This window comes from Variovorax sp. Varisp53, assembly GCF_059491555.1.
In genome coordinates this window covers 573,338-1,028,467 of the sequence record NZ_CP168512.1, presented here as the reverse complement: position 1 = coordinate 1,028,467, position 455,130 = coordinate 573,338, and the positions used below count along the sequence as shown (strand labels likewise).

Here is a 455,130-nt window from a genome sequence, read left to right as displayed (position 1 = left end):
CCTCTCGCGGCAGATGCCGGCGATCGGCGACTCCGGGTCGATCTGCCTGCAGGCCGGCGTCTCGTTCAACGTGACCATCTCGACCGTCGCCACGCTGAACCCGAATTTCCGCCGTGTCGACGTGCAGGTGCGCGACGAAGCCGACGCGCCGATCCTGCGCATCTCCACCGTGGTGGGCCGGTACTGATGCAACGCGCCAACGCCACCGCACCGCGCGGCTTCACGCTGATCGAGCTGCTCGTGGCCATCGCCGTGATGGCGCTGCTCTCGCTCGTGAGCTGGCGCGGGCTCGACAGCATGTCGCGCGCCACCCTGCAGAACCAGCAGCGCGCCGACGCTGTCCTCACGCTGCAGGCCACGCTCGCGCAGTGGGGCGCCGACCTCGATGCCGTGACCCCGCTCGCGCAGACCCGCCCGATCGACTGGGACGGCCGCGCGCTGCGGCTCACGCGCCGCGGCAGCGACGATGCGGCGCCATCGGTGCAAGTGGTGGCCTGGACGCTGAAGTCCGGCCCCGACGGCGTGCGCTGGCGGCGCTGGCAGTCGCAGCCCTTCACCACGCGCGGCGATTGGCAGCAGGCCTGGAACCTCGCGGCCGCCTGGGCGCAGGACGGCGGCTCGGGTTCGGGCGGCTACAACGACGTGCCGCTGGTGCCGGCCAGCAGCTGGCAGCTCTACTACTTCCGCGACAACGTCTGGGCGCCTGCCGGCCAGTTGCCCACCGCCGCGCCCAACCCCAACAACCCCGCGGGCCCCGTCGTCGCCATGCCGGACGGTGTGCGCCTCGTCATCACGCTGCCGCCCGGCGACGGCCTCGCGGGCACGCTCACGCGCGACTGGGTCAGGCCGACCGTGGGGGCGCCGAAATCGTCATGACGGCAGCGAACAAGAAAAAGCACCAGGCCGGCGCCGCCCTGCTCGCCGCGATGCTGACCGTGATGCTGGTGGCCACCTTCGCCGCCGCGGCGCTGTGGCAGCAATGGCGGGCGGCCGAAGTCGAAGGCGCCGAGCGCGCGCGCGTGCAGGCCGCCTGGGTGCTGGTCGGCGCGCTCGACTGGTCGCGTCTGATCCTCGGCGAAGATGGCCGCACCGGCGGCCCCGACCACCTGGCGGAGCCCTGGGCCGTGCCGCTCGAGGAAGCACGGCTCACGAGCTTCCTGTCCGCCGACAAGAACGTGTCGAGCGACAGCCTCGAAGGGCTGCCCGATGCCTTTCTCTCTGGCCGCATCGTCGATGCGCAGTCCAAGCTCAACGTGCTCTCGCTGGTCGACAACGGCAAGCCGGTGCCCGCGAGCGTCGCCACCTTCACCCGGCTGTTCAACCTGCTGGGCCTGCCGGCGTCGGAGTTGAGCCGGATGACCACGGGCCTCGCAGCGGCCCTTGCCACGGGCACCGCGACCGACGGCAGCAGCGGCGATTCCGGCGCCGCGCCGCTGATGCCGCAGCAAGTCTCGCAACTGGTGTGGCTCGGGCTATCGTCCTCGACCGCCGCCGCGCTCGAACCATACGTGACGATCCTGCCGGTGAAGACCACGCTCAACCTCAACACCGCGAGCGCCGAGGCCATCAGCGCCAGCATGGAGTCGCTCAACATCGCCAGCGCGCGCCAGCTGGTGGAGCGCCGCGCGCGCGCCTTCTTCAAGGACATTGCCGCCGCCAACGCCGCGCTACCCAGTGGCAGCGCGCCCTTCAACGCGGCGCAGCACGGCGTGGGCACGCAGTATTTCGAGGTCTACGGCAAGCTGCGGCTCGACCGCACCTACGTCGAGGAGCGCTCTCTTCTACAGCGCAGCGGTGTCACGGTAACGACGATCTGGCGCACCCGCGGCGCCGGCGCAACGAACACCCCGGTCAAACCCTGATTCCGATGCACTATTTGTAGACAAAAAGCCTTCCGACACGCGTCACACCTGCGCGACACGCTATCGAAACAAGAGCGCCAACCTGTCAGCCCCCACCTACAATCACCGGCTTTTCCAAGACCCACATGACCCCCCTGCTGCTCATTGCCCCCCTCCCTCCGGCCGATGCCGCGGGCGAGTACGACTGGGCCCAGGCAGGCGACGACGGCATTGCGTTGCGCAGCCAGGGCCGCGCGTTGCTGACGCTCCTGCCCTCGGGCGCGGAGGTCATGCTCGGCATTCCTTCCGCCGCGCTCTCGTGGCACCGCGTCACGCTGCCCAAGGGCAGCATGGGCAGCGCATCGAAGCTGCGTGCGGTGCTTGACGGCCTGCTCGAAGAACACCTGCTCGACGAACCCGAGGTCCTGCACTTCGCGCTCGAACCCGACGCCAAGGCCGGCGCGCCCGTGTGGGTTGCGGCCTGCAACCGCATCTGGCTGCGCAGCGTCGTGCAAGGGCTCGAAGCGGCCGGGCGGCGCGTGGTGCGCATCGTTCCCGAATTCGCGCCGCAGCCGGCCGACGGCCCGCCGCTGCTGCTGGTCACGGGCGAGCCCGAGGCGCCGCAGCTCACGGTGTGCGATGCCGACGGCGTGGTCTCGCTGCCGCTGGCCGGCGCGGGGCTGGCGCTGTCGGGCAGCCTGCCGCTGGACACCGCCGTCATCACCACCGAGCCCGCTGTGGCCGAGGCGGCCGAGCATCTGCTCGAACGCCGCGTGCCCATCGTGAAATCGCCGCAGCGCTGGCTGCAGGCCGCGCGCACGCCCTGGGAGCTCGCGCAGTTCGACCTCGCCGCGACCGGCCGCGCGCGCGCCGGCAAGAAATTCGCATCGGTGCTGCAGACGCTGCGCCATGCGCCGGAGTGGCGCGCTGCGCGCTGGGGCGTGGTCGTGTTGCTGCTCACCCAATTGATCGGCCTCAACGCCTGGGCCTGGAAGGAGCGCAATGCGCTCGAATCGAAACGCCAGGCCGCCAAGACCATGCTGACGCAGACCTTCCCCTCGGTGAAGATCGTGGTCGACGCGCCGCTTCAGATGCAGCGCGAAGTCGCCGCGCTGCAGCAGGCCGTGGGCGACGTGGCGGGCAGCGACTTCGAACCCATGGTCGGCGCGCTCGCCGCCGCCCTCCCGCCCGGCAAGGTGCCGAGCGCCGTCGACTTCAGCGCCGGCCAACTGCGCCTGCGCGGCCTCGGGCTGCAGCCCTCGGAGGTGTCGCAGATCACCGGCGCAATGGCGCCGCGCGGCTACAACGTGCGTACCGAAGGCGACCTGCTGCTCGTGCAGGCACAGGCCGAGGCCAACCGATGAATTTCAGCGAACAGCTCAAGGCCCGCTGGGCCACCCTCGAAGCGCGCGAGCGCCGCATGGTCGCCGCCGCCGCCGCACTCGTGGCGCTGGCGTTGCTGTGGTGGATCGCGCTCGCCCCCGCGCTGCGCACGCTGGCCGCGGCGCCGGCCGAACACGCGCAGCTCGACGCGCAGCTGCAGCAGATGGCCACCCTGCAGAACCGCGCGAAGGCGCTGCAGTCGCAACCGCGCCTGAACCGCGACGACGCGCTCCGCGCGCACCGAGGCCTCGGTGCGCGACAGCCTCGGCGCCGGCAACGCGCAGCTCATGACGGCCGGCGGCGACGGCGCCGCCACCGTCTCGCTGCGCGCGGCGCCCGCGGCCAGCGTCGCCCAATGGCTCGGCCAGGCCCGCGGCAACGCGCATGCGGTGCCGCGCGAAGTCCATCTGACGCGCGCACCCGCCGGAGCGCCACCACCGCCCTCCGGTGGCAAGGATGCGCCGACGACGCCGCAGGTCCGCTGGGACGGCACCATCGTCATGGCGCTGCCCGCGGCGCGATGAGCAACAGCAGCAAGCCCGCATGCTGACCCGCCCCCCGATCTCCGAACCCCGGCCGCGCCGCGGCTGGCGCTGGGCCCTGCTCGGCCTCGCGATGGGCGCGCTGCTGGCGGTGGCGCTGTTCGCGCCGGCGCGCTGGCTGTCGGCGGCATTGTCGAACTGGAGCCATGGCCGCCTCGTGCTGGCCAACCCGCGCGGCACCGTCTGGAACGGCACGGCCGCGGTGGTGCTCGCCAGCGGCGCCGGCGGCACCCAGGCGGTGTCGCTGCCCGGCCTGCTGCACTGGCGCATGCGCCCGGGCTGGAGCGGCATTTCCGCCAGCCTCGACCTGCCCTGCTGCGCCGAGCAGCCGCTCGAACTCAAGGCCAGCCCGCGCGCCGGGGGCATGCAGCTCGCATGGCAGGACAGCCGCTCGCGCTGGCCCGCCACCCTGCTCACCGGCCTGGGTGCGCCCTGGAACACGCTCAAGCTCGAAGGTGCGCTCGATCTCTCCACCAAGGCCTTCTCGATGCAATGGGACGGCCCGGCGCTGCGCATCGCCGGGCAGGCCACGCTCGACGCGACCGACGTTTCCTCCAGCCTGTCGACCCTGCGGCCGATGGGCAGCTACCGGCTCACGCTCGAAGGCGGCCCCCGTCCCACGCTGCTGCTGAGCACGCGCGAGGGCAGCCTCGAACTGAACGGCAGCGGCAGCTGGAGCGGCACGTCCTTCCGCTTCAACGGCGAAGCCAGTGCCGCGCCCGGCCGCGAAGACGCGCTTTCCAATTTGTTGAACATCATCGGACGGCGCGTCAATGCACGTTCGATCATCACCCTGGGTTGACCCTCATGATGAAGCCACTGTTTTCGACCGGCACCGTCGCACTCGCCGTGCGCGTGCTGATCGCCGCCACGTTCCTGCAAGGCGCGCCCGCCGCGTTCGCGCAGACCGGCGACGCGCCGCGCCGCGGCGAGCCGATCACGCTGAACTTCGCCAATGCCGACATCGAGGCCGTGGCCCGCACCATGGCGGTGGTCACGGGCCGCGACGTGGTGGTCGACCCGCGCGTCAAGGGCACGATGAACCTGGTCACCGACCGCGCCATCCAGCCGGCCGCCGCCTTCAACCAGTTCGCCTCGGCACTGCGCCTGCAGGGCTTCGCGGTGGTCGAGGCCGACGGCCTCTACAAGGTGGTGCCCGAGGCCGACGCCAAGCTGCAGAGCAGCACCGTCAATACTTCCATCAGCGCCACCGCGTCGAGCGGCAGCAACCAGATCGTCACGCAGATCTTCCGGCTCAACTACGAGTCGCCGAACAACCTGCTGCCGGTGCTGCGCCCGCTGATTCCGCCGAACAACACCATCAACGTGAACCCGGGCAACAACTCGCTCGTGATCACCGATTACGCCGACAACATGCGCCGGCTGGCGCGCATCATCGCGTCGCTCGACGTGCCGAACGCGTCCGACATCGAAGTCATCCAGCTCAAGCATTCGGTCGCCACCGACATGGTGCCGCTGGTGCAGCGCCTGGTCGACGGCGGCAGTGCCGTCACCCCGGGCGGCGCCGCACCCGGGGCGACGGATGCGTCGTTCCGTACCACGCTGCTGGCCGATCCGCGCAGCAACTCGCTGATCCTGCGCGCGGCCAATCCGGCGCGCGTGGCGCTGGTGCGCACGCTGGTCGACAAGCTTGACCGCGCGCCGAGCGAAAGCAGCAACGGCGCGGCCGGCAACATCTACGTGGTCTACCTGAAGAACGCCGACGCGGTGCGACTGGCGGCGACGCTGCGCGCCGCGATGGCGGCGAACCAGCAGAGCACCACGCCGGGCGCGGCCGGTGGCGCAGGCGGCGGTGCCGTGCCGCAGCAGAACGCGCCGCAGGCCATGCAGGTGATCCTGAACAACAACCAGGGCGGTGGCTCGGCCGCGGCCAACGCGCCGCTCAATAACGCCAACCAGCCCTCCACCGGCGGCCAGATCCAGGCCGACCCGTCGACCAACTCGCTGATCATCACGGCGCCCGAGCCGCAATACCGCCAGATGCGCGCGGTGATCGACCGGCTCGACGGGCGCCGCGCCCAGGTCATGATCGAGGCGCTGATCGTCGAGGTCAGCGCCAACAAGGCCGCGAACTTCGGCGTGCAGTGGCAGAGCGCGCTGGGCAACAACGCGGTCATCGGCACCAATTCCAGCCTGAACAAGACGAACATCCTGGCGCTGACCCAGGCGCTGGCCACCCGCAATGCCGCCGGCCTGGCAACGTCGATCCAGCCGGGGCTGAACCTCGGCATCGCCGGCAAGATCGGCGGCCAGTACATCCTGGGCGCGATCGCGAACTTCTTCAACAGCGACGGCGACGCCAACGTGCTCTCCACGCCCAACCTGCTGACGCTGGACAACGAAGAGGCCAAGATCATCATCGGCCAGAACGTGCCCTTCCCCACCGGCTCGTATGCCAGCACCTCGGGCTCGGTGGGCGTGAACCCGTTCACCACCGTCGAGCGCAAGGACGTCGGCCTCACCCTGCGCGTGCGCCCGACCATCAACGAGAACGGCACGGTGCGGATGACGATCTTTCAGGAGACCTCGACCGTCGACCAGAACTCGCTGAGCAACCCCAACGGCCCGACCACCAACAAGCGCTCGATCGAGTCCAGCGTGCTGGTGGAAGACGGGGGCCTGGTCATGCTGGGCGGGCTGCTGTCGGACACCTACAACAACAACATCGAGAAGGTGCCGTTGGCCGGCGACATCCCGGTGCTCGGCAACCTGTTCAAGAACGAGAACCGCACGCGCAGCAAGAGCAACCTCATGATGTTCCTGCGCCCCGCGGTGATGCGCGACGGCGCTTCGTCCGAGGCCTTCGCCTACGACCGCTACGACGAGATCCGCGGCCAGCAGCTGCAGACGCAGCCGAACACCGACAACGTCATGCTGCGCGGCGTGAACGCCGCGCCGGTACTGCCCGACTCCGCACTGCAGCGCTCGAACAACCGCGGCAGCGGCAGCACCCGCATGGAAGGCACGCAGCTCATTCCGCCGCCGCAACCGCTCTCCGACAACCGCAAGCTGGCCCCGAGCCCGCTGCGCGGCGCCCTGCCGCCGACGGCCGACCCGGTCAGCTCGCGCGAACTGCCTTGATGTCCATGCGCTATCCGCTTCCCTACGCGTTCGCGCGCACCCAGCAACTGCTGCTCGAGGAGTCCGACGACGGCCGCTACACGCTGTGGATGTCGAGCCACCCGGCGCGCAGCGCGGTCGGCGAGGTGTCGCGCAAGTACGGCGTGCAGGCCTTCGAGGTGCTGGCCGACGGCCCGCTGGCGCAACGCATCAGCGCGGCCTACGCGCAGGGCGAATCGAGCGCCGCCGCGGTGGTGAGCGAGGTGCAGAGCGATGCAGACCTCTCGCGCATGATGCAGGAGCTGCCGGCGGTCGAAGACCTGCTGGAGAGCGCGGGCGACGCGCCCATCATCCGCATGCTGAACGCGCTGCTCACGCAGGCCGCGCGCGACGGCGCCAGCGACATCCACATCGAGCCTTATGAGCGCACGTCGTCCGTGCGCTTTCGCATCGACGGCACGCTGCGCGAGGTGGTGCAACCCAACCGCGCGCTGCACGCGGCGCTGATCTCGCGCCTGAAGATCATGGCCGACCTCGACATCTCCGAGAAGCGCCTGCCGCAGGACGGTCGCATCAGCTTGCGCATCGGCACGCGCGCGGTCGACGTGCGGGTGTCGACGCTGCCCAGTGCGCACGGCGAGCGCGCGGTGCTGCGCCTGCTGGACAAGAGCGAGTCGAAGCTCACGCTCGAATCGGTGGGCATGCAGGGCGACACGCTCGCGCGCTTCGAGAAGCTCATTGCGCAGCCGCACGGCATCATCCTCGTGACCGGGCCCACGGGCTCGGGCAAGACCACCACGCTGTACGCCGCGCTGGCCCGGCTCGACGCGAGCCGCAGCAACATCATGACGGTGGAAGACCCCATCGAATACGAGCTGCCGGGCGTGGGCCAGACGCAGATCAACGCCAAGATCGAACTCACCTTCGCCAAGGCCCTGCGCGCCATCCTGCGGCAGGACCCGGACGTGATCATGATCGGCGAGATCCGCGACTTCGAGACCGCGCAGATCGCCATCCAGGCCTCGCTGACCGGCCACCTCGTGCTGGCCACGCTGCACACCAACGACTCGGTCAGCGCCGTCACACGGCTCACCGACATGGGCGTGGAGCCCTTCCTGCTGAGCTCGTCGCTGCTCGGCGTGCTCGCGCAGCGCCTCGTGCGCAAGGTGTGCACGGTGTGTGCCGGGGCAGGCTGCGAGGCGTGCGGCCAGACCGGCTACCAGGGCCGCACCGGCATCTTCGAACTGCTGGTGGCCGACGAGACCGTGCAGGGCCTGATCCACAGCAAGGCGGCCGAGAGCGAACTGCTGCAGGCCGGCGCGCGCGGCGGCCTGCGCCTGATGCGCGAGGACGGCGAGCGGCTGGTGCAGGCCGGCATCACCTCGCGCGCCGAGCTGCTGCGCGTCACGCGGGACTAGGCTCCCGTTCCGCCATGCCCGCCTATTCCTTCGAAGCCATCGACGCCAGCGGCCAGTCGCGCGAAGGCGTGCTGGAGGCCGACACCGCCCGCAGCGCGCGCAGCTTGCTGCGGGCACAGGCGCTCATTCCGCTGTCGGTCAAGCCGGTCGGCAGCGACCACGTCAACGGCACCGGCCAGCGCAGCGGCCTCGGCCGCTGGCTCGGCGGCGGCAAGCGCGTCTTCAATTCCACAGGCCTCGCGGTGTGGACGCGCCAGCTCGCGGGGCTCGTCTCGTCGGGCCTGCCGCTGGAACGCGCGCTCACGGCGCTCACCGATGAAGCCGAGTCGGAGCCGCAGCGCAACCTCGTCGCCTCGCTGCGTGCCGAGGTCAACGCGGGCTCGCCGTTTGCGCGCGCGCTGTCGGCGCACGCGCGCGAGTTCTCGCCCATCTACACCGCCGTGATCGGTGCCGGCGAGCAGAGCGGCAACCTCGGACTCGTGCTCGACCGCCTGGCCGACGATCTCGAAGAGCGGCAGGCGCTGCAGCAGAAGCTGATCGGCGCGGCGCTGTACCCGGCCATCGTCACGTTGGTGGCGATCGTGATCGTGATCTTCCTCGTGAGCTACGTGGTGCCGCAGGTGGCACAGGTGTTCGCGGGCACCAAGCGCTCGCTGCCTTTTCTCACCACGGTGATGCTGTCGCTGAGCGCGGGCGTGCGCAACTACGGCTGGTGGATGCTGGGCGGCGTGGTGCTCGCGGCCATCGGTGCGCGCGTGGCGCTGGCGCAGGAGGCTTTCCGTCTCAAGTTCGATGCGGCCTGGCTCAAGCTGCCGCAGGTCGGCAAGCTCGCGCGCGGCTACAACGCAGCGCGCTTCGCCAGCACGCTCGCCATGCTGGCCACCGCCGGCGTGCCGATCCTGCGCGCACTGCAGGCCGCCTCCGAGACGCTGGGCAACCGCGCGATGCGCGCCGACGCGCTCGACGCGCTGGTGCTCGTGCGCGAAGGCGCGCCGCTGGCCTCGGCGCTCGCGCAGAAGAAGCGCTTTCCGGGCCTCGTGTCGATGTTCGCGCGCCTGGGCGAGCAAACCGGCACGCTGCCGCTGATGCTGCAGCGCGCGGCCAACCAGCTCGGCGCCGAGGTGCAGCGCCGCGCGATGCACCTGGCCACCATCCTCGAGCCGCTGCTGATCGTGGCGATGGGCGGCGTGGTGATGCTGATCGTGCTGGCCGTGATGCTGCCGATCATCCAGTTGAACCAGTTCGTCAAATAGCGGGAGCCTCGCCGCCATGGCCAATCGCAGCTACCTGTTCGCCAGTCCTTTCGTGCCGGGAGCCGATCCTGAGAAAGACGATCCACGGCAGGTCAAGGGCATCTCGGAGCGCAGCTACGCCATTCCGCTGGTCTACCGGCTGCTGGTGTCCGCGGACGTGCGGCTGTGCCGCTCGATGATCTGGAACGTGCCCGAACCCACCGCGCTGGCGGGCCGCGCCGGCGCGGGCATCGACCGGCTGCAGCAGTTTCTTGCGCGCATCGACCATCCGGCGGTTGCGCCGTTGTGCAAGCAGGCGCTCGACTTCCTGAACAACCACGCCGACCGCAACGGCTACTTCGTGCTGGAGTGCGCCGAGATCCTCGACATGGGCGATGCGCCGCTCGGCGAGCAGGCCGCCGACCTGCTGAAGGACGTGCAGAACATCGACGCCGAGATCGAAGCCGCCGTGGCCGAGCTCGCGCCGAAGAAGAAGAATTTCTGGCAACGCGTTTTAACGCCGTCGCAGGAGAGCATCGAGGCGCCGCTGCGCGAGTTGGGCCTGGGCTACTGGTCGGATACGCTCTACTACGCGCCCGACCAGGCGCCCTGAACCCACCGCACGCTCATGCCAGTCACTCTCGAAGACAAGCTCGTGGTCGCGATCTCCTCGCGCGCCCTGTTCAACCTCGAAGAAGAAAACAAGATCTTCGAGGCCGGGGACAACGAGGGCTACATGAAGCTGCAGCTCGACCGCATCGACGTGCCGGCCGCGCCCGGCATCGCCTACTCGCTGATCCGGAAGCTGCTGCGCTTCAACGAAGACGGCGTGCAGCGCGTCGAGGTGGTGATTCTTTCGCGCAACGATCCGGTCTCGGGCATGCGCATCTTCAAGTCGAGCGCGGCCGCCGACATCAAGCTGCAGCGCGGCGTGTTCACGCAGGGCCGCCCGCCCTTCGGCTACCTGCGCCCGCTGCGCGCACACCTGTTCCTGTCGGTCAACGCGCAGGACGTGCGCGAGGCGCTCATCGCGGGCTTTCCGGCCGCGCGCGTGCTGGTCGAATCGGTAAAGGCCAGCGACGCCTGGCCGAACGAAGTGCGCATTGCCTTCGACGGCGACGCGGTGCTGTTCTCCGACGAGGCCGAGCGCGTGTTCCAGGCCGAGGGGCTCGACGCCTTCCAGGCGCACGAACTCAGCAAGGCCGACCTGCCGCTGCCCGAAGGCCCCTTCAAGCCGCTGCTGATGGCGTTGCACCGGCTGCAGATGGCGGGCAACGCACAGATGCGCATTCGCACCGCGCTGGTCACCGCGCGCAGCGCACCGGCGCACGAGCGCGCTATTCGCACGCTGATGAAGTGGAACATCCGCGTCGACGAGGCCATGTTCCTCGGCGGCCTGCCCAAGGGCGAGTTCCTGCGCGAGTTCGAGCCCGATTTCTTCTTCGACGACCAGACCGGCCACGTCGACGCGGCCTCGCGGCACGTGCCCGCCGGACATGTGTCCAGCGGTATCAGCAACGAGCCCTGTGCCGGGGCTCTAACGCGGCGCCAGGCCGCGCCGCGCCGTCATTCCGCCGTTCCCGAAGGCGCCCGCCCGGCGGTGCGTTGTCACGCGCCTGACTTCGCTGCGTCACTGCGAGTTAACCGCCCGGTAACGGGTTCTCCCTAGTCTTGTGGGCCCGGGTGCGCGCTCCTGTCGCGCCTTCCAGAACCACATAACAAAGGACAGATTCCATGCGACTTCTTTTCCCCGGCACGCGGCTTGCGCCCGTGCTGCTGCTGGCCTGCGCGCTCTCGGCCTGCGGGGGCGGCAGTGGCGGTGGCGGCGGCTTCTTCGGCGGCACGCCGACGACCCCGGCCACGCCCACGACGCCCACGCCCACAACGCCCACCCCACCCGACAACACCGTGAAGCCCGAGATGCGCTGCGCACCGTGAGCATTGCCAGGAACAACACCATGACCACCCGCCGCAAATTCCTCACGGGCGCCGCCACCACCGGCATCGCCGCCGCCGCGCTCAATGCCTTTCCGCCAAGCATCCGCCGCGCGCTCGCCATTCCCGCCAACAACAAGACCGGCACGATCATGGACGTCGAGCACGTCGTGATCCTGATGCAGGAAAACCGCTCCTTCGACCATTACTTCGGCACGCTCATGGGCGTGCGGGGCTTCGGCGACCGCTTCACCATTCCGCTGCCCGGCGGGCGCAGCGTGTGGCAGCAGAGCGATGCCGCCGGCAAGCTGGTGCTGCCCTATCACCTCGATCAGACCATGGGGAACGCACAGCGCGTGAGCGGCACGCCGCACTCGTGGAACGACGCGCAGAACGCCTGGGACGGCGGCCGCCTCAGCCAATGGCCCAAGTACAAGACCACCGCTTCGATGGGCTACTTCCAGGAAGCCGAAGTGCAGTTCCAGTACGCGCTGGCCAACGCCTTCACCGTGTGCGACAGCTACCACTGCGGCATGCACACCGGCACCAACTCGAACCGCCTGTTCCACTGGAGCGGCACCAACGGCCCATCGGGCGAAACGGGCGCCGGCCTCGCGGGCCTCTCGTCGATAGACAACACTTGGGAGAACCTCCGGTTCCCATGGGACCCGGTAAGCAACCCCGGTGTCGACTCGACCACCTACGGCTGCAACTGGAAGACCTATCCGGAGCGCCTGCAGGACGCCAAGGTCAGCTGGATGCTCTACCAGAACCTGCCCGACAACTTCACCGACAACCCGCTGGCGGGCTTCCGGCAGTACCGCGTGGCCAACAAGGCTTCGGGCAAGAACGACATGCGCTACGACGGCGACGCCAGCCCGCCCGACGGCGTGACGCTGCCGGCCTACGACCCCGCCAGCGACGATGCCGGCAACCCGCTCTACAAGGGCATCGCCAACACCATGCCCGACGGCGGCCTGCTGGGAACGTTCCAGCAGGACGTCCTCAACGGCAAGCTGGCGCAGGTATCGTGGATCGTGGCGCCCGCCACCTACTCCGAGCACCCCGGTCCTTCGAGCCCGGTGCAGGGCGCGTGGTACATCCAGCAGGTGCTGGACGCGCTCACCGCATCGCCCGATGTGTGGAGCAAGACGGTCTTCATCGTCAACTTCGACGAGAACGACGGCTACTTCGACCACGTGCCGTCGCCCTCCGCGCCTTCGCTGGCCGACCCCGCCGACCCGAAGAGCGCCGCGGGCAAGACCACGCTGTCCGACAGCGACATCGCCTTCGAGCGCCACACATACCCCCTCGTCGGCACCACCGTCGCGCCCGCGGACGGCCGCGTCTATGGCCCGGGCCCGCGCGTGCCGATGTACGTCATCTCGCCGTGGAGCCGCGGCGGCTGGGTCAACTCGCAGGTGTTCGACCACACCTCGGTGCTGCGTTTCCTCGAGGCGCGATTTGGCGTCGTGGAGAAGAACATCAGCCCATTCCGGCGCGCGGTGTGCGGCGACCTCACGAGCGCCTTCAACTTCGCCACGCCCAACAACGAAGTACTGCCCACGCTCGCCGGGCGCCGCACCAAGGCCCAGGCGGACCAATTGCGCGCCGACCAGCAAGCGCTCGCGCAGGTGCCGCTGCCGCTCACGCCCGCGCTGCCGCAGCAGGCCACGGGCACGCGCCCCTCGCGCGCCTTGCCGTATGAACTGCACACCAGCGCCAAGGCCGACGCGGTCAACGGCAAGCTGCAGCTGCTGTTCTCCAACACCGGCAAGGCCGCGGCCGTGTTCCACGTGTACGACAAGCTGCACCTCGACCGCCTGCCGCGCCGCTACATGGTGGAAGCAGGAAAGCGACTCGACGACACCTGGGCCGCGATGGCCGACGATGGCGGGCGCTACGACCTGTGGGTGCTCGGGCCGAACGGCTTTCATCGCCAGTTCAAAGGCAACCTCGGCACGCTGCGCGCTGGCGATGCCGCGGCGCCCGAGGTTCGCGTGTGCTACGACATCACCAACGGCAATGTCTACCTGAGCATGCGCAACGACGGCAAGGCGGCCTGCAGGTTCACCGTCACCGCCAAGGCCTATCGCAACGACGGTCCGTGGACCGCGACAGTGAACGGCAGCGCCACCACCGATCAGCACTGGGAGCTCGCGAGCAGCGGCCAGTGGTACGACTTCGCAGTCACCTGCGATGCCGACCCAGCCTACTACCGCCGCTTTGCGGGCCGCGTGGAAACCGGCAAGCACACGGTGAGCGATCCGGCGATGGGCTTGCCCGACCTCTGAGCGCGGGCAAGAATGCCGGCATGCTGATGATCCTTCGACATGCCGACGTTCTGGTCACCATGGACGCCGCGCGGCGCGAAATCGCCGACGGCGCCGTGGTGTGCGATGGCCCCGCAATAGCCTGGGCGGGCCCCACCGCCGAGCTGCCCATCGTCTACCTCGACGCCCTGCGCAACGGCCAGGCCGAGGCCATCGACATGCAGGGCCACGTCGTGATGCCCGGCCTGGTCAACACGCACCACCACATGTACCAGAGCCTCACCCGCGCCGTGCCCGAAGCGCAGGACGCGGAACTGTTCGGCTGGCTCACCAACCTGTACCTGCTGTGGGCGCGCCTCACGCCCGAGATGATCCGCGTGTCGACGCAGACCGCGATGGCCGAGCTGATGCTCTCGGGCTGCACCACCACCAGCGACCACCTCTACCTGTTTCCCAACGGCTCGCGGCTCGACGATTCGATCGAGGCGGCCGATGCCATGGGCATGCGCTTTCATGCGGCGCGCGGCAGCATGAGCGTGGGCCGCAGCGCCGGCGGCCTGCCGCCCGACGAGGTGGTGGAAACCGAGGAAGCCATCCTGCGCGACAGCGAGCGGCTCATCGGCCGCTGGCACGACGCGTCGCGGCATTCGATGCGCCGCATCGTGCTCGCGCCCTGCTCGCCGTTCTCGGTGTCGCGCGACCTGATGCGCCTGTCGGCCGAGCTGGCGCGCGAGCGCGGCGTGTCGCTGCACACCCACCTGGCCGAGAACGACAACGACGTGGCGTACTCGCGCGAGAAGTTCGGCATGACTCCGGCCGAATACGCCGAAGACCTGGGCTGGGTCGGCCGCGACGTGTGGCACGCGCACTGCGTGAAGCTCGACGAGGCAGGCATCGCGCTGTTCGGCCGCACCGGCACGGGCGTTGCGCACTGCCCCTGCTCCAACATGCGGCTGGCCTCGGGCATAGCGCCCATCGGTGCGATGCGCCGCGCGGGCGTACCCGTGGGACTGGGCGTGGACGGCAGCGCATCGAACGACGGCGCGCACATGCTCGGTGAAACGCGGCAGGCCATGCTGCTGCAGCGCGTAGGCTACGGCCCGGCGGCGATGACGGCGCGCGAGGCGCTGGAGATCGCCACGCTGGGCGGTGCGCGCGTGCTCGGGCGCGACGACATCGGCGCAATCGCGCCGGGCATGTCGGCCGACATCGTGGCCTTCGACCTGCGCGGCGTGGCGCATGCGGGTGCGGGGCATGACCCGGTGGCGGCGCTGGTGTTCTGCACACCGGGGGCGGTGTCGCTGAGCGTGATCAATGGGGCGGTTCGCATCCGCGACGGAGAGTTCACCGGCATGGCGCTTGCGCCGCTGCTGGCAAGGCATCGCGACCTGGCGCGCACGCTCTACGACGGCGCACGGCACCCGCATACGGCCTGACGCCAGCGCTCGCGCTAGCACCGGGAGCGCGCCTCCAGGCTAGGCACCAACCCTCATTGCCAACGCCAGAGCCCCTCCGCAGAATCCGCCCACCAAATAGAACGAGCGTTCTATTTGGTGGCCGAACCCCTCGTCGGCCTTTTCCCCAGACTCACTACAACAGGGAACGCCCCCGATGAAACGCAGAGACATCCTCAAATGGTCGGCCTCGGCGGGTGGCCTGGGCCTGCTGGCCGGCAGGCCTTCCACCGCCTCGGCGGCCCTGCCGGTGCCCAAGCCCACGCTGCCGCAGAAGATCGACCCGATCAGCGCCACGCTGCGGCGCCTCGAACTGGTGGGGCGGCAGTCGACCTACCTCTGGACCGAATCGCACATCAACCTGGCTGGCGTACCGATGGGCGCGGTGGTGCCGCCGGGCGAACTGCCGGCGCTCGAACACCAGCTCGCGACCCTCTCGAAGGCGGTCGAAGCCGTCACCAATTTCGCGGCCTCGTTCGCCACCAGCGCGCTGGCCTCAGGCAGCCTGCAGTCGCTCGACAACCTGCGCACGCGCCTCGCGGGGCTGCAGGCCAGCTTCGACCAACTGCTGGCCGCCAACGGCGGATTGCTCACGCTGCCCGCGACGGTGTTGAACCTGCTTGCCACTCTCACCGGCACGGCGGGCGACATCGGCACGCAGCTCAGGCAGATCCATCACGACCTGCTCTCGCAAGGCCCGCTGGGCGCATTGAACGGACCGAAGACGGTGGCGCAATACGACGCGCTGTTCGTCACCATCGAGAAGCCCGCCATCTCGCAGCTGCTGCACGACAACGACCTGTTCGCGGCCATGCGCGTGGCCGGCCCCAACCCGACGCTGATCCAGCGGGCGACGGCGCTGCCGGCCAAGTTCCCGTTGAGCGACGCCCAGTACCGCCAGGTGATGGGCGCCGGCGACAGCCTCGCCGACGCGGCCGCCTCGGGCCGCCTCTACATCCTCGACTACCAAGGCCTGGGCGACATGGCGCCGGCCGGCCCGCAGGCCAAGCCGCTCACGGGCACGGGCTACATCCATGCGCCCATCGCGCTGTTCGCACGGCCGAAGACCGGCCGCTCGCTGGTGCCGGTCGCGATCCAGTGCGGACAGGAGCCGACGCTCGCCCCGATCTTCCTGCGCGTGGACGACACCGCCAACGCCGAGGCCTGGTGGGCCTGGCAATCGGCGAAGACCGCCGTGCAGGTGGCCGACTTCAACTACCACGAGATGTTCGTGCACCTGGGCCGCACGCACCTGATGTCGGAGGCCTTCGCGATGGCCACGCAGCGCCAGTTCGCGACCGCGCATCCGCTGAGCCGGCTGCTGTCGCCGCACCTCGAGGGCGCGATGTTCATCAACGAGGCCGCGACGCTGATCATCATGGCGCCGCTGACCACGGGCGACGTGATCCTCGCCGCGCCCATCGAGACGCTGCAGAGCGCGTGCGGCCGCGACCGGCTGGCCTACGACTTCCAGGACCGCATGATGCTGCCCAACGACCTGCGCACGCGCGGCGTCGACGACACGGCGGCGCTGCCCGACTACCCGTATCGCGACGACGGGCTGCTGGTGTGGAACGCCATCGCGCAGTGGGTGGGCGACTACGTGGCCACCTACTACCTGAGCGACGGCGACGTGACCGGCGACTACGAGCTCAAGGCGTGGGCCACCGAGCTCGCGACCAGCGGCAAGGTGCACGGCTTCCGCCCCATCACCACACGCGCGCAGCTCGTCGACGTGCTGACCGCGATCATCTTCAACGCCAGCGCGCAGCACGCGGCGGTGAACTTTCCGCAGTACTCGGTGATGACGTATGCGCCCTTCAGCGCGGGTACGGGCGGCATGCCGGCCCCGACGGGCAGTGCGGGGCAGAGCGAAGCGAGCTGGTCGCAGATGCTGCCGTCGCGGCTGGCGGCGCAGGAACAGATCCTGCTGTTCCACATCCTCGGCGGCGTGTACTACCGGCCGCTGGGCGAGTACAAGGACAACGTGTTCCCGCACCTGCCGGTGCTGATCGACCCGGCCATTGCCGGACAGGGCGGGCCGCTGGAGCGCTTCCGCAATGCGCTGGCCGCCATCGAGGCCACCATCCGCCAGCGCAACACCACCCGCACGCGGCCCTACGAGCACCTGCTGCCGAGCCGCATTCCCTCGAGCACGAACATCTGAAGCAGCGCAGGCGCCGCTCAGCGCCGCATCGTGTCGAGCTGCGTGACGGGCGCGCTGTCGTTGCCCCACGAGCCGCGCACATAGGTGAGCACGGCCGCGACCTCGGCGGCATCCAGCGTCTGCCCGAACGGAGGCATGCCGTAGGGGCGCGGATTGCCCGGCGTCGAGGGCAGAAAGCCGCCGTGCGCGACCACCTGGATCAGGTTGGTGGGCCGCGCCATGTTGACGGCGCGGTTGCCGGCGAGCGGCGGATAGGCGCCGACCGCGCCCTGCCCCTGGTCGCCATGGCAGTAGGCACAGCGCTGGTCGTAGATCTTCGCGCCGCGTGTCATCGTGGCGGCGTCGCGGCGGATCGGGGTCTTCGCGATGGCAGCAGCCTCGGGCTTCGGTGCATCGGGCAGGTCCTTCAGGTAGCTCGCCATGGCCGTGAGGTCGGCGTCGCTCAGGTACTGCGTGCTGCGGAACACCACGTCGGCCATCGGGCCCATGACCGAGCCGCGCGGCGCGACGCCGCTCTTGAGCAGCGACACGACGTCGGCCGCGGGCCAGTCGGCCACGCCGGCTTCGTGCGGGTCGTTGAGCGAGGGCGCATACCAGTTCTCGACGGCGATCAGGCCGCCCGAAAGGCCGAGCCTCGTTTCCGTCGCGCCGAGCGAGTTGCGGCTGCCGTGGCACGCAATGCAATGGCCGAGGCCGTTGACCAGGTACGCGCCCCGGTTCCATTCAGCGGGCTTGCCGGCATTGGCCACGAAGGGCTCGGGCTTGAACGACAGCGCGCGCCACACGGCCAGCGCCGCCTGCGTGTCGTAGGGGAAGCGCAGCAGGTGCGCCCTGTTGGGCTCCGGCGCGGGCGGCAGGCTGCGCAGGTAGGCGTAGATCGCATCCGAATCCTCGCGCGTCACCTGCGTGAAGTTGGGATACGGAAACGCCGGGTACAGCAGCCGCCCGTCCTTGCTGCGGCCGTTGTGCATCGCGCGCCAGAAGTGCGCGCTGCTCCAGCTGCCGATGCCGCTTTTGCCGTCGGGCGTGAGGTTGCTCGAGAAGATGGTGCCGAAGGGCGTCTCCAGGGGCAGCCCGCCCGCATAGGGCTGGCCGCCGCGCGTGGTGTGGCAGCCGGCACAGTTGCCGGCCAATGCGAGATAGCGTCCGCGCTCGATCAGCTGCGGCGTGGCCGCGAAGGCTTCGGCCTGCGTGGGCAGCGGGTCTTCGCCCCGCAGGTTCATCGCGACGATGGTGCCTGCTGCCGCGGCCCCCAGCACGATCAGCGTCAGCAGCGTCCAGCCCAGGCGTCGCAGTTTCATGATCGCGGCCCCGTCACTTCGACTTCGGCATGCCGCCGCAGTTCACGGGCAGCGGTGCGGGCAGCGAGGCCGCGGGCTTCGTGTCGGCCGGCATCGGCTGCACCGCCAGCCAGCTCGCGACGGCGTTGATGTCGGCGGTGGTCATGCGCCGGCCGATGTCGGCCATGCAGTCGGGCGGCAGCGCATGCCGCTCGCTCGTGAGCCATGCGCCGAGCTGCGACGACACGTACAGCCGCGGCAGCCCCAGCAGCCCCGGAATGGCCGGCTGCACGCCGGTGAGGGCCGCGCCATGGCACTGCACGCAGGCGGGCACGCCGCGCGCCGCATCGCCTTCGTGCACGAGCTGGCGGCCGCGCTGCAGCTGCTCGGGCGTCGCGTCGCTGGTGGTGGCGATGGGCGGGTAAGGCAGCTGCAGCCCGGCGAAGTACTCGGCCATCTCGCGCAGGTACGCATCCGACAGGTGCTGCACCATGTACGCCATGTCGCCGTTGAAGCGCCGCCCGTCGCGAAAGCTCACGAGCTGGTTGAACAGGTAACCGGCCGGCTTGCCCGCAAGGCGCGGAAAGTAGCCGGCGTTGGTGGTCGCGCCTTCGCGGCCGTGGCAAGCGATGCAGGCAGCCGCGCGCTGCTCGATGGTGTCGGGCACCGTGGCGGGCGTTGCGGCACCTGCCATGCCCTGCGTGGCGAACAGCACCAGCCCGATGGCGGCGAAGCGAATGCGCAGCTTCATGTGCCGGCAGCGTAATGCGCCAACGCGAGCAACCCCGCGATCAGCAGCAGCACCATCACCAGTGCCACGCCGATCAGCGGCAGGATGCCGACCTGTGCCGTCCGCTTGTCGGCATCGGCGCGGCGGCCACCCAGCCCGATGAAACTCCACAGAACGGCGCGCACCGCGCGCATGAGATTCGTCATGAGGCCGAGTGTGGACCAGTCGGGCCCAAAAAAACAGATGCAGATCGGCTCCATTCGACCGGTGCAGATAAAGTGCTGCCGAATGAAGAGCAAGCCGCAATGAAGCGATACGAAGCCCTGGCCGCCGACATCGAGGCCTCGATCCGCAGCGGCACGCTGAAGACCGGCGACCGCCTGCCCTCGGTGCGCCACACGGGCCGCAGCCGCGGGGTCAGCGCGTCCACGGTGTTCCAGGCCTACTACCTGCTGGAAGCGCGCGGACTCGTGCGTGCACGCGACCGTTCGGGCTACTACGTGGCGGGCGGCGGCATGCGCGATGCGCCACCCGAATCCACGCTGACCTCGCGTCCCGTAGACGGGCCGAAGTCGCTCGACGTGAGCGACCAGGTGTTCGACATCCTCGAAGCCAGCATGTCGCGCAAGGTCGTGCCCTTCGGCTCGGCCTTTCCGAGCCCGCTGCTGTTTCCGCTGGCGCGGCTCGGGCAATTCATGGCCGCCAGCGCCAAGTCGCTCGACCCATGGAGCACGGTGGACGACCTCACGCCCGGCAGCGCGGCGCTGCGCCGGCAGATCGCGCTGCGCTACCTCGCCGACGGCATGCCGGTGCCGGCTGACGAGATTGTCGTCACCAACGGCGCGCTCGAAGCGCTCAATCTCTGCCTCGCGGCCGTGACTCGGCCGGGCGACGCGGTGATCATCGAATCGCCCACCTTCTATGCCGCGCTGCAGGCGCTGGAGCGCATGGGCCTGCGGGCCATCGAGGTGCCGACGCATCCGGGCGAAGGCATCGATCTCGCAGCGCTGGAGCTGGCCGTCGCGGCACACAAGCCCGCGGCGTGCTGGCTCATGACCACGTTCCAGAATCCGCTCGGCAGCCTGATGCCGGACGCGAAGAAGAAGGCACTGGTCGCGCTGCTCGCGCGGCACGAACTGCCGCTGATCGAGGACGACGTGTACGCCGAGCTGTACTTCGGCGAACGGCGGCCTCCACCGGCCAAGGCCTTCGACGCGCAGGGGCTGGTGCTGCACTGCTCGTCGTTCTCGAAGTGCCTCGCGCCGGGCTATCGCATCGGCTGGACTTCGGCCGGGCGCTTCGCGCGCAAGGTGGCGCGGCAGAAGCTCACGACCACGCTCAGCACCTCGGCGCCCGCGCAGCTGGCGCTCGCGGGCTATCTCGAAAAGGGTGGCTTCGACAAGCACCTGCGCAAGCTGCGGCAGACGCTGTCAATGCAGCAGGCCACCTTCACGCAGGCTGTGGGCCACTACTTTCCGCCGGGCACGCGCGCCACGCGGCCGCTGGGCGGGTACTTCCTGTGGGTCGAGCTGCCGCCGCACGTGAACGCGCTCGACATCCATCGCAGGGCGCTGGAACTCGGCATCAGCGTCGCGCCGGGACCGATCTTCTCGGCCACGCGCGCCTTCACCAACTGCCTGCGGCTGAACTACGGCCACCCATGGAACGGGCTCAGCGAGCAGGCGATGCGAACACTCGGTCGGCTGGCCGCCGAAGCGTCCTGAACAGCAGAAACGCCGCGATGCTCACATTCACCAGATTCCAGCCGATGCCGTTCAGGAAGGCCGCGTGGTAGCTGCCCGTCAGGTCGAACACCTTGCCCGACATCCACCCGCCCAGCGCCATGCCGAACAGCGAGAACATCAGCACCGTGCCCACGCGCGCGCCCGCCTCCTTCGGCGGAAAGTGCTCGCGCACGATGATCGCGTAGGACGGCACGAGGCCCCCCTGGAACAGCCCGAACAGCGCCGAGATCACATACAGCGGCACCAGCCCGTCGAACGGCAGGAACAGCAGCAGCGCCACGCACTGGAGCACGCCGCCCAGCAGCAGCGTGCGCAGCCCGCCGATGCGGTCGCAGATGGCGCCCGACACCAGCCGGCTCACGATGCCGAAGCCCAGCATCAGCGACAGCATCATCGCGCCCTGCGCCAGCCCGTAACCCAGGTCGCCGCAGTAGGCCACGATGTGCACCTGCGGCATCGCCATGGCCACGCAGCAGGCCACGCTGGCCACGCACAGCAGGCCCTGGGCCGTGCCCATGCTCAGGCCGAAGGGCCGCGTCATGTCGCGCACGACCGCCGCGCTCGATGCATTCACAGGCGGCACATGGACGAGCGCAGGCGGGCGCGCGCGGAAGAACAGCGCGAGCAGCGCCATCGCCAGCCCGCAGAAGACGCCGATGCCGATGTAGGTCTGGCGCCAGCCCACGGTTTCGACGAAGTGCTGCGCGACGGGCGGCCACACCGCGCCCGCAAGATAGTTGCCGCTGGCGCACACCGCCACCGCGATGCCGCGCCGCTTGACGAACCACAGCGAGGCGTCGGCCACCATCGGCGCGAAGGCCACCGAGCTGCCGAGCAGGCTGACCAGCAGCGCCTGCGCGACGGTGAATGAAACGATGCCGCCCGACATGCCGGTGGCGATGTACCCCGCGCCAAGGCATACCGAGCCCAGCAGCAGCGGCCACATCACGCCGACGCGGTCGGCGAGCTTGCCCATGACGACGCCGCCGAAGCCGAACCCGAGCATCAGCAGCGTGTAGGGCAGCGAGGCGTCGGCGCGCGCGATGCCGAACTCGGCCTGCACCGCGGGCAGCATCACCGAGACCACGTACATGCCGCTGCTGCCGACCGTCATGACGAGCAGCGTGAGGGCCAGGCGGAACATGGCGTAGCGCGAATCCGCCGCGTGGACGGTTGTCTCGTGTGTGTTCATTGTTTTGCTCCGCAGCGAGGATACCCGGCGGTGTGAATCCGCCTTGCGCCAATTGCGCAGATCGGCCTGGTCGTTCGGAGGTGCGGGCGGCTTTCAGGTCCCTTTAAGAAAGATTTGTCTACCATGGCCCTTTCAAGATGACCGGCGCACGAGCGCCTGCGAGGAAAACCGAATGTCTCTATCAGTCACCGCTCGCGCGGGCTCGTTCATCCAGGTGCTGCGACGCGTCTTCAGGCTCGCGGCACCCTACTTCCGGTCCGAAGAGAAATGGCGGGCACGGGGCATGTTCGCTGCCATCGTGGCGCTCAATCTGGCCTATGTCTACGCGCTGGTGCTCTTCAACCAGTGGTACGGGCGCTTCTACGACGGACTCCAGAACAAGGACGCGGCGGTCTTCTGGCGCGAGATCCGTGTCTTCGTCGTGCTGGCCTTCTTCAATATCGCGCTGCAGGTGCTCAAGTTCTATGTGACGCAACTGCTGCAGTTGCGCTGGCGTGCCTGGATCACGCGCAACTACCTGGGCCGCTGGATGGCGGACCGTACCTTCTACGAGATGGAACTGGCGCGCTATGCAGGCAAGGACGGTGCGACGCCGGACAACCCCGACCAGCGCATCCAGGAAGACATGCAGTTGTTCACCAGCGCGACCATGACGCTGTCGATGGGTCTCCTGAACGCCGTGGTCACGCTCATCAGCTTCGTCGGCATCCTCTGGGGACTCTCGGGCACGACGGCGTTCTCGGTGGGCGGCACCAGCTACCAGATCGCGGGCGCGATGGTCTGGCTGGCGGTGATCTACTGCGTGGTGGGCACGGTCATCACGCACTTCATCGGACGGCCGCTGATCGGGTTGAACTTCCGCCAGCAGCGCTTCGAGGCGGACTTCCGCCATCACCTCGTGCGCGTGCGCGAGTACAGCGAGGCCATCGCGCTGGACCGCGGGGAGACGGTGGAGCATGGCCAGCTCGATCTGCGCTTCGGCGCCGTGCTGCGCAACTACCTGCAGCTCATCAAGCAGCAGAAGAACCTGGTGACCTTCACCGCATTCTTCGGCCAGGCGGCGGTGATCTTCCCGTTCGTGGTGGCGGCTCCGCGCTTCTTCAGCGGCGCGATCCAGCTGGGCCAGCTGATGCAGATCTCGTCGGCCTTCGGCAAGGTGCAGGATTCGCTGAGCTGGTTCGTCGACAACTACGACAGCGTGGCGGTGTGGCGCGCCACGACCGACCGTCTCACGAGCTTCGACGACGCGATCCGCGAGCATGCTGCGCAAGAGAACGCGCTCGAGCGCAGCGACGCGCCTTCGCTTCACACCGACGGCCTCACGCTGAACCTGCCGAACGGCACGCCGCTGCTGGCGAACGCGGCGCTCTCGGCAAAGGCTGGCGACAGCGTGCTGGTGCAAGGCCCCTCGGGCAGCGGCAAGTCGACCCTGTTCCGGGCCTTTGCCGGCATCTGGCCGTTCGCGCGCGGACGCGTGCAGGTGCCATCGGACGCGATGTTCGTGCCGCAGCGGCCCTACATGCCCGACGGCCCGTTGCGCGTTGCGCTGGCCTATCCGGAAGATGCTGCGAAATACACCGACGAACAGTTGCGCCAGGCATTGAAGGATGCCCTCTTGCCCGAATTCGCCGATCGCCTGGACGACAGCGATGCATGGAGCCAGAAGCTTTCGGGCGGCGAGCAGCAGCGGCTGGCCATCGCGCGCGTGATGCTGAAGAAACCCCGCTGGATCTTTGCCGACGAGATCAGCAGCGCGCTGGACGCGCCGGCCGAACGCACGCTGTACCAGCGGCTCTCGGAGATGGTGCGCGCGCGGGGCGGCGCGATGGTCTCGGTCGCCCATCGGGCCGCGGTGGGCGAGTTCCACAGCCAGCGCTGGACATTGGTGCCCGAAGGCGAAGGTGCCGCCGCGCGCTACCGCGTGGAGGTGGTACCAGCGCCGGCCGGCAGCGCCGTCGCCACGTAGCGTTCCCAGCCCTTCTTGCGCAGCTCGCAGGCGGGGCATTCGCCACACCCGTAGCCCCAGGCCTGGCGGTGCACGCGATCGCCCAGGTAGCAGGTGTGCGTCTCTTCCACGATCAGCTCCACCAGCGGCTCGCCGCCCAGGCGATGGGCCATGGCCCAGGTCTCGGCCTTGTCGATCCACATGAGCGGCGTCTCGATGACGAGGCGGCGCTCCAGCCCGAGCGAGAGCGCGAGCTGCATCGCCTTCATGGTGTCGTCGCGGCAGTCGGGGTAGCCCGAGAAGTCGGTCTCGCAGACCCCGGTGACGATCACCTGCAGCCCGCGCCGGTACGCCAGCGCGCCAGCCAGCGTGAGGAACAGCAGGTTGCGCCCGGGCACGAAGGTGTTGGGCAGGCCGTCGGCCTGCATGGCGAAGGCGACCTCTTCGGTCAGCGAGGAGCCGCCGAGCTGCGCCAGCGCCGCGAGCGTGAGCACGTGGTCTTCGCCGAGGCGGGGCGCCCAGTCGGGGAAACGCTCGCGCATCTTCGCGAGGACGGTGCCGCGCACGTCGAGCTCGACGCGGTGGCGCTGCCCGTAGTCGAAGCCCAGGGTTTCGACGCGCTGGTACTTCGAGAGCGCATCGGCGAGGCAGGTGGCCGAGTCCTGGCCGCCGGAGAACAGAACGAGGGCTGTGGTGTGCAGGGGCATATCCGTCAACGGCGAGGCCGCTGTAGTGCAAAGCCGCGATTTTCGCAGGCCGTGCAAGGCCCCGCCCGGTCGGGGCCGCCTTCTGCTTCTTCTAGAGAAAACGCTCGAGCAGCTTGCGCGACGCGCGGTCGAGCGTCTTCACGTCGGGAATGCGGAACTGCACGCCGTGCGCGCTCGCAATGAGCAGCGCGCCGCCTTCGAGCCGGCGGATGTCTTCCTCGGCCTTGAGCACGAAGCTGGTGTCGCCGCGGTCGGTGCTGATGGTCCAGGTGCTGGGCACGCCGAAGCTGGACACGCCGTGCAGGCGCAGCAGCGTGGGCGCGAAGTCGCGCACCGCGAGTTCTTCCTCGAGCAGCCCCCTGGCCTGCGCCGGCAGTTGCTCGACGCTGTCGATCCAGACCAGCTCGCGGCCTTCGCTGCCGACCAGCGACACGCCATGGCCCGGCGCACTCAGCGGAAAGGCCCGCACGGGCGTGACGCCCACATGGCGCTCGCCCTGCGCGTCGGTCAGCACGAGGCGGCCGAAGGCGTCGCGTTCGAGTTCGAAAGATGGGGTGTTGAGTTCGGTCATGCGTCGCCCGCCGGATGTGCTGCGTGGCTGATGGCCAGGGGGCTTGCGCAGCGGCGCGCTCGTCGGCGGCGCCTTCGCTCGCATCGTCGTCGCCCTGGCGCAGTTGCGCCTGGTAGAGCCGCCAATAGGCGCCCTGCTTCGCCATCAAGGCGTCGTGCGGCCCGACCTCGACCACTTCGCCGCGGTCCATGACCACGAGCCGGTCGGCCTTGCGCAATGTCGACAGCCGGTGCGCGATGGCGATGGTGGTGCGGCCCTGCACGAGGTTGTCCAGAGCCTTCTGGATTTCCTTCTCGGTCTCGGTGTCCACGGCCGAGGTGGCCTCGTCGAGGATCAGGATGCGCGGATCGATCAGCAGCGCGCGCGCAATGCTGATGCGCTGGCGCTCGCCGCCCGACAGCCCCTGTCCGCGCTCGCCCACGAGCGAGTCGTAGCCGTGCGGCAGCCGCAGGATGAAGTCGTGCGCATGGGCCGCGCGGGCCGCGGCAACCACCTCTTCGCGCGTGGCGTCGGGCTTGCCGTAGGCGATGTTCTGCGCGATGGTGCCGAAGAACAGGAAGGGTTCCTGCAGCACCAGCCCGACGTGGCGGCGGTAGTCGGCCACGGCGAAGCGGCGGATGTCGGTGCCGTCGACCTTGATGGCGCCGTCGGTCACGTCGTAGAAGCGGCAAATGAGGTTGACCAGCGTGCTCTTGCCCGAGCCGCTGTGGCCCACGAGGCCGATCATCTCGCCGGGCTCGATGGTCAGGTCGAGGTCGTGGATCACGGCGCGCGAGCCGTAGCGAAAGCCCAGGCCGCTCATCTCGATGCGGCCCTGCACGCGCTCCACCTTCACGGGGTTGGCGGGCTCGGGCACGTTGCTCACGTGGTCGAGGATGTCGAAGATGCGCTTGGCGCCCGCCGCGGCCTTCTGCGTGACCGAGACGATGCGGCTCATCGAGTCGAGCCGCGTGTAGAAGCGGCCGATGTAGGCGATGAAGGCGGTGAGCACACCCACCGTGATGCTGCCGCGCGCCACCTGCCAGATACCGAAGGCCCACACCACGAGCAGGCCGATTTCGGTCAGCAGCGACACGGTCGGCGTGAACAGCGACCACGTGCGGTTGAGCTTGTCGTTGACCTGCAGGTTGTAGGCGTTGGCGACGCGGAAGCGCTCGGCCTCGCGGCGCTCCTGCGCAAAGGCTTTCACCACGCGAATGCCGGGGATGGTGTCGGCCAGCACGTTGGTCACCTCGGACCAGACGCGGTCGATCTTCTCGAAGCCGGTGCGCAAGCGGTCGCGCACGACGTGGATCATCCAGGCGATGAAGGGCAGCGGCACCAGCGTGACCACGGCCAGCAGCGGATTGATGGAGATCAGGATGGCCGCCGTCATGACGATCATCAGCACGTCGTTCGCGAAATCGAGCGCGTGCAGCGACAGGAAAACGTTGATGCGGTCGGTTTCGGAGCCGATGCGCGCCATCAGGTCGCCGGTGCGCTTGCCGCCGAAATAATCGAGCGGCAGGGTCAGCAGGTGCTCGTAGGTGGTGGTGCGCAGGTCGGCGCCGATGCGCTCGGACACCAGCGCGAGCAGGTAGGTGCGCGCCCATCCCAGCCCCCAGCCGACCAGCGCCGCGATCAGCAGGCCGCCGAGGTAGAGGCCCACGCGCATGGAGTCGATCTTCTGCCCGTTCTGGAACGGGATCAGGATGTCGTCCATCAACGGGATGGTCAGGTACGGCGGCACCAGCGTGGCGGCGGTGGAGATCAGGGTGAGTACGAATCCCAGAATCAGCTGCTTGCGGTACGGGCCGGCGAAACGGCCCAGGCGCAGCAGCACCCAGGTCGATGGCGGGGTCTGGAGTTCGGCGTCGGGGGCGCCCTCTTCGCCGTCGGCAACTTCGATGACCTTCGGTGTCTCCTTGGCGACACCAGCCGTTCGCTGGCCGAACAACTTGAGCAGGCGCAGCGCCGCGACCTGTCCGGCCAGGGTGTAGCGCCAGCGGGCCAAACGGCCCGAAGGCCCCGTCAAATCGAGGGTTCCCACGCCCGAGTGGTCGGACAGGCGCAATTCCAGGGTCGCATCGGTTAGCGGCCACTCACGCCATTCGCCGCCCGGTTCGAGGGCGATCAGCCTCTGGTCAGTCAGCGCGACTAGGCCGCAAGCGAAGCGAAGTTGGTCGTCGAGGTCAACCGACAGTATTACCAGAACGTTTTCCGCGACTGCGAGCCGGTTTTTCAGCGCGTCTGAAGCCGCCTCTGTTTCGCCCTCCCGGGTGCCGACTGGATCGTGATGTTGCATTGTGTTTCTCTGACTCTTGCCCGTCGCGGGCCGCATGGACCGCGTCATGGCGCCCTTGGTCGGGCGCCGATTCTGACCGATTGCCATGGGCGCGCCTGAAGGCGCCGTGGTGCTCGGCCAAAGCACTTCGAACGTTTGCATGACCCGTTTCGACGACATCCGCCTGCTGCGCATCAACTATTTGCGCGGTCCGAACCTCTGGACCTACCGTCCGGTACTCGAAGTCTGGCTCGACCTGGGCCAGCTGGAAGACTTCCCCTCCAACAAGATCGACGGCTTCACCGACCGCCTGACCGGCCTGCTGCCGGCGCTCATCGAGCACCACTGCGGCGTCGGCGAGCGGGGCGGCTTCATCCAGCGCCTGACCGAGGGCACGTGGTCGGGCCACGTGCTGGAGCACGTCGTCATCGAACTGCTGAACCTCGCCGGCATGCCGACGGGCTTCGGCCAGACCCGCAGCACCTCCGAGCACGGCGTCTACCGCATGGTGTTCCGCGCCCGTGACGAGCAGGTCGCCCGGGTGGCGCTGGCCGAGGGCCACCGCCTGCTGATGGCGGCCATCAACAACGATCCGTTCAGCGCCGCCGACGTGCAGAAGGCCGTCGACGCGGTCAAGGCCAAGGTGGAAGACTGCTACCTCGGCCCGAGCACCGCCGCCATCGTGGCCGCCGCCACCGATCGCGGCATTCCGCACATGCGCCTGAACAGCGGCAACCTCGTGCAGCTGGGCTACGGCGCCAACCAGCAGCGCATCTGGACCGCCGAGACCGACTACACCAGCGCCATCGGCGAATCGATCGCCAGCGACAAGGAGCTGACCAAGTCCCTGCTCGCGAGCTGCGGCGTGCCGGTGCCCGAAGGCCAGGTGGTCGCCAACGCCGAAGAAGCCTGGGAAGCCGCCGAGGACATCGGCCTGCCGGTGGCCGTGAAGCCTTCCGACGCCAACCACGGACGCGGCGTGTCGCTCGAACTGACCACCCGTGAAGAAGTCATGGCCGCCTTCGCGGTCGCCGAGCCCGAGGGCAGCGACGTGATGGTCGAGCGCTTTATCCGCGGCCACGAGCACCGTCTGCTGGTGGTGGGCGGCGAAGTGGTGGCCGCCGCGCGCGGCGAGATCATCACCGTCACCGGCGATGGCCAGAGCAGCGTGCGCGACCTTATCGACAAGCAGCTCAACAGCGACCCGCGCCGCGGCGCCGAGGAAGAGTTTCCGCTCGACGTGATCGTGATCGACAGCGACGCCAAGCTGCAGCTCGAGCTCAAGCGCCAGGAGCTGGACGCCAACGCCGTGCCGGCCGCCGGCCGTGTGGTGACGATCCAGCGCAACGGCAACATGGCCAACGACTGCACCGACCAGGTCCACCCCGAAGTCGCGCACGCCGCCGTGCTGGCCGCGCGCGTGGTGGGCCTCGACATCGCGGGCATCGACCTCGTGGCGCAGGACATTTCCAAGCCGCTGGGCCCGCAGCGCGGCGCGATCGTCGAAGTCAATGCAGGCCCCGGCCTGCTGATGCACCTGAAGCCGGCCGTCGGTTCGCCGCGCCCGGTGGGCCGCGCCATCTGCGACCACCTGTTTCCCAACGACGCGCCCGGGCGCATTCCCGTGGTCGGCGTGGCCGGCTCGCGCGACACCGCCGTGCTGGCGCGCCTCGTGGCCTGGCTGATCGGCCTGGGCGGGCGCCAGACCGGCCTCGCCTGCCGCGACGGCCTGTTCCTCGAACAGGCCGTCGCGTCGATGCGCGCGACAGCGCCAACTGGGACGCCGGCCACCGCCTGCTCGTGAACCGCGCCGTGCAGGCCGTGGTGATCGAGAACGGTGCCGAAACCATCCTGCGCGACGGTCTCCCCTACGACCGCTGCGAAGTCGGCATCGTCACCGACCTCGATGGCTTCGAAGCCCTGGCCGACTACGACATCACCGAGAGCGACCAGATGGTCAAGGTGCTGCGCACGCAGGTCGACGTGGTGCTGTCCGAAGGCACGGCCGTGCTGAATGCGGGCGACCCGCGCGTGGCCGGCCTCGCGCCGCTGTGCGACGGCGCCGTCATCCTCTATTCGGCCGACCCGCAGGCCACCGAACTCACGGCGCATCAGAGCGCCGGCGGCAAGGCCGTGCTGGTGCGGCAGGACCGCGTGGTGCTGGCCAACGGCAGCGGCGAATCGTTCCTGCCCGGCCTCGGCCGGCTCACCGTGTGGCGCGCCACCCATGCCGGCGTGAGCCTCGAAAGCCTGCTGGCCGCCGTGGCCGCCGCCTGGGCGATGGGAATTCCGCTGAATCTGATCGGCGCCGGCGTGGAGGCCTTCGAGGCCGACCTGCAGGCGGCGCTCGCCTCGCTGCAGCTGTCGCAGACCCAGCCGCTCTCGTCGCAACACCCCCAATCACAATTCGCATGAGAGTCACCCGCATCCGAGCCCTCCGTGGGCCCAATCTCTGGAGCCGCCACACCGCCATCGAAGCGGTGGTTGCCTGCCAGGGCGACGAGAACGCCATCAGCAAGCTGGCCGGCTTCGAAGCCCGCCTGCGCGCACGCTTCCCGACCATCGGCGAACTGCACCCGATGGTGCTGGGTCAACCGCTGGCGCTGGCCCATGTGCTCGAGAACGCCGCCGTCGCGTTGCAGGCGCAGGCCGGCTGCGCGGTCAACTTCGGCCACACCTCGCCCACGGTGGAAGAAGGCGTCTACCAGGTCGTGTTCCAGTACAGCGAAGAAGCCGTCGGCCGCCGTGCGATCGAGTTGGCCGAGCAGCTGATCGAGGCCGCCCTGGCCGACACTGCCTTCGACGCCAACGCCGCCATCACCGAGCTGCGCGACCTCGACGAGTCCGAGCGCCTGGGCCCGAGCACCGGCTCCATCGTCGATGCCGCCGTGGCGCGCGGCATTCCGTACCGCCGGCTGACCAGCGGCAGCCTCGTGCAGTTCGGCTGGGGCTCGAAGCAGCGCCGCATTCAAGCCGCTGAAGTCGACAGCACCAGCGGCGTGGCCGAATCGATCGCGCAGGACAAGGAACTGACCAAGCAGCTGCTCAACGCCGCCGGCGTGCCGGTGCCGCTGGGCCGCCCCGTGACCAGTGCCGAAGACGGCTGGGCTGCTGCCAACGAGATCGGCCTGCCGGTCGTGGTGAAGCCGCAGGACGGCAACCAGGGCAAGGGCGTCACGGTCAACATCAACTCGCGCGAAGAACTGTTCGCGGCCTACGACTCGGCCGCCGTCTACGGCGAGGTGATGGTCGAGAAATTCCTGCCCGGCTTCGACTTCCGCCTGCTGGTGGTGGGCGACCGCCTCGTGGCCGCCGCGCGGCGCGACCCGCCGCAGGTGATCGGCGATGGCAGCGCCACGGTGCGCCAGCTGATCGACACCGTGAACCTCGACCCGCGCCGCGGCGAGGGCCATGCCACTTCGCTCACCAAGATCCGCCTGGACGACATCGCCATCGGCCGGCTGGAGGCCCAGGGCCTCACGCCCGACAGCGTGCCCGCGCGCGGCCAGCGCGTGGTGCTGCGCAACAACGCGAACCTGTCGACCGGCGGCACCGCCACCGACGTGACCGACACCGTGCACCCCGAAGTGGCGGCGCGCGCGGTCGATGCGGCGCAGATGGTCGGGCTGCACATCTGCGGCGTCGACATGGTCTGCGAGAACGTGCTGCGCCCGCTCGAGGAGCAGCATGGCGGCGTGGTCGAGGTGAACGCCGCGCCCGGCCTGCGCATGCACATCTCGCCCTCGTTCGGCCGCGGCCGCGCGGTTGGCGAAGCGGTGATGGACACCCTGTACGCCCACGGCGACGACGGCCGCATTCCCGTGGTCGCCGTCACCGGCACCAACGGCAAGACCACCACGGCGCGCCTCATCAACCACCTGCTCGCATCGAGCGGCCTGCGCACCGGCATGACCAACACCGACGGCGTGTACGTCGACGGCCGCCAGACCGACAGCGGCGACTGCAGCGGCCCGAAGAGCGCGCGCAACGTGCTGATGCATCCCGATGTCGACGCGGCCGTGTTCGAAGTGGCCCGCGGCGGCGTGCTGCGCGAAGGCCTCGGCTTCGACCGCTGCCAGGTGGCCGTGGTCACCAACATCGGCAGCGGCGACCACCTGGGCCTGAACTACATCACCACCGTCGAAGATCTCGCGGTGTTGAAGCGCGTGATCGTGCGCAACGTGGCCGCCGACGGCTACGCGGTGCTCAACGCGGCCGACGTGAACGTCGCCGCCATGGCGGCCGGCTGCCCCGGCCACGTGATCTTCTTCACCGCCGACCGCATGCACCCGGTGATGGCCACGCACCGCGCGCAGGGCAAGCGCACCGTGTACGTCGACCAGGACACGCTGGTCGCGGCCGAAGGCTCGTGGCGCGAACGCATCGCGCTGCGCGACGTGCCCATCACGCGCGGCGGCACCATCGGCTTCCAGGTCGACAACGTGATGGCTGCCGTGGCGGCCGCGTGGGCCGTGGGCCTCGACTGGGACACCATCCGCAGCGGCCTCGCGAGCTTCATGAACGACGCGGCCGGCGTGCCTGGGCGCTTCAACGTCATGGACTACCGCGGCGCCACCGTGATCGCCGATTACGGCCACAACACCGACGCCATGCGCGCACTGGTGTCGGCGGTGGACACGATGCCGGCGAAGAAGCGCTCGGTGGTGATCAGCGGCGCGGGCGACCGGCGCGATTCGGACATCCGCGACCAGACCGCCATCCTCGGCGAAGCCTTCGACGACGTGATCCTCTATCAGGATGCTGCACAGCGCGGCCGCGCCGACGGCGAAGTGATGGCGCTGCTGCGCCAGGGCCTGCAGGGCGCGGCCCGCACCCGCCAGATCGACGAGATCCGCGGCGAGTTCGTCGCGATCGACGCCGCGCTGGCCCGCCTGCAGCCGGGCGACCTGTCCCTGATCCTGGTCGACCAGGTTGAGGAAGCGCTCGCTCACCTGGCACAGCGCATCGCAGCGGGCTGATACCTGTCCTAGGCAGGAACACCGCGGAACCGGCTTTGCCGGGCCGCTGGTGTTGCCCCCGGTAGGGGGAAGGCGCGCGCGACACGAAGTGCGCGCAGCCTGGGGGCGAGCAACGCTTGCCGGACACGTCCCACATGCAGGGGCGCGTCCGGCCCGGTCGGCGGGCGCGGCTGTCCCACAGACTCGCGCCCCCCGGCCACGCCAGACTGAGGCTCCTGTCACGCACCTCACCACAGGGAGGGCGTGCTTTCCTTTCACCAAGGAGCCCGCATGACAACAGCAGTTCGTTCCATCCTGTCCGCCGCGGCATGCCTCGCCGCCGGCGGCTTCATGGCCTTCGGCGCACAGACCGCCGGCGCGCAGGCGCCGGGGTCGGACGCCCGCATTCAGAAGGAACGCGCCACCTGCGACGGTGTACAGCAGGACCGCGCCGCCTGCCTGCGCGAAGCCGGCGCGGCCCGTCAGGAAGCCAGCCGCGGCGGCCTCACCAGTCCGAGCCCGGCCCGGGGGCAGGTCAACGCCCTCGCCCGCTGCGGCGAACTGCCGGCCGCCGAGCAACCCGACTGCGAAGCCCGCATCGAGGGCGGCGCACGCACCACCACCGAGGGCAGCGTGATGGGCGGCGGCGTGATCCGCGAAACCGTGACGCCGCTGCCGCCGCAGACCATGCCGGCACGCTGAAGGAACCCGCCCTCCTCGGGCGCTTCCAACATTTCCAAGGTTTTCAAGCTCGCTTCAAGGAGCCATCTATGAAAAGCACCACTCGCTCAATCATCTTCACCATGCTCGCCGCCGGCGGCTTGCAGCCGGCAGCATCGCCTCGGCCGCGTCGCCGCGCGGCGCAGCAGCCTCCGGCACCTACCAGCAGGAACTGGCGGTGTGCGGCCACAACCAGCAGGACCGCGCCGCCTGCATCCGCGAAGCCGGCGCCGCGCGCCTGGAAGCTGCGCGTGGGGGCCTGACCAGCGCACCCGATTACCGCGCCAATGCACTCGCCCGCTGCGGCCTGCAGCAGCCCGCCGAGCGCAGCGCCTGCGAGGCGCGCGTGCTCGGCAGCAGCGGCAACAGCACGGCCAGCGTCGACGGCAGCGTAATGGGTGGGGGCGTGATCCGCGAATCGGTCACCACCACCGTGATGCCCGCACCGGCCATGGCGCCGGAACCGATGCCGATGCCAAGGCCGGCCCCGATGCCCGAGCCGATGCCCATGCCCCGGCCGATGCCCGCGCCACTGCGCTGAGCGTCTTCGCTGAAGAAGCATCGCCAGGCGCTGCCGGCGGCTGGCGATGCCCTTACTGTCACAGTACTGTCATAAAAGGCGCAGGCCTGCTAGCTATAGTTCTCGGTCCCTGCCTACCGAGGAATCCTTTCCCATGAATGCCATCAAGGTCGCTCGCCGATTCATCGAAACGGACCCGGCCAACGAATCGGCCAAGATCCTGGCCCAGCTCGTGTTGGCTCTCGAGTCCGAACGCAGCTTCGAACTGGTCACGCTCTACAACCTCGACTACAAGAGCTTCGAGCTCGCGATGAACATCCTGAAGGAATGGCGGCTCGACCGCTACTACGCCAGCAAGTCCAAGCTGTTCGACCTGTCGCTGCAAGTGACCGAACTCGAGAAAAGCTGAAGTCCGCGGGGCACTCCCCGCGTGTTCAGACCATCATCCCGCCCGACACCTCGATGCGCTGGGCATTCACCCAGCGACTCCCCTCCCCGAGCAAGCCCGCGATCGCACCGCCGATGTCGTCGGGCTGGCCCGCGCGTCCGAGCGCCGTGAAGCCCGCGACCATCGCGTTCACCTGCGCGTTGTCGCGCACCATGCCCCCGCTGAAGTCGGTCTCGATCGCACCCGGTGCGATCGTGTTCGCCGCGATGCCGCGCGCGCCGAGTTCCTTGGCGAGATAGCGCGTGAGCGTCTCCACGGCGCCCTTCATCGCGGCGTAGGCGGATGCACCGGCTATCGAGAACCGGGTCAACCCCGACGACACATTGACGATGCGCCCGCCGTCCTTGATCAGCGGCAGCAGCTTCTGCGTGAGGAAGTACGTGCCCTTGAAGTGCACGTTGTAGAGCATGTCGAACTGCGCTTCGGTCGTGTCCTCGAAGTTCGCGTGCAGGCCCACGCCCGCGTTGTTCACCAGGAAGTCGAAGCGCTCGCGCTGCCAGGTGGCCGCGTGCGCCGCCTTCACCGAATCCGCGAACGCGGCGAAGGCCGTGCTGTCGCCGACGTCGAGCCGGAGCGCGACGGCACGGCGCCCCTTCGCCTCGATCTCCGACACCACCGCCTGCGCGCTGGCTTCGTTCGACACATAGGTCAGGATCACGTCGACGCCATCGGCGGCGAGCGCCAGCGCGGCACTGCGGCCGAGGCCCCGGCTGCCGCCGGTGATAAGTGCGATGCGGGAGGGATGAGAGGTGTTGGAAGCAGTCATTTCAAAGTCCTTGCTGGTTCATCGGTAAATCGATGGATGGACTTTAAAAATTACCGGCAGAAAGATAAATTCCGCCAAACTACGCACACTGTTATCCAAAAAGAAAACAATCAGCCGCCATGATCACCGACGAACTGCGCATCTTCTCGAAGGTGGCCGAACTCGCGAGCTTCAGCCGGGCCGCGGACCAACTCGGCCTGACCCGCGCGCGCGTCTCGGTGGCCGTGCAACAGCTGGAAGAGCGCCTGGGCACGCGGCTCCTGCAGCGCACGACGCGCAGCGTGCGCCTCACGGAAGACGGCGCGCGCTTCCTCGACCGCTGCAAGGACTACCTGGCCGAAGGCGAGCAGCTGGCCACCATGTTCCGCTCGAACATCGGCGGCCTCACAGGGCGCCTGCGCATCGACCTGCCGGCCACCGTGGCGCGCGACCTCGTCATTCCGCGGCTGCCCGAATTCCTCGCGCGACATCCTGCGCTGGAGATCGGCATCAGCACGACCGACCGCCGCGTCGACCTCGTGAACGAGGGCTTCGACTGCGTGCTGCGCGTGGGCGTGCTGGGCGATTCCGAACTCGTCGCGCGGCCGCTCGGTTTCATGCGGATGGCCAATGCCGCGAGCCCGGCCTACCTGCAGGCGCACGGCACGCCGCAGACGCTTGCCGACCTCGCGCAGCACCGCATCGTGCACTTCGCACAGACCCTCTCGCCGAACGACGCGGGTTGGGAATACTTCGACGCGGCCCAGGGCCGCTACCGGATGCAGCCGATGCGCTCCATCGTCACGGTGAACGGCACCGACGCCTACAACGCCGCGGCGGTCGCGGGCCTCGGGCTGATCCAGGCGCCGATCGGCGGCCTCCTGCCGTGCTTTGCGGCCGGCTCGCTCGTGCAGGTGATGCCGGCGTTCACCGCCCGCGCGATGCCGGTGTCGCTGGTGTACGTCAACCGGCGCCACCTCGCGCCGCGCGTGCTCGCCGTGATGAACTGGCTGACCGAGATCCTCGCGCCCTACTTCGTCGAGGACGGCGAACCGGCTATCTCCCCCAGCGCAGCACCAGCGGATCAAGCCGCTTCGCCGTCTCGATCAGGCCATCGCGCGTCGCAGGGTGCATCGCGGGCAGCGGATGCCGCGGCGCCTCGCAAGCGATCACGCCGCCCTCTTTCATGAGCGACTTGCAGGCCAGGAGGCCCGCCTGCCGGTTCTCGTAGTTGATGAGCGGCAGCCACTGCTGATACAGCGCGAAGGCCTTGTCGCGATCGCCCGAACGGTGCGCTTCGATGATCGGGCGAATGCCGTCCGGATAGCCGCCGCCGGTCATCGAGCCGGTCGCGCCGGCATCGAGGTCGGGCATCAGCGTGATGGCCTCCTCGCCGTCCCACGGGCCTTCGATGGCGTCGCCGCCCAGGCGGATCAGCTCGCGCAGCTTGGCGGCCGCACCGGCCGTCTCGATCTTGAAATACGCGACCTGCTCGATCTCCTTCGCCATGCGCGCGAGGAACGGCGCCGACAGCACCGTGCCGCTGGCCGGCGCATCCTGGATCATGATCGGGATGTCCACCGCATCGGACAGGCGCGCGTAGAACTCGAAGATCTGCGGCTCCGGCACGCGGAAGGTCGCGCCGTGATAAGGCGGCATCACCATCAGCATGGCCGCGCCCATGTCCTGCGCGCGGCGGCTGCGCTCGGCGCACACCTTGGTGCTGTAGTGCGTGGTGGTCACGATGACCGGCACGCGGCCCTTCACGTGTTCGAGCATGGTGCGCGTGAGCACCTCGCGCTCCTCGTCGGACAGCACGAACTGCTCCGAGAAATTGGCAAGGATGCACAGGCCGTCCGAGCCCGCGTCGATCATGAAATCGACGCAGCGCTTCTGGCTCTCCAGGTCGAGTTCGCCCTGTTCGGTGAAGGTGGTGGGCACCACCGGGAAGATGCCGCGGTATCTGGGGGTCATGATGTTTCGTTGCTAGCGTGGGTTCAATGCGAATGGCGCGGCACGGCCGAGCCGCGGCAGCCGACGAGGAAGTCGAAGTCGCAGCCTTCGTCGGCCTGTAGCACGTGGTTGACGTAGAGCTTCTGGTAGCCGCCGCCGCGCGTGCTCATCGGTTGTGCATCCGAAGAAGACAGCGACGCGAGGCGCGCCGCCAGCTCCTCGTCGCTGATGTCCAGGTGCAATCGCCCCGCATCGCAGTCGAGCTCGATCCAGTCGCCGTCGCGCACCGCCGCGAGCGGCCCGCCGTCGGCCGCTTCGGGCGCGACATGCAGCACCACCGTGCCGTACGCCGTGCCACTCATGCGCGCGTCGGAGATGCGCACCATGTCCTTCACGCCCTGGCGCAGCAGCTTCGGCGGCAGGCCCATGTTGCCGACCTCGGCCATGCCGGGGTAGCCCTTGGGACCGCAGTTCTTCAGCACCATCACGCAGCTTGCGTCGATGTCGAGGTCTTCATCGACGATGCGTGCCTTGTAGTGCTCCAGGTTCTCGAACACCACGGCGCGCCCACGGTGCTTCAGCAGCTCCGGCGATGCGGCCGAGGGCTTGAGCACCGCGCCGCGCGGCGACAGGTTGCCGCGCAGGATGCGGATGCCGCCATCGGCGATCAGCGGCTTGTCGAGCGGGCGGATCACCTCGTCGTCGAGGCTGGGCGCATCGCGCACGTTGTCCCAGATCGACTGGCCGTTGACGGTGAGCGCGCCGGGGTGCGGCAGCAGCCCGTTCTCGCCGAGCCGGCGCAGCACGGCGGGCAGGCCGCCGGCGTAATAGAACTCCTCCATCAGAAAGCGCCCCGAAGGCATGAGGTCGACGATGGTCGGCGTGTTGCTGCCGATGCGCGTCCAGTCCTCCAGCTCCAGCTCGACGCCGATGCGCCCCGCGATCGCCTTCAGGTGGATCACTGCATTGGTCGATCCGCCGATGGCCGCATTCACGCGGATCGCGTTCTCGAAGGCTTCGCGCGTGAGGATCTTCGACAGCGTGAGCCCCTCCTTGGCCATCTCCACCGCGCGCATGCCCGACATCTGCGCGAGCACGTAGCGCCGCGCATCGACCGCCGGAATGGCCGCGTTGTGCGGCAGCGAGGTGCCGAGCGCCTCGGCCATGCAGGCCATCGTCGAGGCCGTGCCCATCGTGTTGCAGGTGCCCGCCGAGCGCGACATGCCGCCCTCGGCCGAGAGGAACTGGTGCAGGTTGATCTCGCCCGCCTTCAGCGATTCATGCAGCTGCCACACGGCCGTGCCAGAACCGATGTTCTTGCCTTCGAGCTTGCCGTTGAGCATCGGCCCGCCAGTGACCACGATGGCCGGGATGTCGCAGCTCGCCGCGCCCATCAGCAGCGCGGGCGTGGTCTTGTCGCAGCCCGTGAGCAGCACCACCGCATCGACCGGGTTGCCGCGGATGGCTTCTTCGACGTCCATGCTCGCGAGGTTGCGCGTGAGCATCGCAGTCGGGCGCAGGTTCGACTCGCCGTTGGAGAACACCGGGAACTCCACCGGAAAGCCGCCCGCCTCCGAGATGCCGCGCTTCACGTGCTCGGCGATCTTGCGGAAGTGCGCGTTGCACGGCGTGAGTTCCGACCAGGTGTTGCAGATGCCGATGATCGGGCGGCCATCGAACTCATGGTCCGGGATGCCCTGGTTCTTCATCCAGCTGCGGTACATGAAGCCGTTCTTGTCGGCGGAGCCGAACCATTCGGTCGAGCGCAGTTTTTTTGTCATTGAGTCAGCGGCGCGGAGCGCGCGAGGTGAAAAAGCGTTGCAACAAACAGAAAACGAACAGCAGCGCGCCGACCACGATGCGGGTCCACCACGAACTCAGCGTGCCGTCGAATGAAATGAGGGTCTGGATGATCCCGAGCATCAGCACGCCGAACAGCGTGCCCGCCACGTAGCCCACGCCGCCCGTGAGCAGCGTGCCGCCGATCACCACCGCCGCGATGGCGTCGAGCTCCAGCCCGATGGCATGCAGCCCGTAGCCCGAGAGCATGTAGAAGGTGAAGATCACGCCCGCCAGTGCCGAGCAGAAGCCCGAGAGCGTGTACACGCCGACCAGCGTGCGGCGCACCGGCAGGCCCATCAGCATCGCCGAGTTCTCGCTGCCGCCGATGGCGTACACCGCGCGGCCAAAGGGCGTGCAGTGCGCGATGAAGATCGCAGCCAGCAGCACCACGACGGCGATCACCGCGCTGATCGACACCGAGGCCTCGCCCCAGATCGGAATTCGGATCTGCGAGACCTCCGAGTAGAACTCGTTGGTGATGCTGATCGAGTCGATGCTGATCAGGTAGCACAGCCCCCGCGCCAGGAACATGCCGGCCAGCGTGACGATGAAAGGCTGCAACCGGAAGCGCTCGATGAGCAGGCCCATGAACGCACCGAAAGCCGTGCCCATCACCAGCACCAGCGGAATCACGATGCCGGGGCTCCAGCCGTGCTTCTCGACCAACGAGGCCGAGACCATGGTGGTCAGCGCGATCACCGAGCCCACCGACAAATCGATGCCGCCCGAGAGGATCACGAAGGTCATGCCCACGGCCACGACGATCAGGAAGGCGTTGTCGATCAGCAGGTTGAGGAACACCTGCGCCGAGAAAAAGCCGTCGTAGAAAACAGACCCCAACGTTGCCACGAGAACGAACAACGAAATCGTCGCCGCCAATGGCAGGTACTTCGGATTGAGCCCTCCCCTCTTGCCCCCTCTCCCGCTTGCGGGAGAGGGCTGGGGTGAGGGTCTTGTATCGATCACCGCGCTCATGCCCGCCCCTCTTCATGCACCGGCCGCTGCACCAGCGTGCGCACTTGCGACCTGAACTCCGGCGACTGCAGCAGCATCACGGCAAACACCACGCCCGCCTTCACGACAAGGTTGATCTCCGGCGGCACCCCCAGCGAATAGATCGCATAGGTCAGTGTCTGGATGATCAGCGCGCCGATCACGCTGCCCACGAGGCTGAAGCGCCCGCCGGTGAGTGCCGTGCCGCCCAGCGTCACCGCCAGGATCGCGTCGAGTTCGATGAGCTGCCCCGCGTTGTTGCCGTCCGCGCTCTTCACGTTGGAGCTGATGAGCAAACCCGCCACACCCGCGCAGGCACCGCAGAACGCATACGCACCGACGATCAGCCGCCGCGCCTGCACGCCCGCTACGCGCGCCGCCGTCGGGTTGATCCCCACTGCCTGGATGAACAGGCCCAGCGCCGTGCGCGTGATCGCCAGGTACAGCAGCACGAACACCGCCGCCACGATGAACAGCGAGAACGGCAGCCCGAGCAGGTAGCCGCTGCCGAGGAAGAAGAAGGGCTTGTAGTAGATCGTGATGATCTGCCCGTCGGCGATGAGCTGCGCGATGCCGCGCCCCGCCACCATGAGGATCAGCGTCGCGATGATCGGCTGCATGCCGACCTTGGCGACCAGCAGCCCGTTCCACAGCCCGCACAGCAATGCGATGCCGATGGCCGCGAGGATGGCGAGCGGCATCGGGAACCGGCTCACGTCGTTGGCTACCGAGCCGCCGATCATCCAGGCCGCGAGCGCCGCCGCGATGGCCACCACCGCGCCCACCGAGATGTCGATGCCGCGCGTGGCGATCACGAGCGTCATGCCCAGCGACACGAGCACCAGAGGCGCCGCGCGGTTCAGGATGTCGATCAGGCTGCCGTAGAGATGGCCTTCGCGCCATTCAAGATGCAGGAAGCTGGTGTTGAAGGCGATGTTCACCGCGAGCAGCAGGAGCAGCGTGACGAGAGGCCACGCGAGGCGGTGGCTCATGAGAGATGAAAGGCGGTTCATGGCGTCTGCCTTGCTCCTTCCCCCTTTGGGGGAAGGCGGGGATGGGGGCAAGCGGCCTTTGCCGCCGCGCGGTGTTGGAGGCCGTCTGCCCCCACCCCTGCCCTCCCCCAGAGGGGGAGGGAGAAATACGGAAGGTGCGTCATGCGGCTGCAATCATTTCGTAGACCTCGTCCTCGGTCGAACCGCCCGGCAGCTCGCCCACCTTCTTCCGATCCCGCAGCACCACGATGCGGTGCGCCACGCGCACCACCTCGCTCATTTCCGACGAGATGAAAATCACCGCCATGCCCGCCTTCGCAAGCCGCAGGATCTCTTCCATGATTTCCTGCTTGGCCGCCACGTCGATGCCACGCGTGGGCTCGTCGAGGATCAGCAGGCGCGGCTCGGTCGCGAGCCAGCGCGCGATCATGGCCTTCTGCTGGTTGCCGCCCGACAGCAGCCCGATGGGCGTCTCGACGCTCGCGGTCTTGATGCCGAGCGACTTCACGAAGCGCTCGGCCATCTCGGTCTGCTCGGCATGCGACAGGAAGCGCCGCGTGCCCAGGCGCGCCTGCAAGGCAAGCGCGATGTTCTCGCGCACCGACAGCTCGGCGATGATGCCATCGGTCTTGCGTTCTTCGGGACACAGCGCAAGGCCTTCGCGAATGGCATCGGCCGGGTTCGAGAAGCTCATGGTGCGGCCATCGACCTTGAGCACGCCGCGGTCCGGCAACTCCAGCCCGAACAGCAGCCGCGCGAGTTCCGTGCGGCCCGCGCCGAGCAGGCCCGCGATGCCGACCACTTCGCCGGCACGCACGCGCAAATCCGTCGCCTGCAGCTGGCCCGCCTGGCCCAATCCTTCGGTCTGCAGCAATGCGGGTGCGGCCTCGTCGAACGAAGGCAAGGCAGCAGGCCGCGCCGACTGCGCCGCCAGCTCACGCCCGAGCATCGCTGCGATCAACGCCTGCGGTCCCAGGTCTGCGGCACGCCACTCGCCGATCCAGCTGCCGTTGCGCAGCACCGTGATGCGGTCCGACACCGCATACATCTGGTTGAAAAAGTGCGTCACGAAGACGATGGCCAGCCCTTCGCCGCGCAGGCGCCGCAGCACCTCGAACAGCTTTTCCACCTCGTCGTCGTCCAGGCTCGATGTCGGCTCGTCGAGGATCAGCACCTTCGACGACACGCCCAGCGCACGCGCAATCGCCACCATCTGCTGCACCGCCACCGAGTAGCTCGACAGCAGCCGCGTCACGTCGATGTCGAGCCCGATGCGCCCCAGCAGCTCTTCGGCGCGGCGGTTCACCGCGGCCCAGTCGATGCGAAAGCCCTGCGCCGCGCCGCAACGCGGATAGCGCCCCGCGAACACGTTCTCCGCCACCGACAGGTTCGGGCACAGGTTCACCTCCTGGTAGACCGTGCTGATGCCCAGCTTCTGCGCGTCGAGCGGCGAGTGCGGATGGATCGGCTGGCCGTCGAGGAACATCTCGCCGCCGCTCGACGGCAGCACGCCCGTCAGCACCTTGATCAGCGTCGACTTGCCCGCCCCGTTCTGCCCCATGAGCGCATGGATCTCGCCCGGGTACAGGTTGAGCCGCACGTCGCGCAGTACCTGGATGCTGCCGAACTGCTTGTGGATGCCCCGAAGCTCGAGCACGGGGCTGAGGCTGCCGTCTGTCATGTGCGGCTACTTGTTCTTGTTGTAGACGTCGATGAACACCGCGGCCAGCAGCACCAGGCCCTTGATGACCTGCTGGTAGTCGATGCCGATGCCCAGGATCGACATGCCGTTGTTCATCACGCCCATGATGAAGGCGCCGATCACCGCGCCCATCACGCGGCCCACGCCGCCCGAGGCCGATGCGCCGCCGATGAAGCAGGCCGCGATCACGTCGAGCTCGAAGCCCAGGCCGGCCTTCGGCGTCGCGGTGTTGAGCCGCGCCGCGAACACAAGACCCGCCAACGCGGCGAGCGCGCCCATGTTCACGAAGGTGAGGAAGGCGAGCCGCTGCGTCTTCACGCCCGACAGCCGCGCCGCCTTCTCGTTGCCGCCCAGTGCATAGATGCGCCGGCCGAGGGTGGTGCGGTTGGTGACGAAGTCGTACACCACGATCAGCACCGCCATCACGATGAGCACGTTGGGCAGGCCCTTGTAGGTCGACAGCAGGTAGCTGAAGAACAGGATGATGGCCGCGAAGAACAGGTTCTTCACGAGGAAGAAGGCGTAGGGCTCCTGCTCCATGCCGTGCGCCGCCAGCTTGGCGCGCCCGCGCAGCTTGAAGAACACCAGCGCCGCGGCGGCCAGCGCGCCCACGACCAGCGAGGTGGTGCGCAATGCGTCGCCGCCCATCGGATCGGGAATGAAGCCCGAGCTGAGCCGCTGGAATTCCACCGGGAACGGCCCCACCGACTGCCCCGCCAGCAGCGCCAGCGTGAGCCCCTTGAACACCAGCATGCCCGCCAGCGTGACGATGAACGACGGGATCTTGCGGAACGCGACGAACCAGCCCTGCGCGGCGCCGATGACCGCGCCCGCGAGGATGCTCACGATCGCCGTCGGCACGAAGTGCCATTCGTACTCGACCATCAGCACCGCTGCGAGCGCGCCGATGAAGCCGCAGACCGAGCCCACCGACAGGTCGATGTGCCCCGCCACGATCACCAGCAGCATGCCCAGCGCCATGATGACCACGTAGCTGTTCTGCAGCAGCAGGTTGGTGAGGTTCAGCGGCCGCAGCAGCGTGCCGTCGGTCAGCACCTGGAACAGCACCATGATCGCGACCAGCGAGATCAGCATGCCGTATTCGCGCAGGTTGTTCTTCAGGAAGCCGACATGCAGCTTCGGCGCCTCGGAGGCGGGAACGGCGGCCTTCACCGCGTTGACTTCAGGCTGCGACATGGATCGAACTCCCCGAGCTCACGATGGCATGCATGATGCGTTCCTGCGAAGCCTCGGCCACCGGAAATTCGGCGACGAAGCGCCCCTCGTTCATTACGTAGATGCGGTCGCACATGCCGAGCAATTCCGGCAGTTCCGAAGAAATCATGAGAATGCCTTTGCCCTCGCTCGCAAGCTGGTCGATGATGGTGTAGATCTCGTACTTGGCGCCCACGTCGATACCGCGCGTGGGCTCGTCGAGGATCAGCAGTTCCGGCTTGGTGAAGAGCCACTTGCTCAACACCACCTTCTGCTGGTTGCCTCCCGACAGATTGACCACCAGCTGCTCGATGCCCGAGCAGCGGATGTTGAGTGCCTTGCGGTACTCGTTGGCCACCTTGAATTCGCGCCCGTTGTCGATCACCGACGAATCGGCGATCGCGTCGAGGTTGGCCAGGCTGATGTTCTTGCGGATGTCTTCCTCCAGCACCAGCCCCAGGCCCTTGCGGTCCTCGGTGACGTAGGCGATGCCGTGGTCGATGGCCTTGCGCACCGTGCCCACGTCCACCGGCTTGCCGTGCATGAGCACGGAGCCGCTGATGCGCTGGCCGTAGGACTTGCCGAAGACGCTCATGGCGAGCTCGGTGCGCCCCGCGCCCATGAGGCCCGCGATGCCGACGATCTCGCCCTTGCGCACGTTCAGGTTCACGCCCTTGATCTGTTCGCGGTCGGCGTGCAGCGCATGGTGCACGCGCCAGTCGCGCACCTCGAACACGGTCTCGCCGATCTTCGGGTGGCGCTGCGGGTAGCGGTGCGCCATGTCGCGCCCCACCATGCCGCGGATGATGCGGTCCTCGCTGATCGGCTGGCCACGGCAGTCCATGGTCTCGACCGTCGCGCCGTCGCGCAGCACGGTGACCGAATCGGCCACCTTGGAAATCTCGTTGAGCTTGTGCGAGATGAGGATCGACGCGATGCCCTGGCGCTTGAGCTCCAGCAGCAGCATCAGCAACGCATCGCTGTCGTTCTCGTTCAGGCTCGCGGTCGGCTCGTCGAGGATCAGGAGCTTGACCTCCTTGGCCAGCGCCTTGGCGATTTCCACCAGCTGCTGCTTGCCGACTCCGAGGTCGGTCACGAGCGTGGTGGGCAGCTCCTTGAGGCCCACCTTGGCAAGCAGCTCTCGCGTCTTCGCGTAGGCGGCGAACCAGTCGATCACGCCGCCGTTCGCAATCTCGTTGCCGAGGAAGATGTTCTCGGCAATCGACAGCAGCGGCACCAGCGCGAGCTCCTGGTGGATGATGATGATCCCGAGCTTCTCGCTGTCGGCGATGCCCTTGAAGCGGCGAAGCTCGCCCTCGAAATGGATCTCGCCGGTGTACGAGTCGCACGGGTAGACGCCGCTCAGCACTTTCATGAGCGTCGACTTGCCCGCGCCGTTCTCGCCGACCACCGCGTGGATCTCCCCCGCGCGCACGGCGAGGTTGACGTTGCTGAGGGCTTTCACCCCCGGAAACGTCTTGGTGATCCCGCGCATTTCGAGGATCGTGCGTTCGCCTTGACTCACTTGACTTGGCTTTCCTTGTAGTAGCCGCTGTCGACCAGCACCTGCTTCCAGTTCGACGCGTCCACGCTCACCGGCTTCAGCAGGTACGAGGGCACGACCTTGATGCCGTTGTTGTAGGTCTTGGTGTCGTTCACCTCGGGCTGCTTGCCCGAGAGCATGGCGTCCGCCATGGCCACCGTCACCTTGGCCAGTTCGCGCGTGTCCTTGAACACGGTCGAGGTCTGCTCCTTGCGCAGGATCGACTTGATCGAAGGCACCTCGGCGTCCTGCCCCGACACCACCGGCATCGGCTGCGAGCCCGAGCCGTAGCCCACGCCCTTGAGCGACGAGAGGATGCCGATGGAGAGGCCGTCGTACGGCGACAGCACCGCGTCGACGCGGTCCTTGGTGTAGTAGGCCGACAGCAGGTTATCCATGCGCGCCTGCGCCACCGCGCCGTCCCAGCGCAGCGTGCCGACCTTGTCCATGCCCATCTGCTTGCTGCGCACCACGAGCTTGCCGCTCTTGATGTACGGGTCGAGCACCGACATCGCGCCGTTGTAGAAGAAGAAGGCGTTGTTGTCGTCGGGCGAGCCGCCGAACAGCTCGATGTTGAACGGGCCCTTGCCGCTCTTCAGGTCGAGCGCCTTCTCGATCGACTGCGCCTGCAGCACGCCGACCTGGAAGTTGTCGAAGGTGGCGTAGTAGTCGACGTTCTTCGAGCCCTTGATGAGGCGGTCGTACGCGATGACCTTCACGCCCTTGTCGGCCGCCTTTTGCAGCACGTCGGACAGCGTGGTGCCGTCGATGGCCGCGATGACCAGCACCTTCGAGCCCTTGGTCACCATGTTCTCGATCTGCGCGAGCTGGTTGGGGATGTCGTCGTCAGCGTACTGCAGGTCGGTCTTGTAGCCCTTGTCCTTGAAGTACTTGACCATGTTGGCGCCGTCGGCGATCCAGCGGGCCGACGACTTGGTGGGCATCGAGATCGCGATCAGGCCCTTGTCCTGCGCATTGGCCAGCGGCGTGAAGCCGACGATGGCGAATGCGATGCCCGCGAGCGATGCTTTGAGGAATTTGCGTTTCATGGGTGTGGGCTCTCAGTACTTGCGATTGGGAAACTCTTTGGCAGCGACTTCCATCGGGAAGATGCTTTCTTCGGTCACGATGCGCTTGGGCAGCGTCTTGCCGGCCTTGATGTCTTTCACGGCGCTCATCAGTTGCGGGCCGAGCAGCGGGCTGCATTCGACCGACACGTTGAGCTTGCCCGCGATCATCGCTTCGAACGCACCCTTCACGCCGTCGATGGAGATGATGGTGATGTCCTTCGCGGGCTTCAGGCCGGCCTCCTCGATGGCCTGGATCGCACCGATGGCCATGTCGTCGTTGTGCGCGAAGAGCACGTTGATCTTCTTGCCCTCGGCCTTCAGGAAGGCTTCCATCACCTCCTTGCCCTTGGCGCGCGTGAAGTCGCCGGTCTGCGAGCGGATGATCTTGAACTTCGGGTCGGCCTTGATGATTTCCTCGAAGCCCTTCTTGCGGTCGATGGCCGGCGCCGAGCCCACGGTGCCCTGCAGCTCGACGATGTTCACGTCGCCCTTCTGGTCCTTCATCTTCTCGACCAGCCAGCGGCCGGCCTTGCGGCCTTCCTCGGTGAAGTCCGAGCCCATGAAGGTCACGTAGAGCGAGTCGTCCTTGGTGTTGACGGAGCGGTCGGTCAGCACCACCGGGATCTTGGCGGCCTTGGCTTCGCGCAGCACGGTTTCCCAGCCCGACTCGACCACGGGCGAGAACGCGATCACGTCGACCTTCTGCGCGATGTACGAGCGGATGGCCTTGATCTGGTTTTCCTGCTTCTGCTGCGCATCGGAGAACTTGAGTTCGATGCCGGCATCCTTCGCGGACGACTTGATCGACTCGGTGTTGGCGGTGCGCCATTCGCTCTCGGCGCCCACCTGCGCGAAGCCGAGCACGAGTTTCTTCTGCGCGAGCGCGGAAACGGGCAGCAGCCCGCCGAGGGCGGCGGCGGCCAGTGCGGTGTTGAGCGTGCGGCGATTCATCGTCATGGGATGTCTCCTTCTGTTGACTTGCTTGTTGAGAACGGTTTTTGTGGCTCAGGCCAGCATGTAGCCGGTCTTCACCGTCGTGTAGAACTCCGCGGCGTGGCGCCCTTGTTCGCGCGGCCCGTAGCCCGACCCCTTGCGGCCGCCGAAGGGCACGTGGAAATCCACCCCTGCGGTCGGCAGATTGACCATCGTCATGCCGACCACGGCATGGCGCCTGAAATGCATCGCGTGCTTCAGCGAATTGGTGCAGATGCCCGCGCACAGGCCGAAGGGCGTGTCGTTGCACAGCGCGAGTGCTTCATCGTAGTCGTCGGCGCGCAGCACGCAGGCCAGCGGGCCGAAGATTTCCTCGCGCGCGATGCGGTGCGCCGGCTTGGCCAGGAACAGCGCGGGGCTCATGTAGTGGCCGGCGGTGGCGCGTTCGAGCGCTTCGCCGCCCCACACGTGCTCGGCGCCCTCTTCGCGCGCCACCTCGACCCAGGCGAGGTTCTGCGCGAGGCGCTCCTCGTCGGCCACCGGGCCGATGTCGACGCCGCGCTCCAGCGCATGGCCGATCTTCAGCGTCTTGAGCCGCTGGCGCAGCCTGGCCACGAAGGCGTCGTGCACCGCCGCCTCGACGATGAGCCGGCTCGACGCGGTGCAGCGCTGGCCGGCGGAAAAGTAGGCGCCCTGCACCGCGCAATCGACGGCGCGATCGAGGTCGGCATCGGCCAGCACCACCAGCGCGTTCTTGCCGCCGGTCTCGAGCTGCACCTTGGCGCGGCGCGAGGCTGCCGCCTGCAGGATGCGCTCGCCGTTGGCCATCGAGCCCGTGAAGCTCAGCGCATCGACCAGCGCGCTGTCGACCAGCGCCTGCCCCACTTCGCGGCCACTGCCCATCACGAGGTTGAAGGCGCCGGCCGGCAAGGCGGCGCGGCTGATGATCTCGGCCAGCGCCCAGCCGCAGGCCGGCACCAGTTCGGCCGGCTTGAACACCACGCTGTTGCCGTGGGCCAATGCGGGCGCGATCTTCCAGGCGGGAATGACGAAGGGCGAGTTCCACGGCGTGATGAGACCGACCACGCCGACCGGCTCGCGCGTGACGTCGACCTGCACGCACGCGCGCACCGAGGCGACGTTCTCGCCGCCGCCGCCACGCAGGGCCTCGCCCGCGAAGAACTTGAAGATCTGGCCCGCGCGCGCCACTTCGGCCACCGCCTCGGGCAGGGTCTTGCCCACCTCGCGCGCCAGCAGCAGGCCCAGGTCGTCCTTGCGTGCGAGCAGTTCTGCGCCGATGCGGTCGAGCACGTCGGCGCGCCGCTGCGACGTGCTGTGGCTCCAGTGGGGAAAGGCCTCGGTGGCCCCGCGGATGGCGGCCTCGGCCTGGCGGCGATCGGCGCGTGCGTACTCGGCCACCACTTCGCTGGTGTCCGAGGGATTGGCGCTCACACCCGTGGTCGCGCTGGTTTCCCAGCGGCCATTGATGTACTGCCGCACGTTCTGATGGAGCTCGCCGTGAATCACCGGGCGGGGGCCTTGTCTCTGTAGTTTTGGATGTGCGGCGAGTCTAGAAACAAAATTGATATCAATCCAATCGTTTTTTAAGCAAAATGGATATCGATCATCGGATTCTGGAAAACCCGATCAGTCCTTCGTTTCAAGTCAAAGAGACATGACCAACTACAACCACTGGTTCATCCGCGCCCGCCTCAAGACCCGGCAGCTGTTGCTGCTCGTGGCCCTGGCCGAGGAAGGCAACATCCACCGCGCGGCGCAGGTGCTCAACATGACGCAGCCCGCCGCCTCCAAGCTGCTGAAGGACCTGGAGGACGTGCTGGAGGTGCCGCTGTTCGACCGCCTGCCGCGCGGCATGCGCCCGACGTGGTACGGCGAGACCATGATCCGCCACGCCCGCGTCGCGCTCGCGAGCCTGAACCAGGCGCACGACGAACTCACCGCGCTCAAGGCCGGGCGCTTCGGCCAGGTCAGCGTGGGCGCCATCACCGCGCCCGGGCTCACGCTGCTGCCACCGGCCGTGGCCATGGTCAAGCGCGAGCAGCCCGACCTGCGCGTGTCGCTGGAGATCGAGACCAGCCCGGTGCTGATCGAGCGGCTCGAGCAGGGCAAGCTCGACATCCTGGTGGCGCGCCTCTTCGCCGAGCACGACAAGTCGCAGCTGCGCTACGAAGCACTGAGCGAAGAGCCGGTGTGCGCGCTGGTGCGGCCGGGCCATCCGCTGCTGGGCGTGAGCGGGCTCACGTTGCGCGACGTGGTGAGCGCAGGCTGGATAGTGCCGCCCGCGGGCAGCGTGCTGCGGCACCGCTTCGAGCTGATGTTCCAGGAAGAAGGCCTGGCGCCGCCGACCAACACCATCGAGAGCCCGGCGCTGCTCTTCATCACGCGCATGCTGCAGCAGAGCGACATGGTGGCGGTGCTGGCGACCGACGTGGCGCGCTACTACGCCGCGCACGGCATCGTGTCGCTGCTGCCGCTGGACATGCCCTGCCACATGGACGCCTTCGGCATCATCACGCGCACCGACCGGCTGCCGTCGCCTGCGGCGAAGGTGATGATGAAGGCGCTGAAGACGGCGGCCATGAGCGTGTACGGGCGGAAGCTAGAGATCGACTGACCGACCGGGTTCATACGCGGAATGCCGCGGAACCGGCTTTGCCGGGCCGCTGGCATTGCCCCCGGCGAGGGGGGTGGAGAAGCGACACGAAGTGCGCGAAGCCTGGGGGAGTGCCCGCTCAGGTCCAACCCGCGTCCACGGTGAACTCTTGAGCCGTGCACATCTTCGCGTCGTCCGATGCCAGGAACAGCACCATGCGCGCAATGTCTTCCGGCATCAGCTTGTCGGGCAGGCACTGGTTGCGCTTGAGCGACTGTTCGCCTTCGTCGTCGAGCCAAAGCTTCACCTGGCGCTCGGTCATCACCCAGCCGGGCGACACGGTGTTGATGCGGATGCGGTCGCGGCCCAGGTCCACCGCGAGCCCGCGCGTGAGGCCGTTCACCGACGACTTGGCGATGGCGTAGCAGGGGTAGCCCGAGCCCTTGGTCTGCCAGCCCGTGGAGCCAAGGTTGACCACAGAGCCGAAGCCCAGGCGCTTCATGCCCGGCACCACCGACTGGATCGCGAACAGCGCCGGCCGCTCGTTGATGGCCATGCGGTTGTCGTAGTAGTCGGGCGTGACCGATTCGAGCGTGTGGCGGTCGTCGCTCGCCACGTTGTTGACCAGCACCGCAAAGTCGCCGAGTTCGGCGGCCGCGTCGGCAACAGCCTTCTGCAGCGCTGCGATGTCGCGCACGTCGCAGGCGCGCCACCACGGCGCCGCGTGGCCGGCCTCCTCGATCTGCCGTGCGAGCGCCGCGCTGGAACCCTCGGCAATGTCGATGAAGGCGACGCGCGCGCCCTGGGCCGCGAAGGCAGCAACGATGGCAGCGCCAATGCCGCTGCCGCCGCCGGTGACGAAAACAGCGCGGTCTTTCAGGCTGGGATAAATGGAATGCTGGGGGGAATTCAAGAATAGTCTCCAGGGTGCTCGGCAAATGACATTGCAAAATGCGTATGCATCAATGCCTCAATTTTAAATTTCCGTTATCAATATGCCTTGATACGATCCGCCGAGTCAAGAAGACATGACGAGGAAAAACAAATGAACAAGCAAGAGACAGGCGTCCTCTCCCCTTCATCCGCATCTGCATCCGCGCCTTCGGTCGCAGGCGAGCCCGAATGCATCTGGCCCGCCGGTGCCAACCTCGGCGAAGGCACGATGTGGTCGCAGCGCGAGCAGGCGCTCTACTGGATCGACATCCTCACGCCGCGCCTGTTCCGCTACGACCCCGCCAGCGGCGCGCAGCGAACCTGGACCTTCGACGAGGAGATCACCGCCATCGCCGAGCGCGCCGCGGCGCCGGGCCTCATCGTCACGCTGCGCCGCGGCTTCGCGCTGTTCGACACCACCGCGCCCGGCGACGCCACGAAGCCGCGCTACCTGCACCAGCCCGAGCCCGAGCGCACCGGCAACCGCTTCAACGACGGCAAGTGCGACAGCCGCGGCCGCTTCTGGGGCGGCAGCATGGACTTTGACTGCCAGGCGCCCACCGGCGCGCTCTACCGCTACGACGCCGACGGCCGCTGCACGAGGCACGACGACGGCTTCGAGGTGACCAACGGTCCGACATGGTCGGCCGACGGGCGCACGATGTACTTCAACAACACGGCGCGCAACAACCTCTACGCCTACGACTTCGACGTGGAGGCGGGCACGGTGTCGAACCGGCGCGTGTGGCACCGCTTCCCCAAGCCCGATGGCCTGCCCGACGGCATGACCACCGACGCGGCCGGCCGTCTCTGGATCGCGCACTGGGGCGGCTCCTGCGTGACCTGCCATGACCCGGTGAGTGCGGCCGAGCTGTGCCGCATCCCGCTGCCCGCGAGCCACGTCACCGACTGCGCCTTCGGCGACACCGACCTGCGCACGCTCTACATCACGACCGCGCGCAACGGGCTCACGGCCGAACAGCAGGCAGCCGAGCCGCTGGCGGGCGGGTTGTTCAAGGTGCGCATCGGCAGCCCGGGGGTGCCGGCGGCGCTGTTCGCGGGCTGAAGCTGCCAGACTCGCACGCGAGACGCCGTGCGCGCCCGCGCCGTAGAACTGGACGATGCCGCGAAGATCACGCTTGTTCAAGCCCTTTGCGCCAAGCATCAACTGCGCACTAGTTCCCGGCGCTGTTACTTTCGTGTACTTACGGCACCAGTACATGGGCTTACATAATCCCCGGAAAAAGCTTGCCCTCATTCCGAGCAGCCAAGCCCTTCAGGGAGTTCCATGTTCATCCTCACCAATACGCGTGCATGCTCGCGCGCGCGTCAATCGCTGCAATGACGCGGCGCGTCACGATCCAGACTCCGCTGGGCGACACGCTGAAGTTGCACCGTCTGGTGGGGCACGAAGCGCTCAGCCAGGCCTATGCGTTTGACGTCGACGTGCTGGGCAGCACGAACGCACTCGATCCGAAGGCGCTTCTCGGCAAGGCAGCCACGGTCACGGTGGAGACGGAAACCGGCATCCGCCATCTCTGCGGCCTTGTCACCCGTTTCGGCCTGGCGCAAGAAGACGCCCGCCAGTCCTTCTACAAGATGCGGCTGCGCCCCTGGCTGTGGCTCGCCACTCGCCGAAGCGACTTCCGCATCTTCCAGGACCGAACCGTCCCGGAGATCCTGGGCGCGGTCCTCGGCCGCTACGGCCATCCGTTCGAGCTGAAGCTCATCCGCAGCTATCGCACCTGGAACTACTGCGTCCAGTACGGCGAAGACGACTTTGCCTTTGTCTCGCGCCTGTGCGAGCACGAAGGCATCTATTTCTTCTTCCGGCACGAGGCCGAGCAGCACGTGCTGGTCCTTGCCGACGATATCGCCTGCTCACACGGCCCCTTGCCCGGCGGCGAGACCGTGTCGTACCACCCGCACGAGAAGTCCGGCATGACCGGTGGCCTCGAGCCGAGTGAACGCATCACGGAATGGGAGCAGGCGCAAGAGATCCGTTCCGGCCACCACTACCGTGACCATTTCGATTTCGAACATCCCCGGGCCGACCTCTCCAGCGTGCAGCAGATGCCGTCCGGTCACGATCACGATGCCCACGAACTGTACGAATGGCCGGGCGACTACACCCGGCATGAGGACGGCGAGGTCTACGCACGTATCCGCAATGAAGAGCAACTGAGCGAGCGCAGCAGGGCCAGGGGCCGCTCCAACCTGCGCGAACTGGCGCCGGGCTACACGATGCGGCTCGCCGGCCACCCGCGGGTCGACCAGAACCAGCAATATCTGTTGCTCGGCGTGAGCTACCACCTCCGGGAAAACGTCGAAGCCAGCGAAGGCGTCGGCCGGACCGAAGGTTCGGTGCAGCACTTTGCCTTCGATGCCCAGCCCACGCACTTCGCCTGGCGTCCGCGGCGCACGACACCCAAGCCGCGCACGCAAGGCCCGCAGACCGCCGTCGTGGTGGGACCGGCCGGCGAAGAAATCTGGACCGACCGGTACGGCCGCATCAAGGTCCAGTTCCACTGGGACCGCATCGGCGAGGACAACGAGCATTCCAGCTGCTGGGTACGCGTGTCGACGGCCTGGGCTGGTTCGACCTTCGGCATGGCCGCGCTGCCGCGCATCGGGCAGGAGGTCATCGTCGACTTCCTCAATGGCGATCCGGACTGCCCCATCGTCACCGGCCGTGTGCACAACGCCGACGAGATGCCGGCCTGGCAGCTGCCCGATCAGAAGCACCTCACCGGCCTCCGCAGCCGCGAACTCGGCGGCGGGCGCAGCAACCATGTGGTACTCGACGACTTCGCGGGCAAAATCCAGGCCCAGCTCAAGAGCGACCATCAAAGCTCAAGCCTGGGTCTCGGCCATATCGCGCGCATCGAGGACGTGGCAGGCCGCAAGGACGACCGGGGCCAGGGCTTCGAACTGCGCACCGACGGGCATGGTGCGGTGCGCGCCGCGAACGGCCTGCTGCTGAGCACCGAGGCCCGCGCGAACGCCCAGGCCCACATCACGGACATGCGCGAGACCACCGCCAGGCTCACCCAGGCACGTGATCTGCACGAGGGCCTGAGCCAGGCTGCGCAGGAAGCCAAGGCGCATCAGGCGGGCGACCAGGACGAGGTGGCCAAGGCGCTCAAGGAACAGAACGACGACATCAGAGGCCATGGCAGCGACCCGGCCCACGGCATCTTCCCCGAATTCCAGGAGCCGCACCTGACGCTGGCCAGCCCTGCGGGCATCCAGGCCACGGCCGCCGGCAGCACGCACATCGTGAGTGGCGAGCACACGGCCATCACCAGCGGCGCGCATGCCAGCATCGGCGCGGGCAAGAGCCTGCTGGTCAGTGCGAAGGAGGCCGTGCGCCTGTTCGCCCACAAGGCGGGCATGAAACTCACCGCCGGCAGTTCCGACATCGACATCAGGGCGCTGAAGGCCAGCGTCAATGTGCTGGCCAAGATGAACATCAAGCTGGAGGCCAACCGCATCACGATCACCGCCAGGGACGAAGTGCTGATCAACGGCGGCTCGAGCTACACGCGCTGGAACGCGAATGGCATCGAGCACGGCACGATGGGCATCTGGCGCGAGCATGCGGCAACGCACAGCCTCCTGGGACCAAAGAGCTTGCCCACCTCCAAAGGCTACGAGGCCAGGTGCGAACTACAGGACAGCGGCGCAGCGGGTGGCGCGTCTGCCTCCCGCTGATGGACAACCCCTTGGCTGTGCACCCGGATGCCTCGCTTCTTCTGACCAGTCTGCGAAAGGGCTTTGCCAGGGCTCGGGCGCTGGCGTCACCCGCGCAAACGCCGGTTGCCCGCCCGTTGTCGGCCTTCCTGGTGCTCGAACGCTGGCGAGACAACCCGCTGAGTGAGCACCTGCAGGAACACCATCCGCGCTTTGCCGATGAACGCGTCGACGTGCCCGACGAGATCTACCGCGGATGCCCTGAAGCCGCGCCCACACTCGTGCCGCTGCCCGAAGACTGGGCAGCCGATGCGCCCAGTCCCGGCACCCAGGCTGTCCTGCACACGATGGCGCTGGCCCTCGCCGCGGCACAGGTGCAGAGCGCTCGTCGGCTGGTCGATCAGATGTTGTGCGCTGTCGTTTTCAGTACGGCGACGCCTGCAAGCATCGCGCTGCACTGGACCCGGCTCGGATTCCAGATCTCGCCCGCTGATGGAAAGGACAGGCTGTTTCGCTATCAGGATGCGCGCGTCATGCAGCGTGTGTGGCCGCTGCTTGATGACGCACAGCGTTCGCAGTGGCTCGGACCGGTGGCCGGGTGGTGGGCGTTGAGCCAGCCATGGCGGCCCTGGCCATACGCCGATGCACTCGCCACGGGTGGAAAAGTACCTGCGGGCGATGGCGAAGATCCGCCCGAATGGTTCATTGCGAGTTGGCCGGACTTGTCCAGTGCAGCGGCGAGAGAACCACGGCGCGAAACCATGCACCATCTTCTGCGCCTCGATCAATGGCATGCGGCACACAGTGCGACAACGGGCGCGCGGCTGTGGATGAGCATGGCTTCCCGGCAAACCCCCGTTCAACGCCAACCCGATGGAGAGGCGATGACCCGGCTCCTTCGCCAGGGAGCCGAATTGGGATTGACCCAGGAATCGGATCTGTCCGAATTCGTCGACGCGTCATGGCAGGCGCATCACGACGATGACCCGCCCATCGTGCGCGACTGGTCGGCCCCCCGGGAGGCGGCCGTGTTGCGGCATGCGCTCGCCTTGATGCATCCGGCACGCGATCACACAAGCCAGCCGGCCAACGGCCGTCTTGCTTCACCTGGCTTTGCCAGCGCGCTGCATGACGCCGAGCAAGCCCTCTCGAGCTCGACCAACCCGAACATTCTGCGAAGAGACTGAAGCCCATGCCTTGCGCCACTCCCTGCCGAAACTGCGATCGCAAGGGTCTGCCGATTCTGTTCACCCGTTACGCCGCGGCCTTCAGCGCGCAGCACAACGGGCTCGCTGCGCTCAGGCAGTTGCAGCCTACGGGCAATTTCCAGACCCAGCCCGGCGGCGTGGCCATGCGCACTGCGCTGTACGGCGTGCGCATGCTGCGTCCAGGCTACCTGTATGTGCGAGTTCAGAATTTGTGCAAAACCCATCCCGAGTGGCTCGCCTACATCGTGCATCCCCACGGCTACCTCGCGCAATTCGACATCGGGTTCCCGGAAGCCGCCAAGTCGAACCCGGCCTGCGAGATGGAAGTTCGTGGCGCCAACGCTTCCATGGTGTGGGTGGCGGACGCCAAGAACGTCACCGAACTGCATTACATGTTTCACCCCGACCCGATCGTGCCCAAGCATCTGTTCGAGCACATCGAGCCGAAGCGGGACACCTACATGCAGAAGTTCGATGTCGCAGGATGGCTGGGTGGCAATATCAGCCAGAAGGACACCTGCCAACCGGGACAGCTCAACAGCCAGGTGATGGAGTTTTCGGCGCTGAAGGACACGGCCGTGCAGACCGTGGGCAGCGAGCAGCACTACGGGCTCATGGGCGTGCACGGCGCCGAGCGCGAGTGGGGGAACTACGAGGAAGCGCGTACCGGGCGGCATTTCGGGAAAGTGCGAAACGAAACGCGCCATGCTGACGGGGGCGTGGCCGTCACCGACACGGGCGCCGTCACTGGCATGGCGATGGGACCCTACATCGCGCGCATCACCGGCCCGCTCTACAAGGATGCCCATGGCCCCCGGCTGCGGAAGATGGCCGAGTTCCTGGTTCAGCACAAAGGCGCCGTCGTCGCATGCGACGACCCCATCGGCATTGCCCAGGAACTCAGCCTGCACCATCTCACCGCGGCCATGCCGTATGTGCAGTGGCTCAAGGAGGTCGACGTGTTGGACCAGGGCAATGCGACAGTGACGAATGCGTGGAAGCACGCCACCAGCGAAAGCATCAAGACCGTGCGCGGGGCCCTCTACAAGAAGGCCATGGCCATGTACGACGCCGAAACGGACCGCCTGAAGAGCGTGCACGACGTCCTGGGCCGACGCCACGCGTATCCTGTGGGGTCCGTGATGATGCCGCAAAAGGACGGCAGCTACGCCGAGGTGCCGGTCAAGGATCTGGAGGCGCAGCGCGGGAAAGCGTTGGAAGAAGAAATCGCCGCTCGCGAATCTGGCCGAGAGGACATCAGCGACGCTGCATCCAAGGCCGCAATCGAAAAAACCCTCGGCCACTTCGATCCCACCAGGCTCGAGAAATTCGACACAACCCACCTGGCGCAAATCAAGGATCGCGACGAGCGCATGGACAAGATCAGCGAAGACCTGATCGCCTGGCTCCAGTGCGATGCCTTCCTGGTCAGCACATTGGGTCGCTACGACCGCAAGCCCAGCGGCATCGACACCGGCGACGGCGCGCGCTGTGCGGGCCAGTTGTGCGCTATTCTGGAAACCATGGACAGCAGCCCGCGCGGGCGCCGCTGGTATGCGGAACTCCGGTTGTTCAAGGACGACCCGAAGAATCTCGTCTGGCGCATGGCGACCCTGAACAACGAGGAGATCTCCCAAGAGTTGCAGCGCGTGCTGGATACCCTGCGGGACACGCTGCCGCCGGCCACCGAAGTGTCGGATCCACAAACGGCGGAAGAAAGCGCGCGCCAGCAGCGCGCCTGGGCCGCCATGGCCGCGGCGTTGGGCCAGGTTCCAAAGACGCTCAAGGGCAGCCAGACCTTGATCAAGGAAGTCCACAAGCTGGGCGAGCCCGGCCTGAGCACGATGCAGAAGATCAAGTCGCTGCAGAAGATCGCCGAGACGGCTGCGAAGAATGTTCATTCGGTATGGGGCATCGCGGTCGTGCAGGCAGCCCAGAAGCTGGGTGCGTCCGCGATGGAACTGAACCTTGCCAAGGGGCAGATCGTGTTGCTGTCGCACGGCCTGGGCGACAAGGCCATCGAGTTCGTGCGCCAGGAGCAGCGGGCGCTGGACAAGGAACTGCATGCCAGCGGACAGCCGGTGAGCTACAGCAACAAGCGCCATCCGGCGCCGGACGGGCGTGCGTGGCGGCGGCACTACGACTACAAGGGCGAGAAGATGCAGGCCCGGGTGGATCGAGCATTGGCGCTGGGCGCGGACAACGCAGCCAAGAACATGCGCATTCCCAGCGTGATCGGCGGTTTGGAGATCATGAGCCTGATTCCGACATTCGGTCGCGCCGGCGAGCGCGGGGAGGATCCCAGGGCTGGCAGCCAGAGCGCCGCGGCAGTGGCCAGCGCGATGGGAACCTGGAAGAGCTGGCGCTCCGACTACTACGAGAAGAACGTCTACGAGGCGATCAAGGGCGAAGCGCCGCTGGCTGCGCGCGCGAATCTGGTGACGGCCCTGGACAATGAACTGCGCATGCTGAAGATCGGCGCGGCGCATTGGGTGGCGTCTGCGGCGGTGGTGGGGGTGGTTTGGGATGCGATTGATGGGAATACGGCGGACAAGGAAGAAAATTCGCAGCTGATGCGTGCGTACTATGGTCGTGCCATTTCTGGCGGGGCGACGATCGGATCAGCACTTTTGAGCGCTTACAACTTCAAGAATGTGAAAGTCGTTCTTTGGTGCACACGTATCAATCTCGTCACGGGCGCCGCCACCCTGGCCTTCAGCTATGCCATCGAGAAGATGAAGGAAAAGGAGTGGGCCGATTGGCTCATGGCGGAACCTTTCCGGAAGGCTGACAGCAAGAAAATTCCGCATAGCAGCGAACATCTCATGCTCAGTCAATTGGCCAATGCCATTGCTGATATGGACTGACGAACGGCAACTATGTTTCTTTCAGAAAGCGGTTATCGCCAGGAGCAACGCAGCGGAGGTACACCGCAGGCACTGGCGTATTTTGCGGACATCAACCAGTACACGCGGTTGTACGGAATCCATGAGGGCATGGAACCTCGCCAGGAGAACGAACCAAAGCCCACGAGAAAAGAAAAGCTCGAGCAGCAGAAACTCGTGCGGCCTCGACTCTATGGAATGCGCACCTTGTTCGACTTCAACGAACACTTCATTGAATTGAGCAATGCGGAAGAAGAAAAGCGCTCGCTCGGGTTCATGCTGTTGCTGTTGGGTGCGCTAATTTTGTCAGTACCGGTATTCGGTGCCACCGCCCATTTTCTGCGGCATGGAATGCTGGATTGGGTTCTGTGCCTCATGGTCCTCGGCGTTTTTGCCTTGGAGTATTTTCTTGTGTGGCCTTACTTTTTCGCTCCGGCTTTCTTGACCAGCCTGCGCGCACGCTACCGCTTCAACCGAACCACCCGCAAGGTCTACGCACTGCGCCCAAAGAAATACGGCGGCAACGTCGTGCTCGACTGGGACCGCGTGCAGGCGCATGTTCGGTGGGCGCCGCCAAAATCCTGGACCGCCGAGCAACTGGCGGCGAGCGAGGCTGCACGCGAAGAGCGGTTGCGCTCGGCGGGTCTGGACAGCAATCTGCTGTTGTACTGGCCCCCACTGGATGCCAACGACCCCGAGCGTAAAGGCGAAGACGTGCTGTGGGTCGGCCCCACCGGCAGCGGCGAAGCCTTGTGGCAATACATCCGCACCTTCATGGAAGACGGGATGGACGCCGTGCCGAAGCCCTCCGAGCACGAGTGGTTGCGCAAGGGCTTCAGCGGCCCGGGCGAGCACCTGGAAGAAACCGTCATGCACGGCTCGCACATGCGCGACGACATCGTGGGCCAGGGAACTTCGGGTGCGACTTACAGCAACTACGCAGTCAACTTCCTCTGGGCGCCGCTGCACAGCCTGGCCGAACGGCTGTGCTACTGGCCGACGTTCCCCGAAGAATGGAACAGCGACTGTGGCCAGAAACGCCGCGAGAGCGGCATTGGCCCCGAAGAGCCGATGCGCTGGACAAGCAGGACTTGACTGGCGCCGGATTGAGCTGGCGCTGGGCGCGGACAACGCAGCGAAGAACATGCGCATTCCCAGCGTGATCGGCGGTCTGGAGATCATGAGCCTGATTCCGACATTCGGTCGCGCCGGCGAGCGCGGGGAGGATCCCAGGGCTGGCAGCCAGAGCGCCGCGGCAGTGGCCAGCGCGATGGGAACCTGGAAGAGCTGGCGCTCCGACTACTACGAGAAGAACGTCTACGAGGCGATCAAGGGCGAAGCGCCGCTGGCTGCGCGCGCGAATCTGGTGACGGCCCTGGACAATGAACTGCGCATGCTGAAGATCGGCGCGGCGCATTGGGTGGCGTCTGCGGCGGTGGTGGGGGTGGTTTGGGATGCGGTTGATGGTGGAATGGCACGTCGAGAAGAAAACCATCCTCTCGCTCTCGCCTACTATGGTCGTGCGATTGCTGGTGGCTTAACGATCGGATCGGCCCTCTTGGGTGCTCATAACCTCAAGAATGTGAAAGTCGTTCTTTGGTGCACACGTATCAATCTCGTCACGGGCGCCGCCACCCTGGCCTTCAGCTATGCCATCGAGAAGATGAAGGAAAAGGAGTGGGCCGATTGGCTCATGGCGGAGCCTTTCCGAAAGGCTGACAGCAAGAAAATTCCGCATAGCAGCGAACATCTCATGCTCAGTCAATTGGCCAATGCCATTGCTGATATGGACTGACGAACGGCAACTATGTTTCTTTCAGAAAACGGTTATCGGCAGGAGCAACGCAGCGGAGGTACACCGCAGGCACTGGCGTATTTTGCGGACATCAACCAATACACGCAGTTGTACGAAATCCATGAGGGCATGGAACCTCGCCAGGAAAACGGATCAAAGCCCACGAGAAAAGAAAAGCTCGAGCAGCAGAAACTCGCGCGGCCTCGGCTCTATGGGATGCGCACCTTGTTCGACTTCAATGAGCACTTCATCGAGTTGAGCAATGCGGAAGAGGAAAAGCGTTCGCTCAGCTCATTGCTTCTTTTTCTCTTCATCTTCGTACTTTCTCTACCGTTATACGTTGCGGTTAGTTCCATCCTCGGAACAGACCCCGCGTGGTTCGCTGGCGCGATGTTTGGAATATTCCTCTTGGTGTTCTGCCTGTGGTACTTCTTGGCATGGCCCTACCTACTGGCGCCAGCCTTCTTCACCAGCCTGCGCGCACGCTACCGCTTCAACCGAACCACCCGCAAGGTCTACGCACTGCGCCCAAAGAAATACGGCGGCAATGTCGTGCTCGACTGGGACCGCGTGCAGGCGCATGTTCGATGGGCGCCACCAAAATCCTGGACAGCCGAGCAACTGGCAGAAAGCGAAACCGCGCGCGAGGAGCGCCTGCGCTCGGCGGGGCTTGATAGCAACCTGCTGCTGTACTGGCCCCCACTGGATGCCAACGACCCCGAGCGTAAAGGCGAAGACGTGCTGTGGGTCGGCCCCACCGGCAGCGGCGAAGCCTTGTGGCAATACATCCGAACCTTCATGGAAGACGGGATGGACGCCGTGCCGAAGCCCTCCGAGCACGAATGGCTGCGCAAGGGCTTCAGCGGCCCGAGCGAGCACCTGGAAGAAACCGTCATGCACGGCTCGCACATGCGCGACGACATCGTGGGCAAGGGAACTTCGGGCGCGACTTACAGCAACTATGCGGTGAACTTCCTCTGGGCGCCGCTGCACAGCCTGGCCGAACGGCTGTGCTACTGGCCCACGTTCCCCACCGAATGGAACAGCGACTGTGGCCAGAAGCGCCGAGAAAGCGGCATCGGCCCCGAAGAGCCCATGCGATGGGCCTGCAAGCCTTGACGTCCGGCAGCACGATCGATGCAGAGCGCACCGCACTGAATGAACGAAGGCCTCAGCCAAGCATCCCGAACCGATGCTCGGTCACGCTGTGAAAGCGCTCCCCCGGCCGCAGCACCGTCGACGGAAATTCCGGCCGGTTCGGCGAGTCGGGGTAATGCTGCGTCTCCAGGCACAGACCATCCCCCTGCCGCAGGCTCGCGCCCGCGCTGCCGAAGAGGCTGCCATCGAGAAAATTGCCCGAATAGAACTGCACGCCGGGCTCGCTGGTGTGCACTTCCATGACGCGGCCCGTGGCCTCGTGCTCCAGCCGTGCCGCGAGCGCAAGACCGTGATCGACTTGAGCCCTGTCGAGCACCCAGTTGTGGTCGTAGCCATGTGCGAGCAGCAGCTGTTCATGGCCTTCACGGATGCGCTCGCCGATGCGCGTCGCGGCGCGGAAGTCGAACGGCGTCGAAGCCACGTCGGCCACGCCGGTTGGGATCAGCGTCGCATCTACCGGGCAGTAGCGGCTCGCGGGAATCGTCAGGCGGTGGTCCATCACGGAGCCGCTGCCCGCGAGGTTGAAGTAGTCGTGGTGGCTCAGGTTCAGCACCGTGGGCTTGTCGGTCGTGGCGCTGTAGTCGATGCGCCATGTGTTGGCAGTTGCCGCCAGCGTGTAGCGCACCGTCAGCCGCAGCTCGCCGGGGTAGCCCTCTTCGCCATCGGCGCTGGTGTAGCGCAGCTCGATGGCAATGTCGCCGCCGGCCTCGTGCGCCGTCATCGGCACGATCTCCCAGAAGCGCGTGCCCAAGCCCTTCGCGCCGCCGTGCAGCGAGTTGACGCCATCGTTAAGCCCCAGTTGATGCGGCGTGCCGTCGAGCGTGAAGCGCCCCGCCGCGACGCGGTTGGCGAAGCGTCCGACGATCGTGCCGAAATGCGGATGCGGCTTGAGGTAGTCGGCGAGCGTGGGCAGGCCCAGCACGATGTTCCCGCTGCGCCCGTGGCGGTCGGGCACGCGCAACGCGGTGACGATGCCGCCATGGTTAATGGCGCTCAGGCTCAGGCCGCGGCCGTTGTCGAGGGTGTATTCGGTGACCGTCCGGCCGTCGGGCATGCGGCCGAACTCGCGCGATGTGATGTTGCTTTTGCTCATGTATTTCCTGCTTGCTGAAGCATCGCCTCGCGCGCGCACTGGGCGGCGGTGCGCAGCGCGATGCTGTCCTTGAGATCGTGGTAGTCGGGCGGTTCCCCCGCGTGCGTGCGCAGCTCGATGCGGTGGCCGGCCTTGGCCACGGCGTCGGAGAAGCGCTCCTGCAGCGCGAAGGGCGTGTTCCTGTCGTCGCGGCTGCCGATCAGCACGATGCGCCGCGCCGGGTCGCGCGCGATGCCGCCCACATGGTCGAGCGGGTCGTAGAACTGCGCGCTGCCGGTGGTGTCGGTGCGGCCGTCTCTGGAGCGGCCCAGCATGCGTGCGCGCTCAAGCAGCCCGTAGGCGCCTGAAGTGAGCACCGCGCAGGCCACGCGCGTGCGGCCGAGCGTGAGCAGCGCGGCACCCGCGGTGGCGCCGCCGCTGTGGCCGACGATGACGATGCGCTGCAGCCTGTGGCGCTGCATGAGTGCATCGAGCGCGGCATCGAGCGCGTGGAACTCCACCAGCTGGCGGCGTTTGCGGTGATCGCCCGATGAGCCGTACGTGCCGGGCCGCGCCATGAAGATCCACGGCACGCCGGCGCGGTCGCGGCTGCGCTGCGCATCGAACGTGCGCAGGGGCTCGGTGTTGCCCGGGATGCGCTCGGGCGCCTGGTCCATCACGCCGTCGCGGTCGCCCGAGAACTGCACGATGGCCATGCGCGCACCGTCGATGTCGTCGCTCGCGAAGTAGCGGATGCAGGCCGGTCCCTCGGCAGGCCGCACCCACAGGTAGCCGGGCCGGTCGGGGCAGCCGGCGCGGTCGGCGGGCTGGTTCCAGTGCAGCACCTCGTCGTTGCTCGCGATGAAGGGCCGGGGCACGTCGGGGCCGGTGCGCTGCGCGCAGGCCGCCTGCACCAGCGCGAGCAGCACCAGGACACCGCGCATGCACCGCCGCAAGAGGCCCTGCGTCCTCATAGCCGTTGCAGCAGCCCGGGGATGCGGCCGAAGTCGGAGCCGACGCGGTCGCCCTTCACCAGCACGAGGTCGCCGTCGCGCAGGAAATCGCCGAGATAGCCCGCGAGCTGCGCGGCGTCGTCGAAGTGCGGACCGAGCAGTTCGGCGGGCACCTCCTCGCGCAGCCAGCGCATCTCGTCGCCGTGCGTCACGAGGTGCTCGATGCCGGATGCCAGCAACGGTGCGGCCAGGCTGCGGTGCATGGCCTCGGCTTCTCCGTCGAGATTGACGATGCGCCCCAGCACGCCGATCTTGCGCGCCACCGGGCCGCTCTGCGCGCGCTGCCAGTTGCGCACGAACTCCATGGCGTTGCGCATCGACATGATCTCCGCGTTCCAGCTGTCGTCGATCAGCGTGGCCTGCACGCCGGCCTGCGTGCGCAGCGGGTGCACCTGCATCACCGAGGCCGGCAGGCGCACTTGAGGCATGCGCGTGCAGGCAGCGTCGCCGTCGAAGCCCATGGCGAGCAAGGCTGCGAACGCAAGCGCCGAATTGCGCACCAGCCCCGCGCTCTCGACCGGGAACAGGTATTCCAGCGTGCGCCCCGGGATCGCGATGCGCACGCGGCAGCCGCCGCGCGGTTCGGGCCGGGTATCGAGCAGGCGCACGTTCGCGTCGGGCCCGCTGCCCACCACCCAGATCGCACCGGCCGTGCACGCGGCAGCATCCACCACCTGCCGCAGGCAGGGAATGTGGTCGGGCACGATCGCCACGCCGCCGGGCTCCAGGCCCAGGAAGATGCGTGACTTGTAGGCGGCCGTGAGCTCCAGCGTCGAGGCCTGCCGGGTCTGCGACAGGCCGATCTCGGTGATGAGGGCGACGTGCGGCCGCGCCATCAGAGAGATCGGGCCGCGGTCCATCCACAGCCCGCTCTGCGCCATTTCGAGAATGCACACGTCCACGTCGGGCCCGAGGTTGGCCAGCATGGCCGGCACGCCGACGCGCGAGTTGTAGTTGTCGATGGTGGAGTGCACGCGCGCACGCTCGGGCAGCAGGTCGCGCAGCATCGCGATGGTGGACGACTTGCCGACCGTGCCGGTCACGCCCACCACGAAGCCCTTGTAGCGCGCCCGCGCGGCAGCGCCCATGGCCAGCATCGCGGCGATCGGGTCGTCCACCTGCAGCAGCGGAAAGGCCGGGTCGAGCCCGTCGACCGCATGCGCGACCACGGCCCCGGCCAGCGCAGGGTGCAGGCTGGGCAGTTCGAGGTGACGGTCCCGGTTGTCGGTGCGCGGCTTGCTGTAGTTCTCGTGCGCGGCGAGCGTGCGGTAGTCGGAAGCGATGAAGAGAGAGGGCTTCGGCAGCAGCCCCATGTGAACCGGCCCGCGCACCACCGAGTTGACGGACCATCCGGGCGGCGGCTCGACCAGCCAGTGTCCGCCGGTGATCTGTTGCAGCTGCGCGGCGGTCCACACAGGCTCGGGCTCGGGGCCCGCGCCGGGGCGGTCGGCCGCGAGCACGGGCGCGGCGCGCTCGGGCAAGGGCGTCGGAAAATCAGGCACGCGCAGGCCGCACCACAGCGGGAGCCGTCGCGCGGGCGGCAGCTCGGGCGCGTCGCCGCGCACGCGCACTTCGAGCTGCAGCACGTCGCTTTCCAGCAGGCCGGCGCGCGGCGCACGCAGGCCGTAGCGGTCGCGGTAGATGTGGCCGGGCTCCCAGCGGCTGGTGGGCCACATCCAGTCGCAGGGGTCGTGCTCCATGCCCTCGCCCCATGGCGGCATGCGGGTGCTGCGTATCGGCAGCGCGCGGAATTGCACGCGCAGGTCGGCCGCGAGGGGCGCATCGACGGTCCAGAACGATTCGACCCACAGCAGCCGGCGCCCGACGATCTGCCGAGGCGCGCAGCGAACGCCCACGAGGCGCAGCGGGCCGATCTGCAGCGGCGTGATGCGCGCGTCTCCAGGCACCGCGTCGACGAGCCACTCGGGCCGCGGTGCAGGCACGGCACCAACGAGTGGCGCCGGCCGCGCAACCGGCGCGGCCGCGGAAGCCGGCTCGGGCCGGAAGCCGGGCCGCTCGGGCGGCGACAGTCGCACCGCGCAACGGCCTCCGGCCACCGGGACCATCTCGGTGCCGAGCGCGCGGCATTGCGCAGCGAAGCGCTCGCTCAGTGCCTGCGCCTCGTCGCCCGCGAGCTGCCGCGAGAAGCCGAAGCCGACGCCGATGGGCGTGAACATCACCTCCTCGACGCCGCACGGACCCAGCGTCAGCGAGAACACGCCCGAATCCCCGAAGTCGTTGCGCGCCGAATCGAACAGCAGGTCGCCGGCGTCGTGCAGGATCGGCCGGCCGCGGTAGATCTCGATGCCCTGCAGCACATGCGCCGAGGTGCCGAGGATCGCGTCCGCCCCGGCATCGACGATGGCATGGCCGACGGCGATCTCGGCCTGTGTCGGTTCGGTCTCCAGGTTGTCGCCCCAGTGCACCGCCACCAGCACCACGTCGGCCTCGCGGCGCGCGGCCTCGATGCGCGGTGCGAGCGTGGCGGTCCAGGCGGCCGGGTCGCCCAGCGGCAGCCAGGCTGCCCCCGCGCGTGCGGCAGTGGCAGCAAAGCGGGACTGCGTAGCGTCGAGCGAGAACAGCGCCACGCGCACGCCGCCCGCGCGCCGGAACGCGGGCCGCAGCGCAGCCTCCGGCGTGCGGCCGGTGCCGGCATGGGCAATGCCCGCGGCATCCAGCAGGCCGTGCTGCTCCATGAGCGCATCGGGGCCGTAGTCGCCGCTGTGGTTGTTGGCGGTGGCGACCATGCCGATGCCGGCCTCGGTCAGCACCGCGAGCATTTCGGGGCGGGCGCGGTAGTAGTAGGGAGCGGACTCGCCCTTGTCGACGCCCTGCTCGCCGCTGGCGGCGACCACGCATTCGAGGTTCACGATGCGCAGGTCGGCCTCGCGCAGCGCGGCGATGTCGCCGAGCATTCGGTGCGCGCCGCCGAGTTCGTGCAGCCGGTAATGCTGGCGGCGCGCGAGGTTGACGTCGCCGCCCCAGGCGACGACGCCGGTCGCCGCCTTCGCCTGCTGCAGCACCTCGCCCGCCTTCAGCATCCGGTGGTACGCCACATAGCCCGAGAGGTAGTGCTCCACGTCGTCGATGCGCACGCGAAAGCTGTGGTGCTTGATGAAGAACGAGCCCGCGATGCGCGCCGGGTTGCGGAAGAACATCGCCAGCTCGGGCCAGAAATGGCCGTTGGCGAGATAGCGCGCGCGGTACGCCAGCGCGCGGTCGAACTTGTCGCGGTCGAGCTCCGCCAGCAGCGGGCGCAATGCGGGGTCGGCCTCCAGCCGCAGCACCATGTCGCGCGCGGCCATCATCAGTTCGAGCAGCGTGGGAAAGGTGGTGATGCGCTCCAGCACGAAGTCGAGGTACCCCGACACGTTCTGCAGGCCGAACCGGTAGTAGCGCGTCTCGGGTCTGTAGCGCGTGAGTTCGTTGACGCAGTAGCTCAGCCAGTGGTCGTGCGCGCGCCAGTGCTCGGCGGCAATGAAATGCTCGAAGGCTTTCTCGACGACCTCGAGCCAGCGCGCGTCGCGCGTGAGGCCGTACAGGCGCATCAGGCCGAAGGCGGCTTCGCCGTCGTAGTAGATGACGCGGAACCTGTCCTTGACGTCGAGCGCGGGCGCGTTGAGCACGTGCACGAAGCTGCCGGTCTGCGGGTCCTGCATGTGGCGGATGCCGAGCGCGAGCTGCTCCAGCAGCGGCAGGTATTGCCCGTCGCCCGTGAGCTCGGTGTACTTGACCAGCGCGAGCAGGCACACGGCATTGCCGCCGAGCTTGATCTCGTTGCCGATGTCCAGCAGGTAGGCGGCGCGCGTGCCGTCCGGCAACCCGGCCGGGCGGATCAGCGTGCCGGTCAGGAAGGCCAGCGAGCGGTCGATGGCCGCCTTGAGCGTGTCGCTGCGCGTGAGCTCCCACGCCTCCAGCATCGCGTAGGTGGAGCTGGCATGGCGCAGCGTGTTGTAGGTGGGAATGACGCGGTCGAAGCAGGGAAACCAGCCGTAGTGGAACTCGCCCGTGGGCTTGACCTGCTCGGCGAGGTAGTTGCCGGCGGCGTCGATCAGCGCGTGGACCTGCGGCGCGTTCCATTCGCGCAGTTCGCGGAATCCGGCCGCCTGCCCTTCGGCGGTGAGGGGCCACGCGCCATCGGCGTCCACGTACACGGCCCGCGTGGTGAAGCACCAGACGGGCGCCGCGTCGTCTGCGGGAAAGTCGATCTCGCGGCCGAAGCGCCGCTTGCAGTGCAGACGCAGGTTGCCCGTATTGGGTTCGGCATGCTCCACGTCGCCGTTGTAGAGGATCGCGCTGCCGAGCATTTCCTGCGCGAGCAGCGCGACCTCGAAGCGCGCATCGAAGGCGATGCCCTCGTTGAAGTAGTTGCGCTTGGTCTGCGCCAACTTCGCTTTCAGCGCGCCCCAGCTCATGGGCTCGACCTTGTCCACCACCTCGGCGCGCAGGCGCTGCACTGCCTGGCCGGTGCGCTTCGCTTGCTCGGCGGCGGCACGCCATGCGGCGTCGAAGTCGGCGCCCCGCCCCGAAGCCACGCGGGCCCGGCTGCTGTCTTCGCCAACGGCCAGGAACACCACGCAGCCCGCCTCGTTGGTGGCGGGCGATGGCAGGGGCAGCGCACCCGCCGTATCCGCCAGGGCCTGCCGGGCGCGGCTCAGCAGATCGGCGAGAGGATTGGCGGCGGGCAGGGCAGCGATTTCAGCGTTCATGTAGAGCGGAGCGTTGCGGCGGCGGGGATGGTACCCCGCGGCAATGCTTTGCGCCGCGTCGGGTGCGTTTGGGGGTGCGTGCACAGGGCACCGGGTACTCCCCTCCGCGAATGTCCCCCGCCCTTCGGGCTCCTCCTTTATTTCGCTGCGGGGAGCACCCGGCGCCCTGCGCACGATGGGCGCTGCCGTTGTTCCGCTCGATCAACAAGTGCTCTGAACGATCACGACGGCGGGGTGCCTTGCGCAGCGAAATAAAGGAGGAGCCGAAGGCGGGGGACATTCGCGGAGCAAGGTACCCCGTCGGCGTGATCGCACCCCGAACGAGAGGCGTCGTTTCAGCCCCAGGCCTCCATCACCGCGCTGCGCACCGCATCCACCGCCACGGGACGTTTGCCCTCACCCGGCGCGACCCAGCACAGCCACGTATGCGACCGCCAGCCGGTCCATATCGCGAGCTCGCCGTTGCGCTCGCCCTGTTCGGCCTGGTCGAGCCGCATCAGCCCCGCGCCCATGCCGCTCGCGACCATGCTGCGGATGGCGCTCTCGCCGTCGGCCGTGCGGCCCTGGCGGTATTCGCGGCCCGCGCCGGCAAACAGTTTTTCCAGATGCACGCGCAGGATGCATGAAGGCGGCGTGCCTACCCACGGCATGTTCGTGAGCTGGTCGAGCGACAGGCCGGGGTGCGCCTCGGCGACGGGCAACGGCAGGGCCACGACGAGGTCGACCGCACCGAGGCGGCGCAGTTCCAGTCCTTCGATCTGCTCGCTGTCGCTGAGCACGTAGGCGCAATCGAGGTCGCCGCGCTGCACGGCGGAAAGCGTTTCGTACGACAGCCCCTGTCTCAGCTGCAGCGCGACCTGCGGATGGCGTTCCGCCAGCTTCACCAGCACCTCGCCGAGCCGCAGCGCCACCGGATCGACCACCGTGCCGAAACGCACCACGCCCTGCGCCGCTCCGCGCAGCTGGTCGGCCGCCGAGCGCATGCGCATGGCGGAAGCCAGCGTGCGCTCGGCCTCTTCGAGCAGGCTGAGGCCGGCCTCGGTGGGTGACATGCCGCGCGGCGTGCGCTCGAACAGCTTCACGCCGAGTTCGTCTTCCAGCGCCTTGAGTTGCGCACTGACCGCCGGCGCGCTGGTGAACACGCGCTCGGCGGCGCGGGTCAGGCTGCCTTCCTTTGCGATGGCGACGAAGGTCTTGAGTTGATAGAGCTCCATGGCGATGGATTGTGAGCTTCGGGGCCGGATCGGTCCGTTCGTTTTTCTGGAGGCCCCTGTCCAAAGAAGCGAATGGCAATGGCGGCCTCCAGCCCCGATTCTTCAGGCATCGATCATTGCAAGAAGAGGCTCCCCCATGTCCCAACGCCAACGCCTGAGCGGCATCGCCGCGCTGCTGCTCGCCACCTCCGGGTGGGGCTCCCTGTTCCTCGTGAGCAAGGGCGTGCTGCACCACGTCGAACCGGTGTGGTTCACGCTGATCCGCTACACCCTGTCGATGCTGCTGTTCGTGCTGCTGATCCTGCCGCGCGGCGCGGCGCCCTGGCGCAAGCTGCGGCTGCATGCGGGGCCGCTGGCGCTGCGCGGCGCGGCCGGCTTCGGCGTGTTCAGCGTGATGCTGCTGGTGGGGCTGGCGCATTCGGTGCCTTCGCATGGCGCGGTCATCATCGCCACCACACCCATGACCACGCAGCTCGTGCGCTGGGTGCTCGATGGCGTGCGCCCCACGCGCACCACCCTGCTGACCAGCGCGCTGGCGCTGCTGGGCGTGGCGACGGTCTCGGGCCTGCTGCTCGGCGGCGCGGGCTCCTCGGCCGCGTCGAGCACGCTGCTCGGCGACGCGATCGCCTTCGGCGGCACGCTGGGCTGGGTCTGGTACACGCGTGGCACCACGCGCTTTCCGGAGCTCGACGTGATCGAGTACACCGCGCTCACGGTGCTGGCCTCGTGGCCCGTGCTGCTGGCCGCGGCCGTCGGCGCTTCGCTGCTGGGCTGGTCCGCCGTGCCGAGCCTGGAGGGGCTGCGCATGTCGTGGCATGCACTGCTCTTCGTGGGCGTGGTGCCTTCGGCCATCTCGGTGCTGGCTTTCAACTACGGCGTGCGCGCGCTCGGTGCCGTCACGGGCACGGCGTTCCTGAACTTCGTGCCGGTGTCGGCGCTGCTGATGAGCGCGGCGCTGGGCAAGCTGCCCACGGTGAACGAGGCCGTTGGCATGGCGATGGTGGTGGTGGCGCTGCTGCTCCATACCGCGTCGAACCGCAAGGCTTCCACGGCAACGACGGCACAGGCCACACCGGCGCCGCAGACCTACCGCACCTGCGGAGCCACTGCGCCATGATCGCTGCCAGGGCCCTGTTCGATCAGCTCGCGATAGAAGAACGTGGTGGCGCACAGCCCGCCCTGCGGCAACAGGGCAAAGCCGGGAATCACGCCCACCCGCGTCCATCCCACGCGCGCATAGAGCCGCTCGGCTTCGGCGCTGGAGGTGTCGAGCACCAGCAACGTCTTGCCGCGCTCGCGCGCCACCTGTTCGGCCGCCTGCATCAGCAGCGCGCCGATGCCCTTGCGGCGCGCACGGCGGTGCACGAGCATCTTGGACACCTCGGCGCGGTGCGGCTGGTTTTCGGGCTGGGCCAGCACGAGCTGCACCGTGCCCACGATGCCTTCGGCGTCCTCGGCCACCAGCAGCGCGCGTTCGCCGCGCGCCACGCCGTCGGCCACGTGGCGCCAGAAGGCCCGTGCGCGTTCTTCGGTCAGCGGCTGCATGAAGCTCACCGACGCGCCGCCCTCGACGCAATCGGCCAGCACGGCGGCAAGGCCCTGCAGCTGCGTGTCGGTGACGGTGGACAGCAGGCGGATGCGCGGCGCATCGGCAATGGGGGTCGGCATGCTCATCTCCAGGAAGAGGGCGCAGTGGCGATCACGACGGCGTAGCGGGTGGTCTTGCGCGAAGGGTTGTAGTAGCTCATGGGGCGGTCGAGCACCATCGCCAGGCAGTCGCCGGTGCTTAACTGGTGCTGCTCGTCGCCCAGCGTGAGTTCGATGACGCCGTCGAGCACCCACACCTGCTGGTGAATCAGGGGTTCGCGCGCCGCTGTTTCGTAGGCCACGCGGGCCTTCGGCGGGAACATCACTTCGACGATCTGGATGGGCGATGCGAAACCGCTCGGCGACACGTTGCGCCGCACATAGCCGGAGTGCGGGTCGCGCCACTGCAGTTGGCTGGCCAGGCGCGACACTGGATCGGCGGCGGGCGCGGGCGCCTCGAACAGCGAAGCCAGCGACACGCCGAGACCGGTTGCGAGCTTCTCGAGCAGCACGGCGGTGGGACTGCTTTCGCCGCGCTCGATGAGCGAGATCATCGAGCGGCTCACGCCGCAGTGCGTGGCCAGCGCATCGAGCGAAAGGCCTCGGGCCGCGCGCAGGTCGCGCACGCGCTGGGCGATGCGGTCGTTGAGGCCGGACGGGGCTTCCGTTTCGGCCGACTCCTTAATTTCCTTCATATTGGATGAAATGTCCACCATAAAGGAAATCGCGTCAAGCCCGCCGGCAGGCTGCTCCGATCAGCGTGAAGGGCCGACCAGCGCGGCGCGTGCCGCCTCGGAGGGAAACACGCAGGCCACGTCGTGCGCGCAGCCCGGCACCACCACGACCTCCCGGCGCTTGTCCGGCGCAAGCAGCTTGCGGTCGTACTGCGCATAGGCCAGGCCGCGCTGCATGCGAAACGAGCCTTGCGCAAGCGCTGCGCACGACTTGTCGAGCACGCGGTATGCCGTGCCCTTCGCGTCGTTGCTGTCCAGCGCGCCTTCGAGATAGCTGATGTCGGCCTGCACGTACTGCTGGCGCGCCTGCGCGGCGGTGCGCCCGAAGTAGGCGGGCAGGTCGTCGGTGCCGTATTTCCAGCGGTTCATCTGCGGGCACGCGGGTGCGTCGGGCACGGAGAAGCCGGTCACGGAGGCGCCGTCGGGCGAGAGCCGCGGACGCACCGGATCGAAGTAGAGCCAGGTGCTTGGATCGGCCACCACGTAGCGCATCGCCGGCTTGCCCGCCGCCGTGCCGTCGTGCTGCGTGAAGGCGATGTAGCGCTGCACGAACTGTCCGCCCGCCGAGAAGCCCGCGACGGTGATGGTGCGCAGGCTGGGCCAGCGCTGCGCGATGTCGGCCACCAGCGCGTCCATCACCGCGAAGGACCCGACGCGGCTGCCCGAGGCCGAGCGCGCGCCTTCGAGCCAGGAGCCGCAGGTCCACAGCAGGTCGCCGGGCTGCGCGACGGGCACGCCCACCGTGTTGCAGCGTCCAGCCACCGCCTTGTCGGCCGCGACCTGGAAGAGCGGCGCGATCGCCAGCGTGTCGCCGAGCGTATCGGCGTTGCGAAGGGTGCGCAGCGCTGCCTCGAATGTCTTGTTGGCGTCGCGCGAATGGCCGTGCATGGCGATCAGCGCTTTCGTCGGCCCGGCGGTGGCGCCTGTCGCTGGTGCATCGGGATCGAGCGAGGAGTAGTAGTGCAGCGCGCCTGCGGCTCCTGGCGGTGTGAAGCTGCGGAAGCATTCAGCGGCGGCCGAATTCAAACAGGTGGAGGCATCGGCCGTTGCCGCATGCGTCGGCCAGGGCGCGATGCACGCGGCCGCGAGGGCCAAGGAAAAGAACCATCTGTAGCTGAGCATGTTCGTGCGACTCCGGGATGGAACGGAACGCGGATTCTCTGCCCACCGCCCCCCGACGAACCTGACTTGCCCACTGCTTTACATAGCGATTTACTCTACCGAAGCGCCATTCTTTGAACACAAATTCGGCATCGGGACGCGGATCATCCAACAATTCCCAGCACGAACCTCCCATGAACCCCGACCCTCTGCCCTCTTCCTTCGCGGCATTCGCCGACGGACTGCCGCCCGATCCTTCGCCGCTGCGCGCCCTCATCACAGCGGCCTGTCGCCGTCCCGAACCGCAGGCACTGCCACCGCTGCTCGCGCAGGCCCGGCTGCCCAAAGGCCAGGCAGAGGAAGCACAGGAACTCGCACACCGCATCGCGCAGCAATTGCGCGACCGCAAGAACGCAGGCGGCCGTGCCGGCCTCGTGCAGGGCCTGCTGCAGGAATACGCGCTGTCGTCGCAGGAAGGCGTAGCGCTGATGTGCCTGGCCGAGGCGCTGCTGCGCATTCCCGATGCCGAGACGCGCAACGCGCTGATCCGCGACAAGATCGCGCACGGCCAGTGGCAGTCGCACGCGGGCCGCAGCCCTTCGGTGTTCGTCAACGCCGCGACCTGGGGCCTGCTGCTCACGGGCAAGCTCGTGGCCACGCACAGCGAAACCAGCCTGTCGACCGTGCTCACGCGCCTGATCGGCAAGGGCGGCGAGCCGCTGATCCGCAAGGGCGTGGACATGGCGATGCGCATGATGGGCGAGCAGTTCGTCACCGGCGAAACCATCGCGCAGGCGCTCGGCAATGCGCGCGAGCTGGAGGCCGAGGGCTTTCGCTATTCGTACGACATGCTCGGCGAAGCGGCGCTCACCATGGAAGACGCGAAGCGCTACCGCATCGCATATGAAGAGGCGATCCACGCGATCGGCAAGGCTTCGAACCATCGCGGCGTGTATGAAGGGCCGGGCATCTCGATCAAGCTCTCTGCGCTGCACCCCCGCTACAGCCGGGCGCAGCACGCGCGCGTGATGGCCGAGCTGTATCCCGTGCTGCGCGAGCTCGCGCTGCTGGCGCAGCAGTACGACATCGGCCTGAACATCGACGCCGAGGAAGCCGACCGCCTCGAACTCTCGCTCGACCTGCTGGAGCGGCTGTGCTTCGAGCCGGCGCTCGCGGGCTGGAACGGCATCGGCTTCGTGATCCAGGCATACCAGAAACGCTGCCCGTTCGTGATCGACTTCGTGGTCGATCTCGCGCGCCGCAGCCGGCACCGGCTGATGGTGCGGCTGGTGAAGGGCGCCTACTGGGACAGCGAGATCAAGCGCGCTCAGATCGACGGGCTCGACGGCTACCCGGTCTACACGCGCAAGGCCTACACCGACGTGTCGTACCTCGCCTGCGCGCGCAAGCTGCTCGATGCGCCCGATGCCGTCTACCCACAGTTCGCGACCCACAACGCCCACACGCTGGCCGCGATCTACACGATGGCGGAGCCGTCGCGCTACGAGCCGGGGCAATACGAGTTCCAGTGCCTGCACGGCATGGGCGAGCCGCTGTACGAGCAGGTGGTGGGTCCGCTCGGGCGGCCGTGCCGCATCTATGCGCCGGTGGGCACGCACGAGACGCTGCTGGCCTACCTGGTGCGCCGGCTGTTGGAGAACGGCGCGAACACCTCGTTCGTAAACCGCATCGCGGACCTGGCGATCCCGCTCGACGCGCTGGTGGAAGACCCGGTCGCCACGGTCGAGCGCATGGCTGCGCAGGAAGGCACGATGGGCCTGCCGCATCCGGCCATTGCGCTGCCCGCGGCGCTGTACGGAAAGCAGCGCGCCAACTCGCCGGGGCGCGACCTGGCGAACGACGACAGCCTTCGCGCACTGGGCCATGCGCTTGCCGGCAGCGCCCATGAAAACTGGCGCGCGGCGCCGATGCTCGCGCAAGCCGTGCCGCACGGCGAGGCGGCCGACGTCGCCGATCCCGCCGACCATCGCGACATCGTCGGACAGGTGCAGGAAGCCACGCTGCCGACGTCGAATCGGCCATTGCCCAGGCCCATGGCATCGCTCCGGCATGGGCCGCCACGCCGCCCGCCGAACGCGCCGCCCTGCTCGATCGCGCCGCCGGCAAGCTCGAGGAAGGCATGCCCCGGCTGCTCGGCCTGCTGACGCGCGAGGCCGGAAAGACGTACGCCAACGCCATCGCCGAAGTGCGCGAGGCCGTCGACTTCCTGCGCTACTACGCGGCGCAGGCGCGCAGCGATTTCTCGAACGACACGCACCGCGCGCTTGGCCCGATGGTCTGCATCAGCCCGTGGAACTTTCCGCTGGCGATCTTCACCGGCCAGGTGGCGGCCGCGCTCGCGGCGGGCAATCCGGTGCTGGCCAAGCCGGCCGAGCAAACGCCGCTCGTCGCGGCCGAGGCGGTGCGCGTGCTGTGGGAGGCTGGCGTGCCGCGCGCCGCGGTGCAGCTGCTGCCCGGCCGGGGCGAAACCATCGGCGCCGCGCTGGTGGCGGACCCGCGCGTGCAGGGCGTGATGTTCACCGGCTCGACGGAGGTGGCGCGCATCCTGCAGAAGACGCTCTCACAGCGGCTGGGCGCGCATGGCGCACCCGTGCCGCTCATCGCGGAGACCGGCGGGCAGAACGCGATGATCGTCGACTCGTCGGCGCTCGTGGAGCAGGTGGTCGCGGACGTGATGGCCTCGGCCTTCGACAGCGCCGGACAACGCTGCTCCGCGCTGCGCGTGCTGTGCGTGCAGGAGGAAGCGGCCGACCGGCTCGTCGAGATGCTCAAGGGCGCGATGGCCGAGGCCTGCATCGGCAACCCCGCGCGGCTGGCCGTCGACGTCGGTCCGGTGATCGACGCCGAGGCGCGCGACGGCATCGAGCGTCACGTCGCGGCCATGCGCTCGAAGGGACGCAAGGTCTTTCGCCAGGCCCGCGAATACGCGCACGACACGCGCAACGGCACCTACGTGGTGCCCACGCTGATCGAGCTCGACAGCATCGCGGAACTGCAACGCGAGGTGTTTGGGCCGGTGCTGCACCTCGTGCGCTACCGCCGCCGCGACCTGGGTGCGCTGGTCGGGCAGATCAACGGCACGGGCTACGGGCTGACGCTGGGCGTGCACACGCGCATCGACGAAACCATCGCGCAGATCGTGGAGAACGCCAAGGCGGGCAACGTCTATGTGAACCGCAACATCGTCGGCGCGGTGGTGGGCGTGCAGCCGTTCGGCGGCGAGGGCCTGTCGGGCACCGGGCCGAAGGCAGGCGGGCCGCTGTACATGCTGCGCATGCTGTCTGCGCGGCCTGACGATGCGATGGCGCGCGCGGTGGCGGATGCCGCATCGACGCCGCAGGCCGGACTGTCGGCGCTGTCGCGCTGGGCGCAAGCCACCGGCCGCCCTACGCTGGCGGCGCAATGCGCGCGCTTTGCCGCGCAGTCGCGCTCGGGCAGTTCGCGCACGCTGGCCGGCCCGACCGGCGAGCGCAACGTCTACACACTGGCGCCGCGCGAAGCGGTGCTGTGCCTGGTCGACCCGGGTGCGGATGCGGAAGCGGACCGGCTGGCACAGTTGGCTGCCGTGCTGTCGGTCGGCAGCACCGCGATCTGGCCTGCCGACGCCGCCGCGCAGGGCCTGCGCGCTTCGCTGCCGGCCGAAGTGCAGCAGTGCGTGGCCATCGCGAACGACTGGGCGTCCGACACGGTGGTGTTCGACGCCGCGCTGCGCCACGGCAGCGCGCAAGGCCTGCCGGGCGTGATGCAGCGCATTGCGGCCCGCCCAGGCCCGATCGTCGGCGTACGCGCCTTCGCGCCCGGCGACACGGACATCCCGCTCGAAAGCCTTGTGGTGGAACGCGCGCTCAGCATCAACACGGCTGCGGCCGGAGGCAACGCGAGCCTGATGACGATCGGCTGAACGCGCCGCCGACGCTCGCTATTTGTCGAAGGCCGGATCGACGGGCACGCGGTAGCCGTTCACCAGCCGGTTGGTCTCGTTGGCCATGCCGACCACGGCCATCAGCTCGGCGAACATCGCGGGCGTCATGCCGGCCTTCTCGGCGCCGGCGTGGTGGCTCGCGATGCAGTAGCCGCAGCTGTTGGTGACGCTCACTGCGAGATAGACCATCTCCTTCACGACCGGGTCGAGCGCGCCGGGCGCCATCACTTCCTTGAGGCTGCTCCAGGTGCGCCTGAGCGTGGCCGGGTCGTTGGCGAGGTACTTCCAGAAGTTGTTGACGTCCGGCACGTTGCGTGTGGTCCTGATGTCGTCGAAGACCGCCCTGACTTCCTCGGAAGCAGCGGCGTATTCGATGGGCTGGGGTTTCATGAGGCTCCTGGTGTCGAAAGCTGTTGTCCTTGAATACGCCCGAGCCTGGTTCAGGACTCTCCGGAACCAGGCTCGGGCTGCACTGCTGCTCGGCGCGGCCGCAACCGGCCGCCCGCGATCACCGCAGGTCGAAGCGATCGAGGTTCATCACCTTGGTCCAGGCGGCCACGAAGTCCCGCACGAAGACCTGTTGCGAATCGGCGGCCCCATAGACTTCCGCGACCGCGCGGAGCTGCGAGTTGGAACCGAACACGAGGTCGGCCACCGTGCCCGTCCACTTGAGCGCGCCCGTCTTGCGGTCGCGTCCCTCCAGCACGCCGTCGGTCGTCGCGGACTTCTTCCACCCGGTGCTCATGTCGAGCAGGTTCACGAAGAAGTCATTGCTGAGCGTCTCCGGGCGCTTGGTGAAGACGCCGTTGCCGGACTGGCCGACGTTCGCATTCAGCACGCGAAGGCCGCCGACCAGCACCGTCATCTCGGGCGCGGTGAGGGTCAGCAGCTGCGCCTTGTCGAGCAGCAGCCCCGCAGCGGACGCCCCGTCGATCCCCTTGCGGAGATAGTTGCGAAAACCGTCGGCCTGCGGCTCCAGCGGAGCGAAGGAGACAGCATCGGTCTGCGCCTGCGAAGCGTCCATGCGTCCCGGCGAGAAGGGCACCGTCACGTCCTGCCCGGCCTTCTTCGCCGCGGCCTCGACCGCCGCATTACCGGCCAGCACGATCAGGTCGGCGAGCGAGACCTTCTTGCCGCCGGACTGCGCGCCGTTGAACTCCTTCTGGATGCCTTCCAGCACCGACAGCACCTTCGACAGCTGGGCCGGCTGGTTCGCCTCCCAGTCTTTCTGCGGCGCGAGGCGGATGCGCGCACCGTTGGCGCCGCCGCGCTTGTCGCTGCCGCGGAAGGTCGAGGCCGAGGCCCAGGCCGTGCCCACGAGCTGCGCAATGCCCAGGCCCGAAGCGAGGACCTTGGCCTTCAGCGCCGCGACGTCCTTGTCGTCGATCAGCGGATGGTCCACGGCGGGAATCGGGTCCTGCCAGATCAGCTCTTCCTTCGGCACCAGCGCGCCGAGGTAGCGGGCGCGCGGACCCATGTCGCGGTGCGTCAGCTTGAACCAGGCGCGGGCGAACGCATCGGCGAATTCCTGCGGGTTCGCCATGTAGCGGCGCGAGATCTTCTCGTAGGCCGGATCGACGCGCATGGCCATGTCGGCGGTGGTCATCATCGGGGCGTGGCGCCTGGCCGGGTCATGCGCGTCGGGCACGGTGTCCGCGCCGGTGCTGCCCTTGGGCTTCCACTGGTGCGCGCCCGCGGGGCTCTTGGTGAGCTCCCATTCGTAGCCGAACAGCGTCTCGAAGTAGCTGTTGTCCCACTTGGTGGGCGTGGGGGTCCAGGCGCCTTCGATACCGCTGGTGGTGGCGTGGACGCCGATGCCGCTTTCGAAGCTGTTCTTCCAGCCCAGGCCCAATTCCTCGATGTCGGCGCCTTCAGGCTCCGCGCCGACCTTGGCCGGGTCGCCCGCGCCATGGGCCTTGCCGAAGGTGTGGCCGCCTGCGGTCAGCGCCACGGTCTCCTCGTCGTTCATGGCCATGCGGGCGAAGGTCTCGCGGATGTCGCGCGCCGAGCCGAGCGGGTCGGGGTTGCCGTTCGGTCCTTCGGGGTTCACGTAGATCAGGCCCATCTGCACGGCGGCGAGCGGATTGGCGAGCTCGCGGTCGCCGCTGTAGCGCTCGTCGGCCAGCCACTTGCCTTCCGGCCCCCAGTAGATGTCCTCTTCGGGCTCCCAGATGTCCGGGCGGCCACCGGCGAAGCCGAATGTCTTGAAGCCCATCGACTCCAGCGCGACGTTGCCGGTCAGGATCATCAGGTCGGCCCAGGAAATCTTGCGGCCGTATTTCTGCTTGATCGGCCACAGCAGCCGGCGCGCCTTGTCGAGGTTGCCGTTGTCGGGCCAGCTGTTGAGGGGTGCGAAGCGCTGCGCGCCGTTGCCCGCGCCGCCGCGGCCATCGGAGGTGCGGTAGGTGCCCGCGGAGTGCCAGGCCATGCGGATGAACAGCGGACCGTAGTGGCCGTAGTCGGCGGGCCACCAATCCTGCGAATCGGTCATCAGGGCTTGGAGGTCCTTGATCACCGCGTCGAGGTCGAGGCTCTTGAACTCCTCGGCATAGTCGAACGCCTCGCCCATGGGATTGGACTTGGCGGTGTGCTGGTGCAGCAGCTTCAGGTTCAGCTGGTTGGGCCACCAGCCTGCATTTGCCGAAGCACCCGTCATGGAGTGCGTGCGCGCATGGCCCGGGAAGGGGCACTTCGTTTCATCGGACAAGGGGTTCTCCTTTGGTTGTCGATCACTCGCGATCGGAGCCAGTCTAGGTTTGGACTGCCCCTTCAACAACCAGATTGAGCATATTGATCTCATAGCGCATTGCTATGAGATCGCCCTCAGTCTTACGGAGGACCCCCGCGCGCGAACTCAGGCCATGGCGCCGAGCTCCTCCATCAGCTCTTCCTTGCGCGCGGCCAGTTGCTCGCGCATGGCGACCAGGTCCAGGCCGCGGGCGGCGCGCGCCTTCACGAAGATCTCGTTGCGCTCTTCCTTCACGTGATGGTCGATGTATTCGCCAAGGACAATGACCTTGGCATCGAACTTTTCGTCGATCTCGGTGGCTTCCTGGATCTGCGCGATCAGGTCCTTGGCGCTTGCATGCTCCACCTCGGCTTCGTCGAGCAAGTCCGTCTCCTTGATGGCCGCGCGCACCGCGGGGTAGAAGATCTCTTCCTCTATCCGTGCATGGACGGTGAGTTCCATGCAGATGTGGTTGGCGAGTTCGCGCTTCTTGCTCTCCGCAGAAGCCGCGCGCGAGTGGGCGAGTTCCTCATACTCCTTGAACAGCTTCTTGACGTTGCGGTGGTCGGTGTCCAGGAGGCTGCAGGCGTCGGGCTCTGCGCGTCGGGAAGTAGGCATCATGGGCTCCAGTTGAGTTGTGGGGAGCCCGAAAGATGAAGCGGCGATGCTGGTGGATTCGTAGGAAAACTCCGTGTCCGCATAGCGGCGCCGATCACCCGCTGCAACAAATCGACAACGCCCGGACGAAGTTCGCTGCGAAGCTTCTAGGCCGGATTCGCCCCTGGCGCGACGGATGCTCCTTGAATGCCATGTCTGCGCAATGCATCGGAGACAAAGCCGGAGCTCTTCATCTCTTCCACGAACTGGCACAGGGCCTGCGCGGCATCCGCGCCTCGCGTGCGCGGTGTTCCCATGGCCTGCCGTATCACCATGAAGCGGCCCGGCAAAAGCCGCAGGCCAGCGTGGGCGCGGATGTCCGATTCGAGTTGCTGCTTCACACCGGCGGCCACGTCGAGGTTCTGCTCGAGAAAGGTCTGCACGACGGCGGGGGACGTCGGTGCGCGCACGATCTGCGCATTCTTCAGTTCGCGCGTGAGGTAGAGGTCGTAGGCACTGCCCTTTCCGACTGTCACGCGCAGCCCCTCCTGGTCGACTTCTTCGTTGCGGCGCAGGGGCGAATGCTCCCGAACGAGGTAGCTTCCTTCGATCAGCACATAGGCCTCCGTGAAGGCGATCTGAGCGCCGCGCACGGGGTCGATCGCGAAGAATCCGATGTCCGCCTGCTCGTTGGCTACCGCTTCGACCGATTTCCCCGCGGCGTCGAACACCACCAGCTCCAGCGCTACGCCAAGGCGCTCGGCGAAGGCGCGTGCCAGGTCCACCGAGACGCCAACGGGTGCACCGGTTGCCTTGTCCGTGTTGGCAAGGATCGGGTTCCCCAGGTTGATGGAGGCGCGCAGCACTCCCTTGGGGGTGAACGCTTGAACGATGGCGGGAGCAATGGTCATGGCGAATGGCTAGGTCTTGAGAATTCCGCTGATCTTCGCGAGATTGCGCAGCGTGCTGGAAAGGTGCCGGTGCATGGCCTGCGAGGCCTCTTCATTGCGGCCGCGTTCGAGCAGCTCGAGCAGGTGCAGGTGCTGCTTGCAGTGCTCCACGTAGCGGCTGCGGTCCTGCATCGAGCGGTATGAAAGCAGCCGACGCACGCGGTTCACGCGGCGGATGGTATCGATGAAGAACGCGTTGCCCGAGCCCTCGACCAGCGACTCGTGAAAGCGCACGCCGCGGTCGTGCAGCTGGTCGGCGGTGTCGGTTTCGATGCCGCCTTCGAGCAGGTGCTTTTCCGCCGCGCGGCAGCGCGCGATGACCTGGGGCGAAAGGTGGTAGTTGGGTTCGAGCAGCGCGGCCGGCTCCAGCGCAAGGCGCAGGCGGTAGGACTGCAGCAGGCTGTCGGCCGTGGTGAGCATCGACGAGAACACCCAGCCGTAGCCAGGCTTCTTCTCGGCCCAGCCTTCGTTGGCGATGCGGCCGAGCACACCGTTCAATTGCACGGGGGTGAGGCCGTAGCGCTGCTTGAGGAGCGCTTCGGAGAATTCGTCGGGCAGCAGGCCTCTCAACCGGTCGTCGGCAATGCGGAAGTACACCTCGGTCACGATGTCGGACTCTTCGAGGCCCAGTTCGCCGGCCAGCGCCCTCGCCCCGTTTTCGATGGGCGTCACGAGGAAATAACCCCGATTGGGCTCGCGCATGAGCACGCCCTTCTCGGCCAGCAGCGACAGCGCTTCATTGACGGGCGAGCGCGACACCCGCAGGCGGTCGGCCAGCAGTTGCGCCGGAAGGTGGGTGCCGGCCGGCATGGCGTCCGCCTGGATCAGGTCGAGGATTTGCGAGGGAATGGATTGATCGGTCCGCATAGGGGCGGATTTTCCAGCGATTCCGGCCGCTCACGCCGACGGGGCGTTCACGACGCCGTGTTTGCCCACCATTTTCCGAAGGGTCGATGGAATCACGCCTCCTGCCTGAAGGAGTTCGACCTCCAGCTTCGTCTCGACCACAGCCACGGCATCGAAGCGCTCCGAGCGGCCGTCGGCCCGATGCAGCACGACGCCAACGGCGCCCCGCGGCTGGATGCCGCCCGGCCGGGCATCGATCTCGATGCGGTCGCCCGGCACCAGCCCGAGCGTGGAGGGCGTCATGCCCGCGGGCATGCGCAGCGGCAGCACGCCCATGCCGATCAGGTTGGAGCGGTGGATGCGCTCGAAGCTGTTGGCGAGCACCGCGCGGATGCCCAGCAACCGCTGGCCCTTGGCCGCCCAGTCGCGCGACGAGCCGGTGCCATAGCGCTCGCCCGCGACCAGCACGACCGAGTCGCCTGCGGCGCGGTAGCGCTGCGCGGCCTCCCAGAGCGGCACCACCTCGCCGCTGGGCACATGCAGCGTGTGGGCCACGGGGGCGCCGGGCGCCAGCAGGTTCTTCAGCGTCTTGCTGTGGAAAGCGGCACGCACCATCACTTCCCAGTTGCCGCGGCGCGAGGCGAACACGTTCAGATCGTCGCGGTCGTCGCCGCGCGCCACAAGGAAATCGGCCACACCGCTGTCCCTGGGGATTGCGCTGGCCGGCGAGATGTGGTCGGTCGTGATGTCGTCGCCCACCACGAGCATAGGGAATGCGTTGTAGTGACCGAGCATGCTGCCTTCCGAGAGCGCGGCGAACGGCGGGCGGCGCAGGGCGGTCGACGCGGGGTTCCAGGGGTACAGCTCGGTGTCGGGCGCTTCGAGTGCGTGCCACAGCGGGTTGCCGGCGGCGACCGCGAAGGCACGCGGGTAGTCCAAAGGGTCCTGCGAGAGCGCGAGCGCTGCATCGATCTCCTCGGCCGACGGCCACAGCTCGCGCAGGTAGACGGGGCGTCCTTCTGCAGTGACCTGCACGGGGTCGACGCGCAGGTCCTGCTCGGCGTTTCCCGCCAGCGCGAAGGCGATGACTAGCGGCGGCGACATCAGGAAGCCGAGGTCTAGATCGGGGTGCACCCGGCCCGCGAAGTTGCGGTTGCCGGACAGTACGGCGACCGGATGAACCGCACCCCCTGCCATCGCGTCCTGGATCGCCCTGGGCAACTGCCCGGAGTTGCCGATGCACGTCGTGCAGCCGTAGCCCACGATGTCGAAGCCCACTGCCGACAGGTCGGCGGCGAGGCCGGCGCGCTCCAGGTAGGCCGCCGCCGCGGGCGACCCGGGCCCGAGCGAGGTCTTGACCCAGTGCGGCACCTTCAGGCCGAGCGCGCGGGCCTTGCGCGCGACGAGGCCGGCCGCAACGAGCAGGCGCGGGTCCGAGGTGTTGGTGCAGCTCGTGATGGCCGCAATGGCCACGGGGTGCCGCGGCATCTGCGCGTGGGCGATCCGCGGCTGGAATGCGAGTGCGGCCAAGGCGGATGCAGCCTCGCCATACCCCAGCAGGTCCTGCGGGCGGCGCGGGCCCGCGATATGCATGTCGATCGCGTCCAGCGCGATGTGCAGGGTGCGCGTGTAGATCGGCTGCGCGGCGGGGTCGAACCACAGGCCGGCCGCGCGGGTGTATGTTTCCACGCGCTCGGCGTGAGCCTGCGTTCGTCCGGTCTGCAGCAAGTAGTCGAGCGTGCGGCGGTCGACCGGGAAGAACCCCGTGGTCGCTCCGTACTCCGGCGCCATGTTGGCCACCACGCTGCGCTCGCCCGCACTCAGCGTCGACACGCCGGGGCCGTAGAACTCCACGAATTCCCCGGACACGCCGATGGCCCGCAGGCGCTGCGTGACCGTCAGCGCCAGATCGGTTGCCAGCACGCCGGGGCGCAACGCACCAGTGAGCCGCACGCCGACCACGTCGGGTATGCGCAGCATGGTCGGCATGCCGAACATGACGGTCTGCGCCTCGAGGCCGCCCACTCCCCAGCCGAGCACACCGATGCCGTTGACCATGGGGGTGTGGCTGTCGGTGCCGATCATCATGTCGGGCACCAGCCAGCGCGCGCCGTCGCGCTCCTGCAGCGTCACCACGGTGGCCAACTGCTCCAGGTTGATGGTGTGCATGATCCCCGTGCCGGGCGGGTTGATGCGCACACCCTGGAGCACCTTCGAGGCCCATCGCAGGAACGAATAGCGCTCGGCATTGCGGCGGATCTCGAACGCCATGTTCCTTTCGGGTGCATCCCCGCGCGCGAAGACCTCGACCGCCAGCGAGTGGTCGACCGACACGTCCACCGGCAAGCTGGAGTTCAGCAGCGACGGATCCACGCCGGCCTCTGCCAGCGTGCTGCGCATGGCGGCCAGGTCCACCAGCGCGGGCGTGCTGGTCGTGTCGTGCATCAGCACGCGACCGGGCTGGAAGGCGATTTCCGCTTCGCTGGTGCCCGTGTCGGTCCACGCAACAAGCGCTGCCAGCGCGGCGTCTTTCTCGGCGCCTTCCATGTTGCGCGCGACGTTCTCCATCAGCAGCCGCAAGACCACGGGCAGGCGACCCAGCTTGTCTTTGCAGAGCGCCGACAGATCGACGGCCAGGTAGTCCTGCCCGGCCACGACAAGCCGCATGCAGGGCGTCTCAGTGTTTTCCATGATTCTTATTTTGCATTTGTCATTCATAAAATGCAATTCAGCACAAACCCTCAGCCCCGGGATCAGCCCCGCATCACAGCCCGTCGAAAGTGACCGCCGCCATGCATCCACCCTTCTTTCCGCCCGAGCCTTCCATCCATAAAGGCCGCCGCCGCGCATTGCTGGGCAGTCTGGCCGTCGGCGGTTCTGCCGTGCTTGGCCAACTTGCCGGGTGCGCCTCGACGGCCTTCAAGTCCATTCCGGCCTCTTCAACCCAAGGACATCCCATGTACGCCTACGTCGGCAGCCGCACCACCCGAGAGCGCAATGCGCGCGGCGATGGCATCAGCATCTTCAAAGTCGATTCCGGCAAGGGAACGCTGGAACCCGTCGATATCGTCAGGAACCTCATCAACCCGTCTTTTCTCGCGCTGAGCACGAATGGCGAGTTCCTCTACACCGTGCATGGCGACGAGAGCGAAGCGAGTGCCTTCAAGGTGGACCGCCGCACGGGTCTCCTCACCTTCATCAACCGCCAGAGCACGCAGGGCAAGAACCCGGTGCATCTGGCGCTGGACCCGACGGGCCGCTTCCTGGTGGTGTCGAACCACATCGGCGCCAGCCTGGCCGTGCTGCCCGTTAATGCCGATGGCTCGCTGGGCGCGCTGACACAGCTCGTGAAGCTGGAAGGACCCATCGGGCCGCATCGCGTGGAACAGAAGCAGGCGAAGCCGCACTTCAACCCATTCGATCCGAGTGGCCGCTTCGTCGTCGTGCCGGACAAGGGCCTGGACCGTGTGTTCACCTTCCACTTCGATCAAGGCCGCCTGGCGCCAGCGGCGGTGCCGTTCGCGATCACGCGCGAAACCGCGGGGCCGCGCCACGTTTCCTTCCATCCCAAGGCGCCGTTCGCCTACGTGGTCAACGAACTCGACTCGACCGTGACGGCCTACCGTGTCACGCCCGCAACCGGGGCACTCGCACCGTTCCAGATCCTGTCTGCGCTGCCCGAGACCTTCACCGGCAACAGCCGCGCATCCGAGTTGCAGATCGATGCCCAGGGGCGCTTTCTCTACGCCTCCAACCGCGGCTACGACAGCATCGCGGTGTTTCGCATCGACCCGGCCACCGGCGCGTTGAAGTTCATCGAAGCCGAACCCACGCAAGGCAGGACGCCGCGGTTCTTCACCCTCTCGCCGGACGGCCGCTTCATGTTCGCGCTCAACGAGGACAGCGACTCCATCGTGACGCTGGCCGTCGACCCCAACGCCGGAACGCTCAAGCCCACGGGTGCGTCGGTCAAGTCGGGCAGCCCAGTCTGCATGGTCTTCTCGGCATGACTCGGCACACACACGCAGCCCATTTTCAGAACCAAGGAACAACCCCGATGCATTCGATTCAACGCCGGGCGCTGCTGTGCGTCACCGCCACGCTCTGCGCCCTTCCGCTTGGTGCCCTCGCGCAGGACTACCCCACGCGCCCCATCACCATCGTCGTTCCCTTCTCGGCCGGGGGCGGTGTCGACGCGATGGCGCGGCTGGTGGCGGAGAAGCTGCGCGTGTCGCTGAAGCAGTCCGTCGTGGTGGACAACAAGCCCGGCGCGAGCGGCATGCTCGGCGCCGGGTTCGTGGCCAAGGCCAATCCCGACGGCTACACGCTGCTGCTGGGATCGGCGGGCGAGACCTCCATCAATCCGCTGGTCTACAAGGCAAAGATGCAGTACGCGCCGGAAAAGGATCTGGCCCCGATCACCGCGATCACGCGGGTGCCCAACGTACTGGTCGCGAACCCGGCGTTCCCAGCGAAGAACCTGGCCGAGTTCGTGGCCTACGCGAAGAAGAACCCCGGCAAGGTGACCTACGCCACCAGCGGCGTGGGAAACCCGCAGCACCTGAACGGCGAGCTGCTGCAGTCGCTTGCCGGCATCCAGATGCAGCACGTGCCGTACAAGGGCGCGTCGAGCCAGCTGGTCGATGTGGCCTCGGGCACGGTCGACATCACTTTCGTGAGCCTCGCTGGCGCAGCGCCTTTCATCAAGGGCAACCGGGTGAAGGCGCTGGCAGTCACGTCCGCCAGGCGTGCGAGCTTTGCGCCGGACATTCCGGCCATCGCCGAGTTCGCGCCCACGGCTGCCTACGACCTGGACAACTGGTTCGGCCTCTTCGCGCCGGCGAAGACGCCGCCCGCGGTGCAGGCAAAGCTCAATGAAGCGGTCAACGCCGTGCTGCGAGACCCCGAGCTCGTCAAGCGCTTGCGCGAGCAGGGCGGTGAACCGATGGGGCTCACGCAAGCGCAGTTCCGCGATTTCATCAAGACCGAATCCATCAAGTACGCGCGCATCGTCGACGCCGCAAAGATCGTCGCGGAGTAGTTCCTTCACCCATCAGCTGGTCTTCAAGGGTTTGAGATTCGGTTGCCGATTCCACCTTGACGCCCAAAGCCGCACCTCGGCTATGCTGCCTCGATGCGCCTTGAAGATCTGGATGTCTTTAGAGCCGTTCACGAGACCGGCAACTTCCAGCGCGCGGCGCTTCGCTGCGGGCTGAGCCAGTCGGCCGTCACCAAGGTCGTGCGCAAGCTGGAGGACGAGTTCGGGGTTCAATTGATGGAGAGGGGTGGCCGTTCGCTCGCACTGACGCCGGCCGGCCGCACCTTGTACCAGCGCGCCATGGAGCTCAGCGAGCTCACGGCTGCGACGCGGCGCGACATGGCAGGTGAGATGGCCGCGCTGCGTGGCGCGATACGGCTCGGCGTCGTGCCCGCGCTGCTCGGCAGCGTGGCCGCGCCGGTGCTGGCCGACATGCTCCCGGGACCGCACGCCGTCCAGTTGCTGGTGAGCGTCAAGCATTCGGCAGAGCTGGTGCGAATGCTGGAAGAAGGCAAGCTCGACCTGGCGGTGTGCTTCGGCGTGCAGCACCTCCCGCCCGACGTGCTGCGCACGCGGGTCGGACCTCAGCGCTACAGGCTGGTGGTTCGCGCCGGGCATCCATTTGCGGCAAGCATCCCGAGCCTGGAGCAACTGTCGAAGTCGCGCTGGCTGCTTCCGACTTCCGACGTGACGCTCCGGACGGAGGTCGAGCGGATGTTCGCCGATGCGGGCTTCGGTGCACTGGACGTGCGCGTCGAGACCGATACCTCGGCCACGCTTCTGATTCCGCTGCTGCGGCGAAGCGACCTGATCACAGTGCTTCCCGAGCAAGCCTTCCAGCCGCTCGCGAGCGAAGGGTTGGCCGCACTGGACGTCGACCTGCATGCGCTGACGGGCGAAGTGACGGTCTATCACCGGCGCAAGACGCCTTCAGTGGGGCTGCTGATGGCGTTGAAGCATCGGCTCGAGGCACAGGCCCGCAGCAACGCACTGACCGGCCCGCATGGCCGGCATTCCGCCAAGGAATCGATGTAGGAAAAAAAGTCGTCGGGGCGTCCCTACAGTTCCCGAACGGCTCCGGGATGTCCTTTCGAATCATCCCGGATCAATTGGGCGCATAGCTCGCATTGACGGACGCTTGTTCGTGCCGCCGCGACGCGGTCGATGGCGAACAACCAGGCCGCGGCACTTCCCTGTCAACAAAGCCGAAGAGCAGCTTTGCAAAGAGAAAGCGACCGATGGACCTCCGGGACAGCTTGTACGAACGTTTCCGCCATTCGGCACAAGTGTTTGAAAAGAACCCGTTCCTGGCCGTTCCCGGCCGGCTGGCCGAAGCATGGGAGGTGCAGCGGGAGTTCCAGTTCGGCGAAGTCCTCGGTCGGGTGGATGCGCTGAAGCTGCGGTATGCGGACCAGGGTGTGGGCGAAGGAGACCGGGTGGCGCTGGCCTTCGAATCGAGGCCGGAGTTCGTCTTCCACTACCTGGCACTCAACGCGCTGGGTGCCTGCGTGGTCCCGCTGAATACCGATCTGACGGTTGCCGAGCTGTCTTACCAACTGGGGCACTCGGGCTGCAGCGCCGTCGTCGGTCTGCCCACGTTGCAGCCACTGCTTGCGAGTGCCATCGAGGCTTCTGGCCGCCCTATTGCGTTGAGCACCAACGGCCCCGAGGGACTGCCCCGCTTGCAACGCCGCGTGAACACTGCCGCCGTACAAGCCGCCGAGTTGGACCGCGCCGCCGCCATCCTCTACACCTCCGGCACGACCGGCCGGCCCAAGGGCTGCGTGCTGACCAACGCCTACCTGCAAACGGCAGCGGACTACGCCCGCCAGTTGCCGCCGCATCTGGCCTTCGCCGAAGGCGCCGAGCGGCAGATGAACCCGCTGCCGCTTTATCACATGAACGCCATCAACACGCTGGGCACAGCCATCGTGACCGGCTCCTGCTATGTGATGCCGGGACGGTTCAGCGCGACGCACTGGTGGAACGACATCGCCGACACCCGGGCCACGCGCTTCAAGTACCTGGGGATCATGATTCCGGCCCTGCTCGCCCAACCCGAGACCGAACGCGACCGGCACTCGGGCGCGACGGTGGCGTTCGGCGCGGGCGTCGACCCGGTGCTGCACGAGCGATTCGAGCAGCGCTTCGGCATTCCGCTCATCGAGGTCTGGGGTATGACGGAGACTGGCCGTTTCATGTGTGTCGACCGAGAGCCTCGCCAGATCCATACGCGAGCTTGCGGCAGGCCGCTGCCGGGCCTGCAGGCCCGCATCGTCGACGACGCAGGGCAGGAAGTGCCCGACGGCACGGTGGGCGAACTGGTGGTGCGCCACGCCGCGGAGAACCCCCGCCATGGCTTCTTCAGCGGCTACCTCGACGACGCCGAGGCGACCGAGGCCGCATGGGCCGGCGGCTGGTTCCACAGCGGCGACCTGTGCACCCGCTCGCCCGACGGCCTGTTCACCTTCGTCGACCGCAAGAAGAACATCGTGCGCCGTAGCGGCGAGAACATCTCCAGCGCGGAAGTCGAAGCGGTGCTGGCCGCCAGCCCGCTGGTCAAGCAGGCGGCCGTGATGGCGGTTCCCGACGAACTGCGCGACGAGGAAGTTCTCGCATGCGTGATTCCCGCCGCGGGAGTCGCCCGCGACCGTTCGCTGGCGCTGGCGCTGCATCGGTTCGCGGCGGAACGATTGGCCTACTACAAGCCGCCCGGCTGGATCTACCTTGTCGACGAGATGCCGATCACCGGCACACAGAAGGTGCAGAAGCACCGCATCTTTCCTGATGGCTTTCGCGCCGAGCTGCCCGGTCTTCACGACGTGCGCGACCAGAAGCGCTGGAAGAAGTGAAGCAGATCGCATTGCCCCGACCCACGTCAACAGAGAGAAAGAACGCATGACAGAAGCCGCTACCAGTTCCGGCCACAGCCGCAGTCGTCCCTATGGTCTCGACGATCGCTATCACCTCCAGCACGTGCACCTGTTCGCATCGAACATCGACGAGACCATCGCGTTCTACAAGAAGTGGTTCGATGCCCGCGTCACCTGGGACGGCGACTATGGCGGCGCACGCAATGTGTTCATGAAGATCGGCATCGGCGCCATGCACCTGTACGAGCAATCGCCGCGCGACCTGGGTCGCAATGCCGTGCATCACCTGGGGATGCAGGTAGTCGGCCTGCATGAGGTCTACGAGCGCATGAAGGCCGCGGGCCTGCATCTGCCCAACCCCGTGCGGGAGCACTCCGGCGGCGGCTACTTCATGGTCAAGGCGCCGGACGATGTGCTGCTCGAAGTGTTCGAACCCGGAAAGAGCCGCGATCCGAGGGTCAGGGAGTATTACGGACTGGGCACTGGCGAATAAGGCAGTCGCGCCTCCGTTCATATTCACAAAAAAACGCTGCCCGTATTCACCGAACCGGCGCGGCAACCGAAGGAGACATACATGCGATTCAGCAAGATCATCATCGCGGCCGCAGCGTTCGCCTGCAGCGGCCTGTCATCGGCCCAGAACTACCCCAGCAAGCCAGTGACCCTGGTCGTGCCAGCCGCACCCGGAGGTGGAACGGACATTCTGGGAAGAGTGTTTGCCGAACAGTTGAAGAAGCGGCTGGATCAGCCGGTCATCGTGGACAACAAGGCGGGAGCGTCAGGAATGATCGGGACGCAAGCGGTAGCCAAGGCTGCGCCTGATGGCTATACCTTGCTGTTCAGCTATTCGTCTCCGATCTACTACGCGCAGCACACCTTCAACAACGTCCCGTACGACGTCAAACGGGATCTGGCCGTGATCTCGGAGGTCGCAACCAACACCATGATCCTCATGGTGAACAAGGATGTGCCCGCAAGGAACATGAAGGAGTTCGTTGCATGGGCCAGGAAGGAAAAAGGGCACCTCAGCTACGGATCGCTGGGGGCTGGCTCGGGTGGGCATCTCACCGCAGCCTATCTGAGCAAGATTCAAGGCCTCGAAATGGTCCACGTGCCCTACAAGAGCGAGGCGCCCTTCGCCCAGGATCTTGCAGCCGGTGTGGTGCCATGGGGCATGGGAACGCTTGCGCCCATGCTTGCGCTGATCCAGAGCGGCAGGGTGCGACCGATTGCCGTTCTTTCTGAAAAGCGCCTGCAGGGTTTGCCGAATGTGCCAACCATGAAAGAAGAAGGTTTTCCTGATCCCGAACTGGTCACCATGTCCTGGTTCGTCTTCGCAGCTCCTGCAGGAACGCCGAAGCCGATTCTCGAGCGCCTCGAAAAATACGCACGCGAAATTGCCCATTCACCTGCAATGAAAGCGCGGCTGGAGGAACTTGGGATGGATGCGGTCGGCGGCAGTGCAGCAGACTTTCGCCGAAACTTCGATGCGACGAGTCCCCTCATCGAGAAACTCGTGAAGATCTCCGGCGCGCGCAACGAATAGCTCACTCACGAAGAGTTTCGATGCACGATCGCGGCCTCCAGCATGGCCTTCAGTTCGAGCTGAACGGCGTCGAGCGCCCGCGTGCTGCGCGCGGCCCGGCACATCGCAACGGTGCCTTCGATGGCAGCCACCGTAAGCGCCCCCAGCCGTTGCGCGCGGCTTGCAGCCACGCCTTCGCGGCGCAGCGCTGCGGCCAGGATGGCTTCCCAGCGCTCGAAGGCCTCGTGAGCGAGTTCGCGAAGGTGCTCCCCCGACGCGATGTCTTCCTCGTCCGCCATGGGTTCGACCGCCACCGCCAGCACAGGGCAGCCGGCCTCGAAGCCGGAACTCTCGAGGATGCGGCGCCACCAGCCGACGAAGGCCTGCAGGCCTTCGACCGCGCCGCGTTCCTTCGTCAGCGTTTCCAGCGGCACCGCCACGCTCTCGGTGGCGTAGCGCACCGCCTCTTCCAGCAGTTGCTGCTTGCCGCCGGGGAAATGATGGCCCAGCGAACCGCGCGGCGTGCCGGTGTGCTGCACCACGGTTCGCAGGCTTGTGGCATGCACGCCGCGCCTGCTCAACAGGTCGGCGGCGCCGGCGATCATCTTGTCTCGGGTCAGGGAGGACATGCGGGTTCTTCTCTATGTCGAATGTCATAGCGAGTGTATGATGAAATCTTCTATGACACGTGGCATAGAAAAACAACGACCACTCGGCACGGGCCGATGCGCACCCAAACCCGATCCAAGGAGAACTCGCCATGACAGATGAAACCGCTGCGCCCCAGGTGCGAATGTCGGTCCAGGACCACGTATGCGTGATCTCGCTGGACAACGCGGCGAAAAAGAACGCCATCACGCCGGAAATGATGCAGCAGCTGTCGCAGCACCTCACGGCTTTCGACGACGACGACGAGCTGTGGGTGGCCGTGCTCGATCCGACGGGCGAGCACACCACCGCAGGACTGGACATGCCGAAGTTCTTCGGCCCCACCGCAACCGCGAAGCCGATCCCGCCGCAGCAGGTGGATCCGCTCGGGCTGGCCCGGCGCTGCCGCAAGCCCGTGATCTCGGTCGTTCACGGCATCACCTACACGGTGGGCATCGAGATGATGCTCGCTGCGGACATCGTCATAGCGGCCGACACGGCGCGCTTCCACCAGCTGGAGGCCAAACGCGGCATCGCCCCTCTGGGCGGGGCGCACTTCCGCTATCTGCAGCGCATGGGCTGGGGCAATGCGATGCATCTGTTGCTCCTGTGCGAGGAGTTCTCGGCGCAGCGCGCGCTGGAGGTCGGCCTGGTGCAAGAGGTTCATCCCTACGGCGCCCACCGCGAACGCGCGCTCGACATTGCCCGCCGCATCTGCACCTGTGCGCCCATCGGGCTGCGCGCCACCAAGGCAGCGGCGCTGACCTACGTGCAGCAGGGCGAGGCTGCGGCGATCGCCGCGATTCCGGAGATCCGCAAGCAGGTCTTCGCCAGCGCTGACTTCAATGAAGGCCTGCAATCGTTCATGGAACGGCGCGAGGCCCGCTTCCAGGGCCGCTGAAGTCCGGACCATCGTCTTCATACATCCAATCGCAACCGATTTTTCCCATCATGACCATCGTCACCGTGACCACTCCCGAAGGCCGCCTGTCGCCCGAGCAGCGGCGCGAACTCGCCCTGTCGCTGACCGACGCAGTGCTCGTCCCCGAGGTCGGCCGGCTTGCGCCGCCGGCTCGCATAGGCTTCCAGGTGCACTTCGTCGAGCGCACGCCCGACCGCATGGCGATCGGCGGCCGGCTTCTATGCGACCAGTCGCCCGCACCCGACGTCGCCACCTTCGACATCTGCGTGATGGATGCGGCCTGGCCGCTGCCGGTGCGCAAGCAGGTGACCGAGAACGTGCTGGCAGCGATGGCCAAGGCGTGCGCCATAGACCAGCCCTCACCCGCATGGTGGACCACGTTCCGCACCATCGACGAAGGCAGCTGGGGCTCGCGCGGCAGCGTGCTGTCGATCCTGGACCTGCTGGCCAGCGGAGTGTTCACGCCCGAGCGCGTGGCCGAGATCCGCAAGGCGCTGGGTTGAACGCGCCAGGCTCGGGCCCTGCGGCCAACGAAGGTCGCACAGAAAGAAGGCATCCATCATGACGATCATCGTCGCGGTCAAGTACAGGCTCCAGCCCGGCAAGAGGGACGAGCTGCTGTCGTTCGTCTCCGAGAACGTCGTCAACACCCGGCGGGAGCCGGGCAACCTCGAATACACGCACTACCCTTCTCTTGAGGACGAGCAGGAGATGTTCGTATTCGAGATGTGGGAGGACCTGAAGAATCTGGATGACCACATCCGCATGCCCCATTACGTCGCGTTCTCCGACAGGCGCATGCCGATGCTGGAGTCCTGGGAGGCCCGGATCTACGAGGCCGGTCTCCTGCGCGAGGTGAAGAAGGCGCCTTTGTCGGACTGAAGGCCACTCGAGATCGCCGTGCTCTTGCCCGCGCCCGCGGCAGATACGGTATCAGCGTGCCATGCGATCCAGAGCCGCTCGGACTCGGCGCCCCCGTCCCATTAAGGTTCGTATGCAAGACTGGTCGCACTCTCCAGATGCCACAGCCGCTCGAGAAGCCTGCGCGCCCGCACGGCACCGATCACCGGCGTGGACAGTTCGAGAAACTTGCTTTCCAGATCGGCGTCACTCAGCGGTTCTTCGGGATCGCCCTTCCGATTGGGCTGCAGATGGCTGAGTCGGCGCCCATCCGCGGTGTCGATCTCGATGCGCGCGGCACGCTGGCCCGGAAAGGCTGCGTCGAGCGCCGGATCCACCGCGACCTCCATGCGCTCCATCAGGGCGCGCGTCGCGGGATCCTCGAGGCGCGCCGGCTCAAACGCCGCCATGCGTACGCTGCCATGCACGAGGGCCGACGCCACCATGTACTTCAGGCTGAAGCGTGCTTCGTTGGCGGAAGTCGGTCGCTCGTAGCAAGCGATATCCAATGCGGGCCTGTAAGTGCCGACACGAACGCGGACCATGTCGTCGATCGCAACGCGATGCATCGCCTTCAGCGCGAGTGCGCCGTCGATGGCGGGAAAAGTGTGACCGCAGCCGACATGGTTCTTGAACGTCAGGCGGGTAATGTGAAAGTCCTGCCCCAGCGTCGCGCCCACCTGTGACCAATCCGGCCCATTGCTCATGGCCTGGCCGAGCCCTGCTTCACCATCGAGGACATCGAGCGAACCTGTCAGGCCCCGACGCGCCAGCTGGGCCGCAAGGAGCCCCGCCTCGGCCGCACGCCCCGCATGCAGCGGCTTGGACATCGAATCCATCCGGAATGCCTGCTGCAGGCCCGACGTGAAGGTTGCGGCGGTGGCCAGTGCGTGCGCAAAGGCCGCTTGATCGAGTTCCATCAACGCACCCGCCGCAGCGGCAGCGCCGAAGCTGCCCACAGTGCCCGTGCTGTGCCAGAACTTGTAGTGCGGCCGGCCCATCACCACGCCAATCCGTGTGGACACCTCGTAGCCAAGCACCACGCCGCGCAGAAACTGAAGCCCTGAGGCACCGATGTCCTGCCCCCCGGCCAGCGCGGCCGCGATGGTGGCAGCGCCTGGGTGGTACATGGCCTCGCGAAAGCTGTCATCCACCTCTGCGGCATGCGCGGCCGTGCCGTTGATGAGCGCGGCAGCGCGCGCGGTGGCCGGGCGCCCTTGCGCCAGGAAGGCGCCACCACGATCGAGGTCGTCGACCAGGGTCTGCTCCAGCATGCGCACCGGTGCCGCATCCAGGCCCGGGAAGAGCGATGCATACCAGTCGATCACTGCGCGCTTGGCATGATGAATGACTTCGGCAGGGAGCGGCTGCCGGTAAAACTCGGCCGCGTACCGCGCAAATACTTCCGTTGCATGCATCCAGGTTCTCCTGATTGAGGGGTTCGATTTCTTCAGGCGAGAACGACCACGCCATCGGCTGCACGCACGCCCTGCCCCTGCGGCAGCACGAACACCGGATTGATCTCGGCTTCGACCAGACGGTCGCCCAGTTGGGCCGCCATGCGAGAGAAAGCGACGATGGCCGTCAGCAGCGCCTCGACATCGGCCTTGGGCCGGCCGCGAAAGCCGTCCAGCAGCGGCCACGTCTTCAGTTCCCGCGCCATGCCCAACGCCTCGTCGCGGCTCAGGCCACCTTGCGCCGGCAGAAGCCGCATCGCCGTGTCCTTGAACAGCTCGGCGGTGATGCCGCCCATTCCCAGCAGGATGGCCGTGCCCAGCGCATCACGGTGCATGCCGAGGATCAGTTCGGTACCGCCGGCCACCATTTCCTGCACCAGGAATCGCTGCGGCCTCGTGCCGGTATGGGCCTCGACCTCGGACGCCATCTGCAGCAGGCGCGCGCCCACCGTGTCGGGCGTGAGGTTGACCGCCACGCCGCCCACGTCGCTCTTGTGCGTGACCTGGGCCGACAGGATCTTCAGCACGACGCGGCCACCCAGCTCGCGCGCTGCGGCCTCGGCCTGTGCTGGCTCGGTGACGACAAGCTCTCGCGCGCACGGCACGCCGAAGCGGCTGAAGAGCTGCTTGGCCTGCGCCTCGTCGAGTGAGCCCGAAGACAGATCACCCATCTCGACCGGCTGCGTGGCGACGGTCGGCTCGCCCGGGTCTTTCCACTGGCTGGCCCGCAACATGGCGCCGAGCGCAGCGGTGCAGCTTTCCGCCGCGGCAAAGGCGGGAACGCCGCGCTGTGTCAGCAACGCACCGATTTCCGGCGCGTGCGGGCTCACGTAGGCAATGACGGGCTTGTCCGAAGTCGGCAGGCAGTCCTGGATCGCGCCGGCCATCAATTCGGGCATGGCGAGGCTGGACGAGCCGACGATGATGGTCAAGGCGTCGTAGCTGGGACTCTTCAACAGCACGTCGATGGCGCCGCGCAGCAAGTCAGGCCGCAGGCCCGCCAGGGTCACGTCGATCGGGTTCCGATCGAGCACGGCATGGTCGCCGGTCTGCAGCGCGCGCAATGCTTCGGCCGTCGCGGCATCGGGTGCGGGCGTATCGAAGCCGGACAAGCCCAGGTCATCCGACACCAGCGTCCCGGCGCCGCCGGTGGAGGTCAGGATCGCGACCCGATTGCCGCGCAGCTTGCGGCCCGTGGCCAGTGCGGCGGGAATGTCCAGCAGGTCATTGAATGTCTGGGCACGGATAACCCCCACCTGCCTGAAGAGCGCGTCGTACATGCGGTCGGCACCGGCCAGCGCGCCGGTGTGCGACACCGCCGCCTTGGCGCCCGCCTCGGAGCGGCCGATCTTGAACGCGACCACGGGCTTGCCCGCGCGTGCCGCCTTCAGCGCCGCAGCGCGGAACTTCTCCGGATTGCGCACCGTCTCGACGTACAGCGCGATGACCTTCGTGGCCTCGTCTTCGGCGAGGTGATCGATGAAGTCCGCCAGCTCCAGGTCGACCTCGTTGCTGGTCGAGATCAGCTTGGACAGGCCGATGCCGCGCACCGCGGCGCGAGACAGCAGCGAACCGAGGATGCCGCCACTCTGCGACACCACGCCGACGCCGCCGACGGGAAAGTGCGCCATCTCGAGCGCACCCGTGGCCGACAGCACGATGTTGTCGGTGAGGTTGACCAGGCCGATGGTGTTCGGCCCCAGGATGCGCATGGACCCGGCCGCCTCCATCAGCTGCCGCTGGCGGCGCGCGCCTTCTTCACCGGTCTCGGTATAGCCGCTGGCCAGCACGATGGCTGCCGCGGTGCCGCGAGCGGCCAGGTCGCGCACCGCCAGGTGGGCGCGCTCGGCCCCCAGCAACACGATGCCCACGTCAGGCACCGCCGGCAGCGAAGCCACGTCCGCGTAGCAGGCCAGTTCGCCGATGCGATCGGCCTTCGGATTCACCGGATAGATTTCGCCGGAGAAGCCGTGCTTCACGAGGTACGAGATGGGCCTGCCCGCCGTCTTGGTGGCGTCGCCCGACGCACCGATGACGGCGACGCTGCGTGGCTTGAGGAGTCGGGAGATGGCATTCACGGCATTCATGGCGTTCATCACTCCTTGGCGGCCGTGGTGGAGGTCTTGGCGAGGAACGCCATCACCGATTCGCGATGCTCGGTGCTGGTGTAGCAAATGCCTTGCGCCTGGCTGCCCTGGGCGAACACCTGATGGGCCGACAACTCGAAGCTCTGGTTGAGGATGGTCTTGCCCAGCGCCAGCGCCGTGACGGAGCCCTTGCTCATTTCGGCGGCCCAGCGCTGCGCTTCTGCAATCAGGCTGCCCGCATCGACCTTGCGATCGGCGATGCCAAGACGCAGCGCCTCTTCGGCCTCGACCTTGCGGCCGCCGAAGATCAACTCCTTGGCCTTGGCCAGGCCCACGCGGCGAGGCAGAAAGTACATGCCGCCGCCGTCGGGAATGATGCCGCGGTTGATGTAAGACCAGGTGAAGCTCGCCGCATCCGACGCAATGATGAAGTCGCAGGCGAGCGCCGTATCGGCACCCAGGCCCGACGCGGCGCCGTTGACGGCGGCGATGGTCGGCTTGGGCATGGTGTGCAGCAGCGACTGTGTGTGGTGCACGCGTTGCTGGCGGCTCCAGCCGTTGAAGCCGATCTCGCCCGCGGGCGCTTGCATCCGGCGCTCCATGCCGGCGATGTCGCCGCCGGCGCAGAAGCCTTTACCTTTGCCCGTCAGCACCAGGGCGCGAATCGCCTTGTCGTTCGCCACGCGCTCGAGCGCGGCGATGAATTCGGTGCGCATGTCGTCGCTCATGGCATTGCGCTTTTCGGGGCGGTTGAACCACAGTGTGGCGACGCCGTCGACGACGTCGAGTTGGATCAGGTTTTCGGTCATTTTTTTCTTGGCCTCAGTCAGTGGTGATGTGGTTTTCCTTGACCACCTTGCGCCAGCGGGCTTCTTCACCCTTGGCATAGCGGTCGAACGCCTCCGGCGAACCTGCGTCGATCACGAGGCCTTCGCTTTCCACGCGCTTGCGGAAGGCCTCGGTCTGGACGGCCTTCTTTGCGGCAGCGTTCAGTTTCATGATCACGTCCCGTGGCGTTCCGGCCGGCGCATAGAGGCCATACCAGCTGTCCGCCACATAGCCGGGCACGCCGCTCTCCGCGACGGTCGGCACCTTGGCCAGCGAGGGCGCCGGGGAGCGCGAGGCGGTGGTCACGGCCAGCGCCCGCAGCCTGCCGCTTTCGATGAACGTGCCGACCGCAGCGGCCGTGGCAAACATCACATCGACCTGGCCGCCCAGCAGATCCGTGATGGCCGGACCGGCACCGCGGTAGGGGATGTGCGTGATGTCGGTCTTGGTGAGGTTCTTGAAGAGTTCGCCTGCGAGGTGAGCCGACGTGCCGGCGCCCTGCGATGCAAACGAGAGCTTTCCGGGATGGGCCTTGGCTGCGGCGATGATGTCGCCCACGGACTTGTAAGGACTTTCGGCCCGAACGACGAGCACGTTCGGCGAGATGCCCACCAGCATGACCGGCGCAAATGCCTTCTCGTAGTTGTAGGGCAGTTTTGGCAGGAGGCTCGGATTCACCACGTGCGCGACGGTCGCCATGACAAGCGTGTAGCCGTCGGGCTGGCTCTTCGCGACGGCATCGGTTCCGATGATGGTGCCTGCACCGGGCTTGTTGTCGATGATCACCGGTTGACCCAGCTCCTGGCCCATGGTGATGCCCATGGTGCGCGCCACGAGATCGGTGCCACCGCCCGGCGCGAACGGCACGACGATCTTCACAGGCTTGTCCGGAAACGCCGCGAAAGCGGGGAACGCCGTCAGGCTTGCTGTAACAGCGGCGCAAGAGAAAAAGACGGCTCGTTTAGCACGCGCCAATGTCAGCGTGATCTGCATGGATTTGTCTCCGGTTTGGCAAGGGAAGTACGGGAAGCCCCATCGACGGCTGCGTTGAGCGCGTTTCTCATCGAATGGGTGAAGCTTAGGTTTGCCAAGCGGTTCGCACACCCCCCTATTTCCAACAGGTGGAAATCGGTGATACGCTGCCAGGCGCCACTCCTCACGTTTTCAGCGCCACGTGCCACTCGCGGAACATGTCGAACACACCCTCTGCAAAAGCGCGCCGGCCACACCACGAAGACCCGATGCTCAACCGGTCGCTCGTGCGCGGTGTCGAAGTGCTCAGAGCGTTCAGGCCAGGCGCCGATCTGCTTGGCAACGGCGAGCTCGCGGAACGCACAGGACTGTCCCGTGCCACCGTGAGCCGCCTGACGCAGACGCTGGTGGAAACCGGCCTGCTGGAGCACGATCGCGCCCGTCGGGCCTACCGCCTTGCGGCACATGTCTTGAGCCTGGCCCATGCGATGCGCGCGGGCTCGCCGGTGCTGAACACGGTCGCCCCGCTGATGCGCGCGCTGGCCGAAAAGATGCGCATCAACGTCGGCCTGGCGGTGCCCGATCGCGACGAAATGGTCTATCTCGAATCCGTTCGCTACAACCGCCGCGTTGCGCTACGCCATGTGGTGGCAGGTCAACGGGTGCCGATGGAACTCACTTCGTTGGGCCGCGCCTATCTGGCGATCGCGCCGGAATCCACGAGGCGAGCGCTGCTGGCACTGTTCCGCAGCAGACGCCCCACCGGATGGGGGCAGTTGCGAGACGAGATCCAGTCCGCGAAACTCAGCGTCGAGCAGCGCGGCTACTGCAGCGCCGCATGGCAACCGGAAGTGATCGCCCTGTCAGCGCCGATCGTTCTGGCGGATCGCCCGATCTATGTGCTCAACGTCAGTGTCGCCACCGCAGCCAACATGGACGACGTGGAGCAGGAGCTCAGCGGCCCATTGCTTTCCCTGCGGGAGAAGGCGACAGCCGCTCTTCTGGCATCCGGCTGAGCAGGCCCTCGGCTGGAAACCTGCATTCACCGCTCAGACAGCGAGGTACACCTTCCGTGCGAAGGACGCGATCGCGTCGCTCATCGCGTGCGGTTGCTCGGGAGCCATGGCGTGCCCCGCGTCGCGAACGATCTCGACGGTGACGCGATCGCCCAGCATCGGCTTCATGATGTCGGGGATGACCACGGCGTCATGCTCGGCGTGAAGGTCGAGGATGGGTACGCGGTCGCCCGCGGAGAAGTAGTCATCCACGGGGGTGATCTCCCGGGCGCGACCTTGTGCATCGTGGGCTGCGGGAAACCAGCCGCCGAGCCACACGCTGGGATCGTGTCCCGGCGCAAAGAAAGCCTTGCGAAGGCACTCGAGCCTTCGAGGCTCCGACAGTGAGAGATCGCCCGCGCCATCGATCTCATCGCGCAGCCGGCTGTAGGGCTTCTCGGTCGATCCGGGAGGAAGCTTGCCGGCGGAAGCCGCCGCCATGACGACACCGCATACGAGATCCGGACGGTCTGCCGCCAGTGTGCGGGCGGGTTGACTGCCCCACGCGTGGCCGACGATCACGATCGGACCGACTTCCTCGCTGTCGAGGACCGCGGCGACATCGCTCGCGAAGTCGTGCAGATCGAGCCCTTCCATCGGCCCCTTGCTGCGACCGATGCCGCGCGGTTCAGGTCGAAGGACGCGAAAACCTGATGCTGCGAGATGGGCTGCAACGACGTCATAGTCTCGCCCCGATCGTGCCAGCGACGGCAGGATGCAGATCACGGGCCCCGTGCCCTGGTCATTGAATTCGATCTGGACATCCGCGCTCGCGTGTGTCGGGCGGTATGAGATCAGCTTGCTCTGTGAAAGAGCCCCGCCTGCGGGAGTTGACTGGTTTTCGATGGACATGGTGCCGGAGTCTCCGTGGCGATATCAGCATTCGTAAGCTGGTTGCTCCTATATCAGCTATGTCTGCCAGCTATGTGTCTGCTTGCACTCGATTGCAAGCCAACCCGTACCTCCCGGTCGCAGGTCTGACCCGGCTAGCGCTGGCGGAAATCCAGTTCCTGCAAGAGTTGCGCGGTCCCCCGTGTCAGGCGCGTTGCGGGACGCGCCACCGGCGTCGCCAGCACCAGCGCATTCCAGATTGCCGGGGGACCGATGGGCGCGCGCTGCAGCTTCTCGTTGTCGCTCGCCCGGAGTGCGCTTTCCGGCAGGATCGTGCATCCAACACCCGTCGCGACCAATGTGAGCACGGTCTGGACGGCACCGACTTCCGCAAGAACCTGCAACTGGATTCGGCGCGGAATCAACACGGAGTCAAGCAGATGGCGAATCGCATTCGGAGCGCTCGGCAGCACCATCGGGTAGTTTGCCAACGCGGCCAGGCCTACTTTGGCCGGCAATCTGCTTGCGGGCGGTGCGACCAGCAGCAGCTTCTCTCGCATCAGCGGCTGGAACGTCAACTGGGGTGAGGCCGCGGGGTCGAACAGAAGCGCAAGATCCAGCCTTCCCGCAATCAACGACTCGCGCAGTGCCACGCTCAGTCCTTCGAGCACCGTGATTACCGCGCGCGGGAACCTCTCTCTGAATCGCTGGACCAGCGGCGTGCTCAGCCCCAACGCCACACGGGGCGGCATGCCGACGATGATCCGGCCGGCAGGGCTCTCATCCATGTCGCGCAACTCGTCACGCGCTTGCCGGGAAATGTCGAGCATCGCGCGGGCATGAATCAGCAAGGCCTCTCCTGCTTCGGTCGGCACCACGCCACGCCCCGTTCGCACAAGCAGCCGTTGTCCGAGATCGGCCTCGAGAAGCGCGATCTGTCTGCTCAGACTGGGTTGAGCGAGATCGAGTACCACAGCACCTCGGCTGAGACTCCCGGCATCGACCACCGTGACAAAGTAGAGAAGCTGCCGCAGTTCCATAGCGGATGAGCATAGCTGATATAGACAATCATACCTATCACCGATATCCGCGGGTTGCAACACTCGCGGCATGACATTGACTCTTCCATCCAGGGCATGCAATGCACATTGCCATGTCTTCGGCCCTCGATCACGTTTTCCGTACGCGCCCGGCGCCACCTTCATTCCGAACGAAGATGCCCCCAAGGAAGCCCTGTACGCGCTGAACGACAGCCTGGGCCTGACGCGCTGCGTGGTGGTCCAGTCGAGCTGCCACGGCTTCGACAACAGTGCGACAGAAGACGCCGTCGCATCACGTCCCGGCGACTATCGTGGCATTGCCCTGCTGCCAACGGACGTCCGCGATGCCGAACTCCAACGCCTCCACGCAGCCGGTTTCCGGGGCGTTCGCTTCAACTTCATGGGGCACCTGGGGCGGCATACGCCGATCGAAGACGTCCTTGCTCTGGCCGCGCGCATCGCGCCGCTGGGCTGGCACCTGCAGATACACGGCGACCCTGCCCTGCTGACCGATCTGGCGCCGGCGCTGCGACGCTCTCCAACGCCTGTGGTGATCGACCATATCGGCCGGATCGACGCGGCCCTCGGCCTGAACCACCCGGACTTCCAGGCGCTGCTGATGCTGATGGCCGACGAGCGCTTCTGGGTGAAGGTCAGCGGCATGGACCGCATCACGCGCCTGGGGCCTCCTTACGCAGACGCCCAAGCCTTCGCCAGGACCTTGGTCGCGGAATTCGGCAACCGCGTGCTGTGGGGCAACGACTGGCCCCATCCCAACCATGCCGGGCCCATTCCGGACGAACGGCAACTGGTCGATCTCATCGCCGAGATCGCACCGAGCCAAGCCGCGCGCGAAGCCTTGCTCGAGCACAACCCCCAACGAATTTATCAATTTGGAGACAACCAATGAGCTTGCGATTTGCGAACAAAGTGGCCATCGTGACCGGCGCCGGATGCGTCGGTGCCGGCTGGGGAAACGGCCGGGCCATTGCAGTGCGACTGGCGGAAGAAGGCGCCAGGGTGCTGGCGGTCGACCGCGATCGTGCGCGGCTTGATGAAACCCTTGAGCTCGCCGGCGCTGCACGCGCCTCGATCACGCCCTGGGTCTGCGACGTGACCAGCAGCGACAGCGTCGCAGCCATGGCGGCGGCTTGCCTGCAGACCTACGGAACGATCGACATCTTGGTCAACAACGTCGGTGGCTCCGCAGCCGGAGGGCCGGTGGAACTTGCCGAAGACGCATGGGATTCGCAGATCGACATCAACCTCAAGAGCGTGTTCCTGACCTGCAAGCACGTGCTTCCCACACTTCTGGCCAAGGGCGCGGGCTCGATCGTCAACATCTCGTCGACCTCGGGCATGCGCTGGACCGGCAGCGCGCAGGTGGCCTATGCGGCGACCAAGGCGGGCGTCATTCAAATGTCGCGCGTCATTGCCGTTCAACATGCCGCGAAGGGCGTGCGGGTCAACAGCGTGGTGCCGGGGCAGTTGCACACACCGATGGTCGAGACGCGGCTGGCCAAGCAGCGCGCAGGCGGCGACGTCGAGGCGCTGCTCGCCCAACGCCAGAAGCGCATCCCGCTCGGCTTCATGGGCGACGGCCGCGACACCGCGAGCGCCGTGCTGTTCCTGGCCAGCGACGAGGCACGCTTCATTACCGGCACGGAGCTCGTCGTGGATGGCGGCATGACAGCACGTTGCGATTGAACGCATTCCAACAATTTCCCTGACGGAGACAAAACTCGTGATCAAGCAATTTTTTCTCGCCGCCGCGCTCGGCCTTTCCATCGCAACCAACGCAGTTGCTCAACCGCAAGTCATGCGCATCGTCATCACCTTCGCGCCGGGAGGCCCGGTCGAACTGGTCGCTCGAATCATGGCGGAGCGGCTTGGCAAGGAACTGGGGCGCACAGTCATCGTCGAGAACAAGCCGGGCGCAAACGGAGCGATCGGCGCTGTGAGCGTGGTGCGCTCCCCGCCGGACGGCAACACGGTCTGGCTGACCAGCGTGGGCGCCGCCGCGATCAATCCTGCGCTCTACAAGACCTTGCCCTATGACATGCAACGCGATTTCGCGCCTGTTGCCGTGGTCGTCAACAACGTCGAACTGCTGGTCGCGAATCAGGACGAAGGTTCGAAGGATGCCGCCGAGTTCGTGGCGGCCACGAAAAGCCGCCCCAACCCCACTGCCATCGCGTCGTCCGGCATCGGAAGCATTCCGCACCTGGCCATCGAGCAGTTGAAGGACGCCACCGGTGCCAAGCTCCTGCACGTTCCCTACAAAGGTGGAGCTCTCGCCATCACCGACCTGATGGGCGGGCAGGTGCGCGGCTTCTTCGGCGATGTGCCAGGGCTGCTCAACTACGTGCAGGGCGGACGTCTCAAGGCACTTGGCGTGGCGTCGCCCAAGCGCCTGCCGTCGTTGCCGGACGTCAAGACCCTGGAGGAGCAAGGCATCAAGGGCGTGGACACGAACAACTGGTATGCCATGTTCGCGCCTGCCAAAACGCCGGCGGCCGTTGTCGACGCGCTCAACAAGGCGGTGCGCAACACGTTGGCCGATCCGCAGGTGCGGGAGAAGCTGCTCAAGGCGGGCACCGAGCCCGCGCCATCGACGCCTCAGGAACTGGCCGCGCTGCTGAAGCGCGACACCGACAAATGGGCCAAGCTGATTCAAGACAAGAACATCAGGATCGATCAATGACCACCTCCCACATCCGCGTGCCTTTGGTGCAGCCCGGCACGGTGCCCGAACTGGCCGAGGTCGAGTCCCGCATCATGGCGGAGCGCGGCCGCGTCTCGCTGCTCTACCGGGTGCTGCTCAACAGCGGGCCCATCGCTTCCGGCTGGGAGCGCCTGCTCACTGCCGTGCGCAACCAGACCGGCGTGCCGGCGGATCTGCGCGAACTGATCATTCTTCGCGTCGCCGTGCTCAATGGCGCGAGCTTCGAGTTCGACGCGCATGTGCCCCACGCACAGAAGGCCGGCCTCGGCAGCGAGAAGATCGCGGCCGTTCGCGACGAGGCATTGCCGGACGTCTTCACGCCGATGGAACGCCTGGTACTGGAACTCACCGACGCCATGACCCGGCAGATCGTCGTGCCGCAGGCCCTCATGACGCAGGTGCAGCAGCACTTCGATGCCAAGGGCGTCGTGGAACTCGTGGCGACCGTGGCGGCCTACAACATGGTGTCACGGTTGCTCGTGGCGCTGAACGTCGCGCACTGAACCGAAGCGAGCGATGCAAGACCTTTGGTTGCTCAAGCTGGACGCACCCGCCGCATCCGACGAATTGCTCATGGCTGAACTTCGTCGGCTCTATCCGGAAGCCCGGCCCTGGCAGGCCGTGGACGATGGCGCAATCTACCTCTACCTGTCAGGCGACGTATTGCCGAACGACACGCTCCCGCGCGGCGGCTCCGGATGGCATCGCCTTGTCTGCACGCAGGAGATAGCGGGCGCTTCGCATGGCCGGGTCGCCCCGTTCCACTACGTTGTGGAGACAGACGTACTTCCGGAATTCGAGGAAGAACTCAACGCCTGGTATGCGCAGGAGCATCTGCCCGGGCTGGCCGCGGTCAAGGGAACGGTGCGGGCCTCGCGCTATGTCGTTGCTCTTGGCTCTCCCAGGTACTACGCCTGCTACGACCTCGAAGGCCCGGACGCACTCGACAGCCCGGCCTGGCTGGCGGTGCGCGCAACGGCACGGAGCTCACGCGTTCGGCCGGCATTTCGCAATGCGCGAAGGACAATGTTCTTCAAGCGCTGAACAACCATCGGCGCATGTTCGACCACTAGGCGGCATGAAGTGTTCGTGCCACCGCGGCATGGCCCTCGCGCAGTTTCGATTTTCTGTTTTCAATGGCTTCCGCGAGGAACGCTGCATCACCGGCTACGCCAGAGAAGCGCCCCGATCCCCAGGTGTGCAGCCACGGCAGGCCCAGGAAGTACAGGCCCGGCTCGTTCGTCACCCCGCGCAGGTGCACCGGCGCACCGCGCCCGTTGAACACCGGTGCATCGACCCACGCGAAGTCCGGCGAGAAGCCGATGCACCATACGACGCTGCCGATGCCCGCCGCCGCAAGGTCGAGCCGCGTGCGTTCTTGCGCCGGTTCCCACACGGGCGTGTAGACCGAAGGCGGTGGCGCCTCGATGCCCTTCGCCGCAATGTGCTTGTCGATCGACGCGTTGATGCGGTTGTAGGTGTCGTCCGCCGCATCGAGGTTGTCGCGCAGGTTGGGCTGCAGCTCGAAGACGCCGTTGTCGAAGCCGCTCAGCAACCCATACAACTCCATGCCTTCGAGCGCGAAGCGCCGCAGGTCGATGTCGCGCCCGCCGTCGCGGCCGGTCACGTAGTGGTTGGTGTTGTCGCGCACGCCTTCGCGCAGCGGATGCTCGGTGACGGGCATCTCGTAGTACTTCATGTCGGCGAGCCAGTCGACCACCTCGCGGCCGCGGTAGAAGCGCGCGCAGCGCGGCGCGTGGCCTGTGGCCAGGTGAACCTTGCGGCCGGCCAGGTGCAGGTCTTCGGCGATCTGCGCGCCCGACTGGCCGCAGCCCACCACCAGCACCGCGCCCTCGGGCAGCTGCGCCGGGTTGCGGTACTGCGCCGAGTGGAACTGCGCCACACCCGCAGGCAGCTTCTCGGCGAGGCGCGGCACGATGGGGCGGTGGTAGCCGCCCGAGGCCACGACCACCTGATCGGCGGTGTAGAGGCCGGTGTCCGTCTGCACGTTGAAGCGCTCGCGTTCTGCATCGCGCGAGACGCGCTCGACCGTCACGCCCTCGATGGCCGGTGCCTTCACATGCTCGACGAAGGCTGCGAGCCATTCGTTGATCTGGTCCTTGACCATGAAGCCGTGCGGATCGCTGCCGAGGTAGCTCCAGCCCGGCAGCTGGCACTGCCAGTTGGGCGTGACGAGGCAGAACGAGTCCCAGCGCTGCGTGCGCCAGGTGTGCACCAGGCTGCGCTTCTCGATCACGAGGTGGTCGATGCCGCGCTGCTGCAGGCAGTGGCTCAGCGACAGGCCGGCCTGGCCGCCGCCGACGATGACGACGCTGTAGTGGCTGCGTCCGCCGTAGGGGTGTGACATGGGGTGCTTCTTTCTCTCTGGGATGGGGTCGTCAGTCGAAGGCGACGACGGTGACCTGCGCGCCTTCGGTTTCCGCGAAGCGCGCAGCGATGTGTTCGATTTCCGCGAGCTGGTCCATCGCCTGCGAGCACGCGAATCCGTACTTCGCGCGCACGCGTTCGCTGGCCAGGCCCAATGCCTCGCGCGTGTGCCGCATGAACTCGCCGAGGGCATAGGGCTCGCCGGGCACGAGGTGTTCGCGCACCACGCTGGAGGGCGAGTAGCAGCGGGTCTCGCTGGCGTCGGGCCAGCGCACGCGGAAGTGCGTCACGGGCATGCGGCGGCCTCCAGTCGAATGGCGGGTGGCTGGATGAAGGCGTCGCTGCCGAAGTCCCACAGCAGGGCTTCTTCTCCACCGGCACGCAGGCGCACCTGCCGGGCGGCGTCGACCTCGCCGATCACGCCGCAGGCGATGTCGCGCGCGGCGAAGCGCGCCAGTACCGAGCCCACCCGCGCGGGCGCGACGCTCAGCACGAAGCCGTAGCTCGGAAACGAGGACAACCAGCGCATCAGCGGCACGCCCACGGGCCTGGGCAGTGCGTCGAGGTCGATGCGCGCGCCCACGCCCGAGCACTCCAGCAGCATCATGGCCGTGCCCACCGCGCCCGCCATGCTGATGTCCTTGGCCGCACGGCACAGGCCTTCTTCGGCCAGCGCGGGCAGCACTTCGAGGTCGGCGCGCAGGCGCCCGCCGCGGTCGATGCGTTCCAGTAGGGAAAGGGCTCCTCGTAGGCGCCGCGCAGGTCGGCCGCCATCACGAGCAGGTCGCCGGGCTTCGCATCGAAGCTGGTGAGCAGACTGCGCGCATGGCCGAGGATCGCGACCGCGAGCTGCGGCCGCTCGCTGCGGTTGTTGCTGTGGCCGCCGACGATGGGCACGCCGTAGCGCACAGCCGCCTCGGCCAGCCCGCGCAGAACGTCGTCCGCAGGGCTCATGCCGGTGCTCCACAGTGCATCGACCACGGCGGTCGGCCGGCCGCCCATGGCGTAGATGTCGCTCACGTTGACCATCACGCCGCAGTAGCCCGCGAACCACGGCATGCGCACGATGAAGTCCTCGACCAGCCCCTCGATGGCGAACAGCAGGTAGCCGCCGTGACCGTCGGGAATGGCGGCGCAGTCGTCGCCGATGGGCACGGCCTGCGCGAGCGCCGCGTGGCCGCCCGGAAGCGCCCGACCGAGGGCGGAGACCACATCGCTGATGTCGCGCTTGTGGGCGAAGCCGCGCGTGGCGCGAAGGGCTTCGGCAATTTCGTGGACGTTGTCGGTCATGACAGCACCTTGGAGCGCGTGACGAAACCGCTCACGGGGTCGTGGCAGGGCGGGTACCGGCCGAGGTCGGCCTGCATGCGTGCATGCGGGCGGCCGTGCACGCCGGTTTCTTCGAGCAGTTGCCAGCCCAGCTTGCGAAAGAGCGGCACGTTCTGCATCTGCACCTGCGCGAAGAAGCGCTTGCAGCCGAGCGCGTTGGCGCGCGAAACCGCCAGGCGGATCAACGTCACGCCCAGGTGGCCCTGGCTGCGGAACGCGGGATGCACGGCAAGGCGTGAGCCCCACCATTCGCCATCTGCCTCGCCGCGGTGGATGCGCACCGTGCCCACCACCTGCTCCGGCATGCCCGCCGCGCAGGACATCGCCACCAGCAGTTGCGCATGGTCGTCGATGGCATCGCGGTCGTCGCGCACGAAGATGCCCTGCTCGATGCAGAACACCGCGCGGCGCAGCGCCATCGCCTCGTCGCGCTCCCATTGCTGCGCCGCCTCGCGCACCAGGTACTCGACGGACGCGTAGTGCAGGTCGAGCTCGCTCAGGTCGTCGATGCACAGCATGGTCAGCTTTCGCTTTCTTTCTCGTAAATGGACAGCGACGAGCACGCGCCGCACTTGCCGCAGCCGGCCTTGATGTCGGCCGAGCGCAGGCCCGCCGCCACCACGCGCTCGCCCAGCGGCGCGAGCAGCGACTTCATGAACTCGGGCGTGGGCGCCGGATGGTCTTCGAGCGGCGTGCCGCTGATCGGCACGAAGGGCACGACGAAGGGGTACACGCCGCGCGCGAGCAGCTGGTCGCAGGTGTCGAGGATGGCTTCACGCGTATCGCCAAGCCCCGCCAGGATGTAGGTGCTGACCTGGCCGCGTCCGAACACGCCCACGGCCGCCTCGAAGGCGCTCATGTAGCGCGAGACGGGCACGCTCGCCTTGCCCGGCATGAGGCGTTCGCGCACCTCGGGCGTGACCACTTCGAGGTGCATGCCCAGCGTGTCGATGCCGGCCGCCTTCATGCGGTGGAACCACTGGTCGTCGTCGGGCGGCTCGCACTGGCCCTGGATGGGAATGTCGACCGCGGCCTTGATGGCGAAGGCGCTCTCGCAGAGGATGGCCGCGCCGCGGTCGGTGGCGTTGGGCGTGCCGGTGGTCATCACCATGTGCTTCACGCCGTCGAGCAGCACGGCGGCGCGCGCCACCTCGGCGAGATGCTCGGGTGTCTTGCGCGCCACGGTGCGGCCGGCCGCGAGCGACTGGCCTATCGCGCAGAACTTGCAGCTCTTCTTGCGGCTCTCGTAGCGGATGCAGGTCTGCAGCACCGTGGTGGCGAGCACGTCGCTGCCGTGCAGCGTGGCGATGTGCGAATAGGGCACGCCGTCGAAGGTCTGCATCGCGTAGAAGCGCGGCTGCTTCGGAAAGCTGATGCTTGCAATGGGAATGCTGCCGCGCATCACGCGGCTCATGCCGCGCGCGTCGGGCGCTTCGGCGGTGAAGGGCGAGTGCCAGGCCGTGGAGGTGTGGACCGGCACCATGATCGTGTGGCCGTCCACCGTCACCGCCTTGTGGTCCGAAGGCCCGGCGCCGCCGCGGCGGCTGGCAACGCCCGCCGAAGGATCAACCAGCCGCAACCCGAAGGACTGGAGCTCGGTCATCAGTTGCCGGCTGTCTTGCTGTGTCGTCGTGGTGGTCATGGTCGGAGCTCCGTTGAACAGGGGGTTGCGTGAGATGCATCGGCACGGTGGTTTGCGCTGGCCGGTCGTTGATGGCGAGCGACAGCAGTTCGGGCCGCGCGTAGTGGCCGACCGAATCCATCATTCGCTTGCGCTTGGCGATGAGCGCCATGTCGAGGTCGGCCACCACCATGCCTTCGCCCTCGGTGAGCGGCGGCGCGAGGTGCTTGCCTTCGGGCGAGACGATGGCCGTGTGGCAGCCGCCGCGCAGCGCCTTCTGCAGGTTGGCGTCGGGCGTGACCGAGCGGATCTGTTCGTCGCTGAGCCAGCCCGTGGCGTTGACCACGAAGCAGCCCGACTCCAGCGCGTGGTGGCGGATGGTCACTTCCATCTGCTCCGCGAAGATCGGGCCGACCAGCGAGCCGGGGAACTGCGCGCAGTGAATCTCCTCGTGCTGCGCCATCAGCGCGTAGCGCGCGAGCGGGTTGTAGTGCTCCCAGCAGGCCAGCGCGCCGACGCGGCCCACTGCCGTGTCGACCACCTTCAGCCCAGCGCCGTCGCCCATGCCCCAGACCATGCGCTCGTGGTACGTGGGCGTGATCTTGCGGCGCTTGAGCGCGAGCGTGCCGTCGGCATCGAACACCAGCTGCGTGTTGTAGAGGCTGCCGTGGTCGCGCTCGTTCACGCCGAGCACCACGACCATGCCGTGATGGCGCGCGCGCTCGGCCACGGCCTGCGTGACCGGGCCCGGCACGACCACCGCGCGTTCGGCCAGCCGCAGGTGCGGCGCCCCCTGCAGCACCGGCGGCAGCACGAAGCTGAAGTAGGGGTAGTAGGGCACGAAGGTCTCGGGGAAGACCGCGAGCTGCGCGCCCTTGGATGCGGCCTCGTCGATGGCGCTGCACACCCGGTCGAGCGTGCCGTCGGGCCGGTCGAAGTCGGGCGCGATCTGGATCGCCGCGGCACGCACGATGCGGGGTGTGGAAGCCATCGCCGGTGCCCTGCCTTACAGCGTCCAGGTGTCGAGGATGACCGCACCCGCCTTCTTGTGCAGCAGCACCAAGTCCAGCACGTCCAGCGGGTTGATCGGCGTGATGCCTTCGATCAGCGCGCCTTCGCCGTGGCCGTACAGCGCCTGCAGCGCGAAGCGGCAGGCGTAGACCTTGCCGCCTTCTTCCATGAACTTGCTGATCTGCTTGTTGAAGTTCTGGTGGCCCGGGAAGGCCTCGTCGCCCAGCGTGGGAAAGCCGCGCTGCACGCCCAGCGTCACGCCGGGGCCATACAGCAGCACCGAGGTCTCGTAGCCCTTGCGGCGCAGGCGCGTGGCCTGCAGCAGGTTCACGAAGCCGATGGAACCTTCGAAGGCGACCGTGTGGAAGGTGACGAGCGCCTTCTCGCCGGGGTCGGCCTTGACGTCTTCGAACACCTTCTCTTCGTAGTCGACGAGGTACTCGCCTTTCTCGTTGCGGGGGCGGGTGACTTTGGGCATGGGGTACTCCGGTTGAGGGGTTGAACGCAGGTCTTGCGTGCCTTTCTCTTTGCAGGCGATGTGCCAGCGTGCGGCCGGGTGCGTGCGATCAACTCGCGATCAATGCGCAGCGGTGCGCCTTGCGTGCGGATAAAAAATTTCGGAAGGCCGAAAAGGCGGGCACGCACAGAGGCTTCCGGCCGGTTCCTGCACCGCGACGACGCATCCGCCATGCGATCAATGCACCCGATCAATGAGGTTGATCGCACCCGATCGAAGCATCCGGCGCCTCCGGAGCAGGCGCGATTCCTGCGTGCTTGATCGGTGGCCCGATGCAATCAATGGATGCAATCAACTTCGACGATCCGCCCCATGCCCACGATCACCACCCACTGGCGCAAGCAGCTGCGCAACAGCGACCGGCCGGCCTACCTGCTGCTGGCCGATCTGATCGCCGACGACATCAAGACAGGCCGCCTTGGCGTGCGCGACCGCCTGCCTACGTTGCGCGAGCTCGCGGCCGACCTGGATCTCAACTACACGACGGTGGCGCGCGGCTATGCCGAGGCGCGCAAGCGCGGCCTGATCGACTCGCGCGCGGGCACCGGCACCTTCATCCGCTCCGGCAGCCCCAGCCTGCGGCTGCGTGGCGGCAGCGGCGCCGAGATGACGATGAACATGCCGCCCGAACCCGACGACGCGCACCTGATGGCACGGCTGCACGAGAGCGCGAGCCGTGCCTTCGCCGAGATCGACTTCCACGACCTGCTGCGCTACCAGGACTTCGGCGGCACCGCGCACGACCGCGAAGTGGCCTTGCAATGGCTGCGACCCTTCGTGCCGCATGCGGGCGTGGACCGCATCCTGGTGTGCCCCGGCATCCACGGCGTGCTCACGGCGCTGTTCTCGCAGCTCGCGCGGCCGGGCGAGCTGATCTGCGTGGAGTCGCTCACCTACCCGGGCGTGAAGGCCATCGCGGCGCAGCTGGGCGTGCAGCTGCACGCGCTGCAGCTGGACGACGACGGCCCCATCGCCGATGCCTTCGAGCATGCCTGCAAGACGCTCAAGCCCAAGGCGCTGTATTGCAACCCGACGCTGCTCAACCCCACGGCCGGCACCGTGTCGCGCGCACGGCGGGAAGCGCTGGCCGACGTGGCGCTGCGCTATGCCATTCCGATCATCGAGGACGACGCCTACGGCATGCTGCCGCGCCAGACGCCGGGCACCATCGCCACGCTGGCGCCCGCGCTCACTTACTACGTGAGCGGGTTCTCCAAATGCTTCGGCGCGGGGCTGCGCAGCGCATATGTGTGTTCACCGACGGTGGTGCAGTCGCAGCGCCTCGCAGGCGCGATGCGCGCCACCACCGTGATGGCCTCGCCGATCACCAATGCGCTGACCACGCTGTGGGTGGAAGACGGCACCACCGAGGCGATGCTGCAGGCCGTGCGCGCCGAATCGGTGGCGCGGCAACTGCTCGCGACGCGCCATCTGGGCGACAGCGGGTTGCAGGCGCACCCCGAGGGCTTTCATGCGTGGCTGCCGCTCACGCCGGGCTGGAGCCCGGTGGAGTTTGCGTCCTACCTGCGCACCCAGAACGTGGGCGTGGTGGCGAGTGCGGCATTTTCGACGGATGGCGATCCGCCGGATGCGGTGCGCATCTGTCTGGGCGGGCCGATGTCGCGGGAGCAGTGCGATCAGGCGCTCAGGCTCATCGCCGATACGCTGGCGCATCCGCTGCATCCGCACTCGACATTGCAGAAGCGCGGTTAGCCGATCACATGGGAGCGGGATCGAGGCGTCGGCAGAGCTGATGGCACGATCTGCTGTAGCGACTCGCACAACCGCAGTCTGCTTTGTGCGAGCCCCCCATTGCAGCACCGGCGCGAGGGGCACGCGGCCTAGACTTTTGGACATCCAAAAGCCCGACCTCAGCCCCTTTTCCAAAGGACCAACTCCGTGAACTCCTCCATCGTCGAACGCCTCCAGAGCGCTGGCCATCTGGACCGCATGTTCATCGACGGCGAGTGGGTGCTGCCCCAGGGGCAGGCTCGCGCCTCTGTCATCGACCCGTCGACCGAGGAACCCGTTGCGGAGATCGCGCTGGGAACTGCGCAGGACGTCGATGCGGCGGTGGCCGCGGCGCGGCGCGCCTTCGCCGCCTGGTCCGTGAGTTCCGTCCAGAGCAGGATCTTGCTTCTCGACCGTGTCCACACCCTGATCCTCGAACGGGCAGAGTCGTTCGCCCAGGTGATCTCGCAGGAGATGGGCGCTGCCATCGGCTTTGCGCGCAGCACACAGGTGCCGGTCGCGGCGCAGCACATCCGCGTGGCACGGGACAATCTGGCCAGCTATCCGTTTCTCACCCATCGGGGGGACGTGGCCATCATGCGCGAGGCCATCGGCGTGTGCGGCTTGATCACCCCCTGGAACTGGCCGCTCTACCAGATCACCGCCAAGGTCGGGCCGGCCTTGGCGGCGGGATGCACGCTCGTCCTGAAGCCCAGCGAACTGTCGCCGCTGAGCGCCCTGCTCTTTGCGCAGGTGATGCAAGACGCCGGCATCCCCCCGGGCGTTTTCAACCTGGTGAGCGGCACCGGGCCGGAGGTCGGCGCCGCGCTGTCGGCGCATCCGGACGTGGACATGATCTCGATCACCGGCTCGACCAGGGCCGGCGTCCTGGTGGCCCAGGCCGCCGCCCCGACGGTGAAGCGCGTGGCCCAGGAACTCGGCGGGAAATCGCCCAACGTGATCCTGCCGGACGCGGACCTGGCGCGGGCCGTGCCAGCAGGGGTGGCGGCCGCCTTGCGCAACGTCGGCCAGTCGTGCAGCGCGCCGACGCGCATGATCGTGCCGCGTGAGCACCTCCAGGAGGTCGAGCGCATCGCGCACGAAGCGGCGTCCGGCTTCGTCGTGGGCGATCCGCGCTCCGAGCAGACCACGCACGGCCCTGTGGCGAATCGCGCCCAGTTCAATCGGGTGCAGGAAATGATCGGCATCGGAATCGCCGAAGGCGCGCGGCTCGTTTGCGGCGGCCCCGGTCGGCCCGAGGCCTTGAGCCGCGGCTTCTACTGCCGCCCGACCATCTTCTCCGCGGTGCATCCCCGGATGCAGATCGCGCAAGAGGAGATCTTCGGGCCGGTACTCGCGATCATTCCGTACGACAGCGTCGACGAGGCCGTGGAGATTGCCAACGACACCGTCTACGGCCTGGGGGCTCACGTCCAGGGGCAGGACCTTGCAGCGGCACGCGCCGTCGCGGCGCGCATCCGCTCGGGGCAGGTGCACATCAACTATCCGGCCTGGAGCCCCCATGCGCCCTTCGGCGGATACAAGCGCTCGGGAAATGGCCGCGAATACGGCATCGAGGGCCTTGAGGAATACCTGGAAACCAAAGCCATTCTCGGCTTCCAGGAAAGCAGCGAAAGCGTCCAGGCTTGAACCGGCGAGCGAAATTCATCATGTCCCCTCCGCTGCACGCCATCAACACCTCTTCCACCCTACCAGCCTCCGCTGACGTCGTCGTGATCGGCGGCGGCATCATCGGCGTCTTTACCGCCTACTACCTGGCCAAGCGCGGTGTGTCGGTCGCCCTGGTCGAAAAGGGAAGGATCGGCGCCGAGCAATCGAGCCGCAACTGGGGCTGGTGCCGGCAGCAGAACCGGGACGCTCGCGAACTGCCGCTGGCCAGCAAGAGCCTCGACCTGTGGGAACAGTTTGCCGCCGAGAGCGGTGAAGACACGGGGTTTCATCGCTGTGGGTTGTTGTATCTCAGCAATGACGAGGCCGAAATTTCCCGCTGGGCCAGCTGGCGCGATTTCGCGAAAACCGCAGGCGTGACGACTTACATGCTGAGCGGCCGAGAAGCCGCCGAGCGCGGGCAGGCGACCGGCCGCGCCTGGAAAGGCGGCGTCTTCTCGCCCACCGATGGCACCGCCGATCCTGCCAAGGCTGCGCCCGCGGTGGCCGCTGCGCTCATCAAGCTCGGGGGCAGCGTCCATCAGAATTGCGCGGCCCGTGGCATCGAGACGGAGGGCGGAAGAGTCAGCGGCGTCATCACGGAAGCCGGCGTCATCAAGACCAGGACGGCCGTGCTCGCAGGTGGCGCCTGGGCGTCCTCGTTCTGCCGCCAGCTTGGCATCCGTTTTCCCCAGGCCTCGATTCGTCAGTCCATTCTGAGCGTGTCCCCTGTGGAGCATCGCTTGCCGGCTGCCGTGGTGAGCGCGAGCGTGTCCGCCACGCGCCGCAACGACGGACGCTACGCGTTGGCCATCAGCGGCCGCGCGCGCGTGGACGTGACGCCTCAGCTCATGCGCTTCGCTCCGCAGTTCGTGCCCATGTTCGCCAAGCGCTGGCGCAGCCTTCGTCCGGGAGGCCTGGAAGGCATGCGTGGTGGCCATGAAACGCTGAAGCGGTGGCGGCTCGATGCGCCGACGCCGATGGAGCGCGTGCGCATCCTCGATCCGAAGCCCGATTTGCCCACGATCAGGGAGACCCACCGCCGCGCCGTCGAACTGCTGCCCCAACTTCGCGATGCCAAGATCACGCACGCCTGGGCTGGCTATATCGACAGCACACCGGACGGTGTTCCCGGCATCGGCGAGTTGCCGTCCATGCCGGGTTTCATCCTGGCTGCGGGCTTTTCCGGGCACGGCTTCGGCATCGGCCCTGGCGCCGGCCACCTTATCGCGGACCTTGCCACCGGTGCCGAACCGATCGTCGATCCCATACCGTACCGGCCCGAGCGGTTCAGCGACTCGGCATGGGGCAAGGTCGCTGATTTCTAGGCCGCGCCTGCGACGCGCAGAACCCTGCCCTGCATCCATGTTTTCGAGCGATGTGATCGTGATTGGTGGCGGCCTGGTCGGCACCGCAGTGGCCTACGGGCTGGGCCAGCTTGGCAAGAAGGTCATGGTCCTGGATGAAGGCGACGACGCGTTTCGCGCTTCGCGCGGAAACTTCGGCTTGATCTGGGTTCACGGCAAGGGCCGCGGTGTTCCCCACTATGCCCGCTGGACCCGGGAGTCCGCCCGGCAGTGGCCCGCGCTCGCCGCGCGACTTCAGGACGAAACCGACATCGATGTCCAGGCCAGGCAGAACGGCGCTTTCAACCTGTGCTTTTCCGAGGCCGAACTCGAGGCGCGCAGCGAGCGGCTTGCCACCGTGCGCGACGAGGTGGGCGGCGACTACCCCTACGAGATCCTGGACCGCGCCGCTCTGCTGCAGCGATTGCCCCACGTCGGACCGAAGGTGGTCGGCGCCAGCTACTCGCCGATGGATGGCCATGTCAATCCGCTCAAGCTGCTGCGCGCCCTGCACTCCGCATGCAACCAGCGGGGCGTGATGCTGAAGACAGGCCACGGGGTGGAGCGCATCACGCACGCAGATGGCGTGTTCACGGCGCACGTCCGGGATCAGCAGTTTCGCGCGCCCAAGCTCGTCCTGGCCGCGGGGCTGGGCAATGCGCGCCTGGCCGGTCAGGTCGGACTCCATGCGCCGGTGCGGCCGAATCGCGGGCAATTGATCGTCACCGAACGCTGCGAGAAGCTCTTCGACTATCCCACGGGCCATATCCGGCAAACCGACGAGGGCGGCATCCAGATCGGGGAGTCCATGGAAGATGCGGGCTTTGACGACAGCACGACGACCAGCACCTTGGCCGAACTCGCGCGCCGCGCCGTCGCCAGTTTTCCCATGCTCGGCCGGCTCAACGTGGTCCGGGTATGGGGCGCGTTGCGGGTGATGACGCCCGACGGCTATCCGATCTACCAGGAATCGACATCCTGCCCAGGCGCCTACGTCGTCACGTGCCACAGCGGCGTGACCCTCGCGGCGGCCCACGCCTTTCGCATCGCCCCGTGGATCAACGGCGCAGCCGCACCCGAGGAGCTTGACGCGTTTCGGGGGGACCGTTTTCCCGCCGCAGAGCATCCGGCACAGGCCCTGGATCATCACCATGCCTACTGAACCGCTCTTTCGCCCGATCTCGGCCGGCGCCGAGCCCTTCATCGATGTCGAGTTCGACGGTCGCCGGCTTGCGGTGCCGGGCCAGCGCTCTGTCGCTGCTGCCTTGCTGGTAGCCGGTGTGTCGCGCTTTCGTTCCACTCCCGTGTCGGGTGCGCCGCGTGCTCCCTACTGCATGATGGGCGTGTGCTTCGAATGCCTGCTGGAAATCGACGGCGTGGCCAACACCCAAGCCTGCCTCGTGACGATCCAGCCGGGCATGAAGATCCGCTCGCAGGAAGGCGCGCGCCGTGCAGTGTGATGCGGTGGACGTCGCCGTGGTGGGCGCGGGTCCGGCAGGCCTCGCAGCGGCCGCCGCCGCGGCCGAACTGGGACTGTCGGTCGCATTGCTCGACGAGCAGGCGCATCCGGGCGGCCAGATCTATCGCGACGTCACGCAGGCCGGTGTCGATCGGCTGCAGGTGCTCGGGGACGACTACGCCGCAGGCCGGGCCCTGGTGGAGCGCTTCTCGCAATCGACAGCGCGGCACGTCGGCGGCGCGGCCGTCTGGAACATCTCCCGCGATCGCGTCATTCACTACTTGAAGGATGGGCGATCCCGGTCCATGACGGCCGGCCACGTCATCTTGTGCACCGGCGCGATGGAGCGGCCATTTCCGATTCCTGGCTGGACGCTGCCCGGCGTGATGACGGCCGGGGCGGCGCAAATCCTTCTCAAGAGCGCGGGCGTGGCACCGTCGCAGCCGGTCGTGCTGGCCGGCTGCGGACCGTTGCTGTACCTGCTGGCCTGGCAATATTTGCGGGCCGGTGTGCGCATCGGCGCCATCGTCGATACCACGCGGCGTGGCGACTGCCTGCGGGCCCTGCCCCATCTCGGCGGCGCCCTGGCGGGATGGCGCGACCTGAGAAAAGGCCTGGGCCTGATCCGCAGCATCCGCGACGCCGGCATCCCCCATCACCGTGCCGCAACCGACCTCGCCGTGGAAGGCGGCGAACAGGCCACGGCCCTGCGCTTTCGTGTGGGAGCCACGTCTCACCGCGTGCAGTCCGATCTCATCCTGCTGCACCAGGGCGTGGTGCCGAACAATCAGATCACGGCGTCGCTGCGCCTGGCGCACCGTTGGGACGACCAGCAGCTGTGCTGGGTGCCGGCGGCCGATGCCTGGGGCCGCCTCGAGCTGGACGGCCTCCTGATCGCCGGGGACGGGCGGGGCATCGTCGGCGGCTCGGCAGCGGCCTTGCAGGGGCAGCTTGCCGCCCTGGCCGCGGCGCACGACGCCGGGCGCTTGTCCGAACCCGAACGCGACCGCCGGGCCGAGCCGCTGCGATCGGCGCTTCGTCGCCAGCTGCACATCCGGCCTTTCCTCGATGTGCTCTACCGTCCGAAGATCCAGCATCGCGTGCCGGCCGACGACGTGATCGCCTGCCGCTGCGAGGAGGTCACGGCCGGCGAACTGCGCCGATCGGTTGCCCTGGGCTGCCAGGGGCCGAGCCAGGGCAAAGCCTTCACGCGTTGCGGCATGGGCCCCTGCCAGGGCCGCCTTTGCGGCCTCACCGCCACCGAGGTCATCGCGCATGAGCGCGGCGTCTCTCCGGCCGAGGTCGGCCACTACCGGGTCCGCCCTCCCATCAAGCCGATCACGCTTGAAGAGCTGGCCGCACTTTGATTCCGGCCAGACGCCGCACTCACTCCACCGTCACGCTCTTCGCCAGGTTGCGCGGCTTGTCCACGTCCGTCCCCCGCGCACACGCCGTGTGATACGCGAGCAGCTGCAGCGGCACGACGTGCAGGATCGGCGAGAGCGCGCCGTAGTGCTCCGGCATGCGGATCACGTGCAGCCCTTCGCTGCTCGTGATCTTCGTGTCGCCGTCGGCCAGCACGTAGAGCACGCCGCCGCGTGCGCGCACTTCCTGCAGGTTGCTCTTGAGCTTTTCGAGCAGCGCATCGTTCGGCGCAACGGCCACCACGGGCATCTCGCTCGTCACCAGCGCGAGCGGGCCGTGCTTGAGTTCGCCGGCGGCATAGGCCTCGGCGTGGATGTAGGTCACTTCCTTGAGCTTGAGCGCGCCTTCGAGCGCGATCGGGTAGTGCAGCCCGCGGCCCAGGAACAGCGCGTTGTCCTTGCGCGCGAAGTCCTCGGCCCAGCCGATGATCTGCGGCTCCAGCGCCAGCACCGATTGCAGCGCGACAGGCAGGTGCCGCATCTCCTTCAGGTAGCGCGCCTCGTCGGCTTCGCTCAGCCGGCCCTTGGCCTGCGCGATGGCCAGCGTGAGCAGGAACAGGCCCGCCAGCTGCGTGGTGAAGGCCTTGGTCGACGCCACGCCGATCTCCACGCCCGCCCGCGTGATGTATGCCAGCTTGCACTCGCGCACCATCGCGCTGGTGGCCACGTTGCAGATGGTCAGCGTCTGCTCCATGCCCAATGAGCGCGCATGCTTCAGCGCGGCCAGCGTGTCGGCGGTTTCGCCCGACTGGCTGATGGTGACGACCAGCGTCTTCGGATCGGGCACGGAGTCGCGGTAGCGGTACTCGCTCGCGATCTCGACCTGCGTGGAAATCTTCGCGATGCCTTCGAGCCAGTACTTGGCGGCGCAGCCGCTGTAGTAGCTGGTGCCGCAGGCAAGGATGAGGATCTTGTCGATGTCCTGGAACACGCGGTGGGCGCTGGCGCCGGTGGCGCCATCCTGGCCGATGCCGTCGAACAGCTCGGGCACGATGCCTTCCACGCCTTCGAGCGTGTCGCCGATGGCGCGCGGCTGCTCGAAGATTTCCTTCTGCATGTAGTGGCGGTAGGGGCCGAGCTCGGCCGCGCCGCTGTGGGCCTGCACGGTGCGCACGACGCGCGTCACGGGCTTGTGGTTCCTGTCGACGATCCAGTACTTGCCGGGCTGCACGTCGACCACGTCGCCTTCTTCGAGGTAGATGATCTGGTCGGTCACGCCGGCCAGGGCCATCGCGTCGCTGGCGAGGAAGTTCTCTGCGCCGTCCTTGCCTGCACCGAGGATCAGCGGCGAACCCGCGCGCGCGCCCACCACGCGCTGCGGTTCGTCGCGGCAGATCACGGCGATGGCGTAGGCGCCGTGCAGCTGCAGCACGGCCGCCTTCACGGCCTCGAACAGGTCGCCGTCGTAGAGGCTGTCGACGAGGTGGGCGATGACCTCGGTGTCGGTCTGGCTCTCGAACACGTAGCCCCTGGCTTCGAGCGTGGCGCGCAGGGCTTCGTGGTTTTCGATGATGCCGTTGTGCACGAGCGCGATGCGGCCTGGGCGCGCGGCCGGCGCATGGGCACCGGGGCCTTTGCTGTAATGAGGGTGGGCGTTGTTCACCGCTGGCGCACCGTGCGTGGCCCAGCGCGTGTGGGCGATGCCGGTGAGGCCTTCGACCTTGTCGTCGCGCACCTGCGCCACGAGGTCGGCCACGCGCGAGGTGGTGCGCGCCCGCGTCAGGCCGCCAGCGTGCACCGCCACGCCGCACGAGTCATAGCCGCGGTATTCGAGCCGCTGAAGGCCCTGGACCAGGACCGGAACGATGTTGCGATGGGACGCTGCCCCGACGATGCCGCACATGGTGAGCTGCCTTTTGAATGGAGAGGAGCCTGAATGGTAGGCAGGCTCGAAAGAAATATGCCTTCTTAATAATGGTTGTTTTGGACTTTTATTTCGTGCAATCTCACATATGGATTTTTATTCCATAATTTCATCCGATATGGAATCAATATCGCTAGATTCAATAGACCTGCGCTTGCTCGACGCCCTGCAGCGTGACGCCTCGCAGACCAACCAGCGCCTGGCCGCCGATGCCGGCATCTCGCCGCCCACCTGCCTGCGCCGGGTGCAGCGGCTGCGCGAGGAAGGGCTCATTGAACGCCAGGTCGCGCTGCTGTCGCCCGACCGGCTCGCCGCGGCGCTGGGCCACGGCCTGCAGGCAGTGATCGAGATTTCGCTAGACCGGCAGGACGCCGCGTCGCTCGACGCCTTCGAGGCCCGCGTGATCGCCGACGACGCGGTGCAGCAGTGCTGGCGCGTGTCGCCGGGGCCGGACTTCGTGCTGGTGGTGGCCGCGCGCGACATGCCGGACTACGGCGCGCTCACGCAGCGCCTGTTCACGACCGATGCGAATGTGCGCAACGTCAAGGCCTTCTTCAGCCTCAAGCGCGCCAAGTTCGAGCCCCGGATGCCGCTAGCACCCCGGGCATGAGGAAGAAGGCGATCAGGCCTTCGGTTTTTTTTGTGGGCGCTTCCAGTTCGGGAAACTGACCTGCTTGCCGCGCGCCACGGTCAGCGCGCCCGGCTCGGTCGACTTGTTGACGGTCGACCCACCTCCGATGGTGCCGCCCGCACCGATGGTGACCGGCGCCACCAGCACGCAGTTGCTGCCCACGTGCACGTCGTCGCCGATCACGGTGCGGTGCTTGTTGGCGCCGTCGTAGTTGGCGGTGATGCTGCCCGCGCCGTAGTTGACGCGCTCGCCCACGGTGGCGTCGCCCAGGTACGCCAGGTGGTTGGCCTTGGCGCCGGGGGCCAGTGTCGAGTTCTTGACCTCGACGAAGTTGCCGATGTGCACCTCGGCGCCCAGTTGCGCGCCGGGACGCAGCCGCGCGAAGGGGCCGACGAGTGCGCCCGCGCCCACCGTCACGCCGGCCTTCTCGCCGTCGACGTGGGTGAACGGGTGGATCACTGCACCGGCCTCGATGCGCGCATTGGCAATCACGCAGTTGGCACCGATGCGCACGCCCTCGCCCAGCGACACCACGCCTTCGAAGATGCAGTTGACGTCGATCTCCACGTCGCCCGCGCATTCGAGCGTGCCGCGAAGGTCGAAGCGCGCCGGGTCGGCCAGGCGCACGCCCTGCTCCATCAGCGCGTTGGCCTGGCGCAGCTGCCAGGCACGTTCGAGCGCCGCGAGCTGGGCGGGGCTGTTGATGCCGGCCACCTGAAGAGCGTCGGCGGTGACGTGCGCGACCACGGGCACGCCGTCGGCGGCGGCGAACTTCACCACGTCGGTCAGGTAGTACTCGCCCTGCGCGTTCCTGTTGTCCAGCCGCGCGAGCCAGCCCTTGAGCAGACGCGCGGGCACGGCCATCACGCCGCTGTAGATCTCGCGCACGGCGCGCTGCGCTTCGCTTGCGTCCTTGTGCTCGACGATGGCGGTGACCTCGCCCCCGCCCGCCGCGCGGATGACGCGGCCGTAGCCGTTCGGGTCGTCGAACTCGATGGTCAGCAGCGCGAGCCGCTGCCCCCGCTGGCCGCGATGAGCGCACGCAGCGTGTCCTCGCCGATCAGCGGCACGTCGCCCGACAGCACGACCACCGTGCCGTCGTCCGGCAGCAGCGGTGCGGCCTGCTGCACCGCGTGGCCGGTGCCGAGCTGCGGCTCCTGGCGCGCAAAGCGCAGCGTGGCGCCAGGGATGCCGCTGGCCAGCGAAGCCTCGACTTCGGCCGCGCCGTGGCCGGTGACAACCACCACGCTGCGTGCACCGATGCGCGCGGCGGTGCCCGCCACATGCGACAGCAGGGCGCGGCCACCCAATCGATGCAACACTTTGGGCAGCCTGCTTTTCATGCGCGTGCCCTTGCCGGCGGCCATGATGACGATGTCGACCGGCCCCTGGTTGTCTTGTTGCGGAGTTTGATTCATGCGTTTTTCTTCCCGATTTCGTTGCGCTGCAGTGGCGCGGATTATCGGCGTGCTGCTTGCTGCCGCCGCCCTGGGCGCCTGCAGCGCGATCAAGCTGGCCTACAACAACCTGCCCACGGTGAGCTACTGGCGGCTCGATGCCTACCTGGACTTCAACGGTGCGCAGACTCCGAAGGTGCGCGACGAGCTGGAGCAGTTGCTGGCCTGGCACCGGCAGAACGAGCTGCCGCGCATCGCCTCGCTGCTGCAGGAGGCGCAGGCGCTGGCGCCGGGCGAGGTGACTCCGGCGCAGGTCTGTGCCATGACCGACCGCATCCGCGAGCGCCTGCTGGCCGTGACCGAGCGCGCCGAGCCCGCCGGCACCGAACTGGCGCTCAGCCTGAGCGAGTCCCAACTGCAGCAGCTGGAACGCAAGTACGCGAAGATCAACGCCGAATTCCGCAAGGGCTGGCTCGAGCGCACCCCGGCGCAGGTGCAGCAAAAGCGCTACGACCGGTTCCTCGACCGAGCCGAGGATTTCTATGGCCGGCTCACCGACGAGCAGCGCGACCTGCTGAAGCAGCAGGCGGCGCAGTCGGTGTTCGACCCGCGGCTGATGGATGCCGAGCGCCGCAGGCGCCAGCAGGACGCATTGGCGGTGCTGCGCGGCTTCGTCGCCGGCAAGCCATCGCCCGCCGAGGCGCGCGCCGCGCTGCACGACTACATCCAGCGCATCGCAGAGCCGCCGCCCGGCCCCTGGCGCGACCAGCAGCAGGCACTGATGCAGGAAGGCTGCCGCAACACGGCGGCGCTGCACAACAGCACCACCGCCAGCCAGCGCACGCAGGCCGTGCGCCGGCTGCAGGCCTACCAGGAAGACTTGCGCGAGCTGGCGGCGACGCGCTGAAGGACCCGTCTCCTCAGATCAAGGGCGTGGGACGCATCGGGCGCTCGAAGTAATCGCCCAGCTTTTCCAGCGCATGCGGCTCCATGATGCGCAGCCAGCCGGCGTCGATCTTGTAGAACCCCAGGCGCTGCAGCCGCCGCAGCGTCTTGTTGGTGTGCACCAGCGAGAGCCCGAGCGCGTCGGCGATGTGCTGCTGGTTGAACGGAAACTCGACCCAGCCGTCGCGCACCATGCCCACGCGTTCCGCGCGGCGGTACAGGTGCATCAGCAGCATGGCCACGCGCTCGCCGGCGTTGCGCCGCCCCGAGGTGACGAGGCTGTCGTCGACCATCTTTTCTTCGCCCGCCACCAGCCAGGTGATGTCGTAGCCGAGCTTGGGCTGGGCATGGAACAGCTCCCAGAGCCGCTCGCGCGAGAACGCGCACAGCGTGACGTCGGTCACTGCCTCGACGCCGTGCGTGTGGCCGTCGGCGAACTCGTCCTGCAGGCCGAGGAAGTCGCCGGGCAGCAGGAAGCTCAGTATCTGCCGCCGGCCGTCGCTCAGGGTCTTGTAGCGAAAGGCCCAGCCCGCATAGAGGGTGAAGAGCTGCGGGCTGCGCCGGTGCTCGTCGATGATCGAGCTGCCGGCTTCCACGCGCCGGGAGCCGACGCGAAACGCCTGGATGGTCGCGAGTTCCTCGCCCGAGACCGGCAGGAACGCATCGAGGCGGCGCAATGCGCATTGGTCGCACGGATTCATGCCCTGGGGAGGCGACGCGGCGACGGGGTAGTCCTCGAATTTCACGCTTCACTATAGGCCGTTTGCCTGTGTCTTTTGACATTTCGCGGCGTCCCCGGGGTTCCTACACTGCACACGTCCTCCCCCCGCAAGACGCATGACAGACGAACAACAGCAGAAACTCCCGCTCCACGAGGTCCTTTACTGCAGCACGCTGGCCCAGGACCAGTCCCCGGCCGCCGTGGGGTCGATCACTTCCCGGGCACGCGCGCGCAACGCGGAGCGCGGCATCACGGGGTTGCTGGTGTTCGACGGCCTGCGTTTCTGCCAGCACCTGGAAGGCCCGCGCGAGGCCGTCGACACGCTGATGCGGCAGATCGAGCAGGACCCGCGCCACGTCGACGTCAGGGTGCTCTACGAGGCGCCCCTGGAGGCCCGCCGCTACAGCGGCTTTGGCATGGGGCTGGCCGAATGCGAGGGCCTCGACCTGATGGCCGGCGTGCAGGTGCTGGACGGCGAGGCGGCCCTGCGGCACTTCCTGGAACTGCGGCCCAGCTTCGACATCAACTGCTGAATGGAGCGGTTGGATTCCCCAAAAGAGAAAAGCGGCCCGAAGGCCGCTTTTTCAGCTCCTGGAGGCGGACGGTCGATCAGGCGTTGTCCCAGCTGTAGGTCGCGCCGTAGCCGTCCCACGCCTCCATCACGATGCGCTGGCCCGCGGCCACCGTCAGCGATTCGCCGGGTGCGAGTACCAGGTCTTCGCTGGGATTGCGCAGCGTGGCGTCGGGCGTGATCCACACCCGGCCCTGCTTGACCCGCAGGATGCTGGCCGACCGTGCCTTCAGGCTCATTGCCTCGCCGGGGGCGATCTGCCAGGCGCCACGGCGAACGGCCGGCGGAACGGCGGCGGCGCGAGCGGGAACGGACAGGGGCGAGAACGATTCGGTGGTGCAGACAGCGGTGGACATGGTGTAACTCCTTGGGCTTTGCCGAAGCGCTTGACAGAAAGAGGCAATAGCGCAGTTCGGGAATGAATGATCGTTTCTACGGCGTTGGCGGTCCAATGAAAACGAGTTAGCCTACTGATGCGCGTTCAGCATCAATCGACCTGGACGCCGACTCGCCCTCCAAAGTCATACCCATGCAACATTCGCAGACCCATTTGCGCTCCCGCCCGATCTCCGCCGGGCACCTGCGCGCCTTCGAGGCGGTGGCCAGGCACCTGAACTTCCGCGCCGCGGCGGAAGAAATGGCGCTGACCCAGTCGGCCGTGAGCCGCCAGATCCAGTCGCTCGAGGAAGAGGTGGGCGTGGCCCTGTTCCTGCGCCATACGCGCGCGGTGGAGCTCACGAGCGCCGGCGCGCTGCTGCTGCTGGCGGTGCAACAGTCGCTGCCGCGCATCGACATGGCCGTGCGCCAGATCCGCCAGAGCGCGGGGCGCCAGAGCGTGTCGCTGACCACCTTCGCCTCGTTCGCCTCGATGTGGCTCATTCCGCGGCTGGAGGCCTTCCAGCGCGACAACCCCGAGATCGACATCCGCATCGACGCCAGCGACGTCGCGGTCGACCTCGAAGTGGCCGACGTGGACATCGCCCTGCGCTACGGCCCGCGTGAAAGCATGCCGGCCGGCGCCGTGCGCCTGTTCGGCGAAACGCTGACGCCCGTGGCCAGCCCCTGGCTGCTGAAGAGCAACCCGCCCATCAAGACGCCCGCGGACATCACCCGGTTCACGCTGATCGAGGCCGGCGACGCGCACCGCACGCACCTGGAGTGGCTGACCTGGCGTCGCTGGTTCGAGGTGAACGGGCTGGAGCGCGCGCAGCCCAAGCGCTGGCTCTATTTCAACTACGCCTACCAGATGGTGCAGGCCGCGCTGACCGGCCAGGGCGTGACGCTGGCTCGCAGTTCGCTGATTGCCGAGAGCCTCGCCAACGGCGACCTGGTGGAGGTGCTGCCGCAGCACCGCATGGACTCGCCGATGTCCTACTGGCTCATCGCCGGGCCGCGCAACGCGCTTCGCCCGGAGATCAGGGCTTTCTGCGACTGGCTGCAGCTGCAGGCCGTGACCACGCGCGAGACCATCGGCGAGGTGCCCGATCCGGACACCGTCGACAACATCGACTGACCGAGCCGCTCAGCTCGTTGGCCAGACGACGCCGTTGTCGTTCAGGATCGCGTCGAGCGGCAGGTCGTGCGCCTCTGGCTCGAAGTCTTCGAGGAAGCCGTGGGTGAACCCCAGCCCCACCGTGAACGGCCGCGGCTCCAGCGCGGCCAGCGTGCGGTCGTAGAAGCCGCCGCCGTAGCCCAGCCGGTAGCCGCCCGCGCTGTAGCCCACGCAGGGCACGAACAGCAGGGTCGGCACGATCAGCTCGGTGTCCTTGGGCTTGGGAATGCCGTAGGCATCTTCTTCCATCTGGCAGCCCGGGTACCAGGCATGGAAGGTCAGGGTCTTGTGGACCTTGTCGATCACCGGCAGTCCGATGCGGCGACGCTGCGGCTCTTCCATCAGCTCACCGTCTTCCTTCCAGCGGTGCAGGGCGGGCAGCGGATCGAACTCGCCCTTGATCGGCCAGTAGGCGCCGATCACGGTGTCGGGCCGGCCCACCAGCCAGATGCGCATCACGCGCTGCAGCAGGTCTGCGCGTGTCAGCCGGTCCGGCATGGCCAGGCGTTGTGCGATCAATGCCTTGCGCAGCTGATCCTTCAGAAAACTCGCCGTCGCCGAAGTGCCGGCATCCTTTGACTTGTCCATAATCCCCCGATGCAGTTCCCAAGCATTTTGGCACCCAAGCGCGCCCACCCGCGCAACACAACCCCCGCACTCGTTTTTTCCGCTGTCCTGGCCCTCGCCGCGTTGCTCTCGCAGCAACCCGCGGCGGCACAGAACGGCAACACCAACGACGACGTGCTGATCCAGATGAAGCAGGCCTTCCAGCGCGGCGACAAAGCCCGCCTGACCGCCCTGCTGCCGCAAGCCCGAGGCCATGCGCTGGAACCCTGGGCCGCCTACTGGGAACTCAAGGCACGCCTGCAGGAAGCCGCCCCCAACGAAGTGCAGGACTTTTTCGCGCGCTACCCCGGCACCTACCAGGAAGACCGCCTGCGCAACGACTGGCTGCTGCTCACCGGCCAGCGCCGCGACTGGGACAACTTCTCCGCCTCGCTCGACGGCTTCCGCATGGGCGACGACGCACAGGTGCGCTGCTACGCGGTCCTGGTCGACACGCTGCGCAGCGGCACCGCCACGCAGGCGCAGGCCGACGAGGTGCGTCGCAGCTGGTTCGCCCAGAAAGACCTGGACGACGGCTGCCTCACCGCCGCAGACCGCATGGTCGCCGCCCGCCTGATGTCGACCAACGACGTCTGGAAGAAGGCCCGCCTGGCCATCGAGGCCAACCGCCCGCAGGCCGCGCGCGCCGCCGTCAACATCGCCGCGCCCGATGCGCTGCCGCTGTTCGACGAGCTCAACGCCAGCTCGGCCAAGTTCCTGACCGGCCGCGCCTTCGTGGCCGCCAAGTCGCGCAAGGAGCTGGTGGTGCTGGCGCTCATCAAGGTCGCCATTGCCGATCCCGAACTGGCCGCCTCGCAGCTCGACAGCAAGTGGGGCCCGATGCTCTCGGCCGAAGAGCGCAACTGGCTCTGGGGCACCATCGGCCGCGCCGCCGCCATCAAGCTGTGGCCGCAGGCCGGCAGCTATTTCGCCAACGTCACGAAGAACGGCGACCTGTCCGACGACATGCTCGGCTGGCGCGTGCGCGCCGCGCTGCGCGCGGGCCAGTGGAAAGAGGTGGCGCCCGCCATCGACGCCATGAGCGAAACCGCCCAGCTCGACCCGACCTGGGTCTACTGGAAGGCCCGCGCCCTGGCCAGCGTCGGCGGCGACGAACGCCGCGCCCAGGCCCGCGAGCTCTACCAGAGCATCGCCGGCTCGCGCGGCTTCTACGAAATGCTGGCGCTCGAAGAGCTCGGCCAGCGCACCGTGGTGCCCACGCGCCCCGCCCCGCTCACGCCCGAGGAAAAGGCCGCCGCGCGCAACAACCCGGCGCTCGCCCGCGGCCTCTACGCCATCGCGATGGGCCTGCGCCCCGAAGGCACGCGCGAGTGGAACTACGCCACCAACCTGCACGACAAGGGCGGCATGGACGACCGCGCGCTGCTGGCCGCGGCCGACCTCGCCTGCCAGCGCGAGGTGTGGGACCGCTGCATCAACACCAGCGAACGCACCAAGGGCGTGGTCGACGTGGAGCAGCGCTTTCCCATGCCCTTCCACGACACGGTGCTGCGCAAGGCCCAGGACATCGGCCTCGACCCGGCCTACGTGTACGGCCTGATCCGCCAGGAAAGCCGCTTCATCATGGATGCACGCTCCGGCGTCGGCGCCTCCGGCCTGATGCAGGTCATGCCCGCCACCGCGCGATGGACGGCCCGCAAGATCGGCATGTCGGACTTCTCGCCCGGCCAGATCAACGACCGCGAGACCAACATCACCATCGGCACCAACTACCTGAAACTCGCGCTCGACGACTTCGACGGATCGATGGCGCTGGCCGCCGCCGCCTACAACGCCGGCCCCGGCCGCCCGCGCAGCTGGCGCAACGGGCCGGTGCTCGACGCGGCCATCTGGGCCGAGAACGTGCCGTTCACCGAGACGCGCGACTACGTGAAGAAGGTGCTGGCCAACACCACCAACTACGCCGCCATCATCAGCGGCCGGCCGCAGTCGCTGAAGGAGCGCCTGGGCCGCGTGGGCCCACGCGATGCCTCTGAACCCGAGCCGAACAAGGACCTTCCCTGAAGTCCCGCTGAAATGAGCTGGCGCGACGAGGTCCTCGCCACCATCGCGTCCGAGTTCTCGGACGCAGCCGACGTCGCGCAGCTCACGCGCATCGTGCTGCGCCTCACGCTCGCGGGCGCACTGGGTTTCGTGCTCGGCTTCGAGCGCGAGCAGCAGGGCAAGGCCGCGGGCGTGCGCACCCACATGCTGGTGGCCATCGGCTCGGCGATGTTCGTGCTGATCCCGCAGCAGACCGGCATCGTGCCGGCCGACATGAGCCGCGTGATCCAGGGGCTGGTGGCGGGCGTGGGCTTTCTCTGTGCCGGCACCATCCTCAAGCAGGGCAAGGACGAGAGCCATGTGCAGGGCCTGACCACCGCCGCGGGGCTGTGGATGACGGCCGCCATCGGCATGGCCTGCGGACTCGGCCGGGAGACCACCGCCATATTGAGCGCGCTGCTCGCGCTCGCCGTGCTGGCGCTGGTGCCGCACCTCGTGAGCCTGATCGAGCGCATGGGCAGTCCGCCGAAGGGCGATGGCGGCGACGCCCGCAAACGCTGAGCGCGGCGCCCCCGCATCAATTCGCGCCGCGTTCGGCATCAATCACGGCGCGGCGGCCGGCTAGCATCGAAGGCTTCCCCCGAATCCCCGCAACGAACCGGAAGCCTCTCTCATGCGCAAGCTCTATGTCGGCAACAAGAATTACTCGTCATGGTCGATGCGGCCGTGGGTGCTGATGAAGCAGGCCGGCATCGAGTTCGAGGAAGTCGTGCTGCGCTTCGATTCGTTCGATGCCGACTCGCAGTTCAAGCACGCCATCGGCGCGCTCAACCCGGTGGCCAAGGTGCCGGTGCTGGTGGACGGCGACCTCGTCGTCTGGGACACGCTGGCCATCGCCGAATACCTCGCCGAGGCCTTCCCCGAGAAGCAGCTCTGGCCCCGGTCGGTGGCCGACCGTGCGCGCGCGCGCAGCGTCTGTGCCGAAATGCATTCGGGCTTCGGCGGCCTGCGCAACCATTGCGGCATGAACATCGAGGCTTCGCTGCCCGAAGTGGGTGCGCGGCTGATGAAGGAAGTGCCTGAAGTCGCCAGCGACCTCGCGCGCATCGTGCAGATGTGGAGCGGCCTGCTGGAGGCGCACGGCGGCCCGATGCTGTTCGGCGCCCAGTTCGGCATCGCCGATGCCTACTTCGCGCCGGTCGGCACGCGCATCAAGACCTTTGGCTTGCCGGTGCCGCCGCACATCACGGCCTACATCGAGCGCGTGCAGGCGCTGCCGGGCGTCAAGGCCTGGATCGACGACGCACTGGCGGAGAAGGACTTCCTGCCATTCGAAGAGCCCTACCGCACGCGGCGCTAGGGTCTTCGAGGCGGGCGGCAGGTCAGAACCGGTAGGTGGCCGCGAGGTAGGTCACGATGGGGTTCAGCTTCAGGCTGGCTTCGCTGGTGGCCACCGGCAGGCCGCTGACCGAGGTCGTGGTCAGCTTGGCCTTGGTCTTCAGCGGGATGTACGACACCGAGAACGAGAGGCCCCAGTGCTTGTCGAACTGGTAGGCCACGCCGACGTTGACCACGGGTGCGAACGAGCTGTCGAGCTTGGCCGTGGTGTTGACCGCAAACGGCGACTGGTGGAACTGGCTGGCCAGCGCGCCCTGCAGGTTCGGGGTCAGCTTGACACCGCTGTACCAGACGTAGGCGGCGCCCAGGCCGACATAGGGACGAAAGGCGTCGCTGCCCTCGTTGAAGTAGTACTTGCCCAGGATGGTCGGGCTCCACTGGCGGGCCTCGCCGAGCTGGCCGACGCGGCCCAGCGTGCCGGTGCCGTCGAGCCTGAACTTCGGCGGCACGCCGAACACGCCTTCCACCGCCCAGTGGCTGTCGATGAAATACATGGCGCTGAGGCCGAGGGTGTCGGAATCGCTGACGCTGGCGCCGGAGCCGGGCAGCACGGCCGGAATGGGCGAAGTCACGGTCAGCGGCTTGCTGGAATCCTGCGGTGACAGATGGAACCAGCCCGTGCCGAGGACCCAGTCGCCGGCCTGTTGCGCCATCGCACTTCCGGACGCCAAGGCCCCCAGAGTCGCCAGCGCAAACATCGTCTTCTTCATGCGAATTACTCCTTTGGTTGAAAGATCCCTCCGCGGTTTGGGGGGCTGGCTTGTGTCTGCCGCTTGATTTCGTCCGATCGACGAACGATTACCCGGTCTTCTCTGAAAATTATCGAACGACCGTTCTATTTTTTGAACCCGGGAGTATCCCTACACTGCACCCATGAAGATTTTTCTCGTTGGCGGTGCACTGCGCGACCGCCTGCTGGAGCGCCCGGTGTCCGACCACGACTGGCTGGTGGTCGGCGCCACGCCCGAAGAAATGGTGGCCCGGGGCTACCTGCCCGTGGGGCGCGACTTTCCGGTGTTCCTGCACCCCGAGACGCGCGAGGAATACGCGCTGGCCCGCACCGAGCGCAAGAGCGCCCCGGGCTACCGCGGCTTCACCGTGCATGCCGCGCCCGACGTCACGCTGGAACAGGACCTCGCGCGCCGCGACCTGACCGTCAATGCCATCGCGCTGCCGGCCGAGCTGGTGAGCGCCGACGGCCGCTTCGATCCCACGCCCGCCGCGCTGGCCGACCCCTTCCACGGCCAGCGCGACCTGCGCGACAAGGTGCTGCGCCACGTGACCGACGCCTTCCGCGAAGACCCGGTGCGCATCCTGCGCGTGGCGCGCTTCGCGGCCCGCTTCGACGACTTCTCCGTCGCCCCGGAAACGATGGCGCTGATGCGCGAGATGGTCGCGGCCGGCGAGGCCGATGCGCTGGTGCCCGAACGCGTGTGGCAGGAGCTGTCGCGCGGCCTGATGGAAGCGCGTCCCTCGCGCATGTTCGAGGTGCTGCGCGACTGCGGCGCGCTGGCCGTGCTGCTGCCCGGGATCGAAACCGGCACGCAACCCATGGCGGCCATCGATGGCGGTGCGCGCCTGCAGGCCTCGCTGGCGGTGCGCTTCGCCTGCCTCATGCGCAGCGTTGGACAACCGCAGCTGCAGCAGGTGTGCGACCGCTGGCGCGTGCCGGTGGACATCCGGGAGCTGGCCGAGGTGGTGGCGCGCGAGCATGGCCACGTCGACGGCAGCGGCGCGCTCGATGCAACGGGGCTGGTGCGCCTGCTGGAGCGCTGCGATGCCTTCCGCAAGCCCGCACGCTTCGCCGAGGCGCTGCTGGCCTGCGAGTGCGATGCGCGCGGCCGGCCCGGCTTCGGCGCCGCAACCTACCCGCAGCGCGAGCGCCTGCTCGCGGTGCTGGCAACGGCGGCGGCAGTGCCCACCGATGCGGTGGCGAAGGCTGCGCAGCAGTCGGGTGCCACCGGCCCGAAGATCGGCGAGGCGATTCACCGGGCGCGGGTGGAAGCCGTCGCGGCATCGCTGCCGGCACGAACCTGAAACGGCCGCCCGCTGACGCCAAAGGGGGATTCGGCATTTGCCGACACGCGCGCATGATGGCGCGTGTTATGGTTTTTCCCAATGCCAAAGTCCTCCAGCAACTTGCAGTTGCCTCCTCCGTTGGGCCGGGACGCAGCCCTCTTTCTCGACTTCGACGGTACGCTGGTCGGACTCGCGCCCACGCCTGAAGCCATCGAGATTCCCCCTGCCCTCGTTCCCCTGCTGGGCGACCTGCGCGACCTGCTCGGCGGCGCGCTCGCCGTGGTGTCGGGCCGCCAGATCGATTCCATCGACCGCTTCCTGGCCCCGCTGCGCCTGCCCGCGGCCGGCGAACACGGCGTGCAGCGCCGCGACGCCGAGGGCCACATGCAGGAGCAGCGCGCGCCCGACCTCGTGTCCATCCTCGACATCGCCAACGAACTCGCGCGCGTGCACGAAGGCCTGCTGGTGGAACGCAAGCACGCCGCCATCGCCCTGCACTACCGGCTTGCGCCGCAGCTCGAGGCGGTATGCCGCGACGCGATGTCGCGCGCCATCGCGCACGAGCCGCAGCTCGAGCTGATGCATGGCAAGTTCGTCTTCGAGGTGAAGCCCACCGGCGTGCACAAGGGCATCGCCATCGAGGCCTTCATGGCCGAAGCGCCGTTCGCAGGCCGCACGCCGGTCTTCCTCGGCGACGACACCACCGACGAAACCGGCTTTGCCGTGGTGCAGCCGCGCGGCGGCATCGCCGTCAAGGTCGGCTCCGGGCCGAGCCTGGCGCTGCACCGCCTCGACTCGCCGCGCGACGTCTATGAGTGGCTGGTGCAGGCACGCGACCTGCTGGCAGCCCCAGGAAACAAGAACACCGAATCCCCGAGGAGCCCCCGATGAGCGAGCAACAACTGATGAAGGCTCCCGAAGACCGCGCAGGCGAGGCGCTGGCCGGTGCCGCCGGCCCCGACGACAAGGCCCCGGTCGATGCGAAGGCCGCCGCCGCGCCCGGACCGCGCGGCTTCGCGCCGCCGGCCGAGCCTTCGCTGAACGTGGGCGTGATCGGCAACTGCGCCTACAGCGCGCTCATCGACGCACGCGGCCGTGCCGTGTGGTGCTGCCTGCCGCGCTTCGACGGCGATCCGGTGTTCAATGCCCTGCTGCATCCCGGCGAGGACGCCGGCGCCTGGGCCATCGAGATCGAGGACTTCGCCTCCAGCAAGCAGTGGTACGAACCCAATACCGCGGTGCTGCGCACGCAGCTGTTCGACAGCGCGGGCCAGGGCATCGAGATCACCGACTTCGCGCCGCGCTTCTACAGCCGCTCGCGCTACTTCCGCCCGCTGATGATGGTGCGCCGCGTGCGGCCGATCGCCGGGGCGCCGCGCGTGCGCGTGTCGCTCGACCCGCGCTTCCAATGGGGCGCCGTGGCGCCGGAGGAAGTAACGCGCGGCAGCAACCACATTCGCTATGTCGGGCCCGACGTGACGCTGCGGCTGAACACCGACGCCTCAATCTCGCACATCCTCTCGCGCCAGCCTTTCGTGATCTCGCGCGAATACAACTTCATGTTCGGCGTGGACGAGACGCTGCTCGACGGCATCGCCGACACCGCGCGCAAGTTCGAGCAGGAAACCATCTCCTACTGGCGCACCTGGAGCAAGCGCCTGGCCATTCCGTTCGAGTACCAGGAGGCGGTGATCCGCGCGGCCATCACGCTGAAGCTCTCGCTGTACGAGGACACCGGCGCCATCGTGGCCGCCATGACCACCAGCATCCCCGAGGCGCCGGGCAGCCAGCGCAACTGGGACTACCGCTACTGCTGGCTGCGCGATGCCTTCTTCGTGGTGCGCGCGCTCAATTCGCTGAGCGAAGTGGGCACCATGGAAGACTACCTGCGCTGGCTCGGCAACGTGGTGATCGGCTCGCACGGCGAGCACATCCAGCCGCTGTACGGCATCGGGCTGGAGCGCGAGCTGCCCGAGTCCTTCGTCGAGGGCCTGCCGGGCTACCGCGGCATGGGTCCGGTGCGCGTGGGCAACCAGGCGCAGGAGCACTTCCAGCACGACGTGTACGGCAACATCGTGCTCGGCGCGGCACAGGCCTTCCACGACCATCGGCTGCTCAGCCGCGCGGGCGTGGCGGAGTTTCCGCACCTGGAGGCGGTGGGCGAGCAGGCGGTGCGCGTGTACGGCACGCCCGACGCCGGCATGTGGGAGCTGCGCACGCGCGCCCGCGTGCACACCAGCTCGGCGCTGATGAGCTGGGCCGCCTGCGACCGGCTCTCCAAGATCGCACGCGCGCTGAACCTGCCCGAGCGCGCGGCCTACTGGCACGGCCATGCCTCGCGCATGAAGGAAGAGATCCTCGCCAAGTCGTGGTGCGAGGAGCGCCAGGCCTTCGCCGAGAGCTTCGGCGGCCACGAGCTCGACGCGAGCATCCTGCTGATGGTGGAAGTGGGCCTGATCGACGCGCGCGACCCGCGCTTCATCTCCACCGTCGACGCCATGGAGAAGTCGCTCTGCGACGGCCCCTACATGCGCCGCTACGAGGCGGCCGACGACTTCGGCAAGCCCGAGACCGCCTTCAACATCTGCACCTTCTGGCGCATCGACGCGCTCGCCAAGATCGGCCGCAAGGCCGAGGCGCGCCAGATCTTCGAGACCATGCTCGCGGCACGCAACCCGCTGGGCCTGCTGTCGGAAGACACGCATCCGGTCACCGGCGAGATGTGGGGCAACTTTCCGCAGACCTATTCGATGGTCGGCATCATCAATGCCGCCGTGCGGCTGTCGGCGCCCTGGGATTCCTGCATATGAGCCGGCTCGTCGTCGTTTCCAACCGCGTGGCGGACCCGCGCAAGCCGGCGGCCGGCGGCCTCGCCGTGGCGCTCGGCGAGAGCCTGCAGCAAAGCGGCGGCCTGTGGTTCGGCTGGAGCGGACAGATCGTCGAGGAAGGCCCGACCGGCGAAGGCGAGTTGCACAGGCAGCAGGCCGGCAATGTCACGCTCGCCACCATCGACCTGAGCCGCGAGGACCACGACAGCTACTACCTCGGCTACAGCAACGACGTGCTGTGGCCGGTGTTCCACAACCGCCTGGACCTGGCGCACTTCGAGGCCGGCTTCATCGGCGGCTACCGGCGCGTGAACCAGCTGTTCGCGCGCAAGCTGCTGCCGCTGCTGAAGGACGACGACATCATCTGGGTGCACGACTACCACCTGATCCCCCTGGCGGCCGAGTTGCGCGCCATGGGCTGCAGGCAGCGCATCGGATTTTTCCTGCACATTCCGCTGCCCCCGCAGATCATCACCGCGGCCATTCCGCAGCACGCGTGGCTGATGCGCTCGCTGTTCTCCTACGACCTGATCGGCTTCCAGGCGCAGCAGGACGTGCAGCACTTCGAGCACTACGTGCGCAACGAGGCCCACGGCGAGTACCTGGGCAACGACATGTACCGCGCCTACGGGCAGACGGTGCGCAGCGCCGCCTTCCCGATCGGCATCGACGTCGACGAGTTCGCGGCGCTCACGCACGCGAAGGAGTCGCGCGACATGTACGAGACCATGAAGCGCGAGTATTCGAGCCGCCGGCTGCTGCTGGGCATCGACCGGCTCGACTACTCCAAGGGCATTCCGCAGCGCGTGCGCGCATTCCGCGAGCTGCTGGCCAACTACCCCGAGAACCGGCGCAGCGCGACGCTGATCCAGATCGCCTCGCCCACGCGCGAGACGGTCGATGCGTACGGCGACATCCGGCGCGAACTCGAATCGCTGTGCGGCGCCATCAATGGCGACTACGGCGAGCTCGACTGGATGCCGGTGCGCTACATCCACCGCATGGTGGCGCGCAAGCGCGTGCCGGGGCTGTGCCGCGCGGCGGCCGTCGGGCTGGTGACGCCGCTGCGCGACGGCATGAACCTCGTGGCCAAGGAATACATCGCGGCGCAGGACCCGGCCGACCCGGGCGTGCTGGTGCTGTCGCGCTTTGCCGGCGCGGCCGAACAGCTGAAGGAAGCGCTGCTGGTGAATCCGTACGACACGCACGGCACGGCCGAAACGGTGCAGCAGGCGCTGCAGATGCCGCTCGAGGAGCGGCGCGAGCGGCACCAGAAGCTGCTGTCTCGCATTCGCGAGCAGGACATCCATTGGTGGCGCCGGAGCTTTCTGGATGCGCTACGCGAGGCGGCCAGCGAGCGCTGATTTTCCGTTTTTGCGCTGTCTTCAGGGCGCGCTCACGCCGACGGGGTACCTTGCTCCGCGAATGTCCTCCGGCCTTCGGCCTCCCCCTTTATTTCGCTGCGCAAGGCACCCCATCGGCGTGATCGTGTTCAGAGCGGTCGTTGATCGGCTGTACACCAGCAGCGTGCCCTGTGCGAAGGACACCGGGTGCTCCCCGCAGCGAAATAAAGGAGGAGGCCGCAGGCCGGGGGACATTCGCGGAGGGGAGCACCCGGTGGCCTTCGCACGCGCCACGCGCTCACCAGCCAGTGAGCAAGCGCACAAAGCGCATCACCGGCCGGCCCTGTTCGGGTCCTGAAACCAGCCCCGCCGCCGGCGCATGAATCCGCAGATGCGCCGTCGCCAGCGCCGACACCTCGATCCAGCCGCCATGCGCTAGGTGATGCACATCGCCCTCTTCCAGCACCGCCTGCGCCATGAACACCGTCTCGCCAAACCACCCGGGCGGGGACACCACGCGCACCCTGCCCTCGGCCACCTGCAGCCACGTGCCGGCATCGACGGCGGTACGCAGGGACTGGCCCGGCTCCAGGATGACGGAGGCAGGTGCGGATGTGAGCGTGGTGATCATGGCGTGCCTTGAAAAGCGGTGGTTCGGGTATCGATCGTAGAAATCCGGCCGCTCAAAAAACAGGCACACGCCACGGCTATTGCGACCGGAACAGCCCGGCCGTGAAACATCTGTTATGGTATTTTTCCCGAGCAACTGCATCTGTTTTCGGATGCCCTATGCGGGGAACATCGACGCCATGGACTCGCTACCGCTCTACCGCCAGCTCTCCGCGCACTACGTGGACGCGATCCACATCGGATCGCTCAAGCAGGGCGACAAGATGCCGTCGCTGCGCAGCCTGATGCGGCTGCACGACATCAGCCTGTCGACCGCGCTGCAGGTCTGCCGCGCGATGGAGAGCGACGGCTGGGTCGAGGCGCGCGACCGCTCGGGGTATTTCGTGCGGCGGCCGCAGCGGCTGGCCATCGCGCCGATGGAAGAGCCGGTGGCCGGCGTGCCGCCCGACCCGGCGCAGTTCGTCAGCATGCGTGCGCGCATGGCCAACTTCATGGCGCGCGGCCGGCACACGGGCGTGAAGCTCAACTTCGCCATCGCCCGCGCAGCCCCCGAGCTCTATCCGGCCGAGGCGCTGCGCAACTCGATGACGCGCGCGCTGCGCCAGCGGCCCGAGCTGCTGACCACCGCCTCGTCGCAGAAAGGCCACGAGCAGTTCCGCGAGGCGCTGGCGCAACGCAACCTGCGGGTCGGCATGACGGTGCCGCCCGACGAAGTGCTCGTCACCAACGGCTGCATCGAGGCGCTGAACCTCGCACTGCGCGCGATCGCCAAGCCGGGCGACACGGTGGCCGTGGAGTCGCCCACCTTCTACGGGCTGCTGCAGGTGCTCGAAAGCCTGGGGCTGCGCGCGCTGGAGATCCCGACCAGCCCTCAGACCGGCATCTCCCTCGAGGCGCTCGACCTCGCCATCCACACCTACGACGACATCAAGGCCGTGGTGGTGGTGCCGCACCTGCAGAACCCCATCGGCAGCGTGATGCCCGACGCCCACAAGCAGCGGCTGGTGCACCTGTGCGAGAGCCATGGCATTGCGCTGGTCGAGGACGACACCTACAGCGACCTCGTGGAGAGCGACGCGCCGCTGCGCGCCATGAAGTCGTGGGACCGCACGGGCAACGTGATCTATTGCGCCTCGCTGCACAAGGTGCTGGCGCCAGGCCTGCGGCTGGGCTGGATCACCGCCGGGCGCTGGCATGCGCAGGTGGAGATGCTCAAGTACGCGCAGACGCGCAACAACGAGGCGCTGGCGCAGATCGCGGCGGGCGAGTTCATCGCCAGCGGCGGCTACGACCGCCACCTGCGCCGGCTGCGCGAGCGGCTGCACGTGCAGCGCGACCAGACGGCGGACGCCATTGCCAGGTACTTTCCGGCCGGCACGCGGCTGAACCTGCCGCGCGGCGGGCTGCAGCTGTGGGTCGAGCTGCCGGCGCAGCGCTCGTCGGTGGACGTGTTCGAAGCCGCGCTGCGCGAGCACGTGCTGGTGGCGCCGGGCGCGCAGTTCTCGAACTCCGGGCGCTTCGACAACTACCTGCGCCTCAACTGCGGCTGGCCGTATTCGAAGGCGGTGGATGCGGGGCTGCGGCGGCTGGGCGAGATCGTGGCGGCCGTGCGGCCGCCGGGTTAGCGATTCAGGCGATGTAGAACACGGCGGCGTCCCGCCTTGCAGCCGCGCCGGCGAAGAATCGCTTCACGCCTTCCATGAACTCCGCAAGTTCCTGCGCGCCTTCCTGCCACACCTTGGCCCAGTAAAGCTCGCTGAACTGCGCCGGCTCGCCGGTGAAGCGGCCCACCAGTTCCGCCACGTCGCACTGCGCGAGCCGCGCCGCCGCGCGCTCCACGTGGGCGGCCGTGAAGTAGATGCAGCCCTGGCAGTCGGTGCCGTCGAACTCCTCGCCATCCATGGCCTCGGGCATCAGCGTGCGCACCACGTCCCAGGCCTGTTCCACGGTCTGGCTGTCGTGCGGACCGCCCTGCTCGGCGGGCGAGTGCAGGAAGTCCGACACGGTGGACGGATCGATCACCAGCGCGCGCAGCCGGTAGCGGTCGAAGGCGTAGAAGGCGGCGCCGAGGCTCAAGTGCTGGGCTCCATGCGCGCTGCGCGTGCGACGGCCGCGAGCGCCATGCTCACGCTGTCGATGTTGCGCTGCGCGTTGTCGATGTTCCTGAAGTGGTCTGGCGAGCAGATCTGGTTGAGCAGCAGCGTGCGCTTGAAGTGCACCAGCGCCTGGCGCAGGTCGCCCTCCTCCTGCGCGATCAGGCCGAGGTCGTTGTGGGCATTGGCGGCCGCCGGGGAAATGCCGCGGCAGTCGCGCTGCTGGATGTCGAGCGAACGCTCGAACAGTTCCTTGGCTCGGACGAATTCGCGGCGCGCCATGTAGAGGCCGGCGAAGTTGTTGAGCATGTCGGAATGCAGTTCGGCATCGCCTTCGCCCGGCGGGAGCTTGTCGAGGTGCACGAGGGCGCGCGCGTAGCAGAGCTCGGCCTTCTCGTCCTGGCTAGAGTCGGCGTAAAGGAACGCGAGGTTGTTGAAGGCGCGCACCACGCCATCGCTGGAGCCGCCCCGGGCCTCGGCAACCGCCATGGCGATGGTCTTCTTGTAGAGCGCTTCCGCCTCGTCGGAACGCCCGGCCGCGGCATGCAGCAGCGCCAGGGTGTTGGTCGGTCCGCGCCGCCAGCTGTCGTCGAGGCCGAGCTGCCCGATCATGGCCAGGGCTTCGTCGGCCGCGGCCTGTGCCTTGTCGTTCCAGCGCAGCCGGCGGCACAGTTCCGCGTAGCTGGACAGGTGGAGCACCACGGCCTTGTCCGGGCCGCCATGCAGCCGGCGGCTGAAGGCGACGGCCTCGGCACAGAGCTTCTCGGCATTCGGCAGGTCGCCCTGTGCCAGCGCATCGCGGTAGCGCGCTTCGCGGTCTTCGAGGAGGCTCAGCAGCGCGCCCTGCTCGTCGGACGCCGCGCCGCGGGCCTTGCGTGCGTCGATGCCGGCCAGGGTCTGGTCGAGTGCCTTGCGGGTGATGTCCATGTCCTCCGCCGGCATGCCGATCTTGCGGCCGATGGACAGGCTTTCCTCGAGGCAGGCCCGGGCCTTGTCGAAGGCTCCGAGCTGGTGGCAGGCCTGCCCGAGCATGCACAGGCTCATCGCGAGGTTCTGGTGCGGGCCCTTGAACACGCGGCGCGCGCTGGCGACGACCTGCTCGCCGATGGCGACGGCCCCGGCCCAGTCGTCGGCCTCGGCCGCGGCCATGAAGCGCTCCTGCAGCCTGCTGACTTCGGCGAGGGCGGCAAGATCGTAGCCCTTGGCGTCGCTCGCCGCGGGGCGGCGGACGCTGCGGGGGGCCGGAGCATCTTCATTCCCGGTCTCGGCCGCGCCCTGCCGCATCAGCCGCCGGTGGATCCAGTAGAGGTCGTACAGCAGCCACGGCAGGACGAGCGCCAGGCCGAAACGCGATCCCGGCAGGCCCGCCATTCCGTACAGCAGCAGCGCCAGCTGCGCCGCGCCCCCCAGGTAGCTCCCCAAATAGAAGCGATGCGCCCCGATGAAGCCGCCCACCAGCCACAGCAGGTAGGCATAGGAGCGGCGGCGGGGCAGCTGGGTCATGGTTTTCGCCGGTGCGCGTGGCCGTTCAGTCGAGCAGCGCCAGCGCCGCGTAGTCGCCGACCTTGTCGCCCAGGCCGGCAGGCACGAGGCGCACGCCGTGCGTGAGCGGCAGCAGCTTGCCGTCGACCTGCGCCTGCAGCCTCGGCAGCAGAAAGTCGCGGTGGTGCCAGAACACGCTGCCGCCCAGGCTGATGCGCTGCAGGTCGAGCGTGGCGATCAGGTTGTAGAGCATGCGGCCCATCACGCGGCACAGCGCATCGACGATCTCGAGCGAATGCCGCTCGCCGCCAGCAGCCGAACTGAAAAGATCGGCCGCGGGCTGGCCGAAGCGCCGCGCGATGGAGTTACCGGCAATCAGCCCTTCGACGTCGCCGACATTGCCGCAGCCGCACAGCGCACCGCTGGCGTCGTCCACCACGAAACTGTGGCCGGCATGGCCGGCGTTGCCGTTCTTGCCGCGCAGCGCGCGGCCGTCCACGCACAGGCCGACGCCGACGCCGGTGCTCCAGGTGACGTAGGCGCAATCGTCCACGCCCTGGAGCGCCCCCCAATGACGCTCGGCCTCCAGCGCGGCCACGGCGTCGTTCTCGACCCGCACGCGAGCGAAGCGCTTTGCCAGCGGGGCCTCGATCAGCGCAGTCATCCAGGTGTTGGGCAGGCCGCGCGCCGGGCCGGCGATGCCGCCGCAGATGTTGGGCGTGGCCAGTTCGACCTTGCCGTCGCGCAACTCGAAAGGCCCGGCCGACGACACGCCCACGCGATCGATGCTCGCCGCATCGATGCCCTGCTGCGCACAGACCTCGTCGATCAACCGCATGATCAGCACCCCCACCGGATCGTTGTCGCCGGTCTTGGCGGTGGGCTCGCTGCGGCGGCCGATCAGCGGCGCGTCGCTCGAAGCGGAAAGGCTCACGGCCACCTTGGTGCCGCCGATGTCTACGCAGGCTCTCATTGCTGTTTGTCTCTTGTCTACAGAAGGCGCGCGACCAGCGCCGCGATCATGCTGAGCACCACCGTGCTCGCAATCGGCAGCTGCCATTCGCGGCCGAAGGCGCGGAACTCGAAATCGCCGGGCAGGCGTCCGAAGCCGAAGCGGCGCAGCCAGGCGGTCAGGCCGCTCATGAGCACCAGTGCCAGGACGACGACGATCAGCCAGCGGAACATAGGGACAACAGTCTAGGCCGAGAGAATGGCCATGGCTTGCCGGTGGAGTTCGGGCGTTGCCGCCGCGATCACCCGCCCGTCGGACTTCAGCCCCAGCGGCTGGCCCTGCCAGTCGGTGATGACGCCGCCCGCCGCCTCGATCAGCCCGGCCGGGCCGAGGTAGTCGTAGGGCTGCAGGCCGGTTTCGACCACGAGGTCGATGGTGCCGCCCGCCAGCTGGGCGTAGCCGTAGCAGTCGCCGCCGAAGCGGCGCATCGCGCATTGGCGGCTGAGCCTGTCGAAGGCGGCCCAGTCGGCCGGCGCGAAGATGTCGGGCGAGGTGGTGACGATGCGGGCCTTGGCCACGTCGGTGCAGCCGCTCGCGCGCACGGGCTGGCCGTCGCGCGTGGCACCCTTGCCCCCGTCCTTGGGGTTGTGGCCGATCCAGCGCTCCTCGAGCACCGGCATGTCGACCATGCCCAGCACCACGCGCCCGCCCTCCAGCACGCCGATCAGCGTGCCCCACAGCGGCGATCCGGTGATGAAGCTGCGCGTGCCGTCGATCGGGTCGAGCACCCAGATGCGCCCGGCGTCGAGCCGCTCGGGGCCATGCTCCTCGCCGTAGATGCCGTCGGCCGGCACGCGAGCGCCAAGGATCTCGCGCATGGCCGTCTCGGCCGCGCGGTCGGCCAGCGTGACGGGGCTTTCGTCGGCCTTGGTGATGATGTCCAGCGGCGTGCGGAAGTAGCGCATCGACTGCGCGGCCGCGGCATCGGCGAGTGCCTGGGCAATCGACGGGAGATCGGGGGTCGAGGAGCTCATGGGAGAGAGGAGTACACGTGCCAAAACTGCGATTAGACCCGAGCCGGGCCGGGTTTGACACGGCAGTGGCGCCAGCCCTAGCATGGCCCGGAAATTGCCAGGGAACACGACAAATGACTTCATTCAGATTCCTGCGGAGCGCGTTGCTCGCCCTCCTGCTCGGCGCTTCGGCCCTGCTGGCTCACGCCACCCCTTCCGCCACGGAGGAAAAGCTGATCGACACACTGATCCAGCGCGTCTCGAAGATGTCGGCCATGGTCTTCATGCGCAACGGCAGCGAATACAACGCCGCCGATGCCGCCAAGCACATGCAGGCGAAGTACGACCACTTCAAAAAGGAACTGGTGACGGCCGAAGACTTCATCGAGCGCTGCGCCTCGCGCTCGGAGATGACGGGGCAAGCCTACAAGGTGAAACTGACCGATGGCGTGGTGCGCGACGCCAACGAGTTTCTCAACGGCGAGCTGCGCGCGCTGCGGCAGGCCGCGAAGAAGACCGGCGGCTGAGGGCCTTGAAGTCGGTCCGCAAGAGAAATCAGAAAGGCGTGTCGCCGACGATGGTGGTGCGGTTGAGGCGGCGACGCAGGTGGTCGGGCGTACCTGCCGCGAGGTGCATCAGCGAGCGGTTGTCCCAGAACACGAGGTCGTGCGGCGCCCATTTGTGGCGATAGACGAACTCGGGTTTCACGCTGTGCGCGAACAGCTCGGCGAGCAAGGCATCGCTTTCGTCCTGCGGCAGATCCACGATGCGCGTCGTGAAATGTTCGCTGACGAACAGCGCCTTGCGGCCCGTCTCAGGGTGCGTGCGCACCACCGGCTGCACGGCGGGCGCGACCTGTTCGATCTGCGCTTGCGAGAGCTTGGGCCGCCAGGGGTTCTTGGCACGCAACTCCTCGTACTTGGCGAGGTAGCTGTGCTCTGCCTTCAACGGGAGGATGCGCCACTGCAGCTCGGGGCTCAGCGATTCCCATGCGAGATGCTGGTTGGCGAAGAGCGTGTCGCCGCCTTCGCTCGGCAGTTCCTGGGCATGCAGCAGGGAGCCCAGGCTGGGGTTGGGCTTGTACGAGATGTCGGAATGCCAGTAGACGCCCGCATCGCCGAGGCCGATGGGTTCGCCGTTCTCCTTGATGTTGGAGACGATGAGGATCTCGGGGTGGTTCTTCAGCTGGAACTGGTGCAGCACGTGGATTTCGAGCGGGCCGAAGCGGCGGCTGAAGTCGATGTGTTCTTGCGGGGTGATCTGCTGGTCGCGGAAGACCAGGACGTGGTGGTCGAGGTGGGCCTTGTGGAGGCGGGTGAAGTCTTCGGTGTTGATGGGCTTCGAGATGTCGAGGCCTACCACCTCGGCGCCGACCGGGGCATCGAAAGGGCGCACTTCGAAGTGCTGCGAAGGGGCATTTACCTCGCTGGTGGGGGCGGCAGTCATGCCGGGAATGTAGGGGGCGGGGTTTGGATCGCCAACGAACTCTTTGTTGCTAGCTTATGACTTTGAATTTTTGAGGGCGGGGGCCGGGTCTCGCCCCGGCGGGCGACTCACTTTCTTTTGCTTCGCCAAAAGAAAGTAAGCAAAGAAAAGGCGACCCTGCTGTCTGCGTCCCTCCGCTTCGCTACGGGCAACCTGCGGTGCTCGACTCCGGAGGGGGTCCGCAGAACTCGCTTCGCTCAAACAGCTGCGGCCCTGATCCCTCCTGCGTCTGCGCTCCTCGGCGCAGCCAGAAGGGATTTGGAACGCGCCGTCGCTGCGCTCGGCTCCGGAACAGCCAATACCAAAACCAAAAGCCAATACCAACCACCGCAGGCGCAAAGCGCCTGCGGTGGCTTGGTGGCCGAGCGAAGCAAAGGCCCGGGAGGGCTCCCCTCCCCTCTGGCTGCGCCGAGGAGCGCAGCGTTTCGCGGATCAGGGCTCGCAGCTGTTTGAGCGAAGCGAGTTCTGCGAGACCCCGCGAAACGCGAGCACCGCAGGTTGCCCGCAGCGAAGCGAAGGGTCGCAGACAGTGGGGTCGCCTTTCTTTTGCCTACTTTTCTTTGGCGAAGCAAAGAAAAGTAGGTCGCCCGCCGGGGCGAGTCCCGGCCCCGGGAAGCCAACCACTCAAAGCGTATGACTCCGATCCCCTTCGGCAAACCCCATCGCATCCCAATCCTCGCCGACGGCAAAGCCAATCACCTTGAACAACTCCCCCATCTCATGCTCATGGATCAGCCGCGCCGCCATCGCCCGCTCTGCGACGGACCCCGCTTCCATCCGCGCCAGCAACCCGCAGTTCAGCAGAAACCGCGCCTGGCTCGTGTAGCCCAGCACTTCGAGCCCCGCATCCTGCCCAGCCAACGCAATGCCGGTGAAGTCGACATGCGCGGTGATGTCCTTGTAGCCCACGTCGGCCAACGGGTCGCCATCGGCCTGGTGCGCGCGGTGGCACATCACCGTGCCCATGTGGCGCTGCGGGTGGTAGTACTCCGCCTCGGGAAAACCGTAGTCGATGAGAAAGGCCGCGCCCTTGCCGAGCCGGTCGGCCAGCGTGGCGATGAAGGCCCGCGCCTGCGGATGGATCTCGGTCAGGTAGTCGTGCTCGCCGGGCACCTCGACCGGCGGCCGCAGCTCGGTGACGCGATCGGACCAGGCCCAGCCGTCGCCTTGCGCATTGCGCACCACGCCCCGCTCGAACCACTGCCCACCCACACGCGCCAGCAGTTGCACGGGCATCGCATCGAGCACCTCGTTGCCGACCACCACGCCTTCCATCGAATCGGGCAGCTCGTTGAGCCATTCGACGCGGTCCGCATAGCGCACCAGCGCCTGCTGCTGCCGCTCGCGCAGCGTGCCCGACAGGTCGACGATGCGGTAGCGCACATCGCTGCGCCCCATCTCGTCGAGCGCATGCAGCAGCTGGACCGCGAGCGCCCCCGAGCCTGCGCCGAATTCCCACACCGTGTCGGTGCCCGTCTTCTCCAGCGCCTCGGCCACCTGCGCCGCCAGGGTCTGCCCGAACATCGGCGTCAACTCGGGCCCCGTCACGAAGTCGCTGCCAGACGAGGGCATGTGGCCGAACTTGGCCGAGGTGTTGGCGTAATAGCCCAGGCCCGGCGCGTACAGCGCGAGCGCCATGAAGCGGTCGAACCCGATCCACCCGCCCGCGCGCTCGACGGAGCGCGCGATGAGGTGGTCGAGGGCGGTGGGTAAACTGCTGGGGGTCGTCTTTGTCGTCACAGCGCCATTCTCCCCTCCTCGCATGAGCCCCGCCGCGCCCCCCTCCTCCGCTTCCCGCCGCACCGTCGTCGTCACCGGCGCGGGCCGCAGGCTGGGCCGCGAGATCGCGCTGGCGCTCGCGGCGGGCGGCTGGCAGGTGGCGGTGCACTACCGCAGTTCGCGCACCGAGGCCGAGCAGACGGTGGCCGACTGCGCCGCGCTCTCGGGCGATTCGGCACTCTTCGCGGCCGACCTCGAGGACGAGCAGGCCACGCGCGCCCTGCTGCCGCGCGTGGTCGCGCGCTTTCGCGGCGTCGATGCCGTGGTCCACAGCGCCGCGCTGTTCGAGCACGACGAGGCCGCCACCTTCAGCTACGCACTCATGGAGCGCCATGCGCGCAGCAACACCGGCGCGGCGATCCTGCTGGCGCATGCCCTGCACGAGCACCTGGCGGCCCGCGACGCGCAAGGCGCGGTGGTCCATCTGCTCGACCAGAAGCTCTGGAACCCGAACCCCGACTTCCTGAGCTACACGCTTTCCAAGGCCGCGCTCGAAGCCGCCACGCCGATGCTGGCGCTGGCCCTTGCACCGCGCGTGCGCGTGGTCGGCGTGGCGCCCGGCCTCACGCTGGCGAGCCACATGCTGGACGACGACAGGTTCGCGCAGCTGCACAAGCTGTCGCCGCTGGGCCGCTCCTCCACCCCGGACGACGTGGTCGCCACGGTGAAGTTCGCGCTGGAGAACCGCTCGATCACCGGCACCACGCTGCTGGTGGACGGCGGCCAGCACCTGATGAAATTCGAGCGCGATTTCTCGCTCATGTGAGCACCACCATGTCCATTCCCATGCCCGTGCAAGGCCGCCAGACACTCACCCTCCAGGGCCTGCGCTTCGACGCCAACCTGGGCATCCTCGAGCAGGAAAAGACGGCGCCGCAACCGATCCTGGTCGATGCCGAGCTCAGCCTCGGCCCGCAGCCGTTGCTGCCGCAGGACGACGACATCTTCCACGTGCTCGACTACCGCAAGGTGCGCCGCATCATCATCGAGGAGTGCACCGCCGAACACGTCAACCTGCTCGAAAGCCTGATCGGCAAGCTGGTGCAGCGCCTGCTGCAACTGCCCGGTGTGCTGGGCGTGCGCGTGAAGATCGCCAAGCTCGAAATCTTCGACGACTGCGAGGTGGCGATCCGCATGGAAGCCGGCGAGTGGTGAACCGCCGTCATCCGAACTCAGGCCGCTGAGCCGCAGGCTGCGGCAGCCTTCTTCCCGGAGCCAGCCGGCCACATGCGCACGGCCAGCGCGCCGAGCGCCGACAGCGAAGCCATCGCCGCCACGCCGGACCATCCCCACTGCGCCAGCACCAGGGCGCCAAGCGCGGAGCCGGTGGCCATGCCGACGAACACGCCCGTGAAGAACACCGCGTTGAGCCGGCTGCGCGCACCGGGGTCGATGCCGTAGACCACCGTCTGGTGCGCGATCAGCGCGGCCTGCAGGCCGAAGTCGAAACCGATGGCGGCGACCACGATCAGCCCCAGCCGCGCGGCGGGTGCCGCCAGCAGCGGCGCGAACAGCATCGCCGCGAACGAGACGGCGACCAGCGCGGCCCCCATGCGGATCACCAGCTCGGGGCCGCGACGGTCCGCAAGACGCCCGGCGATGGGCGCGGCCAACGCACCCGCCGCGCCGGCCAGCCCGAAGGCACCGGCGGCCGCACTGCCCAGGTGGAAGGGAGCGCCATGCAGCATCACGGCCAACGTCGACCAGAAAGCGCTGAAGCCCACCGACAGCAGGGCCTGCGCGAAGGTCGCGCGGCGCAGCGCGCCATGGCGCTTCCACAGCCCGGCCAGCGATCCCAGCAACGCGCCGTAGCCCAGGTGCGTGGTCGGACGCAGGCGCGGCAGCCCGCGCGCAGCAGCCACGCCGATGAGCGCGATGCTCACGGCCGCGACGACGAACATCGCGCGCCAGCCGAAGTGTTCGGCCACGAAGCCGGCGAGCACGCGCGACAGCAGGATGCCCAGCAGCAGCCCGGTCATCACCGTGCCGACGATCCGGCCGCGATGCGCCTCGGGCGCCAGCGTGGCGGCGGCGGGCACCACGTCCTGCGCCAGCGTTGCAGCCAGGCCGATGACGAGGCTGGCCATCAGCAGCGGCGCCACCGAGGGCGAGAACGCCGCGCCCAGCAGCGCGAGCACCAGCACCGAGGCCTTGGCGAGGATGATGCGGCGCCGGTCGAAGCGGTCGCCCAGCGGCGCGAGCAGCAGGATGCCCAGCGCGTAGCCGAGCTGCGTGAGCGTGGGCACGAAGCCCACGGAACGCGCCGAAGCGCCGATGTCGGGCCCGAGCACGCCCAGCATGGGCTGGCTGTAGTAGAGCGCGGCCACGCCGAAGCCTGCGCTGGCGGCCAGCAGCAGGATCAGCGAGCCCGGCAGCTTTTCATGCGTGTTTTGAATGGAAGACATGGTGTAAACCCTTGAATTCGAGAAGCGATGGCTGGAGTTTGCGGGCCGACCGCCTCTGAAGGTAGCCCTGAGCGTCGAACAATTGATATACGCTTGATGCATGGCAACGCCCCTTCCGCCGCCGCCGTCGGCCGATCGCATCGAACTGATGCAGACCTTCGTGCGCATCGTCGAGGCCGGCAGCCTGTCGGCTGCCGCCGCCCAGTTGGGCACCACCCAGCCCACCGTGAGCCGCCGCCTGCAGGCGCTCGAACGCTCGCTGGGCGTGCGGCTGCTGCAGCGCTCCACCCACGCGATGAAGCTCACCGAAGACGGCGAGCGCTGTTTCGACCGCGCCAAGGAGCTGATCCTGAGCTGGAGCGCCTTCGAGGCCGAGCTGCGCGGCGTAGGCGACCAGCCCGAGGGCCGGCTGCGCGTGGTGGCGCCGCATGCCTTCGGACAGCAGCTGCTGGTCGGCCCACTGGCGGCGTACCTGCAACGGCATCCGCAGGTGACGGTCGAATGGCTGCTGCACGACAGCCCGCACGACGAAACGCCCGACTTCATCGCCGAGGGTGTGGATTGCGCGATTCGCGTCGGCGAGGTGACGGACCCCAATGCCGTGGCGATCCGCCTCTTCGAGGTGCCGCGCATCGCGGTGGGGGCGCCCTCCCTCTTCGGCGCGGGTTCGCCGCCGCCAGTGCATGCCCGCGAGCTCGAAGCCCTGCCCTGGCTGGCCGCGCGCAATTTCTACCGGACCGAGGTCGTGTTCACGCACGAGGGCACGGGCGAGGTGTGCCGGGTGCCGATACGCCCGCGCATGATCACCGACAGCCTCTACGCGCTGCGCAGCGCGGCGGTGCTGGGCGTAGGCGTCGGGGTGTCCTCGGCCTGGATGCTGACCGAGGAGCTGGAGGCGGGCCGGCTGGTGCACCTGGCGCCCCAATGGCGCGCGACACCCGCGCCCGTGTACATCGTGTATCCGTACGCGCGCTTCTATCCAGCCAGGCTGCGGCTCTTCGTGGAGGCGATGCAGCAGGCCTTTCCGGAATCGCCGCTGGCTGCAGGCGGGCCGTAAACGGGCGGGATGGCAGGCGAAATGGGGATCGGGGACAATCACCCCCTTCCCCCGACTCCCCGAAGCAGCCTGCCCATGAACGCCGTCTGGATCGACGAGGCGCCCGCCGCCGCCGACACCGCCGCCTCCTCTCCCGCCAACTCCATGAAGATCGAGCGCGAGACGCACAAGCTCGAAAAGCGCCTGTGCCGAGAAGTCGGCAAAGCCATCGTCGACTACAACATGATCGAAGAGGGCGACAAGGTCATGGTATGCGTCTCGGGCGGCAAAGACAGCTACGCGCTGCTCGACATCCTGCTCAAGCTCAAGGCGCGCGCGCCGATTCACTTCGACATCGTCGCGGTCAATCTCGACCAGAAGCAGCCCGGCTTTCCCGAAGAGGTGCTGCCCAGGTATTTGAGCGACCTGGGCGTGGACTTCCACATCGAGAACCAGGACACCTACAGCATCGTCAAGCGCGTCATCCCAGAGGGCAAGACCACCTGCGGGCTGTGCAGCCGGCTGCGCCGCGGCATCCTCTACCGCGTGGCCGACGAGCTGGGCGCCACCAAGGTCGCGCTGGGCCACCACCGCGACGACATGCTGCAGACCTTCTTCCTCAACATGTTCTTCGCCGGCAAGCTCAAGAGCATGCCGCCCAAGCTGGTGAGCGACGACGGCAAGCACGTCGTGATCCGTCCGCTGGCCTACGTGGCCGAGAAGGACACGGTGCGCTGGGCCCAGCACCGCGAGTTCCCGATCATTCCGTGCACGCTGTGCGGCAGCCAGGAAAACCTGCAGCGCAAGCAGGTGGGCGAGATGCTGCGCGAGTGGGACAAGAAGTACCCCGGCCGCGTGGAGAACATGTTCACCGCGCTGCAGAACGTGGTGCCTTCGCACCTGCTCGACGGAACGCAGCATGACTTCAAGGGTCTGAAGGCGACAGGCGTGGCGGACGACGATGGCGACAAGGCCTTCGACCCGCCTTCCTTCGATTTGCTCTCCCAGGCACCTGCCGCCCTGCGCATCGTCCAGGGCTGAACGGGCAACCCAGGGGAATTTTGGGCTTCAGCGCCCGGAGACCCTCATGAAATCTGCGTTCTCGGCTCTTCTTCTTGCCGCAAGCCTGACGGGCTGCGTCACCTCCTGGGTGGTCGACAGCGACGTGAAGAGCTTTTCCTCCATCGGCACCGTGGCCCACGGCGCCACCTATCGCTTCGACCGCCTGCCCTCGCAGCAGGCCGACGGTGCGCGGCAGGAATCGCTCGAAGCCATGGCCGGCGCCGCGCTCGACAAGGTCGGCCTGCGCCGCGACGACGCCAGGCCCCAGTACACCGCGCAGATCGGCGCGCGCGTGACTGCCGGCCTCTCGCCCTGGGCCGATCCGTGGCTCTACAACGGTCCCTGGGGCTACGGCTACGGCGGCCATGGCTACTACGGCCGCCGCTGGTACGGCGGTGGCTGGTATGGCGGCCCGGTGTTCGCGCCGCCGGCCAACCCATGGTACGAGCGCGAGGTGAGCATCGTGCTGCGCGAGGCGGGCTCCAACCGTGTGGTGTACGAAACTCGCGCCCGGAACGACGGCCCCTACACCTCGAGCGCGGCGATCCTGCCGGTGATGTTCCAGGCCGCGCTGCAGGGCTTCCCGAACCCGCCGCAGGGCGAGCGCCGGGTCAACATCGAGCTGCCGACGGCGCAGGCCCGGAAGTAGCGCCTTCTAGAATTCCCCGAATGGAAGAAGCCACCCGCCTGATCGCCGTTCGCCACGGCGAAACCGCCTGGAACGTCGACACCCGCATCCAGGGTCAGCTCGACATCGGGCTCAACGCCACGGGCGTCTGGCAGGCACAGCGCGCCGGCAGTGCGCTGGCCGACGAGCCCATCGGCGTCGTCTATGCCAGCGACCTCTCGCGCGCCTGGCAGACCGCCGAGGAAATCGCCAGGCCCCACGGCCTGGCCGTGCAACCCGAACCGCGCCTGCGCGAACGGGCGTTCGGACATTTCGAGGGCCTGAGCTTCGCCGAGATCGAGGCCACCCTGCCCGTGCAGGCCAGGCTCTGGCGCGAACGCGATCCCGAATTCGAGCCCGAGGGCGGCGAAAGCCTGCTGGCGTTCCGCGACCGCGTGAGGGGCGTGGCCGCGGTGGTGGCGGCGCGCCATCCGGGCGAACTGGTCGTGCTGGTCGCACACGGCGGGGTGATGGACGTGCTCTACCGCGCAGCCACCCGCCAGGAACTGCAGGCGCCGCGCACCTGGCAACTGGGCAATGCCGCAATCAACCGCATGCTTTGGACGCCGGAAGGTTTCAGCCTCGTGGGTTGGAGCGACACCGCTCATCTCGCGACGGACACCCCGCTCGACGAAACCACGAGCTGAGGCATGCTCAGGCCGCGCGCAGTTCTTCCAGCGGCCCGAAGAACTCGTAGTGGATCTGCTGCGCAGGCACGCCCAGCGTCAGGCCGTTCGCGTACACGGCCTGCATGAAGGGCTTCGGCCCGAGGAAGTAGAAGTCCACGTCGCGGTCGGCCGGCAGGGCCTTTGCGAGCAGTTCCTTCGTCACGAAGCCGGTCGCGTGCGGGCGGTCCGCATCGCGCGGGGTGTCGTACACGTACAGCGCTTCCACGTTGGCGTGCGCTGCCGCCAGCGCATCGACGCGTTCGCGGAAGGCATGCACGCCGCCGTGGCGCGCAGCGTGGATGAAGCGGATCGGCCGGCCCGTGGGCGCGGCGGCCTCGAGCATGCTCATCGCGGGCGTGATGCCCACGCCGCCCGTCACCAGCACCAGCGGCCGGCCCTGCGCTTGCGCGGGCGCGGGCTTCAGCACGAAATCGCCGCAGGGCGGCAGCACCTCGACCACGGTGCCGACCGCGGCCTGCACATGCAGCCAGTTCGAGACCCGCCCGCCCTGCTCCTGCTTGACGCTGATGCGGTACCACGGCTTGCCCGGCGCGTCCGACAGCGAGTAGTTGCGCCGCACCGTCTCGCCGTCGATGGCCAGCACCAGCGTGAGGTACTGGCCCGGCGTGAACGCGAGCAGCAGGCCGCCGTCCTCGGGCTCCAGGTACAGCGAGAGGATGAGTTCGCTCTCGGCCTCGCGGCGCGCGACACGAAAGCGGCGCACGCCGCGCCAGCCGCCCGGCTGCTGTTCGTTGGCGCGGTAGACCTCTTCTTCGGCGGCGATCAGCATGCCGGCCAGCGCCTGGTAGGCCTCGCCCCACGCGGCGATGATCTCGTCCGTCGCCACCTCGCCCAGCACTTCGCGGATGGACTGCAGCAGGCAGCGCCCGACGATCGGGTAGTGCTCGGGCAGCACGCCGAGCGCCGCGTGCTTCTGGATGATCCGCGGCAGCGCGCCGGACAGGGCCTCCAGCCGGTCGATGTGCGCCGCGAAGGCCAGCACGGCCCCCGCGAGCGCGCGTGCCTGCGTGCCGCTGGCCTGGTGCGCTTCGTTGAAGAAAGCCTTCACCTCGGGATGGTTCGTGAACATGAGCCGGTAGAAGTGGGCGGTGATCGCCTCCCCTTGCGTCTGCAGCAGGGGAACGGTGGCCTTGACGAGAGAAATGGTGCGGTCGGTGAACATGAGGGATGCAATGGGAAAGTATGTGGGAGCCCTTTTCCAGTCATGAACCGTGCCAGCCGCCGCACCGGCGCAAGTCCTTGTTTTTCAAACTCTTTTCTTGAGCCAGGTCAAACCGACAACAAAAATTGGTTGTCAAATCGACACTCATGAGTGCAGAAATGACCACATTCGAGGAGCCGGGGCTTCCCAGCGAGAGCGAACGCTTCCGCGCCCTCCTGGAGGCCGTGCGCGAGTTCGTGCGCTGCGATGCGGCCGCGCTGCTGCGGCTGGAAGACGGCGCGCTGCGCGCCGTCGCGGTCGACGGTCTCAGCGACGAGACGCTGGGGCGCCGCTTCACGGTGGCCGCGCACCCGCGCTTCGAGCGCCTGCTCGAGAGCCCGGCCGGGCTGCGCTTTCCGCCCGGCTGCGAGCTGCCCGACCCCTACGATGGGCTGGTGTCGGGCCAGCCCGAGATTCTTCCGGTGCACGACTGCATGGGCGCGCCGTTGCGCCTGCGTGGCGCGCTCTGGGGCCTGCTCACGCTCGATGCGCTCGAAGCCTCCACCTTCGACGCGGTCGACCCGGCGCGGATGGAGGCGCTGGTGCGGCTGGTCGAATCGGGCATCGAGGCGGCGCAGGCCATCCGCGACATGGCCCGGCGCGCCGCCCAGGAGCAGGCGCTCGCGCAGGCCTGGCAGTCCAGCCGCAGCCCCACGCGCGAGCTGCTGGGCACCAGCGCGGCCATGCAGCAGCTGCGCCGCGAGATCGACACCGTGGGCGCCTCGGACCTCACGGTGCTGCTGCTCGGCGAAACGGGCGTGGGCAAAGACCTGGTGGCGCAGCGCCTGCATGCGCGCTCGCGCCGCCATGCGCAGCCGCTGGTGCAGGTGAATTGCGCGGCGCTGCCCGAGACGCTGGCCGACAGCGAACTCTTCGGCCATCGCAAGGGCGCCTTCACCGGCGCCATCCAGGACCGCACCGGCAAATTCGAGCTTGCCGACGGCGGCACGCTGTTCCTGGACGAAGTGGGCGAACTGCCGCTCACGGTGCAGGCCAAGTTGCTGCGCGTGCTGCAGGGCGGCGAGTTGCAGCGCCCCGGCAGCGACCGCACGCTGCGGGTCGACGTGCGGGTCATCGCCGCGACCAACCGCGACCTGCCCGCCGCCATCGCGCAGGGGCGCTTTCGCGCGGACCTGTACCACCGGCTGTCGGTCTACCCGCTGGTGGTGCCGCCGCTGCGCGCGCGGGGCCGCGACGTTCTGGCGCTGGCAGGCGGCTTCCTGGAAGAGAACCAGCACCGCCTGGGCGCACGCAACCTGCGGCTGTCGCCGGGCGCGCGGGCCGCGCTGCTGGCGCATCCCTGGCCCGGCAATGTGCGGGAACTCGAGCACGCGATCAGCCGCGCCGCGCTGCGTGCGTACCGCGAACACGGGCGCGCCGCGCGCTGGGTGGCCATCGAGCCCCGGCACCTGCTGCTGGAAGAAACGATCGCCCCGGTCGCGCCGACGGACGCTGTACCGGCCGCCGCCGTCGGCTTGCCCGCAGCCGCGGCGGCCACGCTGCGGGACGCCACCGAGGCCTTCCAGCGCGACTGGCTGACCGCCTGCCTGGACCGCCACGGCGGCAACCTCAGTCGCGCGGCGGCGCAGGCCGGCATGGACCGGAGCAACTTTCACCGCCTGCTGCGCAAGTTGGGCATCCGCCCGCGGCAGCCCGGCTGAGGCGCGCCGCGCCCAGGCGCCGCGCCAGTGCGGCTGTCAGGCGTGCGATGCCGCGTGGCTGCCAGCCTCGGCCTGCGCCTCGTCCGGCAGATCCACCATCGGCCCCGTCCCGCTGTAGCGGTCCAGTGCCAGGTAGATCGCAGGCGTGATGTACAGCGTGATCACCTGCGAGAAGATCAGCCCGCCCACCACCGCCACGCCCAGCGGCTGGCGCAGCTCGGCGCCGGCGCCCAGGCCCAGCGCGAGCGGCAGCGCGCCCATCAGCGCGGCCAGCGTGGTCATCATGATCGGCCGGAAGCGCAGGCGGCAGGCCTCGCGGATCGCGTCCACCGGCTGCAGGCCCTCGGTGCGCTGCGCGTCGAGCGCGAAGTCGATCATCATGATCGCGTTCTTCTTCACGATGCCGATCAGCAGCAGGATGCCGATGGTCGCGATCAGCGTCAGGTCGAAGCCGAAGAGCTTCAGCGAGATCAGCGCGCCCACCGCCGCCGAAGGCAGCCCGGCGAGGATCGTGATCGGGTGGATGTAGCTCTCGTACAGCACGCCGAGCAGCACGTAGATGACGAGCACAGCCAGCACCAGCAGCACGGCCTGGCTGGACTGCGAGCTCTGGAACACCGCCGCATCGCCGCCGTAGGTGGTGATGATCGAGGGCGGCATCTTCAGCTCTTCCTTGAACCGGTCGATCTTCGCGGTCGCATTGCCCAGCGGCACGTCGGGCGCGAGGTTGAACGACACCGTCACCGCCTGCAGCTGGCCCTGGTGGTTGACCGCGGTCGGCCCCACTGTGCGCTTGACGGTCGAGAAGGCCGACAGCGGCACCAGCCTGCCCGTGGTGCTGCGCACCGACAGGCGCGAGACGTCTTCCTCGAACTGGCGGTCGTTGTCGGCCGCCGAAAGGATCACCTGGTAGGTGTTGCTCGTGCCGTAGATGCTGCCGATCTGGCGGTCGCCGTAGGCGTTGTAGAGCGCGGTGCGCAGGTCACCCACGGCCACGCCGAGCACGCCGGCCTTGTCGCGGTCGATGTCGAGCGTGGCCTGCAGGCCGCGGTTCTGCGAGTCGCTGGTCACGTCGCGGAAAGCCGGGTCGGCGCGCATGCGCTCCATGAGCCGGGTGGCCCACGGCACCATCTCGCCCGCATTCACGCTCTGCAGCGTGTACTGGAAGCGCGCCTTGCTCTGGCGTCCGCCCAGGCGTAGGTTCTGCACCGGCTGCATGTAGACGGCAATGCCGGGGATCTCGCGGAAGCGCTGGCGCAGCGATTCGAGCACCTTCGCCATCGGCGGGCGCTCGCTGCGCGGCTTGAGCACCGCGAACAGCCGGCCGGAGTTCTGCGTGGCCGTGGGACCGCCCACGCCGACGAAGGAGCTCACGTAGTTGACGCTCGCGTCGTCCTTGAGGGTGGCGGCCACGCGGTCCTGCAGCGTCTTCATGGCGCTGAATGAAATGTCCTCGGCGGCCTCGGTCGTGATCTGGATCTGGCCGATGTCCTCCTCGGGGAAGAAGCCCTTCGGGATGGTCGCGAACAGCCAGCCGGTGACGACGAAGGTCAGCCCCGCGATCGCCAGCATCACCTTGCGGTGCATCAGCGTCCAGCCGAGCGAGCGCATGTAGGTTGCGTGCACCGCGCGGTAGCCGCGCTCGAAGGCCCGGCCGATGGCCGTGCCCGGCTCGGGATGCTCTTCTTCGTGATCGAGCGCGCCTGCACGGCGCGGCACCTGCTTGAGCAGCCGGCTCGCGAGCATCGGCACCAGCGTGAGCGACACCACGGCCGACACCAGCACCGCCAGCGCCACCACCACCGCGAACTCGTGGAACAGCAGGCCGATTACGCCCGGCATGAAGAAGATCGGGATAAACACAGCCACCAGCGAGATCGAGATCGACACGATGGTGAAGCCCACCTCGCGCGCGCCGCGCAGCGCCGCCGCGAACGGGTCCATGCCCTTCTCCACGTAGCGCATGATGTTCTCGAGCACCACGATGGCGTCGTCCACCACCAGACCCACGGCCAGCGTGATGCCGAGCAGCGAGATGTTGTCCAGGCTGTAGCCGAAGGCATAGAGCAGCGCCACCGCGCCGATCAGCGAAATCGGAATGGTCACGGCCGGGATCAGCGTGGCCACCAGCCGGTGCAGGAACAGGAAGATCACCAGCACCACCAGCGCGATGGTGCCCAGCAGCGTGAGCTGCACGTCGTGCACGGCCTCGCGGATGGAGATGGAGCGGTCGTTCACCATCTGGATCTCGACCGACTGCGGCAGCTCCGCCTTGAAGCGCGGGATGAGTGCGCGCACCGCATCGACCACCTGCACGGTGTTGGCGTTGGGCTGGCGCTGCACGGCCAGCGAAATCGAGTCCTGCCCGTTGAAGCTGCTCGCGGTCTTCACCGACTCGAAGCTGTCCTCGATGGTGGCCACCTCGTCGAGCCGCACCGGCGCGCCGTTGTGCTGGCCGACGATCAGCTTGGCGAAGTCGGCCGCCTTCATGAGCTGGCGGTTGGCCTGGATGGTGAGCGTCTGGCGCGGGCCGTCGAGCACGCCGACCGGCGTGTTGGCGTTGGCCGAGTTCACGGCCTTGGCCAGTTCGTCGAGCGTGATGTTGCGCGCGTTGAGCAGGTCGGCATTGGCCTTGATGCGCACCGCGAAGGCCTTGCGGCCGTACACGCCCACCTGCGCCACGCCGTCGATGGTCGACAGCGTGGGCGAGATCAGGTTCTCGGCGTAGTCGTTGAGCTCCGACGGGTTCATCGACGGCGAGATCAGAGCGATGAACAGCACCGGCGCATCGGCCGGGTTGACCTTGCGGTACGAGGGCAGCTGCGTGAGCTCCTGCGGCAGCTGGCGCTGGGCGCGCAGCAGCGCGGCCTGCACGTCGACCGCGGCGGCGTCGATGTCGCGGCTGCTCACGAATTCGAGCGTGATCGAAGACACGCCCTGCGTGTTCACCGAGCTGATGGTCTGCAGGCCCGGGATGGTGGAGAACTGCTTTTCGAGCGGCAGCGCCACCGAACTCGCCATGGTGTCCGGGCTCGCGCCCGGCAACTGCGCATTGACGTTGATGACCGGCGTGTTGTAGCTGGGCAGCGCGGCGACGGGGATGCTGAAGTACGCGAAGATGCCGACGACCACGGCCGCCGCGGACAGCAGCACCGTCATCGCCGGACGGCGGATGCACAGTTCCGAGATGTTCATGCGCGTTCCCGCTGCGGCGGCTTGATGTCGGCGCCGTCGGAAGAAGCGGCGCTACCCGGCGTGACGCCGGTGGTGCCGTTGCCCGTTGCGCCGGGCGCACCCGGTGCCTTGGCGTCGACGCGGACCTTGCCACCCGGGCGCACGTTCTGGCTGCCCTCGATCACCACCTGCTCGCCCGGCTCCACGCCGCTCACCGCCACATTGGTGCCGAAGGTGTGCAGCGTCTTCACCTTGCGGCGCGTGGCGGTCTTGCTCGCATCGACCACATAGAGCGAAGTGCCGTCGGACAGCATCATCAGTGCCGCGGCCGGCACCACGGTGGCGCCGTTGAGCATGCGCACCGTGATGCGCGTGCCCACGAACTGGCCGGGCCACAGGCTCTGGTCGGCATTCGCGAACACGGCCTTGGCGCGCACCGTGCCGATCTGCGGGTCGACGGTGTTGTCGACGAAGTCGAGCGTGCCGCTCAGCGGCGCCTTGCCGCCGGTGACGACGGCCTCGACCTTGGCGTGCGAGCGCGCGGCTTCCAGCAGATCCTGCAGGTTGCCTTCGGGCACCGGGAAGCTCACGGCGATCGGGTCGAGCTGCGTGATGGTGACGAGCGACAGCGTCGGCTGCACCAGCGTGCCCGGGTAGATGTTGACGGCGCCGATGCGCCCGGCGATGGGCGCGCGCAGCGTCGCGTAGCCCAGCGCCACCTGCGCCGACTGCACGGCCGCGCGGTCGGCGGCCACGGCGGCGCGCTGAGCCTGGAGCTGCGAGAGCGTGGCGTCGGCCGCGCTCTTGGCGATGAAGTTCTGCGCCACGAGGTCCTGGCTGCGCTTGTACTGGCGCTCCAGGTCGACCATGGTGGCCTCGTCCTTCTGCTGCTGCGCGCGGGCGCGGGCGAGGTTGGCCTGGTCGTTGCGGTCGTCGAGCGTGAAGAGCAGCTGGCCGGCCTTGACGAACTGGCCTTCCTTCACATGCACCGCGCTCACCGTGTTCGTCACCTGCGGACGCAGGTCGACGCTGTTGAGAGACACCACGCTGCCATTGACCTGCACCGTCACCGGCACGTCCTGCTTCTGCGCGGTGGCCAGGGTCACGAGTGCGGGCGCGCCGCCGCTGTTGCTGTTCGCTGCCGGAGCCTTCGCGTCCTTGCCGGCAGACTTGTCCCCGGACATGCTCCACCACCCGCCCGCGACGGCTACGATCAACACGCCCGCAAGGGCGACGGCGACATTTTTCTTCATGGGTTCTTTGTGCACTTTGGGCTGACAGCGACTATTGGAGCAGCGGCCGACTCCCGGTGTTCGTGGCCCCCGTAAAGAAATGTAAAGCCAGTCAACCGAAAGCCCCACACTCCCTGCTGTGGCCGGCGCCGGGGAACCGCACCCCCTCGCTAAAATCGCCGCTCCACAGCCTCTGGATAAACCCCATGAACCGCTGCAAGACACCCACGAATGCTCTCACCTTCATAGCGCTTTGCACAGCAGCCATTGCTGCGGCAGGCCTTTTCCCGCTCACCGCCAGCGCCCAGGACGAAGTGCCCCGGCCGCAGACCCAGAACGAATCGCTCGTTGGCGGCCGCAATTTCCCCATCGGCACCCTGCGCGGCAAGTTCACGGTCCTCAACGCGCCCGACGTTGACCTCGACGGCCACGCCGATCGGCTGGGGGCCGGCGCGCGCATCCGGAGTCCGCAGAACATGCTGGTCATGCCCGGCGCCATCACCGGCCAGAAGTACCTGGTCAACTACACGCGCGATGCCGCCGGCCTGCTGCGCGAGGTCTGGATCCTCACGGCCGACGAAGCCTCGGCCCCACGCGAATCGCTGAACAAGCCGTTCCTGAACATCTGGCCGTTCACCTCGAACGACACCGTCAACACGCAGTAGGCAAAGACGGCGGCGCGGCCCATGCGCTGCGCGCTGCCCAGCCCTCCCCGCTGTTGTGGAGGGCATGAGAGAGAGCTCCCCATGAAAAAAGTATTCATCAAGACCTTCGGCTGCCAGATGAACGAGTACGACTCGGACAAGATGGCCGACGTGCTCAACGCAGCGCAGGGCTACGAGCCCACGCAGAACGTGGACGAGGCCGACCTCATCCTGTTCAACACCTGCTCGGTGCGCGAGAAGGCACAGGAAAAGGTGTTCTCCGACCTCGGCCGCGTGAAGCACCTGAAGGCCAGGGGCGTGAAGATCGGCGTGGGCGGCTGCGTGGCGAGCCAGGAGGGCGAGGCCATCATTGCGCGTGCGCCGTACGTCGACATCGTGTTCGGCCCGCAGACGCTGCACCGCCTGCCCGAGATGCTCAACGACCGCGAGCGCCTGAACCGCCCGCAGGTGGACATCAGCTTCCCCGAGATCGAGAAGTTCGACCACCTGCCGCCCGCACGCGTCGAGGGCGCGACGGCCTTCGTGTCGATCATGGAAGGCTGCTCCAAGTACTGCAGCTACTGCGTGGTGCCCTACACCCGCGGCGAGGAGGTGAACCGCCCGCTCGACGACGTGCTGGTCGAGATCGCCGGCCTGGCCGAGCAGGGCGTGCGCGAGATCACGCTGCTGGGCCAGAACGTGAACGCCTACCGCGGCAAGATGGGTGACACCGCGGAGATCGCCGACTTCGCGCTGCTGATCGAATACGTCGCCGAGATCCCCGGCATCGAGCGCATCCGCTACACCACCAGCCACCCGAACGAGTTCACCCCCCGGCTGATCGAGGCCTATGCCAAGGTGCCGCAGCTCGTGAGCCACCTGCACCTGCCGGTGCAGCACGGCAGCGACCGCATCCTGATGGCGATGAAGCGCGGCTACACCGCCATGGAATACAAGAGCACGGTGCGCAAGCTGCGCGCCATCCGCCCCGAGCTCGCCCTGAGCAGCGACTTCATCGTCGGCTTCCCCGGCGAGACGGACGACGACTTCAACAAGATGATGAAGCTGATCGACGACTGCCAGTTCGACGCCAGCTTCAGCTTCATCTTCAGCCCGCGCCCCGGCACGCCCGCCGCCGCGCTGCAGGACGACACGCCGTATGAAGTGAAGCTCGCTCGCCTGCACACGCTGCAGGCGGTGATCGACGTCAACGTGAAGCGCTTCGGCCAGGCGCTGGTCGGCACCACGCAGCGCGTGCTGGTGGAAGGCGCCTCGCGCAAGGACGCGAACGAACTCATGGGCCGCACCGCCTGCAACCGCGTCGTCAACTTCGAAGGCGACGCGCGCCTGGTCGGTCAGATGGCCGACCTTCGCATCACGCGCTCGCTGGCCTACACGCTGCGCGGCGAGGTCGTGACGAGCGAATCGTCGATGCCGGTGCTCGCCCACTGATGGCGAAGCGACCGTCCATCCGGGGCTCGTTCCAGCAGCTCCTGCTGTTTGCCTTCTTGCTGATCACCGCGCTGCTGGTCGGCGTGGCGCTGCGTTCGGTGCTGCAGTACGACGCGCTGATGACGCAGAGCCGCGACGCAGCCGCGCGCGCGCTGCGCCTGTCGGGCGCGGCCCAGTCGCTGGCCGAGCGCAGCGCGGCCATGGAGCGCGCCGGGCGCCAGTCGCTGGTGCTCAACGACGCAGTGCTGCGCCGCCGCTTCGACGACGCTGCGCGCGAAGCGCACCAGGTGCTCGAGCGCCTGGAGAACAACGGCCTGGCCCCCGCGGGCACCGAGATGTGGCGCGCCCAGCTCGGCGTGATCGAGGGCCTGATGAGCGGCAACGCCGACAGCGCCCTGGCCCGCGAAAGCACGATGGCGATGCAGTTCCGCGAACTCGACGCGCTCAACACCAACCTTGCGCAGCAGGCGCAGTTCCTCATCGAAACGCAGAACGACGCACTGGCCAGGCGCATCGAGAACGCGCGCCGCCGGCTGATGCGCGAAGTGGTGGCCGCCAGCGTGCTGGCCGTGTCGCTGGCGCTGGCCTTCGGCATCTGGCTGGCTCGGCCGTTCAAGCGGCTGGAGCATGCCATCGTCGGCCTCGGGCAGAACCGGCTCGACGAGCCCATCGACATCCGCGGCCCGGCCGACGTGCGGCGCGTGTCGCAGCAGCTCGAGTGGCTGCGGCTGCGCCTGACCGAGCTCGATGCCGACAAGGCGCGCTTCCTGCGCCACGTGTCGCACGAGCTGAAGACGCCGCTGGCCGCGCTGCGCGAGGGCGTCTCGCTGCTCGAAGACGGAGTGACCGGCCCGCTGAACCCGGCGCAGCTCGAGGTTGCGCAGATCCTGCAGCAGAACACCGTCTCGCTGCAGGGCCAGATCGAGGCGCTGCTGCGCTTCAACGCCGCGGCCTTCGAGGCGCGCGAACTGCGCCGCGAGCGCACCGAGCTGCTGCCGCTGATCGAAGAGCAGATCGAGGCCCAGCGCCTGCAGTGGCAGGCGCATGGCCTGCGCGTGCGGGCCGAGGGCGATCCCATCGCGATCACGGTCGACCGCACCAAGCTTGGCACCGCGATCGCCAACCTGCTCAGCAACGCCATTCGCTTTTCGGTAACGGGCGGTGTCATCACCCTGGCGGTATCGGGGACGCCCGAGGCGGTCCACATCGACGTGAACGACGCCGGGCCGGGCATCGCCGAGGGCGACCGCGACCGGATCTTCGAACCTTTCTTCCGCGGCGAACGCCAGCCCGAGCACACGGTGAAAGGCACGGGCATCGGACTTTCCATCGTGCAGGAGTACATTGCAGCCCACGGGGGCCGCATCACCCTGCAGCCGGGCGGGCCCGGTGCTCGCTTTCGCATCGAACTGCCGCGCACAGCCTGATCGCACCGGCTCCCCTCTCCATCACCGCCTCACCGCTTCGCGTCCTTCTTCGACCCATGTCTTTCTTGTTCGTCCGCAGTTCCACCTTCGCCGGGGCGATCACCGTGCCTTTCGTCCTGCTGCTGGCCGCCTGCGCCACGCAGCCCAAGCCGCCCGCGGAGGCCGAGGCGCTGCCGCCGCCTCCGGTCGTGCCGCGCGTGCTGCCGGTGGAGGCGGAGCCGAAGGCGCCGGCCACGCAGCCGGCCTCCTCGCTCTTCGCGTTGATAACGCAGGGGCCACAGGGGCCGCAGGCGGCCATGCTGTCGTACGCCGACAAGGTGCGCCCGCTGAACGGCGCCGACCTGAGCACGGAAATCTCGCGCATCGGCGACCCGGGCGATTCGCCCACCACGCAGATGCAGCTGGCGCTGCTGCTCTCGCAGACCCGCGTGCCGGCCGACCTGGCGCGTGCCCTGGGCCTGCTGCAGCGCGTGATCGCCAACCCCGCACCCGAGGCCCAGGCCCTGCACCCGCTGGCACGCGCCCTGGCCGCGCGCTACGTGGAGCAACGCCGCGTCGAGGACGACCGCGACAAGCAGGTGCAGCAGCTGCGCGACAGCCAGCGCCGCATCGACCAGCTGAACGACCGCATCGAAGCGCTGCGCGCCATCGAGCGCAGCTTTGCGCGGCCCAACACGGCGCCTGCAGCACCGGCGGCACCCAACGGAAGCAAACCCACCCCATGAGCACTACCGGCGCCCGCCTCCTCGTGGTCGACGACGACCCGGACATGCTGCGGATGCTCTCGATGCGACTGAGCTCGGCGGGCTACCAGGTCACTGCCGTCACCTCGGCCGAGACTGCGCTCACGCAGCTCGAGATCGAACACCCGCAGCTCGTGCTGAGCGACGTGCGCCTGCCCGGGCGCGACGGCCTCCAGCTGTTCGACGAGATCCGCAAGCGCCATCCCTCGCTGCCGGTGATCTTGCTCACCGCGCACGGCACCATCCCCGACGCGGTCGAGGCCACGGCGCGCGGCGTGTTCACCTACCTCACCAAGCCCTATGACGGCCGCGAACTGCTCGACAAGATCGCGCAGGCGCTGGCGCTCGGCGCGCCCGCGACCACGCCGAGCAAGGCCGGCGACGACAGCTGGCGCTCCGAGATCGTGAGCCGCAGCAACCGCATGGCCGAGCTGCTGGCCGAGGCGCGCATGGTCGCCAAGTCGGACGCTTCCGTGCTGCTGCGCGGCGACTCGGGCGCCGGCAAGGAAATGCTCGCGCGTGCCATCCACAAGGCCAGCGCGCGCGCCGACAAGCCCTTCGTGGCGGTCAACTGCGGCGCCATTCCCGAGGCGCTGCTCGAGTCGGAGCTGTTCGGCCACATGAAGGGCGCCTTCACCGACGCCCATGCCAACCACAAGGGCCTGTTCCAGCAGGCCGACGGCGGCACGCTGCTGCTCGACGAAATCGGGGACATGCCGCCCGCGCTGCAGGTCAAGCTGCTGCGCGTGCTGCAGGAGCGCGCGGTGCGGCCGCTGGGGGCGAGCCAGTCGATCCAGGTCGATGTGCGCATCGTCTCGGCCACCCATCGCGACCTCGACGCCGCGATGGAGGCCGGCCAGTTCCGCGAAGACCTGTACTACCGCCTCAACGTGGTGACGCTCACGCTGCCGCCGCTGTCGGCGCGGCGCGAAGACATTCCGCTGCTGGCCAACCACTTCCTGCAGCGCCTGTCGACCAAGTACGGCAAGCGGCTGTCGGGCTTCGCACCCGAGGCGCTGAAGGCGCTGACCACGGCCGCCTGGCCGGGCAACGTGCGCCAGCTGTTCAACGTGGTCGAGCAGGTCTGCGCACTGTCGAGTTCACCGCTGATTCCGTTGGCGCTGGTGCAGCGCGCGCTGCGCGTGCCGACGGTCGAAGTGCAGACCTATGCCGAGGCCAAGCAGCGTTTCGAGCGCGACTACCTCGTCGGCCTGCTGAAACTGACCGACGGCAACGTGGCCGATGCGGCCCGCCTGGCCGATCGCAACCGCACGGAGTTCTATCGGCTTCTGCAGAAGCACGAACTCACGCCGGGCCACTTCAAGGCCGACGCTGTCGCTCCTGGCGGGGACCCTGTCGCCGAGTAGCGACGCCCCTAAGTCGTTGATTTATATGGCCTATCCCTACCAGCCCAGGAGGCTTGTCGGGATTCGGCGACAAAAAGAGGGGTTTGGAGGCCTTCCGGCAGCCTCCTCCCGCGAAAAACACCTTCGGATCGACCCAAGTCGTTGATCTGAAAGCGTTTTTCCAGCCTGGCACAGGGTTTGCCCCTGTACTGGCATGACAGCACTAACCAGCCCATCTTTCGCACTGCGCCAGCAGCGCGACGGCCTGCGTCAAAAGCAGTTTTCCTCCTCGCGGCCCCGTGCCGCGGGCCATTCGCTCGCCGCGCTCGCAAGCGCTGGCGGCGCCGAGCCGGATTGCGTGATCAAGCGCTTTCCTGCCATTGGCGACACCCCTTCCCTCGACAAGCAACGTTGGTAAATCACATGAAGCCGAACGACTTCTCCCAACTGAACGTGCTGGCCGACACCGATTTTTCGCACCGCAGCGCGGTCCGCGAAGAACGCCATCCCAACTCGGTCACCGCCCCGCCGGTCAACCGCGGTTCGATGACGCCCCGACCCTGGCGCGGTTTCTGGAACAGCATCGGCACTGCCCTGCTGGTCAAGCTCGGTGCCGGCGGCAAGCGTCAAAGCGCCGGCCCGGCCGAAGCCCGCCAACCGTGGCAGCGTGCCGCAGCCCAGCGCCGCAACGCGTTCATGCTGCTCACCGTACTGAGCACCGTGATCGCCTCGACGCTGTTCGCCGGCGTGCAACCCGACTACAACAACGTCTGGCTCGAATACGGCCAGATCGGCCTGTACGGCCTGCTCTCGGGCTGGGTCGTGACCGGCTTCGTGACCGCGCTCATGGGCTTCTACGTCTCGGTGCGCGGTGACAAGCACGCGCTTTCGGCCAAGCAGGTCGTCAACCACCCGATGAACCCCGAGGCACGCACCGCGATCATCATGCCGATCTGCAACGAAGACGTTGCCACGGTGTTCGCCGGCCTGCGCGCCACCTGCGAATCGGTCGCCTCCACCGGCCACGCGAAGCAGTTCGACGTGTTCGTGCTGTCCGATAGCTACAACCCCGAGACCGCCGCCGCCGAGCGCGCCGCGTGGGAAGACCTTCGCGCCGCGCTGGCCGAGAGCCCCAACCAGCCGCAGGTCGAGGTGTACTACCGCCTGCGCACCCGCCGCACGCACCGCAAGGCCGGCAACGTGGCCGACTTCTGCCGCCGCTGGGGCAAGGACTACCGCTACATGGTCGTGCTCGACGCCGACTCGGTGATGAGCGGCGACTGCCTGACCTCGATGGTCAAGCTGATGGAAGCCAACCCCACCGCCGGCATCATCCAGACCGCGACGCAGGCCATCGGCCACGTCACGCTGCATGCCCGCGCACAGCAATTCGCTTCCCGCGTGACGGGCCGCCTGTTCACGCTGGGCATGCAGTTCTGGCAACTGGGCGAATCGCACTACTGGGGCCACAACGCGATCATCCGCGTCGAACCCTTCATGAAGCACTGCGCGCTGGCCCCGATCAAGGGCACCGGCGGCATGTCGGGCGGCATCATGTCGCACGACTTCGTCGAAGCCGCGCTGATGCGCCGTGCCGGCTACAACGTGTGGCTCGTGTCCGACCTCGTCGGCAGCTACGAGCAGCAACCGCCGGACCTGCTGGCCGAGCTGCAGCGCGACCGCCGCTGGTGCCAGGGCAACCTGCAGAACGCCCGCCTGATGGCCGAGCCCGGCATCCACCCGGTGCACCGCGCGATGTTCGTGACCGGCACCATGGCCTATGTCTCCGCCCCGCTGTGGCTGGCCTTCCTGACGCTGGGCACCGCCCTGTGGCTCAGCGGCTCGAGCCTCGTGTCGAGCTGGAGCGTGCTGCCCGCCGAACTGGCCGGCCTGTGGGTCTGGACCCTCTGCCTGCTGTTCCTGCCGCGCGTGCTGGGCATCGCTGCCGTGCTGATGCGCGGCGAGCAACGCCAGTACGGCGGTGTGTGGGGCCTGGTGAAGAGCTCGGTGCTCGAAGCCGGCCTGGCCATCGTGCAGGCCCCGGTCCGCATGCTGGCCCACTCGCTGTTCGTGCTGGTCGCCCTCACCGGCATCAAGCTCGACTGGAAGTCGCCCCCGCGTGAAGCCGCCGCCGTGCCGTGGAAGGTCGCTGCCTCGCAGCTGGCCCCCATGACGCTGGTGATCGCCATGCTGGCCGTCGGCGTCGCGATGATCGACCCGAGCGCGCTGATCTGGCTCATGCCCGTCGGCCTGCCGCTGCTGCTGGCGATCCCGCTGACCGTGCTGACCAGCCAGATCGCACTGGGCACCACGCTGCGCGACCGCGGCTTCCTGCTGATTCCAGAAGAATCGCGCTCGCCGGCCGTGCTGCGCCGTGCGTGGATGCATGCGGTTCGCCTCGCGCGGCCTGCTGCACTGGCAACCGCCTGATGCGCTGAAGACACAGCATCTCGAAAAGCCGGCCCCTTGGGGTCGGCTTTTTTCATGGGCATGACTAGAATCGCCCACTCTTTTTCTTTCAACCCACGGATCGTTCGATCCCCTGGAGCGCCAAGTGCCCCGATTCGCCGTCATCACCCTCTGACGCCGACAACACCGCTTCGATGCTGGTCATGTCGGGCGCCTAGCTGCGTTCCCCGCTGACCAGACACGGCCTCCCGGCCATCGAAGTCGACACTCTTTTCCAGCTTCGCTCCCGCACGTTGTCGGTTCTTCCTGATTTCCATCTGAAGAACGACGTGTTCCCCCCTTCTTCTCTCTCATCGATCCCGCTGCTCAAGTACCCGCGTACTGCGCACCTGGAAGGCTCGCGGCTGCAGGCAGGCGACACCGACGACGGCCAGACGCCGCTGTCTGCGCTGCACGGCCAGCATGTGGTCATCGAGGAAAAACTCGATGGCGCGAATGCCGCCGTGTCGTTCACCCCGGCCGGCGAATTGCTGCTGCAATCGCGCGGCCACTACCTGGCTGGCGGCGCGGGCGAGCGGCAGTTCAACCTGTTCAAGCACTGGGCCGCGGCGCACGAGGCCGCGCTGCTCGAACGGCTCGAAGACCGCTACCTGATGTATGGCGAGTGGTGCTTTGCGAAGCACAGCTGCTGGTACGACAGGCTGCCTGCGTTCTTCCTGGAATTCGACCTCTACGATCGCCAGGCGGCGCGCTTTCTCTCGACGCCCGCCCGGCATGCGCTGCTGGCCGGAAGCCCCGTGCTGTCCGTCCCGGTGCTTTACGAGGGCGAGATGCCGCGGCATGCGAAGGCAATGCGCTCGCTCGTGCAGCCTTCGCTCGCTCGCAGCGCCGACTGGAAGGCCGCCTTCGAGCAGGCCGTCGCGCAGGAAGGCCAGCCGCTCGATCTCGTGCGGCAGCAAACCGATCCGTCCGACCTGGCCGAGGGCCTGTACCTCAAGACCGAATCGGACGGCCAGGTGACTGGCCGATACAAGTGGGTGCGACCCGACTTCGTGCAGACCATCCTCGACTCCGGCTCGCACCACAGCCGGCGGCCGGTGCTGCCCAACCAGCTCGCGCCGGGCGCGGACCTCTATGCGCCGACGCCGCCGGTGAGCTGGCACGACCTGGGGCTGCGCACCCTGCGCGACCTCGCCGATCTGGCAACGACGACAAGGAGGCCGCGATGAACTACAACGATCTGCGTGCCCTGGTCCCCCTGCCCGCGCAAGACTGCGACTGGGCCCGGTGCTGCGAGCTGCTGCCGGCCCTGCTGCGCCTCGAGGAGACGCCGCAAGACCCGTACTACCACGCCGAAGGCAACGTCGGCATCCACACGCGCATGGTGCTCGACGCGCTGATGCAGGACGCGCACTACCGGCGCGCCGATGCCGACGGCCGCTTCGTGCTGTTCATGGCCTGCCTGCTGCATGACATCGCCAAGCCCGACACCACGGTGATCGACGAGGCCAGTGGACGCATCGGCCAGCCGGGCCACTCTCGCCGCGGTGCGGTCGACGTGCGCGTGCTGATGTGGAAGGGCCGCGTGCCCTTCGCGCTGCGCGAAGCCGTCTGCCGGATCATCGCGGTGCACCAGGTACCGTTCCACGCCTTCGCCTCGCGCAAGGGCGTTCGCCCGGAATGGCTGGTGCACAAGCTCTCCTGGGAGCTGAGCCTGCCCGACCTGTGCTGCGTGGCGCGCTGCGACATGCTGGGGCGCCACTACGAAAAGCGCACCGACAGCATGGCCGACATCGCACTGTTCGAAGAACTCGCGCAGGAAGAAGGCTGTTGGAGCGGCCCGCGGCCGATGGCCGATGCGCACACGCGCCTGGCCTACTTCCGCGGCGCCGACACCAGCCCCGACTATCCGCTGTTCCAGCAGCCGGGCGCGCAGGTCACGGTGATGTGCGGCCTGCCCGCGAGCGGCAAGAACCACTGGGTGGCGCACCACCGCAAGGGCTGGCCGGTCGTGTCCTTCGACGATGCGCGCGCCGAACTGGGCCTCAAGCACGGCGAGAACGATGGGCTCGCCGCGCACCACGCGGTCGACCAGGCGAAGGCGCTGCTGCGCAAGAACGAGGGCTTCGTCTGGAACGCCACGCACCTGAGCCAGCAGATGCGCACCAAGACGCTGGACCTGCTCTGGGCGTACCACGCGCAGATCGAGCTGGTGTACCTGGAGGTGCCGCACGCCGAGTTGATGCGCCGCAACCGCGAGCGCGACACGACGCTGTCGAACGCGGGCATCGAGCGGATGCTGCACCGCTGGGAACTGCCCGCGCCGGTCGAGGCGCACGCGACGGTCTACGACGTGCAGACCTGAAAACGACGAAGCCCCCCGGGGCCTCCCCGGCGCGCTTCTGTCTATCTCTATATATATGTGTGCGGCTCAGAACGGCAGCTTCGGGCCACCAGGGCCGCCCATCCCGCCCATGCCCTTCATGCCGCCCATCTTCTTCATCATCTTCATGAGGCCGCCGCCCTTCATCTTCTTCATCATCCCCTGCATCTGCTCGAACTCGTTGAGCAGGCGGTTCACCTCCTGAACCTGCACGCCGGCACCAGCCGCGATGCGGCGCTTGCGCGTGGCCTTCAGCAGCTCGGGCTTGCGGCGCTCCAGCGGGGTCATGCTCTGGATGATCCCTTCCTTGCGGCGGATGTCGCGCTCGGCGCGCGTCATGTCGGCCTCGGTCGCCTTGGCGGCCATTTGCGTGGGCAGCTTGTCCATCAGGCTGGAGAGCCCGCCCATCTGCTTCATCTGCTGCAGCTGGCCCAGGAAGTCGTTCAGGTCGAAGCCCGCGCCGCTCTTGACCTTGGCCGCGAGCTTCTGCGCCGCCGCCACGTCGACGCCGGCCGTGACCTGCTCGACCAGCGCGACGATGTCGCCCATGCCCAGGATGCGACCCGCATGGCGCTCGGCATCGAATACCTCGAGGCCGTCGATCTTCTCGCTGGTGCCGGCGAACTTGATCGGCACGCCCGTGACCTGCCGCACCGACAGCGCCGCACCGCCGCGCGAATCGCCGTCGGTCTTGGTCAGGATGATGCCGGTGAGCGGCAGCGCTTCCTTGAAGGCCTTGGCGGTGTTGATCGCGTCCTGGCCCTGCATCGCATCGACCACGAACAGGGTCTCGACCGGATCGACCGCCGCGTGCAGCTGTTTGATCTCGGTCATCAGCGCTTCGTCGATCGCAAGGCGGCCGGCGGTGTCGACCAGCAGCACGTCGAAATAGTGGCGCTTGGCGTGGTCGAGCGCGGCGCGCGCGATGTCGAGCGGCTTCTGGTCGGGCGTGCTCGGGAACCATTCGGCGCCAGCCTGCCTGGTGACGGTCTTGAGCTGCTCGATGGCGGCGGGGCGGTACACGTCGCCCGACACCGTGAGCACCTTCTTCTTGCGCTTCTCGATCAGGTGCTTGGCCAGCTTGGCGGTGGTGGTGGTCTTGCCGGCGCCCTGCAGGCCGGCCATGAGGATCACGGCCGGCGGCTGGGCCGCGAGGTTGATGTCGGACACGCCCTCGCCCATGGTGGCGGCGAGTTCGCGGTTGACGATGCCGACCAGCGCCTGGCCCGGCTTGAGCGAGCCCAACACTTCCTGGCCGAGCGCCTTGTCCTTCACGCGCGCAACGAAGTCGCGCACCACGGGCAACGCCACGTCGGCCTCCAGCAGCGCCATGCGCACTTCGCGCAGCATGTCCTGCACGTTGCTTTCGGTGATGCGGGCCTGGCCGCTCATCGTCTTGACGAGGCGGGAGAACTTTTCTGTGAGGGCGGTGGCCATGAGGGGGATGCCTTGCTGCCCGCTATGGCGCGGGCCGGATGAGAAGCCTGGGAGAGGGGAAAGAACTTGAAGCCGGGCGCCGGGAACGCAAGAGCGAGACGCTAAACTCCGGCCGATGATTTTAGCGATCCCCTCCCCGCTCGGCGTGGCGCTGGGCATCGCCACCGCGGTTGCCTATGGTTTTGTCGCCGCTGCCGGTACCAGACTCAGCCGCCAATCGACCCAGTGGGCGCTCGGAATCGCATGGCTGCTGCATGCCGCGGTGCTGGTCCACGGCCTCATCGGCAGCGAGCCGCGCTTCGGCTTTGCGCCCGCGCTGTCGGTCACCGCGTGGCTGGTGCTCACCGTCTATGCGGTCGAAAGCCGCATGTATCCGCAACTGAAGGTACGGCGCGCGCTCGCCTGGCTGGGTGCGGCCGCCGTGCTGCTGGCCATCCTGTTCCCGGGCACGCCGCTGCACGTCACGGCCTCGCCGTGGCTGCCATTGCACCTGGCGCTCGGCATCGCCTCGTACGGCCTGTTCGGCGCCGCGGTCGTGCACGCCTGGCTGATCACCCGCGCCGAAAAGCAGATCCGGCTCGCCACCGCCGAACCGCAGGGCGGCGTGCCGCTGCTCACGCTCGAGCGGCTTACCTTCCGTTTCGTCACCGCCGGCTTCGTGCTGCTGTCGGCCACGCTGCTGGCCGGCCTGCTGTTCAGCGAACAGTTGTACGGCGCCGCGGGCCGTGTCTGGAAGTGGGACCACAAGACCACCTTCTCGGTGCTCGCCTGGCTCACCTTCGCGATCCTGTTGACCGGCCGGGCCCGCTTCGGCTGGCGCGGGCGTACGGCGCGGCGCGTGCTGTATGCCGGCTCCGCCCTTTTGCTGCTGGCCTACGTGGGCTCCCGCTTCGTGCTCGAAGTGGTGCTGGCCCGGCCTCCCGTATGAAATACCTCCTCGTTCTCGCGGTGCTCTGGGTCGCGATCTGGCTCTGGCGCAAGAACCGGCGCGAAGAAATGCGCGACGCCATGCGCGAGCGCGCGGCCAAGGCACAGCAACGCGCCCCCACTCCGCCCGGGCCGCCGCAGGCCATGGTGCGCTGCGCTCATTGCGGGCTGCACCTGCCCGCGACCGACGCCATCTCCGGCCCCGGCGGCGCGGTCTATTGCAGCGTTGCGCACCGCGAAGCGGCCGCCGCGCGATGAGTTCCCCGCTCTGGTCGCGCGGCGAGCCGGTCACCGACTGGGACGTGCTCGACCAGCACCCGGACGAGAGCACGGCGCTGATCCGGCTATGGCGCGGCTTCATGGGCGCGCGCTGCTTCGTCGCTCTGGTGCTGGTGCTGCTGCAGGGCGTGGCCCTTGCCATCGGGCAGACGATGCAGCCGGTGGCCATCGCCATTTCGGCCCTGTACCTCGTCGCGACCTGGCTGGGCGTGCGCTACAGGCGCGTCCAGCCGCCGATCCGCAGCTTCGCCGCGCTCTGGCTGCTGACCATCGGCATCGACCTGGCCGCCTTCACCGCCTTGCAGGTGCTGCAGGGCGGCAGCGTCAACTACACCCCGCTGTTCGCACTGCCGGTGCTCATGAGCGCGGTGCTCGGCACCATGATCGTGAGTCTGGGCACCACCGCCACCGTCACGCTGCTGCTGCTGGCCGACGCGGGCTGGCACTGGCTGCAGCAGCCGGTCGATTCGTCGGCGCGCTTCGTTCAGGCGGCGCTCACCGGCACCGGCCTGTTCGTGGTGGCGCTGCTCGCGCACGAAATGGCCCGTCGTCTGGCGCGCGAGGAAGCCGTGGCGCAGCGCAGCCGCAGCAGCGCGCAGATGCAGGCGCAGGTCAACGACCTGGTGATCGAGACCCTGAGCGAAGGCGTGCTGGTGATCGACGCCGAAGGCCTGGTGCATGCGGCCAACCCGGCGGCCGACGCGATCCTCGGCCAGGGCCTGGCGAAGCTGACGCTGCCGTTCCCGCTGCATGCCCAGCCCGCCTGGCATGCGCTGGCCGCGCTGGCGCGCCAGACCTTCGCGCGCCGGGCGCCGCAGACGGAAGAAATTCCCGTCGCGCAGGCGCGCGGTGCGGCGCGCGAAGTACGCGTGCGCACGCGGCTCACGCCCACCAGCGAGCAGCGCCTCGACAGCCTGTGCGTGATGTTCCTGCAGGACCTGCGCGAGCTCGAGGCCCGCATCCGCACCGAGAAGCTGGCCGCGATGGGCCGCATGTCGGCCGCCGTGGCGCATGAAATCCGCAATCCGCTGGCCGCCATCACGCAGGCCAGCGCGTTGCTCAACGAAGACCTGACCGATCCCGCGCACCGCAAACTCACGAGCATGGTGCAGCACAACGCGCAGCGGCTCGCGCGCATCGTGGACGACGTGCTCGACGTCTCGCGCGCGCGCCAGCAGCGCGTGCTGTCGCTCGGCGAGCAGGTCGTGCTCGACCCCGCGGTGCAGGTGCTGGCCGAGGAATGGGTGCGTCAGACCCAGCGCAAGGGCGTGCTGGTGTCGCTCGACGCGCCCAGCAGCGAGGTGCGCTTCGACGCCGAGCACCTGCGCCGGCTGATCGTGAACCTGCTGGACAACGCCTCGCGCTACGCCGGCAAGAGCGAAGGCTCGATCCAGGTGCTGACCGCTCAGCAGCGCAGTGGCAGCAGCCGCCCGAGCCTGATGGTGTGGAGCGACGGCGCGCCGCTGGAGCCGGCGGTGCAGCGGCACCTGTTCGAGCCCTTTTTCTCGTCCGAGAGCCGCTCCAGCGGGCTGGGCCTGTTCCTGTGCCGCGAACTGTGCCGGCGGCACGGCGCCACCATCGGCTACGAGCGGCGCGCGCTGGTGCCGGGCGGACCCGAGGGCAACGAATTCTTCGTCAGCTTTGCCGCCAGCGAAAACCGGCTGACACAATAACGCCCGTGAGCAACTCCACCCCTTCCACCCAGCGGCCGGCGCAGATCCTCGTCATCGACGACGAACCCGACCTGCGCACGCTGTACGAACTGACGCTGCTGCGCGAGGGCTATCGCGTCGAGGCCGCCGGCAGCGTGTCGGAAGCGTGGGAGCACCTGGAGGCCGGCCGCTTCGACGCGGTGATCACCGACATGCGGCTGCCCGACGGACAGGGCATGGAAATCATCCACCGCATCCAGAAAGACCAGCGCAGCGAGCGCTGCGTGGTGATGACGGCTTATGGCTCCGCCGAGAACGCGGTGGAAGCATTGAAGGCCGGCGCCTTCGACTACCTCACGAAGCCGGTCGACCTGAAACAGTTCCGCGCCGTGGTGGCCTCCGCGGTGCAGGCGCGGCACGCGCCGCAGCCGACGGCCAAGTTGGCGCAGGCTGCGCCCGCCGTCAACAACAACGTCATCAGCGACGCCGTGGTGGCCACCTCCAGCACCGGCATCGCCGCACTCGACCGCCTCGTGGGCGATTCGGAACCCATGCGCCTCGTCAAGTCGCGCATCGCCAAGGTGGCGCGCGGCATGGCGCCGGTGCTGGTGCGCGGCGAATCGGGCACCGGCAAGGAACTGGTGGCGCGCGCGGTGCACGCCTGCAGCCAGCGCAGCGAGGGGCCGTTCGTCGCGGTGAACTGCGGCGCGATTCCCGAGAACCTGCTCGAAGCCGAGTTCTTCGGTGCCAAGAAGGGCTCGTACACCGGCTCGTCGCAGGACCGCGACGGCTACTTCCAGGCCGCGCGCGGCGGCACGCTGTTTCTCGACGAGATCGGCGACCTGCCGCTGGCCATGCAGTCGAAGCTGCTGCGCGCGATCCAGGAGCGCAGCGTGCGCTCGATCGGCTCGACGCAGGAAGATGCCGTCGACGTGCGCATCGTGAGCGCCACCCATAAAGACCTGCATGCCGAAGTGCAGGCCGGCCGTTTCCGGCAAGACCTTTTCTACCGCCTCAACGTGATCGAGATCGCGGTACCCGCATTGCGCGAGCGCCGCGAGGACCTGCCCGCGCTGTGCGCCGCGCTGTTGTCGCGCATCGCGCAGGACGGCGGGTTGCCGGTGCCGCACCTCTCGGACGAACTGCTGCGCCGCCTCGCGCAGCATCCGCTCAACGGCAACGTGCGCGAGCTCGAGAACCTGCTGCACCGCGCGGTGGCGCTGAACGACGGCGACGAACTGCACCTCGACCTGATGGGCGGCTTCACTGCCTCCGTCGAAGCCGCGGCATCCGCACCGGCGCCGCCGTCGCCCGCCGCCGATGCATCTGCTGTCGCGCTGGCTCCGCTGCCGATCGCACCGGTCGCGCCACCCAAGGCCGCACCGCCGCCGCTGCCCTCCGACCTGCAGGCCTACCTCGACCAGCAGGAGCGCGAGATCCTCGTGCGCGCGCTGCACGAGAGCGGCTTCAATCGCACCGCGGCCGCCGCACGGCTCGGCATGAGCCTGCGCCAGATCCGCTACCGCATCGCGCGGCTGGGCATCACAACGCCCAACGGCGACGATGGCGCGAGCAGCCATGCCGACGACTGAAGCACCCACGCCCGGCGCACCCAACAACGGCGACGACGGGCTCTGGCAAGCCGGCTGGTACCGCTTCGCGAAGGCGCTGCGCTCGCCCAACTTCGGACCCCGGCCGACTGACGCGCAGACCGACCTCATCGTGCTGCACTCGATCAGCCTGCCGCCCGGCGAATACGGCGGCGATGCGGTGCAGCGGCTCTTCACCAACCAGCTCGACTGGGACGCGCACCCCTACTTCCAGTCGATCCGCGGGCTCGAGGTGTCCTCGCATTTCTACGTGCGCCGCAACGGCGAACTCTGGCAGTTCGTGAGCTGCGACGACCGTGCCTGGCACGCTGGCGCATCGTCGTGGCGCGGCCGCGGCAACTGCAACGACGACTCGGTCGGCATCGAGCTCGAAGGACTCGAGGGCCAGCCGTTCGACGAGCCGCAATACGAGACGCTCGCGAGCTTGTGCGCAGCGGTCGCGCAGCACTATCCGATCGCGCACATCGCCGGCCACGAGCACATCGCGCCAGGCCGCAAGCAGGACCCTGGCGCCGGCTTCGAGTGGCGTCGGCTGCGCGAACAGCTCGGCTGGAATCCACAGATGTTTCCGCCGCAGGTGACGCAGCGCTAATTTTTTCAATCGCCCGGCGTCTCGCGATGCGCCACTCGTGCAGCGCAGCAATACGAAAGTTATGAACGCGCGATGCAGCAACCATGCGCCCTGCAGGCCCAAATCGTCTTGCAAGCCAAGCTCCATGCGGGTTGCGCGACCATAGGCCAGTGTTCACGCGGCATCGACGGCCGTGTCGATGCCTAGATAGTTACCCCTACTACCAAAAATTGCCGCAAAACACTACCTGTAGTGGCTTGTAGACCCCCGGCACCCTAGATATAGTGTCCTCCGTCCGGTCATCCACACCGGCGCGGCGCCCGGACCAGGCGTCGCCATCCAACAAGAATTGCCAACCGAGAGGAAGCGAATGCAAACAGCCCTGAACCCCCAATCGACCCCGCGTGCCGTTCCCTCGACGTCACTGCAACAGCAGCGAGACACTGCTGGCTCCCCCAGCGGCCAGAACCTCGCCCACTACCAGATCATCCGACGCAACGGCGCCGTCGTTCCCTTCGAGCCGAACAAGATCGCGATCGCGATGATGAAGGCCTTCCTGGCCGTGCACGGCACCCAGGGCGCGGCCTCCGCCAGCGTGCGCGAAACGGTCGACGTGCTCACGCAGGGTGTGATCCGCGCGCTGGTGCGTTCGCGTCCGGGCGGCGGCACCTTCCACATCGAGGACGTGCAGGACCAGGTCGAACTCGGCCTGATGCGCGGCGGCCACCATGAGATCGCCCGCGCCTACGTGCTGTACCGCGAGCGCCGCTCGCAAGAGCGCTCGAAGCAGGGCGAACAGGACGTGCCGGCCGCTCCCGCGCTGCATGTGCTGGACAACGGCGAGCTGGTCGCGCTCGACCTGAACGAACTCAAGGGCCTGATCGAGTCCGCCTGCGAAGGCCTGGGCGACAGCATCACGGCCGCGCCGATCGTCGCAGAGACGATGCGCAACCTGTACGACGGCGTGCCGCTCGACGAGGTCTACAAGGCGTCCATCCTCGCAGCCCGCACACTGATCGAGAAGGACCCCGACTACACCTTCGCCACCGCGCGCCTGCTGCTGCACACGATCTTCAAGGAGATCATCGGCCGCGAAGTGATGCCGGTCGAGCGCGCCACCGCCTACGCCGACTACTTCCCGCAGTTCATCAAGAAGGGCGTGGACAACGACCTGCTCGACGAGAAGCTGCTGCAGTACGACCTGCCCCGCCTGGGCGCCGCCCTGAAGGCCGAGCGCGACAACCAGTTCGACTACCTGGGCCTGCAGACGCTGTACGACCGCTACTTCCTGCACGTGCGCAAGACCCGCATCGAACTGCCGCAGGCCTTCTTCATGCGCGTGGCCATGGGCCTGTCGCTGAACGAAATCGACCGCGAAGCGCGCGCCATCGAGTTCTACGAAGTGCTGTCGTCGTTCGACTTCATGTCGAGCACGCCCACCCTGTTCAACGCCGGCACGCTGCGCTCGCAACTGTCCAGCTGCTACCTGACCACCGTGCCCGACGACCTGGACGGCATCTACGAGTCGATCAAGGAAAACGCCCTGCTCTCGAAGTTCGCGGGCGGCCTGGGCAACGACTGGACCCGCGTGCGCGCGCTCGGCAGCCACATCAAGGGCACGAACGGCGAATCGCAGGGCGTGGTGCCGTTCCTGAAGGTGGTGAACGACACGGCCGTGGCCGTGAACCAGGGCGGCAAGCGCAAGGGCGCCGTCTGCACGTACCTGGAAACCTGGCACCTCGACATCGAGGAGTTCCTGGAGCTGCGCAAGAACACTGGCGACGACCGCCGCCGCACGCACGACATGAACACGGCCAACTGGATTCCCGACCTCTTCATGCGCCGCGTGATGGAAAAGGGCACCTGGACGCTGTTCTCGCCCTCCAACGTGCCCGACCTGCACGACCTGTTCGGCGCCGACTTCGAGAAGGCCTACGTCGCCTACGAAGAGAAGGCTGCCCGCGGCGACATCAAGCCCGCTCGCACCATCCAGGCGACCGACCTGTGGCGCAAGATGCTCACGATGCTGTTCGAGACCGGCCACCCCTGGATCACGTTCAAGGACGCCTGCAACGTGCGCTCGCCGCAGCAGCACGCCGGCGTGGTGCACTCGTCGAACCTCTGCACCGAGATCACGCTGAACACCAGCGACACCGAAACCGCCGTCTGCAACCTGGGTTCGGTGAACCTGCTGCAGCACCTGAAGGACGGCAAGGTCGACCAGGAAAAGCTCAAGCGCACCATCTCGACCGCGATGCGCATGCTCGACAACGTGATCGACATCAACTACTACGCCGTGAAGAAGGCGCGCGACTCCAACCTGCGCCACCGTCCGGTCGGCCTGGGCCTGATGGGCTTCCAGGACGCGCTGTACGAACTGCGCATTCCCTACGCCTCGCAGGAAGCCGTGCAGTTCGCCGACGAGTCGATGGAAGCCATCTGCTACCACGCCTACTGGGCATCGACCGAGCTGGCCCGCGAACGCGGCAAGTACTCGAGCTACAAGGGCTCGCTGTGGGACAAGGGCATCCTGCCGATCGACTCGCTCGACCTGCTCGAAAAGGCCCGCGGCGGCTACGTCGAGGTCGACCGCTCGGCCACCCTCGACTGGGACACGCTGCGCCAGAAGATCAAGGCCGACGGCATGCGCAATTCGAACTGCGTGGCCATCGCCCCGACCGCGACCATCTCGAACATCATCGGCGTGGACGCTTCGATCGAGCCCTGCTTCGGCAACCTGTCGGTCAAGTCGAACCTGTCGGGCGAGTTCACCGTGATCAACCACTACCTGGTGCGCGACCTGAAGCGCCTGGGCCTGTGGGACGACGTGATGGTCATGGACCTGAAGCACTTCGACGGTTCGCTGCGCCCCATCGACCGCGTGCCGCAGGACGTGAAGGCGCTCTACGCCACCGCGTTCGAAGTCGAGACGACGTGGCTGGTGGAGGCCGCCGCGCGCCGCCAGAAGTGGATCGACCAGGCGCAGTCGCTGAACATCTACATGGCGGGCGCATCGGGCAAGAAGCTCGACGACACCTACAAGCTCGCATGGCTGCGCGGCCTGAAGACCACGTACTACCTGCGCACGCAGAGCGCGACGCACGCCGAAAAATCGACGGTGCAATCGGGCCGTCTCAATGCGGTGTCGTCGGGCAACGAAGCACCCTCGGGCATGAGCGCACTCGAAGCCGCCGCTGCCGCAGCAAAGGCACAGATGAGCGCGATGCCCGCCACCGACATCGCGTTCTGCGGTGTCGACGATCCGACCTGCGAAGCGTGCCAGTGACGCTGCGCTGAATCAGCGAGGCGCGTGCGAAGAAAAAAAATCGCGCGGCGTTCGATCAATCGAGGCATTGACCGACACCGCGCGACGCATGCGAGCAACATAACGACCACATAAATGGAGCGCGGTGTGAACGAGCACTTTGCAACTCTCACGCGTTGCTCCGATAATTGAGCATTGGATTTTTCTATGTTGACCTGGGACGAAGAAGTCAAGCCCTCCTTACCAAAGGATATGCAGCAAGGATTGCAGCACCACAACGCATCGACCAGCGGTTCGCCCGCAGGCCGTGTGGTGGATGCTCCGACTTCGTCGCTCGCGCAAACTGCACAGCTTGCGCAGCAACACACGATGCGTGCCGCGACACCCGTCGCCCAGCGCGTCAAGGCTTCCGACAAGCGCATCATCAACGGCCAGACCGACGTCAACCAGCTGGTGCCGTTCAAGTACAAGTGGGCCTGGGAAAAGTACCTCGCCACCTGCGCCAACCACTGGATGCCGCAGGAAGTGAACATGACGCGCGACATCGCGCTCTGGAAAGACCCGAACGGCCTGACCGAAGACGAGCGCCGCATCGTCAAGCGCAACCTCGGCTTCTTCGTGACCGCCGACTCGCTGGCCGCCAACAACATCGTGCTGGGCACCTACCGCCACATCACGGCCCCCGAATGCCGCCAGTTCCTGCTGCGCCAGGCCTTCGAGGAAGCGATCCACACGCACGCGTACCAGTACATCGTCGAGTCGCTCGGCCTGGACGAGAGCGAGATCTTCAACGCCTACAACGAAGTGCCGTCGATCCGCGAGAAGGACCAGTTCCTGATCCCGTTCATCGAAGCCATCAGCGACCCGCTCTTCAAGACCGGCACGCACGAGACCGACCAGACGCTGCTCAAGTCGCTCATCGTGTTCGCCTGCCTGATGGAAGGCCTGTTCTTCTACGTCGGCTTCACGCAGATCCTTGCGCTGGGCCGCCAGAACAAGATGACCGGCGCCGCCGAGCAGTACCAGTACATCCTGCGCGACGAGTCGATGCACTGCAACTTCGGCATCGACCTGATCAACCAGCTCAAGCTCGAGAACCCCGGCCTGTGGACGGCAGAGTTCAAGGCCGAGATCAAGGCGCTCTTCATGCGCGCCGTCGAGCTCGAATACAAATACGCCGAAGACACCATGCCTCGCGGCGTGCTCGGCATGAATGCCTCCATGTTCAAGGGCTACCTGCGGTACATCGCCAATCGGCGTGCGCAGCAGATCGGCCTCGAAACGCTCTTCCCGAACGAAGAAAATCCCTTCCCCTGGATGAGCGAAATGATTGACCTGAAGAAAGAGCGCAACTTTTTCGAAACCCGCGTGATCGAGTACCAGTCGGGTGGCGCGCTCTCCTGGGATTGAATCTTTCCGACAATAATTAATGAATTCAAGAATTGCCCTTGCCACCGATCGCGCCGAAGAGCGCGGCATGGACGAGGGCTCAGGTGTTCATGGTGCTGGGCTCAGATTCCAACGCCATGAATCGCTTCACGCTACCCAACGTGCGTGGAGTGCTTCAATAGGTTGATTTTTTCAACTTGATCAAGGAGAAATAGAAATGGCAACTGCAAAGAAAGCGCCGGCTAAGAAAGCCGCTGCAAAGAAGGCTCCGGCAAAGAAGGTCGCAGCCAAGAAGGCTCCCGCCAAGAAGGTAGCTGCGAAGAAGGCTCCGGCCAAGAAGGTCGCAGCGAAGAAGGTAGCCGCCAAGAAGGCGCCTGCCAAGAAGGTAGCCGCGAAGAAGGCAGCACCGGCCAAGAAGGCCGCTGCCAAGAAGGCTCCGGCGAAGAAGGCCGCAGCGAAGAAGGCTCCTGCCAAGAAGGCGGCGGCGAAGAAGGCTCCTGCCAAGAAGGCAGCCGCCAAGAAGGCCCCCGCGAAGAAGGCTGCAGCCAAGAAGGCGCCTGCGAAAAAGGCCGCGGCCAAGAAAGCCGCGAAAAAGCCTGCTGCCAAGAAGCCTGCTGCGAAGGCTCCCAAGGCCGCTGCGCCCGCCAAGGCCGCAGCCGTAGCGCCTGCCCCTGCAGCGCAAACGACGCTGAATCCCCAGGCAGCCTGGCCGTTCCCCACGGCCAGCAAGCCCTGAGCTTCTCAGCGGCCTTGAAGGCGCAAAGCCCGGTACCTTGCGGTGCCGGGCTTTTTTGTTGGTGCTTCGGGAAGAAGGAAGATCAGAGGCCCAGGGCCCTTCGGTCGATCTCGTAGTTCTGCGGGCCGCGCTGCGCGATCTTGAGCGCACCGACCTTGTTGCCAAGTGCGGCGCATTGCGCCAGCGGCCAACCCTTTTCCAGGCCGAACAGCAGCGCGCCGCGCCAGGCGTCGCCGCAGCCCGTGGGCTCGACCACTTCGGTCGCGACCACGCCAGGCACGTGCTCGCGTTCGCCGTCGGTCCAAATCTCGCAGCCCTCGGCCGCCAGCGTGACCACCAGGCCACGCACGCGCTTGGAGATTTCGGCCAGGCTCCAGCCGGTGCGCTGCGACAGCATCTTGCCTTCGTAGTCGTTCACCACCACCCAGCTCGCAAGGTCGACGAAATGGCGCAGCGCCTCGCCGTCGAACATCGGCAGGCCCTGGCCCGGATCGAACACGAACGGGACATCCGCGGCGGCGAACTGTTCCGCATGCTGCAGCATCGCGTCGCGGCCATCGGGCGCGATGATGCCGAGCTTGATGTCGTCGCGCGCCGCCACTTTCGTGATGTGCGCCTGCTGCATCGCGCCGGGGTGAAAGGCGGTGATCTGGTTGTTGTCGACGTCGCTCATGATCATCGCCTGCGCGGTGAAGGTGTCGTCGAGCTGGCGCACGAACTCGGTATCGATGCCCAGCGAGCGCATGCGCTCGAGGTACGACGCGCCGTCGCTGCCGAGCGTGGCCATGGGCAGCGCTGTGCCGCCCAATGCGTTGAGGCTGTAGGCGATGTTGCCCGCGCAGCCGCCGAAGTCACGACGCAGGGTCGGCACCAGGAACGACACATTGAGAATGTGCAACTGGTCCGGAAGGATCTGGTCGGCGAACCGGCCCTCGAAAGTCATGATGGTGTCGAATGCGAGGGAACCGCAAATCACTGCTGCCATGGGTGCACCGTTGGTAAAAGAATTGGGGAAGAAAAGGACGCGTGCAGGCAGGCGCCCCGCTCAGGGATAGAAGGCTTCGACGCGATAGCCCGCGATGGGCGGCAGCGCCGCGGCCTCCGAGGCGGACAAGACCAGGGGCAGCGAGGCAGCGCGGTCGGCGCGGGCCGGCAGTACAGCCGGCGCGCCATAGTCCGCCGGCATCAGCACGCGACGCACCACGGCGCGCTCCTGTGTATCGAGCAGCGAGAGCTCAACGGCCGGCATGGCGAGCGGCACGGTCGCGCCATTGCGCAGGGTGAAGCTCAGGCGGTAGTCGTTGCCGCCGCTCTTCTCGCGCGCGAAGGCCGCACCTTCGATGACGATGTCGCCGATCTGGCGCAGGGCCGCGAGTTCGCAACCGGTGTGCTGGCACAGCGCCGCAAGGGCAGGCCGCAGGTTCGGCTGGCGCGCCGCGATGCCGTCGCGCTCATGGCGAATGACCTGAACGACGAGCAGCAGCACGGCGAGCACCGCCAACAAGATCAGCACGATGCGCACGCCCTTGCGCTGCCAGAAGCCGGACGCCTTCTCGGCGAGCTCGTCCTCGTCCGCGAGGGGATGGCCCACCGGCAGCTCGAAGTCCGAGGAGAACGCAGGGGCAGGCTCGCTTTCGCTCTCGGATTGCACCACCACGGCCGGCGCCTTCGCGGCAGCACGCTCCTCGCGGGCCTTGGCGCTCGCAATCTTGGCCGACTTGATGCGGGCCCGGCGCAGCGCCTTCTGCATCTGCACCTGGTCGTGGTCCTTCTCTTGCTGCTCGCGCTCCCCCTCCCCATCGTCGTCGATGCTCGCATGCTCGATCAGCGCGCGCTTCTTGATGCGCGAGGCGACGGGCAGCGGTGGCGCCGGAGGTGACGGCGCAGGGGGCGGCGAAGCGAGGTTCAGGTCGATGTTCGGAAACGGCGGCAGCGTGCTCGGCGGCGGCTTCCACGCGGGTTCGCTGGCGTCGAGGTCCGACCACGGTTCGTCAATGCCGTGTTCGGGCAACGACAGCGAGAACGCCGGCGGCGCTGGCGACACAGCCGCGGGCGACGGTACGGATGCCGGAACTCCCGGTGGCGGCGTGTGCAGAGGTTGTTGCTCGGGCTCGTCGCCGACGAAATCCGCATCTTCCGCCGGCTGCCGGCGTTCCGGAGGGGGCGCCGCCTCGGACTTCGGGGAAGACTCGACCAGCCCCGGCATGTAGCCGCCACCCGGTGCCGGCGCATTTGCCGGAGCGCCATCCGGTGCCTCGTGCAGATCGAGCGTGGCGTCGAACACATGACTGCACCGGCCACAGCGCACCCAGCCGTCCGAAATGCGAAGCTGGTCGCGCACCACCTTGAAGGTGGTGGTGCAGGCAGGGCAGCGCGTGACGAGACTCATGACCGGGCGATTGTAGGGTTGCGCCCTCGCCGCGACAGAGGCGCGATGCGGCGGCTCAGCAGCGCGCGGTCATGAGGATCCAGCCGTCCTCGGTGTCGCTGACTTCGAGCGCGGCGTAAGGCGCGTAGGCTTCCTTCAGCTCGTCGGCCTGGCGCTCGAGAATGCCGGCCAGCACCAGCGATCCACCCGCCTTCACATGGCTGCGCAGCAGCGGCGCGAGCACCTTGAGCGGCGTGGCCAGGATGTTGGCGAGCACGGTGTCGTAGTGGCCCTTGGCCGCTTCAGGCAGGCCGGCGTTCAGCCGGACGCCGTTGGCCTCGGCATTGAGCCGGGTCGAGGAGACCGCGGCTTCATCGATGTCGACGGCGTCGATGTCGGCTGCACCGAACTTCGCCGCACCGATCGCGAGAATGCCGGAGCCGCAGCCGTAGTCGAGCACGCGCTGGTTGCCGAGCGCGCCCTGCGTGGCGATCCATCGCAGGCACATGCGCGTGGTGGGATGCGTGCCGGTGCCGAAGGCCAGACCCGGGTCGAGGCGAATCACCTGTTTGGCCTGCCCGGGCGGCTCGTGCCACGTCGGCACGATCCAGAACTCGGGTGTGATCTCGACCGGCGCGAACTGCGATTGCGTGAGGCGCACCCAGTCCTGCTCGGGGACGGGCGCGATGCCGAGCACCTCGCAGCCTTCGAAGAAGTCCTGCAGCACCAGGACCGACGCAGCCTCTTTCGCGAGCGCCTCGTCGGGGAACAGCGCGATCACGCGCGAACGCTGCCAGCCTTCTTTCGGCGGCGGCATGCCCGGCTCGCCGAACAGTGCCTGCTCTGCGTCGGTCTGCGCATCGGCGTCTTCCACCGACACGCTCAGCGCATCGAGTGCGTCGAGCGCGTCGCCGAGCGTTTCGACCCGGTCTTCCGGCGCCATCAGGCGGAGTTCAAACATCGCGGCTTTCCGGGTCAGCGTTTATGCGCAGCCAGCCACTCTTCGAGGTAGTGGATGTTGGTGCCGCCGGTCATGAACTTGGAATCGACCATCAGTTCGCGGTGCAGCGGGATGTTGGTCGAGATGCCCTCGATCACGGTCTCGTTGAGCGCCGTGCGCATGCGGGCCATGGCCTGCTCGCGCGTGTCACCGTAGACGATGATCTTGCCGATCATCGAGTCGTAGTTCGGCGGCACGAAGTAGTTGGTGTACGCGTGCGAATCGACGCGAACGCCCGGGCCGCCCGGCGGGTGCCACATCGTGATGCGGCCTGGCGACGGCGTGAACTTCCACGCGTCCTCGGCATTGATGCGCACCTCGATGGCATGGCCGTGCATCTGGATCTGGCGCTGCGTGAACGGCAGCTTCTCGCCGGCCGCGACCATGATCTGCGTCTTGACGATGTCGATGCCCGTGGTGAACTCCGTCACCGGGTGCTCCACCTGCACGCGCGTGTTCATCTCGATGAAATAGAACTCGCCGTTCTCGTAGAGAAACTCGAAGGTGCCGGCGCCGCGGTAGTTGATCTTCTTGCAGGCGGCAGCGCAGCGTTCGCCGATCTTCTCGATCAGCTTGCGCGGAATGCCCGGGGCGGGCGATTCCTCGATCACCTTCTGGTGGCGGCGCTGCATGGAGCAGTCGCGCTCGCCCAGGTAGACCGCGTTCTTGTGCTTGTCCGCGAGGATCTGGATCTCGATGTGGCGCGGGTTCTGGAGAAACTTCTCCATGTACACGGCCGGGTTGCTGAAGGCCGCGCCGGCTTCCGCCTTGGTCATCTGGATCGCGTTGACCAGTGCCGCCTCGGTGTGCACCACGCGCATGCCGCGGCCACCGCCGCCGCCCGCCGCCTTGATGATGACCGGGTAGCCGATGGCACGCGCGATGCGCTTGTTGGTAGCGGCATCGTCCGAGAGTTCGCCCTCGGAGCCGGGCACGCACGGCACGCCGGCCTTGATCATGGCCTGCTTGGCCGACACCTTGTCGCCCATCGTGCGGATGTTGTCGGGCGTCGGGCCGATGAACTGGAAACCGCTTTGCTCCACGCGCTCGGCGAAGTTCGCGTTCTCGCTCAGGAAGCCATAGCCGGGGTGGATGGCTTCGGCGTCGGTCACTTCGGCCGCCGAGATGATCGCCGGCATGTTGAGATAGCTCTGCGCTGACGGGGCCGGTCCGATGCACACCGCTTCTTCGGCGAGCTTGACGTACTTCGCTTCGCGGTCAGCCTCGGAATAGACCATCACGGCCTTGATGCCGAGTTCACTGCAGGCACGCTGAATCCGGAGGGCGATTTCGCCGCGATTGGCAACCAGGATCTTCTTAAACATGTGCGCCCCCGCGGCTGCATCGCCCGCACGCTGCGCGTGCCAGGGCAATTTGACGGCCTTCGCCCGTCCGCGCCGAGGCGCGAGCCCCCCGGTTCGCAACCAGAATCTTCTTGAACATGGTCACTCGATGATGAACAGCGGCTGTCCGTATTCGACCGCCTGGCCGTTTTCGCCGAGGATCTGGGTGATCGTGCCGGATTTGTCGGCTTCGATTTCGTTGAGGATCTTCATCGCTTCGATGATGCAGACGGTGTCGCCCTCGGTGACCTTGCTGCCGACCTCGACGAATGCCGGGGCGCCCGGGCTGGACGAACGGTAGAAGGTGCCGACCATCGGCGACTTCACGGCATGGCCTGCCGGTGCGGCTTCGGCCGCCGGAGCGCTGGCCACAGGGGATGCCGCCGGAGCACCAGCGGTAACTGCCGGTGCAGCGGTCGCCTGAGGCGCCGCCAGGGTTTGCACATACTGCACGGGGGCGGCACCACCGCCTTTGACGATGCGAACCTTGCCTTCGGTTTCCGTGATTTCCAGTTCGGAAATATTCGATTCGGACACCAAATCGATCAGTGTCTTGAGTTTGCGCAGATCCATGGGACTCCAGTGCCGGCTGAGCCGGTCTTCAGGATATAACTTGTTCGAAAATCGGTGATTTTCGGCTTTCGGCGTCTAACGCCAGCGTAAGGAAGTGATTCTAACCGTGAACCAGTTCACGCCGCCAAGTGTTCAGGTCGGCAGCATCGAGCTTGCCCATTTTACGGGCGGCCACGGAGCCGTTCGCATTCAGGACCAGCGTGAAGGGCAAACCGCCGCCCGTATTGCCTAGATTCTTGACCAGTTCCGTACCCTGTAAACCAGCCAGGCCTGTCGGGTAGGTCACCGGCGTGCGCTGCAGGAACTTGCGCACGGCACTCGGTTGGTCGATGGCCAATCCGAGCACTTGCCAGCCATTGACACCCTGTTCACGGAAAAAGGCGTCGATCATGGGCATTTCCTCGACGCACGGCGGGCACCACGTCGCCCAGAAATTGAGCAGCAGCGGCTTGCCGCGCAAGCTCGACAGCACGATGTCACCGCCCTCCGGCCGCTCGAAACTCTGGGCCCAGAAGGCCGCGTCGAGCATCTCACCGCCCGCGCCGCTGCTGTGCTCCTTCCACCAGGCGCCGCCAAACCCGGCGGCCGCAGCCGCTGCCGCCACGCCGGCATAAAGCATGCCGCGTCGGGTGGGCGAAGAAGTCATTCACTTGTCCTTTTCTTGTTCGATCAGTCGGCGTAGCGCGGGCAGGTCGCCGCGCGGCGTGCGCCCCTGGGCATCGGGCTTCAGGGCACCGCGCAGGTCGTCGAGGTCGTAGACCAGCAGGTGCACGCCGATTTCCTCGCCGAGCGCGCGGCTCGGAGCATGCACGCTCAGTGCCTCGACCTGCTCGCCATGGAAGCCGGTCACCATGCGCGGCTCGTAGTCCACATGGTGGTCGATCAGGGCGATTTCGGCCGATTTGGAGTCATCGCAGAACAACTGAATGTAAATGTCCGATAACCGTGTCGCCGTTCCGTGCCACACGGCACCACCCACATGAGGGCGGAACGCGGCCATCCGCTCCATCCATTCGAGCGCGAGCAGCCGCAACACATGCAATTCCTGCGGCTGGGTGTCGGCGCAGAAAAGCTCGATGTACTCGCGCACCTCGGCCTCGACCTCGTCGTTGTTCGGCAGCGCGGTGCGCGCCGAAAGGCCCAGGTCGCGCAGGGCCCGGCGCTTGGCCGGGCCGTATTCCAGCCCCTCCTCCACGACGAGGCGGGCAGCAGCAGCGGCAATTTCACGCTTGGACGTGTCCATCGGGGCATTTTGCCCGCAGTAGGCGCCCCTCACATGAACATCAGTACGAAGTGCGGGAGAAACCCGCGCCCCCGGCACGGGCGCGGCATGCCGCTTCCCTAGAATCGACCGATGCACATTCATATTCTGGGTATCTGCGGCACGTTCATGGGCGGCGTGGCCGCCCTGGCGCGCGAGGCAGGCCACCGGGTCACGGGCTGCGACGCCAGCGTGTACCCGCCGATGAGCGACCAGTTGCGCGCCCTCGGCATCGACCTGATCGAGGGTTTCGGCGCCGACCAGCTCTCCCTGGCACCCGACATGTTCGTGGTCGGCAACGTGGTATCCCGGGCACGGCTGCCCGACGGCAGCCCCAAGTTCCCGCTGATGGAGGCCATCCTCGACGCCGGCAAGCCCTACACCAGCGGCCCGCAATGGCTGGCCGAACACGTGCTGCTGGGCCGCCATGTGCTGGCCGTGGCCGGCACGCATGGCAAGACGACGACCACGTCGATGCTCGCCTGGGTGCTGGAAAAAGGCGGCAAGGCGCCCGGCTTCCTGGTGGGTGGCGTGCCGCTGGACTTCGGCGTCTCGGCCCGGCTGGGGGACGGCCCGGCCTTCGTGATCGAGGCCGACGAGTACGACACGGCCTTCTTCGACAAGCGCAGCAAGTTCGTGCACTACCGGCCGCGCACGGCCGTGCTGAACAACCTCGAGTTCGATCACGCCGACATCTTCGACGATCTTGCCGCCATCGAACGCCAGTTTCATCACCTCGTGCGAACGGTGCCCGGCACCGGCCGGGTGGTGGTGAACGCGGCCGAAGAAAGCCTGCAGCGCGTGCTGGCCCAGGGCTGCTGGAGCGAACTCGCGCGCTTCGGCGCCGGCGGCGAATGGCAGGCGCGCGGCTCGCACGACGCTTTCGACGTGCTGCAGCAGGGCGAAGTCGTCGGCCGGGTCGAATGGGAGCTCTCGGGCCTGCACAACCAGATGAATGCGCTGGCCGCCATCGCCGCGGCCGAGCACGTGGGCGTGGCGCCGGCCGAAGCAGCCCGGGCGCTGGGCAGCTTTCGCAATGTGCGCCGGCGCATGGAACTGCGCGGTACGGTCGAGCGCGACGGCGGGGCGATCACGGTCTACGACGATTTCGCCCACCATCCGACGGCCATCCGCACCACGCTCGACGGCCTGCGCCAGAAGCTCGACGCGGCCGGCAAGCAAAGTGAGCGCATCCTCGCGGCCTTCGAGCCGCGCAGCAACACGATGAAGCTGGGCGTCATGGCGGCGCAGTTGCCGTGGAGCCTGGAGTCGGCCGACCTGTCGTTCTGCCACACGGCGGGGCTCGACTGGGACGCGGCGGCGGCGCTCGCGCCGATGGGCGCGCGTGCGCAGGTGGCCGGGGCCATCGAGCCGCTCGTGGGGCAGGTCGTGGCCGCGGCCCGGCCGGGGGGTGACATCGTCTGCATGAGCAACGGCGGCTTCGGCGGCGTGCACGACAAACTGCTTGCGGCGCTGCGCGCCACCCACGCATCATGAGCGCCATGCGCGCGCGTGAGCTGATCGACGCCCTGAAGCTCCAGCCCCACCCCGAGGGCGGTTGGTATGCCGAGGTGTTCCGATCACCCGCCAGCGTGGCGCCCGCCGACGGCCGCACGCCCCGCAGCGCGCTGACCAGCATCTACTTCCTGCTCGAAGCGAACCAGCATTCGCGCTGGCACCGGGTGCTGTCCGACGAGGTCTGGGTTCATCTTGAAGGCGTGCCGCTGGCACTATGGACCTGCGACGCCGCGATGCGCACGGCGCCGGCCCACGTGAAGCTGGGCCCGGTCGATGTGCACGGCACGCGTCCCCAGCACGTGGTGCCCGCCGGCCAATGGCAGGCTGCCCGGCCGATCCAGGGCCACAGTTCGGGCGACTACACGCTGGTCGCCTGCATGGTCGGGCCGGGCTTCGACTTCGCCGACTTCTCGATGGTGCCGCCCGACAGCAGCGAGGCTGCGTCGATGCGGCACCACTGGCCCGACCTGGCCGAAATGCTTTAACCCCGGCGCTGCTTGACCGCTTGCGAGAGCGTGTCGAGCACCTGCACCGAATCGTCCCAGCCGATGCAGGCATCGGTGATGCTCTTGCCGTACTCGAGGCCCGACAGCTGGTCCTTGCCCGGCGTGAACTTCTGGGCGCCCGGCTGCAGGTGGCTTTCGACCATCACGCCGAACACGCGGTTCGAGCCGCCGGCGATCTGCGCGGCGATGTCCTTCGCCACATCGATCTGCTTCTGGTGCTGCTTGGAGCTGTTGGCGTGGCTGCAGTCGACCATCAGCGTGGGCGGCAGCTTGGCGGCCTCGAGGTCCTTGCAAGCGGCCTCGACGCTGGCGGCGTCGTAGTTCGGCGCCTTGCCGCCGCGCAGGATCACGTGGCAGTCGCGGTTGCCGTTGGTCTGCACGATGGCGACCTGGCCGTTCTTGTCCACCGACAGGAAGTGGTGGCCGCGCGCGGCCGCCTGGATGGCGTCGGTGGCGATGCGGATGTTGCCGTCGGTGCCGTTCTTGAAGCCGATGGGTGCCGACAGGCCCGAGGCCAGTTCGCGGTGCACCTGGCTTTCCGTGGTGCGCGCGCCGATGGCGCCCCAGGAAATCAGGTCGCCGATGTACTGCGGCGAGATCACGTCGAGAAACTCGCTGCCCGCCGGCAGGCCCAGGCGGTTGATGTCGATCAGCAGCTGGCGCGCGATGCGCAGGCCTTCGTCGATGCGGAAGCTCTCGTCCAGGTACGGGTCGTTGATGAGGCCCTTCCAGCCGACCGTCGTGCGCGGCTTCTCGAAGTACACGCGCATCACGATCTCGAGCGTGCCGGCGTATTTCTCGCGCTCGACCTTGAGGCGGCGGGCGTACTCGAGCGCGGCGGCCGGGTCATGGATCGAGCAGGGACCCATGATCACCAGCAGCCGGTCGTCCTTGCCGGCCATGATGTTGTGGATGCTGCGGCGCGTGCCTTCGATCAGCGTCTCGACCGGCGTGCCGCGGATCGGGAAGAAGCGGATCAGATGTTCGGGAGGGGGCAGCACGTTGATGTCCTTGATGCGTTCGTCGTCGGTCTTGCTGGTTTTTTCGACGCTCGCATACCAGCTGTCGCTGGCGGGGGCAGTGTTCGTGCTCATGGGTGCTTCCTTGTTGGAGTGAATGTCGTCAGGGCATAAAAAAACCGCCGGGGGCTTGAGGCCACCGGCGGTTTTGGGAGGGTATTCGTTTGCTTTACGCGCTCGCCTCTCGTCCGCCGGAAACCGGGAACCAAAAGTAGGCAAAGAAATAAGCGCGAAGAGCGGACATGGAGCCGAAATGTAGCACGGAAAGAAAAATCCCGGTCAAGCGGCCGGGACGTGCGTTGTTTATCGGTAGCCCGATTCGTTCGGGTTGTGGATGATCCAGATCAGGTTGCCGCTGGAGTAGTCGCCCATGCCACCACCCGCGAAGACCAGCCGCCCCTGCCCCTTGTAGGTCATTTCGTAGCGGTGGCGGTCGCTGCCAAAATAGAACGGAATGAAGGCCTTGCCGGTGACGTAGGCGCCCTGGTCGGTCGGCTGGCCCGCGAGGTCGGTGACCTGTCTGGCGCTCATGCCGATCTGCAGGCGCGCGAACTTGCTGTTGCGCGCCGGGTTGCCGGTGATCTCGCCTTCGTAGCCGTTCAGGCCCTTGACGGTGCGGCCGCTGCCAGCCTCGACCTTGGAGGAATCGACCACGTTGCCCTGGGCATCCATGCCGGTCTTCGCGCCGCCTCGGGCCGGTGCGGCAGGAGCGGCCGCGGGTGCCGGCGCAGCCGCGCCCTGGCTGCCGCCGCGCGACGCGCAGCCTGCGCCTGCCAGCGCCACCGCTGCAGTCACGGCCCACAGGGTCGCGGACGAATTGATCCTGATCCTCATCATCGAAAGCTCCTTCCTAGTTTGTGAAGGAGCGCAGCTTAGCAAGCTCTCAAGCCGTTCCGCCTACGGTCAAACCATCGATGCGCAGGGTCGGCTGGCCGACGCCCACGGGCACGCTCTGGCCCTCCTTGCCGCAGGTGCCGACGCCCGAGTCGAGCGCCATGTCATTGCCGATCATGGTCACGCGGGTGAGCGCGTCGGGGCCGTTGCCCACGATAGTCGCGCCCTTCACCGGGTACTGGATCTTGCCGTTTTCGACCCAGTAGGCCTCGCTGGCCGAGAACACGAACTTGCCGCTCGTGATGTCGACCTGTCCGCCGCCGAAGTTGGTGGCGTACAGGCCCTTCTTGATGCTGGCGACGATTTCCTTCGGGTCCTTGTCGCCGCCGAGCATGTAGGTGTTGGTCATGCGCGGCATCGGCACGTGGGCGTAGCTTTCGCGGCGGCCGTTGCCGGTGGGCTTGACCTTCATGAGGCGCGCGTTGAGCGCATCCTGGATGTAGCCCTTGAGGATGCCGTCCTCGATCAGCACGTTGCGCTGGCTGGCGTTGCCCTCGTCGTCGACGTTGAGCGAGCCGCGGCGATCGGCAATGGTGCCGTCGTCGAGCACGGTGACGCCCTTGGCCGCCACGCGCTGGCCGATGCGGCCCGAGAACGCGCTGGAGCCCTTGCGGTTGAAGTCGCCCTCGAGCCCGTGGCCGATGGCCTCGTGCAACAGGATGCCGGGCCAGCCGGAGCCGAGCACCACGGTCATTTCGCCGGCCGGGGCCGGGCGCGCGTCGAGGTTGGTCAGCGCGGCTTTCACGGCATGGTCGACGTATTCGGCGATCTGCTCGTCGGTGAAATAGGCCAGGCCGAAACGCCCGCCGCCGCCGCCGGAGCCGATTTCGCGGCGGCCGTTCTGCTCGGCGATCACGGTGACCGACAGGCGCACCAGCGGGCGCACGTCGGCGGCCAGCGTGCCGTCGGCGCGGGCCACAAGCACCACGTCGTATTCGCTTGCGAGGCCGGCCATGACCTGCGCGACGCGCGGATCGCGCGAGCGGGCCAGTTTTTCGACCTTTTCGAGCAGCTTCACCTTGGCGGTGCTGTCGAGCGTGGCGATGGGGTCGATGCCGTCGTAGAGCGAGCGGCTGGAGGCGATCTTGCGGGTCGCCGTCTTCACGCGGCCGGTGCGGCCAGCGGAGGAAATGGAGCGGACCGTGCGCGCCGCGTCGAGCAGCGAGGCTTCGGAAATATCGTCCGAGTAAGCGAATGCGGTTTTCTCGCCGCTGACCGCGCGCACGCCGACGCCCTGGTCGATGCTGAAGCTGCCGGTCTTGACGATGCCCTCTTCGAGGCTCCAGCCTTCGCTGCGGGTGTACTGGAAGTAGAGGTCGGCGTCGTCCACCCGGTGCGCGGTGATCTCGGCCAAGGCCTTGCTCAGGTGCGATTCGTCGAGTCCGAACGGCGTGAGCAGGAGCTGTTGCGCCGTGGCGAGGCGCTCGATGGTGGGTTCGCGAGAGATCATTTCAGGATTCTATGGCTCGCCCCCCGGCTGCGCGCAGTTCGTGTCGCTTCGCCTTCCCCCTGCCGGGGACACCAGAGGCCCGGCGAGGCCGGCTCCCCGGTGTTCCTGGCCTGGGGCGCGCTAGCTTTGAGCCAGTTTTCGAGCCCGGGCGATGGACATCAGGATGCCCAGTCCCAGCCCCAGCGTCACCATGGCGGTGCCGCCGTAGCTGATGAACGGCAGCGGCACCCCCACCACCGGCAAAATGCCGCTCACCATGCCCATGTTCACGAAGGCATAGGTGAAGAAAATCATCGTCACCGCTCCCCCCAGCAGGCGCGAGAACAAGGTGGCCGCGTTGGTCGCGATGACCAGCCCGCGGAAGACCAGCAGGATGAAGGCCGAGATCAGCGCCAGGTTGCCCATCAGCCCGAACTCCTCGGAATACGCGGCAAAGATGAAGTCGGTGGTGCGCTCGGGAATGAACTCGAGGTGCGTCTGGGTGCCTTGCATGAAGCCCTTGCCGCCCACCCCGCCCGAACCGATGGCGATCATCCCCTGGATGATGTGGAAGCCCTTGCCCAGCGGGTCCTTGCTGGGGTCGAGCAGCGTGCACACGCGCTGCTTCTGGTAGTCGTGCAGCACGCGCCAGTCGACCCCGTCGGCGCACAGCCTCGACTCGAAACCCACGATCAGCGTGACGGCTATCGCGCCGATCAGCACCGGCGGCACGATCAGCTTCCATGGCAGCCCGGCAAAGAAGATCACCGCCAGCCCGGCCGCCAGCACCAGCAGCGAGGTACCGAGGTCGGGCTGCTTCATGATGAGGCCGACCGGCACCGCCAGCAGCACCGTCGCCACCACGAAATCGAGCGGCCGCAGCTGACCCTCGCGCCGCTGGAACCACCAGGCCAGCATCAGCGGCATCGCGATCTTCAGGATTTCGCTGGGCTGGATCACGACGCCCACGTTGATCCAGCGCGTGGCGCCCTTCTTGGTGATGCCGAACAGCGCCACCGCCACCAGCAGGGCCACGCCCATCGCGTAGAGCGGCACGGCCGCCAGCATCAGCCGCTGCGGCGGCACCTGCGCCACCACGAACATGATGAAGCCGGCCAGCAGCATGTTGCGGCCATGGTCGACGAAGCGCGAACCGTGGTCGTAGCCGGAGGAATACATGGTCAGCAGCCCGGCGAACGCGAGCAGCAGCACGGCGAAGGCCAGAAAGCCGTCGAAGCCCTGGAAGATGGGCGCGATACGACGCGCCAGGGAGGGCTGGTTGAACACGGCAGACATGGGGGCGGATTATCCCTGCCCCGCCAGCCCCCTCAATCGAATTCGAGCTGAACGACCGTGCGCCCGGGTCGGCTTTCCACCGCCAGCCGGGCTCCGATGGCCCCCGAGCGCTCCACCAGCGACCGCGGCAGGTGCTTCACCGCGTCGAAGCCCTTGCCGTTGTCGATCACCCGCAGTTGCACCGTCTTGCCCTGCATGCCGGCTTCGAATCGCAGCACGGTGGCCTGCGCATGCTGCAGCACGTTGGAGATCGCCTCGAACAGCAGGAACTGCAACTGCCGCATGCCCAGCGCGTCGAGTCCCTCCACCAGCTCCACCTCGTCCACAGCCCATTCGAACTCGATGCCCGCCGCCGCCAGCCGGGGTTCCAGCCGGTAGCGCGCCGCCGCCATCAGCGCGCCCACGTCGCCCGGCGGCAGGTGGATCGAATCGATCGACAGTTTCAGCTGGTCCAGCGAATCGCGCAGCGTGCGCAGCAGGTCGCCCGAGCTGCTCTGGCCCGACTGCAGTTGCCGGATCGCCGAGCTGATGTGCGAGCCCACGCCGTCGTGCATCTCGCGCAGGATGCGTTCGCGCTCGTGGGTGCGCGCCTGGTCGCGCGCCGCGGCTTCGAGCTCTGCGTAGGTGGCCGCGAGTTCGCGCTCGCGCTGGGCCACCCGCTCGGCGAGCGCCGCGACCGAGCCGCGCGCCTGCAAGCTCGCCGCGCGAAAGCGCCGCAGCACGATCAGCAGCAGCGCCACGCCGAAGAACACCGACGAATAGCGCACCCAGGTGGTCTCGCCATAGGCGTCGCCGAGGCGGATCACCAGCCAGTCGCGCGTGCCGAAGGCCACCGTCACCAGGGCAGCGCCGGCCACCAGCAGCTTTTCGGCGTTCGGCTTGCGCAGGGTGGCAACCGCGAAGGCGCCGGCGAAGGCCAGGACGAAAACGATCTCGGCGGCGAGCCAGCCGGTGAGCCATATCGGCTCGTCGCGCTGCAGCGACAGCGCACTGAACAGCACCGTCCCGGCCACGGCGCCCGCGATCGGCCAGCGCACCCACCGGCCGCGGCGCTCGCGCGCCCATCCTGCGAGGTGATAGGCGAACATCATGGAAGAGGCCGCCCAGCCCGCATAGCAGGCGGCCATCAGCACGCCCCATGGCCCCCAGGACAGCGGCGGCTCCGCGATCACGCCGTCGGCCACCCGCAGCGCCCAGCAGAACTCGGCCAGCGCGGCCCAGAAGTAGATGCCGTCGCGCCGCTGCGCGCCCCTGGCATCGGCGTCGACCTGCGTCAGCCACAGCGCCAGCGCGATGCCGCCCACGATCAGGCTGAAGGCCATCAGCAGCACCGAGCCGGTGAAGCGCCATGCGTAGGCACTCTCGAAGAGTTCGTTGCGCACCGGCGCAGCCGGCCCGACGACCACCCGCGAAAGCCCCGCGCGCCGCGCGGTGTCGGCGCGCAGGCGGATCTGCAGGAGGTTGTCGCCCGTTCGCAGCAGGCGCCCGGGCACCGGCACGTAGATGGGCGCCTTGGCGTAGTCGGCATCATTGCCGCGGCCCAGGTCGCCGTAGACCTGCAGCAGCGCGTCGTTGAGCTGCACCTCGAAGACGTTGCCGACGCGCGGGATGAAGATGCCCCACGGCGTCTCGGGCACGGCCTCGAGCCTGAACGGCAGATCGAAGCTCGCCAGGCCGGGACGCCCCTGGTGCCGGCGGTCCCAGTGGTAGGGCAGCTCGACAGGCCCCGTGCGCGTGATGCCGTCGACAGAGGTCGTCACGGTGCCCTGGCGCAGTTCGATCGGTGCCCCGGACGCGGCCGCGCCGCAGACGCTGGGGATACCCGCGAAGAGCATCGCCAGCCAAAGCACCAGCAGCAGCACCCGACTTGGTCGCATCTGCGTTCAGCCCGGATGAGACAACAGGCCGAGACGCGTCGCTTCGAAAACCGCCTCGCTCTTGGAATGCACGGCCAGCTTTCCGTAGAGATTCTTGATGTGGGTCTGCACCGTGTGCACGCTCAGGCCCTTGAGCCGCGCGATTTCCGCGTACGAGAAGCCGCGAGCGATGAGCGTCAGCACCTCGTGCTCGCGCGCAGACAGCAGGCCGCGGTCGGACTCCTCCGCGGCTGCTTCGGGCGCTGACCCCGGCGCCGCGCCGGAAGGGGCTGCCGATTGCAGGCTGCGGTACTTCGCGAGCACGCGCCGCGCGATCATGGGCGAGATCGGGGAGGCGCCAGCCTTCATCTCCACGATGGTCTGCGCGATGTCCTCCGGTGCGGCGTCCTTGTGGATGTAGCCCACGGCCCCTGCTTCGATGCTGGCGAGCACGTTCTCCTCGTCGCCGAAGACCGACACCACCAGCGGCTCGCAGCCAGGAAAGCGAGCGACCGCGTCCCGGATCACGTCGAGGCCCGTGCCGTCGGGCATGCCGAGGTCGACCAGCAGCACGTCGGGAATGGTGGCGGTGCGGGCCAGCCAGCCCAGCGCTTCCTGCACCGTTCCGGCGCTGCCGAGCCAGAAAAGGCGTGGGCTGCGCTGCACGCTGGCCTCGAAAAAGGCACGCGCGCGGCTGTCGTCTTCGACAACGAGCACACCCCATCGGTGCAGCGTCGCGTCCTCCTGAGCCTCAATGTTCATGGGCAGAGCATAAGCCTCGGCGCCCCCATCGAATCCGTACGCGCCTCCCCGGTTCATGGGATGCACATGGCAAGGCTCCACGAAACCGCGCTTTTCCAAGGCGCGCCTCTCGCATACGACGTAGCCCGAACGCAGGCCATCTGCACCCGGCGGCCATCACATGAGTACTTTTGGATTCCGCGTACACAGGGTGCCCACGCGTCCCAGGCCTCAGTAAGCTATAGCGTTCCCGAAGAACCCCCGCACAGCGGGCTTTTCGTATGTTGGAAGCGGCCTTGCGAGAACAGACCTCATGCAGAATTACCCGGTCCCGCCAAGCGAGGTGCAACAGCCGCACCTCCCGTCCTTTCCTCGCATGGATGCGCACACCACTCATCTGCTCTATCTGCACGGCTTCCGTTCTTCGCCTCGTTCGGCCAAGGCCCGGATCGTTGCGGAACGCGTGGCGCAGCGCCACCCGAACCTGCAGTGGTGGTGCCCGCAATTGCCGCCGTCGCCTCACGATGCCATCGACATGGTGATGAAGGGCATCGCGCATTGGCCGCGCAAGTCGATGGCGGTGGTGGGCTCGTCGCTCGGCGGGTACTACGCGACCTACGTGGCCGGCATGACGCGCTGCCGCGCGGTGCTGCTCAATCCGGCCGTGCATCCCGCACGCGACCTCACGCGCTACATCGGCGACCAGACCCTCTGGCACGACCCGGCCGAGCATTTCTACTTCCGCCCCGAATACATCCACGAACTGCGTGCGATGGAAGTCGGGCCGCTCACGCGGCCCGAGCGCGTCTTCGCCATCATCGCCAAGGGCGACGAAGCGCTCGACTGGCACGAGATGTCCGCACGCTACCCCGACAGCAACATCAAGCTGCTCGAAGGCAGCGACCACGCCCTGTCCGACTTCGAGAAAGCGCATCTCGACGACGTCATGGCGTTCATCAACCCTATCTAGGTACACCCCCAGGCTTCGCGCACTTCGTGTCGCTGCGCCACCCCCCTTGTAGGGGGCGATGCCTGCGGCCCGGCAGAGCCGGTTCCGCGGCATCCTGGAATTGGATCGCGCCGGTTTTCAGCGTGGGACAATCGAGGGATGTTTGTATTGTTTGAAGAAGCCGGCAAGTACCTCGGCGGCCGCGTGCTGTCGGAGGCCGAAGCGTCGGCACAGGTCGAGCTCGACACGGGCAAGCGCGTCAAGGTCAAGGGCGCCAACATCGTGCTGCGTTTCGAGAAACCGTCGCCCGCCGATCTGATCGCCGAGGCGCGCACGCTCGCCGCCGCCATGGACCTCGACCTCGCCTGGGAATTCGCGGCCGAGGGGGAATTCGGCTTTGCCGATCTCGCAGCCGATTATTTCAGCGACAAGCCCTCGCTGGCGCAGCAGGCCGCCGCCCTGTTCGCGCTGTTCGAGGCGCCGCACTATTTCCGCCGCGCGGGCAAGGGGCGCTTCAAGAAGGCGCCGGCCGAGATCGTGCAGCAGGCGCTGGCCGCCATCGAGAAGAAAAAAGCCGTCCAGGCGCAGATCGCCGAATGGGCCGCGCAGCTGGCCGAAGGCGTGTGCCCAGCACCGGTGCGCGAGCAGCTCTACAAGATCCTGTTCCGCCCCGACAAGAACGCCCCCGAATACAAGGCCGTGGTCGACGCCTCGCGCGCCACGCAGCGCCCGCCGCTCGAATTGCTGGAGCGCGCCGGCGCCATCGACTCGCCCTACCAGTTCCACTGGCGCCGCTTCCTGTTCGAGAACTTCCCCAAGGGCACCGGTTTTCCCGCGCTCGCGGCACCGGCCATCGTGGACGACCTGCCGGTGGCGTCCGGCTTGCAGGCCTTCTCGATCGACGATTCGCAGACCACCGAGATCGACGACGCACTCTCTGTGCAGGGCCTGGGCACGGGCACCGTCACGGTCGGCATCCACATCGCGGCGCCGGCCCTGGCGCTGACGCCGGGCAGCGCCCTCGACAACGTGGCGCGTGCGCGCATGTCGACGGTCTACATGCCGGGCTACAAGATCACGATGCTGCCCGACGACGTGGTCAACACCTACACCCTGCTCGAAGGCAGCGACCGGCCTGCCGTGTCGCTCTATGCGCGCTTCGACGAAGCCACGCTGGAACTGCAAGCCACCGAAACGAAACTGGAGCGCGTGCCGATCGTGGCCAACCTGCGCCACGACCAGCTCGACAGCGTCGTCACGCAGCCCTGGCTCGAGGACGCCGCGTTCCAGAGCGACAACACGCCCGAAGCCGCCGCGAACCTGCGCGCCCCGCTCTCCTTCCTGTTCCGCCTCGCCAAGCAGTTGAAGGCGCAGCGCGAAGTGGTGCGCGGCAAGCCCGAGAACTTCAACCGACCCGACTACAACTTCCGCCTCGTCGGCAACGACGGCGAACCCACCGGCAGCGAACAGGTGCAGATCAGCACGCGCCAGCGCGGCGCGCCGCTCGACCTGATCGTGTCCGAGGCCATGATCCTGGCCAACAGCAGCTGGGGCGGCTGGCTCGGCGAACTCGGCGTGCCCGGCCTCTACCGCAGCCAGGCGAGCCTCGCGCCCGGCATCAAGGTGCGCATGGGCACGCGCGCGCTGCCGCATGCGGGCCTGGGCGTCAAGAGCTACGCGTGGAGCACCTCGCCGCTGCGCCGCTATACCGACCTCGTGAACCAGTGGCAGATCATCGCGGCGGCGCGCCACGGCAAGACCGCTGCACTGGCCGCGCCCTTCAAGCCGAAGGACGCCGACCTGTTCTCGATCCTCTCCGGCTTCGACGCGGCCTATGCCACGTACAACGCCTACCAGGGCGGCATGGAACGCTTCTGGACGCTGAAGTACCTGCAGCAGCAGGGCATCACCGAACTCGAAGCCACCGTCATCAAGGACCTGCCGAACGGCGCGCTGGTGCGTGCCGACACGCTGCCGCTGGTGTTCCCGGTGGCCGGCCAGCAGGAACGCGGCGCACGGCTGCGCGTGAAGCTCGGCGAGATCGACGAGATCGCGCTCAACGTGACCGGCACCGTGCTCGAACGCCTCGACGCCCCGAAGGCCGATGCGGCCGTCGACGAAGAGAGCGGCGAGGAAGAAGAAGTGGTCGCAGGCCCGATCGCCATCGCCGTCGACCTGAGCGACAGCGAAGCCGCACCCGAAAACACGCCAGCATGAACTTCGGCAGATCGTCCGGAGAAATGCGCCCCCTGGAGGAATTTCGAGAATGAACTTCAAGGACCTCAGCACGCTGCAGATTGCACTGGGCGTGTCGGTCATTGCGCATGCCGTGCTGCTCGCGGTGCGCTTCGTCGATCCCGAATCGTTCAACAAGGTCTTCAGCGACACGCCGCTCGAAGTGATCCTGGTCAACACAAAGACCAACGAAAAGCCCGACCCCAGCGCCCGGCTGCGAGCGCAGACCTCGCTTGCGGGCGGCGGCGACCTCGACAAGGGCCGCGCGACCAGCCCGCTGCCGCCGTCGAGCTTCACCACCGTCGGCGATTCGTTCGAGGACGCGCAGCGCAAAGTCGATGCGATGCAGACCGAGCAGTTGCAGATGCTCACCCAGCTCAAGCGCGAGCTCGCCGCAATGCCTGCGCCCGACCCGCGCAACCCCGGCGACCCGACCGAGGCCACGGCGCAGGAAGAAAAGCGCCGGCAGATGATCAACCTGCTGGCCGAGATCGAGCGCCGCGTGAACGAGGAAAACGCACGCCCGAAGAAGCGCTTCCTGAGCCCCTTCACGCGGGAAGCGGCCTTCGCGAGCTACGTGGATTCGCTGCGCCGCCGTGTGGAAGCCCAGGGCACAGCCAACTTCCCGACGCTCGCCGGCAAGAAGCTCTATGGCGAGCTCACGATGACCATCACGGTCAACTTCGACGGCAGACTGCTCTCGACGGTGGTCGATGAAAGCTCGGGCACTCCCGTGCTGGACCGGCGCGCCCAGGCCATCGTTGCCAGCGTCGGCAACTTCGGCAAGTTCACCGATGCGATGCGCAAGGAGCACGCGGACCAGATCGTGATCCGGCCCCACTTCCGGTTCGCACACGACGGGTCGGTCGAACTCTCCTCGCAGTAGCCGACAAGAAAACCCCAAGGAGGCAGACGCCATGGACCTGTACTGCGTCATGGGCAACCCGGTCGAGCACAGCCGCTCGCCCCATATCCACGCGCGTTTTGCCGAACTCTGCGGCCAGCAGCTGGACTATGGCCGGCGGCTGATTCCGCTCGGCGCCTTCGCCGAAGGCATCGCGGCCTTTCGCAGCGAAGCCGCCGAACGCGGCGACACCGCGCGCGGCTGCAACATCACCGTGCCCTTCAAGTTCGAAGCCGCTGCGCTGGCGCAGCACACCAGCGAACGCGCCCTGCTCGCGCAGGCGGCCAACACGCTGCGCTTCGACGCCGACGGCAGCATCCATGCGGACAACACCGATGGCATCGGCCTGGTCAACGACATCGTGCACAACGCGGGCGTGCCACTGGAAGGCAAGGCGCTGCTGCTGATCGGCGCGGGCGGTGCGGCAGCCGGCGTGCTCGGCCCGCTGCTCGACGCGGGTGTCTCGCGCGTCGTGGTCGCGAACCGCACCGTCGGCAAGGCCGTCGAGCTGGTGCGCCGCCATGCGGCCCTCGCGCTGCGCCATGGCGCCTCGCTCGAGGCCTGGGCGCTCGACGAAGTGCCGGGCGCCTTCGACGTGGTGGTCAACGCCACCGCCTCCAGCCTCGCGGGCGACGCGGTGCCGGTGAAGGCCAGCGTGCTGCGCGCCGGCGGACTCGCGGTCGACATGATGTATGGCCCCGCGGCCGCGGGCTTCATGGCCTGGGCCGAGGCGCATGGCGCGGTGGCGCGCGACGGGCTGGGCATGCTGGTCGAGCAGGCGGCCGAGTCGTTCGAGATCTGGCGCGGCGTGCGCCCGCCTTCCGCACAGGTGCTGGCCGAAGTGCGCGCATCGCTCGCCGCTGCGAAAAAATGAAAGCCGTGCTGCGCCTGATCGCCTGCCTCGTGGTGGCGGGCGTGGCACTCGAGCTGTTCTTCGTGGCGCGCATCGCGGCAATGGCGGTGGTCGATCCGCAGAGCACCGCGTTCCAGCGCTCCGAAGCCTTCCAGATCGCCATCCACCAGGGCAGCGGCGGCGGCTGGCGGCAGCAGTGGGTGCCTTACTCGCAGATCAACGACACGCTCAAGCGCGCCGTCATCGCGAGCGAGGACGCCGGCTTCGTCGACCACAACGGGGTGGAGTGGGAAGCCATCGAGCGCGCGCGCCAGCGCAACGCCAAGGCCGAGGAGCTGGCCGCCAAACGCGCGGCGCGCGCCTTGGCACGCGGCAAGCCGGTGCGGCCCGTGCAGCTGCGCGGCGGATCGACCATCACGCAGCAGCTCGCGAAGAACCTGCTGCTGTCCAGCGAACGCACCTTGCTGCGCAAGGGCCAGGAGCTGGTGCTCGCCACGCTGCTCGAAGTGCTGCTGGACAAGCGGCGCATCCTCGAGATCTATCTCAACAATGTCGAGTGGGGCGAAGGCGTGTTCGGCGCCGAGGCAGCGTCGCAGTACTACTTCCGCAAGCCGGCGTCGCGCCTGAGCACCAGCGAGGCCGCGCGCCTCGCGGTGATGCTGCCGAGCCCCAGGTTCTTCGAGCGCCGGCTCGGCTCGCCCTACCTGAGCGGGCGGGCGTCGACGGTCATGGCGCGGATGCCTGCGGCCGAACTGCCCTGAGCGTGCCGCGCAGGCCTTCGATGGCCAGCACCGCACCGAAGCCGATCGCATAGGCCAGCACGTCCCACCAGTCGGCCGTGCTGCCGAGCACGATGCGCAAGGCGCGGTTCGGGATGTGCAGGTGCCACGCCGCCGCGAGGTACTGCCCGAGCTCGACCGCGAGCCCCACGCCCAGCGCGGCCAATGCCAGCAGCCATACGCGCGCGGCGATCGCGGTCCTGAAGACGAAGTACACCCACACCACGGCCAGCACGTCGCCGAAGAAGCTGCGCAACCAGCCCCAGCGCGCGCCGACGGTGGCCAGCAGCACGAGAACGAAGAACAGGGCCACCGCCCACACGAGTGAAAGAGGATCGAAACGCCATCGCATGGCCCGTATCATCGCGCCCATATGCTGGCAAAGCTCACGGGTTGGTTGTTGTTGGGAATCGTCCGGTTGCTCACAGGCGCCCAGGCGCGCTGGTATGGCTGTCCGCCGAAGGCCGAGCAGCGCATCTACTTCGCCAACCACCAGAGCCATGCCGACCTCGTGATGATCTGGGCGGCGCTGCCCGAAGAGCTGCGCAGCATCACGCGGCCCATTGCGGCGCGCGACTACTGGGCCAACACGCCGGTCAAGCGCTGGATCACGACGGAGGTGTTCAACGCGGTGTACGTGGAGCGCCAGGCGGCGCCTGCTGCGACGGCATCCCCTGCGCCGGTGGCGGTCGAGGCCCCGCCGCCAGCGACCACTGCGCGAACTGTCGTTCCTTCACCGGCCGAGCGCATCGAGCCGTCGATGGAGCCCCTGCTGCCATTGACGGCACCGGAACCGCCCGCCGAGACGGTGCCCGAAGCGCAAGGCCGGCTCGACCTGCCGGAGCCCCCTGCCCCGCCGCCGCCATCGGCAGAACCCGAAGCCCCGCCCGTCGCGGCAGCTCCTGCCCCCGACCCGCTCGCGCCCCTCGTCGAAGCCCTGCGCAGCGGCGACTCGATCATCATCTTTCCCGAGGGCACGCGCGGCTACACGGGCGAGCCGCAGAAATTCAAGTCGGGCCTCTATACGCTAGCCACGATGTTCCCCGAGGTGGTGCTGGTGCCCGCCTGGATCGACAACGTGCAGCGCGTGATGCCCAAGGGCGAGATCGTGCCGGTGCCCATCCTCTGCTCGGTCACTTTCGGCGCGCCTCTTCGTGTGGAAGAAGACGAAGAGCGCCGGCCCTTCCTTGATCGCGCACGAGCTGCGGTGATCGCATTGCGTGACGTCTGAAAAATGAAGGCTTGCTTTTCGATTCAATGCAGTTCGGGGTGTGATCACGCCGACGGGGTACCTTGCTCCGCGAATGTCCCCCGGCCTTCGGCCTCCTCCTTTATTTCGCTGCGCAAGGCACCCCATCGGCGTGATCGATGGACGCAGCGCTTGTGCAGCCGACACTACGGCAGCGTCCATGTGCGAAGGGTGCCGGGTGCTCCCCGCAGCGAAATAAAGGAGGAGCCGAAGGCGGGGGACATTCGCGGAGGGGAGTACCCGGTGGCCTTCGCACTCGCCCTGAAAAATCCACAACACAAAGCGCAACGGAAAACTGACAGATGAACCAGTTCCTGCGCAGCCTCACCCCGACCCAGCAGGTCGCGGCGCTCTTCCTCATCGTCTTCGGCGTGCTCGTGATCGTGAGCACCGTGGCCTTCTTCCTGAGCTTCAGGGAGAAGCGCAACCCCGTGCACGACGCCGCCTGGCAGGCCGAACTCGCGCACTTCCGCGCGCTGCTGGGCACCACCTGGTTCATGGTGATCATCTTCTGGATCGGCTGGGCGCTGGGCGAAACCGTGGCCACCGTGCTGTTCGCGCTGATCTCCTTCTTCGCGCTGCGCGAGTTCATCACGCTCTCGCCCACGCGACGCGGCGACCACCGCAGCCTGATCCTGGCCTTCTTCGTGGTGCTGCCGATCCAGTTCTGGCTGGTGGCCACCGCGCGCTTCGACCTGTTCACCGTGTTCATCCCGGTCTACGTGTTCCTCGCGATCCCGGTGGCGAGCGCGCTGGCCGACGACCCGAGCCAGTTCCTCGAGCGCAACGCCAAGCTGCAATGGGGCATCATGGTCTGCGTCTACGGCATGAGCCACGTGCCTGCGCTGCTGCTGCTGAGCTTTCCGGGCTACGAAGGCAAGAGCGCGTTCCTCGTGTTCTTCCTGGTGTTCGTGGTGCAGACCTCGGTGCTGGTGCAGCACCTGATCTCGCGCCGCATGCAGCGCACGCCCTTCGCGCCCAACGTGAGCCGCAGCTTCAACTGGACCAGCTGGGGCATCGGCATCGCCGTGGCCAGCCTGGTGGGCGCGCTGTTCTCGTTCATCACGCCGTTCAGGTTCGGGCAAGCGCTGGCGGTATCGGTCATTGCCTGCATCGCGGGATCGATGGGGCACCTGGTGATGAAAGCGCTCAAGCGCGACCGGGGCATTCCGAACTGGGGCCAGAAGGGCGTGGGCGTGACGGGGGCCAACGGCCTTCTCGACCGGGTCGATGCGCTGTGCTTCGCAGCCCCGATCTTCTTCCACTCGATCCGCTGGTACTTCAACGCCTGAACCTGGCACACCCCCAGGCTGCGCGCACTTCGTGTCGCTTCGCCGCCGGGTAACCTCGCTCAGGCCTTGCGTCGCACCACGCGGTCGAAGGCCTCCTTGGCCTTTCGGCCGAACGCCCTGGCCTTCAGCGCCTGCAGCTCGCGCATGAGGCGCGCGCGCTGCTCGGCCGACAACGCCGTGCCGAAGCGCCCCAGCGCGGCTTCGAGCGCCGCGCGCTGCGCCTCGACGCGCCCCTGCCGACCCTCGGCCTCGGCCAGCCATTCGCAGGCATTGGCGACGCGCTCGCGCAGCGCGGCATCGCCCGAATCGCCGAAGCGTGCAATCAGCGCGCGGTAGGCCTTGGCCTGCCCCACGGGGTCGCCAAGCTTGTCGAGCGCCTTGGCCTTGTTGATCATCGACTTGGCGGCCCACAGCTGCAGAGAGCCTTCCCTCGCACCGGTGGTGCGCGCGATGGCCTCGTCGTAGCAGTCCACGGCCGCCTTGAGCTGGCCGGTCTGGCGCAGCGTGGCGCCCTTGCGGAACAGCGCACCGACCACGCGCCCGCGCAGGTCCGGCAGCTCGGAGTTGCCCCAGCGCGCGACGATCTGGTCGTGCACCCGCATCCCGTCGTCGTGCAGGCCGAGGCGGTCGAGCGCGGTGCTCTTGTACTGCAGGCACAGGGCGACGGTCTCCTGCATCTCCGTGGACGGATCGGCGCCGTAGCGCGCGTCCATCGCGTCGGCGGCAACGACCACTTCGGCGAAGCGCTCCAGCGCGACCAGGCAAAAGGCCTTGTGGACCAGCGCCCGCGCGCACTGCCGGCGCAGCTCGGGGTGCGGCGACGCGGCATGCGCGGCCAGCACCTCGTCGAACAGCGCGATGGCCTCGTTCGATTCGCCGGCATCGCCATGCTTGCGGCCCTGCCTGACCTTGTCGCGCACTTCGTCGCGCAGCTCGGACGGCAGTTCCGGCAGGTTGCCGGCGGCATCGGCCTTGCGCAACCGCTTCAGGCAGGCCTGGCGGCCGGCGGTGGCCTTGGCCAGGGTGTCCTGCAACTCGGGCGTGAGCGCGCCCTGCAGTTGCTTCGCGAGCTGCTCGTACACGGCGAGCGCCTCTTCGGCCCGGCCGAGCCGTTCGAGCAGCACGAAGCCCTTGTTGAGCAGCGCGCCCGCCACGGTGCGCTGCACCCCGGCGTCGGTGTCCGCGCCGAAGGTGGCGAGCAGCCGCTCGCAGGCCGCCAGCGCGGCCTCCCCGTCATCCTGCTCGCGCAGGCCCACCGACCAATCGTAGGCACGGCGCACGGCCATGCGGCGTACCTGCGCCGAGGCATCGCGGCCGTAGCGCTCGAGCAGCCAGCCGACCAGCTCGGCGCGGTTCGCATGCTCGTCGATGCCAAACCCGTCGAAGAACAGCGTCAGCGCCCGCACGCCCTCGATGCGCAGCTCGGGCGCCGCGTCCGCAAGGCCGGCCTCGATCTGGTCGGCCACCGCCAGGCACATCACCTGGGCCTGCGCATGCTGCGCCAGCTCGCGCAGGTTCAGCACCGAGGCCAGGCGCGCGCGCGCCACGCGCAGCACCACGCCCGGGTCGGTGCTGCCGTCGAAGCGCTCGATGGCCGCATCGAGCGTGGCCAGTGCGTCCTGCGGCAGGCCGCGGTGATGTTCGATCTCGGCCTTGAGCAGCCGGGCCTCCACGCGCCAGGCGTCGAGCGCGGCATCGGGCTGGCTGTCGAGCAGCTCGCTCATGACGTCGCAGGCCTCGCAGCGCGCCGCGGGCTCGTCGATCCACCAGGTGCGCTGGTACAGCGCGTGGGCGATGTGCTCGCGGATCCCGGGCTCGGCGCGCTGGCCGTGCGCGGCGATCAGGCGGTCGAGGGTGGCAAGCGCATCGGCGGGGCGGTGCATCTGGCGCAGCATGTGCGCCAGCAGGCGCAGCGCCTGGCAGCAGGGCACGACCACACCGGCCTCGGGCATGGCCGCGAATTCGTCGAGCAGCCGGGTGCAGCCGGCCAGCGCCTCGTTGCGGCGGCCCAGGTCGTTGAGCAGTTCGACGCGCCGGAAGCTCGCGGCTGCGCGTTCAGCGGGGTGCTGCAGGCGTTCGAGCAAGGCTTGCGCCTCGTCCAGTTGCCGCTGCGCGGAGGACTCGACTACATTCACATTCGCTTCCTTGTGTGGCGCGCCCTGCGGGAAGCGGGGCAGACTGTACGAATCGGCACGGATTCTGCCCGCGATCGCGCGGCTTTCCAGCGCTGGCTCGGTCCTTCTCTCTCCTCTTTGCTCGGGCGTAGGCCTTTCGTTTCTCACATGCGCATTCTTGGCATCGACCCCGGCTTGCAGACCACCGGTTTCGGCGTGGTCGACGCGGACGGCCATGCGCTGCGCTACGTGGCCAGCGGCACCATCAGCACCCGGCACCTGGGCACCGGCAACCTGCCGGCGCGCCTGAAGGTGCTGTTCGACGGCATCGCGGAGATCACGTCGCGCTACCAGCCTGATGCGTCGGCGGTCGAGATCATCTTCGTCAACGTCAACCCGCAGTCGACGCTGCTGCTGGGGCAGGCGCGCGGCGCCTGCGTGACCGCGCTGGTCAGCAACAACCTCTCGGTGGCCGAGTACACCGCGCTGCAGATGAAGAAGGCCGTGGCGGGCCACGGCCAGGCCGCCAAGGCGCAGGTGCAGGAGATGGTGCGGCGGCTGCTCGACCTGCCGGGCCTGCCGGGCGCCGATGCGGCGGACGCGCTGGGCATCGCCATCACGCATGCGCAGGTGGGACGCTCGATGGCGCGGCTCGCGGAAGCGGCCCAGCTGTCGAAGACCCATGCCGGCACCTACCGGCAAGGGCGTTCGCGCTGAGTCAGCGCACGATATAGCGCAGCTCGCCGAGCCGCGTGCGGCGCTCGCGCACTTCGGCGGCCACGGACGCCGCGTCGCCTTCGAGCGCACGCGCGATCCAGTCGGCGAGCTGCGGCATGTCGTCGGGCGTGAAGCCCAGCCGCACGATCTCGGGCACGCCGAGCCGCAGGCCATTGATGTCGCCCTCCACGGGTGCGATCGGCAGGCCGATGCCGCAGGCCAGCAGGCCGCCTTGCGCGAGCTTCTTCGCCGCATGCTGCCCGCCGCCCCAGCGCGCCGCTTCGACCGCGAGCTGGTGCGACTGCGTGAAGCCGCGCGCCTTCGCGAACACGGGCAGGCCTTGCGCATCGAGTGCGCGCGCCAGCGCCTGCGTGGTCTCGCGCATGGCGGCTGCATAGGCCACGCCGTGCACCTTCCAGTCGAGCAGCCCGCGGGCCAGCGCGGCCGTGCGGCCCGCATCCGAATTGGCCGTGAGGCCGGGGTATGCGATGGCGTCGATGCGCTCCATCAGCGCCGCGTCGTTCGACACGATCAGGCCACCCGCCGGGCCGCCCAGGCTCTTGTAGGTGCTCATGGTGATCGCATGCGCGCCCTGTTCGAGCGGCTGCGGCCATGCCTTGCCGGCCACCATGCCCGAGAGGTGCGCCGCGTCGAACAGCAGCTTCGCGCCCACGCCATCGGCGATCTCGCGGATCTCGGGCACCGGATGCGGAAACAGGTTCAGGCTGCCGCCGATGGTGATGAGCTTCGGCTTCACCTCGCGCGCCAGCCTGGCCAGCGCGATGGTATCGACCGTGTAGCCATCGGCATCGACCGGCGCGGAAACCGGCTTCAGGCCATAGAGCCCTGCCGCGCCCGCCGCATGGTGCGTGACGTGGCCGCCGATGCTGGGCGGCGGCACGATGATCGTGTCGCCGGGCTGGCAGGTCGCCATGAACACGTAGAGATTCGACAGCGCGCCGGAGCTCACGCGCACTTCGGCGAACTTTGCGCCGAACACCTCGGCCGCGAGTTCGGCGGCGACGACCTCGATCCGCTCGATGGCTTCGAGCCCCATCTCGTACTTGTCGCCCGGATAGCCGAGCGACGGGCGCGAGCCGAGCCCGCGCGACAGCAGCGCCTCGGCGGCAGGGTTCATCACGTTGGTGGCGGGGTTGAGATTCAGCCCGTCGATGTCGTGGATGCGGTGGTTCTCGGACACCAGCCGCTCGATCTCGATAGCGACGCCCGCCGCATCGCGCGCGGCGGCATCGGCGGCGATGGAAAGCACGTGGTCTTCGCTGGCGGCGGGAACCCAGGGGCGGCGTTGCAGGGCGGCGGGCATGCGGTGGATCTCGCTGGAAGTGATGGATGGGCGCATCGTCGCCTGCAGTGCGCGGCCGGGCAAACCGGATAATCTGGGCCTGAGCCCTGGAAAAACTTGGCCTGCAAGATCCTCTCATGCCGCTCGCACCGCCCCGCCCTCGCCTGCCGCCGCACACGGCCGTGCGCGCTTTCGAAGCGGCCGCACGCCACGGCAGCTTCGCGCGCGCGGCCGAAGAACTGTTCGTCACGCCGGCCGCCGTCGCGCAGCAGATCAAGGCGCTGGAAACCTGGGCCGGCGGCGCACTGTTCGAGCGGCACAGCCAGGGCATCCGCCTCAGCGCACACGGGCGGCGCGCCTTGCCTGCCCTCAGCGCGGCCGTCGATCAGCTCGGCCTTGCGGTGCAGGCACTGCGCCATGAAACCCAGACCGCCGCGCGCCGCAGCACGCTGCAGGTGGCTGCGCTGCCGGCCGTGGCGCAGCTGTGGCTGTCGCCGCGGCTCTCCCGGCTGAAGGCCGCGCTGCCTGGCGTGCAGGTGTCGGTGACGGCGCTGGAGCAGCCGCCGAATTTCCGCCGCGAGCCCTTCGATCTCGGGCTGTTCTATGCGCGGGCCGGCGAGCACATCGAAACAGCCGTCGGCGCGCAGGCGATCCCGCTGGTGCGCGACCGGCTGCTGCCGGTGTGCAGCCCGCGCCTGCAGCAGCCATCGCCCAGCGGCAGGCCGCGCTCCCTCGATGACCTGACGGAACTGCTGGCGCGCTGCGGCGGCCTGCACGACACCGTCTGGCGCGACGACTGGCCGCGCTGGCTGCAAGCCGTGCGGCCCGGCATCACGGCGATCGAAGCCGACGCGCTCGCGGCCGGGCCCGACTTCTCGCTCTACAGCCTCGCACTGCAAGCCGCGCTCGATGGCGAGGGCGTGCTGATGGGCCGCGAGCGACTGGTTGCGCCAATGCTCGCGCAAGGCAAGCTGCATGCACCCTGGGGCAGGCCGAAAGCGGTCGGAGACACGATCGTCCTGCTGGTGCCGGCCCATCGCAAGGGACCGCTGCTCGCGCAGCAGGTGCAAGCGTTGCAGGCGCTGGCCGCCTGACGGGCTAATACGCGGAACACCGTGGAACCGGCTTTGCCGGGCCACTGGTGTTGCCCCCGGCAGGGGGAAGGAGAAGCGACACGAAGTGCGCGAAGCCTGGGGGCGAGCCCAACTACACGACGCGTTCGGCGATCAGCACCGCGAAGAAACCGAACGCCGCGAGCAGCGTCCACTTCAACACGATCCATCCGATGCGCCGGTACCTGGTCTGGCCCGTGCCCGCATAGAACGCGAAGCACACGCCGGCCACGAGCAGAAGCAGCAGGACGGCCCAGCGGAAAAGAAGCATCGTCGGGGCGACGCCTACCAGGCGCGGGCGACTTCGCCGAAGCCGCGTGGCGCGCGCTTCTCGTCGTCGAAGGTCACGACTTCGTAGGCATCGCTGTGCGAGAGCAGTTCACGCAGCAGCTTGTTGTTGAGCGCATGGCCCGAGCGGAATGCGGTGTAGGCCGCCAGCAGCGGCTTGCCGATGATGTACAGGTCGCCCATCGCGTCGAGGATCTTGTGCTTCACGAACTCGTCGTCGTAGCGCAGGCCGCCGGCATTGAGCACCTTGGTGTCGTCCATCACGATGGCGTTGTCCAGCCCGCCGCCGAGCGCGAGGCCCTTGCTGCGCATGTACTCGACCTCCTTGGTGAAACCGAAGGTGCGGGCACGCGCGATGTCGCGGCTGTATGAATCGGTGCCCAGGTCGAACTCCACGCGCTGGCCGGTGGAATTGACGACGCGGTGGTCGAAGTCGATCTCGAAGCTCAGCTTGTAGCCGTGGTACGGCTCCAGGCTCGCCCATTTCTCGTTGGCGCCTTCGCCCTCGCGCACCTCGACCTTGCGGGTCACGCGGATGAAGCGGCGCGGCGCCTTCTGCAGCGCAATGCCCGCGCTTTGCAGCAGGAACACGAAGGACGAGGCCGACCCGTCGAGGATCGGCACTTCGTCGGCCGTGATGTCGATGTAGAGGTTGTCGATGCCCAGGCCCGCGCAGGCGGACATGATGTGCTCGACGGTCTGCACCTTCGCGCCGCCGGTGGAGACCGTGGACGCGAGGCGTGTGTCGGTGACCGACTCGGCGGTCATGCGGATCTCGACCGGCTCCGGCAGGTCGACGCGGCGGAACACGATGCCCGTGTCGGCCGGGGCCGGACGCAGGGTCAGCTCCACGCGTTGGCCGCTGTGAAGCCCCACGCCCACGGCGCGGCTGATCGACTTGAGGGTTCGTTGTTGCAGCACGCCGGGGATTTTAGGCGCGCGCCGGGCGTGGCCCCCTATGCCCCTCGCTATGGCACCGATAGACATGGGTCCTATCCATTAAAGCCCCGACGATGGACGCAAGGGGCACGAAGTGAACGCAGCGCCTAGGGTCAGGGGAAGTCCCTTTCAGGTCCCCCCTGCGCCCCTTGCGAACCTTCGTGCCCTCTGCGTCTATAGGCCGCTTCGCGAAACACCGAGGATCCGGCTCCGCCGGTCCTCAGGTGTTGCCCCCGGTAGGGGGTAGGCGAAGCGACACGAAGTGCGCGCAGCCTGGGGGCGAGCCGATTTCAGTCGGCTTGGCGGCGCAGGAAGGCTGGGATCTCGAAGTCGTCCATGCCGCCCGAAGACAGCGCGTCCACCTTCGCGGCGGCCATCGTGCGGTTGGTGCGCCACACGCTGGGAACGGCCATGCCGTCGTAGTTGGGCTGGCTGCCGCTGCCACCGGCGTGACCCATGCCACCGAGCGTCGGCACGGTGAACGGGATGTTGTCGGTACCGGTGCGGATCACTTCGAGCGTCGGTGCCTGGCGGCGGGCGTCGGCACGCGAGAGGCCGGTGGCCACCACGGTCACTCGCATCTCGTCGCCGAGGCTGTCGTCGTAGGCGGCGCCGTAGATCACGTGCGCGTCCGGCGAGGCGTAGGCGCGGATGGTGTTCATCGCGAGCTTCGACTCGTTCAGCTTCAGCGAACCCTTCGATGCCGTCACCAGCACCAGCACGCCCTTGGCGCCCGAGAGGTCGATGCCTTCGAGCAGCGGGCAGGCCACTGCCTGTTCGGCGGCGATGCGCGCGCGGTCCGGGCCAGCGGCGGCAGCGGTGCCCATCATGGCCTTGCCGGGTTCGCCCATCACGGTGCGCACGTCTTCGAAGTCGACGTTCACGCCGCCGTACTCGTTGATGATTTCCGAGATGCCGCCCACGGCGTTCTTCAGCACGTCGTTGGCGTGCGCGAAGGCTTCGTCCTGGGTGATGTCCTCGCCCAGCACGTCGAGCAGCTTCTCGTTGAGCACCACGATCAGCGAGTCGACGTTGGCTTCGAGTTCGGCCAGACCGGCGTCGGCGTTGGTCATGCGCCGGCCGCCCTCCCAGTCGAAGGGCTTGGTCACCACACCCACGGTGAGGATGCCCATTTCCTTCGCGACGCGCGCGATCACGGGAGCGGCGCCGGTGCCGGTGCCGCCGCCCATGCCGGCCGTGATGAACAGCATGTGCGCGCCGTCGATGGCGGTGCGGATGTCGTCCACCGCGAGCTCGGCCGCTTCACGGCCCTTGTCGGGCTTGCTGCCGGCGCCCAGGCCGCTGGTGCCCAGCTGGATGATCTTGTGCGCGTTGCTGCGCTGCAGTGCCTGCGCATCGGTGTTCGCGCAGACGAACTGAACGCCCTGCACGCCGCGTTCCATCATGTGGGCGACCGCGTTGCCGCCGCCACCGCCGACACCGATCACCTTGATCTGCGTGCCCTGGTTGAACTCTTCGACTTCGATCATTTCGATGGTCATTTTTTAACTCCTTGAATCTTGCAGTTGCCGTTGTGTATCTATGAATTTTTCTTGTGCCGTGACGGGATCAACGATGAGACCGTCACGATGGTGGACCTGTGCGCCGCCATCGCTCGTTGAAATGCAATGGAGGGCTGCCACGCGCGAGCCAGAGTGGGGAATGGATCATGGTCAGAAGTTCCCCACGATGAAGTCCTTGAAGCGCCCGAACGCGGTCTTTACCGACCCGTTCTTCTGCGCGACCTTGAAGCCGCGCATGCGCGCGAAGCGAGCTTCTTCGAGAAGACCCATGACTGTCGCCGCACGAGGCTGCGCGACCATGTCGGACAACGCGCTCGAGTACTTCGGAATGCCGCGCCGCACGGGCTTCAGGAAGATGTCCTCCCCAAGCTCGACCATGCCCGGCATCACCGCGCTGCCCCCCGTGAGCACCACGCCCGACGACAACACTTCCTCATAGCCCGACTCGCGCACCACCTGCTGCACGAGCGAGAAGATCTCTTCGATGCGCGGCTCGATCACGCCGGCCAGCGCCTGCTTGCTCAGCATGCGCGGGCCGCGGTCGCCGAGGCCCGGCACTTCCACCTGCGTGTCGGGGTCGGCCAGCAGCTGCTTGGCATAGCCGTTCTCGACCTTGATGTCTTCCGCGTCCTTCGTCGGCGTGCGCAGCGCCATCGCGATGTCGCTCGTGATGAGGTCGCCCGCGATCGGGATCACGGCCGTGTGGCGGATCGCGCCGTTGGTGAAGATCGCCACGTCGGTCGTGCCCGCGCCGATATCGACCAGCACCACGCCCAGTTCGCGTTCATCTTCCGTCAGCACCGCCTGGCTCGAGGCCAGCGGGTTCAGCATCAGCTGGTCGACCTCGAGGCCGCAGCGGCGCACGCACTTGATGATGTTCTCGGCCGCGCTCTGCGCGCCGGTCACGATGTGCACCTTGGCTTCGAGCCGCATGCCGCTCATGCCGATCGGCTCCTTCACGTCCTGGCCGTCGATCACGAACTCCTGCGGCTCCACCAGCAGCAGGCGCTGGTCGCTCGAGATGTTGATGGCGCGCGCCGTCTCCACCACGCGGGCCACGTCGGCGGGCGTCACTTCCTTGTCCTTCACCGCCACCATGCCGCTGGAATTGATGCCGCGGATGTGGCTGCCGGTGATGCCGGTGTAGACGCGGCTGATCTTGCAGTCGGCCATCAGCTCGGCCTCTTTCAACGCCTGCTGGATGCTCTGCACGGTGGCGTCGATGTTCACCACCACGCCGCGCTTGAGCCCATTGCTCGGCGCAATGCCGAGGCCGGCCAGCTTGAGCTCGCCACCGGGCAGCACCTCGGCCACCACCACCATCACCTTGGCGGTGCCGATGTCGAGTCCTACGACCAGGTCTTTGTATTCTTTGGGCATTGATATGTCCTCGATTTCTCGGTATTCGCTACTTGATTTTTCTTGGGGCCTCTGGCGAGACCGTGGTGACGCCGCGCAGCCTCAGTGCATACGCGTCGTTGTGGCGCAGATCGGCGCCCTCGACGTCGGCCATCGTGCGGCGGTACTGGCCCGCGACCTGGGTCACGGTCTTCAGGAACCGCTGCAGGCGAGCCGTCACCTCCTCGCTCTGGCCGCGGCCGAGCTCAATCTCGGCGCCGCTGTCCAGCACCACCTTCCAGCTGCCCCGGCTCGACAGCGTGAGCTCGTCGACGGCCAGGTCGTAGGGCTGGAACTGCGGCTGCAGCACGCGGTACATGCCCAGCACCTGGCCCGCCTGTTCGATCGGGCCATCGAGGCGCGGCAGGTTGTCGTCGACCTCGGCCACGTTGGCCTCGAACACGTCGCCGAAACCGTTGATCAGCTTCGAGCCCGCCTCGTCGCCCCAGTTGGCCACCGGCACCTGCTCGGTCAGCGTCACACGCAGCTTGTTCGGAAACTCGCGCCGCACCACCGCACTGCGCACCCACGGCACGGACTCGAAGGCGGAGCGCGCGCGCGCCAGGTCGATGGTGAAGAAGTTGCCCGACAGCTGCGGTGCCACGTTGGCGCGCAGCGTGACCGCGTTGTTGTGCGTGACCTCGCCGTCCACCTTGATCCCGGCGAGCGGGAAGAACGGCTGCCGAAGCACCCACCACGCGCCCGCCGCCAGCAGCATGAGCGCCACCATCGCGAAGGCAATGTTCGCGACGATGTTCATGAGCTTGACGTCGAAGGGCGCAGGAATGCTGTCGGCCATGGCTACTACGCGCCTCCCTTTGCATCCAGCGAAGCGGAGGCCAGCACACGCAGGCACAGTTCTTCGTACGCGATGCCCGCGGCTCGGGCCGACATCGGCACCAGCGAATGGCTGGTCATGCCGGGCGAGGTGTTCATCTCCAGCAGGAAAGGCTTGCGGTCGCTGGCGCGGATCATCACGTCGGCGCGGCCCCAGCCGCGGCAGCCGAGCGTGTGGTACGCGGCCAGCGTGATGCGCTGGATCTCGTGCTCCTCGGCCTCGGGAAGGCCGCTCGGGCATTGGTACTTCACGTCGTCGGTGAAGTACTTGTTCTGGTAGTCGTAGGCGCCCTCGGGCGCGGCGATGCGCACCACCGGCAGCGCGCGCGCATCGAGTCCCTGGCCGAGCACGGCGCAGGTCACTTCCTCGCCCTCGATGAATTCCTCGCAGAGCACATCGGCGTCGTATTTCGCGGACAGCGTGACCGCGTCCTGCATCTGGGAGTAGCCCTCGACCTTGGTTACGCCGATGGACGAGCCCTCGCGCGGTGGCTTCACGATCAGCGGCAGGCCGAGCACGTCGGGCACCACCATGACCTGTTCGCGGCTTTGCTGGTCGAAGGCCAGGCGCACGTACTTGGGTGTGGGCAGGCCGTCGGCCTGCCAGATGCGCTTGGTCATGACCTTGTCCATGGCCACGCTCGATGCCATCACGCCCGAACCCGTGTAGGGAATGCCGAGCAGTTCGAGCGCGCCCTGCACGGTGCCGTCCTCGCCATGGCGGCCATGCAGCGCGACGAAGCAGCGCGCGAAGCCTTCGCGCTTGAGATCGGCCAGCTCGCGCTGCGAAGGGTCGAAGGCGTGCGCGTCGACACCGCGTGACCGCAGGGCTTCGAGCACGCCGGTGCCCGACATCAAGGAGATTTCGCGTTCGGCGGAACTGCCGCCGAACAGCACGGCAACCTTGCCGAAGAGTTGGGGATTCTGAAGGCTCATGAGGCCCTCCCTTTGCGCGAACCGCGCTCCGATGTTGAGGGTGCCGCAGCCACAGCCGCGCCGAGTTCGACGACCTTGCCCGGCACCGCGCCGATGGAGCCGGCGCCCATGGAGAGCACCACGTCGCCCGGGCGGGCGTTGTCGAGAATGGCCTGCGGCATGGCCGCGATGTCGTCGACGAACACCGGCTCGACCTTGCCGGCCACGCGCAGCGCGCGCGCCAGCGTGCGCCCGTCGGCCGCCACGATGGGTGCCTCGCCCGCGGCATAGACCTCGCCGAGCAGCACGGAGTCGGCGGTGCCGATGACCTTCACGAAATCCTCGAAGCAGTCGCGCGTGCGGGTGTAGCGGTGCGGCTGGAAGGCCAGCACCAGCCGGCGGCCCGGAAACGCGCCGCGCGCGGCCGCGATGGTGGCCGCCATCTCGACCGGGTGGTGGCCGTAGTCGTCGATGACGGTGAAGGTGCCGGCTGCATGGCCCCCTTGTACCGACACGTCGCCGTAGCTCTGGAAGCGGCGGCCCACGCCCTTGAAGCCCGCAAGGCCGCGCTGCACGGCCTCGTCGGGAATGCCGAGCTCCACCGCCACCGCGATCACCGACAGCGCGTTGCGCACGTTGTGCTCGCCCGGCAGGTTCAGCACGATGGGCAGGTCCGGCAGCGTCACGCCATTGCGGCGCTGCGCGGTGAAATGCATCTGGCCGCCGACCGCGCGCACGTCGACGGCGCGCACCTGGGCGTCCTCGCCGAAGCCGTAGCTGGTGACCGGGCAGGTCACGTCGGCCACGATCTCGCGCACCGCCGGATCGTCGGTGCACAGGATGGCCACGCCGTAGAAGGGCATGCGGTGCAGGAAATCGACAAAGGCCTTCTTGAGCTTCGCGAAGTCGTGCCCGTAGGTCTCCATATGGTCGGCATCGATGTTCGTGACCACCGCCATCACGGGCAGCAGGTTCAGGAACGACGCGTCCGACTCGTCGGCCTCGACCACGATGTAGTCGCCGCTGCCGAGCTGCGCGTTGGCGCCGGCGCTGTTCAGGCGCCCGCCGATCACGAAGGTCGGGTCGAGCCCGGCGGCGTCGAGCACGCTTGCCACCAGGCTGGTGGTGGTGGTCTTGCCATGCGTGCCGGCAATGGCGATGCCCTGTTTCAGCCGCATCAGCTCGGCCAGCATCAGCGCGCGCGGCACGACCGGAATGCGCTTCTCGCGCGCGGCCAGCACTTCGGGGTTGTCCGACTGCACCGCGGTGGAAGTGACGACCGCGTCCGCGCCGTCGATGTGCGCGGCGGCGTGGCCCACGAAGGTGCCGATGCCCAGGCCCGCGAGCCGGCGCAGCGTGGCGCTGTCGGACAGGTCGGAGCCGGTGATCCTGTAGCCCAGGTTCAGCAGCACTTCGGCAATGCCGCTCATGCCGGAACCGCCGATGCCGACGAAATGAATGTGGTGGATCGCGTGCTTCATTTGGCAAGCTCCTCGCAGGCCTGGACGACGGCTTCCACAGCCTCAATCTTCTGCATGGTCTTGGCCTTGGCGGCCTTCTCTATCAGCGCGTCGCGCCCGGTTTTCTGTAGCAAATCAGCCAGCAATTCAGGAGTGAGGTCGGCCTGCTGCACGAGCCACCCGCCGCCCGCGTCCACGAGGAAGCGCGCGTTGGTGGTCTGGTGGTCGTCGACCGCCGAGGGGAAAGGCACGAACAGCGCTGCTGCGCCGACGGCCGCGATTTCTGTGACGGTGCTGGCACCGGCGCGCGCGACGATGATGTCGGCGTCGGCATATGCCTGCGCGGTGTCTTCGATGAAGGGCGTGAGCTCGCCTTCGACGCCGGCCGCCGTGTAGTTGGCGCGCAGCTCGTCGATCTGCTTGGCGCCGCTCTGGTGCAGCACCTGCGGGCGCGTCGCCGGCTCGATGCGGGCCAGCGCCTGCGGCACCACGGTGTTGAGGCCGCGCGCCCCGAGGCTGCCGCCCACCACCAGTAGCTTGAGCGGCCCGGTGCGGCCCGCGAAGCGCGCGGCCGGATCGGGCTGCGAAGTGAAGGCCGCGCGCAGCGGGTTGCCCACCCACTGCGCCTTCTTCAGCACATTCGGGAAGGCCGTGAACACACGATCGGCGACGCCTGCCAACACCTTGTTGGCAAGGCCGGCGACCGAGTTCTGCTCGTGCAGCACCAGCGGCTTGTTGAGCAGCACGCCCATCATGCCGCCCGGAAAGGTGATGTAGCCACCCAGGCCCACCAGCACGTCGGGCTTCACGCGGCGCACCACGCGCAGGCTTTGCCAGAAGGCGCGCAGCAGCTTCAGCGGCAGCAGGAACAGCGTGAGCGGGCCCTTGCCGCGCACGCCGCCGAACTGCACCGGCTCGAAGGCGAAGCCGCGCGGCGGCACGAGCTTTTCTTCCATGCTGCCGGGTGCGCCCAGCCAGTGCACCTGCCAGCCGCGCTCGCGCAGGGCCTCGGCCACCGCGAGTCCGGGGAAGATGTGGCCACCGGTGCCGCCGGCCATGACGAGTGCGGTACGGCCGGTCATACGCGGCCTCCCCGCATCAGCACGCGGTTCTCGTAATCGATGCGCAGCACCACGGCCAGCGCCACCAGGTTCATCAGGATGGCCGAGCCGCCGAAGCTCATCAGCGGCAGCGTCAGGCCCTTGGTCGGCAGCGCACCGAGGTTCACGCCCATGTTGATGAAGGTCTGGAAGCCGAGCCACACGCCCACGCCCTGTGCGACGAGGCCCGAGAACACGCGGTCGAGCGCGATCGCCTGGCGGCCGATGTGCATGATGCGGCGCGTGAGCCAGAGGAACAGGCCGATGATCAGCAGCACGCCGACCAGGCCGAATTCCTCGCCGATCACGGCCAGCAGGAAGTCGGTGTGCGCCTCGGGCAGCCAGTGCAGCTTCTCGACGCTGCCGCCCAGGCCCACGCCGAAGATCTCGCCGCGCCCGATGGCGATCAGCGAGTGCGACAGCTGGTAGCCCTTGCCGAGCGCGTGCTCCTCGCTCCACGGATCAAGGTAGGCAAAGATTCGTTCGCGGCGCCACGGGCTGGTCGCGACGATGGTGCCGAAGGCCACCACCACCAGCGCGGCGATCACGAAGAACATGCGCGCGTTCACGCCGCCCAGGAACAGGATGCCCATGGCGATCACCGCGATCACCATGAAGGCGCCCATGTCGGGCTCGGCCATCACCAGCATACCGACCACCACCACCGCGATGCCCATCGGCAGCACGGCGCGGAAGAAGCGCTCCTTGATCTCCATCTTGCGCACCATGTAGCTGGCGGCGTAGAGCACCATCGCGAGCTTGGCGAGCTCCGAGGGCTGGAAGCGCATGAAGCCCATCGGCAGCCAGCGGCGCGCGCCGTTCACGTTGATGCCGATGTGCGGAATGAGCACGGCCACCAGCAGCAGCAACGAAGCCACGAAGAGCCATGGCGCGGCGAGCTCCCAGGTCTTCATGGGGATCTGGAAGGCCAGCAGCGCGGTGATGAACGCGAAGATCACCGAGGCCGCATGCCGCGTGAGGAAATACGAGGCGCTGTAGCCGGCGCGCGCAAAGCGCGGGTTGTCGGGCAGCGCGATGGAGGCCGAATACACCATGACCAGGCCCCACATCAGCAGTGCGACCGTGACCCAGACCAGCGCCTGGTCGAAACCCAGCACGCGCATCGGCGTGGCTTTTGTTTGCGCGACGCCGGCGCCGCCCAGCCGCACGGGCAGGTGCACGGGCAGCGAGTCGATCCCGCTGCGGGCGCGCCTGAACCAGCCGCCGAAGCGGCCGGTGGATGCGTTGGGCGTGGCGCCTGAGGCGGCAGAGTTCAAACCGTGTCCTCCGTCGAATCGCCCATGCCGCGCGGGCTGTCCTCGAAGGCCTGCACGGCCTCGCGGAACACCTCGGCGCGGTGCGCGTAATCCTTGAACATGTCGAAGCTCGCACAGGCCGGTGACAGCAGCACGGCATCGCCGGGGTTGGCGCGCGCGGATGCGAGCTTCACGGCCTCGTCCATCGAGCCGGCCTGCAGCAGCGAAACGCCGGTCTGTGCCAGCGCGGCTTCGATGAGCGGCGCGTCGCGGCCGATGAGCACCACGGCGCGCGCGTACCGGCGCACCGGTTCGGCCAGCGGCTCGAAGTCCTGCCCCTTGCCTTCGCCGCCGAGGATCACGACCACGCGGCGCTCTTCGCCGAGACCGGTCAGCGCGGCCACGGTGGCGCCTACGTTGGTGCCCTTGCTGTCGTCGAAGTACTCGACCTCGTCCACGATGGCGATGGGTTCCACGCGATGCGGCTCGCCGCGGTATTCGCGCAGGCCGTAGAGCATCGGGCCCAGCGGGCAGTCGGCAGCGCTGGCCAGCGCGAGTGCGGCCAGCGCGTTCATGGCGTTGTGGCGGCCGCGGATGCGCAGCGCATCGGCAGGCATCAGTCGCTGCAGGAAGATTTCTTCCTCGACAACGGCGCCGCGCTTGCGCTTCTGCGTTTCGTCGGCTTCCAGCGCACGCACCAGCCAGGCCATGCCGTTGACGCGCTCGATGCCGTAGTCGCCCGGGCGCAGCGGCATCGCGCTGCCGAAGGTGACGTGCGTGCGGATCTGCGGGCGCTGCAGCTTGACCCTGACGGGTGCGGGCAGCATGGCCATCACGCCGTCGTCGTCACGGTTCAGGATCATCAAGCCCCGTGCACCGAAGATACGCGCCTTGGCTGCGGCATAAGCCTTCATGTCGCCGTGCCAGTCGAGATGGTCCTGCGTGAGATTGAGCACCGTCGCAGCGGTCGGCTCGAAGCCCTGCACGCCGTCGAGCTGGAAGCTCGACAGTTCGAGCACCCACACATCGGGGAGTGTGCCGGCATCGATGTGCGCGGACAGCGTATCGAGCAGCGTCGGGCCGATGTTGCCGGCCACGGCCACGGTCTTGCCCGCGCGTTCGACCAGCTGGCCGGTGAGCGAGGTCACGGTGGTCTTGCCGTTGGTGCCGGTGATGGCGAGCACCGCGGGCGTGTAGCCCTTGGGCGCTTCGGGCTCGACGGGGGGCGCCAGTTCGAGCTGGGGCGACTCTTCCTCCACCGCGGCGGAGGCCGGGTTGGTGGCGGAGATTTCGGCGATCTTGGCGACGAACTCGGCGGCCTCCCTGGCGGCGGTGGGGACGTAGGGCTTGCCTGTGGTCGGGAGGCGGGAAACGGTAGCGGGAGCAGCCTTGGGCGCATCCGTCGCTTCCGGTGCCGTTTGCACTGCGCCGTCGGTCTGCTCAGGCTCGGCCTCGACGGCTTCCGTCGTTGCGATGGCATCGGCGGGTGCGGCGGATGCGGCCTCCGAAGCTTCCGGCGGCATCGGCGCGGCAACGCTCATCGACGGGTCGCGCGGCATCGCTTCGGCCATCGCGGGGACGGTCGATTCGGGCTGCGCTTCGACAGGTTCAGCAGCTTCGGCCGGCGCCGGGGGTTCGACCGCTTCTTCAGCCGGCGCAGGCTCCTCCAGCGCCAGCTGCGCCTGAGCTTCGGGCTCGGCAGCTTCAACAGGCGCTTCCGCGGCCGGTTCGGCCGGTGCTTCCACTTCGGTGGCGGCTTCGGGTTCAGGCTCCGGCCCGGCTTCCACCGTTGGCACCTCGACCGTGCGCAGATCCAGCAGCGCGCGCGCGAACAGGTCCAGTTCGCCACCGACCGGCAGGCCCATGGCTCGCGCCGCATCGGCCACCGGCGCGATGGTTTCGGGCGACAGGCCCGGCGAGCGGTACACGGCGCGAATTGGCGTGCCCTCGACCAGCGCGGCCGAGAACGGCCCGCCGACAAAGCCCACCCCGGGCAGTTCCGCCCGCAGCGTCGCCAGCAGCGACGGCGCTTCGCGCGTGTCGGCCACGGTCACGACGGCACCGTGGCGCGCGCACCAGCGCGTCATCGCCAGCCCGGACGCACCGAGGCCGAGGACGAGGACGGGGAGGTCTTTCAGATGACGCATGTTCCTGTCACCGCAGCTTCAACGTCGAAAGGCCCACGAGGCACAGCAGCATCGTGATGATCCAGAAGCGCACCACGACCTGCGTCTCGCGCCAGCCGCTCTTCTCGAAGTGATGGTGCAGCGGCGCCATCTTGAGCACGCGGCGGCCTTCGCCGAAGCGCTTCTTGGTGTACTTGAAGTACATCACCTGCGCCATCACCGAGATCGCCTCGACCACGAAGATGCCGCCCATGATGAAGAACACGATCTCCTGGCGCACGATGACCGCGATGGTGCCCAGCGCGCCGCCGAGCGCCAGCGCGCCCACGTCGCCCATGAACACCTGCGCCGGGTGCGTGTTGAACCAGAGGAACGCAAGCCCCGCGCCGGCCATGGCCGAGCAGAACACCAGCAGCTCGCCCGAGCCGGGGATGTTGGGGAACAGCAGGTACTTGGAATACACCGCGCTGCCCGTGACGTAGGCGAACACGCCCAGCGCCGAGCCCACCATCACCACCGGCATGATCGCCAGCCCATCGAGGCCGTCGGTCAGGTTCACCGCATTGCTCGCGCCCACGATCACGAGGTAGGTGAGGATCACGAAGCCGATGCCCCCGAGCGGGTAGCTCACTTCCTTGAAGAAAGGCACCAGCAGGTTGATCTTGGGCGGAAAGTCGAGATCGAAGCCCGAGCGCACCCAGGCGAAGAACAGCTCGAGCACGCGCCAGTTGGAGCTTTCGGAGATGCTGAACAGCAGGTAGAAGCCCGCGAGCAGGCCGACCAACGACTGCCAGAAATACTTCTCGCGCGAGCGCATGCCTTCCGGGTCCTTGCGCACCACCTTGCGCCAGTCGTCGACCCAGCCGATGGCACCGAAACCCATGGTGACCCACAGCACGATCCACACGAAGCGGTTCGAGATGTCGAACCACAGCAGCGTGGCGAAGGCGATGGCGAACAGCACGAGCACGCCGCCCATGGTGGGCGTGCCGCTCTTGGTCAGGTGCGTTTCCATGCCGTAGCCGCGCACGGGCTGGCCGATCTTGAGCGCGGCGAGTCGGCGGATCACGTACGGGCCGGCCACGAGGCCGACCACGAGCGCGGTCAGCGCGGCCATCAGCGCGCGGAAGGTGAGGTACTGGAAGACGCGCAGGAACCCGAATTCGGGCGAGAGCGTCTGCAGCCATTGGGCCAGGGTCATCAGCATGTCGTTTCGCGCGGCTCATGCGTCATGACCGGCCTCCTTTTGTTGTTGTGCCTCGATGGCTTTCACCACGCGCTCCATCTTCATGAAGCGCGATCCCTTCACAAGCACGCTGCCGACCTGCGGCAGGCGCGCGAGCACGGCCGCGCCGAGCGCGTCGAACTCGTCGAAATGGCGTCCGTCGCGGCCCTCGCCGCCGTCCTGGAAAGCGGTGGCGGTGTGCACCGTCGCCGCACCCAGCGTGTAGACGGACTCGATGCCGCGCTGGCGCGCCCACGCGCCGACTTCAGCATGGAACTCGGGCGAGCGGTCGCCCACCTCGCCCATGTCGCCGAGCACCAGCAGGCGCGGGCCCGGAAGGGCGGCGAGCACGTCGATGGCTGCGATCACGGAATCGGGATTCGCGTTGTAGCTGTCGTCGACCAGCGTCAGCGCATGGCCGCCGGCCAGCACGATCTCGCTGGCGCGCGAGCGGCCCTTGACCGGCTCGAAGGCCGACAGGCCTTCGGCAATGGTCTCGAGCGACACGCCGGCCGCAAGCGCGCAGGCGGTGGCCGCCAGCGCATTGACCACGTTGTGCCGGCCCGCGATGTGCAGGCGCGCGTCGAAGGCGCCGAGCGGCGTGCGGATGCGCACGGCCCAGGCACCCTGCTTCCATTCGGCGCTGTCGAGCGAGATGTCGGCGTCTTCGGACTCGCCGAAAGTCATGCAGCGGCGGGTGCCGGTGGCATGCGCCATGTCGGTCCACAGCGAGGTGAAGGTGTCGCCATGGGGGAACACGGCGGTGCCGTCGTCGGGCAGCACCGCGAACACGGCGCCGTTCTCGACGGCGACCGCCTCGACGGTGGCCATGAATTCCTGGTGCTCGCGCTGCGCGTTGTTGACGAGCGCGATGGTCGGGCGCGAAACGGCGGCCAGCCTCGCAATCTCGCCCGGATGGTTCATGCCCAGCTCGAGCACCGCGAGCTGGTGCTGCGCGCGCAGGCGCAGCAGCGTGAGCGGCACGCCGATCTCGTTGTTGAAGTTGCCGGCTGTGGCCAAGGCACGTTCCCCGCGCGTGGCGAACAGCACGGCCGCGATCATCTGCGTGACGGTGGTCTTGCCATTGCTGCCGGTGACGGCGATCAGCGGCAGCTCGAACTGCGCGCGCCAGCCCGCGCCGAGTGCGCCCAGCGCGGCCAGCGTGTCGGGCACTTCGAGGCCGGCGAGGCCGGCGGCTTCAAGGCCGCGGTGCGCGATGGCGGCCACGGCGCCCTGCTTCTTCGCGTCGGCGAGGAAGTCGTTGGCGTCGAAGCGCTCGCCCTTGAGCGCAACGAACAGGTCGCCCCGCGCGAGCGTGCGCGTGTCGGTGTGCACGCGCGCGATGACGGTCGAGGCGTCACCCACCAGGTGCGAACCCGGAATCCATTGCTGCACCTGGGCCAGCGTGATATTGAGCGGCGTCGTGTCGGTCATGCCGGGGCACCCCGCTTCGCCAGTGCCTGCAGCACGTGGGCCTTGTCAGAAAAGTCGATGCGCTGGCCGGCAATTTCCTGCCAGGCCTCGTGGCCCTTGCCGGCGATCAGCACGACGTCCTGCGGCGCGGCCTGCGCGATCGCGTCGGCGATGGCGATGCCGCGGTCGGGCTGCACCTGCGCAGCCTCGGGGCGCGAGAAACCGCGCAGCACCTGGCTGATGATCGCGTCGGGCTTCTCGCTGCGCGGGTTGTCGCTGGTGACGATCACGCGGTCGGCCTGGCGCTCGGCAACGGCGGCCATCATCGGGCGCTTGATCGGGTCGCGGTCGCCGCCGCAGCCGAACAGGCACCAGAGCGCACCGCCGCGCTGCTTCGCCAACGGGCGCAGGCCGATCAGGGCCTTGTCGAGCGCGTCGGGTGTGTGGGCGTAGTCGACCACCGCCAGCGGTGCACCTTCGCCGGTGCCCGCGCGGTCCATGCGGCCCGGCACGCTCGTGAGGTTGGCGCAGGCGGCCACGGCCTGGGCCAGCGTGTGGCCGAGCGCGCGCAGGGTACCGAGCACGCCGAGCAGGTTGGCCACGTTGTACTGGCCGATGAGGCCGGTGGAGAGCCGCTCCACCGCGGTGGTGCCGTGCTCGGCCACCGAGAACTGCAGGCCCTGCGCGTCGTAGCCGATGTCGCGCGCCATGAGGCGGGCCGGCTTGCCGCCGGCCGAGACGGTCCAGACGTCGAGCGCGCCGATGCCGGCGTCGATCAGGTTCGCGCACAGGCTGGCGCCGTGCGTGTCGTCGATGTTGATCACCGCTGCGCGCAGGCCGGGCCAGCGGAACAGCTCGGCCTTGGCCTGCCAGTAGGCGTCCATGCTGCCGTGGTAGTCGAGGTGGTCCTGCGTGAAGTTGGTGAACACGGCCACCGCGATCTGCGCGCCGTCGAGCCGGCGTTCGGCGATGCCGATGGACGAGGCCTCGATGGCGCAGGCGCCGAAGCCGCGCTCGACCAGCGAACGCAGCTCGCGCTGCATCATCACCGGGTCGGGCGTGGTCAGGCCGGTGTAGGTCAGCTCGGGCGGCACGCCGATGCCCAGCGTGCCCATCACCGCGCAGGACGACGGCGCATCGCGCTGCACGGTGCCGTCGGGGTTCATCGCGCGCACGCCACCCGCCGCGCTCAGCGTGGAAAGCGATTCGGCCAGCCACCATGCGGTAGAGGTCTTGCCGTTGGTGCCGGTCACGGCCAGCACGTCGAGCAGGGCCGAGGGGTTGTCGTAGAAGGCCGAGGCGATCGGGCCGGTGGCGGCCTTCAAACCGGGGTAGCTCACGATGCGTTCGTCACCATCGAAGCCGAAGGCCTCCACGCCCTCGTGCTCCACCAGGCAGATCGCCGCGCCCTGCGCCAGCGCGGCCGCCACGTGCTTGCGCCCGTCGGTCGCGGCGCCGGGCCAGGCGACGAAGACGTCGCCCGCACCCACGGCACGGCTGTCGGCATGCATCGCGGCCTGCGGCGCACGCTCCTTGAGCCAGGCCGCGGCCAGTTGGGGAGAAGTGAAGGTCAGCATGTTCAGAAACTCTCGTCGACGCCCTGCGTCATCACAAGCGGTTTGACCGCCAGATCGGGCGGTACGTTCATCATGCGCAGGGTCTGCTGCACGACTTCGCTGAACACGGGGGCCGCGGCGACGCCGCCGAAATACTGGCCGTCGCTCGGTTCGTCGATCATCACGGCAACGATGATGCGGGGCTTCTCGATAGGCGCCATGCCGGTGAACCAGGCCCGGTACTTGTTGCTCGCATAGCCCTTGCCGACCTGCTTGTGGGCCGTGCCCGACTTGCCGCCGACCGAATAGCCGACCGTCTGCGCGCGCGTGCCGGTGCCGCCGGGGCCGGCGGCCATCTGCAGCATCTTGCGCACCGCCAGCGCATTCGACGGCGAGAACACGCGCACGCCGACCGGCGCCTCGGAATTCTTCAGGATGGTCACCGGAATGATGGAGCCGTCGTGCGCGAACGAGGTGTACGAATGCGCCATCTGGAACAGCGACGCCGACAGGCCGTAGCCATAGGCCATGGTCGCCTGCTCGACCGGCTTCCAGGTCTTCCACGGGCGCAGCCGGCCCGTCACGGCGCCCGGGAACTGGATCTGCGGCTTCTGGCCGTAGCCGAGCGCGGTATAGGTGTCCCACATCTCGTGCGGGGTCATCTTCTGGGCGATCTTGAGCGCGCCGACGTTGCTCGACTTCTGGATCACGCCCTCGACCGTCAGCGTGCCGTAGTTGTGGGTGTCGCTGATGGTGAAGCCGCCGAGCTGGAAGCGGCCGGGGCTGGTTTCGATCAGCGTCGAGGGCTTCACCCGGCCGGCTTCCAGCGCCATGCCCACCGTGATCGGCTTCATGGTCGAACCGGGCTCGAAGGTGTCGGTGAGCGCGCGGTTGCGCAGCTGCTCGCCGGTCAGGTTCTGGCGCTTGTCCGGCACGTAGCTCGGGTAGTTGGCCAGCGCCAGCACTTCGCCGGTGACGGAGTCGAGCACCACCACGCTGCCGGCCTTGGCCTTGCGTGCCGTGACGGCGTCGCGCAGCTTCTGGTAGGCGAAGAACTGCACCTTGCTGTCGACGCTGAGCTGGATGTCCTTGCCGTCCAGCGGCGGCACGGTCTCGCCCACGCCCTCGACCACGCGGCCGAGGCGGTCCTTGATGACGCGGCGCGAACCGGCCTTGCCGGCCAGCTCCTTGTTGAACGCGAGCTCGATGCCTTCCTGGCCGTTGTCTTCCACGTTGGTGAAGCCCACCACGTGCGCAGCGGCCTCGCCCTCGGGGTACTGGCGCTTGTATTCCTTGCGCTGGTAGATGCCCTTGAGGTTCAGGGCCGCGATCTGCTTGGCGATGGGCTCGTCGACCTGGCGCTTGATCCAGACGAAGGTCTTGTCCTCGTCCTCGAGCTTCTTGTCGAAGTCCTTCTGCGGCATTTCGAGCAGCTTGGCGACCTGCTTGAGCTTGGCGCGCACTTCCGGGTCATCGCGCTCGATGTCTTCCGGAATGGCCCAGATGCTGGGCGCCACCACGCTGGAGGCGAGGATGAGTCCGTTGCGGTCGAGGATGCGGCCGCGGTTGGCCGGCAGTTCGAGCGTGCGCGCGAAGCGCACTTCGCCCTGCCGCTGGAAGAAGCTGTTGTTGAGCACCTGCACGTAGGCCGCCCGGCCCGCCAGCATGACGAAGCCGAGCGCGATGCCGGCAACGATGAACTTGCTGCGCCACACCGGCGTCTTGCTCGCGAGCAAGGGGCTGGTGGTGTAGCGCACGCTGCGGTTGTCCCGGCTCATCGTGCGGCCCTCGCTGCGGCGGCCGGCTTGGCCGCTGGTTTGGCTGCCGGCTTGGTCATGGCGGCAGGCGCAGGCGCCACCGGCGCAACGGCCGGGATCACCGTGCCGTCCGGACGCACGTACTGCGTGATCGCCGGCGAGGTGGTGCGCATCTGCAGCTGCTCCTTGGCGAGCTTCTCGACGCGCAGCGGCGTGGCCTGTGCGCGCTTCTCGACCTGCAGGCGGTCGCGGTCGGTTTCCAGGCGGCGGGCATCCTGCTGCACGCGATCGAGCTCGGTATAGAGCTGGCGCGAGAGGTACTGCGTATGCACGAGGTACAGCGCCGTCGCAATGACGGCCATCAGCAGGAGCAGGTTGATGCGCGCCATGTCAGGGCGCCTCGGTGCGCTCGGCGACGCGAAGAATGGCGCTGCGCGAGCGCGGATTGCCTCTGACCTCGGCGTCGGAGGGCTTGATGCGCTCCAGGGCGCGCAGTTTCATGACCTTCGGGGCGGCAAACGGCGCGCGGCGGTCGTAGACCTCCTTCGAGTGCTTGGCGATGAACTGCTTCACGATGCGGTCTTCCAGCGAATGGAAGCTGATCACCGCGAGCCGGCCCTGGGGCTTGAGCACGGACAGGCTGGCTTCTAGCGCCTGTTGCAGCTCTTCAAGCTCGGCGTTGATGAAAATCCGAAAAGCCTGAAATGTGCGCGTTGCAGGGTTCTGGCCCTGCTCGCGGGTTTTGACCGTGCCAGCCACGAGCTCGGCCAGTTCGGTGGTGGTTGAAATTGCGCCCCGTTCTTGTCTGCGAGCAACAATCGCCTTTGCAATCTGAACAGCAAACCGTTCTTCGCCATAGTCACGGATCACCTCTGCAATTTGTGGAAGTTCGGCCGTTGCCAGCCATTCGGCCACGCTCTCGCCGCGCGTGGTGTCCATGCGCATGTCGAGCGGACCGTCGAAACGGAAACTGAAACCGCGCACCGGGTTGTCGATCTGCGGCGAACTCACGCCCAGGTCCATCAGCAGGCCGTCGACGCTCGCATTGGGCAATTCGCCCAGCGAGCGGAATCCCTGATGGCGGATGGAAAAACGCGCATCGGAGATGCGCGCTGCTTCGGCCACTGCTTCTGCATCCTTGTCGAATGCGATCAGCCTGCCCTCCGGCGCCAGCCTGGAGAGAATTGCACGCGCATGCCCTCCCCGACCGAAAGTGGCGTCCACGTAGGTGCCGGTTGCCGCCGTGCTGCCGGAAAGAACGGCTTCCACCGCCTCGTTCAGCAAGACGGTCGTATGGGTCCATGCGGTGTTCACGTGAGCCCTCAGAACGCGAAGTCCTGAAACACATCCGGCATCTCGCCCTGGGTGGCCTCGGCCTCCTTGGCCTCGTAGGTGGCCTTGTCCCACAGCTCGAAGTGGTTGCCCATGCCCAGCAACAGCGTGTCGCGCGCGATGCCGGTGGCCGCGCGCAGTTCGGGCGACACCAGGATGCGGCCGGTGCCGTCCATCTCGACGTCCATGGCGTTGCCCAGGAAGACGCGCTTCCACCACTGCGCCGACATCGGCAACGCAGCGATGCGCTCACGGAATTTTTCCCATTCGGGACGGGGGAACACCATCAGGCACCCGTGCGGATGCTTGGTGATCGTGAGCTGGCCGCCTGCCGTCGCGCTCAGGACGTCACGGTGCCGGGTCGGCACGGAGAGCCGCCCCTTGGCATCCAGACTGAGCGATGAAGCGCCTTGAAACACGACCACGAAACCCCTGTTTTGGGAGTGCTGCAGCACCTGAAAGAGGCACTACCCGCACTTTTTCCCACTTAACTGCACTTTTTTGCACTGTAGCAGGAAACACTTCAGAAGCAACTGGCCGTTTGGGCTATTTTTTGTAATGGAATCAACGACTTAGCGCCGATTCCAAATCCTCGGAATCGGCGAATTTCGTTGAGAATGAAGTACTTAGCCCACGCAGTGAAAGTGATGCGTGAAGGATTCCCCCGTTACAGGGGGAGGAGAAGCGGCTTCAGAGGATGAAGCGCGAAAGGTCTTCGTCGTGACTTAGTGCCGCGAGGCGCTCGTCGACATAGGCGGCATCGATGCGGATCGATTGCCCTTCGAGGCTGGTCGCGTCGAAGCTTACCTCATCCAGCAGGCGCTCCATCACGGTCGACAGGCGGCGCGCGCCGATGTTCTCCGTGCGCTCGTTCACCTCGAAGGCGATGGCGGCCAGCCGGTTCACGCCCTCGGGCGTGAATTCGAGCGTCACGCCCTCGGTGGCGAGCAGCGCCTGGTACTGCTTCACGAGCGAAGCGCGGGTCTGCGTGAGGATGCTTTCGAAGTCCGACACCGAGAGCGACTGCAGCTCGACGCGGATCGGGAAGCGCCCCTGCAGCTCGGGAATCAGGTCGCTCGGCTTGCTCAGGTGGAACGCGCCGCTCGCGATGAACAGCATGTGGTCGGTGCGCACCACGCCGTACTTGGTGGTGACGGCCGTGCCTTCCACCAGCGGCAGCAAGTCGCGCTGCACGCCCTGGCGCGACACGTCGGAGCCCTGCGCCTCGCTGCGCGTGGCGACCTTGTCGATCTCGTCGATGAAGACGATGCCGTTCTGCTCTGCGTTGGTGATGGCCTGCGCGCGGATCTCGTCCTCGTTGACCAGCTTGGCAGCCTCTTCGTCGATCAGCAGGCGCATCGCCTCGGCGATCTTGAGCTTGCGCGTCTTGCGCTTGCCGCCGCCGAGCTGGCCGAACATGCCGCGCAGCTGCTCGGTCATTTCCTCCATGCCGGCCGGGCCCATGATTTCGAGCGGGGCGCGGGCCTCGGCGAGATCGAGCTCGATTTCCTTGTCATCGAGCTGATGCTCGCGCAGCTTCTTGCGGAACGCCTGGCGCGTGGGATTGGGGCCGTCCAGCGCAGGCGTTGTGCCGTCTGCGCCGCGCGCCGCGGGCAGCAGCACGTCGAGGATGCGCTCTTCGGCGGCGTCTTCGGCACGCGCGCGCACCTTGATGCTCTCGGATTCGCGCGTCTGCTTGACCGCGATCTCGGCGAGGTCGCGGACGATCGAATCGACGTCCTTGCCCACGTAGCCCACCTCGGTGAACTTGGTGGCCTCGACCTTGATGAAGGGCGCGTCGGCCAGGCGAGCGAGGCGGCGGGCAATTTCGGTCTTGCCCACGCCCGTAGGGCCGATCATGAGGATGTTCTTCGGCGTGATCTCGTGGCGCAGCTTGTCGTCGACCTGCTGGCGGCGCCAGCGGTTGCGCAGGGCGATGGCCACCGCGCGCTTGGCGGCCGGCTGGCCGACGATGTGGTTGTCGAGCTCGGAGACGATTTCCTGGGGGGTCATGGACATGGTCAGAGCGCTTCCACCGTGTGGTTCATGTTCGTGTAAATGCAGATTTCTCCGGCGATCGCCAGCGATTTACGCACGATCTGCTCGGCAGAGAGCTCGGTGTTCTCGATCAGCGCCTTGGCCGCCGACTGGGCGTACGCGCCGCCCGAGCCGATGGCGATCACGCCGTCTTCGGGCTCCAGCACGTCGCCATTGCCGGTGATGATGAGTGAGGTGGTTGCATCGGCCACGGCGAGCATGGCTTCGAGCTTGCGCAGCACGCGGTCGGTGCGCCAGTCCTTGGTGAGCTCGACGGCCGCCCGGGTCAGGTGCCCCTGGTGCTTTTCGAGCTTGGCCTCGAAACGCTCGAAGAGCGTGAAGGCGTCGGCCGTGGCGCCGGCGAAGCCTGCGAGCACCTTGCCGTGATAGAGCCGCCGCACCTTGCGTGCCGTGCCCTTGATGACGATGTTGCCGAGAGTGACCTGCCCGTCCCCACCGATGGCGACCTGGTCGCCTTGGGGGGTCTTGCGGCGCACGCTCACGATGGTGGTGCCGTGAAACTGTTCCATCGCAGCCATCTGGGGGTGTGCGGCGGCAATGCAACCGCCGAGAAGCGGTACCGGTTTAGTTTTTTCTAACCGCCACCGTGGCGTGATCGGCAATGCCTACCAGATTGAACAGCGCGGCGATGAGCCGATGCGCGTCGACGAACTGCACGCGCTCGCCGTTGGCATCGCGCGCACGCACCCAGCTCAGTAGCGTGCCGGCGGCGGCCAAGTCCATGCGCAGCAGCGCCGCACAGGATATGACGGGCGCCGTGGTGTGGCGCAGGTCGTTGTCCAGCCGCTGCCAGTTCGACAGCGACTCGCCCCGCAGGTCGCCCGCCAGCGCGGCAAAACCGGTGTCGGTGGACGGGAAGCTTTCGGAATCGCCACCGACCGACAGCAGCGACCAGACCGAGTTGGACCGACTCGCGGGCGGCGCGGCCAGCGTGGTGCATTCGCCGCACGGGTCCTGCCAGGCGGGCGGCGACACCTCGTAGGTGATGCAGTAGTTGAGCGCGACCAGCTCGAAGTCGTCGGGCAGGTTCATCATGCGCAGCGCCGCGAGGTGCAGTTGCCACCAGACGTCGTCGGTGCCCCGCTCGTTGTTGGGCGCAGCCTCGGACAGCACGGCCAGCAGTTGCGCCGTGCCCATGAAGCGCAGCTGGACCGGCGAACCGGCCCAGTGGGCGAACAGCACGCGCAACGGCGCGGCCGCCTCGGGCTCGATGGCGTGCAGCCCGCGCCAGTCGAGCGTCCACACCGCGCCCGCCTTCGAGAGCGCACGGGTGAGCTCCATGAGGCCTTCGCGCGCCAGGCGCGCGGGGCAAGTCCAATCGGCATGGGCGGCGCCGCCTTCGGCAGCCGCCTCGGCGGCCTCTTCGCTGGCGGTCACGGCCTTGACGCTGCGGGCCAGTTCTTCGAGCGACACCCAGTCAGGGCCCATGCGCCGCATGCGTTGCGCGTAGCGCATGCGGGCGGCCGCGAACTTGGCGGCATCGCCCGTTGCGCGGTACAGATCGAACAGCGCGCGCCAGCGGCTGTCGTCGCGTTCGGCGGCGGGGTTGTCGTGGCCGTCCTCGGTGGCCGGCGCGCTCTCGGAGGCCAGGGCCTGCAGCAGGATGGCTTCGGCGCCGGTGTCGTCGCCGTGCGCGAAGCGGATCACCGCCTCCTCCAGCGCGCCGTCGTGCGCGAGGCGCGACGACATCAGCGGCACGCCGCCGGAGGCCGCAGCCGGGCTGCTGCCGGCCTCTGCGGCCGCGGGGACAGGCAAGTGCCCGGCAGGCTCGGCCAGCAGCTCGTCGGTGTGCACCGGCGGCAGCGTCTCGGCCCCGGCGTCGGGTGGCGGGTTGACCAGCGTTTCGCCGTTCGGGCCCCGCCCTTTCCACCACTGCTGCGACATCTGCTGCTCGATCTCGTCGATCTTCTTGAGCGTGAGTGCGCGGCCGTCCGATCCCTCGGAGGAACTGTTGAGGTTGAACGAGGACGGCGTGACCGTCGCCTCGAAGGCATGGGCCGCGGCCTCGCGCTGGCGCAGCTTGCGCAGCATGTCGAACTCGCGCCGGCGCACGAAATCGTTGCGCTGGCGCCGCTCGATCATCTCCTTCAGCATCTCGCGGCTGTAGGTCTGAGCGGGCAGCGAGGAGTCCGAGGTCGAGGCTGCGGCAGGGGCATCCAGCTCCGACCAATCCTTCAGGGGATTGCGGACAAACTTGGCCACCTTTGAAAAAAGGCGGCCCGATTCTTCCTTTGGCATTCGGCGAAGGCTATCGAAGACGCTGGTTTCTATCTACCTTGACCCTGTGTCAATCCCCGAACATCTTCTGCTTGAGCTCGCGGCGCTGCTGCGCTTCGAGCGACAGCGTCGCGGTCGGGCGGGCCAACCGGCGGCCCACGCCGATGGGCTCGCCGGTCTCGTCGCAGTAGCCGTAGTCGCCGGCGTCGATGCGCTGGATCGACTGCTCGATCTTCTTCAGCAGCTTGCGTTCGCGGTCGCGCGTGCGCAGCTCGAGAGCGTGTTCTTCCTCGATGGTGGCGCGGTCGGCCGGGTCGGGCACGACCACCGTGTCTTCACGCAGGTGCTCGGTGGTCTCGCCGGCGTTCTCGAGGATGCCGCGCTTGAGTTCTTCGAGCTTCAGGCGGAAGAACGCCATCTGCTTTTCGTTCATGTACTCGTCGTCGGGCATGGCGATGACTTCGGCATCGCTCAGCTCGGCGGGCGTCTTGGTCTTCCAGTTGTTGGCCAGCTTCGGGTCTTTCTTCACGGCCAGTGGCGGTGGCGGCACCAACGCGTTGGAAGGCGCCTGCGAGAAGCTGGACTTGGCGGCGGTCGATGCCACGGATTGCGGCATCGAGGGCACGGTCAGTTGCGACAGCCGGGACACACGGCCACCACGCGCGGCGGGTGCGGGCGTGGCGGTTTGAGCGGGCATCGAGGGTGTCGCCGGGGCGGAAGTGGAGGCGGCAGCCGTTTTTTTCATGGGGATCGAGGGAGCAGAAGGAGCGGCAGCAGGGCGGCCGACGGGTTTGGATGACGATGAGCCGGCGCCTGCGGTCCTGGTGGCGGCAGTTGCAGGCTTGGCGGACTTCTTGGTCGCAGCGGTCGCGGCCTTGGCCGGTGGTGCTGCGGGCTTTTTGGACGGCGCGCTTTTCTCCTTCGCGACAGGGCCATGTGCGGTGGCAGAAACCTTCTTGGCCGCAGGTACAGCCTGCTTCGCAGCCGGCGCCTTCTTTGCGGCGGGCTTGGGTGCTGGCGTGGCCTTGGCGGCGGGTTTCTTCACGGTGACTGGCTCCTTGGACGAACTGGAACGCGCTTTCACTGGGTGTCTCCTCCCATGGGAACCCCTTGCAGCTTTCAGGCCACGCAGGCTCCCCGTTGTCGGGGTGCTCGCCAGTGACGAACCCCGGGGTTATACCCCCGAAAGCCCCCCAGTAACGTATGGCGCCCCGTGCCGGAAGTCACATCTTGCCCATGGGAACTGGACATGGCTGCCGGAACAGGCGCGCGATTGTATAGAGAACTCACAGGCGTGGGCGATGTCCTGGCGTGCCGGCCAACTCCGTTAGCATCGCCCGGCGCTGCCTGAGGGGGCAGCGCGGGGCCCGAGCCTTTGTCCATATGGCGACCGGGCCTATCCGATCATTCGCAAAAAGAAAGCAAGCCTTGAATAAGAAAGCAGTTTTGGGAGTCCTGGCCGCGGCCATCGCCGTCGCCTACGGCGGCAGCACCTGGTGGGCCGGTACGCAGATCAAGTCGCGTTACGACACCGCATTCGACGAGCTGCCGAAGCAGACCGCGCTGGTGCGCGTGGCCGAGCGCAAGTACGAACGCGGCTTCCTCGGCGCCGTCAGCACCGTGACGTTGGAAATCGGCTGCGCGCCCGACGCCGCCGCGGCCGTCGCCAGCAAGCCCGCCGAGGGCGACGAAGCGGAGGAAGACGACGAGGAAGACGCCGACATCAAGCCGCCGAAGCAGTTGCGCCTCACCATCCGCGACACCATCCACCACGGCCCGCTGGCCGGCGGCACGCTGGCGGCGGCCACCATCGACAGCGAGCTGGTGCTCGACGCCAAGGCGCAGGCCAATGTCGAGAAGCTCTTCGGCAAGGCCAAGCCCCTGAGCGCGCACACCAAGGTCGGCTTCAGCGGCGCCTTCACGGCCGACCTGACCGTTGCGCCCGCCAAGCTGGCCGAAGAAGGCAAGGGCCAGCTCGACTGGCAAGGCGCGCAGGCCCGCGTGGAAGTGAACGCCGCACGCACCCAGGCGCGCTACGACCTCACCGTGCCCGGCCTGGACTTCAGCGACGCGCGCAGCGGCGTCACCATGAAGATGGGCAAGCTCACCGCCAAGGCCGACATGGACAGCAGCGCCGGCTGGTTCCTTGCCACCGGCAAGAGCGAAGGCCGGCTCGACACCCTCGAATTCGCCATCAAGAAGAAGGCAGCCGCTGACGGCGCGGCCGCGGCCGAAACACCGAAGGCGCTGCCGACCGTCGTGCTCCAGGGCCTCGACCTGCTGGGCGAGGCGAGCATCAAGGACGGCCTCTACACCTCGAGCGGCACGCTCAAGGGCACCGGCAAGATCGGCGAGACGAAGATCGACAAGTTCGAGCTGGCCAGCAGCGCGCGCCGCATCCATGCCGCCGGCTACAAGAAGCTGGCCGACGCCTGGATGCAGTCCGGCGCCGTCAACGGCTGCGGCAAGGGTGGCAGCAAGGCCTCCCAGGCCGCGATGCAGGCGCTGGCCGAGCAGCTCGCGCCCGACCTCAAGGCCATGGCCAAGTACGCCCCCGAGGCCGGCCTCGACAGGATGCTGGTCGAGATCGACGGCAAGCGCGCCGAACTCGGCTACACGGCCAGCATGGCCGGCGTGACGGACGAAGACCTGCAACTGCCGGGCACTGCGCTGATGATGAAGCGCGGCGCACTCAAGGCCCATGTGCGCCTGCCCATGAAATGGCTGGAGAAGCTGGCCGAAACCGGCGCCGAGAGCGGCCAGACGCCCCCGCCCGAAATGGTGGCGGGCCTGGTCGAGCAAGGCGAGGCCATGGGCTTCGTGAAGCGCGACGGCGACGACGTGACCGGCCAGGTCGAATTCAGCGAGGGCAGCCTGAAGGTCAACGGCAAGCCGCTGGGCGCGATGGGCGGCGCGGGCAAGTAAGCCCTGATTGGTCGGGGAACACCGCGGAACGGGCTTTGCCCGGCCGCTGGTGTTGCCCCCTGCAAGGGGGTTGGCGCAGCGACACGAAGTGCGCGAAGCCTGGGGGTTAGCCTAGGTCAGACCAGGCACTGCTCCAGGCCCTGCTCGAGAATTTCGCGCGGCAGCTCGATGCCGATGAACACCATGCGGCTCTGGCGCGCCTCGTCCTTGCCCCACTCGGGCCCCAGGTCGCTGCCCATCAGCTGGTGCACTCCCTGGAAGATCACCTTGCGCTCGGTGCCCTTCATGTTCAGCACGCCCTTGTAGCGCAGCATGCGCGGGCCGTAGATATTGACGATCGCGCCCAGGAAGTCTTCCAGCTTGGCCGGGTCGAAGGCGCGGTCGGCCTTGTAGACGAAGCTCTTGACGTCGTCGTCGGTGTGGTGATGGTGGCCGTGGCCCTCATGCTTGTGCGAGGGGTGGTCGCATGCCTCGCCATGCGCGTGGTCATGGTCGTGGTGATCGTCTTCTTCCTTGAGGAAGTCGGGGTCGATGTCCAGCTTGGCGTTCAGGTTGAAGCCGCGCAGGTCGAAGATGTCCTTCAGAGGCACATCGCCGAAGTGCGCCTTCTGCTGCGGCGCGCGCGGGTTCATGTGCTTCAGGCGATGAATGAGCGCATCGGTCTCCTCGGCCGACACCAGCTCACTCTTGCTGATGAAGATCTGGTCGGCAAAGCCCACCTGGCGGCGCGCTTCCTGGCGGTCGTTGAGCTGCTGCGGCGCGTGCTTGGCATCGACCAGCGTGAGGATGGAGTCGAGCAGGTAGCTCTCGGCGATCTCGTCGTCCATGAAGAAGGTCTGCGCCACCGGGCCGGGATCGGCCAGGCCGGTGGTCTCGATCACCACGCGGTCGAAGTCCAGCAGGCCCTGGCGCTTCTTGGCGGCTAGCAGCTGCAGCGCCTCGCGCAGGTCTTCGCGGATGGTGCAGCAGACGCAGCCGTTGCTCATCTGCACGATCTGCTCCTTCGACTCGGTCACGAGGATGTCGCTGTCGATGTTCTCTTCGCCGAACTCGTTCTCGATGACCGCGATCTTCTGACCGTGGGCTTCGGTCAGGATGCGTTTGAGCAGCGTGGTCTTGCCCGAGCCGAGAAAGCCGGTGAGGATGGTCGCGGGAATGAGGGCCATGAAGGGAGTGCTCCGGAAGCGGAAAACAGGAAAAAAGGGGCGAAAAAGGCGTGGCCGGCAGTTTAGCCAGTGCCACTGAGTTGCGTTGTTGGCAGGGTCAAGCCGGCTTCAGGCCGGCTTTCGAACCACCACCAGGCCCTTCAGGTACTCCCCTTCCGGGAATTCGATGGTCATCGGATGGTCCGGCGCTGCGCCCAGGCGCTCGGCGATGTAGCCGTCCACGCCCGCATCGAGCCCCGCCGAGGCCACGATCTTGTGGAACAGGTCGGCGCTGATGCCGCCCGAGCACGAGAAAGTCAACAGAACGCCGCCAGGCTCCAGCAGCTTGAGCGCCAGGCGATTGATGTCCTTGTAGGCCCGCGCAGCACGCTCGGCGTGCGCCACCGTGGGCGCGAACTTCGGCGGGTCGAGCACGATGGCGTCGAAGGTACGCCCCTGTTCAATGAACTCGCGCAGCACGGTGTTGACGTTGGCGTCGAGAAACTCCGCCTGGATGCCCTGGCCTTCGAAGCCATTGAGCGCGAGATGGCCGCGCGCGCGCTCGAGCGCGGGTTGCGACGAATCGACCGACACCAGCTCCGCGCCTTCGAGCGCGCCCGCGGCCTTGAGCCCCGCCAGCGCCGCAACGGTGAACCCGCCCGTGTAGCAGAAGCAGTTCAGCACGCGCCGGAAGCGCCGATGCTGCGCCAGCTCGGCAAAGCGCTGGCGGCTGTCGCGCTGGTCGAGGTAGAAGCCGGTCTTGTGGCCGGTGGCGATGTCGAGCGACAGCTTCCAGCCATGCTCGCGGATCGTGATTTCGGTGGCGCCCTCCCCGCGCAGCCAGCCCGTGACCGGCTTCAGGCCTTCGCGCTCGCGGCCGCTGGCGTCGGAGCGTTCGTAGAGCTTGCTCAGGCCCGTAGCCTTGAGCAGTGCGTCAGCCAGCACATCTTTCCAGCGCTCGACGCCGGCTGAAAGAAATTGCGCCACCAGCGTGTCGCCGTAGCGGTCGACGATCAGTCCCGGCAGGCCATCGGCCTCGCCGTGCGCCAGCCGCACACCATCGCTCTGCAGGTCGAACAGGCCGCGCGCGGCCACGGCGCGGGCGCACACCGAGGCGAAGAACGCGGCGTCGATGCGCTGCGTTTCGACGAAGCTCCAGGCCCGCGCGCGGATCTTGGACGTGGGGCTGAACGCCGCCCAGGCGAGGAAGGCGCCGTCGTGCGACTCCACGCGCACCGTTTCGCCGGAGTCGGCGCCGCCGCGCGCGATGGCGGATTCGAAGACCCAGGGATGGCGGCGCTGCATCGAGCGCTCTTTGCCGGGTTTGAGGCGAAGGGTTTTCATTGTTCGTTGCTTGCTTACTTGTCGTTCTCGGGCCTGGCCTTGGCACGCGGATGTGCCGCGTCGTAGGCCTTGGCCAGGTGCTGGAAATCCAGCCGTGTATAGACCTGCGTGGTCGCGATGTTGGCGTGGCCCAGCAGCTCCTGCACCGCGCGCAGGTCGCTGCTCGACTGCAGCACGTGACTCGCGAACGAATGGCGCAGCATGTGCGGATGCACCGGCGCTGCAAGGCCGGCCTTGAGGCTGCGCTCGCGCAGCAGCTTCCACACCGCCTGCGACGACATCCGCAGGCCCTTGGCGCTGATGAAGAGGGCGGCCGCGGCCTGCGGATCGCGCAGCCGGGCGGTGGCCAGTCCTGCGCAGTCGCCGCGCACCGCGAGCCAGTCGCGCACCGCCTCGGCCGCCTTGCTGCCCATCGGCACGATGCGGCGCTTGCTGCCCTTGCCGAGCACATTGGCTTCGCCCGCATCGAGGTCGAGCCAGCCGCGCGCCGTGCCGCTCGCCTGCGCGTCGAGCCCCGTGAGCTCGCTCACGCGCAGGCCGCAGCCGTAGAGCACCTCGACGATGGCGCCGTCGCGCGCTTCGGTCCACGGGTCGGCCTCGGGGTCGTACAGCTCGGCGAGGCGCACCGCATCGTCCACGCCCAGCGCCTTGGGCAAGGGCTTGCCGGCCTTGGGCGCATGCACGTCCTGCACGGGGTTGAAGCCGATCAGGCCTTCGTGGCCCAGCCAGCGGTAGAAGCTGCGCCAGCACGACAGCACCAGTGCAATGCCGCGCGGCTCGCGCCCGGCGCTGTGCAGCTGCGCCATCCAGCGGCGGACGTGGGCGGTCTGCACGCGGTCCAGTGGCAGCCTGGCCTCGGCCGCGTGGTCGCGCAGGGCCTGCAGGTGAAAGGCATAGAGCTCGACCGTGCGCGCCGCGAGCCGGCGCTCGACGCGCACGTGCTCAAGGTATTTCTCGATCCAGTCCATTTGCTCAGCGCAGGGCATGGCTCAGGAATACCGCGGAACCGGCTTCGCCGGGCCGCAGGTATTGCCCCCGGCGAGGGGGTCGGAGAAGCGACACGAAGTGCGCGAAGCCTGGGGGCGCACTAGAACAAGTAGCCATGGCCGGCATTGTTGATGATGGCCGCCGGCTCGCGCAATGCGCCCTTGGAGAACGGCCCGAGCGCCCGCCAGCACGACGTGGGCGCCGCCGCGTACTGCACGTCGAAGCTCTGGTCGAAGCCGCTCATCTTCACGAGCCGCTCGACGCGCCACAGGTGATACGGCTCCGACACGATCACCACGCTGCGCACGCCGGCCGCCAGCAGCAGCGGGCGCGACAGCGAAAGATTCAACCGTGTGGAAGTCGACGCCGGCTCCAGCAACATCGGCCCGGCAAAGCCCGCCGCCACGGCGTGCTCCTGCATCGCCATGGCCTCCGTGCGGCCGTCTTCTGAATCGACGCCGCCTGAAAAAACCAGCTGCCTGACCACGCCGGCATGCGCCATCGCCAATGCCGTATCGACCCGGCCGGCGAGGCACGGGTGCGGCTTTCCGTCGAGATAGGCGCGGCTGCCGAGCACCAGTGCCGCGTCGGCCGGCCGCTGCGGCGGATGCGCCAGCAGCTCTTCGGCATGCGACCAGATGAATGCTCCGATGGCCGCATACGCCAGCGCCACGGCCAGCAGCGCGCCGGCCAGCGCGACCTGCCAGGGCCGCAGCAACCAGCGCGGGCGTTTCAAGGACGCAGCCGCGAAAGCCCGCCCGACGCCAGCTCGGCGATGCGCTCGAGAAAGTCGGTGCCCATCTCGGAGTTGAAGCGCTGCGCGTCGGGCGACGCCAGCACCAGCAGGCCGAAGGCCGGCGATTCGGCGTCGGGGCGCAGCGGAATCAGCGCAATCGACATCGCCGCCTGCGGCTCGGGCAGCCAGTTGGCCGCCTCGAAGCCCGAATTGAGCCCGCAGTAAGGCGAGGTCAGCGAAGTGGCCAGCGCCTTCACGTCGTCGCTCACCCACTGGGCATAGGCCTCGTTGAGGTATTCGCTGCCGCAATCCCACACCTTGATGGCCGTCTGCGGCACCAGGAACAGCGACTGCAGGTCCACCGCGATGCTGTACGGCAGGCTGCGCGGGTCGCGCGTGGTCAGCAGGCCCTTGGTCCAGCGCTGCAGGCGGTCGGCGATGACCACGTTCTCGGTGCCGTGGCGCACCATGTCCATCAGGCGATGCTCCAGCGCCTTGATCTTCTCGCGCAGCATCTCGGCCTGGCGCTCCTGCAGGCTCACGGCGCGGTTGCCGTGCGGGCTGGTGAGCTGCACCTGCGCCAGCAGCTGGGCATGGCGCTCGAAGAAGTCGGGCGTGTTCGCCAGGTAGTTCGCGATGTCGTCTTCGGTGATCGGATTCATGGCGTTTTTGGCGTCGTTGTTGTTCGTGAAGTGGGTCATGGCAGCTCAGGCACCTCGATATCGCCTTCGAAGACCGTGGTGGCCGGCCCGGTCATCAGCACCGGCTGGCCTTCTCCCTGCCACTCGATCGTGAGGATGCCGCCGTGCGTCTGCACGTCGACCCGGCGCTCCAGCAGGCCGAGGCGGATGCCCGCCACCACCGCCGCACAGGCGCCCGTGCCGCAGGCCAGCGTTTCGCCGGCACCGCGCTCGAACACCCGCAGCTTGATGTTGGAGCGGTCGACCACCTGCATGAAGCCCGCGTTCACCCGCTGCGGAAAGCGCGGGTGGTGCTCGATCTGCGGGCCCTGCTCGGCCACCGGGGCGGTGTCGACGTTGTCGACCACCTGAACCGCGTGCGGATTGCCCATCGACAGCACCGCTACCGAAACGATAGCGCTGCCCGCACGCGTGCCGAGCGCAAGATGCCACTTCTGCCATGCGCCGTCATGCTGCGGGTCGAGCCCGGCGGTATCGAAGGGAACGCGTTCGGGCTCGAAGACGGGGGCGCCCATGTCGACCGTCACGCGGCCGTCCACGCCCATGCGCGGCTCGATGACGCCGGCCAGCGTCTGCACGCGCACTTCGGTCTTCTCGGTCAGCTTGTGTTCGCTCACGAAGCGCATGAAGCAGCGCGCGCCATTGCCGCACTGCTCCACCTCGCCGCCGTCGGCGTTGTGAATGACGTATTGAAAGTCGATGCCTGCCGCGGGCGAGGGCCGCACGGTGAGGATCTGGTCGGCGCCGACGCCGAAGTGGCGGTCGGCCAGGAAGCGGTACTGCGCGGCGCTGAGGCCCAGCGTGCCGCGCGTTTCGTCCAGCACGACGAAATCGTTGCCGGCTCCCTGCATCTTGGTAAAGCGGATTCGCATCCTTGGATTATCCGCCGCTGGCTTGGCGCAGTTTGTCCAATGCCCGATCGAGAAACGCCAGCCGGTCCTGCCCCCAGAAGCGCTCGCCGTTCAGGATGAAGGTCGGTGCGCCGAACACACCCGCCTCCACCGCCTCCGCGCTGTTGGCACGATAGGCCGCCAGCGTCTCGGCCGCCTGCTCCAGCGCCTGCAGCGAGGCGCCGTCGTAGCCGCTCTCGTCGGCCACCGCGATGCGAACTTCCGCCTGGGAGGTGTCGCGCTCCTCGGCCCACAGCGCGCGCAGCAGCGCGTGCGACAGCGGCTGCGCGTCGAGCCCCTGCAGCTGCGCGGCAATCACCATCCAGCCCGGATACTTGTTCCAGTTCGGGTCGCTCGACGCGCCCTTGGGGTAGTGCGCGGGCGCCAGGTTCAGCGGCATGCCGAGGTACTCGCTCCAGCGCGCCAGCTCGAGCGCGTGATACGTGCGGCGCGGCTCCGGCCGGGTCTTCAGCGGAATGCCGCCGGTCTGCGGCACCACGGCCTGGAAGTCGTATGGTTTGAGCGTGAGCCGCACGTGGTGGCGGCGCACGATGTCCTGCAGTTGCGGGCCGCCGAGGTAGGCCCAGGGGGAGGAGAGGCTGTAGTAGCAATCGAGCGCGATCATGTTTCGATTATCTGCAGCGCAGGGGCGGTGCCGTCGCGCGCTCTACCCTTTTCTCCTTGGGGTCGGGGCGCGTGGATACAAAGCTACCGGCAACCCAGCTTCAGCGGCTGGGTGACAGGCGGTTTTTTGTTTCTTGGCCGCAACGGAAGAACTACTCGCGCACGTCGACGCCGCGCGGGCCTGCGCTCTTGACCAGCTCCACATCCGGGCCGAAGTCTCTTTGGGGCGGCTCGTGGCCAGACAGCTTTTTGTACAGGGCACACAAGTAGGCAGGCTTGTCCTCAACTTCATCGAGGTCCACTGCTTGCGGCACTACCCAACCCCAGAGCTTCCCGATCTGACCAGACGACCAGATGTACTCCAGGGCTTCCAGAACCCTTTGCTTGCTCACTGGGCCGAAGCTATCGAAGTCCACCTTCATTGCATCGAACAGCTTGGCGCGACAAGGCTCTTCGTTGATGTGGAACTCATCGAGTTCGTCATCGCCCATGGCGAGCAGGTGGCGGTACATCTTGTGGATGTAGCGAGGAAATTTTTGTGTCGTCATGGATCGAGTCGCCGTCCCAACGGAACAACGTCACTGCGTCGCTTGTGCGCTTGGTGATGCGCCGGCCCAGCGCGTCGTCGCTGAAGGTCGTTGTCTTGCCGTGTGTGGGGGACTGGTCTTCGACTCCGCCGATTTTTGCGCGTTTGACTTCTATTGCCTGACATCGATGCCGTGCGGCCCGATGGCATCGACCAATTCCACATCCGAGTCGAAGTCTCGTAGCAGCGGCTCACGCCCCGCCAACTTCTCGTAGAGCGCGCGCAGGTAGCCCGGCTTGTCTTCGACCTCATCAAGTGGCACTGCATGCGGCACCACAGCGCGCCAGTATCGTTCGGGATCACCCGATGACAGGAGAAATTCGATGGCCTCCAGAACCCGTTGCTTGCTCACAGGACCGTAGGTATCGAAGTCGGCTTTCATTGCGTCAAACAGCTTGGCGCGGCAACTCTCGTCGTTGATATAGAAATCATCGAGATCGTCATCGCTCATGGATAGCAAGTAGTAGTACATCTCATGGATGTAGTCGAGGAAGATCTGCATGAATTAGGGCCTCGTCTCGCTCAATGCAATTGCCCGCCCCTGCCTGATCTGCAACAGCGGCGCGAACATCATGAAAACTGGTCCACTCATTGTCACCAGAGCGCAAGGAGCCGCTGGCATCCAAGTAGAGATACTTGCTTATCCGATATGAGAATTTCATTTCAATTCTCAGCTCGATTCATGGCCTATTCCTTCCTCGCAACGGAAGCACTCCCACCGGCCCTCGGTGCTACACACGCTCTCGAAGGCCAGTGTGTCGCTATCTCAGCCAATCCTCAGTCATCTTTCTTGACATCTTCATTTGAGTTTGGCACATCAAGACTAACTTGATCTCAATCGAAAACTCACTCCATCTTTCATGATTTGAAGATCTTCTATTTCGAATATATTCTCATCCAATGGTGAATCCGTTAGATAAAAATTAAGCCCCTGGATAGCCTCCTCCAGACGCTCTACCTCTTTAAATAGCTGATCATTTACTGCACACTCAAACTCTCGAAACAATTCTTCGCAAGGTTGAAACTCCGTGGTAGGCAAAAAATTGCCGAGCAAGAGCATGTTTTCTCGAGATATCACAACGATCTCGCCCATCTTCTTTTTCTCAGGGTTTTTGAGAAAAAACTTTACTATCGCGGACATCTTGTGGTTTCTCCTAGCGCCTCAGAAAGGCTTTTAAGATTTTCATCGCTAAAGCCGTCCATACCATTGGGATGAATAATCCGGGCGTGAATGGAGAGTTTATTTGCTGGATCTTCAATGACATCGAAGCCGGCATTTCTAATGCCCCCTGCAGTGCCCGATACAACAGTTTCGGCTGCCTTCGGTAGGCCTGTAGCTTTGGGGAAGTTATCTCTCGTCTGCTGAGCTGCGTCGCATGGGCAGCAACTGTGCAAGACGGATATTCGAGGAGGGGCAAATCTTTTTTCCGCATCCTTTAGACGGTGATTGTCAATTTCATTGCCGCCAATTCAATTGACCTTTGTTGGAGCAGGAAGAGGTTTTCCAGACAAGCCCAGTGGATCGAGCCATGCGGCGTGCCCGGGTGATTGCACTGGTAGAACGCAATCTCTTCCTTCGCGAAGGCCTCCGGCGTTCTCTGCTGCTGCCCGTTCCATAGCGGGTCCTGCTCGATGTCGTAGCGCCCGCCGTTGCCGGCCATCAGCGCCTTCACGTCCGTCGTCCCGCTCAGTTCGACAGCATGAGCCTGCCGGATCTGCAGCAGCGGCACGAACGAGCCGGGCTCGTGGATGTAGTGCACGCTGTCGCCGCGCCACGCCCACTCCTGCTGCCCCTCGGTGCTCTGCGTGCTCTCGAAGGCCAGCATGTCGCCGTCCCAGCCGAACAGCGTAGCCTCGTCCCCGGATCGCTTGGCAATGCGCCGGCCCAGCGCGTCGTAGCGGAAGTGCTGCGGCCTTGACCGTCGAGGCGAACGGCGACGCGGGTGGTGATGCGGCCTGCTGCCATTTGGCAGCCTCGAGGTCTTCACGACACAACTGGCCTGAGCCCGTAGGTCTCAGAAACACCGAACCATGGACGCGATCCGTGTATTAAAGGCGAACATCAATGCTGTGACGCCCATAAACTATTTCCACATCGGAGCCGAAGTCTCTTGGCGACGGCGTACGCCCTGTTAGCTTTTCGTAGAGCGATCGCAAGTAGCCCGGCTTGTCTTCCACTTCATCTAGGGGTACCTCATGAGGCACCACCGCGCGCCAGTACTTTTCGATGTCGCCCGATGACAGGATGAACCCAATGGCATCTAGCGTCCTTTGTTGACTCTCCGGCCCGAAGCGATCGAATTCAGTCTTCATTGCATCAAACAGCTTGGCGCGGCATTCGAGGTCGTTGATATAGAAATCATCCAATTCGTCATCGCTCATGACGTGCAAGTAGTAGTTCAACTTGGAGATGTAGTCGGGAAAAACTTGCATGGCTTAGGGCGTCGGAAGTTGTGGAAATGCCGTTCGAATTTTTCCGTTCGATCCTCGGAAAACGGTCGCTTGTGTGGTGGTTTCAGGGCAGCCACCACCGGCCCTATATCCCTCGCCGACCACACGCCCCATATCGACTGTCGCTTCATTTGCTCCAGTTTGGTTCATTTTCTGGGTCGCGCGCTGAATGGCGTCAAGTTGGTCAACATGGCTTAAAAAGCGGGTTGAGTCAACTGGGCGCGGCCGCTTCGGACACGGATTGTCGGGTGGGATGCCAGTCCGCGCCCGGTGCTCCTGCTGCTGCATGGTGGTTTGGGCCCCATGCCGTGAATACGCATGGCCGCCTCCTTGAGCGTCCATGTCCTGCAGGATCCTCCCTGCACGCCGGTTAGCCCGGTTGCCGGTCAAGCCAAACGGATCAATCCATTCGATCGGATTGGGCGCGTACTGATGGAGGTTGATGCCGCCCTCTAACCCAATAGGATCCTTTGATACAAACCTCCCCGCCACCGGGTCGTAGTACCGATACCGGTTGTAGTGCAGCCCCGTCTCCTCATCCCAATACTGCCCCTGGAACCGAACCGGATTCCTGAACCCCGCCTTCCTGCCCGCCTCGCTGATCGCCTGCTTGGCTTCACCCCACGCCTTGTAGCTCGCCGACCAGGCAATGCGCCCCTCATGGTCCGTCAATTCCTGCGGCGTGCCCAGGTGGTCGCACTGGTAGAACGCGATCTCTTCCTTCGCGAAGGCCTCCGGCGTTCTCTGCTGCTGCCCGTTCCATAGCGGGTCCTGCTCGATGTCGTAGCGCCCGCCGTTGCCAGCCATCAGCGCCTTCACGTCCGTCGTCTCGCTCAGTTCGACAGCATGGGCCTGCCGGATCTGCAACAGCGGCACGAACGAGCCGGGCTCGTGGATGTAGTGCACGCTGTCGCCGCGCCAGGCCTGCAGCTCCTGCTGCCCCTCGGTGCTCTGCGTGCTCTCGAAGGCCAGCGTGTCGCCGTCCCAGCCGAACAACGTCACTGCATCGCTTGTACGCTTGGCGATGCGCCGGCCCAGTGCGTCGTAGCTGAAGGTCGTTGTCTTGCCGTAGGTGGTCGCGCTGCGCATGCGGTTGTAGCCGTCCCACGTGAAGGCGGTCGTTTCCCCATTGCGGGCACGCTCCACCAGGTTGCCGCGCTCGTCCCACGAATAGAAGGTGCCGGCGTAGCTCTTGAGCAGGTTGTCCATCAACCGCCCGGCCATGCTGCGGCCTTGATCGTCGAGGCGAACGGCGACGCGGGTGGTGATGCGGCCTGCTGCCTGCGCGTTGGCATCGACGTCGGAAGGGTTGCCGATATTCCCCGCCGGATCGAAGGCGAAGGTCTCGCGGCCCAATCGGCTGTTGGCTTCGAGCAATCGCCCCACCGGGTCGTAGCGGTAGCTCAGGTTGCCGCGCCGGCTGTCGCCGATGGCCGTCAACTGTCCGGCCTTGTCGTATGCGTAGCTGCGGCGAATGCCGACGGCGTCGACCGCGCCAGCCCTGGTCTGCGAGATCTGCTGTTCCAGCAGCCTGCCGGCAAGGTCGTAGTGCAGCTTCTGCGTCAGCCCGTTGCCTTGCTCACGCCCAACCTCGCGGTGCAGGTCGTCACGCTCGAAGCCCAGGATGTCCTGCCCGTCGACCAGCAGCCCGTGCACGTGGCCCGAGCCGTAGGTGAGCCATTGGGTGATGTGGCCGTCGGGGCGGATGGTGGTCACGCGCTGGTTGAGCTCGTCGTAGCCGTGCTGCCACACGGCCGTGTGCTTCTCGTCCAGGTAATGCTGATGCTCGCGCACGAGGTTGCCCGCGCGGTCGTAGAACCATTGCAGCCGGGCATCGCTGTTCGTGGCTTCGATCAGGCGTCCGTTGCCGTCGTACGCGAAGCGTTCGGACTGCTCCCCGGCCTTGCGCTCGCTCAGGCGGCCCAGCGGGTCGAACTCCAGCTCGGTGCGGTGCCCGGCTTCGACGACCTCGGCCAGCACGCCGCTGGTTTCGTCGTAGCGGTACTGCGTGGACTTGCGGTCGAAGCCGGTCTCCTCGAGCAGCCTGCCGACCGGGTCGTAGCGGAAGTCGTAGCGGCTGCCGTTCTCGTTGTGCAGCTCGCTCAGGCGGCCCAGCAGGTCCCAGCCGTACTTGAGCGTACGGCCCGCAGCGTCGGTGCGGCCGGCGACGAGGCCGGCGCGGGTGTAGCTGTAGCTCGTGCGGCGCCCGAGCGCGTCGGTGTGCGCGAGCAAGCGGCCCTCGGCGTCGTGCACGAAGTGCTCGCTGGTGTTGTCGGGACGGACGATCTCTTCGAGCTGGCCTGGGTGGCTGGCGCTGCCCGGCATCTCGGCCTGCGCCGCTTCGCTGTACCGGTACCGCGTCGCCTGCCCGAGCGCGTCGGTGGCCTTGGTCAATCGGCCCCGGCCGTCGTAGGCCCACTGGGTGGTCTTGCCCGAGCAGTCGGTGTGGCTGGCCAGTTGGCCCGCGGGCGTGTAGGCCAGCGTCTTCACACCGCCCTTGGCATCGGTGATGCGCACGGGGCGCCCGGCCTTGTCGTAGGCGTATTCGGTCCTGTTCCCGAGCGGGTCGATTTCTTCGGTGAGGTGTCCTTGGTCGTCGTAGTCTCGCCTCCAGACACCGCCCTCGGCATCGAGGATGCCCGTCACCCGGTGACGCGCGTCGCGCTCGAAGTGGATGCGACCGCCATCAGCACGGGTGTGGCCCTGCAGGTTGCCATGGGCGTCGTAGACGAAGCTGTCGACGCTGCCGTCCGTATGAATGTGGCGAATGATGTTCTTGTCGTCGTCGCGGTAGAACCACTCCTCCAGCTGATCGGGATGGATGATGCGGTAGGTGTAGCCCAGGATGTCGTAGTAGTACCAGGTCTCACCGCCGAGGGCGTCGGTCACGTAGGTCAGCCGGATGTTCTTGTCCCATTCCAGCTTCAACGCGAAGCTGCCGTCGTCGCTCCACTCGCGCACGGCCTTGGCGTCGGCGCCGGTGCCGTCGTATTCGAGGTTCATGCCGCGCCCCGTGCGGTCGGTGTAGCGGGTCACGAGGTGATGGCTGTAGGTGTAGTGCCAGGCTGCGCCGTCCTCGTCCCGGGCCGAGACGAGGTCGTCTTGCGCATCGTGGACATAGGCCGCGAGTTGGCGCACGACCTGGCCTTCCTTGATCTCCCACAGGCTTTCGATGAGTCCGCTTTGGGCATGGGGACGGGTGCCGACATGGGCGAGCGTGGCGTCGCCCTGCTTGCTGAGGATGTCGCTCAGCACCTGCTCGCCGGTGGCTGCAATCACGTGGTCGTAGCGCAGGCCGATGCCGGTTCCATCGCTTGCATGCTGCGCCACGAGGCGGAAGTGCTGCTTGCCCTGCGTCCCGGCCTTGGCGGCGACGGTGTCGACGAGTTCGTAGATCTCGCGCCAGTCGCTGGGCGCGCCGGCCGGCATGGGCTTGCCGAAGTCCAGCGCCAGGAGGGTGTCGCTCAGCCGGGTGAGCGTCACTTCCTCGATGGGGTCGCGGTGGCTCTGCCCTACGGCGAGCAAGGGGTACGCGTGGCTGCGGCCGTCGGCGCCGTGATGGATCAGGCTCTTTTCCCCGCGGCGCTTGCCGTGCGTGGCAACGGCGATGTCCACGCGGGTGCTGTAGGGCGTGAGCCAGCGCGCGCCGAGGCTGCCTTGATCGAACGCACCGAGATTGCTGCGGTAGGTGCGCGCCCAGGTGATGGGCAGCGGCGCGGCCAGCACGAAGTCGACGTGCGTGAAAGTCTCGCAGCCCATGGCGAAGCTGATGGCGTGGGGCGTTGCCGCCGAAACAGGGCAGTTCTTGCAGCCGGGATCGCCGCCAGGGCCGGCCTGTGCCGCGGACAACCCCACCTCGCCGCCCGCCCTGTCGCTGTCCACCCGGCCACCCGTGGACGGGTTCACGAGTCCGCCCTTCCGGTTCTTGCGCCTGAGCAGGGCCTTCTTCAGAGCCTTGAGCAGCGACTTGATGCTGTTTCTTTCGGCTTCGCTCGCCATCGCCTGCAGCTTGCTGCGGGCAACCTGCTTGATGTCGACCAGGCTGGCCATGTGCTCCCTGACCTTCACGACCGCCCACTCGGGAATGAGGCCGGATGCCTTCTTGCTGGCGTAGTTGATCCCGGTCTTGGCGGCATTGCCTGCCGAAGTGCCCCATGAGCTCAGCGTGGCGAGCAGGCTGCCCATGGTGGTCTGGGTGTGGGGGTCGTAGGTCTTCCTCTCCATCTGTGGGGTGAGCGTCAGCAGCGGCTTCTCCCCAAGCCCGCGCTGCATGATGTCGATCAGGGCATTCACGATCGCATCCACCATGTCGGCACAGTCCTTCAGCATGCTGTCGAGGAGCGCCATGGCTTCGTCGACGAACTTGTCGATCTCTCCCGCGATGGTGTCGTTCAGGTGGCCGACTGCGACCGTGACCATGGCCTCGCCCGCGTTGGCGAAGGCGCGTCCGGCCTGGTCCTTGATCACGCGCCCCATGTTCTGCTTGATCAGCGCCAGCATGGGCCGCAAGCTCATGCGTGCGGCTGCCATGGTCGGTGGGAAGGGAATGACGCCGATCACGTTGATGACCAGCGAGACCCATTCCAGGAACTGGTTCCAGGTCTTCTTCTGGATCATGCGAACCACGTCCATGATCGCGTCGGCGAGCGCCATGATGTTGCCGACCACCGGAATGGTGCCCGCCACGGTCGACAGGCGCTCCAGCGTGATCCAGCCGTCGCTGATGCTTCGCAGCCATGCGTCCAACTTGGCTGCGCCCTTGCCGATGTCCTCCTGCGCGATGGTGTTCAGCGGGGCGACGGCCACTTGCGGCTCGCGCTCCTCTTCGGCCAGTCGATCCTGTTGCGGCGTCTCGCCTGCCATTTTTCCTTCTCCCCGAAATTGCTTGTCTTGTTGTCGATGCGATGCTGCGTTCAGCCGGCGAAGCCCGGTGTACGGCCCGGCGTTCGATCCGATGCGCCCGGCAGCCTCTGCACGATGCCCGGGGCGGCCTGGCCCAGGAGCGCCTTGGCGCCCCCTTGCCGGATGGCCTGCACCGCGCCGAGCGCCTGCCGCGCCGTGCCGGCCACCTCGCCGATCTGCGCCGCGAAGCCGGCGGCCCCGCCTGGAGCGCCTGCAGCACCGACGGCATCAGCGCCCACCGCAGCCTTTGCAGGCCACCGATCAGGCTCGCCAAAGTAGCTGCCCTTCTCCCACGGGTCGCTCGGGTCCTTGCCGAAGGTCACCTTGGCCTGCCCCACAGGAAGACCGGACATCGTCGCGAAACCATTCCTGTCGAGCTGGCCGCTGTGCGTCGCGCCCTCGGAGTCCACCACCGTGTAGTCGCCCTGCTTGACGCCCATGCGTTTGGCGCCGTCGCCCTTCACGTACTGGTGATACAGGTCGAGCTGCCCCCGCGGCAGCTGCGTCGGCTGGGGCAACCGGGGCTGCCCGTCGCTCTTCGGCCCCACCAGCGAGTGCGACGCGGCATGCGCGCGCCACAGGCCGTTGGTGCCGCTCTCGATGCCACCGGAATTCCAGCGCGTATAGCTGGAGCCGCCGTTGATAAGAACCTCTTCCTTCGCCGTGATGGTGATCCGGTTGGCCTCCAACTTGACGTTGAGCTTGGCCAACACGTTGATGCTGTCCTTCAGCGCCGTGATGTCGATGTCGGCCGCCGCGGCCGCCATGCGGATGCCGTTGTTGAAGGCGACTATGCGCACCGCGTCCTTGGCGCTCACCAGGAAGCTGTTGCCGGTGGCAAAGCTGGCATGCGCCCCGCTGGTGATGGCCGTGTGCTCGACGCTCACGATGTGCGTGGAGCCCTGTGCCGTGGCTTGGATGCCGGCCGGACTCGCCAGCGTCAGGTGCGGCTCCTGGAACTCGGGGAATTCGCCCTGCGCCGCGTTGCCTCCGCTGCCCCTGATCGCATCGTTCTGCTCCTTGAGGCCCTTGGCGACTTCGTCCTGGTCGCCCGCCTCGTGTGCCTTGGCACCCTTGGCCGCTTCCGCCAGGCTCTCGTGAAGGTCACGGCCTTGCGTCAGCCGGCCCACCGTCTCGCGCATGTCGGTGATGTGGGCCTGGGCATTGGGCCGCGGCTCGGTCGTGACGAGCAGGCCCGCCTTTGCCCGGATGGCTCCATGCCCATCGGTGCGCAGTTCGAAGCCCTGGCCCCGATCGTCCTTGCGCCCCGCGGTGTCGTCGATGCGTCCGATGTGGCCCAGGCTCAGGCTGGAGCTTTGATGGTCGCTCTTGAGCTGCGCCTGGATCTTGCCGCTCGTGTCGTCGAGCGCCAGGTGGTTGCTCTGGCCGCCCTTGAGTTCGCGGCTGCGCAGGCCCGCCAGGTGCTTCTGCTCGGGCAACTGCCAGGCGGGCATCTCGTCGGCGTTGTGCACCCGGCCGACGACGATGGGGTGGTCCGGGTCGCCGTTGAGGAAATCGACAACCACCTCCTGGCCGATGCGCGGCAATGCGGCCATGCCGAAGGTCGAGCCGGCCCAGCCGAGCGACACGCGCAGCCAGCAGCTGGAGTTCTCGTTGTGCTGGCCCAGGCGGTCCCAGAAGAACTGCACCTTGATCCGCCCGTACCTGTCGGTCCAGATCTCCTCGCCGGCCGGGCCGACAACCACAGCGGTCTGGGGCCCCCGCGTGCGCGGCTTGACGGTGGCGCGCTTCGGCCGCCATGCGTAGGTGGTGGGCTGCACGTCGAAGGCAAAGCGCTGGACGGAGCCCCCCTCGGAGGCGCTCGCGCCTTCGCTGGCCTGGAGGTTTTCCTGGAGGTCGTAGTCCACGCCGAGCAGCAGGTACTGCTGGTTCTGGTCGGCGCGGGGATGGCTGGCCAGGCGCATGGTGAAGCCCGGCGCCAGGTCGCGCCGGTTGGAGCGTCCGCTCGCACGGCTGCGCTCGCTCAGTTGCTCTTCGTTGCGCACGCGCGCATAGGTTTCGCCATCGACGAGCTCGGTGTGGTTGCCGGGCCATTCGTACTGCTCGAAACCGTCGTGGTCGTGGCCGGGCGGCATCTGCCGCTGGGTGGTCAGGTCGGCCTTGGGCTTCTCGAAGTCATAGTGGCGGCGCTGGTGCCGGCCGGGGCGCACGCTCTCGTGCTGCATCCATTCGGTGACGCGTTCGGCAGGCTCCAGGCCACCGGTCATGCCGGCCTTTTCGTCGGGATGGTAGCGAAGCTCTTCGCCGCCGGGCAAGGGGCCATGGGAACTGGCGATGTCGTCGGCGAAGACCAGCGTGTGCTGCCCGGCCTCGTGGCGGAAGAAGTAGTAGATGCCCTCGTGCTCGCACAGGCGCGAGACGAACTCGAAGTCCGTTTCCCCGCCGGTCGGCCCCCCGTACTGCACGCAGTAGTCCCAGGCGCGGTAACTGCGGCTGAGCTTCTGCTCCATGGGATAGCCGTAGCGCCCGAGCACGGCCGTCACGATGTCGGGAACCGTTTGGTCCTGAAAGATCCGGTAGTCGCTTCTGCGCGTTGCCAGCCACAGCCAGGGGCGCAGCCGCATCTTGTAGAAAGACTGTCGGCTGTCTTCTTGAGACAGCCCGAAGCTGGTCACGATGCCGCCGAGATGGCGCGTGTCGCCATGCTCCGTCTCGATGGCGACGGAGGTGCTTTTCCCGAGCAGCGCCTTGGGGTCGATGGCGTTGTGGCTGCCCAGCAGGTCGACGTCGAAGGTGTACGGCTGGCTGAGTGCTTCGCGACCGGCCAGACGATGGAACTGAAGTGCATCGCCTGCCGGCGTGGCGATGGTGACGCGCCGCGTCATGGCGACAAGGACGTGCGTGCGCACGCGCCTTCGTGGATGGACATGGGATCTCCCTGCAGATGACCGCCGCTGTGGACCAGGGCGAGCTTTGTTCGATTATGTAAGGCGCTGCAGCCTTCGCGTAAGCACCCAAAAGTAGCACCGCGCCTCGTCTCCGTGAAAAACGACCGGTCGTTTAACGATAGACAACAGTGATTTCCATCTCGGCCACGTACACCTCCCCGGTCATCAACTCGGGGTGTACCGAATGGATCGAAAAATTCTCGTGGTCGGCGATCCGCCGGCCCCTGGCGGCAGAGTGCTGCCGTATGACGGTCCGATGCTCGATATGCACGGCCATCAGGTCGCGTTGATCGGCGGCAGGGCCTATTGCGAGGGCTGCAACAGCGTCGGCATCATCGCCAAGGCAGGAGGACCACGGCGCCCGCAATTCATATCGGAGGCTGCGCTGGAGGGAGACGTGGTCGTGTGTCATTGCCCGGTGCCGCAGCCCATACTTTCCGTGCTCCAGCAATCGGCGATATACGACGATGGGGACTGGCATGCGGCTGGTGTCATACCGAGCATCACCGCGTTGGCCATGACGCCGACCGCGGGCTCCGGGCTTGAAATGGCCGCCTTCAAGAAAACCGTGGACGACAACGTCACACATCCCCCAGAGGCCGAGCAGACCGAGAACATCTGCCCGAACATGACGAACAAGGAGTTCGCTACCTTGGCGATGAAACTGCGCGATATGGCTGTCGACTACATCACGAAAAAGCGGCTCCCCGAATTGGAGCGCTGGGACAAGGGGGCTCAGGCCCGCGCAAAGATGTGGTTTGGCATTGCCGATCAAAGCACGCGTGAGTATCTGCAGAAAGGCTTGGCCGCATGCGTGCGCGTGCTGAACAGTTTGGAGGCCAAGAACTTCGTCCGCTTTACAGAAGGTGGCAAGCTGGCGACATGCGTCATGGGTAGCGCTTCAGGTACCGCTGCGGCGGTATGCAAGCCAGATACCGCCACTCATACCATCGCGATTGGGCTCGACTTTTGTACCTTGACGTGGGACAACAAGGCCCATTTCGAAACGAGTGAAGTTCTAGACGGAGACTCCCGGCTGCTCACACTGATCCACGAAATCACTCACTTCGAAGACACCTTCAGTTCCAACGACGAGTGGTACGGAACAATGATCTCGAGACTGAATGTCAAAGACGCAAGAAACCGAGCCAAGGCAAGAGTGAACGCAGACAGCATCGCCGCATACATCTTGGGCATCAATCACGAGACGGCCGAATGAAATATCTCCACGCCATCATCCCTCTCGCCTTCGTCCTCGCTCCTGCATGGACCGCCGCCTGCTCTTTCGGCGGACTCGAACGCGAAGTACGGTTCCCCTCGGCAAGCACGCACCTTGGGTCGGAGCAGATCATCTCCCTGACAAACTGGTTCATCGAACAGAAGGACACAAGCAGAGCGACGCACGGCATTTACCGCGCCGACATCTTTGCCGTCGCCGTCAAAGGCGATGCCGATTCAACAAGAAAAGCACATCGCCGGCTTGCCGAGATCACCGGTCTTCTGAAGACCCTGAGCGCCGGGACTTCTTTCGATGTGGAAACCCATGTCGATGAACTCGAGACCCGACCGACAAAGCGCCCTGAGCGCCTGGACGTCTTGCAAGCGACGGTTCAACCGACATGCGCCAAGACGCGCTCGTGCTGCAAGGGGATTGAAGGCCCCTCGGCATCGCCCAGACAGCAATAGTTCGATGCGCCGACGAGTCGTCTGGGCCTCGACTGCAATCCTTGGCTAACTCGAAGGCGACCTGCTCAAGGCGGAGAATCGACCGCTTCCGCACGCAATTCTTTCTGCCCGCACCCCTGCGTGATCGGCATTTCGCAAAGGCCCAATGACCCCAACGATTCGAGACACCCGGCGCGCCAGTCCTCGCGCGTTCCCTCGAGCACTGGCGATTGCCTCCGCGCTTTCATTGGCCCTGCTTTGCTCGGCCGCCACAGCTGCCGCGCCCAAGGCCCGGCCAAAGTTCACCGACTACCCGACCACCACACGCGATCAGCCCCGTGCAGGCTCACACCCACCACTGCGGCTGACGACCCGAACGGCCCGGCGCTACACCACCGTCATCCACCACGCCTACAACGAGCCGCCCAACTTCGCCGGCCATCTGCGGGTGGCAGCCTGGGGATGCGGCACCGACTGCCGCAACTTCGCGGTGCTCGACCAGAACACGGGCCAGGCCTACACCCTTCCCAATGTCGATGCGATCGTGGGCGCCATGGGCAACGGCGATGAGCGGGTGGATTTCCGGCTCGACAGCCGGCTGCTGATCATCTCCGGCAGCTTCAATGAGAAGCCTCCGGAAGGTAAGTTCTACTATCTGTGGACCGGCCAGCGCCTCAAGCGGATCTTCACTGAGCCATTGGCTGTAGAGATGATCGACACGTCTCCCGTGGAAACCCAAACACCCGTGCGCTGAGACAGACGAGCATCAAAGCTCGTTGCAATAGCAGCTGACAGGCGCTCCGGCCAGCTCGGCCGCCATCGCGTCCCATGCCCCCGACGCCACGACGCCCGCGATATGAGCCTCATGCTGGCTGCGTGACTCCCACGACTCGACCAGCGTAAACACGCAGTCGTTGTCGGCGCGCCCGAACAACTGCACGCCCCGGCATCCATCCGCCGATGGCAGCGACTGCTTGACCTGTTGCATGAGTTCGGCGAACGCGGATGCGCGCTCGGGCTTGGCTTCGAAAGTGATGATGACGTTGATCGGGTTCATGGAAATTTCTTTGTCGTTGGCTTGAAGAAAAAGGAAGAACGCAGGTTAGCCAGCGCCCTCTCCCGCGCCAAGGCGCGAAGCTGCGAAGAAATTGACCATGGCTGCGAAGGATGCGACCGGCCATCCTCCACATCAGCCCTTCAGCCCATCAACCCGCCTGCACGCGCCGCACGTACTCGGCGGGCGTCGTCTCGAAGCGCCTGCGAAACGCGCGGTTGAAATGCGCCGCGCTCTCGAACCCCACCCTTGCGGCCGCATCGCCGGGGCGCAGCCCGGCGCCCAGCATCAGCGTGCGCGCCTCTTCCAGGCGCAGGTCGCGAATGCAGCGCATCGGCGTGACGCCGGCCACCTCGCGAAAACTGTGCGCGAAGTGCGAAGGGCTCATGTGGACGTGGCTGGCGATCTCGGCCACCGACAGCGGCCGGCCCAGATGGCGGCGCATGAAGGCGATGGCCGTCTGTATGCGTGCGCCGGCCTTGGTGACGGCGCCCGCGCTGCGGATGGCGGCCGCGGCCTCGGAGCGCAGCAGCCGCAGCACGATCTCCTCGACGGCCAGCGGCGCGAGCGTGCGGCGGTCCACCGGGTCGTCGGCCGCCAGCAGCAGGCGGGCGAAGGCCTCGACCACCTCCGGCCCCACCGGGGCCGTGAAGTTCTCGGTCACGCGGGCGGGCTCGGCCCGCAGCGTGCCGCTTTCCGCCAGCGCGACGACAGACTTGACCAGCACGTCGGGCGGCAGGTCGAGATGAATGGCGAGGTACGGCGCTGCGACGCTCGCCTCGACGACCGTGCCGAGGCACGCGACCTCAGCCCCGAGCACCAGGCATTGCGTGGCACCGTAGGCCAGCGAACGACGGTCGCCACCGAGGTGCGCGGTCTTGCGGCCCTGCAAGACCACCACCACGCCCGGCGTGAGGCGCTGGGTTTTCTCGTAACGGATCGGGTGCGAGAAGCGGTAGCAGCGCAGGCCTGAATACAGCGCATCGGTGCGGCCGTCTGCGGGGGTTCGGGCTGCGACCATGTCGCGCAGGCGGGTCCAGGCGGCGGGAATGGCAGCGGGCTCGTCGGGCTTGGTGTTGTTGCTGCTGTTGTTGTCGTCGTCGGGGATGGGCGCGGCTGGCATCGGCTTTGTCGGGGAGGAGAAAGAAAGAGAGAAACCGAACGGGATGCGCAGGGTAGCCGGTCGGCGCGCGCCCGCTGGCGGGGCGCGCCGCCTACTTACTCACCTACTTGATTGCTTGCTTGTTTATTGCGAGGGGCCGGGCCGTGAGAAAGCGCTGGCGTCTCGCCGGTGACCCGGCCGCCGCTATGTCGCCGAGGGCAGGCTGCTGCTGCCGCTGACTTGCAGCGCCATCAGCGCCCGGCGCATGTCGCCAGCGGCTGCGTTGACGGCGTCGATGCGCGCCACGAGCGCTTCGTTGAGCAGGCTGAGCAAGGCGCTCAGTTCGCTGCGGGTGGGGGCGAGCGCTTCGCTGTCGTTCGGGGCGCCGGGTTCGACGAGTTTTTCGAACGCGGCGTAGGCGCGGAGCACTTCGTTGAGGTTTTCGGCGTCGTCGCAGGTTTGGATTGCGAGGGTGTCGAGGGTGAGGGATGCGGGGTCGAAGAAAGCGGAAGGTTTGCGAGATTGCGCACAGGTGCGATCGGATTCAGCCATTAGATGGACTCCAAGTTACGCAGGGGCTTCATCAGGCTTCCAAACCCGGCCGCGCCACCTAGCAACGGCGGGCACAGTATAGCGACGTCAATCCATTAAACCATTGCCACGCTTTTTTAAAAACAAATAGCAAAATCAGCTCGGTACCAAACGATCTTAAAGGAAAAAATCAAGACCCTCCTGCATGCTTTTAATTTCTCAAAATCAACCCAACTGTCGCCGCCAACCACGCCTCCAATCTTGCCATTGTTGTATATTTAGCTCCCGTCCCTCTATACAAAAGCATGAAGGCTTCCCAATGATTCTTAATGCGCCGAGAGCCGACAAGTGCCTCTTGTTTATTTTGAAAAAGTACCGCAACAACGCAATCTGAAAGTTGAACAGTCGATTTCAAATAAATTGGCTTAATCAATCGCAAATCTGGTTTTCCGACGCGAGGAAATAAAAGCACCCACCCCGCGACTTTACCTTTAGCTTCACTCGACGTTTTTGGCAGTTCAGACAAATTTCCACCGTCGACAATCCATCGAATTTCTGTCGAATGCACATACGGAAATCCTGTTCTCTGCCGCTCACTCAAATGAACGGGCAAACTTCCTCGAATCAATTCAACCTCAATTACATCCTTCGGATTGCCTAAGAGAATGCGGCTTTCAATATTTTTCCCGGGGGAAATTTTTATGATCGAGGAGTTCACCCGTGCACCGCTGAAGGTACAACTCTTCAGATCCATCACAGAACTTATCAAGTATTTCTTCCCCAAAGTCAACCGCGCAAGATTATCAACCTCAGAGTAAAGCAACGATTCGGGAACCACAGCAATTGCGCCGCCTTTTGGACTAAAAGCTTCAAGACTTTTTAGCAAATGCGCCATCGCCACCGATACTTTTAGGTGGACATCTTGGTAAGTGATGTCAATAGATTTCTGAGCCCTCTGACTGAAAGGCGGATTAATAATAAGTAGATCCGCAGGATGAGGAAGGTTGCTAGAAAAATTTTGGAGATGCACTCTACTTTTTAGCATATCGGCAACAGTCAAATGCCAACTTGGCCGATTTTTTCGCAGTTTCGCAATAGCGCTCCTGTCCTGATCGATCCCGACGCACTCTACAGTTCCAAAAACCGCATTTGCGGCATCTAATAACCGACCACTGCCACAAGTCGAATCAACGCACGTGCTGGGGGTAAAAGGTAAATTGGCTCTCTCGAGAGCATCCATCGCCACATTCTCAGGCGTGTAGTACCTATCCAATTCAATAGGCATTGAAGTTCTCGAGGTTGTAAATATGTATCACCCCAAGTCCTTTGGTTCGGTCTTCCTTTTTAATTGGGTAATCGAACATCACCTCAGTGGTGTCTGGATTTCGCATCGCAAATAGCACTGAGCCGATAGCGTGAGGCTTGGTACCAACAAGAGCCAAATACATATAGTACTCGGGGTAGTCTTTTTTTATAGCGCTCAACGTTTCGAATGCTTCAAAGGGACAGCTTGCTCGTGCATATCGCAACTCCGAGTGTGCTCGATATTCTTCGAGAAATAGTCTATTGCACCCAACCGTAAATGCAGGATACTCCAATTGAAAGCCGGGTGCCCCGACGAGAGGAATTACTTTAGGAGTTGGATCTAGCTGGGAAACTAGATATTCAGGTCGACTTCCTTCAAATCCGAGCGTGGCAACGAACACGCACTTGGCTTCATCCTCTGGCCCCGCCAGTCGCGCAAATCCTGGAAGAGGAGCTAAGCCTTCGAATGTCACGCTAAGATCAAATATTGCAGATGAAGAAGGCGTTGGGTGAGTTTTATAAGATTCGGGTTCGGCGTAAAGAACTCTAATCGCGCTATGCTGCCTAAACGCGCTCTTCAGCAAAGGAGCCCACACGTCGTGGCTAAGGCCGGTCACGTCAATTAAAATTCGTTGCGCAGAGATGGCCGCATCGATCGCAGCATCATTTCTTAATGAAATAATAACTGCATCCCCACCCCCTTTTTGAATACTTATTTCTTCGCGATCAAGCTTCTGAATCCAAGCGACCTTGCGCGGATCATTTTTTGATATTTCGGACCACAGGGGAATATTGCCTCGTTTTTCTTTCGGAACCGCAGACGCAATTACAAGCTCGTCTGGCAGAAGGTTTTCTTTTGCAAGAATCTTGAATCTTAATGTGGTTGTGGGTGGAAGAGGGAAGCCGCTCATTTTTCTGCCTCATTCCCATAAAAGGCGGAAAATAAGGCGAGTTGCTCGGGCAAATCTTCTTTGGAAGTCTGAGGCTTATCATCCAGCAAAGTGGAAATTATTTTTGCCGGTCGGTCTTTCAGTACAGCCAATAGATGTTCTGCACCGATGGTCATACGCCGCTTTTTTCGATGTGATATTTCAAAAAAAGCACTGAATATTCTATGCAATCGATATTCGTCATCACGAACTTCTGAACTGCTTGTTGCTTTGGTTCTAGGTTCTGACTCAAATGCAAGATGCCCCACCCCTTCTTGCAGCAGTCGCTGAATTTCCTCTATGTCAGCAGGTTCGCCCGAAAGCACGAATGACGTTACTTCGGGAGCTTTTCCACTAGGTTCACGTGCGAGTTCAAAGAAAACCTTGCCGATTGCAAGCACCAATCGCTTTAATTGCACGCCATGCTCAGCCAAGCCTTCCAGTTGACTAAGCCTTCTTTTCCCAACGTCACGGGCAGCGATAGTCTGTGCCTTTGCGGAGATGGTCAACGTATCGGAAAATGAATCTGCACGGTCCAGCTCATAGCCAATTGCAGCATCGATGAGTTCTAGAAAATACCTAATATTTCCCGCCGCAAGGGACAACAAGGTCCTTTCCCCGCAATAATATTTACGAATCCTGACACCCTTTCTGCCCTTAGAGAGCCAAAAGAGGCTGGCATAACCGTAATTTCCCAACCGGGTTTCCCATTCAATTTTGTTCTGGAACCACGACAGAGCAAGCTCTTGAAGAGAGCCCCCTTCGCTCTCTTGCCAAAACCTTAGGAAATATGTTTCGCTTTTTGGCCTATTTTGAAAAAAATCAAAAAGTTCACTGCCTTTTAACTCTTTTAGCACTCCGTCTGCTATCCGTTCAGCGCCTAATGCGAGCGCTTCTTTAGAAAATGTCAACTCTTCGAGAAAGCCCCTCAATGCTTCCGAGACGGGAGCTCCCTCGCCTTTTGCATACTTCAGCCTCAGCTCCGCCACGGCTTTTGCAAAATATTCGAAGCCTTCATCGGCGATCTCAATTTCCAAACAATCATCCGGTACCCTGAGCAAATCCTGCCCATCCAATGTTTGGCGGTTGCGTAGGCCGTTTTTTCGAACTCCGACTTTATATGATAGCGGAGGCTCTGCGTGCTTGATATATGTATTAACAATGGCTTGCTGGTAATCCAGTAAATTTTCATACTCGTCAACGCAGCAAAAAATTACGCGCTCACCGAGCAAGCCGCAGTCCCTGAGACTCTCACTAAAGGTTCTTAGTGGCGCCTCTGCCATAGATGAATTTATTCCGAGATCGCGACTCGGGTTGTTGACTTGAAGCTGCAGCGTAGAAATTGCAACTTTAATTTCACCTTTTAACTCTTCCAAGCTTTCCAACGCCCGCAATCCAAGCTCTTTAGCTACCAGTTGTATGCTTGCTGCAGGTAACATTTGGCCGAACCGCAACTGAAGCCAGATTGCCAAATTTGTAAGTTCAGCGCACACCAGAAGATTAAAGTAATGGGCGAACCATTTTGCCCACTGTGGATTTTCCTCGCCTCCGCCGGAAAAAGCACGGACGCGATTTTTATTCATTCTGACCAGAATACCTAAATATGCAATATCTCCAAAGGACTGGCCATCTGTTTCAATGCGGGCAAGCATCGAGTCGTATCTAAGCGATTGGAGCGCCGTAGTTTTCCCCGTCCCTCTACCGCCCACTAAAAAACAAGGTCGCATTGACTCCAGTTTTTTTAAATAGGTAGGAGAAACAAATAAATTGCTGAAATGTGTCGATGGCCACTCGGCCCTGTTGTCTCCGAACAACTGCCGCAAGATCGATATGTTTTTAGCTTCGTTCAATTAGCGGCTCCCAATTATTTTTCCCCGGCGACCAAAAGATCGGCAGAGTGGCATCTGGCATAGAGTGTTCAAAACCAAAAAGCAATCCTCTTTTTTTGTACCCATACATAAGATACGAAGGATTATTCGCAATATAGTTCTCTCGAGGAGTTAGCCGTTGGCTGTACTTATCTAGAAATGAATGAATGAAGATTTTCATTTCAGGCGAATCCTCCATCACCCCTTCGATAGTAGATTTCTTCTCTAGCACGTGAGCGGTGCATACAAGCACTTCGGGGGCATCGCCGTATATCTTTTTCATTCCAAAATCCGTTGCAATTAATGTCACATAGATAGCTGTGAACGTCTTTTTTGCGGCTAGGATTTGAAAAGAAACTCCTTGTTTATTTGGAGTTTTCCATGTGGATAAAAACTGATCGCCCGAACCGACAAAATCATCTATAAATAATACGGTGCCACCTTTGGAGGCATGCTCAATGGCTTTTTCGGTGTTAAGTATATGAATAGCATCATCTAATTTCAGGGATTGCCTAGCCATCCGGCATAGCAGATTCCCAGAATCTGCAGGATTCGGCCGCTCCCCGTTTACCGGCGTCAATATTGCCGAATCAAGTGACTTAATAACGCTGGCTACTTCCGAATCTCCCCCTTTGGGCATACCGTCTCCCAATGAATCGTAGGATGCGATCAAAAGCTTTTGCGTCAGGGATTTGTTGTAAAAGGTAAATTTGTCGAGCAAAAACGCCGCAATCTTTTGGTCGTCTTCCTCGAAATTTTTAATCCAAGCTCTGGGGCGCATTGCGGGCTCCGGCAACCAAAGTCCCGCCGCTTTAAATACGTTGCATTTTTCAAGCACTTCATGGACGCTTGTATCTGCTGACAATTTTTCCTCCTTGTTTTATGTTGATCTAACACGACCAACCATCTCCCTAGTACAAGAAATCCACCGGCATGGATATCCTCTTTTTCGCAAGCCGCCGAGTGTGCAACAAGGCAACGAAGAGCGATACCCCTTCGGTATGCCTGACCTGCTCGCATCTTCAGTGCAATAGCTCTCCGCTGAGCTCCCAATCTCCGGCGTTGACTTCGGACTCGGCACTCAAGCGAAGCTTGTCGGCAAGTTCCGGACGCCGTGCCCGACCAGAACACGATGCCTGATCAAACTCTCAAGAGACCTCTGAGAATCTATCGAGCCACGACAACTCAGTTATCGGATTGGCAATGAGCTCACGCGCATCTCCGAGGCGTGAAATCGGAAGCGGCTCGCGGGATTCTTGAGTTGTCTGCAACTATCTTCTGCCCACACCCCCATTTATCCGCAAAGGTATCCGCCAGACACTCCTCCTAACCCATTCAGGAGTGCCTCATGCCAATCGCCTTACTCGCGCTGACCCTCAGCGCCTTCGCCATCGGGACGACCGAGTTCGTCATCGTTGGCCTCATCCCCACGGTCGCCGCCGACCTCGGCATCGGCCTTCCCTCGGCCGGCCTGCTGGTCAGCCTCTACGCGCTGGGCGTCGCCATCGGCGCGCCGGTGCTCACCGCGCTCACGGGCAAGCTGCCGCGCAAGGCGCTGCTGCTTGGGCTGATGGCGCTGTTCACGGTCGGCAATCTGCTGGCGTGGAAGGCTCCGAGCTATGAATCGCTGATTGCCGCTCGCGTGCTCACGGGGCTGGCGCACGGGGTGTTCTTCTCCATCGGCTCGACGATCGCCACCGGCCTGGTGCCGAAGGAAAAGGCGGCGAGCGCCATCGCAATCATGTTCACCGGCCTCACGGTGGCGCTGGTCACGGGCGTGCCGCTGGGCACGTTCATCGGGCAGCACTTCGGCTGGCGCGAGACTTTCCTGGCCGTGTCTGGGCTGGGCGTTATCGCCTTCATCGGCAGCTGGGTCTTCGTGCCAAGCAACATCCGCCACACGCCGCCGGCCTCGCTGGCGCAACAGGCCAAGGTGCTGGCCGAGCCGCGCCTGCTGCTGGTGTATGCCAAGACGGCCATCGGCTACGGCGGCTCGTTCATTCCGTTCACGTTCCTCGCGCCGATCCTTACCGACGTGTCTGGCTTCAGCGCGGGCGCGGTGGGCTGGGTGATGCTGGTGTACGGCGTGTCGGTGGCGGTGGGCAACATCTGGGGCGGCAAGCTGGCCGACCGCATGGGCCCGATTCCGGCGCTGAGGATCATCTTCGCGCTGCTGGCCGCGGTGCTGCTGGTGTTCAACTTCGCGGCGCCGCACAAGTGGCTGGCGCTGGTGGCGGTGCTGATGTGGGGCGCCGTCGCCTTCGGCAACGTGCCGGGTCTGCAGGTGTACGTGGTGAAGCAGGCCGAGCGCTTCACGCCGCAGGCGGTGGACGTGGCCTCGGGCCTGAACATCGCGGCGTTCAACCTGGGCATTGCGGGCGCGGCCTGGGCCGGTGGGCTGATCGTGACGCACCTCGGGCTGATGCACACGCCGTGGATCGGTGCGCTGGTGGTGCTGCTCTCGCTGGCCCTCACGCAATGGAGCGGCACGCTCGACCGCCGCGCGGGCATTCCGGTTCGCGCTTCGGGGCCGGTGCCTGTCGGTCACTGAGCTTCGCTTTCTTCCCCTCTTTTCAAACGCACAAGAACACACCATGAACACGAACACCCGCAATCCCATTCCCGCCTTCGGCCTCGGCACCTTCCGCCTGAAGGGCCAGGTGGTCATCGACTCGGTGAAGAACGGCCTCGACGTGGGCTACCGCGCGATCGACACGGCGCAGATCTACGGCAACGAGGCCGAGGTGGGCCAGGCGATAGCCGAAAGCGGCGTGGCCCGCAGCAGCCTCTTCATCACCACCAAGATCTGGACCGACAACTACGCGAAAGACAAGCTGGTGCCCAGCCTGAAGGACAGCCTCGCCAAGCTGCGCACGGACCACGTCGACCTGACGCTGATCCACTGGCCCTCGCCCGGCAATGCGGTGCCGGTAGCGGAGTTCATGGGCGCGCTGGCCGAGGCCAAGGCGCAGGGGCTCACGAAGCACATCGGCGTGTCGAACTTCAACATCGCGCTGATGAAGGAAGCCATCGCGGCCGTGGGCGCGCAGCAGATCGCCACCAACCAGATCGAGCTGCACCCCTATCTGCAGAACCGCAAGGTGGCGGAGTTCGCCAAGAGCGTGGGCATCCACATCACCTCGTACATGACGCTGGCCTACGGCAAGGTGCTGAACGATCCCGTGATCGAGGCGATTGCGAAGGCACGCAACGCCACTGCCGCGCAGGTGGTGCTGGCGTGGGCGATGCAGCTGGGCTACGCGGTGATTCCGTCGTCCACCAGGCGCGCGAACCTCGAAGGCAACCTGAAGGCGCAGCAGCTGCGCTTGACGGATGCGGAGATGGCGCAGATTGCGGCGCTCGACCGCGGCGAGCGGCTTACCGACCCGGCCGGTCTGTCGCCGGCCTGGGACTGATCGTCAGTGCCTCCTGCCATGCGTGCAGGCGCGGCATCACGCGCTGATGGCGGCCTGCGTCTGCCGGCACTCTGAGTTGCACTTTGCGATTTGCCCCTCAGGCACTCCGGTGCTTCAATGTCGGCTCCTGCCATGACCAAGGAGACTTCCATGGCCTACGAAGCGCGATATGTCCTGCGACCCAACCCCGGAGCCGATCTCGGCGCCGTCATCGAAGCCCTGAAGGTGGGCGCGGCGCTCTGGAAGAAACACGGTGCGCCCAATCCGCAGCTATGGAGCGTGGCCGCCGGCGAACTGGGCAACTATGTTCTGACCGTGCAGTTCGAGAACGCTGCCGCATACGCGAAGGTCACGGACCCACTGTCGGCCGACCCCGAGTTCCGCCGCTGGCAAGCGGACAACGTGCGGTCCGGCGCGTTCACGTGGGTGCGCAGCAACCTGATGCGCGAGCTCCCCCTGCCCTGAAGCCACCGCCGTGCTCAATGGGAGCGTCGTTGTCCACGCTCCTTCGCGGCGCGTACCTCCGTCGAGATGGACGAGACCACGGCGGCCCATTCCTCTGCCGTGAGCAGCAGCGCCGTCTGCGAGTGAAGGAGCGTGTCTTCCTTGTCCAGGTGCACGGACATGAACTGCCGGTGCCGCTGCAACAGGGCCTCGGCCTCCGCGGCCGCCCTCGCATCGCCGGTCTCGGCGCGCTTCAAGTTGGTCTTTGCCTGCGAGAGAAGGCCGTTGCAGCACTCGCTCTCCGAGTCGAGTTCATCGAGAAGCTCGTCGGCTTCGCTCGACCTTCCGCGCAGCATGTTCAGCATGACGACGCCCTTGGGGCGGTGGGTCGTTTCTTCGAAGTCCTGGAGACGTTCGATGACTTCGATGGCAGACGCCGCGCGTTGTCCGGTGCGCGTGCCGTCGCCTGTCTTCATCGCCGTATCGAGTCGAGCCAACAACTCCCGGGTGCGGGCGTGCTCGGCGCGCAGGATGGCCCATGCGCATTCGGCTGCCAACATGCTTCACCTCCTTTGTGGAGCAGCGAACTGCTCCGGAATTGCCTGTGAGCCCTAGCCTTTAACGCCATGGTTCTACATCGTTGCAGCCGGTGCCGCAAGCCTCGTCTCGAAGGTCGGTTTGTCGCCCGCCCCGGGGATTGATACGACTGTTTCAGGGCCTCGTCTACCCAGGCCCGGGCCGCGATCGCGGCGGCCCGTGGCATTCTGAAGAAGGCGAATCTTCAAACCACACAGGCGATCGAGGAAATCCGATGCGGCATGAACGCTGGCTGCGCGCGTTCGCATGGGCCGGAAGCTGCGCGCTTCTGGTTGCGTTCAGCATGTGGAGCGGTGGCGCCGCCATTCCCGATGCGCCGGCCGCACCGGCCGCGGCGAGCAGCCGCGTCGTCTCCAGCACCATCGCCTCGGCCAAGACCGGCGCGACCTATCCGCTCGAAATCTACCTGCCCGCCTCCTACGACGGCGGCTCGGCGGCGTACCCGGTCATCTATGCGCTGGATGGCGACGCGGTCTTCAATCCGCCCGGTACGCGGTTCGCGAATTTCAGGGCCGTCCTCGAGGCGCGCCGCACGCAGGCGATCCTCGTGGGCATCGGCGGTTCGGCCCGCCGCGGAAGGGACTACCTGCTGCCCGGCGCCCTTGCGTACCACGACTTCCTCGCGCTCGAGCTCGTGCCCTTCATCGAAGCGCGATACCGCGCCGATGCGCGAAGGCGCCTGCTGACGGGCCTCTCGCTGAGCGGCAGCATGGCCGGCATCGCACTGTTCCTGGAGGGCGCGGAGGGCCAGCTGACGTTCTCGCACTTCCTGTCGTTCGAGGGCTCGTTCGGCGTTCAGGCGGACCGGCACCAGGCGCTCGAAGAAAAGATGCACGACGCGCTCGGCGGCAAGCCCTTGCCTGCAACGCTCTTTCTCACGCGCTGCGGCAACCCCGCCGAGTGCAACTTCGAGCCCGTGGACGGGATGTACAAGCGGCTCCTGGCCCGCTCGTACCGGGGCCTGGTGGCCACGGAAACGACGTATTCGACGACGCACATCGGCACCGATGTTCCGTCGTTCACCGACGCGATCGCGAAGCTGTTGCCGTAGTTCGCCTGGCCGGCGGGGGCAACGTCGCGGAGCAAAAGTTGCTGCGAAGGCGGTCGTCTTCATGCCGCGGGTTCGCAGATCGAATCGAGCGCGTACCTGAGTTCGCGCTCCTCTTGCGAGGTCATCGCGAGTGCGAGGGTGCGGAACTCGGCCTTGTAGCAAGGCAGCATCAGAGCCGCGGTGAGCGAGTGAACGCAACTGCCGCGCGCGATGTGCTCGTGGCATGCGACAACGCTGCGATGGATTTCGAGTGCGCGTGCGACGCGGGCCGAGGCCTGCGTTGTGGTGCCCACGTCGCTTCTTGTGATGCTCATTGCCGGCTCCTCATGGCGCGCTGCGAGTGGCGCCGTGAAGTCACTCTATTCAGCAGCAGGCGGAATGGTGAGTAACAACATCGTCGCGAATCCGGACGGGGCACTCCACAAGCCGCACAGGAAATCAGCGCCAGGTCGCGATTCCTGCCTTTCGTGAGAAATTTCTGAGCGGTTGACGATAGACAACAGTGTTAGCGCGCTCGGTGCCATACAACGCCCCGTCACTTGACGGGAGCGTATTGAATGGAACGAAAGATTCTCGTGGTCGGAGATCCGCCAGTCCCTGGCGGCCGGGTGCTGCCCTACGACGGCCCCTTGCTCGATCTGCATGGGCACCGCGTTGCCCTGATCGGCGGCAGGGCCTACTGCGAAGGCTGCAATAGCGTAGGCATCATCGCCAAGGCCGGAGGTCCACGGCGGCCGGAATTCATCTCGGAGGCCGCGCTGGAAGGAGACGTCGTGGTCTGCCATTGCGCACTTCCTCAACCTCTGCTCGCCACGCTGCAGCACACCTCGACATACGACGATGGGATGCATCATGCAACGGCGAAGGCCATGGCGTCGTTCATCTCGCCTGCTAGAGAAACAGCCGCATTGAAGAAGGCGGTCGACGAGCATGTTTCGCATCCGCCTGAAGCCGAGCAGATGGAAAAAATCTGCTCGAACATGACAAACAAGGAATTCGCCGTCTTGGTGATAAAGCTGCGCGACATGGCGATCGACTACATCTTGAAGAAACGACTCCCCGAATTGCAGCGGTGGGACAAGGAGGCCCAGGCGCGAACGGTCGAGTGGTTTGGCACAGCCGATCAGAGCATCAGGGAATATCTGCAGGAGGGCCTGGTCGCGTGCGCTCGCGTGCTTCGGGGACTGGAGCCGAAGAATTTCATTCGATACGCGGAAGGCGGCAAGATCGCGACCTGTGTACTAGCAAGCGCGAATGGTGCAGCCGCAGCGGCATGCAAGCCGGATACGGCTACCCGCACCATCGCGATCGCGTCCGTCTTTTGCAATTTCAGATTCGACAACAAGACCAACTTCGACACGGGCGCCGTGATGGATGGTGACTCAAGGCTATTGACGCTGGTGCATGAGGTGACGCACTTCGACGACACCTTTTCTTCGAACGACACCTGGTACGGAACAACTCAGTCGAGGGAGCACGCGGAACATCCCAGGTCTCGCTCCAACGCAGACAGCCTCGCGTCCTATATCCTCGGCGTTACCGGTTGAGACACATCGTGACCAAGCACCTTCGATTCCTGGGGCCCTTGACCCTCGCCCTCGCAATGCTCAGCCCGGCCGCCGCGCTTGCATGCAGCCCCATCAAGCTCTTCTATGTGCACTTTGAGCGCGATTCCGCGACGGTATCCACCGACCAGATCCTGAAGCTTGGCGCCTGGATGCAGGAGCTCCGGACTCGGTACCCCAACCACGAAGCAATCTACATCGGAGCCTCAGTCAATCCGGAAGAGCGAGACCACGATCCCAAAGGCCTGGGCCTGGAGCGGGCACGCAACGTGGCTCGCGTTCTTCGAGAAGAACTGCGCTTCAGCGCCAAGATCGCTCTTCCCAGGAGCAGCTATGTCGCCGACCCCGAGTCTCTCTCGGGCGGACCTGCCACAGACCAGCGGGTTCTTGGCGTGCAGCTCGACTTCCTGCCGGCTTGCCCGCATGAATGCACCTGCCAACTGGGCGACCCACTCCACACGCCGCAGACTCCTCGCTGATCCGACTGCGATCAGTTGAAGCTCACGCTCCTTTGCGCGCCGCAGCCCAGTCGAAAAGAATCTGCACCGCCTCGTGGTCCATCTTCTGCTCGGCGGGCAAGCTGCGTTGCGCAAGCGTCGCACCAGCCTCGGCCCGCAACACCTCCACATCGATCGGATGTCGAGCCGCCACGGTCACCCCGTCGAACGCTTCGCCCGACTGCGCAAGCGAAGCCGCGTAGTAAAGCTTCGCAATGCCCGCGATGTGCATCGCCGCCACGCACATCGCGCAGGGCTCGCACGAGGTGTAGAGCTCGCAGCCCGACAGGTTCACGGTGCCGAGCTTGCGGCACGCGTCGCGGATGGCTTCGACCTCGCCGTGCGAGGTGGGGTCGTGGTGGGCGACAGAGTGGTTGAAGCCTTCGCCGACGATCACGCCGTCTTTCACGACGACGGCACCGAAGGGCTCGGTGCCGGGCTCCTGCAGGGCCTGGGCAGAAAGGGCCAATGCCCTTTGCATGAAGTGTTCCCGGTACATGGTGCTCAGCCCTTTCTGGTGGCCGCGCCTTCGAGCGCGGAGAGAGATGGTGCATCGGTCTGCGGCGCGCGCGAATCGAACAGGCCGGCCGTGGTCGCTGCATAGCGGCGCGGGTCGAAGCGCAGCATGAGCGGCAGCAGCGCCACCACCACGGCAGCAAGGTAGGCCCACGCGAGCGTGAAGCCGCCGGTGTGCTCGCGCACCCAGCCGGTGACGAAGGGCGCGAGCGCCGCGATCATGAAGCCCACGCCCTGCATGAAGCCGGCGAGCGCGCCGGCCTGCGCGGGGTCGGGCAGATGATCGAGCGCGAGGACCATACACAGCGAGAACGCGCCGCCGAGGCCGAAACCCAGCACGACGGCGATGGCGACTGCCGGCACGGGCGCGTCGAAGCTCAGCGCGCAGAAGCCCGCGAGCTGCGCGGCGAGCATGAGCACCAGCCACGGCCGCAAGTCGCGCCCACGGCTGCGCGCAATGGCGGGCATGGCGAGCGCGGAGACCACCTGCGCGGCCGTCATCAGCGCGAGCACCGAGCCGCCCTGCTGCGCGGTCCAGCCCTGCTGTGCGTAGAAGTGCGGCAGCCAGGCGACGAGGCTGGTGTAGCCGCCGTTGATGAGGCCGAAGCACGCGGCCAGCAGCCACGCGCGGCGGCTTGCGAAGCAGCGCAGCCAGGAGAGGCTTTGCCTTGGCGCATCGGCGGTGAATTCCATGCGCCGCATGTTGAGCCAGTACAGCAGCGCGAAGACGGCAAGCAGCGCCCAGATGGACAGGCCCGCATGCCAGTCGGGCTGCGCACCGCCGAATGCATGCGCCACCCACGGACTGGCCATGGCGCCGAGGCCGCCGCCGCCCATGATGGCGGCGGAGTACAGCCCCGTCATGACGCCGACGCGCGTCGGATAAGCCTGCTTCACCACGCCAGGCATCAGCGCCTGCACCAGGCCGACACCGGCACCGGCGAGCGCAGCGCTCAACAGCAGCGCGGCTGCACCGCCGGCCGCGTATCGGCTCGCGCAGGCCAAGGCGATGACGGCAAGCCCGAGCGCGACCCCGCCGCGCGCGCCAACGCGCTGGCCGACGGCCGCGCCGAACAGCGAGGTCGCACCCATCGCGAACATCGGCAGCACCGTGAGCAGCGCCACCGCATGAAAGCCGATGCCGGTGGCAAGGCGGATGGGTTCGAGCAGCGGACTGCTCGACGTGAGAAAGGCGCGCAGATTCAGCGCGACCAGCACGATGACGATCGCGAAGGCGATGCCTCCGTCGCGCCTGTTCTGCTTTTGTTCCTCAGCCTTCACAGGAACGCCAGGTCGGCCCGAAGCACGCCGTTGCGCGCCACGATGCAGCCGCCCGCCACCACCAGCTTGCGCACGGGGCGCGAGACGACGGCGTGCGCGACGGTCTGCGCATCGACCAGCACTAGATCGGCGCGGCAGCCCGCCTCGAGTCCGTAGGCTTCGAAGCCACAGCCGCGCGCGCCCGAGTGGGTGACGGTGTCGAGCGCCACCGCGATCTCGTCGTCGCGGCGCAGGTTGTAGCGCAGGCCGATGATCATGGCGCGTTCCAGCATGTCGGGGTTGCCATAAGGCGACCACGTGTCGCGGATGCCGTCGTTGCCGCCGAGCACGGTCACGCCGGCCTGCCTGCAGGCCATGAGCGGCGGCACGGTGCGCGAAGGCGGCGCGCTGGTGATGAGCACCACGCCGAGCTTGGCCATGCGCGCAAGCAGTGCCTCGCGCTCGCGTTCGCTCACGTCGCCCAGGCAGAAGCCATGGCTGATCGCGACCTTGCCCTGCATGCCCAGCGCCTCGGTGCGCTGCAGGATCAAGTCGAGCGAGAACGCGCCCATGGCGCCGGGCTCGTGCAGATGGATGTCGACCGGACGCTGGTGCTTGTCGGCAATGCCGAAGAGCACGTCGAGCGACTTCACCGGGTCGCCGTCGATGGCGCAGGGGTCGAGGCCGCCGAGCACGTCGGCGCCCATTGCCAGCGACTGGTCGAGCAGCTCGGCCGTGCCGGGCCGGCCCAGCAGGCCCGACTGCGGGAACGCGACGATCTGGATCTGCTGCAGCTCGCGCAGCGCCTCGCGCGTGCGGATGGTGCCTTCGAGATGGCGCAGGCCGGCCTGCGTGTCGACGTCGACGTGCGTGCGCAGCCGCGTGGTGCCGAGCGCGAGGAATGCCTTGGCCAGCACCAGCGACTGCGCGGCCGCGTCGTGCCTGCTGGCATGGCGGAAGGCGCGCTCGTTCTCGATCTTGTCGATGAGGTTCGTGCCGACTTCGTTGCGGTACCAATCCATGCCCCACATGGTCTTGTCGAGGTGCGTGTGGCCTTCGACGAGGCCGGGCAGCAGCAAGGCGCCGTGGCCTTCCTCGACGGTGGCGCCGGTCGGAGCGGCAAGCTCCGCGCCGATCGCGGCGATGCGGTCGTCCTGCACCAGCACGTCGACGGGGGAAGCGCCCATGGGGCGCACGTTGCGGATCAGGAGCGATTGCATGTGGGGCAGTCCGTTTCTCTGTCTTGCAGGCATCAAGCCGGTTGCGCAGCGATGGCGCGGCGGGTCGTGTTCGGGGTGAGCAGCGCCACCACGACGAACACCAGCGCATTCGTCGCCAGCGCCACGAGCCCGGTGTTGAGCGACTTGAACACGACCGGCGCGGCCGGGAACAGCGTACCCAGGTTGGAGCCGGTGGTCATCATGAAGCCCAGCACTGCGCCGCCCGCCAGGATGCCCGCGAAGGCCGCGTGCCTGTTGCCGAAGGGCTTCTTCATGAGGCTGAAGAGCAGCGAAGGCAGCAGCTGCGTGAGCAGGCTCGACGCGAAGATGGCCACCGACACGATGGTGGTGCCGCCGCGCAGCACGAAGTACACCGCCACCAGCGCGAACACCGGCAGCACGCCGCGCGCCACGCGCGACACCTGTTTGTCGGTGGCCTTGGGCGCGAAGCCTTCCTTGTAGACGTTCTTGCCGATCACCGTCGAAGCCGTGAGCAGGATCATCGAGCCCGGCACCAGCGCCGTGAGCACGCCGGTGCCGCCGATCACGCCGACGAACCACGGGTCGAAGGTGTGCTTCACAAGGCCGAACAGGGCCAGGTCGACCTCGGAGCCCTTGAGCCCCGGCACCTGCAAGATGGCCGCGAAGCCGACCAGGAACAGGAAGGCGATGACCACCTGGTACAGCGGCATGAGGATGGTGTTGCGGCGCACCGCACTCGCGCTCTTTGCGGCATACACCGAGGTGAGGTTGAACGGGTACAGGTAGTAACCCAGCGCCGTCAGCAGGATGGTCGAGTTGTACCAGGTGAGGTTCAGGCCCTCCTTCGGGAATTCGAAGAAGCTGGGGTTGGCGGCATGGATGGCGCTGAACATCGGCGCGACGCCGCCGTAGTAGTGCCACGGCAGGTAGATGCCGAGGAACACGGCGAGCGCGAGGATCAGGATGTCCTTCACGATGGCGATGCTGGCCGAGCCGTGGATGCCCGAGAACAGGATGTAGCTCACCATGACCAGCGTGCCGATCCAGATCGCCACCTGCGGCGCGATGGAGCCGTACGAGGCCTCCGACACGATGATGCCCAGCCCGCGCAGCTGGATGGTGAGCAGCGCGACCATGCCCATGAGCGCCACGATGGACACCAGCACGCCCAGCGCGCGGCTGTCGTACTTGTGCGCGAAGAAGTCCGAGAACGACACCAGCTTGTGCGCGGTGGCGTAGCGCCAGATGGCCGGCAGCATCCAGAAGGCCATGAGGTAGGCCAGCCCGCCGTAGGCCAGGATGTAGAAGGCCGGCGTGCCCTTGCTGTACGACCAGCCGCTCGCGCCCAGGAAGGTGAAGGTGGAGAACGACTCGCCCGCCATCAGCAGGAACACCATGATGGCGCCCAGCCCGCGCCCGCCGATCGCCCATTGCTCCAGGCTCATGGTGCGCCCGCGCCGCGCGAGCACGGCGAGGCCCAGCGCGCCGATGACGAACAGGGCGATGACGCCGAGTGCCGCGTTCATCGCGCGCCTCCGGTGGAGGAAGAAGGCGCGTCGATGTCGCCTTCGGCGCGGTCGATGACCACCATGATGAGCGAGGTCAGCACCAGCCAGCTGACGTTCCACACCATCAGGAAGGGCATGCCGAGCACGAAGGTGGGAGCGACGGAGGACAGCCATCCCCCGCTGAAGAAGGCGGCGACCGGCAGCGCGGCAAGCCATTTGGCGGATTTCATGGGGGCCTCGATTCTTGTCTCGGGTTGGGATTTTCTGTAGTTTTGGTTAACCATACAATTTTATTTGGTTAACCAAACGGATGCGGATGGTACGGAGCGCAGGGGCCCGAGTCAATCCGGGGGCTTTCCCTGAGGGTGCGGTACGCAAGCAATAATCCGGTTGCCTATGCCCTCCGCCGCCCGCAAATCCCCAGCGACCGCCCCCTCCCCCGAGCTCACCGAAGCCGACGACCCGAACGTGGACGAACGCGTCTACGGCGCGGTCTCCAAGGCCTTGCTGAGCGGCAAGCTGCGCCCCGGCACGCCTTTGCGCGAGCGCGCGCTGGCCGAAGCGCTGGGCTGCACGCGCGGCGCGGTGCGCAAGGCGCTGGCGCGGCTGGGCTCGGAAAAGCGGCTGGTGCTGGAGCACAACCGGGGCGCCTTCGTGCCCAACCCGTCCATCGACGACATGCGCGGCATCTACCGCGCGCGCCGCATCGTGGAGGCGGGGCTGGTGACCACGCTCTTCGGCAATCTCTCGCGCGAGCAGGTGGCCGCGCTTCGCAAGCACGTTCAGGCGGAGCAAAAGGCCTTCAAGGAAGGCCGGCGCGAAGACGCGGTCCGGCTGGCGGGCGATTTCCACCTGCTGCTGGCGCAGATGGCGAACAGCGAGGAACTGCTGTCGTACATCCGGCGGCTGATTTCGAACACCGAGCTCTACAAGGCGCTCTACGACTCCGCCGAGGCCGCGAGCTGCGCGCCGCGCGAGCATGAGCAGATCATCGAGGCGCTGACCACGGGCAAGTCGCTCGACAAGGCGCTGGCGGTGGCGCTGGAGCATCTGGACGAGCTGGAGCAGCGCGTGATCGCGGGCGCGGCGGCCGAGCAGGAAGTGGACCTGGCGACGCTGCTGAACGGCGGCGCCACCAGCAGCGGCAACAGGAGCAGCAAACCGCACGCGCACGACCACTGAGGCATCCACGCTTCGCTCGCGGCCGAAGTGTGGCCGCGCCGGTCGGGGAATGATCGGCGCACCATGCACGCATCCACACCCTCCTCCATCGACAAGTCCCGCGCCAACCTGGCCTTCGAATGGGCGCTGCTCACGGTGCTCGCCACCTGCTGGGGCGCCTCGTACACCTTCATCAAGATCGGCGTGGCGACGATCCCGCCCGTCACGCTGATTGCGGCGCGCACGCTGATCGCCGGCCTGCTGCTGCTCGCGGTGCTGCGCATGCGCGGCGTGAAGCTGCCGAAGGAACCGGCGATGTGGCGGCGTTTCGTGCTGCAGGCATGCCTGAACAGCGTGTTGCCTTTCACGCTCATCGCGTGGGCGGAGCGCAGCGTCGATGCCGGCCTGGCGACCATCCTCAACTCGACCTCGCCGATCTTCATCTTCCTGCTGGGGCTGGGCCTCGGCGGCTCCGACAAGCCCACGCTGCGCCGCCTGTTCGGCGTGAGCGCGGGGCTGGCGGGCATCTGCCTGATCGTGGGCTTCGAGGCGCTGAACGGGCTCGGGCATTCGCTGCTCGCGCAGCTCGCGCTGGTGGCGGCCGCCGTCTGCTACGGCTGCGCCGCGATGTTCGGCCGCGTGTTCAAGGGGCTGGACCCGATGGTGCCGGCCGCCGGTTCGCTGATCAGCGGCGCGGCGATGCTGCTGCCCGCAAGCCTTGCCATCGACCGGCCGTGGACGCTCGCGCCGTCGGCCGCGTCGATGCTAGCGGTGCTGGCGCTCGCGGTGCTGTCCACCGCGCTGGCCTTCACCATCTACTTCAGGCTCATCAAGACGCTGGGGCCGATGTCCACTGCCGCGCAGGCCTACCTGCGCGTGCCCATCGGCGTGATGATCGGTGTGATGTTTCTGGGCGAGCGGCTGGCGCCCACCGCATGGATCGGGCTTGCATGCATCGTGGCCGGCGTCATCGCGATGACGATACCGGCGCGCGGCGCGGCAGCCCGGGCGGCGTGATCGTGCTCAGAGCAGTCGTTGATCGGCGGGCACCAGCAGCGTGCCCTTGTGCGCAGGGCGTCGGGTGACTCACGCAGCGAAATAAAGGAGGAGGCCGCAGGCCGGGGGACATTCGCGGAGGGAGTTACCCGATGGCCTGCGCACACCCCCAAGGCCTCAATCGATGCTGATGTTCGCAGCCTTCGCAACCTCCGCCCACTTCACGCGGTTGTCGTGCACAGTCTTCTTGAACTGTGCCGGCGACTCGATGCGCACGGTATTGCCCTGGCTCTCGAAGCGCTCGCGGATCTCAGGGGTTTCAAGTACCGCCTTCACGGCCGCGTTGAGCTTGTCGACGATCTGCGGGTCGGTGCCCTTCGGCGCGAAGATGCCGAACCAGATCGAGCTGTCGAAGCCCTTGGTGCCCGGCAGGCCGCTCGAGGCGATGGTGGGCACTTCTTTCACGGCCGGCACCGCGGCGGCGGTGGTCACGCCCAGCAGGCGCACCTTGCCGGCCTTGTAGTGCGGCAGCACGGTCTGCACCTGGTTCATGATGCAGCAGGTCTCGCCGCGCACCACCGACGTGATCGCCTCGGGGCCGCCCTTGTAGGGCACGTGCACCATGTTCAGGCCGAGGCGCGAATTGAATTCGGCAAAGGCCATGTGCGTGCCCGCGCCGTTGCCTGTAGACGCATAGTTGTACTTGCCGGGATTTGCCTTGACCAGCTCGACGAATTCCTTCAAGGTCCGCACGTTGATCACGTCGGGATTGATGGTGAGCACGTTCGAAACGTCGAGCACCGGCGCCACCGGCACGAAGTCGGCCTCCACGTCGAAGGGCAGCTTCTTGTAGAGCGCGGCGTTGCTGCCGTGCGTGGCTGCGGTGCCGAAGGAAAGCGTGTAGCCATCGGGCTTGGCGTGCGCCACGTACTCGCTGGCGATGTTGCCGGCGGCGCCCGACTTGTAGTCGATGACGACGGGCTTGCCGAGTTGCTTCGACAGCGGTTCCTGGATGACGCGGGCCACCACGTCAACGCCCGAGCCGGCCGGAAAGCCCATGATCAGCGTGACGGGTTGCTGCGGCCAGTCCTGCTGGGAGAAGGCGGCGGGCGCAACGAGCGAGGCAGCGGCCAGCAGCAGTGCGCGGCGGCCAATTCGAGAGAAGGGAGAATGAAACATGACTGTCTTTCTGCGAGGCAAGCGGTGCAAGCGCGCATTGTGGCGCGCCGCTGATGCCCGATTCCATATGAGCTTATGCGCGGCATGCACGCCGCGTGCCTGCTCTCCATAATCGCCCCATGGTCCGTTCCACCCAACAACTACACAACCCCCGCGCGCCCGCGCCCCCGCGCGCGGCCGCCACCGTGCTGCTGCTGCGCGACAGCGCCGCCGGCATCGAAGTGCTCATGACCCGCCGCTCGGCCAGCGCCAGTTTCGCGCCCGGCGCCTACGTATTTCCCGGCGGCCAGATCGACGCCGCCGACGAAGCGGCCCAGCGCATCGCCGCGCATCGACCCACGCAAAGCGGCCTGCAGCGCACGCAGGCCATCGCGGCCATTCGCGAGGCTTTCGAGGAGCTGGGCGTGCTGCTCGCGCACCATGCCGACGGGCGGCCCGCCAACGCCGAAGACATCGCCGCCATGGACCGCGGCAACACGGCGGGCACGGCCTTTGCAGATCAATGCGCGGCACGCGGGCTGATGCTCGATGCAGACCGCGTGTTCACCTTCGCGCACTGGATCACCGACCGCGACCTGCCCAGGCGCTTCGACGTGCCCTTCCTGGTGGCGCGCATGCCCGAAGGCCAGGAGCCCGCGGCCGACGAGAGCGAACAGTTCGAGCCCTGCTGGGTGCGCCCCGCCGATGCACTCGCGCGCCATGCGGCAGGCAGCTTCTTCATGATCTTCCCGACCGTGCGCACGCTGCAGCGCATGGCCGCATATGCCACCGTGGATGCCCTGCTCGCAGCCTGCGCCGGCGAGACCCCGCTGTGGACCAGCTGCCCGCGCGCCGGCCTGCTCAAGGGCGAGGACGCGCGCTACATGGAGCACGAATCGCCGTTCGGCGAGCTCGCGCTGGTGTGCCCCGACGGACAGGTCATGCACGCACTCGACTGGCAGAGCGAACGCCCGGTGCCGCTGCTGAAGAACGTGATGCGCTTCACCGCGCCCAACCCGGGCGCGATGACCGGCCCGGGCACCAACAGCTACATCGTGGGCGATGCGGCCACAGGCTACATCGTGATCGATCCGGGTCCGGACGACGCCGGCCACATCGGCCGGCTGTGGGGCGCCACGCAGGGCGACATCCGCATGATCGTCTGCACGCACTCGCATGCCGACCACTCGCCGGGCGCGGCGCCGCTGCAGGCGCTGTGCAAGAACGCCAAGCCGCCGATCCTCGGTCTGGCCTCGAAGCCTACAGCTCGCGCCAGCGCGCGCTTCACGCCCGAGCGCGAACTGGCCGATGGCCAGCGGCTCGTGCTGTCGGGCACCACGGCCGAAGGCGAGCCCATCGCCCACACGCTGCGCGTGATCCACACGCCCGGCCATGCGGCCAACCACCTGTGCCTGGTGCTGGAAGAAGACGGGCTGCTGTTCTCCGGCGACCACATCCTCAACGGCAGCACCACGGTGGTCGATCCGCCCGATGGCGACATGACGGCATACCTCGATTCGCTCGACACGCTCGATGCGGCCTGCGCGGCCGGCGGCATCGACTTCATCCTGCCCGCGCATGGCTACGTGATCGGCTTTGCCCGCACCGCCATCGGCATGCTGAAGGCGCACCGGCTCAAGCGCGAGGCCAGGATCGCAGCCGCCATGCAGAAGCTGCCCGAAGGCACGCCCGAGCAATGGCTGCCGCTGGCCTACGACGACGTGCCCGAACGCATGTGGCCGGTGGCGGCCCGCTCGCTGGCCGCGCACGTGGCGCGCATCCGGCGACTGGCGGTGGCTCGATGACCAACAACAACAGGAACTCTCCGGGTGAAGACGAGGGCATCCGCCTCGCCAAGCGCGTGGCGGCGCTGGCCGGCGTGTCGCGGCGCGAGGCCGAGCTGCTGATAGAGAACGGTGCGGTGCGCGTGGACGGCGTGCCGCAGATGCTGCCGCAGTCGCGCGTGCTGCCGCACCAGCAGGTCGAGATCGAGGCCGGCGCAAAGCCCGAGCCCGTGCTGCCCGTCACATTGCTGCTGTACAAGCCTGCAGGCATGGCCACCGACATCGCGCACCGCCTGCTGGTGGCTGCGAACCATCACGAGCCCGAGCGCGCCGGACTGCGTTTTCTGCCGGCGCATGCGAAGGCGCAGCACTGCATGACGCCGCTCGAGACCGGCGCCAGCGGGCTGGTCGCTTACACGCAGGAATTCCGCATCGAACGCAAGCTGCAGGAAGACGCGGGCATCCTCGAGCACGAGGTGATGGTGGACGTGGCCGGCCCGGTGAGCCCCGAGGTGCTGGCGCGGCTGGAGCGCTCGCCCGCGCGCGTGAGCATCGGCCGCCAGAGCGACGAGCAAACGGGCCTGCGCTTCGCGCTCAAGGGCGCGCGGCCGGGGCAGATCGCCAATATCTGCGACGGCGTGGGCCTGCGCATTCTTGCGATGCGGCGCATCCGCATCGGCCGCGTGCCGCTGGCGGGGCTGCAGCCCGGCCAGTGGCGCTATCTCGCACCCCACGAACGCTTCTGAACAACGATGCACCGCAAGTTCGCGGCCCGCAATTTTCAGCCGTGGCCCCGATGGGCCGCCGACAGGGAGACTGAGCCAATGAAGTTCGGAACACCGAGCACCGCCCTGGCCTGCACCGTGCCGCTGGCACTGGTGGCGGGCTGCACGCTTCTCACGCCGTCAACGCCGTCCGCGCCCCCAGCGCCGCCGCCGGCCGTTGTCTCGAAGGACGGCCTCGCGCCCATCACCGAGGAGCAGGTCGAGCGCATCCGCGACGCCATCGGCGTCAAGCCCCCCAGCCCGGCTGTGGGAAAGGTGGTGCGCAGCGCCTCGCCGACCATCGAGTCCTTCGTGCGGACCGAAGGCTGCATCACCGCGCGCAACGGCGCGGTGCTCAACCCCTTCGCCGCGCCCGGCCGCCTGTTCGACGCCACGGGCTTCCAGGGCGGCCCGATGTCGGAGATGCAGTACCACGACAAGACCGCCTGCGTGACGGTCAAGCGCATCCAGAACTGGAAGATGGTCACGCCGAAGCTGCTGCGCTTCGAGGTGGTCTACGTGGGCGACGACGGTGAGGAACGCGCCGTCAAGCGCCACGAGTTGGTGCGCCAGCCCAAGGGCGGCTGGCTGTTCGCACGCTGAGGGCCGCGGTCACTGCTTCGCGGTGATCGGCGTTGCGCCCTGCGCAAGGTGCGCGTCGTCGGGCTCCCAGCCGCCGCCGAGCGCCATGAACAGCACCACTTGGTCGTCGGCCAGCTGCGCCTCGCTGGCCGCGAGGGCGGCTTCGCTGGCGGCCAGCGAGCGTTCGGCGTCGAGCGAATCGAGGTAGCCGGTGCGGCCGTTCTGGTAGAGCTGACGCGCCTGCGCGGCGACCTTCGCGCTTTCGTCGCGCGAGGCTTGCAGCGCGGCGTGGCGATCGAGTTCGCGCGCGTAGGTGCCGAGTGCAGTCTCGGTTTCGCGCAGCGCGGTGAGCACCGTGCCGTCGAACTTGGCGAGCGCGGCGCGCGTGCCGGCCTCGGCCTGGGCGATGCGGGACTGTGCGACGCCTGTATTGGGAATGGTCCACGAGATCAGCGGGCCGAGGCTCCAGGCGAAGGTGTCCTTGCGGCCGAAGTCGTCGGCATGGCCGGCGGAGGAGCCTGAAAGGCCCAGCGTGACTTTGGGATAGAGCTCGGCCGTGGCGACGCCGATGCGCGCGGTCGATGCCGCAAGGCTGCGCTCGGCCTGGCGGATGTCGGGGCGGCGGCGCAGCAGCGCGGCACCGTCGCCGACCGGCAGCGTGCCAGCCACGCGCGGCGGCACGGTGCAGTCGGCCACTTCGCGCGGGAAGTCCTGCGGCACTGCGCCAGTCAGCGTGGCAAGGCGATAGAGCGCGCCCTGGCGTTCGGCCTTCAGCGGGGACAAGGCGGCGTTGAGCTGCTGCAGTTGCGCACGCGCGCGGCCTGCGTCGATGGCACCGGCGCGGCCTGCACGTTGCAGGCGGTCGGTGACGTTGACGGCGTCCTGCTGCAAGGCGACAGACTTCTCTGCGATCTGCAGGCGAAGGCCGGTAGCGCAGGCTTCGGCGTAGGCACGCGCGGTGCCGGCCGCAACGTTCACGCGCACGAGGTCGAGCGCGGCTTCGGCGGCTTGGGTGTTGGCCTGCGAGGCCTCGATGCCGCGGCGGATCTGGCCGAACAGGTCGACCTGGTACGACAGCGAAGCGCCCGCGCTGTAGTTGAAGGTGCTCGGCGGCTCGTAGCCCTTCTGCAGCAGCGACAGCCCCGACACATGGCCGAACGAAGGGCCGCCGTTCACGCCGATGGTCGGGTACTTGGCGCCGGCCACTTCGTCTTCGATGGCGCGTTCGCGTTCGAGGTTGGCGACGGCCTGGCGCAGGTCGGTGTTGTGCGCGAGGGCCTGTTCGACCAGCCTGTCGAGCAGCGGGTCGTGGTACAGGCGCCACCAGTGGGCGGGCAGCGGCGCGGCGTTGGAGGACGCCTCGGCAAAGGGCCGCGCGGCGGCGCCCTGGCTGGCCAGCGCCTCGGGCGGCTGGCGGTAGTCGGGACCGACCGCCGCGCAGGCCGCGAGCCCGGCGGCGACGGCCAGCGATGCAAGGCGAAATGCGAAGCGGCTCATGGCGTTCATCCCTTCTGCGGCGCGGCTGCCGGTGCCACGGCGCTGTGCGCCGGCTTGTTCCCCAGCACCTGCACCGTGACCGTCTGGCCCGCGACGAGGCGTGCGCCCTGCGGCAGCGGATCGAGCTTGATGCGCACCGGAATGCGTTGCGCGAGCCGCACCCAGTTGAAGGTCGGGTTCACGCTGGGCAGCAGGTTGGCGCTGGTGGAGCGGTCGCGGTCGGCAATGCCGGCGGCCACGCTGTCGACCGCGCCCTCGAGCACCGCGCCGCCGCCCATCGGGGTGACGCGCACGCGGTCGCCGAGATGGATGCGCGGCAGCTTGGTTTCCTCGAAATAGCCTTCGACGTAGAACGACTGCGCATCGACCAGCGCGAGCACCGGGCGGCCCGCCGCGGCGTAGCTGCCCTGGCGCAGGTCGAGGTTGGTGACGAGGCCGTCGGCCGGCGCACGCACCTGGGCGCGCTGCAGGTTGAGGCGGGCCGAGTCGAGCGCCACCTCGGCCTGCGCGACGGCGGCCTGCATCTGCTCGACACGCGAACGGGTCTGCTCGCGCGACTCCTTCGACACCAGGTCGTCGAGGCCCGCGTTGCGCGCGTTCTCGCGCTGCACCTGGGCGCTCATCGCGCGCTGCGCGGCGAGCGCTGCCTGGGCCTGGCGCACGGCGAGGTCGTAGCGGGCGCGGTCCACTTCGAACAGCAGCGTGCCGGCGGCGACCGGCTGGTTGTCGCGGATCGGTACTGCCGTGACGAGGCCCGACACGTCGGGTGCGATCTGCACGACGTTGGCGCGCACGCGGCCGTCGCGCGTCCACGGCGCGAGTTCGTAGTGGTCCCACAGGCGCAGGCCGGCCCACACGGCGGCGGCCACCACGGCCACGGTGAGAAGAACGCGCCCGAGGCGCCGGGCCCATGGGTTGTCTGCGGAGGAACGGGGGGCTGTCATCGGAATCTCGTTGTCATTGAAGGTAGGAAGTGAGGCGGCTCAGTGCGTAGAGCAGCAACAGGTACAGCGCCATGTCGAACAGCGCGGGGTGCCACACCCAGCGGTAGGCGCCGGCGGCCGCAAGCAGTCGGCGCACGCCCCACAGCGCGAGCAGCGCGCCGAGGGCCAGCACCATGATCCAGGGCACGTAGAGTCCGTAGAAACTGGCTTCACCGATCATGCGGAAGCTCCTTGGGTGAGCGCTGCGCCCGCCAGCCTGGGCGGCGCATCGGGAAAGAGATTGCGGCGCAGGCCGACCAGTGCGGTGACGGCCGAGCGCGATGCGGCGGAAGAAGCGGTGCCGCGCGCGGCAAGCACGGCACCGAGTGCCTCGTCGATCTGCGGCAGCAGGTCGAGCGGGCGCGGGTTCGTGCGGCCTTCGGCGCGCTGGCGGAAGAAGCGCGAGATGCCGCCCAGCAGCGCGGCCGAGGTGGCCAACGGCAGCTGGGCGCGCACGCGCTGCAGCACGGCGATGTCAGCGCCCATGCGCAGGTCGCGCAGCGCGTCGTTGGCGGCCACGCCTTCGACGGTGCCGCCCGCCTGCGCGATGCGCGGCGCGAGCAGGCCGATGCGGTCGAGCATGCGCACGGCGTACGCATCGCTCTGCGCATACTGCGGCTGCGGCGAGGCGGCCATGTCGCCGAGCTCGCGCCAGGTGGCGCGCTGGATGCGGCGCGCGCTCCAGTCGGCACCGACCGAACGCACGAGCCGCGTGACGCGCGCCGCGACCAGCACGCCGACGATCTGGCCGATCATGCTGTTGATGAAGCTCACGAGGTCGGAGCTGGCGGTGTCGTGCAGCGCGAGCGTGCCGGCCACGCCGAAGATCAGCGCCATCGCGGGCATGAAATGCGTCGGACGCGGCAGGTAGAAGCCCAGCAGCAGGAAGAGCGGCGCGCAGATGACGACAAGCATGCCGAAGTCCTGCACCGTGGGCATGAGCACCAGCACATAGAGCGCCGAGATCGGGATGGACCACAGCGTCCACTTGAGAAAGCCGTGGATCGCCGGCACGGGGTCGTCCATGGTGGCAAAGAAGCAGCAGAAGACGGCGGCCATCATGGTGGCCGCCGAACCCATGGGCCAGCCGGTGACGATCCAGAACGCGCCGCACAGGCAGATGGCGATGACGGCCGCGAGCGCCGACAGCAGCGCCATGCCGTAGTCACGGTGCAGCACGCGGCTGCCGAGCGCTGCCGTGCGGCGCAGCGGCGCGGCGCCCTTCAAGCCTTCGTCGATGTCCAGGCGCAGCCGGGCGCAGGCAGTCCAGCCGTCGACGAGTTCTTCGAGGCGCCCGGCGAGGCCGATGCGCAGGGCGCGGCCCCATGGCGTGGGCTGCTGCGCGTCGGCAGGAGCGGCGCTCAATGCGTCGATGGCACGGCGCAGGGCTTGCAGGCGCTCGGCACTGTGGGCGGAGGCAGGTTCGGCCTCCTCGCGCAGCCACTGCGCGGCCTGCGCGAGCACCGCGGCCACGTCGGGTGCGAGTTGCCCTTCGGCCTGCTCCAGCGCCTGCAGGCGGTCTTCGACGGCCGAGAGCGCGGGCGTGAGCGCGGCAACGCGGTCCTGCATCGCGCGGATCGCGCCGGCGGTCCAGCGCAGGTGCGTGGTGTCGAAGGGCACGTGGGTGGAGAGCAGGCGCAGTTGCGTAATGTCGCCTGCGAGGCGGCGGCGGTCGTCGTCGAGGCGCTTCGGCTCGGCGCCACTGCTGCGGCCGGCGGGCTGCAGCAGGTCGCCGAGCCATTTGCGCGCGTCGAGCAGCGTGCGATCGAGCAGGCCCAGCACGGTCGGCGCAAGCCCCGCCGGCAGCACGAGGCTGTGGACCAGCGTGGCGCAGAAGATGCCGAGGCCGATTTCTTCCACGCGCGCCACGGCGGTGTCGAACAGCGCGAGCGGCGTCTGCACCGACGGAAAGCCGATCAGCGCGGCCGTGTAGCCCGCGAGCATGAACACGTAGGAGCGCGGCGTGCGGTCGAACAGCGAGATGCACAGGCACAGCCCCACCCACAGCGCGAGCACCAGCGTCAGCAGTTCCGGCGCGTTGGACAGCGCGGGCACCATCAGCACGGTCGCGGTGCAGCCGATGAGCGTGCCGCAGAAGCGGTACAGCGCCTTCGAGCGAACGGCGCCGGCCAGCGGATGGGCGACGACGTAGGTGGTCATGAGCGCCCAGAACGGGCGCGGCAGGCCGGCACGGCTGGCGAGGTACATCGCCAACATGGCGGCGGCGAAGCTCTTGCCGGAAAAGAGAAGCTCCGCGCGGCTGAAGCGCGGAAGACGGAGCGCGGGCATTTCTTACCTGCGCCCTTCCTGCGGCGATTGCTGCGCGTGCGGCGCCGGGACCGGGCGCCCCAGGCGCTCCTCAAGCACGCCGAACACGCGCAGGCAGGCAGCGATGTCGTCGTCGGACACGCCTTCGAACAGCTCGCCGCGCATCAGGCTCAGCGCCGCCTCGATGGGCGCGCAGGCGGCCTTGCCTGCGGGCGTGAGGTGCAAGGTCTTGGCGCGGCGGTCGGCCGGATCTTCGCGGCGCTCGACGAAACCGGCCTCCACCAACTGGTCGAGCGAGCGCACCAGCGACGGGCCTTCGATGCCCAGTGCATCGGCCAGCACGCCCTGGCGCACTTCGCCGTTCATGCGCCCGAGCATCACGATCGGCCAGGCCAGCGTTTGCGACACGCCGACGTGCGCCACCGCCCTGTCCGCCGACGCGCGGTAGCCGCGCTGCAGCACCGAGAGCGCCATGCCGAGCCGCATCAGCGCGTTTTCGCGCTTTGGGGAGGAGTTGCTCGATTTGCTCAAGATAGCCGCCTATTAATTAGCATGCTATCGATTATACGGGTAACTACCAATCCATGCTGGCGGCAAGGCTGCCGCCCGCCTTCAGCAGTCGAAGGCGCGAAAAAGGAAAAGGGAAGAAAAGTGTGAAGCCCGCCGATAAGCCGGATTCTGTGCATCGAGGGCCTCTTGCGAAGCCCTCGACGTGACCGCCATTACTCTGGGCCGTTTGTCGCCAAACGGCTCGATGCCACCTACCCGCCAGCTCAGCGGAACCACCTCGATACTGGCCTACTTGGTGTTGCTGCGCGCAGAGATTGCCCGTTTCACCCGAACTCAATCGGCTCGTCTCTGTTGCTCTGATCCTCACCTCACGGTGGAGAGTCGTTAACTCCTGCGCTGTCCTGTGCAGTCCGGACGTTCCTCCAGTGCGGTCTTTCGACGCGGCACCCGAAGGTGTCGCCCCTTTCGGGCTTGCACCAGCGGCGGTCTGGCGTGCTTCACGGGGTGGATTATCGCCCCTGCCCGGGCGCATGGGCGGGCTGGTCCCACAATGCGCGCTGTCCATCCGTCAAACGCATCGACCCAAGGAGATTCCATGAAGGCCCAGAACATCCTCCAGACCATCGGCAACACGCCGCACATCCGTATCAACCGCCTGTTCGGCAATGCGAAACAGCAGGTCTGGGTCAAATCCGAGCGCGCCAACCCCGGCGGCTCGATCAAGGACCGCATCGCGCTGTCGATGGTGGAAGACGCCGAGAAGAGCGGCGCGCTCAAACCCGGCGGCACCATCGTCGAGCCGACCTCGGGCAACACCGGCATCGGCCTCGCGATGGTCGCGGCCGTGAAGGGCTACAAGCTGATCCTGGTGATGCCCGACAGCATGTCGGTCGAGCGCCGCCGCCTGATGCTGGCCTACGGCGCCACCTTCGACCTGACGCCGCGCGCCGGGGGCATGAAAGCCTCCATCGCGCGCGCCGAGGAAATCGTGGCCGGCACGCCCGGCGCGTGGATGCCGCAGCAGTTCAACAACCCCGCGAATGTCGACGTGCACGTGCGCACCACGGCCGAGGAGATCGCGGCGGACTTTCCCGACGGCGTCGACGTGCTGATCACCGGCGTGGGCACGGGCGGCCACATCACGGGCGTGGCGAAGGTGCTGAAGAAGAAGTGGCCCAAGCTGCAGGTGTTCGCGGTCGAGCCGGTGGCCTCGCCGGTGATTTCCGGCGGCGCGCCGGCACCGCACCCCATTCAAGGCATCGGCGCGGGCTTCATCCCGAAGAACCTCGACACCTCGCTGCTCGACGGCGTGCTGCAGGTCGACGCCGAACCGGCGCGCGAAATGGCGCGCCGCTGCGCGGTCGAGGAAGGCATGCTGGTCGGCATCTCGTCGGGCGCCCCCCACGCGGCCATCGCGCAGAAGCTGCCCTCGCTGGCGCCCGATGCGGTGGTGCTGGGCTTCAACTACGACACTGGCGAGCGGTACTTGTCGGTAGAAGGCTTCCTACCTGCCTGACCCGCTATCCCTTTCATAGCGCCCAGGCGCTTAAAATGCGCGGCCTGCTTGATAACTACAAGCCCCACGCCATGCTGAGAATCTCCGAACTCAAACTCCCGCTCGACCACGCGCCCGACGCGCTGGCCGCACTGATCGCCAGGACGCTCGACGTCCCCCTCGAAGCGATCGCCGCCCACACCGTCTACAAGCGCAGCTTCGACGCGCGCAAGATCGAACTGCTCACGGTCTACATCTGCGACGTGCAGTTGAAGGACGCGAAGCTCGAAGCCGCACTGCTCGCGAAGCACGCCGGCCATCCGCACATCCAGAACGCCCCCGACATGCGCTACACGCCGCCGGCCAATGCGGCCGAAGGCACGGCGCGGCCGGTGGTGGTCGGCTTCGGGCCCTGCGGCATCTTCGCGGCGCTGATGCTCGCGAAGATGGGCTTCAGACCCATCGTGCTCGAACGCGGCAGGACCGTGCGCCAGCGCACCCGCGACACCTGGGGCCTGTGGCGCAAGAGCGTGCTCAACCCCGAGTCGAACGTGCAGTTCGGCGAAGGCGGCGCCGGCACCTTCTCGGACGGCAAGCTCTACAGCCAGATCAAGGACCCGCGCTTCCTCGGCCGCAAGGTGATGGAAGAGTTCGTGAAGGCCGGCGCGCCGCCCGAAATTCTCTACGTCGCGCATCCGCACATCGGCACCTTCAAGCTGGTGAAGGTGGTGGAGAACATCCGCGAGCAGATCGTGGCGCTGGGCGGCGAGATCCGCTTCGAGCAGCGCGTGACCGACGTGCACATCGAAGACGGCCACCTTCGCGGCCTCACCGTGCTCGACCAGACCACAGGCACGAGCAGCGAACTGCGCGCCGACCACGTCGTGATGGCGCTCGGCCACAGCTCGCGCGACACCTTCGAGATGCTGCATGCGCGCGGCGTGCACATCGAGGCCAAGCCCTTCTCCATCGGCTTTCGCGTCGAGCACCCGCAGGGCCTGATCGACCGCGCTCGCTGGGGCCGTCATGCGGGCCACCCACTGCTCGGCGCGGCCGACTACAAGCTGGTGCACCACGCGAGCAACGGCCGCTCGGTCTACAGCTTCTGCATGTGCCCCGGCGGCACCGTGGTGGCGGCCACCAGCGAGCCGGGCCGCGTGGTCACCAACGGCATGAGCCAGTACTCGCGCAACGAGCGCAACGCCAACGCGGGCATCGTGGTGGGCATCGACCCGAAAGACTTCCCCGGCGATGCGCTCGCGGGCATCGCCTTGCAGCGCGAACTCGAAAGCAACGCCTTCGTGCTCGGCGGCGGCGACTACCGCGCGCCGGGCCAGCTGGTGGGCGACTTCATCGCCGGCCGGCCCTCGACCGCGCTCGGCAGCGTGATTCCGTCGTACAAGCCCGGCGTAACGCCGACCGACCTGCACAAGGCGCTGCCGGCCTACGCCATCGAGGCCATGCGCGAGGCCTTCCCCGCCTTCGGCCGCAAGATCAAGGGCTTCGACACGCACGACGCGGTGCTCACCGGCGTCGAAACGCGCACCTCGTCGCCGATCCGCATCACGCGCGGCGACGATTTCCAGAGCCTCAACGTGCGCGGCCTCTACCCGGCCGGCGAAGGCGCAAGCTACGCGGGCGGCATCCTGTCGGCCGGCGTGGACGGCATCAAGGTGGCCGAGGCCGTGGCGCACGGCGTGCTGGCCGAAGCCTCGGCACTGAGCCACTGAGCCGCCACCCGACATCGAGACCTGCATGGCCAGCGCCGACTTCCATTTCTACGAACCCGCCAAGGGCCACGGCCTGCCGCACGACCCGTTCAACGCGATGGTCGGGCCGCGCCCCATCGGCTGGATCTCGTCGCAGGACGCGCACGGCGTGCTCAACCTCGCGCCCTACAGCTTCTTCAACGCCTTCAACTACACGCCGCCGCTCGTCGGCTTCGCCAGCATCGGCGCCAAGGACAGCCTGCATAACATCCGCCAGACGCGGGAGTTCGGCTGGAACCTGGCAACCCGGCCGCTGGCCGAGCAGATGAACCGCTCCTGTGCGGCGGTGCCACCCGAGGTGAACGAGTTCGAACTCGCCGGCCTCGCCACGGCCGCCTCGCGGACCATCGCGGTGCCGCGCGTGGCCGAAAGCCCCGTGTCCTTCGAGTGCAAGCTCACGCAGATCCTGCAGCTCGAAGGCGTGGACGGCGTGCCCGTGCAGACCTGGCTCGTGCTCGGCGAAGTGGTGGGCGTGCACATCGCGCGCCACCTGCTGAAGGACGGCATCTACGACACCGCCGCGGCGCAGCCCATCCTGCGCGGCGGCGGCCCGGGCGACTACTTCGAAGTCAGCCCCGACAATCTCTTCAGGATGTTCCGGCCGCGCTGAACGCGCTGCGCCGGCCTTCTTTTTTCCAATCCTTTCCACAGCGCCCCCGCATGACCGACGCTTCCACCGCCACCCCCAAGACGAACGCCCGCCCGCCCCGGCGCCAGCAACTGGACATGGCCGACCAGCTGAAGCAGCTGCAGGCCGGTGCAGGAACAGACGCGGGCGCAGACGCGCCGGCGCAGCAACAGCAGCAGCAGCGACCCCAGCAGGCCTCCCGCCCGCCGCGGCAGAAGAACGCCGGCCGCGGCCCGCGTGCGCAGCAGCCCCAGCAGCAGAAGGCGCAGGCGCAGCAGCAGCAACCGCAGCGCGCGCCGCGCAAGGTCAACCCGGTGCTGGAGCGCCTGTTCGAGCTGTACCCGCAGCTCTTCGGCGCGCGCTTCGTGCCGCTGAAGCTCGGCGTGTACGAGGAACTGCTTGCGCGCCATCCCGAGGACTTCAAGGCCGAAGACCTGAAGATCGCCATGGGCCAGCACGCGCGCTCCACGCGCTACCTCGAAGCCGTGGCCGCCGGCCTGGCGCGCCACGACCTCGACGGCAACGCGCTCGACCCGGTCGCGCCCGAGCATGTGCACCACGCCATCCTCGAGCTGCACCGCCGCCGCATGCTGCGCAACAACGGCAACGCCGAAGAACTGCGACCGCAGCTGGTGGCGCGCATCGCCAAGGCCGTCGAGGCCTCGGGCCTCGACCGCGAGGCCTATGCGGTGCTCGTGCGCTCGCGTGACGCGAACGCCAACGCCGTGGTCGACGAAGCCCTGGCCGAACTCGCCGAGCAGGCCGCCAAGCGCGAGGCGCTGCTGCGCGCCTTCGAGGCCAGCGGGCGAAGCGAGCAGGAGTTCGCCGACATGTACGGCATGAAGCCCGGCGACGTGACGCGCACGCTGCAGCGGGTGCGCGACGACAAGAAGCGGGCAGAGGCCGCTGCGGCAGCAGCAGCTGTGGCAGCAGCAGCTGTGGCAGCAACGGACGTGCAGGCAGCGCCCGAAGCAGAAGCCGCCCCCGACGCGCCCGCCGCCGACTGAAGCACGGCGCGCCAGCCCCAATGCAAAAAGCCGCCACATCACTGTGGCGGCTTTTTTCATGGGCGACGCGATGTTTGCTGCGTCCCCGCAGCTTGCTCAGCGCGCGTTCTGCAGCGCCGCAATGCGCTCCTCGATCGGCGGGTGCGTGGCAAACAGCTTGCCGATGCTGCCGGTGATGCCCATGGCTTCGACCGCCTTCGGCAGTTCGCCGGCCGGCAGGCCGCCCAGGCGCGCAAGCGCGTTCATCATCGGCTGGCGGTTGCCCATGAGCGCGGCCGAGCCGGCGTCGGCGCGGAACTCGCGGTGGCGCGAGAACCAGGCCACCACCATCGCGCCGGCAAAGCCCAGGACGATGTCGAGCACGATGGTGCTCACGTAGTAGCCGATGCCGGGGCCCGACGAGCGGTCGTCGCCGCGGCGCAGGAAGCTGTCGACCGCATAGCCGATCACGCGCGACAGGAACACGACGAAGGTGTTCATCACGCCCTGGATCAGCGTCATGGTGACCATGTCGCCGTTGGCGATGTGCGCCACCTCATGGCCGATGACGGCCTCAACCTCTTCGCGCGTCATGTTCTGCAGCAGGCCGGTGGACACCGCCACCAGCGACGAGTTCTTGAACGCGCCGGTCGCGAAGGCATTGGGCTCGCCTTCGAAGATCGCAACTTCGGGCATGCCGATGCCGGCCTTGTCGGCGAACTTGCGCACCGTGCCGACGATCCAGGCCTCGTCGGGCGACTGGGGGTTGTCGATCATGCGCAGCCCGGCCGTCCACTTGGCCATGGGCTTGCTGATGAGCAGCGAGATGATCGCGCCGCCGAAGCCCATCACCAGCGCGAAGCCGAGCAGTGCGGTCAGGTTGAGCCCGTTGGCCGTGAGGAAGCGGTTGACGCCGAGCAGGCTGGCGACGACGCCGAGCACCGCGACGACCATCACATTGGTCAGGACGAACAGAAGGATACGTTTCAAGTTGAATTCTCCGTGGGGAAATCTGCCACCCAGATGAGGGCTTCACGGCCCTCTTCAAGCCGTGCGCGGCATGGAGGTCCTGGGTGTTGTTGTGCGTTGTGGGGCGCTCCGGCCGGCGGCAGCCGGTAGAAACATGATAGGAGCAAAAGTTCCAACGCCCGGGTATTCCCCGGCCGCGCAAAGGCCTGTCGGTGAACTCAGAAGAGGCCTGTCGTTCCCGGTGCCGGGCGCGTGGCGATGTCGGCGTGCAGGCGGGCGCTGCGGCGCATGCCCTGCGTCAGGCGCACCGCGAACAGCATGCCGTTGACCAGCACCAGCAGCGCCGCGAACAGCGCCCACAGCGTGTACGCACCGGCGCTGGCCGTGCGCGCGGCGTCCAGGCTCGGGTCGATGCGCACCAGCGTCGTGCCCTCGGCGTCCTCGCCGACGGCGGTCACCAACCCCTCGAGCACGAAGGGATGCAGGCCGTCGGTGGTGGCATTGCGCCGCAGGCGCTCCCAGCGTTCGAGCAGGGAACCGCGGGGCGCGTCATCGGCCGGGGCATCGGCGCCGTCTTCGCCCGGCTCGGCGTCGGACTCACCCGACTTGCCCTGCGCATCGCCGATGCGGGAAGTGGACGTCAGCAGCACGCCGCCCTTGGCCGGCACGATGGCCGGGCGCGCGGCCGCGATCTTCGCGGCGACCACGCTGTCGACGGCCTGCCGCAGCACGCGCTGCACGGTCGCGAGCTGGCTGCGAGACAGCACGAGGTCAGTGTTCTCCGCGCCCGTCTTCGCGCTGGCGGCCAACGCCGCCCAGGTAGTGACTGGCGTGTCGGCACCGTCCTTCTCGACGGTCGCGTCGATCGCGCGCACGAGTTCGCGCTGCAGGCGGGCGCAGGCTTCGGGCGAGAGGCCGCCGCTGTCGTGGCAGGCAGCCTCGATCATGGCCACCGAACGGTCGAAGCCGCGCACGATCATCGGCTCGTTCTCGCGCGCGCGGTAGGCCGCGAGCGGGTCGGGCGCCTGGCCCAACTGCATGCGCAGCATCGCCATCAGGGCGGCCGACATGCCGTTCTCCGACGCGCGGATGAAGTCCGCCCGGGCGAGCGCCAGCACGCTCTGCGGAATCTCCAGCGCGGGCACGACGGGATCGGAGCCGGCCCAGCGCACGGTGGTGCAGTCGATGACCGGCACGGCGTGCGAGTCTTCGCTGCGGCCGTTCATGTCCATCTCGCAGCGGGCTTCGCCTTCCATGTTCGCGAAGCTGGCCCACTTCGGCGGGTTCTCGCCCACTTGCGCGGGGTTGGCGTAGCCAGGGCTCTTTGCATGCGAGATCCAATGCGCGACCACCGCCGCCTCGCCGCGCAGGTCGGGCGCCGCCAGCGCCAGCGCGCCGAGGGCCAGCAGCCCGACCAGCAACAGCAGCAGGTGGCGCCCCCAATACACGGGCCGGAAGCGCCGCCATTCGTCGGCCACGGACCACTTGTCGCCGAAGCTCACCGCGCTGTAGTCGCTGGTGCGCAGCTCGGCCTCGATCACCTCGCCGTACGGCACCGACGCGGGGTTGCTCCAATGCGAAGGCAGCACCAGGCTCAGCTTGTCGCCGATGAACATGCCGACCTTCCTGACCGCCACGTTGCGCGCGTCGGCCACGGCAATCTGGTTGAGCATGCCGCGCACGCGGTTGACGGGTTGCGGCTGGCGCGCCGCCGCCGTGGCCGACGGCCGGCGCACGAAAAGCCATGCGGCCCACAGCGCCGCGAGCAGGCCCGCGCCCAGCAGGTAGGCCTGCGCGCCGCGCGTGGCGTCCCAGGTGGCGATCCACAGCAGCACGAAGGCGGCCAGCCATGCGAAGGAGGACGCCCAGCCGCCGCGGCCCATGCGGCTCGCGACTTCCTCGGGGGTCTCGGTGCGCTGGCCGAGGATGTCGACCTCGCCGCGTTCGTAGCGGGCGAGCGGGTTCGCGTCCTGGGCAACTTCGTCGAGGCTCGGCAGCGCGCCGGCTTCGCCGCGCTTCCATTGCTTGTCCTGCGCCTGTTGGCGCTGCGCGCGCTGGCGGCCTTCGAGCAGGTCGAAGCCGTTCACGCGGATCACCACCGCGCATTTCTTGCTCAGCACGACCAGCGCCTCGTTGTGCGGCTCGATGTACTCGATGGCGTCGTAGGGCAACAGCACGTCGACGTCGCCGATGGTGTCGTGCTCGGTCGACGAGCCCTGCGTCTGCAGGCCGTGGCGCAGGAAGGCGCCGCGGAGTTCGCGCACCTCGTCGTCGACCGTGAGGCCCTGCCCCATCAGAAAAGGCTGCAGCGCGGATTTCTCTTCGTCGGTGATCCGGCGCAGCACGGGCGTGTTGCGAAAGCCCTTCAGCGCATCGCGGTTGCCGGAACGGCGCGAGGCGTAGACGATGAAGCTGTAGATCGCGTAAAGAATCAGCCCGACCTTGAGCAGAAGAATGACGGTGTCCATGTTGTTGTCTGAGCCCCTCTGAAATGGAAAGCAGTCCGCGTGCGGCGCACGCGCTGCGGCGGGCCTCCCGAGCCCGCGAAAACTACACCTGCAAGGTGTTCGGCAAGGGCCGGAAGACCCCCGCGTCGACGTAGAAGGATGCCGCTGTATTTTCAGCGCACCAGCCGGGCACGCCGAGCACCGGAAGGGGTACGAAAGGCTTCGTTTGGAGCCAGTCCGCATCGAAATTCTTCGCAATCGCTGCGTCGTCGAGGGCCGGCGGTGCGTCCATGTCGCGAGGCAGCAGCACGTGCGCCGTGATCGGCTTGCGCGGCGTCACCAGCTTTTCGAGCAGCGCGTGCCCGAACAGCAGCAGGCGCGCTTCGCTCCACAGGCCGCGTTGCGTGACGAACAGCGCATGCCAGTCGCGCGCGACCAGCGCGCGCCACAGCGCGGGTGGCGCATCGAGCAGCGCGCCGTTCTCGTCGAACAGCGTGAGCGCGTCGCGCAGCGGACCGCGCACGGCCGCGACGCCGCTGCGCGCGATCTCGCCCGCCTGCAGTTCGTTGAGGCGGCGCTTGGTGTGCGGAAACGCGAGCCACACGAGCCCGTTGAAGAAGTCGTGAAGGTTGTCGCGCGTGGGCACGCTGCGGGTCTGGAAGATGTGCGCCTCGTAGGCCTGGCCTGGAGGCAGTGCGTCCTGGTGCACGAAGTCGGGCACCTGCGCGGGCTTGATGCCCTGCAGCGCGGCGGCGACTCCGCCATGCTGCGCGGCCTGCGCCACCGCTTCGCCGCTCGAACGATAGGGCGCAAGCCAGGGCTGCGCCCAGTCGACCGCCGGCAGGATCAAGGCGCGGGCGCGCCCGTCCAGCGGATGCGGTCGGGATGCTGCATCACCGCGAACTCCGCGGTGAGCTTGTCGAACAGCTTGAGCGAGCTGCCGTGCTTGCCGAGCAGGCCGGCGGTGCGCAAGGCTTTCGCCACGTCGTTGAGCGGTACGTCCTTGCCGCTGCGCAATGCGGGCGCGGCCTGCAGGATGAACTCGGCGGCTTCGGACGGAGGTTGCGGTTGCGGCGCGGCGGGCGCCTTGGCGGCCGTCTTGCGGGCCGTCTTCTTCGCCGCGGCCTTCTTCGCTGCAGGTGCGGGGGCGGCTGCGGTCGTCGTGCCGGCGCTCTTCGCGCGCGAGGTCTTGGTGCCAACCGATTTGGCGGAGGCCGCCTTCTTCGCGGGCGTGGTGCGCACCGCGGGCGCGGCGTAGCTTGCGCCGTGGTGCGCCAGGTCCATGAAGCTGTCGTAGATGCCGACCGTTTCCTCGCCCGTCTTGCCCTGCTGGCCGATGCCGCAAACGCGGCAGCCCTTCTCGCGCAGGCGGATCACGAGCGGTGCGAAGTCGGAGTCGGACGAGACCAGCACCACCACGTCGGGACGCTCGTCGATCACGAGGTCGATGGCGTCGACGGCCAGTGCGATGTCGGTGCTGTTCTTGCCGGTCGACAGGTTCACCATCGGGCGCACCGACAGCCGCTTGAACAGGGCCTGGCGGTTCACCGCCATCTCGGCATTGCAGTAGGCGCGGCGCACGTGGATGGCGCCGTACTCGTCCATCGTGCGCTGCACGGCCTGCTCGATCACGTCGGCCGAGACGTTGTCGGCGTCGATCAGCAGCATCACGCGAATCATTGGCTCACCCCCAGGCTGCGCGCACTTCGTGTCGCTTCTCCCACCCCCTCACCGGGGGCAACACCAACGGCCCGGCAAAGCCGGTTCCGTGGTGTTGCTCGACGGGATCTTGCCAACCTCAGATGCCGCGCGTTGAGCGACTGATCGCGTGATGAAAGACTCACAAGAGCTTCCAGTTGACGGTTTCGCCGCCGCGCAGCGGCTTCAGCGTGGCATCGCCATAGGGCACGGTCTCAGGCACGGTCCAGCTTTCGCGCTTGAGCGTGATGGTGTCGGTGTGGCGCGGCAGGCTGTAGAAGTCGGGGCCGTGGAAGCTCGCGAAGCCTTCGAGCTTGTCGAGCGCTTGCGCGTTGTCGAAGGCTTCGGCATACAGCTCGATCGCCGTGAGCGCGGTGTAGCAGCCGGCGCAGCCAAGTGCGTGTTCCTTCAGGTGCGCCGGGTGCGGCGCGCTGTCGGTGCCCAGGAAGAAGCGGTCGCTGCCGCTGGTGGCCGCCTCGACCAGTGCCACGCGGTGCGTCTCGCGCTTGAGCACGGGCAGGCAGTAGTAGTGCGGGCGGATGCCGCCGGTGAAGATGGCGTTGCGGTTGTAGAGCAGGTGATGCGCCGTGATGGTGGCTGCCGTGAAGCGGCCGGCGTCGCGCACGTAGTGGGCGCCTTCCTTGGTGGTGAGGTGCTCGAACACCACCTTCAGTTCGGGGAAGTCGCGGCGCAGCGGAATCATCACGCGATCGACAAAAACGGCCTCGCGGTCGAACAGGTCGATGGCGGGGTCGGTCACCTCGCCGTGCACCAGCAGCAGCAGGCCGTGCTTCTGCATGGCTTCGAGCGTCTTGTAGGTCTTGCGGATGTCGGTCACGCCGGCATCGCTGTTGGTGGTGGCGCCGGCCGGGTAGAGCTTGAGCGCGCGCACGCCGGCCTCGGCAGCCAGCGCGATTTCCTCGGGCGGCAGCTTGTCGGTGAGGTAGAGCGACATCACGGGCTCGAAGGCGGTGCCTGCGGGCACGGCGGCACGGATGCGGTCGCGATAGGCCACGGCCTGCGCGGCGGTGGTCACGGGGGGACGCAGGTTCGGCATGATCAGCGCGCGGCCGAACTGGCGCGCGCTGTGGGGAACAACGGCTTCGAGGGCGGCGCCGTCGCGCACGTGCAGGTGCCAGTCGTCGGGGCGGGTGATCGTGAGGGTGTCTGTCATGGCCCGGCAATTGTCGCATCGCCCCCCAGCAAATACTCGCGCACCAGCGCCCGCGCGCGGTGCAGCCGGCTCTTCACGGCGCCCGGCAGTTCGTCGAGCCGTTCCGCGATCTCGGCGATGGTCAGCTCCTCGAAGTCGCGCAGCAGCACCACTTCGAGGTAGTGCGCGGGAAGCGACTCCAGCGCGTGCGCGAGGTCGATGCGCAAAGCGCCGTCGCTGCGGCTGGCCAGTTGCCGCTCGGCCACCTCGTCGTCGAGCGGTTCGTGCCGGAACATCGCGCGCTGCAGCCTGAGGCACTCGCGCCGGATGACGGTGAAGAGCCACGACGAGAACGCCGCGGCCGCCTTCAGCGCCCGGACCTTGCGGGCGATCACCAGCAGCGACTCCTGCACGGCGTCGTCGACGTCGCTGGCCTGGCAGTGCCGCCAGGCGTAGCGGCGCGCATCGGCCTGGCAGACCGCGAGCAGGCCCGCGATGGCGGCGGGGTCGCCGGTCTGCGCGGCCTGGATCAGGCCGGTGCGGTCGATGCCCACGGCCATGGCTCAGCGCCCCTTGCCAGGTTTGCGCCCGACCATGGCGCACATCGGGCAGAAGCCGAACAGGCCCGTCAGCGCGAGCGTCGCGCCCGTGAGCCCGGCGATCACCGCGAGCCCGAAGCCGGCCGTGCCCCAGCTCATGGCGGCGAAAAGCAGGCCGGCGAGGCCCATGACGATGCGCAGCGCGCGTTCCCAACCGGGGACATTCTTGACGTAGACCATGGTGACTCCTTCGATCCTTGGGTGCATGAGGAAGACCCTCGGAAACAAGGAGGCGTCGAACCCGCCGAACGGTTCGCGGGAATCCACAAATTTTCCACTGCCGGGAGCCGACGCAGCGTGGCCGCACTCGGCGACACTGCGCTTTTTCCATCACGCGCCTGACGCCAGCAGCATCATGTCGGAAGCCTCGTCGCAGTTCGTCGACTTCATCGTTGACCGTCTCCGCGGAATCCCGCGCATCGCCAAGACCCGATTCTTCGGCGGAACGGGGCTGTCGGCCGACGCCACGCAGTTCGCGATGATCATGGGCAGCACCGTGTACTTCGTCGTGGACAAGGACACCCGGCCGAAGTACGAGAAGCTGGGCAGCAAGTGCTTTGCCTACGACACGAAGGCTCGGCGGGTGCAAGTCAAGAAGTACTTCGAGGTCCCCATCGAGATCATCGAAGACCATGAAGCGTTGGCAGCCCTGGCAAGGGAAGCTGTTCTGGTGGCACAAAGCCTGAAGAAGCCGGCCGGCAAGGTCACCTAGCCTTGTGGATCGACGGGAGCGGCATCGTTCATGCGCTCCTACGCGAGATCGGCCATGCAGACTGCTTTGCCTCGCCCCACCTCGCAGGAGATACTGTTTCCTCCGCGCAGGCCCAGGCTTCCTTGCGAAATGCAGTCAAAAGAATGATGAGCACGACAGAGCCCCAGCTGATCTCCCCGGCACTCGCCGACAACGGCCCCGCCGCCCTGTTCACCGCGCCCGGCGGCGCCCGGGCCTTCGCCGTGCGCTGGCAAGGCGGCGTCCACGGCTATCTCAACCAATGCCCTCACGCGGGCGGCCCGCTTGATTTCGAGGGCCAGGTGCTGGAGAGTTCAGGCCGCTTTCTGATGTGCGCGCGGCACGGCGCCATCTTCGAGCCCGACACCGGCAAGTGCGTCGGCGGTCCCTGCCGCGGTTCGCGGCTCACGCCGCTGGCGGTGCACGAAAGAGCGGACGGTAGCGTGTGGCTCGGCCGGGCCGAGTGAAGACAACCCTTCAGGAGAAAAAAGAAATGCGCAACAACAATCCTCTTGCCCTGTCGATCGCGGCGCTCGCGCTCAGCGGCCTCATGGCGGGCTGCACGGGCATGTCGGCCGGCAGCGGCAAGGCCTTCACGGGCATGAGAGTCACGTCGAGCGCTTTCGTCGACAACGGCGTCATTCCGTCCGACCACGCCGGCGCGGGCGACTGCGGCGGCAAGAACGTCTCCCTGCCCGTGGCGTGGAGCAACCTGCCGGCCAAGACGAAATCGGTCGCCGTGCTGGTGTTCGACCCGGACGGCGCGGCCGGCCTCGGCGTGTCGCACTGGGTGGCCTACAACATCGCGGCCGAGCGCGGCGAACTCAAGGCGGGCGAAGGACAGGCGGGCTCGAACTTCAACTTCACCATGGGCCCGAACGTGGCCGGCGCGCCCGCCTACCGCGGCGTGTGCCCGCCGGTGGGCGATCGGCCGCACCACTACGTGCTGACCGTGATTGCCACCGACCTCGCACCGGGCAGCCTGCCGGCCGGCCTCGCGCGCGATGCGCTGCTGGCCGCGCTCAAGGGCCATGCGCTGGGCGGTCAGAGCGTGGTGGGCCTCTACAGCCGCTGATCTCTCGTTAACAAATGTAATAATTAAGTCCTCACCCCCTGACATCCACAGCCGCTTCCTCGAAAGCTTCATCGATGGCCCTGCCCGCAGCCGCGTTCGCCCCCTCTTCGCTTTCGCCGACCCACGACGACCTCGACGGCATGTTCGACCTGGCGCCCGTCTCGCTCTGGATCGAGGACTACGGCGACCTGAAGCGCAAGCTCGACGGCTGGCGCGCCGAGGGCGTCACCGACCTGGTGGCGCACCTGTCGGCGGACCCGCAGCGGGTGAGCGACTGCATGGCGCTGCTGAAGGTGCTGCGGGTCAACCAGCACACGCTGCGGCTCTTTGCAGCCGACAGCCAGCAGACCCTGCTGGGCGCGCTGGACCGCGTGTTCCGCGGCGACATGTCGGCCACCGTGGTGCACGAGCTCGACCAGCTGTGGCGCGGCCAGCTCACCTTCGAGAGCGAAACCGTCAACTACGCGCTCGACGGCCGGCGGCTCGACGTGCGCGTTCGCGCCCGCGTGCTGCCCGGCCACGAAGACTCCTGGAGCCGCGTGCTGGTGTCGCTCGACGACGTGACCGAGCGCGTGGCCGCGCAGCGCCTGCGCGACGAGAGCGCGAAGCACGCGCGCAGCCTGTTCGACCGCTCGCCCGTGTCGCTGTGGGTGGAAGACTTCAGCGCGGTGCGCTCGCTGCTCGAGAGCATCCGCGCGCGCGGCATCACCGACTTCGCCACCTTCATCAAGGTGCACCCCGAATTCGTCACGCGCTGCATGCACGAGATCCGCGTCATCGACGTGAACCAGGAGACGCTGCGCATGTTCGGCGCGCCCGACCTGCAGACGCTGCTGGGCAACATCTCGCGCGTCTTCCGCGACGAGATGCGCGAGTCCTTCGCCGAGCAGCTGCAGGACCTGTGGAACGGCAAGACGGTGCAGCAGCGCGAGGTGCTCAACTATTCGCTGTCGGGCGAGGCGCTGAACATCCACATGCAGTTCGCGGTGCAGGACGACCGGCTCGACACCTGGGACCTGGTGCTGGTGTCGCTGGTCGACATCACCGCGCGCAAGAAGGCCGAGGCCTACCTCGAATACCTCGGCAAGCACGACGTGCTCACGCAGCTGTGCAACCGCACCTACTACACCGAGGAGCTCAACCGCCTGTCGCGCAAGGGGCCGTGGCCGGTGTCGATCGTGGCGATCGACCTCAACGGGCTGAAGCAGATCAACGACCACGAAGGCCATGCCGCCGGCGACTCGCTGCTGCGCCGCATGGGCGAAGTGCTCGACAAGGCCGTCGCCCTGCCCGCCTGGCCCGCGCGCATCGGCGGCGACGAGTTCGCGGTGCTGCTGCCCATGACCGACGAGCGCGGCGCCGAGGCGATGCGCGAGCGCATCCTCACGCTGCTCGAAATGAACAACCAGTTCCATGCAGGCCAGAGCGGCCATGCGCTGAGCCTGGCCATCGGGCTGGCGACCTGCCACGGGGACGAGTCGCTGGAGGCGGCGCTGCAGCGGGCGGACCGGGCGATGTACGTGGACAAGGCGCAGCACTACGAGAGCACCGGGGTGGAGCGGCGACAGGCGTAGCCGCCGGCCATCTATCGCGCCTCCGGCGCCTGACCGGGCACCGGCCGCGCCCGCTGCAGAATGAAATCGATGAAGGTCCGGATCGCCCGCGTGTGCTGACGGTTCGGCATGTAGAGCATGAACATCTGCGTGCCGAAGATGCTCAGGCGCCAGTCGTCGAGCGTGGTCACGACGTCGCCCTTGCGCACGTCTTCCTGCACCACGTAGTCGGGCACGAGGCCGATGCCCAGGCCCGCGAGGACGGCCTGGCGCAGGAATAAAAAGTTCTCGGAAATGAGCGTCGGCTCAAGGATCACCTCCCGCCGTGTCTCGCCTTGGTAGGCCGACACGCGCAGCTGCCGGCCGATGACGGCGGCCGTGACCACCGGCGCGCCCTGCAACGCGTCGAGCTGCACGGGCAGCGGATGCTTCGCCGCATAGTCGGTCGAGGCACAGGCCACGTAGCGCACCGGCCCCATCTCGCGCGCCACGAGGTTCTGCGGCGGCTCGGGAATCACGCGGATCGCGATGTCGACCTCGTCGCGCAGCAGGTCCTCGATGCGGTTCTCGAACACCACGTCGAGCACGATGCCGGGGTACTGGCGCTTGAAGTCGATCAGCCAGTCGGCCATCACGAGCTGGCCGTAGCCGCTGGGCACGCTCAGCCGCACGCGGCCCTGCAACTCCTGGCCCAGCGTGGTGACCGATTCGCGCGCGGCCAGCAGCTCGCCCTGGATGGCGATGCCGTGCTGGTAGAGCCGCAGGCCGATTTCGGTCGGCTCGGCGCGCCGCGTGGTGCGCCGCACCAGCTGCGCGCCCACCGAGCGCTCGAGCTGGTTCAGGTGGTAGCTGACGTTGGCACGGCTCATCTTGAGGCGGCGGGCGGCGGCGCTCAGGTTGCCGGCGTCGAGGATTTCCACCAGCAGGGTGAGCGATTGGAGGTCCATGCGGCGATTGTGTCAAAAATTCTTTGACAGTCTGTCAACCGTCTATGCAATTGTCAAAGAGGCGGCGCGGTCCAAGAATGCGGGGTTCACCCCAGAGCCTCGGGCCCGCCGGCCCGCAACGCAAGAGACAAGCGACACGCACATGGCCACCAGCACTCCCAGCCCCTCCACGTCCACCGGTCCCGTGACCTTCGAGCCGGCCCACGTTCACGGCGACGTGTTCGTGGTGACCATCGACAACCCGCCCGTCAACGCCCTGGGCGTGGATGTGCGCCGCGGCCTCGTGGCCGCCATCGACGCGGCCGAGGCCGACGGCGCCGCGAAGGCGGTGCTGATCGTCGGCGCGGGCCGCAACTTCATCGCGGGCGCCGACATCCGCGAATTCGGCAAGACACCGCAGCCGCCGTCGCTGCCCGAGGCCTGCCTGAAGATCGAGAACTGCACGAAGCCGGTCGTCGCCGCCATTCACGGTGCCGCGCTCGGCGGCGGACTTGAAGTGGCGCTGTCGGCGCACTACCGCATCGCCTCGCCCACCGCAAAGCTCGGCCTGCCCGAAGTAGCGCTGGGCCTGCTGCCCGGCTCGGGCGGCACGCAGCGCGCGCCGCGCCTGATCGGCGTGAAGCCCGCGTTGGAGTTGATGCTCAGTGGCCGCCATGCCGGCGCCAAGGAAGCGCTGTCGCTCGGCCTCGTCGACCGGCTCGGCAACGACGCCGACGCGCTGGCCGAGGGCCTCGCCTACGCGCAGGAACTGATTGCCGCGAAGGCCCCGGTGCGCCGCACCCGCGAAGCCGCCGGCCTCGCCGACACCGCAGCCAGCCGCGCCGCCCTCGAAGCCGCGCGCGCCGACACCGCCAAGAAGAGCCGCGGCCTGTTCTCGCCGATGAAGATCATCGAAGCCGTCGAAGGCGCGCTCACGCTGCCCTTCGACGAAGGCATGGCGCTGGAGCGCAAGCTGTTCCTGCAGTGCATCGACAGCCCACAGCGCGCCGGCCTGATCCACGCCTTCTTCGCCGAGCGCGAAGTGCTGAAGGCGCCCGAGACCAAGGCCGCCAAGCCGCGCGCGCTGGAGTCGGCCGGCATCGTCGGCGGCGGCACCATGGGCGCCGGCATCGCAGTGGCGATGCTCGACGCGGGCCTGCCCGTGACCATGATCGAGCGCGACGACACCCAGCTCGCGCGCGGCCGCGCCAACGTCGAGAAGGTGTACGACGGCCTCATCGCCAAGGGCCGCATGACGCCCGAAGCCAAGGCCGCCGTGATGGCGCGCTTCAGCGGTTCGACCTCCTATGACGCGCTCGCCAACGTCGACATCGTGGTCGAGGCCGTGTTCGAAGAGATGGGCGTCAAGAAGGCCGTGTTCGCCGAGCTCGACCGCGTGTGCAAGCGCGGCGCCGTGCTCGCCACCAACACCTCGTACCTCGACATCGATGAGATCGCCGAAAGCATCTCGCGCCCGCAGGACGTGGTGGGCCTGCACTTCTTCTCGCCCGCCAACATCATGAAGCTGCTCGAGATCGTGGTGCCAGCCAAGGTGAGCGCCGACGTGGTCGCCACCGGCTTCGAGCTCGCGAAGAAGCTCAAGAAAGTGCCGGTGCGCGCCGGCGTGTGCGACGGCTTCATCGGCAATCGCATCCTGGCCGTGTACCGCCAGGCCGCCGACCACATGATGGAAGACGGCGCCTCGCCCTACGAGATCGACGCGGCCGTTCGCAACTTCGGCTACCCGATGGGCCCGTTCCAGGTGTCGGACCTCGCGGGCGGCGACATCGGCTGGGCCACCCGCAAGCGCAAGGCCGCCACGCGCGACCCCGAGGCGCGCTACGTGCAGGTGGCCGACCGCATCTGCGAGCGCGGCTGGTTCGGCCAGAAGACGCAGCGCGGCTACTACCTGTACCCCGAAGGCGCGCGCACCGGCGTGCCCGACCCCGAGGTGCTGGCCATCATCGACGCCGAACGCGTACGCGCCGGCATCAAGCCGCGCGCCTTCACCGAAGAGGAAATCATGCGCCGCTACATGGCCGCGATGATCAACGAAGGCGCCAACGTCGTGCTCCAGCGCATCGCGCTGCGCCCGCTCGACGTGGACGTGACCTTCCTCTACGGCTACGGCTTCCCGCGCCACCGCGGCGGCCCGATGAAGTACGCCGACACCGTGGGCCTGCCGAAGGTGCTGGCCGACATCCGCGAGTTCGCGAAAGAAGACCCGATCTTCTGGAAGCCGTCGCCGCTGCTGGTCGAGCTGGTCGAACGCGGCGCCGATTTCGCAAGCCTCAATCAATCCGAGTAAGCACAAAGGACATCGTCATGCGTGAAGCCGTCATCGTTTCCACCGCCCGCACCCCGCTCACCAAGGCGCACCGCGGCGAATTCAACATCACCCCCGGCGCCACGCTGGCCTCGTTCGCGGTGAAGGCCGCGGTCGAGCGCTCGGGCCTGGACCCGGCGCTGATCGAGGACGCGATCCTCGGCTGCGGCTACCCCGAGGGCACCACCGGCCGCAACATCGCGCGCCAGTCCATCATCCGCTCGGGCCTGCCCATCAGCATCGCCGGCACCACGGTGAACCGCTTCTGCGCCTCGGGCCTTCAGGCCATCGCGATGGCCGCCGGCCGCATCGTCGTGGACGGCGCGCCGGCCATGATCGCGGGCGGCGTGGAGAGCATCTCGCAGATCCGCGGCCGCAGCCCCAGCGACGGTGGCGACCTCAGCCTGGACCCGTGGATCGTCGAGCACAAGCCCGAGCTCTACATGGCCATGATCGACACGGCCGACATCGTCGCCAAGCGCTACAACATCAGCCGCGAGGCGCAGGACCGCTTCTCCGCCGAGAGCCAGCGCAAGACCGAAGAGGCGCAACTGGCCGGCCGCTACAAGGACGAGATCGTGGCCTGCACCACCACGATGGCCGTGACCGACAAGGAGACCAAGGAAGTCACCTACCGCGAAGTCACCGCCATCGAGGACAACTGCAACCGCCGCGGCACCACCTACGAAGCGCTCGCCAAGCTGAAGCCGGTGATGGGCGAGGACAAGTTCATCACCGCAGGCAACGCCTCGCAGCTGTCGGACGGCGCATCGGCCTGCGTACTGATGGAGGCCAGGGACGCGGAGCGCGCCAACATCAAGCCGCTGGGCGCCTTCCGCGGCCTCGCGCTGGCCGGCTGCGAGCCCGACGAGATGGGCATCGGCCCGGTCTTCGCGGTACCCAAGCTGCTCGCGCGCCACGGCCTGAAGGTGCAGGACATCGACCTGTGGGAACTCAACGAAGCCTTCGCCTCGCAGTCGATCTACTGCCAGGAGAAGCTGGGCATCCCGTCGGAGCGCCTGAACGTGAACGGCGGCGCGATCTCCATCGGCCACCCCTTCGGCATGACCGGCGCACGCCTCACGGGCCACGTGCTCATCGAAGGCAAGCGCCGCGGCGCCAAGTACGCCGTGGTCACGATGTGCATTGCCGGCGGCATGGGCGCAGCCGGCCTGTTCGAAATCTACTGAGGAGCCCGCAATGGACCTGAACTTCACCTCCGAAGAAGAAGCCTTCCGCAGCGAAGTGCGCGCCTTCCTGGCCGCCAAGCTGCCGGTACGGCTGTCCGAGAAAGTGCGCAGCGGCAAGATCCTCGAGAAGGCCGACATGGAGGAATGGCACGCCATCCTCAACGAGCGCGGCTGGCTCGCCAACCACTGGCCCGAGCAGTACGGCGGCCCGGGCTGGACGGCGGTCGAGAAGTTCATCTTCGAGCACGAATGCGCGCTGGCCTTCGCGCCGCGCATCGTGCCCTTCGGCGTGAACATGCTCGGCCCGGTGCTCATCAAGTACGGCAACGAGGCGCAGAAGCGACACTGGCTGCCGCGCATCCTGAACGGCGACGACTGGTGGTGCCAGGGCTACTCGGAACCCGGCGCGGGCTCCGACCTCGCGGCGGTGAAGACCTCGGCCGTGCGCGGCATCGACGCGCAGGGCGACCACTTCATCGTGAACGGCCAGAAGACCTGGACCACGCTGGGCCAGCACGCCAACATGATCTTCTGCCTGGTGCGCACGAACCGCGAGGCGAAGAAGCAGGAAGGCATCAGCTTCCTGCTGATCGACATGACTTCGCCCGGCGTGGAAGTGCGCCCGATCATCACGCTCGACGGCGAGCATGAAGTGAACGAGGTGTTCTTCTCCGACGTGCGCGTACCGGCCGAGAACCTGGTCGGCGAGGAGAACAAGGGCTGGACCTGCGCCAAGTACCTGCTGACGTACGAGCGCACCAACATCGCGGGCGTGGGCTTCTCGGTGGCCGCGCTCGAGCAGCTCAAGGGCATCGCCGCGAAGCAGACGAAGAACGGCAAGCCATTGAACGAAGACCCTGCGTTCGCGGCACGCATGGCACGCGTCGAGATCGACCTGGAGAACATGAAGACCACCAACTTGCGCGTGATAGCGGCAGTGGCAGGCGGCGGCGTGCCGGGTGCGGAAAGCTCGATGCTGAAGATCCGCGGCACCGAGATCCGGCAGGAGATCTCGTCGCTCGCGCGCCGCGCGATGGGCGTCTACGGCCGGCCCTTCATCGAGGAAGCGCTGCACGACGGCTTCGACGGCGAGACCTTCGGCCCGGCCTATGCGTCGGCTGCCGCATCGCGCTACTTCAACAACCGCAAGCTGTCGATCTTCGGCGGCTCGAATGAAATCCAGAAGAACATCATCAGCAAGATGATCCTGGGCCTGTAAGGAGACATGCAATGAACTTCGAACACACCGAAGACCGGCGCATGCTCGCCGACAGCCTGAACCGCTTCATCAGCGAGCAGTACGCCTTCGATGCGCGCGACCGCATCGCGAAGTCGCAGCACGGGTTCAGCAAGGAAATCTTCCAGCAGTTCGCCGAACTGGGCGTGATCGGCGCGCTGTTCGGCGAGGCCGATGGCGGCTTCGGCGGCGGCGGCTTCGACATTGCCGTGGTCTTCGAGGCACTGGGCCGCGGCCTGGTGGTCGAGCCGCTGCTGGGCGCGGTGATGGTCGGCGAGGCGATCAGCGCCGCCGGCAGCGACGCGCAGAAAGAGAAGCTCGGCGACATCATCAACGGCGTGACCGTCGCAGCCTTCGCGCACGACGAAGCCGACACGCACTACGAGCGCACACGCGTGCAGACCAGGGCCGAGCGCAACGGCGACGGCTGGGTGCTGCACGGCGCCAAGGCCGTGGTGCCGCAAGGCGAGCAGGCCGACCTGTTCCTCGTCTCGGCGCGTACCTCGGGTGCGGTGGACGACGAAGCCGGCATCTCGCTGTTCCTCGTGCCCGCCAAGACCGCGGGCCTCACGGTGCGCGGCTGCCCCTCGATCGACGGCGGCCGGGTCGCCGAGCTCGCGTTCGACGGCGTCAAGCTGGGCGCCGACGCGCTGCTCGGCGCCGAAGGCCAGGGCCACGCCACGCTGGAACGCGCCATCGGCCGCGGCGTGCTCGCGCTGTGCGCCGAAGCGCTGGGCGCGATGGAAGCCGCCAAGACCGCCACGCTGGAATACCTGCGCACGCGCAAGCAGTTCGGCATTCTCATCGGCAGCTTCCAGGCGCTGCAGCACCGCATGGCCGACCTGCTGCTCGAGATCGAGCAGGCCCGCTCGGCCGTGATCAACGCCGCGGCCGCCATCGACGGCACGGACCGCGTGGCGCGCGAGCGCGCGCTCTCGGCCGCCAAGTTCAGCATCGGCCGCATCGGTGCGCTGGTGGCGGAAGAAAGCATCCAGATGCATGGCGGCATCGGCATGACGTGGGAGCTGCCGCTGCCCCACTACGCCAAGCGCCTCGTGATGATCGACCACCAGCTGGGCGACGAAGATCACCACTTGCAGCGCTACATCGCCCTGGGCAAAGAGTCCGGCAAGGAGCTGGCGGCATGAGCGGCAACAAGACTGTGCCGATCTCGCAGGAAGGCGCCGTCCGCATCCTGACCAACAGCAACCCCGCCGCGCGCAACGCGATCACGCCGACGCTGTACGCCGAGCTCTCGGCCGCGCTCGCCGATGCGCAGAACGACCCCGAGGTCGGCGCCATCGTCTTCACCGGCGCGGGCGATTTCTTCTGCTCCGGGGGCGACCTCAACCTGCTGGCCAAGCGGCGCGAGCTGCCCACGGCCGAGCGCCGCGAGATTCTCGAAGGCCTCAACAACCTGATCCGCGCGCTGCGCGACTGCAGCAAGCCAGTGATCGCGGCCGTGGAAGGCGGCGCGGCCGGCGCGGGCCTGTCGATGGCGCTGGCCTGCGACATGCTCGTGTCGGCGCGCGATGCGTTCTACACAGTCGCCTACGTGAAGGTCGGCCTCACGCCGGACGGCGGCGCCACGGCCTTCCTCGCGGAGTTCGTCTCGCGCCAGGTGCTGACCGAGATGTGCCTGACCGGCGACCGCATGCCGGCCGAGCGCCTGCATGCGCTGGGCGCCGTCAACCGCCTCACCGACAAGGGCGCCGCGCTGGCCGAAGCCATCGCGCTCGCGGCCAAGGTCGCGACCGGTCCGCAGCGCGCGAGCGCACGCATCAAGACGCTGTGCCGCCAGGCGCACCACGCCACGCTGGAAGAGCAGCTCGATGCCGAGGCCGTGTTCATGGTCGAGTCGCAAGGCGACGCCGAATCGGCCGAAGGCATTGGTGCGTTCCTCGGCAAGCGCAGCGCCGATTTCGTCGCGCTGCGCCGCCGCAAGCAGGCCGAGTCCTGACGCGCGCCGTGCCCAATCCCCTAGGCTCTCGCGCGCGGGTGCAGGGGTTTTCAATCTTTCCGGAGTTGCCATGTCCTCGCTGAATTCCTCGCTGCCGCTGGCCGGCGTGCGCGTCCTCGATCTGTCCCGCATCCTCGCGGGGCCCTGGTGCGGCATGGTGCTGGCCGACATGGGCGCCGAGGTCATCAAGGTCGAGCACCCGGGCCGCGGCGACGACACGCGCGACTGGGGCCTGCGCGTCGGCAAGACCGAGACGGCCTACTTCAACAGCGTGAACCGCAACAAGCGCTCGGTCACGCTCGACCTGCAGACGCCCGAAGGCCAGCAGCTCGCGCGCGATCTTGCGAAGCAGTGCGACGTGGTAATCCAGAACTTCAAGTTCGGCGGCATCGACAAGCTGGGCCTCGGCTACGAGCAGTTGAGCAAGGAGCAGCCGGGCCTCATCTACTGCTCGATCTCGGGCTACGACCGCACCGGCCCCGAAGCCGCGCGGCCGGGCTACGACCTCGTCGTTCAAGGCGAGGCGGGCCTGATGGCGCTCAATGGCGAAGCCAACCAGCCGCCGCTGAAGTTCGGCGTGGCCGCGGTCGACCTGTTCACCGGCATGTACTCGGCGCAGGCCATCCTGGCCGCGCTCTACCAGCGCGAGAAGACCGGCAAGGGCCGGCATGTGGAGATGGCGCTGTTCGACTGCGGCCTGATGATCACCGCCTACTACGGCCTCGAGGCGCTGCTGATGGGCGAAGACCCGCCGCGCTACGGCAACTCGCATCCGTCGATCGTGCCGTACGGCGTGTTCGACGCAGCCGACGGCCCGCTCGTCATCACCGTGGGCAACAACGCGCAGTTCGCACGCTTCTGCACCGACGTGATCGAACGGCCCGACCTCGCAGCCGACGAGCGCTTCAAGACCAACATCCTGCGTTCCGCGAACCGCGCGGTGCTGCTGCCCGAACTGCATGCCGAGCTGGCGAAGCGCCAGCGCGCCGACCTGCTCGCGAGGCTCACGGCTTCGGGCATTCCGTGCGGCGAGGTGCTGGGCCTGCTGGAGGCGCTGCAATCGAAGCGCGCCACCGACGCCGGCCTCGTGACCACGCAGCCGCATCCGGTGGCCGGCACGGTCAACGTGCTGGCGCCGCCCTACCGTTTCGACGGCGCGCCGCCCACCCTGGGCGAAGGCACGCACGACGTGCTGCAGTCGCTGCTCGGCCTGTCGGATGACAAGCTGGCGGCGCTGAAAACGAATGGCGTCGTCTGAAGAAGACAGGCGCCCGCATTTCCAAAGTAGACAAGACCCAATGGCATCCCTTTCCCTTCGCAGTCCCGTTCGCCGCGCCCTTCTCGCACTCGCCCTGCCGCTCATCGCTGGCAGCGCCTTCGCACAGGCCTGGCCCGCCAAGCCGATCACGCTGATCGTGCCCTTCCCGCCCGGCGGCCCGACCGACGTGGCCTCGCGCATCGTGGCGCAGAAGATGTCGGCCGCGCTCAAGCAGAACATCGTGATCGACAACCGCAGCGGCGCCTCGGGCACCGTGGGCGCCGCCACCGCGGCCCGCGCCGCGCCCGACGGCTACACCTTCGTGATGCTGGCCACGCCGACGCTGCTGGCCGCGCACCTGTACGGCCCGACCGGCTACGACATCTTCAAGAACTTCACGCCCGTGGGCTCGGTGTACGACCTGCCGATCGTGCTGGTGGTCAACCCCAAGTCGCTGCCCGAGGTGAACAGCCTGCAGGGCCTGATCGCGAAGGCCAAGGCCGAAGGCGGCAAGCTCAACTACACGACGGCGGGCGCCGGCAGCTTCGGCCACCTGACGACCGAACAGATCAAGACCATCGGCAAGTTCGACATGCAGCACGTGCCCTACCGCGGCAGCGCACCGGCCGTGACGGACCTGATCGGCGGCCAGGTGCCCGCGATGTTCTCGGACCTCGTGGGCGTGCTGCCGCACATCAAGGCCGGCAAGCTGCGCGCCATCGCGGTCGGCTCGGCCAAGCGCGTGAGCCTGCTGTCCGACGTGAAGACGGTGGCCGAGCAGGGCTTCCCGGGCTTCGATGCGACCTCGTGGGGCGGCCTGCTGGCGCCCGCCGGCACGCCCAAGGACGTGATCGACCGCATGAGCGCCGAACTGAAGGCGGCGCTGGCCGACAAGGAAGTGCAGGACAGGCTCCAGAGCGTCGGCTCCTTCGCGGCCTACCGCACGCCCGAGCAGACGGGCGCGCGCATGCGCGAGGATTTCGAACGCTGGGGCAAGGTCATTCGCGACAACCACATCACGACCCAGTAAAACGGCAGGCGGCCGACGACCGGCATGAAGGAGACAGGCATGACAGACAACGACAACAAGAACCACAAGACCCCGGTCGGTGCGCCGTTCCGCCCCGCATTTCCCATTCGCAGCCTGGCGGACATCCACCGGCTCGAAGAGACGCCGCTGGAACAGGCGCTCACGGTGCGCAGCACCTACGAGATCTTCCGCAACGCGGGCCATGCCTTCGGCGGCAAGACCGCGCTGACCTTCCTGCGCACCGGCAACCCGGCCGACGAGCCGATCCGCTGGTCGTACGCCGAACTGCTCGCGCGCATCCACCAGACCGCGAACATGCTGCACGCGCTGGGCGTCGGGCCCGACGATGCGGTTGCGGTGCTATTGCCCGGCTGCCTGGAGTACCACCTCGCGCTGTGGGGCGGAGAGGCGGCCGGCATCGTGCAGCCGCTGAACCCGCTGCTGACCGATGAGAAGCTGGTCGCGCTGATGACCGCCGCGCGCGCCAAGGTGCTGATCGCCTACGGCTCGGACGCCGAATCGGGCATGTGGTCGAAGGCCATGCGCCTGCGCGGCCAGGTGCCCACGCTCACCACCGTGCTGCGCGTGGCGCCGCACGACGAGGTGCCGGGCACGGCCGGCACGCTGCCTGGAGCAGGATCGGACAGCGCGACCGCGCTGCCGGGCGTGGCGGAGTTCGATGTGCTGCGTGCGGCACAACCATCTGATCGTCTCGTGAGCGGGCGCGACATCGCACCCACCGACATCGCTGCGTACTTCCACACTGGCGGCACCACGGGCGCGCCGAAGCTCGCGCGCCACAGCCACGGCGCGCAGGTGTTCACCGCCTGGGCCAGCGTGCAGGTCGCGGGCATGAACGAGAACGGCATCTCCATCAACGGCTATCCGCTGTTCCATGTGGCGGGCGTGCTGCCGGCCTCGCTGGCGGCGCTGTCGGCGGGCGTGGAGGTGATCATCCCGACGACCTCGCTGCTGCGCAACAAGGAGGTGCTGGCCAACTACTGGAAGCTGGTGGAGAAGTACCGCCCGACCTCGCTGTCGGCCGTGCCCACCGTGCTCGCGGCGCTGGCCAACGTGCCGCTGGACGGCGCGGACATTTCATCGATCACCTACTGCCGCACCGGCGCCGCCGTGCTCTCGCCGGAACTCGCGGCGCGCTTCGAGCGCCTGTTCGGCCTGCACGTGCACGAGAGCCTGGGCATGACGGAGATGGCCGGCATCTCGACCATCACGCCGCCGGGCGTGGACGGGCCCGCGGGCTGCGTGGGCTTTCGGCTGCCGTACATGCAGATGCGCGTGGTGGCGCTCGACGAAAACGGCAATGCCAGCGACCGCGAGGTGGCGCCGGGCGAAACCGGCATGGTGCTGTTCAAGTCGCCGAACCTGTTCTCGGGCTTCGTGGACCCGGCCGACAATGCCAAGGCCTTCACGGCCGACGGCTGGCTCGCCACCGGCGACCTGGGCTGGATCGACAGCGAGGAGCGGCTCAACCTCACGGGCCGCTCGAAGGACCTGATCATCCGCAGCGGCCACAACATCGACCCCAAGACCATCGAAGACGCGCTGGGTGCGCACCCGGCCGTGCAGCTGTGCGCCGCGGTGGGCGCGCCCGATGCCTATGCGGGCGAACTGCCCGTGATCTTCGCGACGCTGGTGCCCGGTGCATCGGCGACGGAAGAAGAGCTGCTCGCGTTCACCGCCGCGCGCGTCGATGAGGCACCGGCCCGGCCCAAGTGGGTGTCGGTGATCGGCACCATGCCGATGACCAACGTCGGGAAGATCTACAAGCCCGAACTGCGCGCGATGGCCGCGCTCTACGTGGTGAACGCAGCCGTCGCCGAAGCCTGCGCCGAACTCGGCGTGCCGGAGGCCGCGCTGCCCGTCGTGAAGACCGAAGGCGAGAGCCTGGTGCGCGTGCAGATCGACAGCGCCGCGGCAGGCGCGCTCGCCGCGCCGCTGCAGGAACGGCTGCAGAAGGCGCTGGAGCCCCTGCCCTTCAAGACGCGCATCGCCGCGCAGTGACCTTTTTCAGAAACCATAGACAGAGACAAGCCATGACCTTCCGCCTTCCGACCCGCCGTGCCCTGCTGTGCGCCGCCGCTTCCGTCGCCACGCTGTGCGCGCTGCCCCACGCGCAGGCACAGGGCACGTACCCGAACAAGCCGATCCGCATGGTCGTGCCCTTCGCCGCGGGTGGCGCCACCGACGTGCTGGCGCGCGTACTGGGCCAGAAGATGTCGGCCGGCCTGGGCCAGCCCATCATCATCGACAACAAGCCCGGCGCGGCCGGCATCATCGGCACCGACGCGGTCGCCAAGGCCGCGCCCGACGGCTACACCATCGTGCTGGGCCTGAGCAATTCGCTGATGACCAACGAGTTCCTCTACGAGAAGCTGCCCTACGACACGCAGCGCGACCTTACGCTGGTCTACCAGATCGCGATGGCGCCGCTGGTGCTGGTGGTGCACCCCAGCGTGCCGGCGAAGACCGGGCCGGAGCTGCTGAAGTACGTCGTCGCGAACAAGGGCAAGGTGGCCTACGGCTCGTACGGCGTGGGCGCGTATCCGCACCTGGCCGGCGCGCACATGAGCCTGGCGACGCAGTCCGACATGAGCCACGTCGCCTACAAGGGCGAGGCGCCGATGATGCAGGACCTGATCGGCGGCCAGATCCAGATGGCCTACGCCAGCGCGCTGGTGGCCAAGCCGCACATCGATTCCGGAAAGATCCGCGCGCTGGGCGTGACCGGCGAGCGCCGCATGAGCACCCTGCCCAACGTGCCCACGCTGGTCGAGCAGGGCATGAAGGACGAGGCCTATCGCGTGACCGGCTGGCTCGCCATCGCCGTGCCCGCGAAGACGCCGAAGCCCATCGTCGAACGCATCGCGCAGGAAGTGCGCAAGGCCACGCAGCAGCCCGACGTGCGCGAGCGCGTGGCGGCCATGGGCTTCGAGATCAAGGACAGCTCGCCCGAACTCTTTGCCGCCGCCTGGAAGCAGGAACGCCCGGTGTGGGAGCGGCTGATCAAGCAGTCGGGCGCCAAGCTCGAGTAATCCATTTCTTTGTCATTCAAGAGGAACAGCCATGAAGGTTCTCGTACCTGTCAAACGGGTCGTCGATTACAACGTCAAGGTGCGCGTGAAGAGCGACGGCACCGGGGTGGACATTGCCAACGTCAAGATGAGCATGAACCCCTTCGACGAGATCGCGGTCGAAGAAGCGGTTCGCCTGAAGGAAAAGGGCGTGGTCACCGAAGTGATCGCCGTCTCGTGCGGTGACGCCAAGTGCCAGGAAACCCTGCGCACCGCCATGGCCATCGGCGCCGACCGGGGCATCCTGGTCGAGACCACCGAGGAACTGCAACCGCTGGCCGTCGCCAAGCTGCTCAAGGCGCTGGTCGACAAGGAACAGCCCCAGCTGATCATCCTGGGCAAGCAGGCCATCGACGACGACGCCAACCAGACCGGCCAGATGCTGGCTGCGCTGGCCGACCTGCCGCAAGCCACCTTCGCCTCCAAGGTCGAAGTCGCTGGCGACAAGGCGACCGTGACCCGAGAAGTCGACGGCGGCCTGGAGACCATCTCCCTGAGCCTGCCCGCCGTCATCACCACCGACCTGCGCCTGAACGAGCCGCGCTACGTGACGTTGCCCAACATCATGAAGGCCAAGAAGAAGCAGCTCGACACCTTCAAGCCCGAAGACCTGGGCGTGGACGTCAAGCCGCGCCTGAAGACCCTCAAGGTTGCCGAGCCCCCGAAGCGCGGCGCCGGCATCAAGGTGCCCGATGTCGCCACCCTGGTCGACAAGCTGAAGAACGAAGCCAAAGTGATCTGAGGAAGAGAACGACATGACCGCACTTGTTATTGCCGAACACGACCACGCGACCGTCAAGCCCGCGACCCTCAACACCGTGACCGCGGCGCTGGCCTGCGGCGGCGACGTCCATGTGCTCGTGGCCGGTGCCAACGCCGCCGAAGCCGGCAAGGCCGCCGCGCAGATCGCGGGCGTGGCCAAGGTCATCGTGGCCGACAGCCCGAGCCTGGCCGAGAACCTGGCCGAGAACGTCGCCGCCCAGGTGCTGGCGATTGCATCCAGCTACAGCCACATCCTGTTCCCCTCGACCGCCAACGGCAAGAACGTGGCGCCTCGCGTGGCCGCCAAGCTCGACGTGGCGCAGATCAGCGACATCACCAAGGTCGACAGCCCCGACACCTTCGAGCGTCCGATCTACGCGGGCAATGCCATCGCCACCGTGCAGAGCGCAGACCCGATCAAGGTCATCACCGTTCGCACGACCGGCTTCGACGCCGCAGCGGCGACCGGTGGCAGCGCAGCGGTCGAAACGGCCGAAGGCGTGGCCGACAGCGGCAAGAGCAGCTTCGTGGGCCGGGAAGTAACGAAGAGCGAACGCCCCGAGCTGACGGCCGCCAAGATCATCGTCTCGGGTGGCCGGGCGCTGGGCAGCGCGGAGAAGTTCACCGAGGTGATGGCGCCTCTCGCCGACAAGCTCAATGCGGGCCTGGGCGCCAGCCGCGCAGCGGTCGATGCGGGCTACGCCCCGAACGACTGGCAGGTGGGCCAGACGGGCAAGATCGTTGCGCCGCAGCTGTACATCGCAGCAGGCATCTCGGGTGCGATCCAGCATCTGGCCGGCATGAAGGACTCCAAGGTGATCGTGGCGATCAACAAGGACGAGGAAGCGCCGATCTTCTCGGTGGCCGACTACGGGCTCGTGGCCGACCTGTTCACGGCTGTGCCGGAACTGGTGACCACGCTGTAAGAGGACCCGGCACCGATGAAGACCCGCATCACCGAGCTACTCGGCATCCGCTATCCCATCGTCCAGGGCGGCATGCAGTGGGTAGGCCGCGCCGAGCTGGCCGCGGCCGTGTCGAACGCCGGGGGCCTGGGCATCGTGACGGCGCTGACGCAGCCCACGCCCGACGACCTGCGCCACGAGATCGCGCGCACCCGCACCCTGACCGACAAGCCCTTCGGCGTGAACCTCACGATCCTGCCGGCCGTGAAGCCGCCGCCCTATGCGGAGTACGTGCAGGCCATCATCGACAGCGGCGTGAAGATCGTCGAGACCGCGGGCAACAGCCCGAAGGACTTCATCGAAGCGCTGAAGCGCCATGACGTGAAGATCGTGCACAAGTGCACCTCGGTGCGCCATGCACTCTCGGCGGAACGCAACGGCGTCGATGCAGTGTCGGTGGACGGCTTCGAATGCGCGGGCCACCCCGGCGAGGACGACGTGCCCGGCCTGGTGCTGCTGCCGGTCGCGGCGCGCAAGCTGCGCATTCCGATCATCGCCTCGGGCGGCATTGCCGACGGGCGCGGCATGGCCGCCGCGCTGGCGCTGGGCGCCGAAGGAGTGAACATGGGCACGCGCTTCTGCGTGACCAAGGAAGCGCCGATCCACGACAACATCAAGCAGGCGCTGGTCGAAGCCACGGAGCGCGACACGAAGCTGATGTTTCGCACGCTGCACAACACCGCGCGCGTGTTCCGCAACGCCATCTCCGAAGAGGTCGTGGCCACCGAGAACCGTCCGGGCGGCTGCGAGTTCGAGGATGTGCGCCCACTGGTGGCCGGCGCGCGCGGCCGGGCCGCGCTGGAGTCCGGCGAGGTGCACAACGGCGTGGTCTCGGCCGGCCAGTGCATCGGGCTGATCGACGACATTCCGACTTGTGCGGAACTGCTGGAACGCATGGTGCGCGAGTGTCGGGAGCATCTGGACCGGGCGCGGTCCTGGATGCACTGAGCCTTTCTGCTCGCATCCGGGGGGCGCTCAGGCCGATGGGGTACCTTGCTCCGCGAATGTCCCCCGGCCTGCGGCCTCCTCCTTTATTTCGCTGCGCAAGGCACCCCATCGGCCTGAGCGTTCAGAGCCGCTGCTGACTGACACGACACTGGCCCATGAGGTCCGCGCGCGGCGCATTGCGGAAGCTGCATTTGTTGGCGGTTGCCGAGACTTCGTGCCGGATGGAACGGCTGCTTCGCCAGGTTCTTCTCTACAGTGGATGCCCCTGTCACTCCATACCCCAACAAGGGAACAAGGAAGGCGCAACACACCAAGCCACCGAGATGTTTGAAGGCTGCTTGCCTCGCGGCAGGTTGTCGTTGCGAAAGCAGCGATGCAGATGCGAGGTATCAAAAGGCGACGGCCGAGGTGTTACTAGCACCCCAGCCGTCTAACCAAGTTCGTGCAACACCTTGGAAGGACGCACAAAAATGGCTACCAAGACTATAGCCCGGCCCCGCACGCCGGTAGCTTCCGAAGAAAACGCCCAAGACCCGGCGGATCTTCTTGAAAACACCCTGACTCAACTCGAAGCCCTTCTGTGGGTTTGCCATGGGGACGACATCGATTGGTGCAGCGGGGATGGGCCTCGGCAACTGAATAACCTGCTTTGGCTTGCGGCTGAACTGGCTCGAAAGGCTGGGGAGCTGTTTCAGGTGAGTGAGAAGGCGCGGCGTGGGGCGCCTGAGGCTGGCGGGTAGCGGCCGGTCTGCGGGCTGCGAGTTTCGCGGCCCGCCTGGGGAGCGAGTTCTTTAGGGTACGACGGCTGAAGCCTTCGTGATGAAAGGAATTCAGCTTGGTTGAGGCTTGTGGGGGTCGGCCTCTCGGTGGCAGCTATGTGTTCCATGCTGATCGTCGACAGACAATGCGAGCATTCGCTTTGCAGCGGGCACTGTCTTTGACATCGCCATGCTGAACGGTACAGTTCCGCCAAAAACTGTCGGTCGGCATCGTCGCAGACATTGCGTATGCGTCCGGCAAAGTCCACTTGATCCTGAGGTGACTGCGACGATCGCCTAATCCCTTGGGCGCTCATGACATAAGAGCGGTTGCGGCAAGACCCGCAAGTCCTTTGAGCGTGTCGAACGCGATCCCTACACCGCGCTCCTTACTAACCTCCTTGATCTTGTCCCACATCTTCTTCTCGCGGATCGTGTCGAGCAGGTCCGCTCCTGGCATCGTCAGCTCTGGACTCTTCAAGAAGCGCCCCTCGCTGAGCGTCTGGTACTTGATGCCTTTCAGGTAGCCCATTTCCTCCAGCATCAACGCATGGCGAGCACGATCCCCATCTGGGTCTTCGCTGTTGTATGGCTGGAAGAAAACGAACTCGTCGGTCTGCTTCACGTTGAGCGCTTCTACTTCGAGAAGCACTGACCGCATGATGTCCCAATCCCTTTTCATTCGAAACGTCCTTTAAGGTACTTGCCTTCGCCACCCTTTAGCTCGCTTCTGTCGATGAGCTTGCCTTGGAAATGGAAATCAAGATCGATGCGGACGATAAGCAACTGTTCAAAATTTCCTTGGCTCTTGACCAGCACATGGTCGTTGGTTTTCTCAGGCGAGATGGTCTTAACCTCGACAAGCTTTCCGGCGATCGTGCCGTCAGCGCCGGGTGAGTGGGTCGCGAGGCGGCGAAGCCCGAACTTGATTTCTGCGTAGATTTCGCCGAGCTCACCCCATACCTGTAGGTATCGGCCTGTGTTCTCGAAGTGGCGCGCAGCACAGTCAACTAAGTCTTGGAATATCTCTGTTTGCTCAAGCATGCTGAATGGAAATCCCTCTCTGCTCTGGAAGGGCTCAACGGAATTGGCGTCGTCCTTTGGCTCATCTTCGAGCTGATCGTCGATCCACTCTTTGTCGATGTACTTCCACTCCCAAGGCGCCACGCCACAGGCAGCAGCGTCGGCTATGTCTTCCGCGCTGTAGCCGCGCTCGTTCATCTCGTAAAGAAAGTCCCAGTCACTCATGTTCCCCTCCATCCTCGATTGCTAGATAAGCCGAGCAAGCTCCATTTGTTCTTCGTACTCTGTGCGCATTCTGACAATGGCTGCACGCGCCCGCGCGGACATTTCGTGACTCTGCTTCTCCAAACGCGAAACATCGCCGTCAAGCTGAACGTCGCCTCGGGCTAGTGCCATGACCTTGTTAACTTGGATCATCAACTTGTCCTGAGCTTCGATCAAAAACTCTTGGTACGCCTCGCGACGCTCAACGATTCGCACGGATACCCTAAGCAGCAGGTCACTTGCAGAGCTCCTGTTCGCCTCATGCGCTTTGTAGTCCTTCTGCAAAAGGTCGTTCAGCCGAATCCAAGTCTCTTCTTTGTGCAGGTACTCAGCCGTCGCCTCGTGCTCGCGAATTTCCTGCATTGCCTTGTCACGCTCGCGCGTCGACTCAGCTACCTGATTATTCAAGTGGTTATACCGACGCTTCAGCGTTCGGATTGCTTCGGCCTTGCCACGAGCCAGCCATGCCATTTCGTTGACCTGAGAGAAGAACTCTCGAACCTGATACGCTGATTCCGTTTCGCCCCAAACCCACAGCTTGTTCACGCTGGCGCTCATCCCCGCAAGTTCAGTAAAAGTGATTTCCTTGTCGAGGTCGCTTTCGGGCAAGTTAGCGATCAAGCCTTGCACCTTTTGATAGTCAGCCAGCATGCCGCTGTAAATCTCTTGCCGAGCCTTTGTGACGCGATCGATCCTCGCGCGTTCATGTTCGGCTTTGATCTCTCGTTCCTGCCGCTCCCTGTCGTCGGCCAGTTGCCTGTCCTGCGATTCCCTGCTGAACTTCAGTTGCTTGTTGGTATTCCAGATGGTTACCAGCACCGCTATCGCTGGAACGACTGCTGCCCAAAAAGTCGGATCGACATACCAGTCTTTGTCCTTCTTTCCATCCTGCAGCTGAACGGTGATCGCGTTGTATGCCGGGGTCACAGGCACCGTCGCGGCATGCGGCGTACTTGGCCCGGGCACAGGTGCTGATGTTGCCTGCGCGGGAGCAGAGGCGGCGGGTAAGGGTTGGGCGACGGCAGTGGCGATCATGGCCGCGCCATTGTGCCTACAAGGACTGCAACCAGCCTGAAGCGAACATCGAACGCAGTCATACCAAAGTCGACTGCAGCCGACACCAGCCCTTCGGAGTTCTGCTTGTCCACCTCCCGTCTCTCACGAAAGCTCAGTAGTACGCCCCCGCACGTCCATCTGCAATCCGCCGCAGCGGTCGAACCGCCAACCTCACAGCCGCACTCATCGTGCGCAGGGCATCGGGTACTCCCCGCAGCGAAATAAAGGAGGAGGCCGCAGGCCGGGGGACATTCGCGGAGGGGAGTACCCGATGCCCTGCGCACACGCCCCGAAGGCGCCCCACAAGCCAGCCCGCATCTGGCTGCTGCTGGTGGCGAATGCAGTAAAGGCAATTGCCGCGCGCAAGAAGCAGGCACCGCAGTTTGCTGCGGGCGCATCAGCCGCGGTAGCGGCTCGGGTTAGCGCCCGCCATTTTCTTCATCAACCGCCGCAGCGCCGTGGCGTCCTGGTAGCCCACGGCGCCGGCCACCTGCTCGACCGTCATGCGGCTGGTTTCGAGCAGCGCGCGGGCGCGCCGCAGCCGCACGCCTTGTACCAGCGCTTGCGTGCTCTTGCCGGTGGCTTTCTCGATGTGACGCGACAGCGTGCGCTGCGACATGCAGAACTCGCGCGCCAGCTCGCTCACGGAGGGTGCGTCCGGCAGCGCCGACTCGACCCGTGCGGTGAGCCGCGTCACCAGCTCGTTGCCGTTGGCCAGCATCTCCGTCACGATGAACGGCGACTGCGCCTGGCGACCATCGATGAGCAGCATGCGCGAGACCAGATCGGTGAGCGCGCTGCCGCAACGCTCGCGCAACAGGTGCAGCATCAGGTCGGTCTGCGCGAACGCGGCGCCAGCCGTGACGACAGGGCCGTCGGAGCACACCATGCGGTCGGCATCGACGGTGCAGCCGGGCGCCATGCGCGCGAGCAGCGGTGCGTACCACCATGAAACGGTCGCGCGCCGGCCCTGGAGCAGGCCGGCGGCATTCAGCAGGAACACGGCCGAACACGAAGCCGCGACCTGGCCGCCAGACTTGGCGTGACGCACGAGGCCCGCGATGGCCTTGGCCGCGTCATCACTCTCAAGGCACCGGCGTATCTCGCCGGGCGTGTTGAGTCCGAGCCCCGGCACCACCCACGTAGAGCGATCGTCGCGGGGGCGCACGGGCAGGCGCGTGGTGTCCAGGCTCATGCCGGCGCGCAGTTGCACCGGGCCGCCGTACACCGAGCACAGTCGCCACCGGGGCGGCGCGACGCCTGCGCGCGCAGCCATCGCTTCCGCGGCGCCGAGGACGTCCATCGTGACCGCCACGCTGGAGTTGAAGGCGCCGGGCAGTACCAGCACGGTGAAGTCATGCATCTGGATGTTGGCCGATAAAGCCTTAAAGGAGTCGAATTGGACACTGCCATTCTGGCGAGGCCGAACGTTCAATACAAGCTTCACAGTTCCCTCAGGCCACATCCGCATGCCCACCATCCTCGTGAAGATTCCTCATGGCTCGTTTCCCGGCGAGAGCCGCGCCGCGCTGGTTCGCAAGATCAACGAAGCGGCAGCAGCGGCTGAGCAGATGCCCGACGAGCCCCGTGCGCGAAGCATGTGCTGGGTGCTGGTCGAGGAAGCCGCCGCAGGCGCATGGACCTGTGGCGGCGTCGACGCGACAGCGCGGCTCTTGCCCTGCACCGTGCTCGCGTACCTGCCAGCCGGTGTGCTCGATGACACATCGCGCGAGCTCTTCGTCGCACGCATTCACGCATCGTTCGAGGAAGCGCTGCCGGCGGACGACCGGCGCCGGCTCGCCACGTCCGTGGTGATGAACGAAGTGCCCGACGGCGCCTGGGGCGTGGGCGGCAAGGTCTGGCATTTACCCGACTTCGCACGCAGCGCAGGCTATGCGCATCTGCAGCATCTTGTCGATTCGGCACCGGCCGCCTGAACACCGAAGGAGAGTCCCATGGCACAACGCCCCATGAACGAAGACGACACGCTCGACGACTTCACTGCGCGCCAGATCACGCTCGATGGCATCGAAAAGAAGGTCTACGTCATGGGCCGGGGCCCGGCCGTGATCGTGATGACCGAGATGCCCGGCATCAGCCCGCACGTCGCGCGCTTCGCACGCTGGGTGCGTGGCGCGGGCTTCACCGTCTACATGCCCTCGCTGTTCGGCCGGGACGGCGCGGTGCCCGGGGCCGAGGAAGGCGTTGCGGTGTTCAAGCGGGCCTGCGTCAGCGCCGAGTTCCGGGCCTTCGCATCGAACGCGTCGAGCCCGGTGACGCAGTGGCTGCGCGCGCTCGCGCGGCTGGCGCACGAGGAATGCGGCGGGCCCGGCGTGGGCGCGATCGGCATGTGCTTCACCGGCAACTTCGCGCTCTCGATGATGATGGAGCCCGCCATGCTCGCACCGGTGGTGTGCCAGCCTTCGCTGCCGATGGACGAGCCGGCCGGCATGAACGTGGCGGCCGACGAACTGGCGGCCGTGCGCGAGCGCCTGGAACGCGAAGACCTGACCGTGATGGCCTATCGCTTCGACGGCGACCGGTTCTGCAAGGCCGAGCGCTTCGCGGCGTTCTCGCAGGCACTGGGCGAACGCTTCGTTGCACGCGTGCTGCCCGACAGCGCCGCCAACCCCGACACGCCGCCCTTCTTCGCGCAGGTGGTGGCCAGCCCGCACAGCGTGGTGACCGCGCACCTGATCGACGAAGCCGGCCAGCCGACGCTGGCGGCGCGCGACGAGATCCTGGCGTTCTTTGCGCGGCGGTTGCTCGACGCCCCACGCTGACCGGCGCTGGCGCTCTGGCAGACTTGCCCGGCAGGGCGCACCGTTCGCGCTCGCCGAGGAACCTTGTCATGCAAACCACGCCATCCACCGACGCCACGGTGCACACGCTCATCATCGACACCGACCCCGGCGCCGATGACGTGATCGCGCTGCTGTTCGCGATGGCGGCGCCCGAGCGGCTGCGCATCGAGGCGCTGACGACGGTGGCCGGCAACGTGCCGCTGGCCAAGACCTCGCGCAATGCACGGCTGGCCTGCGAATGGGCCGGGCGGCCGGAGATCCCGGTGTACGCGGGCGCCGAGCGACCCCTGCGGCGCACGCCGATCTACGCGGCCAACATCCACGGCAAGGAGGGCCTCACGGGCGTCGACGTGTACGAGCCCGCCGCGCCGCTGGCCGATGGCCATGCGGTCGACTACCTGGTGCGCACGCTGCGCGCCGCGCCCGAGAAGAGCGTGACGCTCGCGATGCTCGGCCCGCAGACCAACCTTGCACTGGCGCTCGAGCAAGCCCCCGACATCGTGCGTGGCCTGCGCGAGCTGGTGCTCATGGCCGGCGCACATTTCAACGGCGGCAACATCACGCCGGTGGCCGAGTTCAACGTGTTCGCCGATCCGCATGCGGCCGAGACGGTGCTGCTGAAGAGCGGCGTGCCCATCACCATGCTGCCGCTGGACGTGACGCACAAGATCCTCACGAGCGACGAACGCATCGCGCGGCTGCGCGGCCTCGGCAACCGGGCCGGCGCGATCGTCGCGGACATCCTCGACGCCTACGCGCCCCAGGAGATGAAGCACTACGACATGCCGGGCGGCCCGGTGCACGACGCCACCGTCACGGCCTACCTGCTGCAGCCTTCGCTCTTCAAGGGCAGGCGCATCCACGTGGAGGTAGACAGCCGCGAAGGCATGGGCTTCGGGCAGACGGTGGCCGACTGGTACGGCAGTCTGCACCGCGCGCCCAACGTGAACTGGATCGTCGACGGCGATGCGCAGGGCTTCTTCGATTTGCTGACGGAACACATCGCGCGGCTGCCCTGAGCACTCTCGCGCCGCGTTTCACGCACTTCATCGCAATCCAGTGGCAGCCGCGCTGCAGTGCGGCCACCATGCGGACTCCATCGACACCGTCCAGGAGATTCGCGATGCGCACCGTTTTCCGCCAGGTCCTGCTGCTCGCCTCGGGCTTGCTGCTGTCGTTCCAGCTCATGGCCACCGAAGCCGGCTGGCGCCAGCTGAGTCTTCCGGGTGCCGCGCCGGACGCCGCGCCCGTCGTGGTCGCGCTCTACTACCCGACACAGGCCGCCGCCCGCGCCATTCCCATGGGGCCGTTCACGGTCCGCGTGGCCATCCAGGCGCCACCCGAGGAGCGCTTCAAGGGCCTGATCGTGTTGAGCCACGGTGTCGGCGGCACCGAACTGGGCCACACCAGCCTGGCCGAAGCGCTCGCGCGGGACGGCTACCTGGTCGCGGCGCTGCGCCATCCGGGCGACAACTGGCAGGACGGCGCGTTGCTGCATCAAGGCGCGGCGGCCTACTTCACGCAACGGCCGCAGCAGATCTCCCACGTGATCGACGTGCTGTTGAAAGATCCGATGTGGAAGGACCGGATCGCTGTCGACGCGCAAGGCCCCCGCATCGGCGCACTGGGTCATTCGGCCGGCGGCTACACGGTGCTGGCGCTCGCGGGCGGGCAGGCCGACCTGTCGCGCATCGCCAGCCACTGCGCGAGCGAGCGCGCCGCCGATCCGATCTTTTGCGGCGTGGGCCGCAACGCTGGAGCGCCGACCGGCACAGTGGCGGCCCCGGCATCGCCGCTGCTGCCTTCACTGCGCGACCCTCGGGTACGCGCGGTCGTGGCGATGGCTCCAGCCGGCGTTCCCTTCACGGCCGCTTCGCTCGCGGACATCCGCGTGCCCACGCGGATCTACGAGGCGCAGCTGGATCGCTTCCTCGTTCCGCGCTTCCATGCCGAATGGGTCGCGCAGAACATGCCGGGCGCCGAACTCCAACGGATTCCCGACGCCTGGCACTTCGCCTTCATGGACACCCCATCGAGCGCGATCCCGACGGACGACGGGGACGTTCGGGCCGATCCGCCAGGCTTCGACCGCAAGGCGCTGCTGGCGCGGCTGGCCAGCGAGATTCCGGCGTTCTTCGACAAGGTGTTTGCGGCGAGCCCCGACACGAAATAGATCGCGTGCACAGGGCCCGCCGCCAATGAAAAAAGGGCCGCGCTCTCGAAGCGCGGCCCCTTTTGCCTGAACCCGGCAGCGGCTTGTCAGTGCTGCAGGATCTTGTTCAGGAAGTCCTTGGTGCGCGGCTGGCGGTTTTCCGGGTGGTTGAAGAACTCGTCCTTCGGGCAGTCTTCGAGGATCCTGCCGCCCACGTCGATGAAGATCACGCGGCTCGCAACCTTGCGGGCGAAGGCCATTTCGTGCGTGACCACCATCATGGTCATGCCTTCCTTGGCCAGGCTCACCATCACGTCGAGCACTTCGCCGACCATCTCTGGGTCGAGCGCCGAGGTGGGTTCGTCGAACAGCATCACGATCGGGTCCATCGACAGCGCACGGGCAATCGCCACGCGCTGCTGCTGGCCGCCCGACAGCTGGCCCGGGAACTTGTCTTTGTGCGCCATCAGGCCCACGCGGTCGAGCATCTTCAGGCCGCGGGTCTTGGCTTCGTCGGGCGTGCGGCCCAGCACCTTGATCTGCGCGATCGTGAGGTTCTCGGTCACCGACAGGTGCGGGAACAGCTCGAAGTGCTGGAACACCATGCCGACCTTGGAGCGCAGCTTGGGCAGGTTGGTCTTGGGGTCGTGCAGCGGAATGCCGTTGACGGTGATCTCCCCTTTCTGGAAGGGCTCGAGCGCGTTCACGGTCTTGATGAGGGTGGACTTGCCCGAGCCCGAGGGCCCGCACACCACCACCACGTCGCCCTTGGAGATGTTCACGTTGCAGTCGTTGAGCACCTGCACCGGGCCATACCACTTCGATACGTTCTTGATTTCAATCATTTTTTCGGACATTTCTTTCTCTCCGGTTCAGCCACTCAATCAGCGAATGATGGCGATCTTCTTGTGCAGGCGTTTCACCAGCCAAGAAAGGGCATAGCACATGACGAAGTAAACGACGGCCGCGAGCAGGTACGCCTCGATCGGACGGCCGAAGTTCTTGCCCGCGGTCTCGAAGCCCTTGAGCATGTCGTAGGCGCCGATGGCGTAGACCAGCGACGTATCCTGGAACAGGATGATGGTCTGCGTGAGCAGCACCGGCAGCATGTTGCGGAAGGCCTGTGGCAGCACCACGAGACGCATGTTCTGGCCGTAGGTCATGCCCACCGCCTGGCCCGCGTTCACCTGGCCGCGCGGGATCGACTGGATGCCCGCGCGCATGATCTCGCTGAAGTACGCTGCCTCGAACGCGACGAAGGTGATCACGGCCGAGATTTCGGAGCGGTAGTTGGAGCCGACCGAACCGAACAGCGAATAGAACGATGCCGGCACCAGCAGGAAGAACCACAGGATCACCATCACCAGCGGGATGCTTCGCATGCCGTTGACGTACAGCGCCGCGGGCGCATCGAGCCACTTCTTGCCCGACAGGCGCATGAGCGCCAGCAGGGTGCCGAAGATCACGCCGCCGATGGTGGCCACTATCGTCAGCATGATGCTGAAGTAGAAGCCCTTGACGACGAAGTTGCTGATGACGTCCCAGTTGTAGAACGACAGGTCGAGATTCATCATGTCAGTGTCCTCCGCCGCCGCTGCTGGCCGAGACGATGAAGCCCGGCACGCGGGTCTTCTTCTCGATGAATGCCATGAGCCGGTTGATGAGCAGGGCCGACACCACATAGCACGCAGTCACCGCGAGGTAGACCTCGATGCCGCGCGAGGTTTCTTCCTGCGCCTGCATCGCGAACATGGTGAGTTCGGCGACCGACACGGCGAAGGCGACGGACGAGTTCTTGAAGATGTTCATCGTCTCGCTCGTGAGCGGCGGGATGATGATGCGGTAGGCCATCGGCAGGATCACGTAGCGGTAGTACTGCGCGGTGGTGAAGCCCACCGCCATGCCCGCGTAGCGCTGGCCCTTGGGCAGCGCCTGGATGCCCGAGCGCACCTGCTCGGCGATGCGCGCCGACGTGAAGAAGCCCAATGCCAGCACCACGAGGATGAAGCTCGGCACACCCTTCATGACGGGAATCATGGCTGGAATCACGTGATACCAGAGGAAGATCTGCACCAGCAGCGGGATGTTGCGGAACAGCTCCACCCACGCATTGCCCAGCCGCACCAGCCACGGGCTGTCAGGCAGCGTGCGGATGATGCCGATCAGCGAGCCCAGCACCAGTGCCACGATCAACGCCAGCAGCGCAACCGACACCGTCCAGCCCCACGCCGAGAGCATCCATTGCAGGTAGCTCGGATATTCCCCCCCGGGGTCTTGCAGGAACACCTGCCAATCCCAGTTGCCCATTTGTATTTACTCCTTCTTCACCGTCTCTTCGAAAACCAGTCCCTTGAAAAGAAACGCCCACCGCGAAAGGTGGGCGTCATCACGCAGCGACGCGCGCTTATTCCTTGGTGACGTACTCTTCGGCCGGCTTGTCGTTCGGGTTGGCCCAGGCGTTCTTGGTGGCTTCGCCCAGCGGCAGGTTGATGACGACGTTTGCCGGGGGAATCGGCTTCAGGAACCACTTGTCGTACAGCTTGGCGAGCTCGCCCGACTTGGCCTGTGCCTTGATGCTGTCGTCCACGGCCTTCTTGAAGGCCGGGTCGTCCTTGCGGATCATGATGCCGATGGGTTCAACGGCCAGCACGTCCGGCAGGATCTTGTAGTCCTTCGGCGACTTCGACTTGGCGGCCAGGGCAGCCAGGATCGAGCCGTCCATCACGAAGGCGTCGGCACGGCCGGTTTCCAGCAGCAGGAAGCTGTCGGAGTGGTCCTTGCCGTAGACCTCCTTGAAGGTCAGGTTCTCGGCACGCTTCTGCTTGCGCACGGTTTGCAGGGGCGTGGTGCCGGTGGTGGTGGCGACCGTCTTGTCCTTCAGGTCGGCCAGCGAGTGGATGCCCGAGTTGGCCTTGACGACGATCTTGGTTTCTTCGACGTAGGTGGTCACGCCGAAGGCCACGTCCTTCTGGCGGGTGGCGTTGTTGGTGGTGGAGCCGCACTCGATGTCCACGGTGCCGTTCTGCACCAGGGGAATGCGGTTCTGCGAGGTCACGGGCTGGTACTTGACTTCGAGCTTCTTGCCGATGGACTTCTCGAGGTCCTTGATGATGTTGGCGCAAACGTCGTAGTGGAAGCCGGTGTACTGGCCGTTGCCCAGCGTGTACGACAGGCCGGAAGATTCACGCACGCCTTCGGTGATGGTGCCCGAAGCCTTGATCTTGGCCAGGGTGTCATTGGCCTGAGCGAAGACGCCGCTGGTGGCGAGCGCCGCGATTGCCAATGCCATTGCTTGTTTTTTCATACAGAAAACTCCTGAGGGTGACTGAAACAGATACAACTAAATTCTAGACATTCACATTTTGCGTGATACCCGGACCAACCCGGTGCATTCACACCCACGCTGCACCGGCCATGCGCATTGCAGCGCCAGCCTGGTGCGATCCTGCCTCCTGGCATTGTCCGACTTTCACTAAGCAGCCTTTGTGCCCGAAGGCTCGGCAGCCAGCGGAACCGGCGCGACCGACAGGCGCACCGGCTGCGTCAGGTTCTCGGGCACGAGCAGCGCGTCCATCTCGGCGCGCGTCATGATGCCCAGCGACTCGGCCACCAGGTCGATCGGCCCGCCCGTGGCGAGCGCGGTCTTGGCAATGAGCGCGGCCTTCTCGTAGCCGATGAGCGGGTTGAGCGCCGTGACCAGCGTGACCGATTCGCGCACCCGCTTGGCAAGGAACTCGCGGTTGGCCTCGATGCCGACGACGCAGTTCTTCTCCAGCGTGCTGCAGGCCCGGCTCAGGTGCTGGATGCTCTTGAACAGGCTCCAGCCCATGATCGGTTCGAAGGCGTTGAGCTGCAGCTGCCCGGCCTCGGACGCCAGCGTCACAGTGATGTCGTTGCCGATGACCTCGAAGGCCACCTGGTTCATCACTTCCGGGATCACCGGGTTGACCTTGCCCGGCATGATCGACGAGCCCGCCTGCCGCGCCGGCAGCCGGATCTCGCCGAAGCCGGCCTGCGGGCCGCTGGAGAGCAGGCGCAGGTCGTTGCAGGTCTTGCTGAGCTTGGTCGCCACGCGCTTGAGCACGCCCGACAGCTGCACGAAGGCGCCCGTGTCCTGCGTGGCCTCGATGAGGTTGGCGGCCTGCTTGAGCGGCACGCCGGTCTGCTCGGCCAGGTACTGGCAGGCGAGGTTCGCGTAGCCGTGCGGCGCATTGATGCCGGTGCCGATGGCGGTCGCGCCGAGGTTGATTTCCTCGATGAGGGCGCGCGCCTCGCCCAGGCGGGCCTCGTCTTCCCCAATCATGATGGCGTAGGTCAGGAACTCCTGGCCCAGCGTCATCGGCACGGCATCCTGCAGCTGCGTGCGGCCGATCTTGAGGATGTCCTTGAACTCGAGCGCCTTGGCCTCGAAGCTGCGGCGCAGCGACGCCATCGATTCGAGCAGCCGGTCGATGGCGAACCACAGCGCCAGGCGCACGGCCGTGGGGTACACGTCGTTGGTGCTCTGCGAGGCGTTGACGTGGTCGTTCGGGTGCAGCACGTCGTAGCGCGCCTTCTCGTGGCCCAGCTTCTCGAGCGCGAGGTTGCAGATGACCTCGTTGGCGTTCATGTTGGTCGAGGTGCCGGCGCCGCCCTGGATCACATCGACCACGAACTCGTCGAGCAGCTTGCCGTCGACGATGTCGTCGCAGGCCAGGATGATGGCCGCCGCGCGGTCGCGGTCGATGGCACCCAGGTCGGCGTTGGCGCGCGTGGCGGCCTTCTTCACGTAGGCCAGCGCACGCACCAGGTCGGGCATGGCCGAGATGCGGGTGCCGGAGATGGGGAAGTTCTCTACCGCACGGGCCGTGTGCACGCCCCAGTAGGCGATGGCAGGGATCTGCTTGTCGCCGAGGAAGTCGTGTTCAGTCCTGAAATTGGAGTTCATGGAGGTTCCTCGGCTTAAAAAAAAGCACGCGCAGGGCGCGTGCCGGGTCGTGCTGCTTGCAACGGCAAAAAAACTGCCGCGACTGTAGTGGCGCCGGTTCAAGGGCGCCAATGCCGTTTGCGGGGGGTCCTATGCGTGGCATTTATAGATTGTGCGTTGCACAAAATCCGGTCATCGACGCTGGGGCTGGGTGCCGACCAAATAAGACCATAACGCATCGGCCGTGCGTTTGGGCTGCAAGCCCTCGGCGGTCGAAGCCTTCGCAGCGCGGCCGCCACCGGCCCTGAGCGGGGCCGCCATGCCGGGCCGCTCGCGGTAGGCGCGGATCTCCATCGTCGCCTCCAGGCTGTCGATCTCGGGCGGCAGCGCACTCACGAGCTTGCGCGCCTTGATCTCCTTGCGCACCGCGCTCTGCGGCAAAAAGGCGATGCCATGGCCTTCGAGCGCCATGACCTTCAGGCCTTCGGCCATGTCGGTCTCGTAGACCCGGTCGAGGTGAATGGCGGTGCCCGACTCCTTGAGCAGCTGGTCGACCACGCGGCCCAGGTAGGCGCCGGGCGCATAGCCCAGGTACGGCAGAGGCTGGCCGGGGCGCCCCGGCAGCCGGTAGCGCGGGGCGCCCTCAGCGTCGGCCTTGACCCAGGGGGCCACGGTTTCCTCGCCGAGGCTGACCATCTCGTACTTGTTGGCGTCGAGTTGCAGCGGCTGCGAGGGGTGGTGATAGGCGATCAGCAGGTCGCAGCTGCCCTCGACCAGCCGCAGCACCGCGTCGTGCACGTTGAGCGCGATGAGGCGACTCTTGATCGGCCCGAAATGCTCGCGCAGGCTGGTCACCCACGAGGGAAAGAAGGTGAAGGCCAGCGTGTGCGGAACCGCGATCTCGATCACGTCCTGCCCGGCGGCGGAGTGGCCGCGCAGCATGGCGCGGGTGCTCTGCAGCGACTGCAGCATCTCGATGGCCTGGCCGTAGAGCGTCTGGCCCGCGGGCGTGAGGCGCGTGGGGTAGGAGCTGCGATCGACCAGGTCGGTGCCGGCCCAGCCCTCGAGCGCCTGGATGCGGCGCGAGAACGCGGGCTGCGTCACATGCCTCAATTGGGCCGAGCGGCTGAAGCTGCGGGTTTCCGCCAGGCTGATGAAGTCTTCGAGCCACTTTGTTTCCATACGCGGCGATTATGCGAGCGCCGCGCCATACTGGACGCCCCTCCTTTTCCCGCACTCGCCATGCCTTCAGCCGACGACCTGCTCGCCCTCAGCGCCACCGAACTCTCCCGCCGCATCGCCGCGCGCGACGTGTCCTGCCGCGAAACGATGCAGGCCTCGCTGGCCCGCATCGAGGCGCTGAACCCGCGCTTCAACGCCATCGTGTCGCTGCGCGATCCGGCGCAGCTGCTGGCCGAGGCCGGCGAGCGCGACGCCGAACTCGCACGCGGCGAACGGCGCGGCTGGATGCACGGCTTTCCGCTCGCGGTGAAGGACCTGAGCCACGCCGCAGGCCTGCCGACCTCGATGGGTTCGCCGTTGTCGCCGCGCTCGCCGGCACGCACCGACAGCCTGCACGTGGCGCGCGCCAGGGCAGCCGGCGCCATCGTGATCGGCAAGACCAACACGCCTGAATTCGGGCTCGGCTCGCACACCTACAACACGGTGTTCGGCATCACGCGCAACGCCTACGCGCCAGAGCGCAGCGCGGGCGGCAGCAGCGGTGGCGCCGCCGTGGCGCTGGCCCTGGGCATGCTGCCCGTGGCGGATGGCAGCGACATGATGGGCTCGCTGCGCAACCCCGCGGCCTTCAACAACGTGATCGGCATGCGGCCCTCGCGCGGACGCGTGCCGGGCAACCCGGACGAGGAACTCTTCTTCCAGCAACTGGGCTGCGAAGGCCCGATGGCGCGCACCGTGGAAGACGCGGCGCGGCTGCTGGCCGTGCAGGCCGGCTTCGACACGCGCGTGCCGCTGTCGTCGCCCAACGCCCTGCCCTCGCCCGATGCACTGCAGCTCGACGGCGACGGCAAGGGACTGCGCATCGGCTGGCTCGGCAGCGTCTGGCCCGACCTGCCTCTGGCGCCCGGCATCCGCGAACTCGGCGAGAAGGCGCTCGACACCTTCCGCACCATCGGCTGCGAGGTCGAGCCCTGCACGCTCGACGTGCCACGCGAGCACAACTGGAGCGCATGGCTGCGGTTGAGGCAGCTGCTGGTGGGCGGCAAACTGGGCGCCTACCGGAACGACCCGAAGCTGTTCGCGCAGCTCAAGCCCGAGGCGCAATGGGAGATCGAGCAGAGCCGGCACCTGGATGCGGCCTCGCTTTACCAGGCCTCGGTTTACCGCTCGAACGTGTACCGCGCGTTCCTCAGGCTGTTCGAGCGCTTCGACTTCGTGCTGGCGCCGACCGCGCAGGTGTTTCCGTTCGACGCGGAAATGCACTGGCCGAAGGAAGTCGCTGGCGTAGCGAGCGACACGTACCACCGCTGGATGGAGATCGTCACGCCGTTCACGCTGGCGGGGCTGCCGACGCTGAATGTGCGCGCCGGCTTCGGCGAAGGCGGGCTGCCGATGGGGCTGCAGCTGGCGGGGCCAATCCATGCGGACCTCGATGTGCTGCGGCTGGGGCATGCGTATGACCAAGCCTGTGGCTGGGCCGCTCATCGCCCCCCAGTATTGGTTTGACTCCCTCCCCCGCTGGGGGAGGGCTGGGGTGGGGGCAAGCGGCGCATCCATCGCGCGCCCTGCCTGCCCCCATCCCAACCTTCCCCCAGAGGGGGAAGGAGCAAGACGCTGGATGGAGATCGTCACTCGTTCGCGCTGGCGGAGCTTCCCATTGCCCTCCGGTCTTGGCTTGACTCCCTCCCCCGCTGGGGGAGGGCTGGGGTGGGGGCCCAAGCGGCGTATCCATCGGGCGCTCTGCCTGCCCCCATCCCAACCTTCCCCCAGAGGGGGAAGGAGCAAGGCATCAGATGGGGGTGAGGACGCCGCGCCCCGCGAAGTGCCCTTCGGCATTCGCAAGGAAATGGTCCACCGACTTCTGCGTCGCCTCGGGCGACCAGCCGGCCATGTGCGGCGTCAGCAGCACGTTGTCGAGGCCGACCAGCGGCTCGGGCCGCTTCGGCTCGCTCTCGTACACGTCGAGGCCGGCTCCCGCAATGCGGTTCTCGCGCAATGCCGCCGCCAGCGCCTCGGTATCGACCACGCTGCCGCGCCCGATGCTCACCAGGTAGCCCTGCGGCCCCAGCGCGTCGAGCACTTCGGCATTGACCAGATGCTTCGTCGCGGGTCCGCCCGGCGCGGCCAGCACCAGGAAGTCGGCCCAGCCTGCCATCGACTTCAGGTCGTCGAAATAGCGGTGCGCGGAGCCTTCCTTCGGCTTGCGGTTGTGATAGCCGACCTCCATGTCGAACGCCGCCGCCCGCTTCGCGATCTTCTGTCCGATGGTGCCCAGCCCCAGAATGCCCAGCTTCTTGCCCGACACGTTCGGCGGCTGCGGAATCGCTTCGCGCCACACGCCTTCGCGGCACAGCCGGTCGAGCTTGCGGAACTCGCGCACGATGCCGATCAGCAGGCCGAAGGCGTGATCGGCCACGCAGTCGTCGTTGGTGCCCGCGCCATTGGCCGTGGCGATGCCGCGCGCACGCGTCACCTCGAGCGGCACGCCCTCGTAGCCCGCACCCATGCAGCAGATCAGCTCCACCGCCGGCATGGCCGCGATCTCCTCGGGCGTGATGCCGATGACGCCGATGGTCAGCACCGCGCGGAACTTCTTGCCGTGCTCGGCGATGGCAGCCGCGCGCTGCGCGTCGCCGAAGGCATAGGTCATGTCGTAGACCTCGGCAATCTGGGCCTGGTGGGCGCTCGACAGGCTGTTGAGCACCAGCAGGGGAATCTTGGTCGACACGTGGGAACTCCTGAACGAAAAAATGAAATGGATGATCGCGCTACATCAGCGGCGCCGCTTCGCTCTTCTGCAAAGCCCACATCTGGGCATAACGGCCCTGCTTCGCGAGCAGCTCGGCGTGCGTGCCGCGCTCGACGATCACGCCGGCTTCCAGCACCAGGATCTCGTGCGCGTCGACCACCGTCGACAGGCGGTGCGCGATGACCAGCGTGGTCTTGTCCTGCGCGGCGCTCTTCAGCTCCGACTGGATGGCGCGCTCATTGGCCGAGTCGAGCGCCGAAGTGGCCTCGTCGAAGATCACGATCGGCGGGTTCTTCAGCAGCGTGCGCGCGATGGCCACGCGCTGCTTCTCGCCGCCCGAGAGCTTGAGCCCGCGCTCGCCCACGGTGGTGTCGTAGCCCTTGGGCGTGGCCGAGATGAAGTCGTGGATGCGCGCGGCGCGGGCGGCGGCCTCCACCTCTTCGCGCGAGGCGCCCGGGCGGCCATAGGCGATGTTGTATTCGACCGTGTCGTTGAACAGCACCGTGTCCTGCGGCACGATGCCGATCGCGCGGCGCACGCTCGACTGCGTGACTGCGCGGATGTCCTCGCCGCCGATCGTGATGCGGCCCTGCTGCACGTCGTAGAAGCGGTAGAGCAGCCGCGCGAGCGTGGACTTGCCCGAGCCCGAGGGGCCGACCACGGCCACCGTCTTGCCGGCCGGGATCTCGAAACTCACATGCTTGAGGATGGGGCGAGCGGGCTCGTAGGCGAAGCTGACGTCTTCGAAGCGCACGGTGGCGTCGGCGCCGGCCAGCGGCTGCGAGCCGGGCGCGTCGCGCACCTCGCGCTCCTTCTCCATCAGCACGAACATCTTGTCGAGGTCGGTCAGGCTCTGCTTGATCTCGCGGTAGATCACGCCCAGAAAGTTGAGCGGAATGTAGAGCTGGATCATGAAGGCGTTGACCATCACCAAGTCGCCCAGCGTCATGCGCCCGTCGACCACGCCCGAGGTGGCGCGCCACAGCATCAGCACCAGGCTGATGGCGATCAGCGCCTGCTGGCCGGTGTTGAGCATGCTCAGCGTGCGCTGGCTCTTGATGGCGGCCTTGCGGTAGCGGTCGAGGCTGGCGTCGTAGCGGCCGGCCTCGAAGTCCTCGTTGTTGAAGTACTTGACGGTCTCGTAGTTCAGCAGCGAATCGACCGCGCGGCTCTGCGCCACCGAGTCGAGCTCGTTCATGGTCTTGCGGAACTGCGTGCGCCACTCGGTCACCGTGACGGTGAACGTGATGTACAGCACCAGCGCGGCCGCCGTGATCCAGACGAACAGCGAGTCGAACTTCACGCCCAGGATGGTGAGCACCAGCACCAGTTCGATGATGGTCGGCACGATGCTGTAGAGCGACATCGAGATCAGCGAGTGCACGCCGCGCGTGCCGCGCTCGATGTCGCGCGTCATGCCGCCGGTCTGGCGCTCCAGGTGGAAGCGCAGGCTCAGCGAATGCAGGTGGCGGAACACCTCCAGCGCGATCTGCCGCGCCGTGCCCTCGGTGGCCTTGGCGAAGATCAGCTCGCGCAGCTCGCCGAACAGCGAGGTCGAGAAGCGCAGCAACCCGTAGGCCAGCAGCAGCCCGATGGGCACGATGAGCAGCGCCTGCGCCATGTCAGGCTTGGGCGTCATCGTGTCGACCAGGTTCTTCAACAGCACCGGCACGCCGACGTTGGCAACCTTGGCGCCCACCATGAAGCCCAGCGCCGCGGCCACCCGCCACTTGTACTGCCAGAGGTAGGGGAACAGACGGCGAAGGGTCGCCCAGTCGGAACGGTCGCTGCGCGCCGGCGGATGGCTGCCGGCCGTGTGGGGGGAAGGAAGGGCTTCGCCGCTGCGGCGCATAGGGGACAATCGTGGTTGCTTGTTTGTTCCAGATTGTGCCCATGTCAGATACTTCCAGTGCCGCCGCCGCGGCCACCCTCAAAAGCCTGCCCACCGACATGGAGCTGGTGCTCAAGGTCATTCCGATGCCGGCGGACTGCAACGCCAACGGCGACATCTTCGGCGGCTGGGTCATGGCGCAGTGCGACCTGGCCGGCTCGGTGATTCCGGCGCGCTACGCCAAGGGCCGCCAGGCCACGGTGGCGGTCAACGAATTCATCTTCAAGCAGCCGGTGCGGCTGGGCGACATTCTTTCGTTCTATTCGAAGCTGGTGCGCATCGGGCGCACCTCGGTCACGGTGACCGTCGAGGTGTTCGCCGAGCGCTTCCGCGCCCAGGGCGAGTACATCAAGGTCACGCAGGCGACCTTCACCTACGTGGCGATCGACGACAACGGCCGCCCGCGAGTGATCGAGCAACAGCCCTGAACGAGTTCAGACGCCCGGGTCGCGTACGCGCTCGAAGCGCTCGAACTCGCGGTTGACCCAGCGCCCCTCGCGGCGCTCGACGCGGCGGATGTACACGGTCTGCACGATGTCCCGCGTGTGCGCGTCGATCTCTATCGGGCCGCGCGGGCTGTCGAGCCGCACGCCCCGAAACGCATCCACCAGCCGCTCGCCAACCACGCCACCATGCGCCGCGGGCGAGGCCATCGCCGCGTCGATGGCCGCGAGCGCATCGTGGGCCGCGACCGCGAAATACCCCGGACGCAGGTGATCGCCGTACTCCGCCCGGAACGCCGACGTGAACCGGCGGTTGGCCGGCGACTCGTGCGCGAATGAATAGTGGTGGCTGGTGACGAGCCCGTCGGCCAGCTCGCCGATGCCCTCGAGGTAGTGGTCGTCGGTGGCGTCGCCGGTCGCGAGCAGGCGAATGCCGGCGTCGGCCATGCCACGGTCGCGCCAGAACTTCAGGAAGGTGGCCGGCATCTGCCCCGACGGCAGGAAGAAGAACACCGCCTGTGGCTTGAGTTCGCGCAGCCGCAGCATGTAGGCCGAGTAGTCGAGCGTGGCCAGCGGCACCCGCAGCATCGCGCCGACCCGGCCTCCACCCGCGGTGATGCCCGATACGAAAGCGCTTTCGGCATCGACGCCCGAGGCGTAGTCGGCCACCACGGTGCAGACGTCGCGCAAGCCTTGCTGGAGCGCCCAGCGCGCCAGCGGCAGCGTGACCTGCCCGATGGTGAAGGACACCCGCACCGCGAACGGGCAGCGCGCCGTGATGCCCGAGGAGGCTGCGTTCATCACCACCAGGGGCATCTTCGCCTGCGTGGCGACGCTGCCCACGGCATAGGCGTTGGAGCTGAAATCCAGGCCCGCCAGCAGGTCGACGCGCTCGCTTTCCACGAGGTCCAGCGCATGGCGGCGCGCCTGGTCGGGCGCGCTGCCGGGCACATCGCGCCGCAGCAGTTCGACCGGCCGGCCCGCGCTATTCTGGTTGTGTGCCGCCAGCCAGACGGCCATGCCGGCATCGAACTGCCGGCCACCGCCCGCATAAGGGCCGGACCACGAACCGATGACGCCGATGCGCAGCGGGCGCACCCGCGCCAAGGCCAGCGAGGGGGCTGCCAGGGCACCTGCCAGCAAACCGAAAGTACGCCGGCGCGAAATGCGAAATGCTACTTTTTCAGTAGCATCATTTGCCTGCGGGCCGGGCGTTGCGGGGGTTCTTTTCTCTTGCACGCCGCGCAGTGTACGTATGCAGGCCCCGGCCCGGGAAGCGCCTCAGACCTTGGAGAAATCCGGCTTGCGCTTCTCCATGAACGCGCCGAAGGCCTCGCGCGCCGCCGGTTCGCGCAGCATGCGGCCGAAGCTCGCACCCTCCTCGCCCATGCGCTCCAGCACGGCGGGCATCTGCGCCTTCTTCAGCAGGCGCTTGGTTTCCACCAGCGCGCTCAGCGGCTTGGCGGCGAGCTTGCGGGCCTGCGCCTGCGCGATGGCGTTGGCCTCGGTCGGCGGCACCACGCGGTTGACCAGGCCCACCTCCAGCGCGGCCTCGGCCATGAAGGGCTCGCCCAGCAACAGCGCCTCGGCCGCACGGTGGTAACCCAGCATCTGCGGCACCAGCAGGCTGGACGCCGCTTCGGGGCACAGGCCGAGGTTCACGAAGGGCATCGAGAAGGCGGCGTTGTCGCCCGCGTAGACCAGGTCGCAGTGGAACAGCATCGTGGTGCCGATGCCCACGGCCGGGCCGCACACGGCCGCGACGATGGGCTTGGGGAAGGTCGCGATGCCGCGCAGGAAGCGGAACACCGGCGACTCCTGCGTGGACGGCGGGGCGTTGAGGAAGTCGCCGATGTCGTTGCCCGCGCTGAAGATCGTCGGGTCGCCCTGGATCAGCACGCAGCGCACGGCCGCATCGCTCTCGGCGGTGGCCAGCGCATCGGCCAGTTCGGCGTACATGCCGCTGGTGATCGAGTTCTTCTTGTCGACGCGGTTGAAAGTGAGGGTCATCACACCGGCTTCGGTGTGGACGAGGATGTCGCTCATGGGTGGTCCTTGGATGAATGGATGGATTGGCGCCGCAGTCAGGCGCAAAGGGCTTCGCGGACGAAATCGAGGCGGTCTTGCCCCCAGAACATCTCGCTGCCGACGAACATGGTGGGAGCGCCGAACACGCCGCGCTCCACGGCTTCCTGTGTGACGGCCTTGAGGCGGTCCTTGGTTTCCTGCGCCCCGGCCAGCGCGAGCAGGCCCGCGGCGTCGAAGCCCGCATTCTGCAAGACGGCACCGACGATTGCCGGGTCGTTGAGATTCTTCGGCTCGACCCACATCGCGTGGAAGACCGCGTCGACATACGCACCGAAGCGCGCCGGCTCCTTCATCTGGATGCCGGTAGCGCCGCGCATCAGCAGCAGCGTGTTGATGGGGAAATGCGGGTTGTGCACGAAAGGCACGCCGTAGCGCTTCGCGAAGCGCTGCAGGTCGACGGTCATGTACGGGCCCTTGGGCTTGATCTCGGCGGGCGAATGGTTGCCCGTGGCCTGGAACACGCCGCCCAGCAGCATGGGCTTCCACACCAGCTCGGCGCCGGTGTCGGCGCATACGTGCGGCAGCTGCGTTGCGGCCAGGTAGGCGGCGGGGCTGCCGAAGTCGAAATAGAAGTCGACGGATTTGGTCATGGGTGCCTTCTCAAGGGAGCTTTGCGTTCGAGAGCTGCTGTTCAGGGCGCGTGCACAGGCCACCGGGTACTCCCCTCCGCGAATGTCCCCCGGCTTCGCCTCCTCCTTTATTTCGCTGCGGGGAGCACCCGGTGCCCTGTGCACAACGAGCGCTGCTCTTGTGCTGGCCGATCAACAAGTGCTCTGATCGATCACGCTGGCGGGGTGCCTTGCGCAGCGAAATAAAGGAGGAGGCCGCAGGCCGGGGGACATTCGCGGAGCAAGGTACCCCGTCGGCGTGAGCGCGCCCTGAAGCACCCCAAACCCGGCGAATCGAACAGCAAGCCGTCATCTCAGAATTTCTCGGACCAGGGCCGCAGATCGAGCTCGTGCGTCCATGCATCGCGCGGTTGCGAATGCAGCATCCAGTAGCTGTCGGCGATGTGGTCGGGGTTCAGGATGCCGTCACTGTCCTTCAGTGCATAGCGCTCGGGGAAGTTGCTGCGGATGAACTCGGTGTCGATGGCGCCGTCGACCACCACGTGCGCCACGTGAATGCCCTGCGGCCCCAGTTCGCGCGCCATCGACTGGGCCAGCGCGCGCAGTGCCATCTTCGCGCCCGAGAAGGCGCCGAAGTTGGCCGCACCGCGCAGCGATGCCGTCGCGCCCGTGAAGATGATCGTGCCGCGATGCCCGCCTTCCGGCATGTCGCGCGCCACCATCCGCTTGGCCACCTCGCGCCCGTTGAGAAAGCCCGAGAAGCAGGCCATCTCCCACACCTTGAAGTACTTGCGCGCGGTCTCGCTCAGGATGCTCTCGGGCACGTTGGCCCCGATGTTGAACACCATCACCTCGATCGGCCCGACCGTCGATTCGATCTGCTCGACGAGCGCGACCACTTCCTCTTCCTTGCGCGCGTCGCATGCGAAGGCATGTGCGCGGCCGCCGTCGGCCTCGATCTGCGTCACCAGCGGCTGCAGCTTGTCGAGGCTGCGCCGCGTGACGCAGGTGGCGAAGCCTTCGCGCGCGAAGCGGCGGGCGATGGCGCCGCCGGTGGCGTCGCCCGCGCCCACGATGAGTGCGGCCTTGGTGAGCGCCATGACGGTCATTCCTTGTAGTAGACGATCTGATTGGACGTGGCGAGCAACGTGCCGCCTTCGCTCCAGAGCTGCGCAGCCTGGTCGAAGAAGCCGCTGCTGAACTGCTGCCCCGTCGCGCTGCCGAGCAGGTAACCCGTGCCGACCTCGGCCAGCTGCGCCGCATCGGCATGGAAATACGTGGTGATCGACACCGTGCCCACCGGCACCCGCGTGGCGCGGCGCAGCCACACGCGTGGGAAGAACAGGTCGCTCATGGCCGCGAGCGAGGCGAAGTCGAGCGCGCGTTGCTGCGCATCGCGCACCCAGAGCCGGCTCTCGCTGTGATGGCCGCTGCCGTCCCATTTCGAAGGAATGCTGCCGCTGATAGGCCGCATCTCGTACTGGCCGATCCACGCCACGCCCGACGGGCCGATGCTCATGCGCTCGACCATCTCGGGCCGCGGCACCTCGGGCATCGGCAGGTCGTTGCCGTTCCAGGTCTCGCGGCGCACGGCGGTCACCACGGTGGCGGTGGTCGTCATGTTCGGCGCGCCGCTCGGGCCGGCCTGCGTGATCTGCACCGTCCAGTGCTGCGTCGAGCGGTTGGTGCGCACGGCGGTGGCCTGGATGTCGAACGCGCCGGCTTCGAGCGCCGCCGCGTAGTTCACCGTGAGCGCGATCGGCACGCCGAGCAAGTCGGGATGCTTCAGCACCGCCTGCAGCGCCAGCGCCGCGGTGGTGCCGCCGAAAGGGCCGACCATGTTCCAGTAGTCGGGGCTGGTCATGCCCGTGAAGTGCCCCACGCGGATGTCGCTGTGGTGGATCGCCAGGGCCTTGTCGAAGGGGTGCGTGCTCGTCGTCATGATCGGCAGTGTGCCTCCGGTGGATGGCGTCACGCAGTCGTGTGCGGGACGTTGGCGTGCTGCAGCGCAGTAAGCGACGCCAGCCGATGCAGCTTGTCGAGCGTGCTCGGCCAGAGGCTCTGGCTGAACTGCTCGCGGAAGAAGCCGAAGTGGCCGATGCGCCGGGCCTGCACGTCGGCCGGCGCAATGCGCTCCACCGCGCTCGGCGCGCCGGCATAGAAGCTCACGAGGCTTTCGGTGCCGGCGAGCGTCATGAGTTCGTCGTCGGTCATCGACAGCGCGAGCACCGGGAAGCGCACGCGGCCGTAGCTGCGCAGTGCCGCCTCGCCTTCCGCGCCGACGCTGTAGCGCGGGTTCAGGCACCAGCGCCGCCATTGCAGGATCACGCCGCGCGGCAGGTCGCCGACCTTCTTCAGACGGCGGCCCGGGAAGTAGCCGCACAGCCGCGTGACCAGCGGCACGAGCACGAACCAGAAGTAGAGGATGCTGCGCTTGAGCTTGGGCGCGTTCTCGCGCCAGTAGCCGCTGCCCGCGGCGATGCTGACGAGGCCGTCGACCTGCTCGGGGCGCTGCAGGAAACCCGGCAGCTGCGCGCCGAGGCTGTGGCCCAACAGGTAGAGCGGCTGGCCGGGCAGCGCCGCCTTGGCCGCGTCGATCACCGACTCGTAGTCGCAAGCCCAGTCGAGCAGGTCGGCCTTGAAGCCGCGCAGCGTCGCGTTGCCGCGCGAGTCGCCCGAGCCCCGGTAGTCGAAGGTCCAGACGCGCAGGCCCTGCTGCGCGAGCCATCGCGCGAAGGGCTCGTAGAAGGACTGGCGCACGCCCATCGCGCCACCGATCACGATGCTGGCGCGCGGTGCGCCGGCGGGTTCGTAGTGGCGCACCGCCAGTTGCTGTGCGCCGCCGTCGACCTTCAGAACTTCCTGATGCATGCTCGTTTCTCCAAAACGGTTACGGCTCATTCGCCAAACACCGCGGAACCGGCTTCGCCGGGCCGCAGGTGTTGCCCCCTGCAAGGGGGTTGGCGCAGCGACACGAAGTGCGCGAAGCCTGGGGGTTTGCTCAAACCCTTTCGAAGATCCCCGCGGCGCCCTGGCCCATGCCCACGCACATCGTGACCATGCCGTACTTGAGGTTCTCGCGGCGCAGCGCATGCACCACAGTCGCCGAACGGATGGCGCCGGTCGCGCCGAGCGGATGGCCCAGCGCAATCGCGCCGCCCATCGGGTTGACCTTCGACGGATCGAGGCCCAGCGTGTTGATCACCGCAAGCGATTGCGCGGCGAAGGCTTCGTTGAGCTCGAACCAGTCGATGTCCTCGTGCTTCAGGCCGGCATAGCGCAGCGCGGCCGGAATCGCCTCGATCGGGCCGATGCCCATGATGTGCGGCGGCACGCCCTTGCTGGCGAAGCTCACGAAGCGCGCGAGCGGCGTGAGGCCGTACTGCTTCACCGCCTTCTCGCTCGCGAGGATCAGCGCGCCGGCGCCGTCCGAGGTCTGCGAGCTGTTGCCGGCCGTGACCGTGCCGCGCGCGGCGAACACGGTGCGCAGCTTGGCGAGGCCTTCGAGGCTGGTGTCGGGGCGCGCGCCTTCGTCGAGGTTCACCGTGCGCGTCTTCGCGATCGACTCGCCGGTCTCCAGGTTGGGCGTGCGGTCGGTCACCTCGATGGGCGTGATCTCGTCCGCGAACTTGCCGGCCTTCTGCGCCGCCAGTGCCTTCTGGTGCGAGGCGAGCGCGAATTCGTCCTGCGCCTCGCGGCTCACCTTCCACTGCTGCGCGACCTTCTCGGCCGTGAGGCCCATGCCGTAGGCGATGCCCACGTCGCCTTCGCGCTCGAAGATGGAGGGCGACAGCGAGGGCGAGTTGCCCATCATCGGCACCATGCTCATGCTCTCGACGCCGGCCGCGATCATCACGTCGGCTTCGCCGACGCGGATGCGGTCGGCCGCCATCTGCACAGCAGAAAGGCCCGAGGCGCAGAAGCGGTTCACGGTGATGCCGCCGACGCTGGTCGGCAGGCCCGCCAGCACGGCGCCGATGCGCGCGACGTTCAGGCCCTGCTGCGATTCGGGAATCGCGCAGCCGCAGATGATGTCTTCGATGGCCTTCGGGTCGAGACTGGGCACTGCGGCGAGCGCGGCGCGCAACGTGGTCGCGAGCAGGTCGTCGGGGCGGTAGTTGCGGAAGTAGCCGCGGTGCGACTTGCCGATGGGGGTGCGGGTGGCGGAGACGATGTAGGCGTCTTGAATCTGTTTCATGGATGGCTCCTGGATTTGGCTCCTTCCCCCTCTGGGGGAAGGTTGGGATGGGGGCAAGCGGCCGTCAATTCACCCAGTCGATTGACGATGGCCTGCAACACCCCTTCAAAATTGACAAACGGATCGTTCGATCCAAATCGCAGCACGTCGAACCCTTCAGCGCGCAGGAAGGCGTCGCGTCGTGCGTCATAAGCTTCTTGCGTCTGGTGCTGCGATCCGTCGAGTTCGACGATCAGCAAGGGATCAAGGCACGCGAAGTCGGCGATGTAGTTTCCAATGGGATGCTGGCGACGAAATTTCACCCCCAGTTGCTCGCTTCGAATCCCGCTCCAGAGCCTGCGCTCGGAATCGGTCATCTCGCGTCGCAGGACGCGGGCGTTCTGCTGTGCTTTGGGAGTGGATTGGTTTTGCATAGGCCGATGCCCCCATCCCGGCCTTCCCCCAGAGGGGGAAGGAGGAAGAGGGAAACCTCGTCAGTTACGCACCGGCTTCCCCGTGCTCAGCATCCCCATGATCCGCTCCTGCGTCTTCGGATGCACGATCAGCGAGCAGAACGCCTTGCGTTCCAGCGTCATCAGGTACTCCTCGGTCACGAGCGATCCCGCATCCACATCACCGCCAGTCACCACGTTCGCGATCAGGCTCGCGATGTGGAAGTCGTGCGCGCTAATGAAGCCGCCATCGCGCATGTTCACGAGCTGGCCCTTGATGGTCGCGGCGCCGCTGCGGCCCGCCACGCGGAAGCTGCGGCGCAGCGGTGCGCGGTAGCCGGCGTCGGCCATGGCCTTGGCCTGCTGCAGCGCCACGTACAGCAGCTCGTCCTTGTTCGGCACGATCACGTCGCTGTCGAGCAAATACCCGAGCTTCTTCGAGTCGAGCGCGCCGGTGCCCACCTTCGCCATCGCGGCCGCGGTGAAGCCTTCGGTGAGGAACGGCAGCAGGTCAGTGCCGGTGGAGGCCGAGGCGTTCTCGGCCGCGCGGCGCGCGATGTAGGTCAGGCCGCCCGCGCCGGGGATCAGCCCCACGCCGACTTCGACCAGGCCGATGTAGCTCTCCATTGCCGCGACCCGTTTGGCCGAGTGAATGGCCAGCTCGCAGCCGCCGCCCAGCGCCATGCCGCGCACCGCGGAGATCACCGGCACGCTGGCGTAGCGGATCTTGAGCATCACGTTCTGCAGCTCCTGCTCGGCACCCTCCACCGCGCCGATACCGGCGACCACGAAGGCCGGCAGCATCGCCTGCAGGTCGGCGCCGACCGAGAACATCTCATCGGGCGACCAGATCACGAGGCCCTTGTATTCCGCTTCGGCCAGGTCGACTGCGGCGCCCAGCGCCTCGGCCACGTCAGGGCTGATGGCGTGCATCTTCGAATGGATGCTCGCAATGAGCACTTCACCATCCAGCGTCCACACGCGCACATCGCCTTCGTCGCTGATCGTCGTGCCTGCCGTGTTGGCGTCGGCTGCATTCGCACCGAGCACGCTTTCCGGGAACAGCTGGCGGTCATGCACGGGCAGCTTGCGCTGCGGCACGAACTTGTTCTGCGACGCGCTCCACGAGCCTTCGGGCGTGTGCACGCCGCCGGCCTCGGCCACCGGGCCCTCGAACACCCACTTGGGCAACGGCGCGCTGCTCAGCGCCTTGCCGGCGTCGATGTCTTCCTGCACCCACTTGGCGACCTGCGCCCAGCCGGCTTCCTGCCAGAGCTCGAACGGGCCCTGCTTCATGCCGAAGCCCCAGCGCATCGCGAAGTCGATGTCGCGCGCGCTCTCTGCGATGTCGCCCAGGTGCACGGCGGCGTAGTGGAAGCCGTCGCGCAGGATGGCCCAGAGGAACTGGCCTTGCGGCCCTTCGCTCTCGCGCAGCAGCTTCAGGCGCTCGCCCGCGGGCTTCTTCAGCATGCGGCCATACACTTCGTCGGCCTTGGCGCCGGCGGGCACGTACTCGCCGCTCTTCAGGTCGAAGCGCAGGATGTCGCGGCCGGCCTTCTTGAAGAAGCCGGCCTTGGTCTTCTGGCCCAGGTTGCCGAGTTCGAGCAGCTTGGCGAGCACCGGCGGCGTCGCGAAGTTGGCGTAGAACGGATCGCTCTCGGCGTTGAGGTTGTCCTGCAGCGTCTTCACGACGTGGGCCATCGTGTCCAGGCCCACCACGTCGGCGGTGCGGAAGGTGCCCGAGCTGGCGCGGCCCAGCTTCTTGCCCGTGAGGTCGTCCACCACGTCGGGCGTGAGGCCGAACTTCTCGACTTCCTTCAGCGTGGCCAGCATGCCGGCGATGCCGACGCGGTTGGCGATGAAGTTGGGCGTGTCGTGCGCGCGCACCACACCCTTGCCCAGCGTGCTGGTGACGAAGGCCTCGAGGTCGTCGAGCACCTGCGGTTGCGTGGTGGGCGTGTTGATCAGCTCCACCAGGAACATGTAGCGCGGCGGGTTGAAGAAGTGAATGCCGCAGAAGCGCGGCTTCAGCGCTTCGGGCAGCGCCTCGCTGAGCTTGGTGATCGAGAGACCGGATGTGTTCGAGGCCAGGATCGAATGCTTGGCCACGTGGGGCGCGATCTTCCTGTAGAGATCGAGCTTCCAGTCCATGCGCTCGGCAATGGCTTCGATGACGAGGTCGCACTCGCCGAGCTTGGCGAGGTCGTCTTCGTAGTTGGCCTGTTCGATCAGACCCGCGTCGGCCACGTCGCCGAGCGGCGCGGGCTTGAGCTTCTTGAGGTTGTCGATGGCGCGCGCGACGATGCCGTTCTTCGGGCCTTCCTTCGCGGCCAGATCGAACAGCACGACGGGCACGCGCACGTTGACGAGATGGGCCGCAATCTGCGCGCCCATCACGCCGGCGCCGAGCACGGCGACCTTCTTCACTTGAAATCGAGACATGTTGCTTGGTATTTCTTGGATAGGTTGCGCGCAGGCTTGTTACTGCGCGCGGTTCCAGGTTTGGGTACGCCAGAACGGGCCCAGGTAGCCGCGCACCTCGAGCTTCTTGCCGCCCTCGATGGGCGTGAAGCTCGCGCGGTATTCCTTGCCGTTCTCGGGGTCGAGGATCTTTCCGCCTTCCCAGACGTCCTTGTTCTCGGCCTTCTTGCCGCCGCGGATGATGTCGAGGCCGACCATGGGCTTGTCCTTGCGGTCGTCGCTGCATTCGCTGCAGACCGCGCCGGGCTTGGCATCCTTGCCCAGCGCCTTCTCGATGCGCCCGGACAGCGCGCCGTGGGTCTCCGCGATGCTGATCTCGGCCTTGACCTCGCCGGTCTTGTCGTCCACGTTGCGCCACAGGCCCACCGGCGTGCTCTGGGCCACGGCCGAAACGGCCGTGACGGTGAACAGGATGGCTGCGAGTGTTGTTTTCATGATCGGCGACTCCTGGAGTTGAAGGAAGACGAGACGGAACTACCGCTCAGGCCAGTGCCGCGTCGGTGTCCATCAGCACCTTGCTGCCGGCGCGCGCGGTGCGCATCAGCGTCGCGGTCTCGGGGAACAGCTTGGCGAAGTAGAAGCGCGCGGTCTGCAGCTTGGCGACGTAGAACGGGTCGGTGTTGCCGGCCGCAATTTCGCGCAGCGCAACCTGCGCCATGCGGGCGAACAGGTAACCGAACACGAAGTGGCCGGCCACGCGCAGGTAGTCGACGGCGGCGGCGCCCACTTCGTCGGGGTTCTGGAAGCCCTTGAAGCCGATCTCGGTCGTGAACTTGGTGAGCTGGTCGCCCAGCATCGCGATCGGGTTGATGAACTCGGCCATCTTCTCGTTCACGCCCTCTTCTTCCACCAGCTTGCCCACGAGCTTGCCGAACTTCTTCAGCGACGCGCCGTTGTTGCCCAGCACCTTGCGGCCCAGCAGGTCCAGCGACTGGATGGTGTTGGTGCCTTCATAGATCATGTTGATGCGGTTGTCGCGCACGAACTGCTCCATGCCCCATTCCTTGATGAAGCCGTGGCCGCCGAACACCTGCATGCACGAGTTGGTCGCGATGTGGCCGTTGTCGGTGATGAAGGCCTTGACGATGGGGGTCAGCAGCGCGACCAGTTCACCGGAGTCCTTGCGCACCTTCTCGTCGGGGTGGTTGTGCTCCTTGTCGAGCAGCAGCGTGCAGAAGATCTGCAGCGCGCGGCCGCCTTCGGCGTACGCCTTGGCGGTGAGCAGCATCTTGCGCACGTCGGGGTGCACGATGATCGGATCGGCTTCCTTGTCCTTGGCCTTCACGCCCGAGAGCGAGCGCATCTGCACGCGGTCTTTCGCGTAGGCCAGTGCGTTTTGATAAGCCACTTCGGTCAGGCCGAGCGACTGGTTGCCCACGCCCAGGCGCGCGGCGTTCATCATCACGAACATCGCGGCCAGGCCCTTGTTGGGCTCGCCCACCAGCGTGCCGGTGGCGCCTTCGATCACGATCTGCGCGGTGGCGTTGCCGTGGATGCCCATCTTGTGCTCCAGGCCAGCACAGAAGATCGGGTTGCGCTCGCCGAGCGAGCCGTCGGCCTTGACCTTGAACTTCGGCACCACGAACAGGCTGATGCCCTTGCTGCCCTTGGGCGCGTCGGGCAGGCGGGCCAGCACCAGGTGAATGATGTTGCTCGTCATGTCGTGCTCGCCGGCCGAGATGAAGATCTTGTTGCCGGTGATGCGGTAGGTGCCGTCGGGCTGCGGCTCGGCCTTGGTGCGCAGCAGGCCGAGGTCGGTGCCGCAATGGGGTTCGGTCAGGCACATGGTGCCGGTCCACTCGCCGCTCGTGAGCTTGGGCAGGTAGGTCTTCTTCTGTTCGTCGGTACCGTGCGCCACCAGCGCTTCGTACGCGCCGTGCGAGAGGCCGGGATACATGGTCCAGGCCTGGTTGGCGCTGTTGAGCATCTCGAACAGGCATTGGTTCACCACGAAGGGCAGGCCCTGGCCGCCGAAGGCAGGGTCGCACGACAGCGCGGGCCAGCCGCCTTCGACGTACTTGGCGTACGCGTCCTTGAAGCCCTTGGGCGTCTTCACTTCGTGCGTGGTCTTGTCGAGCACGCAGCCTTCTTCGTCGCCGCTGATGTTCAGCGGAAAGGTCACCTCGGCAGCGAACTTGCCGGCTTCCTCGATCACCGCGTTGATGGTGTCGGCATCGGTCTCGGCATGGGCCGGCAGCGCCTTGAGTTCCTCGGCGACGTTGAGCACTTCATGCAGCACGAACTGCATGTCGCGCACGGGTGGGTTGTAGGTAGGCATCCGGGACTCTCCTGGTCGAAGCTAGATAGAAAAAGAAAAAGGGGAAAACAGAAAAGGGGACAGGCCGCGCGCCTCAGCGCACGGTCTTGAGGCGGCGGGCCGCCGGCGCGGTGGCCCCGGCCTTCGGCGCGTCGGGCGTGGCGCTGCGCGCGAGGATGTTGTCGAAGCCGACGTTGGCGCGGCCGATGGAGCCAGGCACCTGAAGAAAGCGAGCTTCGTAATGCAGCGCGAGGATCAGGCCGTGGATCTCGAACGCCACCTGGCGCTCGTCGGCGTCGGCGCGCAGGTGGCCTTCGCTCTGTGCCTGCACGATGGCGCGCAGCACGGCGGCCTGCCAGATGCTGACCGACTCGACCAGCGCGTCGCGCACCGGACCCGGGCGGTCGTCGAATTCGGAGGCGCCGCTGATGTAGATGCAGCCCGAGTCGATCTCGGTCGAGGTGCGCTTCATCCAGTTGGCGAACATGGCGCGCAGGCGCGGCAGGCCGCGCGGCGCCTGGAGGGCGGGAAAGAACACCTCCTGCTCGAAGCGCGCGTGGTATTCGCGCACCACCGAGATCTGTAGTTCCTCGCGCGAGCCGAAGTGGGCGAACACGCCCGACTTGCTCATCTTGGTGATTTCGGCCACGGCGCCGATCGACAGGCCCTCCAGCCCGATCTGCGCGGCCAGCGCCAGCGCGGCGTCGACGATGACGGCCTTGGTCTGCTGGCCCTTCTGGGCGGCGCGGACGGGCTTGGCGGAAACGGCTGTGGCGGACATCGTGGAATTTCCCTGCAAAAAACGAACGGTCGTTCTATTTTGCAGGGCTTTGCACTTTCGGCCACAAGAAACCTTCAGCGTTTGAAGGTTAATTGACGCGGGACGGGGGCGCCACCGGCCCCGTCCCTGCCACTTTCTTTCAGAACTCCTGCGACACCGGCCGCAGCACGACTTCGTTGATGTCCACGTTCGCCGGCTGTTCCACCGCGTAGACGATGGCGCGCGCCACCGAATCCGCGGGGATCTGGTTGGCGTCGTAGAACGCCTTCACGCCAGCCGCGCTCTCGGCATCGCTGCTGCCGAACTTCAGCTCCGAATCGACCGCCCCGGGCGACACGATGGTCACGCGCACGCCGCTGTTGCCCACCTCCACACGCAGGCCCTCGGAGATGGCGCGCACCGCATGCTTGGTGGCGCTGTACACCGTGCCGATGGGCGTGAACACCTTCAGCCCCGCAATGGAAGCGACGTTGACGATGTGCCCGCTGCCCTGCGCCTGCATGCGCGGCAGCACAGCGGCAATGCCGTAAAGCACGCCCTTGATGTTGACGTCGATGGTGCGGTCCCACTCGTCGACCTTGAGTTTCTCGAGCGGCGACAGCGGCATCACGCCCGCGTTGTTGACCAGCACGTCGATGCGGCCGAAGGCTTCGATGGTGGCGGTAGCGAGCTTGTCGAGTTCGGCGCGCTTCGACACGTCGGTCGCCACGGCGATGGCCTCGCCGCCGGCTTCGCGGATCTCGGCGACAAGCTTGTCGAGCCGGTCGGTGCGGCGGGCCGCGAGCACCACCTTGGCGCCGCGCGCGGCAAGGTGGCGCGCCGTCGATTCGCCGAGCCCGCTGCTCGCGCCGGTGACGATGGCGACCTTGCCCTTGATGTTGTCTTGAACGGATGTCATGGGAAATTCCTTTCGGGTGTGTTGAAGAAGTGCGTGCAGTGTGGAAAATCCAGGAATTCCAGTAAATGAAACTCTGTCGACTTCAGAATTCCTCAAAAAGGAACACCCCGTGTCCAACCGCCTCGAAGCCCTGCGCGTCTTTTTCACCGCTGCCGATGCCGCCAACTTCCGCGAAGCTGCGGTGCGCCTGTCCGTGTCGCCGCAGGTGGTGACGCGTGCGGTGCGCGAGCTGGAAGAAGAACTGGGCGAGCCGCTTTTTCACCGCAGTACGCGCGGCGTGCAGCTCACCGACTTCGGCCGGCAACTCGCGGAGCGGGCGCGCGTGGCAGTGGGCGGCGTGGACGACCTCTTTCACCGCACCGACAGGCGCGCGCCGTCGCAACACGCGGGCACGGTGCGGGTCACTGCGCCGGGCATCTTCGGGCGCCGGCTCATTCCGCAGGCGCTGGCGCCGATGCTCGCCGCACACCCCGGCCTGGTGCTGGACCTGCGCGTGTCAGAGGAGCATGCCGACGTGGTGGATCAGCAGATCGACATCGGCGTGCGCGTGGGCCCGCTGCGCGACGCACGCTTCGTTGCGCGGCCGGTGGGAAAGATGGCGCTGCACGTGGTGGCCGCGCCCGCACTCGTCGCGCGCACAGGCGTGCCGAAGAAGCTGGACGCGCTCGCGGCGCTGCCGCTCACCGCGCTGATCGACCGCAAGTCGGGCCGCCCCTGGCCGCTGATCTTCAGCAAGGGGCGGCAGCTGACGGTAACGTCGCCGGCCTTCGTTACCGACGACTTCGATGCGGAGTGCGCCGCGGTGCTCGCGGGCTTGGGCTTCGCCCAGCTGATCGGGGCACTGGTCGAGCCCTGGCTCGAATCGGGCGCGCTGGTGCCGGTGCTCGAAGCCGACGCGCCGGAGCCGTGGCCGATCTATGTGTACCGCTCGCAGCGCGCGCCGGTGCCGGCGCGCGTGCGGCTGGTGTACGACGAACTGATCCGCGTGCTGCGCTGAACGCTACGGCAGGCCGCACGTCCTCTGCCACGCACCGGGCGTGAAGCCGAACTGGCGCGCGAAGATGCGCGTCATGTGGCTCTGGTCCGCGAAGCCGCTTGCAGCAGCGGCGTCCGCGAGGCCCGTGCCGCGGCGGATCAGGCCGCGCGCGCGTTCGGCGCGCTGCAGCAGGAGCCACGCGTGGGGCGGCACGCCATAGGCCTTCTCGAAGCGCCGCAGCACCTGGTACTTGCCGAGGCCGGTCATCGCGGCGAGTTCGTCGAGCGTGGGCGCGGCGAGCAGGTCGTCGGCGAGGCGCTCGCGCACCAGCCGCACATCGCCACCGATCTCGGGCAGCGCAACGGCGGTGGAATGCGCGTCGAGCAACACGCCGCAGACTTCGGCCAGCGATTCTTCGCAGGCCAGAGCTTCGGCGCCTGCGGAGTTGCCCGTGGCGCGGCGCCACTCGTCGAGGTGGGCGAACAGGCGGCGCAGCGTGTGGAGCAGCCGCGCGTCCTGGAGCACGGGCCGCGTGAATTCGATGCCGGCGTCCGCAACGCCTGCGCGCATGCCCGCCATCACGGCCGCATCGAAATACACCATGCGCCAACGCCGCGACGGGCCGCCGAGCGGCCGGCCGTCGTGCACTTCGCCGGGGTTGGTGGTGATCAGGTCGCCCGCATAGGCATCGACCTTGCCGCGGCCGCTGGCCGAGCTTTGCGCGCCATGGTCGAGCAGACCGACGCCGTAGGTCGAATGCCAGTGCCGGCCGTAGTGGCGGGCACTCTCGATCGCGGTGCCGTGCACGCCCTCCCAGGGCGTGCCGAACACCTGCGATCGATGGTCCGGCGGCGCGCTCATCCGCCAGATGATCTCAAAACGAGTCCTCTTCACGAGAACCACCGCGGAACCGGCTTTGCCGGGCCGCAGGTGGTGCCCCCGGTAGGGGGAAGGCGCGCGCGACACGAAGTGCGCGAAGCCTGGGGGCGAGTCAATCCAATCAGAGCTTGAAGGGAATCACTTCCTGGCGCTGTTCGCCCAGGCCTTCGATGCCCAGCGTCATCACGTCGCCCTTCTTCAGGAACAGCGGCGGCTTCATGCCCATGCCCACGCCAGGCGGCGTGCCGGTGGTGATGACGTCGCCGGGCATCAGGGTCATGAACTGGCTTACGTAGCTCACGATCTTGGCGACGCTGAAGATCATGGTCTTGGTGCTGCCCGTTTGCACGCGCTGGCCGTTCAGGTCGAGCCACATCGAGAGCTTCTGAGGGTTCTCGATTTCGTCGCGCGTGACGAGCCAGGGGCCGAGCGGGCCGAAGGTGTCGCAACCCTTGCCCTTGTCCCAGGTGCCGCCGCGCTCGATCTGGTATTCGCGCTCGCTGACGTCGTTGATGGTGCAGTAGCCGGCCACGTAGTCGAGCGCGCTCTTCTGCGACACATAGCGGGCGCGCGTGCCGATGACCACGCCGAGCTCGACTTCCCAGTCGGTCTTGACGGAGCCCTTGGGCAGCATCACGGGGTCGTTCGGCCCCTGGATGCAGCTGTTGGCCTTCATGAACACCACGGGCTCCTTGGGCACCGGCAGGCCGGACTCGGCCGCGTGGTCCGCGTAGTTGAGGCCGATAGCGATGAACTTGCCGACGTTGGCCACGGGGCTGCCGAAACGCGGCTTGCCCTTGACCCGCGGCAGCTTGTCGATCTTCTGCTTGCGCAGCTTGGCAATGGCGGCATCGCCGAGCTGGTCGGGACCGATGTCCTTGACGACCGCGCTCAGGTCGCGGAGTTGGCCCTTGTCGTCGATGAGGCCGGGCTTTTCCTTGCCGGGGTTGCCATAGCGGACGAGTTTCATGCTTTCCTTTCAGTGCATTGAATCAATACGTGGAGCGGCCACTGGAGAGGTCGAAGACCGCACCGGTGGCCCGCGAAGTCGAGCTGGTTCATATGGTGATGCCGCCGTCGACCGTGAAGGCCTGGCCGGTGGCGAAGATCGATTCGTCGCTCGCAAGGAACACTACCACCGGCGCGATCTCCTCGGCCTGCGCGAGCCGGCCCATGGGCTGGCGTGCGATGAAGGCCTTGCGGGCGGCGTCGGGGTCGGCATTGGCGTTGATGCGGTCGCCGAGCGAGGGCGTATCGACCGTGCCCGGGCACACCGCGTTGCAGCGGATGCCCCGGGCCACGTAGTCGGCCGCCACGCTCTTGGTGAGGCCCAGCACCGCCGCCTTGGTGGTGCCATAGACAAAGCGGTTGGGCAGCCCCTTCATGCTGGAGCACACGCTGGCCATGTTGATGATGCTGCCGCGCCCGGCCGCCAGCATGCCGGGCAGCACGGCCTGGATGGTCCACATCTGGGCGCGCACGTTGAGGCTGAAGGCGAACAGCAGCTCGTCGTCGGTGGCCTGCTCGATGGTGCCGTTGTGCACCACGCCCGCGCAGTTGAAGAGAACGTCGAGCGCGGGCAGCTTCGCCACCAGCGCGCCGATGGCGGCCTTGTCGAGCACGTCGAGCTTGAGCGCCGTGACGTTGGGCATGCCGGCGTAGCGTTCGAGCAGCTTTTCGTTGACGTCGGTGGCCCAAACCTGCGCGCCTTCGGCAGCCATGGCGAGCACGCTGGCGTGGCCGATGCCCTGGCCGGCGGCGGTGACCAGCGCGGTCTTTCCCTTCAATCTCATGGGTGTCTCCTCGGGTTAGGCCCGATGTTGATCCGGGCGGTGTATCGTATTCTGAATTGGCCTTACCACTTGTCCAATTCAGGACAACCCTTAACCCCTTCGATTTCTCCTTTTCGTTCCCGTGCCGATCCAGACCCTCGAACCCCAGCGCCTCTACCGCCAGATTGCCGAGCAGCTGCGCGTGCTCATTGGCAAGGGCGAGTTCGCGGTGGGCGCGCGCATTCCCGCCGAGCGCGACCTGGCCGCGCAGCTGGGCGTGAGCCGGCCCTCGGTGCGTGAGGCGCTGATTGCGCTGGAGGTCGAAGGCTGGGTCGAAATCCGCACCGGCTCGGGCGTGTACGTGCTCGACAGGTCGCACCGAGCGGCCCCGCCAGCCAACGGCGCAGCCGGCGTCGAATGGGGCCCGCTCGAAATCATCCGCGCGCGCCGCCTGGTGGAAGGCGAGACCGCCGCCACCGCCGCCCAGTACGGCAAGCGCAAGGACGTGGACGCCATGCGCCGCGCGATCCGCATGATGCGCGAGATGGCCGCTCGCAACGAGGTGCCGCACGAGGGTGATCGCGCCTTTCACCTGGCCATCGTCAACGCCTGCGACAACGTGGTGCTGACCGAGACGGTGCAGGGCTTCTGGGAGTCGCGGCACGGGCCGATCTTCGCCCGGATGATCGATTACTTCGAGACCATGGACTCGTGGCAGGCCGCCATCGGCGAGCACGAATCCATCCTCGACGCCATTGCGGCGCACGACCCGGCCGCGGCGCGCGACGCAATGCACCATCACATGGACAAGTTCCACCAGCGGTTCAGCGCGAGCTGGCGCCGCACCAAGGCCTCCTGACAAACATACAAGCGCCGGCAGACACTCACGATGACTCCCTACATCCGACTCCACCCCGCCGATGACGTCGTCATCGCGCGCTCGCAACTGCTCGGCGGCACCGTCGTCGAGAACGTGGCCGTGCGCGGCCTGATCCCGCCGGGCCACAAGATCGCCATGCGCGCCATCGCGCAGGGAGAGCCCGTGCGCCGCTACAACCAGATCATCGGTTTCGCGAGCAAGCCCATCGCCGCCGGCGAGCACGTGCACACGCAGAACCTCGACATGGGCCCGGACAAGGGAGATTTCGAACGCGACTACGCCTTCGGCGCCGACGTGAAGCCCGCGCCCGCCAAGCGCGAGGCCACCTTCATGGGCATCAAGCGCCCTGACGGCCGTGTGGCCACGCGCAACTACATCGGCGTGCTCACCAGCGTGAACTGCTCGGCCACGGCCGCGCGCGCCATTGCCGACCACTTCTCGCGCAAGACCAATCCGCAAGCACTTGCGGCGTTCCCGAATGTCGACGGCGTGGTCGCACTCACGCACGGCACCGGCTGCGGCATGGACACCGAGGGCATGGGCATGCAGATCCTGGAGCGCACGCTCACGGGCTATGCCACGCACCCGAACTTCGCGGGCGTGCTGGTCGTCGGGCTCGGCTGCGAGGCCAACCAGATCAACGCCTGGCTCGCGACCGGCCACCTGGCCGAGGGCGAGAACTTCCGCACCTTCAACATCCAGGACACGGGCGGCACGCGCAAGACGGTGGAGAAAGGCGTCGCGCTCATCAACGAGATGCTGCCGCGCGCCAACGCGGTGAAGCGCGAGCCGTGCAGCGCGGCGCACATCACCATCGGGCTGCAGTGCGGCGGCTCCGACGGCTACTCGGGCATCAGCGCCAACCCGGCGCTGGGCGCGGCGGTCGATTTGCTGGTGGCGCACGGCGGTACCGCCATCCTCAGCGAAACGCCCGAGGTGTACGGCGCCGAGCACCTGCTGACGCGCCGTGCCGTGAAACGCGAAGTCGGCCAGAAGCTGGTGGACCGCATCAAATGGTGGGAGCACTACACCGCCATCAACGAAGGCGAAATGAACAACAACCCTTCGCCGGGCAACAAGGCAGGCGGGCTCACCACCATCCTCGAGAAGTCGCTGGGCGCGGTCGCCAAGGGCGGCACCAGCAACCTGGAGGCGGTGTACGAATACGCGGAGCCCGTCACCGCGCACGGCTTCGTCTATATGGACACGCCGGGCTACGACCCGGTGAGCGCTACGGGCCAGGTGGCCGGCGGCGCCAACCTGATCTGCTTCACGACCGGGCGCGGCTCGGCGTACGGCTGCGCGCCCTCTCCCTCGCTCAAGCTCGCGACCAACTCGGCGCTGTGGCAGCGGCAGGAAGAAGACATGGACATCAACTGCGGCGAGATCGTGGACGGCACGACATCGATCCAGGAGATGGGCCAGCGCATCTTCGAGCTGGTGCTCGCGACCGCCTCGGGCGCGCAATCGAAGAGCGAGCAGCACGGCTACGGGCAGAACGAGTTCGTTCCGTGGCAGGTCGGCGCGGTGATGTGAATCCATCGACAAGGAACCCCATGGCCACACTCCCCTTCGGCTTCCTCGACGGCACCGGCTTCGAACACCTGGACCCTCGCTTCAAGACCTGCATTCCCGGCCCCGAGCGCGTGCAACGCCTGTGGACCGGTGCGCGCTGGTGCGAAGGCCCCGCCTGGTTCGGCGCGCACCGCACGCTGGTGTGGTCGGACATTCCGAACAACCGCATGCTGCGCTACGACGAGGTCAACGGCACGGTCGGCATCTTCCGCGAACCGTCGAACAACGCCAACGGCCACACCGTTGACCGCGAGGGCCGGCTCGTGAGCTGCGAACACCTCACGCGGTGCGTGACACGCACCGAACACGACGGATCGATCACCGTGCTGGCTTCGCACTGGCAGGGCAAGCGGCTCAACTCACCGAACGACGTGGTCGTGCATTCGGACGGCGGCGTGTGGTTCACCGACCCGAGCTACGGCATCCTCTCCGACTACGAAGGCCTGAAGGCGGACAGCGAGATCGGTGCCTGCCATGTCTACCGCATCGACCCCGCGAGCGGCGAGGTCGAGCGCATGGCCGACGACTTCGTGAAGCCCAACGGGCTGGCGTTCTCGCCCGACGAATCGCTGCTGTACATCGCCGACACCGGCGCGAGCCATGCAGCGGACGGGCCGCGGCACATCCGCAAGTTCAAGGTCGGAGCCGACGGCCGCACCTTGAGCGGTGGCGAAGTGTTCGCCGAATGCACCAGCGGCCTGTTCGACGGCTTCCGGCTCGACACCGAAGGCCGCATCTGGACTAGCGCGCTCGACGGCGTGCACGCCTACCACCCCGACGGCACGCTGCTCGGCAAGATCCTGCTGCCCGAGCGCGTGGCCAATGTCTGCTTTGGCGGGCCGAAGCGCAATCGCCTTTTCATCTGTGCGACCACGTCACTCTATGCCATCACGCTGAACGCGAAGGGAGTCTGATCCATGTCCAGAACACTGGAGGCCGATGGCCTGCAAGCCACCGTCGCCCGCATCCTCGAAGCCGCAGGCAGCACGCCGGCCGAAGCACAACAGGTGGCCGCCAACCTCGTGCTGGCGAACCTCAGCGGCCACGACTCGCATGGCGTGGGCATGCTGCCGCGGTACGTCGACGCGGTGGCCGAGGGCGGGCTGAAGCCGAATGCCGCCGTGCGCGTCAACCTCGACATCGGTACGCTGATGGGGCTCGACGGCCAGCACGGCTATGGGCAGATCGTCGGCGTGCAGGCGATGGAGCTCGGCATTGCGCGGGCGAAGCAGCACGGCAGTTGCATCTTCACGCTCTCGCATGCGCACCACCTGGGACGCATCGGGCACTTTGCCGAGATGGCGACGGCGCAGGGGCTGGTGTCGATGCACTTCGTCAACGTGCTGTCGCGTCCGGTGGTCGCGCCCTGGGGCGGCGGCGACGGGCGCTTCGGCACCAACCCGTGCTGCATCGGCATTCCGCTCGCGGGCGCGGACCCCTTCGTGCTCGACTACGCGACCAGCCGCGTCGCGCAGGGAAAGATGCGCGTGGCGCACAACAAGGGCGAGCGGGTGCCCGACGGCTACCTGATCGACGAGAACGGCGCACCAACCAACGACCCCGGCGTGGTGGTCGTGCCGCAGGGCAACGGCCTGTTCGGCGCACTCATGACCTTCGGCGAGCACAAGGGCTACGGCATGGCCGTGGCGTGCGAGCTGCTGGGCGGTGCACTCACGGGCGGTGGCACATGGCACCGGCCGGCCGACACGACCCGCACGGTGCTCAACGGCATGCTGACGGTGCTGATCGACCCGGCGCGCCTGGGCACGCAGACATCGTTCGACCAGGAGGCGCGGGAGTTCGTCGAATGGCTGCGGCAGAGCCCGCCGGGACAGGGCTTCGACGAAGTGCAGATTGCCGGCGAACCGGAACGCAAGGCGCGGGCTGCACGGCGGCGGGACGGGATCTGGGTCGATGAGGCGACGTGGGGGGAGATCGTCGCGGCGGGTGCCAAGGTGGGCGTGGCCATCGCGTAAGGGCTGACGCCGGCTAGCGGCGCACGCTTCGCGACTTCTGGCTCAGCACGAGCGCGATGCCTCCCAGGATCGCCACGGAGGCAGCCGCCAGCCGCGGCGTGATCGCCTCGGACAGGAACAGCACGCCACCGAACGCGGCCAGCAGCGGCACCGACAGTTGCACGGTGGCTGCCCGCATCGCCGAAAGGCGGCCCAGCACCGCATACCAGACGACATAGCCGAGACCCGAGGTCAGCGCGCCGGAAGCCACGGCAAGCGCAACACCGGTCGCGTCCGCATGCGTGCTTGCCACGAAGCCCAGGCTCAGCGCGAGTGCGAGCGGCACCGCCCGCGTGAAGTTGCGCGCAGTGGCGGCCAGCGGGTCGGCCACACCGCGGCCGCGCAATGAATACATGCCCCACGCCACGCCCGCCACTGCCATCAGCACGGCGCCAAGGAGCGGCGGCGCGGAAATCCCCGGGGACACCAGGTACACGAGTCCGACCACCGCCAGGGCGAAACCGAACCATGCAGCAGGCCCGAAGCGCTCGCCTGAGCCCAGACCCGCACCAAGCATCGTGAGCTGAACCGCACCGAACAGGATCAACGCACCCGTTCCCGCGGACAGGCTGAGGTAGGCGAAAGAGAAGAACGCGACATAGGCGAACAGCATGGCGGCGGCAAGCCAGTCGGCCCGCCCGGCCACAGACGGCCGCGCCCTGAGCCGCACGACGAGCGCGAGCGTGATCGCGCCGGAAACCAGCCTGATGCTGCCGAAGCTGGCGGGATCGATGCCCCGTTGCTGCAGCGCGAGCCTGCACAACAGCGAATTGGCCGCGAACGCGACCATGGCCACAGCGGTAAGGGCAATGGTCTGCAGGGTAGACGGGCCGCGGCGCCCTTCAGACATGGCTTCAGACATGCATCGCCACCATGAAGGCGGCCCAGCCCAGCAACGCGAACCCAAGCGGCGCGCTGAGACGATGGCCCCAGGGAACGTTCTTTTCTATCGCCATGACGGCCGCGAGCAGAAGCATCCAGCCGAGACTGCCGGTGCCGAGCGCGAACATCAACAACATCAGCGCCCAGCAGCAGCCGACGCAAAACAGGCCGTGGTGCGTGCCCAGCGCGAACGCCTGCCTGGCCTGCGCCTGCCCCCGCCAGTGCTCGACGACGAAGCTCAGCGGCGTGCGGCACTTCTCCAGGCACCGGTGCTTGAGACGGCTGAACTGGAAGGCTCCAGCCAGCGCGATGGTCGCGGCACCGAGCACCCAGCCGTGCCACGCCAGGGTCGGCGCGCTGGCGAGCAGGGCCAGCACCGCACTGTGGAGTGCGTGCGCCAGCAGCCCGAAGGCGCCCCACACCGCCATGTAGCCCAGCCCCAGCAGCACGAGAAGGCGCCCGTGATCCGGGCGCCCCTCGGTCAACCGGTCGAAGGCGTTGAACAACGGCAGCGTGGTCGGCAGCATCATGGCCGCCGTCATGAGAATCCACGAAGCGGCGTAGAGCACCATGGGCACGACCACGTCGCCGGCGGGAACGACCTGGCACAGGAACGCGGCCGGCCCCGATGCGGTCCAGTCGCCGTGTTCGAGATAGCGTCCGTAGGGACTGCGCGCCCAGGCCCACAACGCCATCCACGCGAGCGTGACCAGCGCAGCAAGCACCGGCAGGAACACACGGCGGTGACGCGAGACGTTGCGCGGCGGCGAGCCGGCCGCCGGGTTCATTGGGCAACCTTCGTGCTTCGCACTGCGGTGCGAGCTTGCTTGGGGCGACCCGGCGCGGCGCTCATGCGTCGAAGACGAAGGTGCTCTGCAGGGCGTTGTGGTTCTTGATGTCGAGGTCGATGCCCAGCGCAGCATTCTTCGACCGGTAGGTCGGGGCCTTGCCGACGAACACCGGCGCGCCCGGAACCGTCGAGAACACGGTGTCGGAAAGGGTGGTCTGGCCGCCGGTCGCGCCGCGGTAGGGCTCGAGTTCGGCGTAGTAGTCCTTGCCGATCTCCAGCTCGCCCTTGCCGTTGTTCACGGTGAAGCGGATCGGCGCCCTCTCGACCGACACGACCTGGCCGATGAGTTTGGCCAGGTCGGCAATCGGTCCGCCGGCCTGCCCGGTGTAGACCTTGAGCAGCGCTTCTTCCTGCTCCTTGGAGGCGCTTTCGTCGACGAAGATCGCCGCCGTCCAGTTGCCTTCCAGGATGTTTCCGGGCACATGCGCCACGGCCGCGATGGTGTTGCCGCCGACGTCGATGCCGTCGATCGTTCCCTTGTCGATGCGCCACGCGACGATCGTGTCGCAGGTGCCTCTGTCAGGATCCTCGCCGATCCAGCAGGGACAAAGGACGTTGCAGTTGCATACCTCGAGCAGGCGACCTTCCAGGTGATAGCTCATACGAACCTCCGTTCAAGAAGCCACACGAACACGGACTTGTCGCCGCGACGGGGCGGCAAGGGGCGCTGATCCTACGCTTCGCAACGAAGCAAGTCGAGCGCGATGCCGGGCCGCGCGCCGTCACCTGGGTACCCTGTCACCGGGGCGATGAGCCATCGCCCCGACAGGGACGAATCAAACGATCAATGCGATCGTTGCTTCGAGGTGCTCGGAAGGCGCGCGGCGGAAACCCGAGCGCGCAAAGCGCTGGAGCTGCCCGACCACGAAGGCCGTGAGCGCCGCGGCGCGGACCTGCGCATCGACGCTGGGCGTGGCTGAACCATCGGCCGCGGCGGCGCCGCGCAGCACCTGGCGCAGCGTGGCTTCGATCTTGTCGAAGAACTGGTTCATGCGCTGCTGCAGGCGCTCGTTTTCATAGACCAGCGCATCGCCCACCATGACGCGGGTCATGCCGGGGTTGCGCTCGGCGAACTGGACCAGCAGCGTGAGGATCTTGGCGGCCTGCTGGGCGCCAGTGGCGCCCTCGCGCTCCAGGATCTGGTTGACCAGCGTGAAGACGCTCTGCTCGATGAAATCGATCAGGCCCTCGAACATCTGGGCCTTGCTGGCGAAGTGGCGGTAAAGCGCGGCCTCGCTCACTTCGAGCCGCGCGGCCAGCGCAGCGGTGGTGACCCGCTCGGCGCCGGGCTGCTCGAGCATGGCGGCGAGCGCCTGCAGGATCTGCACGCGCCGCTCACCCGGCTTGGGGCGCTTGCGCGTCGGGGGGGTGAGCGTTTCCGCAGAGGTCTCTACGCCGGAAGCACTGGTCGTCTCTTCGTTCTGCATGGGAGCGCGTGCAAAGATGTAATCAATTGATTCTCGCACAGGGCTGTGAGCACGCGCCTTCCCGTTCAGCGCGCCCGAATCATCGTCCCGTAAGCCTGGTCGGTCAGGATCTCCAGCAGCATCGCGTGCGGCACCCGGCCGTCGATGATGTGCACCGCGTTCACGCCGCTCTTGGCCGCGTCGAGCGCGCCTTCGATCTTGGGCAGCATGCCGCCCGAGATCGTGCCGTCGGCGAACAGGTCGTCGATTTCGCGCGCGCTCAGGTTGGTGAGCAGCTTGCCGTCCTTGTCGAGCACGCCGGGCGTGTTGGTCAGCAGCATGAGCTTCTCGGCCTTGAGCACGGTGGCGAGCTTGCCGGCGACGACGTCGGCGTTGATGTTGTAGCTCTCGTTCTCCTCGCCGAAGCCGATCGGGCTGACCACGGGGATGAAGGCGTCGTCCTGCAGGGCCTTGACCACGCTGGGGTCGATGGAGACGATGTCGCCGACCTGCCCCACGTCATGGTGCAGGTTCGGGTCGGTGCGGTCGGCCAGCTTGAGCTTCTGCGCGCGAATCAGGCCGCCGTCGCGCCCCGTCAGGCCCACGGCCTTGCCGCCGGCCAGGTTGATCAGGCCCACGATGTCCTGCTGCACCTCGCCGGCCAGCACCCATTCGACGACTTCCATGGTCTCGGCGTCGGTCACGCGCATGCCCTGGATGAAGCTGCCCTTCTTGCCGAGCTTGTTGAGCGCCGCCTCGATCTGCGGGCCGCCGCCGTGCACCACCACCGGGTTCATGCCGACCAGCTTGAGCAGCACCACGTCTTCGGCGAAGTCGGCCTGCAGCGCCGGATCGGTCATGGCGTTGCCGCCGTACTTGATGACGATGGTCTTGCCGTGGAACTTGCGGATGTACGGCAGCGCCTGGGCCAGGATCTCGGCCTTGTCGCGGGGGGGGATGTTGAGGACGGGGTCGGTCATGGGCGGTCAGGCTCCAAAGCAGCAGTGGACGATCAGGTGAGGCTCAAATTCTCGCGCAATCGCGGTGACAGCCGACTGACTGCGCGGGAACACCGTGGAACCGGCTTTGCCGGGCCACCGGTGTTGCCCCCTGCAAGGGGGTTGGCGCAGCGACACGAAGTGCGCGAAGCCTGGGGGTGTGCCGGTTCACGGACGCAGCCAGCGCGGCACCTTGAAACGCACAATCATCAGGTACGCGCCCACATAGGTCGTGACAAACAGCAGGCAGAAGAACATCAGCACGATGGTGTTGTTCCAGAACAGCACGGCCGGCACCACCGACAGCGCAGCAAACATCCAGAGGTACGGCGAAGTGCGGTTGTTGCGTGCGAGCAGCTGCCGGGCCTCGTCGTCCGCGAAGGCCACGCGCACGATGCGGCGGAAGATCAGTTGGTGAAAGTGCAATGCGTCGGCCGTGCCCGGCGACTGGCCGCGCGCCAGCTTGCGGTAGATGGAGAACAGCGTCTCCCACACCGGGTAGATCAGCAACAGCATCGGGAACCAGGGCGACACCACGCGGTGGCGCTGCACCAGCGTCACGCAGGCCACGGCGATCACCATGCCCCAGACGTAGGCCCCGCCGTCGCCGGCGAAGATCTTGCCGCGCGGGTAGTTCCACACCAGGAAGCCGAATGTGGCGCCGACCAGGCAGATCACCATGGCCGCCAGCTGCCGGTCGCCGACCTGCAGCGCCACGTGGGAAATTGCCAGGCACACCAGCACGGCGACCGTGCCCGCGAGCCCGTTGTAGCCGTCGATGATGTTGAAGGCATGCGGCAGGCCGCCGATGGCCAGGGCCGCGAACAGCACGGTGGCAAAGGGAATCATCGCCAGCCAGCCGTCGACCGTTTCGGAGCCGGTTCGCGCCACGCCCAGCCCCAGCAGCCAGCACACGAGCAGCGCCGAGCCGATGGTGAGCCCCAGCCGGTAGCGCACCTTGACGTTCTGGGTGACGTCTTCGACGATGCCGCCCAGCACTGCCGGCGCGATGCACAACAACGTGAGCATCGAGGTCTTGACGGGCCACGACACGTTGAACGGATCGGTGCCGGTGACGCCGGCTGCCAGCCATGCCACGCCCATGCCCAGCAGGATGCCCGCACCGCCCAGGCGCGGCACATGGCCTTTGTGGAAGCGCTGAGGCATGTCGGCGCCATAGAGGCGGGCATGCCTGCGCGCGCGGCGCATGAACAGCTGGACCGCGAAAGCGGCGACGAAGAAACTGATGACGATCAGAGCAATCATGTGTGGGGGTTGGGGAACCCTAGAATTCCCGAGCGAAATTAGACCATGCCCACGCCTCCCTCCCCCGCCCCCCGATCACCATTTCAATCGTGAGCCACGGCCAGCTCCCGCTGGTGCTGCCGCTGCTCGAGCAGTTGGACCGCCACAGCCGAGCCGTCATTGACAAGGTCGTGCTCACATTGAACATCCCCGAGCCGGACGTGCTCGCTGACCGCAACTGGGGCTTCGAGGTGGAGCGGATCGGGAACGCGAGCCCCAAGGGCTTCGGCGCCAATCACAACCAGGCCTTCGAGCGCTGCGGCACGGCGTGGTTCCTGGTGCTGAACCCGGACATTCGCTTCGACAGCGACGTACTGACGCCGCTGCTGGCGCAAGCCGCGGCCGACGCCGGGTTGCTGACACCACGCATCCTGGAGCCGGGAAAGAACACACCGGAGCCGCACCGGGCCATGCTCACCCCCTTCGAGATCGTCGGGCGCAAGAAGCCCGGTTACGTGCGGCCCAGCGTGCCGGCGTGGATTCCAGGGCTGTTCATGCTGTTTCGCAGCGAGGCGTACCGGCAGCTCGGTGGCTTCGACGAGCGCTTCTTCATGTACGGGGAAGACTTCGACATCTGCGCACGCACCCGACTCGCTGGCTGGAAGCTGCAGGTGGGCGAAGACCTGGTGGCGCGGCACGACGCACAACGCGAAAGCCACCGGAGCAAGAAATACCTGTACTGGCACGTGACCAGCCTGCTGAAGGTGTGGCTGTCGGGGGCGTTCTGGCGGTACTGGCGGCTTCGCAGTTGAGTCAGCCGCGTTCGAGCAAGTCCTGCACGATGGCGTGCCCACCGCGGCCAAAGCGCGCATAGCGGCCGCGCGCCGCCTCGATCAGGATCGGCAAGAGGCGCAGCGGACGCGCTGACGGAAGTTCGGCCCTGAACCGCTGGTGCGCAACCTTGTCGCGCTGTGCCTCCAGGTAACGGGCTGGCACCCTGGTGCCGAGTTGCTGCAGGCGCTGCAGCAGCGCCTCGGCCCGGCGCAGACGCGCCACGTGCTTGTCGCCACGCTCGACAAATGCCTTGGCGATCTTCTCGGACAAGGTGAGCCGCCGCGCGCCGATCTGGTTGCTGGCGTGCTGGCGGTAGTCGATGGTCGGTTCGGGCAGCACGTCCATGCGGCCGATGGCCGCGGCCACGGCGGCCAGCCACTCGTCGTGCACCCATTCGGGCGCGAACGGCAACGCCGTGTCGAGCAGGGTCTTGCGGAACATCGTGGTGGCGCCGGTCACGAGATTGCGCCGCAGCAGCACGCCGAAGGCCTCGCCATGCGCGATGGCCGACAGTTCCGCGGGCTGCACTTCCAGTGCGTGGAAGAGCGTGGAGCCCAGGGGCTCGAGTTGGGCATCGACCAGGCGCGCGTCGGTGTGGAGCAGCAACAGGTCGGGACGGGACTCGAATTGCGCCACCATGCGCGCGAGCCGGCCAGGATGCCAGGCATCGTCCTGGTCGCACAAGGCAATGAGGTCATGGCTGCAGGCGCGCACGGCCTGCTCGAAATTGCGCGTGACGCCCAGCGGCGGCACGTTGCTGAACACGCGCAATTCGATCCGATCGGCCCCGCCGCACTGCGCAAGGGTGTCGCGCACGACGGCCAGGGTGTCGTCGGTCGAACCGTCGTCGGACAGCACGATCTCCCGCGGCAACGGCGTCTGCGTGCAGATGCTGCGGATCTGCTCGGGGAGATAGCGCGCGCCGTTGCGGGTGCAGAGCGCGACGGAGACGTCGAGGGCCATCAGACCGGGGGCAGGCGGGGCGGCCAGGCGTAGCTGAAGTCCTCGCGGGCCAGCATGAGGTTGGGGCTGTAGGCGGGGTCGTTCTGGATGAGATCGCCCCAGCGCTGGTGCATGTAGGCGGACTCTTCCTGGAACTGCGCCTGCCTCTTCGGGGACATGTTCTTCGAACGGGTCGCGGACTCGTAATGGAACAGTTCCGCATACGGCGTCCAGACATTGCGCAGGCCCGCTTCGCGCAGGCGCAGGCAGAAGTCGATGTCGTTGAAGGACTCCTTCAGATGCACTTCATCGAGGCCGCCCACGGCGAGGTAGTGCCGCTTCTGAATCACGAGGCAGGCCGCCGTGACAGCGGAGAACGATTGAATCAGTGCAGCGCGGCCGCCATAACCTTCACGCCCGACCGGCATGCCCCGATGCGCATGCGCTGCAATGCCGCCGATGCCGAGGATCACGCCTGCGTGCTGCAGTGTCCTGTTCGGATACCAGAGCCGGGCCCCCACTGCCCCCACACCCGGCTGAACGGCCAGGCAAACCATCTCGCCCAGCCAGTCGGGCGTGATGACCTCGATGTCGTTGTTCACCAGTGCGAGGATTTCGCCGTTCGCTGCGGGGATCGCACCGTTGTTGAGCGCCGAGTAATTGAAGTCGCGGTCGTCGCGCAGCACGCGGACATTCGGCTTTTCCGAAGCAATGCGCTTGAACCAGGCGAGCGTGTCCGGATCGTCGGAGCCGTTGTCGACGATGATGATTTCGTAGTTCGAATAGCTGGTCTTCGCGAGGATCGACTCCACGCACTGGCGCGTCAGTTTCAGGGCGTTGCGCGTGGGGATGATTACCGAAACCAAGGGTAAGACATCGGGCAAGGCGTAATGCACCCGATAGCCGAAGTCGAGGTGTTCGGCCGTGGCGCGCACACCGGTGCGCACGAAGTGCTCGTTGAGGGCACGCTCGCCCGCGATGGCCGCATAGGGCTTGGCGCTCATCGAACGGGCCGTGCTCTCGCTGTGCACGCGCCAGTGATACAGCACGCGCGGAATGTGGCGGATCTGCCCGGGTTCGACGCGCTCCATGCAGCGCAGCACGAGGTCCCAGTCCTGCGAACCTTCCATGCCAACGCGGAAACCGCCGACCGAGCGCATGAGCTCGGTCGAGAGCACACCAAGATGGCTGAACATGTTCTGCGAGCGGAAGAGATCGACGTTCCAGTCGCACTTGAAGTAGGGGCCGAACCGGTGGCCGGCCTCGTCGACCTTGTCCTCATCGGAATAGATCAGCTTCACGTCGGGATGGGTCGCGATGCAATCTGCCACCCAGAAGAGCGCGTGCGCGGGCAGCAGGTCGTCGTGGTCCATCAGCGCGACCCAGGGGCCCGAGACCAGTTCCAGCGCACTGTTGGATGCGGCCGAAATGTGGCCGTTCTCGGGGCGGAAGAAGACCTTGATTCGGGGGTCGCTCTCGCTGTAGGTCTTGAGTATCTGGCGCACCTCCGCCGAGGGAGAGGCATCGTCGGCGATGCAGAGCTCCCAGTTCGGGTAGATCTGCGCCCGCACCGATTCGATGGCCTCGCGCAGCCAGCCGGGGTTCGGGTTGTAGGTGGGCATGACGACCGAGATCAGGGGCCGGTCTTTCATGGCGGCCACGCGCTGGGCAATGCGGTCGCGCAACTCGGGCGTCAGCGTGTCGTAGCGGCGCACCCAGGACGAATAGTTGTTGTAGCCGCCGAAGCGCCGGCCCAGCTCCCAGCGGATGCCCGGCCAGCCCGATTTCTTGAACATTCGCCATGCCCGCTGAACGCGCCCCATCAGTCCGGGGCCTTGCCAGAGTCCGGCCAGGCCGAGGATGAATCGATAGACAGATTTCATAGGATGCGCATCGCGGAGAACGGGTGAGGCGGAGCTTGTCAGGAAGTACCTGAGATAGACCGAGCAATGCCGAAACATGGAGGGCCGACCTTGCGGGAGGGGATTATCTTCGCAACCACGCGCAACAAAGGACAGCCGCAGCCGTTTCGCCCCAAGACCGATCATCGGAGGGCTGCCCGTAAAATTGGCTGGTTAAAAAGCTAAAGGAAAACAATGAGGCTACTCTCAGTGGTGCTCTCGGGAGGCGCCGGTTCCAGGCTCTGGCCTGCTTCGCGCCAGGCTTTTCCCAAGCCATTCATGAAGATCGGCGACTCAACGCTGCTGCAACAGGCCGTCGAACGCGGTCAGGCCTGCGGCACGGGCGACCTGATGATCGTTACAAACAAGGATCATCTGTTCCTCACGAAGGACGTGCTCGGGCAGATGAGCGACCCCCCGGCCACGACCTTTCTTCTCGAGCCCAAGGGACGCAACACCGGCCCGGCCATCGCGTTGGCTGCGCTGCAGTGCGCGCACCAGTTCAGCGGCGATACGGTCATGCTTGTTCTTTCTGCAGACCACCTCGTGCCCGACGTGCATGCTTTCGTCGCCAGTGCGACCGAGGCTTTCCGCCTGGCCCAGGAAGGCAACCTCGTGGTATTCGGCGTGAGCCCGACGAGCCCCGATACGGGTTTCGGCTATATCGAGGTCGAGCATGTCTCGCGCGAGAGCCAGGGAGTCAAGCGTTTCGTCGAGAAGCCCGACCTCGAGACAGCACAGAAGTACCTGGCCACGGGTCGCTACTATTGGAACAGCGGCATGTTCGCCTTCACGGCAGACACAATCATCGCGGCCCTCGAAAAGCATGCCCCCGACGTGATCCGGGCAGCAAGGCATGCTTTGGAAACTGCCAAGACCGCGGGCGAATCCGTGAATTTCGATCTTCATGCATTCGGCCTGCAACCGGACATCAGCATCGACTATGCAGTGTTGGAACGCGCCTCCAATGTTCATGTGGTTCCCGCCAAATTCAGCTGGAGCGACGTGGGCTCCTGGCCCGCCGTTGCCAACGCCTTGACCCCCGACGCCAGCGGCAACACGTTGCCCGACGACGTGGTGGCACTCGACACGACCGGTACGCATGTGCAGGTCGAGAGCTATGGACCGAAGGTCGTTGCTACCGTGGGCGTCCACGACCTCGTGATCGTCGATACGCCAGACGCGCTGCTCGTGCTCCACAAGGACAGTGCACAGAAGGTGAAAAAAGTCGTCGATGTACTGAAGGCCCGCAAGCACGAGACCGTGCATCTGCCGCCAGTGGTCCACCGCCCGTGGGGCACGTACGCCTCGCTCAAGGAAGAAGAAGGCTACAAGGTCAAGCGAATCACGGTCCGGCCCGGTGAAGCGCTCTCGCTCCAATATCATCACCAGCGCGCCGAGCATTGGGTAGTGGTACAAGGCCAGGGCATCGTGCAGATCGGAGACGTCGAGCACCAGACCCTCCCCGGCCAATACCGCTACATTCCCCTGAAAGAGAAACACCGCCTCACCAACACCGGCGACGAAGAGCTCGTGCTCATCGAAGTGCAGTGTGGTGGCTACCTGGGCGAAGACGACATCGTCCGCCTTGCGGACACTTACGGACGTACATGAGCCAAGTCCATTCCAATCTACACCGAAGCGCCTTATCTGACTGGTGGCAAGGCACCCGCCGCACCGACATCTGGTGGACCCTCGCCTGGTTCGACATTGTTCTGCGCTATCGCCGTTCGATGCTCGGCCCGATGTGGCTCACCTTGAGCATGGGCGTGATGATCGGCGGCATGGGCCCGCTGTATAGCTCGCTGTTCGGCACCGAGCTTTCCAGGTTCTTTCCGCACCTGGCGCTCGGCATCATCTTCTGGGGATTCTTCTCCAGCATCGTTACGGATGCCTGCAATGCCTTCGTCGGGTCGTCCAACTATCTCAAGCAAGGCTACTTTCCGATCAGCCTGTTCGTCTGGCGCAGCCTGGCTCGCAACTTGATCCAGTTTGCCCATCAGATCGTGCTTTACATCCCGGTGGCGATCTGGGCCGGCATTTCGCTATCCTGGTCGGTATTGCTCGTCTTGCCGGCTTTTGCCATCCTGATCATCAATGCGCATGCCTTGGGACTGCTGCTGGGCCTCATCTGTACGCGCTATCGCGACGTCACGCAAATCGTCACTAGCGTGATGCAGATGCTGATGTTCCTGACGCCGGTGTTCTGGCTGCCCGAGAGCCTTCCCGGACGCGCCAAGTACGTGCTGTGGAATCCGTTCGCACAAATGCTGGACCTCCTGCGCACCCCGCTGATGGGCGGCGTTGCACACATCCATAGCTGGATCGGCATCCTGGTCTGGACGGTGATGTGTCTGACCCTCGCCATTCTTCTGTTCTCGAAGTACCGCCGCCGCGTCGTCTACTGGCTCTGATCCATGGCATTCATTTCACTCAAAAACGTCGCGGTCAACTTCCCGATCTATGGCGCTGGTGCCAACTCCCTCAAGAAGACGCTTGCAGCCTCCGTGACTGGCGGACGCTTCGGCAAGGAAACCGGCGTGACCGTGGTTCAAGCGCTCAGTGGCGTCAACCTCGAACTCAAGAGCGGTGACCGGCTCGGCCTGGTGGGTCACAACGGCGCAGGCAAGTCGACCTTGCTGCGCACGCTGGCCGGCGTCTACGAACCGTCGTCGGGCGAGTTCACGCGGCAGGGCTCGGTCGCCAGCCTGATCGACCCGTCGCTCGGCATCGAGATGGATGCCACGGGCATCGAAAACATCATGCTGCGCGGACTCGTGATGGGCATGAGCATGAAAGAAATCGACCGCCTCACGCCCGACATCTGCGAGTTCAGCGGACTGGGCGAGTACGTCAACATGCCGGTGCGCACCTATTCGACCGGCATGATGATGCGGCTTGCGTTCTCGATCTCGACCAGCGTTCAGGCAGACATCCTGTTGATGGATGAATGGCTCTCGGTGGGCGATGCGGAGTTCACCGAGAAAGCCGAAAAGCGGATGAGAGACGTGGTTTCGAAGTCCGGCATTCTGGTGCTGGCCTCGCATTCGCCTGAGCTGATCGCCAAGGAATGCAACCGCGTGATCCACCTCGAGCATGGGCGGATCGTCGAGCAGTAAAACAAGCAACGACAGGCCTACATCCGCAGGCGGATCACGCTGCCAGATTGCACTCGGCACTGACGGCAAAAATCACACGCCCGGTTGACGTTGATCAGTCCGGCAACTACGCAATCTTTGAGCCCGAACTCAGCGATCTATTCATCGCTGATCAAGAGCGGATGCCGGCGATGCGAATGGCCAAACGAGGCGCTTGCCACGGGCCAAGGCGTCCTTGAACGTCGGCGATTTCTCCATGCCCTCGGTGCACGCGTTCACGGCGCTCATTCGCGTGCCCCGAGAAGTTGTCGGGACGTCGGTCTTCTCCAGATTGAGGGGGTCAACGGTGTGCCACTGCTGCGGCCAGTGCGCGAAGGTGGCAATCCAGAGGTTCGCCGGCGTGTTGCTCATGCTTTCTAAAATACTGCATATTTAAACAGCCCTTCGGCATCCAAGCGTTTTTCGAGCACACCTTCTCGGAAACAGCCGCCGAAGTACCGCGACTTACGGTCACGGCGGTACGGGCGCGCCCATGCCCCTCGAGCAGTGTCGCACTGAAGAGTTTTGCAATTTGATCAAGGAGCAACTTCAACATGCCAACTGCCAGTGCCAACCTAGTTTCGGATCCGGCATTTCGCGGCAACTTTTGCGACTACGTAGACCGCTCGCGCGTCTACGTTCCGAACGGTAACGATCCAGCCGCGCCTCCAGCTTGGAGCATCAATCAATCCGATGGTGCAGGAACAAATCGATGGGGCCTTTTCTCGAGCTTTTCACAGTTGCAGAACGGCGAGCAAGTCATGAACACGGCGTCGGAACAATTGGTCCGACAAGCCAGTCAGGGCGTCCGGCTAGCAACCAGTGGAAGTGCAGCTTACAACGGAGGATGTCGAGTAGCTGGCCAGGGATGGCTTCACCTCCTGCTAGTTGACGATTTTCTTCGCACGGGTCCCGGTTCCTTGCCTGCACCTCACACCCTGCTGACGGTCGGGCGACAGTATTCAATTGACTTGGCGTGCGATTTCCAAGTCATCAATAGCGACTCGCAGGCGCACTGCACAGCAGACCCGAACAATCCCAACATGTTCCCCCTGACACTGCTGCTGTCTGGATTGGATGCTGCGGGAAACATTGAACCTGTGAACGCAGATTTCACAAATCGCCTCTGGTATCAGATTCCGCTCTACGACAATCGAAACCGTCAAAGCACCCAGCAGATCATGAGGGACCAACACTCGTTTCCGATCTTCATCGAAAGCAGCGCCGACTTCTTCACCCCCTCGACGCATGACGGTGGGCCGCGCAGCATTCGTGCGAACTTGAAGGACAGGCTGGTTTCGGCGATCGCACGGGTCACAGCACAGTACGGCGGGAATGTAGATTCGATGAGGTGGGGCATTGAGCACGTCAACATCGGCTACGAAACCTACGGCGCTTGGACTTCAGAGACGAGAATCGACTATCTCCAACTCACTATGACGGGCGATTGGGGCTGACGTCACCACGCCTCCGTACGTCCGACATCCACGCTGGTGAAAAGTTGGATGCTTGCGTCGGGTTACCCTGATCGCGGTGAAAGATCAGACACGCCTGCTTGCTCGCGTGCCGCTTGCACTACGCCATGCGCAGCGCATCGATCACGAGTTCGCGCGTCATTTCATCGCGCAGCGACCCGCCCCACCACCTGGCGGCTGAACAGATCGATCACCACCGCCAGGAACAGCCAGCCCTCATCCGTGGCGATGTAGGTGATGTCGCCCACCCAGGCCTTGTCCGGTTGCGTGACGGTGAATTCGCGGTTCAGCAGATTGGGCGAGATCAGCGCTGTGCCTTGGCCCGGTTGAACAAGGTTTGCTCGACCACGCCCAAGGTACTACCCGCCGCCGCCGCGATGCTCTGGCCGCCTTCGACCAGCCGCATCGCCTCCTGCTTGAACTCAAGCGTGTAGCACGCTCTTGCTGTCTTCGTCATTTCAACTCTCCTTGCTTGCATTGAAACACTCAGCAAGGGATACGTTTTTCGAGGGCAAGGTCAGAAGCCAAAGAAGATCCGCATACGCGTCCGGCATTCAAAAACTCTGTGACGCCCTGTTTTGCAGAGTTATCTTGATCTCAGCCAGTCTGCTTGACATTTCATGTCCTGCAGCATCAAGTGCCAAGTTTTTTTCTGCGCTCGTTTTTGCCCGTTCGCCCAACTCCCTGGCCCAAGCCTGATTTTCATATACGCGCCGCATCAATTGGGCCGCAACTTCGATTGAAGGCTCAGCCCATTCGAAATCGGCATCATAGGGAGGAATCGGACGGCCGAGCTTCTTGAGCTTATAAGGCACAAGAAGACTATTAGAGTCATCCATGAAGTCCACGTTGCCTGAGTAATTGGTGGCGATGACTGGTTTGCCCATCAGCATCGCCTCTGCCATTGTCAGGCCTAGGCCTTCGCTGCGATGCAGGGAAACATACGAATCGCACGCATCCATCAGCGACAGCACTTCGTCCGAACTGTAGACCTGATCGATGATCGTGATATTGCTATCGGCCGCGGCCCGGCGCAGTTCCTCGATTTGCGCCGGATGGCGATCGCCAAACGAAGTCTTAAGCACCAGGCAGACTGGCTCGTCCCGTGTGAATGCGCTCTTGAAGGCGCGGATAAGCCCCAGCGGATTCTTCCGCTCCATGATGCTCATCATGTGGAAGGTAAAGAGAAAAGTGTACTTGCCGCGCTCGAGTCCAAAGTACTCGCGATCGCGCCGCTGGTACGCACCCAGCTTGACCCCCGGAAACAACGTGCGTACCGGAATGGACAAGCGCTCACGCACGCCTTTCGCCACAAACTCCGTTGCGACCCACACCTCATCAACCGTTGCAGCCTGTTCGATCCAGGAGTCCGGGATCGAATCGAACTCCCAGTACCAATAAGCGATGCGGTAGGTGCGCCGGGTGCGTTCAGCCAGATCGACTCGCGCATACACCTCTTCGAAGAACGGCTCAGGTTGCGTATGAATGATGGTGATATCGAAGTCTTCCAAGCCGTCGAACGCGAGGTGACAAGGATCATCTTTCTTGTCCGTCCGAATGTCACGCAAAGAAGTCGCGACGCCTGCGCGCTTGAGGCTATCGACCAGTGCCTCAACCGACACCCGGAGTCCCGAGGGATAGCAAAAATGTCCCAGAACATTAACGCCAGGTGCTACAAGCTCCCTAACGACTGCTTGCTTGTTGAGATGCCTGCACCAGGCACTAACTTCAGCAGAGTGCGTTACTTCATCGGACTGTAGCCAGTCGATGAACGCGGCGCCCTTACTCTCGTCTTCAAGCGCACGCGGATGCTGAGTCTGCCAATGCTCCCGGGCATAGTAGGCCTCCCGCAATTGCTTGGCCGGGGGCACGTCCAGCGGCCATTGCAATGGCTCGATCCAGTTGCCTTCCGCCCGATAAGTTGCGGCAAACCAGTTTGCAAAGGCCCGACGCCCAAAAACCGTCATCGCGTCTGGATAAAGGCGTTGCCATGAGGGTGTGAACAGATAGGCGCGCACCAACTCGAGCGACGGATTCTCGGCCGCCAGCCAGAACAGCCACCAAATTTCTTCGAGGCGCAGTCCCCCCTCGCGCCGCCCGTGCCGAATGAACCATTGAAACAGCGCGGGCCGCCCCGCAGGCGTCAAGCCATGTGGCATCGAGACGCGAACATCGGCGCGATACAGGAAGGTCTGTCGCGCATTTGCCGAGATGTCCGTCGAGAAAAGCTCCTCGATCGCCTCAAAAAACGTGGCAGGCAGACTGAATCGCGCCACACCGTCGGCCTTTAGCCAATGCACGAAATCGCCCGAGATGCCCGCTGATAGTGCCTTGGGGAAACGGTTTCGCACTTCGGCGTTGCTGCGCAATAAGTCCAAACACCAACGCGCAGCCGACCACTTATCGCAAACCTTGTGAGCAGGCTGGGGATTCCACACCACCGCTTCGCGCGGCAACCCCGCCACCATCAGACATGCTTCGTCGTTGAACAAATCCAACGCCCATCGCGACAAAGGCAGTGAACCATCTTGGTCGATGCGCGTCTTGAGAATGTCGCGTACCGACGGTGCGCCGCCGAGTCTCAACGTCGGAATCGCCATGGTGCCATCCATCTCTGGATGGAGATACGGATCCTCATCGATTCCCAAGGTACGGATATCGTCGGCGATACGGCGTACATCTTCGGTCGGGTTTGCATTGCCACGCGTCGCGCCCTCATGATGGACGAGGCAAGCGTGTGGTGCATAAGCCGTACGGTAGCCCGCCCGCCAAATCTGCAAACATAACGCGACATCGCTCATCGCCACTAGATAAGCTTCGTCAAATCCCCCAACTCGCTCGAACGCTTCGCGTCGTACGAGTTGGCACGCGCCCATGATCGCGAGCCAGTTGCGAGGGTGATCTGCCGAGCCAAACACGCTCCATCCTTGACCATCAGCGCTCCGATACATCAGCGCACAAAGGTGGATACCGATCCCCACGCCACCATGCTGCAACTCGAGTGAGGGGAAGATCAGTTTGGTACCAACAACCCCGACTCCAGGCCGCAACGCAAAGCGAACCATTTCCTGCAGCCAGTCCCTCGAGATGACCTCGATGTCGTTGTTAAGGAACAGTAACATCTCCCCATGCGCACACGAAGCGCCATAGTTACAGGCCGCCGAGTAGTTGAACTTCTTCCGGAAATGAACAATGCGAATTTCGCGAAAAGCGCGAAGTTCTTCGTAGTACGCCAGCGTCTCCGGCTCGTCGGAGCCCGTGTCGACAATGATGATTTCCTTGTTGGCATAGTCGGTCCCGAGCAACAAACCGTCCACACACATGCGCAAGAGATGCGCCTTGTTCTTGGTCGGGATGACGATCGACACCAGTGGAGGCTCCTCCATGGGCCACACCACTCGCTGGGTACCGTCGACTTGGGTTTCCGCAACCGCAGCAAACCCTTGCCGCGTCCAATACCTCTCGATAACGGCGCGACAGTCCGCCGCTCTTGGCGTCAGAGCGGCGGGGCGCCCCCGATCACTTCCAAGCTTTCGATGGCACAGCACCTTAGGAATTCGTTGAATCTGTTGGGCAAGGTCGCTTACGCGCAAATTGAGATCCCACTCCACCGCCGTCCCGCCATCGGCAGCAACGCCTGCCCGCTGGACGAGCGAACGCCGAAGCAGGGTCAAGCGACCGAAATAGTTGAACGCGTATAGAAGATCGGGCGACCAGCCCGGCTTGAAGTAAGGCGCATCACGAAAATGCGTCGGCGATTCCTCGTCTTCGTCGCTGTAGAAGATATCCGCTTCCGGAGCGTGATCTAACCCTGCGGCGAATTCGTTCAGCGCGTGCGGCGCCAACAAATCGCCGCAATCCAGGATGGCAACAAACTGCCCTGTTGCTTTCGCGAGCGAAGCCTCTAGGCACGCTGCTTCGCCGCCATTGATTGCGTTGACCACGATGATGCGCGGATCGGACTTTGCCAGTTGAGTGATCAAGGACGTTGTCGCTTGATCTGCGGCATTTGACTGGCACAAGATTACTTCCCACACTCCGTGCGACTGACCACGAACAGAGCCCAGCGTACGCGACAGCCCTTCGGCGGACTCGACGCTGTAGATAAGAAAGCTCACAACCGGCCCCTCGCTCGCAGCGAAGGTCGCCGGAGCAGAACGGGTCTCGCCATTCCGGAGCCACTGAGCGTAGGCCCCAACAGGGGGAATCGACAGCACCACTGCGCTGCCCTCGCCATGAGCTAACGCCAACTGCGTGCCTGCACCAGCCTGCGTGACCGCGCTTCGGCTGTGAATGAAACGAAGCCGCTGGGGCAAGCGCCAAGGGGTGAGAGCCCACCACGCGGCCTTTACCATACGTCTCGCCTGACTCCGCAGGGGAGCCGGAATTTTCGAAACGATCCGCCGTATGGGCCCTGTCAGTCGCCAGGAGGTGGAATTCAGTATGGCTTGATGCTGGTGTGCTGCCTGGATAGCACGTTGATTGGCTTCGGCCACCATCGCATCTCGCGCGCGCAATTCAGCCAATTGCGCGTTGGCACGCCGATGCGTCTCTGCCTCGCGCGCCTCTACTTCAACTCGCTTACTTTCGAGAGCTTCTGCGTTGATCAACGCCTGCGCCAGACTTTTTCGATGGCGCTCACGAAGCAAACTCAATTCGTGCTGAGTCTTGCCAGTCAGTGCTTGTGCAGTTTGAACAAGATCTTTGTAGTGAGCAACTTCCGCAGAAATAAACCTATCAAAGACATTGGGAGGGAACTTGAAAGCGTCAAGCAGTTCAGGATGCTCTTCTGCCACGTAGTAGCGATTGAGGCCGTCGGAGTAGCAATGTATATAGCGCGCAGCTATCAACAATGATTCCCATTGCTCATGGCTTTCAACCCTGGAAAGAGGAAGATCGGCCCCTAGGACTACAACTGGAAGAGTGGCCTCTACGAGGACGATCCATGGCCTATTGCGTTGCCAATCATTCCCTGCAAGGACTTCCTTTTCGAGACCCTCTACATCGACCTTCAAAAAATGAACGGCCTGGGTCTGTGGGATGTGCTTTGTCCAGATGGCCGCCAATGTGGTCAGATCGACCGCTTCTTGCCTTGCGGCCATTCCGGCCGCTTTGTGGCTTTCGGCGATTCGCGGATCGACTGTTGAAAGCCCCGTGTCTCCAATAAAGTTCATCGAAACCGAGCCAATTCGGTCGCCGACGGCAACCCGAAGGTTGATGTCAAGAGGCCTTCTTTCGAGCAATTGGGCGTAGTAGTACGGGTTGGGCTCGATATTGATGCCATGCCACCCCTTGTCGCTGAAGGCTCTAGTCACAGAATCTAGATCAGGAGACCAGGCACCAACGTCCACGTAGAAGCCGACTCGAACGTGACTGAGCGCTCGCCAGAGCATCACGTCTTCAGAATTTTGAGCGTAAGAAATGAAAGGCATTTATTTTTTTGGCCTCACCTGCAGGTGTGGGGAAGGAGGTCAAGATCCGAACAAAGAAAGCGGAGCTTCCGAGTTGACATAGGTAGCATAACCACTTACCTGCGCCTTGGATTCGATGTCCGCCGTCAGAAAAGAGACCGTATCACATGACAGCTGACGCAAGTTCCATCTCGCTTACGTTCCTGCTCGCGGAGCGGGATCGTCTTTGCGGCAAAATTCAAGGGTCTTCACTCTGAGCTTTCCAGCCATCGAGCGTTGACCCCGATCTATTTGAATGAGAGATTTACATGAAGAAACACGCCGTCGTCACAGGCATCACCGGACAAGATGGGGCTTACTTGGCCGAGCTGCTACTAAGCAAGGGCTACGTAGTCTACGGTACCTATCGACGGACCAGTTCCGTCAACCTCTGGCGCATCGAAGAGCTTGGCATTCAGAACAATCCCGACTTGAACCTCATCGAATACGATCTAACGGATCTCGGCAGTTCAATCGGGCTGATCCGCGACACAGCTCCTGACGAGGTTTACAACCTCGCTGCTCAGAGCTTCGTTGGCGTGAGCTTCAACCAGCCTGTCGCCACGGCACAGATCACGGGCATTGGCGCGCTGCATCTGCTCGAAGCCATTCGCCTTGTCAACCCCAAGATTCGCTTCTACCAAGCCTCAACCTCCGAGATGTTCGGTCAGGTACAGGCTATTCCGCAGGTCGAAGAAACTCCGTTCTACCCACGCAGCCCCTATGGCGTGGCCAAGCTCTACGCGCACTGGATGACCATCAACTACCGTGAAAGCTACGACATCTTCGGCTGCAGCGGCATCCTGTTCAATCACGAGAGCCCGTTACGTGGTCGCGAGTTCGTGACACGAAAGATCACCGACAGTGTCGCCAAGATCAAGCTCGGCAAGCTCGATGTACTGGAACTCGGCAACCTCGATGCCAAGCGCGACTGGGGCTTTGCGAAGGAGTATGTTGAAGGCATGTGGCGCATGCTGCAGGTCGATGAACCAGACACATATGTGCTGGCCACAAACCGCACGGAGACCGTGCGCGATTTCGTGAGCATGGCGTTCAAGGGTGCGGGCATCAACGTTGAGTTCAAGGGAAGCGGCGAAGCCGAATCCGCCGTCGATACGGCAACCGGCAAGATCGTGATGCGCGTGAATCCGAAGTTCTATCGGCCCGCCGAAGTCGAACTTTTGATCGGCAACCCCGCCAAGGCCAAGGCCAAGCTGGGATGGGAGCCCGCGACCACACTGGAGCAGCTGTGCCAGATGATGGTCGAAGCCGATGTACGCCGGAATACGCAGGGCTTTTCGTTTTGAAGATTCTGCTGACTGGCGCAGAGGGTTTCACCGGCCGACTGTTTGCTGAGCGCGCCGTAGCAGCAGGCCACACTGTGGTCGCACTGCAAGCCGACCTGACGAACGCCAACGCGCTATGCGACGAAGTGCTAGGTATCACACCAGATGCCGTGGTGCATCTGGCGGCAATCAGCTTCGTCGGCCATGCCCACAACGAGGCGTTCTACGCCGTCAACGTGGTCGGCACGACCAACCTGCTAAGCGCGTTGACCCAGCTGCCAGTGCGTCCGAATCGCGTGCTCCTTGCCAGCAGTGCAAACATCTACGGCAATACCACCCACTCGCCCATCGACGAGACGCAGACGCCAGCGCCTGCCAATCATTACGGCATGAGCAAGCTGGCCATGGAATACATGGCGCGCACGTATGCCGATCGGTTGAACCTGGTGATTACCCGTCCGTTCAACTACACCGGTCCAGGTCAGGACGTCAATTTCCTGATCCCGAAGCTCGCGATGCATTTCGCGGCACGTGAGCACTCCATTGCGCTGGGCAACCTGGACGTGGAACGCGAGTTCAACGATGTGCAGATGGTTTGCGATGCCTATCTGCAGTTGCTTTCATACGGCGAGCCCGGGGAAACGTACAACATCTGTTCAGGGCAGCCTTATGCGCTCCGATTCGTCATCGACACCTTTGTGCGCCTGACGGGACACTCCCCCCGCATCGAAATCAATCCCGCATTTGTACGGGAGAACGAAGTGCGCCGACTGTGCGGCAATGCAACGAAGCTCCAGGCACTTGTTGCAAAGCAGGGCATCCAGTTGTACACACCGTCGCTCGACGAAACCTTGCGGCGGATGCTCAAGGCGGCCGATGGCAACAAGGCTACTTGAACTCCGATCCACCATAGGGTTACCAACACCGCAAAACAGCTCACTCCATTTGTGGATGGCAGTTTGGGCTTTTCGCCTCTGTTCCAAACTGAGGCTGTTGCCGAATCAAATAGAGATCACCCGCCGTCTTCTGCTCGCCGAGCCATGCTGCCTGCGGCCAACAGCCTTTTTGCATGGCAGCATCTAGGTGGCAGGGGTCACCATTTGGCGACCTTGCGTTTGAGCTGCGCCTTCCCTTTCAAAAGCCAAAGGGCTCCTTCAAAAAAAGAAACGGCTGCTAGCGCAGCAGCAAAAAACCCTCTCTACGAGCAGATTCGATCAGATCAGTGTTCCATCGAGATCGACCGCAATAACTCTTTGCTTCGAACCCGCAAGCTCCAACGTACTTACGGGAACAAATCGCCTTCGTCCAGCGAAGACCCGACTGCATCTTTGGCGGAAAGCTGCGGCGGCGCGCCGGTATCAGGCCACGCGATGCTCAGTGCGGCATCATTCCACGCAATGCAGCGCTCGTAGGCGGGTGCGTAGTAATCTGTGGTCTTGTAGAGAAATTCAGCGCTCTCGCTCAGCACCAGGAAAGCATGCGCAAAACCTTCGGGCACCCATAACTGCTTGTGGTTTTCATCGGTTAGCTCCACGCCTACCCATTTGCCGAACGTTGGCGACGACTTTCGAATGTCCACCGCCACGTCGAACACAGAGCCTCGAACAACGCGCACCAGTTTCCCTTGCGGTTGCTGGATCTGATAGTGCAGCCCGCGCAGCACACCCTTCACAGATCGCGAGTGATTGTCCTGAACGAAGTCGACATGCTTGCCTACGGCTTCGTCGAAAGCCTTCTGATTAAAGCTCTCAAAAAAGAAACCGCGCGCATCGCCGAACACTTTGGGTTCGATCACCAGCACATCGGGAATGGCGGTGGGCGTTGCTTTCACGATCGCACCTCGTCGATCAACAGGTGTTTGAGGTATTTGCCATAGCCACTTTTCTCGAGCGGCGTGGCGAGCTTTTCGAGCTGCTCGGTGGAGATGAATCCATTGCGCCACGAAATCTCTTCGGGACACGCGATCTTCAATCCCTGCCGGTGCTCCAATGTCGCGATGAACTGCCCTGCTTCCAGCAGGCTGTCATGCGTACCCGTGTCCAGCCACGCATAACCGCGCTGCATGATCTGAACGTTCAACTGATCGAGATTGAGGTAAGCCTGATTGACGGCTGTGATCTCCAGCTCGCCGCGCGCGCTGGGCTTCACGGCCTTGGCGATATCGACGACCTGGTTGTCGTAGAAGTACAACCCGGTTACCGCATAACTGCTCTTCGGCTTCAGCGGCTTTTCCTCGATGCTGCTGGCTCTGCCCTCGGCGTCGAACGCGACCACGCCGTAGCGCTCAGGATCATGCACGTGGTAGGCGAACACGGTGGCGCCCGACTGCTTCGCATCCGCATCAGCGAGCAGGTGCGCAAAGTCGTGCCCATAGAAGAGGTTGTCCCCAAGCACCAGCGCACTCGGGTCATTGCCCACGAACTTGTCGCCAATGATGAACGCCTGCGCCAGCCCATCCGGGCTGGCCTGCACCGCATACTGCAGATTGATCCCCCACTGGCTCCCATCCCCCAGCAACTGCTGGAACCGCGGCGTGTCCTGCGGCGTGCTGATGATCAGAATGTCGCGCATTCCGCCGAGCATCAGTGTGCTCAGCGGGTAGTAGATCATCGGCTTGTCGTACACCGGCAGGAGCTGCTTGCTCATGGCCAATGTGGCCGGATGCAGGCGGGTGCCCGAACCGCCGGCCAGGATGATGCCTTTGCGTTGCGTCGTCGTGGTCATGTACTTTTTCTCGTAAAGATTCAAAGGATCTCGCGCAGCATGCGCGCAACGCCTTCCTGCCAGGGCGGCAGGCGCAGGCCGAAGGTGGTCTGCAGCTTGGAGGTGTCGAGCCGGGAGTTGTGCGGGCGCTTCGCCGGAGTCGGGAAGGCGCTGGTGGGCACCGCCTCGACGGCCTGCGGGCCGGCCTTGAGTTCAACGCCGGCCTGCTGCGCCAGTTCGAGCACGAAACGCGCATAGCCGTGCCACGTCGTCTCGCCACCGGCAATCGCGTGATAGAGACCCGCCTTCGCCGGATCCTGCAGCGTGGCTCGAATGGCGTGTGCCGTCACGTCGGCCAGCAGCTCGGCCCCGGTCGGCGCGCCGAACTGGTCGTCGATGACGGTCAGCTTCTCGCGCTCCTTCGCCAGCCGCAGCATGGTCTTGGCGAAGTTGCCGCCGCGCGCCGCATATACCCAGCTCGTGCGAAAGATCAGATGGTTTGGGCAGTTCTGCGCCACCAGTTGCTCGCCTTCGAGCTTGGTCTGTCCGTACACGCTGAGCGGGCCGGTCGCATCCTCTTCCTTCCAGGGCCTCGTGCCGCTGCCGTCGAAGACGTAGTCGGTCGAGTAGTGCACCATCAACGCCCCGATCTGCCGGGCGGCCTCGGCCACCACGCCGGGCGAGGTTGCGTTGAGCTTGCGCGCGAAATCGGGCTCGCTCTCGGCCTTGTCGACCGCCGTGTGCGCCGCGGCATTGACGATCACGTCGGGGCGAACCTTCAGCACCGTCTCGGCCAGTTGCTCGGGGCGACTGAAGTCGGCGTTGAAATCGGTGCTGTCGAAATCGAGCGCAACCAGTTCGCCGAACGGCGCAAGGCTGCGCTGCAGTTCCCAGCCGACCTGTCCGCCCTTGCCAAGCAGCAGCAACTTCATGCCGCGGCCTTCGCGTCGTATTGCTTTTCGACCCACTCGCGGTAGGCGCCGCTTTGCACGTTGCGCACCCATTCGCCATTGGCGAGATACCACTCGACGGTCTTGCGGATGCCGGTGTCGAAGGTTTCGGCGGGCTTCCAGCCGAGTTCGCGCTCGAGCTTGCGCGCGTCGATGGCGTAGCGGCGGTCATGACCCGGACGGTCCGTGACGTAGGTGATCTGCTCCTTGTACGGCTTGCCATCCGCGCGCGGTCGCAGCTCGTCGAGCAGCGCACACACGGTGTCGACGATCTCGATGTTGGGCTTCTCGTTCCAGCCGCCGACGTTGTAGGTCTCGCCCAGCTTGCCGGCCTCGAGCACACGGCGGATGGCGCTGCAGTGATCCTTCACGTAGAGCCAGTCGCGCACCTGCATGCCGTCGCCGTACACGGGCAGGTTCTTGCCGGCCAGCGCGTTGACGATCATCAGCGGTATCAGCTTCTCGGGGAAGTGAAACGGACCGTAGTTGTTCGAGCAGTTGGTGGTGACCACCGGCAGGCCGTAGGTGTGGTGCCAGGCGCGCACGAGGTGGTCGCTGGCGGCCTTGCTGGCCGAATACGGGCTGTTGGGCTCGTACTTGTTTTCTTCGGTGAAGGCCGGATCGGTCTTGGAGAGCGAGCCGTAGACCTCGTCGGTCGACACGTGCAGGAAACGGAAGGCGGCTTTCTGCTCGGCCGGCAGTGCGCTCCAGAAGCCGCGCACGGATTCGAGCAGACGGAAGGTGCCGAGCACGTTGGTCTGCACGAAGTCTTCGGGGCCGTGGATGGAACGGTCCACATGCGATTCGGCCGCAAAGTTCACCACGGCGCGGGGCTTGTGTTCGGCCAGCAAACGGTCGAGCAGCGCGCTGTCGCCGATGTCGCCCTGCACGAAGATGTGCTTCGGGTTGTCCTTGAGCGATGCGAGCGTCTCGAGGTTGCCTGCGTAGGTCAGCTTGTCGAGGTTCACGACCGGCTCGTCGCTGTTGGCGATCCAGTCGAGTACGAAATTGGCGCCGATGAAGCCGGCGCCGCCGGTTACCAGGATCATGGGGTCCCCTGAATGTTTGTGAGAAGTTCGGTGCGGCAGATTAACAAATGATTATCCCATCGCTCATATGGGCAAAAGTCACAGGTCGGTAGTCGCACGAACCCCGCCTACAATCCCCCCACTGCAGGAGAGCGGGCCACCCCGGTGGCCCTACCGAAGGCGCAAACTCCCATAAACGCTCAGGTCGGCCCGAACAAGGGGTCTGTACTGCACCAACTGAAACGCCGTCTGGAGAGCCGCCACGCCATGTGACGCACCGAAGGAGCAAACCCTCTGCGGGCGCAGCGGGTGAATCTCTCAGGTACCGAGGACAGGGGGAGCGGCAACTTGGACGGCGGTCGTCCGGTTGCTTGCTATTGATTCAATAGCACACCACACCCGCCATTCAAGCGTTGCAACCTCAAAGGTACTTGAAATGCGTGTGATCGTTCTTGGCGCCGGCCTGCTCGGCGTGACCTCGGCTTACTACCTCCAGCAACTCGGCCACGAAGTGACCGTGATCGACCGGCAGGCCACCCCGGCCGCCGAAACCAGCTTCGCCAACGGCGGGCAGATCTCGGTCAGCCATGCCGAACCCTGGGCCAATCCCAGCGCGCCGCTGAAGGTGCTGCAGTGGCTGGGCAAGGAAGACGCCCCGCTGCTCTTCCGCATCCGCGCCGACATGCGCCAGTGGCTCTGGGGCCTGCAGTTCCTGCGCGAATGCACCCCGGCACGCACGCGGCACAACATCGAGCAGATCGTGCGTCTTGGTACATACAGCCGCTCGATGTTGCAACAGTTGCGCCGCGACACCGGCCTGAACTATGACCAGCGCACACAGGGCATCCTGCACTTCTACACGACGCAGAAAGAGTTCGACGGCGCCCTCGCGCCCGCCGAGCAGATGCGCGCCCTGGGCTGCGAGCGCCAGGTCATCTCGGCCGACGAAGCCGTGAAGATCGAGCCCGCCCTCGCCCACATCCGCCCTCAGCTGGCTGGCGCCACCTACACGGCCGAGGACGAGTCCGGTGACGCCAATCGCTTCGCGCGCGAGCTGGTCGGCCTGGCCGCCGCGGCCGGCGTGAAGTTCCTCATGAGCCACACGGTGACCGCCTTGCGCGAAGCCGGCGGCAGCATCGACCACGTCGAGGCCACCGACAACGAAGGCCGCTTCCAGCGCATCCGCGGCGACGCCTTCGTGCTGGCGATGGGCTCCCTGAGCCCGCTGTACGCCGCGCCGCTGGGCATCAGCCTGCCGATCTATCCCGCCAAGGGCTACTCGGTGACGCTACCCGTGAAGGACGCCTCGAAGGCGCACCAGGTCTCGCTGACGGACGACGAATTCAAGCTCGTGTTCTCGCGCTACACGTCCGAGTCGGGCGACCGCCTGCGCATCGCCGGCACGGCCGAGCTCAACGGCTACGACCGCGACCTGAACCGGGTTCGCTGCGAAGCCATCGTGCGCCGCGTGGAAGAGCTGTTCCCCGGCGCCGGCGACACCACGCAGGCGCAGTTCTGGACTGGCCTGCGTCCCGCGACGCCGAGCAACGTGCCGCTGATCGGCAAGACGAAGCTGCCGAACCTGTTCCTCAACACGGGCCACGGCACGCTCGGCTGGACGCACGCCTGCGGTTCGGGCAAGTCGATCGCGCGCATCGTGAGCGGATTGGCGCCGGAGGTCGATTTCGCGTTCACCGGCATGCCCACGCCCGCGCCGCGCGCGCTGCAGCCGGCCTGATCGCCGTCAGTCGTTGCTGGCGAACACCGTCAGCACGCCGGTGTAGCCATACAGATGGTGGCGGGCAATCTCGCCCGCCGCGAAGAACCCCACCAGCGGCACGTCGCCCAGCGCGTGCCGCACGATCTGCAGTTCCGCACCCGGCGCACCGAAGTGCGGACCGCCGCGCCCGGAACAGCTGACGTACACCGCCCCCGCGATGCGCCGCGCCGGATGCGGCGCCGCCTCGGCCTCGCCTGCCGCCACGGCGCGCGCGGTGGCCAGCGTCTGCTCTTCGGGCTCCAGTTCCTCGCGGATTTCGGCGCAGATGCGCATCAGGTCGGCACGCGCAGCCTGCGCATTGCGGCGGCAGAAGCTCAGCCGCATGCCGGCTTCGGCCACGTCGGCGATCGCGATGCCGCGGCGCGTCGGGTCCAGCCCGATGATGTGGCGCACCAGCACGTCGGCACCCAGGTCGCCGGTGCGGCGGATGCCGTCGCTGCCCGCGTCGGCCAGGCCGACCAGCGTGTTGCGCACCGCATCGATGGCCTCCTGCGGCCGCTCGAGCGACACCTGCAGGTCGGCCAGCAGCACGTCGAGCGCCGGCTCGCCGTCGAGCTTCAGCAGCAGGTTGCCGTCGGCCTCGGTGATCTCGCGCTCGCGCGCCGCCCCCGAGCGCAGCGGCTGGCAGCCCTGCGTGACGCGCGACACCAGCCGCACGCCCTCGCCGAACACCACGCCCGACAGGCCACCCGAGAACACCCCGCCCGCAGCCCCGTGCCCGCGGATGTTGCCGTTGCCGCCAACCGCGAACTGCAGCGCGCTGCCACGCCCCGAAGACAAGCCGCCGAACAGGTAGCCCGTGTTCGTGCGCCCCGCCATCTCGGCGATCAGCTCGGCAAGGTCGGGCGTGGCCGGGTCGGCGTGCACCAGCGCCGTGTGCGCCTCGAAGCCGCTCATCTCGGAATTGCCCAGCGGCGCCACGCCCGAGAACACGCGGTATTGGTCGCTCGGCAGGGCACAGAGCATCAGGCTCAGCCCGGGCTCGTCGAAATACTCGGCGTTGTTGGCCGACACGCCGACGCCGACCGTGCCCGACCAATCGGTCACTTCGGGCAGCTCCGCGCTCAGGTGATCGAGGATGTCCTGCGCCTCGCTCGCATAGTGGTCGGTGATGTAGAGCAGCCCGAGCGTCGGCGAAGACGCGTAGTCGGGCAAGGCCATCTGTGCGCGCAGCTGGGCCAGCACGAGGCCGGCCGCCATACGCCATTGCGGATGGGTGGCGTGGCCGGAGGGGAACAACTTCATGGTGCGTGCCAACCCGTTCTCTTCAACGAATGAATGTGTATGACGTCAACGCCGGCCGGAGGTTCGCTTGCGGGCGGCGGTCGACGTCCTTTTCTTTGCGGCCGGTGCTGCAGCCTTCTTGGCTGCAGCGGGCTTGCGGGCAGCCGCGGCGGGCTTGCCCATGACCTTGTCGACGGCGTCGGCCAAAGGCTGGGCCATGGCCGGCACCTTCAGCTGCGCCGCGTCCTGCAGCGCCGAGCTTGCGATCTGCTGGAACTGCTCGGTGAGCGAGCCCCACCACTGCATGGGATCGACCACGCCGGCGCCATCGGCCGCTGCGGTCTTCGCCTTGGCCGAAGCCGGCCTGCTGTGCGATGTCTTCGGTGCTGGAGCTTCCTCCTGGGGTACTTCATCCCCGTCTTCGTCCCCATCTTCGACCTCTTCGGTTTCGGGCTCCGGGGCCGCCGAAGCGGGGGCGGAGGCTGGCGCCATCGCGGCTGCCTGCTTGGTGAACGCGTTGGCGATGTCTTCCATTCGCACGTTCATGCCGCGCAGCGTCGACAAGGTCATCTTCTGCACTTCGAGCGCCTGGATGGTGGCCTTGAGGGCATGGCCGTTCTGTTCGAGCCAGTACTGCACGGTCTTGAGTTCCTGGATGCGCTTGTCGACCTCTTCCACGCTCAGCGTAGGCGCCACCCAGCTCGCAAGGCTCGGCATCCCCGGCACCGAACCGGCGCCCGAGCCCGCCGCGGCGCCGCCGGCGAGGTTCTTCAGGAAGTCGAATCCGGGGACGAACTGGCTGAAGTCGAAGGGCTTGCTGGTGTTGCTCATGCAGAGGTCTCCTGGGATGGTTTTCTTGTGTTCCCAGCTTACTCCAAGCCCCCGGCCTTTTTCGGCCTTTCGGCACCGTCAGAGTTCGCTTCGGACCTTGCTGAAGACCTTCCAGAAGGCCGCGTCCTGCGAGGTCGCGAAGTTGATCCGCATCATGGTGCTCGGCGGGCGGCGCGCGTGGAACAGCGAGCCCGGCGCCAGCAGGTAGCCCTGGTCGAGCATGCGCTGGGTGAGCGCATCGGTGTCCACGCCCGTATCGACCCAGCCGAACAGCCCCGCGGGCTCCGAGGCGAAGGTGCAGGCATGCGACATGGCCAGCTTCACCGCCCGCCCACGCGCCCCGTCGAGGCGGATGCGCACGCGCTCCGAGTGCCGGCGCAGCTGCCCCTGGTCGATGCACCACGACAAGGCCCGCTCGAACAGCGTGGGCGAGGTCAGCGTGGCCAGCAGCTTGGTTTCGAGCAGCCGTTCCTTCAGCGCTGGCGGCGCGGCCAGGAAGCCGATGCGCCAGTTGGGCGCCAGGATCTTCGCGAAGCCGCTCACGTAGATGGTGCGCTGCAGCCCGTCGAGCGCGCTGAGCCGGGTGGCGTGCTCGGGCGCGAGGTGGCTGTAGGTGTCGTCCTCGACGATGTGGAAGTCGTGCTCGTTCGCCAGTTTGAGCACGCGGTGCGCGCTGCCCGGCGTGAGGCTGTAGCCGGTCGGGTTGTGCAGCACGCTCACGCTGACGAACAGCTTGGGGCTGTGCAGCTTGCAGTACTGCGCCATCACCTCCAGGTCGGGCCCGTCGGCGCGCCGCGGCACCGGCAGGATGCGCATGCCCAGCGCCTCCAGCCGCGCGAACTCCAGCGCCCAGCCCGGCTCCTCGACCATCACCGGATCGCCCGCGCGCAGCAGCGTACGGCTCACGATGTCCAGCGCATGGGTGGCGCCGATGGTGGTCACGATCTGTTCGGGCGACGCCGGCACGTTGATGCCCACCAGCTTCTGCGAGAGGCTGCGCCGCAGGCTCATGTCGCCGGCCGGCTCGCCGTACTGGAGCGACAGTTCCTGCAGCGCGGCTGTACTGGTCATGCGCCGCACGGCCGTGGGCATGAAGGTCGACGCCATCCAGTCCGGCGGGAACACGCCCATGCCGGGCTGCGGCTTGTCGCTCGGGCGGTGGAACATGCTGCGGATCAGCGAACTGGCATCGGCCGGCACACGCGAGGCCAGCATCTGCACGGCCATCGCCGCGGGCATGCCGCTCGCACCGGCTTCCATGCCTTGGCCCGAGCGGGTGTCCTGTACCGGTGCCGAATCGCGCACGTAGAAGCCGCGCTGCCGGCGAGCCTCGACGAGGCCCTGCGCCAGCAACTGGTCGTAGGCGGCGACGACGGTATAGGGGCTCACGCCCTGCTGCCGCGCGCATTCGCGCACCGAGGGCAGGCGGGCGCCGGGCGGCAGCAGGCGGGTGCGGATGCGCTCGGCCAGACGGTCGGCCAACTGCCCTGTCAGTGACTGTGTGGAGGTGCGTGTCAGCATGCGTTTTTCGGGGCTGTGCCGGCTTCTGTGTCGAAGGAGTAACCAATACAGATTGCCCGATTGTTCGATCATCTGTATCGGAACTGTAATGGTCGCAAGTTTAGAGTGTGTGTCATGAACTGGCAAGAATTCACCGCGCTGCTGGTGCTGGCCACGGCGATGAGCTTCTCGCCCGGTCCCAACACCACGCTCTCCACCGCCCTCGCGGCCAACGGCGGCCTGCCGCGCGCCATGCGCTTCGTGGTCGCGGTCCCCGTGGGCTGGACCCTGCTGCTGGCGCTGTGCGCCGCCGGCATCGGCGCGCTGGTGGTGGCCATGCCCTCGCTGCGCCTGGCCATCAAGGGGCTGGGCATCGGCTACCTGCTGTGGCTCGCGTACAAGCTCAGCGGCAGCGCCACGCTCGGCAAGGCAGACGGGGCAAGCCTGTCGGTCGGCTTCGGGCAGGGCGTGATGCTGCAGTTCGTGAACATCAAGGCGTGGCTGCTCGCGCTCACGCTGGTGGCGGGCTGGATCGCCGGCCAGCCCGACGCCCTCGGCCGCTTCGCCATCGTCGCGCCGGTGATGCTGGCCTATGCCTTCACGAGCAATTTCGCCTATGCGCTGGTCGGTGCGCTGCTGCGCGAATGGCTTGCCAAGGGTTCGCGGCTGCTGTGGTTCAACCGCGCGATGGGTCTGGTGCTGGTGCTCACCGCCTGGTGGATGGTGAGCGTATGAAGCTCGCCATGAAAGACGAGACGCTGGGCATGTGGCTCGGCGTCATCGGCGTCGCAATGTTCGCCATCACGCTGCCCATGACGCGCCTGGCCACCGGCTCGCAGGACGCGCCGCAGCTGTCGCCGTGGTTCGTCACGCTCGGCCGCGCGGCGCTGGCGGGCGTGCTGTCGGCCATCTTCCTGCTGGCAACGCGCTCGCCGAGGCCCGCCGCGCACCAGTGGAAGCCGCTGAGCATGGCGGTGCTGGGCAACGCCATCGGCTTTCCGCTTCTGCTGGCCTACGCGCTGCGCGTGGTCACGGCCAGCCACGCGGCGGTGGTGACGGCGCTGCTGCCACTCGTCACGGCCGCCGTGGCGGCCTGGGTGCTGCACCAGCGCGCGCGGCTCGGCTTCTGGCTCTGCGCCATCGCGGGCAGCCTGCTGGTGGTGGCGTTCTCGGTACTGCGCGCGAGCCAGGGTGGCCATGGCTTCGGTTTCGAATGGGCCGACCTGCTGCTGGTGGGCGCGGTCATCGCCGCCTCCTTCGGCTACATCTACGGCGCGCAGGTCACACCATCGCTGGGCGCCGAGCGCGTGATCTGCTGGGTCTGCGTGATGGCGCTGCCCTTTACGCTGCCGGCCGCGCTGGCGCTGTGGCCGCAGCAACCCGTCGCGGTGTCGGCCTGGGTGGGCTTCGTCTACGTCGGCATGTTCTCGATGTGGATCGGCTTCTTCGCCTGGTACCGCGGCCTCGCGCTCGGCGGCGCGCTGCGCGTGAGCCAGACACAGCTGCTGCAGCCCTTCCTGTCGATCCTCGCCTCGATCCCGCTGCTGGGCGAACCGCTCGACGTGGTGACGCTGGGCTTCGCCATCGCGGTGGTGGCCTCGGTGGTCATCGGCAAGCGCCTTTCGCAACCGCAGGCCGCGCCAGCTACGGCATCGCTGCCCGCAGGCGCCGTCGGCCCCGGGAGAAGCTGACGATGTTCAGTCACATCACCGTCGGCTGCACCGACCTGCCGCGCGCCGCCGCCTTCTACGACGCGCTGCTCGCCCCGCTCGGCCTGAAGCGCCGCCCGGTCACGCCCGACGGCGGGCCCGAGGCGGCCTGCTGGGTCGTGCCGGGACAGGTGCTGCCGCGCTTCTACGTGTACATCCCGCTGGACGGTGAACCCGCCAGCGCCGGCAACGGCAGCATGGTCGCGTTCTCCGCGGCCTCGGCCGAAGCCGTGAATGCCGCCCACGAAGCGGCCCTGCGCCACGGCGGCCGCGACGAAGGCGCGCCGGGCCCCCGCCCACGCTATGGCCATGGCTATTACGGCGCCTACCTGCGCGACCCGGACAGCAACAAAATCCATGTCGTGTACCGTGGCGACATCCCGCCGGACTGACCTCCGGCCCACCTGCCCCCCTTATCCGAATCTCACCTCACCGCCTGAAAGAAGAAAGCCATGAACTGGAAACTCGCCGCCCGCGCCGCCAAGATGAATCCTTCGGTGCTGCGTGAAATCCTCAAGGTCACCGAGCGCCCCGGCATCATCAGCCTGGCCGGCGGCCTGCCCTCGCCCAAGACCTTCCCGATCCAGGCCTTTGCCGATGCCTGCGCCGAAGTGCTGCACAACGACGGCCAAGCCGCCCTGCAGTACGCCGCCAGCGAAGGCTACGCGCCGCTGCGCCAGGCCGTGGCCGACATGCTGCCCTGGGACGTCGACGCCTCGCAGGTGCTCATCACCACCGGCTCGCAGCAGGGCCTCGACCTCGTGGCCAAGGTGCTGATCGACCCGGGCAGCAAGGTGCTGGTCGAGACGCCCACGTACCTCGGCGCGCTGCAGGCCTTCGGCCCGATGGAGCCGCATCCGGTGGGCGTGGCCAGCGACGACGACGGCGTGGTGGTCGAAGACCTCGTGGCGAAAGCCAAGGACGCTCGCTTCGTCTACCTGCTGCCCAACTTCCAGAACCCCACCGGCCGCACCATGACCGAGGAGCGCCGCGCCGCCGTGTCGGCGGCCGCCGCAGCAGCGGGCCTGCCCATCGTCGAGGACAACCCCTACGGCGAACTGTGGTTCGACGAAGCCCCGCCGCTGCCGCTGGCCGCGCGCAACCCCGAGGGCGTGATCTACCTGGGCTCGTTCTCGAAGGTGCTGGCGCCCGGCCTGCGCCTGGGCTTCCTGGTGGCGCCGAAGTCCATCTACCCGAAGCTGCTGCAGGCCAAGCAGGCCGTCGACCTGCACACGCCGATCTTCACGCAGCGCATGGTCTCGGCCGTGATGAAGGACAAGTTCCTCGACCGCCACGTGCCCACCATTCGCGCTCTCTACAAGCGCCAGCGCGACGCGATGATCGCCGCGCTCACGCGCGAGATGAAGGGCCTGGACGTGAAGTTCAACGCGCCCAAGGGCGGCATGTTCCTGTGGGCGCGCCTGCCCGAGGGCGTCGACACCGTCACGCTGCTGCCCAAGGCGGTGGAGCGCAACGTGGCCTTCGTGCCCGGCGCGCCGTTCTATGCGGGCGAAGGCGATCCGCGCACGCTGCGCCTGTCGTTCGTGACGGCCAGCGTGGAGGAAATCGACGTCGCCATCGCCGCGCTGGCGCAGACGCTGCGCGAAGAGCTGGTGCTGCTCGGCAACAAACAGCTCGCGGCCGCGCAGGCCTGAGCCAGGAGCCTCCCCTTGATCGGCCTCGCAACGCTCTCGCTCTTCCTGCTCGCGGTACTGGCGCTGTTCCTGTCGCCCGGCCCGAACATGGCCTTCGTGCTCTCGCACGGCGTGGCCCACGGCCCGCGCGGCGGCTTTGCGGCGGCCCTCGGCATCTCGGCGGCCGACCTCGTGCACACGCTGTTCGCAGCCACCGGCGTCACCGCGCTGGTGGCGGCGTGGCCGCCCTCGTTCGACGTGCTGCGCTATGCGGGCGCGCTGTACCTGGTGTGGCTGGCAGTGCAGGCGCTGCGAAGCGGCGGCGGCCTGCGCATCGGCACGCAGCCGCAGCCGGCCGGGTTCGGGCGCATCGTGCGCATGGCGCTGCTGAACAACCTCGTCAATCCGAAGGCGCTGCTGTTCTTCATGGTGTTCCTGCCGCAGTTCGTCGATCCGGCGCGCGGCAGCGTGCCGCTGCAGCTGGTGCAGCTCGGCGTGGTGCTGTCGATGGCCGCGCTGGCCTTCAACACGCTGCTGGGCGCATGCAGCGGCCAGATCGGCCGCTGGCTGCACAGCCGCCCCGGTGCGGCACGGTTCCAGAGCGGCCTGCTGGCCGCCGTGATGCTGGGGCTGGCCGTGCGCCTGCTCTTCCTCGACCGTCCTTCACCCCGCTGATAAAGAAACCGACCATGCTCAACATCTGGGGCCGCATCAGTTCGATCAACGTCCGCAAGGTGGTGTGGTGCGCACAGGAGCTCGGGCTCGACTTCCAGCGCACCGAGGCCGGCGGCAGGTTCGGCGTGGTGCAGACGCCCGAATACCTCGCGCTCAATCCGAATGCGATGGTGCCCACCATCGACGACGGCGAAGGCGCCGAGCGCGTGACGCTGTGGGAGTCGAACGTGATCGTGCGCTACCTTTGCGCGAAGCATTCGCACGGCACCCTCTACCCGAGCGAGCTGCCCGCGCGCTTCGACGCCGAGCGCTGGATGGACTGGCAGCAGACCACACTGAACCGCGCGAGCCGCGACGCTTTCGTGCAATGGGTGCGCACGCCGCCGTCGGAGCGCCAGCTGACGCTCATCGACGACTCGGTGCGCGCGAGCGAGGCGCTGTTCGCAATGCTCGACGCGCACCTCGCCCGCCAGCCGTACATGGCCGGCGAGCGCTTCACCATGGCCGACATCCCCATCGGCTGCGAGGCGCACCGCTGGTTCGGCCTGCCCCCCGCCGAATACCGCCGGCCGACGTGGCCGAACGTCGAGCGCTGGTATGCCGAACTGCTTTCCCGTCCGGGCACGCGCGGCGTGCTCGACTTGAGCCTGGAATGACCCCCAGTCTTCGCGCACTTCGTGTCGCTTCGCCAACCCCCTTCCAGGGGGCAACACCTGTGGCCCGGCAAAGCCGGTTCCACGGTGTTCCCCGGACTGACATCGCCCATTGATCGATCCTCCCGAGTCTCCAATGAAATCCCGCCCCTTCAAGCAAGTCGACGTCTTCACCGCCACGGCCTACCGCGGCAATCCGCTCGCCGTCGTCATCGACGGCACGGACCTCGACGACGCCGCGATGCAGCGCTTCGCGCAGTGGACCAACCTGTCCGAAACCACCTTCCTGCTGCCGCCCACCGACCCGGGCGCCGACTACCGCGTGCGCATCTTCACGCCCGGCGGCGAGCTGCCGTTCGCCGGCCACCCGACCATCGGCAGCTGCCATGCGTGGCTGCAGGCTGGCGGCAAGCCGAAGGCCGCGGGCCTCGTGGTGCAGCAGTGCGGCGCCGGCCTCGTGCCGCTGCGCCGTGAAGGCAGCCGCCTGGCCTTCGCCGCGCCGCCGCTCAGGCGCAGCGCCCCGAGCCCCGCGCTGCTGGCCAAGGTGGCCGGCGCGCTGGGCCTGAAGGCGCAGCAGATCATCGCGGCGCAGGTGCTCGACAACGGCCCGGTCTGGTTCGGCCTGCTGGTCAACGACGCCGACGCCGTGCTGGCGCTCACGCCCGATCACCGCATGCTCAAGGAGCTGGGCGTGAAGGCGGGTGTGGCCGGCGTGCCCGCCGCGCTCGACACCTCGCCGCTGATCGGCCGCTCGAACCGCGAGGCGCGCGCCTTCGGCAACCGCCCGGCGGCCGCTTACGACGACGGCGCGAAGATCGACCTCGAAGTGCGCGCCTTCGCCGAACCCATCGGCGTGCAGGAAGACCCGGTCACCGGCAGCCTCAACGCGAGCCTGGCCGAATGGCTGATCGCCGACGGCCACATGCCCGAGCGCTACCTCGCAGCGCAGGGCCAGTGCCTGGGCCGCGCGGGCCGCGTCCACATCGAGCGCGACGCCGAGGGAAAGATCTGGGTCGGCGGCGATGCCGTGACCTGCATCGACGGCCACGTCACGCTCTGAACCCCGGCGAAAACCATCGCACCATGCACGCGCAGCTCGACCACCTCGTGATTGCCGCCGCCTCGCTCGCCGAGGGTGTGGCCTGGTGCGAAGCGACGCTCGGCGTGACGCCGGCACCGGGCGGCTCGCATCCGCTGATGGGCACGCACAACCGCCTGCTGAACATCGCGAGCGATGCCTTTCCTGCCGCCTACGCGGAGATCATCGCGATCGAGCCGGGCAAGCGGCCCTCGCGCCCCAAGACGCACCGCTGGTTCGACCTCGACGACGCCGCGCTGCAGGCCGGGCTCGCGCGGCACGGGCCGCGGCTGATCCATTTCGTCGCCCGCGTGCCCGATGCACATGCGGCAACGCGTGCGCTCGCGCATGAAGAGCATGCGCACATCGACCGCGGCCATCTGCTCGAAGCCTCGCGCGACACGCCCGCCGGCCGGCTCGAGTGGCAGATCACCGTGCGCGACGACGGCCAGCGGCTGTTCTACGGCGCGCTGCCCACGCTGATCCAGTGGGGACCGGTGCATCCGACCGATGCCATGCCTGCGTCGGGTCTCTCGATGCGCTCGCTGCGCGCCGTGCATCCGCGTGCGCCCGCGCTCTCCGCCGCGCTGTCGGCCATCGGCATGACCGGCATGGTCGTCGCTGCCGGAGCGCCCAACCTCATCGTCGTGCTCGACACGCCGCGCGGCCCCGTCACCCTCGAATCCCAAGGACTCTGACCATGTTGAGCCTCCCTGAAATCGCCTGGTTCGCCCTCGCCTCGCTGCTGCTGGCGCTCACGCCGGGGCCGAACATGATCTATTGCGTCTCGCGCACGCTGATCCAGGGCCGCCGCGCCGGGCTCATCTCGCTGGGCGGCGTGCTGATCGCCTTCCTGGCGCATCTGTTCGCGGCCGCGCTCGGGCTCACCGCGCTGCTGCTGGCCGTGCCGCTCGCGTTCGACGCGATCCGCATCGCGGGCGCGGCCTACCTGCTGTGGCTCGCGTGGCAGGCGGTCAGGCCCGGCGGCAATGCACCTTTCGAGGCACGCGTGCTACCGGCCGATCCGCCGGCCAGGCTGTTCCGCATGGGCTTTCTGACGAACCTGCTGAACCCGAAGGTGGCGATGTTCTATCTCTCGTTCTTCCCGCAGTTCATCCACCCCGAGCGCGGCTCGGTGCTGCTGCAGAGCATGCAGCTGGGCGTTGCACAGATGACCGCCAGCGCCGCGGTCAACACGGTGATGATCGTCGGCGCCGCGAGCATCACGGCCGTGCTGTCGCAAAGCGCCGGCTGGCTGCGCGCGCAGCGCTACATCATGGGCAGCGTGCTCGCTGCGCTGGCCGTGCGCGTCGCGCTCACCGAACGCAGGTAGATGGGGCACCCGATGAGGTTCACCCGCGAAGAAATCGAAGCCGCGCAGCGCACCGTGCATGCGGCCATGCCGCCCACGCCGCAGTACGCCTGGCCGCTGCTCTCGCAGCGCCTCGGCGCCACCGTGTGGGCCAAGCACGAGAACCACACGCCGGCCGGTGCCTTCAAGATCCGCGGCGGCCTGACCTACTTCGAAACCCTGGCGCGCGAGCAGCCCGGGGTGCGCCACGCCATCAGCGCCACGCGCGGCAACCACGGCCAGTCGGTCGGCTTCGCCACGCGGCGCCACGGGCTGGCCGCGACCATCGTGGTGCCGCACGGCAACTCGACCGAGAAGAACGCCGCCATGCGCGCACTCGGCGTCACGCTGGTCGAGCATGGCGACGACTTCCAGGCCGCCTCCGAACACGCGGCCGTGCTGGCCGAGCGCGACGGCCTGCACCGCGTGCCCTCGTTCCACCGTGAGCTGGTGCGCGGCGTGTCGACCGCGTATGTGGAGTTCTTCGACGCCCTGTCGGGCACGCCGCCCGACGTGCTGTTCGTGCCCATCGGCCTGGGCTCCGGCTTTGCCGCGGCAGCGGCGGCGCGTGCGCATTGCGGCGCGTCGACGAAGCTCATCGGCGTGGTGTCGGCGCACGCCACGGCCTACCGCGATTCCTTTCGCGCCGGCAAGCCCGTCGAGTCGCCCGTCACCACGCGGCTGGCCGACGGCATGGCCTGCCGCACGCCGGTGCCCGAGTCGGTCGAGGTGATCCTGCGCGAGGCCGACGACGTCATCACCGTCACCGACGACGAGATCGCGGAGGCCATGCGCATCCTCTTCAGCGACACGCACAACGTGGCCGAGGGCGCGGGCGCCGCGGCGCTCGCGGGCGCGCTTCAGCAGCAGGAGCGCTGGCGCGGCAAGACGGTGGGCATCAGCGTGAGCGGCGGCAATGTCGATTCAGGCATGTTCGCGGGCGTGCTGGGGCGCAGCGCTTCGTAATACGGCGGGTCAGGGCAGCGGGCCGGTGTTGGCCGTGTCCAGCGGCAGCCGCGACACCTCCGACAGCAGCAGCGCCAGCTGCTGCGCAGCCGCATCGATCACCGCCTGGCCATGTTCCGCCGTGGCCGCCGCCGCGTTGCCGGCGGCACCGTGGGCGTTGTAGTCCTCCATGGCCCAGCCGAGCTTGGCGCTCTTGCCGTTGCCCAGGATCGCGTAGCCGGCCGCGCGCTGCTCCGAGGTCGAACGGAAGTCTCGCGCCTCGCCCATGCGCACCAGCTGCGGCGCGAGCGCCAGCATCATCGAGGTCTCGATCTCGCCCGCGTGCACGCCGAAGCGGTGCTCGTTGGCACTGAACTGCGCACCCGCGTCGCCCAGCGGCAGGTTGAACCAGCTCACGCTGTAGACGATGAGCCCGTACGCCGCGCGCAGCTCGCGCGCCACGATGTCCATCGCGCCGACGTGCCCGCCGTGGGCGTTGAACAGCACCAGCTTCTTCACGCCGGCGCGCGCCACGCCGGCACCGATCTCGTTCCACACGCGAATCAAGGTCTCGGCCGACAGCGTGAGCGTGCCCGCGAAGCGCGCGTGCTCGGGGCTCAGGCCGATCTGCTGGGTCGGCAGGAACAGCACCGGCAGTTCGGCCGGCAGCAGCGGTAGCGACGCGACGACGATGCCGTCGGCCAACACCGTGTCCACGCCCAGTGGCAGGTGCGGCCCGTGCTGCTCGGTCGCGCCCAGCGGCAGCACTGCGACGGTGGTCGCCGCATCGAGCGCCGCGAAATCGCGCGTGGTGAGCTGGGACCAGAAGCGGGGCAACGAAGGAGCATTCATCACGCGATCTTAGGCTGGTGGCGAGCCGGCCTCGAAAGCTTCGGTCCGGACAAGGCAGTCAACGCGGACGCCGAAAACGCCAATCTATTCACACATATAACCAGTTCGTAGCGCTTTGGTTTGCCTTAGTTAACAGTTATGTCTAGAGTGACCTCGAATTAATTTTCTAGAACCGCCGACCTGTCACATATCGGCGGTTCGGTTTTCGCGGCGGCATCTCTTGTCGTGAAAGCTGTGGTTTCAAGGGAGCAGAGTGTTCATCCAGAAAAAAGCTGGAGGCACGGCCACGGACGGACGCAAATCGGCGTCCGCCCGCTCGTTGCCTCGCCATCTCGCGCATGCAGCACGAGAATTTCCGTCCCTCGTTTGCATGCTGGCCTTCGGTGCGTCCGGGGCATTCGCAGAACCGTCGGTCACCGCGGCACCCGCGGTCGACCGGAGTGCATCAGCCTACGACGCCCAGCGGCACGATGCGCTGATCGTCGCGCGCCGCGAAGGCCGCATTACCGCGGCCCAGGCGCTGCAGCAATTGAAGGACTGGCTCGCCGCGCCGATCGACGGCGCAGCCCGCCAGCGAGTGGCCTCCGATGCGATCGCGATCGCATCCGCCGACGGCCGCTTTGCCGAAGCCGTGGCGCTGGGCCGGCAGGCCACGCCGTCGAAACTGAGCGACTACGCGCTGGGCCCGCTCGCACTGGCCGCGCGGCGCACGCATGACCTCGCCTTGCAGGGCGAGGCCATCGGCCTCTGGCGCGCGCATCAGCCCGGGGCGCGCGAGGCGCGCATCCACGAGGCCTACTGGCGCCTCGACAGCGGCGACGTCGCGGGCGCGCAGACGCTGTACCGCGCGCTCTCGCAGCCGGCACCCACGCAGGTCGAAGACCGCGTCGCGCTGCTGGAGCTGCGCGCCGCCCTGGCGCGCGCCGAAAAAGATCCGCTGCAGGCGCTCGCCGCCTATACCGAGGCTGGCGCGCTGCGGCCCGGGCGCGGCGACATCCGCCGCGAGGCCGACTTCCTGCTCGCGAGCAGCGGCGCCGCATCGAGCGCCTTCGACAACGCCGAGGCAGCGGAGCGCGCCGCGCCGGGCAGCTTTTCGCCGCTGGCGCTTTCCACCCTGCAGCAGGAGGCGCTGGCGCAGCGGCTGCGCTGGGCGATCCAGGCGCGCGACCAGCGCCTTGGCGCGGAGCGCGTCACCGCGCTCGATCGCGTGCTCGCCGACCAGGAAGCCGCCCTGGCACGGGCCGATGCCGCGGCCTTGAAAGCCGCGCCCGAAGACGCCGGCGCATGGCGCACCGTGCGCGCGCGGTTGCTGTCCGACCGCCTGCTGGCGCTGGTCGAACGCGGCCGCCCAGCGGACGCCGTCGCGCTCTACGACACAGTGCGCGCCACAGGCACGGAACTGCCGCCCTACGGGCTCGGCGCCGCGGCGCGCGCGCTCGCACAGGAGCGCCGCTCGGCCGAGGCCGTGCCGATCTACGAAGCAGCCATCGCCCGCGGCGGCGCCGACCTGCCCATGCCCAGCGACATCCACCTGGGGCTGGTCTACGCCTACCAGGACGTCGGCCGCTTCAGCGATGCCGAGGCACTGCTGAAGAAGCTCGAAGCCGCCACGCCGGCCCTGCTGCATCTCGCGCCGGAAGCCGGCCGTCCCAACGGCGAGTACACCGAGGTGAGCGGCTTGCGCGGGCTGATGCAGCTCTACACCGACCAGCCGGCGCTCGCGCAGCAAAGCTTCGCGGCCCTGACGCGCGAAGCGCCGTTCAACGCCGGCTATGCCTCTGGCGCCGCCCTCACCGAGCGGCTGCGCGAGCGCCCCGAAGCCGCGCTCGCACGCTTCGAGGCGCTGGCGACCGACGCGCCCTACGACGTCGGCGCGCGCACCGGCCACGTCGAGGCCCTGCTCGATGCCGGCGAATTCGGCGAAGCCCGCCGCCGCGCCGAATCGCTCGCCGCCGACCTGCCCGACTCGAAGCAGGTGCGCGACATGGAACGCAGGCGGCTCATCCAGGTCGGGCCGCGGCTCGACGTGGACGCCGGAGCCTCCTCCGGCGGCGCGGCCATCGCCAACCGCGAATGGCGCATCGACAGCCGGCTCGCCTCGGGCCTCATCGACGACCAGTGGCGCGTGTTCTACGACCAGTCGCTGGGCCGCGGCACCACCGACCTCGGCAACGCGAACTGGGCGCGCGGCGGCCTCGGCCTGGGCTGGCAGCGCGGCCGCTGGCTGGCCGAAGGCGTGCTGCAGCATGCGAACGGCGGCCCCTACCGCAACAGCGCAGCCGGCCGGCTCGACTACCGCGCGGGCGACGCCTGGCGGCTGTCGGCCACCTACGACGGCGACAGCAAGGAACTGCCGTGGAAAGCGCGCGCGGCCGGCATCGGCGCGCACGAGGCCGGCGCGAGCGTGGGCTACGTGGTGAACGAATCGCGCCGCTTCGACCTGAAGTGGCAGCAACTCGACTTCAGCGACGGCAACCTGCGCAGCGGCCTCGGCCTCGGCTGGCGCGAACGCTGGGTCAGCACGCCGGCGTTCCAGCTCGAAACGACGCTCAGCGCCGACGCGAGCCGCGGCCGCGACATCGACACCGCGCCCTACTTCAGCCCGTCGAGCGACGGCAGCGCGCAGCTCTCGGCGCGCGCGCAATGGCTCAACTGGAAGCGCGACGACCGCCAGTTCTTCCAGGTCGTCGAACTCGGTGGCGGCACCTATCGGCAGGCGGGCTTCGGCAGCGGCCCGACGTGGAGCCTGCGCTACGAGCACCGCTGGAACCTCGGCTCCAGGCTCGCGCTGCGCTACGGCCTGCGCATCGCCAGCCACCCCTACGACGGCGTGCGCGAACGACAGCGCGGCGTTTTCCTGAACCTCTCGATGCCCCTGCAGTGATGCGAACGACGAACAACCCTTTCACCTTCCTGCGCGCGGCCCTTGCGTGGCTGCTGCTGGCGCTTTCGCTGCCGGCCCTCGCGCAGCCTCTGCCGAGCGCCGACCCCGACGACGGCGTGAGCTTTCGCGTGATCGCCTTCCACGACGTGCGCGCCAACGTGCGCGCGAGCTTCGAAACCTCGCCCGAGGCAACCGCGGTGGACGAGCGCACCTTCGCCGAGACGCTGGCCTGGCTGCAATACAACGGCTATCACCCGGTGAGCCTGCAGCAGATCGTCGATGCGCGCGCCGGCGGCAAGCCGCTGCCGCCCAAGCCCGTGCTGCTGACCTTCGACGACGGCTATCGCAGCGCCTACACCAAGGTGTTCCCGCTGCTCAAGCGCTACAACTACCCGGCGCTGTTCGCGCTGGTAACGAGCTGGCTCGAGGTGCCCGAGGGTCAGCCGGTGCACTGGGGCGACAAGCCCGCGCCGCGCGAGAACTTCCTGCTGTGGCGCGAGGCCGCCGAGATGGCCCGCTCGGGCCTCGTCGAGTTCGCGAGCCACAGCGATGCCATGCACACCGGCATCCTCGCCAACCCGCAGGGCAACATGCTGCCGGCCGCGGCCACGCACCACTACGACCCGAAGACCGGGCGCTACGAGGACGATGCCGCCTACACGCAGCGCATCGAGTCCGACCTGCGCCGCAGCCGCGAGCTCATCGAAAAGCGCACCGGCGCGAAGGTGCGCTCGATGGTGTGGCCCTATGGCGCCTACAACGCGGCAGCGCTGAAAGCTTCCGAGCGCGCGGGCATGCCCATCACCCTCACGCTGGACGACGGCTCGAACACCCCGACGGTGCCGCTCGCGCGCGTACGCCGCGCGCTTGCGGAGTACGACAACGAGGCGCCCGAATACGCCCGGCTGCTGCGCAGCCCCGTGGGCGGCGAGGTCTGGCCCGTCAACCGCGTGATGCACGTGGACCTCGACTACGTGTACGACCCCGACCCGGCCCAGCAGGAGCGCAACCTCTCTAAGCTGATCGACCGCGTGGCCGCCGTGCGCCCGCGCTCGGTGTTCCTGCAGGCCTACGCCGACCCCGACGGCGATGGCGTGGCCGACGCGCTGTACTTTCCCAACCGGCACCTGCCGATGCGCGCCGACCTGTTCAGCCGCGCGGCCTGGCAGCTGCGCAGCCGCGCCGGGGTGAAGGTCTATGCATGGATGCCGGTGACGGCCTTCCGCCTGCCGGCCTCGAACCCGCTCGCCACGCACACGGTGATGGCGCAGGGCGGCGCGATGCCGGCCGGCCGCTACCACCGGCTCACGCCTTTCGACCCCGCGGTGCGCGCGCTGGTCGGCGACATCTACGAAGACCTCGGTCGCCACGCCTTCTTCGGCGGCCTGCTGTTCCACGACGACGCGACGCTGTCCGACGACGAGGATGCGAGCCCCGCCGCCCTCGCCACCTACGCCCGCTGGGGCCTGCCGGCCGACGTGGCCGCGATCCGCGCGAACCCGGAACTGACGGCACGCTGGACCGCCGCCAAGACGCGCTACCTGATCGACTTCACGCACGAACTGGCCGCACGCGTGGGCGCCTGGCGGCCCGCGCTGGAGACCGCGCGCAACCTTTATGCACGACCGGTTCTCGACCCCCAGGCCGAGCAATGGTTCGCGCAGAACTACGAGGCCTCGCTCGCGGCCTACGACTACGTCGGGCTCATGGCGATGCCGCGCATGGAGCGCGAGGCCCGAACCGACGCCGACGGCGATGCCTGGCTCTCGCGGCTCGCGCAGCGTGCGGCCGGCACGCCGCGCGGCCTCGACGGCACCGTGTTCGAACTGCAGGCACGCGACTGGCACACCAGCAAGCCCGTGCCCGACGCCGAACTCACGCGCCAATGGACGCTGCTGCAGCGCGCCGGCGTGCGCCACCTGGGCTACTACCCCGACGACTTCCTGAACGACCAACCCTCGCTGGAAGCCGTGCGCCGCGCGATCTCGGTGCGCACGCTGCTGCCGCGCGCGCTGCGTGCACCGGCCGCCGCGACGATCCCTGCACAGCCCGCGCCATGACCACCGTCCAGATCCTCGCGCACTCGTTGCCCACGCTGCTGTTCGGCTTCGTCTTCTACTACCCCTTCTTCATGGCCTACGTGTGGATGGCGGGCGGCCTCTCGCATGCATGGGTGTTCGAGCGCAGGCGCGACGCCGACGCCAATCCGCTCGACTCGCTGCCCTCGCAACCGCTGGTCACGGTGGTGGTGCCCTGCTTCAACGAAGCGCCGCACCTGCGCGAGGTGATCGAGCAGCTGATGCGCACGCGCTACCCGCACTACGAGGTCATCGCCGTGAACGACGGCAGCACCGACGGCACCGGCGAGCTGCTCGACCAGATGACGCAGGAATACAGCCGCCTGCGCGTGATCCACAACGCCAGCAACCAGGGCAAGGCGGTCGGGCTCAACACCGCCTGCCAGCTCGCGCGCGGCGAATACATCCTGGGCATCGACGGCGATGCGCTGGTGGACGTCGACGCCATCGCATGGATGCTGCGGCCGATGCTGCGCTCCGAACGCATCGGCGCGGTGACGGGCAACCCGCGCATCCGTACGCGCACCACGCTGCTCGGGCGCATGCAGGTGGGCGAGTTCTCTTCGATCATCGGGCTCATCAAGCGCTCGCAGCAGCTGGTGGGCACGCTCTTCACCGTCTCGGGCGTGCTCGCCATGTTCCGGCGCCGCGCCGTGATCGAGGTCGGCTTCTGGAGCCCCGACGTACTCACCGAGGACATCGACATGAGCTGGAAGCTCCAGCTCGGCGGCTGTACGCGGCGCTCCCAGCCGCGCGCACTGTGCTGGATCCTGATGCCCGAGACCTTGCGCGGCCTCTGGAAACAGCGCCTGCGCTGGGCCGTCGGCGGCATCCAGACCATGCTGCGCTACACCTCGCGCATCCTGCGGCCGCGCCACTGGCGGATGTGGCCGATCTACCTGGAGTACATGACCAGCGTGGTGTGGGCCTATTGCATGGCGGCGGTGCTGGTGATCGGCCTCGTGCGGCCGCTGCTGCCGGCGAATTCGTCCTGGCATTCGGCGCTGCTGCCGCACTGGCAAGGCACGCTGCTGGCCATGACCTGCATCCTGCAGATGCTGCTGAGCCTGTGGATCGACCGCCGCTACGACCGCGACCTGATGCGCTATTTCGCCGGAACGATCTGGTACCCGATCGCCTTCTGGATCATCACGATGGCGACCACCGTCATCGCCCTTCCCAATGCTCTGATACGCCGCCGCGGAAAGCGCGCGGTGTGGACGAGCCCCGACCGAGGAGTTTCCGATGCGCCCTGAGACCCATGCCCAAAGCCGCCTGCACGAGGCGCACGACGACAGGCCTCCGCCGAGCCGCCAGCGCTCCTGGGGGCAGCCCGCGGTGGACGAGCCGATCATCGACGCTGCACGAATCCCGCTGCGCGCCTTCGGCACAGGCCGCTCGCCACAGCGCACGCTGGCCATGTATCTGTGGCTGCGCGTGCTGCGCCCGGCGGTCACCCTTGGCGTCTGGTTCTGCACGATCTGGTACGCATGGCCTTATGTGCTCGGCGCGCGCTCGCAGCCCGAGGTGATGCAGCTGCTCGGCCTCTACGCCATTGCGATCGGTGTGATCCTGGCCTCGATGTTGGTGATGGCACCGCTGCGCCGCCGCCAGCAGAGGCGCGAGACGCCTCCAGACCAGGAACAGTCGTCGCTGTTCGCGCTGGCCTCCTACATCGAGGTACCGCCGGCGCGGCTGTCGGCCTGGCAGCGCGCGCGGCAGCTGCTGGTGCACCACGACAACAACGGCCACCTGCGCGACGCCACGGACACCGCGACGGGAGCGCTGGAGCCCGAGCCGCTGCAGCGCGCGGTCGCGGGGCGCTGAGGCCGGACGAGCACGGCGGGGCATGGCGGCATACAGCCGCATCCGTGCAGGGGTTTCGCGGCGGTGCTTCAATCGCCGCCACACTCCACTCTCCATCAAGGACTCTTTCATGGACCTCCAGCTCCAGGACCAGCACGTTCTCGTCACCGGCGGCAGCAAGGGCATCGGCCTGGCGTGCGCGCTGGGCTTCCTGCGCGAAGGCGCGCGCGTGAGCCTCGTGTCGCGCGATCTCGCCAATCTGGAACAGGGCCGCAGGACGCTGGTGGATGCCTTCGCGCAGGCCGAAGGCCGGATCTCGGTGCATGCGGCCGACCTCAAGGACCCGGCCGGCGCCGTGGCCGCGCTCGACGCGGCTGAGCAGGTCTTCGGCCCTGTCGACGTGCTCGTCAACTCGGCCGGCGCCGCGCGCCGCACCCCGCCCGACGAACTGACGGCCGCGTCGTGGCACGACGCGATGGACGCGAAATACTTCACCTACATCCACATGATCGACCCGGTGGTGAAGCGAATGGGCCAGCGCGGCCGCGGCGCCATCGTCAACGTGATCGGCCAGGGCGGCAAGGTCGCGAGCCCGGTGCACATGGCCGGCGGCGCGGCCAATGCGGCGCTGATGCTGGTGAGCGCCGGCATGGCCGCGGCCTATGCCGCCAAGGGCGTGCGCGTGAACGCGGTGAACCCGGGGCTCACGCTGACCGAACGGCTGCAGGAAGGCATGAAGGCCGACGCGAAGCTGCAGGGCATCGGCACCGATGAGGCGCTGGCGCGCGCCAAGGCACGCTTGCCGCTGGGGCGCATCGCGACGCCGGAAGAAATTGCCAATACGGTGGTGTTCCTCGCGTCGGCGAAGGCGAGCTATGTGACGGGCGCCATCGTGGCGATGGACGGCGCGGTGACGCCGATGATCTAAGCGGCCGTCAGCGCCTCGAACTTCAGCGCCAGGAAATCGACGAACGCACGCACGCGCGCGGGCACGAAGCGCCCGCTCGGCAGCAGCGCATGCAGCGGGTATGGCTCCGTCTCCCAGTCGGGCAGCAGGCGCACGAGGCGGCCTTCGCGGATGTCGTTGCGCACGTCGAGCGCGGACTTGAGCGACACGCCATAGCCCGCCACGGTCCATTCGCGCGCGAGCGAGGCGTCGTCCACACTGCGGTTGCCGTTCACGCGCACTTCGGTCCACTGGCCGTTCTGCGCGAAGCGCCAGACGCGGTGGCGGCGCCCCGAGCGGTTGAAGATCAGGCAGTTGTGGTGCACCAGGTCTTGCGGCACCTTCGGCGCGGGATGGCGGCGCAGGTAGCCCGGTGAAGCCGTAAGCACCGGGTTGGTCAGCGCGAAGGGCCGCGCCACCAGCCGCGAATCAGCCAGCGCACCGTAGCGCAAGGCCACGTCGACCTCGTCGCGCATCACGTCCAGCGGACGGTCGCCGACCGACAGCGAGAGCTGCACGCCGGGGTGCAGCGCCAGGAATTCGTCGAACCACGGCAGCAGCGTGCTGCGCGTGAGGTCCGAGGGCGAGGCCACCCGCAAGGTGCCGACCAGATCGCCGCGGTCGGCCGTGACGAGCGACTCGCCCTCGTCCAGCAGCTCGAAGGCACGCACCGCGTAGTCGAGCAGCGTCTGCCCCTGCGGCGTCAGGCGCATGGCACGCGTGGAGCGCTCGAACAGGCGCGCGCCGAGCTGTGCCTCCAGCCGCTTGAGCGTGGCGCTGGCGGCCGCGGGCGTGATGCCCAACGCATGCGCCGCCGCCGTGAGCGTGCCGCCGCGCGCTGCCTGCACCAGCACCTGCAGGTCGGAGAGATTTTCAATCTTCATTTGAAAGTGTTGCTGATTCGAGCCGGCTTATCAAACCAGCCTTGCGATCCTACAGTTCAGGCATCGTCACTGAAAGGTTCTTTGCCATGAAAGCCGTCGGCTACTACCAGCCCCTTCCCATCGACAACCCCGAATCGCTGCAGGACATCGAGTTGCCCGCCCCCGTGGCCGGCCCGCGCGACCTGCTGGTGCGCGTGAAGGCGGTGTCGGTCAACCCCGTGGACACCAAGATCCGCAAGAACGCCGCGCCCGAGGCCGGCCAGGCCAAGGTGCTGGGCTGGGATGCCGTCGGCACGGTGGAGGCCATCGGCAGCGGCGTGAAGAACTTCAAGGTGGGCGACCGCGTGTACTACGCGGGCTCGATCGTCCGCCCGGGCGCCAACGCCGAACTGCATGCGGTGGACGAGCGCATCGCGGCCATCGCGCCGAAGACCCTCGACGACTCGCAGGCCGCCGCGCTGCCGCTGACCACCATCACCGCGTATGAACTGCTGTTCGACCGCCTGCGCGTGCCCAAGGGCGGCGGCGAAGGCCGGACGCTGCTGATCACCGGCGGCGCGGGTGGCGTGGGCTCGATCCTGATCCAACTCGCGCGCCAGCTCACGAAGCTGCGCGTCGTCGCCACCGCCTCGCGCGCCGAAACGCGCGAATGGTGCCTGGCGCTGGGCGCGCACACCGTCATCGACCACTCGAAGCCGCTCGCGGCCGAGCTCAAGGCGGCCGGCATCGGCGAGGTCGACATGGTCGCCAGCCTCACGCAGACCGAGCAGCACTACGCGCAGATCATCGAGAGCCTCAAGCCCCAGGGCCAGCTCGCGGTGATCGACGACATGAAGATGCTCGATGCGATGCCGCTGAAGACCAAGTGCATCTCGCTGCACTGGGAAATGATGTTCGCGCGCTCGCGCTTCGAGACGCCGGACATCGCCGAGCAAGGCGCGCTGCTGGCGGAGGTTGCGGCGCTGGTCGACGCGGGCCGCATCCGCACCACCGCCAATGCGAGCTTCGGGCCCATCAATGCGGCGAACCTTCAGCGCGCGCATGCGCTCATCGAGAGCGGCAAGGCGCAAGGGAAAGTCGTGCTGGCCGGGTTCTGAGCTACGTGGACTGCCACGGCAGTCCACGCATGCGCTCGCGCTTTTCTTCCTCGTCGAAGTGCGCAAGCGAAGGCTTGATGAGGTCGCTGCGCGCCACGATGCCGGCCAGCACGAGCGATTGCGCGTCCTTCACCACCGGCAGCCGTTCGAGCCGGTGGCGCGCGAGCCGGGTCGCGACGGCGCGGCAGTTCTCGCCAGGCAGGGCGAAGTACAGCGGCGCGTCGGCGCAGGCGTCGCCCACGGTCGCGATCGGGTCGCGCGTGCCATACGCGGCCAGCATCGCGCGATCGGCCACGCCGATCACCGCGCCGTTGCGCAGCACGGGGAACGCACGGTGCGCCTGCCCTTCGCCGAAGTAGCCGAACAGCGCCTTCGCCACCGGCATGGCCGCGTCGATGCTGCGCACCTCGCGCGTCATCACCTCTTCCACCGAATGCCGCTCCAGCGGGTCGATGCCGTACTCGCGGTAGATGTGATAACCGCGGCGCGCGATCTTCTCGGTGAGGATCGAGCGGCGCATCGTCAGCACCGTGAAGCCGTAGGCCACCGCGGAGGTCGTCAGCAGCGGCAGCAGCGCATTGCTGTCGTGCGTGAGCCCGAAGGCGAAGATGGTGGCGGTGAGCGGCGCGCGCATCACGCCGCCCAGCGTGGCCGCCATGCAGACCAGCGGCCACAGCATCGGGTCGTTGCCCGGCAGGATGTGCGAGAGCACCACGCCCAGGCCGGCGCCCATCATCAGCAGCGGCGCCAGCACGCCGCCCGAGGTGCCGGAGCCCAGCGAGATGACCCAGATCACGGCCTTCACCGCCAGCAGCGCGATCACCACGCCGAGCGCGAGGTGGTTGTGCAGCAGGTCGCCGATCACGTCGTAGCCCACGCCCAGCGCACGCGGCTGCAGCCAGCCGCCGATGCCGACCGCGAGGCCGCCGATGGCTGGCCACCACATCCAGTGCAGCGGCAGCTTGCCGAACCAGTCCTCGACCTTGTAGAGCGAGATCGACAGCGACGCCGACAGCGCGCCGCACAGCACGCCGGCGATCACGCACGACAGCATGGCGAGCGGGCCGGGCACGGCCGTCTGCAGCGGGAACAGCGGGCCCGGGTCCATCAGCAGCGGCCGCGTGAAGCCCGCGACCGCGCAGGCCACGGCCACAGGCAGCAGGCTGCGCGGGCGCAGCTCGAACAACAGCAGCTCGACGGCCAGCAGCACCGCCGCCACGGGTGTGCCGAACACGGCCGTCATGCCGGCCGTGGCGCCCGCCACCAGCAGCGCCTTGCGCTCGGCCGCGGTGAGGTGAAAGTGCTGCGCGATCAGCGAGCCGATGGCGCCGCCGGTCATGATGATCGGCCCCTCGGCGCCGAACGGTCCGCCGCTGCCGATGACGATGCCCGACGACAGCGGCTTGAGCAACGCGACCTTCGGCGACATCTTGCTCTTGCCGAACAGGATCGCCTCGATGGCCTCGGGAATGCCGTGGCCGCGGATCTTGTCGGAGCCGTAGCGCGCGACAAGGCCGACGATCAAGCCGCCGATCACCGGCACCACGATGACCCAGGCGCCCAGCGTGTGCGTGGCCGGCGAACGGTCGGCCAGCGAGAAGGTCTGGAAGAAGAACAGGTTGGTGAAGAAGCGGATCAGGTCGAGCAGCACGCGCGCTGCCACGGTGCTGACGGCGCCGATGACGGCGGCCATGACGGTGATGCGCATGAGGCGCGTGTTGAGCGCGAAGTCGCCGCGCGGCGGATGGGAGTTGGCTTTGGAGCTCATGGATTTTCCGGAAGATCGATTTGCGGCACGTCGAACACGCCCTTGAGCGAGCGCAGTTCCGCGCGGTGGAGCTCGGCCAGCCGGAGCAGCAGCTTCTCGCCCTTGGCGAGCAGGTGCACCTCGACCTGCCGGCGGTCCATTTCGCTGGGCCGGCGCTGCACGAGATCGAGCGCTTCGCAGCGCGTGACGAGCGCGACCGCGCCGTGCGGCTGCAGTTGCAGGCGTTCGGCGATCTCGCCCACCGAGGCCCAGTCGCGGCCGGGCACGCCCTTGATGTGCAGCAGCACCAGGTATTGCTGGGGCGTGAGGCCCTCGGCCTGCGCGGCGCGTTCGGAGAAGCGCTCGAAGCGGCGCATCTGGTAGCGGAACTGGGAAAGCGCCTCGAAGTCTTTCTTGGCGAGCTTGCGGGAGGTGGAGGCCATGGCGAGGGGAGATGCCGGAATGGCCGCGAATATATCACGTCGTGATATATATGCCGTGCGACACAATGGGTGCATGACCGCCGACCCCATCGAATTCGACACCCCGCGCCTGCGCTTGCGCCAGTGGCGAGAGAGCGATCTGGCGCCGTTTTTCGCGCTGGCTTGCGACCCTCAGGTGATGGAGTTCCTGCTGCCGCTGCCGACGCGCGCCGACAGCGATGCGCTGGCCGATCGCATCTGCGCGCGCTTCGCGGAAAACGGCTGGGGCTTGTGGGCGGTGGAGCACAAGGCGTCCGGCGGGTTCATGGGTTTCACCGGCCTGAACTCGCCGGCGGTCACGCTTCCGTTCTCGCCGTGCGTCGAGATCGGCTGGCGCTTCGGGCGCCAGTGGTGGGGTCAGGGTTTCGCGAGCGAGGCCGCGCGCGCGGCGCTGCAGGTCGGCTTCGAGCGGATCGGGCTGGACGAGATCGTCGCCTTCACCGCATGGCACAACACGCGCTCGAGCGCAGTGATGGAGCGCATCGGCATGAAGGAAGACGCAGCCGGCGCCTTCGACCATCCGCTGGTACCCGAAGGACACGCGCTGCGCCGGCACAGGCTCTACCGCATCGCCCGACCGCAGCGCTGAAGAAAGCTACTTCGCCCTCGAGACCCGCCACACGGCATTGCCGACATCGTCGGCCACCAGCAGTGCCCCGCCCTTGTCGAGCGCCACGCCCACCGGCCGGCCCTGCGCCTTTTCGTCGGCGGTCAGGAAGCCGGTCAGCACATCGACCGGCGGCCCGCTGGGCTTGCCGCCGATGAAGGGCACGAACACCACCTTGTAGCCCGACTTGGGCTTGCGGTTCCACGAGCCATGCTCGCCGATGAAGACGCCGCTGGCGAACTGGTCGGGCATGCCGCCCGGCCGCGAGAAGGCCATGCCGAGCGGCGCGACGTGCGAGCCCAGCGCGTAGTCGGGCGCGATGGCCTTGGCCGTCATCTCGGGGTTCTGCGGCGTGACGCGGGCGTCGACGATGCCGCCGTAGTAGCTCCAGGGCCAGCCGTAGAAGGCACCGTCCTTCACCGAGGTGAGGTAGTCGGGCACGAGGTCGCTGCCGATCTCGTCGCGTTCGTTCACCACGGTCCACAGCGCCTTCGTGTCCGGGTCCCAGCCCATGCCGTTGGGGTTGCGCAGGCCGGTCGCGAACAGGCGCTTCGCGCCCGTCTTCGTGTCGACCTCCCAGATCGCGGCGCGGCCCTCTTCAGCCGCGAGGCCGTTCTCGCCGATGTTGCTGTTGGAGCCGACCGTCACATAGAGCTTGCTCCCGTCGGCATTCGCAATCACGTTCTTGGTCCAGTGGTGGTTGATGCCGGCGGGCAGCTGCGTCACCAGCGTGGGGTTGACGCTGATGGAGGTCTGGCCCTCGGTATACGGCACCTTCACCAGCGCATCGGCATTGGCGATGAAGAGTTCGTTGCCGACCAGCGCCATGCCGAACGGCGACATTAGATTGGTCATGAACACCTGCTTCACCTCGGCGAGGCCGTCGCCGTCGGCGTCGCGCAGCAGGGTGATGCGGTTGGCGCTGGGCACGCCCGCGCCGGCGCGGGCCATGAGCTTGCCCATGACCCAGTTGCGCACCTTCGCGACCACGCCGCTGCCGCCGTCGCTGCTGCCGCCCGGCTTGGGCGGCTTGTTGCTCTCGGCCACGAGGATGTCGCCGTTGGGCAGGGTATAGACCCAGCGCGGATGGTCGAGGCCGCGCGCCAGCGCCGTCACCTGCAGGCCTTCGGCGGGGATGGGCGAGGCGGTGTCGGTCCAGCCGACGGCGGTCGCGACGTTGACGGTGGGAATCAGGGTCTTGTTCGGCTGGGCCAGTTGCGGGCGAGGGCCGGTCGTGAGCTCCGGGGCCAGCTTGGCGGTCTCGCCGCAGCCGGCGACGAGCAGCAGCGCGGCGGCCAGGGCCACTGCGGATGCTTGCTGCGATGCTGTCATGCGTATTCCTTGTGCGGCCGGGTGCCGCATGCACCGGATGATCCCCAGCCGGGCAGCCCCGGGGTTGTCGGCCATGGGCGCTTTCTGGCGTGGGCGCACCTCATTTGCGCATCGCCGCTACCATCGCCGGATGACCGACGACCTGTTCCGAGCCGACGCCTACCTGCGCACCTGCGACGCCCGCGTCCTGCGCATCGACGAAACCGGCATCGTGCTGGACCGCACGGTGTTCTATCCGCTGGGCGGCGGACAGGCCGGCGACGCCGGCGTGCTGGCGCTGGCCGACGGGCGCGAACTGGTCATTGCCGACACCCGCAAGGCCAAGAACGAAGAAGGCCAGCCGACGAATGAATTCGTGCACGTGCCCGCCTCGGAACAAGCCGACCTGCTGGCCGCGCTGAAGCCCGGCGACACCGTGACCGCCCGCCTCGACTGGGAGCGCCGCCATCGCCTGATGCGCTTCCACACCGCCTCCCACCTGCTGTGCCACCTCGTGCCGGTGCCTGTGAACGGCTGCTCCATCACGCCCGAGTACGCACGCATCGACTTCCACATGACCGATCCGCTGGACAAGGAAGCGCTGACCGCCGGGCTCGCGAAACTGGTCGAAGCGGCCCATCCGCTGACCGTGGGCGCCATCACCGACGAGGAGCTCGACGCCAACCCCGCGCTGGTCAAGAGCATGAGCGTGCAGCCGCCGCGCGGCACGGGCACGGTGCGCACCATCCGCATTGGCGGCGACGGCGATGCCCAGATCGACTTCCAGCCCTGCGGCGGCACGCATGTTGCAAACACTTCCGAGATCGGGGCGGTGATGGTTACCAAGATCGAGAAGAAGAGCGCCAACAGCCGCCGCGTGGTGCTGGGCTGGGCCCCTGCGGCGGCCTGAAACGGCCCGGAACTTCGCCCCCATTGAATGCTCCGACTGACGGCATGATCTTTTCGCGCATCCATTTCGCTACGCTTCTGATAGCAACCGCCGCAGCCAGCATGCCGGCTGCGGCGCAATTGGCTTCCAAGCCAGGCGCCGTGGTGACCACCCCCCACGTGCGCGCCGAGCTGATCGCCCACGCCCCCGACGGCGTGGCGCCCGGCGCCCCGGTCTGGGTCGGCCTGCAGATCACACACCAGCCCGAGTGGCACACCTACTGGAAAAACGCCGGCGACTCGGGCCTGCCCACCGAGATGACGTGGACGCTGCCGGCCGGCGTGTCCACCGGCGAGATCGCCTGGCCTGTGCCAAAGAAGATCCCGGTCGGCAACCTCGCCAACTACGGCTATGAAAACACCGTGCTGCTGCCGGTGCCGCTGGAGGTGTCGACGCTCTACAAGCCGCCGGTGGCGCTGGGCGGCACGCCGGCCATGGACATCCAGCTCAAGGCTTCCTGGCTGGTCTGCCGCAAGGAATGCATCCCCGAAGAAGGCACGTTCACGCTGCCCCTGCCGCTGCAGGGCTCGACCGCGCTGCACAAGGCCGAGTTCGACGCCGCACTGGCGGCCCAGCCGCAGCCGCTGGCCAAGGCGGGCACCATCGAGGTCGATGGCCGCAACCTCAAAGTGCGCCTCGAAGGCCTGCCCGCCGCCGTGCAGGGCAAGACGCTGGGCTTCTTCCCCGAGACCCCCGAGGTGATCCGCACCGCGGCCGTCTCCGGCAAGGACTGGACCCAATCCTGGCAGGGCGGCACCTGGACGGCGACGCTGCCGCTGGCCGACCAGCGCAGCGCGAGCCCCACGGTGATGCCGGTGGTGGTGGCGCTGGCCGAGGCCGACCGGCAGGCCGGCCAGCCGGTGGCCTGGCGCGCCGAAGCGCCGGTCACGGGCGCCTGGCCGGCAGGCGCTGCGCCGCGCGCCGAGGTGTCGCCGGCGCTGCAGGCCGCGCTCACCGCCAACGCAGCCAAGGCAACAGCCCCGGCCGGCGATGCCCCTGCGCCCTCCTCCACCACCTTCATGGCCGCGCTGCTGGGCGCGCTGGTCGGCGGCCTGCTGCTCAACCTCATGCCCTGCGTGTTCCCGATCCTCGCGATCAAGGTGCTGGGCTTCGCGCGGCAGGCGGGCAACGCCAGCGCGCACCGCAAGGCCGGGCTGGCCTACACGGGCGGCGTGATGCTGTCCTTCCTCGCGCTGGGCGGCGGCATGCTGGCGCTGCGCGCGGCCGGCGCCGGGCTGGGCTGGGGCTTCCAGCTGCAGTCGCCGGGCGTGGTCGCCGCGCTGGCGGCACTGTTCACGCTGATTGGGCTCAACCTCGTGGGCGTGTTCGAGTTCGGCCGCGCGGCGCCCTCGTCGGTGTGCAGCGCGCAGGCCAAGCACCCGCTGGCCAACGACTTCCTCTCCGGCGTGCTCGCCGTGGTCATCGCCTCGCCCTGCACCGCGCCGTTCATGGGCGTGTCGCTGGGCTTCGCCATCGGCCTGCCGGCCGGCCAGGCGCTGCTGCTGTTCGCGGCGCTGGGCTTCGGGCTGGCGCTGCCGTACCTCGTGGCCGGCTTCGTGCCCGCCGTGGCGTACCTGCTGCCAAAGCCCGGCCCCTGGATGGGCACGCTGCGCCGCCTGCTCGCCTTCCCGATGTTCGCCACCGTGGCGTGGCTGGTGTGGGTGCTGGGCCAGCAAAGCGGCATCGACGGCGCGGGCACGCTGCTCGCGCTGCTGGTGTGCCTGGCCGCCATCGTCTGGGCACTTACGCTGCGCGGGCGCACGCGGGTCGTGATCGCCACCGTGCTGATCGGCTTCACGGCCCTGCTGACCGCCACCATCGGCCGCAATGTGCTGCAGGTGGTGGAGCCGGCCAGGCTGGCGTCGGCATCCGGCACCGCCGGCCAGCGCTGGCAGCCGTGGTCGGCCGAGCGGGTGTCCGAGTTGTCGGGCGCCGGCCAGCCGGTGTTCATCGACTTCACCGCTGCGTGGTGCGTGACCTGCCAGTACAACAAGAAGAGCACGCTCTCCGATGCAGCGGTGTTGGCCGACTTCGACGCTAAGAAGGTCGCCATGCTGCGCGCCGACTGGACCCGGCGCGACCCCGCCATCACCGCCGCGCTCACCGCGCTGGGCCGCAGCGGCGTGCCGGTGTACGTGCTGCAGGCGCCGGGCAAGCCGCCGGTCGTGCTGACCGAGATATTGGGCAAGGACGAAGTCCGCGCCGCCCTCGCCGCGCTTTGACCACCAGCGTGACATGGGTTGTCACAAGCACTTGAAGAAACCGTTCTAAGCTGCAGTTGTTGTTTGGAATTTGTTCTGGAGTTCAAGCTGGCCATGTCCCTTTCGCCATCCACAGACTCGCGTTCTCGCCGCGCCGCGCGCCATGCCCGCGCCGCACTGAGCCGGGCCTCCCGCCGTGCCGTCGTCGCTGCCGCCGTGGCGCTCGGCGCCACTTTCCTGATGGGCACCAATGCCGCCGCCGCGCCCGCAGTGGGCCAACAGGCGCCCGATTTCGTCGCGGTCGACACCAGCGGCGCCAAGCACAAGCTGTCCGATTTCGCGGGCAAGTTCGTGGTGCTCGAATGGACCAACCCCGGCTGTCCCTTCGTGCGCAAGCACTACGGCAGCGGCAACATGCCCGCCACGCAGAAAGCCGCGACCGACAAGGGCGTGGTGTGGCTGGCCATCAACTCCACCGAGCGCGCCGCCACCGACTACCTGAAGCCCGACGCGCTCGACGCGTGGATGAAGTCGCAAAAGGCCACGCCCACCGCCGTGCTGATGGACGAAGACGGCCTCATCGGCCAGGTCTACGGCGCGCGCACCACGCCGCACATCTTCATCATCGACCCCAAGGGCACGCTGGTGTATGCGGGCGGCATCGACAGCATCGCCTCGGCGCGGGCGGACGACATCAAGACCGCGACCAACTACGTGAACCAGGCGCTGGGCGAGGCCTTCGGCGGCAAGCCGATCTCGGCCGCCAGCACGCGGCCCTACGGCTGCTCGATCAAGTACAAGAGCTGAAACGCAACCACCTCTTGGCAAATATTCACGGGGTCACGTTCAACTGGCCGTAGTAGTAGACGGCTGTGGGCGCGCCATCCCAGGCACGGTGGGTATATCGCACCCGGAACGCGTAGGTACCGCTTGGCAGGCAGTCCCGTGCGCCTGACAGGGCATCGGAAAACCCGCAACTTGCTGAAGCCACGCGTTGGGTAATCGAGTTCGCGGGCGGTGCCGGGACGGTGCCGGAGGTATTGCTCTCGTCGTATATCTTCAGCACCGCCGACAACACGCCAGGCGGCACCGAAGCTGCCTGATCCGGTGCAAGCAGCCATTCGATTCCCTCATAGACCACTGTCTGATTGGATTGGCCCGCCTGCACGCGGTAGTACGTGGTTCGATACTGCTCAGGATCGACATTGAGCGGCACCGACAGCGCGAGAGTCGGGTTCGGGGTGAAAGCCACCAGCACGGCCGGATCGGCCGCGACGGCATACTTGACAGTGAGCATCAGGCTGGGCGGCGCGGCGCCCGATGGAGTCCGGGCCGAGGATGACACCCAGAACACGGATGAGCCTGACGACGGGATGGTTTGAGGCGGCAAGCTGAATCTGAGGCGGGCAGTTCCGTTGCCGTTGTCCGACAGCGAACCGCTTAAGGGAAACGCGAATGAATCTGCGTACAGTGCGAGCGAGGAAACTGCGGCCCCTTCGGGCGGCGTGACTGTCACATCGCCCACGGGCGGCGGGGCGCCGAAGCTGGATTGGAGCATGAGGTCGCCCCCGCTCAGATGGATCCCGCGCAGCACCTTGACGGTGTACGGGACAAGGTGCGGCGAAGCGCGAAAACGAACCTGGCATCCACTGTCGAGGCACACTGAAATGCGCAATGCCCCCGAAAAAGTGCCTGCCGTTCCTAACGTCTTGCCGCGAAGCAGCAGCGACACCGTCGGGCTGGAACCCGCCTGCATGGCAAAAAGAGCGTTGTTCTCGAAAAGTCCGTCAGGATCTTCGACCACCACGTAGAGAAAGCTTCCGTTGAGCGCGGCAATGTTCCCGATCAGACGACCTGTCAGAAAAAGGCCCGGCATCTCGGCACCCTGGTAGATCGTCGTCGTGACAGATGCGGGCACGAGGTCGACGATCGAAACATCCACCACCTTCCCCAGGTAAAGGGGCTTGTTGGGTGCCGGATGGGCATCGCCGATTTTTGTGCTTTGCAGCTGAGTTGACGCCACCGCGGGCGTGGCACTCGCAGCCTCTGCCAAAGGCTGAGGCGACAAGACCTTCGCGTCCACGCCAGACAACTGAATGCCGCCGGCGTCGTCCGAGCCGCCTCCGCATCCCACCAAGGTCGCACACAGTACCCAGACGCAAATGATCGAGCGCACTTTCATGACTCCCTGATGTTCTTGTCCCGATGCCCGTCCCCACCAGACGCGCTCCGCAAGTGTAACGAGACGCAAGCACCGCCGTGCTGATGGACGAGGACGGCCTCATCGGCCAGGTCTACGGCGCGCGCACCACGCCGCACATCTTCATCATCGACCCCAAGGGCACGCTGGTGTACGCGGGCGGCATCGACAGCATCGCCTCGGCGCGGGCGGACGACATCAAGACCGCGACCAACTACGTGAACCAGGCGCTGGGCGAGGCCTTCGGCGGCAAGCCGATCTCGGCCGCCAGCACGCGGCCCTACGGCTGCTCGATCAAGTTCAAGACCTGATGAGTTCCGTCGCGGGGCGCAACGCAGCCCCCGCGTGACAGCTACCTGACTCGCACAGTCAGCCAGCGGTCGGGAAGCCCGGCCTACCCTCGGGCGAGCACATCGCCAATATCGCCCAAGGGGACAACCAGATGAATCCTGCGCCCACCGCCGCGCAAACGGGTACGGCCGCCCACGCCTCCTCCGCCTCTTCCTCCAAGTTCGCCACCGTCCTGCGCGTGACCGGCGGCAACTTCATGGAGATGTTCGACTTCTTCCTGTTCGGCTTCTACGCCACGCAGATCTCGAAGGCGTTCTTCCCCGCGGGCAACGAGTTCGCCTCGCTGATGCTCACGTTCATGACCTTCGGCGCGGGCTTCCTGATGCGGCCGCTGGGCGCGATCTTTCTCGGCGCATACGTCGACCGCGTCGGCCGCCGCCAGGGCCTGATCGTCACGCTCGCGCTGATGGCCGTCGGCACCCTGCTGATCGCCTGCGTGCCTTCCTACGCCACCATCGGCCTCGTCGCGCCGCTGCTGGTGCTGGTCGGCCGGCTGCTGCAGGGCTTCTCGGCCGGCGTGGAGCTGGGCGGCGTGTCGGTGTACCTGTCGGAAATGGCCACGCCGGGCCGCAAGGGCTTCTACGTGAGCTGGCAGTCGGCCAGCCAACAGGTGGCCATCGTCGTGGCGGCTGCGCTCGGCTACTGGCTCAACGTGACCTTCACGCCGCAGGAGATCGGCGACTTCTATTGGCGCATTCCGTTCTTCGTGGGCTGCCTGATCGTGCCGGCGCTGTTCATCATCCGCCGCTCGCTGCAGGAGACCGAGGAGTTCATGGCGCGCAAGCACCGGCCCGACGCGCGCGAGATCTTCCAGTCGATGATCGCCAACTGGGGCCTCGTGCTCGCCGGGATGATGCTGGTGTCGATGACCACCGTGTCGTTCTACCTGATCACCGTCTACACGCCCACCTTCGGCAAGGCCGTGCTGCACCTGAGCACGACCGACGCGCTGATCGTCACGCTGTGCGTGGCCATCTCCAACTTCATCTGGCTGCCGATCATGGGCTCGCTGTCGGACCGCGTGGGCCGCAAGCCGCTGCTGATCCTGTTCACGGTGCTGACCATCCTGACCGCGTACCCGTCGCTCAAGTGGCTGGTCGGCGCGCCGAGTTTTGTACGCATGCTCGAGGTCGAGCTGTGGCTGTCGTTCCTCTATGCGAGCTACAACGGCGCGATGGTCGTGGCGCTCACCGAGGTGATGCCGGTAAACGTGCGCACCGCCGGCTTCTCGCTCGCGTACAGCCTGGCGACGGCGCTGTTCGGCGGCTTCACGCCGGCGATCGCGACAGGGCTGATCGAGATGACCGGCGACAAGGGTGCGCCGGGGCTGTGGATGACGGCCGCCGCGGTGTGCGGGCTGATTGCGACGCTGCTGCTGTACCGGCGCAACGTGGACCCGGCCGATGCGCGGCGCGTGCCGGTGGTCTGAGCATCGATATAGGCGATAGGCCGGGGCTGCGAGGAGTCGGGACACACCCCTGCGACAATCGCAGGATGCCTTTCGCCCCCCTGCAAAACGACACGTTCCTGCGAGCCTGCTGGCGCCAGGCCACCGACCACACGCCCGTCTGGCTGATGCGCCAGGCCGGCCGCTATTTGCCGGAGTACGTCGCCACGCGCGCCAAGGCGGGCAGCTTCATGGGGCTGGCCACCAACACCGACTACGCCACCGAGGTCACGCTGCAGCCGCTGGCGCGCTACCCGCTGGACGCGGCCATCCTGTTCTCCGACATCCTGACGGTGCCCGACGCGATGGGCCTGGGCCTGTCGTTCGAGGCCGGCGAGGGCCCGCGCTTCGCGCACCCGGTGCGCGACGAGGCGGCGGTCGCCGCGCTCGAAGTGCCCGACATGGACAAGCTGCGCTACGTGTTCGACGCGGTGGCCTCGATCCGCAAGGCGCTCGACGGCCGCGTGCCGCTGATCGGCTTCTCGGGCAGCCCGTGGACGCTGGCCTGCTACATGGTGGAAGGCGCCGGCTCCAGCGACTACCGCCTCGTGAAGAGCATGCTGTACAGCCGCCCCGACCTCATGCACCGCCTGCTGGCCGTGAATGCCGACTCGGTGGCCGCCTACCTCAATGCCCAGATCGATGCCGGCGCGCAGGCCGTGATGGTGTTCGACAGCTGGGGCGGCGTGCTGGCCGACGGCGCGTTCCAGGAGTTCAGCCTCGCCTATACGGCCCGCGTACTGGCCGGCCTGAAGCGCAACGGTGCCGACGGCCAACCGGTGCCGCGCATCGTGTTCACCAAGGGCGGCGGGCTGTGGCTCGACGCCATGCGCGAACTCGACTGCGAAGTGCTCGGCGTCGACTGGACCGTGAACCTCGCCACCGCGCGCAGGCAGATCGCTGAAGGCACCGACGGCAAGGCCAAGGCGCTGCAGGGCAACATCGACCCCAACGTGCTGTTTGCGCCGCCCGCGCAGATCGAGGCCGAGGTGGCGAAGGTGCTGAACGCCTTCGGCAAGCCCCATGCCGACCGCAACACCCAGGGCCCGACCCACATCTTCAACCTGGGCCATGGCATCAGCCAGTTCACGCCACCGGAGCATGTGGCGGCGCTGGTGCAGGCGGTGCACGCCCAGTCGCGCGCGCTGCGCGGTTGAAACCGTCACTTCGAGGCGGGCCGGCGATGGCGTCAGGCCTGCCCGAAAGTGGGTTCGCAGCCGTTTGTCAAGCACAAAAACGGTCTACGGGCGCCGACTTATACACAAAACACGTGTTGCACTGCGCAAGATTATCTGAGTGGCCTCTTTCTTTGCTCCTAAAGAAATAGCGAAGCTAAGTTGTTGATTTATATAGGATTTGAACTTTGCTTTTTTTCCGGGCATTCCAGCCAGAGCCTTGATTTTCAAGGCCTCGCAACGAGTCGAGCCCGCTTGTCAACAAAGTTATCCACAGAAACTCTGGATGGCCTTCAAAGCCCAGATAAATCAACGACTTAAGCGCTTTTGCTCAAAGTCGCATTAACAAACCTTTCCAAGAAGGACCGCTCATCTCCACAGCCGGCTTACCCCTCGGCGGGGCTCACCAGACGACCGACGGCGCTTCCCCGGCCCTGCCGTGGCGGCTCGACATCGCGGTGCAGACGCCCGCACATGCCGCGCTCGGCGACCTGCTGAGCTACGCCAGCGCGGAGCCGGTGCCGCCCGGCACGCTGGTGCGCGTGCCGCTGGGCAAGCGCGAGGTGCTGGGCGTGGTCTGGAACGAGCCGGTTTCGCTGCTGGGCGCCGAGCCCGGCATGGCGCTGAAGCCCGTGGGCGCGGCGCTCGGCGCACTGGTCCCGCTGGGCGACGCCTGGCGCGACCTGGTGGCCTTTGCCGCGCGCTACTACCAGCGCTCGATCGGCGAGATCGCGCTGGCCGCGCTGCCGCCGCAGCTGCGCGACCTGTCGACCGCGCAGCTGGCGCGCCGGCTCAAGCGCAGGACGGCGGCCGGGCCGGTGGCCGAGACGGCCGAATCCGCCAACCTGATCGCGCTGAGCGCGGAACAGACTGCCGCGCTGGCGCGCATCGAGGCAGAAACGGGCACCTTCCTGCTGGTCGGCAGCACCGGCAGCGGCAAGACCGAGGTCTACCTGCGCTGCGTGGCCGACCTGCTCGCGCGCGACCCCGAGGCCCAGGCGCTGGTGATGGTGCCCGAGATCAACCTCACGCCGCAGCTCGAAGCCCGCTTCAAGGCCCGCTTCGGCGACGAGGCCGTGGTGTCGCTGCACAGCGGCATGACAAATCCGCAGCGGCTGGCGAGCTGGCTGGCGGCGCACGGCGGCGCGGCGCGCATCGTGCTGGGCACGCGCATGGCGGTGTTCGCGTCGATCCCGGGGCTGAAGCTCATCGTGGTCGACGAAGAGCACGACCCAAGCTACAAGCAGCAGGAAGGCGCGCGCTATTCGGCGCGCGACCTTGCCGTGTGGCGCGGCCAGCGGGAGAAGGCCAAGGTGATCCTGGGCTCGGCCACGCCCTCGCTCGAAAGCTGGCACCAGAGCCGCCCTGCCGAAGGCGACGACCCGGGCGGGCGCTACGTGCGGCTGGCCATGCCCTCGCGCATCGGCGCCGGCGAGCTGCCCGCCGTGCGGCTCGTCGACATGAACCTGCAGCCGCCGAAGACGGTGATCTCCGCCGCGCTGCTCGACGCCATCGGCCAGCGCATCGCGCGCGGCGAGCAGAGCATGATCTTCCTGAACCGGCGCGGCTATGCGCCGGTGCTGGCCTGCGGCGACTGCGGCTGGAAGAGCGAATGCCCGCACTGCAGCGCCTACCGCGTGTTCCACAAGATCGACCGCACGCTGCGCTGCCACCACTGCGGCTTTACAGAGCGCGTGCCGCGCGCCTGCCCGGCCTGCGGCAACCCCGACATCGCGCCCGTGGGCCGCGGCACGGAGCGGCTCGAAGAACACCTGGCCGAGCTGTTCGCAGGCGTGAAGCACCCGGACGGCAGTGCGGTGCCTGGACCTGTGAGGATTGCACGCATCGACGCCGACAGCACGAAGAAACAGGGCGCGCTCGAATCGCAGCTCGCGGCCGTTCACGCGGGCGAGGTCGACGTGCTGGTCGGCACGCAGATGATTGCCAAGGGCCACGACTTCCGCCGCATCACGCTGGTGGCCGCCGTGAACCCCGACGGCGCGCTGTTCTCCAGCGACTTCCGCGCGCCCGAGCGGCTGTTCAGTTTGCTGATGCAGTCGGCCGGCCGCGCAGGCCGCGACGCCGCCTACCTCGCCGCGCAAGGCGCCAAGGCCGAGATGTGGATCCAGACGCACCATGCGCAGCACCCGCTGTTCATGGCGCTGCGCCAGCACGACTACGCCAGCTTCGCGCAGCAGCAACTCGACGAGCGCCGCGCCGCCGGCATGCCGCCGTTCGCGTTCCAGGCGCTGCTGCGTGCCGACGCGCGCGAGCAATCGGTGGCGCAGGGCTTTTTGAATACGGCGGCGGACAAGGCCGAGGCACTGCCGGGCGCCGAGCTCGTCACGCGCTACCCGGCGGTGCCGCTGGCGATCCAGCGCGTGGCGAATGTGGAGCGAGCGCAAATGCTGATCGAAAGCCCCTCGCGGGCCGCGCTGCAGCGCCTGCTGGCGGGCTGGCAGCCGCTGCTGCATGAACTGCGGCGCACGCCCGAGGGCAAGGGCGTGATCCGCTGGCTGGTCGACGTCGACCCGCACAGCATCTGAACCCGAAACGCCGGCGAGCCTGACGCCGCGGTTTCAGTGGTGGCCGGCGGGCTCCTTGCCCATGTCGACATAGCGCAGCTCACCGTGATGCCTGCGCCGCGCGATGCTCGCGGGCCACGCGAACACCACGAGGCTCAGCGCGGCGAGCGCTATCGCGGTGGCGGTGCCGAACCTGTCGGCATGCCAGAACCAGCCGACCGCACAGAGCCAGGCCAACCACAGCAGGATGCGAGAAAGAATTGCCATCGCGCGCTCCATTCACATCTTTGACTTGCAAACACTGTAGCAGCTCATCTGCAAACCCAAGTATTCATCCGAAGTCATAGCGATAGCTATGTCTTACGGCCTGCCTTGGCCTACCCGAAAATTTGTGAAAAAAGAGTTGACGCCATACCCCGGCGATGGCCAAGCTGTAACCGCGCCAGCCCCCCGCGGGGACCGCGTTCCAAGCAAGCTCGCTCGTCGCAAAGGCAAAGGTCGCCGTGAAACCGCCGTCTTTCTCTGTTTGGGTCCTCTCGCTCGCTTCGAGCCTCGCCTGTATCGCGGGCGTGCCTTCGGCTTCAGCGGCCGAACTGGAGGTGCAAGGCAGCCGGCTGCTGGTGTCGGGCGCGCTCGACGGCACCGCCATCAAGGAATTCACCGAGCAGCTGGCCAGCGGCTCGGTGCACACCGTGGTCTTCAAGGATTCGTTCGGCGGCACCGCCGAAGCGGCCGGCGCCTTTGCCGACGCCATCCGCGCGAGCGGCGTGCAGACCGAGGTTCGCGGCCAGTGCATGGCGGCCTGTGCCTACGCCTTCCTGGCGGGCAAGACGCACCGGTTCGGCTACGGCGCGCAGGTCAACGGCATCCTGCTGCCTGTGGCGGCGCGGCCCACGGCTGCCGAGCTCGCGGTGCGCTGGCGCGGCGACGAAACCCACAAGACCCTGGCCGACTTCACGCCGACCGCAGGGTCCGCGGCCAAGCCGGTGGAAGCGAGCGCCCCGCCGCCCAAGGACAACTGGCAACCCGACCACGGCGTGCTCTTCACCGCCAGTCCCACGCTCTTCGGGCGTGTCTACAACACCTACTACTGCGACGGCACGCAGGGCCGCGACTTCTCGAAGTGCGAGCGCCTCGCCGATGCCGATCCGTACAAGCTCGGCGTGCTGACCCCGTAGCACGCGCACCGCGAGCGTAAAGCTGAAGAAGGCGATCGCCCCGTCGTCCGCTGGACGACGCGGGCGATGCGGCCGCGCTCGGCGCGAAGAAAGGGAAAGTAACAAGGACTACAGGTGGCACCGGCCCGCTGCCGCCGGGCGGCTCCAGGGCTGCCTGGGGGTGTCGGGGCTATAACCCCGCACAGGCCGGCCCCGTATCATTGCCCGCTTTGCGCCAGCCGTTCCCCACGGCCTTCTTCGCGGCCTTCCCGGTTCTTTTTCTCCCATGTCTCACGGTCTCAATCTCGCGCAACAAGAAGCGGTCAACTACATGCACGGTCCCTGCCTGGTGCTCGCCGGCGCGGGCTCGGGCAAGACGCGGGTGATCACGCACAAGATCGGTCGCCTGATCCAGTCGGGCATCGAGCCGCAGCGCATTGCGGCCATCACCTTCACGAACAAGGCGGCCGCCGAAATGCGCGAGCGCGCGAAGGACCTGATCGGCAAGGACGCGCGCAAGGTCGTGGTCTGCACCTTCCACGCGCTGGGCGTGCGCATGATGCGCGAGGACGGCGCGGTGCTCGGCCTGAAGAAGGCCTTCAGCATCCTCGACGCCGACGACGTCACCAAGATCCTGAAGGACGCCGGCGGCACCACCGATGCGGCCACCGCGCGCATCTGGCAGTGGACCATCAGCAAGTGGAAGAACATGGGCCTGAACGCCGCGCAGGCCGAAGCCCAGGCTGCCGACGACAACGAGCGCATCACCGCGAAGATCATGGCGCGCTACGAGGAGCGCCTCGCGGCCTACCAGAGCGTGGACTTCGACGACCTGATCGGCATGCCGCTGAAGCTGCTTTACGAATTTCCCGAGGTGCGCGCCAAGTGGCAGGCCGCGCTCGGCCACATCCTGGTGGACGAATACCAGGACACCAACGCCACGCAGTACGAAGTGCTCAAGGCCCTGGCCGGCGAGCGCGGCCACTTCACCGCCGTGGGCGACGACGACCAGTCGATCTACGGCTGGCGCGGCGCCACGCTCGACAACCTGCGCAAGCTGCCGGTCGACTACCCCACGCTCAAGGTCATCAAGCTGGAGCAGAACTACCGCTCCACCAGCGCCATCCTGCGCGCGGCCAACAACGTGATCGGCCCCAACCCCAAGCTGTTTCCGAAGACGCTGTTCTCCGAGCTCGGCGAAGGCGAGCCGGTGCGCATCGTCGATGCCGACAGCGAGCTTCACGAGGCCGAGCGCGCGGTGGCGCGCATCGTCAGCATCCGCGCGGGCGACGTCATCCCGCAGGGCAAGCAGTACAAGGAGTTCCGCGACTTCGCGATCCTGTACCGCGCCAACCACCAGGCGCGCGTGTTCGAGCAGGCGCTGCGCAAGGCGCAGATTCCGTACAAGGTGTCGGGCGGCCAGAGCTTCTTCGACCGCGCCGAGATCAAGGACCTGTGCGGCTGGTTCCGCCTCTGGGTCAACAACGACGACGACCCTGCGTTCCTGCGCGCCATCACCACGCCCAAGCGCGGCATCGGCCACACCACGCTGGCGAGCCTGGGCACCTTCGCGAGCCAGTACAAGCTGAGCCTGTTCGAGGCGCTGTTCAGCCCCTCGCTGCCGAGCGTGATGCCCAAGCGCACGCTCGAAGGCATCCACGAGTTCGGCCGCTACATCAACGACCTCGAATACCGCGCGCGCCGCACCATGGGCGCCGAAGACTCGCGCACCTTCATGCTCGACTGGCTGAAGGAGATCGACTACGAGAAGCACCTCTACGACGGCGAGGACAGCGAAGCCGCCGCGGCCTCGCGCTGGACCAACGTGCTGGAATTCGTCGACTGGATGTCGCAGCGCGCCGGCGGCACGCTCGACGATGCCTCGGGCGCCAACGACAACGTCGAGACCGAGCGCAAGAGCCTGCTCGAAGTGGCGCAGACCATCTCGCTGCTGTCGACCATCAGCGAGCGCGAGCAGGACCAGGACGTGGTCACGCTCTCGACGCTGCACGCCTCCAAGGGCCTGGAATGGCCGCACGTGATGCTGATCGGCGTGACCGAAGGCCTGCTGCCCTTCAAGCTCGAAGACGACAACGGCCGCCAGCAGGTGGTGAGCGACGACACGCTGCAGCGCCTGCAGGAAGAGCGCCGCCTGATGTACGTGGGCATCACGCGCGCGCAGCGCAGCCTGGCCGTGAGCTGGACCAAGAAGCGCAAGCAGGGCCGCGAGATGGTGCCCTGCGTGCCGAGCCGCTTCATCGCCGAGATGGGCCTCGACAAGACGACCATCAAGGAAGACCCGCGCGAGAAACTCAAGGCGCTGCGCGCGGAGTTCGCGCGCAAGGCACAGGACAGCGCGGCGAAGGCGGCGGCAGCGTCATGAAGGCGAACAGCTTTTCCGCGCTGCTGGCCGGCGCCGTTCTTCTTGCGCTGTCGGGCTGCGCCTCCGTGCGGGGCAGCGCCGACTGCCCCGCCGATGCGCGCGACCTGCCGCTGCAATCGCTCTACGGCCGCTGGGATGCGCACTTCGACGGCCTGCCGGCCGTGGCCGCCGTGCAGCTCGGCAAGCACCCCGACTACGACGGCGTGCGCGGAACCATCACACGCCACGGCGCCAACCCTGCAAAGGCCGCGGTCGCGCAGCTCGCGGGCGACGTGGACGACGAAGGCGCGCTCTCCATCGACGAATCGCAGGACGGCCGCGCCATCAGCGCCGTCTGGTCGGGCAAGCTGCAGGCCGGCTCGTGCGGGCGCGAATTCAGGGGCACGTGGCGCAACGCCGCGGACGAGAGCACGCACCCGTTCGTGCTCAGCAAGGCAGTCGCGCAGGAAGGAAAGCAATGACGACGACACGACGACAACCTCACTTCAACCTGGCCGCGCTCGCGGCCGTGGCCGCCTGCCTCGGCGGCGGCGCCACGGCGCACGCACAGGCCGTGGACAAGCCCGCGAGTCCGCTGGGCGTCGGCCAGCTCACCTGGCAGCAGTGCGCCGCACTCGGCGCCAGCAACGAGGCACGCCTGGCCTGCTTCGACCGCTGGTCGCAGCAGCAGACGCTGCCCTCCGCGTCGGTGCCCGCCGCGCCGCCCGTGCTGGCGAACACCCAGCCGCCGGTGGACGCCTCGATCCCGGCCACGCGCGTCGTCTCGGTCGCCACCACCGAAGGCTGCCGCGACCGCCAGTACTCGGTGCTCTCGCGCTTCTGGGAACTGGAGGAGGCCACCGACTGCGGCACCTTCGGCTTCCGCGGCTACCGCCCGCTCAACGTGTCGGTCTCGGCCGCCACCAAGAAGCCCGAGACGCCGACCTCGCCCTCGGCCGGCCACACCGCCGATCCGGTGGCCTACCAGGCCAACGAGATGCGCATCGGCCTGTCGGTGCGCACCAAGCTCGCCCAGGGCATGCTCACGCAGAACGATCCGGCCAACAGGAAGGACTCGCTGTGGTTCGCCTACAGCCAGCAGTCGACCTGGCAGCTGTTCAACGGCGCCATCTCGCGGCCCTTCCGCACCACCGACCACGAACCCGAGCTGATGTACGTCTACCCGACCGACTTCAAGCTGCCCGGGGGCTGGCGCTGGCGCTATTCGGGCCTGGGCATCGTGCACCAGTCGAACGGCCAGGCCCTGCCGTTGTCACGCAGCTGGAACCGCGTCTACCTGATGGGTGGCGCCGAGCTCGACGACCGCTTCACCATCACCGGGCGCATCTGGAAGCGCGTCTCCGAGAGCGCCGCCAAGGACGACAACCCCGACATCTCCGACTACATCGGCCGCGCCGAGCTCACCGGCCGCTGGAACCTCAACCGCGACAACCAGCTCGCCGTGACCGTGCGCAACAACCTGCGCGACAGCGGCCGCGGCTCGGTGCGCCTCGAATGGCTCAAGGCCATCGGCGACCCGACCAAGAGCAACCTGCGCTTCCACACACAGCTGTTCTCGGGCTATGGCGATACGCTGGTGGACTACAACCGCAAGCGGACCGTCCTGAGCATCGGCCTCAGCCTCGTCGATTTCTGATTCACTTCACACGTCCTTCCACACCATGAGTGCAGACCTGTCCCCCGTCGACGACACGCAGCGCGAGATCATCGCGGCGCTGCACGTCGCGCCCGTCTTCGATGCCGCCCGCGAGCTGGAGCGGCGCGTCGACTTTCTCGCGAGCTACCTGAAGCAGACCGGCCTGAAGACGCTGGTGCTGGGCATCAGCGGCGGCGTCGATTCACTGACAGCCGGCTGCCTCGCGCAGCGCGCCGTCGAGAAGCTGCGCGCCACGGGCTACGACGCCACCTTCATCGCGATGCGCCTGCCTTACGGCGTGCAGAAGGACGAAGCCGAGGCGCAGGCCTCGCTCGCGGTGATGAAGCCCGACCGCACCATCACCGTCGACATCCGCCCCGCCGCCGACGGCATGCTCGCGGCGCTGAAGGCCGGCGACCTGGCATTCCGCGACGCGGCGCATGAAGACTTCGTGCTCGGCAACATCAAGGCGCGCCAGCGCATGATCGCGCAGTTCGCGGTGGCCGGCGCGCACGACGGCATCGTCATCGGCACCGACCACGCGGCCGAGGCGCTGATGGGCTTCTTCACCAAGTTCGGCGACGGCGCGGCCGACATCACGCCGCTCACGGGTCTCAACAAGCGCCGCGTGCGCGCGGTGGCGCAACTGCTGGGCGCGTCCGACGCGCTGGTCTACAAGGTGCCGACCGCCGACCTCGAATCGCTGGTGCCGGGCAAGCCCGACGAAGACGCCTTCGGCGTCACCTACGAGCAGATCGACGACTTCCTCGAAGGCAAGCCGGTGTCGGCCGAGGCCCGCCGGATCATTCTTGCGATGCACCGCAAGAGCGCGCACAAGCGCGCGCTGCCTGTCGAGCCCTTCTGACGGCGGCCGTGCGGCCGGTCAGGCCGCGGGCTTGAACTCGTCCACCGTCAGGCCGAGCTTGCGCACCTTGTCGTGCAGCGTCTGGCGCGCGATGCCGAGCGCGGCGGCCGTGGCCGGCTGGTCGCCGTGCTGCCGCCGCAGCTCCTCGACGATCACCGCGCGCTCGAACGATTCCACCTGCTGCGGCAGCCCGCGCGGCAAGGCCGGCACGCCGTCGGCGCCGTTGCCGCCGCGCGTCTGCGTCAGGCGCTCGCCGAGCAGGCCCAGCACGAAGCGGTCGGCCACGTTGCGCAGTTCGCGCACGTTGCCGGGCCAGGCGTAGGCCATCAGGTCGGCCAGCTGCGCGTTGCTCAGCAGCGGCGCGGGGCGCTCGTAGCGGCTCGCGGCCTGCAGCGTGAAGTGCTCGAACAGCAGCGGGATGTCCTCGCGCCGCTCGCGCAGCGGCGGCAGCTCGATGAAGGCCACGCCCAGGCGGTAGTACAGGTCGGCCCTGAACTTCTGCTGGTCGCTCATGGCCTTCAGGTCGTCCTTGCTCGCGGCCACCACGCGGCAGTCGAAGGGAATGGTCTTGTTGGAGCCGATGCGCTCGATGCTGCGCTCCTGCAGCGCGCGCAGCAGCTTGATCTGCACCGCCATCGGCATGCTCTCGATCTCGTCGAGGAACAGCGTGCCGCCGCTGGCGTATTCGAACTTGCCCACGCGCACGCGGTTGGCGCCGGTGAAGGCGCCGGCCTCGTGGCCGAACAGCTCGCTCTCGGCCAGCGACTCGGGCAGGCCGCCGCAGTTGAGCGGCACGAAATGCTGGCGGCGGCGCGCGCTGTGGTCGTGCAGGCAACGCGCCACCAGTTCCTTGCCAGTGCCGGTCTCGCCGTAGACCAGCACGTCGGCCGAGGTCTCGGCCAGCGTCTTCACGGTCTGGCGAACCTGCTGCATCTGCGCCGAACGGCCGATCAGCACCGACTGGATGCCCTGCCAGTTCTCCAGCGCGTCGCGCAGCGCGCGCACCTGCAGGCTGAGCTGCCGGCGCTCGATGGCGTGGCGCACGATGGCCACCAGCCGCTCGGAGCTGAAAGGCTTCTCGATGAAGTCGTAGGCGCCTTCGCGCATGGCCTGCACGGCCATCGCGATGTGGCCGTGGCCGGTGACCAGGATCACGGGCAGCTCGGCATCGACGTTGCGCAGCTCGGGCAGCCACTCGGTGCCGCTCAGGCCCGGCTGGCGCACGTCGCTGATCACGACGGCCGGCACGCCGAAGGCGATGTGGGGCCGCGCGCGCTCGGCGCTGGCGAAGGATTCGACCTCGAAACCGGCCAGGGTCAGCACCTGGGTCGTGCTGATGCGGACGTCTTCGTCGTCCTCGACCAGCAGCACCCGGATGGCAGGGGCTTCGCTCACTTGGGGGTCACTCCTGTTGTGCAATGGAAAGGGAGGGGATGGGCGGGTTGTGGATCACGGCAATGGCGGCGGGCAGGTCGATGACGAAGCATGCGCCGCCTCCATCCAGGTTGGCCGCGCGCAGCGTGCCGTCCATGGCGCGCACCAATTGTGCCGAGATCACGAGTCCCAGGCCCAGCCCGGAACCCGCGGCCTTGCCGGTGACGAAGGGTTCGAACAGGCGCGGCAGGATGTCGGGGCGAATGCCCGGGCCGGTGTCGGTCACCGAAAGGAGCACGCGCCCCTCCTTCGGCCGGGCTTCCAGCCGCAGCATGCGCAGCGGCACGTCCTGCATGGCGTCGATGGCGTTGCGCATCAGGTTGGCGAGCACGCTGCCCAGCGCGGCGTCCTCGGCCATGGCGCTCAGCGCCGCGGGCTGCACGTCGACCTCGATGGTCACGCGCTGCTTCTTTGCGGCGTCGGCGACGATCGCCTGCGCTTCGGCGATCGCCTGCGACAGCAGCACCGGCGCCAGCGGCACCTCGCCCTTGTAGGCGAAGGTGCGCAGCTGCGAGGTCAGGCGCGCGAGCCGGTCGACCATGTTGCGGATGCGCTGGAGGTTGCCGCGCACGTCGTCGATGCGGTTCTTGTCGAGCAGGATGACGGCGCTTTCCGACAGCGTGCGCATGGCCGTGAGCGGCTGGTTGAGCTCGTGCACCACGCCAGCCGACATCTGGCCCAGCGCGGCCATCTTGCCGGCATGCACCAGCTCGCCCTGCGCCGCGCGCAGCTGCGCGGTGCGCGCCACCACGGTCGATTCGAGCGTGTCGTGCGCCGCCTGCAGCGCAGCCTGGCTGGCCAGCTTCTGGCGCACCGCGCGGCGGCGCTGCCACAGCGCGACGGCCACCAGCAGCAGCACCGCCATCGCCAGGCCGGCGGTGACGGCCGCGTAGCGTGCCGCCGTGCGCAGCGGCGCGAGGTCGTCGAGCACCACCAGCTGCCACGGTGCGCCGCGCAGGATGCGCGCCGACGCGAGCTGGTCCACGCCGTCGAGCGAGATCACCTGCACGTCGCGGTCCAGTGCCTCTTTCTGCGTCCACTGCAGCGGCTGCAGGCTGGCCTCGCCATAGGGACGCGAGCGCAGCACCTCGGCGCGCTGCAGCGCATCGAGCGGCAGCAGCGGGCGGAACTTGAGGTCTTCGCGGGTGGAAAGGATCACCACGCCGCGCTGGTCGATCAGCGCCACGTCGCCGGGCAGCTTGCGCCAGGCGCGCTCGGCCTCTTCGAGGTTGATCTTGACGGCCACCACTCCGCGCGAGGCCTGGCCGCGGCGCAGCGCATACGACAGGTAGTAGCCCGGCTTCTTGCTGGTGATGCCCACCCCGTAGAAGCGGCCCCGGCCCTGCCCCAGCGCGTCGATCACGTAGGGCCGGAACGACAGGTCCTGGCCGACGGTGGTGCCGGGCTTGTCCCAGTCGGACGCGGCCAGCGAGGTGCCGGAGGCGTCGAGCACGTAGAGCATCTCGGCGCCGGCCGTGGCGTTGACGCCGTCGAGGTAGCGGTTGACCGCGTCGCGCAGGCGCGTGTCGGAAGGCGTGCCCAGGAGCTCCGGCACGACGGGCGTCATCTCCAGCAGCGCGGGCAGGTAGTCGAAGCGGGCGAGATCGGCGTCGAGCCCGGTCGCGAGCATGTCGAGCCGGTGCTCGGCCGCCTCGCGCAGCCGGGCCAGGCCGGCCTGCATGGCGATCTGCTGGCCGGCGAGGGCGGCCACGGCCACCAGCGCCAGCGCGCCACACCAGCGCGGCAGGGCGCGCCATCCCCTCGTGTGGTCGAAAGGTCCATCGGAATGCAGGCCCGGCTCCCTTGAAATCATGGGAGCGTTATTGCACAAGGCCGGGCCGTCCGCATCGGTGGCAGCCCGATGGCCCCTGGCGGGGCCGGAAGCAGGGTCAGGCTTGCCGTGCCTGGCCGGCGGGCATGTGCGCCTCGGTGGCGTCGAGCACGCGCTCGGGCTCGTCGGCTTCGGCGGTGCTTTCCTGGTTCAGATGCTGGTGCATGCGCGCGGTGTCGAGGTCGCCGGTCCACTTGGCGACGACCAGCGTGGCCACGCCGTTGCCGATCAGGTTGGTCAACGCACGGGCTTCCGACATGAAGCGGTCGATACCCAGGATCAGCGCGAGGCCCGCCACCGGCACATGGCCCACGGCCGACAGCGTGGCCGCCAGCACGATGAAGCCGCTGCCCGTGACGCCCGCCGCCCCCTTCGAGGTGAGCAGCAGCACGGCCAGCAGCGTGAGCTGCTGCGTGAGCGTCATGTCGGTGTTGGTGGCCTGCGCGATGAACACGGCCGCCATGGTCAGGTAGATCGAGGTGCCGTCGAGGTTGAACGAGTAGCCCGTGGGCACCACCAGCCCGACCACCGACTTCTTCGCGCCCAGGTTCTCCAGCTTGGCCATCATGCGCGGCAGCACCGACTCGCTCGACGACGTGCCCAGCACGATCAGCAGCTCTTCCTTGATGTACTTGATGAACTTCCAGATGCTGAAGCCGTGGAAGCGCGCGATGAGCCCCAGCACCACGAAGATGAAGAACAGGCAGGTGGCGTAGAAGGTGGCCATCAGCTGGCCCAGCTGCAGCAGCGAGCTCACGCCGTACTTGCCGATGGTGAAGGCCATCGCGCCGAAGGCACCGATGGGCGCCAGCTTCATGATGTAGCCGACGATCACGAAGAGCACGTGCGAGCCCTTCTCGATCAGGTCGAACACCAGCGTGCCGCGGCCGCCGAAGCGGTGCAGCGCGAAGCCGAACAGCACAGCGATCAGCAGCACCTGCAGGATTTCGCCCCTGGCGAAGGCATCGACCAGCGTGCTCGGAATGACGTTGAGCAGGAAGTCGACCGTGCCGGTCATCTTGCCCGGGCCGGTGTAGGCCGCGATGCCCTTGGTGTCGAGCTGGCTCACGTCGACGTTCATGCCCGCGCCGGGCCGCACGAGGTTGATGATGACGAGGCCCACCACCAGCGCGACGCTGCTGACGATCTCGAAGTACAGCAGCGCCAGGCCACCGGTCTTGCCGACCTTCTTCATGTCCTCCATGCCGGCGATGCCGACCACCACCGTGCAGAAGATGATCGGCGCGATGATCATCTTGATCAGCTTGATGAAGCCGTCGCCCAGCGGCTTCATCGACGCGCCGGTGTCGGGATAGAAATGCCCCAGCAGCACACCGAGCACGATGGCGGTGATGACCTGGAAGTACAGGGACTTGTAGAAGGGTTTGGGTGCGGTGGGATGTTCCATGGGGGTGCTCATCGGTTTGTCTCCAATTCGTGGCCAGGCTCCGTAGCGGGGCGCACGGCCGGCCTTGTGATTGAGCAATCGACATGCCACCGCCAACTGCGCGTCGACTGCGCGCCAAGTCCTTGATTTGATGGACCTTTTCGCGAACGGGCGAACGACGCCCCGCCGACGATCCGGATGGCGCAGGCAGAGCCCGTCCGATCTGCCGGATCGATATCTCGGGGAAAACCCTAGGCCCGGGACAGTGTCAGACTCGGCTCCATGAACGACACCGCGCAGCCGCCAGCGGCCACGGACGGCGCCTCGAAGCGCATCGCGCTCACCGTGGCGGCCGCTTTCTTCATGGAGACGCTGGACGCCACCATCATCGTCACCGCGCTGCCGGCCATCGGCGCCGGCTTCGGCATGGGCGCGCTCGACGCGAGCCTGGGTGTCACGGTCTACCTGATCGCGATGGCGGCGCTGGTGCCGGCGGCGGGCTGGTGCGCCGGGCGCTTCGGGGCGCGGCGGGTGTTCGCGCTCGCGGTCGGCACCTTCACCATGGCCTCGCTCGCCTGCGGGCTCGCGCCCACCTTCGAGGTGTTCGTCGCGGCGCGCGTGCTGCAGGGCGCGGCGGCGGCCTTCATGTCGCCGGTGGGGCGGCTCGTGGTGCTGCGCGAGACGCCGAAGCACCGGCTGATCGAGGCCATCGGCACCATCACCTGGCCGGGGCTCATCGCGCCGGTGATCGGGCCGCCACTGGGCGGGCTCATCGCCACGCATGCATCGTGGCGCTGGATCTTCCTGCTGAACGTGCCGCTGGGCCTCGTGGGCCTGTGGCTGATCATGCGGCTGTTTCCGCGCCGCACCGACGCGGCTCCGGCACGCTTCGATGCGGCCGGCTTCGTGCTCACCGCCGTCGCGCTGGCCGCGCTCGTCGAAGGCCTCACGCGACTGGGCGGCCCGCAGCCGGGCTCGCCCGCCACCCTCGGCCTGCTGGCCCTGGGCGCCGTGGCGGCGGCCGCCGCGGTGCGCCATGCGCGGCGGACGGCGGCGCCCCTGCTCGACCTGCGCGCGCTGGCGGTGCCGACCTATGCGCTGGCCACCGCGACGGCCGGTTTCGTCTCGCGTGTCGCGATCAACGCCTCGCCCTTCCTGCTGCCGCTGATGTTCCAGATCGGCTTCGGCATGAACGCGTTCCAGGCCGGCTCCATGCTGCTGGTGTACATGGGCGGCAACCTCGTGATGAAGAGCGCCACCACGGCCGTGCTGAGGCGCTTCGGCTTTCGCAGGGTGCTGACGGTGAACGGCGCGATCTGCGCCGCCACGCTGTTCGGCTGCGGGCTGCTGTCGCCGGGCGACCCGCTGCCGTGGGTGTGCGTGCTGCTCTTCGCGGCGGGTATGGCGCGCTCGATGAACTTCACCGCGGTCAACACGCTGGCCTTTGCCGACGTGCCCGACGAATCGCGCGCCGGCGCGAGCACGCTCGGCACGATGCTGCAGCAGGTGTCGCTCGCGCTCGGCGTGGCGCTGGGCGCGATGGTGCTCGGCGCATCGCAGGCGCTGCGCGGCGCGCCGGCCGTGCAGCTCGCGGACTTCCGCCACGCCTGGTACGTGGTCGGCCTGCTGATGGCCATCGCGACGCTGATGACGCTGCGGCTCGACCGTCAGGCCGGCATGTCGGTTTCGCACAGGCGATGAACGCTACCGCCGTGGCCGTGCCCGATCTTCCATCCACCCTTTCAGGAGAAGTTGTCATGCCATTGCACATCGGCGTGGTCGGTTGCTCGGCCGAAGGCGCCGCGCTCTGCTACCGCACGCTCTGCGTCGAAGGCGCCTCGTACCTTGGCGCGGCCCACGCGCACCCGGAGGTGTCGATGCACACCCACTCGCTCGCCGCGTATGTGGACTGCCTCGACCGCGGCGACCTGGACGGCGTCGCGCAGCTGATGCTGTCCTCGGCGGGCAAGCTGGCGGCGGCCGGTGCGGATTTTCTGGTCTGCCCCGACAACACGATCCACCAGGCGATGCACCTGGTGCTGCCGCGGTCGCCGCTGCCATGGCTGCACATCGCCGAGGTGGTCGCGGCGCAGGCACTGTCGCGGGGCTTTCGCCGCGTGGGCGTGCTGGGCACGCGCTGGCTGGTCGACAGCGAGGTCTACCCGCAGGCGCTGTCGGCCGCCGGGCTGGACGCCGTGCGGCCGGATGCCGGCGAACGCGCCGAGCTCGGCCGCATCATCATGAACGAGCTGGTGTGCGGCGTGTTCCGGCCGGAATCCACGGCCGCGCTGCAGCGGATGATCGAAAACCTGAAGGCGCGCGGCTGCGACGCCGTGGCTCTGGGCTGCACCGAGCTGCCGCTGGTGCTGAACGACGGCAACTCCGCGCTGCCGACGCTCGACTCGACGCGCCTGCTGGCACGCGCGGCGCTGCGGCGCGCGACAGCCGGCTGAGAGGCGCCGCCGCCTACTTGCGCACCTTGTCGATCTCGGCCATCAGCTCCTTCACGGTGGCCTCGCCGACCGAGGCCGAGTACTTGTCGATCACTGGCTTCACCTTCGCGCGCAGCTTCGCCATTTCTTCGGGCGGCAGCTCCGACACGGTCATGCCCGCCTTCTTCAGCGCATCGAGTGCGCTGTCGGCGGCGCCGCGCGAGGCCTGGCGCTGGAACGCGGTCGATTCGGCCGACGCCTCGGTGATGATCTTCTTCTCGTCCGCGCTCATGCCGTCCCAGGTCTTCTTGCTAATCAGCAGCGCCTGCGGGTTGTAGATGTGCCGGGTCTGCGTGATGTACTTCTGCACCTCGGCGAACTTGGACGACAGGATGGTGGTGTTCGGGTTCTCCTGCCCGTCGACCGCCTTCTGGTCGAGCGCCGGGTACAGCTCGGGGAACGGCAGCGGCGTGGCATTGGCGCCCAGCGCGCTGAACAGGTCGATGTAGATCGGCGACTGGATCACGCGGATCTTCAGCCCCGCGATGTCGTCGGCCTTTACGACCGGCCGCTTGCTGTTGGTGAGGTTGCGAAAGCCCAGGTCCCAATAGCCCAGGCCGTGCAGGCCCTTGTCTTCGAGCTTGGCCATCAGCTTCTGGCCGAAGGGCCCGTCGGTGACGGCATCGGCCTCCTTGCCGCTGTTGAACAGAAACGGAAAGTCGTAGGCCGCGAACTCCTTCACCTGCGCCGAGAGAATGCCGGCGTTGAGCACCGTGAGTTCCACCGTGCCGCCCTGCAGCGCCGACACGGTCTGCAGGTCGCCGCCGAGCGCGCCGCCCGCGAACAGCTTGACGGTGATCTTGCCGCCCGACTTGGCGGCCACGAGGTCGGCGAACTTCTGCGCGCCTTGCGCCTGCGGATGGCCGGTCTGGTTCTGGAACGCGAACTTGAGCGTGCGCTCCTTGACCTGCGCGCCGGCGCTGCACACGGCGAGCACCGCAACGGCGGCAACCAGCATTTTTAGAATCGAACGCTTCTTCATGGTGAATATCTCCTTGTAGTTGTCTATCCGTGGAACAGCCTGGCCGGCCCCGTCACCAGCCACGGGAACAGCACCATCAGGAACATGACGGCGAACTCGGCAATCATGAAAGGCACCACGCCGCGCGTGACGTCGTCCATCGATATCTTCCCGACGCCGGCCACCACGTTGAGCACCGTGCCCACCGGCGGTGTCACCAGCCCGATCGAGTTGTTGATGATGAAGAGCACGCCGAAGTACACGGGGTCGATGCCTGCGGCCTTCACGATGGGCATCAGCACGGGCGTGAGAATCAGGATGGTCGGTGTCATGTCCATCGCGGTGCCCACGACCATCACGAGCACCATGATCGCGAACATCAGCAGGATCTGGTTGCCCATGAAGGGCTGCAGCAGGCCGACCACCTTCGACGGCAGGTCGGCCACGGTGATGAGCCATGCGCTCACCATGGCCGCGGCGATCAGGAACATCACGATGGCACTGGTCTTGGCCGCGCCCACGAACACCGCGTAGAGGTCTTTCCAGCTCAGCTCGCGGTAGACCACGATCGACACGAAGAGCGCGTAGGCGGCGGCCACCACGGCCGCCTCGGTCGGCGTGAACACGCCCATGCGCAGTCCCACGAGGATGATCACCGGCAGCATCAGCGCCCACAGCGCCTTGCGGAACGCGGTGAATATCTCGGCGCCCGACTTGCGCGGCGGCGGCACGATCTTCTCGCGGCGCACCAGCCATGCCCAGGTGATCCACAGCGCACCGCCGATCAGGAGACCCGGCACGATGGCCGCAAGGAACAGCTTGGAGATCGACACGTTGGCGGCCACGCCGAAGATCACGAGCCCGATGCTCGGCGGTATCACCGGCCCGATGACGCCGGTTGCCGCGATGAGCCCGCCCGCGCGCGCCTTGTCGTGGCCCGCCTTGACCATCATGGGCAGCAGCAGCGCGGTGAGCGCAGCCGCGTCGGCCACGGCGGAGCCTGAAAGCGCGGAGAGCAGGCAGCCAGCCATGATGGTCACGTAGCCCAGGCCGCCCTTCACGTGGCCAACCACCGCGAGCGCGAAGTCGACGATGCGCTTGGAGAGGCCGCCCACGTTCATGATCTCGCCGGCCAGCATGAAGAAGGGTACGGCCAGCAGCGGAAAGCTGTCTGCGCCGCCGATCACGTTCTGCGCAAGGATCTGCGCGTCGAACAGGTCGAGATGCCACATCAGCGCGACGCCGCTGGCCAACAGGGAGAACGCGATGGGAATGCCCATCGCCATGGCGAGGAGCAGCGAGCCGACGAAGACGAAGATGGTCATTTGCGCGGCCCCTGTTGTGCATCGCCTTGCGAACCGAGGATCTGCTGCAGCTGCACCGCTTCTTCGGACTCCTGCACCATCACGAGATCGCTTTCGGCAATGCGCCCGGTGAGCAGGCGCAGCAGATCGAGCGCGAGGATGAATGCGGCCAGCACCGAGAACACCACGCCCGACAGGTACACCACTGCCATCGATGTGCCGGTGACCGGCGCCGTCACGTCCCAGTTGATGCGCGCCTGCGCCACGCTGCCCTGGAACAGCAGCCACACGATGTAGAGCATCACCGCATGTCCCACCGCGAGGCAGATCTTCTTGCCGATGGGCGGCAGCTTCTGCACCACCATGTCGACGCCCAGGTGGCCGTGCTCCTTCAGCGCGACGACCGCGCCGAGAAAAGTCATCCAGATGAAGAGCCAGCGCGAGACCTCTTCGGACACCGTGATGCCCGAGTTGAAGCCGTAGCGCAGCACCACGTTGCCGAAGACCAGCACGACCATGACCGCGAGCGCGGCCGCGATCACGGCTTCGATGCCGGCGCAGCATCGGTCGATCCATCGATTCATGCGTGTGCTTCCTTCTCAGGCCGACGCGGGCTGCTTCTGCATCTCGACCAGCGCGCGCAGCGCAGCCAGGTACGAGTGCGGACCGAGCCCCTGGACCGTGCCCTTCACGGCCGGCGAGATGATCGAATGCGCGCGCCATGCTTCGCGCGCGGCGATGTTGGACATGTGCACCTCGATGATCGGGAACGGCATCGCCTTGATCGCGTCGTGCAGCGGCACGCCGTGCTGCGTGAGGCCCGCCGGGTTGACCAGCGCGCCCTGGGCATCATCGATATGCGTGTGCAGGAAGTCGACCAGCTCGCCTTCGTGGTTCGACTGGATGATGTCCAGCGCCACGCCGAGCTCGTTGGCGAGCTGCTGCAGCTGCGCGTTGATTTCGGCCAGCGTGGTCTTGCCGTAGATATGGGGTTCGCGGCGGCCGAACAGGTTGAGGTTCGGCCCGTGCAGCACGAGGATCTTCATGGGGGCGCCTTCGGTCGGAGTCTTGCTTACTGCTTGCGGATGCGCGCAAGCTCGTCGGTGTAGAGCTTGACGATGGCGGGGTCGTAGCTCGCGGCAAAGCGCTCGGTGACGGGCCTGGCGACCTGCCGCATGCGCGCCTGTTCGGCGGGTGCGAGTTCGTTGAACTGTGCGCCCTTGGCCTGCAGGTCGCCCACGGCGCGCTGCGCGGCGGCGCGGCTCACCTGGCGCTGGTAGCCGCGCGTTTCGTCGGCGGCCTCGTGCATCATCTTCTGCTCGGCCGGGCTCAGCGAGTCCCAGAACTTCTTGCTGACCAGCACGATGTTGGCCGCGTACACGTGGTTCGTGGCGCTCACGAACTTCTGCACCTCGTAGAACTTGTTCGACAGAATCACCGCGTACGGGTTCTCCTGGCCGTCGACCGCCTTCGCCTCGAGCGCGCCGTACAGCTCGGCGAAGGGCATCGGCACAGGGTTCGCCTTGAAGGCCTTGAAGGTCTCGAGGAACACGGGGTTCGGAATGACGCGGATCTTCAGGCCTTCCAGGTCTTCGGGCTTGGTGATCGGGCGCTTGCTGTTGGTGACGTTGCGAAAGCCCAGGTCCCAGTAGCCCAGCGCCACGAGGCCCTTCTCCGGCAGCTTCGCGATCAGCGCCTGTCCCAGCGGACCGTCGAGCAGCGCGTCGGCCTGCGCGAAGCTGCCCACCGCGAACGGGAAGTCGATGAGGCCGAACTCCTTGACGATGCCCGCCAGCGAGGTGGTGGCCGGCGCCGACATCTGCTGCACGCCGCCCTGCAGCGCCGACTGCTGCTGCATCTCGTTGCCCAGCTGAGAAGCGGGAAACTCCTGCACCTTCATCCTGCCGCCGCTCTTGGCCGCGAGCAGTTCGGCGAAACGCTTCACGCCGAAGCTCACGGGATGGTCGGCGTTGTTGAGGTGGCCGAAGCGGATCACACGGTCCTGCACGCCCTGCGCGAGCGCGGGAACGGCCAGCGCGAGGGTCAGGCCGACGGCGGCCAGCGAGCGATGAAGGGTTCTCAAGATGTATGTCTCCAGCATTGCGAAGGTGCAGCGCGGCGCGATCTTAGGCGGAATGTGGAAAGTATTTCCACTAGTGAAAACGCTTGGCAAAAACGCTAGAGTGCCGCCATGACAGCCATACTCGAACGCAGCTTCAAGGTCCTCGAACACCTGGCCGGCCACCCCGAAGGCCGGGCGCTGTCCACCCTCTCGGCCGAACTGGAAATGCCGCTGAGCGCCACCCATCGCCTGCTGGCCGAGCTGGTGCGCTGCGGCTACGTGCGCCAGGACCAGAGCCACGGCGACTACGTTCTTACGATCAAGCTGGTATCGCTGGGCCTGAGCTTCCTGAGCAACAGCGGCATCGTCGACGTGGCGCAACCGCTGCTCGACCGGCTCGCGGCAGAGTCCGGCGAGCTGGTGCGGCTGGCCGTTGTCGACGGCGACGAACTCACCTTCGTCGCCAAGGCCCAGGGCGCGACGCGCGGCCTGCGCTACGACCCCGACATGGGCCTGTCGGTGAACCTCTCGTGCAGCTCGGCGGGCCACGCCTGGCTTTCGACGATGACGGACGAGCAGGCGCTGCAGCTCGTGGCAAAGCGGGGCTTCGGCAAGCCCGAGGACTACGGCCCCAAGGCGCCGACCACCGTGAAGGCATTGCTCGCATACCTGCGCGCGGCGCGCAAGCGCGGCTTCGCGATGATCAGCGAGGTGTTCGCGCCGGCGATGACGGCCATGGCCGCACCGGTGCGCAGCGGCAACGGCGCGGTGATCGGCGTGATCACCATCGCCGGGCCACTGGTGCGGCTCACGGAAGAACGGATGCTCGAGCTCGGGCCGGTGCTGCTGGCATCGGCCGAGGACGTGGCGCTGGCCAGCGGGGCCTCCGCGTTGTTCAAGCGAAGGGCCTGACCGGACACCCTGCCGACGGCAGGGGACGCAACACTACTGCGGCCTTGCCAAGGTTTCCGCGAGCTCCCACAGCGAGCCCATCTGCCCCGAATGAAACAGCAGAGGCGGCGTGTCGGTGCGCGAGAAGCGATCCACGCGACCGAGGATGATCGTGTGGTCCCCCTCCTGGTGGCGTGAATACGTCGAGCATTCGAATGTCGCGACGCTGCGTGTCAATCGTGCGCATCCGTTGGATGCAAGGGCGAAGGCTTCGCCGAAGCGCTCGAACTTGTCCGCCGCAGGCCTGGCGAAATGCCAGGCCAGGTCGCGCTGTTCGGCGGCCAGCACGCTGAGGTTGAAGGAGCGCGCCGCAAGAAACGCGTCGGCGCTGCGCGTGTCGTCGCGGATGCTCCACAGGATCAGCGGCGGGTCCAGCGACACCGACGAGAAGGAGTTGATCGTCATCCCCTCGCGTTTGCCGTCCGGCGTGGTGGTCGTCACGAGGCACACCCCCGTGGGAAAGGCGCCGAGCGCCTGCCGGAGTTGGCGGGCATCGGCCGTTTCGGCGGCGTCGCCCGTGATCAGAGCCCAGGAGTACATGGCCGGCGCCTCGCTCAGTACTGGCCCTTCGGCTCGAGGCCGAGCAGGTACTGCCCCACCATGGAGGAGACCGCGTCCCAGTTGAGGCTGATGTGGCGCGAGATGGCATTGGCATCGCGCCACATCCGCTGGATCGGCTGGTTCAGCGACAGGCCTGCGCCTCCCACGCTGGCGAACACCGCCTCGACGGCATCGCGCGACAGCCGCGCGGCGAAGGCATGGTCGCGGCGATTGCGGATGCGCTGCTCGACGCTGATGACATGGCCGTCGAGCGCCATCTGCTCCACCTGCGCGGTGTCGCGGTAGAGCAGCAGGCGCGCCGCATCGACGCTTGCCGACGCTTCGGCGAGGCGGGACTGCACAGGGAAGAACTCGCTCAGCCTGCTGCCTGCGCCGGCCACGGCGCCACGTGTGACACGCGAGCCGGCCAGCTCGATCAGCTCGTCGACCGCGCCCTGAGCGGTGCCGAGGATGGGCGACACGAGGCAGACCGGCACCGCCGAGAGAAAGGGAATGCGGTAGATCGGATTCGCATTGACCTTGGCGCCCGGCGGGCAGTTCGAGGAGGCCTCGGCGAACGTGAGCTTGCGGTGCCCGGGGATGAAGGTGGGCTTGTCGATGACGACCGCCTTCGAGCCCGTGCCCGCCTGGCCGGCGACGTGCCAGTTGTCCTCGATCGACCAGTCTGATCGAGGAGCGAGCAGGAAGCCCGCGGTCGGCGGCGCACCTTTTTCCTCGGGCGGAAACTGCACGCCCAGCAAGGCCCACTGGGAGTTGTCCACGTTGGACGCGAAGAGCCACTTGCCTTGCACGAGGTAGCCGCCATCGACCTTCTCGGCCATCGTCGCCGGCGCGTACGAACCGCAGACGATCGCGCCGGGGTCCCTGCGCCACACGTCGTCCTGCGCCTCCTCGGGGAAGGTCGCGACGAGCCACTGGTGGATGGCTCCCAGCGAGCAGCCCCAAGCCGACGAGGTGCAGCCCCGCGCCAGTTCGCTCACCACATCGATGAAGGCGGTGAATCCGTATTCGAAGCCGCCGTAGCGCGCCGGCTGCATCAGCTTGAAGAAGCCCGCATCGTGGAAGGCACGCGTGGTTTCGTCGGACACACGCCGATCCTGCTCGGTGCGCTGCGCCCGGGACCGAAGCATCGGCACCAATTCGCTTGCGGATGCAACTATCGATTCGAGCGGAGGCGCGTCTTTCACCGGCGATTTCCTGCCGGGGGCCGGGAGGTCGACGTGATTGAGTTGGGCAAACGGGTTCGCGGCATCTGTCATGGGGGTCTCCAGGAAGGGTCGGATGGATCTCGGGGTTGGAGCCTTGATTGGAGAAGAAAACATTTGCAAATGCAATCAAATAAACCTAGGTATTAACGCTATGAAGGCGCCCACGATTGTTTGTAAGATCGGCCATGGCAAAGAGAAAACCCTCCTCGACCTCTTCCTCCGAACGGCCCGGTCCGTCGGCGGAATTGGTTCGTGAATTGAATGCATTTACAGATAAATCGCCTCAACACGACCTGGAGCGCGCAATCCCCTACCTGCTTGCGCGTGCAGGAACAAGAATGGGGCAATCGTTCAGCAGGGAGCTCAAGCAGTTCAACCTCTCGCTGACCGAGTGGCGGGTGTGCGTCGCGCTGCACCACGCGGCGCATCAGCGGCTGTCCGACCTGGCGCTGCACACCTCGACGGAGCCCTCCACGCTTTCGCGGGTGGTCGACGGGCTGCTGCAGCGCGGCATCCTGGTGCGCGACCGGTCGGACGAAGACGCCCGAGCGCTCGCCCTGAGCCTGACCGACGCGGGGCGCGACCTCGCGCTGCGGATCATTCCCCTGGCACAGCTCTACGAGCGGGTGTCGTTGTCAGGGCTGAGCTTCGCGCAGGCCGAGTCGCTGAGGGACATGCTTCGCATGGTCTACGACAACCTGGAAGTGCTCGACAACGAGTGATGCCGCGGTGAACATCAACACCATCGATCTGAACCTCTTCCTGGCGTTCCAGGCGATCTACGCCACGCGCAGCGTCACGCTGGCGGGCGAGCGCCTCGGCATGACCCAGTCGGCGATGAGCAATGCCCTGAAGCGCCTGCGCGAGCGCTTCAACGACGCGCTGTTCGTGCGCTCGACCGACGGCATGGTCCCGACGCCGGTCGCCGAGCGGCTCATCACCCCGATCGAGGAAGGGCTCGCCTGCCTGATGCAGGCGGTCGATCAAGGCAGGACCTTCGAGGCGCAGACATCAGGCCGCACGTTCCGGATCGCCGTCAACGACATCGGGCAGCTGGTCATGATGTCGGAGCTGCTCCTGGTCGCGCGCGGCATTGCGCCCGGGGTGCGATTCGAAACCGTCGATGTGCCCATTGCCGAGGCGCGCCAGCGCATGCTCCACGGGCAGATCGACATCGCCCTGGGCAGCTGGGAGCCCATAGGGCCGTCGTTCTATCAGCAGCGGCTGTTCGACGAGACCTTCGTCGTGCTCACGTCCAGAGCCTCGCCCCTGGGCGGGCGCGACAGCATCGGTCTCGACGAGTACCTTGCGGCCGAACACATCGCATACCGCCCCCATGGAACGACCGACTTTCAATTGCAGCAGACGCTGGAACGAGCCGGCGCGCTCGATCGACGGCGCGTGATCCTGACGGCCGCCCATTCACTGGGCCTGTCGTCGATCGTCGCCTCGTCGGGACTGCTGCTGACGGCACCGGCGCGCCTCGCCCAGGCGATGGTGGCGTCGCGCACGGACCTGCACATCGTCAATGCGCCGTTCGAGGTCGTGCCCTTCGAGATCCGGCAGCAGTGGCACGAGCGATTTCACCAGGACAGCGGCAATCGCTGGCTGCGCGAGCTGATATTCGGCCTGTTCCACGAGCGCTCGCAGCGGCATCAGGGCGCCGGCAAGCAGGCGTAGTCGACCTGATGGCGCTCGGTGCGGATGCTGCCGAGTTCGCGCTTCACGCGAAGGTGCTCGGGATGGGTTGCATAGTCTTCGAGGCTGCGCGCATCGCGAAAGCGCGTGCAGAGCACCACGTCGCAGGCGTAGTCGATGCGGCTCGTATCGATCCCGACTTCCAGCTCCAGGAGCCCCGGGATGCGGCCGCGCAGCCCTTCGAACGCATCGCGCACCGCGATGCAGTTCGCGCTTCGTTCCGCGGCCGAGGCACCGGCGACGCGCCACATGACGATGTGCTTGATTTCCATGTCTTCAGTCCCGCGGCGCCTTGTTCAGCACGAAGTCGTGGTCGAGTGTGTAAAAGGGTTCGTCCATGCGCGTTCCGTCCGGCGCGACGCCGGGCTCATGGCGCTTCCAGTCGGCGATGAGCGAAGAGCGCACGCCGAACACGGCATCGGAATCCAGGTACGCGCCGCCCGAGCGGAATACGTGGGTGATGAGCGTCTCGTACCCCGGCGCCTGGATCATGAAGTGCAGGTGGGCAGGACGCCAGGGATGGCGGCCGAGGTGCTCCAGCAGCTGCCCCACGGGGCCGTCGTGGGGGATGGGATACGGCACGGCCACGATGGACCTGAAATCGAAGCGGCCGTCCTCGCGCGTGCTGAGCTGGCCACGGCCTTGGGCACTGCCCAGTTCGGGGCGCTGGACGTCGTAGAAGCCTTCGTCGTCGGACTGCCAGACGTCGATCCGCGCATCGGCGATGCGCTCGCCCTGGATGCCCCGCACGCTGCCCCGCACGAGGCAGGGCATGCCGTGCGCGCCGTTGGAGATGTCGTCGCCGTTCTGGTACTTCGGCGCGTCGGGAACATAGAAGGGACCGAAGACGGTCGCCTCGGTGCAGCCCGTCGGACGCCGGTTGCACTGCGCGGTAACGAGCGTCGAAAGCCCGAGCACATCCGACAGCAGGATGAACTCCTGGCGCTTGTCGTCGGTGATCCTGCCGACGCGCGTGAGGAAGTCGATGCCATGGGACCACTCGGCTTCGGTGAGCTGTACCTCGCGTGCGAAATCGTGCAGATGGCGCACAAGGCTGTCCATCACCGTCTTCAGGCGCGCGTCGGCGGTTCCGCCCTGCGCCTTCAGCGTTGCGCTGGTGATGGTCCATTCGTCGATGTCGATCATCTGGTCTTCTCGCCGCGCCGGCACCTCAGGATTGCTTCAGCTTGAACAGCGACAGTGCGTTCGTGCGGCCGATCTTCAGCCTGTCGGCTTCGCTGATGCTCGTATCGTTGAACCAGTTCGACGCGTGGTCCACGTTCTCGAAGGGCCAGTCGGTCGAGAACAGGATCCGGTCCGAGCCGACTTCCAGCATCGCGTCGATCAGCGTCTGGGTGCGGAAGTTGCCGGACGTCGTGAGATAGAAGTTCTCGTGGAAGTACTCGCACAGCTTGCGCTTGGCGGGATAGCCTTTGGGCGCCTTGACCCAGGCATTGCGGTGGTCGACCCGCCACATGTTGTACGGGAGTCCTTCGCCGAGATGGCCAAGAATGATCTTCAGGCCGGGATGCCGGTCGAAGAGGCCGCTGGCCATGAGGCGCAGGGCATGGACGGCGGTTTCCTGTGCAAAGGCCCACGTGGGCCCGAGCAGCCAGGGGTGGCCTTCGTAGATCTGGGCCCAGCTCGCGAGCGGGTTGCGCGGATGCAGATAGAACGGCGCATCGAGCCGCTCCGCCGCGGCCCAGAAGGACGCGTACTGCGGCGCGTCGTAGTAGACGGCGTTGTCGGGCGTGCCGACCTGCGAGAACCCGTTGACCAGCGCGCCACGGAAACCAAGCACGGTCATGCAGCGCTCGAGCTCCTCGGTCGCCTTGTCGGGGTCCTGCATCGGCAAGGCGGCGAATGCCTGGAAGCGGTCGGGCCGCTTCGCGACCTGCTCCGCCAGGAAATCGTTGGCGCGGACAGAGAGTTCATAGGCCTTGACCGGATCGGGAACCGCCTGAACGGCAGGCGCGTTGAGCGAAAGAATCATCATCTCCATGCCGTTTTCATCCATCTGGCGCAAGCGCCCTTCATGAATGTCGATGAGACGGCTGCTGAGTTCCTTCCAGTAATCCCCAGGCACGAAGCCGGCCGAGTCCTGCAGCGTCTCGGGAAGCGCAAAGTGTTCCTCGAGGCCGATCTTTCCTTGCATGGCTGTTTCCTTTTTTGCGGGCACGGTCCGCAGGTGTTGATTCGCGGCAGCGCCAACAGCGGCGCTTGCCTTGCAGGTCAATTTACGAAAGCCTCGTTGCAGCGTCGAACGAAATTCGGTGATGGCGCACATCTGGATTTCGCATGAAGGGCAGCTTGTGGGTAGACCCGCCCCAACATTTCCAGGCTTCATAGAGAACATCCTGAAAATGCGTTGGACCTTCGCGCGCCCGCAATCCACCATGCGAACGCCGTCAACGTTCGCCCGCCGACAAGGCGCTGACGCACCCTTTTTCCATCAACTCGGAGACACGAGTCATGCGTCAGATCGACCTTCACAAGCTGGCCGACGAAACCCGCTTCAACCGCTTCCACGGCCTCGTGCTGTTCTGGTGCGCCCTGATCATCGTGTTCGATGGCTACGACCTCTCCGTGGTCGGCATCGCGCTGCCTTCGATCATGGCCAACATGGGCGTCCAGCCCACCAACGCCGGATTCATGGTCAGCTCGGCACTCTTCGGCATGATGTTCGGCGCCATCTTTCTCGGCACCATCGCCGACAGGATCGGCCGTCGATGGGCGATCGTCATCTGCGTGGGCCTGTTCAGCGTGTTCACCGCAGCAGCCGGGTTCGCCAAGGACCCCGTCACCTTCGGCGTGGTCCGCTTCCTCGCGGGGCTGGGCATCGGCGGGGTCATGCCGAACGTCGTTGCGCAGATGACCGAATACTCGCCGAAGAAGTTGCGCGCAACCCTCGTCACGCTGATGTTCAGCGGCTATGCCGTCGGCGGGATCATCGCCGCGCTGCTCGGCAAGGGCCTGATCGAAACCTACGGCTGGCAGTCGGTGTTCTTCGCGGCGGGCATGCCGCTGGTTCTGATCCCCTTCATCCTGAAGTACATGCCGGAATCGATGCCGTTCCTGCTGGCCCGGGGACGAACCGAAGAGCTGAAGAAGATCGCCTCCAGGCTCGACCCGGACTACAAGCCGCTGGCAACCGACCGCTTCGTCGTGCCGCCCGCCGACCGGGCGGCCGGCGCACCGATCAGGCACCTCTTCCAGGAGGGCCGCGGCTTCAGCACCGTCATGTTCTGGCTTGCATTCTTCATGTGCCTTTTCATGGTGTTCGCGCTGAGTTCATGGCTGACGAAGCTCATGGCCGGTGCGGGCTACAGCCTCGGTTCGGCATTGACGTTCGTGCTGGTGCTCAACGCGGGCGCAATGGTCGGCGCAATCGGCGGCGGCTGGCTCGCGGACCGCTTCCACATCAAGTACGTGCTGGCAGGCATGTATGCGCTGGCCGCGATTTCGCTCACGCTGCTTGGCTACAAGATGCCGACGCCGGTGCTGTTCGTCCTCATCGGCCTGGCCGGTGCGTCGACCATCGGCACGCAGATCGTGGCCAACGCATACACCGGCCAGTTCTATCCGATGGCAGTGCGCGCCACGGGTCTCGGGTGGGCACTGGGAATCGGGCGCAGCGGCGCGATCCTGGCTCCCATCCTGATCGGCGTGCTCGTGGGCATGAACCTGCCGCTGCAGCAGAACTTCATGGCGATCGCGATTCCGGCCGTGATCGGCATGGTTGCGGTTCTTCTGATCAATCACGGCCGGTCCGCGTCTGCGCAGATGGTCGATGCCGACCGGCCTCGAGCCGAGCCGGGGAACGACGGCCAGCAATTGGTCGGTTCGTGAGCGACAAGGCGATCTGCTCCTGCACCTTTTCCGGGCGGCCTGACAAGGCCGCTTTTTTCATGGTGCGGTCATTGTCCAAAAACGGGCACCGCCGGCGCCATACCTGAAAATTCGCGTGTTCGCTCGATTCCGCACGACACTTCACAAGGAAAGTGTGCAAAATTCCCATCCGTGATCGGCCGCAGCGCCGCCGATCGGATACTCGGCTATTTCAATCTCCGCTCTCTTCCATCCATGCGCGCTGAAAGCGGTCTCCTCGAGGCACGAAGTGGCCTCCCCCAGCGGGCGGCAGGGCCCATGCCCAAAGACATGCTGGGATGCACGCTCGGTCATCTCCAGAAAGACCAGGCACTCTCGGCCAACGGCTTGCGGATCTACCGCAAGACCGTGAACGCCAATGAGCTCCACTACGTGGAAACAGAGCCAAGCGCACGCGGAGTGCTGCTCGGCGTCTCGTTGCGCGACGGTCACCGCAGGCGAATCCTCCATGAGCACCATGCGTCGTGCCATGACTTCGGCAAGGGCTCGATCTATGTCCGTGATTTTTGCGACCGCTACCGCGCGGACATGCAAAGCGGCTTCGACTTCGTGCTGCTCGAGATCTCGCATCCGGCCCTGGAACGCGCCATCGACGAAAAGCAGGGGCCCCGCGTCGGCGGCCTCGTCGATGTTGCGGGCGCCAGGGACGACGTGCTCGCCCACCTCGCGAGCGCGCTGACCCCTGCGCTCGAACGCCCTGCCGAAGTCAGCCAGCTGTTCATCGACCAGATCGGCGTCGCGATGACGAGCTACCTGGTCGACAACTACGGCCGCGGAGCCACGGCAACCCGGTCCCGGACGAACCGGCTGCTTTCGCGTTCGCACGAGGCGCGGGTCAAGGAGATGCTGCGCAGCAAGATGAATGGCGACATCTCGATTGCAGAGATCGCCGACGCCTGCAACCTGTCGCGCAGCTATTTCATCCACGCCTTTCGCGAAACCACCGGGCAGACGCCGCACCAATGGCTGATTGCGCAGCGGATCGAACGTGCGCAAGCGCTGCTGATGGACTTCGAACGACCGCTGGTGGAGGTTGCGACGGCCTGCGGCTTCGCGGACCAGAGCCACTTCACACGCGTCTTTTCCCAGTACACCGGCAAGCCGCCAGGCGCCTGGCGCAGAGAGATCCGAATCGGCATGTGAAAAGATCCGGGTGCGCACGCCGATACGGATTGCGTCCGAATATGCAAAGCCGCGTCCAACCCTGCAAGACGGCGCGCGCCGCCGCGCGCACCATGGGCTCCCCATCGAAGGAACCACCATGAAACCCTCCCTGCCGCAGCTCATGAGCCTCAACGGCGGCTTCGTCGACACCGCCGGCTTCCTCGCGCTGCATGGCCTGTTCACCGCGCACGTCACCGGCAACTTCGTCACCATCGGCGCGGCGCTGGTGCATGGCACCTCGGGCACGATCACCAAGCTGCTTGCGCTGCCGGTGTTCTGCATCGTGGTCGTGCTCGCACGGTTGTTGAGCTATGGCCTTCCCGGCCTCGGCCTGCCGGTGCTGCGCACGATGCTGGTGCTCAAGGCCGCACTGCTGCTGGCGGGCGGCATCCTGGCCATCCGCTTCGGCCCCTTCGCCGATGGCGACAGCGCAAGCGCGATGCTCACGGGCCTGGTGCTGGTGTCGGCCATGGCGATCCAGAACGCGGTGCACCGCATCCACCTGGGCAGCGCACCGCCGACCACGCTGATGACCGGCACGACGACGCAGGTCATGGTCGATCTCGCCGACCTGATGCGCGGCAAGCAGGCGCCCGAAGAAGCGGCCGCCGCCCGCGCGCGCATGCGGCGCATGTCGGCCGCGGTGGTCTGGTTCGCCGCCGGCTGCGCGGCGGCGGCGCTCATCTACCTGCAGTGGAACGTATGGTGCTTTGCCGTGCCGCCGGTGCTGGCCGCCTGCGCCGTGGTGCTCCAGCGCAGCACGCACGAGGGCGATCCTGCACCGGTGTCAGCCGCGTCAGCTGCGCCTCACCTGTAGAGCCAGCGCGCCATCAGGCGCGTGTACCTCGGCATCACGAGGTACACCATCAGCCCGACGATGGTCGCCGCGGCCAACAAGTGCGCCAGCCAGTAGGCGGACAGCACGGGCACCGAGGCCAGCAGCCGGTGCAGCACCGCCGGCACCAGCATGGTCAGCGGATAGATCACCGACAGCGTCAACAGGAACTGCTTGTAGCGCTTGGCCGGAGGCTGCCCTGCGGGCGGATGGAACCAGAACTCGAGCCCGCTGCGCGTTTCCACCTTCTCGTCGGCGTCAAGGAACGGCGCCACCTCTTCCACCAGCTGGCGGCGCGCGACGGAGGCGAACCAGTCCTGCGCATGCGCGAGCGAATCGAAGCGGATGGCGATGGTGTACTGCAGGCCGCCGCCGGCGGGATGGATGATGTTGACGCCGCGGTGCCCGGGAAAGCGCGAGGCGATCGGCACCACCTTCTTCAGCCATTGCTCGTAGGCGGCCACGGACTCGCGCTTCACCGTCTGCTGGATGACGGCGGTGACGGTTTCGGCACCCGGCAGCACGCGCCCGGCAATCTCGTCCAGCGTGGCGGTGCGCAACCCGGGTTGGCGGTCGTCGGCGGTCATGCGCGGTGCCTTTCTCAGAGGCCGATCAGCTTGCGGCCTTCGTCGGCCAGCAGGTCGTGCGTCTCGGGGTGCGACCGCATGTAGGCGTTGAACACGGGGCATTGCGGCACCACGCGCAGCCCGCGCTCGCGCGCCGAAGCGAGGCCGGCCAGCACCAGCTGCTTCGCGATGCCCTGGCCTTGCAGGGCTTCGGGCACCAGCGTGTGGATGAAGGTGATGACGTTGCCTTCGAGCGAATAGATTGCGACGGCACGCTCACCCTGAGCCTCGTATTCGAAGCGGTGCTTTGCGGGGTTGTCGCGGACCTGGATGGAAGAAGGAGGAGTGGTCATAAGAAATTCTTGAATGTGCCGGGCGCGCACGAAGCACCGCCCCGGCAAGTGGCTACAAGCGCCCTGCCGGGGCGGTGGCGGCATCAGCCCTTGATGAAAGCCAGCAGGTCGGCGTTCACCTGGTCGGCATGCGTGTTGCAGGTGGCGTGCGGCGCGCCGGCGTACGCCTTGAACTGGCTGCCCTTGATCATCTCGGCCGCCAGCTTGCCCGTGGCCTCGATGGGCACGACCTGGTCGTCGTCGCCATGGATCACGAGCGTGGGCACGTCGATCTTCGCCATGTCGGGGCGGAAGTCGGTTTCGGAGAAGGCCGTCACGCAGTCGATGGTGGCCTTGATGGAGGCCTGCAGCGCGATCTGCAGCGTCTGCTTGAACACGCCCTGCGACACCTTGGCGCCCGGGCGGTTGGTGCCGTAGAACAGCGTGCTGAAGTCGTCCAGGAACTGCGGGCGGTCGGCGGCCAGGCCGGCGCGGATGCTGGCGAACAGCGACGCATCGGGGCCCCCGGGGTGGTCGGCCGTCTTCATGAACAGCGGCGTCACGGCGCTGATGAGCGCGAGCTTGGCGACGCGCGAGCTGCCCTTGCGCGCGATGTAGCGCGTGACGTCGCCGCCGCCCATGGAGAAGCCCGCGAGGATCACGTTCTTCAGGTCGAGCTTCTCGATCAGCTCGGCGATGTCGTCGGCGAAGGTGTCGTAGTCGTAGCCGGTCCAGGGCTGGCTCGAACGGCCGAAGCCGCGGCGGTCGAACGCGATCGCGCGGTAGCCGCGTTCGGCGAAGAACAGCATCTGCGCGTCCCACATGTCGGCGCTCAGGGGCCAGCCGTGGCTGAACAGGATGGGCTGGCCCGAGCCCCAGTCCTTGTAGTAGAGCTCGGTGCCGTCGCGCAGGGTGAGTGTGGTCATGGTCTTCCTTTTCGGAATGGTGTGAAGGGGAAAAAGAATGCAGGAAGGCGGGTGCGCTCAGCCTTGGCGCACGGACTCGAACAGGAACCACGTGCGCTGCTCGGCCTCGTCGATCCAGTTCTCCAGCACGCTGGCCGTGGCCACGTCGCCGTACTCGTCGCACACCGTGTGCGTGGCACGCATGAAGCCGGCCAGGCGCTGGTTGTCCTCGCGCAGCTCGGCCAGCATGTCGATGGGGGTCACGAAGTCGGCATCGTTGTCCGACAGGCGCTGCAGGCGGGCAGCGTGGCCGGTGGAGCGCAGCGTGGTGCCGCCCACCTTGCGCACGCGCTCGGCAATGGGGTCGACCGTGGCGAAGATCTGGTCAGCCTGCTCATCCAGCAGCAGGTGGTAGTCGCGGAACGACGGGCCCGACATGTGCCAGTGGAAGTTCTTCGTCTTGAAGTACAGCGCGAACACATCGGCCAGCAGCACGTTGAGCGCCGCGGAAATGTCGCGCGTGGCGTCGGCGCCCAGGTCGCTCGGGGTGTGCAGCGATGCGACGCGGCGCGCCTTGGTGCTGCTGGCCAGGGCCTTGACGGCCTTGGTAGATTTTGAAGTAGCCATGTGTTTCCTTGGTTCGCCCGGGTTGTCGGCCAAATGCCGTCTGTCGTCAAAGAGAAAGAAAGTGATGCACCGCGGGCTTGTCCGGCCCGATGTGAAAGCGCACGGCCTCGCTCTGCAAGTCGGCGTCGGCGTGCGACACGCGGTGATGCTGGCGCAGGTGCTCGGCCCACGACTCGACGAGGAACCACTCCATCACGCGCTCGGTGTCGCCGGTGTGCTCGGTCACGCCCCATGCGTAGGCCCCATCGCGGCGGCGCTCCAGCGAGAGGCGCTTCATCGCGTCGAGGAAGGCCGGGCGGTCTTCCTTGCGGATGCGGTACTCGACCTGGATCATCACCGGGCCACGGTCGTGCGCAATGGGCTCGGCCACCAGCGGTTCGGGCCAATGGTTGGAAGCCTGCAGGTCCGACTCGCCCTTGGGCAGCCGCGCACGGTGGAACAGCACGGCCACGATCACCAGGCCGATGGCGCCGGCCACCAGCGTGTAGGGCACGCCAATTTCCTGTGCAACCAGGCCCCAGCCGAGGCTGCCGGCCGCCATGGCGCCGTTGAACACGGTGAGGTACACCGCCAGCCCGCGGCCGCGCACCCAGTTCGGCAGGATGGCCTGCGCCACGCCGTTGAGCGTGGTCAGCGCAATGATCCAGCCCAGACCCAGCAGCAACAGCAGCACGATGGCCAGCCACTTCGGCGGTGCGAACACGAGCGCGCCCATCACGGCGGCGGTAATCACCGAGGCCAGCAGCACGAGGCCGTCGGCATCGAGCCGCTGGCGCAGCCGCGGCATGACCAGCGCACCGGCAATGGCGCCCGCGCCGACGGCGCCCAGCAGCACGCCGTAGAAACCGGCGGTGCCGCCCAGCATCTGGCGCGCCACCAGCGGCAGCAGCGCCCACACCGAACTCGCGAACAGGAAGAACACGGCCGCGCGCAACAGCACGCGGTGCAGTTCCTTGCTGGCGCGCGTGTAGCGCAGGCCGGCACGGAAGGCGCCCAGGAAGTTCTCCGACAGGCCGCTGTCGACCGCGGCCGGGCGCTTCCACCAGATCAGCGCGGCAATGACGAACACGTAGCTCAGCACGTCGGCGCCGTAGGTCAGGGCCGCACCGAAGCTCGCGAGGATCAGGCCGCCCGCCGCAGGGCCGATGGAACGCGCGATGTTGATGCCCAGCGAGTTCAGCGCCACCGCGCTCTTCAGGTCGGATCTGGGCACCAGCTCCGGCACGATCGACTGCCAGGTCGGCCCCATCAGCGCCGCGCCGATGCCGCCGACGAAGGTCAGCGCAATCAGGTACTCGACGGTGAGTGCGCCTGTGTGCGAAAGCACCAGCAACGTACTGCTCACGCTGGCCAGCACCAGCTGCACGAAGATCAGGAAGCGCCGGCGGTCGAGGATGTCCGACAGCACGCCCGCCGGAATTGCGAGCAGGAAGATCGGCAGCGTGGCCGCGGTCTGGATCAGCGCCACGGCCGTCGGGCTGGCCGACAGGTCGGTCACCAGCCACGAACTCGCCACGTCGCGCATGAAGCTGCCAATGTTGCCGAGCACGGTGGCGGTCCACAGCACGGCGAAGACGGGCTGGCGCAGCGGCGCGAAGCTGCCACCGCCACCACCGGCTGGCTGCGCGGCTTTGACGGCCTCAGTCAT

At 67.1% G+C, this 455,130-nt stretch carries 400 protein-coding genes, 1 other RNA gene, 10 pseudogenes and 2 riboswitches (2 of these 413 only partly in view); of the genes and pseudogenes, 193 read left to right on the top strand and 218 right to left on the bottom strand.

Going from position 1 to position 455,130, the window contains the following annotated elements:
* The 15 genes and pseudogenes from gspI to ACEOAB_RS04505 all read left to right on the top strand — a co-directional run.
* Positions 1–187, top strand: the final stretch of a protein-coding gene (gspI, locus tag ACEOAB_RS04575) for a type II secretion system minor pseudopilin GspI (RefSeq protein WP_413751336.1). 197 nt of this gene lie to the left of the window's left edge; 187 of the gene's 384 nt are visible here — the last part of the coding sequence; the start codon falls outside the window, past its left edge; it ends in the stop codon at positions 185–187.
* Entirely contained in the window at positions 187–876 is a 690-nt protein-coding gene (locus ACEOAB_RS04570; RefSeq protein WP_495653499.1) for a PulJ/GspJ family protein, read from the top strand. Before gspI ends, ACEOAB_RS04570 begins: the two co-directional genes overlap by 1 nt.
* Entirely contained in the window at positions 873–1,862 is a 990-nt protein-coding gene (gspK, locus tag ACEOAB_RS04565; protein WP_056594845.1) for a type II secretion system minor pseudopilin GspK, read from the top strand. Before ACEOAB_RS04570 ends, gspK begins: the two co-directional genes overlap by 4 nt.
* Before the next feature lie 125 nt (positions 1,863–1,987).
* On the top strand, positions 1,988–3,205 hold the full coding sequence (gene gspL, locus ACEOAB_RS04560) for a type II secretion system protein GspL (RefSeq protein WP_495653498.1): 1,218 nt from the start codon (positions 1,988–1,990) through the stop codon (positions 3,203–3,205).
* Positions 3,202–3,748, top strand: a pseudogene (locus ACEOAB_RS04555) (type II secretion system protein M). Before gspL ends, ACEOAB_RS04555 begins: the two are co-directional and overlap by 4 nt.
* A 19-nt stretch (positions 3,749–3,767) precedes the next feature.
* Positions 3,768–4,568 (top strand): type II secretion system protein N, encoded by an 801-nt coding sequence (gene gspN / locus ACEOAB_RS04550; RefSeq protein ID WP_007834149.1) that lies wholly within the window; start codon positions 3,768–3,770, stop codon positions 4,566–4,568.
* Between the two features lie 5 nt (positions 4,569–4,573).
* Positions 4,574–6,868, top strand: coding sequence for a type II secretion system secretin GspD (gspD, locus tag ACEOAB_RS04545; RefSeq protein WP_495653497.1), 2,295 nt, complete (start codon positions 4,574–4,576; stop codon positions 6,866–6,868).
* Positions 6,869–6,873: 5 nt separating this feature from the next.
* The gene (locus tag ACEOAB_RS04540) at positions 6,874–8,265 is read left to right on the top strand and encodes a GspE/PulE family protein (protein ID WP_042673156.1); all 1,392 of its coding nucleotides are present in this window, start codon (positions 6,874–6,876) and stop codon (positions 8,263–8,265) included.
* Positions 8,266–8,279: 14 nt separating this feature from the next.
* Positions 8,280–9,518, top strand: a complete 1,239-nt coding sequence (gene gspF / locus ACEOAB_RS04535; RefSeq protein ID WP_495653496.1) for a type II secretion system inner membrane protein GspF — start codon at positions 8,280–8,282, stop codon at positions 9,516–9,518.
* Positions 9,519–9,534: 16 nt separating this feature from the next.
* Entirely contained in the window at positions 9,535–10,110 is a 576-nt protein-coding gene (locus ACEOAB_RS04530) for a DUF7822 domain-containing protein (protein ID WP_413751343.1), read from the top strand.
* Between the two features lie 15 nt (positions 10,111–10,125).
* Positions 10,126–11,019 (top strand): annotated as a pseudogene (locus ACEOAB_RS04525) (5'-nucleotidase); the annotation flags it as partial.
* Positions 11,020–11,231: 212 nt separating this feature from the next.
* Positions 11,232–11,435: a hypothetical protein gene (locus tag ACEOAB_RS04520; protein ID WP_495653495.1), complete on the top strand. Its 204-nt coding sequence runs from the start codon at positions 11,232–11,234 to the stop codon at positions 11,433–11,435.
* Positions 11,436–11,455: 20 nt separating this feature from the next.
* The gene (locus ACEOAB_RS04515; RefSeq protein ID WP_413749130.1) at positions 11,456–13,726 is read left to right on the top strand and encodes a phosphocholine-specific phospholipase C; all 2,271 of its coding nucleotides are present in this window, start codon (positions 11,456–11,458) and stop codon (positions 13,724–13,726) included.
* Between the two features lie 20 nt (positions 13,727–13,746).
* On the top strand, positions 13,747–15,141 hold the full coding sequence (locus ACEOAB_RS04510; protein WP_413749131.1) for an 8-oxoguanine deaminase: 1,395 nt from the start codon (positions 13,747–13,749) through the stop codon (positions 15,139–15,141).
* A gap of 175 nt (positions 15,142–15,316) precedes the next feature.
* Positions 15,317–17,326: a lipoxygenase family protein gene (locus ACEOAB_RS04505; protein WP_413749132.1), complete on the top strand. Its 2,010-nt coding sequence runs from the start codon at positions 15,317–15,319 to the stop codon at positions 17,324–17,326.
* 17 nt (positions 17,327–17,343) lie between these two features.
* Here the strand turns inward: ACEOAB_RS04505 and ACEOAB_RS04500 are convergent, their stop codons facing one another.
* Genes ACEOAB_RS04500 through ACEOAB_RS04490 form a run of 3 tightly spaced genes read right to left on the bottom strand, consistent with a single transcriptional unit; the run spans position 17,344 to position 19,542 of the window.
* Positions 17,344–18,627, bottom strand: a complete 1,284-nt coding sequence (locus ACEOAB_RS04500; RefSeq protein WP_413749133.1) for a c-type cytochrome — start codon at positions 18,625–18,627, stop codon at positions 17,344–17,346.
* 13 nt (positions 18,628–18,640) lie between these two features.
* Positions 18,641–19,357, bottom strand: a complete 717-nt coding sequence (locus ACEOAB_RS04495; RefSeq protein ID WP_413749134.1) for a c-type cytochrome — start codon at positions 19,355–19,357, stop codon at positions 18,641–18,643.
* Positions 19,354–19,542, bottom strand: a complete 189-nt coding sequence (locus ACEOAB_RS04490; RefSeq protein ID WP_042673158.1) for a DUF2970 domain-containing protein — start codon at positions 19,540–19,542, stop codon at positions 19,354–19,356. Before ACEOAB_RS04490 ends, ACEOAB_RS04495 begins: the two co-directional genes overlap by 4 nt.
* A 99-nt stretch (positions 19,543–19,641) precedes the next feature.
* Here ACEOAB_RS04490 and ACEOAB_RS04485 point away from each other — a divergent pair, with 99 nt between their 5' ends.
* Positions 19,642–21,060 (top strand): aminotransferase-like domain-containing protein, encoded by a 1,419-nt coding sequence (locus tag ACEOAB_RS04485; RefSeq protein WP_413749135.1) that lies wholly within the window; start codon positions 19,642–19,644, stop codon positions 21,058–21,060.
* Here the strand turns inward: ACEOAB_RS04485 and ACEOAB_RS04480 are convergent.
* Positions 21,008–22,273 carry an MFS transporter gene (locus ACEOAB_RS04480; RefSeq protein WP_495653494.1) on the bottom strand — a complete coding sequence of 422 codons (1,266 nt, stop codon included), beginning with the start codon at positions 22,271–22,273 and terminating at the stop codon, positions 21,008–21,010. The two genes, ACEOAB_RS04485 and ACEOAB_RS04480, sit on opposite strands and share 53 nt — an antisense overlap.
* 172 nt (positions 22,274–22,445) lie before the next feature.
* Between ACEOAB_RS04480 and ACEOAB_RS04475 the strand changes: the two genes are divergently transcribed.
* Entirely contained in the window at positions 22,446–24,239 is a 1,794-nt protein-coding gene (locus ACEOAB_RS04475; RefSeq protein ID WP_413749137.1) for an ABC transporter ATP-binding protein/permease, read from the top strand.
* On the opposite strand, the gene queC is transcribed toward ACEOAB_RS04475, so the two are convergent.
* The 3 genes and pseudogenes from queC to ACEOAB_RS04460 all read right to left on the bottom strand — a co-directional run bounded on the left by queC (position 24,188) and on the right by ACEOAB_RS04460 (position 27,780).
* Complete coding sequence (gene queC, locus ACEOAB_RS04470) at positions 24,188–24,925, bottom strand: 7-cyano-7-deazaguanine synthase QueC (RefSeq protein ID WP_413749142.1); 738 nt, start codon at positions 24,923–24,925, stop codon at positions 24,188–24,190. The two genes, ACEOAB_RS04475 and queC, sit on opposite strands and share 52 nt — an antisense overlap.
* Positions 24,926–25,016: 91 nt before the next feature.
* Complete coding sequence (locus ACEOAB_RS04465; RefSeq protein WP_413749138.1) at positions 25,017–25,496, bottom strand: cyanophycin metabolism-associated DUF1854 family protein; 480 nt, start codon at positions 25,494–25,496, stop codon at positions 25,017–25,019.
* Positions 25,493–27,780: pseudogene (locus ACEOAB_RS04460) on the bottom strand (cyanophycin metabolism-associated ABC transporter). The gene ACEOAB_RS04465 and the pseudogene ACEOAB_RS04460 overlap by 4 nt, the downstream one beginning before the upstream one ends.
* Positions 27,781–27,919: 139 nt before the next feature.
* Here ACEOAB_RS04460 and ACEOAB_RS04455 point away from each other — a divergent pair.
* From ACEOAB_RS04455 to ACEOAB_RS04435, 5 genes and pseudogenes are all read left to right on the top strand, one after another.
* A pseudogene (locus ACEOAB_RS04455) lies at positions 27,920–30,174 on the top strand (cyanophycin synthetase).
* Positions 30,171–32,738, top strand: a complete 2,568-nt coding sequence (gene cphA, locus ACEOAB_RS04450) for a cyanophycin synthetase (protein WP_413749141.1) — start codon at positions 30,171–30,173, stop codon at positions 32,736–32,738. The pseudogene ACEOAB_RS04455 and the gene cphA overlap by 4 nt, the downstream one beginning before the upstream one ends.
* Before the next feature lie 270 nt (positions 32,739–33,008).
* On the top strand, positions 33,009–33,419 hold the full coding sequence (locus ACEOAB_RS04445; protein WP_495653493.1) for a hypothetical protein: 411 nt from the start codon (positions 33,009–33,011) through the stop codon (positions 33,417–33,419).
* Between the two features lie 196 nt (positions 33,420–33,615).
* Positions 33,616–33,978, top strand: coding sequence for a hypothetical protein (locus tag ACEOAB_RS04440; RefSeq protein ID WP_495653492.1), 363 nt, complete (start codon positions 33,616–33,618; stop codon positions 33,976–33,978).
* A gap of 133 nt (positions 33,979–34,111) precedes the next feature.
* Positions 34,112–34,366: a hypothetical protein gene (locus tag ACEOAB_RS04435; protein ID WP_413750494.1), complete on the top strand. Its 255-nt coding sequence runs from the start codon at positions 34,112–34,114 to the stop codon at positions 34,364–34,366.
* A gap of 25 nt (positions 34,367–34,391) precedes the next feature.
* On the opposite strand, the gene ACEOAB_RS04430 is transcribed toward ACEOAB_RS04435, so the two are convergent.
* Positions 34,392–35,171 (bottom strand): SDR family NAD(P)-dependent oxidoreductase, encoded by a 780-nt coding sequence (locus ACEOAB_RS04430; RefSeq protein WP_495653491.1) that lies wholly within the window; start codon positions 35,169–35,171, stop codon positions 34,392–34,394.
* Between the two features lie 119 nt (positions 35,172–35,290).
* On the opposite strand from ACEOAB_RS04430, the pseudogene ACEOAB_RS04425 reads away from it, so the two are divergent.
* Positions 35,291–36,157: pseudogene (locus ACEOAB_RS04425) on the top strand (LysR family transcriptional regulator); the annotation flags it as partial.
* A gap of 49 nt (positions 36,158–36,206) precedes the next feature.
* Here ACEOAB_RS04425 and ACEOAB_RS04420 read toward each other — a convergent pair.
* The 10 genes from ACEOAB_RS04420 to ACEOAB_RS04375 all read right to left on the bottom strand — a co-directional run bounded on the left by ACEOAB_RS04420 (position 36,207) and on the right by ACEOAB_RS04375 (position 48,920).
* A complete protein-coding gene (locus ACEOAB_RS04420) occupies positions 36,207–37,124 on the bottom strand; it encodes a dihydrodipicolinate synthase family protein (RefSeq protein ID WP_413750492.1) in 918 nt (305 codons plus the stop codon).
* A 23-nt stretch (positions 37,125–37,147) separates the two neighbouring features.
* Positions 37,148–38,884 carry an IlvD/Edd family dehydratase gene (locus ACEOAB_RS04415; protein WP_056509212.1) on the bottom strand — a complete coding sequence of 579 codons (1,737 nt, stop codon included), beginning with the start codon at positions 38,882–38,884 and terminating at the stop codon, positions 37,148–37,150.
* Between the two features lie 4 nt (positions 38,885–38,888).
* Positions 38,889–39,920, bottom strand: coding sequence for a galactofuranose ABC transporter, permease protein YjfF (gene yjfF, locus ACEOAB_RS04410; protein WP_056597163.1), 1,032 nt, complete (start codon positions 39,918–39,920; stop codon positions 38,889–38,891).
* Entirely contained in the window at positions 39,917–40,951 is a 1,035-nt protein-coding gene (locus tag ACEOAB_RS04405; RefSeq protein ID WP_413750491.1) for an ABC transporter permease, read from the bottom strand. The genes yjfF and ACEOAB_RS04405 overlap by 4 nt, the downstream gene beginning before the upstream one ends.
* A 139-nt stretch (positions 40,952–41,090) precedes the next feature.
* The gene (locus ACEOAB_RS04400) at positions 41,091–42,611 is read right to left on the bottom strand and encodes a sugar ABC transporter ATP-binding protein (RefSeq protein WP_413748900.1); all 1,521 of its coding nucleotides are present in this window, start codon (positions 42,609–42,611) and stop codon (positions 41,091–41,093) included.
* 6 nt (positions 42,612–42,617) lie between these two features.
* Positions 42,618–43,829: a multiple monosaccharide ABC transporter permease gene (gene mmsB / locus ACEOAB_RS04395; RefSeq protein ID WP_056597168.1), complete on the bottom strand. Its 1,212-nt coding sequence runs from the start codon at positions 43,827–43,829 to the stop codon at positions 42,618–42,620.
* Positions 43,816–45,342: a multiple monosaccharide ABC transporter ATP-binding protein gene (mmsA, locus tag ACEOAB_RS04390; protein ID WP_042673160.1), complete on the bottom strand. Its 1,527-nt coding sequence runs from the start codon at positions 45,340–45,342 to the stop codon at positions 43,816–43,818. Before mmsA ends, mmsB begins: the two co-directional genes overlap by 14 nt.
* Before the next feature lie 26 nt (positions 45,343–45,368).
* The gene (gene chvE, locus ACEOAB_RS04385; protein WP_007831785.1) at positions 45,369–46,439 is read right to left on the bottom strand and encodes a multiple monosaccharide ABC transporter substrate-binding protein; all 1,071 of its coding nucleotides are present in this window, start codon (positions 46,437–46,439) and stop codon (positions 45,369–45,371) included.
* A 12-nt stretch (positions 46,440–46,451) separates the two neighbouring features.
* On the bottom strand, positions 46,452–47,417 hold the full coding sequence (locus ACEOAB_RS04380; protein ID WP_056509196.1) for an ABC transporter substrate-binding protein: 966 nt from the start codon (positions 47,415–47,417) through the stop codon (positions 46,452–46,454).
* A 48-nt stretch (positions 47,418–47,465) separates the two neighbouring features.
* Positions 47,466–48,920, bottom strand: a complete 1,455-nt coding sequence (locus ACEOAB_RS04375) for an aldehyde dehydrogenase family protein (protein WP_495653490.1) — start codon at positions 48,918–48,920, stop codon at positions 47,466–47,468.
* Between the two features lie 148 nt (positions 48,921–49,068).
* Here ACEOAB_RS04375 and ACEOAB_RS04370 point away from each other — a divergent pair, with 148 nt between their 5' ends.
* Entirely contained in the window at positions 49,069–50,028 is a 960-nt protein-coding gene (locus ACEOAB_RS04370) for a LysR family transcriptional regulator (protein WP_413748902.1), read from the top strand.
* 118 nt (positions 50,029–50,146) lie between these two features.
* Here ACEOAB_RS04370 and ACEOAB_RS04365 read toward each other — a convergent pair whose 3' ends face one another.
* Positions 50,147–50,920, bottom strand: a complete 774-nt coding sequence (locus ACEOAB_RS04365; protein ID WP_413748903.1) for an SDR family NAD(P)-dependent oxidoreductase — start codon at positions 50,918–50,920, stop codon at positions 50,147–50,149.
* Between the two features lie 132 nt (positions 50,921–51,052).
* Between ACEOAB_RS04365 and ACEOAB_RS04360 the strand changes: the two genes are divergently transcribed.
* The 7 genes from ACEOAB_RS04360 to ACEOAB_RS04330 all read left to right on the top strand — a co-directional run bounded on the left by ACEOAB_RS04360 (position 51,053) and on the right by ACEOAB_RS04330 (position 61,640).
* Entirely contained in the window at positions 51,053–52,006 is a 954-nt protein-coding gene (locus ACEOAB_RS04360) for an SMP-30/gluconolactonase/LRE family protein (protein ID WP_413748904.1), read from the top strand.
* A 275-nt stretch (positions 52,007–52,281) separates the two neighbouring features.
* Positions 52,282–54,654 (top strand): type VI secretion system Vgr family protein, encoded by a 2,373-nt coding sequence (locus ACEOAB_RS04355; RefSeq protein ID WP_413748905.1) that lies wholly within the window; start codon positions 52,282–52,284, stop codon positions 54,652–54,654.
* Positions 54,654–55,820: a DUF4123 domain-containing protein gene (locus tag ACEOAB_RS04350; protein ID WP_413748906.1), complete on the top strand. Its 1,167-nt coding sequence runs from the start codon at positions 54,654–54,656 to the stop codon at positions 55,818–55,820. The genes ACEOAB_RS04355 and ACEOAB_RS04350 overlap by 1 nt, the downstream gene beginning before the upstream one ends.
* Before the next feature lie 5 nt (positions 55,821–55,825).
* A complete protein-coding gene (locus ACEOAB_RS04345) occupies positions 55,826–58,708 on the top strand; it encodes a T6SS effector BTH_I2691 family protein (protein WP_495653489.1) in 2,883 nt (960 codons plus the stop codon).
* A 12-nt stretch (positions 58,709–58,720) separates the two neighbouring features.
* A complete protein-coding gene (locus tag ACEOAB_RS04340) occupies positions 58,721–59,821 on the top strand; it encodes an MFS transporter (protein WP_495653488.1) in 1,101 nt (366 codons plus the stop codon).
* Between the two features lie 49 nt (positions 59,822–59,870).
* Positions 59,871–60,521 carry a hypothetical protein gene (locus tag ACEOAB_RS04335; protein WP_495653487.1) on the top strand — a complete coding sequence of 217 codons (651 nt, stop codon included), beginning with the start codon at positions 59,871–59,873 and terminating at the stop codon, positions 60,519–60,521.
* Positions 60,522–60,533: 12 nt separating this feature from the next.
* Complete coding sequence (locus ACEOAB_RS04330) at positions 60,534–61,640, top strand: MFS transporter (RefSeq protein ID WP_413750964.1); 1,107 nt, start codon at positions 60,534–60,536, stop codon at positions 61,638–61,640.
* Positions 61,641–61,692: 52 nt separating this feature from the next.
* On the opposite strand, the gene ACEOAB_RS04325 is transcribed toward ACEOAB_RS04330, so the two are convergent.
* From ACEOAB_RS04325 to ACEOAB_RS04310, 4 genes are all read right to left on the bottom strand, one after another.
* Positions 61,693–62,772, bottom strand: a complete 1,080-nt coding sequence (locus ACEOAB_RS04325; RefSeq protein ID WP_413750965.1) for an aldose epimerase family protein — start codon at positions 62,770–62,772, stop codon at positions 61,693–61,695.
* Entirely contained in the window at positions 62,769–63,695 is a 927-nt protein-coding gene (locus tag ACEOAB_RS04320; protein ID WP_413750966.1) for an alpha/beta hydrolase family protein, read from the bottom strand. Before ACEOAB_RS04320 ends, ACEOAB_RS04325 begins: the two co-directional genes overlap by 4 nt.
* 26 nt (positions 63,696–63,721) lie before the next feature.
* Positions 63,722–68,473: a CapA family protein gene (locus ACEOAB_RS04315; protein ID WP_495653486.1), complete on the bottom strand. Its 4,752-nt coding sequence runs from the start codon at positions 68,471–68,473 to the stop codon at positions 63,722–63,724.
* A gap of 335 nt (positions 68,474–68,808) precedes the next feature.
* The gene (locus ACEOAB_RS04310; RefSeq protein ID WP_413750377.1) at positions 68,809–69,687 is read right to left on the bottom strand and encodes a LysR family transcriptional regulator; all 879 of its coding nucleotides are present in this window, start codon (positions 69,685–69,687) and stop codon (positions 68,809–68,811) included.
* 136 nt (positions 69,688–69,823) lie between these two features.
* Here ACEOAB_RS04310 and ACEOAB_RS04305 point away from each other — a divergent pair, with 136 nt between their 5' ends.
* On the top strand, positions 69,824–70,804 hold the full coding sequence (locus ACEOAB_RS04305) for a DMT family transporter (protein ID WP_413750376.1): 981 nt from the start codon (positions 69,824–69,826) through the stop codon (positions 70,802–70,804).
* Here the strand turns inward: ACEOAB_RS04305 and ACEOAB_RS04300 are convergent.
* Genes ACEOAB_RS04300 through ACEOAB_RS04290 form a run of 3 tightly spaced genes read right to left on the bottom strand, consistent with a single transcriptional unit; the run spans position 70,774 to position 73,130 of the window.
* A complete protein-coding gene (locus ACEOAB_RS04300; RefSeq protein WP_413750375.1) occupies positions 70,774–71,355 on the bottom strand; it encodes a GNAT family N-acetyltransferase in 582 nt (193 codons plus the stop codon). The two genes, ACEOAB_RS04305 and ACEOAB_RS04300, sit on opposite strands and share 31 nt — an antisense overlap.
* 2 nt (positions 71,356–71,357) lie before the next feature.
* Positions 71,358–71,969 carry a helix-turn-helix domain-containing protein gene (locus tag ACEOAB_RS04295; RefSeq protein WP_413750374.1) on the bottom strand — a complete coding sequence of 204 codons (612 nt, stop codon included), beginning with the start codon at positions 71,967–71,969 and terminating at the stop codon, positions 71,358–71,360.
* A gap of 60 nt (positions 71,970–72,029) precedes the next feature.
* Positions 72,030–73,130, bottom strand: coding sequence for an alpha/beta hydrolase family protein (locus tag ACEOAB_RS04290; protein WP_413750373.1), 1,101 nt, complete (start codon positions 73,128–73,130; stop codon positions 72,030–72,032).
* Between the two features lie 173 nt (positions 73,131–73,303).
* On the opposite strand from ACEOAB_RS04290, the pseudogene putA reads away from it, so the two are divergent.
* Positions 73,304–77,031 (top strand): annotated as a pseudogene (gene putA / locus ACEOAB_RS04285) (trifunctional transcriptional regulator/proline dehydrogenase/L-glutamate gamma-semialdehyde dehydrogenase).
* 18 nt (positions 77,032–77,049) lie between these two features.
* Here the strand turns inward: putA and ACEOAB_RS04280 are convergent.
* The 6 genes from ACEOAB_RS04280 to acnA all read right to left on the bottom strand — a co-directional run bounded on the left by ACEOAB_RS04280 (position 77,050) and on the right by acnA (position 84,864).
* Entirely contained in the window at positions 77,050–77,442 is a 393-nt protein-coding gene (locus ACEOAB_RS04280) for a carboxymuconolactone decarboxylase family protein (protein WP_007836531.1), read from the bottom strand.
* Between the two features lie 118 nt (positions 77,443–77,560).
* On the bottom strand, positions 77,561–79,759 hold the full coding sequence (gene katG, locus ACEOAB_RS04275; protein WP_413748198.1) for a catalase/peroxidase HPI: 2,199 nt from the start codon (positions 79,757–79,759) through the stop codon (positions 77,561–77,563).
* Between the two features lie 147 nt (positions 79,760–79,906).
* Entirely contained in the window at positions 79,907–80,398 is a 492-nt protein-coding gene (locus tag ACEOAB_RS04270; protein ID WP_056597943.1) for a hemerythrin domain-containing protein, read from the bottom strand.
* A 146-nt stretch (positions 80,399–80,544) separates the two neighbouring features.
* Positions 80,545–81,288: an ABC transporter substrate-binding protein gene (locus tag ACEOAB_RS04265; protein ID WP_413748197.1), complete on the bottom strand. Its 744-nt coding sequence runs from the start codon at positions 81,286–81,288 to the stop codon at positions 80,545–80,547.
* A gap of 9 nt (positions 81,289–81,297) precedes the next feature.
* Positions 81,298–82,194 carry a GntR family transcriptional regulator gene (locus ACEOAB_RS04260; protein WP_056597223.1) on the bottom strand — a complete coding sequence of 299 codons (897 nt, stop codon included), beginning with the start codon at positions 82,192–82,194 and terminating at the stop codon, positions 81,298–81,300.
* Between the two features lie 30 nt (positions 82,195–82,224).
* Positions 82,225–84,864 (bottom strand): aconitate hydratase AcnA, encoded by a 2,640-nt coding sequence (gene acnA / locus ACEOAB_RS04255; protein WP_413748196.1) that lies wholly within the window; start codon positions 84,862–84,864, stop codon positions 82,225–82,227.
* 266 nt (positions 84,865–85,130) lie between these two features.
* On the opposite strand from acnA, the gene ACEOAB_RS04250 reads away from it, so the two are divergent.
* The 6 genes from ACEOAB_RS04250 (at position 85,131) to ACEOAB_RS04225 (ending at position 91,630) form a co-directional block, all read left to right on the top strand.
* Positions 85,131–86,183, top strand: coding sequence for a lactonase family protein (locus ACEOAB_RS04250; protein WP_413748195.1), 1,053 nt, complete (start codon positions 85,131–85,133; stop codon positions 86,181–86,183).
* A gap of 47 nt (positions 86,184–86,230) precedes the next feature.
* A complete protein-coding gene (locus ACEOAB_RS04245) occupies positions 86,231–87,214 on the top strand; it encodes a Bug family tripartite tricarboxylate transporter substrate binding protein (protein ID WP_056597229.1) in 984 nt (327 codons plus the stop codon).
* Between the two features lie 93 nt (positions 87,215–87,307).
* The gene (locus ACEOAB_RS04240) at positions 87,308–88,246 is read left to right on the top strand and encodes a LysR family transcriptional regulator (protein ID WP_413748194.1); all 939 of its coding nucleotides are present in this window, start codon (positions 87,308–87,310) and stop codon (positions 88,244–88,246) included.
* Between the two features lie 251 nt (positions 88,247–88,497).
* Positions 88,498–90,063, top strand: coding sequence for an AMP-binding protein (locus tag ACEOAB_RS04235; RefSeq protein ID WP_413748193.1), 1,566 nt, complete (start codon positions 88,498–88,500; stop codon positions 90,061–90,063).
* Between the two features lie 46 nt (positions 90,064–90,109).
* Positions 90,110–90,577: a VOC family protein gene (locus ACEOAB_RS04230; RefSeq protein WP_056597235.1), complete on the top strand. Its 468-nt coding sequence runs from the start codon at positions 90,110–90,112 to the stop codon at positions 90,575–90,577.
* Between the two features lie 81 nt (positions 90,578–90,658).
* The gene (locus tag ACEOAB_RS04225; protein ID WP_413748192.1) at positions 90,659–91,630 is read left to right on the top strand and encodes a Bug family tripartite tricarboxylate transporter substrate binding protein; all 972 of its coding nucleotides are present in this window, start codon (positions 90,659–90,661) and stop codon (positions 91,628–91,630) included.
* A gap of 5 nt (positions 91,631–91,635) precedes the next feature.
* Here the strand turns inward: ACEOAB_RS04225 and ACEOAB_RS04220 are convergent, their stop codons facing one another.
* A complete protein-coding gene (locus ACEOAB_RS04220; RefSeq protein ID WP_413748191.1) occupies positions 91,636–92,238 on the bottom strand; it encodes a TetR/AcrR family transcriptional regulator in 603 nt (200 codons plus the stop codon).
* 131 nt (positions 92,239–92,369) lie between these two features.
* On the opposite strand from ACEOAB_RS04220, the gene ACEOAB_RS04215 reads away from it, so the two are divergent.
* From ACEOAB_RS04215 to ACEOAB_RS04205, 3 genes are read left to right on the top strand one after another with little or no spacing between them, the layout of a single operon-like run.
* On the top strand, positions 92,370–93,158 hold the full coding sequence (locus ACEOAB_RS04215) for a crotonase/enoyl-CoA hydratase family protein (protein ID WP_413748190.1): 789 nt from the start codon (positions 92,370–92,372) through the stop codon (positions 93,156–93,158).
* A gap of 50 nt (positions 93,159–93,208) precedes the next feature.
* Positions 93,209–93,682 carry a tautomerase family protein gene (locus tag ACEOAB_RS04210; RefSeq protein WP_056597242.1) on the top strand — a complete coding sequence of 158 codons (474 nt, stop codon included), beginning with the start codon at positions 93,209–93,211 and terminating at the stop codon, positions 93,680–93,682.
* A 58-nt stretch (positions 93,683–93,740) separates the two neighbouring features.
* Positions 93,741–94,061, top strand: coding sequence for a putative quinol monooxygenase (locus ACEOAB_RS04205; protein ID WP_413748189.1), 321 nt, complete (start codon positions 93,741–93,743; stop codon positions 94,059–94,061).
* A 101-nt stretch (positions 94,062–94,162) separates the two neighbouring features.
* On the opposite strand, the gene ACEOAB_RS04200 is transcribed toward ACEOAB_RS04205, so the two are convergent.
* From ACEOAB_RS04200 to ACEOAB_RS04185, 4 genes are read right to left on the bottom strand one after another with little or no spacing between them, the layout of a single operon-like run.
* Positions 94,163–95,497, bottom strand: coding sequence for an MmgE/PrpD family protein (locus ACEOAB_RS04200; protein WP_413748188.1), 1,335 nt, complete (start codon positions 95,495–95,497; stop codon positions 94,163–94,165).
* Between the two features lie 32 nt (positions 95,498–95,529).
* Positions 95,530–97,623, bottom strand: coding sequence for an acetate--CoA ligase family protein (locus ACEOAB_RS04195; RefSeq protein WP_413748202.1), 2,094 nt, complete (start codon positions 97,621–97,623; stop codon positions 95,530–95,532).
* 8 nt (positions 97,624–97,631) lie between these two features.
* Complete coding sequence (locus tag ACEOAB_RS04190; RefSeq protein ID WP_413748187.1) at positions 97,632–98,432, bottom strand: enoyl-CoA hydratase/isomerase family protein; 801 nt, start codon at positions 98,430–98,432, stop codon at positions 97,632–97,634.
* Between the two features lie 13 nt (positions 98,433–98,445).
* Entirely contained in the window at positions 98,446–99,444 is a 999-nt protein-coding gene (locus ACEOAB_RS04185; protein ID WP_413748186.1) for a tripartite tricarboxylate transporter substrate binding protein, read from the bottom strand.
* Positions 99,445–99,692: 248 nt separating this feature from the next.
* On the opposite strand from ACEOAB_RS04185, the gene ACEOAB_RS04180 reads away from it, so the two are divergent.
* Positions 99,693–100,439, top strand: coding sequence for an IclR family transcriptional regulator (locus tag ACEOAB_RS04180; RefSeq protein WP_413748185.1), 747 nt, complete (start codon positions 99,693–99,695; stop codon positions 100,437–100,439).
* A gap of 33 nt (positions 100,440–100,472) precedes the next feature.
* Here ACEOAB_RS04180 and ACEOAB_RS04175 read toward each other — a convergent pair whose 3' ends face one another.
* Both ACEOAB_RS04175 and ACEOAB_RS04170 read right to left on the bottom strand, forming a co-directional pair.
* Positions 100,473–101,330 (bottom strand): alpha/beta fold hydrolase, encoded by an 858-nt coding sequence (locus tag ACEOAB_RS04175; protein WP_413748184.1) that lies wholly within the window; start codon positions 101,328–101,330, stop codon positions 100,473–100,475.
* Positions 101,331–101,464: 134 nt separating this feature from the next.
* Positions 101,465–102,349 (bottom strand): LysR substrate-binding domain-containing protein, encoded by an 885-nt coding sequence (locus tag ACEOAB_RS04170; protein ID WP_413748183.1) that lies wholly within the window; start codon positions 102,347–102,349, stop codon positions 101,465–101,467.
* A gap of 70 nt (positions 102,350–102,419) precedes the next feature.
* Between ACEOAB_RS04170 and ACEOAB_RS04165 the strand changes: the two genes are divergently transcribed.
* From ACEOAB_RS04165 to ACEOAB_RS04145, 5 genes are read left to right on the top strand one after another with little or no spacing between them, the layout of a single operon-like run.
* Positions 102,420–103,259 carry an amidohydrolase family protein gene (locus ACEOAB_RS04165; protein ID WP_413748182.1) on the top strand — a complete coding sequence of 280 codons (840 nt, stop codon included), beginning with the start codon at positions 102,420–102,422 and terminating at the stop codon, positions 103,257–103,259.
* On the top strand, positions 103,256–104,056 hold the full coding sequence (locus ACEOAB_RS04160; RefSeq protein WP_413748181.1) for an SDR family NAD(P)-dependent oxidoreductase: 801 nt from the start codon (positions 103,256–103,258) through the stop codon (positions 104,054–104,056). The genes ACEOAB_RS04165 and ACEOAB_RS04160 overlap by 4 nt, the downstream gene beginning before the upstream one ends.
* A 37-nt stretch (positions 104,057–104,093) precedes the next feature.
* Entirely contained in the window at positions 104,094–105,053 is a 960-nt protein-coding gene (locus ACEOAB_RS04155; protein ID WP_413748180.1) for a Bug family tripartite tricarboxylate transporter substrate binding protein, read from the top strand.
* A complete protein-coding gene (locus ACEOAB_RS04150; protein WP_413748179.1) occupies positions 105,050–105,577 on the top strand; it encodes a carboxymuconolactone decarboxylase family protein in 528 nt (175 codons plus the stop codon). The genes ACEOAB_RS04155 and ACEOAB_RS04150 overlap by 4 nt, the downstream gene beginning before the upstream one ends.
* 13 nt (positions 105,578–105,590) lie before the next feature.
* Positions 105,591–106,118 carry a hypothetical protein gene (locus ACEOAB_RS04145; protein WP_413748178.1) on the top strand — a complete coding sequence of 176 codons (528 nt, stop codon included), beginning with the start codon at positions 105,591–105,593 and terminating at the stop codon, positions 106,116–106,118.
* 25 nt (positions 106,119–106,143) lie between these two features.
* Here the strand turns inward: ACEOAB_RS04145 and ACEOAB_RS04140 are convergent, their stop codons facing one another.
* The 7 genes and pseudogenes from ACEOAB_RS04140 to ACEOAB_RS04110 all read right to left on the bottom strand — a co-directional run bounded on the left by ACEOAB_RS04140 (position 106,144) and on the right by ACEOAB_RS04110 (position 111,901).
* Positions 106,144–107,442 carry an MSMEG_0569 family flavin-dependent oxidoreductase gene (locus tag ACEOAB_RS04140; protein ID WP_413748177.1) on the bottom strand — a complete coding sequence of 433 codons (1,299 nt, stop codon included), beginning with the start codon at positions 107,440–107,442 and terminating at the stop codon, positions 106,144–106,146.
* Positions 107,443–107,473: 31 nt separating this feature from the next.
* Complete coding sequence (locus ACEOAB_RS04135) at positions 107,474–107,758, bottom strand: MSMEG_0570 family nitrogen starvation response protein (RefSeq protein ID WP_413748176.1); 285 nt, start codon at positions 107,756–107,758, stop codon at positions 107,474–107,476.
* A pseudogene (locus ACEOAB_RS04130) lies at positions 107,749–108,752 on the bottom strand (sll0787 family AIR synthase-like protein). The gene ACEOAB_RS04135 and the pseudogene ACEOAB_RS04130 overlap by 10 nt, the downstream one beginning before the upstream one ends.
* Positions 108,749–109,309 (bottom strand): MSMEG_0567/Sll0786 family nitrogen starvation N-acetyltransferase, encoded by a 561-nt coding sequence (locus tag ACEOAB_RS04125; protein ID WP_413748174.1) that lies wholly within the window; start codon positions 109,307–109,309, stop codon positions 108,749–108,751. The pseudogene ACEOAB_RS04130 and the gene ACEOAB_RS04125 overlap by 4 nt, the downstream one beginning before the upstream one ends.
* 2 nt (positions 109,310–109,311) lie before the next feature.
* Positions 109,312–110,394, bottom strand: coding sequence for an MSMEG_0568 family radical SAM protein (locus ACEOAB_RS04120; RefSeq protein WP_413748201.1), 1,083 nt, complete (start codon positions 110,392–110,394; stop codon positions 109,312–109,314).
* Positions 110,357–111,403, bottom strand: coding sequence for a Nit6803 family nitrilase (locus ACEOAB_RS04115; protein WP_413748173.1), 1,047 nt, complete (start codon positions 111,401–111,403; stop codon positions 110,357–110,359). Before ACEOAB_RS04115 ends, ACEOAB_RS04120 begins: the two co-directional genes overlap by 38 nt.
* Before the next feature lie 15 nt (positions 111,404–111,418).
* Positions 111,419–111,901, bottom strand: a complete 483-nt coding sequence (locus tag ACEOAB_RS04110; RefSeq protein ID WP_007832834.1) for an MSMEG_0572/Sll0783 family nitrogen starvation response protein — start codon at positions 111,899–111,901, stop codon at positions 111,419–111,421.
* A gap of 351 nt (positions 111,902–112,252) precedes the next feature.
* Between ACEOAB_RS04110 and ACEOAB_RS04105 the strand changes: the two genes are divergently transcribed.
* The 6 genes from ACEOAB_RS04105 to ACEOAB_RS04080 all read left to right on the top strand — a co-directional run bounded on the left by ACEOAB_RS04105 (position 112,253) and on the right by ACEOAB_RS04080 (position 119,511).
* Complete coding sequence (locus ACEOAB_RS04105) at positions 112,253–113,653, top strand: aminotransferase-like domain-containing protein (RefSeq protein ID WP_413748172.1); 1,401 nt, start codon at positions 112,253–112,255, stop codon at positions 113,651–113,653.
* Positions 113,654–113,890: 237 nt separating this feature from the next.
* Complete coding sequence (locus ACEOAB_RS04100) at positions 113,891–115,321, top strand: aldehyde dehydrogenase family protein (protein WP_413748200.1); 1,431 nt, start codon at positions 113,891–113,893, stop codon at positions 115,319–115,321.
* 20 nt (positions 115,322–115,341) lie between these two features.
* Positions 115,342–116,667, top strand: coding sequence for an NAD(P)/FAD-dependent oxidoreductase (locus tag ACEOAB_RS04095; protein WP_413748171.1), 1,326 nt, complete (start codon positions 115,342–115,344; stop codon positions 116,665–116,667).
* Positions 116,668–116,704: 37 nt separating this feature from the next.
* Positions 116,705–117,847 carry an NAD(P)/FAD-dependent oxidoreductase gene (locus ACEOAB_RS04090; protein ID WP_413748170.1) on the top strand — a complete coding sequence of 381 codons (1,143 nt, stop codon included), beginning with the start codon at positions 116,705–116,707 and terminating at the stop codon, positions 117,845–117,847.
* Positions 117,837–118,145, top strand: a complete 309-nt coding sequence (locus tag ACEOAB_RS04085) for a (2Fe-2S)-binding protein (protein WP_056597256.1) — start codon at positions 117,837–117,839, stop codon at positions 118,143–118,145. Before ACEOAB_RS04090 ends, ACEOAB_RS04085 begins: the two co-directional genes overlap by 11 nt.
* 4 nt (positions 118,146–118,149) lie before the next feature.
* The gene (locus ACEOAB_RS04080; RefSeq protein WP_495653485.1) at positions 118,150–119,511 is read left to right on the top strand and encodes an FAD/NAD(P)-dependent oxidoreductase; all 1,362 of its coding nucleotides are present in this window, start codon (positions 118,150–118,152) and stop codon (positions 119,509–119,511) included.
* A 19-nt stretch (positions 119,512–119,530) separates the two neighbouring features.
* On the opposite strand, the gene glmS is transcribed toward ACEOAB_RS04080, so the two are convergent.
* On the bottom strand, positions 119,531–121,411 hold the full coding sequence (glmS, locus tag ACEOAB_RS04075; RefSeq protein WP_495653484.1) for a glutamine--fructose-6-phosphate transaminase (isomerizing): 1,881 nt from the start codon (positions 121,409–121,411) through the stop codon (positions 119,531–119,533).
* Between the two features lie 139 nt (positions 121,412–121,550).
* Here glmS and ACEOAB_RS04070 point away from each other — a divergent pair, with 139 nt between their 5' ends.
* Complete coding sequence (locus ACEOAB_RS04070; RefSeq protein ID WP_056597315.1) at positions 121,551–122,042, top strand: Lrp/AsnC family transcriptional regulator; 492 nt, start codon at positions 121,551–121,553, stop codon at positions 122,040–122,042.
* Between the two features lie 12 nt (positions 122,043–122,054).
* Here the strand turns inward: ACEOAB_RS04070 and glmU are convergent.
* Positions 122,055–123,481: pseudogene (gene glmU / locus ACEOAB_RS04065) on the bottom strand (bifunctional UDP-N-acetylglucosamine diphosphorylase/glucosamine-1-phosphate N-acetyltransferase GlmU).
* 49 nt (positions 123,482–123,530) lie between these two features.
* On the opposite strand from glmU, the gene ACEOAB_RS04060 reads away from it, so the two are divergent.
* Entirely contained in the window at positions 123,531–124,367 is an 837-nt protein-coding gene (locus tag ACEOAB_RS04060; RefSeq protein WP_413749865.1) for a DUF6279 family lipoprotein, read from the top strand.
* Positions 124,368–124,380: 13 nt separating this feature from the next.
* Here the strand turns inward: ACEOAB_RS04060 and ACEOAB_RS04055 are convergent, their stop codons facing one another.
* A complete protein-coding gene (locus tag ACEOAB_RS04055; protein WP_235508065.1) occupies positions 124,381–125,151 on the bottom strand; it encodes a Crp/Fnr family transcriptional regulator in 771 nt (256 codons plus the stop codon).
* A gap of 91 nt (positions 125,152–125,242) precedes the next feature.
* Here ACEOAB_RS04055 and ACEOAB_RS04050 point away from each other — a divergent pair, with 91 nt between their 5' ends.
* Entirely contained in the window at positions 125,243–125,659 is a 417-nt protein-coding gene (locus ACEOAB_RS04050; protein WP_413749864.1) for a BLUF domain-containing protein, read from the top strand.
* A gap of 76 nt (positions 125,660–125,735) precedes the next feature.
* Here the strand turns inward: ACEOAB_RS04050 and ACEOAB_RS04045 are convergent, their stop codons facing one another.
* Positions 125,736–126,053, bottom strand: coding sequence for a DUF2917 domain-containing protein (locus ACEOAB_RS04045; RefSeq protein WP_056597326.1), 318 nt, complete (start codon positions 126,051–126,053; stop codon positions 125,736–125,738).
* Between the two features lie 173 nt (positions 126,054–126,226).
* On the opposite strand from ACEOAB_RS04045, the gene ACEOAB_RS04040 reads away from it, so the two are divergent.
* The gene (locus tag ACEOAB_RS04040; RefSeq protein WP_007831501.1) at positions 126,227–127,210 is read left to right on the top strand and encodes a LysR substrate-binding domain-containing protein; all 984 of its coding nucleotides are present in this window, start codon (positions 126,227–126,229) and stop codon (positions 127,208–127,210) included.
* Between the two features lie 9 nt (positions 127,211–127,219).
* Here ACEOAB_RS04040 and ACEOAB_RS04035 read toward each other — a convergent pair whose 3' ends face one another.
* Entirely contained in the window at positions 127,220–127,837 is a 618-nt protein-coding gene (locus ACEOAB_RS04035; RefSeq protein ID WP_056597329.1) for a 5-formyltetrahydrofolate cyclo-ligase, read from the bottom strand.
* Positions 127,838–127,846: 9 nt separating this feature from the next.
* Here ACEOAB_RS04035 and ACEOAB_RS04030 point away from each other — a divergent pair, with 9 nt between their 5' ends.
* The 3 genes from ACEOAB_RS04030 (at position 127,847) to ACEOAB_RS04020 (ending at position 131,219) form a co-directional block, all read left to right on the top strand.
* Positions 127,847–129,880 carry a lytic transglycosylase domain-containing protein gene (locus ACEOAB_RS04030; protein ID WP_495653483.1) on the top strand — a complete coding sequence of 678 codons (2,034 nt, stop codon included), beginning with the start codon at positions 127,847–127,849 and terminating at the stop codon, positions 129,878–129,880.
* Between the two features lie 12 nt (positions 129,881–129,892).
* Positions 129,893–130,420, top strand: a complete 528-nt coding sequence (locus ACEOAB_RS04025) for an MgtC/SapB family protein (RefSeq protein ID WP_413315321.1) — start codon at positions 129,893–129,895, stop codon at positions 130,418–130,420.
* A gap of 112 nt (positions 130,421–130,532) precedes the next feature.
* On the top strand, positions 130,533–131,219 hold the full coding sequence (locus ACEOAB_RS04020; RefSeq protein ID WP_413749862.1) for a glutathione S-transferase family protein: 687 nt from the start codon (positions 130,533–130,535) through the stop codon (positions 131,217–131,219).
* A 22-nt stretch (positions 131,220–131,241) separates the two neighbouring features.
* Here the strand turns inward: ACEOAB_RS04020 and ACEOAB_RS04015 are convergent, their stop codons facing one another.
* A complete protein-coding gene (locus tag ACEOAB_RS04015) occupies positions 131,242–131,967 on the bottom strand; it encodes an OmpW/AlkL family protein (protein ID WP_413749861.1) in 726 nt (241 codons plus the stop codon).
* A gap of 163 nt (positions 131,968–132,130) precedes the next feature.
* On the opposite strand from ACEOAB_RS04015, the gene ACEOAB_RS04010 reads away from it, so the two are divergent.
* The 4 genes from ACEOAB_RS04010 (at position 132,131) to otsA (ending at position 137,468) form a co-directional block, all read left to right on the top strand.
* Complete coding sequence (locus ACEOAB_RS04010) at positions 132,131–133,294, top strand: tRNA nucleotidyltransferase/poly(A) polymerase-related protein (protein WP_495653482.1); 1,164 nt, start codon at positions 132,131–132,133, stop codon at positions 133,292–133,294.
* An 81-nt stretch (positions 133,295–133,375) separates the two neighbouring features.
* Complete coding sequence (otsB, locus tag ACEOAB_RS04005) at positions 133,376–134,167, top strand: trehalose-phosphatase (RefSeq protein WP_413751446.1); 792 nt, start codon at positions 133,376–133,378, stop codon at positions 134,165–134,167.
* Entirely contained in the window at positions 134,164–136,086 is a 1,923-nt protein-coding gene (locus ACEOAB_RS04000) for a glycoside hydrolase family 15 protein (RefSeq protein WP_495653481.1), read from the top strand. Before otsB ends, ACEOAB_RS04000 begins: the two co-directional genes overlap by 4 nt.
* Positions 136,083–137,468 (top strand): alpha,alpha-trehalose-phosphate synthase (UDP-forming), encoded by a 1,386-nt coding sequence (gene otsA / locus ACEOAB_RS03995; RefSeq protein ID WP_413750139.1) that lies wholly within the window; start codon positions 136,083–136,085, stop codon positions 137,466–137,468. The genes ACEOAB_RS04000 and otsA overlap by 4 nt, the downstream gene beginning before the upstream one ends.
* Before the next feature lie 277 nt (positions 137,469–137,745).
* Here the strand turns inward: otsA and ACEOAB_RS03990 are convergent, their stop codons facing one another.
* Positions 137,746–138,078, bottom strand: coding sequence for a hypothetical protein (locus tag ACEOAB_RS03990; RefSeq protein WP_056597348.1), 333 nt, complete (start codon positions 138,076–138,078; stop codon positions 137,746–137,748).
* Between the two features lie 178 nt (positions 138,079–138,256).
* On the opposite strand from ACEOAB_RS03990, the gene ACEOAB_RS03985 reads away from it, so the two are divergent.
* Positions 138,257–139,702 carry an aminotransferase-like domain-containing protein gene (locus tag ACEOAB_RS03985; protein ID WP_413750138.1) on the top strand — a complete coding sequence of 482 codons (1,446 nt, stop codon included), beginning with the start codon at positions 138,257–138,259 and terminating at the stop codon, positions 139,700–139,702.
* 4 nt (positions 139,703–139,706) lie between these two features.
* On the opposite strand, the gene ACEOAB_RS03980 is transcribed toward ACEOAB_RS03985, so the two are convergent.
* From ACEOAB_RS03980 to hisN, 5 genes are read right to left on the bottom strand one after another with little or no spacing between them, the layout of a single operon-like run.
* A complete protein-coding gene (locus tag ACEOAB_RS03980; protein WP_413750137.1) occupies positions 139,707–140,153 on the bottom strand; it encodes a DUF1877 family protein in 447 nt (148 codons plus the stop codon).
* Positions 140,150–141,673 carry a tetratricopeptide repeat protein gene (locus tag ACEOAB_RS03975; protein ID WP_413750136.1) on the bottom strand — a complete coding sequence of 508 codons (1,524 nt, stop codon included), beginning with the start codon at positions 141,671–141,673 and terminating at the stop codon, positions 140,150–140,152. Before ACEOAB_RS03975 ends, ACEOAB_RS03980 begins: the two co-directional genes overlap by 4 nt.
* Positions 141,674–141,698: 25 nt before the next feature.
* Entirely contained in the window at positions 141,699–142,625 is a 927-nt protein-coding gene (locus tag ACEOAB_RS03970) for an ROK family protein (protein WP_495653480.1), read from the bottom strand.
* Between the two features lie 17 nt (positions 142,626–142,642).
* Entirely contained in the window at positions 142,643–142,837 is a 195-nt protein-coding gene (locus tag ACEOAB_RS03965) for a DUF2905 domain-containing protein (protein ID WP_056509065.1), read from the bottom strand.
* A gap of 12 nt (positions 142,838–142,849) precedes the next feature.
* Positions 142,850–143,638, bottom strand: a complete 789-nt coding sequence (hisN, locus tag ACEOAB_RS03960; protein WP_413750134.1) for a histidinol-phosphatase — start codon at positions 143,636–143,638, stop codon at positions 142,850–142,852.
* Positions 143,639–143,751: 113 nt separating this feature from the next.
* Between hisN and ACEOAB_RS03955 the strand changes: the two genes are divergently transcribed.
* Positions 143,752–144,144 (top strand): DUF5329 family protein, encoded by a 393-nt coding sequence (locus ACEOAB_RS03955; RefSeq protein ID WP_413750133.1) that lies wholly within the window; start codon positions 143,752–143,754, stop codon positions 144,142–144,144.
* A 28-nt stretch (positions 144,145–144,172) separates the two neighbouring features.
* Here the strand turns inward: ACEOAB_RS03955 and ACEOAB_RS03950 are convergent, their stop codons facing one another.
* On the bottom strand, positions 144,173–145,063 hold the full coding sequence (locus ACEOAB_RS03950) for a TauD/TfdA dioxygenase family protein (protein ID WP_413750141.1): 891 nt from the start codon (positions 145,061–145,063) through the stop codon (positions 144,173–144,175).
* Positions 145,064–145,726: 663 nt separating this feature from the next.
* Positions 145,727–146,866, bottom strand: coding sequence for a class I SAM-dependent methyltransferase (locus ACEOAB_RS03945; RefSeq protein ID WP_495653479.1), 1,140 nt, complete (start codon positions 146,864–146,866; stop codon positions 145,727–145,729).
* Here ACEOAB_RS03945 and ACEOAB_RS03940 point away from each other — a divergent pair.
* Together ACEOAB_RS03940 and ACEOAB_RS03935 are read left to right on the top strand one after the other, a co-directional pair.
* Complete coding sequence (locus ACEOAB_RS03940) at positions 146,865–147,647, top strand: SDR family oxidoreductase (protein ID WP_495653478.1); 783 nt, start codon at positions 146,865–146,867, stop codon at positions 147,645–147,647. The two genes, ACEOAB_RS03945 and ACEOAB_RS03940, sit on opposite strands and share 2 nt — an antisense overlap.
* An 8-nt stretch (positions 147,648–147,655) precedes the next feature.
* Positions 147,656–148,036: a dihydroneopterin aldolase gene (locus ACEOAB_RS03935; RefSeq protein WP_007831468.1), complete on the top strand. Its 381-nt coding sequence runs from the start codon at positions 147,656–147,658 to the stop codon at positions 148,034–148,036.
* 17 nt (positions 148,037–148,053) lie between these two features.
* Here ACEOAB_RS03935 and ACEOAB_RS03930 read toward each other — a convergent pair whose 3' ends face one another.
* Positions 148,054–149,286 carry an MFS transporter gene (locus tag ACEOAB_RS03930; protein ID WP_495653477.1) on the bottom strand — a complete coding sequence of 411 codons (1,233 nt, stop codon included), beginning with the start codon at positions 149,284–149,286 and terminating at the stop codon, positions 148,054–148,056.
* Between the two features lie 100 nt (positions 149,287–149,386).
* Here ACEOAB_RS03930 and ACEOAB_RS03925 point away from each other — a divergent pair, with 100 nt between their 5' ends.
* From ACEOAB_RS03925 to ACEOAB_RS03910, 4 genes are all read left to right on the top strand, one after another.
* Positions 149,387–150,343 (top strand): LysR family transcriptional regulator, encoded by a 957-nt coding sequence (locus ACEOAB_RS03925; RefSeq protein WP_413750684.1) that lies wholly within the window; start codon positions 149,387–149,389, stop codon positions 150,341–150,343.
* Between the two features lie 75 nt (positions 150,344–150,418).
* Positions 150,419–151,363 (top strand): tRNA 2-thiocytidine(32) synthetase TtcA, encoded by a 945-nt coding sequence (gene ttcA, locus ACEOAB_RS03920; RefSeq protein WP_413750683.1) that lies wholly within the window; start codon positions 150,419–150,421, stop codon positions 151,361–151,363.
* 46 nt (positions 151,364–151,409) lie between these two features.
* Positions 151,410–152,033, top strand: a complete 624-nt coding sequence (locus ACEOAB_RS03915) for a DUF4136 domain-containing protein (RefSeq protein WP_413750682.1) — start codon at positions 151,410–151,412, stop codon at positions 152,031–152,033.
* A 20-nt stretch (positions 152,034–152,053) separates the two neighbouring features.
* The gene (locus ACEOAB_RS03910; RefSeq protein ID WP_495653476.1) at positions 152,054–152,698 is read left to right on the top strand and encodes a histidine phosphatase family protein; all 645 of its coding nucleotides are present in this window, start codon (positions 152,054–152,056) and stop codon (positions 152,696–152,698) included.
* Positions 152,699–152,705: 7 nt separating this feature from the next.
* Here ACEOAB_RS03910 and hmpA read toward each other — a convergent pair whose 3' ends face one another.
* On the bottom strand, positions 152,706–153,902 hold the full coding sequence (hmpA, locus tag ACEOAB_RS03905) for an NO-inducible flavohemoprotein (RefSeq protein WP_413750681.1): 1,197 nt from the start codon (positions 153,900–153,902) through the stop codon (positions 152,706–152,708).
* Between the two features lie 158 nt (positions 153,903–154,060).
* On the opposite strand from hmpA, the gene norR reads away from it, so the two are divergent.
* Complete coding sequence (gene norR, locus ACEOAB_RS03900; protein ID WP_495653475.1) at positions 154,061–155,602, top strand: nitric oxide reductase transcriptional regulator NorR; 1,542 nt, start codon at positions 154,061–154,063, stop codon at positions 155,600–155,602.
* Between the two features lie 36 nt (positions 155,603–155,638).
* On the opposite strand, the gene ACEOAB_RS03895 is transcribed toward norR, so the two are convergent.
* Positions 155,639–158,797: an efflux RND transporter permease subunit gene (locus ACEOAB_RS03895; RefSeq protein WP_413751074.1), complete on the bottom strand. Its 3,159-nt coding sequence runs from the start codon at positions 158,795–158,797 to the stop codon at positions 155,639–155,641.
* Positions 158,794–159,960: an efflux RND transporter periplasmic adaptor subunit gene (locus tag ACEOAB_RS03890; RefSeq protein WP_056597384.1), complete on the bottom strand. Its 1,167-nt coding sequence runs from the start codon at positions 159,958–159,960 to the stop codon at positions 158,794–158,796. Before ACEOAB_RS03890 ends, ACEOAB_RS03895 begins: the two co-directional genes overlap by 4 nt.
* Before the next feature lie 254 nt (positions 159,961–160,214).
* Here ACEOAB_RS03890 and ACEOAB_RS03885 point away from each other — a divergent pair, with 254 nt between their 5' ends.
* The 9 genes from ACEOAB_RS03885 (at position 160,215) to ACEOAB_RS03845 (ending at position 170,394) form a co-directional block, all read left to right on the top strand.
* Positions 160,215–160,673 carry a hypothetical protein gene (locus tag ACEOAB_RS03885; protein ID WP_007831453.1) on the top strand — a complete coding sequence of 153 codons (459 nt, stop codon included), beginning with the start codon at positions 160,215–160,217 and terminating at the stop codon, positions 160,671–160,673.
* 81 nt (positions 160,674–160,754) lie between these two features.
* Positions 160,755–162,104, top strand: coding sequence for a tRNA (N6-isopentenyl adenosine(37)-C2)-methylthiotransferase MiaB (gene miaB / locus ACEOAB_RS03880; protein WP_413751033.1), 1,350 nt, complete (start codon positions 160,755–160,757; stop codon positions 162,102–162,104).
* On the top strand, positions 162,104–163,531 hold the full coding sequence (locus tag ACEOAB_RS03875) for a sensor histidine kinase (protein WP_056597388.1): 1,428 nt from the start codon (positions 162,104–162,106) through the stop codon (positions 163,529–163,531). The genes miaB and ACEOAB_RS03875 overlap by 1 nt, the downstream gene beginning before the upstream one ends.
* A 56-nt stretch (positions 163,532–163,587) precedes the next feature.
* Positions 163,588–164,256 carry a hypothetical protein gene (locus ACEOAB_RS03870; RefSeq protein ID WP_056597390.1) on the top strand — a complete coding sequence of 223 codons (669 nt, stop codon included), beginning with the start codon at positions 163,588–163,590 and terminating at the stop codon, positions 164,254–164,256.
* On the top strand, positions 164,253–165,641 hold the full coding sequence (locus ACEOAB_RS03865) for a sigma 54-interacting transcriptional regulator (RefSeq protein ID WP_495653474.1): 1,389 nt from the start codon (positions 164,253–164,255) through the stop codon (positions 165,639–165,641). Before ACEOAB_RS03870 ends, ACEOAB_RS03865 begins: the two co-directional genes overlap by 4 nt.
* A 193-nt stretch (positions 165,642–165,834) precedes the next feature.
* On the top strand, positions 165,835–166,038 hold the full coding sequence (locus ACEOAB_RS03860) for a hypothetical protein (RefSeq protein ID WP_056509013.1): 204 nt from the start codon (positions 165,835–165,837) through the stop codon (positions 166,036–166,038).
* 5 nt (positions 166,039–166,043) lie between these two features.
* A complete protein-coding gene (mdoH, locus tag ACEOAB_RS03855) occupies positions 166,044–168,050 on the top strand; it encodes a glucans biosynthesis glucosyltransferase MdoH (protein ID WP_413750672.1) in 2,007 nt (668 codons plus the stop codon).
* 272 nt (positions 168,051–168,322) lie between these two features.
* The gene (locus ACEOAB_RS03850) at positions 168,323–169,258 is read left to right on the top strand and encodes an RNA ligase family protein (RefSeq protein ID WP_413750671.1); all 936 of its coding nucleotides are present in this window, start codon (positions 168,323–168,325) and stop codon (positions 169,256–169,258) included.
* Positions 169,255–170,394 (top strand): AAA family ATPase, encoded by a 1,140-nt coding sequence (locus tag ACEOAB_RS03845; RefSeq protein WP_413750670.1) that lies wholly within the window; start codon positions 169,255–169,257, stop codon positions 170,392–170,394. The genes ACEOAB_RS03850 and ACEOAB_RS03845 overlap by 4 nt, the downstream gene beginning before the upstream one ends.
* A 66-nt stretch (positions 170,395–170,460) precedes the next feature.
* Here the strand turns inward: ACEOAB_RS03845 and ffh are convergent, their stop codons facing one another.
* Positions 170,461–171,849 (bottom strand): signal recognition particle protein, encoded by a 1,389-nt coding sequence (gene ffh, locus ACEOAB_RS03840; RefSeq protein ID WP_413750823.1) that lies wholly within the window; start codon positions 171,847–171,849, stop codon positions 170,461–170,463.
* Positions 171,850–171,964: 115 nt separating this feature from the next.
* Between ffh and ACEOAB_RS03835 the strand changes: the two genes are divergently transcribed.
* From ACEOAB_RS03835 to ACEOAB_RS03800, 8 genes are all read left to right on the top strand, one after another.
* Positions 171,965–172,777 (top strand): cytochrome C assembly family protein, encoded by an 813-nt coding sequence (locus tag ACEOAB_RS03835; RefSeq protein WP_413750822.1) that lies wholly within the window; start codon positions 171,965–171,967, stop codon positions 172,775–172,777.
* Positions 172,774–173,034, top strand: a complete 261-nt coding sequence (locus ACEOAB_RS03830; protein ID WP_056597398.1) for a PP0621 family protein — start codon at positions 172,774–172,776, stop codon at positions 173,032–173,034. The genes ACEOAB_RS03835 and ACEOAB_RS03830 overlap by 4 nt, the downstream gene beginning before the upstream one ends.
* Complete coding sequence (locus ACEOAB_RS03825; RefSeq protein WP_413750821.1) at positions 173,031–174,728, top strand: two-component system sensor histidine kinase NtrB; 1,698 nt, start codon at positions 173,031–173,033, stop codon at positions 174,726–174,728. Before ACEOAB_RS03830 ends, ACEOAB_RS03825 begins: the two co-directional genes overlap by 4 nt.
* Before the next feature lie 5 nt (positions 174,729–174,733).
* The gene (locus tag ACEOAB_RS03820; protein ID WP_056597402.1) at positions 174,734–176,299 is read left to right on the top strand and encodes a sigma-54-dependent transcriptional regulator; all 1,566 of its coding nucleotides are present in this window, start codon (positions 174,734–174,736) and stop codon (positions 176,297–176,299) included.
* On the top strand, positions 176,286–176,909 hold the full coding sequence (ampD, locus tag ACEOAB_RS03815) for a 1,6-anhydro-N-acetylmuramyl-L-alanine amidase AmpD (protein ID WP_413749796.1): 624 nt from the start codon (positions 176,286–176,288) through the stop codon (positions 176,907–176,909). Before ACEOAB_RS03820 ends, ampD begins: the two co-directional genes overlap by 14 nt.
* A gap of 349 nt (positions 176,910–177,258) precedes the next feature.
* Positions 177,259–180,174, top strand: a complete 2,916-nt coding sequence (locus ACEOAB_RS03810; RefSeq protein ID WP_413749795.1) for a ribonucleoside-diphosphate reductase subunit alpha — start codon at positions 177,259–177,261, stop codon at positions 180,172–180,174.
* A 186-nt stretch (positions 180,175–180,360) separates the two neighbouring features.
* Positions 180,361–181,563, top strand: a complete 1,203-nt coding sequence (locus tag ACEOAB_RS03805) for a ribonucleotide-diphosphate reductase subunit beta (RefSeq protein WP_413749794.1) — start codon at positions 180,361–180,363, stop codon at positions 181,561–181,563.
* Between the two features lie 196 nt (positions 181,564–181,759).
* Positions 181,760–182,278, top strand: a complete 519-nt coding sequence (locus ACEOAB_RS03800) for a histone H1-like DNA-binding protein (protein ID WP_056597410.1) — start codon at positions 181,760–181,762, stop codon at positions 182,276–182,278.
* 82 nt (positions 182,279–182,360) lie between these two features.
* Here the strand turns inward: ACEOAB_RS03800 and ACEOAB_RS03795 are convergent, their stop codons facing one another.
* The 7 genes from ACEOAB_RS03795 to ACEOAB_RS03765 form a co-directional block, all read right to left on the bottom strand.
* A complete protein-coding gene (locus tag ACEOAB_RS03795) occupies positions 182,361–183,263 on the bottom strand; it encodes a carbohydrate kinase family protein (RefSeq protein ID WP_413749793.1) in 903 nt (300 codons plus the stop codon).
* A gap of 60 nt (positions 183,264–183,323) precedes the next feature.
* Positions 183,324–184,667, bottom strand: a complete 1,344-nt coding sequence (locus ACEOAB_RS03790; RefSeq protein ID WP_413749792.1) for a zinc-ribbon and DUF3426 domain-containing protein — start codon at positions 184,665–184,667, stop codon at positions 183,324–183,326.
* Between the two features lie 55 nt (positions 184,668–184,722).
* Positions 184,723–185,607: a 50S ribosomal protein L11 methyltransferase gene (gene prmA, locus ACEOAB_RS03785; protein ID WP_056597416.1), complete on the bottom strand. Its 885-nt coding sequence runs from the start codon at positions 185,605–185,607 to the stop codon at positions 184,723–184,725.
* A 14-nt stretch (positions 185,608–185,621) separates the two neighbouring features.
* Positions 185,622–186,971: an acetyl-CoA carboxylase biotin carboxylase subunit gene (gene accC / locus ACEOAB_RS03780; protein WP_413749791.1), complete on the bottom strand. Its 1,350-nt coding sequence runs from the start codon at positions 186,969–186,971 to the stop codon at positions 185,622–185,624.
* A gap of 120 nt (positions 186,972–187,091) precedes the next feature.
* The gene (gene accB / locus ACEOAB_RS03775; protein ID WP_413749790.1) at positions 187,092–187,562 is read right to left on the bottom strand and encodes an acetyl-CoA carboxylase biotin carboxyl carrier protein; all 471 of its coding nucleotides are present in this window, start codon (positions 187,560–187,562) and stop codon (positions 187,092–187,094) included.
* A 100-nt stretch (positions 187,563–187,662) separates the two neighbouring features.
* The gene (locus ACEOAB_RS03770) at positions 187,663–188,208 is read right to left on the bottom strand and encodes a TlpA family protein disulfide reductase (RefSeq protein ID WP_413749789.1); all 546 of its coding nucleotides are present in this window, start codon (positions 188,206–188,208) and stop codon (positions 187,663–187,665) included.
* Positions 188,209–188,805: a hypothetical protein gene (locus ACEOAB_RS03765; RefSeq protein WP_056597423.1), complete on the bottom strand. Its 597-nt coding sequence runs from the start codon at positions 188,803–188,805 to the stop codon at positions 188,209–188,211. It abuts the gene before it with no gap.
* Positions 188,806–188,916: 111 nt separating this feature from the next.
* Here ACEOAB_RS03765 and mpl point away from each other — a divergent pair, with 111 nt between their 5' ends.
* Complete coding sequence (mpl, locus tag ACEOAB_RS03760) at positions 188,917–190,320, top strand: UDP-N-acetylmuramate:L-alanyl-gamma-D-glutamyl-meso-diaminopimelate ligase (protein WP_495653473.1); 1,404 nt, start codon at positions 188,917–188,919, stop codon at positions 190,318–190,320.
* Positions 190,317–190,826, top strand: a complete 510-nt coding sequence (locus ACEOAB_RS03755; protein WP_413751299.1) for a cupin domain-containing protein — start codon at positions 190,317–190,319, stop codon at positions 190,824–190,826. Before mpl ends, ACEOAB_RS03755 begins: the two co-directional genes overlap by 4 nt.
* Here the strand turns inward: ACEOAB_RS03755 and ACEOAB_RS03750 are convergent.
* The 6 genes from ACEOAB_RS03750 to ACEOAB_RS03725 form a co-directional block, all read right to left on the bottom strand.
* Positions 190,823–191,941, bottom strand: coding sequence for a 3-deoxy-7-phosphoheptulonate synthase (locus ACEOAB_RS03750; protein WP_495653472.1), 1,119 nt, complete (start codon positions 191,939–191,941; stop codon positions 190,823–190,825). The genes ACEOAB_RS03755 and ACEOAB_RS03750 overlap by 4 nt on opposite strands.
* 228 nt (positions 191,942–192,169) lie before the next feature.
* Entirely contained in the window at positions 192,170–192,703 is a 534-nt protein-coding gene (locus ACEOAB_RS03745) for a hypothetical protein (RefSeq protein WP_056597429.1), read from the bottom strand.
* A gap of 46 nt (positions 192,704–192,749) precedes the next feature.
* Positions 192,750–194,210: a metalloprotease TldD gene (gene tldD, locus ACEOAB_RS03740; RefSeq protein ID WP_413315118.1), complete on the bottom strand. Its 1,461-nt coding sequence runs from the start codon at positions 194,208–194,210 to the stop codon at positions 192,750–192,752.
* A 120-nt stretch (positions 194,211–194,330) separates the two neighbouring features.
* Complete coding sequence (gene rodA / locus ACEOAB_RS03735; protein WP_056597432.1) at positions 194,331–195,485, bottom strand: rod shape-determining protein RodA; 1,155 nt, start codon at positions 195,483–195,485, stop codon at positions 194,331–194,333.
* 32 nt (positions 195,486–195,517) lie between these two features.
* On the bottom strand, positions 195,518–197,362 hold the full coding sequence (locus ACEOAB_RS03730; RefSeq protein ID WP_413749995.1) for a sensor histidine kinase: 1,845 nt from the start codon (positions 197,360–197,362) through the stop codon (positions 195,518–195,520).
* A 6-nt stretch (positions 197,363–197,368) separates the two neighbouring features.
* On the bottom strand, positions 197,369–198,103 hold the full coding sequence (locus tag ACEOAB_RS03725) for a response regulator (RefSeq protein WP_413749996.1): 735 nt from the start codon (positions 198,101–198,103) through the stop codon (positions 197,369–197,371).
* A gap of 355 nt (positions 198,104–198,458) precedes the next feature.
* Between ACEOAB_RS03725 and ACEOAB_RS03720 the strand changes: the two genes are divergently transcribed.
* From ACEOAB_RS03720 to ACEOAB_RS03700, 5 genes are all read left to right on the top strand, one after another.
* Positions 198,459–199,052: a YqiA/YcfP family alpha/beta fold hydrolase gene (locus ACEOAB_RS03720; RefSeq protein ID WP_056597439.1), complete on the top strand. Its 594-nt coding sequence runs from the start codon at positions 198,459–198,461 to the stop codon at positions 199,050–199,052.
* Positions 199,053–199,190: 138 nt separating this feature from the next.
* Positions 199,191–201,248, top strand: a complete 2,058-nt coding sequence (locus ACEOAB_RS03715) for a ribonuclease catalytic domain-containing protein (protein WP_413749997.1) — start codon at positions 199,191–199,193, stop codon at positions 201,246–201,248.
* Positions 201,249–201,297: 49 nt separating this feature from the next.
* On the top strand, positions 201,298–202,152 hold the full coding sequence (locus tag ACEOAB_RS03710; RefSeq protein WP_056597443.1) for a cell envelope integrity TolA family protein: 855 nt from the start codon (positions 201,298–201,300) through the stop codon (positions 202,150–202,152).
* A gap of 31 nt (positions 202,153–202,183) precedes the next feature.
* Positions 202,184–203,044 carry a shikimate dehydrogenase gene (gene aroE, locus ACEOAB_RS03705; protein ID WP_056597445.1) on the top strand — a complete coding sequence of 287 codons (861 nt, stop codon included), beginning with the start codon at positions 202,184–202,186 and terminating at the stop codon, positions 203,042–203,044.
* On the top strand, positions 203,041–203,784 hold the full coding sequence (locus tag ACEOAB_RS03700; RefSeq protein WP_413749998.1) for a transglycosylase domain-containing protein: 744 nt from the start codon (positions 203,041–203,043) through the stop codon (positions 203,782–203,784). The genes aroE and ACEOAB_RS03700 overlap by 4 nt, the downstream gene beginning before the upstream one ends.
* Here the strand turns inward: ACEOAB_RS03700 and ACEOAB_RS03695 are convergent.
* Positions 203,750–204,166 (bottom strand): ribosomal maturation YjgA family protein, encoded by a 417-nt coding sequence (locus ACEOAB_RS03695; RefSeq protein ID WP_056597949.1) that lies wholly within the window; start codon positions 204,164–204,166, stop codon positions 203,750–203,752. The two genes, ACEOAB_RS03700 and ACEOAB_RS03695, sit on opposite strands and share 35 nt — an antisense overlap.
* A gap of 9 nt (positions 204,167–204,175) precedes the next feature.
* On the opposite strand from ACEOAB_RS03695, the gene ACEOAB_RS03690 reads away from it, so the two are divergent.
* On the top strand, positions 204,176–205,033 hold the full coding sequence (locus tag ACEOAB_RS03690) for a lysophospholipid acyltransferase family protein (RefSeq protein WP_495653471.1): 858 nt from the start codon (positions 204,176–204,178) through the stop codon (positions 205,031–205,033).
* 320 nt (positions 205,034–205,353) lie between these two features.
* Positions 205,354–206,343 (top strand): phosphatidate cytidylyltransferase, encoded by a 990-nt coding sequence (locus ACEOAB_RS03685; protein ID WP_056597452.1) that lies wholly within the window; start codon positions 205,354–205,356, stop codon positions 206,341–206,343.
* A gap of 59 nt (positions 206,344–206,402) precedes the next feature.
* Here the strand turns inward: ACEOAB_RS03685 and ACEOAB_RS03680 are convergent, their stop codons facing one another.
* Entirely contained in the window at positions 206,403–208,478 is a 2,076-nt protein-coding gene (locus tag ACEOAB_RS03680) for a tetratricopeptide repeat protein (protein WP_495653470.1), read from the bottom strand.
* A gap of 147 nt (positions 208,479–208,625) precedes the next feature.
* Between ACEOAB_RS03680 and ruvC the strand changes: the two genes are divergently transcribed.
* Positions 208,626–209,174: a crossover junction endodeoxyribonuclease RuvC gene (gene ruvC, locus ACEOAB_RS03675; protein WP_007832433.1), complete on the top strand. Its 549-nt coding sequence runs from the start codon at positions 208,626–208,628 to the stop codon at positions 209,172–209,174.
* A 1-nt stretch (position 209,175) separates the two neighbouring features.
* On the opposite strand, the gene ACEOAB_RS03670 is transcribed toward ruvC, so the two are convergent.
* Positions 209,176–210,498, bottom strand: a complete 1,323-nt coding sequence (locus ACEOAB_RS03670) for an alpha-methylserine aldolase (RefSeq protein WP_413750853.1) — start codon at positions 210,496–210,498, stop codon at positions 209,176–209,178.
* 116 nt (positions 210,499–210,614) lie between these two features.
* Between ACEOAB_RS03670 and ACEOAB_RS03665 the strand changes: the two genes are divergently transcribed.
* Positions 210,615–211,571 carry a LysR family transcriptional regulator gene (locus ACEOAB_RS03665; protein ID WP_495653469.1) on the top strand — a complete coding sequence of 319 codons (957 nt, stop codon included), beginning with the start codon at positions 210,615–210,617 and terminating at the stop codon, positions 211,569–211,571.
* 112 nt (positions 211,572–211,683) lie between these two features.
* Here ACEOAB_RS03665 and ACEOAB_RS03660 read toward each other — a convergent pair whose 3' ends face one another.
* The 21 genes from ACEOAB_RS03660 to dksA all read right to left on the bottom strand — a co-directional run bounded on the left by ACEOAB_RS03660 (position 211,684) and on the right by dksA (position 236,034).
* Positions 211,684–211,860 carry a hypothetical protein gene (locus ACEOAB_RS03660; protein WP_413748987.1) on the bottom strand — a complete coding sequence of 59 codons (177 nt, stop codon included), beginning with the start codon at positions 211,858–211,860 and terminating at the stop codon, positions 211,684–211,686.
* Positions 211,861–211,874: 14 nt separating this feature from the next.
* A complete protein-coding gene (lpxC, locus tag ACEOAB_RS03655; RefSeq protein ID WP_042673244.1) occupies positions 211,875–212,798 on the bottom strand; it encodes a UDP-3-O-acyl-N-acetylglucosamine deacetylase in 924 nt (307 codons plus the stop codon).
* A 308-nt stretch (positions 212,799–213,106) separates the two neighbouring features.
* Positions 213,107–214,318: a cell division protein FtsZ gene (gene ftsZ / locus ACEOAB_RS03650; RefSeq protein WP_056597461.1), complete on the bottom strand. Its 1,212-nt coding sequence runs from the start codon at positions 214,316–214,318 to the stop codon at positions 213,107–213,109.
* Between the two features lie 171 nt (positions 214,319–214,489).
* Positions 214,490–215,719 carry a cell division protein FtsA gene (gene ftsA / locus ACEOAB_RS03645; protein WP_007832444.1) on the bottom strand — a complete coding sequence of 410 codons (1,230 nt, stop codon included), beginning with the start codon at positions 215,717–215,719 and terminating at the stop codon, positions 214,490–214,492.
* A 28-nt stretch (positions 215,720–215,747) separates the two neighbouring features.
* Positions 215,748–216,536: a cell division protein FtsQ/DivIB gene (locus tag ACEOAB_RS03640; RefSeq protein WP_413748988.1), complete on the bottom strand. Its 789-nt coding sequence runs from the start codon at positions 216,534–216,536 to the stop codon at positions 215,748–215,750.
* A 5-nt stretch (positions 216,537–216,541) separates the two neighbouring features.
* Positions 216,542–217,510, bottom strand: a complete 969-nt coding sequence (locus tag ACEOAB_RS03635) for a D-alanine--D-alanine ligase (RefSeq protein WP_413748989.1) — start codon at positions 217,508–217,510, stop codon at positions 216,542–216,544.
* On the bottom strand, positions 217,507–218,970 hold the full coding sequence (gene murC, locus ACEOAB_RS03630) for a UDP-N-acetylmuramate--L-alanine ligase (protein ID WP_413748990.1): 1,464 nt from the start codon (positions 218,968–218,970) through the stop codon (positions 217,507–217,509). The genes ACEOAB_RS03635 and murC overlap by 4 nt, the downstream gene beginning before the upstream one ends.
* Positions 218,967–220,031: an undecaprenyldiphospho-muramoylpentapeptide beta-N-acetylglucosaminyltransferase gene (gene murG, locus ACEOAB_RS03625; RefSeq protein ID WP_413748991.1), complete on the bottom strand. Its 1,065-nt coding sequence runs from the start codon at positions 220,029–220,031 to the stop codon at positions 218,967–218,969. The genes murC and murG overlap by 4 nt, the downstream gene beginning before the upstream one ends.
* Entirely contained in the window at positions 220,028–221,326 is a 1,299-nt protein-coding gene (gene ftsW, locus ACEOAB_RS03620) for a putative lipid II flippase FtsW (protein ID WP_413748992.1), read from the bottom strand. Before ftsW ends, murG begins: the two co-directional genes overlap by 4 nt.
* Positions 221,323–223,452 (bottom strand): UDP-N-acetylmuramoyl-L-alanine--D-glutamate ligase, encoded by a 2,130-nt coding sequence (murD, locus tag ACEOAB_RS03615; protein WP_413748993.1) that lies wholly within the window; start codon positions 223,450–223,452, stop codon positions 221,323–221,325. Before murD ends, ftsW begins: the two co-directional genes overlap by 4 nt.
* Positions 223,453–223,459: 7 nt before the next feature.
* Positions 223,460–224,638 carry a phospho-N-acetylmuramoyl-pentapeptide-transferase gene (mraY, locus tag ACEOAB_RS03610; protein ID WP_007832453.1) on the bottom strand — a complete coding sequence of 393 codons (1,179 nt, stop codon included), beginning with the start codon at positions 224,636–224,638 and terminating at the stop codon, positions 223,460–223,462.
* A gap of 15 nt (positions 224,639–224,653) precedes the next feature.
* A complete protein-coding gene (locus ACEOAB_RS03605; RefSeq protein WP_413748994.1) occupies positions 224,654–226,090 on the bottom strand; it encodes a UDP-N-acetylmuramoyl-tripeptide--D-alanyl-D-alanine ligase in 1,437 nt (478 codons plus the stop codon).
* Positions 226,087–227,646, bottom strand: coding sequence for a Mur ligase family protein (locus ACEOAB_RS03600; RefSeq protein WP_495653468.1), 1,560 nt, complete (start codon positions 227,644–227,646; stop codon positions 226,087–226,089). Before ACEOAB_RS03600 ends, ACEOAB_RS03605 begins: the two co-directional genes overlap by 4 nt.
* 2 nt (positions 227,647–227,648) lie before the next feature.
* The gene (locus ACEOAB_RS03595; RefSeq protein ID WP_056597477.1) at positions 227,649–229,403 is read right to left on the bottom strand and encodes a peptidoglycan D,D-transpeptidase FtsI family protein; all 1,755 of its coding nucleotides are present in this window, start codon (positions 229,401–229,403) and stop codon (positions 227,649–227,651) included.
* Entirely contained in the window at positions 229,400–229,771 is a 372-nt protein-coding gene (ftsL, locus tag ACEOAB_RS03590; protein WP_413748996.1) for a cell division protein FtsL, read from the bottom strand. Before ftsL ends, ACEOAB_RS03595 begins: the two co-directional genes overlap by 4 nt.
* Before the next feature lies 1 nt (position 229,772).
* On the bottom strand, positions 229,773–230,696 hold the full coding sequence (rsmH, locus tag ACEOAB_RS03585; protein ID WP_413748997.1) for a 16S rRNA (cytosine(1402)-N(4))-methyltransferase RsmH: 924 nt from the start codon (positions 230,694–230,696) through the stop codon (positions 229,773–229,775).
* Between the two features lie 8 nt (positions 230,697–230,704).
* The gene (gene mraZ / locus ACEOAB_RS03580) at positions 230,705–231,133 is read right to left on the bottom strand and encodes a division/cell wall cluster transcriptional repressor MraZ (protein ID WP_013539433.1); all 429 of its coding nucleotides are present in this window, start codon (positions 231,131–231,133) and stop codon (positions 230,705–230,707) included.
* A 271-nt stretch (positions 231,134–231,404) separates the two neighbouring features.
* Positions 231,405–232,733, bottom strand: coding sequence for an ATP-dependent protease ATPase subunit HslU (gene hslU, locus ACEOAB_RS03575; protein ID WP_413748998.1), 1,329 nt, complete (start codon positions 232,731–232,733; stop codon positions 231,405–231,407).
* A gap of 2 nt (positions 232,734–232,735) precedes the next feature.
* Positions 232,736–233,281, bottom strand: coding sequence for an ATP-dependent protease subunit HslV (gene hslV / locus ACEOAB_RS03570; RefSeq protein ID WP_007832466.1), 546 nt, complete (start codon positions 233,279–233,281; stop codon positions 232,736–232,738).
* A 55-nt stretch (positions 233,282–233,336) separates the two neighbouring features.
* Positions 233,337–234,974 (bottom strand): STAS domain-containing protein, encoded by a 1,638-nt coding sequence (locus ACEOAB_RS03565; protein ID WP_495653467.1) that lies wholly within the window; start codon positions 234,972–234,974, stop codon positions 233,337–233,339.
* 85 nt (positions 234,975–235,059) lie between these two features.
* Complete coding sequence (gene dksA / locus ACEOAB_RS03560) at positions 235,060–236,034, bottom strand: RNA polymerase-binding protein DksA (protein ID WP_495653466.1); 975 nt, start codon at positions 236,032–236,034, stop codon at positions 235,060–235,062.
* Between the two features lie 383 nt (positions 236,035–236,417).
* Between dksA and ACEOAB_RS03555 the strand changes: the two genes are divergently transcribed.
* The gene (locus ACEOAB_RS03555; protein ID WP_413750747.1) at positions 236,418–237,914 is read left to right on the top strand and encodes a YdgA family protein; all 1,497 of its coding nucleotides are present in this window, start codon (positions 236,418–236,420) and stop codon (positions 237,912–237,914) included.
* A 116-nt stretch (positions 237,915–238,030) separates the two neighbouring features.
* On the opposite strand, the gene ACEOAB_RS03550 is transcribed toward ACEOAB_RS03555, so the two are convergent.
* The 14 genes from ACEOAB_RS03550 to ACEOAB_RS03485 form a co-directional block, all read right to left on the bottom strand.
* Positions 238,031–239,080 carry a CobW family GTP-binding protein gene (locus ACEOAB_RS03550; protein ID WP_413750746.1) on the bottom strand — a complete coding sequence of 350 codons (1,050 nt, stop codon included), beginning with the start codon at positions 239,078–239,080 and terminating at the stop codon, positions 238,031–238,033.
* A 108-nt stretch (positions 239,081–239,188) separates the two neighbouring features.
* Positions 239,189–240,403 (bottom strand): class I SAM-dependent rRNA methyltransferase, encoded by a 1,215-nt coding sequence (locus tag ACEOAB_RS03545; protein WP_413750745.1) that lies wholly within the window; start codon positions 240,401–240,403, stop codon positions 239,189–239,191.
* 14 nt (positions 240,404–240,417) lie between these two features.
* Positions 240,418–241,389, bottom strand: a complete 972-nt coding sequence (locus ACEOAB_RS03540; protein ID WP_495653465.1) for a tyrosine recombinase XerC — start codon at positions 241,387–241,389, stop codon at positions 240,418–240,420.
* Positions 241,390–241,490: 101 nt separating this feature from the next.
* Entirely contained in the window at positions 241,491–242,126 is a 636-nt protein-coding gene (locus ACEOAB_RS03535; RefSeq protein WP_413750045.1) for a YdcF family protein, read from the bottom strand.
* Positions 242,123–242,827 carry a DUF484 family protein gene (locus ACEOAB_RS03530; RefSeq protein ID WP_413750044.1) on the bottom strand — a complete coding sequence of 235 codons (705 nt, stop codon included), beginning with the start codon at positions 242,825–242,827 and terminating at the stop codon, positions 242,123–242,125. Before ACEOAB_RS03530 ends, ACEOAB_RS03535 begins: the two co-directional genes overlap by 4 nt.
* Positions 242,824–243,699 carry a diaminopimelate epimerase gene (gene dapF, locus ACEOAB_RS03525; protein ID WP_413750043.1) on the bottom strand — a complete coding sequence of 292 codons (876 nt, stop codon included), beginning with the start codon at positions 243,697–243,699 and terminating at the stop codon, positions 242,824–242,826. The genes ACEOAB_RS03530 and dapF overlap by 4 nt, the downstream gene beginning before the upstream one ends.
* A 7-nt stretch (positions 243,700–243,706) precedes the next feature.
* Positions 243,707–244,342, bottom strand: coding sequence for a 2-hydroxychromene-2-carboxylate isomerase (locus ACEOAB_RS03520; protein ID WP_413750042.1), 636 nt, complete (start codon positions 244,340–244,342; stop codon positions 243,707–243,709).
* Positions 244,343–244,493: 151 nt separating this feature from the next.
* Positions 244,494–244,889: a hypothetical protein gene (locus tag ACEOAB_RS03515; protein ID WP_413750041.1), complete on the bottom strand. Its 396-nt coding sequence runs from the start codon at positions 244,887–244,889 to the stop codon at positions 244,494–244,496.
* A gap of 150 nt (positions 244,890–245,039) precedes the next feature.
* Entirely contained in the window at positions 245,040–245,429 is a 390-nt protein-coding gene (locus tag ACEOAB_RS03510) for a hypothetical protein (RefSeq protein ID WP_413750040.1), read from the bottom strand.
* A 321-nt stretch (positions 245,430–245,750) separates the two neighbouring features.
* The gene (locus ACEOAB_RS03505; protein ID WP_413750039.1) at positions 245,751–246,068 is read right to left on the bottom strand and encodes a hypothetical protein; all 318 of its coding nucleotides are present in this window, start codon (positions 246,066–246,068) and stop codon (positions 245,751–245,753) included.
* Positions 246,069–246,363: 295 nt separating this feature from the next.
* Positions 246,364–246,753, bottom strand: coding sequence for a hypothetical protein (locus ACEOAB_RS03500; RefSeq protein ID WP_413750038.1), 390 nt, complete (start codon positions 246,751–246,753; stop codon positions 246,364–246,366).
* 223 nt (positions 246,754–246,976) lie between these two features.
* Positions 246,977–247,360, bottom strand: a complete 384-nt coding sequence (locus tag ACEOAB_RS03495) for a hypothetical protein (protein ID WP_495653464.1) — start codon at positions 247,358–247,360, stop codon at positions 246,977–246,979.
* A 3-nt stretch (positions 247,361–247,363) separates the two neighbouring features.
* Entirely contained in the window at positions 247,364–252,241 is a 4,878-nt protein-coding gene (locus tag ACEOAB_RS03490) for an RHS repeat-associated core domain-containing protein (protein ID WP_413750036.1), read from the bottom strand.
* Positions 252,242–252,291: 50 nt separating this feature from the next.
* Positions 252,292–255,126: a type VI secretion system Vgr family protein gene (locus ACEOAB_RS03485; RefSeq protein WP_495653827.1), complete on the bottom strand. Its 2,835-nt coding sequence runs from the start codon at positions 255,124–255,126 to the stop codon at positions 252,292–252,294.
* 247 nt (positions 255,127–255,373) lie between these two features.
* Here ACEOAB_RS03485 and ACEOAB_RS03480 point away from each other — a divergent pair, with 247 nt between their 5' ends.
* The 3 genes from ACEOAB_RS03480 (at position 255,374) to ACEOAB_RS03470 (ending at position 257,608) form a co-directional block, all read left to right on the top strand.
* Positions 255,374–256,408 (top strand): M35 family metalloendopeptidase, encoded by a 1,035-nt coding sequence (locus ACEOAB_RS03480; RefSeq protein WP_413748963.1) that lies wholly within the window; start codon positions 255,374–255,376, stop codon positions 256,406–256,408.
* Positions 256,405–256,875 (top strand): hypothetical protein, encoded by a 471-nt coding sequence (locus tag ACEOAB_RS03475; RefSeq protein ID WP_413748964.1) that lies wholly within the window; start codon positions 256,405–256,407, stop codon positions 256,873–256,875. The genes ACEOAB_RS03480 and ACEOAB_RS03475 overlap by 4 nt, the downstream gene beginning before the upstream one ends.
* Before the next feature lie 145 nt (positions 256,876–257,020).
* Entirely contained in the window at positions 257,021–257,608 is a 588-nt protein-coding gene (locus ACEOAB_RS03470; RefSeq protein WP_413748965.1) for a hypothetical protein, read from the top strand.
* Positions 257,609–257,620: 12 nt separating this feature from the next.
* Here ACEOAB_RS03470 and ACEOAB_RS03465 read toward each other — a convergent pair whose 3' ends face one another.
* From ACEOAB_RS03465 to ACEOAB_RS03435, 7 genes are all read right to left on the bottom strand, one after another.
* Positions 257,621–257,911 carry a putative quinol monooxygenase gene (locus tag ACEOAB_RS03465; RefSeq protein ID WP_413748966.1) on the bottom strand — a complete coding sequence of 97 codons (291 nt, stop codon included), beginning with the start codon at positions 257,909–257,911 and terminating at the stop codon, positions 257,621–257,623.
* Between the two features lie 148 nt (positions 257,912–258,059).
* The gene (locus ACEOAB_RS03460) at positions 258,060–259,031 is read right to left on the bottom strand and encodes an AraC family transcriptional regulator (protein WP_413748967.1); all 972 of its coding nucleotides are present in this window, start codon (positions 259,029–259,031) and stop codon (positions 258,060–258,062) included.
* 183 nt (positions 259,032–259,214) lie between these two features.
* A complete protein-coding gene (locus ACEOAB_RS03455; protein WP_413748968.1) occupies positions 259,215–259,562 on the bottom strand; it encodes a hypothetical protein in 348 nt (115 codons plus the stop codon).
* 190 nt (positions 259,563–259,752) lie between these two features.
* The gene (locus tag ACEOAB_RS03450) at positions 259,753–260,826 is read right to left on the bottom strand and encodes an N-6 DNA methylase (RefSeq protein WP_413748969.1); all 1,074 of its coding nucleotides are present in this window, start codon (positions 260,824–260,826) and stop codon (positions 259,753–259,755) included.
* Positions 260,816–261,757 carry a hypothetical protein gene (locus ACEOAB_RS03445; protein WP_413748970.1) on the bottom strand — a complete coding sequence of 314 codons (942 nt, stop codon included), beginning with the start codon at positions 261,755–261,757 and terminating at the stop codon, positions 260,816–260,818. Before ACEOAB_RS03445 ends, ACEOAB_RS03450 begins: the two co-directional genes overlap by 11 nt.
* Entirely contained in the window at positions 261,754–263,625 is a 1,872-nt protein-coding gene (locus ACEOAB_RS03440) for an ORC-CDC6 family AAA ATPase (RefSeq protein ID WP_413748971.1), read from the bottom strand. The genes ACEOAB_RS03445 and ACEOAB_RS03440 overlap by 4 nt, the downstream gene beginning before the upstream one ends.
* The gene (locus tag ACEOAB_RS03435; protein ID WP_413748972.1) at positions 263,612–264,508 is read right to left on the bottom strand and encodes a phosphoribosyltransferase-like protein; all 897 of its coding nucleotides are present in this window, start codon (positions 264,506–264,508) and stop codon (positions 263,612–263,614) included. Before ACEOAB_RS03435 ends, ACEOAB_RS03440 begins: the two co-directional genes overlap by 14 nt.
* 483 nt (positions 264,509–264,991) lie before the next feature.
* Here ACEOAB_RS03435 and ACEOAB_RS03430 point away from each other — a divergent pair, with 483 nt between their 5' ends.
* The 3 genes from ACEOAB_RS03430 to ACEOAB_RS03420 all read left to right on the top strand — a co-directional run bounded on the left by ACEOAB_RS03430 (position 264,992) and on the right by ACEOAB_RS03420 (position 267,524).
* Positions 264,992–266,194: an MFS transporter gene (locus ACEOAB_RS03430; protein WP_413748973.1), complete on the top strand. Its 1,203-nt coding sequence runs from the start codon at positions 264,992–264,994 to the stop codon at positions 266,192–266,194.
* Between the two features lie 43 nt (positions 266,195–266,237).
* Entirely contained in the window at positions 266,238–267,059 is an 822-nt protein-coding gene (dkgB, locus tag ACEOAB_RS03425) for a 2,5-didehydrogluconate reductase DkgB (protein ID WP_413748974.1), read from the top strand.
* A 150-nt stretch (positions 267,060–267,209) separates the two neighbouring features.
* Entirely contained in the window at positions 267,210–267,524 is a 315-nt protein-coding gene (locus tag ACEOAB_RS03420) for an NIPSNAP family protein (RefSeq protein WP_413748975.1), read from the top strand.
* A 14-nt stretch (positions 267,525–267,538) separates the two neighbouring features.
* Here the strand turns inward: ACEOAB_RS03420 and ACEOAB_RS03415 are convergent, their stop codons facing one another.
* Positions 267,539–268,063, bottom strand: a complete 525-nt coding sequence (locus ACEOAB_RS03415) for a hemerythrin domain-containing protein (protein ID WP_413748976.1) — start codon at positions 268,061–268,063, stop codon at positions 267,539–267,541.
* A 251-nt stretch (positions 268,064–268,314) separates the two neighbouring features.
* On the opposite strand from ACEOAB_RS03415, the gene ACEOAB_RS03410 reads away from it, so the two are divergent.
* Entirely contained in the window at positions 268,315–269,151 is an 837-nt protein-coding gene (locus ACEOAB_RS03410) for an alpha/beta hydrolase-fold protein (protein WP_413748977.1), read from the top strand.
* A gap of 59 nt (positions 269,152–269,210) precedes the next feature.
* Here ACEOAB_RS03410 and ACEOAB_RS03405 read toward each other — a convergent pair whose 3' ends face one another.
* Positions 269,211–269,465 carry a hypothetical protein gene (locus tag ACEOAB_RS03405; protein WP_413748978.1) on the bottom strand — a complete coding sequence of 85 codons (255 nt, stop codon included), beginning with the start codon at positions 269,463–269,465 and terminating at the stop codon, positions 269,211–269,213.
* A gap of 243 nt (positions 269,466–269,708) precedes the next feature.
* On the opposite strand from ACEOAB_RS03405, the gene ACEOAB_RS03400 reads away from it, so the two are divergent.
* The gene (locus ACEOAB_RS03400) at positions 269,709–270,698 is read left to right on the top strand and encodes a M35 family metalloendopeptidase (RefSeq protein ID WP_413748979.1); all 990 of its coding nucleotides are present in this window, start codon (positions 269,709–269,711) and stop codon (positions 270,696–270,698) included.
* 8 nt (positions 270,699–270,706) lie between these two features.
* Positions 270,707–271,195, top strand: coding sequence for a hypothetical protein (locus ACEOAB_RS03395; RefSeq protein ID WP_413748980.1), 489 nt, complete (start codon positions 270,707–270,709; stop codon positions 271,193–271,195).
* 22 nt (positions 271,196–271,217) lie between these two features.
* Here ACEOAB_RS03395 and ACEOAB_RS03390 read toward each other — a convergent pair whose 3' ends face one another.
* Genes ACEOAB_RS03390 through ACEOAB_RS03370 form a run of 5 tightly spaced genes read right to left on the bottom strand, consistent with a single transcriptional unit; the run spans position 271,218 to position 275,929 of the window.
* A complete protein-coding gene (locus tag ACEOAB_RS03390; protein ID WP_413748981.1) occupies positions 271,218–271,694 on the bottom strand; it encodes a nucleoside deaminase in 477 nt (158 codons plus the stop codon).
* Between the two features lie 23 nt (positions 271,695–271,717).
* Positions 271,718–273,010, bottom strand: a complete 1,293-nt coding sequence (locus ACEOAB_RS03385; protein WP_413748982.1) for a cyanate transporter — start codon at positions 273,008–273,010, stop codon at positions 271,718–271,720.
* The gene (locus ACEOAB_RS03380) at positions 273,007–274,209 is read right to left on the bottom strand and encodes an amidohydrolase family protein (RefSeq protein ID WP_413748983.1); all 1,203 of its coding nucleotides are present in this window, start codon (positions 274,207–274,209) and stop codon (positions 273,007–273,009) included. The genes ACEOAB_RS03385 and ACEOAB_RS03380 overlap by 4 nt, the downstream gene beginning before the upstream one ends.
* 32 nt (positions 274,210–274,241) lie before the next feature.
* Positions 274,242–275,717: a sodium:solute symporter family protein gene (locus tag ACEOAB_RS03375; protein WP_413748984.1), complete on the bottom strand. Its 1,476-nt coding sequence runs from the start codon at positions 275,715–275,717 to the stop codon at positions 274,242–274,244.
* A complete protein-coding gene (locus tag ACEOAB_RS03370) occupies positions 275,714–275,929 on the bottom strand; it encodes a DUF3311 domain-containing protein (RefSeq protein WP_007832390.1) in 216 nt (71 codons plus the stop codon). Before ACEOAB_RS03370 ends, ACEOAB_RS03375 begins: the two co-directional genes overlap by 4 nt.
* A 166-nt stretch (positions 275,930–276,095) precedes the next feature.
* On the opposite strand from ACEOAB_RS03370, the gene ACEOAB_RS03365 reads away from it, so the two are divergent.
* On the top strand, positions 276,096–276,881 hold the full coding sequence (locus ACEOAB_RS03365) for a GntR family transcriptional regulator (protein ID WP_495653463.1): 786 nt from the start codon (positions 276,096–276,098) through the stop codon (positions 276,879–276,881).
* A 63-nt stretch (positions 276,882–276,944) separates the two neighbouring features.
* Entirely contained in the window at positions 276,945–277,877 is a 933-nt protein-coding gene (locus ACEOAB_RS03360; RefSeq protein ID WP_413750707.1) for a DMT family transporter, read from the top strand.
* A gap of 156 nt (positions 277,878–278,033) precedes the next feature.
* Here the strand turns inward: ACEOAB_RS03360 and ACEOAB_RS03355 are convergent, their stop codons facing one another.
* Entirely contained in the window at positions 278,034–279,035 is a 1,002-nt protein-coding gene (locus ACEOAB_RS03355; RefSeq protein ID WP_413750708.1) for a Bug family tripartite tricarboxylate transporter substrate binding protein, read from the bottom strand.
* Positions 279,036–279,154: 119 nt separating this feature from the next.
* Here ACEOAB_RS03355 and ACEOAB_RS03350 point away from each other — a divergent pair, with 119 nt between their 5' ends.
* From ACEOAB_RS03350 to ACEOAB_RS03340, 3 genes are all read left to right on the top strand, one after another.
* Positions 279,155–280,819, top strand: a complete 1,665-nt coding sequence (locus tag ACEOAB_RS03350) for an MBL fold metallo-hydrolase (protein WP_495653462.1) — start codon at positions 279,155–279,157, stop codon at positions 280,817–280,819.
* Positions 280,816–281,544, top strand: coding sequence for an RNA pseudouridine synthase (locus tag ACEOAB_RS03345; RefSeq protein WP_413750710.1), 729 nt, complete (start codon positions 280,816–280,818; stop codon positions 281,542–281,544). The genes ACEOAB_RS03350 and ACEOAB_RS03345 overlap by 4 nt, the downstream gene beginning before the upstream one ends.
* A 78-nt stretch (positions 281,545–281,622) precedes the next feature.
* A complete protein-coding gene (locus ACEOAB_RS03340; protein WP_413750711.1) occupies positions 281,623–282,165 on the top strand; it encodes a hypothetical protein in 543 nt (180 codons plus the stop codon).
* Between the two features lie 9 nt (positions 282,166–282,174).
* On the opposite strand, the gene ACEOAB_RS03335 is transcribed toward ACEOAB_RS03340, so the two are convergent.
* The 6 genes from ACEOAB_RS03335 to rnpB all read right to left on the bottom strand — a co-directional run bounded on the left by ACEOAB_RS03335 (position 282,175) and on the right by rnpB (position 287,901).
* Complete coding sequence (locus tag ACEOAB_RS03335; protein ID WP_495653461.1) at positions 282,175–283,650, bottom strand: efflux transporter outer membrane subunit; 1,476 nt, start codon at positions 283,648–283,650, stop codon at positions 282,175–282,177.
* The gene (locus tag ACEOAB_RS03330) at positions 283,647–284,585 is read right to left on the bottom strand and encodes an efflux RND transporter periplasmic adaptor subunit (protein ID WP_056597536.1); all 939 of its coding nucleotides are present in this window, start codon (positions 284,583–284,585) and stop codon (positions 283,647–283,649) included. The genes ACEOAB_RS03335 and ACEOAB_RS03330 overlap by 4 nt, the downstream gene beginning before the upstream one ends.
* 13 nt (positions 284,586–284,598) lie before the next feature.
* Complete coding sequence (locus ACEOAB_RS03325; RefSeq protein ID WP_056597537.1) at positions 284,599–284,805, bottom strand: DUF1656 domain-containing protein; 207 nt, start codon at positions 284,803–284,805, stop codon at positions 284,599–284,601.
* Positions 284,802–286,913, bottom strand: a complete 2,112-nt coding sequence (locus ACEOAB_RS03320; RefSeq protein WP_495653460.1) for an FUSC family protein — start codon at positions 286,911–286,913, stop codon at positions 284,802–284,804. The genes ACEOAB_RS03325 and ACEOAB_RS03320 overlap by 4 nt, the downstream gene beginning before the upstream one ends.
* Positions 286,914–286,916: 3 nt before the next feature.
* A complete protein-coding gene (locus ACEOAB_RS03315; RefSeq protein WP_495653826.1) occupies positions 286,917–287,378 on the bottom strand; it encodes a MarR family winged helix-turn-helix transcriptional regulator in 462 nt (153 codons plus the stop codon).
* Between the two features lie 165 nt (positions 287,379–287,543).
* Positions 287,544–287,901: RNase P RNA component class A (gene rnpB, locus ACEOAB_RS03310), an RNA gene on the bottom strand.
* 96 nt (positions 287,902–287,997) lie between these two features.
* Here rnpB and cysK point away from each other — a divergent pair.
* The 4 genes from cysK (at position 287,998) to ACEOAB_RS03290 (ending at position 292,301) form a co-directional block, all read left to right on the top strand.
* Positions 287,998–288,918, top strand: coding sequence for a cysteine synthase A (cysK, locus tag ACEOAB_RS03305; protein WP_495653459.1), 921 nt, complete (start codon positions 287,998–288,000; stop codon positions 288,916–288,918).
* 71 nt (positions 288,919–288,989) lie between these two features.
* A complete protein-coding gene (locus ACEOAB_RS03300) occupies positions 288,990–290,627 on the top strand; it encodes an NAD(P)/FAD-dependent oxidoreductase (protein ID WP_413750791.1) in 1,638 nt (545 codons plus the stop codon).
* A 25-nt stretch (positions 290,628–290,652) separates the two neighbouring features.
* Positions 290,653–291,276 (top strand): flavin reductase family protein, encoded by a 624-nt coding sequence (locus tag ACEOAB_RS03295; RefSeq protein WP_413750790.1) that lies wholly within the window; start codon positions 290,653–290,655, stop codon positions 291,274–291,276.
* A 50-nt stretch (positions 291,277–291,326) separates the two neighbouring features.
* Positions 291,327–292,301 (top strand): ProQ/FinO family protein, encoded by a 975-nt coding sequence (locus ACEOAB_RS03290; protein WP_495653458.1) that lies wholly within the window; start codon positions 291,327–291,329, stop codon positions 292,299–292,301.
* Positions 292,302–292,397: 96 nt separating this feature from the next.
* Here ACEOAB_RS03290 and htpX read toward each other — a convergent pair whose 3' ends face one another.
* The 7 genes from htpX to ACEOAB_RS03255 all read right to left on the bottom strand — a co-directional run bounded on the left by htpX (position 292,398) and on the right by ACEOAB_RS03255 (position 299,326).
* Complete coding sequence (gene htpX / locus ACEOAB_RS03285) at positions 292,398–293,270, bottom strand: protease HtpX (protein ID WP_056597543.1); 873 nt, start codon at positions 293,268–293,270, stop codon at positions 292,398–292,400.
* Between the two features lie 197 nt (positions 293,271–293,467).
* The gene (locus ACEOAB_RS03280; RefSeq protein ID WP_413749950.1) at positions 293,468–295,717 is read right to left on the bottom strand and encodes an IgaA/UmoB family intracellular growth attenuator; all 2,250 of its coding nucleotides are present in this window, start codon (positions 295,715–295,717) and stop codon (positions 293,468–293,470) included.
* 82 nt (positions 295,718–295,799) lie between these two features.
* Positions 295,800–296,546: a DUF3025 domain-containing protein gene (locus ACEOAB_RS03275; RefSeq protein WP_413749949.1), complete on the bottom strand. Its 747-nt coding sequence runs from the start codon at positions 296,544–296,546 to the stop codon at positions 295,800–295,802.
* Complete coding sequence (locus tag ACEOAB_RS03270; RefSeq protein ID WP_413749948.1) at positions 296,543–297,364, bottom strand: NYN domain-containing protein; 822 nt, start codon at positions 297,362–297,364, stop codon at positions 296,543–296,545. The genes ACEOAB_RS03275 and ACEOAB_RS03270 overlap by 4 nt, the downstream gene beginning before the upstream one ends.
* Before the next feature lie 172 nt (positions 297,365–297,536).
* Positions 297,537–298,568, bottom strand: a complete 1,032-nt coding sequence (gene pyrC / locus ACEOAB_RS03265; RefSeq protein ID WP_413749947.1) for a dihydroorotase — start codon at positions 298,566–298,568, stop codon at positions 297,537–297,539.
* Positions 298,565–299,107: an RNA polymerase sigma factor gene (locus tag ACEOAB_RS03260; RefSeq protein ID WP_495653457.1), complete on the bottom strand. Its 543-nt coding sequence runs from the start codon at positions 299,105–299,107 to the stop codon at positions 298,565–298,567. Before ACEOAB_RS03260 ends, pyrC begins: the two co-directional genes overlap by 4 nt.
* Positions 299,108–299,110: 3 nt before the next feature.
* Complete coding sequence (locus tag ACEOAB_RS03255) at positions 299,111–299,326, bottom strand: YgaP family membrane protein (RefSeq protein WP_056514449.1); 216 nt, start codon at positions 299,324–299,326, stop codon at positions 299,111–299,113.
* Between the two features lie 175 nt (positions 299,327–299,501).
* Between ACEOAB_RS03255 and ACEOAB_RS03250 the strand changes: the two genes are divergently transcribed.
* The 4 genes from ACEOAB_RS03250 (at position 299,502) to ACEOAB_RS03235 (ending at position 302,525) form a co-directional block, all read left to right on the top strand.
* Positions 299,502–299,858 carry a TfoX/Sxy family protein gene (locus ACEOAB_RS03250; RefSeq protein WP_413749945.1) on the top strand — a complete coding sequence of 119 codons (357 nt, stop codon included), beginning with the start codon at positions 299,502–299,504 and terminating at the stop codon, positions 299,856–299,858.
* Positions 299,859–300,001: 143 nt separating this feature from the next.
* Positions 300,002–300,343 (top strand): Rieske (2Fe-2S) protein, encoded by a 342-nt coding sequence (locus ACEOAB_RS03245; protein WP_413749944.1) that lies wholly within the window; start codon positions 300,002–300,004, stop codon positions 300,341–300,343.
* Between the two features lie 26 nt (positions 300,344–300,369).
* On the top strand, positions 300,370–300,951 hold the full coding sequence (locus ACEOAB_RS03240; RefSeq protein WP_413749943.1) for a YbhB/YbcL family Raf kinase inhibitor-like protein: 582 nt from the start codon (positions 300,370–300,372) through the stop codon (positions 300,949–300,951).
* A gap of 74 nt (positions 300,952–301,025) precedes the next feature.
* Positions 301,026–302,525 (top strand): sensor domain-containing diguanylate cyclase, encoded by a 1,500-nt coding sequence (locus tag ACEOAB_RS03235; protein WP_413749942.1) that lies wholly within the window; start codon positions 301,026–301,028, stop codon positions 302,523–302,525.
* Positions 302,526–302,536: 11 nt separating this feature from the next.
* On the opposite strand, the gene ACEOAB_RS03230 is transcribed toward ACEOAB_RS03235, so the two are convergent.
* Positions 302,537–303,451, bottom strand: coding sequence for a LysR family transcriptional regulator (locus tag ACEOAB_RS03230; RefSeq protein WP_413749941.1), 915 nt, complete (start codon positions 303,449–303,451; stop codon positions 302,537–302,539).
* Between the two features lie 142 nt (positions 303,452–303,593).
* Here ACEOAB_RS03230 and ACEOAB_RS03225 point away from each other — a divergent pair, with 142 nt between their 5' ends.
* The 12 genes from ACEOAB_RS03225 (at position 303,594) to ACEOAB_RS03170 (ending at position 318,198) form a co-directional block, all read left to right on the top strand.
* The gene (locus ACEOAB_RS03225; protein WP_495653456.1) at positions 303,594–305,738 is read left to right on the top strand and encodes a 3-hydroxyacyl-CoA dehydrogenase NAD-binding domain-containing protein; all 2,145 of its coding nucleotides are present in this window, start codon (positions 303,594–303,596) and stop codon (positions 305,736–305,738) included.
* Between the two features lie 17 nt (positions 305,739–305,755).
* Positions 305,756–306,946, top strand: a complete 1,191-nt coding sequence (locus tag ACEOAB_RS03220) for an acetyl-CoA C-acyltransferase (RefSeq protein ID WP_413750076.1) — start codon at positions 305,756–305,758, stop codon at positions 306,944–306,946.
* Between the two features lie 10 nt (positions 306,947–306,956).
* Positions 306,957–308,165: an acyl-CoA dehydrogenase family protein gene (locus ACEOAB_RS03215; RefSeq protein ID WP_413750075.1), complete on the top strand. Its 1,209-nt coding sequence runs from the start codon at positions 306,957–306,959 to the stop codon at positions 308,163–308,165.
* A gap of 11 nt (positions 308,166–308,176) precedes the next feature.
* On the top strand, positions 308,177–309,331 hold the full coding sequence (locus ACEOAB_RS03210) for an acyl-CoA dehydrogenase family protein (protein ID WP_413750074.1): 1,155 nt from the start codon (positions 308,177–308,179) through the stop codon (positions 309,329–309,331).
* Positions 309,328–310,143: an oxepin-CoA hydrolase, alternative type gene (locus ACEOAB_RS03205; RefSeq protein WP_413750073.1), complete on the top strand. Its 816-nt coding sequence runs from the start codon at positions 309,328–309,330 to the stop codon at positions 310,141–310,143. The genes ACEOAB_RS03210 and ACEOAB_RS03205 overlap by 4 nt, the downstream gene beginning before the upstream one ends.
* 70 nt (positions 310,144–310,213) lie before the next feature.
* A complete protein-coding gene (locus ACEOAB_RS03200; protein ID WP_495653455.1) occupies positions 310,214–311,401 on the top strand; it encodes a CaiB/BaiF CoA transferase family protein in 1,188 nt (395 codons plus the stop codon).
* Positions 311,402–311,441: 40 nt separating this feature from the next.
* A complete protein-coding gene (locus ACEOAB_RS03195; RefSeq protein ID WP_413750071.1) occupies positions 311,442–312,431 on the top strand; it encodes a Bug family tripartite tricarboxylate transporter substrate binding protein in 990 nt (329 codons plus the stop codon).
* Between the two features lie 39 nt (positions 312,432–312,470).
* Positions 312,471–314,453 (top strand): acyl-CoA synthetase, encoded by a 1,983-nt coding sequence (locus tag ACEOAB_RS03190; protein WP_413750069.1) that lies wholly within the window; start codon positions 312,471–312,473, stop codon positions 314,451–314,453.
* Between the two features lie 32 nt (positions 314,454–314,485).
* The gene (locus ACEOAB_RS03185) at positions 314,486–315,484 is read left to right on the top strand and encodes a Bug family tripartite tricarboxylate transporter substrate binding protein (RefSeq protein ID WP_413750068.1); all 999 of its coding nucleotides are present in this window, start codon (positions 314,486–314,488) and stop codon (positions 315,482–315,484) included.
* 31 nt (positions 315,485–315,515) lie between these two features.
* Positions 315,516–316,265, top strand: a complete 750-nt coding sequence (locus tag ACEOAB_RS03180; RefSeq protein ID WP_495653454.1) for an electron transfer flavoprotein subunit beta/FixA family protein — start codon at positions 315,516–315,518, stop codon at positions 316,263–316,265.
* 13 nt (positions 316,266–316,278) lie between these two features.
* Entirely contained in the window at positions 316,279–317,211 is a 933-nt protein-coding gene (locus ACEOAB_RS03175; protein WP_495653453.1) for an electron transfer flavoprotein subunit alpha/FixB family protein, read from the top strand.
* A gap of 15 nt (positions 317,212–317,226) precedes the next feature.
* On the top strand, positions 317,227–318,198 hold the full coding sequence (locus ACEOAB_RS03170; protein ID WP_413749595.1) for an NAD(P)H-dependent flavin oxidoreductase: 972 nt from the start codon (positions 317,227–317,229) through the stop codon (positions 318,196–318,198).
* Between the two features lie 1,071 nt (positions 318,199–319,269).
* Here ACEOAB_RS03170 and ACEOAB_RS03165 read toward each other — a convergent pair.
* From ACEOAB_RS03165 to ACEOAB_RS03150, 4 genes are all read right to left on the bottom strand, one after another.
* A complete protein-coding gene (locus ACEOAB_RS03165) occupies positions 319,270–319,638 on the bottom strand; it encodes a DUF2513 domain-containing protein (RefSeq protein WP_413749594.1) in 369 nt (122 codons plus the stop codon).
* Positions 319,635–320,204 (bottom strand): hypothetical protein, encoded by a 570-nt coding sequence (locus ACEOAB_RS03160; protein WP_413749593.1) that lies wholly within the window; start codon positions 320,202–320,204, stop codon positions 319,635–319,637. Before ACEOAB_RS03160 ends, ACEOAB_RS03165 begins: the two co-directional genes overlap by 4 nt.
* Before the next feature lie 21 nt (positions 320,205–320,225).
* On the bottom strand, positions 320,226–321,278 hold the full coding sequence (locus tag ACEOAB_RS03155; RefSeq protein WP_413749592.1) for a hypothetical protein: 1,053 nt from the start codon (positions 321,276–321,278) through the stop codon (positions 320,226–320,228).
* A gap of 418 nt (positions 321,279–321,696) precedes the next feature.
* The gene (locus ACEOAB_RS03150) at positions 321,697–322,662 is read right to left on the bottom strand and encodes a GlxA family transcriptional regulator (RefSeq protein WP_413749591.1); all 966 of its coding nucleotides are present in this window, start codon (positions 322,660–322,662) and stop codon (positions 321,697–321,699) included.
* Positions 322,663–322,768: 106 nt separating this feature from the next.
* Between ACEOAB_RS03150 and ACEOAB_RS03145 the strand changes: the two genes are divergently transcribed.
* The 4 genes from ACEOAB_RS03145 to ACEOAB_RS03130 all read left to right on the top strand — a co-directional run bounded on the left by ACEOAB_RS03145 (position 322,769) and on the right by ACEOAB_RS03130 (position 326,276).
* Positions 322,769–323,236 (top strand): tautomerase family protein, encoded by a 468-nt coding sequence (locus ACEOAB_RS03145; protein ID WP_056597567.1) that lies wholly within the window; start codon positions 322,769–322,771, stop codon positions 323,234–323,236.
* Positions 323,237–323,254: 18 nt separating this feature from the next.
* A complete protein-coding gene (locus tag ACEOAB_RS03140; RefSeq protein ID WP_413749590.1) occupies positions 323,255–324,082 on the top strand; it encodes a dienelactone hydrolase family protein in 828 nt (275 codons plus the stop codon).
* 68 nt (positions 324,083–324,150) lie between these two features.
* On the top strand, positions 324,151–325,122 hold the full coding sequence (locus ACEOAB_RS03135; protein ID WP_413749589.1) for a nucleoside hydrolase: 972 nt from the start codon (positions 324,151–324,153) through the stop codon (positions 325,120–325,122).
* A gap of 104 nt (positions 325,123–325,226) precedes the next feature.
* A complete protein-coding gene (locus ACEOAB_RS03130) occupies positions 325,227–326,276 on the top strand; it encodes an alpha/beta hydrolase family protein (RefSeq protein WP_413749588.1) in 1,050 nt (349 codons plus the stop codon).
* Between the two features lie 86 nt (positions 326,277–326,362).
* Here the strand turns inward: ACEOAB_RS03130 and ACEOAB_RS03125 are convergent, their stop codons facing one another.
* The 6 genes from ACEOAB_RS03125 to ACEOAB_RS03100 form a co-directional block, all read right to left on the bottom strand.
* Positions 326,363–327,100 (bottom strand): amino acid ABC transporter ATP-binding protein, encoded by a 738-nt coding sequence (locus ACEOAB_RS03125; protein ID WP_056513337.1) that lies wholly within the window; start codon positions 327,098–327,100, stop codon positions 326,363–326,365.
* A gap of 39 nt (positions 327,101–327,139) precedes the next feature.
* Complete coding sequence (locus ACEOAB_RS03120; protein WP_007838246.1) at positions 327,140–327,829, bottom strand: amino acid ABC transporter permease; 690 nt, start codon at positions 327,827–327,829, stop codon at positions 327,140–327,142.
* 1 nt (position 327,830) lies between these two features.
* Positions 327,831–328,562 (bottom strand): amino acid ABC transporter permease, encoded by a 732-nt coding sequence (locus ACEOAB_RS03115; protein WP_413749586.1) that lies wholly within the window; start codon positions 328,560–328,562, stop codon positions 327,831–327,833.
* Positions 328,563–328,659: 97 nt separating this feature from the next.
* Entirely contained in the window at positions 328,660–329,559 is a 900-nt protein-coding gene (locus tag ACEOAB_RS03110) for an amino acid ABC transporter substrate-binding protein (protein WP_413749585.1), read from the bottom strand.
* 168 nt (positions 329,560–329,727) lie between these two features.
* Positions 329,728–331,182 carry an aspartate ammonia-lyase gene (locus ACEOAB_RS03105; RefSeq protein WP_413749584.1) on the bottom strand — a complete coding sequence of 485 codons (1,455 nt, stop codon included), beginning with the start codon at positions 331,180–331,182 and terminating at the stop codon, positions 329,728–329,730.
* A 171-nt stretch (positions 331,183–331,353) separates the two neighbouring features.
* Positions 331,354–332,343 carry a LysR substrate-binding domain-containing protein gene (locus ACEOAB_RS03100; protein ID WP_056597574.1) on the bottom strand — a complete coding sequence of 330 codons (990 nt, stop codon included), beginning with the start codon at positions 332,341–332,343 and terminating at the stop codon, positions 331,354–331,356.
* A 60-nt stretch (positions 332,344–332,403) separates the two neighbouring features.
* On the opposite strand from ACEOAB_RS03100, the gene ACEOAB_RS03095 reads away from it, so the two are divergent.
* Positions 332,404–333,849, top strand: coding sequence for an amidase (locus ACEOAB_RS03095; RefSeq protein ID WP_413749583.1), 1,446 nt, complete (start codon positions 332,404–332,406; stop codon positions 333,847–333,849).
* A 283-nt stretch (positions 333,850–334,132) separates the two neighbouring features.
* Here the strand turns inward: ACEOAB_RS03095 and ACEOAB_RS03090 are convergent, their stop codons facing one another.
* Together ACEOAB_RS03090 and ACEOAB_RS03085 are read right to left on the bottom strand one after the other, a co-directional pair.
* A complete protein-coding gene (locus ACEOAB_RS03090) occupies positions 334,133–335,071 on the bottom strand; it encodes a 2-hydroxyacid dehydrogenase (protein ID WP_413750787.1) in 939 nt (312 codons plus the stop codon).
* A 40-nt stretch (positions 335,072–335,111) separates the two neighbouring features.
* On the bottom strand, positions 335,112–336,944 hold the full coding sequence (locus tag ACEOAB_RS03085) for an ABCB family ABC transporter ATP-binding protein/permease (protein WP_056597577.1): 1,833 nt from the start codon (positions 336,942–336,944) through the stop codon (positions 335,112–335,114).
* Positions 336,945–336,985: 41 nt separating this feature from the next.
* Between ACEOAB_RS03085 and ACEOAB_RS03080 the strand changes: the two genes are divergently transcribed.
* Positions 336,986–337,411, top strand: a complete 426-nt coding sequence (locus ACEOAB_RS03080) for an acyl-CoA thioesterase (RefSeq protein WP_007834091.1) — start codon at positions 336,986–336,988, stop codon at positions 337,409–337,411.
* A 6-nt stretch (positions 337,412–337,417) separates the two neighbouring features.
* Here the strand turns inward: ACEOAB_RS03080 and ACEOAB_RS03075 are convergent, their stop codons facing one another.
* The 13 genes from ACEOAB_RS03075 to ACEOAB_RS03015 form a co-directional block, all read right to left on the bottom strand.
* A complete protein-coding gene (locus tag ACEOAB_RS03075; protein WP_495653825.1) occupies positions 337,418–338,524 on the bottom strand; it encodes an ABC transporter substrate-binding protein in 1,107 nt (368 codons plus the stop codon).
* 183 nt (positions 338,525–338,707) lie between these two features.
* Positions 338,708–339,472 (bottom strand): enoyl-CoA hydratase, encoded by a 765-nt coding sequence (locus ACEOAB_RS03070; protein WP_413750786.1) that lies wholly within the window; start codon positions 339,470–339,472, stop codon positions 338,708–338,710.
* A 38-nt stretch (positions 339,473–339,510) separates the two neighbouring features.
* The gene (locus tag ACEOAB_RS03065; RefSeq protein ID WP_056597579.1) at positions 339,511–340,104 is read right to left on the bottom strand and encodes a 2-hydroxychromene-2-carboxylate isomerase; all 594 of its coding nucleotides are present in this window, start codon (positions 340,102–340,104) and stop codon (positions 339,511–339,513) included.
* A 332-nt stretch (positions 340,105–340,436) separates the two neighbouring features.
* Complete coding sequence (locus ACEOAB_RS03060) at positions 340,437–341,183, bottom strand: SDR family oxidoreductase (RefSeq protein ID WP_413750190.1); 747 nt, start codon at positions 341,181–341,183, stop codon at positions 340,437–340,439.
* A 5-nt stretch (positions 341,184–341,188) separates the two neighbouring features.
* Positions 341,189–342,025, bottom strand: a complete 837-nt coding sequence (locus ACEOAB_RS03055) for an acyl-CoA thioesterase (RefSeq protein ID WP_413750189.1) — start codon at positions 342,023–342,025, stop codon at positions 341,189–341,191.
* Positions 342,026–342,054: 29 nt separating this feature from the next.
* Entirely contained in the window at positions 342,055–342,954 is a 900-nt protein-coding gene (locus ACEOAB_RS03050) for an alpha/beta hydrolase family protein (RefSeq protein WP_413750188.1), read from the bottom strand.
* A gap of 130 nt (positions 342,955–343,084) precedes the next feature.
* The gene (locus ACEOAB_RS03045) at positions 343,085–344,281 is read right to left on the bottom strand and encodes an acetyl-CoA C-acyltransferase (RefSeq protein WP_413750187.1); all 1,197 of its coding nucleotides are present in this window, start codon (positions 344,279–344,281) and stop codon (positions 343,085–343,087) included.
* Positions 344,278–344,637 (bottom strand): endonuclease domain-containing protein, encoded by a 360-nt coding sequence (locus tag ACEOAB_RS03040; RefSeq protein WP_413750186.1) that lies wholly within the window; start codon positions 344,635–344,637, stop codon positions 344,278–344,280. Before ACEOAB_RS03040 ends, ACEOAB_RS03045 begins: the two co-directional genes overlap by 4 nt.
* A gap of 117 nt (positions 344,638–344,754) precedes the next feature.
* A complete protein-coding gene (locus ACEOAB_RS03035) occupies positions 344,755–347,154 on the bottom strand; it encodes a 3-hydroxyacyl-CoA dehydrogenase/enoyl-CoA hydratase family protein (protein WP_413750185.1) in 2,400 nt (799 codons plus the stop codon).
* 39 nt (positions 347,155–347,193) lie between these two features.
* Positions 347,194–347,628 carry a DUF2147 domain-containing protein gene (locus ACEOAB_RS03030; protein WP_413750184.1) on the bottom strand — a complete coding sequence of 145 codons (435 nt, stop codon included), beginning with the start codon at positions 347,626–347,628 and terminating at the stop codon, positions 347,194–347,196.
* 46 nt (positions 347,629–347,674) lie between these two features.
* Complete coding sequence (locus ACEOAB_RS03025) at positions 347,675–349,471, bottom strand: acyl-CoA dehydrogenase C-terminal domain-containing protein (RefSeq protein ID WP_413750183.1); 1,797 nt, start codon at positions 349,469–349,471, stop codon at positions 347,675–347,677.
* Between the two features lie 73 nt (positions 349,472–349,544).
* Complete coding sequence (locus ACEOAB_RS03020; RefSeq protein WP_056597587.1) at positions 349,545–350,231, bottom strand: TetR/AcrR family transcriptional regulator; 687 nt, start codon at positions 350,229–350,231, stop codon at positions 349,545–349,547.
* Between the two features lie 139 nt (positions 350,232–350,370).
* Positions 350,371–351,129 carry an SDR family oxidoreductase gene (locus ACEOAB_RS03015; protein WP_056597588.1) on the bottom strand — a complete coding sequence of 253 codons (759 nt, stop codon included), beginning with the start codon at positions 351,127–351,129 and terminating at the stop codon, positions 350,371–350,373.
* Positions 351,130–351,238: 109 nt separating this feature from the next.
* Between ACEOAB_RS03015 and ACEOAB_RS03010 the strand changes: the two genes are divergently transcribed.
* Complete coding sequence (locus ACEOAB_RS03010) at positions 351,239–352,126, top strand: LysR family transcriptional regulator (protein WP_495653452.1); 888 nt, start codon at positions 351,239–351,241, stop codon at positions 352,124–352,126.
* 3 nt (positions 352,127–352,129) lie between these two features.
* Here ACEOAB_RS03010 and ACEOAB_RS03005 read toward each other — a convergent pair whose 3' ends face one another.
* The 3 genes from ACEOAB_RS03005 to ACEOAB_RS02995 all read right to left on the bottom strand — a co-directional run bounded on the left by ACEOAB_RS03005 (position 352,130) and on the right by ACEOAB_RS02995 (position 354,777).
* The gene (locus tag ACEOAB_RS03005; RefSeq protein WP_495653451.1) at positions 352,130–352,966 is read right to left on the bottom strand and encodes an AraC family transcriptional regulator; all 837 of its coding nucleotides are present in this window, start codon (positions 352,964–352,966) and stop codon (positions 352,130–352,132) included.
* Between the two features lie 139 nt (positions 352,967–353,105).
* Entirely contained in the window at positions 353,106–353,954 is an 849-nt protein-coding gene (locus ACEOAB_RS03000) for a fumarylacetoacetate hydrolase family protein (RefSeq protein ID WP_413749934.1), read from the bottom strand.
* Between the two features lie 88 nt (positions 353,955–354,042).
* Positions 354,043–354,777 carry an SDR family oxidoreductase gene (locus tag ACEOAB_RS02995; protein WP_056597592.1) on the bottom strand — a complete coding sequence of 245 codons (735 nt, stop codon included), beginning with the start codon at positions 354,775–354,777 and terminating at the stop codon, positions 354,043–354,045.
* A gap of 121 nt (positions 354,778–354,898) precedes the next feature.
* Between ACEOAB_RS02995 and ACEOAB_RS02990 the strand changes: the two genes are divergently transcribed.
* From ACEOAB_RS02990 to ACEOAB_RS02975, 4 genes are read left to right on the top strand one after another with little or no spacing between them, the layout of a single operon-like run.
* Positions 354,899–355,615 (top strand): FadR/GntR family transcriptional regulator, encoded by a 717-nt coding sequence (locus ACEOAB_RS02990; RefSeq protein WP_413749935.1) that lies wholly within the window; start codon positions 354,899–354,901, stop codon positions 355,613–355,615.
* 30 nt (positions 355,616–355,645) lie between these two features.
* Complete coding sequence (locus ACEOAB_RS02985) at positions 355,646–357,172, top strand: UxaA family hydrolase (protein ID WP_413749936.1); 1,527 nt, start codon at positions 355,646–355,648, stop codon at positions 357,170–357,172.
* A 20-nt stretch (positions 357,173–357,192) separates the two neighbouring features.
* Positions 357,193–358,125, top strand: a complete 933-nt coding sequence (locus ACEOAB_RS02980) for an SMP-30/gluconolactonase/LRE family protein (RefSeq protein ID WP_413749937.1) — start codon at positions 357,193–357,195, stop codon at positions 358,123–358,125.
* 3 nt (positions 358,126–358,128) lie between these two features.
* Entirely contained in the window at positions 358,129–359,187 is a 1,059-nt protein-coding gene (locus ACEOAB_RS02975; RefSeq protein WP_056597595.1) for a malate/lactate/ureidoglycolate dehydrogenase, read from the top strand.
* Positions 359,188–359,200: 13 nt separating this feature from the next.
* Here the strand turns inward: ACEOAB_RS02975 and ACEOAB_RS02970 are convergent, their stop codons facing one another.
* The 6 genes from ACEOAB_RS02970 to ACEOAB_RS02945 all read right to left on the bottom strand — a co-directional run bounded on the left by ACEOAB_RS02970 (position 359,201) and on the right by ACEOAB_RS02945 (position 364,628).
* Positions 359,201–360,076 (bottom strand): DMT family transporter, encoded by an 876-nt coding sequence (locus tag ACEOAB_RS02970; RefSeq protein ID WP_413749938.1) that lies wholly within the window; start codon positions 360,074–360,076, stop codon positions 359,201–359,203.
* Between the two features lie 4 nt (positions 360,077–360,080).
* Complete coding sequence (locus ACEOAB_RS02965; RefSeq protein ID WP_413749939.1) at positions 360,081–360,896, bottom strand: DUF2182 domain-containing protein; 816 nt, start codon at positions 360,894–360,896, stop codon at positions 360,081–360,083.
* Between the two features lie 61 nt (positions 360,897–360,957).
* A complete protein-coding gene (locus tag ACEOAB_RS02960) occupies positions 360,958–361,560 on the bottom strand; it encodes a DUF1326 domain-containing protein (protein WP_056597598.1) in 603 nt (200 codons plus the stop codon).
* 174 nt (positions 361,561–361,734) lie between these two features.
* Positions 361,735–362,385, bottom strand: coding sequence for a nucleoid occlusion factor SlmA (gene slmA / locus ACEOAB_RS02955; protein ID WP_056597599.1), 651 nt, complete (start codon positions 362,383–362,385; stop codon positions 361,735–361,737).
* Between the two features lie 65 nt (positions 362,386–362,450).
* Positions 362,451–363,344 carry an acetylglutamate kinase gene (argB, locus tag ACEOAB_RS02950; protein WP_495653450.1) on the bottom strand — a complete coding sequence of 298 codons (894 nt, stop codon included), beginning with the start codon at positions 363,342–363,344 and terminating at the stop codon, positions 362,451–362,453.
* A gap of 186 nt (positions 363,345–363,530) precedes the next feature.
* Positions 363,531–364,628, bottom strand: coding sequence for a glycosyltransferase family 4 protein (locus ACEOAB_RS02945; RefSeq protein ID WP_056597602.1), 1,098 nt, complete (start codon positions 364,626–364,628; stop codon positions 363,531–363,533).
* Positions 364,629–364,717: 89 nt separating this feature from the next.
* Between ACEOAB_RS02945 and ACEOAB_RS02940 the strand changes: the two genes are divergently transcribed.
* The gene (locus ACEOAB_RS02940) at positions 364,718–365,419 is read left to right on the top strand and encodes a glycosyltransferase family 2 protein (protein WP_495653449.1); all 702 of its coding nucleotides are present in this window, start codon (positions 364,718–364,720) and stop codon (positions 365,417–365,419) included.
* A gap of 1 nt (position 365,420) precedes the next feature.
* Here the strand turns inward: ACEOAB_RS02940 and ACEOAB_RS02935 are convergent, their stop codons facing one another.
* Both ACEOAB_RS02935 and ACEOAB_RS02930 read right to left on the bottom strand, forming a co-directional pair.
* A complete protein-coding gene (locus ACEOAB_RS02935) occupies positions 365,421–366,404 on the bottom strand; it encodes a glycosyltransferase family 2 protein (protein WP_413749157.1) in 984 nt (327 codons plus the stop codon).
* A complete protein-coding gene (locus tag ACEOAB_RS02930) occupies positions 366,404–368,179 on the bottom strand; it encodes a glycosyltransferase family 2 protein (protein WP_413749158.1) in 1,776 nt (591 codons plus the stop codon). The genes ACEOAB_RS02935 and ACEOAB_RS02930 overlap by 1 nt, the downstream gene beginning before the upstream one ends.
* A 300-nt stretch (positions 368,180–368,479) precedes the next feature.
* On the opposite strand from ACEOAB_RS02930, the gene ACEOAB_RS02925 reads away from it, so the two are divergent.
* The 3 genes from ACEOAB_RS02925 to ACEOAB_RS02915 are packed head-to-tail and all read left to right on the top strand — an operon-like array spanning position 368,480 to position 371,403.
* Positions 368,480–369,898, top strand: a complete 1,419-nt coding sequence (locus ACEOAB_RS02925; protein WP_056597606.1) for a mannose-1-phosphate guanylyltransferase/mannose-6-phosphate isomerase — start codon at positions 368,480–368,482, stop codon at positions 369,896–369,898.
* Entirely contained in the window at positions 369,895–370,698 is an 804-nt protein-coding gene (locus tag ACEOAB_RS02920) for an ABC transporter permease (protein WP_056597607.1), read from the top strand. Before ACEOAB_RS02925 ends, ACEOAB_RS02920 begins: the two co-directional genes overlap by 4 nt.
* 3 nt (positions 370,699–370,701) lie before the next feature.
* Complete coding sequence (locus ACEOAB_RS02915) at positions 370,702–371,403, top strand: ABC transporter ATP-binding protein (RefSeq protein ID WP_056597608.1); 702 nt, start codon at positions 370,702–370,704, stop codon at positions 371,401–371,403.
* Between the two features lie 141 nt (positions 371,404–371,544).
* On the opposite strand, the gene ACEOAB_RS02910 is transcribed toward ACEOAB_RS02915, so the two are convergent.
* Complete coding sequence (locus ACEOAB_RS02910; RefSeq protein WP_056597609.1) at positions 371,545–371,793, bottom strand: hypothetical protein; 249 nt, start codon at positions 371,791–371,793, stop codon at positions 371,545–371,547.
* 182 nt (positions 371,794–371,975) lie between these two features.
* On the opposite strand from ACEOAB_RS02910, the gene ACEOAB_RS02905 reads away from it, so the two are divergent.
* Positions 371,976–372,878: a hypothetical protein gene (locus ACEOAB_RS02905; RefSeq protein WP_157610245.1), complete on the top strand. Its 903-nt coding sequence runs from the start codon at positions 371,976–371,978 to the stop codon at positions 372,876–372,878.
* A 121-nt stretch (positions 372,879–372,999) separates the two neighbouring features.
* On the opposite strand, the pseudogene ACEOAB_RS02900 reads toward ACEOAB_RS02905, so the two are convergent.
* The 3 genes and pseudogenes from ACEOAB_RS02900 to ACEOAB_RS02890 all read right to left on the bottom strand — a co-directional run.
* Positions 373,000–373,201, bottom strand: a pseudogene (locus ACEOAB_RS02900) (DDE-type integrase/transposase/recombinase); the annotation flags it as partial.
* Positions 373,201–373,353, bottom strand: a complete 153-nt coding sequence (locus ACEOAB_RS02895) for a hypothetical protein (protein WP_056597611.1) — start codon at positions 373,351–373,353, stop codon at positions 373,201–373,203. The gene ACEOAB_RS02895 and the pseudogene ACEOAB_RS02900, both read right to left, overlap by 1 nt.
* A gap of 97 nt (positions 373,354–373,450) precedes the next feature.
* A complete protein-coding gene (locus ACEOAB_RS02890; protein WP_056597612.1) occupies positions 373,451–378,328 on the bottom strand; it encodes an FkbM family methyltransferase in 4,878 nt (1,625 codons plus the stop codon).
* A gap of 287 nt (positions 378,329–378,615) precedes the next feature.
* On the opposite strand from ACEOAB_RS02890, the gene gmd reads away from it, so the two are divergent.
* Together gmd and ACEOAB_RS02880 are read left to right on the top strand one after the other, a co-directional pair.
* Positions 378,616–379,653 (top strand): GDP-mannose 4,6-dehydratase, encoded by a 1,038-nt coding sequence (gene gmd, locus ACEOAB_RS02885; protein ID WP_056597613.1) that lies wholly within the window; start codon positions 378,616–378,618, stop codon positions 379,651–379,653.
* Positions 379,650–380,528, top strand: a complete 879-nt coding sequence (locus tag ACEOAB_RS02880) for an NAD-dependent epimerase/dehydratase family protein (RefSeq protein WP_056597614.1) — start codon at positions 379,650–379,652, stop codon at positions 380,526–380,528. The genes gmd and ACEOAB_RS02880 overlap by 4 nt, the downstream gene beginning before the upstream one ends.
* A 386-nt stretch (positions 380,529–380,914) precedes the next feature.
* On the opposite strand, the gene rfbC is transcribed toward ACEOAB_RS02880, so the two are convergent.
* Genes rfbC through rfbB form a run of 4 tightly spaced genes read right to left on the bottom strand, consistent with a single transcriptional unit; the run spans position 380,915 to position 384,334 of the window.
* Positions 380,915–381,463 (bottom strand): dTDP-4-dehydrorhamnose 3,5-epimerase, encoded by a 549-nt coding sequence (gene rfbC / locus ACEOAB_RS02875; RefSeq protein WP_056597615.1) that lies wholly within the window; start codon positions 381,461–381,463, stop codon positions 380,915–380,917.
* On the bottom strand, positions 381,460–382,356 hold the full coding sequence (gene rfbA / locus ACEOAB_RS02870; RefSeq protein ID WP_056597616.1) for a glucose-1-phosphate thymidylyltransferase RfbA: 897 nt from the start codon (positions 382,354–382,356) through the stop codon (positions 381,460–381,462). The genes rfbC and rfbA overlap by 4 nt, the downstream gene beginning before the upstream one ends.
* A 20-nt stretch (positions 382,357–382,376) precedes the next feature.
* A complete protein-coding gene (gene rfbD, locus ACEOAB_RS02865; RefSeq protein WP_413749159.1) occupies positions 382,377–383,267 on the bottom strand; it encodes a dTDP-4-dehydrorhamnose reductase in 891 nt (296 codons plus the stop codon).
* Positions 383,264–384,334, bottom strand: a complete 1,071-nt coding sequence (gene rfbB, locus ACEOAB_RS02860) for a dTDP-glucose 4,6-dehydratase (RefSeq protein ID WP_413749160.1) — start codon at positions 384,332–384,334, stop codon at positions 383,264–383,266. Before rfbB ends, rfbD begins: the two co-directional genes overlap by 4 nt.
* 114 nt (positions 384,335–384,448) lie before the next feature.
* Positions 384,449–384,545, top strand: a riboswitch (glycine riboswitch).
* A gap of 7 nt (positions 384,546–384,552) precedes the next feature.
* Positions 384,553–384,658: riboswitch (glycine riboswitch) on the top strand.
* A gap of 91 nt (positions 384,659–384,749) precedes the next feature.
* On the opposite strand from rfbB, the gene ACEOAB_RS02855 reads away from it, so the two are divergent.
* Positions 384,750–386,051 (top strand): D-amino acid dehydrogenase, encoded by a 1,302-nt coding sequence (locus tag ACEOAB_RS02855; RefSeq protein WP_056597619.1) that lies wholly within the window; start codon positions 384,750–384,752, stop codon positions 386,049–386,051.
* Between the two features lie 6 nt (positions 386,052–386,057).
* On the opposite strand, the gene ACEOAB_RS02850 is transcribed toward ACEOAB_RS02855, so the two are convergent.
* The 3 genes from ACEOAB_RS02850 to ACEOAB_RS02840 all read right to left on the bottom strand — a co-directional run bounded on the left by ACEOAB_RS02850 (position 386,058) and on the right by ACEOAB_RS02840 (position 389,669).
* Positions 386,058–387,338: an FIST signal transduction protein gene (locus ACEOAB_RS02850; protein WP_007838952.1), complete on the bottom strand. Its 1,281-nt coding sequence runs from the start codon at positions 387,336–387,338 to the stop codon at positions 386,058–386,060.
* Positions 387,339–387,383: 45 nt separating this feature from the next.
* Complete coding sequence (locus tag ACEOAB_RS02845; protein WP_495653448.1) at positions 387,384–388,148, bottom strand: PhaM family polyhydroxyalkanoate granule multifunctional regulatory protein; 765 nt, start codon at positions 388,146–388,148, stop codon at positions 387,384–387,386.
* 78 nt (positions 388,149–388,226) lie between these two features.
* Positions 388,227–389,669, bottom strand: a complete 1,443-nt coding sequence (locus ACEOAB_RS02840) for an aminotransferase-like domain-containing protein (RefSeq protein WP_495653447.1) — start codon at positions 389,667–389,669, stop codon at positions 388,227–388,229.
* A 114-nt stretch (positions 389,670–389,783) separates the two neighbouring features.
* On the opposite strand from ACEOAB_RS02840, the gene ACEOAB_RS02835 reads away from it, so the two are divergent.
* From ACEOAB_RS02835 to ACEOAB_RS02790, 10 genes are all read left to right on the top strand, one after another.
* Positions 389,784–390,383, top strand: a complete 600-nt coding sequence (locus ACEOAB_RS02835) for a LysE family translocator (protein ID WP_413750605.1) — start codon at positions 389,784–389,786, stop codon at positions 390,381–390,383.
* An 8-nt stretch (positions 390,384–390,391) separates the two neighbouring features.
* Positions 390,392–391,339 (top strand): DMT family transporter, encoded by a 948-nt coding sequence (locus ACEOAB_RS02830; RefSeq protein WP_495653446.1) that lies wholly within the window; start codon positions 390,392–390,394, stop codon positions 391,337–391,339.
* Positions 391,340–391,341: 2 nt separating this feature from the next.
* A complete protein-coding gene (locus tag ACEOAB_RS02825; protein WP_056597625.1) occupies positions 391,342–391,749 on the top strand; it encodes a VOC family protein in 408 nt (135 codons plus the stop codon).
* A 60-nt stretch (positions 391,750–391,809) separates the two neighbouring features.
* The gene (locus ACEOAB_RS02820; RefSeq protein ID WP_056597626.1) at positions 391,810–393,012 is read left to right on the top strand and encodes an aminotransferase-like domain-containing protein; all 1,203 of its coding nucleotides are present in this window, start codon (positions 391,810–391,812) and stop codon (positions 393,010–393,012) included.
* A gap of 15 nt (positions 393,013–393,027) precedes the next feature.
* The gene (locus ACEOAB_RS02815; protein WP_413750603.1) at positions 393,028–393,666 is read left to right on the top strand and encodes a LysE family translocator; all 639 of its coding nucleotides are present in this window, start codon (positions 393,028–393,030) and stop codon (positions 393,664–393,666) included.
* 14 nt (positions 393,667–393,680) lie between these two features.
* A complete protein-coding gene (locus ACEOAB_RS02810) occupies positions 393,681–394,322 on the top strand; it encodes a glutathione S-transferase family protein (protein WP_007838937.1) in 642 nt (213 codons plus the stop codon).
* A gap of 133 nt (positions 394,323–394,455) precedes the next feature.
* The gene (locus ACEOAB_RS02805; protein ID WP_495653445.1) at positions 394,456–395,379 is read left to right on the top strand and encodes a PhzF family phenazine biosynthesis protein; all 924 of its coding nucleotides are present in this window, start codon (positions 394,456–394,458) and stop codon (positions 395,377–395,379) included.
* 23 nt (positions 395,380–395,402) lie between these two features.
* Complete coding sequence (locus ACEOAB_RS02800) at positions 395,403–396,095, top strand: VOC family protein (RefSeq protein ID WP_413750978.1); 693 nt, start codon at positions 395,403–395,405, stop codon at positions 396,093–396,095.
* 2 nt (positions 396,096–396,097) lie between these two features.
* Positions 396,098–396,730, top strand: coding sequence for a LysE family translocator (locus ACEOAB_RS02795; protein WP_413750977.1), 633 nt, complete (start codon positions 396,098–396,100; stop codon positions 396,728–396,730).
* Positions 396,731–396,742: 12 nt separating this feature from the next.
* Positions 396,743–397,714 carry a threonine dehydratase gene (locus tag ACEOAB_RS02790; protein ID WP_413750976.1) on the top strand — a complete coding sequence of 324 codons (972 nt, stop codon included), beginning with the start codon at positions 396,743–396,745 and terminating at the stop codon, positions 397,712–397,714.
* A 9-nt stretch (positions 397,715–397,723) separates the two neighbouring features.
* Here the strand turns inward: ACEOAB_RS02790 and ACEOAB_RS02785 are convergent, their stop codons facing one another.
* Positions 397,724–398,545: a creatininase family protein gene (locus ACEOAB_RS02785; RefSeq protein ID WP_413750975.1), complete on the bottom strand. Its 822-nt coding sequence runs from the start codon at positions 398,543–398,545 to the stop codon at positions 397,724–397,726.
* Positions 398,546–398,915: 370 nt separating this feature from the next.
* Between ACEOAB_RS02785 and pgaA the strand changes: the two genes are divergently transcribed.
* The 5 genes from pgaA (at position 398,916) to ACEOAB_RS02760 (ending at position 406,241) form a co-directional block, all read left to right on the top strand.
* Positions 398,916–401,429, top strand: coding sequence for a poly-beta-1,6 N-acetyl-D-glucosamine export porin PgaA (gene pgaA / locus ACEOAB_RS02780; protein WP_495653444.1), 2,514 nt, complete (start codon positions 398,916–398,918; stop codon positions 401,427–401,429).
* Positions 401,429–403,489, top strand: coding sequence for a poly-beta-1,6-N-acetyl-D-glucosamine N-deacetylase PgaB (pgaB, locus tag ACEOAB_RS02775; RefSeq protein ID WP_495653443.1), 2,061 nt, complete (start codon positions 401,429–401,431; stop codon positions 403,487–403,489). Before pgaA ends, pgaB begins: the two co-directional genes overlap by 1 nt.
* Positions 403,486–404,763, top strand: coding sequence for a poly-beta-1,6-N-acetyl-D-glucosamine synthase (gene pgaC, locus ACEOAB_RS02770; protein ID WP_495653442.1), 1,278 nt, complete (start codon positions 403,486–403,488; stop codon positions 404,761–404,763). The genes pgaB and pgaC overlap by 4 nt, the downstream gene beginning before the upstream one ends.
* Positions 404,753–405,334, top strand: coding sequence for a poly-beta-1,6-N-acetyl-D-glucosamine biosynthesis protein PgaD (gene pgaD / locus ACEOAB_RS02765; RefSeq protein WP_056597636.1), 582 nt, complete (start codon positions 404,753–404,755; stop codon positions 405,332–405,334). The genes pgaC and pgaD overlap by 11 nt, the downstream gene beginning before the upstream one ends.
* A gap of 109 nt (positions 405,335–405,443) precedes the next feature.
* Positions 405,444–406,241 carry an SDR family oxidoreductase gene (locus ACEOAB_RS02760; protein WP_413749833.1) on the top strand — a complete coding sequence of 266 codons (798 nt, stop codon included), beginning with the start codon at positions 405,444–405,446 and terminating at the stop codon, positions 406,239–406,241.
* Here ACEOAB_RS02760 and ACEOAB_RS02755 read toward each other — a convergent pair.
* The gene (locus ACEOAB_RS02755; protein ID WP_413749832.1) at positions 406,238–407,143 is read right to left on the bottom strand and encodes a LysR family transcriptional regulator; all 906 of its coding nucleotides are present in this window, start codon (positions 407,141–407,143) and stop codon (positions 406,238–406,240) included. The two genes, ACEOAB_RS02760 and ACEOAB_RS02755, sit on opposite strands and share 4 nt — an antisense overlap.
* 86 nt (positions 407,144–407,229) lie before the next feature.
* Between ACEOAB_RS02755 and ACEOAB_RS02750 the strand changes: the two genes are divergently transcribed.
* The gene (locus tag ACEOAB_RS02750) at positions 407,230–408,240 is read left to right on the top strand and encodes a zinc-binding alcohol dehydrogenase family protein (RefSeq protein WP_413749831.1); all 1,011 of its coding nucleotides are present in this window, start codon (positions 407,230–407,232) and stop codon (positions 408,238–408,240) included.
* Position 408,241: 1 nt separating this feature from the next.
* Here ACEOAB_RS02750 and ACEOAB_RS02745 read toward each other — a convergent pair whose 3' ends face one another.
* Both ACEOAB_RS02745 and ACEOAB_RS02740 read right to left on the bottom strand, forming a co-directional pair.
* The gene (locus tag ACEOAB_RS02745; protein WP_056597640.1) at positions 408,242–410,008 is read right to left on the bottom strand and encodes a chloride channel protein; all 1,767 of its coding nucleotides are present in this window, start codon (positions 410,006–410,008) and stop codon (positions 408,242–408,244) included.
* On the bottom strand, positions 410,005–410,430 hold the full coding sequence (locus tag ACEOAB_RS02740) for a MarR family winged helix-turn-helix transcriptional regulator (RefSeq protein ID WP_056597641.1): 426 nt from the start codon (positions 410,428–410,430) through the stop codon (positions 410,005–410,007). The genes ACEOAB_RS02745 and ACEOAB_RS02740 overlap by 4 nt, the downstream gene beginning before the upstream one ends.
* 73 nt (positions 410,431–410,503) lie before the next feature.
* On the opposite strand from ACEOAB_RS02740, the gene ACEOAB_RS02735 reads away from it, so the two are divergent.
* Positions 410,504–411,058 (top strand): GNAT family N-acetyltransferase, encoded by a 555-nt coding sequence (locus tag ACEOAB_RS02735; protein WP_056597642.1) that lies wholly within the window; start codon positions 410,504–410,506, stop codon positions 411,056–411,058.
* Positions 411,059–411,064: 6 nt separating this feature from the next.
* Here the strand turns inward: ACEOAB_RS02735 and ACEOAB_RS02730 are convergent, their stop codons facing one another.
* Positions 411,065–412,408, bottom strand: a complete 1,344-nt coding sequence (locus tag ACEOAB_RS02730; protein ID WP_413749830.1) for a PQQ-dependent sugar dehydrogenase — start codon at positions 412,406–412,408, stop codon at positions 411,065–411,067.
* 130 nt (positions 412,409–412,538) lie between these two features.
* Between ACEOAB_RS02730 and ACEOAB_RS02725 the strand changes: the two genes are divergently transcribed.
* The 3 genes from ACEOAB_RS02725 to ACEOAB_RS02715 all read left to right on the top strand — a co-directional run bounded on the left by ACEOAB_RS02725 (position 412,539) and on the right by ACEOAB_RS02715 (position 416,344).
* Positions 412,539–413,297: an alanyl-tRNA editing protein gene (locus tag ACEOAB_RS02725; RefSeq protein WP_495653441.1), complete on the top strand. Its 759-nt coding sequence runs from the start codon at positions 412,539–412,541 to the stop codon at positions 413,295–413,297.
* A gap of 44 nt (positions 413,298–413,341) precedes the next feature.
* Entirely contained in the window at positions 413,342–415,558 is a 2,217-nt protein-coding gene (locus tag ACEOAB_RS02720) for a protein-disulfide reductase DsbD family protein (RefSeq protein WP_200955477.1), read from the top strand.
* Between the two features lie 93 nt (positions 415,559–415,651).
* On the top strand, positions 415,652–416,344 hold the full coding sequence (locus ACEOAB_RS02715; RefSeq protein ID WP_200955478.1) for a thioredoxin family protein: 693 nt from the start codon (positions 415,652–415,654) through the stop codon (positions 416,342–416,344).
* Positions 416,345–416,369: 25 nt separating this feature from the next.
* Here ACEOAB_RS02715 and ACEOAB_RS02710 read toward each other — a convergent pair whose 3' ends face one another.
* Positions 416,370–417,719 carry a hypothetical protein gene (locus ACEOAB_RS02710; protein WP_413750845.1) on the bottom strand — a complete coding sequence of 450 codons (1,350 nt, stop codon included), beginning with the start codon at positions 417,717–417,719 and terminating at the stop codon, positions 416,370–416,372.
* A gap of 65 nt (positions 417,720–417,784) precedes the next feature.
* Between ACEOAB_RS02710 and ACEOAB_RS02705 the strand changes: the two are divergent.
* The 4 genes and pseudogenes from ACEOAB_RS02705 to priA all read left to right on the top strand — a co-directional run.
* A pseudogene (locus tag ACEOAB_RS02705) lies at positions 417,785–418,048 on the top strand (thioredoxin domain-containing protein); the annotation flags it as partial.
* Positions 418,049–418,179: 131 nt separating this feature from the next.
* Positions 418,180–419,517, top strand: coding sequence for an MFS transporter (locus ACEOAB_RS02700; RefSeq protein ID WP_056597646.1), 1,338 nt, complete (start codon positions 418,180–418,182; stop codon positions 419,515–419,517).
* Positions 419,518–419,582: 65 nt separating this feature from the next.
* Positions 419,583–420,692, top strand: a complete 1,110-nt coding sequence (gene hemE, locus ACEOAB_RS02695; protein ID WP_413750844.1) for a uroporphyrinogen decarboxylase — start codon at positions 419,583–419,585, stop codon at positions 420,690–420,692.
* 452 nt (positions 420,693–421,144) lie between these two features.
* Positions 421,145–423,256, top strand: coding sequence for a replication restart helicase PriA (gene priA, locus ACEOAB_RS02690; protein ID WP_495653824.1), 2,112 nt, complete (start codon positions 421,145–421,147; stop codon positions 423,254–423,256).
* Between the two features lie 33 nt (positions 423,257–423,289).
* Here the strand turns inward: priA and ACEOAB_RS02685 are convergent, their stop codons facing one another.
* On the bottom strand, positions 423,290–423,502 hold the full coding sequence (locus ACEOAB_RS02685) for a hypothetical protein (RefSeq protein ID WP_056597973.1): 213 nt from the start codon (positions 423,500–423,502) through the stop codon (positions 423,290–423,292).
* A gap of 236 nt (positions 423,503–423,738) precedes the next feature.
* On the opposite strand from ACEOAB_RS02685, the gene ACEOAB_RS02680 reads away from it, so the two are divergent.
* From ACEOAB_RS02680 to nadE, 5 genes are all read left to right on the top strand, one after another.
* Positions 423,739–424,413, top strand: a complete 675-nt coding sequence (locus ACEOAB_RS02680) for a hypothetical protein (RefSeq protein WP_235508072.1) — start codon at positions 423,739–423,741, stop codon at positions 424,411–424,413.
* A 265-nt stretch (positions 424,414–424,678) separates the two neighbouring features.
* Entirely contained in the window at positions 424,679–426,775 is a 2,097-nt protein-coding gene (locus ACEOAB_RS02675) for an ATP-dependent helicase (RefSeq protein ID WP_056597649.1), read from the top strand.
* Positions 426,772–427,236 carry a hypothetical protein gene (locus tag ACEOAB_RS02670; protein ID WP_413750929.1) on the top strand — a complete coding sequence of 155 codons (465 nt, stop codon included), beginning with the start codon at positions 426,772–426,774 and terminating at the stop codon, positions 427,234–427,236. The genes ACEOAB_RS02675 and ACEOAB_RS02670 overlap by 4 nt, the downstream gene beginning before the upstream one ends.
* Positions 427,233–428,411, top strand: coding sequence for a phospholipase A (locus ACEOAB_RS02665; RefSeq protein WP_495653440.1), 1,179 nt, complete (start codon positions 427,233–427,235; stop codon positions 428,409–428,411). Before ACEOAB_RS02670 ends, ACEOAB_RS02665 begins: the two co-directional genes overlap by 4 nt.
* A gap of 25 nt (positions 428,412–428,436) precedes the next feature.
* Positions 428,437–429,276: an NAD(+) synthase gene (gene nadE, locus ACEOAB_RS02660; RefSeq protein ID WP_413751352.1), complete on the top strand. Its 840-nt coding sequence runs from the start codon at positions 428,437–428,439 to the stop codon at positions 429,274–429,276.
* A gap of 18 nt (positions 429,277–429,294) precedes the next feature.
* On the opposite strand, the gene ACEOAB_RS02655 is transcribed toward nadE, so the two are convergent.
* The 3 genes from ACEOAB_RS02655 to ACEOAB_RS02645 all read right to left on the bottom strand — a co-directional run bounded on the left by ACEOAB_RS02655 (position 429,295) and on the right by ACEOAB_RS02645 (position 433,949).
* The gene (locus ACEOAB_RS02655) at positions 429,295–430,671 is read right to left on the bottom strand and encodes a sigma-54-dependent transcriptional regulator (RefSeq protein ID WP_495653439.1); all 1,377 of its coding nucleotides are present in this window, start codon (positions 430,669–430,671) and stop codon (positions 429,295–429,297) included.
* Between the two features lie 7 nt (positions 430,672–430,678).
* Positions 430,679–432,523: a sensor histidine kinase gene (locus ACEOAB_RS02650; protein WP_495653438.1), complete on the bottom strand. Its 1,845-nt coding sequence runs from the start codon at positions 432,521–432,523 to the stop codon at positions 430,679–430,681.
* A 76-nt stretch (positions 432,524–432,599) separates the two neighbouring features.
* Complete coding sequence (locus ACEOAB_RS02645) at positions 432,600–433,949, bottom strand: dicarboxylate/amino acid:cation symporter (RefSeq protein ID WP_495653823.1); 1,350 nt, start codon at positions 433,947–433,949, stop codon at positions 432,600–432,602.
* Positions 433,950–434,210: 261 nt separating this feature from the next.
* On the opposite strand from ACEOAB_RS02645, the gene ACEOAB_RS02640 reads away from it, so the two are divergent.
* Together ACEOAB_RS02640 and ACEOAB_RS02635 are read left to right on the top strand one after the other, a co-directional pair.
* Positions 434,211–435,629, top strand: coding sequence for an MFS transporter (locus tag ACEOAB_RS02640; protein ID WP_495653437.1), 1,419 nt, complete (start codon positions 434,211–434,213; stop codon positions 435,627–435,629).
* A 56-nt stretch (positions 435,630–435,685) separates the two neighbouring features.
* Positions 435,686–436,381, top strand: coding sequence for an aspartate/glutamate racemase family protein (locus ACEOAB_RS02635; RefSeq protein WP_413747855.1), 696 nt, complete (start codon positions 435,686–435,688; stop codon positions 436,379–436,381).
* 13 nt (positions 436,382–436,394) lie between these two features.
* On the opposite strand, the gene ACEOAB_RS02630 is transcribed toward ACEOAB_RS02635, so the two are convergent.
* The 5 genes from ACEOAB_RS02630 to ACEOAB_RS02610 are packed head-to-tail and all read right to left on the bottom strand — an operon-like array spanning position 436,395 to position 440,768.
* Positions 436,395–437,402 carry a TRAP transporter substrate-binding protein gene (locus ACEOAB_RS02630; protein WP_056597658.1) on the bottom strand — a complete coding sequence of 336 codons (1,008 nt, stop codon included), beginning with the start codon at positions 437,400–437,402 and terminating at the stop codon, positions 436,395–436,397.
* 23 nt (positions 437,403–437,425) lie between these two features.
* A complete protein-coding gene (locus ACEOAB_RS02625) occupies positions 437,426–438,706 on the bottom strand; it encodes a TRAP transporter large permease (RefSeq protein WP_413747825.1) in 1,281 nt (426 codons plus the stop codon).
* Positions 438,703–439,269, bottom strand: a complete 567-nt coding sequence (locus ACEOAB_RS02620) for a TRAP transporter small permease (RefSeq protein ID WP_413747826.1) — start codon at positions 439,267–439,269, stop codon at positions 438,703–438,705. The genes ACEOAB_RS02625 and ACEOAB_RS02620 overlap by 4 nt, the downstream gene beginning before the upstream one ends.
* Positions 439,270–439,284: 15 nt before the next feature.
* Positions 439,285–439,731 (bottom strand): type II 3-dehydroquinate dehydratase, encoded by a 447-nt coding sequence (locus ACEOAB_RS02615; protein WP_056512998.1) that lies wholly within the window; start codon positions 439,729–439,731, stop codon positions 439,285–439,287.
* Between the two features lie 26 nt (positions 439,732–439,757).
* The gene (locus ACEOAB_RS02610; RefSeq protein ID WP_413747827.1) at positions 439,758–440,768 is read right to left on the bottom strand and encodes a TRAP transporter substrate-binding protein; all 1,011 of its coding nucleotides are present in this window, start codon (positions 440,766–440,768) and stop codon (positions 439,758–439,760) included.
* 108 nt (positions 440,769–440,876) lie between these two features.
* Between ACEOAB_RS02610 and ACEOAB_RS02605 the strand changes: the two genes are divergently transcribed.
* Entirely contained in the window at positions 440,877–441,659 is a 783-nt protein-coding gene (locus tag ACEOAB_RS02605; protein WP_413747828.1) for an IclR family transcriptional regulator, read from the top strand.
* Between the two features lie 33 nt (positions 441,660–441,692).
* Here the strand turns inward: ACEOAB_RS02605 and ACEOAB_RS02600 are convergent, their stop codons facing one another.
* Positions 441,693–442,238 (bottom strand): flavin reductase family protein, encoded by a 546-nt coding sequence (locus ACEOAB_RS02600; protein ID WP_413747829.1) that lies wholly within the window; start codon positions 442,236–442,238, stop codon positions 441,693–441,695.
* 14 nt (positions 442,239–442,252) lie between these two features.
* The gene (locus ACEOAB_RS02595) at positions 442,253–443,518 is read right to left on the bottom strand and encodes an acyl-CoA dehydrogenase family protein (protein WP_413747830.1); all 1,266 of its coding nucleotides are present in this window, start codon (positions 443,516–443,518) and stop codon (positions 442,253–442,255) included.
* A gap of 287 nt (positions 443,519–443,805) precedes the next feature.
* On the opposite strand from ACEOAB_RS02595, the gene ACEOAB_RS02590 reads away from it, so the two are divergent.
* On the top strand, positions 443,806–444,189 hold the full coding sequence (locus ACEOAB_RS02590) for a MarR family winged helix-turn-helix transcriptional regulator (RefSeq protein WP_007831124.1): 384 nt from the start codon (positions 443,806–443,808) through the stop codon (positions 444,187–444,189).
* A gap of 7 nt (positions 444,190–444,196) precedes the next feature.
* Positions 444,197–445,147: a LysR family transcriptional regulator gene (locus tag ACEOAB_RS02585; protein ID WP_413747831.1), complete on the top strand. Its 951-nt coding sequence runs from the start codon at positions 444,197–444,199 to the stop codon at positions 445,145–445,147.
* Here the strand turns inward: ACEOAB_RS02585 and ACEOAB_RS02580 are convergent.
* Genes ACEOAB_RS02580 through ACEOAB_RS02570 form a run of 3 tightly spaced genes read right to left on the bottom strand, consistent with a single transcriptional unit; the run spans position 445,123 to position 447,320 of the window.
* On the bottom strand, positions 445,123–445,437 hold the full coding sequence (locus tag ACEOAB_RS02580; RefSeq protein ID WP_056597674.1) for a Dabb family protein: 315 nt from the start codon (positions 445,435–445,437) through the stop codon (positions 445,123–445,125). The two genes, ACEOAB_RS02585 and ACEOAB_RS02580, sit on opposite strands and share 25 nt — an antisense overlap.
* Before the next feature lie 4 nt (positions 445,438–445,441).
* Complete coding sequence (locus tag ACEOAB_RS02575) at positions 445,442–446,311, bottom strand: intradiol ring-cleavage dioxygenase (protein ID WP_413747856.1); 870 nt, start codon at positions 446,309–446,311, stop codon at positions 445,442–445,444.
* 25 nt (positions 446,312–446,336) lie between these two features.
* A complete protein-coding gene (locus ACEOAB_RS02570) occupies positions 446,337–447,320 on the bottom strand; it encodes an amidohydrolase family protein (protein WP_056597677.1) in 984 nt (327 codons plus the stop codon).
* A gap of 317 nt (positions 447,321–447,637) precedes the next feature.
* Between ACEOAB_RS02570 and ACEOAB_RS02565 the strand changes: the two genes are divergently transcribed.
* From ACEOAB_RS02565 to ACEOAB_RS02555, 3 genes are all read left to right on the top strand, one after another.
* Complete coding sequence (locus ACEOAB_RS02565) at positions 447,638–449,014, top strand: MFS transporter (RefSeq protein ID WP_056597678.1); 1,377 nt, start codon at positions 447,638–447,640, stop codon at positions 449,012–449,014.
* A 297-nt stretch (positions 449,015–449,311) separates the two neighbouring features.
* Positions 449,312–450,196 (top strand): helix-turn-helix domain-containing protein, encoded by an 885-nt coding sequence (locus ACEOAB_RS02560; protein WP_495653436.1) that lies wholly within the window; start codon positions 449,312–449,314, stop codon positions 450,194–450,196.
* A 118-nt stretch (positions 450,197–450,314) separates the two neighbouring features.
* Positions 450,315–451,034, top strand: coding sequence for a DUF1275 family protein (locus ACEOAB_RS02555; protein WP_413747833.1), 720 nt, complete (start codon positions 450,315–450,317; stop codon positions 451,032–451,034).
* On the opposite strand, the gene ACEOAB_RS02550 is transcribed toward ACEOAB_RS02555, so the two are convergent.
* Positions 451,025–451,639, bottom strand: a complete 615-nt coding sequence (locus tag ACEOAB_RS02550) for an antibiotic biosynthesis monooxygenase (protein WP_056597684.1) — start codon at positions 451,637–451,639, stop codon at positions 451,025–451,027. The genes ACEOAB_RS02555 and ACEOAB_RS02550 overlap by 10 nt on opposite strands.
* A gap of 14 nt (positions 451,640–451,653) precedes the next feature.
* Complete coding sequence (locus tag ACEOAB_RS02545; RefSeq protein WP_413747834.1) at positions 451,654–451,971, bottom strand: GNAT family N-acetyltransferase; 318 nt, start codon at positions 451,969–451,971, stop codon at positions 451,654–451,656.
* A gap of 83 nt (positions 451,972–452,054) precedes the next feature.
* Entirely contained in the window at positions 452,055–452,876 is an 822-nt protein-coding gene (locus tag ACEOAB_RS02540) for an alpha/beta fold hydrolase (protein ID WP_413747835.1), read from the bottom strand.
* Positions 452,877–452,933: 57 nt separating this feature from the next.
* A complete protein-coding gene (locus ACEOAB_RS02535; protein WP_413747836.1) occupies positions 452,934–453,482 on the bottom strand; it encodes a Dps family protein in 549 nt (182 codons plus the stop codon).
* Between the two features lie 46 nt (positions 453,483–453,528).
* A complete protein-coding gene (locus ACEOAB_RS02530; RefSeq protein ID WP_413747837.1) occupies positions 453,529–455,130 on the bottom strand; it encodes an MFS transporter in 1,602 nt (533 codons plus the stop codon).
* On the bottom strand, positions 455,123–455,130 hold the final stretch of the coding sequence (locus tag ACEOAB_RS02525; protein WP_413747838.1) for a DoxX family protein. The gene runs 400 nt beyond the window's last position; the window shows 8 of its 408 coding nt (coding positions 401–408); the start codon falls outside the window, past its right edge — the gene reads right to left on this strand; it ends in the stop codon at positions 455,123–455,125. Before ACEOAB_RS02525 ends, ACEOAB_RS02530 begins: the two co-directional genes overlap by 8 nt.

Coding starts and splice junctions, on each gene's coding strand:
- ACEOAB_RS03015 (WP_056597588.1), bottom strand. CDS start 351,129: ATGACATCCGTTCAAGACAACATCAAGGGCAAGGTCGCCATCGTCACC.
- hmpA (WP_413750681.1), bottom strand. CDS start 153,902: ATGTTCACCGACCGCACCATTTCTCTCGTCAAGGCCACCGTTCCCCTG.
- ACEOAB_RS02620 (WP_413747826.1), bottom strand. CDS start 439,269: ATGAATCGATGGATCGACCGATGCTGCGCCGGCATCGAAGCCGTGATC.
- ACEOAB_RS03520 (WP_413750042.1), bottom strand. CDS start 244,342: ATGATCGCGCTCGATTGCTACTACAGCCTCTCCTCCCCCTGGGCCTAC.
- ACEOAB_RS02720 (WP_200955477.1), top strand. CDS start 413,342: ATGATCTTTTCGCGCATCCATTTCGCTACGCTTCTGATAGCAACCGCC.
- ACEOAB_RS03715 (WP_413749997.1), top strand. CDS start 199,191: ATGTTTGTATTGTTTGAAGAAGCCGGCAAGTACCTCGGCGGCCGCGTG.
- ACEOAB_RS03245 (WP_413749944.1), top strand. CDS start 300,002: ATGATGAGCACGACAGAGCCCCAGCTGATCTCCCCGGCACTCGCCGAC.
- ACEOAB_RS02645 (WP_495653823.1), bottom strand. CDS start 433,949: ATGGAACATCCCACCGCACCCAAACCCTTCTACAAGTCCCTGTACTTC.
- ACEOAB_RS03465 (WP_413748966.1), bottom strand. CDS start 257,911: ATGAACCCGATCAACGTCATCATCACTTTCGAAGCCAAGCCCGAGCGC.
- ACEOAB_RS03935 (WP_007831468.1), top strand. CDS start 147,656: ATGTCCATTCCCATGCCCGTGCAAGGCCGCCAGACACTCACCCTCCAG.
- rodA (WP_056597432.1), bottom strand. CDS start 195,485: ATGTCTGCCGTGTTCAACCAGCCCTCCCTGGCGCGTCGTATCGCGCCC.
- ACEOAB_RS04420 (WP_413750492.1), bottom strand. CDS start 37,124: ATGACCCCCAGATACCGCGGCATCTTCCCGGTGGTGCCCACCACCTTC.
- ACEOAB_RS03800 (WP_056597410.1), top strand. CDS start 181,760: ATGGCAACTGCAAAGAAAGCGCCGGCTAAGAAAGCCGCTGCAAAGAAG.
- ACEOAB_RS04145 (WP_413748178.1), top strand. CDS start 105,591: ATGCAAGACCTTTGGTTGCTCAAGCTGGACGCACCCGCCGCATCCGAC.
- ACEOAB_RS03885 (WP_007831453.1), top strand. CDS start 160,215: ATGAACCGCTGCAAGACACCCACGAATGCTCTCACCTTCATAGCGCTT.
- ACEOAB_RS03945 (WP_495653479.1), bottom strand. CDS start 146,866: ATGCGAGGAGGGGAGAATGGCGCTGTGACGACAAAGACGACCCCCAGC.
- ACEOAB_RS03915 (WP_413750682.1), top strand. CDS start 151,410: ATGAAATCTGCGTTCTCGGCTCTTCTTCTTGCCGCAAGCCTGACGGGC.
- ACEOAB_RS04530 (WP_413751343.1), top strand. CDS start 9,535: ATGGCCAATCGCAGCTACCTGTTCGCCAGTCCTTTCGTGCCGGGAGCC.
- ACEOAB_RS03365 (WP_495653463.1), top strand. CDS start 276,096: ATGCCCTCCGCCGCCCGCAAATCCCCAGCGACCGCCCCCTCCCCCGAG.
- ACEOAB_RS02555 (WP_413747833.1), top strand. CDS start 450,315: ATGAAACCCTCCCTGCCGCAGCTCATGAGCCTCAACGGCGGCTTCGTC.
- ACEOAB_RS04040 (WP_007831501.1), top strand. CDS start 126,227: ATGCAACATTCGCAGACCCATTTGCGCTCCCGCCCGATCTCCGCCGGG.
- ACEOAB_RS04125 (WP_413748174.1), bottom strand. CDS start 109,309: ATGCTGTGCATCGACGACCTGAGCGAGCTCGACCTGCACTACGCGTCC.
- ACEOAB_RS02840 (WP_495653447.1), bottom strand. CDS start 389,669: ATGCTGACACGCACCTCCACACAGTCACTGACAGGGCAGTTGGCCGAC.
- ACEOAB_RS02640 (WP_495653437.1), top strand. CDS start 434,211: ATGAACGACACCGCGCAGCCGCCAGCGGCCACGGACGGCGCCTCGAAG.
- ACEOAB_RS02755 (WP_413749832.1), bottom strand. CDS start 407,143: ATGAAGATTGAAAATCTCTCCGACCTGCAGGTGCTGGTGCAGGCAGCG.
- hslV (WP_007832466.1), bottom strand. CDS start 233,281: ATGGAACAGTTTCACGGCACCACCATCGTGAGCGTGCGCCGCAAGACC.
- ACEOAB_RS02920 (WP_056597607.1), top strand. CDS start 369,895: ATGAGCCAAGTCCATTCCAATCTACACCGAAGCGCCTTATCTGACTGG.
- ACEOAB_RS02785 (WP_413750975.1), bottom strand. CDS start 398,545: ATGAATGCTCCTTCGTTGCCCCGCTTCTGGTCCCAGCTCACCACGCGC.
- ACEOAB_RS02750 (WP_413749831.1), top strand. CDS start 407,230: ATGAAAGCCGTCGGCTACTACCAGCCCCTTCCCATCGACAACCCCGAA.
- ACEOAB_RS03925 (WP_413750684.1), top strand. CDS start 149,387: ATGGCAACGCCCCTTCCGCCGCCGCCGTCGGCCGATCGCATCGAACTG.
- ACEOAB_RS02715 (WP_200955478.1), top strand. CDS start 415,652: ATGTCCCTTTCGCCATCCACAGACTCGCGTTCTCGCCGCGCCGCGCGC.
- ACEOAB_RS04150 (WP_413748179.1), top strand. CDS start 105,050: ATGACCACCTCCCACATCCGCGTGCCTTTGGTGCAGCCCGGCACGGTG.
- ACEOAB_RS02810 (WP_007838937.1), top strand. CDS start 393,681: ATGCTCAACATCTGGGGCCGCATCAGTTCGATCAACGTCCGCAAGGTG.
- ACEOAB_RS04405 (WP_413750491.1), bottom strand. CDS start 40,951: ATGAACCGCCTTTCATCTCTCATGAGCCACCGCCTCGCGTGGCCTCTC.
- ACEOAB_RS03965 (WP_056509065.1), bottom strand. CDS start 142,837: ATGTTCCGCTGGCTGATCGTCGTCGTCCTGGCACTGGTGCTCATGAGC.
- ACEOAB_RS02575 (WP_413747856.1), bottom strand. CDS start 446,311: ATGATCGACATCGACGAATGGACCATCACCAGCGCAACGCTGAAGGCG.
- ACEOAB_RS02710 (WP_413750845.1), bottom strand. CDS start 417,719: ATGAAAGTGCGCTCGATCATTTGCGTCTGGGTACTGTGTGCGACCTTG.
- mmsB (WP_056597168.1), bottom strand. CDS start 43,829: ATGTCGCAGCCTGAAGTCAACGCGGTGAAGGCCGCCGTTCCCGCCTCC.
- ACEOAB_RS03330 (WP_056597536.1), bottom strand. CDS start 284,585: ATGACAGCCCCCCGTTCCTCCGCAGACAACCCATGGGCCCGGCGCCTC.
- ACEOAB_RS03480 (WP_413748963.1), top strand. CDS start 255,374: ATGGATCGAAAAATTCTCGTGGTCGGCGATCCGCCGGCCCCTGGCGGC.
- ACEOAB_RS04200 (WP_413748188.1), bottom strand. CDS start 95,497: ATGCATGCAACGGAAGTATTTGCGCGGTACGCGGCCGAGTTTTACCGG.
- ACEOAB_RS03140 (WP_413749590.1), top strand. CDS start 323,255: ATGGCACAACGCCCCATGAACGAAGACGACACGCTCGACGACTTCACT.
- gmd (WP_056597613.1), top strand. CDS start 378,616: ATGAAGAAACACGCCGTCGTCACAGGCATCACCGGACAAGATGGGGCT.
- ACEOAB_RS03460 (WP_413748967.1), bottom strand. CDS start 259,031: ATGCCAGCCGCGCCCATCCCCGACGACGACAACAACAGCAGCAACAAC.
- ACEOAB_RS02855 (WP_056597619.1), top strand. CDS start 384,750: ATGCGTGTGATCGTTCTTGGCGCCGGCCTGCTCGGCGTGACCTCGGCT.
- ACEOAB_RS04120 (WP_413748201.1), bottom strand. CDS start 110,394: ATGACCGAGCTCCAGTCCTTCGGGTTGCGGCTGGTTGATCCTTCGGCG.
- ACEOAB_RS03770 (WP_413749789.1), bottom strand. CDS start 188,208: ATGACTTCTTCGCCCACCCGACGCGGCATGCTTTATGCCGGCGTGGCG.
- ACEOAB_RS02910 (WP_056597609.1), bottom strand. CDS start 371,793: ATGAGCAACACGCCGGCGAACCTCTGGATTGCCACCTTCGCGCACTGG.
- ACEOAB_RS02760 (WP_413749833.1), top strand. CDS start 405,444: ATGGACCTCCAGCTCCAGGACCAGCACGTTCTCGTCACCGGCGGCAGC.
- ACEOAB_RS03185 (WP_413750068.1), top strand. CDS start 314,486: ATGACCTTCCGCCTTCCGACCCGCCGTGCCCTGCTGTGCGCCGCCGCT.
- ACEOAB_RS02615 (WP_056512998.1), bottom strand. CDS start 439,731: ATGAAGATCCTCGTGCTGCACGGGCCGAACCTCAACCTGTTCGGCCGC.
- ACEOAB_RS04510 (WP_413749131.1), top strand. CDS start 13,747: ATGCTGATGATCCTTCGACATGCCGACGTTCTGGTCACCATGGACGCC.
- glmS (WP_495653484.1), bottom strand. CDS start 121,411: ATGTGCGGCATCGTCGGGGCAGCGTCCCATCGCAACATCGTTCCGGTC.
- ACEOAB_RS03230 (WP_413749941.1), bottom strand. CDS start 303,451: ATGGACCTCCAATCGCTCACCCTGCTGGTGGAAATCCTCGACGCCGGC.
- ACEOAB_RS04050 (WP_413749864.1), top strand. CDS start 125,243: ATGACAGACGAACAACAGCAGAAACTCCCGCTCCACGAGGTCCTTTAC.
- pgaD (WP_056597636.1), top strand. CDS start 404,753: ATGCGCCCTGAGACCCATGCCCAAAGCCGCCTGCACGAGGCGCACGAC.
- ACEOAB_RS03985 (WP_413750138.1), top strand. CDS start 138,257: ATGGACTCGCTACCGCTCTACCGCCAGCTCTCCGCGCACTACGTGGAC.
- ACEOAB_RS04030 (WP_495653483.1), top strand. CDS start 127,847: ATGCAGTTCCCAAGCATTTTGGCACCCAAGCGCGCCCACCCGCGCAAC.
- ACEOAB_RS03955 (WP_413750133.1), top strand. CDS start 143,752: ATGACTTCATTCAGATTCCTGCGGAGCGCGTTGCTCGCCCTCCTGCTC.
- miaB (WP_413751033.1), top strand. CDS start 160,755: ATGAAAAAAGTATTCATCAAGACCTTCGGCTGCCAGATGAACGAGTAC.
- ACEOAB_RS04430 (WP_495653491.1), bottom strand. CDS start 35,171: ATGACTGCTTCCAACACCTCTCATCCCTCCCGCATCGCACTTATCACC.
- ACEOAB_RS04280 (WP_007836531.1), bottom strand. CDS start 77,442: ATGAAACCCCAGCCCATCGAATACGCCGCTGCTTCCGAGGAAGTCAGG.
- ACEOAB_RS03950 (WP_413750141.1), bottom strand. CDS start 145,063: ATGACTGCCGCCCCCACCAGCGAGGTAAATGCCCCTTCGCAGCACTTC.
- ACEOAB_RS03215 (WP_413750075.1), top strand. CDS start 306,957: ATGGACCTGAACTTCACCTCCGAAGAAGAAGCCTTCCGCAGCGAAGTG.
- ACEOAB_RS03670 (WP_413750853.1), bottom strand. CDS start 210,498: ATGCCCGCCGCCCTGCAACGCCGCCCCTGGGTTCCCGCCGCCAGCGAA.
- mpl (WP_495653473.1), top strand. CDS start 188,917: ATGCACATTCATATTCTGGGTATCTGCGGCACGTTCATGGGCGGCGTG.
- ACEOAB_RS03065 (WP_056597579.1), bottom strand. CDS start 340,104: ATGACCAAATCCGTCGACTTCTATTTCGACTTCGGCAGCCCCGCCGCC.
- dapF (WP_413750043.1), bottom strand. CDS start 243,699: ATGCGAATCCGCTTTACCAAGATGCAGGGAGCCGGCAACGATTTCGTC.
- ACEOAB_RS04445 (WP_495653493.1), top strand. CDS start 33,009: ATGACAACAGCAGTTCGTTCCATCCTGTCCGCCGCGGCATGCCTCGCC.
- ACEOAB_RS02850 (WP_007838952.1), bottom strand. CDS start 387,338: ATGAAGTTGTTCCCCTCCGGCCACGCCACCCATCCGCAATGGCGTATG.
- ACEOAB_RS02675 (WP_056597649.1), top strand. CDS start 424,679: ATGTCTCACGGTCTCAATCTCGCGCAACAAGAAGCGGTCAACTACATG.
- ACEOAB_RS03710 (WP_056597443.1), top strand. CDS start 201,298: ATGAACTTCAAGGACCTCAGCACGCTGCAGATTGCACTGGGCGTGTCG.
- pyrC (WP_413749947.1), bottom strand. CDS start 298,568: ATGACAGACACCCTCACGATCACCCGCCCCGACGACTGGCACCTGCAC.
- ACEOAB_RS03930 (WP_495653477.1), bottom strand. CDS start 149,286: ATGTCTTCCATTCAAAACACGCATGAAAAGCTGCCGGGCTCGCTGATC.
- ACEOAB_RS03055 (WP_413750189.1), bottom strand. CDS start 342,025: ATGACGACGAGCACGCACCCCTTCGACAAGGCCCTGGCGATCCACCAC.
- ACEOAB_RS03430 (WP_413748973.1), top strand. CDS start 264,992: ATGCCAATCGCCTTACTCGCGCTGACCCTCAGCGCCTTCGCCATCGGG.
- ACEOAB_RS04290 (WP_413750373.1), bottom strand. CDS start 73,130: ATGCTCAGCTACAGATGGTTCTTTTCCTTGGCCCTCGCGGCCGCGTGC.
- ACEOAB_RS02605 (WP_413747828.1), top strand. CDS start 440,877: ATGACAGCCATACTCGAACGCAGCTTCAAGGTCCTCGAACACCTGGCC.
- ACEOAB_RS04370 (WP_413748902.1), top strand. CDS start 49,069: ATGACCAACTACAACCACTGGTTCATCCGCGCCCGCCTCAAGACCCGG.
- cysK (WP_495653459.1), top strand. CDS start 287,998: ATGAAGGCCCAGAACATCCTCCAGACCATCGGCAACACGCCGCACATC.
- ACEOAB_RS03115 (WP_413749586.1), bottom strand. CDS start 328,562: ATGGGCAACTGGGATTGGCAGGTGTTCCTGCAAGACCCCGGGGGGGAA.
- ACEOAB_RS03150 (WP_413749591.1), bottom strand. CDS start 322,662: ATGCATGACTTCACCGTGCTGGTACTGCCCGGCGCCTTCAACTCCAGC.
- ampD (WP_413749796.1), top strand. CDS start 176,286: ATGCCGACGACTGAAGCACCCACGCCCGGCGCACCCAACAACGGCGAC.
- ACEOAB_RS03085 (WP_056597577.1), bottom strand. CDS start 336,944: ATGCGCCGCAGCGGCGAAGCCCTTCCTTCCCCCCACACGGCCGGCAGC.
- ACEOAB_RS03120 (WP_007838246.1), bottom strand. CDS start 327,829: ATGATGAATCTCGACCTGTCGTTCTACAACTGGGACGTCATCAGCAAC.
- ACEOAB_RS03295 (WP_413750790.1), top strand. CDS start 290,653: ATGGCCAGCGCCGACTTCCATTTCTACGAACCCGCCAAGGGCCACGGC.
- ACEOAB_RS04485 (WP_413749135.1), top strand. CDS start 19,642: ATGAAGCGATACGAAGCCCTGGCCGCCGACATCGAGGCCTCGATCCGC.
- ACEOAB_RS02665 (WP_495653440.1), top strand. CDS start 427,233: ATGACGACGACACGACGACAACCTCACTTCAACCTGGCCGCGCTCGCG.
- ACEOAB_RS04205 (WP_413748189.1), top strand. CDS start 93,741: ATGACGATCATCGTCGCGGTCAAGTACAGGCTCCAGCCCGGCAAGAGG.
- ACEOAB_RS03515 (WP_413750041.1), bottom strand. CDS start 244,889: ATGACGACACAAAAATTTCCTCGCTACATCCACAAGATGTACCGCCAC.
- ACEOAB_RS02835 (WP_413750605.1), top strand. CDS start 389,784: ATGAACTGGCAAGAATTCACCGCGCTGCTGGTGCTGGCCACGGCGATG.
- ACEOAB_RS02650 (WP_495653438.1), bottom strand. CDS start 432,523: ATGATTTCAAGGGAGCCGGGCCTGCATTCCGATGGACCTTTCGACCAC.
- ACEOAB_RS03415 (WP_413748976.1), bottom strand. CDS start 268,063: ATGTTGGCAGCCGAATGCGCATGGGCCATCCTGCGCGCCGAGCACGCC.
- ACEOAB_RS03605 (WP_413748994.1), bottom strand. CDS start 226,090: ATGACCGACACGACGCCGCTCAATATCACGCTGGCCCAGGTGCAGCAA.
- ACEOAB_RS03910 (WP_495653476.1), top strand. CDS start 152,054: ATGGAAGAAGCCACCCGCCTGATCGCCGTTCGCCACGGCGAAACCGCC.
- ACEOAB_RS02580 (WP_056597674.1), bottom strand. CDS start 445,437: ATGGAAATCAAGCACATCGTCATGTGGCGCGTCGCCGGTGCCTCGGCC.
- ACEOAB_RS04195 (WP_413748202.1), bottom strand. CDS start 97,623: ATGAATGCCGTGAATGCCATCTCCCGACTCCTCAAGCCACGCAGCGTC.
- ACEOAB_RS03290 (WP_495653458.1), top strand. CDS start 291,327: ATGACCGACGCTTCCACCGCCACCCCCAAGACGAACGCCCGCCCGCCC.
- ACEOAB_RS03280 (WP_413749950.1), bottom strand. CDS start 295,717: ATGGACACCGTCATTCTTCTGCTCAAGGTCGGGCTGATTCTTTACGCG.
- ACEOAB_RS03320 (WP_495653460.1), bottom strand. CDS start 286,913: ATGCCCGCGCTCCGTCTTCCGCGCTTCAGCCGCGCGGAGCTTCTCTTT.
- ACEOAB_RS03105 (WP_413749584.1), bottom strand. CDS start 331,182: ATGAACTCCAATTTCAGGACTGAACACGACTTCCTCGGCGACAAGCAG.
- ACEOAB_RS04325 (WP_413750965.1), bottom strand. CDS start 62,772: ATGAGCAAAAGCAACATCACATCGCGCGAGTTCGGCCGCATGCCCGAC.
- gspF (WP_495653496.1), top strand. CDS start 8,280: ATGCCCGCCTATTCCTTCGAAGCCATCGACGCCAGCGGCCAGTCGCGC.
- ACEOAB_RS04260 (WP_056597223.1), bottom strand. CDS start 82,194: ATGCGGACCGATCAATCCATTCCCTCGCAAATCCTCGACCTGATCCAG.
- ACEOAB_RS04435 (WP_413750494.1), top strand. CDS start 34,112: ATGAATGCCATCAAGGTCGCTCGCCGATTCATCGAAACGGACCCGGCC.
- ACEOAB_RS04500 (WP_413749133.1), bottom strand. CDS start 18,627: ATGAAACTGCGACGCCTGGGCTGGACGCTGCTGACGCTGATCGTGCTG.
- ACEOAB_RS03420 (WP_413748975.1), top strand. CDS start 267,210: ATGGCCTACGAAGCGCGATATGTCCTGCGACCCAACCCCGGAGCCGAT.
- ACEOAB_RS03225 (WP_495653456.1), top strand. CDS start 303,594: ATGGCCACCAGCACTCCCAGCCCCTCCACGTCCACCGGTCCCGTGACC.
- ACEOAB_RS02845 (WP_495653448.1), bottom strand. CDS start 388,148: ATGAGCAACACCAGCAAGCCCTTCGACTTCAGCCAGTTCGTCCCCGGA.
- ACEOAB_RS02685 (WP_056597973.1), bottom strand. CDS start 423,502: ATGGCAATTCTTTCTCGCATCCTGCTGTGGTTGGCCTGGCTCTGTGCG.
- ACEOAB_RS04220 (WP_413748191.1), bottom strand. CDS start 92,238: ATGTCCTCCCTGACCCGAGACAAGATGATCGCCGGCGCCGCCGACCTG.
- ACEOAB_RS03795 (WP_413749793.1), bottom strand. CDS start 183,263: ATGGCAGCAGTGATTTGCGGTTCCCTCGCATTCGACACCATCATGACT.
- ACEOAB_RS03940 (WP_495653478.1), top strand. CDS start 146,865: ATGAGCCCCGCCGCGCCCCCCTCCTCCGCTTCCCGCCGCACCGTCGTC.
- ACEOAB_RS04315 (WP_495653486.1), bottom strand. CDS start 68,473: ATGAACGCTGAAATCGCTGCCCTGCCCGCCGCCAATCCTCTCGCCGAT.
- ACEOAB_RS03895 (WP_413751074.1), bottom strand. CDS start 158,797: ATGAACATCTCGGAACTGTGCATCCGCCGTCCGGCGATGACGGTGCTG.
- ACEOAB_RS03160 (WP_413749593.1), bottom strand. CDS start 320,204: ATGAGTGACTGGGACTTTCTTTACGAGATGAACGAGCGCGGCTACAGC.
- ACEOAB_RS03050 (WP_413750188.1), bottom strand. CDS start 342,954: ATGCATCAGGAAGTTCTGAAGGTCGACGGCGGCGCACAGCAACTGGCG.
- ACEOAB_RS04300 (WP_413750375.1), bottom strand. CDS start 71,355: ATGCCGACCCCCATTGCCGATGCGCCGCGCATCCGCCTGCTGTCCACC.
- ACEOAB_RS03000 (WP_413749934.1), bottom strand. CDS start 353,954: ATGAAACTCGTCCGCTATGGCAACCCCGGCAAGGAAAAGCCCGGCCTC.
- ACEOAB_RS04105 (WP_413748172.1), top strand. CDS start 112,253: ATGCCCACGATCACCACCCACTGGCGCAAGCAGCTGCGCAACAGCGAC.
- ACEOAB_RS02560 (WP_495653436.1), top strand. CDS start 449,312: ATGCCCAAAGACATGCTGGGATGCACGCTCGGTCATCTCCAGAAAGAC.
- ACEOAB_RS02895 (WP_056597611.1), bottom strand. CDS start 373,353: ATGACGAAGACAGCAAGAGCGTGCTACACGCTTGAGTTCAAGCAGGAG.
- ACEOAB_RS02890 (WP_056597612.1), bottom strand. CDS start 378,328: ATGCCTTTCATTTCTTACGCTCAAAATTCTGAAGACGTGATGCTCTGG.
- ACEOAB_RS03335 (WP_495653461.1), bottom strand. CDS start 283,650: ATGAACGCCATGAGCCGCTTCGCATTTCGCCTTGCATCGCTGGCCGTC.
- ACEOAB_RS02700 (WP_056597646.1), top strand. CDS start 418,180: ATGAATCCTGCGCCCACCGCCGCGCAAACGGGTACGGCCGCCCACGCC.
- ACEOAB_RS03145 (WP_056597567.1), top strand. CDS start 322,769: ATGCCCACCATCCTCGTGAAGATTCCTCATGGCTCGTTTCCCGGCGAG.
- ACEOAB_RS03035 (WP_413750185.1), bottom strand. CDS start 347,154: ATGTCTCGATTTCAAGTGAAGAAGGTCGCCGTGCTCGGCGCCGGCGTG.
- ACEOAB_RS02790 (WP_413750976.1), top strand. CDS start 396,743: ATGAGGTTCACCCGCGAAGAAATCGAAGCCGCGCAGCGCACCGTGCAT.
- ACEOAB_RS03045 (WP_413750187.1), bottom strand. CDS start 344,281: ATGAAACAGATTCAAGACGCCTACATCGTCTCCGCCACCCGCACCCCC.
- ACEOAB_RS03135 (WP_413749589.1), top strand. CDS start 324,151: ATGCAAACCACGCCATCCACCGACGCCACGGTGCACACGCTCATCATC.
- ACEOAB_RS03195 (WP_413750071.1), top strand. CDS start 311,442: ATGGCATCCCTTTCCCTTCGCAGTCCCGTTCGCCGCGCCCTTCTCGCA.
- ACEOAB_RS04010 (WP_495653482.1), top strand. CDS start 132,131: ATGAAGATTTTTCTCGTTGGCGGTGCACTGCGCGACCGCCTGCTGGAG.
- ACEOAB_RS04020 (WP_413749862.1), top strand. CDS start 130,533: ATGCGCAAGCTCTATGTCGGCAACAAGAATTACTCGTCATGGTCGATG.
- ACEOAB_RS04225 (WP_413748192.1), top strand. CDS start 90,659: ATGCGATTCAGCAAGATCATCATCGCGGCCGCAGCGTTCGCCTGCAGC.
- ACEOAB_RS02590 (WP_007831124.1), top strand. CDS start 443,806: ATGGGGCAATCGTTCAGCAGGGAGCTCAAGCAGTTCAACCTCTCGCTG.
- ACEOAB_RS02925 (WP_056597606.1), top strand. CDS start 368,480: ATGAGGCTACTCTCAGTGGTGCTCTCGGGAGGCGCCGGTTCCAGGCTC.
- ACEOAB_RS02725 (WP_495653441.1), top strand. CDS start 412,539: ATGACCGACGACCTGTTCCGAGCCGACGCCTACCTGCGCACCTGCGAC.
- ftsA (WP_007832444.1), bottom strand. CDS start 215,719: ATGCCCAAAGAATACAAAGACCTGGTCGTAGGACTCGACATCGGCACC.
- ACEOAB_RS03370 (WP_007832390.1), bottom strand. CDS start 275,929: ATGAAATCCGCCAAATGGCTTGCCGCGCTGCCGGTCGCCGCCTTCTTC.
- ACEOAB_RS02820 (WP_056597626.1), top strand. CDS start 391,810: ATGAACTGGAAACTCGCCGCCCGCGCCGCCAAGATGAATCCTTCGGTG.
- ACEOAB_RS02740 (WP_056597641.1), bottom strand. CDS start 410,430: ATGGCCTCCACCTCCCGCAAGCTCGCCAAGAAAGACTTCGAGGCGCTT.
- ACEOAB_RS03875 (WP_056597388.1), top strand. CDS start 162,104: ATGGCGAAGCGACCGTCCATCCGGGGCTCGTTCCAGCAGCTCCTGCTG.
- ACEOAB_RS03170 (WP_413749595.1), top strand. CDS start 317,227: ATGAAGACCCGCATCACCGAGCTACTCGGCATCCGCTATCCCATCGTC.
- ACEOAB_RS03125 (WP_056513337.1), bottom strand. CDS start 327,100: ATGATTGAAATCAAGAACGTATCGAAGTGGTATGGCCCGGTGCAGGTG.
- ACEOAB_RS02600 (WP_413747829.1), bottom strand. CDS start 442,238: ATGTACTCCTGGGCTCTGATCACGGGCGACGCCGCCGAAACGGCCGAT.
- ACEOAB_RS04495 (WP_413749134.1), bottom strand. CDS start 19,357: ATGAAGCTGCGCATTCGCTTCGCCGCCATCGGGCTGGTGCTGTTCGCC.
- ACEOAB_RS03375 (WP_413748984.1), bottom strand. CDS start 275,717: ATGAACGCGGCACTCGGCGTCATCGCCCTGTTCGTCATCGGCGCGCTG.
- ACEOAB_RS02970 (WP_413749938.1), bottom strand. CDS start 360,076: ATGTCTGAAGGGCGCCGCGGCCCGTCTACCCTGCAGACCATTGCCCTT.
- ACEOAB_RS03300 (WP_413750791.1), top strand. CDS start 288,990: ATGCTGAGAATCTCCGAACTCAAACTCCCGCTCGACCACGCGCCCGAC.
- ACEOAB_RS04035 (WP_056597329.1), bottom strand. CDS start 127,837: ATGGACAAGTCAAAGGATGCCGGCACTTCGGCGACGGCGAGTTTTCTG.
- mdoH (WP_413750672.1), top strand. CDS start 166,044: ATGAAGCCGAACGACTTCTCCCAACTGAACGTGCTGGCCGACACCGAT.
- ACEOAB_RS04330 (WP_413750964.1), top strand. CDS start 60,534: ATGTTTCTTTCAGAAAACGGTTATCGGCAGGAGCAACGCAGCGGAGGT.
- ACEOAB_RS03405 (WP_413748978.1), bottom strand. CDS start 269,465: ATGAGCATCACAAGAAGCGACGTGGGCACCACAACGCAGGCCTCGGCC.
- ACEOAB_RS04100 (WP_413748200.1), top strand. CDS start 113,891: ATGTTCATCGACGGCGAGTGGGTGCTGCCCCAGGGGCAGGCTCGCGCC.
- norR (WP_495653475.1), top strand. CDS start 154,061: ATGACCACATTCGAGGAGCCGGGGCTTCCCAGCGAGAGCGAACGCTTC.
- ACEOAB_RS04045 (WP_056597326.1), bottom strand. CDS start 126,053: ATGTCCACCGCTGTCTGCACCACCGAATCGTTCTCGCCCCTGTCCGTT.
- ACEOAB_RS03455 (WP_413748968.1), bottom strand. CDS start 259,562: ATGGCTGAATCCGATCGCACCTGTGCGCAATCTCGCAAACCTTCCGCT.
- otsB (WP_413751446.1), top strand. CDS start 133,376: ATGCCAAAGTCCTCCAGCAACTTGCAGTTGCCTCCTCCGTTGGGCCGG.
- prmA (WP_056597416.1), bottom strand. CDS start 185,607: ATGTTTGAACTCCGCCTGATGGCGCCGGAAGACCGGGTCGAAACGCTC.
- gspN (WP_007834149.1), top strand. CDS start 3,768: ATGCTGACCCGCCCCCCGATCTCCGAACCCCGGCCGCGCCGCGGCTGG.
- gspK (WP_056594845.1), top strand. CDS start 873: ATGACGGCAGCGAACAAGAAAAAGCACCAGGCCGGCGCCGCCCTGCTC.
- ACEOAB_RS03110 (WP_413749585.1), bottom strand. CDS start 329,559: ATGAAAAAACAAGCAATGGCATTGGCAATCGCGGCGCTCGCCACCAGC.
- gspD (WP_495653497.1), top strand. CDS start 4,574: ATGATGAAGCCACTGTTTTCGACCGGCACCGTCGCACTCGCCGTGCGC.
- ACEOAB_RS02905 (WP_157610245.1), top strand. CDS start 371,976: ATGCCAACTGCCAGTGCCAACCTAGTTTCGGATCCGGCATTTCGCGGC.
- ACEOAB_RS03490 (WP_413750036.1), bottom strand. CDS start 252,241: ATGGCAGGCGAGACGCCGCAACAGGATCGACTGGCCGAAGAGGAGCGC.
- ruvC (WP_007832433.1), top strand. CDS start 208,626: ATGCGCATTCTTGGCATCGACCCCGGCTTGCAGACCACCGGTTTCGGC.
- ACEOAB_RS03990 (WP_056597348.1), bottom strand. CDS start 138,078: ATGATCACCACGCTCACATCCGCACCTGCCTCCGTCATCCTGGAGCCG.
- ACEOAB_RS04095 (WP_413748171.1), top strand. CDS start 115,342: ATGTCCCCTCCGCTGCACGCCATCAACACCTCTTCCACCCTACCAGCC.
- ACEOAB_RS02570 (WP_056597677.1), bottom strand. CDS start 447,320: ATGCAAGGAAAGATCGGCCTCGAGGAACACTTTGCGCTTCCCGAGACG.
- ACEOAB_RS03750 (WP_495653472.1), bottom strand. CDS start 191,941: ATGAGCACGAACACTGCCCCCGCCAGCGACAGCTGGTATGCGAGCGTC.
- ACEOAB_RS04340 (WP_495653488.1), top strand. CDS start 58,721: ATGTTTCTTTCAGAAAGCGGTTATCGCCAGGAGCAACGCAGCGGAGGT.
- ACEOAB_RS03165 (WP_413749594.1), bottom strand. CDS start 319,638: ATGAAAAGGGATTGGGACATCATGCGGTCAGTGCTTCTCGAAGTAGAA.
- ACEOAB_RS04015 (WP_413749861.1), bottom strand. CDS start 131,967: ATGAAGAAGACGATGTTTGCGCTGGCGACTCTGGGGGCCTTGGCGTCC.
- ACEOAB_RS04185 (WP_413748186.1), bottom strand. CDS start 99,444: ATGCAGATCACGCTGACATTGGCGCGTGCTAAACGAGCCGTCTTTTTC.
- ACEOAB_RS02915 (WP_056597608.1), top strand. CDS start 370,702: ATGGCATTCATTTCACTCAAAAACGTCGCGGTCAACTTCCCGATCTAT.
- ACEOAB_RS02980 (WP_413749937.1), top strand. CDS start 357,193: ATGGCCACACTCCCCTTCGGCTTCCTCGACGGCACCGGCTTCGAACAC.
- ACEOAB_RS02795 (WP_413750977.1), top strand. CDS start 396,098: ATGTTGAGCCTCCCTGAAATCGCCTGGTTCGCCCTCGCCTCGCTGCTG.
- ACEOAB_RS03360 (WP_413750707.1), top strand. CDS start 276,945: ATGCACGCATCCACACCCTCCTCCATCGACAAGTCCCGCGCCAACCTG.
- ACEOAB_RS03020 (WP_056597587.1), bottom strand. CDS start 350,231: ATGTCCGCCACAGCCGTTTCCGCCAAGCCCGTCCGCGCCGCCCAGAAG.
- ACEOAB_RS03325 (WP_056597537.1), bottom strand. CDS start 284,805: ATGATCGGTGAAGCCAGTTTCTACGGACTCTACGTGCCCTGGATCATG.
- ACEOAB_RS02985 (WP_413749936.1), top strand. CDS start 355,646: ATGACTCCCTACATCCGACTCCACCCCGCCGATGACGTCGTCATCGCG.
- rfbD (WP_413749159.1), bottom strand. CDS start 383,267: ATGAAGTTGCTGCTGCTTGGCAAGGGCGGACAGGTCGGCTGGGAACTG.
- ACEOAB_RS02830 (WP_495653446.1), top strand. CDS start 390,392: ATGAAAGACGAGACGCTGGGCATGTGGCTCGGCGTCATCGGCGTCGCA.
- ACEOAB_RS03025 (WP_413750183.1), bottom strand. CDS start 349,471: ATGCCTACCTACAACCCACCCGTGCGCGACATGCAGTTCGTGCTGCAT.
- ACEOAB_RS03700 (WP_413749998.1), top strand. CDS start 203,041: ATGAAAGCCGTGCTGCGCCTGATCGCCTGCCTCGTGGTGGCGGGCGTG.
- ACEOAB_RS03390 (WP_413748981.1), bottom strand. CDS start 271,694: ATGCAAAGGGCATTGGCCCTTTCTGCCCAGGCCCTGCAGGAGCCCGGC.
- ACEOAB_RS04310 (WP_413750377.1), bottom strand. CDS start 69,687: ATGGAGCTCTATCAACTCAAGACCTTCGTCGCCATCGCAAAGGAAGGC.
- ACEOAB_RS03830 (WP_056597398.1), top strand. CDS start 172,774: ATGAAATACCTCCTCGTTCTCGCGGTGCTCTGGGTCGCGATCTGGCTC.
- nadE (WP_413751352.1), top strand. CDS start 428,437: ATGAGTGCAGACCTGTCCCCCGTCGACGACACGCAGCGCGAGATCATC.
- ACEOAB_RS04465 (WP_413749138.1), bottom strand. CDS start 25,496: ATGACCGAACTCAACACCCCATCTTTCGAACTCGAACGCGACGCCTTC.
- ACEOAB_RS03100 (WP_056597574.1), bottom strand. CDS start 332,343: ATGGAAACAAAGTGGCTCGAAGACTTCATCAGCCTGGCGGAAACCCGC.
- accC (WP_413749791.1), bottom strand. CDS start 186,971: ATGTTTAAGAAGATCCTGGTTGCCAATCGCGGCGAAATCGCCCTCCGG.
- ACEOAB_RS03870 (WP_056597390.1), top strand. CDS start 163,588: ATGTCTTTCTTGTTCGTCCGCAGTTCCACCTTCGCCGGGGCGATCACC.
- queC (WP_413749142.1), bottom strand. CDS start 24,925: ATGCCCCTGCACACCACAGCCCTCGTTCTGTTCTCCGGCGGCCAGGAC.
- ACEOAB_RS03235 (WP_413749942.1), top strand. CDS start 301,026: ATGGCCCTGCCCGCAGCCGCGTTCGCCCCCTCTTCGCTTTCGCCGACC.
- ACEOAB_RS04265 (WP_413748197.1), bottom strand. CDS start 81,288: ATGACCATTGCTCCCGCCATCGTTCAAGCGTTCACCCCCAAGGGAGTG.
- ACEOAB_RS03340 (WP_413750711.1), top strand. CDS start 281,623: ATGAAGTTCGGAACACCGAGCACCGCCCTGGCCTGCACCGTGCCGCTG.
- ACEOAB_RS04270 (WP_056597943.1), bottom strand. CDS start 80,398: ATGCCTACTTCCCGACGCGCAGAGCCCGACGCCTGCAGCCTCCTGGAC.
- ACEOAB_RS03095 (WP_413749583.1), top strand. CDS start 332,404: ATGCCTTCAGCCGACGACCTGCTCGCCCTCAGCGCCACCGAACTCTCC.
- ACEOAB_RS04250 (WP_413748195.1), top strand. CDS start 85,131: ATGTACGCCTACGTCGGCAGCCGCACCACCCGAGAGCGCAATGCGCGC.
- ACEOAB_RS03865 (WP_495653474.1), top strand. CDS start 164,253: ATGAGCACTACCGGCGCCCGCCTCCTCGTGGTCGACGACGACCCGGAC.
- ACEOAB_RS03350 (WP_495653462.1), top strand. CDS start 279,155: ATGGTCCGTTCCACCCAACAACTACACAACCCCCGCGCGCCCGCGCCC.
- pgaB (WP_495653443.1), top strand. CDS start 401,429: ATGCGAACGACGAACAACCCTTTCACCTTCCTGCGCGCGGCCCTTGCG.
- ACEOAB_RS03745 (WP_056597429.1), bottom strand. CDS start 192,703: ATGATGAGGATCAGGATCAATTCGTCCGCGACCCTGTGGGCCGTGACT.
- ACEOAB_RS03270 (WP_413749948.1), bottom strand. CDS start 297,364: ATGCTGCTGATCGACGCCGACAACGTCTCGGCCGACGTGATCGAGCAG.
- ACEOAB_RS04335 (WP_495653487.1), top strand. CDS start 59,871: ATGCGCATTCCCAGCGTGATCGGCGGTCTGGAGATCATGAGCCTGATT.
- ACEOAB_RS04230 (WP_056597235.1), top strand. CDS start 90,110: ATGACAGAAGCCGCTACCAGTTCCGGCCACAGCCGCAGTCGTCCCTAT.
- ACEOAB_RS04505 (WP_413749132.1), top strand. CDS start 15,317: ATGAAACGCAGAGACATCCTCAAATGGTCGGCCTCGGCGGGTGGCCTG.
- ACEOAB_RS03180 (WP_495653454.1), top strand. CDS start 315,516: ATGAAGGTTCTCGTACCTGTCAAACGGGTCGTCGATTACAACGTCAAG.
- ACEOAB_RS02965 (WP_413749939.1), bottom strand. CDS start 360,896: ATGAACCCGGCGGCCGGCTCGCCGCCGCGCAACGTCTCGCGTCACCGC.
- mraY (WP_007832453.1), bottom strand. CDS start 224,638: ATGCTGATGACCCTGGCCCAATGGCTGCAGACGCTCTCGCCCGAATTC.
- ACEOAB_RS02995 (WP_056597592.1), bottom strand. CDS start 354,777: ATGAGATTGAAGGGAAAGACCGCGCTGGTCACCGCCGCCGGCCAGGGC.
- ACEOAB_RS03200 (WP_495653455.1), top strand. CDS start 310,214: ATGTCCTCGCTGAATTCCTCGCTGCCGCTGGCCGGCGTGCGCGTCCTC.
- ACEOAB_RS03495 (WP_495653464.1), bottom strand. CDS start 247,360: ATGCAAGTTTTTCCCGACTACATCTCCAAGTTGAACTACTACTTGCAC.
- ACEOAB_RS03805 (WP_413749794.1), top strand. CDS start 180,361: ATGTTGACCTGGGACGAAGAAGTCAAGCCCTCCTTACCAAAGGATATG.
- ACEOAB_RS02530 (WP_413747837.1), bottom strand. CDS start 455,130: ATGACTGAGGCCGTCAAAGCCGCGCAGCCAGCCGGTGGTGGCGGTGGC.
- ACEOAB_RS04215 (WP_413748190.1), top strand. CDS start 92,370: ATGACAGATGAAACCGCTGCGCCCCAGGTGCGAATGTCGGTCCAGGAC.
- ACEOAB_RS02550 (WP_056597684.1), bottom strand. CDS start 451,639: ATGACCGCCGACGACCGCCAACCCGGGTTGCGCACCGCCACGCTGGAC.
- ttcA (WP_413750683.1), top strand. CDS start 150,419: ATGAACGCCGTCTGGATCGACGAGGCGCCCGCCGCCGCCGACACCGCC.
- ACEOAB_RS02745 (WP_056597640.1), bottom strand. CDS start 410,008: ATGAGCTCCAAAGCCAACTCCCATCCGCCGCGCGGCGACTTCGCGCTC.
- ACEOAB_RS03400 (WP_413748979.1), top strand. CDS start 269,709: ATGGAACGAAAGATTCTCGTGGTCGGAGATCCGCCAGTCCCTGGCGGC.
- ACEOAB_RS03355 (WP_413750708.1), bottom strand. CDS start 279,035: ATGTTTCATTCTCCCTTCTCTCGAATTGGCCGCCGCGCACTGCTGCTG.
- ACEOAB_RS03600 (WP_495653468.1), bottom strand. CDS start 227,646: ATGCTGACCTTCACTTCTCCCCAACTGGCCGCGGCCTGGCTCAAGGAG.
- ACEOAB_RS04025 (WP_413315321.1), top strand. CDS start 129,893: ATGAGCTGGCGCGACGAGGTCCTCGCCACCATCGCGTCCGAGTTCTCG.
- acnA (WP_413748196.1), bottom strand. CDS start 84,864: ATGGAAAACACTGAGACGCCCTGCATGCGGCTTGTCGTGGCCGGGCAG.
- ACEOAB_RS03040 (WP_413750186.1), bottom strand. CDS start 344,637: ATGACCGATTCCGAGCGCAGGCTCTGGAGCGGGATTCGAAGCGAGCAA.
- ACEOAB_RS02935 (WP_413749157.1), bottom strand. CDS start 366,404: ATGGCCCTCGACGTCTCCGTCGCGCTCTGCACCCGCAACGGCGCGCGC.
- ACEOAB_RS04540 (WP_042673156.1), top strand. CDS start 6,874: ATGCGCTATCCGCTTCCCTACGCGTTCGCGCGCACCCAGCAACTGCTG.
- ACEOAB_RS03660 (WP_413748987.1), bottom strand. CDS start 211,860: ATGCTTCTTTTCCGCTGGGCCGTCCTGCTGCTTCTGCTCGTGGCCGGC.
- dkgB (WP_413748974.1), top strand. CDS start 266,238: ATGAACACGAACACCCGCAATCCCATTCCCGCCTTCGGCCTCGGCACC.
- hemE (WP_413750844.1), top strand. CDS start 419,583: ATGCCTTTCGCCCCCCTGCAAAACGACACGTTCCTGCGAGCCTGCTGG.
- rfbA (WP_056597616.1), bottom strand. CDS start 382,356: ATGACCACGACGACGCAACGCAAAGGCATCATCCTGGCCGGCGGTTCG.
- ACEOAB_RS04190 (WP_413748187.1), bottom strand. CDS start 98,432: ATGACCGAAAACCTGATCCAACTCGACGTCGTCGACGGCGTCGCCACA.
- ACEOAB_RS03155 (WP_413749592.1), bottom strand. CDS start 321,278: ATGATCGCCACTGCCGTCGCCCAACCCTTACCCGCCGCCTCTGCTCCC.
- ACEOAB_RS03485 (WP_495653827.1), bottom strand. CDS start 255,126: ATGACGCGGCGCGTCACCATCGCCACGCCGGCAGGCGATGCACTTCAG.
- ACEOAB_RS02670 (WP_413750929.1), top strand. CDS start 426,772: ATGAAGGCGAACAGCTTTTCCGCGCTGCTGGCCGGCGCCGTTCTTCTT.
- ACEOAB_RS03835 (WP_413750822.1), top strand. CDS start 171,965: ATGATTTTAGCGATCCCCTCCCCGCTCGGCGTGGCGCTGGGCATCGCC.
- slmA (WP_056597599.1), bottom strand. CDS start 362,385: ATGCAGAACGAAGAGACGACCAGTGCTTCCGGCGTAGAGACCTCTGCG.
- ACEOAB_RS02825 (WP_056597625.1), top strand. CDS start 391,342: ATGTTCAGTCACATCACCGTCGGCTGCACCGACCTGCCGCGCGCCGCC.
- ACEOAB_RS03685 (WP_056597452.1), top strand. CDS start 205,354: ATGAACCAGTTCCTGCGCAGCCTCACCCCGACCCAGCAGGTCGCGGCG.
- murD (WP_413748993.1), bottom strand. CDS start 223,452: ATGCGTCATCTGAAAGACCTCCCCGTCCTCGTCCTCGGCCTCGGTGCG.
- ACEOAB_RS04515 (WP_413749130.1), top strand. CDS start 11,456: ATGACCACCCGCCGCAAATTCCTCACGGGCGCCGCCACCACCGGCATC.
- ACEOAB_RS03315 (WP_495653826.1), bottom strand. CDS start 287,378: ATGCGGCTCGGCATGGCGCTCTCGGTGCTGCAGCGCGGCTACCGCGCG.
- ACEOAB_RS03530 (WP_413750044.1), bottom strand. CDS start 242,827: ATGACCCACTTCACGAACAACAACGACGCCAAAAACGCCATGAATCCG.
- ACEOAB_RS03260 (WP_495653457.1), bottom strand. CDS start 299,107: ATGGCCGTGGGCATCGACCGCACCGGCCTGATCCAGGCCGCGCAGACC.
- ACEOAB_RS03030 (WP_413750184.1), bottom strand. CDS start 347,628: ATGAAAACAACACTCGCAGCCATCCTGTTCACCGTCACGGCCGTTTCG.
- ACEOAB_RS04245 (WP_056597229.1), top strand. CDS start 86,231: ATGCATTCGATTCAACGCCGGGCGCTGCTGTGCGTCACCGCCACGCTC.
- pgaC (WP_495653442.1), top strand. CDS start 403,486: ATGACCACCGTCCAGATCCTCGCGCACTCGTTGCCCACGCTGCTGTTC.
- ACEOAB_RS03890 (WP_056597384.1), bottom strand. CDS start 159,960: ATGTCCGGGGACAAGTCTGCCGGCAAGGACGCGAAGGCTCCGGCAGCG.
- ACEOAB_RS02975 (WP_056597595.1), top strand. CDS start 358,129: ATGTCCAGAACACTGGAGGCCGATGGCCTGCAAGCCACCGTCGCCCGC.
- ACEOAB_RS03725 (WP_413749996.1), bottom strand. CDS start 198,103: ATGAACATTGAGGCTCAGGAGGACGCGACGCTGCACCGATGGGGTGTG.
- ACEOAB_RS03510 (WP_413750040.1), bottom strand. CDS start 245,429: ATGCAGATCTTCCTCGACTACATCCATGAGATGTACTACTACTTGCTA.
- ACEOAB_RS04110 (WP_007832834.1), bottom strand. CDS start 111,901: ATGCCCAAAGTCACCCGCCCCCGCAACGAGAAAGGCGAGTACCTCGTC.
- ACEOAB_RS04520 (WP_495653495.1), top strand. CDS start 11,232: ATGCGACTTCTTTTCCCCGGCACGCGGCTTGCGCCCGTGCTGCTGCTG.
- ACEOAB_RS02960 (WP_056597598.1), bottom strand. CDS start 361,560: ATGAGCTATCACCTGGAAGGTCGCCTGCTCGAGGTATGCAACTGCAAC.
- ACEOAB_RS03220 (WP_413750076.1), top strand. CDS start 305,756: ATGCGTGAAGCCGTCATCGTTTCCACCGCCCGCACCCCGCTCACCAAG.
- ACEOAB_RS03190 (WP_413750069.1), top strand. CDS start 312,471: ATGACAGACAACGACAACAAGAACCACAAGACCCCGGTCGGTGCGCCG.
- ACEOAB_RS04170 (WP_413748183.1), bottom strand. CDS start 102,349: ATGGAACTGCGGCAGCTTCTCTACTTTGTCACGGTGGTCGATGCCGGG.
- argB (WP_495653450.1), bottom strand. CDS start 363,344: ATGACCGACCCCGTCCTCAACATCCCCCCCCGCGACAAGGCCGAGATC.
- ACEOAB_RS04090 (WP_413748170.1), top strand. CDS start 116,705: ATGTTTTCGAGCGATGTGATCGTGATTGGTGGCGGCCTGGTCGGCACC.
- ACEOAB_RS03755 (WP_413751299.1), top strand. CDS start 190,317: ATGAGCGCCATGCGCGCGCGTGAGCTGATCGACGCCCTGAAGCTCCAG.
- ACEOAB_RS04070 (WP_056597315.1), top strand. CDS start 121,551: ATGGAATCAATATCGCTAGATTCAATAGACCTGCGCTTGCTCGACGCC.
- ACEOAB_RS03410 (WP_413748977.1), top strand. CDS start 268,315: ATGCGGCATGAACGCTGGCTGCGCGCGTTCGCATGGGCCGGAAGCTGC.
- ACEOAB_RS02625 (WP_413747825.1), bottom strand. CDS start 438,706: ATGACCATCTTCGTCTTCGTCGGCTCGCTGCTCCTCGCCATGGCGATG.
- ACEOAB_RS04415 (WP_056509212.1), bottom strand. CDS start 38,884: ATGACAAAAAAACTGCGCTCGACCGAATGGTTCGGCTCCGCCGACAAG.
- ACEOAB_RS02945 (WP_056597602.1), bottom strand. CDS start 364,628: ATGATTGCTCTGATCGTCATCAGTTTCTTCGTCGCCGCTTTCGCGGTC.
- ACEOAB_RS03175 (WP_495653453.1), top strand. CDS start 316,279: ATGACCGCACTTGTTATTGCCGAACACGACCACGCGACCGTCAAGCCC.
- ACEOAB_RS04140 (WP_413748177.1), bottom strand. CDS start 107,442: ATGTCACACCCCTACGGCGGACGCAGCCACTACAGCGTCGTCATCGTC.
- ACEOAB_RS04350 (WP_413748906.1), top strand. CDS start 54,654: ATGGACAACCCCTTGGCTGTGCACCCGGATGCCTCGCTTCTTCTGACC.
- ACEOAB_RS04480 (WP_495653494.1), bottom strand. CDS start 22,273: ATGAACACACACGAGACAACCGTCCACGCGGCGGATTCGCGCTACGCC.
- ACEOAB_RS04085 (WP_056597256.1), top strand. CDS start 117,837: ATGCCTACTGAACCGCTCTTTCGCCCGATCTCGGCCGGCGCCGAGCCC.
- ACEOAB_RS04320 (WP_413750966.1), bottom strand. CDS start 63,695: ATGCGCGGTGTCCTGGTGCTGCTCGCGCTGGTGCAGGCGGCCTGCGCG.
- ACEOAB_RS03250 (WP_413749945.1), top strand. CDS start 299,502: ATGTCGGAAGCCTCGTCGCAGTTCGTCGACTTCATCGTTGACCGTCTC.
- ACEOAB_RS03690 (WP_495653471.1), top strand. CDS start 204,176: ATGCTGGCAAAGCTCACGGGTTGGTTGTTGTTGGGAATCGTCCGGTTG.
- ACEOAB_RS02565 (WP_056597678.1), top strand. CDS start 447,638: ATGCGTCAGATCGACCTTCACAAGCTGGCCGACGAAACCCGCTTCAAC.
- ftsL (WP_413748996.1), bottom strand. CDS start 229,771: ATGGCGCGCATCAACCTGCTCCTGCTGATGGCCGTCATTGCGACGGCG.
- ACEOAB_RS04475 (WP_413749137.1), top strand. CDS start 22,446: ATGTCTCTATCAGTCACCGCTCGCGCGGGCTCGTTCATCCAGGTGCTG.
- ACEOAB_RS02540 (WP_413747835.1), bottom strand. CDS start 452,876: ATGACCACACTCACCCTGCGCGACGGCACCGAGCTCTACTACAAGGAC.
- yjfF (WP_056597163.1), bottom strand. CDS start 39,920: ATGAGCGCGGTGATCGATACAAGACCCTCACCCCAGCCCTCTCCCGCA.
- ftsZ (WP_056597461.1), bottom strand. CDS start 214,318: ATGACCATCGAAATGATCGAAGTCGAAGAGTTCAACCAGGGCACGCAG.
- ACEOAB_RS03765 (WP_056597423.1), bottom strand. CDS start 188,805: ATGGACACGTCCAAGCGTGAAATTGCCGCTGCTGCTGCCCGCCTCGTC.
- ACEOAB_RS04295 (WP_413750374.1), bottom strand. CDS start 71,969: ATGAAGGAAATTAAGGAGTCGGCCGAAACGGAAGCCCCGTCCGGCCTC.
- ACEOAB_RS02535 (WP_413747836.1), bottom strand. CDS start 453,482: ATGGCTACTTCAAAATCTACCAAGGCCGTCAAGGCCCTGGCCAGCAGC.
- ACEOAB_RS04000 (WP_495653481.1), top strand. CDS start 134,164: ATGAGCGAGCAACAACTGATGAAGGCTCCCGAAGACCGCGCAGGCGAG.
- cphA (WP_413749141.1), top strand. CDS start 30,171: ATGAGAGTCACCCGCATCCGAGCCCTCCGTGGGCCCAATCTCTGGAGC.
- ACEOAB_RS03860 (WP_056509013.1), top strand. CDS start 165,835: ATGACAGCACTAACCAGCCCATCTTTCGCACTGCGCCAGCAGCGCGAC.
- ACEOAB_RS03380 (WP_413748983.1), bottom strand. CDS start 274,209: ATGCAATCGCTCCTGATCCGCAACGTGCGCCCCATGGGCGCTTCCCCC.
- ACEOAB_RS02800 (WP_413750978.1), top strand. CDS start 395,403: ATGCACGCGCAGCTCGACCACCTCGTGATTGCCGCCGCCTCGCTCGCC.
- tldD (WP_413315118.1), bottom strand. CDS start 194,210: ATGATCTCTCGCGAACCCACCATCGAGCGCCTCGCCACGGCGCAACAG.
- chvE (WP_007831785.1), bottom strand. CDS start 46,439: ATGAAACGCAAATTCCTCAAAGCATCGCTCGCGGGCATCGCATTCGCC.
- ACEOAB_RS02930 (WP_413749158.1), bottom strand. CDS start 368,179: ATGTTCAAGAAATCGGGCTGGCCGGGCATCCGCTGGGAGCTGGGCCGG.
- accB (WP_413749790.1), bottom strand. CDS start 187,562: ATGGATCTGCGCAAACTCAAGACACTGATCGATTTGGTGTCCGAATCG.
- hisN (WP_413750134.1), bottom strand. CDS start 143,638: ATGAGCTCCTCGACCCCCGATCTCCCGTCGATTGCCCAGGCACTCGCC.
- ACEOAB_RS04135 (WP_413748176.1), bottom strand. CDS start 107,758: ATGCCCGTGACGCACTTCCGCGTGCGCTGGCCCGACGCCAGCGAGACC.
- ACEOAB_RS03070 (WP_413750786.1), bottom strand. CDS start 339,472: ATGAGCGACATCCTCGTCCACACCGAAGCCGGTGTGATGACCCTCACT.
- ACEOAB_RS03450 (WP_413748969.1), bottom strand. CDS start 260,826: ATGCCTATTGAATTGGATAGGTACTACACGCCTGAGAATGTGGCGATG.
- ACEOAB_RS03810 (WP_413749795.1), top strand. CDS start 177,259: ATGCAAACAGCCCTGAACCCCCAATCGACCCCGCGTGCCGTTCCCTCG.
- ACEOAB_RS03130 (WP_413749588.1), top strand. CDS start 325,227: ATGCGCACCGTTTTCCGCCAGGTCCTGCTGCTCGCCTCGGGCTTGCTG.
- ACEOAB_RS02730 (WP_413749830.1), bottom strand. CDS start 412,408: ATGACAGCATCGCAGCAAGCATCCGCAGTGGCCCTGGCCGCCGCGCTG.
- ACEOAB_RS04570 (WP_495653499.1), top strand. CDS start 187: ATGCAACGCGCCAACGCCACCGCACCGCGCGGCTTCACGCTGATCGAG.
- ACEOAB_RS03240 (WP_413749943.1), top strand. CDS start 300,370: ATGCGCAACAACAATCCTCTTGCCCTGTCGATCGCGGCGCTCGCGCTC.
- otsA (WP_413750139.1), top strand. CDS start 136,083: ATGAGCCGGCTCGTCGTCGTTTCCAACCGCGTGGCGGACCCGCGCAAG.
- ACEOAB_RS03540 (WP_495653465.1), bottom strand. CDS start 241,389: ATGCCCTGCGCTGAGCAAATGGACTGGATCGAGAAATACCTTGAGCAC.
- ACEOAB_RS03970 (WP_495653480.1), bottom strand. CDS start 142,625: ATGAGAGCCTGCGTAGACATCGGCGGCACCAAGGTGGCCGTGAGCCTT.
- ACEOAB_RS03060 (WP_413750190.1), bottom strand. CDS start 341,183: ATGGCGCTCACCAAGGCCGCACTCATCGTGGGCGCGGGCGACGCCACC.
- ACEOAB_RS03505 (WP_413750039.1), bottom strand. CDS start 246,068: ATGTCCGCGATAGTAAAGTTTTTTCTCAAAAACCCTGAGAAAAAGAAG.
- mmsA (WP_042673160.1), bottom strand. CDS start 45,342: ATGCGCGGGATCACCAAGACGTTTCCGGGGGTGAAAGCCCTCAGCAAC.
- ACEOAB_RS04240 (WP_413748194.1), top strand. CDS start 87,308: ATGCGCCTTGAAGATCTGGATGTCTTTAGAGCCGTTCACGAGACCGGC.
- murC (WP_413748990.1), bottom strand. CDS start 218,970: ATGAAGCACGCGATCCACCACATTCATTTCGTCGGCATCGGCGGTTCC.
- ACEOAB_RS04400 (WP_413748900.1), bottom strand. CDS start 42,611: ATGACAGACGGCAGCCTCAGCCCCGTGCTCGAGCTTCGGGGCATCCAC.
- ACEOAB_RS04490 (WP_042673158.1), bottom strand. CDS start 19,542: ATGACGAATCTCATGCGCGCGGTGCGCGCCGTTCTGTGGAGTTTCATC.
- ACEOAB_RS04305 (WP_413750376.1), top strand. CDS start 69,824: ATGTCCCAACGCCAACGCCTGAGCGGCATCGCCGCGCTGCTGCTCGCC.
- ACEOAB_RS03500 (WP_413750038.1), bottom strand. CDS start 246,753: ATGCTGGCCTTCGAGAGCACGCAGAGCACCGAGGGGCAGCAGGAGTGG.
- ACEOAB_RS03665 (WP_495653469.1), top strand. CDS start 210,615: ATGCCGCTCGCACCGCCCCGCCCTCGCCTGCCGCCGCACACGGCCGTG.
- ACEOAB_RS04160 (WP_413748181.1), top strand. CDS start 103,256: ATGAGCTTGCGATTTGCGAACAAAGTGGCCATCGTGACCGGCGCCGGA.
- ACEOAB_RS03345 (WP_413750710.1), top strand. CDS start 280,816: ATGACCAACAACAACAGGAACTCTCCGGGTGAAGACGAGGGCATCCGC.
- murG (WP_413748991.1), bottom strand. CDS start 220,031: ATGACCGGCCGTACCGCACTCGTCATGGCCGGCGGCACCGGTGGCCAC.
- ACEOAB_RS02595 (WP_413747830.1), bottom strand. CDS start 443,518: ATGACAGATGCCGCGAACCCGTTTGCCCAACTCAATCACGTCGACCTC.
- ACEOAB_RS04115 (WP_413748173.1), bottom strand. CDS start 111,403: ATGGCTTCCACACCCCGCATCGTGCGTGCCGCGGCGATCCAGATCGCG.
- ACEOAB_RS03475 (WP_413748964.1), top strand. CDS start 256,405: ATGAAATATCTCCACGCCATCATCCCTCTCGCCTTCGTCCTCGCTCCT.
- ACEOAB_RS02630 (WP_056597658.1), bottom strand. CDS start 437,402: ATGAAGAAGCGTTCGATTCTAAAAATGCTGGTTGCCGCCGTTGCGGTG.
- ACEOAB_RS04210 (WP_056597242.1), top strand. CDS start 93,209: ATGACCATCGTCACCGTGACCACTCCCGAAGGCCGCCTGTCGCCCGAG.
- ACEOAB_RS03005 (WP_495653451.1), bottom strand. CDS start 352,966: ATGAGCGCGCCGCCGGACCATCGATCGCAGGTGTTCGGCACGCCCTGG.
- ACEOAB_RS03825 (WP_413750821.1), top strand. CDS start 173,031: ATGAGTTCCCCGCTCTGGTCGCGCGGCGAGCCGGTCACCGACTGGGAC.
- ACEOAB_RS03470 (WP_413748965.1), top strand. CDS start 257,021: ATGACCCCAACGATTCGAGACACCCGGCGCGCCAGTCCTCGCGCGTTC.
- ACEOAB_RS04380 (WP_056509196.1), bottom strand. CDS start 47,417: ATGACGATGAATCGCCGCACGCTCAACACCGCACTGGCCGCCGCCGCC.
- ACEOAB_RS04360 (WP_413748904.1), top strand. CDS start 51,053: ATGAACAAGCAAGAGACAGGCGTCCTCTCCCCTTCATCCGCATCTGCA.
- ACEOAB_RS03205 (WP_413750073.1), top strand. CDS start 309,328: ATGAGCGGCAACAAGACTGTGCCGATCTCGCAGGAAGGCGCCGTCCGC.
- ACEOAB_RS03210 (WP_413750074.1), top strand. CDS start 308,177: ATGAACTTCGAACACACCGAAGACCGGCGCATGCTCGCCGACAGCCTG.
- rfbB (WP_413749160.1), bottom strand. CDS start 384,334: ATGATCCTGGTAACCGGCGGCGCCGGCTTCATCGGCGCCAATTTCGTA.
- ACEOAB_RS03080 (WP_007834091.1), top strand. CDS start 336,986: ATGTCAGATACTTCCAGTGCCGCCGCCGCGGCCACCCTCAAAAGCCTG.
- ACEOAB_RS04180 (WP_413748185.1), top strand. CDS start 99,693: ATGCTCAACCGGTCGCTCGTGCGCGGTGTCGAAGTGCTCAGAGCGTTC.
- ACEOAB_RS02805 (WP_495653445.1), top strand. CDS start 394,456: ATGAAATCCCGCCCCTTCAAGCAAGTCGACGTCTTCACCGCCACGGCC.
- ACEOAB_RS04345 (WP_495653489.1), top strand. CDS start 55,826: ATGCCTTGCGCCACTCCCTGCCGAAACTGCGATCGCAAGGGTCTGCCG.
- ACEOAB_RS02635 (WP_413747855.1), top strand. CDS start 435,686: ATGCCATTGCACATCGGCGTGGTCGGTTGCTCGGCCGAAGGCGCCGCG.
- ffh (WP_413750823.1), bottom strand. CDS start 171,849: ATGGCCACCGCCCTCACAGAAAAGTTCTCCCGCCTCGTCAAGACGATG.
- ACEOAB_RS03545 (WP_413750745.1), bottom strand. CDS start 240,403: ATGAAAACCCTTCGCCTCAAACCCGGCAAAGAGCGCTCGATGCAGCGC.
- aroE (WP_056597445.1), top strand. CDS start 202,184: ATGGACCTGTACTGCGTCATGGGCAACCCGGTCGAGCACAGCCGCTCG.
- ACEOAB_RS03730 (WP_413749995.1), bottom strand. CDS start 197,362: ATGCGACCAAGTCGGGTGCTGCTGCTGGTGCTTTGGCTGGCGATGCTC.
- ACEOAB_RS04175 (WP_413748184.1), bottom strand. CDS start 101,330: ATGTCCATCGAAAACCAGTCAACTCCCGCAGGCGGGGCTCTTTCACAG.
- ACEOAB_RS03255 (WP_056514449.1), bottom strand. CDS start 299,326: ATGGTCTACGTCAAGAATGTCCCCGGTTGGGAACGCGCGCTGCGCATC.
- ACEOAB_RS03635 (WP_413748989.1), bottom strand. CDS start 217,510: ATGAGCCTTCAGAATCCCCAACTCTTCGGCAAGGTTGCCGTGCTGTTC.
- ACEOAB_RS03790 (WP_413749792.1), bottom strand. CDS start 184,667: ATGAGTCTCGTCACGCGCTGCCCTGCCTGCACCACCACCTTCAAGGTG.
- ACEOAB_RS03595 (WP_056597477.1), bottom strand. CDS start 229,403: ATGAGCCGGGACAACCGCAGCGTGCGCTACACCACCAGCCCCTTGCTC.
- ACEOAB_RS02735 (WP_056597642.1), top strand. CDS start 410,504: ATGACCGCCGACCCCATCGAATTCGACACCCCGCGCCTGCGCTTGCGC.
- ACEOAB_RS03845 (WP_413750670.1), top strand. CDS start 169,255: ATGAACTACAACGATCTGCGTGCCCTGGTCCCCCTGCCCGCGCAAGAC.
- ACEOAB_RS04165 (WP_413748182.1), top strand. CDS start 102,420: ATGACATTGACTCTTCCATCCAGGGCATGCAATGCACATTGCCATGTC.
- gspL (WP_495653498.1), top strand. CDS start 1,988: ATGACCCCCCTGCTGCTCATTGCCCCCCTCCCTCCGGCCGATGCCGCG.
- ACEOAB_RS03720 (WP_056597439.1), top strand. CDS start 198,459: ATGGATGCGCACACCACTCATCTGCTCTATCTGCACGGCTTCCGTTCT.
- ACEOAB_RS03695 (WP_056597949.1), bottom strand. CDS start 204,166: ATGATACGGGCCATGCGATGGCGTTTCGATCCTCTTTCACTCGTGTGG.
- hslU (WP_413748998.1), bottom strand. CDS start 232,733: ATGTCCATGACCCCCCAGGAAATCGTCTCCGAGCTCGACAACCACATC.
- pgaA (WP_495653444.1), top strand. CDS start 398,916: ATGCTGGCCTTCGGTGCGTCCGGGGCATTCGCAGAACCGTCGGTCACC.
- ACEOAB_RS03550 (WP_413750746.1), bottom strand. CDS start 239,080: ATGGCCCTCATTCCCGCGACCATCCTCACCGGCTTTCTCGGCTCGGGC.
- ACEOAB_RS04355 (WP_413748905.1), top strand. CDS start 52,282: ATGACGCGGCGCGTCACGATCCAGACTCCGCTGGGCGACACGCTGAAG.
- ACEOAB_RS03640 (WP_413748988.1), bottom strand. CDS start 216,536: ATGGCCGACAGCATTCCTGCGCCCTTCGACGTCAAGCTCATGAACATC.
- ACEOAB_RS03975 (WP_413750136.1), bottom strand. CDS start 141,673: ATGACCCAGCTGCCCCGCCGCCGCTCCTATGCCTACCTGCTGTGGCTG.
- ACEOAB_RS02545 (WP_413747834.1), bottom strand. CDS start 451,971: ATGACCACTCCTCCTTCTTCCATCCAGGTCCGCGACAACCCCGCAAAG.
- ACEOAB_RS03445 (WP_413748970.1), bottom strand. CDS start 261,757: ATGAGCGGCTTCCCTCTTCCACCCACAACCACATTAAGATTCAAGATT.